Genomic DNA, 461,373 nt, shown 5'->3' with positions numbered 1-461,373 from the left:
CGGACAAGTTGCATTTTGGTCGTATTTTTTACAATCAAGCCCGTATGTCGGGTAAAGGAATTCCACAAATTGCCGTGGTAATGGGGTTATGTACCGCAGGTGGTGCGTACGTACCTGCTATGGCCGATGAAAGCATTATTGTAAAAGATCAAGGCACTATATTTTTAGCAGGTCCGCCGCTTGTAAAAGCAGCAACAGGCGAAGAAGTAACAGCCGAAGAACTAGGCGGCGCCGATGTGCACTGTAAAGTGTCGGGTGTTGCCGATCACTACGCTGAAAACGATGCTCATGCCCTTTCTATTGCGCGCCAATGTATTGAGCGTATTAATTACACACGCCCTACAGCCCCTCTTCTAGATGATGTAAAACCACCGCGATACGATATAAACGAGCTTTACGGCATTGTAGGCACCGACCTTAAAAAGCCGTTTGATGTACGCGAAGTAATAGCGCGCACTGTGGACGACTCATCATTTGATGAATTTAAACGTTACTTTGGTGAAACGTTGGTAACAGGTTTTGCCAGTATTTATGGCAACCCTGTTGGCATAGTGGCTAATAACGGTATTTTATTTAGTGAGTCGGCGCAAAAAGGCGCGCACTTTATTCAGCTGTGTGCTCAGCGCAATATTCCTTTAGTGTTTTTACAAAATATTACCGGCTTTATGGTGGGTAAAAAATACGAAGCTGAAGGTATTGCTAAGCACGGCGCTAAGATGGTGATGGCGGTTTCGTGTGCTGATGTGCCTAAATTCACTGTACTTATTGGCGGCTCTTACGGCGCAGGTAACTACGGTATGTGTGGCCGCGCATTTGAACCAACCATGATGTGGATGTGGCCTAATGCTCGTATTTCGGTGATGGGCGGCGAGCAAGCTGCGGGTGTAATGGCGCAAGTTAAACAAGATGGTTTAGCACGTAAAGGCCAAAGCATGAGCGAGCAAGAAATCAGTGATTTTAAAAAGCCAATTGTTGATCAATACGAAGAGCAAGGTCATCCGTATTACGCAAGCGCACGCTTGTGGGATGACGGCATTATAGACCCTGCCGACACGCGTAATGTATTAGGGCTTGCGTTAACAGCTGCGAACAACGCACCAAAACGTGATTCGAAATTTGGCGTATTTAGAATGTAACCGGAGCGCAAAATGTCAGTAACACTTCAAATAACAAAATCTAATGTGGTTGTACTTGTGTTAAGTCGCCCAGAAAAAAGAAACGCATTTAACAGCGAATTAATACACGAACTTATTCAGTGTATTGAACATGCAAATACGCTTGATATTCGTGCCCTGGTTTTAAAAACAGAGGGTAAACACTTTTCAGCCGGCGCCGATTTAGCTTGGATGAAATCAATGGCTGATAACAACTATGCCGATAACCTAGCTGATTCAATGCAATTAGCTAAATTAATGCAGGTATTGGCAAGATCCCTTCATCCTACAATTTGTGCTGTGCAAGGTGCCGCTTTTGGTGGTGCTCTGGGCTTAATAGCCTGTTGCGACATAGCCCTTAGTAAAGACGATGCTCAATTTTGTTTAAGCGAAGTAAAGCTGGGCCTTATTCCGGCGGTTATTAGCCCGTATGTAATTAAAGCCATTGGTGAACGCGCTGCTCGCAGGTACTTTTTAACGGCTGAAGTGTTTGATGCACATACTGCTAAGCAACTTGGTTTAATTCATCAAGTAACCGGTAATTTAGACTGCGCGGTCGATAATATACTGCAAACACTGATTGATAACGGACCTGTTGCAGTAAAAGCCGCAAAAGCATTAATTAACGATGTAGCAAATAAACCAATAACCGATGAACTCATTGAGCTTACCGCAGAGCGTATTGCAAAAATTCGCGTATCTGAAGAAGGTCAAGAAGGGCTAAGTGCTTTTTTTGATAAACGCCCACCCGCTTGGCAACTGTAGGATTGATTATGAACACACAACGATTACAAAAAATACTGATTGCCAATCGTGGAGAAATTGCGTGCCGAGTAATGCGCACTGCAAAACAAATGGGCTTAACCACGGTCGCGGTTTATTCTGATGCAGACAAACATGCCCAGCATGTAAAAATGGCTGACGAGGCTTACCATATTGGTGCCGCACCAAGTAAAGATTCGTATTTAGTAGCAGACAAAATTTTGCACGTTGCCAAAGACTGCGGCGCTGATTGTATTCACCCAGGCTATGGTTTTTTATCTGAGAACAGCGAATTTGCTAAAGCCTGCGAAGCTAATAACATTGCTTTTATAGGGCCACCAGCAAGCAGTATTGAAGCAATGGGGTCTAAAACCCGCGCTAAAGAAATAATGGCAGCTGCTAATGTGCCATTAGTACCAGGTTATTATGGTGATAAACAAGACCCTGCTTTTTTACAAAGTGAAGCTGAAAAAATTGGCTACCCTGTACTCATTAAAGCGGCCTTTGGCGGCGGCGGTAAAGGCATGCGTGTGGTTGAAAAAGCACAAGACTTTATGAGCGCATTACAAGGTGCGCAACGTGAAGCCATTGCCGGTTTTGGTAACGATTTAGTATTACTTGAGCGTTACGTAAACCAGCCTCGCCATGTTGAAGTGCAAGTATTTGCAGATAACCATGGCAACTGTGTTTATTTAGGCGATCGTGATTGTTCTTTGCAACGTCGTCATCAAAAAGTAATTGAAGAAGCCCCTGCTCCGGGTTTATCTGACGAGCTACGCAAAGAAATGGGTGAAGCAGCTGTACGTTGTGCACTGGCTATAAATTATAGAGGCGCGGGTACGGTTGAGTTTTTACTGTGTGGCGATGAATTTTTCTTTATGGAAATGAACACGCGCCTACAAGTAGAACACCCTGTGACCGAAATGGTAACCGGTGTAGATTTAGTCAACTGGCAAATTAATATTGCGGGTGGGCAAACACTGCCACTGACACAAAGCGATATTCAATTGCAGGGTCATAGCTTTGAAGCGCGTATATACGCAGAAGATCCAGCTAACGACTTTATCCCGTGCTCGGGAACTATTGAAGCACTACACACACCGCTTAACAGCGAATTTGTACGCATTGATACAGGCATTGCACAAGGCGACGAAATCAGCCCGTTTTACGATCCGATGATTGCAAAACTTATTGTGCACGACGACACTCGCGAACAAGCACTGAGCCGTTTACAACACGCTCTTGAGCAATTTAATTTAGCGGGTTTTAGCACTAACATTGGCTTTTTACATAATTTAGCAAGCCACCCTACCTTTAAACAGGGTGCGCCAAGTACACACTTTATTGCAGAGCAAGGTGACTCGTTAGTTGCGGTTAACGAATCGTTATTGCAAGCAAGTCAGCTTATTGGTGCTTTTGCATATTTAGAATCGTTAACTAACACCCAAAATGCGCCAAACAGTGCAAGCCCGTGGCAACAACTGAGTGGTTTTACACTCAATGCACCACAAGCAATTAAAATCCCTTTTGCCGATTTACAGCTAAGCGCTATAAAAACCACAGCGGGCTATAATATTACGCATAACAAGCATGTATTTAACCTACAAGGCACATTAAATAATAATCTTTGCAGTGTATTTATTAACGGCGAAAAACATAGCGCGCACGTAACTACTGTAGGTAATAATACTGTTGGCAATATTGTCACTGTTATGAATAAAGCACTGCAAACTAAGCTTGAACTAGTTGATAAACATTATATTAGTTCGCACGAAAGCGAAGCACTGCCACTTGCCGCCCCACTCAATGGCACGGTAGTAAAACACTTAATTGACATTGGTAGCACAATTACCAAAGGCGATGCGGTTGTTATTATCGAAGCCATGAAAATGGAATACACGCTTAACGCACCACACGACGGCATTTTAAAAAGCTACTGTTTTGGTGAGGGCGAACTAGTAACGCATGGAGCCTTACTTGCTATTGTCGAAGATACAACTGAGGAAGGTGCATAATGAGTGCCTTTCCAAGTAAAGTACGTATTGTTGAAGTTGGCGCGCGAGACGGCCTACAAAACGAAAAAACAGTAAGCACAGCCGATAAAGTAGCGCTTATTAACGCCCTAAGTGCTGCAGGTTTAAAAGATATTGAAGCTGGTGCGTTTGTCTCCCCTAAGTGGGTGCCACAAATGGCAGACTCAGCGGATGTAATATCAGCGCTAGATTTACCCGATGTAAATTTAAGCGCCCTTACACCTAACTTAAAAGGTGCACAAGCAGCGCACGCTGTTGGCATTAAAGAGTTTGCTATATTTACCGCTGCAAGTGAGTCGTTTTGTCAAAAAAATATCAACTGCTCAATAGACGAAAGTATTGAACGTTTTAGCGAAGTAATGGCGTTTGCTAAAGCGAATAATATTCGCGTACGTGGTTATGTAAGCTGTGTGCTAGGTTGCCCTTATGAGGGTGAAATTAACCCACAAGCAGTACTCAAAGTATCGCAAAAGCTACTAGATTTAGGATGTTACGAAGTAAGCCTTGGCGATACCATAGGTGTTGGCACCGCTAAAAAAGTAACGCAGTTAATAGAGTTACTTTTAACGCACATTGATAAAACCAAGTTGGCCGTGCATTTTCATGATACATACGGCCAAGCGCTCACAAATATTTACGCAGCTTTAAGCCTAGGTATTGCAACGGTTGACGCGGCAGTTGCGGGCCTTGGTGGCTGTCCTTATGCTAAGGGTGCGTCAGGAAATGTTGCCACCGAAGATGTCGTTTACTTACTGCAAGGGCTTGGCATTGAACACTCAATTGATTTACAAAGGTTAAGTGACGCTGGCTGGGAAATAACCAAAGCACTTGGTAAGCAACCTGTGAGCAAAGTATCTGTGGCACTACACACTAAATAACCTGAGCTCTGGATAATAAATCTATCTCGAGCAGCTATTTTCAGCACTAACTGCGTTGAATTTACTTGCAATAGGCCAGCTATTGACGCGTAAATTCGCCTTGTTTTCACTGAAAATCTTTAGCTAGAGAAAATAAGCTTAAATATCACCCTGATTCATAAGTTAGTAAATCTCTTAACCAGAGTTCAGGTTAAATGGCTATCTTATAAAATGATGATTAAAGATAATTAACAACAAATAGCACACAATGAGGAGAGACTCATGGCCGGTTTTGATAAGGTAGTTTCTAGTTACGAAGCTGCAATGGAAGGATTAAAAGACGGCGATACCATTATTGCCGGTGGTTTTGGTTTATGTGGTATTCCTGAGGGCTTAATTAAACAAATTAAGCACATGCAAACAAAAAACTTAACTGTAGTATCTAATAACTGTGGTGTTGATGACTTTGGTTTAGGTATTTTATTACAAGACAAACAAATTAAAAAAGTAGTTGCCTCGTACGTTGGTGAAAACGCCCTATTCGAGCAGCAGTTATTAAGTGGCGAAATTGATGTAGAGCTTACGCCTCAAGGCACACTTGCTGAAAAAATGCGCGCTGGTGGCGCGGGTATACCTGCGTTTTACACCGCCACCGGTTACGGTACTCCAGTTGCTGAGGGCAAAGACGTAAAAGAGTTTAATGGTCGCCCGTATATTTTAGAAGAATCTATAACAGGTGAATTTGCTATTGTTAAAGCGTGGAAAGCCGACCGCTTTGGTAATTTAGTGTTTAGACACACCGCCATGAACTTTAATCCAATGGCTGCAACAGCGGGTAAAATTACCGTTGCCGAAGTAGAAGAAATTGTAGAGCCGGGTGAGCTTGAGCCAAGCCAAATTCATACCCCAGGTATTTTTGTAAATCGCGTTATTAAAGGCAGCTTTGAAAAACGCATTGAACGTGTAACAACACGAGATTAAGCAGGAGCATAATTATGGCATTATCACGTGAACAAGTTGCAATGCGCGTTGCACAAGAACTTCAAGATGGTTACTACGTAAATTTGGGCATAGGAATTCCGACACTCGTCGCAAACTATGTACCAGATGATATTGAAGTTATGTTACAGTCCGAAAATGGCCTTTTAGGCATGGGCCCGTACCCCACTAAAGCAGAGCTAGACGCCGATATGATTAACGCGGGTAAAGAAACCGTGACAGCAGCCAAAGGTGCAGCCATATTTAATAGTGCAGATAGTTTTGCCATGATACGGGGTGGTCATGTAGACTTAACCGTTCTGGGTGCATTTGAAGTTGACCAGAACGGCAACATCGCATCGTGGATGATCCCTAAAAAGCTGATTAAAGGCATGGGTGGCGCGATGGATTTAGTCGCTGGCGCGAAAAATATTATTGTTACTATGACCCATGCAAGTAAGCATGGTGACTCTAAACTATTAGAGGCCTGCTCTTTACCGCTTACTGGCGTTAATTGCGTAAAAAAATAGTAACAGATTTAGCCGTATTAGAAGTTAAAGACGGCGCATTTCATCTATTAGAACGTGCTCCGGGCGTATCTGTTGATGAAATCATTAGTAAAACAGCAGGTAAATTACTTGTTGACGGTGAAGTTCCAGAAATGGTTTTTTAGGCTTTAGCTTAAAAATAACGCTTTACCCTGTACCGACCTCATTCCCAGTGCCAATGGCGCTGAGTTACCCAAAATCCCTCGCAAGAGGGATTTTTTTGTCCTTTTGCATTATTTTTAGGCTAATTCATACATCTGTAGTAAATTTTTATCTATAATAGTTGCATAAATAGATGATTAGTTAGCTAGAGCATTTGCACTACTTTGTTGTTATCATGCACCACTTTTGTGAACCTGCTCTATGAGTAATTTTAACTTGTTGAAATTACTAACATTACTAACTGGTTCGATTTTTGCCTATACTAGGCTATACAAACAACTTAATACTGGAAAACATGCAAACTCCTATTCGTGGCCTTCGATCTTTTTGCTTTGCAGCAAGAAGCCTAAGTTTTAAGCATGCAGCTAATGAGCTGTACTTAACACCTTCGGCAGTAAGCCATCAAATAAAACAACTTGAAGAACAGCTTGGTATTGAACTTTTTCAGCGTAAAACACGTTCAATAAGTTTAACAACAGCTGGTAAAAACTTTTTTGATGCCGTATCTCCTATCATTACCATGTTAGAAGGTACCATTAACGAGTTTAGTCAGATGCAACAAAACACTAATTTAACAATTACCTTGCCTGAGTTTTTTGCAAGCGAACTACTTATGCCTAAATTAAGTGAGTGGACGACAGAGCATCCTAATATTAATTTACAAATGGATACACTTAAAACACGCAAAGAAATAACACGGCATAGCGATTTGTCTATTGTATTGTCCTCTAGTAAACCTACTGAAGGCTTAGTAACTGAATTATTTAATCTTGAATATATCCCTGCGTGTAATGAAAAACTGCTCAATCAGTGGAAAAATGATCATCGTAAAGCACTAAACCAAGTTCCGCTAATTCTACATAAAGCGCGTCCTTGGGCGTGGCATCAATGGGCTGAAAAAGCAGGCATTGATGACTTTTCTCCTTCGCAAATTATCCAAATAGATAGTATGTTTGGTGTAGCACGTGCTGCGCAGCAAGGCATGGGCATTGCGCTTATTCCACTGCCAATTAGTCAAAGTTGGTTAGATGAGAAGTGGCTGTATAAATTATTTGAACAGCCTTTAACAACTAAAGATAAATACTACTTAGTACAACACGAATCCAACACACCTAATCACCCACTTGATTTATTTGCGAAGTGGGTTGTAAGCACATTTAGAAAAATCCAAGAATAATCCTTTATTAGGCGGGTTTATTAATACACCTAATTACGGGTTGTATTAATGGTTCGCTTAAATCTAATTTAAATTTTTGAATAATATTTTTATTTAAATACATAAACTTAACACCACGCATTAGACTAAAGTCTATAGTTTAATTTTTTTCACTCATTGGTTTCGTTTTTATCGTTTGTCGAAAATAAAGTTAAATATTAAAGTTACTCCATCAACTCAAAACAACTTACATTAAATTGTTTTTAAGAGTATTAAATGCAACCTTTTGAGTTTTAGTAACTCATAAGTAGCAGTAAAAAATCTTTATATTGTGTGTGAAGATGTTGTCAGTGTGAAAAAGCGGTTCAAGTTAGGTGGTGACTTAGCTTGAACTGTTTTTATTCTCGGCTCAAACCACATGATAAGTAATACAAGACTACCAAAGTGTAGCAAACAGAATCTTTATATTGTGTGTGAAGATGTTGTCAGTGTGAAAAGCAGTTCAAGTTAGGTGGTGACTTAGCTTGAACTGTTTTTATTCTTGGCTCAAACCACACGATATGTAATACAAAGCTACTTAAGCGTAGCAAACAGAATCTTTATATTGTGTGTGAAGATGTTGTCAGTGTGAAAAATGGTTCAAGTTAGGTGGTGACTTAGCTTGAACTGTTTTTATTCTCGGCTCAAACCACATGATATGTAAAACAAAGCTACTTAAGCGTAGCAAACAGAATCTTTATATTGTGTGTGAAGATGTTGTCAGTGTGAAAAATGGTTCAAGTTAGGTGGTGACTTAGCTTGAACTGTTTTTATTATTAAGCACATACATAATATAGTTATATACAGGTTAATACCTTTTAAAAAGCCCCGTAAGTTATAACTTACGGGGCTTTTTTAGTTAATTTTTTATTTGATATTCTTTTTTCAGTTCCTGTATTTGCACTTTATGTGAAAGCAAGAATGTATCAAATTTCTTAATCACGTCAGGGTAGTCAATTGACGATAATAAAAAGGCTTGTAAATCTACCGGCAATTCGTTTTGAAAATAAACGGGTCGGGTTAATTTAAAGTATTTAACGATATTATAGTTTAATACATCGTTAGATATGTAAATACACTCCACTCGCTCTTTTAAAAGCAACTCTATCAATTCCCCAGGGCGGGATCACACTTTGTAAATAAACAAATTTTATGATCTAATACCATAAATTTCATCACCTTAAACTTATTATGTCACTCTTCTCACATTTAGAACTCGTCAAAGATAATCGTTCACATATAAATCAACACCATAACTTAGTTGATGTGCTTTTTCTTATTATTACTGCCGTTACATCAGGGTGTGAAAACTGGCAAGATATTGAAGTCTATGGCGAAAGTAAGCTTTATTGGTTAAGAGGATTTCGTTCTTTCAAAAATGGCATACCCACTCGACATAGTATTGCTCGGATTTTTAGAACCGTTGATACTGACTCATTACTACTCGCGATGTATAGCTGGGTCAATCAAAACCGCGTTAAATCAGCGCATCCTGTCATTGCCTTCGATGGCAAAACTATTCGCGGAGCAAGTAAACACATTGCTGATAAATTACACCTCGTCTCAGCATTTGATTGTGAGGCAGGTCTCACATTATTCCACCAAACAGTTGGCAGTAAGACGAATGAAATACCGGCAGTTCGGGATTTATTGAAAATACTCGATATCAATAACACCGTCATTACACTTGATGCTTTGCACTGCCAAAAAGAAACGCTAAAACAGCTAATTAGCAGACATGCAGATTATCTAGTGCAAGCAAAGGGTAATCAAAAGAAACTTTATAGCGCGATTCAAGATGCATTTACACACCAGTATGAATCTGAAAACTCAGAGATACTTAGTCATGTAACACAAGATGCAGGGCATGGGCGAAAAGAAGTACGCACGATAGATTGTCTTGATGCGCGTTTATTACCGAGTGAAATTAAAGAGAGCTGGCCATCAGTTAGGACAATCGTTGCGGTGCAGCGAGAGCGAACGAAGGGTAATAGAACGAGTATTGACACACATTACTACCTAACATCGTTGACAGACAATATATTGATAAGTAAAGCAATAAGACAACATTGGCTGATAGAAAATCAGCAACACTGGATACTGGATGTCGTATTTAAAGAAGATGCCTGTCAAATACATGAGCCATTAAGTGCGCAACATATGGCACTATTTAGACGCGTCGTTAGGAACATGATAAAGCAGCATACGAAAAGCAAGGGGTCAATAAGAAGTAAGTGTGTAAGAGCTTGTTATGATGATGCTTTTAGATGTACTAGCTCAGACTTGATCTGACAGTTACCCATTTTTCTAATGGTGACTGTTAGTTTAGATTTGAGCTAAATTCTTTTCTGCCCAAACCGTTTTTCCATCCAGTAATGTTTCAAGTGGTGTTCGACCGCAACATACTTTTCCTTGATGAGTCCGATCATTGTTGTAGTAATCCATCCATTCGTCCAGATCTTTTTGTAGTTTTTCCATTGAATCGTACAACTTTTTGCGGAATGTGATTTGATAGAACTCGTTCAAAATCGTCTTATGGAAACGCTCACAGATACCATTTGTTTGCGGGGACATTGCTTTCGTTTTTGTATGGTCGATGTCGTTAATTGCCAAATATAGCTGATAATCATGATGCTCAACTCGCCCGCAATACTCAGTTCCTCGGTCAGTTAATATTCTAAGCATAGGCAATTTGTGACCTTCGAAATAAGGCAATACTTTATCATTGAGCATGTCAGCCGCTGTAATTGGCGTTTTCGTTGTGTAGAGCTTCGCAAAGGCGACTTTACTGTAGGTATCCACAAAGGTTTGTTGATAGATACGACCAACACCTTTAAGGTTACCAACATAAAATGTGTCTTGTGAGCCAAGATAACCGGGATGCGCTGTTTCAATTTCACCACAGGCTTCATCGTCATGTTTTTTCTTTTCTAGCGCAGCAACTTGAGCGTCAGATAAAATAATGCCTTCATTAGCGACTTTGTTTTCCAATGCTTTCAATCGTTTTTTGAAGTTTTCTAAATCGTGACGCAACCAGATTGAACGAACACCACTACCTGAGACAAACACGCCTAACTTACGAAGCTCATTGCTGGTTCTATGTTGACCGTGAGCAGGATAGTCAACTGCATAGTTAATGACGGCTTGCTCTGTTTCTTCGTCAACGCGATTCTTTATATTTGGTGTACGGCGGTTCTTTTCGATTAATGCATCAATACCACCTTCATTAACGAGTTCTTGATAACGATAAAATGTATCTCGTGATACGCCCATGACTTTACAGGCTCTTGATACATTGCCTAGTTCTTCGGCAAGGTTAAGTAAACCAGCTTTGTGTTTTATGATTGGATTGTTAGTATGCAACATGAGAGTTACCTTTTTGTTTGTTTTGATTTAAAGATTCGACACCTTTATCAAAACGGGTAACTCTCACTTTTTCAAGTTGAATTGTCAGATCTTGTCTGAACTAATACATTTTAGAGAAGAACTTCTTTTTGGTTAACATTTTTAACAAAGTATGCTCGCGCCCTGATCAATTCCCTTACATTAGCGGTTTCAATTAACTCAACGTTTTCGTTGTTCATTAATAGTTTAAAGCTTTGAGGCGTAAACCCTCTCACCGTTGCAAAACTAACGCATTCATCAATAGTGATATTTTTATTTAAACTCGCAATACCCGTTTTAGTTACAACGGTTGGCTGCGAATAAATAATTTCATTTAAATCACCAAAGGAAGCTTTATAACTTGGTTTCCATTGAGGATTATCTGGGTATTTAAAATCAACATGATGGTGGTCAATAAATTCTTTATAGAGACGATTAATTGGTAATGTGTAGAACTCAAATTTGAAATCGTGCTGTTGAGCAAACAAGGTAAGTAATTTTTGACTAAAGCCATAATAGTCACTGCTATCAGCCCCACTACCGTCAAAGTACGGAAGGTATTCTATATTTTCAACACCCACTACATAATGAGTGGCTGATTTAGCGTTGGTCATTAAGAACAGAAAAATAAAAGGTAGATAAATTGACTGCTTAGCTATTTTTGATAATAGATTCATTAATAACCTAAAGAATATATTGCTGCCGGATTTAAGCCAATCAAACTTTAACAAATTTACGGGGATTATGATAAAACTATTTTGTTTTATGCAAAAAGCCTGGCTTTAAACCAGGCTTTTTATTTAGCTATTTAGCTTTTATCTCTTGGTACAAAATCAAGAACGGTTGCATTAATACAGTAGCGATCACGCCCTCTTGGGCCTTCACCTGGAAATAAATGCCCTAAGTGTATACCTGTACTTTTAGAGCGAAGCTCAATACGTGTCATGCCCCAGCTGCTATCGTCATGCTGTGTTACGTTGTTTTTTACTGGATGAGTAAATGACAACCAACCAGTACCTGAGTTAAACCTATCGCTTGTATCAAATAGAGGCTCTCCACTTAATTTATCAACAAAAGTACCATCAGGTGTATTTTTAAACTCTTTGTATTCTTTGCAATAGGGCCTATCTGTTCGTGCATCGAATGCAACTTTATAAGCATCACTGTTACCTAATTTGAATGCGCCTAATGCTTTATAAAACTCTTCAGGTGTTGCATAGCCTTGGCGGCCATATACCTCAACGCCATTTTCTAAAAACAAAATGGTCGGTGTTGCCCATGTGGCTGACTTAATAGTTAAATCATCAAGCTGGTCAGCATGGCGAAACGACATTGGTATTGTGCCTTTGTAATCATTTGCGACTGTTTTTTTAAATTTTTCACAGTATGGGCAGTATTCACGTGAATCTAAGACTACGATTTGCTTGCCTGCTATTAAAGCAGTGTTATCTACTTTTTCTACGGGTGTTTTATTAAAAACAACACCGGTAGAATGATCTGGGCAATAGCCATTGGGATTTTTTCTAAATAATTTTGATGATACTCTTCTGCCGATACAAAACCTGTAAGTGGTTTAATAACCGTTTCGATTTTGCCGTAGCTCGCATCAGTTAAAAGCTGCTGATATTGCGATTTAACTTGCTCAGCAACTTTAGCTTGTGCATCGGTAGTCGTTAATACGATTGAACGATATTGCGTACCGATGTCGTTCCCTTGGCGATTTTTTTGCGTAGGATCGTGACTTTCAAAATAGTTTTTTAATAGATCTTCTGCTGAAATTATATTGCTGTTATACATAACTTGTACAACTTCAGCATAATTGTTCTCGTCAAAACGACGAGACTGATCAGTAATGTTTCTGTACGTTGCTTTAAAGCCCTTGCCGTCAGCGTAACCCGACTCAGCATCTATAACGCCATTAAGCGCTTCGTAGCGTTTTTCAGCTCCCCAAAAACAACCAGACCCCAGTACAATGGTTTCTACATGCATGGTGGCTTCTACATTACTGTGTTCTACCTTTTCCATAGATAAAGCAAAGCTGCCTGCGCTAAATATAATAGCAGCGCCTGATAAATATAATAAATGCTGGTGTTTCATAAAGTACCTCATAAACAAGTGCGTGCTAATTAAGACCTCCTTACCTTAATTTTCATTTCAACCTAATTACTTATTTAGTACGAAGCGTATTAAGTTTTGGTCCTCAATAAGTTAAATACGATTAATTGAATATAAAAACACTCTTAAACCAAGCTGAGCAAATAAACATAACTACTTAGTCGCAATGGTATAAATAAATTAATAAAACTGTGTTACGTTTAAATTATGTTGTACAAATAGGTTTATTTAATGAAGCCAACTCCTCATATTTATGCATTAACAAACAGTAGTTTATTGTTTGATGCATCGAATTTAAACGCTAAAGATAGACTCTCTATTCAAAAGAAAATTTGGGCTTTAACTAGCCACTGTAAAAGCACTGATGAATTTAGCGATTTGGTGCCAGCCATGAACTCGCTCACTCTTTATTTAAAATCAGATAAACACTTAAAAAAGTGGTTACAAGTGCTACCTTCGCTGTGGAATGACATTAAAACGAGTACATTTAAGGGGCAGCATCACTTAATCGAAACGACCTACAAGGGTGAGGATATTAATTACGTGGCTCGTTATCATAATTTAAGTGCCGATGAAGTTATTAATATTCATAGTAAAACCAAGTACCACGTTTTATTTCTAGGCTTTCAGCCCGGCTTTGCTTACCTACATGGCTTAAATGAGCAATTACATACACCAAGACGTGATGAGCCACGCATTAAAGTTCCTAAAGGTTCTGTTGCGATAGGTGCTGCACAAACCGGAATTTACCCCGCAGATACCCCTGGTGGTTGGCACATAATAGGTCATACAGACACTGCTTTGTTTGATTCGACCTCTGAGCAACCTTGTTTAATTCAACCAGGCGATACGCTTGAATTTGTTCCGCTCGTTAATAAAGGAGCAAATCATGATTAAAGTACTTAAAAGTGGTGTATTGCTTACAATTCAAGATTTTGGCCGTGAAGGCTACCGCCATTTAGGTGTAAGCAAAGCGGGTAGCTTGGACCCTATTGCACAAATAATTGCTAATAGATTACTTAACAATAACGACAATGATGCCGTTTTAGAAATAACCGTTGGTTTGTGCGAGCTTGAATTTACCTGCGACACAGTAATTGCACTGCATGGTGCCGATTTGCAAGCAACCCTCGATGGACATGCAATTTATCCTGGCTGGACATATGCAGTAAAAAACAAACAAGTACTGAGCTTTGCTACTGGTAGAGCCGGCTTAAGAGCTTATTTAGCAGTGAAAGGCGGTATACAAAATACTGAGGTTATGGGCTCTAAATCTACAGATTTAAACGCGTGTTTTGCTGGTATTGAAGGTAGAGCTCTCACCACTGGTGATGAAATACCTATTACTCCTTATTATGGAGAGTTTATAAAAGTAGGCGCAATGGCCCCCGCCCAGCGCAAGCTTATACGGCTGCACCAAAGTCCTCATGCTAATTTATTAGGCCAGCCTTTACTTAGCAACTTTGTATCTACCGCATTTAAAGTTAGTAGTAACAGCAACCGAATGGGCGTAAGGCTTGAGCATAAAAATAATTTGGCACATTCGCACTCTTTGCCATCATTAGGGGTGAGTCCTGGGAGTATTCAACTACCACCAAATGGAGAGCCTATTGTGTTACTAAATGATGGCCAAACCACAGGGGGCTATCCGCTTTTAGGCACTGTTATTGAAGCCGACTTACATCAATTTGCACAATTTAGACCTTTAGATACTGTTGAGTTTAAATATGTAACGTTTGAAGAAGCAGCAAAGGCGAAGCAGAAACTTGACGGACACCTGCATCAATTGAGCCTTGCACTTAAAAATAACCTATAAAAACATTCTAAAAATAAATAGGAAAACTATGTTCGATTTAAATTATTGGCCGCTTATTGGCATTCCTGTTGTAGTTATCGGTTTTGCACTGCGCTTTAACCCTTTACTAGTGGTTACCTTTGCAGGACTTGCGACCGGCTGGGCTGTCAATCTTGATTTTATCAGCTTGCTGCAAACGTTTGGCGAAAAGTTTATGAACTCGCGCCAATTAGCGAGCTTCATTTTAATTTTACCTGTTATTGCACTGCTTGAACGTTATGGATTACAACAACGTGCGCGCGATTGGATTTCACAAATTAAAACAGCCACCAGCGCGCGTATACTCGCTCTTTATTTTATTGTTAGAGAATGCTCGGCTGCACTTGGTTTACTGTCACTCGGTGGACAAGCACAAACGGTTCGCCCTTTGCTTGCTCCTATGGCATTAGGAGCTGCTACAAATAAATATGGCGAATTGCCTAAACCCGTAAAAGACATGATCAGCGCCCATGCGGCGGCAGTTGATAACATTGCAGTATTTTTTGGTGAAGACATATTTATAGCCTTTGGTGCTGTTTTACTTATGGATGCATTTTTAAAAGAAAACGGTATAACCGGTATTGAACCACTGCATATTGGTCTATGGGCAATCCCTACTGCAATATGCGCTTTAGTTATACATTTATTTAGACTAGCTCGACTCGAAAGTAAAATTGCAAAAGCGGTTCAAAAGTACAATGCACCGGAGCCAATACTATGAGTAAAGTAATTGACGCCGATGTATCGCATACAAGCACTGCACTCGTGACTATTGAAAACATATACCTGCTTATTGGCATCATGGTAATGTTTTTAGTAGTACGTACCCTGCAAGACAAAAATCATCCCAAAAGGCTTACAACCGCCCTATTTTGGTTTTTATTTGGCAGTAGCTTTTTATTTGGTGATTTTGCTATTGCAACTCTTGGTGCACAAATAACGTATTTAATGGTGGGCATTAGCGTATTACTCATTGCTTTATTAGCCGGCTTAAATTTAGTTTCTATGGGAAGTTACTCTATTCCCAGCGAGCAGGTTCAAAACCAAAGCGCTAAGACTCTAGGTAATAAGTTATTTATTCCCGCTTTAATGATCCCAATTGTTACCGTAGTCTTTACTGTACTATTTGATAATGTAGCTATAAACAATGTTTACTTACTTGATCAACGCCACTTAACACTTGCATCTTTAACCATTGCTTGTATTTTTGCATTACTTGTTGGCTGGAAAATAACCGGTGGTAGCCCTGTTCAAGCCGTAAGCGAATCACGCCGTTTAGTAGATTCTATTGGTTGGGCAGCCATTTTACCGCAAATGCTAGCCATGCTTGGTGGGGTATTTATTGTGGCGCAAACAGGCGACTCAATTAAAGAACTAGTTACTTTATTTATAGCCCCTGATAACCGTTTTATGCTGGTTGTTTTGTATTGTATAGGTATGGCATTTTTTACCATGATTATGGGTAACGCGTTTGCTGCATTTCCAGTGATGACTGCTGGTATTGCGATGCCATTTTTAATTGAAGGTCATGGCGCAAGCCCTGCACCTTTGGTTGCGCTAGGTATGTATAGCGGCTATTGCGGTACGTTAATGACGCCGATGGCAGCCAATTTTAATATTATTCCTGCCGCTCTTTTAGACTTAAAAGATAAGTACCATGTAATAAAGGTTCAAATTCCGACGGCAGTTACCTTACTCGCCGTTAATATTATTTTAATGTATAGCTTGGTGTTTAATGACTAAATCAACTTCTTCAATGGCGTGTGTATTAATAACCGGCTTTGCGCCTTTTGGTGGCGAAGCTATAAATCCTTCTTGGCAAGCAGTGCAAAAACTTGATGAAACTATCATCATGAAACACAAAATATGCACACTAGAACTTGCCTGTGAGTTTAATACGTCTATCAGTCAGCTTATAAGCGCCATTGAGTCGCACAATCCGGCGGTTGTTTTGTGTATAGGCCAAGCAGGTGGGCGCAGTGAAATATCAATAGAGCGAATAGCAATAAACGTTGATGATGCACGTATTAAAGACAATGCAGGTAATCAACCTGTCGATACACCAATAGAAAAAAATGGCCCTGATGCCTATTTCACAAACTTACCAATAAAGCGCATGTTACAAGCATTGCACAACAGTAATATACCAGCTGCCATTTCGAATACTGCAGGCACGTATGTGTGTAATCACGTTATGTATGGTCTTATGCATTACATAAATGATCACTGCGCTGTAATGAAAGGTGGCTTTGTGCATATTCCTTATTTACCAAGCCAAGCTGTGCACCACAATGGCGCACCAAGCATGAGTGAGGAAACCGTTATTAACGCTCTGAAAGTGATGGTTGCGCAAGCTTTGAACAATAATAGTGACGTAAAAATAGCAGCAGGCACCACACATTAACCACTTTGGTGCAGTTAAATATAACTTGGTGCATAAATTATTCTTAATTAATTGTAAAAGCTATGTGACTTGAGTAATTTTTTCTGATAAAACAAGGTTTCGCAGCACAGCAAATTGGCTTTGCTGCACACATAATAGGAATGAGGAGTTACTATGTGTTCAATTTTTGGGGTATTAGATATAAAATCTGATCCCACTCAATTGCGTACCCAAGCAATTGAAATGTCAAAGCTGCTTAGACACCGAGGTCCAGATTGGTCTGGTGTATACGCATCTGAAAAAGCTATTTTAGTGCATGAGCGTTTAGCTATTGTTGGTGTATCAAGCGGTGCACAGCCTTTATACAATCCTGAAAAAACAAATATTTTAGCGGTTAATGGCGAGATTTATAATCATAAAGAACTTGCAGCAGAGCTAGATGTTGATTTTACTTTTCAAACTCAATCAGACTGTGAAGTTATTTTAGCACTTTATAAACAAAAAGGGCCTGACTTTTTAGATGATCTAAATGGCATTTTTGCATTTTGTTTATATGATGAAGAAAATGACGCTTACTTAATTGGCCGTGACCATATTGGTATTATCCCGCTTTACACTGGTCACGACGAGCACGGTAACTTCTACGTTGCTTCTGAGCTAAAAGCTCTTTCTCCAATTTGCAAGCATATTGAAGAATTTCCACCAGGGCATTACCTGTACAGCAAAGACGGAAAAATGACGCCTTATTACAAGCGTGATTGGGAAACATTTGATGCAGTTAAAGATAACAGCGCACAAGCGCAAGACGTTAAAGATGCATTAGAAGCGGCCGTTAAACGCCAGCTAATGTGTGACGTGCCTTACGGTGTATTACTTTCTGGTGGTTTAGACTCATCGGTTATCTCTGCTATTACCCAGCGTTTTGCTGCAAAACGTATTGAAGATAACGATGAAAGCGATGCATGGTGGCCTAAACTTCATTCTTTTTCAGTAGGCCTTGAGGGTTCACCTGATTTAGCCGCTGCCCAAAAAGTAGCTGACATGATTGGTACTATTCACCACCCTATCATTTTTACCATTCAAGAAGGTATTGATGCTCTGCGTGAAGTGATTTACCACATAGAAACCTACGACGTAACAACAATTCGTGCCTCTACACCTATGTACCTAATGGCTCGCCAAATTAAAGCAATGGGCATTAAAATGGTGTTATCTGGCGAAGGTGCTGATGAGCTATTTGGTGGTTACTTATACTTCCATAAAGCCCCTAACGCACAAGAGTTTCATGAAGAGCTAAACCGTAAAGTATCAAAACTGCATATGTTTGACTGTTTACGTGCTAATAAATCAATGGCAGCATGGGGCGTAGAAGCACGTGTACCGTTTCTTGATAAAGAATTTGTTGATGTTGCTATGCGTATCAACCCTGAAGCTAAAATGTGTAAAGATGGCAAAATTGAAAAACACATTTTACGTGAAGGCTTTGAAGGTTACTTACCTGATGAAGTGCTATGGCGCCAAAAAGAGCAATTTTCAGACGGTGTTGGTTACAGCTGGATTGATACGTTAAAAGAGTTTGTAAACGAGCAAGTAAGCGATCAAGAGCTTGCAAATGCTAAATTTAAATACCCTATTAATACGCCAGATTCAAAAGAAGCTTACTACTACCGTACTATTTTTGAATCGCATTTCCCTGGTGATGCATCAGCTAAATGTGTACCACATGGTAAATCGGTAGCGTGTTCTACTCCTGAAGCACTTGCATGGGACGCATCGTTCCAAAACAATGCAGATCCATCAGGTCGTGCTGCGGGCGTTCATAACGACGCGTATGCAAGCAAAGGTTAACACTCTTTGTTTAACGAAGCGTAAGCCCAAATGGCTTGCGCTTCGCTTTATAAAACTCACTTCCACCGAATCTGTTTTTTATAGCCCTGCAAATAACTTAAAAGGCTCTAGTGCTTTAATTGTTATTTATAAAAATGGGTTAACATCAAAAACAATGCAATATATTGCATCACAATCAAACCACCCTGCTACCGTATTTTTAAATCAAAATGAGATAACTAAACGCCATTGTAATATTCGCTGGTTTAACCAAACAAGTGAAATTAAACGCTGTGGACATGGTACTTTAGCGGCCGCTAATTTTTTAATAAAGCATTTTGGTTATTGCCCAGAAGTACTTACATCAATGAGTCATGAGCGTTTTACTATAAGAGTAAAAAAACAACGCGCCCAGTTATTACTAAAAAGCATAGAGCCTAAAAAAAGCGAATTAGCTGCAGGTGAGTTAAAAAGTGTGTTTTCATCAGCAATAAAAGCAGCCTACAGTACCGGCGATAAAAACGGTTATACGGTTGTATTATTTAATGAAGAATTTAGTAAAGACGTTGAAAAAGACGATTTAAAAAGCTTACACGTTGATTTTAAAGCTTTGAGTAAACTCCACAAAAATGCAGTAATTGCCCTTAGTATAAAAAATAAAGACAAGAAAAATGCCATAGCGCATTTTAGATACTTTGCACCCCAGTTTGGAGTAAATGAGGACAGTGCAACGGGCTCAGCAATAACTGTTATTGCCCCTCTGCTATTTAGACTACATGGTTTAAATAAAGTTAAGCTTATACAGCAATCAAATAATGGCGCATTGCTAAATTATGAGTTTAACAATGCTAAAGTTGTCATTTACTAGGGCGTGTTGACCTTTGCGAATTGAAATTTGTTCAATCTAGGGGCGATTAAATCGCGGCGCGAGGTTTGTAACCTAGTGGGCTAAGTAAAAATCGAGCAACAAAGAGTTTATCGCCCCTAGGCAGAACCCGAAGGGCTGACGAATCCCCAAAACGTGACAGGCACAGCAATTTATGATCTTATGTAAATCACCACAACCCACATAAGTCACAACTGCTATGCCTGACACATCAGTTTGCCATAAGTACTTTAAACATGCATTAGCGCCATTCAATAATGCCAGAGTAAAAACATTACTAAGCTGCAGTAATGCATTAATTTCGGGTAATAAACTTACCTTAACTGAAATCGGCAGAAATTTGTCTGGCGCTGTGGATGTAAAACATAAAATAAAACGCGTTGATCGCTTCTTAAAAAATACTCACCTCTACAATGAAAGGGTCGCTATCTATAAAGCATTAGCTCATCCTATTATCGACTCTTTACCAATGCTTGCAATTGCCGTTGACTGGAGCGGTGCCTGTGGTCACGACTATCACTTACTGCGAGCAAGCTTACTTGTGGATGGGCGCTCTATCGTGATTTATAACATGATTGTTGAGCAGAAGAATTTTGATAGCCCAGCAACCAACAGCCTGTTTTTAGATGAACTTTATGAAGTGCTTGGACGACATCCTAGTGTCTATATTGTAACAGACGGCGGCTTTCTTACGCCTTGGTATAGTAAAGTACGCGAACTTGGTTGGCATATGATAGGTCGATTAAGAGGCTCAATGAAGTGTAAACTAGCCATGCAATCACAATGGCATACATTAAAACAACTTAGGGCTGGTGCCAGCGATATACCAAAGGCGTTAGGTCAAGCAAGACTAACTCAGTCCAGCCCGACAGCATGCGATGCATTTTTACACGTATATCATGGAAAAAATAAAGGAAGAAAAGGAAAAAGCAGATTTACGAAAGATACAAAAATGTATCAAAACTTAGCGAAAGAGCCATGGTTACTCGCGACATCAGACAATACAATGACGAGTAAGCGAGTAGTTGGTTTATATAGTAAAAGAATGCAAATAGAGCAAAATTTCCGCGATGACAAAAGTTTGAGATATGGTTTTTCGTGGCGTTTTAGTAAAAGCACCGGCATAAATAGAATAGGAATATTATGCTTGATAGCCACAATAGCGAGCACTGCGTTATGGTTTATAGGGTGTGAAGCAGAAAAAAGAAAGTGGCATATAAAATTTCAAGCAAATAGTGTTAAGAATCGCCGAGTTCTTTCATTTTTAACCTTAGCCAAGCAAGTCATAAAGCTATGTAAGAGACGTATTACACAAAGCTATATAGAAAAAAGTTTAAAAAACTTTATTTCTAATTATCAAAAAGAGGCCGCTGGATAAAGTGGGGATCCCTCAGCCCGAAGGGCAGCACATGTTTGGCATTTATGCTGCATTATCGCCTATTTATGTGGAATAACCACACTTCATAGGCTCTGCTTTGCCTAAAAACCAAACATATTGCTGCAAATTCAACTATCAAAGATCAACACGCCCTAAACATATTAAGTAAACGTTTATAGCGGTCTTAACAAGCACAATGCAAAATAGTTACTATCGTCTTGCCATGTTTGCTCTAACTTTAAATTAGCTTGCGCTGCTAGCTGCTTAAACGACTCGAGCGTGTACTTGTGAGAGTTTTCTGTATGGATACTTTCACCTTCTATAAAGTCTATTTGCTGATCATTTATAATCACGCTTTGAGTGCAATTACTTACTAAATGCATTTCAATACGGCTATGTTGCTCGTTAAAGCGTGACTCGTGGCTAAAGTTATCTATATTAAATATGCCGTTTAGCTCGTTATTAATACGTTGTAGTAAATTTTTATTAAATGCGGCGGTAACTCCCGCTTTATCGTTATATGCATCAAGTAACACTTGGCGCTCTTTAACTAAATCAACCCCAATTAATACATAACCGTTTACACCGCATAAGCGATGGAAATTATTCATAATCTCGATGGCTTTAACTGGAGAAAAATTGCCAAGAGTCGAGCCCGGAAAGTACACCAAATTGGTTTGACTATCTAAAGCGGTGTCTTTGGTTAGCTGTTTAACCATTTGATTATGTGTAAAGTCTCCTAGTAATGGCGAAATTGCCAAATCTGGAAATAATGGCGACAAATGTGCAAGTGAATAACTGAGCATCTCCTCAGAAATTTCAAATGGTACGAAGGTTTTTACGTTTGCCATGTGCGCTAATAAATACGCGACCTTTTTACCCGAACCACACCCAGGCTCAATAATAGAGAGGTTTTCAGGTAGCATTTGAGCAATTGACTGCGAGTATTGCTCTAAAATAGACAACTCCGTACGTGTAACATAATACTCTTGTAAGGATGTTATTTGCTCGAATAATGCAGCACCTTTATCATCGTAAAAATACTTACACGGAAGCGTTTTTTGTTGTTGAGTTAATCCGCTTATCACGTCGTTTAAAAATTCAGTGTCGGTTATGTTACTTTGTTTAATCGCTGTTACTTGGCTCATACTATATCCTTAGCTAGTCTTATCCCGCTGCACATCCACGCTTGATGTGGGTAATAAAAATTTCGGTATGTTTGTCGTAAATGGTTTTGAGGGTAAACACACACCCACCACGTAACACCATTTGGTTATTCATAAATTTACCATTGTATTCCCCTGCTACTCCTTCAATAGGCTTAAAACCGGGGTATGGCAAATATGCACTGTTTGTCCATTGCCAACATGAATCCGTTAACTGGTTTATTTCAGTATCATCTTTTGCTTGTTGTGGTGTTAGGTAGTTATTATTAGTGTCTGTTGAAGGTGTATTTGTAGCTGCATATTCCCACTCGAACTCTGTAGGCAAGCGAGCCTTTACAAAATTAGCGTAGGCGCTGGCCTCAAAATAACTAACATGGCTGATGGGAGCACTTAAATTTAAAGGCTGCAATCCATAGTGTGTAAACTCAAACCATTCGTTATTTATGTAATGCCAATATAATGGATGCGTTAAACGAGTGTTTTGAATATGCGCCCAACCGTCGCTTAACCAATATTGTGGATTGCTATATCCACCGGCATTTATAAAGTCTAAATATTCACCATTAGTGACCAATCTATTAGCAAAACTGAATGGATGAATTAGTACTTGGTGTTTGGGGCACTCGTTATCATATGCAAATTCATCGTCGGCATTTGTGCCAATATTAATAATGGCTTGTTCAAAATTGATAAAATTAAGGGGTTTAATATCAGCTGATTTTTTTGGCTATTTAAAAGCGATGTTTTATATTGAGGAAATATTGGATTTACTGAAAAGTTATATTTGATGTCCATAAGCATTAGTTCTTGATGCTGTTGCTCGTGGTGTAACCCAAGTTCAATAATATCTTTAATGTGCGGGTTAACGTCAGTCTTAAGTAATTCAATCACACGGCTATCTACATGTTCTCTGTAAGCTAGCACTTCATCTAAACCTGGCCTAGATAAGCTTCCTCTGTTTGCCCGTTTAAATTGCTCTCCAATCCCATTGTAGTAAGAATTAAAAAGCATTTTATAGTGAGGGTTAAACACTGCGTACTGTTTACAATGAACACTAAGTAAAAACGTTTCAAAAAACCACGTGGTATGCGCTAAATGCCATTTAGTAGGACTGGCATCAGCCATAGCTTGTAATTGGCAATCTTCTACAGTGAGTGGTTCGATAATGGCTAGGCTTTCGTCTCTAACGCTACAAAAGCGTTTAACAAGTTCGTTTTGATTGGTATCGTTTGTAACGCTTTCACGCATAATAGTATTAATCCTTTGCCTATCTATTTATAAAATATAGCTTAGGGCATGCTGAGCTTTTTGGATTGAAATTTGTTCAATCTAGGGGCGATTAAATCGCGGCACGAGGTTTGTAACCTAGTGGGCTAAGTAAAAACCGAGTAACAAAGAGTTAATCGTCCCTAGAAAGAACCCAAAGGGCAGTGTATGTTTGGTATTTATGCAGCGTTATCGCCTATTTATGGGGAATGACCACACTGCATAGGTTCTGCCTTGCCTAAAAACCAAACATACTACTGTAAATTCAATCGCCAAAATTCAACATGCCCTAATCTTGTGTTAAATCATATTCATATTACAACTTGATTAAAGATGCTTATCGGCTTATTAATTTATAATAGCTTTGAAGAGAAATTTGCTCTTTGCTAGCCGGCTTTTGATTATTTTTACGAGCATGCAAGCATGAAAAATAACGCATAAGCTGTTACCGAACCGCTAAGCTATAAAACTAGGAGCGATTAAATTGCGCCTAGATTTAATAAATTTCAATCCTAAAAGACTAACAAGCCCTAATATTTAAGCATTAATTAAGCTACTTAAAAACGATCTTTTTTTACTTAACCAAGTAAATTAATACTTTTAATAGCAAACTAAATTTTAACGTTCACTGAATTTTTAAATTTAAGGCTTTTAAATGAAAGAATCATGAATTTGGCCATATAAACAGCGTTTTAAATACAAATTCATTTACATTTAATATTTAACTCATACACTGCTAGCTGTATGATCACGCTTCAAATTAGTTAGTCTTCAAATAATTACGGTATTACTTTTTACTTAATATTTAAAGACTAATGTAATTCGATATGACGCCGAATTTATTTTGGCTTGTTAGGACAACTAAAGAGGTATTGCATGAAGGAAAATCATGACAAATATAGTATTGACAACACGGATTACACCGTAGGTCAGGACAACGTACAAAAGTGGGGGTTTGATATTCACAACCCTGTTTTTGGAACTAGTGCGGGCCTGATTGTCATCTTTTTAATCGCCATACTTGTTACCGACCCACAAACTGCAAAAACAGCGCTTGATAGTATCAAGACCGATATTATTAATAATTTTGATGCCCTATTTATGTGGGCTGCTAACTTCTTTGTACTCTTTTGTTTGGCACTTATTGTTTCTCCTTACGGTAATATTCGCCTTGGTGGTGATGACGCTAAACCTTCTCACTCTCGCGTTTCATGGCTTGCTATGTTATTTGCTGCTGGTATGGGTATCGGCCTTATGTTTTGGGGCGTTGCTGAACCAGTTGCTTACTTTACTGGTTGGTACGAAACACCGCTTAATGTAGCCGCTAATACACCAGAAGCTGCAAAATTAGCAATGGGCGCAACAATGTTTCATTGGGGTCTTCACCCTTGGGCTATTTACGCTGTTGTTGGTTTATCTCTTGCATTTTTTACCTATAACAAAGGTTTACCGCTTTCAATTCGTTCTATTTTTTACCCTATATTAGGTGATAGAGCTTGGGGTTGGCCTGGTCATATCATTGATATCTTAGCTGTACTTGCTACGTTATTTGGCCTTGCAACATCTTTAGGTTTAGGTGCGCAACAAGCTTCTGCAGGTATTAACCATGTATTTGGTACAGAAGGTGGCATTGGCTCTCAAATTCTAGTTATTGCGGGTGTAACACTTTTAGCCATTGTCTCTGTGGTTCGTGGTATTGACGGTGGTGTGAAACTGCTAAGTAATGTAAATATGCTAATTGCGTTTTCATTATTATTGTTTGTTTGTTTAGTAGGCTTTGCTGTAGCAATGGGTAATGTACCAACTACCGTGATGGGCTATGTAGAAAATATTATTCCATTGAGTAATCCTCACGGTCGTGAAGACGAAACATGGATGCATGGTTGGACTGTGTTTTACTGGGCTTGGTGGATTTCCTGGTCACCGTTTGTAGGTATGTTTATCGCGCGTGTATCACGGGGTCGTACAATTCGTGAATTCTTAATTGCGGTTTTACTTATCCCTACTCTAGTTACTGTTTTATGGATGTCTATTTACGGCGGTATTGCGATTGATCAAGTAGTTAATGGTGTTGGTGCGTTAGGCACTAATGGTTTAACTGAAGTACCTTTAGCTATGTTCCAAATGCTTGATGAATTACCTTTATCTAATATTTTATCGTTTATTGCAATTTTATTAGTGTTGGTATTTTTCATTACGTCATCTGACTCTGGTTCATTAGTAATTGATTCAATTACCGCTGGCGGTAAAATTGATGCACCGGTACCACAACGTATATTTTGGGCATCGGTTGAGGGCGCAATTGCAGCAGCTTTACTTTGGATTGGCGGCACACAAGCAATTGAAGCACTACAAGCAGGCGCTGTCTCTACAGGCTTGCCATTTACTATTGTACTATTATTTATGTGTTTAAGCTTAGTTTTAGGTTTACGAACTGAGCCTCGCCCAGTTAAGTAATACTTTTAGCTAGTAATACTTTTAACTGTAACGAAAGCGCCGCAATTTTTGCGGCGTTTTTTTTGTCATTAAAAGCTAGAGCCACAGCTCTGAAATGGGCGTGTCTACACGATAATGATAACTTAGCTGCGCTTGTAAAAGTTCTGCAGTAGCAAGTGCATCCGTTAACGCATTATGATTTTGATATGCAGGTAGAGAATAACGCGCACGGCAATCTGTTAGTCTAAGAGAACCTAATTTTGTGTTAAACAGCCGCCCTAATAACCCTTGCCTTGCTTTTAGTGCTCTTTTTTCTATTTCCATTGTATCTACCAGTGCAAACTCAATCCCTTCTTTAAGTCTTAGTAATAAAGCATTGTTTAAAAAGTGGCGCTCTATTGCAGCGTAATGCACCACGACAACTTTACCACTGAGCGCTTCAAGTAAAGGCTCTATAATTTGATTAAAGTCAGGGGCCTCATTTACCTCAGAGTGCGTTATTCCATGTATTAAAATAGACTCTTCATGAAGATTACGCCTAGGCTGCACAACCCAATGCCGACTGTGCTTACAATAAATGCGCTCTAAATTGAACGGCACTAAACCAACACTCACTATATCGTCATTTTGGCTATTTAAGCCTGTTGTTTCAAAATCCATTGCTACAAAAGGTACGTCTTTTATTGCAGCTTTGTCTTGATTATAAGCACCCGCATAAAAGTGTTTTAAGAGTTTATTTTTGGTGCTATTTGCAAGCTCGTTATACCTAGCTTGCCAATTAATTGCTTTATGATTACGCGGATTCATAGGCTACTTCATACCAGAGTTTGCTGTGTAGCTAAATTTTAAATAGCTTTGTGCTTTTTCTAAAATAGCGAATGCCTCTTTTAAGTTTCGTTGCTCGAACGGAGAAAGTAAATGTGGGTCTAAGTCGTTATCGGGCTCTTCGCCCTTCTCTATTTGCCACGCTTGATGGCGAATTCGCATCATGGCAATGTACTCAAGTGCATCACGTAAATCTTGCGCTTTGCCCTGTGGTAAAAGTTTTGCGTCAATAATATCTTCTAATCGCTCAAACGAGTTTTGTTTGCGTGAACCAATGGCTAATGCGTGCACGCGAATAACATCAGAAAGAGGTGCAGTCCCTCTTCGCTTTAAGTTCATTGAACGCTTATGTTGGCCATTATGCTCCATAACAAAGCCTTTAAAGAAGCCAAGTGGAGGTGTTCTATTTCTAGCATTTGCTGCCATATTAGCTAAAAACACGCGATTTACTTTACTTTGTTTTGCTATAAATATTTTAAGCTCGTCGGCCCACTTAGTTTTACCCCACACACCGTCTAAATCAAAAAATATAGCGCTATTAAGCAGCGCTTGTGGTTTTGGCTGCGCTATCCAATCTGCAAATTGATCGAACCACTGTGAGCGAGTTTTACGCCATTTTTTAAACGACGCCATAATTTCTCCATCACAGTAGGTGTAACCACACTGCGCTAAGCCATCACACACAAAATCGGCAATATTTTGAAAATACGCGTTATGTTTTTCGTCGTCGTAACTGTCATCTAAAATAAGCGCGTTGTCTTGATCGGTTACAATAAGTTGCTCGTCTCGAGCCATTGAGCCCAGAGCAATAAAACAGTAAGGCACAGGAGGTGGCCCAAACTTTTCTTCTGCTAATACAAGTAGTCTTTGTTTAAATGTACGCCCTATAACAGCCATGGCTGTACCAACCATGTGTGAGTTTGCATCTTCATTCACCATACGAACAAACACATTGGGCAATTGGCGCGCATAATGCGCCAAATCCTCTATTGTTTGTTGAGCCAGTATGCCACGCACTAACAGTAAGCTGCTTTGGGATTCATAACGCAAAATATCAGAGAGAGATAACTCCAATTGGGCGTCTTTTCTGTACGACTGGCAAATGATGTAAGTTATCTCTAAGCATGGCCAATACAGCTTCAAAAATATAGTCATTAGCATCTAAAAGCACTAAGTTAGTGGACATAATCTCTTTTGCTTGCGTGTTAAAATCAAGCCCTTTAGCCACTACTTTAGTGCGTAAATCCCTATCAGTTATTATACCAACTACTTGTCCGTCATCTTCTTCTGGGTCATCATTTATGGGTTTATTTACATCGGTTACCAACACAGACGATACCGCCTCTTCGGTCATTAATTTGGCGATATCTTGTATCGTAGAGGTTGCATCTACGGTGACTACATCTCTGTGAATTAATGATTTTACCTTCGCGGTTGTCAGGTCATTGCCATCGGCTTGCTCGACAATAGCTTGATGCAAACGCACGTTACCGTCTGTTTCGAAGTAATCAGCAAACGCATCAAACTCATCACAGTAACGATTAAATAGCTCGACATTTATGCAATATACTAACGTATCTTCCAGAGCAATTGCAGGAAAACGTACCTTACGGTTCATCAATAAACCCATTTGACCAAATATACCTGCGGTAGCCAAACGATTGTACAGTTCGCCATTTCGGCGATACATTTCTACAGAACCACTTCTAATTACATACAAATCAGAAATGTCTTGTCCAAAACTCAAAATATCTGTTTGAGCTCTGAAATAAGCCACTTCTACTTGTTGAGCTAGCTCATTAAGCGCTTTTTGAGGTAAGTCATCAAAAGGAGGATGTTGTGCTAAAAATTGTGCGATTTCAACTTGTTCGGCTTGCATAAATCCCTTCCTGTATGCGCATTAAAATGACTAAATCTATTTTGCAGACTAACACTATCATCGGGGTGTGAAAACAATTACTGCACAACTTTGGGCACAAAAAAAGAGCCTAAATAGACTCTTTAAATGTACTACTTATTGTAAAAAATTATTTACCGCGCTGAGCGTCTTTTTGGGCTTTTTTAGCTTCTTTACGTTGCTGTAAAACAGCTTGTGCCTCATTGCCAATATGGCCCTCACCGCGCGCTTGCGCTAGTTCTATTTGCTTTTGGCGCTCTGCAAAACGTGCGCGTTGTTCGTCCGTTACTTCTTCAATACAGTGATGACAAGAAACGCCTTCCATGTATTCAGGCTTTAACTTTTCGTCTTCTGTAATTGGCATACGACACGCGTGGCATTGATCATAAGAGCCTTTTTGTAAGTCGTGATCAACCGCAACACGATTATCAAATACAAAACACTCGCCTTCCCACATGGTTTCTTCTTTTGGCACTTCTTCTAGGTATTTTAAAATACCGCCTTCAAGGTGATAAACTTCATCAAAACCTTGCTCTTTCATGTAGGCTGTCGATTTTTCACAGCGGATACCGCCGGTACAAAACATCGCCACTTTTTTGTGTTTTTCAGGGTCTAAGTTTTCTTTAGCCCACTGTGGAAATTCGCGAAAGGTTTTAGTATTTGGATCAACCGCATTTTGAAATGTACCAATTTCAATTTCGTAATCATTACGTGTATCAATTAAAATTACTTCAGGGTCAGATATAAGTGCGTTCCACTCATTTGGCTTTACATAGCTACCCACAACTTTAAGCGGATCTACGCCTTCAACGCCCATCGTTACAATTTCTTTTTTAGTTTTACTTTAGTGCGGTAAAACGGACATTCATCGTCGTAAGATTCTTTTGTAACGATGTTTTTTAAATTTGGTTGCTCATCTAACCATGCTAATAAGTTGTCTATCCCTTCACGTTTTGCAGAAACAGTGCCGTTTATACCTTCGGCAGCGAGCAATAAAGTACCGCGTACTTCATTTGCTTCCATCACTTCTAGTAATGGCTTACGGATAGCTTCAAATTCAGGTAAACCTACAAACTTATACAGCGCACATACTACAAAGTGATCGCCCGTTACATTATCTTTATGAACAACAGTCATTATATTTCCTATTTTGCCTTGTTAGCCAATATTGGCGTTTACCGAATCGTAAATCCGGCGCATATGGGGCGCGTATTTTACGCTTTTTTAGTTTAATTGCAAAAAATAGCGCTATAGATTGGTTTTTACTGTTAGCGACCTAGCTGTGTAAGCTATAATGCGCTGATAAATTTATAGAGTTAATTTGCTCATTTTGGAGAAACACACATTGCAGTTTACTGATCTTGGGATTGATACACGCCTTGAAACACAACTAGCACATCAAGGGATCACCCAGCCCACCGATATTCAAGCGCATGCAGTGCCTACCGCACTTGCAGGGCATGACATTTTCGCTCAGTCTAAAACTGGGTCGGGCAAAACCTTGGCGTTTTTATTACCTGCTGTACAAAGGGTTATGAAACAAAAAGCACTCAGCAAACGCGATCCTCGTGTACTTATTGTTGCTCCTACGCGTGAGCTTGCTACGCAAGTATTTACTCAGCTGCGTTTATTAATTGCTGGCACAGCTATTAAGGCAGTTAAAATACTTGGCGGCGAAAACTTTAATGACCAAATAAAAGCACTTAGAAACGACCCACAATTCGTAGTTGCTACACCTGGGCGTTTAGCTGATCACATTACAAAACGCTCATTACAATTGAGCGGACTAGAACTGCTTATTTTTGATGAAGCCGATCGTATTTTAGATTTAGGTTTTACTGAGCAGTTAAAAATGATTAACGAGCAAGCTAATCACCGTTTACGTCAAACGTTATTGTTTTCTGCAACACTTGACCATGCACAAGTAGATGCTCTATCACGCAACCTATTAAAAAAACCAAAGCAAATTACGCTAAGTGCAGCAAATGAGCAACATAGCGATATTAAACAAACGTTATACCTTGCCGATCACCTTGATCATAAAGAAGCGCTATTAGAGCACTTTTTAAACCAAGATGATGTTGGCCAATGTATTATCTTCACAGCAACGCGTTCTGACACGAGCCGTTTGAGTGAAGCGCTTAATGCTAAAGGCTTCAAATCTGTAGCGCTTGCTGGTGATTTAACGCAAAGTAAACGTTTAGATATCATGGATTCGTTTAGTCGCGAAAACTTTAAAATATTGATCACCACCGACGTTGCATCTCGTGGTTTAGATTTACTAAGCGTAACGCATGTTATTAACTTTGATTTACCAAAACACGCTGAAGAATATGTACACCGCATAGGTCGCACAGGACGAGCAGGCTTTAAAGGTAACGCAATCTCATTAGTTGGCCCAAAAGATTGGGCAAGTTATTTAGCTATTAAAGCATTTTTAAATGACGAATTAAAATTTGCGAGCGTAGAGAGCTTAAAAGCTAAGTTTAAAGGTTTAAAAGAGAAAAAACCTGAGGTAGCGTGGGACAAATCTAAAGAAAAAGCCGCCGCTGTTAAAAAGCCTGCATTTAAGCGCAAAGCTAAACCTAAAAAGCCTACAGCACCAATTAAAGCACCGATGAACATTGATGGCGATACACCAATGCGCCGTAAAAAAAGCCTGAGCAGGAATAATTATGAGTTACCTAGGAACCACACAAACATTATTTGTAAAAGAAGTGAGTAACGAAGGTGCTTACTTAGACGGCCATGATTTAGGTGAAGTATTTTTACCAAAACAAGAAATTAAACATGAGCTTGAAGCGGGCGATAGCATTAGTGTATTTATCTTTTTAGACAACGCTAACTTAGCAACGGCTACCACTAAAAAGCCACACGCACAAGTAGGTGAATATGCCCTGCTTCGCGTTAAAGAAATTAATAGTATTGGTGCATTTTTAGATTGGGGTCTTGAGAAAGATGTACTAACCCCGTTTAACGAACAAAAACCACGCATGCAGGAAGGTCACTCATATTTAGTTCGTCTGTACCTTGATAATGCAAGCCAACGTATTTGTGCATCAAACAACTTTAATCGCTTCCTATCTAAAGATGAGCCACAATATACTCACTTACAAGAAGTGGATTTAATTGTTGCTGGCAAAACAGATATTGGCTACAAGGTATTAGTTGAAGAATCGCATTTCGGTGTTGTTTTTTACAATATGGTATTTAAAAGCTTATTTGTGGGTCAAAAGCTTAAAGGATATATTCAAAAAGTACGTGACGACGGAAAAATTGATGTTGTACTAGAAAAGCCAGGTATGGGAAAAGTAAGTGACCTTGGTGAAACTATTATGCAAAAACTTAAAAACGAAGGCGGTGTTATTCCACTTGGTGATAAGTCTGATCCTGAAGCAATAAAAAAGATGTTTTCTACCAGTAAGGCTAATTATAAAAAAGCAATTGGTGGCTTATTTAAACAAGAGTTAATAGATATTGAAGCAAAATCAATCCGTTTGAAGTAACAAAAATGCGTTTAGTATACTTACTAAACGCTTTAATTTTTAGATTAGTTGATTTGAAAATAAGGTTTTTATCGTTTATTAAACCTAAAATATTAATGAAAGTGTATCAACCTAAAATATACTTATAAGGTAAAGTGCATTGCGTATATTGCCTGGAATAATCAAGCGCATCTTCTTTAGTTTCTAGATTAAGTGGTGCTAAACGAAATACCTTTTTGTCACAGTCTTGTTTTCGCTCATCGTGATTATCAACACATTCACTTATACTAATATTATGGTTACTTAAGACGCCTTCATTTTTATAACATAAATGATAAGCGTAATCAGCCATCGTCTTTTTAAAATCATATACGTTAATAGGGTAGCTAGAAATAATATCTGTAACCTTTGTCACGCCATCATAAGCTTTACTTGAAAGAACATACTTGTTAACTAAAAAAACCGCAATAATAATGAAAACCAAACCAAAAAACGACTTCAAAATAGATCCCCTACTGAATTTTGATACTATTAATGTAGCATAATATACCAATTAAGTAAGGGCATAGCACTTAACAACTACTTTTATTGAATTAAGCAATGGACTTGTTAATATCAGTTAATACTCTCAAAGGGTTTTCAGATTGCGTTATAGGCCGTCCAATCACTAAATAATCACTACCAGCATCAATGGCTTGCTTAGGTGTCATGATACGCTTTTGATCGCCTGCTGCACTCCCTTCTGGACGAATACCTGGAGTGATAAGTTTAAAGCTTTCCCCCAGCTCGGATTTAAGTACCTCAGCTTCTTGTGCTGAACATACAACACCGTCAAGTCCAGCCTCTTGAGCAAGTTTAGCTAAATAGATAACTTGCTCTTTCGCCGGCTTATCAATACCTAAACGCTCAAGCTCTTTTTCATCCATGCTTGTTAAAACAGTCACAGCAATTAGCAAAGGTGCTTTATCACCAAATTTTTCTAGGGCCATTTTAGCTTTATTCATCATTTCAAAGCCACCAGATGCATGTACATTAACCATCCATACTCCCATTTTTGCAGCTGCAGTCACAGCCTTTGCAACTGTATTAGGAATGTCATGAAACTTTAAGTCTAGGAAAACATCAAAGCCTAAATCAATTAGTTCTTTAACAAAAGTAGGACCAAAATAAGTAAACATCTCTTTGCCAACTTTAAGGCGACATGTCTCTGGTGAAAGTTGCTTAACAAAGTCTAGAGCTATTTGTTGATCGTCGTAATCTAATGCTATAAGAATTTTTTTGAGTGTTCAAAAGACATAACTATCCTAATGTATGGCTATAAAGTAACTATAAATAGATCTAATGCGATATCTTCAGCAGGTGATTTTAAGTGTTGATAAATGAAATTTATATAGACTGTGTTTTACAAAAATTTCAACTAAGTAAACACTCAGTTTAATTTGCTAAAATGATCATCTTTAAATCCAGTATTATTAAAGGGGTTATTAAAATCCGTCTAATCCTCTGCTTGGAACAATAGTTTCCCAATGTTTACAAGAAGGGCAATTCCAATAAATCGTGTAGCTAGTAAAGCCACAGTGCTGACATTGAAAGTCAGGTTTAGTCGCTATGTAAGAAGTAACCAATTTATCAATTTGATTCAGTACTTCTTTTGTGTTTTTGTTTTGATCACCCATCAATTGCAGTAAAAAACTAAAACCACGAATAGTAGGTTGACGTTTTAAACTATCAGTTAAAAAATCAAAAGCTTGTTTTGTATGCCCTTGTTCTAGCAAAGCTTGGCAGTGTTTTATTTTTATTAATACACCGCCCTTTTCTAACAAGTCACCTACTAGCTCATGAAATTGATGCGTTAAATTTAATTGTTTATAACTATGTGCGAGCTGATCAATAAATAGCGGAGCAAACAAAGTAAATTGAGTAACAAGTTCACGCCAGTAATAAATTGCTTTAACGTAGTCTTCTTTTATATAAGCCAATAAACCTAATTCGTACAGAGGACGCACTGCTTTATAATTTAAGCTAATTGCTTTTCTCATTAATTGTGGATTATCATCACTCAGAGCAGATTCGCAATAAAAATTAGCAATAGCTTTGAATTGCTGTTCTTTAGAAAATAACTCGCTATGGGCTTCAAACATATTAATACCTTTTTCCCATTCGCGAGTTTGCGAATACAAAGTTATAATAGGTTCGAGCGCTTCAACATGCCCTGCTTTAACTAGCCAGACTAAATGTTCTTCAGCACCATCAAGTAAACCAGCCATAATATAGTCTTCAGCAAGTTCTAAACGGCTTGTTGCAGCTTGTTGTTCATTTAAGCTTGGGTGTTTTAAAAGTAGTTCATGGATTTTTATTGCGCGGTCTAGTTCACCTCGACGGCGAAACATAGTGGCAAGTGTAGAATAGTGCTCGACTGAATCAGCCGAAACTTCAAGCAAGTTAATTAAATGCTCTAAGCCCTGGTCTTCTTCTCTATCGAGTAAAAACTTTAAGCCTTTACTGTATTCAGAGGTAATCTGACGATTAAGTAAGTGAGCTTGGTTTTTAGCACTGTTTTTCCCCATAATCCAACCGTAACCGGCTGCAACAGGGAGTAATAAAAACAAAAGCTCAATCATAATTAAATGTCTTTATTAGCAGCAAGCTTTTTTTATCTTCTTCAGGTACTAATAACTTTTTCAACCGATAGTTTTGCCACTTCAATTGTGAAAATAATTTAAAGCTAATAAAAAAACCGATCAAAACACCCAGTAAAAAGCAAATACTTATTATTACAGCTAAAGGTAATGTATTACTGGCAATAATATAATTAATTTGTACTAATTGTGGATTTTGAGAACCCAATACAAATGCGCTAATTAGGCATAGCGCAACCAGAATAATTTTTAAGACCTTAAACAAGTAACTACTCCACTAAGTTAACTAGGCAATACTTTCATTCACGCGGTCGCGTAATTCTTTACCCGGTTTAAAATGAGGTACATGCTTTCCGTCAAGCTCAACTGTATCGCCAGTCTTAGGGTTACGACCTGTGCGAGGAGCACGGAAATGCAAAGAGAAACTACCAAAACCTCTGATCTCAATACGATCTGAAGTAGATAATGAGCCGGCCATTTGTTCAAGAATTTCTTTTACAGCATTCTCAACATCTTTCACTGGAACCTGTGCGTGTTGTTCCGCAAGTGTTTCTATCAATTCTGACTTAGTCATATCGTTTCCTTAAAAAGAAATATAGGAAGGGCAAAAAATGCCCTTCCAACTAAAACTAATTATATATTAGTCTTTTTGTGCATTTGCGAAAGCAGCTGCCATTGCGTTTTCAAACACTGGCTCTTCTTTCTTAAGCTTCTCTAGTACTTCTTTCTCTTCTGCTTCGAAAAGAGCTTTTACAGATAAGCTTAAAGTGCGGTTCTTACGATCAACACCAACGTATTTAACTTCAATTTCGTCGCCTACAGAAACAACAGTAGTTGCATCTTCAACGCGTTCTTGAGCGATATCAGCTACACGGATGTAACCTTCAACGCCCTCAATAAGTTCAACAGTTGCGCCTTTCGCATCAACTTCAGTCACTTTACCTTTAACAATAGCACCTTTTTTGTTTGCATCAAGGTAGTTATTGAATGGGTCAGCTTCGATTTGCTTAACACCTAGAGAGATACGTTCACGCTCTGGGTCAACTTGCAATACGATAGCAGTGATTTCGTCGCCTTTCTTGAATTCACGTACAGCTTCTTCGCCAGGTGTATTCCAAGAAATATCTGAAAGGTGTACAAGACCGTCAATACCGCCGTCAAGACCGATAAAGATACCGAAGTCAGTGATTGATTTGATCTTACCAGTAACTTGATCGCCTTTGTTCTGTAGACGAGCAAATTCCTGCCAAGGATTAGCAATACATTGCTTAAGACCAAGAGAAATACGACGACGTTCTTCGTCAATTTCTAAAACCATAACTTCAACAGTGTCGCCAAGGCTTACAACTTTTGAAGGATGGATGTTCTTGTTAGTCCAATCCATTTCAGAAACGTGTACTAAACCTTCAACGCCTTCTTCGATTTCCACGAAACAGCCGTAATCTGTAAGGTTAGTAACACGACCAGAAAGTTTAGAACCTTCTGGGTAACGACCAGCGATAGCTGCCCATGGATCTTCACCAAGCTGTTTAAGGCCTAGAGATACACGAGTTTTATCTTTGTCGAATTTTAGAACTTTAACTGCGATTTCGTCGCCAACATTAACGATTTCTGAAGGGTGCTTAACACGCTTCCAAGCCATATCAGTAATGTGTAGTAGACCATCAACACCACCAAGGTCAACGAATGCACCGTAGTCAGTAAGGTTCTTAACGATACCTTTAACTTCTTGACCTTCAACAAGGTTAGCAAGAAGCTCTTCACGTTCTTGTGAGTTTTCAGATTCGATAACTGCACGACGTGAAACAACAACGTTGTTACGTTTTTGATCAAGCTTGATTACTTTAAATTCAAGCTCTTTGCCTTCAAGGTGAGTTGTGTCACGTACTGGACGAACATCAACAAGTGAACCAGGTAGGAAAGCACGGATTGAATCCACTTCAACTGTGAAACCGCCTTTAACTTTACCGTTGATAACACCGGTAACAGTTTCTTGCTCTTCACATGCTTTCTCAAGACGGATCCACGCTTCGTGACGCTTCGCTTTCTCACGAGAAAGGATAGTTTCACCGAAACCGTCTTCAATTGCATCTAGTGCAACATCTACTTCGTCGCCAACAGCAACTTCAAGTTCACCAGCAGCATTTTTGAACTGCTCTGCAGGGATAGCACTTTCTGATTTAAGACCAGCATCTACAAGTACAATGTTATTCTCGATAGAGATTACTGTACCTTTAACAATAGAGCCTTGCTCTGCTTCAAAACCCTTTAAGCTTTCTTCAAATAACTGCGCAAAATTTTCTGACATACGAATATACGTCTCATATATTAATACCAATAAGCAACCATGCTGCATGGGGTTGTTAAAATAGCACTGGCATCCTGCTGGCGCATAAAATGTGTTTAGCTTCGTTTAGGAAGCTTACCTTCAGAGATAGCAATATCCAATAAAGTTATTACCTTATCAAACACTTGCTGTGCATTAAGATCGCTAGTATCGATCTCAATAGCATCCTCTGCAGGTACAAGCGGAGCAACGGCACGATTCATATCGCGCTCGTCACGAGCTTGAATGTCCTGTAATAGACCACTCAGTGTAACATCAAGGCCGCGCGTATTCAACTCAACAAAACGCCTACGAGCACGCTCTTCTGCACTTGCTGTTAAATAAATTTTTAACGGCGCATCTTGAAAAACCACAGTCCCCATATCGCGACCATCGGCAATTAAGCCACTTTCAGTACGAAACGCTCGCTGGCGACGTAATAATGCTTCACGAACGCGAGGTAATGCTGCAACCTTTGATGCCGCAGCGCCTACTTCTTCATTACGAATAGTAGTCGTTACATCTTCGCCTTCTAAAATAACTTTCCCTGCATTAGTTTGGCTATCTACCAAAAACTGCACATCTAAATTTGCAGCAAGAGGGACAAGCCCTTCTTCATTGTCTAATGCAATTTGGTGATGAAGTGCAGCTAAAGATAAAACGCGATAAATCGCACCGCTATCTAATACATCCCACCCTAACTTGTCGGCTAACAAGCGACAAACAGTTCCTTTACCTGAACCACTTGGGCCATCAACGGTGATCACGGGCATTAATAACGCCTGCATTTAAACCTCCTGCAATGCACACCTAAATAAACCGCCATATTATACGCCAGTTATAAAAATATATCTGCTATTAGTGTGTAACTTTTTATAATTAGTTATAAAAGCCCTATTCACTGACTGACGCTAAAACATTGAAAAATTTAGGGAATGTCTTATAAGTACACTTTGGATCATTAATCGTTATAGGTTTCCCGCCAACCGCAACCATGGCAAAGCACATGGCTATACGGTGATCGTCGTAGGTATCTATTGCTACATCATTGAAATGTTCAGGTGGTGTAATTTCTATAAAATCATGCCCTTCTACAACTTTTGCACCTACTTTTCTAAGCTCAGTTGCCATTGCATATAAACGGTCTGTTTCTTTTACTCGCCAGTTATAAATGTTACGAATGGCAGTTGGACCTTTAGCAAAAAGAGCAACTGTTGCGAGTGTCATAGCTGCATCAGGAATTGCATTAGCGTCAATATCTACGCCTTTTAATTCGCCTTTGCGAACAACTAAACGCTCATCATACCAATCGATTTTCGCGCCTACTTGCTCCATTACTTTGGCAAAGCCTATATCACCTTGAACCGATTTAGCACCTACACCTTTAATCTCAATTTCACCACCCGCTATCGCAGCTGCAGCAACAAAGTAAGAAGCAGAAGACGCATCCCCTTCAACCATAATTCGATCGAGTGATTGATACTGTTGACCACCTTTAACTTTAAAAGTTGCATAATTACTGTGTTCAACATTAACACCAAAACGTGCCATTACATCAAGCGTAATATCAATATATGGTTTAGAAACCAAGGTACCTTTAATGGTTATATTTGTATCACCACTAAACAAAGGTGCAGCCATTAGTAATGCAGTTAAAAATTGACTTGAAATACTACCGTCAATTTCAACTGAGCCGCCCTTAATTTGCCCACCCATAATCTTAAGTGGTGGATAGTCTTTATGTTTAGTATAAGTAACATCACCACCCAATGCTTGAAGAGCATCAACTAAATGCCCTATTGGACGCTCTTCCATGCGCGGCTCGCCTACTAACTCATATTCACCAGTAACAGCAGCAAGTACAGCCGTTAAAGGTCTGTAAGCAGTGCCGGCATTCCCTAAAAACAATGGCTCGCTAGGCGTTTTAAATACGCCACCAACGCCGTTTACTGTCGCGACTGTTCGCTCATCATTTAAAGTTACATGCACACCTAATAATTTTAAAGCACCTAACATATGGCGTATATCATCGCTATCAAGCAAATTTTCAACAACGGTAGTACCGCTTGCCAGTGCTGCTAAGAGCAAAATCCTATTCGATAAGCTCTTTGAGCCTGGTAGGGTTACCGTGCCATTTACTTTTGTAATTGGTTCTAAACGAAGCTGTTCCATTAACTGTGCTCCTTAGCAAAGGCAGCCATAAAGTCTACTAGGGCTTGAACACCTTCAAGTGGCATTGCGTTATAAATGCTGGCGCGCATACCGCCCACTATTCGGTGCCCTTCAAGTGCAAGTAAACCCGCTTCGTTAGATTCAGCAACAAATTTGCTATTTAAGCTTTCATCATTCAACCAAAAAGGAACATTCATACGTGAACGACAATGCTTAGCAACAATATTTGAATAAAAATCAGAGTTATCGATAAAATCATACAGTAAATCTGCTTTAGCAATATTTTGTGCTTCCATGGTTTTTACACCACCATTGCTTTCAAGCCATTCAAATACTTCAGCAGCTAAATACCATGCAAAAGTAGGTGGCGTGTTAAACATGCTACCCTGTTTTGCTTCAAGGGCGTAATCTAAAATACCAGGCTTTGCTAGCCCTTCACGCTCAAGTAGTGTTTTACGAACAATAACGATTGAAATACCCGATGGACCGATATTTTTTTGCGCACCAGCGTAAATTAAATCAAATTTGTTCACGTCTATTTCGCGAGATAAAATAGTCGATGACATATCAGCAACAATCGGCGCAGTTGGGTGACTCGGTACATCAAAAATCTCGAGTCCATCTACCGTTTCGTTAGGGCAATAATGAATGTACGCCGCATCTTCTGGTAATTCCCAGTCAGCAACGTCTTTAATTGAAAATTCACCATCAGCATCATTACGTACATCCGTAAAAGACGTTTGAGTGAACTTATTCGCTTCATCTCTGGCGCTTTTCGACCATACGCCATTTTCGCAATAAAACGCTGTTTTGCCTTCTTGGTGCAAATTTAAAGGAACAGCACTAAATTGGCCACGACCGCCACCGTGCATAAACAACACTTCAAATTCATCACTGATATTCATTAAGCGGCGAAGACTCGCTTCACACTTTGCAGTTAATGCTAAAAACTCTTTGCTGCGATGGCTCATTTCCATTACAGAAACACCCAAGTCTTGCCAATCTAGAAACTCTTTTTGCGCTTTTTTCATAACCGCTTGCGGAAGCATAGCCGGTCCCGCACAAAAATTATATTTACTCATTACCTTTGCCTCATTCCAGTAATTTAACTACTAAGCATGAACGTATAATCCCCATCCACTCAACCTTACGATTTTAATGAATGAATATAATTTCACACTCTATTAATTTTTTCAACAACATTAAAAAAAGCGGCCAAGGCCGCTTTTTCAATATCAATTATTCTGAAGGAGGATTATCATCCGCTACTTCATCAATAACCGTATCTACAGTTTCAACGTCTTCAATATCAATCAAGTCACTTTGAGTAACTTCAATCTCTTCTATACGTTGTAAACCAACTACTTGCTCTTCGTCAATAGTTCTGATCAAAATAACACCTTGAGTGTTACGTCCAACCGTAGAAACTTCATTAACACGAGTACGTACTAAGGTACCACGATTTGAAATAATCATTATTTCATCGTTGTCGTCAACTTGCACAGCACCAACAACAGCACCGTTACGTTCACTCACCTTAATTGATACAACACCCTGTGTTGCACGACTCTTCGATGGGTAATCTTCAAGTTGCGTACGCTTACCGTAACCGTTTTCAGTTACCGTCAGAATAGCACCGTCAGTTTTTGGTACAATTAACGATACTACGCGTTGCTCATCTGGCATTTTAATACCACGAACACCTGTAGCAGTACGGCCCATAGGGCGAACACCTTTGAAGCGAATCTCAGGGTTACCTTCTTCGTCTAATACTGGATTACCGTTTTCATCAACAACCGTTGTTTCTTCAGCTTCTTTAAAACGTACAACTTTACCTGCATCAGTGAACAACATAATTTCGTTGCTACCATCGGTAATATCAACCCCAATCAGGCTATCGCCTTCATTTAAATTAACAGCAATAATACCGCTTGCACGTTGACGACTGTAAGCCGTTAATGGTGTTTTCTTAACTGTACCAAATGCTGTTGCCATAAAGATGTATTTATCTTCTGCGTACTCGCGTACTGGCAATATAGCGGTAATTCGTTCATCAGCTTCAAGTGGTAACAAGTTAACAATTGGCTTACCGCGCGCTGCACGACTTGCCAGTGGTAACTGATATACTTTAAGCCAATATAAACGCCCGGCCGTAGAGAAACATAAAATAGTATCGTGCGTATTTGCAACGAGTAGACGCTCAATGAAATCTTCATCTTTCATCTTCGTTGCTGATTTACCTTTACCACCACGGCGTTGTGCTTCGTAATCAGACAATGCCTGATATTTCACATAACCTTCGTGAGAAAGCGTTACTACAACGTCTTCTTCGGTAATTAAATCTTCTAAGCTAATATCGTGAGCCGCTGCATTAATTTCAGTACGACGTTCATCGCCGTATTGTGCTTTAATTTCAACTAACTCATCACGAATAACTTCCATTAAACGCTCTGGCGTTGCCAAAATATGTAAAAGCTCAGCAATTAAATCTAATAGTGTTTGATATTCACTCAGGATTTTTTCATGCTCAAGACCTGTTAGCTTGTGTAAGCGTAAATCTAGGATTGCTTGGGCTTGTTGCTCTGAAATAAAATACTGACCGTCGCGAATACCTAAATCAGCAGCTAGCCAATCTGGACGTGCAACATTATCTTCGCCTGCTTTTTCAAGCATTGATTTTACATTACCTAATTCCCACGAACGTGCCGTTAAAGCAACTTTAGCTTCAGCAGGTGTAGGGGATTTACGAATAAGTTCGATAATAGGGTCAATGTTTGCAAGCGCAATAGCTAAACCCTCTAGCATATGTGCACGATCGCGGGCTTTGCGTAAATCAAATACTGTACGACGAGTTACTACTTCACGACGGTGAATAATAAACTCTTCTAGCATTTCTTTTAAGTTGAAACACTTAGGCTGGTTGTTAATTAACGCAACCATATTCATACCAAACACAGTTTGTAACTGAGTCTGCGCATACAAGTTGTTTAAAATAACCTCGCCTACGTCACCACGTTTGATCTCAATAACGATACGCATACCGTCTTTGTCTGATTCATCACGTAGTGCACTAATGCCTTCAATTTTTTTATCTTTAACAAGCTCAGCAATTTTTTCAATTAAGCGTGCTTTGTTAACTTGATAAGGAATTTCGTGAACGATAATTGTTTCACGGCCTGTTTTTTCATCCGTTTCAATCTCAGCACGTGCACGCATGTACACTTTACCACGGCCAGTTTGGTATGCTTGTTCAATACCTTTCTTACCGTTGATAATTGCAGCGGTTGGAAAATCTGGGCCCGGAATATAATCCATTAACTCAGTTATAGTTAATTCAGGATTGATTATAAGCGCTAAACAACCATTAATAACTTCTGTTAAGTTATGTGGTGGGATATTTGTAGCCATACCTACCGCAATACCTGATGATCCGTTAACTAATAAGTTAGGGACCTTTGTTGGTAAAACGTCAGGGATTTGTTCTGTGCCGTCGTAGTTAGGAACGAAATCAACCGTTTCTTTTTCAAGATCAGCTAATAGCTCATGCGACATTTTTGCCATACGTACTTCTGTATAACGCATTGCCGCAGCTGAATCGCCATCAACCGAACCGAAGTTACCTTGGCCATCTACAAGCATATAACGTAGTGAGAATGGCTGAGCCATACGAACTATCGTGTCATAAACTGCACTGTCGCCGTGTGGGTGGTATTTACCGATTACGTCACCGACCACACGGGCCGATTTTTTGTAAGGCTTGTTCCAGTCATTACTAAGCTCGTTCATTGCAAACAAAACGCGGCGATGAACAGGTTTTAAGCCGTCACGTACGTCTGGTAATGCACGTCCTACAATTACGCTCATCGCGTAATCTAAGTAGGAGTTTTTTAACTCGTCTTCAATATTGACTGGCAGAATTTCATTGGCGAGATCAGTCATTTGATATCACATTCCTTCAGTATCAGCTCTCAACGACCCGGTATTGGGGATTAAGAGTATTGTTATTATTTCTAACAGCCATGCTATCACAATTAATTTTAATTTACAGGCGCAAAACTTTGCGATTTACCAATTTAGCCCTATATAATGGCCTCAGATTGACGAGGAAGTATTTTATGACCGAACATCAAAATGTAGATCACGCAGAAATAGCAAAATTTGAAGCCATCGCCGAGCGTTGGTGGGACCTAGACGGAGAATTCAAACCTCTTCACGAAATTAACCCGTTACGTTTAGACTTTATAGCAAACAAAACGCAAGGCTTATTCGATAAAGAAACACTCGACGTTGGCTGTGGTGGCGGTATTTTAAGCCAAAGCATGGCGCGCATGGGTGCAAAAGTAACTGGCATCGACATGGGGCAAGAGCCTTTAACTGTTGCTAAGTTGCACAGTTTAGAAACTGGTATAAATGTAGATTATATAAAAGTGCCTGCTGAAGAGTTTGCTTCACAAAATCCAGAGCGCTTTGATGTAATAACCTGTATGGAAATGCTTGAGCACGTTCCCGACCCGGCATCTATCATTCATGCCGTAGCCGCACTAGCCAAACCAGGCGCAGACGTGTTTTTTTCAACCCTGAACAAAACACCTAAAGCATACTTATACGCTATTGTTGGTGCTGAAAAGCTTTTAAAAATGGTGCCTGAAGGTACACACGACCATAAAAAGTTTATAAAACCTGCACAGCTCATTGCATGGGCAGAGCAAGCGGGTTTAAAAGTTCGTGCAAGTACAGGCCTTTCTTATAACCCACTATCAAAGCAATATACGCTTAATAACGACGTTAGCGTAAATTACATACTTTATTTTGAGAAGTTAGCTTAATGGCTAACTCTCAAGCCCCCACCCCTTATTGAGTACGATGCATTTTTATTTGATTTAGACGGCACCCTACTCGACACTGCTGATGATTTAGGTGCCGCTTTAAACGCGGTGCTTATTAGCAATAAAATAGAGCCTGTTAGTAGTGATATATACCGTCCTGCGGCATCTAACGGCGCTGGCGCATTATTAGAGGCTGGTTTTAAAGCGTTGTGGGACAAACAACCCCAAAGCGATCTTATAAAGCAATTAGTTGACGAGTACGCTGCAAACATAGCAAATCACACACGCTGCTTCAGCGGAGTTGAATCGTTACTTATCGCCCTAGATCATAAAAAGATCAAATGGGGGATCATGACTAACAAACCAGGGTTTTTAACCGATCCTTTAGTTGCAGCTATTCCTGCTTTAAAAAATGCCAGTGTAGTAATAAGTGGTGACACTTTAGCAGAGGCTAAGCCATCACCTTTACCACTGCTGCATTGTGCAAAGCTTATGCAAGTACAGCCAAAGCGTTGTTTATACATTGGTGATGCACAGCGTGACATACAAGCAGGCAAAGCAGCAGGTATGCATACCGCGACTGCACTTTGGGGTTACATTCCCAGTGAAGGTGAGGCATTAAGCTGGAAAGCCAATTTAAACTGGCTAAGTCCAATTGATGGTTTTAACCATATATAGTGCTATGTTAATTAATAAACACTATATATTGTGATTGTGTTAGTTTTTAGGCAAAGCTTGCTGATAAAAAAAGCAGTCAAAATTTATTTTTTAAATGCGTAAATTTAGCAGATCATTAGTTGATTTTTGCATATTTCAACTTAAATGATTGTTCGAAGGTGAGTGTCTACTAACACAAATGCGTTATCCCAAAGTTATCCACAAACAGGGGCAATTATGTCCCTTGCAAAACAATGCAGACCACACTATCTTGTGATCTCTAAATTGAACAACACCAGATATTGTGGCCAAATGTTATTCAATTAAATTCACTAATTTGGTGAAACCTATAATAAATGAGCACTACACCTTGCTAATTTGAGGTGTAAACATTGGTCAAAATACATAATCCCCAAGGAATACAGGCAAAGCTATGAACCAACAGTTATCTGTAAGCAAACGTGACGGGCGTAAAGAGCCGCTTGATCTTGATAAGATCCATCGCGTTATTGAATGGGCCGCCGAAGGTTTAAACAACGTTTCGGTTTCGCAAGTTGAATTAAAATCACACATTCAATTTTACGATGGTATTCGTACCAAAGATATTCACGAAACCATTATTAAAGCAGCTGCAGATCAGATTTCAAAAGAATCGCCAGATTACCAGTATTTATCAGCGCGTTTAGCTGTATTCCACCTACGTAAAAAAGCCTATGGCCAATTTGAGCCACCACGTTTATTTGATCATGTAACTAAAATGGTTGAAGACAAACGCTATGATGCTCACTTATTAGTAGATTATACAGAGCAAGAATTAGATGAGCTTGATGCGTACCTTGATCATTCTCGCGATCTTAACTTCAGCTACGCTGCTGTAAAACAGCTTGAAGGTAAGTACCTCGTTCAAAACCGTGTAACAGGTGAAATTTACGAAAGCGCACAGTTTTTATATATTTTAGTAGCGGCAAGCTTATTTTCAGATTACCCACGTGAAACGCGTACTAATTACATTAAACGTTTTTATGATGCGGTATCGTTATTTAAGATTTCATTGCCTACACCAATAATGGCTGGTGTTCGTACCCCTACTCGTCAATTTAGCTCATGTGTATTAATTGAATGTGGCGACAGCCTCGATTCAATCAATGCAACATCATCAGCTATTGTTAAGTACGTTTCACAACGTGCGGGTATTGGTATTAACGCAGGTCGAATTCGTGCGCTAGGTAGCCATATTCGTAATGGCGAAGCGTATCACACTGGTTGTATTCCTTTTTATAAGCACTTTCAAACAGCGGTTAAAAGTTGTTCGCAAGGTGGTGTACGTGGCGGCGCTGCGACATTGTTCTACCCGCTTTGGCACCTAGAAGTAGAAAACCTACTGGTACTTAAAAATAATCGTGGTGTAGAGGACAACCGTGTTCGTCACCTAGATTACGGCGTACAATTTAATAAATTAATGTATTCTCGTTTAATTAAAGACGATTACATTACGTTATTTAGCCCATCAGATGTGCCTGGCCTTTATGATGCATTTTTTGAAGACCAAGCAGAATTTGATGCGCTTTACGTCAAATACGAACAAGACGAGTCTATCCGTAAAAAGCGTATCAAAGCCATTGAGCTTTTCTCTATGTTTGCCCAAGAACGTGCAAGTACTGGTCGTATTTACTTACAAAATGTGGATCACTGTAATACACACAGCCCGTTCATTGCTAAAGTTGCGCCTATTCGCCAATCTAACTTATGTTTAGAAATTGCATTGCCAACTAAGCCACTTAATAACGTAAATGACGAAGAAGGCGAAATTGCCCTTTGTACACTTTCTGCGTTTAACTTAGGTGCAATAGAATCACTTGATGAGCTTGAAGAATTAGCTGAGCTTGCTGTACGTGCACTTGATAACTTACTTGATTTCCAAGACTACCCTGTACCGGCTGCTAAAAATGCAACTATGGGACGCCGTACGTTAGGAATAGGTGTAATTAACTACGCATACTACCTAGCTAAAAACGGTAAACGTTATTCAGATGGCAGCGCGAACGCCCTGACTCACAAAACATTTGAAGCGATTCAATACTACTTGATGAAAGCATCTAATGAGCTTGCTAAAGAGCGTGGTGCATGTCCTAAGTTTAACGAAACAACGTACTCTCAAGGCATTATGCCAACTGATACGTACAAACGTGATTTAGATAAGATTTGTGATGAACCACTTCATCTTGATTGGGATACATTACGTGCAAACATTAAAGAGCACGGCATGCGTAACTCAACACTAAGTGCATTAATGCCATCAGAAACATCGTCGCAAATCTCTAACGCAACTAACGGTATTGAGCCACCACGTGGACATATTAGTGTTAAAGCAAGCAAAGATGGTATTTTAAAACAAGTAGTTCCTGAGTATGAACGCTTAAAAAATAACTATGAGTTATTATGGGATATCCCATCAAACGATGGTTACTTACAGCTTGTTGGCATAATGCAAAAATTTGTTGACCAAACAATTTCTGCAAATACAAATTATGATCCAAACAAGTTCGAAGGCGGTAAAGTACCTATGCAAGTCTTATTAAAAGACTTACTAAGCGCGTACAAACTAGGTGTTAAAACCTTGTATTACCACAATACTCGCGATGGCGCCTCAGATTCACAAGAAGATGCTCCAGAAGTGGAAGATGACGATTGTGAAGGCGGCGCGTGTAAAATATAACTGCTGATTTTTATTTTAAGCGGGCATTTAGCCCGCTTTTTCTGATAGTTTTTTGAGTGATAAACATGTCTTATACTACTTTTAGCCGAAACCATAATAACCAAATGCAAGAGCCAATGTTTTTTGGCCAAACTGTAAACGTATCTCGTTACGACCAACAAAAATACCCAATTTTTGAAAAGCTAATTGAAAAGCAACTGTCTTTCTTTTGGCGTCCTGAGGAAGTAGATGTAAGTAAAGACCGTTTAGACTTTCAAGCATTACCAGATCACGAAAAGCATATATTTTTAAGCAACTTAAAATACCAAACACTGCTTGATAGTGTACAAGGTCGTTCGCCAAACGTGGCTCTACTTCCAATTGTATCGCTACCAGAGCTTGAAACATGGATAGAAACATGGGCGTTCAGTGAAACAATTCACAGCCGCTCATACACGCATATTATCCGTAACGTAACACAAGCACCTGAGCTTATTTTTGATGACATTGTTAGCAACGATAAAATTAGCGAACGTGCTGATGCGGTAACAAAATATTACGATGACCTAATTAACTCTGTATCACTTTACAATTTATACGGTGAAGGCAAACACGAAATTAACGGTAAAACTGTTATCGTGAATTTATTTGAGCTTAAAAAGAAACTTTACCTTGCAATGATGTCGGTAAATATTTTAGAGGCGATTCGTTTTTACGTAAGCTTTGCATGTTCGTTTGCGTTTGCTGAGCGTGAACTGATGGAAGGTAACGCTAAAATCATCAAGCTTATTGCGCGCGATGAAGCACTGCATCTTTCGGGTACTCAGCATATTTTAAATATTATGCAAGACGGTAAAGACGACCCAGAAATGGCGATTGTTGCCGCTCAGTGCCGAGACGAAGCAATTAAAATGTTTGTTGAAGCCGCAGAGCAAGAAAAAGAATGGGCAGAATACCTGTTTAAAGATGGCTCAATGATTGGTTTAAATAAACATATTTTATGTCAGTACGTTGAATACATCACCAACGCCCGTATGACTGCGATTGGCTTACCTGCACAGTTTGAAAACAACAGTAACCCTATTCCATGGATCAACTCATGGCTCGTGTCTGATAATGTACAAGTAGCACCACAAGAAGCAGAAATAAGCTCATACCTTGTTGGTCAAATTGACTCTCAAGTTGATGCATCAGAATTTGGTGATTTTGATTTATAATGAGTGACAAGTCTACTGCAAGCATAACGCTTGCAGAAAACAGCCAGTGTATAGAATTTAATACTGGCTGCCCTTCTCTTTTACACTGCTTAGAATCCATGAAAATAGTCGTCGCATTCCAATGCCGTGAAGGCTACTGTGGAGCTTGCAGAGCTACTTTAGTGTCTGGCAGTGTTGAGTATAACGAAGAGCCACTTGCGTTTGTGCGAGAAGGCGAAATATTGTTGTGCTGCTGTAAACCCAATGGCGATATAAGTATTAATTTAAAGTAATCTGCTGACAAATAAAAAGCCAATAATGAAAACATTATTGGCTTTTTGCTTAAGCTGCATTACGGCTAAATTTTGGAATATTATTTTTCTTTCAAATAAACGGTTTTCTTCTCTAGATATTGCTCTAGACCAAATTTACCATCTTCGCCGCCAAAGCCGCTCTGTTTCCAGCCATTATGAAAACCTTGGTGCTGCTCACCCATACCACGGTTAATATAAACTTCACCCACTTCTAATTCGTTAATGGCTTTATTAATATCGAAAAAGTTTTGCGTAAATATATAAGCGCTTAAGCCATAAATACTGTCGTTACAGTATTCAATCGCTTGCTCCATATCTTTAACTTTAACAATAGGGAGTACTGGGCCAAAAGTTTCTTCGTGCACTGCAATGTTATCTTGCTTGACGTCTACAAGTAACGTGGGTTCGTACCAACAACCGCCTTCAAAACCCTCAACAAAAGCAACTTTACCACCAGTGGCGACAGAAGCGCCTTGTTGAATACTTTGTTGAACTATGTGATCAATGTTGTCTATTTCGCGTTGATTACATTTAGGACCCATTTGCGTATCTGGGTTCATAGGATCCCCAACACGAAGTGCTTTTACAGCTGGTATAAATTTAGCCATAAACGCATCGTACACAGACTCTTGAACATATAAACGCTCAACACAGGTACATACTTGCCCGCAGTTAGCAAAACGACCCCAAAGCGCACCTTCAACAGCCTCATCAAGGTCGGCATCGGCCATAACAACCATTGGGGCTTTACCGCCAAGTTCAAGCATTACAGGCGTCATGTATTCTGCGCTAGTTTTGTAGATTTGCTTACCTGCAGCAGTAGAGCCTGTCATGGTGATCATTTTAGTAATTGGGCTTTCACACAATGCTTGGCCAACAACAGAACCTGATCCATTAATTACGTTTAGCACGCCAGCAGGAATACCCGCTTCGTTTGCTAAACGACCTAGCTCGGTGGTTGCTAAAGGTGTTTCTTGAGTAGGTTTTAATACAATAGAGTTACCTGTGATCAACGCAGGTCCAATTTTACGACCAGCCAATGCCAACGGAAAATTCCACGCAGTAATACCCACAACTACGCCTCGTGGCACTTTATGAATGTATATTTTTTCATCATCGTTATCTGAAGGTAAAATATCGCCTTCAATAGTAAGTGCATGGTCGCATGCATAGTCAATAAAAGTCGCTGTTACGTCGACTTCCATTTGTGCAACTGATAGTAATTTACCTTGCTCTGCAACAAGCATTGGCGCAAGAATATCTTTATTTTCACGAATTTTGTTAGCAAACACACGCAATATATTTTGACGTGTGCGAGCTGTCAATTTAGCCCACTTTTTCTGCCCTACATTCGCTGATTCAAGTGCATACTGCGCATCTTCTATACAGCCTTTTGGTATTTCACCAATTTTTTTACCTGTAGATGGGCTTAATATTTCAATCGTGCCACTTGCTTTAGAAGCAACATATTCGCCATTTATAAAATTCACATTATTATGAAAGTTCATTGAACTATCTCCCCATCCATCCGCCATCAACCAATAAAATAGCGCCGTTTACGTAACTAGCAGCCTCAGAAGCCAAGAACACAGCAGGCCCTTTAAAGTCTTCAGGATTTCCCCATCGACCTTGTGGAATACGCGCTAAGATGGCTGCATTACGCTCTTTGTCATTGCGTAATGCCTCAGTGTTATCAGTATCAATGTAACCTGGCGCAATCGCATTTACATTAATGCCTTTGCCAGCCCATTCATTAGAAAGCGCCATAACCAATTGCCCAATAGCACCTTTACTAGCTGCGTAACCTGGTACTGTAATACCACCTTGAAAAGTGAGCAAAGAAGCCGTGAAAATAACTTTACCCTCGCCATGCTCTATCATTTGTTTGCCTATTTCGCGGCTTAAAATAAATTGAGCATTCAAGTTAACTTCAATCACTTTATCCCATAAATCATCGCCATGCTCAGCCGCAGGAGCACGAAGGATTGTACCTGCATTATTGACTAAAATATCAATTTTTGGAAAATCACTTTTTACATCATTAATAAACGAATAAAGCGCATCACGATCACCAAAATCACATTGGTAGGCTTTAAAATTTCGGCCAAGTGCTTTAACTTCTTTTTCTACTTCAGAGTCTTCAAGCTCTAAGCTTGCAGATACACCAATAATATCAGCGCCAGCCTGTGCTAAACCTAGAGCAATACCTTTACCAATACCGCGCTTACAACCTGTAACAAGGGCTACTTTGCCCTCTAAACTAAATTTTTCTAACATATTATTCATTTTCATACCTTTATAATTTTTATTATTGTGGTTTACATTCAACAAGCGCTTTCATACCTTCTGGATTTCCATCCATACTCGCAAATGCACTACCAATATCAGTTAACGAACTAACCGAACTAATAAAAGGTTTAAGATCTATTTGGCCCGATGAAATTAATTCGATAGCCCAATCAAAGTCGGCCGCTTCATATACACGTGCACCTAATAACTCCAACTCTTTCCAAAAGAATTGAAATAAATCGATTTCAGGTTTAACACTGTGAATAGCCACCATGACTATACGACCCCGGCGCCCTGCTATTTCAGTCATAGCCTCTATTGCGGGTTTTACGCCTGATACTTCAAATACAACATCAGCACCTTTTGTTTGCGTCCAGCTATCTACATAGGCAGCTAAATCTTCTTCAATGGGATTAACCGATTTAACACCTAGCTCATCGGCAAAAGCACGGCGGCTTTCGTTAGGCTCAGACACGAGTACTTCTGCGCCAACACTTTTAGAAACCGCAGCAACTAATTGCCCAATTGGCCCGCCACCAAGCACAACAACTTTCTCACCCGCTTGTAAGCGCGAGCGTCGTACATCATGGCACGCAACCGATAACGGCTCTATTAATGCGCCTTGTTTTAAATCAACGCCTGCTGGTAATTTATGCAAAGTACGCGCTTTAACTGTCCAGCTTGACTGAAAAGCACCTGGCGTATCTATTCCCATAAACTTTAAGTTTTGACAAATATGCGTATGCCCTGCATTACACGTAGGACAATCGCCACACCAATCTAGTGGACGTACTACCACGTTTTCGCCGACAGCAAAGCCTTCAACTCCTTCACCTATTTCTGCAACAACACCTGATATTTCATGGCCAATTGTTTGCGGAATAGACACTCGTTGATCCATCACACCATGGTATATGTGCATATCAGTACCACAAATCCCAACGTATCCAACACTCAATCTAATCTCACCCGCTTTAGGTTTAATAGATGTGCCTTCAACAATGTTAAATGACTTGTTACCTATATATTGTGCAGCTTGCATATTTTTATACCTTCAAGAATGTTTAATTAAATAGTGACCAAGTAATGCATCATTAAAACAATGACGATACGAGGAATATCAAAGTGAACTATCACATCTTTGATATGGTTTATTGTTAACAATTTACACCTAGGTATGTAATTTGTAAAGCCACTCTTAATATTTAATATAACTTCAGAGCAGTAAAGCGAGTCCGTTAAAACATTAAGGCTTGGGTAATAAAATTTACTTGTATGTTTTACTTTCAATCTATATTGTCAACAATCAACACAATGTAAGGAGGCACAATAGTGATTAAAAACAAAAAATCAATTTTTAGCTTAGTGATAATTAGCGCTATGAACTTAGCGGGATGCAGCCAAACCACACAAACGCCTAGTAGCCAAACAAGTAACAACGTTGTATTTTCTGATGTGTCTGAACAAGCTGGCTTAATAACACAAAAAACTGGAAATATGGCGGCCCTACCATTGCCGATATAAACAGTGATGGTCATTATGACCTGCTGCTAACAAATCACGACACCACTCCTATTCGTTTATTTATGGCAAATGGAGATGGCACATACACACTACAAAACGATATTTCTCCACGAGCAGATCTACACGGTATGTCGACCGGTGATTACGACAACGATGGTGATCTCGATGTACTTATTGCACTAGGTGGTGGAAATGGCACTACACCTCAACCCCAGCGACTACTTAAAAACAATAATGGTAAATTTGAAGATAAAACCGTCGAAGCTGGCTTATCTAAAATGGGGGCTCGCGGGCGTTCTGTGCGCTGGGTTGATATAGATAGCGATGGTGATCTTGATTTTATCCAAGTAAACGCCGAAAAATTAATTCACGAAAACTCCCCTCGTAATATCATTTTTGAAAATATCGGCAATGGAAAATTTACTTATCACCCATCAGCTACTTTTGAAAATATAAAAGCCGAGCGTGTATTATTAACCGATTACAATAACGATGACATCCTCGATATTTTTGCTTTTGATGGATACAACGATTTAACTATTTATCAAGGTAATAACGACTTTACCTTTGCCAATGTTACTAAAGATCTATTAGGTGCAAATAGTGAAGCCTACAAAGGCACGCTCGCAGTTGCACAAGCTGATATAGATAACGACGGCGATATGGACTACTACCTTGCTCGCGGAAAGCTAAGCTACGCTATCGCTAATAACAGTCTATCGTTTAATAAAGGCAGCAAACGGCTAGACCTGCGTGATGAAGGTAATAAAAGTCACGATGGCATAACACTCATTACCGACAACACAAACTCAGGAAGCCTTATACTAAGTGACTTTTATCACTTCCCGCGTGCCAAGCTATTAAGCCATATGGATGTATACATAGGCGAGAAAAAAGAATTAATAAATACACCCAATAAAAACACCACCATTAGCCAGAAAAGAGCACGCGGGTTTCCAACTAAGCTTGATAAAACAGGCTGGTACATTGGGTATTTAGGGAATAATAAATGGCGAGTAGAATGGGTACTTACCGATAACCTTGCATGGGATGTACGCGCATCATTCAAAAATGTAAAAGGCTATCAAAGCGATTGGCAACCACAAAATCTCGCCCTTCCTGATGTATTACTACGTAACGATAATGGTAAGCTAGTTGATATTTCATCTAAATTACCAGCATTAACAAACAGTAATAACTGGGGAGTTGTACCTGGCGATTTTAATAACGACACAAAAATAGACTTTATGGTCTATCGCTTTGGTGAACTAAAAGAGCGAGTTGCCGATGTTTTACTCATTAACCAAGGTGATTACAACTTTAAAGCAACAATCACTCATAACGCCGATACCGAACGTGGCTTAGACTCACACGGCGATATGGGAGCCGCATTTGACTTCAACCTAGACGGAAAACTCGACCTACTAAGCGGAGATGAAGATAACGGCCAATGGCATTTATATAAAAATACCACAGAGTTAAGTCACGCCCACTTCACCCTTATTCGAGTTGGGTACTCAAAAAGTGGGGTTGATCCATATGGTGCAAAAGTACAAATTAAAACAGCAACTGCGAGCCAATATCAAGTTATTGGTTCACAAAGTGCTACCCACTCGCAAAGCTTACTTAATATTGTACATTTTGGATTAGCACAGGCAGATTCAATCTCATCAGTTATTGTTACATGGCGAGATGGCAGCTCTGAGCATTTAAATAAACAACCTACAGATCAATTGATAAGTGTTGGTAACTTAAATAACTGATCTATAGCCGCAACTCTCATACCCCCTTAATTAAGCGAATAACGACAGGGGGCTTATTATATTTACTTGATAATGTAATTTGGGATTTGTTTTGCCTGTTCAATATTCTGCTTATTTAACTGCTCAAAAAACTTATCTATTTGTGCTTTGTATTCCCATGATTGCTGCAATACATTATTTGTATTGTGCTTATTCCACTCATTCCACAGCTTGGCTAATTTCGCTTGTTCAGCGGGTAATGTATCAACCAAGTTATGTTGCTCATACGGATCCGCTTTCATATCAAAAAAACTACGGCCTACATTCGGTAGTGGTTGGTTCATATATTTATAATCAGCGGTACGTACAGCATAAATATTCGGTGCCTCTTCTAAGCGCCAAAATAACGCCTGATGTGGGCTGCCTTGTTTAGTGCCTTGTAAAAATGGCAGTAAATTAACACCATCTAATTTCTTATTATCAGCACCCGCTAGTGCAACTGAGGTTGCAGCAATATCAAGTGACGATACTAAACCAGTAAACTCTTCGCCTTTAGGAATTACCCCTGGCCAATGAGCGATAAAAGGAACGTGGATCCCGCCTTCTAGTAAAGCCACTTTACCTCTTCTAAAAGGTGAATTGTCAGCCCAATCGCTAGTCGGTTGCCAGCTTTCAGGAAATACCCCGCCATTATCCGATAAAAAGATAATAAGTGTATTATCTAACTGATTTATGTCTTTAAGTGCATCGACTACCATACCTATACCTTCATCCATAACATCAATCATGGCTGCATAAACACGTCGGTCTTCATCTTCAATATGCTTATATTTTTCAATATATTCAGCGGGTGCTTGTAGTGGCGTGTGAGGTGCGTTGTAAGATAAATACATAAAAAATGGTGATTCTTGCTGTCGGTGAATATACTTCACTGCATCACGACTAAGCGCTGTCGTTAAATATTCATCAAATTCGGTTACTTGAGTGTTACGCATCAGCGGCAGTGAATAACCATCTCCGCCAACCGTCACTTGATCAGGCATATAATTATGCCCGCCATCTAAAAAACCATAGAAATAGTCAAAGCCACGCTTATTAGGCTGAAAATGCGGTGCGCCACCCAAGTGCCACTTACCAAATACCGATGTATGATAGCCAACGTCTTGTAAACGATTAGCAAAGGTATTTTCAGATAGTGGTAGTCCCATATATTTATCTTGTGGCATATAACTTACATTGTTTTCCATACCTAAACGCGCTTGATAACGCCCAGTCAGTAAGCCTACACGTGAAGGACCACAGTAAGGGTGTGTCACATACGCATTTTTAAAGCGGGTGCCATTACTTGCTAATGCATCAATATTAGGTGTTTTAATCTCTTTTGAACCAGTAAACCCTAAGTCACCATACCCTAAATCATCGGCGAGGATCACCACTATATTTGGTTTTTGCTCGCTGGCATTGACATTAAAACTGTTTATACTCATAAACATAGTTATCAGTATCAATAACACGTGTCGTCTCATTATTTAATCCTCTTTTTAATTATTTTTTTGATGTATGCGATAGCTATCCATACGTGTCATTGCATGACCTTCGTATTCACGCTTTAATTGCCATAAAGGTCTTTCTAGTGTTAGTTCCCACTGGAATAGTTTTTTCATCAAGTTCGCTACTTGGTTTGGCTGCGACGATGCCAAATTATGGTTCTCTGATACATCGACAGAAAGATCGTACAATTCAGCGGGCCGGTCAGGAAAACGCAGTAGCTTTAAGTCTTTGTCTCGAATAGCGGCTCGAGATTCCTTTTTCCAGTACAAGGTTTGATGAGGTCGTTGTGTGCTCTTTGATAATAAAAATAGCATCAAATCAACGCCATCGAGCTGCATCTGCTCAGTCACTTTGCCATTAGCAGCATGAATAAAAGTCGGTAGTAAATCGAGTGAACTCACCGGATACGTATAGCGCGTATTATTACTTGAAAGCCTTTTTGGCCACTTTAATAAAATAGGTACTCGGATCCCGCCTTCAAGATGATTGGCTTTAGTACCACTTAATGGATAATTATCGGCATAATTTTGATCAGTCGGTCCGCCATTATCATTAATAAACACCACTAGAGTGTTATCACTAATTTTAAGTGCGTTAAGCTTATCTAATACGACAGCAATAGCGCGATCCATAGCAAAATTCATCGCAGCTAATATTTTTCTCTTACCTGTTAAATGTGGAAATTGAGCTAAATCAGCATTCGTTGCTTGCATCGGCGCATGCACCGCTGAAAACGATAGTACTGCAAAGAAAGGTTGTTTATTGACGACGGATTGACCAATAAAATGACTGGTTTGAGTCGCCAGTGCATCTGTTAAGTACCCTTCGTGTTCAATATAGTGTTTAAAGTCTCGCTCCATCTTTTGGGAAGGGTAAGCTTGTTGTTCCTCATTACTGTATGCAAAATAACCACGCGCACCTTCACGAAAGCCATAAAAGTTCTCAAAGCCACGCTTAGTTGGATGATAATCATCGTGATTACCTTGATGCCATTTACCAAATAATCCCGTGTGATAACCCAGTTCTTTGAGGTGATCGGCCATAGTAACTTGAGTAAGAGGTAAGCCCATTTTGTCGCCAGTGAAGCCTGATTTACTCATATAACCTGGCACATTATTTTCTTCAAAACCGAATCTTTGCTGATATTTCCCCGTATACAAGCCCGCGCGTGAAGGCCCACACACAGCCGCTGTAACATAGGCTTGTTCAAATACAACACTCTGACTTGCCAACTTATCGATTGTTGGCGTTTGCATTACTTCACTGCCCTGAAAGCCAAAGTCGTGATAACCCGCATCATCCGCAATAACCAGCAATATATTAGGTTTTTCCTCGCCGTAACATACATTACTCAATACACTAAGCAGCAATAACCAATAGACAGATTTTAAATTAATACGCATATATTCCCTTTATAACAAACATCTAAATTGATATTTAAATAATGCGTTACTTTAAATTAAGTGTTGGTTTTGCTGCATTCAATATCCTCCATAACGAGTTATAAAATAATCTTTTCATTATTAATCAACAGACTAAAAGAGGGGGATTTAAATTTACCATACTAAAAAAGTAAATTGTTAACAAAGCTTGACTTGTAACCCCCATCACCACTATTGTTTTGGTTCTTGCCTTATAAAAATAAAAAATAGCTATGTATTACACCGAATTAAACTGGGATATATTTTTACGTACCGTGATCCCATTTGCGGCTGCCAACATTTTCATTATGGTACTCATTTATTTTACGCTTGTGCGCGAACGCATTGGTGATGCCTACCCTTTTTATTGCGCTTTTATAATCTGTTTTATTCTTTTTTATGCGGCCCAATTATTAATGTAATGCCACTTAATGAAGGGAAAAGATGGTATGATTTTTTTAGAAACATTTTACTTTTTAGTATTGGCATCCCCTGTTTACTTTATGCACTATTAACACAAGCTAAGTTGCAATTACCAAAAACCTTATTAATAGCACCCGTTATACTAGGGATTGCATGGTCGTGCTTTTTCCTCTGTGCAGCCCCCTTATATTTTTACAGTCCCAATGAGCTACCTTGGTTAGTTAAGTTAGAAAACATAAACCCACAGCATATTTACTCATCCCAATTGCTTTTAATCAGCGTGCAATTATTGCTCCCTTGTATTTTACTATTACAAAAAAATCTCAAAGCGTATGTTGCAACCCATGTTTATGGTGCGCTCACACTGAGTGTTTTTATGTGCATTGGTAACGCATTTGAGCTGTGGGTGATTTACTATGTTGGTGCAAGCTTAAGTGCACTAATTTGGAGCTGGGCGGTTTATAACGATATTCAATTTACTAATGATAAAATTAAACAACACACAGAACACCAAAATGCACTCGCCATAGCGCAATTTACAGCAGCTAATAATCGCGACTTTAGCCAATATTACCTAGACAAATTGAATAAAGCATATCCACTGAAAGAGCGTGCTGATCTACTTGAGATTATCTGCACTGCTAATCCACATTTAACAGCGACCAAGTTAGACGAACTATTAGTTAAGCTAAAAATTTACTGTGACAATTCGTTAAGCTGTTATCAGATCAGGGCAAAAGAAATCGCATTTATGATATTTGATAGGGTCATTTTTCATTGCGGAAATAGTAAAGCATTACTTGGTGAACTGGAGAATATCGGTAATCACCTTGATGATGCTAACACTATCATCAATATTGATAGTGCCCTGCATCAAGTGATCACAGTATTACACCACGCAATTAATCAGTTAAATAGTAACACCCCTGACATGCAGCTGGTTGATAAAGTAAAAGCGTATATTATTGAGCAATACCACCATGATATATCCATTGCAGATATTGTCAGTGCTGTGGGTGCGAGCCGTTCTCACACAATGAAAATTTTTAAACAATTAACGGCAACAACGATTAATCAATATCTAGCTGATGTGAGGATAAACCAAGCTAAATTACTCTTGTTAACTAAAACAGTCACCGAAACAGCCTATGCGGTAGGATTTAATAACTCAGCGTACTTTTCAACGGTATTTAGAAAACACACCGAGTTATCACCAAAAGAATACCAACAACAATGCCAATTAAAATCATCGATGAGGGCTGCTAAATAAGTTTATTTAATTTTCACATCACCATAACGCTGCTGATACAACGATTTATGAACTTGTTTAGCCGCTTCAACTAACTCTGGATAGGGAATGTCTGTTGTTGTTACAAATCCAACATTATAATTTTCGCCATCATACGCCCGACCGGTAATTGGCGAATCAATATATTGGAACCAGTGAGCACCAATTAAATACGGATTATCAATAACCGTTTTCATATAGGTTTTGTACATATCAGCACGATCGCGTTGATTAGCAGCATGGATAATGCCTGGATTCGGTTGACCAGTATCACCTGAACCAATGTGAAATTCCCCAATAATCGTAGGCATATCTAGTTCTTTCAACATATCCCATGTCATCGGGTCTAGTCCTTCACGATAATAATTATAACTGATCACATCGGCATACTTCTTAGCAGACCAGCGAGCTTCTGGCGATGTCCCCCAAGAAGTAAACCTCGCGCCCATATATAAAAGGTCAGGCAATACTGATTTTAAAGAATGATTTACAACCTTAAAATATTCATCGGAGAAACGTATTAACAACCACGACAAATCGGCAATCATAGTGTTATTAAAATTACTGTCTTTTTTATAGTTAACGCCAGTATTATCAAATACCTTCCATGACTTAATATTTCTATTCCATGCCTTATTTAGCTGGCTAATGGTTTTATACTTTTGTTTTAACATATCACTGAACACTGATTTGGTCGGGCTATTCCCAGTCGTTTTAGATAGTGCATCAAGTACAATGCCATAACGTAAGGTTGTTGAGCCCTCTCCTCCCCAGCTCATTTCGTTATCAATAAACACCCCAATACACCAAGGGTTATTTTGTACTTCTTGGGCAATAACTTGAGTGGTTATGTTAGCTCTTTTAACAAATTCAGGATCGAAAGGGTCAGGCATGGCTCCCCAATAATCAAAACCAGAACTCAACCTTTTAAAGTCGCCGATGATCCACCCATTCGCAAAATAGGGAACTTGTTGATTATTATAAAAACTAGCATCGGTCCAATTCCCAAATGAAGTAAAGCCCCAATCTTGCATTCTTTTTAAGGTAACTTCGCGCCATTTATCAATATAAGAATCTGGGTATTGCTGAGCATAACGACGTTCTAAATTTGCTTGGTAAAAGCTAAAAACTTCCCCATGTTGGATTGGTCCAAGATGAGATGAGCGCTTGTAACTATAGTGATTTGCCAACTTATCATTATACTGTGGTAGCCAATTAAACATGGCTCTTCGGTCTGGATAAGCGATGTAGGCTGATTTTTGATATTTAGCTAAATTACTATTTAAGCCCTTTGAATCTTCTGGCGTTACATCATCAGGGTCACGCGCTCTAACCGCATCATCGCGATAATCTACACCTGTAAATGTTGTTGTGTTAGCCATTCGCGCGTTGGCAATACCTGAGGAAAAAAACAAATAACCTTCGGGGTCAACTAACGCCCATTTGCCATTTACTTTTTCCGTACGAAAAAAACCTGTTGCCTTTAACTTAGGCCCTTGCTTCCAACCGCCAAACTTACTTCTATCTGCCCGCGGGGTTACTTTCGACAAATCATTTAACTCTTTATTTGCGATTGCTCTTAATTGTTGTTCAGAGCTGACCTTTAACGGGTAGTTGACCTGTGTAGATTGACCAAATTTATCGACGATGTTTGTTAAAAAATCTGGTTTTGCATCGGGTATCGTTTCGAATCGTAAATTATCGACGGTTACAGCCGTTGGATTTATTTGAGTTTCTGTATAGATAGCGATACTTTCAACTTGGCTAAAATCTACATTGAGTTTAGCGCCTCTCAAGATCATTTTTCGTGCGGCTGTTTTAAAGCTACCAGGAGTGTCTCTGAGTCCTGTATCAACATTTAAAGTCTGGGAGTTGAGCTCAAAATATAATGTAGCGTGCTCGTTAGTTGTAAGCCCAATTGTGCGTCTTTGGACTTGTTTATCTTTACCTGTGATATTCACACTGAGCATCACTGGAAAGTCGCTTACGTTTGAAACATCGAAAAATAAAGCGCTATTGCCCAAAACACTCAGATCCCATAACTTATTCGGTTTGAGTGTGATCCCAGAGAATTTATGCTTAGTGGAAAACGAAAGCTCTAATGCTTTATTTTTATTTTTAATTACTTGTGTCGTTTTTATATTTTTATTTGTTAGTTTATAACTGTTACTAGCGTGCTCAAAATCGTCAATTAAAATAGTCTTGTTATCGTGTTGCAAGTCAAATTCCCTTGCAACACCTTCACCGCTTAAAACTAACGTTGAGTATACAAAGATAGGTAAGCATCTAATTATTTTATTCATTTTATTACCTTATACTTTAACGAGTAATAGGTAATGTTATGAAAACGCACTCTGACACATATTTTTATTCATTTAACTGGTTATGAGTCATTAGTTGAATTATTTGCTGTTGATTCAATGCCGCTTCTACTACATAAAGCTCATCGAGTCCGCCTTTAAAGAACATTTGCTTCTCATGTGTTGCGCCTTCTATGTAACCAATATTTTTGCCTATCGTCAGTGGCCGAGAGGCTGGGTGTTGTAAATTTGTTGCGACTTTAGCGATTGACTTTTTCTGCGTTTTTTCAAGCTTACCATCAACATATAGCAAAACATGTGTCGCTAAGTTACTCTTTAGTCCACCGTATAAAACCACTGCAATATGGTGCCACTCATCATCTCGCAAATCGGTATTACCCACAATTTGAGCATTATAGGTCCCTATTCTGATCCTACCTAAAGGCCCGTCAATTAACTCTGGATTAGGGGAAATTTGCCACGCTGAATAATCTTGCTGTAATCCCCAGCTCACAATGCCGTATGCATTTTCAGGTAAAAAATCACTAGGTACTTTGAGCCAAAAGGCGACCGTTCTGGGGTTATCACTGCCAACACCAGGGTACTGTGTTTCTAACCAATTATTTTCACCATTAAAGCTAATTGCCTTATTATATACACCCGCTACCTCTGTTAACGGTTCATCAATAGGTGATTTATCTTTGGCTACATACTGCTGCCCATCAATACCACGGCCGATGGAGAGATAATTATGTTGCTGCTTATCATCAAATGACCAATGTAATAAGTGAGGCTCCTCTATTGAGTCTCCAGGTAATACACGCATAAAATCAGAAGGTACGCTAACAAAGCTGGTAATTTGATGATTTAAATCAAACGCTAATGCCTGATCTTTTTTCACATGTTGATAAGACTGCGTTTTATTGCCACGCGCTTTTATTTCACCATCGAGCACATGTACTTGAGATTCACCGCTATTAGACACTTCGACGCCAAATTCTGTGCCTAAATCTATTATCTCTGAACTTGGGGTATCAACTCTAAAGCCAATTGCATTTTGTGGTACTCGGGCCACTAACTTACCATGATGAAGCGTTACTTTATCTCTGGATTGCAAATTCACTTTAACCGGCGCTTCTAAAACGAGTACCACGCCATTTTTGAGTAAAATTTCACTGTAACCATGCTCAAGAATAATATCTCCTTGACCTAATTGACTGCCAACAGAAAAATTAGCGTTATGCGAAGCAGTCATTTTTGCGACTTCAGCAAACTTATTTGTGTAGTCCAAGTGCTCTGCCAAAAATATAACGCTGACAAAAAGCATAATACTTGCAGCAAGCGCATACGGGCTTGAAAACCAGCTCATTGTACTTTTCGGCCGAATCGTTTTTTGTTGCTCGCTTAGTTTTGCCATTACACTGCGGGTAAAATTGTCTGGTCGCGTATCCGATTGATGATGTGCTTTTAATAAACGTTCACTCGTCACATATTTACTCACTTGTGCAAGTAAATTAACATCATGCTGACAGGCTTCAAGCAATTCGTCGGCAACATCTTCGCCAGCCAAATACGCGGCTAATAGCTGTTGTTGGTGCTTCGTCATTTGTTCAGTCATGCTCATCGTTGCTGCTGTATTCTTTTTATCAATACATGTTTTCAATGATTGACGAATTCTAAATAAGCGCATAGTCATAGTAGAATGTTTATCTTCATATTTTCGACATAGCTCAGCCAATGAAACACCTAATGTGTAATGTTCAGTTAATAAATTGCGCATTTTCTCGGTTAATTTTTCAAGGCAAATAGTTAAATTATCAAACATATCAAGCTCGGCCCCTTCATGGATATTTTCATCAATGTGTTGATTTATTAAGTGCTCTAACTCATCAGCGCTGCCTAATGCCACGGCTCGGTGTTTACGTTGATGGTTTTTTAATAAATAAGCAGCAATCCCCCTCAACCAAGCTAAAAAGGAACTTTCACTGTTAAACTCAGCGATTTTTTTAAAAGCAATAATAAAGGTCTCTTGTGCTAAATCTTCTGCTTCGTGAGGGGTATTTAGTCGAATAACTAAAAAGGCCCTCACAGCAGACTGATAACGCTCAACTAACAGAGAATATGCAGCAACATTGCCTTGTAATATATCGTCAATTATAGAACCATCACTTTTACCATCTAACGATATTATATTTTCTTTCAAATCAGAGTCCTAATTGAAATAACTGACGTAAGATGGTGCGTCAATTTGCAATTGACTTTGAGTCGTAAATAACTTCCCAGATGATAAATCACGCTTAATAATCACAACATTATTACTATATTGATTAGCCACTAATAGCTGCTTTTGTGATTTTGAAAAATTAAAATCACGAGGATGTAAACCGCCACTTGAGACTTTATTAATTAATTGTAGTCGGGTTTCTGCCATTAATTGATAACCATAAATTGCATTCTCACCGCGCACAGCAACATAAACATGACGACCATCCTCAGAAATACGAATTGCCGATGCAAGGTTTTGTTGCTCGCCAACTTTTGCGGGCATTATATTTGTTTTTGAAACGTGTAATAACGCACCATTTTGTAATATTTTGAAGATACTAATACTGTTACTCAATTCATTTAAGCTAAACACTAATTTTTTAGCCGGATGAAAAGCAAGATGGCGAGGCCCATCCCCCGGCGTTAATTCAATGCGGTGTACTGGCGTAAAATCACTTTTTAAGCTATCAAAAACAATAATCTCGTCTGTACCTAAATCCGTCAAATACAGATAGCGACTTTGCTTATCCCACCCCGAAAAATGTAAATGAGCACTTCGTTGTCTGGGCGTAATACTACTTCCTGTATTAGTAAATTGACCCCGTGATACTAATAATCCTGCCTTATTAATATTAAACAGTTCACTATTACCTGTCGTGTAATTTACAACAGCTAACTGCTGGCGATCATCCGAAATATTAATATGACATAGCCCTTTTCCTTCAATCGGGTACGTTTTAAGCTTTGTAAACGCGTTACTTTTCCAGTCATACACGTTAATAACAGATTTTTTATCAAGCCCTCTGCCAATGCTATACAATTTATTTATTGTCGGTTGCCAATTTAGATAGCTTGGATCGATTGCCGATACAACGACGCGTTCGTTAATTAATAGATCATCACTTTCATTATAAGAAACTAAATAAACGCCCTGATCAGGCTCATTTGTGTAGCTGCCGACTAAAAAATAATTAAGTCGAGATTGTTCATCGCTGATACTTTGACAACCACCAAGGCAAAAAATAAAGGATATAAAAACAAACAGCTGAGCGCACTTTTCAAGTCGTATAAGTAATCCTGTTAGCCATAAACTCATTTATTCAATTCCCTTTACTTAATTTGAATTTCAAACAGTGCTGCAGGCACATTTTTAGATGGATGAGCGAATTCTAGAATCAAGTGTTGCGTTGTTATAGGCTCTACTAAATCGATTTTATTAATACTTTGATAATTACCCGTAACGTGTGCAATTACCTCACCAGAATCTGTTTTAATTGTATAGGTTTGCACACAATAAGGTACCTGGTCTTCGTTATGCTCCATTAATACGGTTTCTAACGCATGGTCAAAGTCACTATCAAAATAAAGAACTATTTGCCTCATCGTTACTGTTTCTGGCCATACTAACCTTAGGGTTGGCGATGGATCTGCTAAATCAGCAACCCATGCATTCGTTTGTAGCCAAGGCCTCACAAAGCCGTTAATTACCTGCGTCGCTTGGTGATTATGAATGGCGGGAGATATACCGATTGCCAAATTTTGACCGTTTGGCCGCCGCGCTGGTGTCCAAAATTCAAACTCTTCAAGACCACTATTTTCAGGTACTGTTTGTTTGCCTTTATTTGATACCGCTTTGTGAACTTTATTGAACACAACCATAGTGCCCGTAATAAGCTGCTCTGTGGTAGCAAGCTCTATATCACTGTTTTGTAAAAAACAAATGAACCCGTACTGCATCTCTAAGCTGCAATCACTAAAATCAAATTCGAGCGTACTTTCGCCCGCCGTGACAGACAAACTGATAGTTTTATTTATAACATCTGGCGTATAGTTTTCATGCTTGATACTAGTGCGCAATTGACACGTTAACTCTGTCTCTTTATGAGCAAAAACCGTTATGCTAATTGTTGGTCCTTGGCCTTTTGCAAAAGCAACCAACTGTGCACACGATGAATCTAATTGCATTCTACTGCCGCTAGGTTGAAAACCATTGAACACTAATTCACTCGATGCAGTAATAGAGGCTTGGGCTGCTAAATTATTGTGCTTATCTAAACGGATCCCAGGGATACTTTGGCCATTTAGATTCAGGTTTTGCTGTAACTGTGCTATGTGTTCTGGCTGTAATAGCTCTTTGGGTGTGATATTGAGTTTATTACACATAGCAGCAGCTGCCCCACCGCTTGTCCGCCGTGTGCGCAGGTGATCATAACTCGTGTTGAACCAAACGCCATATGTGTTGCGCTGATTATTCGTCCTGCATAATATAAATTTTCTATATCACGGCTAACAAAGCAGCGGTACGGTATTTGGTAAACCCCTTTTGAATGATATTGAGAGCAAGGAGGTCGTTCGCTGTATATGCCTTCAGCGGGGTGAATATCAATCGCCCATCCACCAAAAGATACAGCATCATTGAACTGGGTTTGCTCAATAATATCTTGCTGTTTTATCATATATTCCCCTTCAAAGCGCCTGCTTTCGCGTTTGCCAGGAATTGTGCCTATCCATTCTAAAGTTAGATTTTCGACATCATCAAACCTGCCGCTATTTTTTATGTAGTCCCAAATTCCGTAAACGAGTTTCCAAAGCTCCCATTTAATATCCTCCGTTTCATAAATAGTATCGCGTATTCCGCCAAATTCTATCCACCAAAACTTACAGCCAGAGTCACTTCCGGCAATATCTTTACAGCGAGGTATCGCCTCTATTTGTTCATACGAGTAAGCAAAATCAGGGGCTTTGTAACTAATAGGCTGATCCATTTTTTTACTGTAGAAAAATAATGTATGGCCAAGTAACTCCATGTTCTCTTCATCAGATGCTAACAGCTCACCAAACTCTGCTTTTGATTCAGCACCAATTCTGAACCCCGCTCCAGCATTAAACGCAACAAGGCCATCACCGGTCGCATCACAAAATAACGGCGCACTAATAATGTAATGAGTAGAATTTTGACTGCAAAATGCCTCTACACTGGCAATCTTAGTGCTGTGCTGTTTATTTACATCAAACACAGAGGTATTTAACAACAAGGTAATATTTTTTTCGGCAATCACTTTGTCGAGCAAAATGGTATCGAAAATTAATGGGTTACCGTGTCTGTTTAACTTAAGATTATCCAGCATGATCTCATCAATAACCCCACCCTCACGTGACCAGCGATTATTGTTGCCCATATGCGATGTTGCCCCCAACGCCCATAATCTTACTTCACTTGACGCATTACCACCGAGTACGGGACGATCTTGAATTAACACAACCTTGCTACCCGCTCGCGCCGCACTGATTGCTGCACATGTACCTGCTAAGCCACCACCGGCAACAACAAACTGAGTATTTAATTGTTGTTTCTTATTTTCGCGTGCAGCTTCATTAAAGTTTTGCTTAATCATAACTCTTGATCTCTTTTTCTTGTTTTTGATATGAGCGTTTATTTTTTAATTCTGGGCTTAATGACTGCGCAAAATAAACACTAGGCTGGTGAGGTACATCCGTGACTTTTAATTCTTTTTCAAGCTCATTTACCATTAAACTACAATCAAATCTGGCTAAAAAACTGTGTTTATTGCGCGCTTGTTTGTCTGAAAAGTGGCACAAGCCCCACTCAATCCCGTTTGCTTTGCTTGCACAGTCAAATGCATTGGCAACATAAGGACCTGCTGCAATTGGCATGAGGGAGGTCACTGCGGCAATCGAAAAGTTCACCCCATCAGGTGAATATTGAATGGTGTTACTTTCATTGCCATTTCTGATAGTAAAAGCAGCTATTCCTGATTTAAACGGAAAATAAGTAGTTTCGTGGCCTGAGTTTAAAATAGGGTTCAGAGGGTGTTTTTCAAAAGGCCCAAAAGGATTATTCGCGGTTGCCAAGCCATTACCCACTAAGTAATCGGGTCTATCTCCGTAGGCGGCTTTATAGTATAAATGTATTTTTCCGTTATAAATTAATAAATAAGGGTCATGAATCGAGAATTGATCCCAACTTCCCGGCTCACCATTTTCAATAATAACCTCACCATGTGGCAACCACGGTCCATCTGGCGTATCGGCAACTGATAGTGTTACCGGACAATGATCACCTTTCTTACCGCTAGCTTCATTAAAGGCTTGATAATAAAGATAATATTTATTTTCATAAATCAAGATATCTGGTGTACTAACCGAGCGCCAACCTAACTGCGGGTGCTTGGGCCTGGTGACGGCGATACCTTGTTCAACCCAGTCAAATCCATTAATACTAATGGCATAGCCAATTTCGGATAAATCCCAATCAGTGGAGGGAGTCAACTCGTTACAGTGCTGCGCCCCTTTTGGTGGGAATTGAGTGCACCGTTTTGTGTACCAAACATAATAAAGACCATCAACTTTTATAATTTTAGATGGGTCGCGTCTTGAAATAGTCCCATCATTATTATGATAGCTAAACCCAGTGAGCTCAGTGTACTTAAAACTAGTAAATAAAGGATTGTCTTCCGGACGAGGGGTTAAATAGTTGTCATACAACCTCGACATTGCAGCACTCAATTCTCGTACTGGTTTTTTAGCTGGAATATCCTATGGGTAACTTTGCTGCTTTAATTTGTTATTGCTATTGCTCATTGATACGTACCTTTACTGCCTTACTTCTAAACTTAAAAACTAAAACACCCCCTAATATAAAAATGCCACCGCTTATTACTGTTATTTCGATTTTTCCGGTGGTTGCAATTGCGGCCAACGAAAGCATAATCGCGCCAGTAGAGAGAATACCAAACCCTAAAACTCGAATACCATGATTGTTATCCGCACTTTTTTCTGGAGTTATTAATTCGGCCGTCGGTTTAATTTGGCTTAATTCGACTAAGTAGTTTTCATAACACGCAGGTGTTTTTCTTTGTGCTCTTAAGTACAACTCAAATACAGTTAGCATCAATACAGGAAATAACACCCCCATCATCATCTCCTGCGCTCTATCTAAGCTAAAATCAAATAACCAAGGACTCACAAACTTAAAAAAAGCATTCACCAGTAAACTAAAAATAGTGGTTATTAAAATCGTTTTCCCAGTTTGATAACGAGAAAAAAGCAACCAAATGGGTGGTAAAAACAACGGTCCACCAGTGAGCGCAGCCATGGTCATTACCACTTCAACTACACCACCAAGTAAGGGAATTAGTAACGCAACAATAATCGTAATTAGACCGAGTACGCCAGTTGCAATTCGACCGACCTTAACTAGCGTAGCTTGGGAAGAATCTGGTTTTATAGTTTTATATATGTCATTACTGATAACACCTGCGGCGATGTTTAAAGACGTGTTAATTGAGCTTGATGTCGCAAATACCATTCCTGCTAGCATTAATCCAAGCATCCCTACTGGCAATACTTCTTTGCACATTTGCAAATAAGCTCCTTCACTTTCAAACCCAACTAGACTGGGGTTCATCGTTCGGTAAATCATCGGGGCTAACATCCAAACTACTGGGCAAATAAGATAAAGAATCGCAAATAGTCCCCCAACCTTTTTTGCATCCTTTGGTGTTTTCACACTGGTGAAGCGTTGAATATAAGACCAGTTACCAGCAATAAAAAATAAGTTATAGAGTCCAAAGGCAAAGATAAACTCCCATGAATACTCATCATTTACTAAGTTAAAAAAATCATCAGGTGCTTTGTCGATAAAGTTCTCAATGCCGCCAATCGCCTCAAATGATAGCGGTACCACAATTAATACCGCTGCAGTGAGCACCACAAATTGCAAAATGTCGGTAATTATCACCGCCCATAAACCGCCAACAGCGGTATAGGCTAAGATCAATAGTCCTCAAATAATGACGGTATATTCAAGAGATAAACCCGTAGCGACTTCAACTATTTTTGCCACTGGATATAAAAAAGCACCAGTCGAAAAGCTCGCAATTAAGAGAAAAATATAGGTATAAGTTCTTTGTACATTTAAGCCAAGGCGCTGCTTAATAAATTCGGCTGCGGTTAATACACCGGTTTTCTGCCATTTAGGCGCAATAAATAAAGCAATCAACACCCCTGCTAAACACATAGTCCATTGAATAGTAATCGCCACCCAGCCATGCTTATATGCAATAGCTCCCCATACAACAAATGTACCTGCCGAGAAGAAACTCATAAACAGTGACAACCCGCTCATCCACCAAGGTAGCGCACCTCCCGCAGAGAAAAAGCTTTTCATATTCTTTCCAGCAGCAGAAAAACTTAAACCACACCCAATGATCAATAAAGAAAATATAACGACTACACTTATATCAATAATATGCATAGCCTTAGTCCTCGCTATTTTCTTTTCGGGTGTAGTACCTAACCCAATCTATCGCCATGCTGGTACCATCAATATCATCACTTACAGGACCTGCAATCGCCGCTTTTAAAATAGCTAAACTAAATAACATCGTTGTTTCACTAAAGCAGACATCATTTCTCATGGTGTAATAGAGTTCACCGTCAAAATAAAAATTAAAGTAATCTTTATCCCATTCAAGCCCATAGGTATGAAACTCTTTTGAAAAATCAGCAACGTTAGCGGCATTATATGAGGTGATTTTTTGCCAATTTTCTCCATCGTGATACTCGATGTTGTAATCGGAAATTAGGTTTCGATAAGCACCTTTATCAACACCATGCTCTTGCAACCAACCATTTATAAATTGAATAGCGCCAATTTCATGCGACTTATCCCAACTGAGTTCTAAAAACTTTTCACCATGCTTTTCTGACACCCAGCGTGTTTGCGGATTACCATCAATAGCAAAAGACTCTTCTGATATTAACTTATTAAATAACCCATTCGTTTTTATAGAAACATCATCAGCTTGCGCTAAATTGCTTATATTCTTTATTTTTTCTTCGTCAAATGCATCAGGGTATTGAGCGCTAGGCGCAAAGACTCTAAATTCAGAAATATGAAGAGACGTAGGATTAGTCGATGTTAATCGTATTTTTTAGTTTTAACTGGCTTGTTAAACTCAACAGTGTGATCAGGCTTGCCGATTAAAGTGTGGTGTAACTGGTTATCTCTGTGAGTAACACGGCCATTTGGTAGTGTATAAGTATCGGTCCAGTTATGTACGTTGGTATTAATTATATTAGGGAAATGGCCTTCATTAATATCAATCTCGCATGCCTTTAAGCCATCTTTAACCCCTTGTTTTGGCCAAAACCAAAATGAGTTATTCGTGCCATAGGCACCGGCATATTTAAAGCGAGCTTCAAAGTAGCCATAATGAAATGAGCGTTTTGACCAAATATTACCTGTCGTCCAGTCTTGGCCACCTCGAGGTTCTTTCTTCGCTAATAAGTGCAGTATTCCGTCTTTAACTTGTGCATTATCGCGCCAGCGACTACTTAATACCCATGGGTTTTCTGTCGGCCCATTTTGAGAGACCCAGTTTTTATCTAATTCAGCATTCGCATAATTAAACTCATCATTCCACTGTAATTGCCATGTTGAGGAGTCAAGTTCGCGTGGTTGATCAGCACCAGCAAAAAACGATGTGACAACTATTGTTGCCAGCGTACATTTAGAAAATACTTTAAACATGTTTTACCCTTTATTGTTGTTTTATCTAACGAGTTATAAGTTTTATTTCATGCTAGGTATTGTCTTGAGAAATCAAAATGACACAATTTTTATTAAAAAAATAAAAAAGCCCGCAGAAATGCTGCGGGCTTTTTATTAGATTAAAAATTTAGAAATTAATACGGGTATTAAGTCTCAATGTCCGGCCTCTTTTATATGCGTAAACAGTACGTGATTTAGTTGCATCGCCTTCAAGCGGGCTGCCTTCAGAAAACGTTTGGCCACCAGCATTTAAGAAACGACTGGTAAAGTATTGTCTTACGCCTTCATCAGTTACGTTAGCTACCTGTAACGATACAGTCATGTAGTTATTTACTTTATAACTTGCAGAAAAATCGAGTGTTTTACGTCCTTCTTCCCACAGCGATCCGTTTTCCCATGAGCGTTGTACAAGTTGATCTGTAGTGCCTTGATACGCTAAACGAATTTGGTGTCCGTCTTTTTCCCAAAAACCTGTTACGTTGTAGCTGTGCTCTGGTGTATACGCTACCGCTAATGAAGGTAGTTTTACGCTGTCATCAATAGATGATACTTCTTGATCGTACTTACTGTCTTGAAATGTATAGTTAGCCTGCAAGCCGAGGCCCGACCAAATACCAGGTAAGTTATCGTAGGTCTGCATATATTGAAGCTCTAACCCTTTAATACTTGCCCCTTTACCATTTTTAATTCGAGTGGTGTTAAATTTGGCACACATTTGCTCTAAGTCGCCCGAATACATCCACTCTTTTTGATAATCCTGGCCACCTTGAAAACGCTTAGGCATACATTTTTCTAAGCTATCTTGGCCTGCAATAAGTACTAAATCGTCTGGGTTATAAGATTCGCCCTCTTCGAGTCCCACTCCACGTAGGTCATCCATGTAGGTAACAATCGTTTCAGACTCTTCAAAGTTTGTCATGTCTTTATAAAATAATGATGCTGCTAATAATCCCGAATCGTTGAAATACCATTCATATGATAAATCAAGGTTTATTGATTCAAGTGGATCGAGTTTAGGATTGGTAAGCGTAATTGAGTTGTTACGGTTTTCACCGCCCCATTGTGTTTCTCTTACTTTAAAACCAGGACGTAGTGAATCTATTTGTGGACGAGCCATTGTTTTAGATGCTGCAAAACGAATAATGGTGTCTTCACTTTGCAAGTAGTTAATATTGATACTGGGTAAAAACAAATCGTAGTCGTGCTCACCAGTTACTGCAAACGAGCGTAAGCTTCTGTCTTCTGTTGGTAATAAGTTTCCATTTGCATCAAATTTACGCTCGCCATATATCCAGTTTTTTTCGGTTGATACATCAGAATGGCGCCATAACCACCACTCAGATTCATTTGGATTACCACGTACAGCGTTAGGATCATGACACGCGCCTTGAGCAGGAATAGCCACATCGTCTGATTTATCAATAGTGCCTTTTGTGTCGTAGCCTAGACCATCGGTTCTCGACCAGCGTATTTCTTCGTTGTAATCTGCACCATAAAATTGCGTTGCAGCACACAGTGGTAAGCTAGTATCGCGCAACTCTGCTAATTTAAATGGGTCCATTAAACGAGCATTATTTGAAGGGTCAAATGCAAACTGTACACCCGATGCACCTTGCACTTCTACAGTCGTTTTTACATAACGCACACCCACATCACCTGTAACACGTCCATCTGCTAATTCGAAATTTAGCTTGGTGTAAAATGCTAAGTTATCTAGCTCTGTATTGCGTGTGTTTGAATCGTCTGTGGCAAAAGCAACTTCTGGACTCCCTAAAGCTACTTCAAATGCTTTAAAAGCCGAAAATCGATTCCACCCGTCGGTTACATTGTCGCGGCCATAACCTAAATCAGCCATAAAATCGTCAACAGGAAACCCTTCACCGTTGGTTATTAAATCACCAGAAATATCTCTTAAACCGCTACCAAGTACTGCAGGTTGGCCTGTTGCAGGGTTTATAACTACAACCCCCTCGCCTACACTATTAAAGGCTCCTTGCTGAGCATCTACATATTTTGTACGTTTTGACCATTTTGCACCAAATTCAATTGAGCGTACATAGCTTGTGTCAAGCACGTAATCAAAATCGACAAAGAGCGATTTTTGTTCATCTTCGACTTCGTTGAGGGTTCTGCCCATGTACGATAAATGCTGCGCTTTTAGCTCATCCGGATTAAATCCCGTGGTGCTGTAGTTATCCCATAGATTTGTTGGGTCACCAAAAGTGTCGTTTTCGCCGTAATCAATTAAGCCGGTGCCTGTAACTAATTTACACGGACCGCCTGCTGTACAGTCATAACCAACAGGCTCCATATCCTCGGGTGGCACATTTACTAAGCTCCATGCACTAATATTGGCAAAATTTTGCAGTGCAACGTACACTGAGTTTTCTGGTATTTGCTGCGTTTTAGAGTACCCAACGCCAGCTTCCATCGAAAATGAGTCACTAAAACCGTGATTCATATCAAGTGAGTAAACTTGGTTTTTATTTTCAAATTCACCTTCTGACTGCACTAAACCACCGTTACCAAAGCGGTTGATAAACTTAGTAAATGTATTCGTTTTTAAATCGATTGTACGCCAGCTAGCTTCAGGATCAGTAAATTTAGCTGTCACGCCAGAAAGGCCTGGGTCTTCACCTTCAACTAAGTTTTTAGTTTCCATTGAGCGCGTATTAATACCATGCATTGAGTTATTAACATCTTGTTTTGCAAGGTTTGCGTTAAAGTTAAACTCTGTGTTTTCACTTGCTCGCCACTGCAAACCTAAGTTAATACTGGTGCGGTCATTTTGACTATCAAAAAGCTGATAATTAACTAAACGAGGTGTAATACCTACCGCATTTTCAACAACGTTGCCATTTGTATCTGTTGCTAAAGGCGACTGAACTGCTGTCCACTCTGTAGCAGAGTATTGGTCTTTTCGGTATTCGTTAGTCTCTTTAACTGCAGTAAAAACCACGCCAAAGGTATCGTCAAAAAGCTTTTTCGACATCGTACCCGATATTTTATAATTTTCTTTATCAGATAAATCGTTGTACCTGCCTTCTAAAGTCATAGTGGAAATTTCATAATTTAAATCAAGCGGCTTTGTAGTCGAAAGATTGATATTTGCGCCTAGCGAACCCTCTTCATGATCTGCACTCGGTGTTTTTACCACTTCAATTTTAGATAAAATATCGGATGAATACTGCGATAAGTCTACGCCTTGGCTAAAACCTGTAGAACCTAATTGCACACCATTCATGCTAATATTGTTTTGTTGTGAGTTAGCACCACGCACAGATATTCGTGCACCTTCACCATCAACGGATTGTACTGATACACCAGTTACACGCGAAAGCGCATCAGCGATGTTTTGATCAGTGGACTTACCAATGTCTTCAGCGTTTATGGAGTCAACAACGTTTTCAGCAAAACGCTTATCATTAATAGATTTTTTAAGACTGGCGGCTAACCCGCTGACTTCAATTATTTCAATATCGGCTTCTACTTTCGGTTTTTCTTGTGTGCTTTCGTCTTGCTTGGCATAAACCAATTGTGTTGCAAGTACTGCAGCTGTAATCGCGCTCAACTTGAACGCTTTGTTGATGATTGTCATGTGTGTTCCCTTTCTAAGGTATTATTATGTTGTCAGGTTAATCTTTTGTAAACAATAATATAATAACCAAGCAATTGTCAACTGTATTTTGTTAACAATATTCACTTGATTATAAAAAAGCAACTTAATGCGTAAGCATTAAATTGCTCTTAAGTAACAGTGTTAAAGTAAATATTTACACAGAGTTTATCGTCAATAGTTCAAGCCTAATCAAAATTCTTTTATATACGGCCAACCAGTAAACTGCTTTTCTGTTGATGGATCTGTATTCCATTCCCAGCACTCTAATTGATAATATTTTTTTGCATGGTTTATTTTAATAATCCCATAACCTTCACTTTTTAAGTTTCTGTCAGCTAAAAACTTACCCCACGTTGTATTTTGTTTAGCAAAAACTTTATGCGTAACTTTTGGGTTAGCTGCCGCTAGAACTCGCATTTTATTGCCAAACGTGTCTGTAAAATCACCGGTGTTTTTGTCGTTGTTTCGCTGATTTGGTAAAGGTGCGTGGGGTTCAAACCATCGCTGCCAAAATGCTGCGCTAGCTGGGCCTGCAAAAAACAAGCTACCATCATCAAAAGTATTGATTCCTTGATAGGCAAGCAATCCGAGGTGTTGATCTCCCGCAATTACTAATGCGTTAGCGTCACTTACTAGTTTTACTGCGCGTGTACGCCCATCAGCCGGGTAGCCATTTGCATCGTAATCTATTAATGCTTTGCCATTTTCATCGGTTTGAGGCGACCCCCACATGGAAGCTGTAATACATATTTTAGGTTTACCCGGGTGCATAGTTTGCCAGTCTTTTAAAAAGGCTTCTTGGCGTTTACCTAATAACTCACCCGTTGTGGCAAGCTTATTAGCTTTGTAGTCAGGTGGCGTTTTAAATTTACGATCCTCAACCATCGCAAAGCTAATTCCGCCATATTCAAATGCAGCATAACTAACCGGAATATCATATTTTATCGGTGTGGGATCGTAAGGGTCCGGATTATGCCCATTTTGCATACGGTAGATCATTCTAACAAGGTCTTTGTCCCACTTATAACCGCCATCTTCCTCTTTTAGCATATCGGAGTGATCGCCACCATAGCCCCACAAGTTACCTTGCAGCACATCATGGTCATCAACTAAAACAAGTGTAGGCTTATCTTTCATACTATCGGCAAACGCCCAGTACCATAAGTACCATTTATATAAGGTATCTAGTTTGGCATCTTTGGTGTGGCGACCATAGCGAGTCGGGTATGTTTCGTAGTACTGATCGCCACAAAAGACATACATATCAGGGTTATGGTAATTAGCATTTTCTACAAGTTCAGTGTGAGGAAATAAAATATTGTCTTTGGTGTAACGTCCTAAATCGCGCTCGCTACTAATAAGGCGTGTGTAATGTGTGTTGTCTAAGCTTTTAGAAGTAGGAATAATACAAGAGTACAATGCAATCGTAAATTCTTTACTACTTTGTGGGTCCTTAGCAATAGTTCCAGAATATAAAGTGTCATCAGGCTTTTGTGGGTTAACAATTCTGTATTGAGCTTGTTTTAAATAATCCCAATTACTTAATCTAAACCTTGCTACAAAACCATCTTCAATTTTTGCTGTGCCTGCATGCTGCCAATCGGATTGGTTTTCAAACTTATATTGCAGCTCTACGCGTGAAAATTCTTTAATATTAATAGGCATTAACTGACAAGATAACTTGAGTACCTGCTGATTAACGCTATACATACACCCCATAACGGGGCCTAAGGTATTGGCATTATTTAGAGTTATTTTACCTCCACCGGTTTCAATATCACTAAACCCCCAACGAGCACCTGCTACAAAAGGCTCTGAGGAGCTTAATAACGAAATACCTCCTTGCAGTTGATCTGCGGGGACTTTGTGAAGTACTGCAAATCCTAACTCCTGGGCAGTATTTGTGTTACTTGCCACAAGACGAATATCAAAATGGTTTGCATCTATTGGGTCTAAATGGCAATCGAGTGTTATTTTATCGCCGCTTTTATATTGTTGTATATTAAATGGAGTACGATTAATAATAGTAAAATCAAGGGCTTTGCTTTCATCATCAAACTGTCTAAATGATAATTTACCTAAACTGTCAAAGGCCGCAATTATTCCGCCATTTTCGCCACCAGCTCGCTGCGCTAAAGCAGCACCTTTAGCTGTTAGCTCACCTTTACCAATCCCTAATAAAAATCCACAAAAGCCTTTTTCGTTCGGCGTTAAATTGCGTACGGTGGCTTTTATACGCCCACTTTGTAAAGAGCTATTAAGCTGCCTGGTGAGTAACGATACGGTACGCGCTTCAAAATCTTTTTCTTCTCGAGTACATAAAAGCTCATTACCTATGCGTTGCCAGTCTTGGAGTCTGTTCCCCCAAAAATGCTTACCGAGCCACACTTGCTTGCTTAAATTCGTATTATCTAATGGTGCAGTTGAGGTTAAGTCACCTCGGTATGATGCAAATAAACCGCTGCAACCACCGAGCATACTTGAACTTAGTAGGCCGGCGCTGAGCTTTAAAAAACTTCTGCGTTTCATTTTAATCACCTTTATTATTGTGTGTGAATTAGGACGCCTTGTGTAGACAGTGTTTTTACATAAGGAGGTTATACATTTGGGTAGCCATTAGGGTTATTGCTTTGCCAGCGCCACGTGTCTTTCATCATGTCTGCAAGGGTGTATTTACATTGCCAGCCTAAAATAGCCTTGGCTTTAGATGAATCGGCCCAAAAAGCAGCTGAGTCGCCATCGCGGCGCTTTACAATGTCAAAGTTAATATCAACTCCGGTATACTCAATAAATGCTTTTACGATACCAAGCACAGAATAAGGAGTGCCAGTGCCTAAGTTAAATGCTTCATATAAGCTATGGTGTTGCTCGCCAAGCCATTTAAGAGCTTTAATATGACCCTTGGCTAAATCACTAACGTGTATATAGTCCCGCTCACATGTACCGTCTTCAGTAGGGTAATCGCCTCCAAAAATAGCTAATTTGTCACGTTTACCTACCGCTACCTGAGCTATAAAGGGCATTAAATTATTTGGAATACCTAATGGGTCTTCGCCAATTTGACCACTAATATCTGCACCAATTGGGTTAAAGTAGCGTAAGCTTGCAACTTGTAGTCCCGTCTTAGAAGCCACTATTTCTTGTAGTATTTGCTCAATCATTACTTTTGTTTGCCCATAAGGGCTAGCAGCGCGACCAAGCGGTAAACCTTCGGTGTAAGGTACTGATGCGCCTTGCCCATAAACGGTGGCTGATGAGCTGAATACTAATTTATTCACGCTAAATTTGAGCATGCACTGACATAGGTTTAACGTAGAGACCAGATTGGTGTAGTAATATTCCAACGGTTTTTCTATTGATTCACCCACCGCCTTTAAACCTGCAAAATGAATGACCGAATCAAACTGATGCGTTGTAAATGCGGCGCATAACTTATCGTAATCAAGTAAACTGGCATGAATAAATTCAACTTTACGTTGCGCTAAAGCTTCAACACGAGTTAACGATTCACGACTCGAGTTACTTAAATCGTCAATCACAACAACGTTATAGCCATCTTTTAATAAGCTTAAAACAGTGTGGCTACCTATATAGCCTGCGCCTCCCGTAACCAGTACTTTTTTCATTGAATTTTCCTCACGCTCTTATGAGTGATACACCAGCAGACGGTAAGCTGGTATAAATAGACTCTTTCAAGCCTGTTAAACGCTCGTATTGCGACTCAACAGCAGCAATAACATCTTTTACCAGTATATTGGGTACAAATGCGACGACACACCCGCCAAAGCCTCCACCAGTCATTCTTACACCACCATTGTTTTGTATTACTTGGCTAATAATATCCACCAATGTGTCTATTTGCGGTGTAGTTATTTCAAATAAATCACGCATAGAGCCATGGCTTTGAGCCATTAATGTACTAAGTTTCGTTATGTCGTTATGAGTAAAAGCCTGCATAGCTTCAAGGGTGCGGAGATTTTCATAAACAATGTGCTCTACACGTTTAGCAACGTCTTTATTTAGCATATGTTTTTGCGATTCATACTCCTCAATACTCACCTCACGTAAACTTGACTTCGAAAAAGCTTTAGCGCCGCTATAGCATTGCTCGCGTCGAAGGTTATACTCGCTATCGAGTAAGCCGCGTTTAACGTTGGAATTAATCATTAAAATGGTCATAGCAGGGTCAATGCTCACTTCCACTAAATCAAGTGAGCGGCAATCTATCCCTAGTGCTTTACCTTGTGTACCACACGCCGATATAAGCTGATCCATAATTCCACAGTTACACCCTACAAAGTTGTTCTCTGCTGCTTGTGCTATTTTTGCAATCTCTTTACGTTCAATAAACAATTCACATAAATGATTAAACGCATAAGCAATACCTACCTCAAGTGCAGCCGATGAGCTAAGACCAGCTCCTTGCGGGACATTACCTGTGATGCATATGTCGCAGCCACTGAGTTGATGATTTCGTTTTTGCAGTTCATCAACTACGCCGCGAACATAATTACTCCACGTTTGCGTACTGTGGCTATTAAGCGGTTTATTTACTAAAAAGTTGTCGGTTTGGTTATCGCAATCAAGTGCAAGTACATTTACTACATCGTCAGTTCGAGGTGACACTGCAATGTAAGTAGCGTATTCAATGGCACAAGGCAGTACAAAACCGTCATTGTAATCGGTGTGCTCACCAATTAAATTAACACGCCCAGGGGCTTTGACAACAAAGTCGGCATCGCATCCAAAGTGGTTTAAAAAAGCTAACCGTGCGCTTTGTTCAACATTCATTTAGTGTTCTCTTTATAATGCGTTAGTGATTGTTTCTTCAAAATAGTGGCAGCTTGCTCGGGTGTTATATCACGCTGTGCTTCGGCCATCATTTCGTAACCAACCATAAATTTTTTAACACTGGCTGATCGTAGTAATGGCGGTAAAAACTGCGCATGTAATTGCCAAAATAAGTGGCTTTGACCATCATAAGGCGCGCCATGCCAGCCCATAGAGTAAGGGAACGAGCACTGAAATAAGTTATCGTAACGAGTCGTTATATTTTTAATAATTTCAGCTAGAGTACTTTGTTGAGCGTCTGTCAGCTCTATCATTTGAGTAACCGCAAACCGAGGTAATAGCAGTGTTTCAAATGGCCATGCAGCCCAATAAGGAACAACCACAAGCCAATCATCGTTTACACATACTACGCGTTCATTTAATTCCAACTCACGTTTTGCGTAATCGAGCAATAAACTACTGCCATACTGTTTATAATAGTTACTAAGGTTTGTATGCTTACGTGCAACCAAACTCGGTAATTTATTTTGTGCCCAAATTTGACCATGTGGATGCGGGTTAGAGCATCCCATTACAGCGCCTTTATTTTCAAATACCTGAACCCAGTTGTAAGTTTTTGATAACTCTTGGCATTGCTCTTGCCATGTGCTTACTACATTTGTAATTTGCGAAACACTGAGCTCTGGTAGTGTTTTTGCATGATTAGGCGAAAAACAAATAACACGCGCAGTGCCACGCTCTGTATGCATGCTAAATAGGGGATCGGTTTGCTCCACATCAGGCACACCTTCACGCAAGGCGGCAAAGTCATTAGTAAACACAAAGGTGTTTTTGTAATCTGGATTTACTTCGCCGTTAATACGCGTATTGCCTTTACATAAAAAACAGCTTTCGTCGTATTCTGGTTTAACCTCAATATCTACACTTTCTTCTTGACCTTGCCATGGGCGTTTAGCCCTGTGTGGCGACACCAACACATATTCATTTAATAATGGGTTTAAACGCCGATGTGGATGCTCTGTCGGGTCAAATTGATTTTGTTGCTCACTCATTGTTTACTTTCCCTAGTTACTGTTTTGAAAGGTACCAGCGTCGAGCACTTGCTTACGAGGAGTAAAACGACAAATATAGTTCCAGTTCCAACTGGCATCGTATTTATGGCACAAGCCCCAACTAATGCCTGGCGCTGGGTTTTGATCAAACCCTTGTGCAGGTCTATATAAGCCAATTGCTTCTGGACCGCCTTTTATATGCGCCATAATTTCAAAATTAATACCGTCCTGAGCAAATTGAATAGTATTTTTTTCAGGGCCATCGGTTGTTAGCAAACTAGCAATACCACCTTTGTAATTCCAAACAACGACCTCATGACCGCTATTAGAAATAGGGTTGTAAGGCGATTTAACATAAGGCCCTAATACATCATCAGCAATAGCAACACCGTGTTTGATTTCACGACCACCAAAGTTCATTCCCTCACCTTGGGTCTCACCTTTGTAATACAAGTAAAATTTGTTATTAAAAAATACTAAACATGGATCGTGTACTTTATGGCTATCAAAACTACCTTTAGCTGTTACTGCAAAGCGATTGTCTTCATCACCGTGCCATTGACCATCTTTACTTGGGCTAACAATAGGTTCAGGTGATTTAATCCAAGGACCAAAAGGGGTATCGCAATGCGCTATGGCAATATGCTCATATTGGCGATTGGTGTACGGTGTTTGTACCGTTTGATACACCAAGTAATACTTACCTTGATGCGCGAATACTTCAGGGGTAAAAATAGCGCGATCGTCATAGTTACCATCGTCGCCTCGACTCACAGCGACCCCTTGCTCTTGCCACGTTATGCTATCTTTTGACGTTGCATGCCAAACTTGCGTTAAATCCCAAGGAAACACTTTTGCACTTGAGTCTTGTGCATTAAAACCAACTGTTTCTCCCTCACCTTTGGTGTACCAACAATGATAAACACCATCAATGTATAAAACAGATGAAGGATCGCGACGTATAACCCCTTCTTCATAGGCAAAATCACCCAGCAACGGTTCCACATCAAATTCTGTCAGCCACTGCGGGCCATATTTATCGTATCCACGCTCTATTGAACGCTTACTTGCTAAACTTAATTTTTTATCAGACATGTTAATTCCTTACTTACCTAGGCTTATATTTAGCGACTGGTATACGTCAAGAGGTAAAATCGCGCCTTGATGCTGCACAACTTGTGAGGCAACATTGTCAGCCATTTCTAATGCATTTTGAGGGTTTTGGGCGCACATTCTTGCGGCTAAGTAGGTTCCCGCAAATGAGTCACCTGCCGCTGTACTATCAACTTGCTTTGCAGCGGGTGTAAACGGACATGACGCTTTAAGATCATCTTTGCAATAAACCTGCATCCCGGCACTACCAGCTTTAATAACAATTTCGTCGATATCAAATTGTGTACAGTACTTAACAATCTCTGCACTGCTTGAATGACCGAATAACACACGGTGATCATCAAGACCTGGTAAAACTACATTACTAAGCGCATAAGCACGCTCTAGCCATTCAATAGCGTGGCTTTTTGATTGCCACATACGCGCGCGATAATTAGGGTCGAACGCAATTGTGCAGCCTTGTTTTTTAAAATCAGCTAATAATGTGAGTAAACCTTGTTTAGATTCATCATCTAAAATACCTAAACTAATGCCACTGAAAAACACCCAGTCTGATTCTTTCAAACCTAAATTAAATGGCTTTTGAGTATATAAACTCATCATATGCTTCGCTGCTGATTGATTACGCCAATAATCAAAGCTTCGCTCACCATCAGCATCCGTTGAAATAGCGTAAATACCCACGTTATAGTCTGCTGTTGTAATCACGTTTTGCGTGCTAATACCTTCTTGTTGCCAACATTTGAGCATATTGGCACTCAGTACGTCGCTACCTACAGCTGTAAATAGCGCGCAATTTAGTGTGTTTGCAAAACGCTTTGCATACACAAGAGCATTGTAAGTATCGCCCGCAAAAGACTGCTTACATTCGCTAATACCTGTTGGTACTAGCTCGACCATACATTCGCCAATAGCGAGTAAAGTACTCACACACCCTCCTGTACTTTTTTAGTGTGTAGACCTTCTAGGTAGACTTCAATTTCTTCTATCGATTTATTTTTAGTCTCTGGCATAAACTTAAATAGCAATGCAAAGCCGGCAACACCCGATACGGTATAAAGTAAAAAGATGTTTGCAGCGCCTAAATTACTTAGCTGCCATGGGAAAAACTGCTGAACAAAATAGCTAATTACACTGGCAATAAATGCGAAGGTAGGAATGGCCACACCTCGAATACGAGTCGGGAATATTTCAGAAAATATCACCCACATAATTGGCCCAATCGAAAAGTGAAAGGCTGCAATAAAGCCCGCTATACCAAATGATATAAGTGGCGCGTTTATAGTTGCTGCGCGTGAAATTAAATCGCTTTCAAATAATTGCTGTTGCGAAGCAGTAAGTACGCTCGCTAGTGCTTGCTTAAATTCAATATCACTGTGATACACAGTACCAATTATGTGCTCCAGTCCTGTAATAGAATTTAACGCTGAAAACGAGGCTATATCCTCAGCCGACAAACTATATTCTGCCTGGCTAAAGCCTAAATAACACATAAACAAACTAATTGTTGCAGCAGCTAATCCCCAAATAACAAGGGGTCTGCGCCCTAACTTATCTATCAAAGCAATAGCTACCACAGTAAATACAATACTGACTAAACCAATTAAAACAGCGTTAAAAAAAGCCGCATCAGTGCCGACTCCCAGTTGTTCAAACACCGTTGGAGCATAAAACATTATGGCGTTAATCCCCGTCACTTGCTGCACAATAGCAATAGTAAAAGCAATAATGACAGCGGCGCGAACACGACTTTCGAGTAGTTGTTTAAATGAAGAAAAATACCCACCTGTTTCGCTGTAATCAACCAAGCTCTCTTTAATACTCTTAAGTTGCTCTTGGGCCAATTCAGTATTTTTATTTAAACGATGCAAGATAGTTATAGCGCGTGTTTCGTTGCCTTTCATAACTAACCAACGCGGGCTTTGAGGAATAGTAAATAATAATAAAAACCATAAAACAGCAGGAACAATCTCAACGCCTAGCATCCAGCGCCATAAATTATCTTGCACATTCCACTGTGTTACCCACTCAAAATTACTGTGAGCTAAATCAACAAGTAAGTAGTTAGCAAAATACGCTGCGGATAATCCAACAACAATATTTATTTGAATCATAGACACTAATTTACCACGGTACTTAGACGGTGCAACTTCACCTATATACATAGCAGCGACCGATAAAGACGTGAATGCTAATCCACCTATAAAACGAGCAGCAACTAATAGCTCGTAACTTGGCGCTAAAACCGATGCAATTGCCGACAGTATGTATATAAACGCAATGCCTATTAAAGTATTTTTTCGGCCAAACATATTGCATATGTAACCGGTAATGACTAAAGCAAATAGCACACCAAAACCAGGTGCACTCACGACTGTGCCAATTTGAATGTCTGATAAATTGAATTCTGCCGATACAAAACGAACCGTACCTGAAATAAGAGCAGCGTCTAATCCAAATATAAAGCCACCAAAGGCGACAATAAATGCAAAGAAAAACACATTACGTTTACTACCATTCATACTTCAATCCAACTTTGTTGTTATTGTGTGTTACTTTATGTAGAGAATAAAGTAAGGGGTTGTGCTAAATTATATATTGTTAACAATTAACCATGGGTGTGATTTCGAGAGTATTTTAAAATTAATATACTTGCAACCTATATTTTAAAGAACGTTACTTTATGTTCATTTGTTTTGTAATAAATATAAAAAAATAATTAAATAAAATCATTACCTTACTGGTGTACATTCTAAAAAGTTAAAATTGCACATTGTTAACAATTTTCAAATTTGTTTTTTTAATGTATGGTATGTTAAATTGTAATTAAAGGTTAAACAGCAATGACATATAAAAAGAACATACTCCTCACATCGCTCTTGCTTGCGTTAAGTGCCTGTAATCAAGAAGACGTTAAAGTTGATCGCCCCACAACAGATGCCGTACAGATTAAATCTACTAATACATTAATGTATTTATTTGCAGATGACACTCACCATACAGCGACGTCTGTTGATTACCAAAGTAATTCCGCTGTAGTAAAAAATGAAAACTCGGTTTTAAATGTACAGTTTCAATCTAAGAAAAACTCGTACGCTAGTATTGTTTTTTCACCGGAAAAACCTTGGGATTGGAGTGAATTTAATGATTTCAATCTTGCCTTTGAATTGGCAAACCCGGGAACACACTCTGTACAAATTTATTTAGATATCTCCGATATTGACGGTGCTAACTATACGCGTAGCGTTAATGTGCCGGTAGGTGGATACAACACGTATTACGCAAAACTTGACGGCCACGACCTTGCAACGCCCGATGGCAAAGAAAATGTAGAACTTAACTTTACTTCTGGTCTTCGCTCTAACCCAGATACGTGGGAGTCTGATGAGGTACAGTTTATTTCTATGTGGGGTAAAAAAATCTCAACTTAAAAGGCATCGCTAAAATAGCAATTAGCGTGCAAAGTACATTACATGACAAAGAGCTGGCAATAAAATCTATTTCACTTCGTAAAAACCCTCAATTTAATACCGCTTTTTTAACCAAAATTGTTGATGAATTTGGCCAAAATGCAAAACAAGAATTTGCAGGGAAAGTACATTCAGAAGCCGAGCTATTGAGCGACAAAAAACAAGAAGCAACACAGTTACTTTCTAAACGCCCTACTAATCGCTCACGCTTTGGTGGCTGGGCAAAAGGTCCAAAATTAGAAGCGACTGGTTATTTTAGAACGGCTAAATACAATGATAAATGGTCATTAGTCGACCCTGATGGCTATTTATATCTTGCAACTGGCATTGATATTATTCGTCTTGCAAACTCAACAACACTGACGGGTTACGATTTTGATCAAGCGTTGTTAGCTAAACCAGCTGATGCCGGTGTAACACCTGAGGATTCAAAAGGTTTAAACCAAGTAAATAAAGAAGCGCTTAAAAGCCGCTTTGTAGCGTCACAAGTGCGTAAAAATTTATTTGAATGGCTACCTGATTATAGCGATCCACTCGGTAAACATTTTGGCTATCGTAAAAGTGCGCATTCGGGTCCGTTAGAACACGGTGAAACATATAGCTTCTACGCTGCTAATTTAGAACGCAAATATGGTCAAAATAATGCAGATTACATGCAAAAATGGCGAGAAGTTACCCTCGATAGAATGATTACATGGGGCTTTAGTTCATTAGGCAACTGGACAGATCCGAGCTACTACGATAATCAAAAAGTGCCCTATTTTGCCAATGGTTGGATTATAGGTGATTTTAAAACCGTATCAAGCGGCAACGATTTTTGGGGAGCCATGCCGGATGTATTCGACCCTGAATTTACAGTGCGTGCTAACGAAACCGTTAGTGTTGTTGCAAAAGAAGTTAAAAATTCGCCTTGGGCAGTAGGTGTATTCATTGATAACGAAAAAAGCTTTGGCCGCCCTGATTCTGTTAAAAGCCATTATGGTATTGTAATAAACACATTAGGCCGTGATGCTAAAACAGTGCCTACTAAAGCTGAATTTTCTCGCTTAATGAAAGAAAAATATACTGATGTCGCTAAACTTAATAAGGTATGGCACTTAAACTTAGCCTCATGGGTTGAGTTTGACAAAGGTGTAACGGTTGATATAAAAAATGAAGAGCAGCTTGTCGATTTTTCTATATTACTCACCGCCTATGCTGATAAGTACTTTAGTGTGGTAAATGCCGCTATGGATAAATACCTACCAAATCATATGTATTTAGGTGCGCGTTTTCCTGATTGGGGCATGCCTATAGAAGTTGTTAAAGCCTCGGCTAAATATGTTGATGTAATAAGTTTTAACGCATACAAAGAAGGTCTAAGGGATGACAAGTGGGCGTTTTTATCACAATTTGACAAACCCGCTATAATTGGTGAGTTTCATGTTGGTTCATCTGATTCAGGATTATTTCATCCTGGGTTAATACATGCTGCTAATCAACAAGACAGAGCAAATATGTATACCGATTATATGAACTCAGTGATCGACAACCCCTACTTTATAGGTGCTCATTGGTTTCAGTATATAGATTCTCCGATTACAGGCAGAGCTTACGATGGCGAAAATTATAACGTAGGCTTTATAAGTGTCACTGATAGACCCTACATTGAAATGATTGAAGCCGCTAAAGCGATGAATGAGTCTATGTATGAGCGACGATTTAAAAAATAATTGCACATTCATCATTTAATTGTACATTTATTGGTCTGTTGTAATGTGTTAACAATAGACCATTCCTTTTTTTATATACACTGAGATAAGTACATGATCTTAACTCGAATAACGACTATTTTTTAACCGTAGCTAAGGTCACATAAAGTAAATTAAATCTAGGAATAAATATGGCTGGTAACAGAGCAACAAAAATTTTGTCTGTAAAAGATCAAATCGCTGAACAATTACGTTCAGATATAATCTCTGGTGAAATGCCACCACAAACTAAGTTAAATGAAAAAGAGCTGGCTGAGCGCTTTGGTCTCTCCAGAGGTCCAATTCGAGATGTGATTTTGCAATTAACAAAAGAAGGTCTGTTGATTTCGCGAAACAATTGCGGTGCATCAGTCAACAGCGTACTAGAGCCTAAGTTACAACGTTTAATGATTAAACTTCGCCGCAGCATAGAAGAGTATGCAATAACTGAGTTAAACGGTAATTTAACTGATCAAAACATTGCAGAACTTGAAGGTATCTTAGCATCTATAGAAGATGCACTCGACCGCGAAGATTACACCGAAGTGACTAAAATCGATATCTCATTTCACCAATACTTAATTTATCAAGCGGGTGGTGAAGAGTTAGTTAATATTTGGTACCCGTATGTCATGCGTATGCGTTTAAATTATAAACGCATCACCTCAAGCTCTGAATGTGTAAACGAGCATCGCGCTATTTTAGAAGCACTAAAAGCACAAGATAGCGCCGCAGCAATTAAAGCCGTAAAACATAATATCAAGTGATGAAATAAACTTTATGCTTAATCAACGCCACTGCAAATCGAATTTAAAGTCAGTAGTAATAAATTAACTAAGCTGAATCTTGTTTAAGAAATTGAACTAAGTGCCTGTCCCGAGTTCCGAACTTTCGCTCAAGAACGATTGGATAAACAAGGAACAGGCATGATTAAAACTGTTGAATTAGTTTTCGATGTCGATGTCGATGTCGACGATTTTTGCAAAATACTCCCTCAATGAAACAAACAATTACTCGACGATGACACTCAAAAATGTCAACGACCAGTGAAGTTATGACCTTAGTTATGTCTCACTTATATACAAAAATGAATTTTACAATTTAGTCAGCTATACCCGACTATTAGCGTTTATGCCCAAGGTCATTATATCGATGTAACTTAATAACTTATAAAGCTGCATCGCTGTGTTATCTAACATCTAATTACTCTTAAATATTAATGCTAATGAAGTTTAATATTTGATGTCTTTTTGTTATTGTTAACGGTTGACAATCATGCTTTTATCAATGGTCAATATAAATCTCCAATTCGAACTAATTAAGATTAAGGGTCGTACTATTTCAAATCACGAGGAATAGAGTATTTGATAAGGGTTGCAAGTGTGATCAGGATTTAAAGCACCAATAATATTATAAAGTTTCACTTAAAAATAACTATTTTAGTTATACAGGGCTTGATAACGGCGAGTCTCACTTTTCAACTATTACCAAGACAAGCTCTGTTGATTGCAATGAAATACATAAATAAATCTCAAGCGAGAATTTAATACTTGCTAATATAAATAAAGACTATGGATCGAGTCCAAAATGATAAATATAATAAAGAGCCTCTTTGCTATTCTTTTTTATGCAGCTGTTTTTCAGCTATTGCAAACGATGAATGCCAGTCTTGTCATCAAAAACAAACCCGTGATTGGAAACAATCAGATCATGCAAGTTCAATGGCTTTAGCCAATAAAGATACCGTGCTTGGGGATTTTAATAATGTAACTACTACCCACTTTTCCCAAAAAGCCGTGTTTTATAAAGAAAAAGATGCCTTTTTAATTGATTTGACCGAGCAAGGCACTAAAAAAACGTACACCGTAAATTATGTATTTGGTTTTGACCCGCTGCAACAGTATTTAATTGAAGTTGAAAAAGGTAAGTACCAAGTATTTCCTTTTGCATGGGATAGTCGCGCCAAAGCACTTGGCGGGCAGCGTTGGTATGCCAACTACGCTAACGAGGATGTAAAACCGAACGACCGTCTACATTGGCTACAACCTCTACAAAACTGGAACGGTATGTGCGCCGATTGCCATTCGGATAATTTAAAGCGTAATTACAATACTGAAAAAGAAAACTTTGATACGCACTTTTCAAATATAAATGTGGGCTGTAAATCTTGCCACAATAATATAACGGACGAACATAAAACTAAAAAAATCATAAAGGCAGCTCAAACAAGCCCAACCAATATGTCGCAGTGGAAAATTATCGGCGATAATAAAATTGCTACTTGGCAAGGTGAGCCCCGCGATAACAGCTTTATGCAAGGCTGTTATGCGTGCCACTCGCTTAGAAGCCCGCTTACTGATGGTTTTGATAACAACCAAGCGTTTTTGGACCAATTTAGTCCTTCATTTTTAGAACCTAACTTGTATCACGCCGATGGCCAAATTAAAGAAGAAGTGTATGTATTTGGCTCTTTTGCACAAAGTAAAATGTACAAAGCCGGTGTTAACTGCGTTGACTGCCACGATAAACACACTATGAAAGTTAAAACAAAAACGAATGGATTGTGTTTACAATGCCATAGTGCCAGTGAATACAACAAGCCCGAGCATCATCGTCATAAAGAACAATCTACCGGTGCGCAATGTGTTAATTGCCATATGCCTACAACTAGGTACATGGGCGTTGATGACAGGCGCGACCATAGCTTTAAAATTCCGCGCCCTGATATATCAATAAAATACGATACACCCAATGCGTGTGTGCAATGCCACGACGGTCAAACAAACGAATGGGCAGCAAGCACGCTTGAAAAATGGCATGGTAAAGCACCGGCATTAAGTGCAAGTGAGCACAGTATGCTTGAGTTACGCTCACTCAAAGCCATATCGCAAAATGCACATATGCGCTTAATTAATGACTTTTCGTTAAACGAAATAGATCGCGCCAGTGCGATTGCTTATTTAGGCAATTCAGGGGCTGAGCTAAACGATGCCACAGTAAAAAGTTGGGTTAATTCACCGCTTCCGCTTATTCGCTTGGCGATTGCTAAAGTAGGTTTTTTACTGCCCGAAGCAGAGCGCTTAAAAAGCTACAAACAACTATTAACCGACAAATTAAAGTCGGTGCGTGTTGCCGCAGCGCAAAACCTAAGCCAAACAGCAACGCAAATAAGCGGGCTTAATCAATCAATTATAGAGCTTGCACACGCTAATACTGTAAATACATGGCGCGGTGAAGGTAACATCAATCAAAGTATGCTCGCGCTTAATAAACAAGACATAAACGGCGCTATAAAGTCGTTACAAAAAGGCATTAGCGTTGATCCTTACTTTGATGCAAGTTATGTGAATCTAGCCGACATTTATTACCGACTTGGCCAAACAGAAAAAATGCAAAGCGTGCTTAATAATGGTTTAACAGCAGTAGCTACCTCTGCGCCGCTACATTATGCAAATGGTATGGCGCTTATTAGAAGCGGTAACAAACCCGCTGCTGTTGGCTCATTCAAACACGCAATGGCACTTGAAAGTAACAACGTGCAATACGCTTACTTGTACTTTTTAGCACTTGATAGCATTGGCGCAACAGCGCAGGCCGTGAGTGAGTTAAAATCCAAAATCAGCACATATAATAATGCAGTAAAGCTAAAAAGCTTAGGAATGAGCTTTACTAAAAAGCTGAAAAATGCAGAAGGTTATCAATTTTTTAAGCAGTTAAAGTAGGTTTTACCTCTGTAAAAGAGAAACTTATGTAATATAGTAATTATCTATTACTCAAATACAGAATTACATAAGCAAAATTCACACTTAGCACTTAACAACTAAGATACAAAATTTACACCTTATCAATAATGCCGTTTTCTTTCCTAAAAAATAGATTACTTAATTAAATGAATTTGTGTACTTTTCAGGCAAAAATCTATAATGCCCTGTAATTTTATAGGCAAAAAGGATATCGCTTTTTTCAGGCCCTCGCCCAATGTTATGTACAATCAACGGACTACCAGAACGTGTATCTTGCTCTTTAATAACCATACCAATGTGCGGCAAATTACCTGGCAGCATCCACGTTACAATGTCACCCGTTTTATAGTCGTTCACGTTACTTGATTTAGCGAGCACTTGGCCATGATTTTTAAAGTAAGCCTGTAAGTTTGGCACTCGGCGGTGATCTATATTTTTATCCGGTTTGGTTAAACCCCAAATACGCTTAGAGGGATATAGCTCAAAGCTTTTTAGCATGTCCTCATGCACAAGCTTTTGCAAATCAATACCTAAAAGTCGATATGATCGAATAACTACGTCGGTACACACCCCAACATTAGCGGGCACATCGCCACCTGGATACGCAATAGAGCGATAAGACCCATCGTAGGTAACGTTATGTGTTGTTCTTTCAAGTAATGCAGTTACCATATCTTCTTCAAACGAGGCTGTATTTAGATTTAACGTCGTAGCTAAAAATAGAGTTAGCTTAATCATACAAATTCCTTTTAAAAATAGTTTAATGATCAAATTACGCTAATAGAGATACATAAACAACACTACTGTTCAATCACCGCAATGTAACCATTTTACTAATTTTTTAACATGCCCGCTTGAACATAAGATTAGATGGCAAGCTTGTATATAACCCATTGAGTGCAAAATATTTAGTGTTTCTGCAGGTAGTTGCTGTAGTGTCTCTGCGGCAATAGAATATAAGCCATTGTAGCCTTGTGTTTTGCCATTTGGTTTAGTGATGTTTAGCTGCACTGCTTCAATTAAATCGTGTTTTAGTAAAGTATTGATAAAAGCGGTTGTACGTTCGCCGCCATGCATAAGCTTTATCAATTGCTCACTCACATTATTTAAATATGTGGTTGGCTCCCCTGTTTCGTTAAATAACCGTGTTCCCTCACTATTATTTACTCTTGGGTGTTGTTCGTTAATTGTAACAGCGAGATCTGTTTGCTCGGTCTTGTTAGTAAGTTTATTTCCTATTCCTAACTTAAATGGTTGTCGCTGTAAGTGTAAAGGTACGTATGTGGCATGCCATATATCATTTTGTAAAAATAAGTTTTGCCCCTCATCAAAGCCAGTTAAAGCATATAGTTCAAACTGGCCAGTTTGATTGTTCTTCATAAAATAGACTGGGTAGTCTAATGCAAGTTGAGCAAGCTCATCGGCAACAACCGGAATGTAGTTTACTGCTTCGCCGTATTGTGCACCGCGTTCAGTTTTAATGCGAGTGTGCTTATGTGTATTTTTATCGAGTAATACTGAGTTTGTCATAGTGTGTCGCTCTTATGTTTTAACTATATTTGCTGCATACCAAATTGATTAATTTGCGCTAATAATGCTTTATTGGTAGGTAATTTATTAAGTAATTTTTGGGTGTATTGCTGGTTGTTGTTAACAAGCGCAATGGCCTTTTTAAAATAACTTTCTGAGTTGCCATACAGTTCGCTTGAGCCTGTAAACCCCATGCCATACATCACATATTGATAGCTTGCTGCTGGAAACACTTCTTGTGAATGATCAAAGTGGTTATCGCTTGGTGTATGAAATTCCCAAAGTGATAAGTTATCTTTTAAGCTTTGTGGAATAGTATTTTGATGACAGTGCGCTTGCCAAAATGGGCTGTCGGTTCGTTTACTCAACATATAATGTAACTTTAAAAAGTCGATTATTCGCTCCCATCGGTAATTAAATGTGCGGTTAAAACGCTGCGCGGTTATATTCATTACATGCCTATTGGCCGGAAATTGCTGCGCAACAAAATTGGCTGATATTTCTACCAGTAATAAAGCAGAGGCTTCCAGTGGCTCCAAAAAACCAGCTGAGAGGCCTACTGCGACACAGTTTTTATGCCAAAATTTTTCACGATGTCCTGGTTCGAAACTAAGCTTTTTAACTTTGTATTCGCTTTGCTGATCTTTATTAATATTTAAGTAATCAAATAATTGCTGCTTAGCATCTTCATCACTAATGTGTTTACTAGAGTACACATGCCCTATTCCACGGCGTGTTTGTAATCCTATATCCCAAATCCAGCCCGATGTTTGTGCTGTAGATAAAGTATGCGAGCATATTGGTTCGTCATCTTTGTATGGCATGTGTATGGCAAGCGCACTATCAGCAAATAATACTTCTTTACAAGATTTAAACCCCACCCCTAAGTTCTCACCTAGTAATAACGATTTAAAACCACTGCAATCGATAAATAGATCCCCTGCTATCTCTATTTTATTATTTAGGCTAACGCTTTTAATATCGCCATTTGTGCAATTGTTTACACCGACGACAGTGCCTACAATGTGTTTAACATTAAGATTATCAATGCAGTGGTTTTTTAAGAATGTAGCGAATAAGCCTGCATCCAAGTGATAAGCATAATTTGCTATTGCACTAAATTCGGGGGTGGTGATTTGTTTGGGAGCTAATCCGCTTTCGCATATTGATTGCTGCGCGCTTACATACTGGGCAAAAGGAGGTTGTGCGTTATTAATATTAAGCCAACTGGTGGCTAAATTATTTTCAAACATCCCCGCAGGTAGCTCAAGCGGGTGATAATAGTAATCATCATTTTCTCCGGTTACCCACTTAGCAAATTTAGCACCTTGCTTAAACGATACATTACATTTTTTAATAAATTCAGTTTCACGAATACCCATGTCTTTAAGGGTTCTGCGCATTGTAGGCCAAGTTCCTTCGCCAACGCCAACTGTAGGAATATCTGAGGACTCTAACAGCGTTATATTTATTTTTTTGCTGTGATGTTTTTGCAAATACGCCGCAATTATTCCTGCACTTAGCCATCCTGCAGTTCCACCGCCAACTATTACTATTGATTTAATATCATCGTTCATAGCAACCTCGTTAGTTAAAAGGCAAAAACGACAGCGCTGAGCTGTCGTTTTGTATTATTTGTCAAAAACTAACTTACCATTTAGCACTTAAGCCAATGCTAAAGCGCGGACCATATTGCTCAGCAGATACTAATTGCTCTGCAAAACGACCATGGCGGCGTGTTGTTTCATTCGTTAAATTAAGTGCATCAAAGCTAACACCCAAAGTGTCGTTAATGGTGTAATTAAAACTAAAATCTAGCTGACCATACGCCTCTGTAAATGTGGGCTCAGTTCCCAAAGACAGTAAGAAATCATCGCGCCAGTTATAGGCTAAACGTACTTGGTAATCATCGTTTTCGTAAAAGCCGACCAAATTACCTGAATCGCTTAGTCCTGCTAGTGCAATTGTTTGGTCAAAATCATACGGTTTAAACGATTCATCGCTATTCACTATCGTATAATTAGCAACCACGCCAAAGCCTGTATCAGGCACCATGTACTGCGCATTTAATTCCCAACCATCTACTTCACGATTTTGAAGATTATCTGGCGTTGCAATATCAAATGTAACAATCGGGTCTGACGCTTGGCTTAAACATGCTGGGTTAGGTGTATCTGAACTATCAGGACAACCAGGGCGGGGGTTAACACTTGGATCGCGTAACGGCTCGCCATTTACATCATTTAGCGTACCTTGCACTACGCCTGCACCAATGAAGTTTTCAACAAACTTTTTAAAGTAACCAACTGATGCATAGCTTCCGTCGTCTCCATACCACTCAACTGAGAAATCAAAGTTATCTGACGTAATTGGCAATAAGTTAGGGTTACCTTGCGATGCATTAAACGGTCCTTCAGGACGGGCGTTAATGGTAGTTGATGGGAACATACCACCAATACCTGCACGAGCTAATGTACGACTATATGAAAAACGAGTTTTAAAGCCGTCATCTAAGTCGGCGCTTATATCAAAGTTTGGTAATATACGTGTATAACCGCCTTCAAGCTCCTGCGGTGTTGCTGTTGCAGCAAATACAGGGCGAAGCTCTTCAGCATGACGATAGTTAAAAGCAACAACCCCAGGCTTGACTGAATAACCTGTTACATCGGTGTCTTCGTAGCGCACACCGACATTCATATCAATTGGAATATCGTTAAATTCGGTTTTAAGATCAAATGATACATATATCGCGAGCGTTTGCTCCTCAACCCCATTTGTAGAAATATTTGGCTCAATAAATAATCCTTCATCTCTGACAATATCTACAAAATCGTTGGCACTGTAACGTGGAATAAATGGAAATAGCTGATCCGAACCTGAAAACTCATCAGCAAAGTCACCTTGTTCATCAAAGGTTAGCCCTAGGTTGTCTAGAGGAATATCGACAAATGAGAACTGCTCAGAAAGATAAGTATCAATTTGATAATCGGTATACATTACACCAAAATTTATAGCGCTGAGTGCCCCACTCTTCAAATTCTCCCATTGCCCACTTGCATGATACTGCTTAATGGTATTTTTCATTTCATAGCCACGGCGCTGATATAAATCTGACACAATATTAGCTGGGTTGTAAGCCCCACCCGCCAATGTTGAATCATCAACCCCAATACTCGGAATATCACCAGAGAAGTTAGCATTGATGGATTTAACCGAACCTGGGACATTCTTTAAATTTGCAATTGTTTCAGCTGTATCACCATCTGGGTTTGAGTGTGATGTAGAGTTATGAGCGTCCAACGTAAGTTTCAATGAATCGCTTGCTTGCCACGCTAAATTTAAGCCTAATGAATCGTTTTCTTTTTCTTCGTAAAGCTCCCACGCCCAAAAATTCAACTCATCATTTGCATTTTTAATATCGACTAAAGTGCCATTTTCATCGGCGGTGCCTGTTGGGTTATCGAACCAAAATGCCATTTTATTTGTGTTACTAATTTCTTCAAAGCGCGATAAAGTGTAATCAAGTGTAGCCGTTAAGTTGTCACTAGGAGCATACTGTAAAACCAACTGCGCATTTTGGCGTTCTCGCTTAGTTTCAAAGCGCTCCATTTCTGGCGTCCAAGGTACCCAATAAGTACCCGTTGGATTAACTGTGGTATCAATTGCACTGCTATCAATACCGGCAGCATTTGCTCGGTTACGTACCCAACCTTGCGATGTGCCTACGCGCTCTCGGCCACTTTCTCGCTCTGAATGCGACAGCGCAAGTAAAACACCAAACGTATCATCAGCGAATGTTTGGCTAACCATTCCCGAAATTTCTGGTGTTACGTTTGATTTCTCTGAGCTGGTGTCTTTAATTGCCTTTGCATTTGCAAATGCTTTAAAACCGTCAAAATCAAATGGTTTTGCTGTATTTATATTAATGGTTGCGCCAATACCGCCTGAGGCTACATTAGCTTTACCCGTTTTATAAACTGATACACCCGACACACTTTCAGCCGCGATTTCTCTAAAGTTAAAGCTGCGAGAAACTCCCGCTTCTTGTAAAACCGAAGAGTTTGGCATTTGACGACCATTTAAGGTTACTAAATTAAAGCCAGGACCAAAACCCCGAACACTAACTTGGTTGCCCTCATTGTTTGCACGGTCGATTGATACACCACTAATACGTTGCAGCGATTCAGCTAAGTTAGTATCAGGTAACTTACCAATGTCCTCTGCTGATATAGCATCTACGACGCCTGATGAATCTTGCTTTATTGAAGCAGATTTACTTAATGCGCTTCTGATACCTGTTACTTGGATAACTTCAACATCACTTTGTACAGTTGTCTCGTTTTCCTGTGCGGCATAACTTACAGGAGAAGTTATCAGCATTGCTGCGCAAATCGCATTTAATTTAAATTGTCTGTTAGTCATTTTTGCACCTAAATATTGTGTTTATTACGTGTAATCGTTGACGGATTATTTACGGGATGCTTATTGTTATTATAATATTGTTAACAATTAACTTTACAATAAATTAGTTTAGCTAATTAAGTCAAACAAATTGACCATTTATTTTACAGTTAGCGTTGGTTTTTTATTCGACATTGTAAGCAAGTAGTAAAGTACTGAGACTTATGCATGACTGTTGAGCGGGTTGCTCCCTACAAAAGCGCTAGTTGGTATTAGCGCTCTAATAATGAGGTTATTTTTTGGGCGGTATTTTTAAGCTCGCTAATTACACTGTGTTTATTAGCGTGAGTGTTTAGGGTTGAGTCAAAAGAAGAAATGGTCAATGCAGCTATTAAATTTGCATTAGGCCTGCCAATTAAGACACTAAAATCGTGTACTCCGGCGATAAGTGGATTGCTTTGCATTATGTGCCCTTGCACTTTGATTGTATTTAGCTCATTTAATAATACTTTATAGGCGTCTTTACTAGCACTGTAAATTTCATCGTGTTCGATAAGCATTTGCCGCACTTCGTCATTACTGTTGGCTAAAAGCAGTTTACCAGCGCTTGAGCTACTAAGTGGAAATAAAGCCCCCTCTGCAATACTCAAATGCATAGGGCTTTTGCTACGCGCTTGCACTACCACCATAGCTTGGCTTTGATAAAGCATACTTAGATGACATGACTGTTCAATATTTACAGCTAGATCTTCCATATGTGGCAAGGCCGATTTTAGTACATTATCCATTGGTGAAATACTTCGCGATAAATTATACAACTTTAATGACAAATGATATCGACCAGAGGTTTCAGAGCGAATTAGATAACCGCGTTTTTCAAGCCCAACAAGTACTCTATAGACTTCGTTAGGTGTTTTTAAAATACCAGCCGCTATCTCACTTTGTGTACAAGGCCTTTTATTTTTTGCTAAAAATTCTAATATATCCAACCCCTTATCTAAAGCAGGAACTGCATATTTAGTTTTTGATTTATCGTTCATTTGTACTTATTTATGCCTTTTAAAATTGATAAACAATATGTTTGTTTATATATAAATTTAAAACTTTTTTTAGCTTTAAATTTTTAATAATGGTTTAAAATCAATAACTTAATGAAAAAAAATTCATTCGTATATGAATTCTATATTTTTATATAAATTACGCTTGACCTAGATGCTTAACCGAGCAACTATTGTTAACAATATACAACTGCAAGAGAAAATGGAACTACATTTATGTCACACACTTATTTAACACCACAACAAATAGCTGATTTTCACCGTGATGGTTATATTATTGTCAAAAATTACTACAGCGCTGATGAAATTGAGCTACTACAACAAACTGCTTTTAATGACGATACACTCTATGAACGAGCATGGGACAAAAAAGACGCCGATGGCGCTGTAAGTAAAGTCTGTTTATGGCAAAAAACAGGCGACGATTTATACAGTATGTTTTCTCGCGGTCGTCGCTTAATTGAAGTATGCGAAACACTTATTGGCGAAGAGGTGTACCACACCAGCACTAAAATTATGATGAAAGAACCATTTGTAGGTGGCGCCTGGGAATGGCACCAAGATTTTGGCTACTGGCATCGTGATAATTACATGCTTTATCCAAAATCAATTAGCTGTATGGTCGCCATTAATAAAGCGACGCAAGAAAATGGTTGCTTGCAAGTACTTAAAGGCTCACATCATTTAGGACGATTGGATCACAGTAAAACCGGTGACCAAAAAGGCGCCTGTTTAGAGTTTGTAGAAGAAGCAATGAAGTACCATGAACTTATGAATGTAGAACTTGAACCAGGTGATGTACTGTTTTTCCACTGTAATTTACTGCATAAATCAAATCAAAACCGCGCTGCCGAACCTCGTTGGTCAATGATCAGTGCTTACAATGCGATTAGCAACCAACCATTTAAAGAAAACGAAGCTGTTTATTATCCTTTAAATCGCGTTAACGATGATGCTATTTTAAATTTTAAAGCAAAAGAACGCACTTAAAGTAACCTTCTAGCCTAAACCAGTTTATGCATTATAGCCCAATGCATAAGCTGGTTTTTTTATATGGAAAATTCTGTATGTTAACCTCAGAGCAAAAACACCTTATACCTCACGCTACTCCTAAAAATGACGAAGACCCACACGGGAAAATAATTGGCCAAGGTAAATTTAAATACAAAATAGACGCCCACTGGGGAAAGTTAAACCCCAATAAATACCCTATAGAAAATTGTCATGCGATGGTGATGGACTCACAAGGGAGAATATTTATGATCACCGATAACACGACTAATAATATTTTAGTGTATAGCCAAAACGGTGAATTACTTGACGCTTTTGGAAGCTCTTTTCCTGGTGGACACGCTATAAAAATTGTAAAAGAAGGCGAGCAAGAATTTTTATACGTTGTAGATAGTGGCTGGATTGTTAATCGCCACTGGGATGGTCACAGCACAGAGCAATGGGATAGCCCTACTAACAATGTCATTCCACAGTCTGGCTTTATTGCCAAAATGACCTTAGATGGCAAACTAATATACAGTATCGGCCATCCACAAACGTGCGGTGCTTATAAACCTGAGCAACCTTTTCGCCCTACTGACATTGCCATTGCCCCCAATGGGAATTTATATGTCACCGATGGTTATGGCAGCGACTTTTTACTGCATTATGATAAACAAGGTCGCTATATAAACCATTGGGGCGGTCACCATAATGAAGACAAAAATTACAATTTACACAACACCCATGGGGTTGAAGTAGACTTACGTGATCCCTTAAATCCTACATTAATAGTAAGCTCTCGTTTTGAGCAATGTTTAAAAGTATTTTCGTTTGATGGTAAGTACCTTAATAGAATTAGCGCTAATGGGGCATATATTGGCGGTCCCGTGTTCAAAGGTGAACTATTTTATGCACCTGTTTGCTGGTCGCATATTGACAATAAAAATGCTGACGACTCTGGCTTTATTAGTATATTTGATAAAAGTAACACGCTAATAGCTAATTTAGGGGCACCGCAACCGCAGTATATAAATGGAGAACTACAGCCGATGCAAAGTAACGGGAACATTTTTAATCACGTGCATTGTATTTGCGTAGATCAAGACAACAACTTATATGTAGGTCAGTGGAACTCCTCTAAAACATACCCAATTAAATTAATAAAACAGTCATGCTAAGTTTAACGCTCTGAGAATAGTGTTTATTTTTAATAATGAGTACCTTGTACTCATTGTAAAGCATAAAACTCACAGGCTTAACAGCAAAAATACACCTAAAGCCATTCCCAACATATTTAGTATTAGTTTATTTGTATTGTGTTAGGCAGTAGTAGCGATACAAATAAAAAAACTGCGAAGCTATCATATAGATAAACCCGCAGTTTGTTTATTACTAAACCTTTATTACACGTTTTTAGCGAGTAATACGTTTACTCATTTTAAAGTTTTGTAATGTTAGTGAACTAACTGCACCACCGCTGTCAGGGAATGTAACTTCAATATTGTTAGTTTTTTTAATGTTATTATATGGCACTGGAATTTCAATAACACCAAAGAAACGCTCACGTCCAAGGCCACCATTTTTTTGATCATATCCTCTAAAATCAGTAGGAATAGCGACTCTATTACCATTAACAGTTACAACTGGCGTTAACGACTTACCATGAGGGCGGCCAACACCTAAGCGCAATGTAGCCTCGCCATTAGCCCCTTTATCTACATTGTTAATAGTAAAGAACTGGGTCGCGTTGGCTGCAATATTTTTAACTACTGCACTTGCGTAATGCTTAGTCTCTTGATTAATATTGTTAATAACAACATTTTTTTGGTGACTCACTTTAATTATCATGGTTGACTCAGAGCCTAATACAACAGAGCTTGGGAGTGTTGTTCTGTTGCTGTTATCCAATACTGGTTTGCCTTGGGCATTAGGATATAAATGCTTAATATTTACACCCGTTACGTTGTTAGAACCCTTGCCTAAAACACTTAAATCAATATTGGTCGGCGAAAATTCAAGGCTGTTTAATACCAAATAAACATCTTTGCCATCAACATACGCGTCAGCTTGAATATCCATATCGCTTGCCCAGCTATCTATTCGCGTCCCTTTTATATCAGACCATAACTGGTAAAACTTAACCATTTCGGTGTAAACCCATTGCTCGCCGGTTTCACCTTGACCTTCTTTAGCTTGACGCAGTAAACGCCAGTAATAGGGAATAGTGTCGCTTATACGGCCCCATTCTGCTTTTAATGGAATAAACGGAATGGCTTTATCAATACGGTTTGGCCTTTCCATAAAGCTCATCAGCATAGAGCTCATTGCCTTTAGACATAACCAGTCACGTTGCGGTGTCCATTTAGTACCAAATGAGCCTTGTAATTGAGAGCCATATTCGGAAATAACTAACGGCTTAATACTTCCCCATTTATAAGCCATATATTGCTCAACCATATCAAGGGTCGCTTCCATATTGCTGCCTTTTCGGTACTGTATTTGATGCTGACCACCAGGGCCACCTGGGAAATTTGGAAAGTCATATAAGTGCATCGAAATAAAGTCCATTTTATTTCCTGCAATATCTAAAAATGCCTTGTCGCGTTGCTTCCAGTTATCGAAAAATTGTGACCCTTTTTCATAATCAGGAAACGCCACCGTAAAGCCCCCTACTTTCACATCATTCAGTGCAGGGTTAGCATTAATCACATCAGCAACTGAGTTATGCAATCTAAAAATGTCATAGAGGCTTTCTTTATCATAACCGGTATGCGGAAAGTCGTGCAGTTCAAACAGTGGCTCGTTCATTACCTCAACATACGTTGGGCGCTTTTGACCAAGGCTATCTGATGGGCCTGATTTAAAGTATTTTTGTAAAAACTGCGCCATGTAGTCGCCCATGGCTGTACCTAGTGGTTCAGCCGCAGTATCTCTTTGCGAGAAAGACCAATTTTGATTACCAATTTTAGTGCCATCAGGATAATAAGGATGTTGCTGTGCAGCGACAATTAAATCGCTGTTACGCCCTTCATGCTTTCGCATTGTTTTAGCTTGAGCTGTTGTAATATTGGTGTAATTCCATTTTACTCCGCCGCCATTTGTTGTTGCGGTTGCCGCGCTTGCATAACCTGGTTTTGCTGAATCTTCTGGTAATTGTGTTAGTTGATATTTCATGCCCCCTGTATCACGGCCAAAGTACACATCGTAATCTTCTAAAAAATGCGTCATTAAATCAGGATCAGCATTAGGCGCATTTAAGCTTTGAGCGTTATTTCCAAACCAGTCACTTTCGGTATTTGATGAATGTAACGTAATAAATTTACGACGATCGAAGCTATCAAACTGTCCTACAGCATGTTTTGTATCAATATTAAACTGCACTTTAACAGCGTGCACATTAAAGGTACTTGAAAGTAATAGCGCACTCGAAACCGCACAATACAATGATCTTTTTTTCATAACTGTTACCTATCTTGGTGTAAAAATTAATCCTTTGTGTAAAGGCATGGAACTCACAATCAATATAATGTTAACAATTAACAAAATGCAACGATTAGTTAAAGTTTTGTTCAAATTTCACACTTTAGTGGTAATTAACGGGACTAAGTTAACGCCGTAAATGAACAAGCTGAACACCCTATTTACAACTAGGTATTTAGAGAGTGTTAACTTTTTGAGATTGAATTTGCTGCAGCATGCTTGGTTTTTAGCCAAACCAGAACCCAAGCATTTGATAAAAAATATTTTATGTGTGACTTTTAATTACATTCTAATTATTTCAGACGTTTTTCAGTGTTAACAATTTGTTGTTATTCATTCAAAAGGAAGATGACTCATGACCACATTGGTTAACTTATTTTAGTGGGACTCACTCATAAAAAGTAATCTATAGATTTGCTGAATAGAATTTAATAAGTAACAGGCTGATTAATAAATATAAACTTTATGAGTAAACTGGCTCAAAAATAAAGCATTTCTTTTTGTCATTTATAGTAAACATAAAAAAGCGCTGAGGGTATAAACCACCAGCGCGTTATTAATATCAAGTTAAGTCCACAAAAATCACATTTAATGGGGGCTAATTATACTTTTAAATACTTAACCTTCCTCTTCAATAAGTGACTCTAGTAAGTCATGTATTTCAGCTTTAAGCTCTTTATCTTCAATTTTATTAGCACTGACTTTAGCGTTTTGTAAGTTTTTAATCGCTTCGTCTTTTTGACCTATTTCTAACTGTAACGTAGCCATTGAAAAAGCAACCGATGACATATGATCTTTGTTATTAATTGCAATTGACTTCTCTAACGCTTTTTCATAAGTGGTGATCGCTTCTTCTAGCTCTTCGGTAAAATCAGCTAGGGTTTCCCATTGCACTGGGTGATCTTTAGACGTATTTTCGTTTTCCATACAAATAGCTTTTAATTGAGCAAATAAAGACTCAAACTTTTCACGATCATTTTTATTAGCAGCCGTCATTAGCTCTTCTGCTAAGTCGTGTACCGCTTTGTATACTTTTGTGTTCATCATTACGTGTTACCTTTTAATGCAGCTAAACTCAATTACTCACTCAATTTAGCCAAAATATAGCATTCAGCCATTACAAAACATGTTTTAACAACTGATTTATTTAATTTGGTCTATAGCGTAATAATACATTAATAATAAACATCGGGTAGGCGTTAAACACTTTGTGATTAAAATTTTACCGAAATTATTGCTTGTAACCTTAAATGCGAAATAAACTCGCAAGCCAATCGAAGGTAAAGATGGTTGTAAATACCTTAAGCGCAATAACAGCTATAAACAATAAGAGAATTAGCGCTTTAGCTTTGTTACTTTTAAGATTGTTCCAATACAATAACTTTGCATTAAATTCTGTTTTTAACTTTGAAACAGCTTCTTTCATGATAATTCCTGATCAAATATTTTTGTACAGTAATTGTAACAACCACAAGTTACTCAAACTGATTTCATAACATTTTTAACTACCTTTAGAGTAAACCATTTAATAATGTCTGCACTATATAAAATGTAACAAGGGATTTTTCATCTAGATTAATGCCGTAACTACTGTGTACACACAAATTAAAGGGATGGTTTTTTAATTAAGCAAACAGCGAATAATAAATTCAGTGCTACACTCACAGCTAACTTAAACTCGTTGACAACCAATTCAATTAGCAAATTATGAAACAATGTAATCAATGCGGTAAGTGCTGTATTAAATACGGTGGTGGCGATTTAAGCGCATCAAAAGAAGAAATTGATTTATGGGAGCTTTTTAACCCCGAAATCTATGAATACGTGAAAAACGACGAAATTTGGTTTGACCCAAAAACAGGATTGAGACTAGATGCTTGCCCTTTTTTAGAAATTGCGCCTAAAAAAGATCCCTTGGCTAAAAACATGTACACCTGCAGTATTTATCTCGACCGCCCAGAGGACTGTCGCCACTACCCTAGCCTCATTCCTGAAATGATCAGAGACGAATGCGAGATGATTGAACCTATCGACATAAAGAATCAAACCAGAGCTCAACATAAACTCGATATACTTATGATTGATAGTCGATAATTCTCTTTTAAACTGCAACAGGTTATTGGTTAGTTTTTATTTTTAAAAAAGAGTAAATCTGTATACCAACAACCTATAGCAACTACAATAGAGCCAAAGCAAATTAAAAAAAGGGCCCTATAGGCTCAACCCAACCAATTGAAATAATTATAATAAATGGAGTTGCACTCGCTAAAAGAACCATAGGTAAATTAAAAACATTAAATTTTTTTAATAAAATTGATATTGGTACCCCATAAACAAGTAGTGCGGGATAGACATAAAATAAGCTTCCGCCGACCATTGCAGCCGAAAATACTATTGTATCTAAATAGCTTTTTGAGGGCTGAGATCCAAACAGAGCAAATACAATAGCAAGTAAGGTACAAGCAGGAAATAAGGCTAAAGGGCCTATCAATATAACAGCAATAAATTTGATAAATAATCCCTTTTAATCAGGTGTTGTTCTGTGCCATTAAGCCTTAAATTAATGTGTATCTATGCAATAGATTTTAAAGAGCTTTTAACACAGTAAATGAGAACCTCAATACGTTAGGACAATCATGCCGATAACAAGGCATCTATATTCTTTTCCGCCAACAGCACAAGTAAATATAATACACATTAAGATCAATCACTAATGCATACGAATTATGCCATCTATTTTTAAAATTGAATAAGACTTCTGTTACAACTAAGGCCACTAATAATTAGTGACCTTGCTTTTTATAACATAACAAATAGTTAGTTTTTTAAATTAAATATCATCACTGTACTCAAACGCTTGAAGCGTCACGCTACTAACAAATCCGCCATCATCTGGGTATGTAACTAATATCGTATTATTGGTTTTTAACAGCTCGTTTGGAACTTCGATTTCTAGCATGCTAAATACTTGTGGGCGAAATACTTGTTCATCACCGGCATAATCGGTTGGTACAGTAACTAAAGTGCCATTTACTTTAACGATAGGTTGTTGAGCTAAATCATGCTCTCTGCCAAAACTTAAACGCAATATACCTTTACCATATTCACTTGTTTTTACATCGTTAATGTTAAATTTAAGCGCTGTATTGGCTTTAATTGGCTGTTTGTAGGTTGTTGCATAGTATTTATGCTCGTCAGACTCAGCAGTAATTTTTATATTGTTGCTGAACGTATATTCAATAATTACTGTGGCTTCTGCGCCTATGTTAATGCTTTTTGGTAACTCATTTTTTACACCAATATTTTGTGATGTTGTTGTAAGTGTTGACTCACCATTAGCAAAGTGCAAGTGCTTAATTTTAACGTTATTAATCGGATTGCTCGGTAACTCTGTTAAATTTAGCAAGGCGCTATTAGCACTTGTTTCTAAATTACTGATAATTACATATGCCTTGTTCTTGTTTACGTAACTATCTACTAATAAGTCGGCTTCATTTGAGTCAGTATTAACACGTGTGCCATTTACATCTGACCACAATTGATAAAATTTAATAATGTCGGTGAATACATATTCATCCTCTGTTTCACCTGTTTTTTCGTCATTGTGGCGTAGTAAGCGCCAAGCATAATCGCGCCCCTCATTACCACTCCACTCTGCTTTTGCTAAACTAAATGGAATGGCTTTAAGTATGAGATTAGGTTTAGCCATAAATTGCATCATCATAGGGCTAAACGATTTCATAGTTTGCCAGTCATTTATTGCAGTCCATGGCGTTGCTTCTGTTTTATGGTCACGCCCGCCGTATTCCGAAATCATGAAAGGTTTTACCTTACCTAGCTTAAGCTTTTCGTATTGCTCCATCATGTCCATAGTGGCTTCTATACGGGCTCCTTTAAAGTTAGCAACGCCTTTATCGCGGTTTAAATAGCCAAAGTCGTAAAGATGAATCGAAAAATAATCCATGTATTCACCGCTGGTATCTAAAAATAGCTTCATTCGCTCATCCCAACGATTAAAGTTGTTATCGTCAAACCATGGAAAGGCAGTGGTGTACCCACCAATCTTAATACTTGTATTAACTTTTCGTATGCCTTGGGCTACTTCGTTATGAAAAATAAATGTATCGATAGGCTTACCGTGATGTACATCAACAAGTTCGTAAAGTGGCTCATTAAGTATTTCAAGGTATTGTGGGCGTGCTGGGCCTTTGTTCGGTCCTTGGTTGTCATTTCGATAAAATTCATTTACAAAATTTCCCATATATTGACCCACGGCATCGGTATTAGCAAAGCTCCATTCGTCTTTGCCTTTATGATTACCAATCCAAAACTGATTAATTTGCCCGCCTATCATTACGTGGGCTCTATTGTCGTATTTATGAAGCTTCGACAACGTTTTACCATAATAATCTTCGCGAGCAGTTTTGCCATAAGCAGCGATACTATCAGGGCTTGCGTACCCTAGATTATTTGGGTTCTGCTCAACTTGAGTCGCGTAATACGGCATAGAACCGTTATCACGACCAAAGTACACATCAAGGTCGTTAAGTAAGTAGTCGAGCTTATCTTCTTCCCCTTCCAATCGGTTGTTGTTAGCATCGAGTGCATAACAATATATTTGCTTCTATCAAAGGTTGATAGGCCGTCAATACTTCGCTTTACGTTTAAATTTACGGATACTTCTGGCTGCGCTACTAAATTGCATGATGCAGTACATGCAAATGCAATTAAAAGTGAGCTAATGACTTTCATGTGTTATCTCCTTATTTTAATTGTGTGTGAGTTTTGCTTTCTAATTGAGCAAAAAAGATCATAGTTTTAGCTACATGTTCGTGCCAATACTCCCAGCAATGGGTGCCTGCAAAAATATCGAACGTATGAGGAACATTTTCATCAACTAGCTTTTTTGCAAGCGCAGTATTAGCACTAAAAAGTACATCGTCTTTTCCGCAATCAAATCGCAGTGGCGGTAATGTCTTTTTATTCGCGATCAATGTTTTAAACACGTCGCCTTTGTACTTATCAGTGGTTTTTTTAGTGGCTTTAGAGTATGTTCATCAACAAAGTGATTAAAGTCGTCAAGCTCAGTAATTGATGAATGCGCTGATATACCGCTAAAAATAGTTGGATACTTTGCACCTAAACATAATGCTCCATACCCTCCCATTGAAAGGCCCGTAATATAAATATTTGATGAGCTCGAGCACATTGGTTGAGTTTGAATAACAGCGCTAATCACATCATCAACTATCCATGCTTCATAATCTGCATTTTTAAGTGGCAAATACCCGCTGCCCTCGGCGTGCGCGCCATCTGATGGCATCACTAATACAAACTCGTTAAGGCCACTGCTACGAAGCTGCTGATACACTTTATGTACGCCCCCTAGCTGGCTCCACACCCAGTGGCTACCATACACACCATGCAGTAATACAATTATAGGTACATTTTTATTACTGGTTGCTTCTTGGTAAATGCTTATATCACCTCGCCCTTTTAAGTGACTGCTATACGCGGTTAGCGTTACAAAGTTATCAGCGGTGTAACTGTTATTTGATACCTCTAAACGATGAATTGCCATTTTATGCTCCTTTAATCATCAAACACGACGACACCTTTAGCGATACGCCCTGCTAGCATGTCGTCAAAGCCTGTTTGTAACTCATCTAACGAGTAAGTTTTTGTGACTAGCTCATCGAGCTTGAGCTTTTTTGCGTCATAAAGGTCTAGTATTTGAGTAAAGTCGCGCTTAGGATTACATTGCCCGTAGAGCGGATTTATATAAATTTTATCCCACTCAAATAATTCGCAATCAAAATCTATTTTTTGCTCAATGCCACTCACTTGCACCGCAACGCCCGCGCTGCGTATTAATGCTAATGGCGCTGAACCAAGTGCCGGCACTGCTGTACACTCAAAGGCATAATCGGCTCCGCGACTATTTGTTAGCGCTTTAACTTCGTTTATCATATGAACTAAATCAGGGTCATACTTTTTAGCAAGTACAGTATGTGTAGCACCAAATGCTTTAGCTTGTGTTAATCGCTCCGGTGACAAATCAATTGCTATTATTTTAGCGGCGCCTGAAATTGCAGCCCCTTGTATTGCATTTAGTCCTACGCCTCCACAGCCTAATACGGCAACTGACGAACCTGCTTTTACTTTAGCGGCATTAACCACTGATCCGTAACCGGTCATTACACCGCAACCAACAATACTTGCACTTGGAAAAGGAATGTCACTGTGTATTTTTATAACTGCAGCAGCCTTAACAACGGTGTATTCGCTCATCGTACCTAAATGAAATGAGCGCTCTAAGCTATTGCCATTATGCTCACACGCTTGTTTACCTGCGTGTCCGCATAAACCATTGCCAGTTACGGGGCTATTTACTTCACAAATGTGTAAATTACCCTCTTGGCACTGGAAACACTCACCACACGGAATTGCCCAATTTAGTATTACTTTATCGCCAATAGTAAATTCCGTTACACCTTCGCCCAACTCAACAACGGTTCCTGCGCCTTCATGACCAATGATAAATTTTTTATTCCATGTTTTAATTGAATCCCAATCGGTATGACAAATACCTGAGGCTTTTATTTTAATTTTTACTTCGCCAGTACTTGGTTTTCCGACATTAACGGTATCGAAGAAAAAACCGCCTTTTCCATCTGCAATTGCAGCTTTTGCCTTGTACATGTAGACTCCTAAGTCTCTAAATATAAGTATTATGTTATGAAGCAACCGACAATTTACTGTGAACCGTTTTGTATAAAAGACGGTTACGATTTCGAAATTCATCATGTAAGTTATCTTCAGCACGATAGCTATTCATGTTTTATGCACTTTCATCAGGTGCACGAATTTATATTTTTTGAACAAATTGATGGCACGTATTTTTACCATCAGGGTGAATCAACTCTGTCTGATTTTGAGGCCGTTTTTACGCCTGCAATGGAAACGCATGATTTTGCTTTAAACCCACGTCCTAAATCTTGGTATATTGTGCAGTTTATGCCTGAGCGCCTTAACGACCCAGCCCTACAAGAGTTTTTAGATCTATTGAAAACCGGTTTACATCTAACATTTAGCGTTGAACTACAAAAAAGAATCCATAAACTACTCGCATGGATGTTGAGCGAGTTTAACGAAAACCCAAAAAGTAAAACCTGCAAACAACTGTTTAATAGTTTAATAACCATGGTGTGCGAATACGGTAAAAGTAGTTTATCTAACCAGCAAAAACCGTTGAGTAGTTCAGCTAGCTTTAAAAAGTTAACACCCGTTGTTAATGAGCTAAAAACAAAAAATGGCCTCAATCTTTCGCTAGAGCAAGCCGCAGCACTTTGTTATTTATCACCTTCGTATTTTTCACGAGTATTTAAAAAGCATTTTAGAGTGCCGTACTCCGACTACCTTATTCAGCACAAGCTATATAATGCCGCACGACTACTTGGGCAAAGTGATGCCTCGGTAACTGATATTTCTTACGACTTGAGTTTCTCCAGCCCGTCGTATTTTATTAAGCAGTTTAAGCACCATTTTAAAGTTACCCCTCACCAGTATCGCCAGCAGCTACGTCTCAAGTAGGTGTTGCTTTGCAAGCGGTGTTGCTAAATCACTTAATATCCGCTTATTAACCTTTATATTTTGCTTTATAGCCTGTGTACCAAGTACGTAGGCTTTAGCATGATTAACCGCTTCTACACACAACAATGTGTCGTTATTAAAATACCAAAGCGAAAATTGTTCCGGTGACTCTTCGCGTACGACAATTTCGTTATACCCTTGTGATAAACCCACTATCTGTAGTTTGTACTCGTATTGATCTGACCAAAACCAAGGTAAAGCAGGAACCGGTTCACTATTTTTTGCTAAAAACTGTGCAGCTGTTTTAGCTTGTTCTACGGCATTTTGAACCGATTCAAGTCTTATCCATCTCTGATAAATTTTATTAAAGTGTGAGGTACAGTCGCCGATAGAAAAAATATCAGGGTGTGAAGTTTGGCATACATTATTTACTTTGATACCTTGTTCGAGCGCTAACTCTGCAGTCACTGCAAGCTCGGTATTAAGCCTTACCCCAACGCCCACTAAAATAAAATCGGCGGGATATTGAGTGCCATCACTGCATACAACATAATGTTTATTAGCTGTGTGCTTTATTTGTACAACATCTTTTGCTGTTTGCAAATCTACCCCTTTGCTTATGTGCAATTGAGTTAAAAAGTCAGACATAACAGCTGATGTAACACGCGAGAGTATGCTTTGTTGCTTTTCAATTACCGTTACTTTTGCACCTAACTTTATAAACGATGACGCCGACTCAAGGCCAATGTAGCCGCCACCAATAATGACTACCTGTTTATCATTACTTTTATTGAGTGCTGTTTTTATTGCCACTGCATCTGCGTGTGTTCGCATCGCAAAATATTGTGCATTCCCTTTATCGTCAACGGTATCAATAAGCCCTTTAATAGGCGGAATAAAGGGCGAACATCCTGTCGCTATCACTAATTTATGAAAGGCTATTTGCTTTCCACATTTCAGCGTAATTGTTTTACTTTGTTTATTAATTGCAGTAACACGCTGGCCCAAGCATAAATCTATATTGCTATCGGTATAAGCTTTTTCTACTTTTAATGGAGTCGATTTTACATCATCCGATTGCAACGTTTTTTTAGACAAAGGTGGCCGATGATATGGCAGCTCTGGATCGCTGTCGAGTAACGTAATTTTACCCAGCCAACCTTGCTGGCGAAGGGTAAAAGCAAAGTTAACCCCGCCATGGCTTGCGCCAATAACCACCACGCTTTGCTCAAGTAGATTTGGTTCTGTATGTGTGTTTTGCATAATGCTGTACCCGCTTTTAATTGGCTACTCTGAAGGTCATGCCATCAATATTGTCAGACACCTCAATTTGGCAACATAAACGGCTGTATTGCGTTACGTTATCGTCCAGCTCTAGCATGTCGCTTTCTATCTCATCGGGTGTACCTACTTTTTTAAAGTCATCCGGTGTTAAGTAAATATGACACGTTGCACACGAACATACACCGCCACAATCACCATCAATACCAGTAACACCATTTGCTGATGCTAGTTCCATTAGCGAGCCACTGTCGCCCTCAACTTCAACTGCATCGTTTGTTTTGGTTATAAATATTACTTTCGCCATCGTATTAATCCTCTACTTTTACTTGTTACTGTATTTATTTAACTATTTTGTACGGTGTTTTTATTTTGATTTAAAGCTAACGTGCAGACTGTTAAAGCCTACCTTTCTTGAAAACTCACCTAGTTTTTCAATATTTTCATCTGCTTTTATTGTCTCTATTCGAGCAACTTTATTAGCAAGTGATAACACTAGTTGACGTAGAATTTGGCGAGCATGCGTTGCGCCCAAACAATTGTGATGACTAAAACCAAAACTAATATGCGGGTTAACTTTTCGGTCGAAGTCGACATTGTTGGGATCTTTGAATACCTTTTCATCGCGATTAGCCGACGCCCAACATAACGAAACTCGTGTGTCGGCTTTTATAGCGTGCTCACATACGCTTGTGTCTTGCGTAGCGACGCGGCCCATTTGCGTAAGCGGCGAAAAATAGCGAATGAGTTCTTCTACGGCCCTGTTTAATATTTCAGGCTCATCATCAATACGCTTTAAATCACTGATGTTTTCGCTAAAGTAGGCAATAGAGTTTGTGATCGCGTTTATAACGGTATCGCGCCCCCCTGCAAAGGTCAGGATCATCACACCTTTTACTTCTTCTTTACTCAGCTTTTTACCGTTCGCCTCTGAATTTAAAAGCACTGAATATAAATCATCACCCGGGATTGCAATGGCGTTTTCTATTTGCTCATCAATGTAATCGTATAGAATATTGGCTTTATCGCTATCAAGGTCACTATCTTCACTTCTAAATACGTGCGTACCCCAATCTATCCATGTTTGTGCTTTATCCATTGAGGTATTAAGTAACAGCGTTAACGCTTTAGATTGCAGCGGAAGTGCAAATTGTGACACCACATCTAACGACTCGGCTTTGAAGGCATTGTCTATTGTTTCATCAATAATAGCTTGTAAGCGCGCTTGGTAACCCTCATCTAATGGACGCTTAAACCATGGATTTAATAGTTCACGAAAACCGCCGTGCTCAGGTGGGTCTACTTCAAATGGGATTTGACGTGTTTCACGTATTGCGACTTCTGATGGAATTACAATACGCCCTGGTTTAGCTCCTGATTGAAAAACAGCACAATTATGCGCCGCTTTACGTACATTTTTTAGACCTAATATCATATTGACGGGATCGTTTTGATCGTCCATTTGTCCCATGCCACTTGCTGTGCGTTTTGTTAAAAATGCATCAGGGAAATCGCTCACACCTATTATTTTTGACGTCATAATAAAACCTAACACTGTAATAAATGAATTTAGATACAACATATTAAGGGCAACTTTATGATGGAAATACACGCATTTTGCTTAAAAATGGTAGTTTCATGCTTTTTAATTCAATTTAAAAGCATAAAAAAGCCAACAGTTTATGTTGGCTTTTAGTGGGGATGTGAGAGTTACTAACTAATTTAATTTGTATTGCTTATTCAGCAAAGAGTGCATTACTTTATAGCAATCTAAAGCTTTACCACTTACTTTGCAATTTGGGTTGTGGTAAATGCCAATTCAGATAAATCTCTGAATAATTAAATATAAAATATTGCCTCTTTAGAAAACAATTTTTTAACGTTAAATACTCCTATTATAGTGGATTTAATATCAACAGCTTGCACTGTAAGTAATGTAACTATTTTTATAAAGGCGCCCACAAGGGCAATGCACATAAGATTTAATTTATGATGGATTATTCATCACTCCTTGTTAAATAATCACTTCACTGCTCTTGTGGCCGCACAACGACTCGTTTATTTTTTACTAGGAGTGCTTAACTAAATGTGGTTTAACGAGTTGTGGGTCAAACTCGACACCTGTACCTATTATATCTGGCGCGCACGCTTTGCCGTTTTCAAGTTTTGAAGGACGCGTTGTGTATTCATCAATAGGAAAAGAATGAACCTCTAAAAAACCAGCATGTGGCTGAGATGCCAGTAGTGATACATGCAGTTCATGCATACCATGACTGCAAATAGGTAAGTTATGGGTATATGCCATACTGGCTACATGTAACCACCCTGTTATACCACCAATATTTGATGCATCTGGTTGTAAAAAACCCAATTTAGCTTGGTCAATTGCATAGCCAAACTCATGCAGTGTGTGTAAATTTTCGCCCATAGCAAGCGGTATTGAGGTTGCTTGTGCTATGCGAGCAAAACCTTTGTAGTCATCTGGTATGGTGGGCTCTTCAAACCATGTAATATCATATTTTTCAATCGATTTTGCAAAGCGAATTGCTTGCTCCACACTCATCGAGTAATTAGCATCGACCATGAGTATTTTGTCATTACCAATTAAATTGCGTACTGCAGCTACACGTTCTATGTCTTCTTTAAAATCTGGTTTACCCACTTTAATTTTTACGGCGTTAAAACCACGATTTAAATAACCACCAATATTATCAAGTAGTTTTTGCTCACTAAAGTTTAAATCTATTCCACCTGCATAACATTTTGTGTTATCACTACTGCCCCCAGCAACTTGCCATAAGGGTGCATTTAAACGTTTACATTTAATATCCCACAGCGCTATATCAACTGCTGAAATCGCAAAACTAAGTAAACCACCACGGCCTACATAATGTAGATCCCACTGTAACTTATCCCAGATTGCCATAATTGACGTTGAATCTTGGTTAATTAACCCCGGTTTAATTTCGTCATTAAGGAGTGAATAAATTGCACGTCCACCTTTTCCACCAGTATAGGTGTAACCCATACCTTCAAAACCGTCATGGGTCATTATATGTAATGCAATAATTTCAAAGTGAGTGTGATCGCCATGTTTAGCATCACTTAATACTTCAGCTAGCGGAATTTGGTAATACTCTACTTTTACACTTTTTATTGTTTGTGATGATACTTTCATTAAACCACCGAATTAGTTCACATAACACTGTTCATTGTTAACAATTTACAACACGATTGAATTATTGTAAAGGTCATGTCATTAATAAAATGAAATTAACTTGTGAGACTTTTTAAAGATAATTGTTTTAAACTGCAAAATGTCAAAAATAAATTTGCAGTTTACTGAAGGTATATTTACTTGAGCCGGATCTGTTTAACAGATATAAAAGTATCGCCTTGTTGCCCCATATAAACAACCCAACAAACACTAACAATTAACACTATAATTCAAAGGCTTATGATTTATTTTCACTTTAAATCAAGCGCTAATAACTGTGTATGCGCGGTTATATAAACACGGTTCTGTTGAGTATTAAATGCCAAATTAGCACTCATATTTGGCGTGGTAATTTTAGCTAATAGTTCAGCCTTTTTATTAAATAGCCATAAACCATTGGGTCCTGTAGCAAAGATAATCCCGCTTTTATGTACTTTTAAACCATCAGGTAATCCTTTGCCGTGCTTTGCAATTGGTGGCAGCTGATAAAACAGTGATTTGCTAGTAACACCTCCATTGCTATTTAAATAATACTGGTACCAAGCGGGTTTATTTTCATTCGATGCAGCTACATACAAAATTTTGTTATCATTCGACAACGCAACACCATTAGGATAAATTAATTCGTCGTCTAATAACGTTATTTCTCCTGTATCTTTAACCGAATACACACCTTGAAAACTTAACTCTTTATTTTCGTCATTTAGCTGCTTAGGAAGTCCATAAGGTGGATCACTAAAATAAAGTGTGCCTTTGTTATTAAATGCACCATCATTTGGACTATTAAACTTTTGACCATTAAAGTGACTTACTATAGGTAAGTAATCAGATTTTGGGGCGCTCAAAGGCGCTTTCATTTTAGATACAACACGAGAGCGAGATTGCAAAAGAACAAGCTCGTTTTGTGCATTAACCAATAAGCCATTTGAGTAGCCGCTTTGCGCTAGATATAGGCTAACACCTTTACCTGGCGTGTATTTATATACTTGATGATTAGGTATATCAGAATATAACAAATACCCCCTTGATTTACCCACACGGGTCCCTCTAGCCATTCATACCCAGAGGCAAGTATTTGCAATGGCATCTTTAAGTTGAGTACCTCAAGCGCTTGTTCATTAAATATTTGATACGGCCCCTGCTCATACAATGGTTTTTCGGTTGGTTCGGCTAATGCTATCCCCGTTAAACCAAAAGCACTTAAATACAAAGCAGTTAGAACGTTAATAATGTGTTTAATTTTTATCATTGCGGTACCTGCGCTCATATAAAGATTTATTCACATTTTTAGCTGCATTAACGAGTGGTTCGTAAGGAATATCAGCCACATTTACGAAACCCACATTGTAGTTTTCGCCATCGTATGCACGCCCTGTTAAAGGTGAGTCTATATATTGAAACCAATGTGCGCCGACAAAATAAGGGTTATCAATTACGCTATTCATATAATTTTGGTATTTTGATCCGCGCTCTTGCTGCGATTGAGTATGTATTAGTCCAGGGTTTAGCAGACCCGAATCAAGAGCTCCATTATGAAACTCGCCAATAATACTTGGCATATCTATATCCGACAAAAACTCCCAAAACTCTTGGTTTAAGCCTTCTCGATAATAATTGTAACTCATTACATCAACGTGAGCTGCACTGGCGGCTCTAATTTCAGGAGTCATTCCCCAATCGGCAAAACGCGCTCCCATATTTAACTGATTTGGTAAGTGTTTGGTAATTGCTTCATCCACCACTGCAAAATACTGATTAGCATAATGGAACAACATCGCTGATAAATCGGTATTAACGTGATCGTTAAACTGCGTTAAAGTCACTCCCTCTGCAAACTCATCCCACGATGAGAGTGTTGTATTCCATGCTTTATTTAATTTACTTATTTTGCTGTATTTATTTTTCATTAAAAGTACAAATTCAGCTTTAGTTGGACTATTTTTGGCATTATTTTTAAGTGTATTAATGGCAATGCCGTAACGTGTGGTATCTGAATTCATCATGCCCCAGCTTTTTTCGTTATCAATAAACACTCCAACACACCATGGACTGTTTTTGACTTGCTGAGCTACTTTTGCAAGTGTTACATCGGCGCGCTCAACAAATAAAGGATCGAATGGATCTGGTAGTGGGCTCCAATAATCGTTACCGCTGCTTACTGTTTTAAAGTTACCAATGATCCATGCATTAGCAAAATAAGGTAATTTTTTAGTATGGTAATACTGCTCTTCTATCCAGTTACCAAACGATGTAAAACCCCACGACAACATACGATTAACGGTTGTTTTTTGCCATTGTTTCATTAATTCATTGTTGTTATGTGTCTGATACTTTCGCTCTAAGTTAGCGCGATAAAAGCTAAACGTTTCGCCTTTTTTAACTGCTCCACTGTGTACTTCGCGTCTGTAGCCATAATTATCGGCAAGGGGATCGTCCTGTTTTGGTAGCCAGTTAAACATCTCAGCTCTGAGCTTTGAGCTTTGATAACGTGTTGGCCAAGCAGCTACAGGCGCTGGGTTTAATCCAAGTGAGTCTTCGGGTGTTAAGTCGCCAGCTTCGCGTTGTTTAATATAACTTTGATCAAAATCGTAGCCTGTAATCGTTGAGGTGTTTGCCATGCGGACGTTATCGATACCGGTCGAAAAATACAGATAACCTTCTGGGTCGACTAAACTCCATTTACCTTTGTATTTTTCGGTTCTAAAATACCCTGTAGCCTTTAATTGCGGGCCATTTTTCCAGCCGCTAAACTTAGAGCGCCCTTGCAGTGGTTGTGCTTGCAGCTGAGCTTGTTCCTTTTGTGAGATAACTAATAGCTGCTCAGTTGACGTAACCTTGTTAATAAAGTTTAACTTTGCATTCTGTCCAAATTCATCCACCAACCCTTTGAGGTAATTTACATCAAAATTAGTTGGTTTTATCAAGCGTAAGTTATCAATTAAAAAACGTTTATCTTCAAGTAAGCCCTTTACACCAAGCGACACCTTTACAATGCTGCTTACATCTATATTTTTTTGCCCACCCCTATAAATAATAGGAGTATAACCGCTATGCCAACTGGATGGATTTGAGCGAATGCCTGAGTTTATATTAAGGTTAGCACCTTTAAGCTCGATGTAATAAGTGTTTTCTGAGTGCCCGGGTACAACGACACTGCGTGTTTGTGACTTGCCTGACTTATCGATAGTTTTCACATAAATATGGGTGGATGCGCTATTAGGATTTTGAATATCAATCGCAAGGGCAAAGTTACCAATAGCTTGCCAATCCCAACCTTGTGGATTAACAAACTCAAAATCGCTTTCGGTGTGTGATTTAGAGTATAGATTTACTTGTAATTTATGATTGCCACTTTGCTCAACAAGTTTAGTAGAAGCATTAATGGTATTTATATTATCGCTGTAATTGTTTTTTTCGAAATCAAAAATAACAAGCTGTTTCTTAAAATCAACGACTGTATTGTTCGGTTTTTTTCTGATATTTTTCCATTATTACACCCTGCAAGTCCTACTAAACAGCAAAGCATTAGTGTCAATCTTACGTCTTTAGGTATGTGATTCATGTTGAGCCTATTATTGTGTTGGTTTAATAGCGAGCTTTAAAGTAGCAAAGCTAAAAGCATTTAAAACTAGGCAGGATAATTACACAACATTGAAGCCAAAACAATTAACTGTTAACAATAACGGCAAATCTAAAGATACACTCTGACTATAAAAAGTTCGAAAATCATTTTATAAATGCATAATAAACAATATCTTATTTATATTTTATTGTTGAAATGAATTAATTTATATGATTTAAGTATAAATAATTTTAGGCGAATTAATTAAATGTACTGACTACATTTATAGATACTTGATTGTTCATAAAACTGTTTATCGGTGTTTTTAGCCTATTTAACGCAAAAATAAAAGTTATGGTATAACATTGTTGATTCGTTCATTTCTCGGTGTTATATTATATCACAACATAATAACCGCGAACCAATATATCCATGACAAAGCTAACATTAATCTCCTCCGCTATTTTTTCTGTTTTATGTTCTCATTCAGTACTTGCTGCCACAATTAATGGCAAAGTAACAGATAATAAAAATCAACCAATTCAAAATGCGACTATTCATATACATGGTAAGACACAAGGCGTAAAAAGTAATGAGCTTGGCGAATTCTCTATTGAAGTTGATACAGCAAGCCAACTGCATATAAGTAAAAATAATTACATTGATTCTCGAATAGATGTTACAGGTTTATCTAACAATGTAACCGTTTCTCTTAAACCAACCTCGGTAGAAACTGTTGTTGTGTATGCCTCAGCGCTTCATAAAAATAGTCTAGAAATGATTTCTCCAGTGAGTGTTTTATCTGGTGATGAGCTTAGAAATAAATCTAAACCTACACTTGGTGAAACGCTAAAGGGTTTGCCAGGTGTTAACGCCAGCTACTTTGGCCCTGTTTCTTCAAGCCCTATTATTCGTGGTTTAGGTGGCCCTCGCGTTAAAATCATGCAAAATGGTTTAGATAGCAGTGATGCGTCGCGTATTGGTCCAGACCACGCAACATCAAGCGATAGTTTAGCCGCAGAGCAGATAGAAGTATTACGCGGCCCAAGTACCCTACTTTATGGCTCGGGTGCGATTGGTGGTGTAGTAAATGTAGTAGATAACCGCATTCCTACTAGTAACATTGATGAACTAACGGGCGCGGCAGAATACAGTCACGACACTGTATCAAACGCTAATACATATGCTGCAAAATTAGAAAGCGGTTATAACAATTTTAATTTTCATTTTGATGGTACAAAACGTACAGGTGATGATTATCAAACACCTACTTTTACTATCTCAGATGAAGATGGCGATGTAGAAATTGAAAACTCAGTAGAAAATACCTTTATCGATAGTGAAACAGTTAACTTTGGTACTAGCTATGTTGGGGAGCACTTAACGGTTGGTTTTTCATATGGCAATATAGAAACTGATTACGGTATTCCGGGGCATGAACATCATCACGAACATGATCACGAAGACGAAACTGAAGAAGAGCATGCTGAGCATGAAGATGAAACGGCTGAAGACCCAGTTTATGCTCATTTAGAGCAAGACCGCTGGCAAGGACTTGTAAGTTACGCACTGCATAATAACTGGATTGAAACAATCAAATTACGTGTTGGCTACACTGATTATTCGCATAGCGAAATTGAAGACGGTGCAATTGGTACAACCTTTACAAATAAAACGACAGAGGCACGTTTAAATGTAGAGCATAAATTTGCTGATTGGCACGGTATGGTTGGTTATCATTACAGTGATTCTGATTACGATGCTATTGGTGAAGAAGCATTTACACCAGCGAGCGTAACAACAACTAACGCTGTGTATTTATTAGAAGAACGTGAATTTGGTGATGTGACAGTAGAGCTGGGCGCACGTGTTGAAGATTATAAAATAAAAAGCCAAATTTCAGAAGTTGAACACGGCCATGATCACGACGAAGTTGAAGATGACCATGACGATGAAGAAACAATCGGTTACAGCAAAAGTTTTACTAATGTAAGTGTATCTGCTGGCGCTATTTGGCAATACAAACCAGGCCATAGTATTGCGACGAGTATTTCTCATTCAGAACGTGCACCACTCTCTGCTGAATTATTATCCAATGGCTTACACATTGCCACTGGTACGTATGAGCTAGGTCTTGGGTATAACATTGAAGGTAATGAAGCACATTTCGAACCAGAAAATATTAAACAAGAAACCTCAACAAACTTAGATTTAAGTTTTAGACGTTTTAGTGGCGATTTTGGTTATACCGTTAACTTTTTCTATAACGATATTAAAAACTTTTACTTTCAAGAAAATACAGGATTAGTATTTGACGAAGAGGATGGTTTAGAATCAGCTATTGGTGCCCATGACGATGCCGTTGCCGTTTATCAGTTCACAAGTAAAGACGCTGAGCTTTATGGAATTGAGTTTGATGCACATTACCAAATAACACCAAGCGCTATGGTAAAAGTATTTGGCGACTCGACTCGCGCTAAATTAAAAGACGATGAAGGTAATTTACCGCGTATTCCAGCTAATAAGTTAGGTTCTGAATTGCAATACACTTTAGGTGATTTACAGTTGACACTTACTGGCACGCATTACTTTGATCAAAGTGATATAACGGCCTTTGAAACTAAAACAGATGGTTATACATTATTCGATGCACAGGCTAACTACCAATTAGGATTAGGCGCAATAGATGCACAACTTTATCTAAATGTAGATAATATTACTGACGAGTTAGGCTTTGTGCATACCTCTTTTATTAAAGATACCGCCCCACTTCCAGGCAGAAACTTTCGCTTTGGTGTTCGTGGTTATTTTTAATAATTAAAAATCGTTTTAGCTTATATATTTATAAACCGCATTTTATTAATGTGGTTTTTTTATTGTTAGAATACATATCCGTAATAATAGTTAATCAATTTAAGGGATTAAATCTTACTCTAACTGTGTTAAAAATTCTGATATACGACTGCATGGATGTAGGAGGTAGAGCAATGCAGGAGCAATTAGTGATAACAATTAATTAAAGAAATTTTTGCCTTGTTATGGACACAATTTTCTTAGCGCAAAATAGACCACTTAATTAATCGAATTGGTATAAAACGCTTAGATTACAGATACAAAAAAGCCGTATTCAGATCGAATACGGCTTTTTAAACTCTTAATTTTAAAATTTATTTAAATTAAGAAATGATTTCGTGTAGTTCAACGTCAAATACAAGCGTTGAGAAAGGTGCGATTGCAGCACCTGCGCCACGTTCACCATAAGCAAGCTCATGAGGAACGTAGATACGCCATTTAGTACCTACAGGCATCATTTGTAATGCTTCAGTCCAGCCTTTGATCACGCCACCAACTGGAAATTCAGCTGGTTCACCGCGCTCGTATGAGCTATCAAACACAGTACCGTTAATAAGTGTACCGTGGTAATCAACACGTACTGTAGACTCAGCTGTTGGCTTTTCGCCTTCGCCAGTTGCTAGTACTTCGTATTGAAGACCAGACTCAGTTACTGTGATTTCAGGACGTTTTGCGTTTTCTTCTAAGAATGAAATACCTTCTGCAGAAAGTACTTTAGACTCTTCTTCACGACGAGCTTGAATCTCTTCGTTGATTTTTTCAAATGCAGCTTGGATCTCAGGGATCTCAACTTGAAATGCGCTACCAGCGTACGCATCTTTCATGCCTTCAAATACTGAATTTAGGTTTAAGCCTTCAAAAGGATTAGACTTAAGTTGCTCACCCATTTGTAAGCCAATACCGTAACTTGCTTTTTCAGCATCTGTAGTAAAATTATCTGACATAATGTGTTTTTCACGTTTTGTTAGTTAAAAGACGCGACTATGCTATCACAAAATAAACCGCGTTTGGGGCTAGTTTTTGCTGAGTTTTAGCTTAATTAGGCCAACAATATAACTGCAAAGCGGCAAACTGAATAAAATTCCAACAAGTAGAGGCATTGTTAGTAATCCTGATTCGCCAAGCAGTAAAAATGGCACGACAAGCAGCCCTATACAACCGATAAAAACAGAGCCAATAACTGGCCAATGCTTATCGTATTTAGTAATAAGATGGGCAGCTAAAACATTAAAACCAACACCATAAATTAAAGCGGTAATTAATGGGTATTCTGGTTGAGCGTCTATAGCCATTTTTACTAATAAGCTAATAGCACTTTGATAGCAGTAACCAAATACCGTCCATAGTAAAATATGTTTAATTAGTAATTGTGGGATTGATTGAATTTGTTTTGTCATTTTTAGTTCCACATAGCAAAAAACCGCCAATAAGGCGGTTTTTTAAATAATGGTGGAGAGATAGGGATTTGAACCCTAGATGGGCTATAAACCCATGCCGGTTTTCAAGACCGGTGCATTCGACCACTCTGCCATCTCTCCGTACGGCGCGGATGATAGAGTGAAATGCATTGTTTGTAAAGAACTAATACACTCTAGTGAGTAAAAAATTAAATATATTTATTAATAATGTACTTGTTAGTAATACTGCTTTGGTCTTCGTGCAATAAACGAACAAATCAAACATGCTAACAAACTCAGTGCAAATAGCGTTATGCTTTGAAAAATCATATCAAATTGATTTAAATCACCACTGGGTATCACAACAAGGATAAGGGTGGGTAATAGACTTAACATTAATACATAGCAACATATTTTAAATGCCCGACCAAAATCAAATCGTTTAGATTGTTGCATCCACCAAGTTAATATTACTAATACACCAATAGCCGAACCTGCCGCAAAATGCGCTATATTAGTACTCATAGCAACATAGAGTGTGACAAGAGCTCCCAAAACACCCCAGATTGACCATGCTAACCAGTTTTCTTTTTCACGTAAAAATAAATTACCCATCGTTTTCGTCTTCTTTATCGTTATTTTTATTAAGACTTTCCATACATTATCAAAAAACAACCGATTAAAAAACAAACTGAAGAAGAATTATTATACTTTATGCTTCCAAGCACTTCTCACAGCCGAACTATTAATTTTTTCTCTAAGCAATATACAACATTAATGATTTAAGACTATTAGAATTAGGAAAAGTTCATACTATTTTACAAATAACTAAAATAATTTTCAGGTTTATGGCGAGCCGATTTTTTGCAATCTACAGTCGGCGTACCTATATATAAATAGCCCACAATTTCATCGTGTTCTTGCAAATTAAGTGCCTTTTTAACAGCCTGACTTTGTGCAAAATACCCCGTACGCCAAACGCCACCTAAACCTTGTGCAAATGCGGCTTGTTGCATTGCCAATACACTGCATCCTGCACTTTGTATTTGCTCTATTCGAGGGACTTTTGGGTGTTCTTGGTATTTTGCAATCGCAATAATAATCATAGGTGCACGCAATGGAAGTTCTTTAGCACGATTAATTACTTTTTCTTCTTGTAGCTCTGTCACTGCACTTTGATGATAAATTTCGCCTAATTTATGGCGCGCATCACCCTGGGCAATAATAAACTGCCAAGGGGCTATACAACCATGATCAGGAACACGTAATGCTGCTTGCTGAATAATTGCAAGTTGCTCCTCATTTGGCGCGGGATCAGCTAATTTTGGATCAGATTGACGGGTAAGTAGAAGCTCGATTGCGTTCACAGCTATTTCCTTAAAATTAAAAACGTTAGGGTAGCATTTTAATGCTGAAAAAATAAATATTGAAAGTCTAAAACGCAAAACGGCTACATAAATAATAATTTAAGTAGCCGTTAGTAATACATGTTAAGTCGTTATTCTTTTAGAGCAACTCGCTTTAGCCAATAATCAATACTGACAAAACGTCCGCCGCCCATAAAAAATAAGCTAAATAGCATAGCAAAGTAGATTGCTGAAAACTCAATGCCATTGTTTAAAATCGATGGTTTACCTTTTTCGTATAAGTAATCGGAAGAACCATGTTCTTCGACTAATCCACGAATTATCCCGATTCGGTTTTGTACTTCTAAAGAGTTTTCGAGGCTTTCTTTGGCACCTGGAACAGATAGCCAATCAAGTACTTGCGCTGCACTGGTATCAGGGTTTGTAGGTGCTATTGCAAACCAACCATTATGCCAATGCACTGATGTTGCCGCTACAACCATCGTGAACATCAGCGGAATGCTAACTAAGCGAGTGAGCAAACCAAGCAGTAAAAACCAGCCGCCTAAGAACTCACTCCACCCCGCTAAAAAAGCAAGTAAATCGGGAAAAGGTAATCCTAATCCCCACTCACTATTGCCAAACCATTGAACAACGTCGGGAGAGGCTAAAAAGTTATCAAAAAAACTTTCGGTTTCACCGCTTATCGCAAGTTTATTGTAACCTGCAATAATCATTACTGGCGCTAAAATCAAACGAAATAGTAAAGCGGGTAAACCATCTAAAAATGATAATTTACCCAAAATTGTATCGTAAATACCAATTATTTTATTTTTCATGTGTGTCCTGTTCGTTCATTGTTTATTTAGTTATAGACTATAAACAACCAAGACCGCACTAAAACAAAAAGTATTTCATTGCACAAATATAGCATTATGTTCGTCAAATACTGCGGGCAATTTGCAATGCTTCAAATATCGCGCGCTTAGCGTCAATTGCTGAAGCGAGTTTAGCACCGCCTATGACATGTACTTTAGCATTATCAAGTTGATTTTTGAGCACTTCATTATTTGATACCTGCCCGATACAGGCAATAACAGTATCAACTGGTAAGGTTTGTGTCTCACCTGCAACAGTTATGGATAAACCATTTTTATCAAAACTGTTATATTGGCAATCAGCAATTTGCTTAACACCATGTTGTTTTGCGACTTGGCGATGTATCCAGCCTGTTGTTTTGCCTAACTCACTACCAAAGCGCCCTGCACTTCGCTTTAACATGTATAATTGGCGTTCATCTTTATGTGGTTGTGGCTCACATTCAATGCCCCATTGCGTTTTAAAATCGCTAATAGTTTGTGATTTGTGCTCACTTAAAAATGCGACCATATCAAAACCTATGCCACCTGCGCCTAAAATTGCAATTGATTTACCCAGTTCTACTTCGCCACGAATAACTTCGTCGTAGGCAAAAACACGTTTGCCATCATTACACTTAATCGTTGCTTCACGTGGTCTTACACCTGTAGCGAAAACAATATCATCATAGCTTTCAAGCATACTGTCATTATAAGCTTTACCCAATTCAACACTCACATTTAAACGTGCTAACTCATTAGTGTAATAATTTAAAGTGTGGTTAAAGTCTTCTTTACCGGGTATTTGCATAGCTAAATTAAATTGGCCACCCATCTGCTCTTTTTGATCAATTAACGTGACGTGATGGCCTTTTTGCGCTAAATAGCAACTTGCCGATAAACCAGCAGGACCTGCCCCCACTACCAATACATTTTTAGCTTTAGTCGCTTGCTCTAATGGGTAATCTAGCTCAAATGCAGCTTGTGGATTAACTAAACAGGTAGCACGTTTATTCTTAAACACGTGATCTAAACAACCTTGATTACACCCAATACAGATATTGATTTGCTTAGATTGCTTATTTACATACTTATTAAAAAACTCAGGGTCAGCCAATAACGGACGAGCCATTGAAATTAAGTCTGCTTCCCCGGCAGTTAAAATATCATTAGCAATTTCAGGTGTATTAATTCGGTTAACAGCAATTACTGGGACACTAACTACATCTTTTAAGCGTTTTGAAGCTTCTTTAAATGCACCAGGTGGCACCATACTCGCAATAGTCGGTACACGCGCTTCGTGCCAGCCAATGCCTGTATTAAAAATATCAACGCCCGCTTTTTCAAGTTCAATAGCTTGAATTGTCACTTCATCGGGTGTTGAGCCATTTGGGATTAAATCTATTACTGATAATCTAAAAATGATTAAAAACTTTTCAGATACTTTTGCTCTCACTGCTTTAACTATTTCAAGCGCAAGTCGCATTCTGTTTTCTAGGTTACCACCAAACTCATCTTCGCGTTTATTAGTATGAGGCGCCATAAATTCATTAATTAAATAACCCTCCGAACCCATCACTTCTACGCCATCGTACCCTGCTTTTTCAGCCATATAGGCAGAGTGCGCAAAGTCTTTAATTGTTTTTTTAATAGACCCTAATGACATAGCTTTAGGTTTATAAGGATTAATAGGTGCTTGTATGGCACTTGGCGCTTGATTGAATGGATGATATGCATAGCGTCCAGCATGTAATAGTTGCAGGCAAATTTTCCCGCCATGTTTATGCACAGCATCTGTGTATGCACGATGCTTAAATACGTCATAATAACTATTAAATGAGGAAGAAATAGGTGTCAATTTACCGCGTAAATTAGGACTGTACCCGCCCGTAATTAACATTGCGGTACCGCCCTTGGCACGTGCTTCATAAAAAGCACGTAAGCGTTTTCGGTTATGCCAGCCTTCTTCTAAGCCCGTATGCATTGAGCCCATCACTAAGCGGTTACGTAATTGTGTGTGTTTTAATTGTAGTTGTTGTTCTAACATCCTCTGCCCCGTTAACTGGTCTAACCTGTATACATTAGCTAATTCTGCTTCAATGGCAAGTAATAAGCAATATTTGACTGCATTTAATTGTGAACCTCTTAACATAATTAACTAATTTTTAATGCGCATGAATTTGATGCAAAAAATTATTAAATACTTCAAAAATACTGTATTTATGGGCACTTAAACACATTCATAAACACTTCGTTACGATTTAGCAGTTAAATTTTTTTATTCTAGGATAAGATGGAACAAACGTATTAGCTGTACCAAATTAAGGAGCTATTTTGATAGCAAAAATATTTAAAGGTATTTGGGCTGGGATTAACTTTTCTCGTCGATTAGTACTTAACATTTTGTTTTTATTACTTGTAATTGTTTTTATTGCGGGTATATCAAGCGATGACGATAAGATAATTATTGAAGATGGTTCTGTCCTAAGATTAAATCTTAATGGTCCTATCGTAGAAGAAAAAACATACATTGATCCAATTGAAGCAGCTATCAGCGATGCGACATCAGGTTCAGAAGTACCAAGTGAAATTTTACTAGATGATATCGTTGAAGTAATTAATGAAGCGGCTAAAGATGAACGCATTACTGTGTTACTTCTTGATTTACAAGAAATGCCTAAAGCACATTTGAATAAGCTTAAGCAAATTTCAAGTGCCATTGACCGCTTTAAAGAAACAGGTAAAAAAGTTATAGCATCAGGCTATTACTATACGCAAGCGCAATACTATATAGCATCGCATGCTGATGAAATTGCTATGCACCCTTACGGTAGCGTTGCAATTGAGGGGTATGGCATGTACCCACTTTACTTCAAAGATGCACTTGAAAAACTTGAAGTAACGCAGCATATTTTCCGTGTTGGTACTTTCAAGTCGGCAGTAGAACCTTTTATCCGTAATGACATGTCTGATGCAGCGAAAGAAGCTAACCGTGTTTGGTTAGGCGCTCTTTGGAGCGAATACAAACAAGATGTTGCTGCAGTACGCCCTTTTGATGAATCAAACTTTGACGAAACAATGGATGTGTATTTAGCAAAAATGCAAGCCGCAAATGGTGACGCTGGTAAATATGCACTAGATTATCAATGGGTTGATTCGTTAAAAACAAGTCAACAGATCCGCCAACAACTTATCGACTTAGTGGGAATACAAGAAGATGGTAAAACATTTAAGCAAGTATCATTTCGTGAATACTTAAGCTTAGTTAAACCACCTATTGCATTTGATAATCCACTAACTGAAAAAGTAGCCGTTGTTGTTGCAAAGGGCACAATTGTTGACGGTGAACGTAAAGCTGGCGAAATTGGTGGCGACTCTACTGCAGCCCTTCTTCGTAAAGCACGCCTTGATGATAAAGTTAAAGCAGTTGTACTTCGTATCGACTCTGGTGGTGGTAGCATGTTCGCCTCTGAAGTTATTCGTGCAGAAGTATTAGCGCTTAAAGCTGCTGGTAAGCCTGTTATTGCCTCTATGAGCTCTGTAGCAGCATCGGGCGGTTATTGGATTGCCTCTGCAGCAAACGAAATTTGGGCAGCGCCGAGTACAATAACAGGTTCTATTGGTGTGTTTGGTACGTTTATGACATTTGAAAAAACCTTGTCTAAAATTGGTGTTTATTCAGATGGTGTTGCAACAACTGAAATGGCAGGTTTTTCTATCACTCGCCCACTAAACGAAAAAATGGGTCAAATAATTCAAATGAGTGTTGAAGAAGCATACGGACGCTTTTTAAATGTTGTGGCCGAAGCACGTAATATGACCCCAGAGCAAGTTGATAAAATAGCACAAGGGCGCGTATGGATTGCTTCGCAAGCTCTAGAGTTAGGCTTGGTAGATAAGCTTGGTAATAAACAAGATGCAATTGATGCTGCAGCTGCTCTTGCAAAACTAAATCACTACGAAGTTAAAACAATGACGCATGATTTAAGCCCGCAAGAAAAAATGATGCAAGATATCTTTGGAAATGCGTCGATTAAATCAATGTTAGGCCTACAATCACAAAAAACATCAGTGCTCGCTACGCAAGCTAACTTGCAAAGCGTTATTAACCAATTAAGTACTGAAGTTGAAAACCTTAAAGATTACAACGATCCACAAGGTGTATATGCACGCTGTCTAGTGTGTGACGTTGCACAATAAAAGTGCATCGCTTCGTCTAATCAGCTGTATTTGAAGCTGCTTAACGTTATACTAAGCCCAGTTTTTTTACTGGGCTTTTTTTATGAAACGCAAACGCATTTATATCGCTTACACTGGCGGTACTATAGGGATGAAAAAATCGAGCCGTGGTTACATTCCGGCCGAAGGCTTTTTAACTGAGACAGTGGTCAACAACGCTGAATTTAATCGTGATGAAATGCCTTTATTTGATATTCACGAATACTGTCCTCTTATTGATTCGTCTGATATGTCGCCTGCTCATTGGCAACTTATTGCTGATGATATTAAAAGTAAGTATCAACAATACGATGGTTTTGTTGTTCTGCACGGCACTGACACAATGGCGTACACCGCCTCTGCACTTTCGTTCATGTTTGAAAATCTGACTAAGCCTGTGATTGTAACCGGCTCGCAAATTCCGCTTTCACAATTGCGCTCAGACGGACAAGTCAACTTGCTTAACGCAATGTATTTAGCCGCAAACTATCCGATTGCTGAAGTAAGCTTGTTTTTCAATAACCAGCTATTTAGAGGAAATAGAGCAACAAAAGCCCATGCTGACGGTTTTAATGCATTTGCATCGCCTAACCTTGAACCTTTAGCGCTATCTGGTATTAGTATTCAACTTATTAAAGGTCAGCTTAGCCCTTACGTTGAAAACGAGCTGCAAGTAACGCCTATAACGCCCCAACCTATCGGGGTGCTATATTTATACCCAGGTATTAGCCGAGACGTAGTTAAAAGCTTAGTAAACGACAATATTAAAGCCTTGGTCTTACTTAGTTTTGGAGTGGGTAATGCACCTCAAGATCCAGAATTTTTATCGGTGCTAAGTGAAGCAAGTAAGCGCGGAATGGTCATCGTTAATTTAACCCAATGTTTAAAAGGTCATGTAAACATGGGGGGTATGCAACAGGTAACGCATTATTAAATATTGGTGTTATTAGTGGATATGATATGACGTTAGAAGCCTGTTTAACTAAGTTGCATTACTTATTTAGTCAAAAGCTTGAAATTGAGACTATTCGCCATTTAATGCAAGACAATTTACGTGGTGAATTAAGCAGATAATAACGCACAACTAAAAACAAAAAGGCACGCTAATAAGCGTGCCTTTAAACTTTTAAACAACTGCTTATTATCTAACTTTAGCGTCTATCTCTACTAAATCTGTTAAATGGCACATTTCACCACTGTGGGTTTTAATGCCGTGTTCACCAAAGTAATCACGCTGGGCTTGTACTAAATGCCCATTACTTGGTGTAGTTAACGTCGCTAAATAAGTTTGCGATGAGCTAAGCACTGGAAACGCTAAGCCAGACATAATTGCTTGGCCTGTTACCTTACGAAGTGCCGCAGCTTCTTTATCAAGAGAATCAATAAATTCAACGCCTTGCGCTACGCTATCTAAATAATCGGCGCGAATAATACAACCTGCGCGCCAAGTTTGTAATGTTTTAGATAAATCAACTTTCCATTGATGTGTACGCGATGCACCCTTTATAAGCGCTAAACCTTGGCGATAAGCCAATAAGCTTGCAAGCGTAAATGCATCTTTTAGCTCTTCTAAATCAATATCAACGTTGTTGGTTGATTTAGTTGCATAGGTCATCTCTTGTGCGGCAGTTGTATCGCATGCATTGGTTAAATGACGAGCTTGCACAGCAGCAACAAGTGAAGGGACTGCAATACCAAGTTCGAGTGCATTTTGCGCAGTCCAGAGACCGGTCCCTTTGGCGCCAACTTTATTATCAATTAAGTCCGCAAGCGGAACATTTTTTTGATTTTCAAGGGATAAGATATGGCTAGAAATCGAAAGCAGGTAACTATTTAATTGACCTTTTGACCAATCATCAAAAATAGCAGCCACTTCTTTGGGTGAACGGCCTGTGCCTAAACGAAGCAATTGGTACACTTCAGCGATTAATTGCATCAGTGCATATTCAATACCGTTGTGAACCATTTTTACAAAATGACCACTCGCAGACTGGCCTACACGCGCAAAGCATGAGTCGCCATTATAGCTTGCAGCTACTTTTTCAAACCAAGGTTCAATACGTTCCCAACCACCCTCAGAACCACTTGCCATCATTGCAGGGCCATGACGAGCGCCTTCTGCACCACCAGAAATACCCATAGTGGCAAATTCAAATTTATTTTGGTACTTAAGTTTACGCGTTATACCGTCTTTATAATTACTGTTACCACAATCAACAATCATGTCATTGCAATCAACGCCCGCGTCCACCAGTTCATTACAAACTGTATCAACTAGCTCACCAGCAGGAACAAGCAGTAAGATTGAACGAGGTACTTCTAAACGCTTTACCATGTCTCTTAAATCAGAAACAATATGCAGTCTATCGGCCATACCTTGCGATTTAGCACAACTTAATAACTCTTCACCCGCATGCGGATTTTTGTCATAAGCGACTAGCGTAATCCCTTTTTCAATCAAGTTTAAAGCAAGATTTTTCCCCATAACGCCTAACCCGACTAATGCAACTTGCATTTAGTGTCCTCCTCGGTAACAACTATTTGGTTAGTGAATGTAAATAATACCGTGTGCATTATACTGATACAGTCATAAAAGACTAATCACATAACTAATACAACATGCTTTTTTAATATAGATAAATAAGCTACGCGATTATATCAAACATCAGTGCTCTCAGGGTGACAAAAAGCAATGCTATTTAAAATTTAAGAACATTGACGCATTCTGACACCGGTGTCATAATGATGACACAATAGTTTTGTATAAAATAGTGGCAATAATACAAACATTGTCCATAACTAAAAATATTTTTACCTTTTTGTATTTGTATTTTAAATAACAAAACAACCGTTAACCCGCTTACATCTTAAGCACACAGGAGAATTTGATGCTAAGACGCACAAAAATAGTCGCTACCCTTGGGCCTGCTACCGATAGAGATAACAATTTAGAAAAAATTATTCGCGCCGGCGCCAACGTTGTACGTTTAAACTTCTCACATGGTATTGCACAAGATCATAAAGACCGTGCGCAAGCTGTACGCGATATTGCAAAAAAATTAGGCAAGCATATTGCCATCCTTGCTGACCTTCAAGGCCCTAAAATCCGTGTTTCTACTTTTAAAGAAGGTAAAGTAACACTTGCAGTAGGTGCTAAATTTACCCTAGATGCAAAAATGGAAAAAGGCGAAGGCGATGTTAATTCAGTAGGTATCGATTATAAAGAGTTACCTAACGATGTAAGCCCTAACGATTTACTACTCCTAAATGACGGCCTTATCCAACTAAGTGTTGATGAAGTAGCTGAGCACTTAGTACATTGTACTGTAACTGTTGGCGGTGTTTTATCTAACAATAAAGGTATTAACCGTTTAGGTGGTGGCTTAACTGCTCCAGCATTTACTGAAAAAGATAAAGAAGATTTAATCACGGCAGCTGAAATTGACGTAGATTATATAGCAGTTTCATTCCCTCGTAGTGGTGATGATATGCGCTACGTTCGCTCTCTAGCTGAAGCGGCTGGTTCAAAAGCACAACTACTTGCAAAAATTGAACGTGCTGAAGCCGTTGAAACACAAGAAGCGGTTGATGACATTATCTTAGCGTCTGACGCTGTAATGGTTGCTCGTGGTGATTTAGGTGTTGAAATTGGTGATGCTGCACTAATGGGCAAGCAAAAACTAATTATTCGTCGTGCTCGTTCATTAAACCGTACTGTAGTAACAGCAACGCAAATGATGGAATCGATGATCGATAACCCGATGCCCACTCGTGCAGAAGTTATGGATGTTGCAAATGCTGTTCTTGATGGAACAGATGCTGTAATGCTTTCTGCTGAAACAGCGGCTGGTGATTACCCTGAAGAAACAGTTGCTACAATGGCACGTGTTTGTTTAGGTGCTGAATCTCAAAAAGAAACACACGTTTCTAAACATCGTTTAGATAGTCGCTTTTCTAATAATGCTGAATCAATTGCCCTTTCTGCTATGTATGCAGCAAACCATTTAGATTCTGTTAAAGCAATCATCACACTAACTGAATCTGGCAGTACGGCTAAACTGATGTCGCGTATTAGCTCTGGTTTACCAATCTACTCGCTTTCACGTCATGCAAGTACGTTAGGTCAAACGGCACTTTATCGTGGTGTTTACCCAGTATTTTTTGATTCTACAAAAACTGAAAAAGACGGTATGGTAAAAGCAGCACTTGATACTTTAGTTGCTCAAGGCTCTTTAGAATCTGGCGATACAGTGATCATTACTCACGGTGACTCAATGGAAACCGTGGGCGCAACTAACACAATGAAAATCGTAACTGTTGTATAATTACTAAATATAAAAAATGCGAGCTTAGCTCGCATTTTTTGTGCCTGTAATAAAAGCGTTGGCTTTAACTTGCTAATGCCGCTTTTACTTTATCTCGGTAGCTTCGGCTTACTTTTAGTTCTTGTCCATTTTCAAGCACCAGCAAGTACTCACCACTAACTTGTGTAACCAATTTACTAATTTGTTTTGTGTTAACAATGGCACTTCGGTGAACGCGGACAAACAAATGAGGATCTAGCTCTTGCTCTAGCTCTTTCATTGTTTTACGTAAAATATGTGTTTGTCCATCTTGGCAATGTAGGCACATATAATCGCCAGCTGCATCTACCCATTGGATTGTTGCTGCCGGAACGCGAATAATTTCCCCCTGCTCTTTTACGGCTAACGACTCTGGGTAGCGTCTGTCTGTCAATGTATCGCCAGTGGCTAACTTCTTAAGTATTTCTTCGCAATTATTACCTGTAATACCGGCTACAAAACTCGCTAGTTTTTTCTTATGGGCGTTGTCTTGCTGCGTTTTTAAATAGGTATGCACTTTCTCTACCGCCTGTTTTAGTCTGTTATCGTCAACGGGTTTTAAAATGTAATCTAATGCATGAATCTCAAACGCTTTCACTGCAAATTGGTCAAATGCAGTTACAAACACAATCGCAGGTAATACTTTCGTACTTTCGCTAAGTGCTCGTGCGACTTCAAACCCATTCATGCCTGGCATTTGAATATCTAAAAATACCAAATCTATTTTTTCGTTTTTACATGTTTCAATTGCATCAGCACCAGAGCTACATAATTTAATTACTTCAATGTCTGTAAATTCTGCAAGCCTTACATCTAAACCTTTACGTGCTAATGGTTCGTCATCAACAATAAGTGTTTTTATTTTTATCATTTCTTCACAGCCTTCTCAAACGGTACTCGCAGATTAACTTTTAATCCACTTGGCGTATTATGTGATAATACAAACGAATAATTATTTTCGTAGAGCGTTTTTAATCTATCTTTTGTGTTTGCGACACCAACCCCTTGGGCATTGACGAGTTGACCATCTTTTATTTCTGTTCCAGGACCATTATCGCCAACCTCTAACAGTAACTCATTAGCAAACACTTGCGCTTTAATATCAATCACACCGCCTTCTGTTAAGTGTGCAATAGCGTACTTAATTGAATTTTCTATAATAGGTTGCAAAATTAAGCTCGGTAATAATGCTTGCTTAGCTTCTTCGCTTACTTCAACGTTTACTTTTAATCGTTCGTCAAATCGCACACGTTCAATTTCAAGGTATAACATAAGCGCATGAAGCTCTTGCTCTAACGGAACTTTTTTAATCGGATCAGTATTCAATGTATAACGCAAAAAGTCACTAAGTTTAGAGACCATTAAATTAGCATCTTTATTTTCTTTCACCAAAATCAATGTAGAAATTGCGTTAAGTGTGTTAAACAAAAAATGAGGATTTAGTTGATATCTTAGCATTTTCAATTGCGCTTCATGTGCCATGGTTGTCGCTTTTAACGCCTTTTGCCGTTCACCTTGTAGCAATTGATAATACTTAACGCCAAAGTATAAACCACTCCAACACAGTATAATATAAACTGAATCTAAACCCTGTTGTAAGTAATAAAACCACTCTTCAGGTCTATATCCGTGTCGGTAAATTTCCCATAGATTGAACTTTTGAACCACCGCCCACAAAGTACCGGTTATGTAAGAGGCACCAAATACCACCAATATAAGCACCCAAGGGGAGGCGTTCCATATTGTGCGATAGATATAACGAAGTGGCACTGTCATTAAACAGCCGGCATAAGCATTGAGTAAAATAACAAACACGTAAATATCACGCATTTCAAATACTTTAGAGCCGATGTAATTTACCAGTGCATAACCAATCCAGCCTGCAATTTGCAAAAGCCAAAAAAGCGTTGTCGGTTATCAACTAACGATTGCCAGTTCAAAATTTACTTTTACTCCACAGTGTTAAAGCCTAATTATATAAAATCAACTTTTCGCTTGGCCTGATATTTTCTTATTTTGATAATAAAAAACAGCGTAAAATTAACTTTTAATAATAATTATATTTACACATTATATCGATTTATAAGAATGTTTAGCACTGCCAACTGTCTTAGTTTTTAAGAGCCTTAACGCAAAGTTCAGCACCGCTGATAATAAAAAAGCGAAAGGCCGTAACCTTTCGCTTTTTTAATGCTATTTATTGAATAAGTAACTATGCAAGCTTGTCTGAAGCAACTTTATAAGTTGGATCTTCAATCACATTCACTTCAACCAAATCGCGAGCTTTATGTAATAACTGAGTACAGTCTTTACTTAAGTGACGCAAGTGAAGTTGTTTACCGGCTTTTGTATATTTTTCAGCAAGCGTATCAATTGCCTCTATTGCACTGTGATCCGATACTCGGCTATGTTTAAATTCAACAATCACATTTTTAGGATCATTTTTTACGTCAAACAACTCAGAAAAGTTTTTAACCGAACCAAAGAATAACGGACCATGTAGCTCGTAGACTTTAGCGCCTTCTTCATCAATGTAGTTAGTTGTATATATTTGTTTAGCATGTTGCCAAGCAAATACAAGTGCTGAGACGATAACACCTACACACACCGCAATTGCTAAATCGGTAATAACCGTTACACCTGATACAAGCACAATTACAAACGCATCCGATAATGGTACACGCTTCATCATTTTAAAGCTTGCCCATTCAAATGTACCCAGTACAACCATAAACATTACACCAACAAGTGCAGCTAATGGGATCATTTCAATTAGGCTTGAGGCAAAAATAATAAAACCAAGTAACATAAGCGCAGCACTTATCCCTGATAAACGAGAGCGCCCACCTGAATTTATATTTATCATAGACTGGCCAATCATTGCACAGCCCCCCATTGCACCAAACATACCACAGGTAATATTTGCAGCGCCTTGACCTATACATTCTTTGTTGCTGTGGCCGCGTGTTTCTGTTATTTCGTCAATTAAACTAAGCGTTAATAACGATTCAATTAAACCAATAGCTGCTAAAATAAGTGCATACGGAAAAATAATTTGCAGTGTTTCAAAGTTAAAAGGCACCATAGGAATATGAAATTCTGGTAAACCGCCGGCTATTGTTGCCGCTTCGTCGCCCGTCATTCCTTTTAAGAAATCAAGCACGGTATGCGCTTCTAAATCAAAACCAATCACTAATCCTGTCACTGTTACTATGGCAACTAATGACGAAGGAACCGCTGTAGTCAGTTTTGGTAAAAAGTGAATTATTGCCATTGTTAATGCCACTAATCCCAGCATGATAAACAATGGACTGCCTGTCATCCACTCTTGCCCGCCCATACCGTCAGGCACTTTAAATTGCCCTAGCTGGGCTAAAAATATAACAATTGCTAAACCATTTACAAAACCCAGCATTACCGGATGAGGCACCATACGGATAAACTTTCCGAGCTTAAATATCCCCGCTAGTATTTGCAATATCCCCATTAAGAGCACGGTAGCAAATAGGTACTCTACACCATGATCAAGTACTAAACTTACCATAACAACAGCTAAGGCACCGGTTGCACCTGAAATCATACCAGGACGGCCACCAAATATTGCCGTAATTAAACCAACGATAAACGCGGCATATAGACCAACTAAAGGTTCTACATTTGCTACAAAGGCAAACGCAACAGCTTCTGGAACTAAGGCTAACGCCACAGTCAATCCAGACAGTATATCGTTTTTAGCAGAGCTTGGCGCCCTACTGAGTAAGTTAAACATTGAGTTCCTCAAATGGTATAATGGGTATAAAAAAAGCGCTAAATTCTATCAAATCAGCGCTCAGTTAACAATTGTCATGTGTGGTTAAGCTAAACTAAAGCAGTTTAGCTTTAAAAAGAAAGTGCTTTTATAAAGGAAGAGAAGTACTACGTTTTACACATGTCATTGTTACATTAGAATGTACTTCTTGTACGTATTCTAAGCTTAATAAATTATCACGGACAAAGTGCTCATAGCCTTCAATGCCTTGTGAAATAATACGTAGCATGAAGTCCATTGTTCCAGCCATAGTGTAACACTCAGTCACTTGGTCGTAGCTCATAATCAGCTTTTCAAACTCAGCAAGGTTTTTCTTACCATGATTTGATAACCGCACATGTGCATATACAAGCATATCAAAGCCTAGTTTTTTCTCATCTAAAAGAGCTACTTTGCTTTTTATGTATCCATCTTGCTCAAGTTTAGCGATGCGTCGCCAGCAAGGTGATTGTGACAAGCCGACTTTATCAGCAATTTCAGCTGTTGATAAACTGGCATCTTGTTGTAAAAGTGCCAAAATTTGGCGATCTACGTGATTTAGAGACATTTTATTTCTTATTTATCAAATAAACTGGTTAAATTATACAGCTATTTTAAAAAACAGTCTGCTTATTTTTATCTTTTATACTTATATGTTATTTCAATCATCAAAGTAAAAAGTCAACCATACTAACCGATTATAAATGAGCTAGTATTTTCATAACACACCTATTATGCCCTACAAGTATTTGTGTATTGCACGCCCTAGGGCGTATTATATTTCTTTATTCTTTTGATCCGGTATAGCAACCTTCTCTTCAAACGACATGAGTATCGGATATTTTAAATAAGCTTGGTCGTAAAACGGACTTTGCTCATATAGCCAATTCAAACGCGCGTCCGCATCTTGAGCAAACGTCTTATCGTCATTGATTTTTTTATCAAACGCGAGTGCAAGTTTCGGATTATCTTTTAGCATTTGACGAGCATATGGAATGAGCGCATAATTTTCCATGTATTCTGTTCGCTGAAAAATTGTATTAAATTCCCCCAAGCAAAAAATGAGTCTGGCGCTTCAGGATGTAATAAATGCACTGCAAGCTCACCTGCTTTTTGTTGAGTTGTTACTTGGTACCAACCATCTAAATCAACATTAATTGCAGGGATATAATCAAAACTCGCTGATACTCTAAAACGACCTTCAAATGGCGCTTTGTCAAACGTATACTCTGCCACCTTTGCTACTTTTAAAGGCTGTTTATTTTCACCTTCCAGCTTATTAATAGAGACACCGTGTAGTTTCAACTTTTCTATAATATCAATGTATACAGGCGGAATAAAGAACGCTTTGGGTACTTCAACTGTATGTTGTACATCTTTTTGCCAATAAATAGGTAAGTCAGTATATGCATGTGCTTTACCTAAATACTTAACTTCATTTTGGCCCGAGAGCGCATTCATGCTTGATGAATATTCAATACCTTTAAATTGTGTAATCGTATCAGCCTGCTTGGCATAGCCACGCTTGACTATTAACTGTTTAGGAACAAATTCTTGTTCTTTTTTAACTGCATTAGCTAACTCATGACCATGTTTAGATAGTGCATTAATAGCACCATCTAAAAATACGTAAGTTCCTAAAACACGTTGCTTGTATGGCTTTAATGAATGATTTTCTACTAAAATAGTCGGTAATGACTTTAAATCACCCCAACCATTTGAAAAGCGCGGCGTAGCAACCCACCCCGCTAACCCTTTTTTAAAATCTCGCTTATCCATAACAAAAACAAGTGGCCCTGGCGTATGTCCTTGTTTAGCTAGCGTCTCATCTATTAGGGGTTTAAAAAATTGATTTAAAGCATCAGATACCGCAGGCGATTCGCTCGAAAATACTGGATTGTAACCATAAGTCACATCGTACTGGTAATCTGCACCATCGGTTACGTGTACATCAATGTATAAATTTGGGTTGTAGTCGTTAATAACCTTTAAAACGCTTCTAACTTCAGGGGTATCTAATTTAGTGAAATCACGATTTAAATTAAGGTTATTAGCATTTGTTCTAAAGCCCATTTTTGTAGGGCCTCGCTGATTGATACGATTGAATGCACTGCTACGTTCGTGTCCATCTACATTTAAAATAGGAATAAATAATATATTTACCTTTTTTAAAATGTCACGACGCTTACCCGTGGCTATGTCTCTGAGCAGCATAAACATGGCATCTTTACCGTCTATCTCTCCAGAATGTATTCCCGCTTGAATAAAAATAGTCGGCTTAGTGCTATTAGCCATTTGTCCTGATTCAAAAAAACCTTGCTCGCTCGCTATCAACATCTTAATTGCACGTTTGCTGTAACTGTAGCCAATAGTTTGAGATTGAAACTGAGTAGGGTTTGCTGCAACGAGCCTATCAACAAATGCCATAGTATCTGCATAATTAGGCGATATCTCACCGTTAGACAACTCAAAATCGGTTGTTAATGGGCCCTGTTTTTGTAAAAGCTCTACACTTTTTCCCTGCCACTCAATGAGTGGAGGTAAATGTGCGTCATACGCCACACTTGCAGATAAAACGAGTAAACTTGCAAACATAAAATTCTCTAACAAACGCCTTAATTATATAAATTATATCAACTAAATTTTTTATAATGAGAAAACTGCGGTGATTCAACAAAAAAAGCAGCCAATAGCATATGACTCACTTATGTTTGAAATTTAAGGCTTTATTACGCTAACGAATAATCGGTATAAAGTTTAAAAAAACAACTGGTTCAAACTCTTCTTCATTGTTGAACTGAATCAGAATTTTTAGCGCCGTTAACGCTAGGTTTAATAACAATCTGCTCATATATGGGTCTATTTAACATTAAGAAAATTTCAACGACGTTATAGTCCAATTTAATACCAATTCGCTTAATTAAGTGTTCTGTTTTTAGGTAAGAAAATCGTGTTGATAACAAGGCAAAAAATTCGTTATATAGTTGTTCTATATAAGAAATATTTTAACGCAGTTAACGTCAAATTTAATCCCTTAAATTGATTAGGTATTATTGCGGATTGGTATAATTAGTTAAATTGCTCAAAGATTTATGCAGGTTGGTTTAATCTCCCAACTTGAGCAAATATTATTACGGATAGGTATTTGTAATTGAAATAAAATTACTAAATAGCAGGCACAAAAAAAGGAGCCATAGGCTCCTCTTTAATACTTATACAAAAAAGCTTAAGCGGCTAGGCCTTCTTTTGCTTTTTCTACAAGCGCTGCGAATGCAACTTGGTCGTAAACAGCGATATCTGCAAGGATCTTACGATCGATTTCTACAGAAGTCTTTTTAAGACCATTGATAAAACGGCTGTAAGACAGACCATTTTGACGTGAAGCAGCATTGATACGTGCAATCCATAATTGACGGAAAGTACGTTTCTTCGCACGACGGTCACGGTAAGCGTATTGACCCGCTTTAGTAACAGCCTGGAAAGCTACGCGGTAAACACGTGAACGTGCTCCGTAGTAACCTTTTGCTTGTTTTAAAACTTTTTTGTGACGTGCACGTGCGACAACGCCGCGTTTAACTCTTGCCATTTCTAAAAACCCCTATTAAGCGAACGGTAACATACGTGAAACTAGACCATGGTCATTTTTATGAACCATCATCTTAGGACGTAGGTGTAACTTACGCTTAGAAGTTTTCTTAGTCAGAATATGACGAAGATGCGCTTGTTTACGCTTGAAACCGCCAGAAGCAGTCTTTTTGAAACGCTTAGCAGCGCCACTGTGACTTTTTAGCTTATAAGCCATTGCAATAACTCCAATTGTATTGCTTTTAAATTAGTAAGCAGGCGTGAGATATATTGCTATAGCTCCACTTTTAGGCCTGACTTACTGCCATGTTCCGGTGAAGACCCAACATAAATGCCGCAATCTTACTTTAAAACCGGTTAACTCAGGTGAATATTCGCATATTGCTTGCAGACCTGAGCTAATTTCGGTGCGTATTATCGCTTAAAAATTATTTTTTAGCAACAGGCGCCATCATCATAACCATTTGGCGGCCTTCAACACGATTTGGGAAAGACTCAACTACAGCAAACTCTTCTAAATCGGTTTTGATACGGTTTAATAATTCTATACCAATTTCTTGGTGAGCCATTTCACGACCACGGAAGCGGATAGTAATCTTAGCTTTATCGCCAGCTTCTAAGAACTTACGTAAGTTGCGAAGCTTAACCTGATAATCACCTTCATCCGTACCTGGACGGAATTTGATTTCTTTATCTGGATTTGCTTTTGCTTCTTCTTCTGCTCTTTTAGTTCTTTGCTTTTTTCAAAGATGAACTTACCGTAATCCATGATTCTACAAACAGGCGGCTCAGCGTTTGGACTGATCTCAACAAGATCAACACCCGCTGCATCGGCCATAGTTTGCGCGTCTTGTAATGACTGAATTCCAGCTTGTTCGCCTTCAATGTCAATTAAACGAACTTCTTGCGCTGTAATTTCTTCGTTAATACGATTTTTTTGAGCTGTTTGTTGCCCTTTCTTGCCGCCTCTAATAGTACGTTCCTCCAAGAATATCAATAATATAAGCGTGTAATTGGCTGTTTGTTAATGCCTTACACGCTCGGTTTTTACTGTCGATTTTTAATTTCTTCGCTAATTTTAGCTACAAAATCATCAACATTAAATTTGCCAAGGTCTTCACCTGTGCGAGTACGCACTGCTACTTCTTGCTGTTCAACTTCTTTATCGCCAACAACAAGTAAATATGGAATACGCTTCAGTGTATGCTCACGGATTTTAAAGCCAATCTTCTCATTTCTCAAGTCAGCAGCGGCTCTAATTCCAAGTTTATTTAATTTTTGTACAACTTCTTTAACATAAGGAGCCTGTTTATCGGTAATATTCATAATTACCACTTGCTTTGGTGCAAGCCACGTCGGGAATAAACCAGCGTACTCTTCAGTTAAAATGCCAATAAAGCGTTCAATAGAACCTAAAATAGCACGATGTATCATTACAGGTGTACGACGCTCGTTATTTTCTGCTACATAAGTAGCACCTAAACGACCCGGTAATGCAAAGTCTAATTGCACTGTACCACACTGCCACGCTCTGTCTAAACAATCGTACAAAGTAAATTCAATCTTCGGACCGTAAAACGCGCCTTCGCCCGGAAGATAATCAAATTCAATATCGTTTAGCTTAAGTGCATCAGCTAAAGCAAGCTCTGCTTTATCCCACATATGGTCTTCACCAATGCGTTGCTCTGGGCGAGTAGATAGCTTAACTACAATCTTCTCAAATCCGAATGTTTCATATGTATCATAAACCATCTTAATACACGCTGACACTTCGTCCATTATCTGCTCTTCAGTACAGAAAATGTGAGCATCATCTTGTGTAAAGCCACGTACACGCATTAAACCGTGTAGTGCACCTGATGGTTCATTACGGTGACAACAACCAAATTCAGCCATACGAAGTGGTAAATCACGGTACGATTTTAAACCTTGGTTAAAGATTTGCACGTGACCAGGGCAGTTCATTGGTTTAATTGCGTATTCACGTTTTTCAGACTCAGTGGTAAACATTGCTTCTGAATATTTTTCCCAGTGACCTGATTTTTCCCAAAGTGAACGATCCATCATCATTGGACCTTTTACTTCTTCGTACTCATATTCGCGTAATTTTTCACGTACAAATTCTTCAAGCTCGCGGTAAATGCTCCAACCATCGTTGTGCCAAAATACCATGCCTGGTGCTTCTTCTTGCCAATGCCATAAATCAAGCGCTTTACCAATACGACGGTGATCGCGTTTTTCAGCTTCTTCAAGGCGCTTTAAATACGCTTTAAGTTGCTTTTTATCGCCCCACGCGGTGCCGTAAATGCGTTGTAGCATTTTGTTTTCTGAATCACCACGCCAATATGCACCCGCCACTTTCATTATTTTGAAGTTTTGGCAAAATTTCATGTTAGGAACGTGAGGTCCACGACACATGTCTACATATTCTTCGTGATGATATAACCCAGGACGGTCATCTTTAGCGATGTTTTCGTCCAAAATTTCTATTTTGTATGTTTCGCCACGCGCTTCAAATGTATCGCGTGCTTCTTGCCAGCTTACTGTTTTTTTCACTACATCGTAGTTTGTTTTAGCTAGTTGCAGCATACGCTTTTCAATTGCTTCAAGATCATCTTGTGATAATGAGTGTTCCATATCGATATCGTAGTAAAAACCGTTATCAATGGTAGGACCAATTGCCATTTTGGCGTCTGGGAAAAGTTGCTTAACTGCATGACCAATTAAGTGAGCACAAGAGTGACGAATGATTTCAAGGCCGTCATCGTCTTTTGCGGTAATGATCTCAAGGCGAGAATCTTCACAAATTTTATCACATGCATCAACACGGTCGCCATTAACACGACCGGCAATGGTCGCTTTAGCTAAACCAGGACCAATATCGTTTGCAACATCAAGCGTGCTTACAGGGTTTTCAAAACTACGTTGACTTCCGTCTGGAAGAGTAATAACTGGCATTATAAATCCTTACTACAGTGGTGACACCTACAATGTATCACGTGTATTTTTATTAAATTAAATGAGAATGGCTCGACAACGCTTTTACGAATAAGCATTGACTAATTAATGTAGTTGACGAGTCTGTTCAACTACAAGCATATATTGTCGCGTGCTGTGCATTTAATTACAAGTTTAAAGGGGTGAAATCCTCCCATTTTGAGCACTAAATGCAGCTTTTAGTGCAAAAAAATCATTTAGTTAAAATATAAAAGCATCAACGCGCTAATTACGCACCTACAACTATACCTACACTCGCATTTTAATGTGTGTTGCGTATAATACTGCGTAATTAAGTTATTTTAGAGAATAGACATGAGAACATGTGGTGTAGAAATTACCGGTAGTGATGTACTACTTTGTATTTTAAGTAAAGATAATGACGTATTTGATATTCGCGATGTGCGCCAAACACGCTTTACCTTAGGTAACGGTAACGACACTGAAGTAATGCGTAAATTTCAATTCGATTTTGCAAAACTAATGCAAGATTACCAAATTGATTCTGTTGCAATTCGTGAGCGTCAGCCAAAAGGTAAATTTGCTGGCAGCGCGAAGGGATTCAAAATGGAAACCGCGATTCAATTAATCGACAATTTAGATGTACGTTTATTTACCACAACTGAAATTAAAGAACAGGTAAAGCGTAACCCTATTCCTATTGATTTTGAAGAAACAGGTCTTAAAAAGTACCAAGAAAATGCATTTGTAAATGCCTACGTTTACATAATGAAAAAAACATACCGCAGCGACGAAATGTAAACTCATTGCTCGTTTAAAAACGCGTACTTACAATGTAAGACGCGTTTTTTTGTATCTAAAAAAAGGTTTGGTTTTTATAAATCTAATAATACATTAGTCTAACCGCACTTTCCTTTGTCGACAATATGTGTTTATTTTAACTTTGTAGTTTACATAACTCACACACATTTTCATGGAGAGAGCAATGCACACACACAACACTGCGGTAAAAAAAGTAGAACAAATAAATCACTTGCCGTTATCCCAAAGCTACTTTAAAGGTATACAAAGCACACCTTTAACAAATTCGACTATCGGGGAGTATTTTGACTTTATTGTCGACAAAAACCCAGAGGCGTTAGCTGTTGTAGTTCATCACCAGGGTATTCGTTTAACGTATAAAGAATTTCAAAAAGAAGTTAATCAACTAGCTATGGGGTTACTGGCACTTGGCGTAAAACCAGGTGAGCGTGTTGGTATTTGGTCTCCTAATAATATTGAGTGGTGCTTAACCCAATTTGCAACGGCAAAAATTGGCGCAATAATGGTTTGCATCAACCCTGCATATCGCCCTAACGAATTACAATATGCTTTAAATAGTGTTGAATGTTCAACCTTAATCACAGCATCAAACTTTAAAGGCAGTGATTATTTAGAAATGCTTAATGGTTTGGCTCCAGAACTTGAAACTTGCGATAAAGACACACTTAATTTAAAAGCACTGCCCACTCTTAAAAATATAATCCGCATTGGCGATGAAGCCTCTCCTGGTATGTACTCTTTTAATGATGTTATTAACTTGCCAACATCAGCACATGAGCTTGAATTAAAAGCAATTGGTGCAAACTTAAATGCAGAGCAAGACATCAATATACAATTTACATCAGGCACAACAGGCAATCCAAAAGGCGCAACGCTTACACATAAAAACATTTTAAATAATGCGTTATTTGTTGCTGAATCTATGCACTTTACAAGCGATGACAAGTTATGTATCCCTATCCCGCTGTATCATTGCTTTGCTATGGTACTCGGTAGCTTATTGTGTGTTAGTAAAGGTGCAGCAGCCATTTACCCAGGCGATTCATTCGATGCAAAAACCACACTAGATGTAGTTCAACGAGAAGGATGTACAGCGCTGCACGGTGTACCTACTATGTTTATTAGTGAGCTTGAGCTAAGTAATTTTAACGATTATGACTTAAGTACTTTACGCACAGGTGTAATGGCAGGCTCTACATGCCCAGAGCAAGTAATGCGCAAAGTACAAACACAAATGAACATGCATCAAGTACTGATTGCTTACGGGCAAACGGAGTGCAGCCCCATAAACAACATTACCGAAACAGACTCTTCAATAGAGCGGCAAGTAACGACGGTTGGCCGTGCACTTGCCCATACCGAGGTTAAAATAATTGACGAGCTGGGTAACATTCAAAAAATTGGTCAACCTGGCGAAGTGTGTAGTAAAGGAGCAGGCATAATGCGCTGCTATTGGAATGATGAAGCTAAAACAAAAGCCACAATAGATGAAAGTGGTTGGCTACACTCTGGCGATTTAGGTGTTATGGATACTGAAGGGTTTGTCACCATAGTTGGCCGTATCAAGGATATGATTATTCGCGGTGGCGAAAACATTTATCCGCGCGAGATAGAGGAAGTGCTTTACACCTACCCGGGCATTCAAGATGCTGCCATATTTGGTATAACTGATGAAAAGTATGGCGAGGAAGTGTGCGCTTGGATCCAACCAAAAGAAGATGCAGTGCTTGATGAGCAAGCAATTCGTGAGTTTTTAAAAGACAAACTAGCCTACTTTAAAATGCCACGACATATCCGTTTTGTAGAAAACTACCCAATGACGGTAACAGGTAAACTGCAAAAGTTTAAAATGCGTGAGCAAATGCAAGAAGAGCTAAGCGACAAAGCCTTCTCCTAATTTTTTCTCTACAAAAATCTGATCTCTGAATAATAAATCTATCTCAAGCAACTATTAAAAAGCACAGCCAATTGGCTGTGCTTTTTGTGTGCTGGACTTATTATAAATTCAGCATTCTCTTTTTTAAACGTTCTAAATCAATCGCACTCGAGCGCACTGTTAATTTAATATGGCTGTATTCATATTCTTCTTTAACAACACTCATACTCGATCGAATTTCGCCCACAATACCTTTAGCTGTGTACGGTATAACAATCTCTTCTTCAATCATGTCCTCTTGAGCAATGCCAATAATGTATTTGTGCAGTTTACTAATATCATCTGGATTACGCGTAGAGGTCATCATCGCATCAGGAAATTCATCCATTAGAGACTGCTGTTGATCAGTACTTAATTGGTCTGACTTATTCAATACTAATAATTTTTTACTGCCTTCAACACCGACTTCTGCCAGTACTTTATGTACTACTTCAAGCTGTGAGCGAAAAGAAGGATCTGAAGCATCTACAACATATAACAGTAACGATGCATCATGTGCCTCAGCGAGCGTTGAATGAAATGAAGCCACCAAATCGTGAGGTAACTTTTTAATAAAACCAACTGTATCTGATACGAGTATACGAGGCTGGGTAATGGGATATAACGCACGAACTGTAGTATCTAGCGTAGCAAAAAGCTTGTTTTCGCCCTCTACATCACTGCCTGTAATAGCACGCATCATTGATGACTTGCCTGCATTGGTATAACCAATTAAAGCCACTGAAAATAGCTCAGAGCGCTGCGTACGTCTGTCCATCATTACATCTTGAACACTAACAAGTTCGCGCTTTAATTCTGCTAACTGATCGCGCACCTTACGGCGATTAAGCTCAAGTGTGGTTTCACCCGCACCTTTACCCATTTGGCGTTCTTTATCGCCTGTTGATGTTTCACGCAGTCGTGGCGCGACATAATTAAGGCGAGCAATTTCAACTTGTAATTTTGCAGTTTTAGTACGCGCATGACGGCTAAATATTTCAATGATAATACCAGTGCGATCAAATACTTCTACACCTAATTGGTTCTCAACATTACGCAGTTGAGAGGGCGTTAAATCGCAGTCAAATACCACTACATCGGCACATGCAAAATCTAAATCGTTTGATGGGATTTCTGACGATATTTCGGTTAAAGGGTCTTCATCAAGTAAATTATCTTCTTGCTCGTCTTCAACCATCCCTTTATTGCCGGTAAGGTGAGCTATTTCAGCTAGTTTACCTGAGCCCAGTACATTAACTTTTTGAGTTGAGCTTTGCTTTTGCGATTGCGTACCTACTACTTTAAATCCTAACGTAGTCACCAAACGCGCAAGCTCTGCAAGCGACTCTGTTGCTTCGTCACCTTTAAATTGTGGTGTGCTAATAGAAATAAGTAACGCATTAGGAAGTGATGGTTTTGCAGTTAGTTGCATAATTTTTTATATGTTAATGCACCTAAAGTGCAAACCTAATTTTCATTCGAAAGTAAGCTGATCCTACGCTGTTATGGCCGAGCTTTACAGCGTTATAGCTTACGAATGCAATTATTATCTTTATTTTGCCAAAATTAGCGTTAATCTGTGAACTATTTGTACGGGGGCAATATAATTTTTACACGCAAGTAAACCAATAAGTAACTTGGTGTTGTTATAAGTGTATTTAATTATTAAGTGTTGGGGTTTACCATTGATAATAGGCTTTATGTAGCATTGCACATACACAAGCCCATTAACTAAAAGCTAATTAGCTAAAACCAGTTACTCAGCAGACTCTTCTGGACGATGCTGCTTTTGTACGCCGGTTAAAAACAAACGTAATATTTGATCGTTACAAACACGGTAATGTTTGTTATCTACTTTTCGAGAAAACGCGCTTAACTCATGTTTACTTAAGTCAAAATCAACCAGTGCAAGTGTTGCTATAACATCTTCTGCTTTCATATTTAAAGCAATACGTAGCTTCATAAAGATAATATTGTTGTTTAGCTTTTTCTCAGGCTCTGGTTGCTCACCTTCGCGTTTGCCACGTTGGGTATTAATAAACCCATTTAAAAAGCTAGCAAACTCAGTATCACTTATTGGGGTAAAAGCCTCTTCACCTTCTTTAGTTAACCATGCAATTACTTGCTCTTTGGTGACCGTATGCTCTGCTGATGCAAAAACATTGACCATAGCAGTATCAGTTAAGTTAAAAGTGTAGCGAATGCGGCGTAAAATATCGTTATTAGTCAAAGTAAATCCCAAAGTGAGGTATAGCAACCAAGCAGTTATTGCTTAATTTTAAATAAGCACCTAGTTTAACAGGTTTACTAATACCACCCTATTAATTTTTATCTGAGCTTCTTATACCTACAGGGCAAGATCATACTTAACTTGATTATTACTTCGAATCTGTGATCAAATCGCCTTTTTCTCAAAGGCGATTAACATGTCATTCATCAACCATTTCAACGACATTCAAGATACTCGTTCACACATCAACAAAAAACATGAATTGCTGGATGTTATATTCCTTACAGTCACTGCGATTATTTCAGGTGCTGAAGGGTGGAAGGATATTAAGCAATTCGGTGACAGTAAACTGACTTGGTTACGTAAGTTTCGTTCATTTGAAAATGGTATTCCTGTCGATGATACGATTGCTCGTATCATTAGCTCACTGGCCCCTGAAGCTTTATTAGCTTGTTTTGTTTCTTGGGTTAATGAGCTTAGAGATGCGAATAATCAAAGCGTCATTGCCTTTGACGGTAAAACACTTCGCCATTCTTATGATGGTGATAAAAAAACAGCTATTCACAGTGTTTCAGCTTATGCAGTTGAACAGGGCCTAGTACTAGCACAATGCAAATCAAAAAGTAAGAAGAATGAAGTATCAACAGTGATGGCACTTATTGAATTACTTGAGCTTAAAGGCAATATCATCACAGCAGACGCGATGCATTGTTTAAAGAAAGTGACGAAAGCCGTCAGCAAGAAAGACGGAGACTATTTGCTGCAAGTGAAGAATAACCAAGGAAAATTGAACAAAGAAATTCAAGCCTACTATCACAAAGTCAGACGAGAGCAGCCATCACTCATCCAGCAAAATAGCCATGAAACAGTAAATGATGGGCATGGTCGAATAGAGCAGCGCACTTACACTCAACTGTTGGTGACAGATTGGCTTGAGCAGCGCCACGGTTGGGTCAATTTCAACTCCATAGTCGAGGTAGTACGACAGCGTTATGTTGGTGATAGTCATACAATGGAAACGAGTTATTACATCAGCTCGCTAGGGATAAACCCAGAGCAAGTAGCCAAGTCTATTCGCCAGCATTGGGGAATAGAAAACTCAGCACACTGGGTATTAGATATGACATTTAAAGAAGACGATTCACGTATTCGTCGAGGTGATGCCCCCGAGAATATGGCGACCTTTAGACGATTTGCGATGAACTTAGCGAAATTAAGCGCGATAAAAGACAGTATGAAAGGTAAGTTGAAACAGGCTGCTTGGTCAGATGAGGTAAGAGAGCAGCTTATTTTAGGATAAATAACGCTCAAGTATGATTTTGCCCTGCTTATACCTAGTTACCAAGCACCTTGGCAGGATCTACGCGCGTTGCTTGCCATGCAGGATAAATAGTGGCAAGTATCGCAAGCACAAACGTAACAATCACTGTAATACCAATGTCTTCAAGTACTAATTTACTTGGTAAAAACTCTATAAAATAAACGCCCTCAAGTGGATTGGCTCCAAATAATTGGCTTATCCACGTAAAAAGCTCACTTATATTAAGCGCTAATACCACACCAATTAGTGTTCCTAGTGCCACGCCTACAAATGCTTGCATTAAGCCCTGCATTACAAAGGTGGCTAAAATAGTACTGTCTTTCGCGCCCATGGTTTTTAAAATCGCGATATTGCCTTGTTTTTCGCGTACTTCCATCACCAAGGAGGACACAATATTAAAACTGGCTACCGCTATAATTAAAAACACCACAATATAAACAATGGTACGCACCATTTGAATATCTTGATAAAGGCTGCCTTGGGTTCTAAACCAACTTGAAACATACACGTAGTCGTCAATAGTTTGGCCCACTTTTAGCGCTATTTGGTGCGCCGAAAACACATCATCAACACTTAAACGCAGCCCTGTTACTTGGGTTTCATCGTAACCCAATGTTTGCTGTGCTTTGTTAAGATGTATAAATGCAGCGGTACTATCAATCGGTCCGCCCATTTCTATAACACCTGCAAGGTTAAGTGTTACGCGTTTAGGCGCTAATAATGATTGACCTTTTTGACTAATTTGCGGAATAAGTAATGTAATGTTATCGCCTACTTTGGCGTCTAACTGTTTTACTATTTGCTTACCTAAAATTACATCGTCAAGGCCTAACTGACTCACTAATTTACCACTGGTAAACTGGTTTACCGCCGATACATTACTCTCGAGCGATGGCTCAACACCTCGAATTTCTATCGCTTTTAGCTGGCTTTTATATTGCGCCATTCCGTTAACGGCAATAAATGGCGCAGCCCCTGTTACATGCGGTTGTGTTTGTAAATCCTCTACCTTTTGCGGCCAATTTGCAATGGGTCTACTTGGTGCTACATATTCAACCTGCGGCACAACACTTAGCAATCTATGTACTAGTTGCTGCTCAAAACCATTAATTACCGACAGCGCCACAATTAAAACCGCGACACCTAATAAAATACCAATAGTCGACGCTTTAGCGATAAAACTAACAAAGCCGTTTTTTTCATCTTTGTGGCCTGAATAGGCTCTAAAACGTTTACTTAAAAATGCACTAAGCAACATGCTGCGACTCTTTAATAGCTAGTTTTCCATAGTCTAAATAAGCTATTTTGCCCAGCTTATCGGCAAGTTCTAAATCGTGTGTAACTACCACAAAACTGGTGTTTAAGCTTTGGTTAAGCTCATTAATTAAATCGTAAATTTTAATCGCATTTTGTTTATCTAAATTACCGGTTGGTTCATCAGCAAGCACAAGCGCAGGTTTTGTAACCAGTGCACGGGCAATAGCCACGCGTTGGCGCTCTCCACCAGAAAGCGCAGACGGTTTATGCGAGCTGCGATGTGCAAGGCCTACTTTTTCGAGCATATCGAGCGCTTGAGCTTTGGCTTCTTTTGCACTCAAGCCTTTAATTAATAATGGCATAGCCACGTTTTCAACTGCGCTAAACTCCATTAATAAGTGATGAAATTGATAGATAAAGCCCAAATTTTTGTTTCTAAATGCGGCTTGCTCTGTTCGCGAAAGTTTTGCAACTTCTTGGTTTTTAATTTTAGCGCTACCTGAGCTTGCGGTATCTAATGTGCCAAGTATGTGTAAAAGCGTACTTTTACCAGAGCCAGAGCTCCCTACAATAGCGAGCATCTCACCTTGCTGCAGCGCTAAATCAACACCTTTTAATACTTCAACTTGGTTGCTGCCATCTTGATAAACTTTACTTAAATTTTCACAACTAATTACTAAATCATTCATAACGTAATACCTCTGCTGGTTTTACTTTTGCGGCTTTACGCGCAGGATATAAGGTAGCTAAAAAGCTCATAGCAATACTGGCAAACGCTATTATTACTAAACTCAAAATATCAAATTTTACCGGAAGCTCTATACCCGCCAATAAGTTTAAGCCCACTAATGCAAGTAGCTCATTTATATATAAACTAAATATTACACCTAAAAATGCGCCTATTGCGGTACCAATTACGCCGTTATATAAGCCTTGCACCATAAACACTTTTTGCACTTGCGAAGGCGTTAAACCTAACGTTTGTAGTATGGCCACTTCACCTTGTTTTTCGCTTACCATCATGGTTAATGCCGATACAATATTAAATACAGCCACCAATACAATGAGGGCAAGCAACATAGACATAATGCGCTTTTCCATAGCAACGGCTGCAAATAGAGTACCTTGGGTACTGCGCCAATCACTATAATTATGATCTTGTAAAATACGCTGGCTTGCTTCAATAAACTCATCTAGTTCGAAAGGTTCGTGCAATGAAACACTTAAATTTGGGGCAGTGTTTTTATCCAGCTTTAATACCCGTTGTAGTGAAGCGCCACTTGTAAACGCAAGTGCCATATCTATCTCAGATCCGGTTTCGTATATTGCGGCCACTTTAAATAAACGCTGGCTGGGTACTCGCCCAAGAGGTGTATATGTTGAAGCATTAGGCATAATAACGCGAAGCTTATCACCCACGCTAACGCCTAATTTACGACTCAAATAACGGCTTATAGCAATGTTGTAATTTTTGTTTAATACAGTTTTCCAATCGCCTTGCACTATTTTATCGGTAATTTTATACAAAGAACCGCTGTCGTTATAAAGGCCTTGTAGTAAAACGCCGTGCAAGTCTTTATTCGTTTGCAAAATAGCTTCGCCGTGGCGATATAAGCTTACATGATCAACATAAGGAGATTGTTCAAGGTCGGTTTTAAGGGTGCCCATTTGGGTGGCAGTGTTTTTACCTGCGCTAACTTCAACATGCGGAATAAGTCCGAGCATATTGGTTTTTAGGCTATTTTCAAACCCGTTCATTACACTGCTTACCGTAAATAATGCCATCAAACCAATAGCGATACCGGCAATAGAAAAAAACGAAATAAACGATATAAACGCATTTCCTTTAGATGAGCGACTATATCTAAGCCCTATAAATAAGCTAACCGGTTGAAACATATTATTTTTAACACTTATCGTAAAAGTATTGAGCAATAGTAGCACGAAAAAAGTGCCTTTGGGTATGGCGTAAAATGTAAGAAATAATTTAAAAATCTGATACTTGGCTATATTTACAGCAATACATGCTTAACCATTAATTCGCGGTTAAGCTTTCAGCCCTTTAACTAAATAATCGAGCAATACCCGTACATTAGTGGCCACAAACTGCCTTGGTGGATATACGCCCCATACCCCTTCTTGCTGTGGTTGATAGGGTGTTAAAATAGGCACCAATTGCCCTGAGTTAATTTCGTTTTCAATGTAGTAGTCTGGGAGCTGTACAATACCAAGCCCCTTTTTTGCGCCATCCACCAGCGCCCAACCACTATTACACTGTAGCCGCCCCGCTATTTTAATGTGTTTATCGCGCCCATTTTCGTTTACGCGCCAGTAGCTACTATTTCCAATTAAACATTCATGGCTGTTTAGCTCGCCTAAAGTGTGCGGCTCACCAAATCGCGTTAAATACTGTGGTGCCGCGCACATAATAAAACGCCGCGCACTTAACCTACGCGCTTTTAAGCTCGAATCTTTTAAATGCCCTAACCTTATGGCTAAATCAAATCCGCCCTCTAATAAGTTTTCTTGTTCGTTACTTAGTGTGGCAACAACTTCGACCTCGGGATGATCCTTCATAAAATTATGCACTATGGGCATAATAAAGCTCTCTCCGTACATAACGGGTGCTGTGAGCTTTATTTTACCTTTAGGCGTACTTTGTTGCTGAGCAAGGCCTTGAGTTGCCTCGTCCATAGCGTGTTGTAAGTGCTTTATTTGATGTAAGTACACTTCACCTTCTTTAGTTAAAACCACTTTACGGGTTGTACGAGTTAATAGTTGTGTATTTAAACGTTGCTCAAGCGCCGTAACATGGCGGCTAATATGCGCAACCGAAAGCCCAAGCATTTTTGCAGCCGAGGTAAAGCTGCCCTCCTCCCCTACGGCTATAAATTCATCTATTCCATTCCAACGCGCCATTATTACCATACTGTAAAAGTGTTTTAATAAAATTGAGATTATCATTATTTGAGAAACAAATACAATAAGCACATCACCCAAGCAAATTGGGTCTACAATTATTTTTTAATAGCCAGTTAAAGGAAATAAAACACATGTCTGAATTTATTAAATCAAAAGCCGCCATTGCTTGGGGTCCTAATCAACCACTTAGTGTTGAAGAAGTTGATGTGATGATGCCTAAAAAAGGCGAAGTCATGGTAAAAATTACCGCTACAGGTGTGTGTCATACCGATGCATTTACATTATCAGGCCAAGATCCTGAAGGCATATTTCCTGCTATTTTAGGTCACGAAGGCGCTGGTGTTGTCTATGCTGTTGGCGAAGGCGTAACGAGTGTTGAAGTTGGGGATCATGTTATTCCTTTATACACTGCAGAATGTGGCGTATGTAAAATGTGTACTTCAGGTAAAACTAACCTGTGTTCAGCCGTGCGCGAAACACAAGGTAAAGGCCTAATGCCAGACGGCACTACACGCTTTTTTAAAGATGGCCAACCAATTTATCACTACATGGGTACATCAACGTTCTCTGAGTACACTGTATTGCCAGAAATTTCACTCGCTAAAGTAAATAAAGAAGCATCACTAGAGGAGATTTGCTTACTAGGCTGTGGTGTAACAACAGGCATGGGCGCAGTTACCAACACAGCTAAAGTAAAAGCTGGTGACACTGTTGCTATATTTGGCTTAGGCGGTATTGGTTTGTCTGCGATTATTGGCGCAAAAATGGCTGGTGCAGGTCGTATTATCGGTGTTGATATAAACACCACTAAATTCGATTTAGCTACAAAACTAGGTGCTACTGATTTAATTAACCCAAAAGATTTCGACAAGCCAATTCAAGAAGTTATTGTTGAAATGACTGATGGCGGCGTTGACTACTCGTTTGAATGTATCGGTAATGTTGACGTAATGCGCTCAGCGCTTGAGTGTTGCCACAAAGGTTGGGGTGAGTCGGTAATTATTGGTGTGGCAGGTGCAGGCCAAGAAATATCAACCCGTCCGTTTCAGCTGGTAACTGGGCGTGTATGGCGTGGTAGTGCATTTGGTGGCGTTAAAGGCCGTTCACAACTCCCTGAAATTGTTGAGCGTTACATGGCAGGTGAATTTGCTCTTAGCGACTTTATTACTCACACAATGAGCCTTGAAGAAATTAACGAAGCGTTTGATTTAATGCACGAAGGCAAAAGTATTCGTACAGTCATTCATTACTAATAAACTGCATTCGTAAAATAGCTTATTAATAAGCCGTAATACTTTTAAGTTTACGGCTTTTAAGGATTAAGTATGTTAGAAAATATCTCAAGTGTAAAAGTGTCTGGCGGTTGGCATAAGCAATATACTCACAGCTCGCAAAGTACACATTGCACTATGCGCTTTGCCGTATTTTTACCACCTGGCGCAAGTGAAGCAAATAAAGTACCGGTACTTTATTGGTTATCAGGTTTAACCTGTACCGACGAAAACTTTATGCAAAAAGCCGGTGCATTTAAAAAAGCAGCAGAGCTGGGTATTGCTATTGTAGCGCCTGACACTAGCCCGCGTGGCGAGAACGTACCCAATGAAGACAGCTACGACTTTGCACAAGGTGCAGGCTTTTACGTAAATGCTACGCAAGCTCCTTACAACACACACTTTAATATGTACGATTATGTTGTTAATGAATTACCAGCACTTATTGAACAACATTTTCCGATAACAAGCACAAAAGCAATTAGCGGTCACTCTATGGGCGGGCACGGCGCTTTAATGGTCGCGCTTAAAAATCCTAAAGCATACGTTAGTGCATCTGCGTTTAGCCCTATTGTTAACCCAATAAACTGTCCTTGGGGCGAAAAAGCATTTACTGGTTATTTAGGAAATGATAAAGCGCTTTGGGCACAGTATGACAGCTGCGAGCTGATGAAAAACGCAGAGCAGGCTCATTACTTGCCCATGTTAGTGAGTCAAGGTGATGCCGATGGTTTTTTACAAGAGCAACTTAAGCCAGAAAACTTAGTCGCTATTGCTGATAAAAAAGCTACCCGCTTACACTTGAAATGCAAGCAGGCTACGATCATAGCTACTTTTTTATAAGCAGCTTTATTGACCAACACTTATTATTTCATCATCAGTTTTTAACTGCTTAGCCTCATTAGTGTGTAGAGATGACTTTTCTACCTCTACACACTCTTTTAGACTTTTAGTGACCTGCCTACATACTTGCGTAGTAGTGCTTTCCCCTTTAACTAGGCTAACAAGAGCCGAATCTATCTTTAATCCCATATCAGTAAAGTTAAATCCGTTTTTATCTGTAGGTACTGGCTCTAGTGGGTTTTTATAAGGTGTTGACTGCGCCGGGCTAATACTATTTTTATCATTACGCGCCTGAGATTGTGCTTGCCCATCAATAATAGCGCCCGCAACTGTACAGCCAGAAAGGCAATAAAAAAACAAAAGTACAATAATTGTTTTCATCATTCATCCTTAACAAAATATTACCTAAATTGTATACGTTTTTTATTGTAACTCTGTAAAAAAATGTAAGTATTACTACCTAAAATCATTTATAAACTTTCTTGTAACACCCACCAGCTGCAATATAAAAAATGGCGACCCTAAATAACCTAAAATTTTATTAATGGTAGGTTGTAAGTGTTCTGTGAGAAGTTCAGGAAATAAAAAAGCAAAAACAGATAACCCAGCGCAAAATAGTAACGCTGTTTTTTCAAGTTTAGTGGGTGTGATTAATGTTTTATTTAAAGGCAAAAGGTTCACATAGGTGTCTTTTAGGTATGATAAAAGAATACGGGGCTTTAAAACTCAGATCAAATTAACTATCGCGTAAAATAGTAATAAAAACATGTAAAAGTTTCCTCAATAATTTTTATTAAACTCAGCTTCCTACAATAAACCATTGATTATTAGTTATTTATGCAACGGCCCACTGTTTGCTTATTATTAACAAAATTAACCCGCATAGGCTCAATAATGGAAATTGATTTACAGTGGAATGAAATCATCGATAACTTAATACATTTAGGTATTGCATACCTACTTGCGCTACCTATGGCTTACGACAGAGAGCGTAGCCATGATGGTGCAGGCCTTCGTACCTTTCCTCTTGTTGCTGTTGCATCGTGTGGGTATGCATTAATAGCGATGTCGGTTTTAGATGGCGCAGAAGCTCAATCTAAAATGTTGCAAGGCATCATTACTGGCATTGGTTTTATTGGCGGTGGCGCAATTTTGAAAAATAACAAATCAACCTCCGGTACAGCAACCGCAGCCAGTATTTGGAATATGGGCTTAATTGGTATAGCTGTAGCCTATAGCCGTTACGAAATAGCCATTTTGCTCGCCATTATTAATTTTATAACGCTAAGGTATGTAAAAAAGTTTAAGTGATAATTAGCTGTATCATTACAAGTAATGCGAGCAAATATTGGTCGTATTATGTGTATAATCACTGGCAAAATATAAATACACGATTTCAATTTGATACAATATAACATATAATAAATACAGTTTTAAATCACTCTATATAGCTCTCTTATGTCGCTACCTTCAACCGATAACCGCTTACATCATATTGATATATTACGGGGCATTATAATTATATTTATGGTTATTGACCATGGTATGTATTATTGCCTTAATTACTCAGTTACCGATCCGATGACCATTCCAGGGACTGATCCCGTTACCTTTTTTACGCGTTTTGTTTCTCACTTTTGCGCACCACTCTTCGTATTCTTAGCAGGTCTATCTGCGGCTATAACAGAGCATAAATATGTATCCAATAAAGCATTTTCACAAAGCTTGATTATTCGTGGTTTAGAAACTAAAATTAAACTAGACTAAAATTAAACTAGACAGCCACTCTAATTGAACAAATAAAACTGTGCCATATAATTTAATTTTTAGGTTAATAATATATCTTTTATCGTCGGGTTATTTTCATTTCATCCATTAAATAAGTCACTAGCACTCTTAATCTAAATTGCACGCATGAAAATGACTGCATGGTGCAGTTGTGATTTATTACTGAATAGTTTTACTGAGTAGTTTAAGTTTATGCAAGTAGCTTTTCGCAGTTACTGATGTTCGCTCGCCGTTTTCTGTTTAAATTTTCACAGTAACTTACTTGTGAAGTAGGCCTGCCCACTGCACCATGGAATACGCGTGTAAATTGCGTAGTCAGTTTTAACCAGTTTTCTGGGGATATATTTAACCTTTCAAGCAAAGGAAGGTTCGTATTATCAATATACCCGCGTTTATCCTCTCGTATTATTCGCCCTGTTAGCTCAACAAGTTCAAGGTACGATTTAAGCTCAAACGGTAACCCTTTAGGCATAATCTGACGTGGCATACCTACAAAACGTAGTAACTGTTTAGGCTGTTTACCTTCTGCCGCACATGTTAAGCGCTTTTGTACGCTGGTATGGTCTGACTCTTCTGGTGTGTTAGCCATTTTAGCTCTAATGGGATTTAAATCGACATAGGCCATACAGGCTGCAAGTGCTGCTTCATCAAGAAGTGCTTGTGACCTGAAGCGCCCCTCCCAAAACCTACCCGTGCAGTTATCTTCTTTATTTGCTCTGCGCGCAATGTCTTCATTTAATAACCGCATAAACCAGCTGATACTTGATAAGCGTTCGCGGTATTGTTTTACTGTTTGATTAAAAAAGATAAGTTCCGCTTTACTTAGCTTTTCACCCTGTATGTATTTTTGTGTAAGTACTGTGCCTTTACAGAGTTTATGCCAGCGAATAACAATCGCTTTATCATTCAGCCTGTTTGATTTCTTATCATCTACATACAGTATTAAATGGGTGTGATTACTCATTACGGCATAAGCACACACATCAATACAAAATACTTTAGCTAATTCAAGCAGCTTATCTTCAACCCAGCCTCGTCGATGCTCATAAGACTGACCTGTAAAGTGATCTTCACCACACAAAAAAGCACGACGCACGCAACGTGAAATACAGTGATAATATTTTGTATCAACCAAACTTACTTGACGCTTTCTTGCGATTGCCATAAGACACTCTGCTTATTTTTTGCACTGACAAAAGCCTAGTACTTAGTTAGCCTAACTGCAAAAAATTAGGATGGATGTCTAGTTTATTTTAAGTTTATTTTAGTTTATTTTAGTTTATTTTAGTTTACTAGGATATAAAAATTCACTTTAGTTTGTTGTATCTGTTCGGAGTTATCCCTAAAATTTCTTTAAAATCTCTAATAAGGTGAGATTGATCAACATATTCCAATTGGGTAACAATATCTAAGATGCTAACTGAGTTGGTTTCAAGTTCATCTAAAACCCTACTAAGTCTGTATTTACGTATAAGCCATTTAGGACTAAGGCCTACATATTCTGAGAAGTATCGCTGAACAGATCGTGAAGAGATGTCAGCATAGCTTGCAACTTGCTTAACTGTACAAATATTTTCATTATTTTTTATCAATGAGACCAAACTTTGAGTGATAGCCTTTGACTTAGTGATCGGTTGAACAAAAGAAGCAAGATTATCATGGATATAGCTAATAACCTCTAAATCGTTTTCATGTTCATATAAAGATATTGAATTATTTACGAAATCTAAGCCAAATATCTCTTTGGCTAGCATCTCTCTATTAACATAATCTTCAATCGGCAGAGGTAAAAGTTCCTTTAAGGCGCCAGTTTCAAATTTCACACCTATTATTCGTCCTACCCCTTCCATTTTATAAGAGTATTTTTTGCTCACAGGCCCCAATAACTTTACCCCTTCATTACTGATAATTAAGTGAAAATTTGGATCGGGTAAGTTTTGTTGAGTATGGGTTCTTTGCTCTTCTAAGTTCCAACTCACAAACCAAAATTGTTCAATAAAACCATTAAAAAGGTCACTTGGAAAATACCTACGTAAGTGATAGTTCTCTTCACTCACCTGACGGTGTAATCCCCTTTTATTTCTTCATTATTTATTTTCAAATCTGATCAGTCTTTGTTTATTGTCGCGTTTTTACTATACCAAGCAACTAATAACGTAGTAACATTTTTTTGTTAGGTTGATTAAAAGGAAAAAACTATGGAGTTAAAAGGCACATTTCAGATTACTGACTGGCAAGAAAACGTTGAACAAGAATTTGAAAATGGTAAGAAATTGAGTACCGCATTGGTACAACAAGCTTACTCAGGTGATATTAATGGTAATAGCGAAGTAAGGTATCAACTTTACTATAGCGAAAGTGGTGATGCTCTGTTCAACGGATTTGAAACCATTACGTATGATAAAAACGATGAACAATTTGTACTCACATTAAAGCATGATGGAAAATTTGAGAGTGGGATTGCATCAAGCAAATTTACAATAGTTGATAGTAGCCATGAATGTAGCCTAATAGGCAAAAGTGGCACCTTCAGATCCATAGAAGGAGGGAAAGCTACCTACCAAATTTCATAAACTTTTACAAAGCGGACAATACTATTACGTCCGCTATTCACTCATAGCCGAAATTCGGAAAAGTGCCACTTACGGTCGTTGGTAACCTTAGCCTTTTGTTAATAGCTCCACACTAACCAATTCTCAAAGACACCAGCCCTTTTCTTTAGTACAACTATTTTAAAATACTTACCACGCTTCGTGTTCCTAAGCTCAATAACCTTAGCTGAGCGTAGCGCTTTAACTGTTACTTGCTTTGCTTGGCGAGCAAGATCTTTCTCTTGTTTACGCTTACCGCGCATTTCAGGTGTGCCGACACCCGCTACGCGAATACTAATACTCTCCCTATCAGAGAGTGCAAACCCGCGATATTAGCGCGAAAGGTGTCACCATTATAAATTGAAGTAACTTTTCCAATTATCAACGTTCCGTAGTTTTTGCTTTTGTTTTTGATAAGCTCGGCGTGAGCATTGAACTCCTGAAGTATGAATACAATAAATAGTTTCGCTGTGAATTTTAGAACGATTTAGAGCGGATAAATAGGTCTGTTTGTTGATCTGTACCAATTCTAATATTTAACAAAATATCACTATCGTACATCCCATTAAATACAAGCTGTTGAATATTTTTTATGAGTGCATTACTTAATAGGCATTAAAAAAGGCGCTTAAAAAGCGCCTTGCTAACAAGTATGTGTGCTTAAAACATATCTTGGTAGGAATTTGTTGTACTAAACGTAATTGCTTTTTCAAAGCCAGGTAGTTGTATACTTTGCTCGTCTATTACAATGTCGTTGTCGTCAATTAAACCATCGCCAAAGCGGTAAATAAGTTCATACTGGCCTAAATCGGCTTGAGCTTGATACGTTTGTTGCGAAGCGCTAACCACACTATTTTTCTGTGTGTAACTAGTCATAACTTCATCGCCATGGCGCTTAGCAAGCATTTGCATTGTTACTTTTGGTGAAAGTACAGTCGCTGTTGCATTGTTTCCGCCAAAGCCTTTTGAATTTATAAAAGCAATATCCATATCAGCGCACTCGTAATGGCTATTACGAATATCAAGATGATCGGTGTAAACATCATCAGCCACTTTATCAATTGTGGTAATACCCGGCATAATATTATGACTAAATATGCCTAACGCAATCGCTAACTGGTCACCGCTTGCAGGTGCAATAGTATGGCCAACATACGCTTTTGGCGCTGTTACTTTCCAGTTATCAATAGCAAACGTTTGCGCTACTTTATGATAAATCAAAGACTCTGTTACACGGTTTTGCGGTGTACTAGAACCATGGGCTAAAATAAAGCTACGTTCTTGCAGTGCTTCTTTACCTAATAAGCTGCTAGCAAGTGCGGCTGATTTTGCCATTGTAATATAGTTACCAGGTCCAGGTGATGTAATCGACTTTTTAACGCCATCTGCATTTACAAACACATCCGGTACGCTGCCCATAATATCAGCGCCCAACTCAAGGGCTAAAGCATCATCCATTAGAATAGCAACTTGCGCGCCTTCACCTAATGTAAAGCCACAGTTATCGCCAAATGGGCGGCTGCTATTACGGTAGTCTGGTTCTTCATCATTTGATAAGTTATCTAAACGACGAAGCCCTTCAACATTAGCAAGTGCACTCATGTTACCAAAGCCTTCTACAACTTCTGGTGTAATAGCACACTCAACACTTGCGACAACCGCAACGCGTGTACGCCCTGCTTGTATATCATTAACCGCTGCACGTAAGTTATATAAAAACGTAGCACAGGCACCCGAAGTCGAAAATGTAGTCCCTACATTGCCCGTAACATAGGCATTAATAAAATCGGTAGACATTGTATTTAAGCCCAGTGCTAACTGCTTCGTGCTAACACGATCGCCCTGTTGGCGCGCTTTTACTAAACCGCCAAGGCCTTTGTCGTCCATTTGGCCAATTACCGATGCTGAATAGGTACCAATTTTATCTGGCTCTACGCTATTCATAATATGCTGCCAATCAAGCCCTGTTGATTTAATAGCATCAGTAGCTGCAAAAATAGTGGCTTGCAAACCACGAGGCTGATAGCGGCTGTTATACATAACTGATGGATCAAACCCTGTAGGAAACTGCCCTGCTGATTTAATCGGGTTATCACGTGTTGAGTCGTGCTTAACATCTATATCAGCGGCAATAGTTACTTTTACTTTTTTGCCTTCAAGCTCTTCAACTTGCCAGCTAGCAGGAACCGGTGTAGGTAAGTCGCGAGCACGCGTTTCAAACACAATTGCGTTATCGCTTGATGCCCTCAGTGTCATTTTTTGCTGCCACGGTGTTGCGTCTGCGTCAAAGTGTTCTTTTTCAATTTTACGAATAAGTGTACCAGCAATAATTTGCTCACCAAAGCGTGCTTCTATGTCGCTTTGCTCAACATTATTACCTTGTGTATCTTGTAATTGGCCGTTTACAACGCTTACTAGATTCATCAGTGTGGCGAGGCCTAAGAATGTTTCACTGCGATCTTGAGCATTTAAACTATCTAACACGATACGGCGATAACCTTGATGAAAAGAAGTACGGCCAGCGGCGTTAATGCCACCCATGCCTACTATAACGGGTAATGCTGTCATAATTTACCTTTTAGAAACGTGTTATAAGGAGAAGAAGCAGTTTAAATGGATTATGCACCACACATTGTGCTTTAATAGCCAAATATTCAGCACAAAAGGCCAAAAGACACTGGTCGGAGCATTTACATGACTGATAAACACACTAATCCACCACTAAACATTGCTATAGCGGTATATCCGCATTTATTAGTGACTAGTTTAACGCTGCCTATAGAAATGCTAAGAGCCGGCGAGGCCTTTGCTAAAGGGCATCTTGATAAGCAAAGCTTTAGGCCACTTGCTATAAATTTAGTGGCTAAAAATGCAGAATCTATAGCTACTCGCGCAGGCCTTGCGATAATTCCTGATTGCATAACAACTAATGCGCCCTACAGCGATTTAATTATAGTGCCTGGTATTTGGCGAAATCCGCGCCCTGTGGTACGTACAAATCAAGAGGTAGTTGATTGGCTAAGCGAGAGCTTTAGCGCAGGCAGCCATATAATTGGTGTAGGCACTGGCAACTGCTTACTAGCTGAGGCTGGCTTACTTGATGGGCACCCTGCTACCACCCATTGGCATTACGCCAAACAATTTAGCCACGACTACCCGCTGGTGCACTTAAAGCCCGACTTTTTTATAACCCAGTCAGAGCGAATGTATACCGTAGCAAGCCTTAATGCCCTTGCAGATGTGATCGTACATATTATTAGTCAGTACTATACAAAAGCCGCCGCTCAACATGTAGAGCGTAATTTTTCGCACGAAATACGCAAACCCTACGAAGATCAACGCTACTTAGAAGGTGCAGTAGACCGCCACCCCGATGAGCTAATTGCGCAAATTCAATTTTGGCTAAAAACCAATTTAGCCACCGAGTTAAACCTGCAAGAAGTCGCGGCACAATTTAGCTTAAGCTACCGTACTTTTACCCGCCGTTTTAGAGCCGCAACAAACCAAAGCCCTATTGAGTATTGGCAACAATTACGCGTAGAAGGCGCAAAAGAGTTATTAGCATCATCAAATTTATCAATTCAAGAAGTGGCTTTAGAAGTTGGATATAATGACCAAGGGCATTTAACCCGCGTGTTTAAAAAAGTATTAAGCCAAACGCCTAGTGGTTATAGAAAAGTAGTTAGGAGAAAGTTATTTGGCTAATTATAGTGCTTGTTCGAATAGTACTAATTTCAATAGCACTAAAAAACGCCACTTTTAGTGGCGTTCTGATTCGTTAAATTCTTTTCGATAGTAACGTTTTTGATAGTTTTTTACTTTAGTGTGTACGCCTTTGCTTAAGCTTTTAAATTTAGCTTCGAGTACGTCTACACCGTATAAAATGCCGACCACCAGAACCGAGAGTTTTATTGCAGCGCCAAGGTTTTCGGTCGCTATCATAACGCCTATTGATGCAAGCACCCAAATGGTTGCAGCAGAGGTTACGCCAACTACCGCACCATCTTTAGCGAGCATAACGCCAGCCCCTAAAAAGCCAATACCTGTAATTATTTGCCCCACTACACGAGAATGATCTATTACATCCCCTTGTAAATTAAACGCAGTGGATAAAAACAAATACGTACCCAAAGTTATTAACGCAGAGGTACGAATACCTACAGGTTTGCCGCGCAACTGGCGCTCTATACCAATAATGGCACCGCAAAAAGCCGCAGTACCAATAGCTGCCCACGAATACGGGGCTACATCAATTAAATCTAAAAAAGTCACTGTTAACCTTATATTTTATTAGCTATAGCCACCGCCGTTCTTAAACGTTGGCTACCAAACGCTGACATTTTACTAAAATCACTTCGTGCAATAGGTACATATTGGCAATCTATTGCGAGCTGTTTATCGTTACCGGGCTCACAAAACGGGTCGTGAACATACACGCAGTGCTCATCAAGGTGCGTAACACACACCCAGTGTGGCGATTTTTTACCATCAAAACTGTATGTACTAATTAATAACAGCACACTAAAGCCTTTACTTAACCACTGCTCAATATGCTCAAGCTCTACATCTTTATGCGTAAGCGGTATTTTTGCCTGTGCAATACCATCTACAAATTGTTGATGCACGGTGGCAAGTACCACTTTTTTGTTTTCGTTGCGTACGCCATCTAAAAACAAAGGCTCGGTGGTATTAACCATTACCTCGCTTTTAAATCCACGCTTATGAGCGGCAAGTGCCAAACCAAATGGATGGCAACCACCATGACCCGATGTCATAAAAATAGTGGTGCCTTCACGCCAAAGTGCCAGCTCATGTGATTGGCTAAGCTCAGTAGCTGGCTCAAGTGCCCCCATTGCCATTAGTAGCGCAGCAGGTCCGCACGTAAACTCAGTTGTTTGCTGATACCACGGCGTTAAACGCGCCACTTTTAACTCACTTGTTTGTCGAATGTTTTTTTGCATTCGTAGTGCGTCACTGTGGTCGTCGTAATAATCGCTATATTGACCAAACACTCTGTAGCCTAAGCTTTTATAAAGCCCAATCGCACCTTCGTTATTTACAGCCACTTCTAAACGAAGGTAAATACGAGCCCGCTCACACGTTTCTTTTTCAAGGCTAGTAAGCAGTGCTTTTGCAATGCCTTTACCTTGCATAGTTGGTAAAACAGCAAGCGAATATAAACGCGCTAAGCGAGTCCCTTTATGGCACCATACTAGCCCATAGCCGCATATTTGCTCGCCACTTTCTGCAACGAGTAAAATACCGTGTTTTGCACTAAGCCAGCGTTTTAGACTGCGCGGGCTCAATTTATCGTTATTAAAGCAGGCGTTTTCAACGTCAATCAGTGCGTTTAAATCACTGCTAAGCGCCTTTCGAATAACAAGGTTGCTCATGTTATTACCCACGACCTCGTGCTTCTAAGCGTTGTTTAAACTCATCCATAATGATCATGTATAGCTCATCGCCTAAGTAGCCGTCTTCTACTTTGTGATCAATACTTGGGTTATCGTTTACTTCAAGTACATATGCTTTGCCTTGATGCTCTTTAACATCTACGCCATATAAACCCCTACCCACTGTTTTACAGGCTTTTAATGCTGCATCTAACACCGCTTTTGGTAACTCAAAGGTTGGTAATGTTTCAAAGCCACCAGAGAAAAAACGTTTCGCGTCGTGGTTATAAATTTGCCAATGGTTACGCGCCATTAAATAGCGGCATGCATAAATTGCACGGCCATTTAACACACCCACTCGCCAATCGTATTCGGTATACATGTACTCTTGTGCAAGCACTAATGCGCTAAATTCAAACAGTTCTGTAAGCTTAGCGGCAAGCTCATCACGGTTTGAAACTTTAAATACACCTTTTGAGAACGACCCTTCAGGCATTTTTAAAACAAGCGGATACGTAAACGCTTCTTCTAATTGCTCAAGCGTTTCATTTGCTTGATCAGCCACTACAACCGTTTTTAAACTTGGCACTTTTTGATAATTAAACGCATCGTGTAAATACACTTTATTACAACAACGTAAAATAGACTCAGCATCGTCAATAACCACTAAACCCAGGCTTTGCGCTTTGCTTGCAAGGCGATACGTTGGGTGGTCAATCGCTGTAGTTTGGCGAATAAATAACGCATCAAACTGGGCAATATTGTCAATTTCGTCAAAGCTTAATGCTTGTGCATAAATACCGTGTTTAGCCGCAGCTTTAATAAAGCGTGCGATGGCGTCTTTGTCACTCGGTGGTACTTTTTCGTTATGATCAACAAGTATTGCCATGTCCCATCTAAAACGACGTTGCACCGAACTAATACGCCACTGCGTTTTAGTAAAGTTATCTAGCTTAGCTACAAATTCGCTGTACTGTTGCTCGTTTAAAGACGACATCGAGCCTTGTTGCAATAAGCCTTGTTCATCAACAAATAAAATAGGTGCTGGGTATTGTTTAAATACCGACTTTGCTGCTTTTAATTGTAAATCGTTTTGGGCATTACCAAAGTAAAGTGTGCCGTCTATTTGGCCCACATTTAACATAGGAGCTTGGCCACTACGCAATGCATTTATGGTTTTTACACTGGGTAAAACTTGGTGTTTGCGCGCCTCAGCAAGTAACGAGCAATAGTAACCTTTGCTCAAGTATTGGCTTGAGTCGCACAGATTAATAATACGTGTTTTTGGTTCGTTATGTTTTGGGTAATCACGTAAGTAGGTATTAAACGTAATTACATTTTCGAACGATTGAGCAAGCGTTTGCTCGTTGTTATCAACCACAATTAAGGTTTTAAACACGACTTTTCCTAGTTAAGTCAAAATATAAAAAGCATGCTTAGTAAAATAATAAGCATTATAAATAGAAACACCCATCGTACTAAGTGGGCATTGCGCGTATCACTTAATATGATGGGTGCTTTAACAGGTACCTACTGTACGAGTTAGCGCTTAAATTGCTTAAGCGACATGTGCTTTATATGCCTTTTTTTAAAAACGCACAAACGAGATATTTTTAGCGTGAAGATGAAAAATATTGATTAACTATATTTTCCACCTAATGCAGATTAAAATACGCAAAACAGTACTTTATAAGAGTTTAAAAATGTCGCTGCCTGCTTGCCCAAAATGCCAATGTGAATATGTTTACGAGGACCAACAACTGCTTGTTTGCCCCGAGTGCGCCCATGAGTGGAACCCTAATAATACAAACGATGAACACACAATTTTAGTTAAAGATGCCAACGGCACATTACTTAATGATGGCGACAAAGTGACAGTAGCCAAAGATTTAAAAATTAAAGGCAGCTCGCAAGTAATTAAAATTGGCACCAAAGCGGTTGTTAGAAGAGTGCTTGATAAAAAAGATCACGAACTTGATTGTAAAGTAGATGGCATTGGCGAAATGATGGTAACAGCAAAGTTTGTGAAAAAGACTAATTGAGTTAAGTGTTTAACAAAACTAATTCACCTAACCTCCTCAAAGGAATGAGGAAGTGTTCACTAAAGCAAAATAACAATATTGCCCCTATTTACTTGCTTATTATATTGCGTTTTTAGCCAAGCCTTGGTTGATTTTATGTTGTATATAAATAACATGGAAAATTGACGTAATAAAAGGATTTAACCAAAGTTTGTCACCTCTATTAGAGTCCGCTATTAAGTTAATACGATTACGAACCATGACAATCCAAGTTACATCGAAAGCACTAGATATAGCATGAATACCAATTGAGCTTTTTAGAATAGCAAGGTCATGATAATTAGCTAAACCATAAATTAAACTACCTAAAGAAATAATAAATAAAACAATGGTAGTTGTAATAAATAAGTTAGGTATTTTAAGTTCGGTATGAAGATTGATCTGGCTCGTAAATCGGTAAAGCTTATATATTAAATGTGAGCCTATAGTTAACACACATAAAACGACAGTCTTTAGTACAGAATCCGTTTCAAATATACCCGCAAATCCTTTGTTCATTTATTCTCCAGAGCTGAATAGACTGAGCTTACGTAGAAATCTAACAAAGCATTAATCGGTCAATAGCTTGCCAAAATATGAAACGAAGTGGAACCGAGTAAACTGTTAGCAGTCACGCTTTATTTTCTAGTTAGGTGTATTTTAAACTACTCTGTCCAAAGAGCACCTTCACTTATATCCGCTATAGAGCTTCGTACAGTATTTGGAATGTGAGGGCTTTCTTGGGAAAGTTGGTCTATCTTTTCTCGAATAGTATCAAGTAAGGCCCAGTTATCTTCTTGTGCTAAAAGTTGCTCCAACTCACGCCCGATTGCATTATAACGTGCGCCTGCAGTTCTATGCTTTTCAGTTTTATCTGAATAATTTAGAAATGACTGTAGTGCAGATAGTACGGCTGCGGTAATGCTCATTAAGCCTACTGTGATTTGCAACCAAATTTCTGGCTTTTGTTGGAGTGTAGCAAAAACCGTTGTTCCAACAATTGTTGCGAGTAAAACTGTTGGTAAGCCAAGCCAAAAATGGAGTCGAGAGTATCTAGATGCAGCGAGATAATGGCCATGTGCTACTGCAGCCACACGATTACTCCATTCTAATGCAACCTTTCGATGATTCACAGTTATCTCCTTTGCACCTAACGAGCCTGTAGAGTAACTCGTTTTTATTTGTTTTTATTGATAAACAAACCATATCTGAGTTCCTATTTTTGTTCAATCTATTACTGTACTTTTACACAGGATATAAAAAGTGTAGTGGTACAGTGGCAAGAAAGAATGGATACACTGGCGATATTCGTGCACTAAATTTTTAAGGCAAACATTTGTGGAATGGGCAGGATTATCTGTGCGTTATTCATTTTGGGCTAAAGCATATTATCGCCAGCAAGAAGCCAAAGGAAAAACCCATAATACCATCATTAGATCATTGGCATTTAAGTGGATGCAAATCCTATTTAGGCGCTGGAAAACACATACGCCCTACGATGAATCAACTTACTTAACTGCATTGAAAAGTAAGAGTTCACCGCTGTTAAAATTTGCGGTGGAAAGTGAGCTTTAGCGCTTGCTGTCCACCTCAGGGCGTGTTATTAGCTGTATATTACGTTAGCAACAAAAATTTTCGTAAGTCTCGTTCTTGTCTCATTACGTGCAAAATATATACTTTATCGTTATCTTTTTTGTAAAATATACGACAAGGATTCACGACCAGTTCAAGATAATTTAGGTTAGCTAACTCAATTGGTTTTTTACCTGATTCAGGAAAGAGTTCGAGACGTTCAACTTTTTCAAATATTTTGGAAACCAATTTTTTCGCTGACTGCAAATTGCTTAATGCGATATATTCAGCGATATCGTTAAGATCATTCAAAGCTGGATTAGTCCAAATTATTTCAGCCATTTATTCATTTTATCTTTAGCTTCAAGATTCGACATGGTTTCACCACGACTTATTGCTTGCTCTCCTTTTGCAAGAGACTCAAGAATTTGCATACGCTTTTGCATAAATTCATAATCATCAACATCTACTAAGTATGCAGATGGTTGCCCATGTTCAGTTATCAACACAGGTTCTTTAGAGGAATGAAGTTCAGATAATATCTTCGTTGCTTGACGCTTCAATGTTGTTACTAGTTCTACTCTCATAATAATCCCCAAACAGATGTATCACTATAGTAGCACCGAGTAGCCAACTTGGGAAATACAACTAACGAGGCTGTAAACCACTAAAATCAATTAAAAAGGGAGCACCTAACGTCAACCCTGCTCATTTTTAAACTATTAGGTACTTCTCATTATATGCCTTTGTACAAATTGAAATACACACCACGTTACGCTATAAAAACATAGCTGTAGGTTGGATAAATGGCAAAGCTATGCCATCCGACAATTAATTTATGAATATAAATAAGCGATTATTACGTTGGCATAGCTTTTTCAGATGGTGTTCTCTTAAAAAACCAAAGCTTTATAAAATCTTTACCACCACATATTCGTGGGCTTTACCTGCTATTGTTAACGTAATTTCATCATCAATCTGTTTATTTAATAACTGCTTACCCATTGGTGCGCCGGGTGTTACTACAGCTATTGCGTGCTCTTTAACATTTACCGTTAAACCACCAGCTGCGGGGCCTAAATAAAACCATTTTTGGGCTGCGTTATCATCTTCTAAACACACCAGCGAACCGATAGCTATTTTGTCGGTAGGCTTTTCGTTAAAGGCAGGCTCAAACAATTCTATGCTTTTATAGCAATCGTTTACGCGCTGGGCTTGGCCTTGTGCTAAATAAGCGGCTTCGAGCCCTAGGGTATCGTATTTATTTTCGGCTATGTTTTCTTCATGTGTGGCGGTGTCGTGCGCGGTTTTTGCCGCTACTTTTGCTGTTGTAAGCTGCGCTTCTAGCGCAAAACGAAGATGTTCGATAACGTGGGTTTTATTCATGGGGATTAATATAATACAGGCCGTAAAAATAAGGCAATTAGTTTAACATTTTTGCTAGGCTTAAAACCATTGTTTTAAACCCCGCTAGTTTGGTGGGAATACTTGCGGGGTTAAAATAAGCATTAAACTAACAAAGAGCCGTTGATTGGTTGGTGCAGCTCTTTGCTTATCCTTTATTAAAAACTTTATGGCATATCTAATAATGTTTGCGTGTGGGCATCTACTTTAACTTCTGTAGTTTTTAGCGCTTAAGCCCAATAGTTCCGGCAAGGTTGCCGCTATACAAATAGACGAGAACGTACCTACTACAATGCCGGTAAATAATGCAATAGCAAAGCCTTGCAGTGGTGCGCCTGCAAGTAACCAAACGCTCGCAACCGTTGCAAGTGTGGTACCCGACGTTATTAAGGTGCGCGTTAGTGTACTTTTAATCGCATTATTAATAATAGTCGCTGGGCTAAGTACATTATTTGATTGAACACGTAAAAGCTCACGCACTCTATCCCCTACTATTATTGAGTCGTTAAGTGAGTAGCCAATAATAGCCAGTAAGCTGGCCAGCACGGTCAGGTTAAACTCAATTTGTAATAGTGAAAACAACCCAAGTACGAGTATTAAATCATGCATTAGCGCTACCACAGACCCTACCGCTAAGCGCCATTCAAAACGCACTGCAAGGTAAATCATTACCGCAATCATTGCAGCAAACATGGCTAAACAGCCTTGATCAAATAACTCATCGCCCACTTGTGAGCCAATATAAGCTGACGATAAAACCTGTGCGTTTATATCATCGTTTTGTGTAACAGCGCTTTGCCAATCAGGGCTATTAGCTGTTGTTGATGTAGTTGATGCACTTGGCGCTTCTCTTAATTGAAAATGGCTATTACCTTGCGCGGTTAGCTCAAACTCACCGCTGTGATTTTTAGCAATAAACGATTTAAGCTCTTTTAGCTCAACACTTTGGCTGGTTGTAAACTCAGTTAAATAACCGCCGGTAAAATCTAGGCCAAAATTTAGACCTTTTTGCGTAAGCGTAAATACGGATAGCAACACTAACATGGCGCTTAAAAGCATGCCTATAAAACGTAAACGTGTACCCTTTTCACCTTTCAAAAAAGTGTTAAGCATGTGCTTTTACTCCTGCTTTTTTACCCATTTTTAAATACAACGTTTGACTTAATATTTTTGATACGTACACACCTGTAAATACAGACGTTAAAAGCCCCAGTGCTAATGTAATGGCAAAACCTTTAACGGGCCCATAGCCTATGCCGTATAAAATAAGTGCGGTGATCATGGTGGTTATATTGGCATCAAATATTGTATTTGCGGCTTGTTTATAACCCTCTTGAATAGCTTGATATGGTGCACGGCCTTGGCGACGTTCTTCTTTAATACGTTCAAATATTATTACGTTAGTGTCTACCGCCATACCTATGGTTAATACTAGGCCAGCGATACCCGGCAGGGTTAACACAACCCCTGGTAATAATGACATTAAGCCCACAAGCGACGTTAAATTTAATATAAGTGCTACGTTTGCAATAAGGCCTAAACGGCGATACCAAAGCGCCATAAATGCAAGCGTAATACCCATGCCTAACATAAGCGCGGCTAAGCCATTACTAATGTTTTCTTGGCCGAGGCTTGGGCCTATTGTTTGTTCGTGCACAATTGTAACGGGTGCGGTAAGCGAGCCTGCACGTAGTAATAATGCTAGGTCGGCTGCCGCTTGTTGGCTTTTCATATTGGTAATACTAAAACGCGAACTTAAATGCTGAGCAATATTGGCAACATTAATAACTTCGCTTTTTTTAACTACTTCGCCTTTAGCATTTTGAGAGTACTCAGAGTAAACCGTCGCCATTGGCTTACCAATATTGGCTTTTGAAAACGCCGACATAGCATCCCCACCTTGGCCGTCTAGGCTTAGTTGTACAAGTGGTTTACCCCAATCGTCGCGGCCTATGTTTGCATTATTAATATGATCGCCTGTAAAAATTGGCACAGGATCTAGCTTTATGGTTCCGCCCGATTGCATATTAAATGTTTGCCCGCCAATTTCTTTTAATTGATAAAAACCAAGCGATGCGGTTGCACCAATAATGCGCTTAGCTTCGGTTGGATCTTGCACACCCGGTAGCTCTATACGAATGCGGTGCTTACCTTGTTGCTGTGTTACCGCTTCGGTAATGCCTAACTCTTCAATACGTGAACGAAGGGTTGTAAGTGTTTGCCCCATTACTTCTTTATCAAAGCTGCTGCGGCCTTGCTCTGAATAACTAAATTTGGCAGTTTTAACGCTGCCGTTATTGCTTGTTACAACGGCTAAATTAGCAAATCGGCTTTGTAGCTCTTCAATAACAGGGGTTAACTTGTCGGTTGCATTAGGCAATGCGTTTATTTCAAACCCGTGCTGAGTTTGCTGCGCTTTTACGCCATGTGCTTTTTGCTTAATAATAATTGATTTAGCTTGTTGATATGCACTGACTAATTGCTCATCAACGGCTTTATCTAAATCTACGTCTAATACAAATAGCACACCGCCATTTAAATCAAGGCCTAGCTTAATTGGTGATAAACCAAAATCTTGTAACCATGTAGGGCTGGTTGCATGCTCAACAATTTTTACTTGCGTGTTTGGATATTGCGCTTTTATAGCCACTTGCGCCTGAGCGCTTTTAGTTGGCTCGTTTAAAAGTACATTAATAGTCGATTGCTTATCTAAACCCTGCTCAACCTCAAGCCCTTGGTTATTTAAAAAGGTAACTAGGGTTTTAGTGCTTGGTAAAGATTGCGTTTCGCTGTGCGGGGCAGCACTTATGTGCAACCACGATTTGTTTGGATATAGGTTTGGTAATGCGCTGATAGCTAATAAAACCAATACTATTAGCATGGCTATATAGCTTAATTTGAACTTAGCCGTAGACGGCTTTTTATCTTTTTAAAACTTAACATGTTTAATCCTTATTGCCAGAAATGCTAGCAACGTACTTTTTAAAAGCACAATTAATCTGCAGGCTAAAACTTTAAAAGTTAAAACCTAATAAAATTAAATAAGGAAAATTAAGCGTGGTAGGTAGTTACGGCAGTGTAGAGTAAGTTAACATCTTTCCAGCCACTTAAGCGCGACTTTTTACTATTAGTTACAAGCGTATACCAAGGTTGTATACGGTTAACGGCTCTTGGTGGTAAGAATATATGCCTAACAAGATTTTGAGCAAAAAATTCAAAAACCACATCGTATTCTGGCTCATTTTGCACAGTGTGCAAAAACAAAGATGAATTATTGGCAGTTAATCTTGGTTGGTGCGCGTCAAAATCGGTTTGATGCGTTTTTTTATGTTGCGAAGTATCTACAGACTTACTAATAGGCTGTATTTTAGTTAAATCGGCAATATCAGTAGGCGAAACCTGCGTGCTAATATTTATATTTAAATTTTGTGAGGCGCCCATAGCATTGCTCTGCACACTAAAAAGTGCAGCAAGTAGCAAAAAGGCAGTTAAAAACACTCTAAATTTAAACATTCACGTTTTAAAACTAAAATAAGGGATGCGTAGTATATAAGGGCAAACATTTAAAATACAATGCTTATTAATTAAGTATTTAGTTTTAACAGAGATCGCTAATGCGCCCCAGACAAAGCACAGAAAAACGACCAGACGCCATGAATTTACGCCAAAGTGTAAAAACACTGTGGCCCTACCTTACAAAATTTAAAGGCCGTGTTTTTATTGCACTTATCGCGCTTATAGGCGCAAAAGGTGCCACGCTTTTAATGCCTTGGGCGCTTAAAGAAATAATAGACTCTGTAGATAAGTCGATTAACCCACTGTTAGTTATTCCTGCTTTATTGCTATTGATGTACGGTGGACTGCGTTTTGCTAGCGTATTTTTAGGTGAGGTAAGAGATGCTGTATTTTCTCGGGTAACCGAGCACGCCATGCGTGATATTGGTTTAAAAGTATTTAAGCATTTGCACTCACTTGAGCTGGCTTTTCATTTAGATAGGCAAACCGGTGGCATTAGCCGCGATATAGAACGCGGTACAAGCGGGTTAAGCTTTTTAATGCGTTTTTTAATGTTTAACATTGTGCCTACTTTATTTGAAATACTGACCGTTGCGATTATTTTTGGCACGTTGTTTTCTGTTTGGTTTGCGCTTATTACATTATTGGCAGTCGCTATTTATATTACCTTTACTGTGGTGGTTACTCAGTGGAGAAACCGCTTTATTCGCGAAGCAAACGCTGCCGACAACCAAAGTAATACCCGCGCTATAGACAGCCTACTTAACTATGAAACTGTAAAATATTTTAATAATGAACAGTTTGAAGCTAAAACGTACGACACCTTTTTAGCAAACTGGGAAAAAGCCCGTTTAAAAAATAGAATGTCGTTGCTCGCCCTCAACTCAGGCCAAGCACTTATTATTGCCTGTGCTATTACCGCGTTAATGTGGTTGGGCTCAACCGAAGTAGTTGCAGGAACTCTCTCTATTGGTGAACTTGTGATGATCAACGCGTATATGATTCAGCTATTTTTACCGCTTAACTTTTTAGGTTTTGTGTACCGCGAAATAAGGCGCGCACTAACCGACCTTGAAAACATGCTTGGACTACTTAACAAAAAACCACAAATAACCGATGCACTTAATGCAAAAGAGCTCAATATTAGCCAAGGTGAAATAACATTTAATAATGTAAGTTTTAGTTACGATGCGCATCGCCCTATTCTTAATAACCTTAGTTTTAGTGTTAAAGCTGGCAGCAAAGTAGCCATTGTTGGTGCCAGTGGTGCAGGTAAAAGCTCATTGGCGCGACTGCTTTATCGTTTTTATGATGTAAGCACCGGTGAAATTAGCATTGATAATCAAGTAATAAACTCAGTAACACTTAATAGTTTACGAAAAGCCATTGCAATAGTCCCGCAAGACACCGTGTTGTTTAACACCACGATTCGTGAAAATATCGCTTACGGTAGACCAACAGCAAGCGATGCTGAAATTGACGACGCCATTGCAATGGCGCATTTAAAAGACTTTATAGGCACACTTGATAAAGGCGATAAAACATTGGTTGGCGAGCGTGGTTTAAAAGTATCCGGCGGCGAAAAACAGCGTATTGCTATTGCGCGCGCCATTTTGAAAAAGTCCCCTATTTTAATTTTTGATGAAGCAACATCTGCACTCGACTCTCATTCTGAGCAAGCAATACTTGCTGCAATGCGCGAAGTTGCCAGTAATCATACGAGTATTGTTATTGCTCATCGCCTTTCTACTATTACCGATGCAGACACCATTATTGTGCTCAAAGCCGGGCAAATTATTGAGCAAGGTAAGCACGATGAGTTACTTACTCTCGACGGAGAATATGCCCGTATGTGGGAGCTCCAGCATAAAAAATAAATAGTGTGTAACCCCTCTTAGCTCGGATACTTTTAAGTATTCGAGCTAAATAAAGCGTTTATAGCACCTATTAGCCTTTCTCTTTTCCTCTATCTTAGTTTTATCGAGCACTGTGGTAATTCACCTCAAAAGGTTTGTTTGTCTGATTAATATCAATAACAATCGATAAGTTAAATATTCGTAACAATAAAAATGATTCACTGCTGCTTTAATTCAATCAGTGATACTCAGGAGTAAGTAATGAAAAAGAGTTTAATTGCCGCAGCATTAGCTGCCACATTTATTACCGGTTGTTCAGAGCCGCAAACAACAAAAACAGAAGAGCAACAACTTAAAGTAGCCACTGCAGCAGTGACACAAAAAGCAGAGTTAGGTAATTTTGGTGTTGACCTAACAGCGCGTAACGAAGCTGTTAAACCAGGCGATGACTTTTTTATGTATGCCAGCGGCACATGGTATGACAACTACGTAATGCCTGCAGATAAAACCCGCTATGGTGCATTTTCAGGATTAGCTGAGCGAAGCGAAGACGATGTTAAAGCTATTATTGAAGAAATAGCCGCACGTAAAGATTTAAACGCAGAAGAAAAACTCGTTGCTGATTTTTACAATGCCTATATGGATACCGAAACACTTAATAAACGAGGTGTGGCGCCAATCAAGCCATTATTAAGTGAAATTAATGATATATCGTCAACTGACGATTTAGCTGAGATGTTTGGTAAGTCTTGGTTAACCGGTAATAAAGCCCCTTTTGGCGGCGGCATGTGGTTTAATCGCCTAGACCCTAATAAATATGAAATGTCACTAGGTGCTGGTGGTTTAGGTCTACCCGATCGTTCTTACTACCTTGAAGACGCTGAGCGTTTTGTAAAAACCCGTACAGCTTATGTTGCTCACATTGCTGATATGCTTGAGTTTGCAGGAGTAGAAAATACCGCTGAGCGCGCTCAAGCAATTGTTGATCTTGAAACCAAAATTGCACAAGGCCATTGGCCTCGTGAAAAGCGCCGTAATCGCGATTTAACGCTAAACCAAATTGAACGCGCCGATTTAAGCACTGCTTATCCTGGTTTTAACTGGGATTTATATTTTGCGCAAACAGGTTATAAAGTACCTCAGTTAAATGTCTCTCAACCTGAACCTATAAAAGCGATGATTGAGCTAATCAATCAAGAAGATATTGCAGTATGGAAAGACTACCTAACGTATCACGCTATTAGCGGTAACGCAGGTTTACTATCAGAAGACGTATTTAATACTAACTTTGCTTTTTTTGGTAAAGAACTAAACGGACAACAAGAGCCTCGCCCTCGTTGGAAACGTGCAATAAGTCAAATGTCAGGCACAAGTTCGCTTGGTTTTGCTATTGGTAAAATATACGTAGCACGTTACTTCCCTGAATCATCAAAACAACAAATGTCAGAGCTGGTTGAAAACCTTCGTACAGCCCTGGGTGAACGTATTGATAACCTAGAGTGGATGGGCGATGAAACTAAAGTAAATGCGCGCGCTAAACTGGCTGCATTTGTACCAAAAATTGGTTACCCCGATGTATGGCAGTCTTATGAAGGTTTAAGCATTACTAAAAATGATTTGATTGGTAATGTGAAAAACATGCGTGAGTTTTTCCACGCAGAAAGTGTTGAAAAAGAGCTACAAAAAACAGATCGTAACCGCTGGGGCATGACGCCACAACGCGTAAACGCTTACTACAATAGCTCGTTTAATGAAATTGTATTTCCGGCTGCGATACTACAGCCACCTTTTTCGATCCAAATGCTGATCCGGCTGTAAACTATGGCGGCATTGGCGCTGTAATTGGTCACGAAATGGGTCATGGGTTTGACGACCAAGGTTCAAAATCAGACGAAAACGGTGTGCAACGTAACTGGTGGACTGATGCTGACCGCGCTGCATTTGACAAAAAAGCCGAACAACTGGCTGCGCAGTACAGTAAGTACGAGCCAATTGAAGGTAATTTTGTTAATGGTCGAAATAGCCTTGGCGAAAACATTGGTGATGTAGGTGGGTTATCAATGGCCTATCACGCGTACAAGCTGAGTTTAAATGGTAAAGAAGCGCCTGTTATTGACGGTGTTACTGGCGATCAACGTTTCTTCCTAGCGTGGGCACAAGTATGGAAAGAAAAACGTACTGAGCAAAGTATGCTTAACCAACTTCGTGGTGGCACACATGCTCCAGGTCGCTTTAGAGCACAGGCGCCACGTAACCACGATGCATGGTACAAAGCGTTTGATGTAAAACCAGGCGATGCGTTATACCTTCCTGAAGATGAACGTGTGCGTATTTGGTAAGTAACACTTACTTTTTATTACTTAGTAAGGCAACCTGTTATACAGGTTGCTTTTTTATTGAATTAAATTTACACATAATAGATATAATTCCAACGTCTAGAACCCTCGATGATCCCATTAATAAAATACACTTTAGATGGACTTTAAACGTTACCGTTTTAATCTGTTTTAATACTTACTAGCCCTTGAATGCATTTACCTTTAGAATACGCATTATAATTTTATTCTATTATTTACATATATTAAGGCGAAACGCAGATGGGAAGAGCTTACCAAAACAAAAAAGATTCAATGGCTAAGACTGCGGGTGCTAAAACTAAAGTTTATTCTAAGTACGGCAAAGAAATTTATATTTGTGCTAAAAACGGCGGTGTAGATCCAGATGGTAACTTATCATTACGTCGTTTAATTGAACGCGCTAAAAAAGACCAAGTACCAGCACACGTTATTGACCGCGCAATCGACAAAGCAAAAGGCGGCGGCGGTGAAGACTACGCAGCAACACGTTACGAAGGTTACGGCCCTGGTAACAGTATGATTATTGTTGACTGTTTAACAGACAACAACAAGCGTACCTTTGCTGATGTACGTGTTTGTTTTACCAAAGCAAATGCTAAAATTGGCGCTCAAAACTCTGTTTCACATTTATTTGATCACCTTGCTATTTTTGTATTTGACGGTGATGACGACGAAGCAGTACTTGAAGCTCTTATGATGGCTGATGTTGATGTAACTGACGTAGAAGTAGATGACGGTAAAGTTACTGTTTTTGCTCCTCATACAGAGTACAACAATACACGTACAGCGCTTGAAGAAATGGGCGTGACTGAATTTGACGAAGACCTAATTAGCTTTGTGCCACAAATTGAAACGCCGATTGAAGGCGAAGACGTTGAAGTTATGGAACGCTTTTTAGCCATGTTAGAAGATTGCGACGACGTACAAAACGTTTACCATAACGCGCAATTCTAAAGAGCGATTTAGTAAGTTAGAACGACTTTAAGCCAACAGCTATGTTGGCTTTTTCATTTTTAGAACATGGTATTAATATGAACTCCCTTAAAGAGCTTAAAAGTGGCAAACTTGTTGGTGCTACTCGCCTGCAATTGGTAGAAGAGCTAACGACATTTCCTGAAGAAATCTTTAGCTTAGCTGACACGCTTGAAGTTCTCGATTTATCAAATAATAACTTATCAACACTACCTGATGAATTTGCCTGTTTAACACACCTGAAGCGTGTGTTTTTATCGTTTAATCAGTTTAAGCATATTCCTGCTGTGCTGGCTAAATGCCCTGCTTTGATTATGGTCGCGTTTAAAGGTAACCAAATTTCTGAATTTGCTTTAAACAGCCTGCCAAAAAATATTGAGTGGCTAATACTCACCGATAATACGTTAAACGAATTGCCTGAAGATTTTGGTAATTATACCCAGCTTAAAAAGCTTGCGCTTGCAGGCAATCGACTTAAGCAACTGCCAAGTAGCATGGCGCAGTGTAAAAGCCTTGAGCTTGTTAGGCTCTCTGCCAATAACTTAACACACGTAGACGACTGGCTGTTTGACCTGCCTAAACTTGCTTGGCTTGCGTTTGCAGGTAACGATTTTAATAAAGCCCAGTGCCTTACAAAATGCAGCTTAGAAAATAAACTTCTTAACGATTACACGCTTAGTCATGTTATTGGCCAAGGTGCATCAGGCGTTATTCACTTAGCAAAATCGGCTGATAACGCTATAGCGATTAAATTATTTAAAGGCGCAATTACCAGCGACGGCTACCCGCTTGATGAAGTGAATTGCTGCTTACAAGCAGGCGATCACGCTAATTTAATTAAAGTCCTTGCCTACATTGAACAAAGTGATCAGCTAGGTTTAGTAATGGAGCTAATAAATAAAAGCTTTGCTAATTTAGGCCTGCCTCCAAGCCTTGAAACCTGTACGCGTGATACATTTAATGATGATTGCCATTACTCAACTCACGCTATTTTAAAAATTGCACAGCAAATGGTAAGTACCTTACATCACTTACATGTTCGTAAAGTAAGTCACGGCGACGTGTATGCGCATAACACCATGATAAACAAAGATGCTGATTTATTATTTGGTGATTTTGGTGCAGCCACAAACTTAGCCATGTTAAGTGATTATCAACAAAAGCAAATCGAGTTAATTGAAGTACGTGCATTAGGGTGTTTAATTGAAGACTTATTAGGCACGGTAACTGGCGATGATAGACATAGTGAGCTCTTTATTAAAATGTCCGATATGGCAAAATGTGCCATGCAACCTACACTAAATCAAAGACCTACATTTACTGAGTTATTAGCAGAGCTAAAATAAATTTAATATTAATAATATAAGCGAGCAAAATGTAACACCTTGCTCGCTTTTATTTTATGTTTATTCGGATTTTCCGAACTTATTTAGCGCGCTTAAACGGGTAAACCTGTTGTTTAAGCATACCTACGGGCATGTAATCCCCGACTACACCATACGCTTGTGGCCACTCTTTTTGGCCTTTAACAGCAGTACCGAACACGTAGTCTAAAAACGAAAAATGCGCAGCGTAATTGCGGTCAATCGCGGCTTTATCTGACGCATGATGCCAATGATGAAACTGCGGTGTAACCATAAAATATTTTAGCCAGCCAAATTTCACACGTACATTTGCATGGTTAAACACAGCCTGCAAACCCACAATTATTACGTACAAACTAATTATTTGCTGTGAAAAACCAAGTACAAATATAGGCGTGAGCACTAAGCTGCGCGTTACGAGTATTTCAAGAATATGCTGGCGAGAGCCCGCTAACCAATCCATTTCTTTAGCACTGTGATGTACGCCATGAAAGCGCCATAATAAAGGGACTTCGTGATAGGCACGATGCACCCAATACTGCATTAAATCTGCCACAAGTATTATTAAAAACAACTGCACTATAAAGGGAGATTGCTCTATATAACCTTGTACTGTAGATGATACAGCCCAGCCAAAGCCATAATGCACAAAGTGGTTAGTAACGAGTAATACAAAACCAATAATTAAATGATTTACAAAAAAATGGTTTAAATCGCCCCGCCATTCACTACGTAATATTTTTTGATCTTTACGATGAGGTAATAACTTTTCAATCACAATAAATATAAGTGTTGAGCCGAGTAAATCTAAAATAAACCAATCAAGCCCTATATAAGGTGTATCAGAAGCAAATTCGTTTACTTCAACGTTTGGTCCGCCAAACATAATAGCGAGTAAAATAAAAAACCACGCTGTAGCCCCTAAACGCTTATTGGTATTACGTGCAAAGTTAAGTAATCCTAGACTGCCCGAGACCAATAATGATGCAAACATAAGCTGACGTAAAAAGTCGACGCTGTAGCTTTTTCTCAGCTCTGGTGTGGTTAAGTATTCAGGGAAGTGAAACGCTAATACGCCTAAGCAACTCAGTATTGCTAAAAAGCAGGCTATGTAGCCACTTATGTTGCCCTCACCTATCTGAAGATGATTTGTGCGAAATACTTTTCGCGATAAAGCTCTGATCATTTTTATTATTCCTTGCGTCGTTGAGTTGATTAAATACAACGAAATTCCATTGATTTACACACCCACATATTAACAAAATTTAGGGTATAAAAAATACAAATAGTTCCCTGCTAATTTTGAATTGCAAATATACAGATAAATCAAACGCAAAAAAGCCACGCAATGCGTGGCTTGGTTGGATAAAGCTAAACTTTTACAAGGTCAATTATAAGTACTGACCTAATGCTTTAACTTGGTCTAACATGCGGTTTGAGAAACCCCACTCGTTGTCGTACCAAGCCATTACTTTAACTAGTTTGCCATTGGCTTTAGTTTGCGTTGCATCAAAGATAGACGACGCTGGGTTATGGTTAAAGTCGATAGAAACAAGCGGAAGCTCGTTATATTCTAAAATACTCTTCATTGAACCCGTTGATGCTTCTTTCATGATTGCATTGATTTCTTCTGTAGTCGTATCACGCTTAGTAATAAACGTAAAATCAACTAAAGAAACATTGATTGTAGGTACACGTACCGACATACCGTCTAATTTACCAGCAAGTTCTGGTAATACTAAACCAACAGCTGCCGCAGCACCTGTTTTAGTTGGGATCATAGATTGAGTTGCACTACGCGCACGGTATAAATCTGGGTGGTAAACGTCAGATAAGTTTTGATCGTTGGTGTAAGCGTGAATAGTTGTCATGCTACCTTGTTCAATACCTACAGTGTCGTTAATTGCCTTTGCAATTGGCGCTAAACAGTTAGTAGTACAAGAAGCGTTAGAAATGATATTGCTATCAGCATTAATTACGTCGCTGTTTACACCATGTACTACTGTTGCATCTAAACCAGTACCTGGAGCAGATACGATTACTTTTTTAGCGCCTGCAGTAATGTGCTTAGCAGCGTCATCACGTTTAGTGAAAAAACCAGTACATTCTAAAACGATATCTACGTTTAGCTCTTTCCACGGTAAGTTTGCAGGATCACGCTCTTGCGTTAACGTAATTACGTCATCACCAATTAGCATAGTGTTGTTTTCAAGTGTTACTTTTTTAGAAAAAATACCATGAACTGAGTCATACTGCGTTAAATGTGCATTTACGTTAGCTGGTGCTAAATCGTTAATTGCGACAATTTTAATTTCGTTGTTTTGAGCTGACTCGTAAAGTGCACGTAATACATTGCGACCGATACGGCCATAACCGTTAATTGCTACATTAATCATTTTAGACTCCTATTTAAGTTCACTTGCTTGGCGAGCAAGCGCTTCAATTGCTTGCCAGTCTTTATTTTCAATTAGTTGTTTATCTAGCATCCAAGTACCACCAACACAAATAACGTTGTTAAGCGCTAAATAATTAGGTGCAGTTGCTAGGCTAATGCCGCCAGTTGGGCAAAAAGTAATATGTGGTAATGGGCCACCGATTGATTTAAGCATTGCTGTTCCGCCCGCGGCTTCTGCAGGGAAGAATTTTAAAAACTTAAAACCATGCGACGCAAGCTGCATAACTTCACTCGCCGTTGCAGCGCCTGGTAAAAATGGTATATCTGACTCTTTTGCTAAAGCAATCAGCTCATCGCTAATACCTGGGCTCACCATAAAATCAGCACCCGCAGCTACTGAAAGATCAAAGCTTGCTTTATCTACAACTGTTCCAGTGCCGACATAAGCTTCTGGTACTTCCGCTTTCATTAGCTTTACAGCTTCTGCGGCAATTGGTGTACGTAGTGTAATTTCTAAGGCTTTTAAACCGCCGTTATATAACGCTCTAGCAAGTGGTGCAGCATCTTCTAATTTTTCGATTACAACCACTGGCACTACGGGTGCCGATGCTAAGATTTTTTCAATACTCATTACTTGTTCCTCATTACCCAGTATGGCTAATTTTTATTCAAGTCCAAAAGCACTCGCCCCTAAATCGGCACTGCTTACGATATTTCTAAACCCTGTAAATAATTCACGACCCGTACCAAATGTTGCACTTGGTTGGCTAAGTTCTAGTTCACGTTTTGCAAGTTCTTCATCGCTAACATGTACTTTCAAAATTCCGTTTGGCGCATCAAGCGTCACTAAGTCACCTTCTCGAATTTTAGCTATAATACCGCCCTCAACAGCCTCTGGCGCTAAGTGAATAGCTGCAGGTACTTTACCTGATGCACCCGACATACGGCCGTCAGTAACAATGGCGACTTTAAAGCCTTCATCTTGAAGCGTTGCCATTACTGGCGTTAGCTTATGTAGCTCTGGCATGCCTTTCGCTTTAGGGCCTTGCTCTTTTAGCACAGCAATAAAGTCTTGGTTTAATTCGCCACGCGTGTATGCATCTTGCAGAGCACTTTGTGAGCTAAATACTTTCGCAGGAGCAGTAACAATCTGATGTTCTTCAGCAACCGCTGACACTTTGATAACAGCTTTACCTAAGTTACCCGTTAGAAGTTGCAGACCACCTTGCTTACTAAATGGGTTGCTCACTGGGCGAAGTACTTCTTCATCGTGTGAGTTTGCTGGGCAATCTACCCATTTAACTTTAGTTGGGCCGGTTGAGTTACTCATGATCAAGCTATCGTCTTTATCTAAACGAGGCTCTGTCATGTAAGGTGCTAAACCATCGCCTAGCATTGTTTTAACGTCTGTGTGTAAGTAACCAGCGCTTGCTAGCTCTCGCATTAAGAAACCCATACCGCCAGCTGCTTGGAAGTGGTTTACATCAGCTGAGCCGTTAGGATAAATACGTGTAAGCAGTGGTACAACTTCTGATAAATCAGACATATCTTTCCACGTAACCTGAATGCCGGCAGCTTTTGCTATCGCAACAATATGGATTGCATGGTTAGTAGAGCCACCTGTAGAAAGCAGGCCCACTAAACCGTTTATAATCGTTTTTTCACTGATCACATCGGCTAAACACGGACTTTCTTTATCATCGGTAAGCTGCTTAAGCATGGTTTCTACAGCATTACCAGTAAGGCCATCGCGAAGCTCAGTGTAAGGATTAATAAATGAACTACCTGGAAGGTGTAAACCCATTATTTCCATTAACATTTGGTTTGAATTGGCAGTACCGTAGAACGTACACGTACCTGCACTGTGATAAGACTTACTTTCAGCTTCAAGTAAGTCTTCGCGACTCACTAAACCTTGTGCAAATTTTTGACGAATACGTGCTTTTTCTTTGTTAGGAATACCTGATTGCATTGGACCTGCTGGTAAAAAGAACACAGGTAAATGACCAAACGACAATGCACCAATTAATAAACCAGGAACAATTTTGTCACAAACGCCTAAACAAAAAACGCCATCAAACACATCGTGCGAAAGCGATATTGCTGTAGACATAGCGATTACGTCACGAGAAAATAACGAAAGCTCCATGCCGTCACGCCCTTGCGTAACACCATCACACATTGCAGGAACGCCACCAGCAACTTGAGCTGTAGCATCGTATTTTGTTGCAATGTCTTTAATTAAATCTGGGTAGTCTTTGTATGGCACATGAGCCGATAACATATCATTATATGAGTTAATAATAGCAAGATTTGGCTGCTCATCAGCCTTTAAGCGGGCTTTGTCATCACTGCTACATGCAGCCATAACATGCGCAATATTACCGCAACCTAATCCAGCTCGAACTCTTGTTTGTTTTTTTGCGTGCGAAATACGATCTAAATAGGCTTGACGGGTATTTTTACTGCGTTCGATAACGCGCTGGGTAACTTCTTGAATACGAGGGTGCAACATAATTTAACTCATCTCTATTAGTTAGAGGATAAAGGCTCAGTAGCAATTACAGACTCCACGTAAATAACTGTACTGAGCATCTTTGATTTACCCGTTCAAAGGTACGCTACCAGGGAGCCTCTCACAACAACCCTGACACCGGTGTCACTGTATTAACGCATGACCATGACACCGGTGTCAACCCTGAGTAATAAAAATAGACTAACTTTTTAACATGACCGATTAATGAACATTATAATTTTTAGGTATAAGCGGCTTTTTAGCAAGTTTATAAAAATAAAAAAGCCCAAATATGCGTCACTCATATTCGGGCTACTGTGAAAAAGAATTTAGACTATTTTTTAACTTGAGCTGTTGATTCACGTGTGATCAAACGAGATTCAAGAATTACCTGAAATGGTTCATCTTGAGGCTGTGCTATATGAGAAATAAGTTGAGTAACAGCCTGCTTAGTCATTTCCTCAACAGGTTGTGCAATTGTTGTTAATCCTGGCCAGATATGGCGTGCAATCGGTGCATTATCAAACCCTGCTATTGAAATATCATCAGGCACTCTTAATTGACGCTGAGTTGCTAATTTAAGTACTGCTGCAGCCATGTAATCGTTTGAAGCAAATACAGCGGTTGGCCTTGGTGACAAATCTAAAATACTACGCGCGCTATCCACACCAGAGTGATAACTAAAGTTACCCTCCTCTACTAGGCGTTCGTTAAATTCTATACCATGGCTGGCAAGCGAACGTCTGTAACCTTTAAATCGTTGTTGCGTAGCACTATGATCTGGATGCCCCTTGATAAAAGCAATTGACTTATGACCAAGGCTTATCAAATGTTCTGTTACTTCAAATGCACCTTGCTCATCATTACTGCGCACAGAGATTGAATCATCTTCTAATATTGCTGATGCCACTCTGGCATAAGGAATTTTTTTGATTTTAAAAAATTAACCAACTCAGCAAAATCACCAAATGGTGGCGTCAGAACAATTCCATCTAACCGTGATGTTTGTAATAATTGCTCAATATTGTTGATAAGAGCTTCACCTCTAAATTCACAAGGGTGAATTAAAAGGTTGTAATTATTCTCTTGGCAAGCAGCTAGCGCACCTGTTTGCACTCGCGTAATGTAACTTTTACTTGGGTTATCGTAGAGGCAACCAATGATAAAACTGCGATTTTGAGCAAGCCCACGTGCTATTGGGTTTGGGGTATAATCAAGCTCTTTGAATACTGCAAGCACCTTTTCACGCGTAGCCACACTAACATTAGGTTCGTTATTTAAAACGCGTGATACCGTTTTTTTAGAAACACCAGCATGGCTTGCTACGCTGTTGATTGTTACTTTTTTCATCACTCTATTTTCCAAATGCAAACAAGGAAACGACCTTATTTACTGTTGTGCAAACATGCTGCGGCACCAATTAACGGGATGTTATCTTGCGTTACAAGCGTTACGGGAATTTGCCCTGTATATTGCGACATAATACCCTTTTGCGAAAAACGTTCAACAAAACGACTTTCAAGTAAGCGAGATTGCATGCGAGGCAAAATACCACCACCAATAAACAAACCACCTAATGCGCCATAAGCCAATGCTAAATCACCTGCCACGCTGCCTATCCAATCACAAAATTGATTGAGAGTTGCATCGCACACTTCACACTCACCACTATTAGCTAAGCTACTAATTTGCGCCGCATCAAGGTTTTTTGCAGTAACACCTTTAACTGCAGCCATTGCTTTGTATAAATGTGTAATGCCTGGACCAGAAAATACGGTTTCTACAGATACATGCTGATGCTCTTTTCTGAGTTCTGTAATTAGTGCGGTATCTAATTCGTTAACCGCCGCAAGCGATATATGACCACCTTCAGAACTTAATACTGACGTAGAGTGAGCTGTTCTTACTAAACACGCAGCACCAAAGCCAGTACCGGGCCCCATTACACCAATATTTGCATTTTCATCAGCTTGCCCTGATTTCACAGTCACATTTTGCAGAGGATCTAAATAAGGCGACGCATACGCAAAAGCAGCAAAATCGTTAATAACATCTAATTTTTCTAAATTAAAATGTTGTTTAAATTCGTTAACACTAAAATGCCAGCCTAAATTAGTTAAATGCACTTGCCCTGCTTTTATAGGGCCTGCAACTGCTAAACATGCGCGTTTAGGTTTAATATGAGAGATGGTTGATAAGTAACGCTCTAATGCATTTTCAAGCGAACCAAAATCAGCACTGGGAAATGTGTTGTTATGCTCTATAATAAATTGGTTTTTTGCCTCGTCAAAAGCTGTAATTAGAGCAAAACGAGCATTGGTGCCGCCGACATCAGCAACTAGGATAGGATCAAATTTGGTAGAAGCGTGTAAGCTCATGGTGTTATCTCTTTTGTTTAAGCGATTAATGCTTATTATTCTACAACGGTAAACCATTGGTATTTATTTACTTTAGGCTATCACCCTAAAGCAGCTATCACAGTAAAAATGCTGCCTATAAGAATATAGACAGCCAATACGTTTTGACAACAAAATGATAAAACGCCCTCATTATGACACCGGTGTCATGGTCAAATCAATAAATAAATGCCTTTAACCATAAAAAGCTTGAAAAAATCCATTAATAAACGAGAATGGCACAATTATTTATTACTTTAATTAAGTTGTAACAATGAAAGGTAAAGCTACTTCATTCGACATTGCCCACTATGCTGGAGTGTCTCAATCAACCGTTTCTCGTGCTTTACGTAATAGCCCTCTGGTTAATGAAGAAACACGCAAACGTGTTCACGATGTAGCCAAACAACTTAACTACAAAGTAGATAAAAATGCCAGTAATCTTCGCACGCAACAAAGTAGTACACTCGCGTTGTTATTATTTGAAGACCCAACCTCAGATGACTCACAAATTAATCCATTTTTTTGGCTATGCTAGGTAGCATAACTCGCGCGTGCGCTAAAGAAGGCTATGACTTATTAGTTTCATTTCAATCTGCTAGTGCTGATTGGCAAGCTGACTACGAAGATAGCCACAGAGCTGATGGCATCATTTTATTAGGTTATGGTGATTACATCGACTTTCAACCAAAGTTTAAAAGCCTACTTGAACAAAATACTAAATTTGTATGTTGGGGAGCAACGGTTGATAACCGCCCTGATCTAACCGTATGCTGTGATAACTATGGTGGAGGTAAGCAAGCTGCAGCCCATTTTATTGCACATAATCGTAGCGATTGTGCGTTTATAGGTGATGCTTCAGATCATAGTCCAGAATTTTTTGCACGCTTTCAAGGCTTCAAAGATGAGCTACTTGCTAATAAAGTAACAATAAACGAAAGAAAGATGGCCAACGCTATATCTACAGAAGAATCTGGATATCACGCCACCCGCTCCCTTATTGCTAATAATATAAAGTTTAACGCCTTATTCGCTGCAAGCGATTTAATCGCCATTGGCGCAATACGAGCGCTTAAAGAAGCAAATATCAAGGTACCTAAAGACGTAGCTGTTGTCGGCTTTGATAACATTGCTATTGCGAGCTATGTAAACCCACCACTTACGACCATAGAGCAAAATACGACGGTTGCAGGACAAATGCTAGTTGAAAATTTATTAAAACTCATACGCGGGGAAGAAGTGCAAAGCACTTTATTACCGCCGCTATTAATTGCCAGAGGCTCAAGTTAATTTAATTGTAAACTTTAGGGCTCATTTTTTACAAATAACTTATTAAATAACATTTCACATTGTTTAAGCCCATCATCCGTTAATACGATAGATTTAGCTTTACCAATAGGGTTACAGATTAAACCTTTTTCAAACAACCGGTTGGTTACTTCCCAATCAACTTGCTTCCAAGCTCGATTGTGCTCATGTAATGTGAGATACATCAACGCTAATGCAGCTTCATCTATTTTATTTTCATCAATACTCATTACTAACTCCCAATCATTAGAACTCTTGAATTCAAGTTTTAAATTATTTACGTATCCAATAAAACCTTTATAGCGAGGCTTTACTCATTAAACCCTTTCATTTTTATAACCAGGACGTGCAGTTCTGCTTTTTCATCACTTCGTCTATCTGCTACTGGTTTAGTTTCATTCTTGAACCAGAGAATGAAGAAGATAAAATAATTGAGCAATATAATTGCCACTGAAACCATTATTTCTAATTCAAACTCTGTGATAATAAGTAACCAGAGTTTTTAAGTAATCGACTTTTTAGTTCTTTGCTGTAAGTACGGCTTACTTTCATAGATTTATCATTTTTTAAAATAGCGTTGTACTCACTATTTCGCAGAGGTTCTAAACGCTTTACATGCTTCAGATTTACGATAGCTGATTTATGTATGCGTACAAAATCAGCTGGGAGTGTATCTTTTTCGAGACTTTTCATTCGAGCGCGCATCACAAATGTTTCTTGTTGAGTATGTACACACATATAATCACCTGCTGCATCTATACATAAAATATCGTTGTAAGGTACAAGTTGTATAGGGTTTCGACCATCTTGTATAATTAAGTTATTAGCCTCAACTAACGTTTCAATTTTTGTTGAGTTGGTGAGTCTTGGTTGCTGCGCGTTTAAATAACTTTCGCGCATTTCAAGTAATTGCTGCTTGTTAACCACGCTACTTAAACGTTCACTTGCGCGCTCAATAGCTTCACCTAAGCGCTGCAATTTAACCGGCTTGAGCAAATAATCTACCGCCTTAACTTCAAAAGCTTGCACTGCATGCTGATGAAAAGCTGTAACAAAAATAACAGCAGGGCAATAATTCCCAATAAAGTATTTAACTAACTCAAAGCCTGATTTTTCAGGCATTTCTATATCTAAAAAAATAAGGTTTGGTTGGGTTTTATTTATAATACTTACGGCGTCATCTACACTATTAGCATGGCCAATAACATCTATTTGAGGAAAGCTTTCAAGCCTTATCATCAACCCTTCTATAGCACTGTACTCATCATCAACTATCAGTGTTTTTAGCTGCATGCATATTCTCCTGTGTACGCTCAAGTGGAATTGCCATATTAACCCACGCTCCGCCCAGTTCGTTGTTACCTGTTTTAAATTTATTATTTTGAGGATAAATTAAGCTTAATCGTTGTTCACAATTTTTTAAGCCTATTCCTCTTTGAGAATTAGTATTTGTGTTAAAACCTTTGCCTGTATCTAAAACAGAAATAGACAACGTATTATTCTTTTGCTCTATTCTTAGCGTTATTGTTATGTTTTGAGCTTGATCCATTCCATGCTTTAAAGCGTTTTCAACTAAAGGCTGAATAAGCATAGAAGGAATTAAAAAGTCATCGCAGTGAGACTCGGTAATAATGTTTACATTCAGCTTATTACCAAAACGGCATTGCTCTATATCAAGATAGGTATTTAATATTTGTACTTCTTCGTGCACTGTTATTTTAGCAAGCGGATCGGTGTACAAGCTATACCGTAATAAATCGCATAGTTTTTCAAGCATATCAACTGCATGCATATTATCTTTTTTTAGTATTAACGTACAAATTGCATTAATGCTATTAAACATAAAATGAGGATTTAACTGATAACGCAGCATTTTAAGCTGTGCTTCGTTTGCTAAGTTAAGAGCAACAGCAGCTTTTTGTTTTTGCGCTTGGTTATCAAGGTAAGATGTAATACCAAAATAAGCCCCCGTCCATGTTGCTAACATAGTAAGTGACGCCGTACTCCAAGTGCCAAAGTCAAACCAACTCATCGCTGACCACCAATGGCCATAAAACCACTGCAAAGCAGCCCATTTAAAAGCGGTCCACACTATACTTGCAATCAACAGCGCTGAAACATGCAGTGGAATACTTATGTTTGCCGATTTTGTTCTTGCGAACAAATAACACTTCCTTAAACCAAGCGTTATGAAAAGCCCGCATAAGGTGTCGAGTAACAGATGCGGAATATGAATTTGCCAAGGCTCGTTACTAGGTAGCTTTATCATTATTTCAGTTAAAAGCGCATAAATCCCCCAACCACTCAACTGAAAAGCCCAAAATAAATAACGCCGAGATTCTAATTTCACATCTATCCTAATAAAATGAAAACAGGTATTAAACCCGATTAAAGTTTATAAATCATTACAGCCTATAATAAGGCTATTACTCTGTGTCGCTTTCACTAACGCAACATTCGCAATTGCTAAGTTGAGTGGATGCTGAGCATTAATACTAAGTATTTCAGTGACTTCGTTCATCTTTGTTTGCGCTGCACTACATCCCAACTTTATAGCGACAGTTTGCCAGCCTTTATTTTTTAATTGGGTAAGTTGAGTCATTAGACTTATTTTAGTCAAACATACTTGTTCCCCACACATTGCGCGAAGCTCAACAACATCCGATTGCACATCATCAACGCGTATATCAAATTGTATGAACTGTTTATCAACGTCTTTAAACTCTGTCGTTGCTTGTTCGAAACGTAAACTCACTGTGGCAATCTCTTGTGTATTATTCCAAACAAACTGCCTGCCATCTTCTTGATACGCTAAGTTAACCGATTGCATAGAAATACTTTTGCCGTCGGCGCTCATGGCTGATGAGCTTTTAGTCATCATGTTGATTTGAGTTTGGTCTGATAACGCCCAGCGAACGTTAGGTGCTAGGTTTCTAACAAAAAATGAGGTGCCTTGGCTGCCACTTTCATTAGCTTTTGGACTGGTTTTTTCGGATAGTTTTTTTACACTTTTAGGTTCTTTATAACTAAGTCCATAACCATAAGCAAATAAAGGATCGTAGTTTTTATCGCCTTTATTGAGAATAAATTGGTCGTCAAATTTTGGCCACGAAAAACTTAATTTACCTGTAAAGTCGTATTGAACAGCATCGTTTTTATCTAAAAGTAAAACGTCAGCAACACCTTGCCCTTGTGAGCCTGGTAACCATGCGGCTACAAACGCATCAGACGCATTTATCTCTTTATTTACCCAAAGCGGACGACCGCTTATAAATACACTCACTACCGGAATCTTTTGTGCTTGCAGCGATTTTAATAAAACGAGATCTTTTTTATTATCTCGCTGATATTCAAGCCCTTGTATGTCGCCAAACCACTCGGCGTAAGGCTCTTCGCCAAACACGACTATTGCTATATCGGGTTTTTGCTTAAATTGTGCATTTTGCGATAATTCAATTTCACCACCAGCGGCAAGTACTTGTTCTTTTAAACCATCAAAAATAGACACTGCATTTGGAAAATCTGCATTGGTATTATCAGTTCCTTGCCATGATACACTCCAACCACCCGCTTGTTTGGCAATATTATGTGCGCCATTACCTGTCACTAATATTTTGCTACGCGGAGATATTGGTAACACATTTTGATTATTTTTTAGTGTATTATTTTTCAATAATACTAAAGACTTTCTAACCGCCTCACGTGCCAAAGCTTTATGCTCTGGGGCATTTAACCAGTCTGTATTTTTAGATTCTGCACGACTCGATGGCTTATCCTTGGTAAATAATCCCCAACGTACTTTTGCGCGAAGAAAACGCCTAACTGCGTCATTTATTCGCTCAAGCTTTATATCGCCTTGCTTAACTTGCTTAACTGTATTGTGATAAAATGCCTCATAGTGTTCTGGCACCATCATTACATCGACACCGGCATTAAATGCACCGGCACATTGTTCAAGATCGCATCCTTTTACAAATTTATGCGCATTCCAATCACTTACAACAAATCCATCAAACCCCATTTTTTTCTTCAGTACAGTCGTTAATAAATATTTACTGCCGTGAACTCGTCTTGAATTCCAACTATTAAACGAGGCCATGATTGATTGCACACCTGATTCAATCGCCGAAAAATAACCCGCCGCGTGAATATCTCTCAGTGTTTTTTCATCAATCACAGTATTACCTCTATCTATACCGTTTTCGGTGCCGCCATCACCCACAAAGTGTTTTGCCGTAGCAATACGATGATAACCATTTAAAAAACCGTCGTTTATATCACCTTGTAAACCTGACACCATAGCACTTGCGTAACGTTTAACTATATCAGGGTCTTCTGAATAACTTTCATAAGTACGTCCCCACCTATCATCTCTTACTACAGCAACTGTGGGTGCAAAACTCCATTCAATACCGGTTACTGAAACTTCTTTTGCTGTTGCTTTGCCAATTTTTTTATTAATTCTGCATCGTTAGCTGCACCTAAACCAATATTGTGAGGAAATAACGTTGCACCATATACATTACTATGGCCATGCATAGCATCTGTGCCCCAAATAGTGGGTATTGTGCTTTGGTCTTGCGAGCTATCAATTGAGGCTAAATACATTTCATCAGCAAAGCGTAACCACGTTTTTGAATCTGCGGTTTTATTGCCGTATGGTGCTGAATTACCGCCATTTAAATATGAGCCAAAGCCATACTTTCGCATTTTTTCAACGCTGAGATAGCTTATTTCTGGCTGAATTAATTGCGCTACTTTTTGCTCAATACTCATTGTCGCCATAAGCTCATCAATTTGGTGCTCAACCGATAGATTAGGCTTTAATTGCGTATTAACCATTGGCCAATCTACTGATTCTGTAGCCATTACGCTAACGCTTAAAGTACATACGCTTAATAAAGCAGGAAAAGTATTTCGCCAAAAACGACGATTAATGGTAAGCATTTAGGGATCCTTAGAGTTTTTATAACTTGATTTTTAATGCTGTTAGCCATTCACGCTAACATTATTACGAAAAACGCTTCCTTGCGATTTTATGTAATTAACCTGAACCCTGGTTAAGAGATTTACTAACATATTGAATTAGGGTGATATTTAAATTTATTTTCTCTAACCAGCGATTTTCAGTTAAAACAAGGCGAATCTACACGTCAATAGCTGGCCTATTGCAAGTAAATTTAACGCAGTTAGCGCTGAAAATAGCTGCTCGAGATAGGTTTATTATCCAGAGTTCAGGTTAATTAGCCGTAATAAAATAACGAACCACACAACGTTTAATGTAGTGATCAATTAAACAAAGTACTGTAGAACGACAAAGTGAGCTTAATTAGTTAGCCGTGTACTGAATGAAGTCATAGTATGCCCAAGCAGAGCTTTGATAATACTGACCTGGAAAATAATAAGCTTGCTCTGAGTTATCACCATGCCAGTGATTAATCATCAACTTGGTGTTATCAACCGGCCATGCATAAGCAGGAATTTCGTTATTTGTTAAATTGCCATCACCATTGTCTTTATACGTAACGCGAATTGTTTGCTCTGTACCTTGGCTATTATAAATAAACCAGCGTATTTGATTTACACTCCACTCAAATCCTATTTCTACTAACTCATTTTGAATGTTTACTCCAAACTGTGCTAAATCAATATCTTCTTCCCAACTTTGATATACCCCGCCATTTGGCTGATAAATAATATTGGTATGAACGACATTGCCAAGTGAAGGTAAAAATTCAATATCAATTTCTTGCCAAGCCCGTCCTGGCTCATCAAACCATGAGGTATAGGTAAAAATAGATGATACAGTCCCTGGGGTATTCCCTGTTTTTAATGCTCCTTGTACTTTGCCATAGGTTATCGTATTTGTACTTTGTAGCTCAGCACATTTGTTGTTATCAACTACCAGTGTTATGCCATGTGAGCTTGGTGAGATTAGACCTGGTTCAAATGTACAGCCAAATGGGCTGCCATTATCGCCTGTTCTGGGTGTCCATATTGATGAATCAAAACCCCATGTAAAATTATCTTTAAAACTATTAGCTAGTACATCAGGTACTAACAACGCACTTAGTAAAATGAATACGACTATTTTTTATACATATTTAATGATCTCTATTAAGATTTAAATGCACGTCAAATACTGTAATTACACAACCGCTTAAAGCACAGGACGTACGTATTAATACTATATTTGACACTATAGGTTAAAAGTTAAACCCTACTTTTGCACCATAGTACCTAGGCATACCAAAACTGCCTTTAGCAAAGCCTTTAGAGGTACTGTTCCAATGCTGAACAGTTTCGTCACTGGCGTTACTAATGAACGCTTCTGCAAACCATTTTTGGCTTTGCGGTTCATATTTTAAAGAGGCATTAAACATTGCAAAGCTATCACGGGAGTCATCTATATAACGCGTGGCTTCATCAGAGATGGCAAACTCCATATCATCGAGGTGTTTATCAACGTTCCAAACTGTTGAATATGATTTATCTTTCCAACTTACATTAAACCAGCTGTGTATGAACCCGTATTCACCAAAATCAAAACTATGCGTGTAACTTAAATTAGCGGTAAATTTAGGCGTCATCGCCAAGTCATTGCCTTTTAAATTAGTTTGTAACAAAGGATTTTCAGGATTGAGTGAGTCCTCATAAGAAATATCAAATAAATACTCAGCATCGTAATCCCACTTTGTAAACCAGTCGTCTGTTACTTGAGCCTCTGTCCAGGTTACATATCCCGTAATTCGACCATTTGGATATGGCTTCCAATCAAATTCGAGCTCAATTCCTTTAATAGTAGAACCAGGTACATTTTGTGTGTAATACGCTATAACAGGCTGATTTATGTAATCTAATACAGGGTTTCCTGAGCCATCCAAAATAGGCCTACCATCATTATCCTCGACAGCAGAAAGACGCTCAACGTTACCAATAGAACCAACAGATGCATACTGCATGTCTGTGTAATCTGTGTAGAAAAATGCAGCTTGTAGATTTAACGAGTTATCAAAAAAGCTCGATTTAGCGCCTATTTCCCATGTTAATACTTCTTCTGGATCAAATTGCGTTTCGAATCGATTTACTTCAGAGGTTCTATCGTTTACTACTTCAAACACATCGCCAATACCACCGGCTTTAAAGCCGCTTGCTAAATAAGTATAAAGCATTGTATCGGGGCTCAAGTCGTAATCTAAACCCACTCTAAAGTCATGGTGCGTCCAACTGCCTTTGTTGTCATTTTCAAAAAATGATGCGTAAATAGTAGGATCTTCAAAGTAATCTGCTGGCAAGTTATTTAAATCAGTACGATTAAACCAACCCGGCGCGCAGCCATCTGCATTTGAGCAACGATAAGAGCGCCCGCCTTTATCTTCTTTTGTTTCATCACTAAAGCGATATCCCAGTGTGGCGTGCAGTTTGGGGGTTATTTTATACGTAGCTTGAGCAAAAAATGCGAATGCATCGGTTGATCTATCAGGTTGATCCCAAAATACTTTATCGTCCATTGGATTATCGTAATACCCGAGCGTTGTGGTTTTTTCGTGAAAATAGTTAACGCCCACAATCCAAGTAAGGTCAGTCATATCCGATGATTGTAGTTGCAGCTCTGTAGAATAAGATTTAGCGCCAGTACCGTCTAAAAAATAAGTTGCACCATCCCAAACATCTAAACCGCTTCGCTATCTTGCTTTGAGGAGCGCTCCATGTCTTCAAAGCCCACTAACCACACTAAATCAAGATCGTCTGTTAATGCATAATTAAGAGTGTTACGTAAATACGTTATATCTAATTTAAGTTCACCGGGTACATTCACAACCGCTTGATATGCATTATCTGAAGGTAAAAAGTTTGAACAATCGCCACCGTACTCTGTTGGGCGACCTCGTAATTTATCGCAGTTTACCAAATCAACATTATTACCACTGTCGTTAACATATTTTTGAAATACGGTATGGTTGGTGAAATTACCATCTAAAGGCGACCATAACGTACTTACTCTAAATGAATACTCATTAGCACTATTATAAAAATCTGATTTGTCAGCTTCTGTTAACGCGCGAACTTGCTGCGACTCTGGGTTGGTACCAGCTGCATCTATCCACCAATTCTCTCGTTGAGTAAGTGTACTGCCAATGTTTTGATATGAATCTTGTGAAATAACGTCTGTATTTAGTACTGCATCACTTAATCTGCGAGTATCGTATTGGTTAGGATCGTAATAACCTTCCAAATAAGAATCACGTTTTAACCCTTTAGCTGCAATACGGACCGCAAAATCGTCGCTAACTGAAAAGTTATAAAAACCTTCCGCACTGCGTGTATTATATTTGCCCGCTTCTAACGTTACACTACCATAATCATCAGTAAAATCAGGTTTTGCAGAAATAACATTAATGCTACCAACGGTCGAATTTCTGCCAAACAGCGTACCTTGTGGTCCACGTAGTGCTTCAATACGCTCAACATCGTACATTAATGCTAAAGCACCTTGCATTCTTGGTGAATAAATTCCATCTAAATGCACGCCAACAGCAGGGTCGCCAAGTTCAGTAATATTGGTAGAGCGCACGCCTCGCATAGATATAACTGGTGCTGATTGATCTGTTGCCGTTGATATACCAAGCCCAGGTACAAGATTTGCTATATCCCTTATATTATTAACACCACTTTGTTTTAATTGTGCCGATGTTAACGCTGTAATTGCGACGGGTGTTTCCATTAACCTTGTTTTACGCTTAGTCGCCGTTACCGATATAACTTCTAATGCAGTGTCATTTTTTTTAACCTCGTTACTATTGCTTTGATCTGCTAAAGACTCTTGAGCAATACTAGGCAACGAACAAGCAAGTGCGATTGCCAAAGTTATTGTGTTTATTTTTTGCACGGGTATCACCTTTCAATTTGTGTGGGTTGTCAGAGGCATGTAAAACAGCTTTATTTACTACCTGTTAACAGGTTACAAATTAGTTACACCCATTGACTACCCTAATACGGTAAAGCGAAGCACTGGCAATACAACCCGAGTAAATTACACGTAAATAAAAATTAAGTTGTCATATTTATCATTATTAAATAACCTGAACTTTGGATAATAACTGCTTGAGATAAATAAGTTTAACTATCATTGTGGTTCAATATGTTCATAAATCTCTTAACCAGAATTCAGGTTAAATAGATATAAATTAACTAGAGCCTATTTACCTTTCGAGGTTAAATTTACAGCAGTATGTCTGGTTTTAGGCGAATTGGCGCTTATGGGTCGAGGTTATTCACCATAGGCGATGTAAGTCATTATATTAGCGCAGGAGCCGTTACCAGCTCCATTCGGTTACACACCTTACGCCTCGGTTAAGCCGCATTTAGATAAAACACAAGATCAACCAGCCACAATAAAAGTGTTCCGATTGAGGTGAACATACGCTTTATGGATAATCAGATGTGATGAACTAAAAGCAAGGAGGGCAGCTTAACAGGCTCTTAGGTCACAGATACTAAAAAGCCATGGTTTTAAACCATGGCTTTTAAATTTAAAAATATGAAAAATTACTATTTTAGTGCTTTTTTAACAACTGGGTAGTGATCCCATACTTGTTTATCACTGAGTGAGCGTACCAGCTTAATGTATTCTGCGTGTGTCCAAGCTAGAGGTGTTGCTGAATTAGTCCCTTCGCCCAGTGTATAACCTGCTTTGTTTACACCAACGCCGTCCCATACTTGCTCTGGTAACATCATGCCTTCATTGGCAAATTGCTCTAGCCCTTTAACGTAACTGTTTTTAATTTCAGCTTGTTTTACGTCATTGAATGTATTGCTGGCATTGGCTGCTGCTATTTCATAGTGACCACGTTCACCGGTGAAAAACGGCCATACACGTCCACGTTGGCCTGGTGTGTTACTTCCATTTTCAGCGTAATTTGTACCGGTTAATTCATCTTCGCCGTAGCCATCGTTGCCATAACGACGGTAGCCTGCAAATGTGCCGCTGCCGTCGTCAAAGCTAAAGCTGTATTTAACTTGTAGGTTATCTTCAAGCGTTTCGTCATCGTACTCAGGCAATGTTTTAACAATGCTTTCGTCGTTAGCACCACGTACGCCATAGCGTACTAGTTCTAAGAAGCCGCCATCTAAAATTTGCTTTTTGTTAAAACCTTCACGGCCATTATTAGCGTTAATTTTAGTGTCTGAGTTTGCATCGGTATCTTGGCCTATACGAATAAAGTATTCACCATCACTATTTTCGCCTTTTAAGTTACCTTTAGTGGTAAACATTTGCGGTTCAATATCGTTGTTATACTTTTTAGCCGTAGCAAGGTAGCGCTGTGCGTTTTTATCATCGCCACTAAGCGCTGCTATATCACTGGCTGTAACAAGGCCTGCTACTATTGCGGCTGTAGTTGAAGGCGAATAACCGCTTTGCTCTTCCCAGCGCTCTTGTTGTGTTGCCGGTGGTGTAATTTGCGTGTCGTTCCACAAAATTTTAGCAAGGCCGCCCTCGACTAAAAAATCCGCCGCTGGTTTTAACATACGTGCGTACCAGTCTTTAAGCTCGGCATCACCAAGTACATTTGCTTGGTGTAATTTCCACGCAAGCATAATTGGCATCGCAGTTTGATCAAGCTGTACACCCACCCATTCTAGTTCGCCATCGACATGTGTTTTTTGTAAAAACCAGCCTGTATCGCCATTGTTACCTGGCGTTTTGCTATTAACTTGAACTTTTTCAAGGTATTCGAATGCTATTTTTGCTGTAGCTGTATCACCCAGTGCCATAAATGCCATAGCTACTTGGTAGAAATCTCGTACCCACACGGCTTTATAACCAGTTGAGCCTGTTTTAGCCGATACGGTTTCGCCCCACGGATTAGACAACGACGCAATAAGCGCACCTGCGTGCGTTTTGTCTTCTTGTGCTTTTAATACCATTGCGCTGGTATAAAGTAACTTACCGTTATCGGCCGTTTGCCCCGTCATTTTATTAATAGGTGTAAGGCTTTGTAGGTAATCTTGCCAACCAAATGCCGCACCTTTACCATTGTAGTTATCAAGTACACTTTGATAACCTTTTGCTAATGTTTGGGCGCCCTGCTCTGCACTTTGTTGCTCGTTATGTGCAAAGCTCAGTACTAAATCAAACGTGGTATTACTTTCAATATTGCCAAGCTCAGCAAGTAAACTGACATTACCTGACTGCTCACCAGTATTGCTATAGCTGGTATTTAATGATTGTGACTTTTTAAGCTCATCCAAACCATCGCTTACACCCGTAAAGCCAACCGTTTTTGCGCCAAATTCAGTATTTGCTTGCAATGTTAAGTAGTTGTCACCTTGCCAAGCAACTAAACCTTGCTCGGTAGTTTTTGCAAAATCATCAAGGCCGTTATTATCAATATATGGATTTACCACAACATAGGCTTTAACGTCTTTAAGGTCGGTATTAAACACGCTACGAACAAATAAACTTTGCCCATCAGGATCGGTAAAAACGTGTTTTTCAAGAGTGAATCTGCCTTGTTTATCTTTACTTACTATTTTATAAGCAAGTGATAACGGACGGCCTTGCTCGTCTTTGTATAGATAATCAATAGTGACATCAAGATCGTCTGCTTCGCTAACAGTAAAGTCTTTTCCTGTTACCACAAATTGCATATCTTTTATTTGTGCTTGATGAATAAGGCCAAACATAGTTTCGGTGATCATGCCTTTAGCAATTGAAAACCAGACTTTTGATACTACACCTGTTGGTGCATCACTTGTGTAATGACCATTTTGGTATTGCTCGTACGATGTGCCAATCCCTGTTTTACCTGCGTATGACCAAAACGGGTCGCTGCCCGGAGCACCAGGCGCAGTTGTTTTAGATGTTTGTACTGTTTGTGACTGATTCGTATTTTGAGCACCGCATGCAGTTAATCCAAGTGCTAATAATGAAATAGTAATTAGGTTATAGTTTTTCATTTTTTTACTCTTAATTAGAATTTTTAACGCGCATAACAGCAATGGCTGCTAATACAAATGACGCAGCACCAATTAACAAAGCGTAAATGGGCTGATTAGAAAACACATGACTCAAAATAAGCCCTAAAATACTGGCTGCAAGTAGCTGTGGAATAACAATAAAGAAGTTAAATATTCCCATATAAACACCCATTTTATTACTCGGTAATGAGTTACTTAGCATTGCATAAGGCAGTGACAATATTGAAGCCCACGCAAAACCAACACCAATCATAGGAATAAGCAGCATTTTGGGGTCTGTTATAAACATAAAGCTGGCAAGGCCTAGTGCGCCTAGTAATAAGTTAAAACAATGCGCGCCTTTTAAGCCCATTTTTTTAACTAAGAATGGAATGCACATTGCGGCAATAGCAGCGAATCCATTGTAAGCCGCAAATAAAATACCGACCCAATCAGCGCCATCGTTAAACGCTTTTGATGTTGTATCGCTACTCCCATAATGAAAGCTTGTTACTGCCGACGTGGTATAAATCCACATCGCAAATAAGGTAAACCAACTAAAAATTGCACCCAAGCTAATTGCTTCATCGCAGTTGGCATTGTAAATACATCTTGCACTACTTGATAAAAGCCCCCTTGAGTGTGATTTTTAGCTTTTAATAAACCAGCTATCCACTGCACAATGCCAAAGGCAAGTAAGCCACCCGCTAATAAATAAAGTTCTTTTTCAAGCGCTAAGCCCATCACTAGGGCAAGTGTTGCAAGGCCTAATACAACAAATATAATGCCGCCTTTATTGTAGTTAATATCAGCAATTTCAGCCGTTACAACTGGCCCTTTTTGTGCCTCAAATTTAGCTAATTGCTCAGGTGTGTATTCTTTTGTTTTTGCAACAGTCCACAACACAGCAGCTAGTAAAACAACGCCCCCAGTAAAATGAGTACTTAACTGAGTCTGGTATTTCACCAATAGCTGCCGTGTTACTCACATCAAACCAATTTGTCATCATCCATGGCAGTGCTGATGCCAAAACTGCACCTATTCCAATAAAAAAACTTTGTAACCCGTAACCGGTAGCGCGTTGTTTTTCTGGCAAGTTATCACCAACAAGTGCTCTAAATGGTTCCATGGTTACGTTAATTGACGCATCCATAATCCACAACATACCAGCAGCAATCCACAATGTTGGCGAATGCGGCATAATAAACAATGCAATGGTTGTTAATATTGCACCCAAAAAGAAAAATGGACGACGACGACCAAAACGACACCACGTTTTATCACTCCAATAACCAATAATAGGTTGCACAATTAAACCGGTTAGCGGTGCTGCTACCCATAAAATGGGAATATCATCAACTTGTGCGCCTAATGTTTGGAATATTCGGCTCACGTTACCGTTTTGCAGGGCAAAACCAAACTGTATGCCTAAAAAGCCAAAACACATGTTCCATATTTGCCAAAAGCTTAGAGTTGGCTTGTCGCTATTATTTTGATTATTCATTATTAGCCTTATTTGTTAATACTGCGCTGCTAAATGCATCAAGTGTAAGTGTGAAGGTTGCGCCTTGAGACCCTGATGTAATCTCGGTGCTATGCTGCTCAAGTAAGTCATGCAATTGAGTGTATTCGCTGGGTCCCGCTAATTGCACTTTTGATAAATTAACCGTCATTGTTTGAGATTGTTCGCTAAAGTTACTTAATACGTAAAGCATTTGTTGGCCAAGTTTGCGGGTAAAGCCTACAACTCGCTCACTTCCTGTAACACTAAGCTCACTCATTTCACCGCCCACCACTGCAGGTAAACTATTAAGTGACAGAATGGCTTTATAGTAATCACGAAGTGCTGACTGCTCTTTTGTTAAATTAGCGCCGTCAAACTTACCGCTATTCATCCATGCTTGATGCGCTGGTACGCGAATGTAATCAAAAATACTGGTGCGGGTTGGTAAGCCAAAGCCTGCATATTCAGATCCATCCTCCCCTACATCTTGGCCAAAATATAATAAGGTTGGTGCACGGCTAATCAGGTTTGAAACCACCATGGCTGGTTTACCCCACTCGGCTTTGCCTGCAAAGTCTGGGCTTGCGATACGCTGTTCATCGTGATTTTCTAAAAAGTGCAGCATGTGCTGTTCAATATCCGCAACCTGTTGCTGCGCATCAAAAATAGCGTTTGCAGGTTGCTTGCTTTGCATAATTGCTTTTAAGGTATCGTAAAAACCGACCTTATCGTATAAATAGTCCATTTTACCTTGATGGATATAAGCACGGTACATTTTTGGGTTGTAAACTTCGGCAAGTAAAAATGCATCAGGTTTTTGCATTTTTATTGATGAGTTTAAAAAGCTCCAAAATTCAACCGGCACCATTTCGGCCATGTCGTACCTAAAGCCATCAACACCTTTATCTAACCAAAAAAGCGCAATGTCTCTAAATTTGTACCAGCTGTTAGGGAGCTCTTTATCTTGCCAAAACGCGTAGTGAGCACGGTAATCTTTATTTTTGTATTCATTTGGTAACTCTACAAAGTCGTAGCTGCCATCAGGCTTTACACCGTAATTCACTTTTACTGTTTCGTACCAATCGTTCATATCTGGTTTTGGAGATCGAGCACCATTACCTGTCCATTTGGCGGGTGTTTCATCAAAAAAACCATCAACAAGAGGATGAGCATTCCCGCCTAGCACTTTATAGGTTGTAGAGGTAGGCACTTGAAATGACTGCCCAGGCACATAGTAAAAATTGTTGTTTTTATCGTACGTTTTACTGGTGTCGTCTTGCGCGCCAAAATCTTCAACCCCTTTAGGCTTTCCTAATGATTGATAATTTCGCGCAACATGGTTAGGCACTATATCAATAATGACTTTCATGCCATGGCTGTGCGTACGCTCAATGAGCTGGCTAAACTCTCCCATACGATTCGTCACGTTAATCGCTAAATCAGGATTTACATCATAATAATCTTTTATTGCATATGGCGAACCTGCTCGTCCTTTTACAACATCAGGGTCGTCTTGAGAAATCCCATAATCGCTATAATCGGCTACTAAGGCGTGGTGTAATACGCCAGTATACCAAACGTGCGTTGTTCCCAGCTCCTTTATACCTTTGAGGGCGGCATCGTTAAAATCGGCAAACTTACCTACGCCATTTTGCTCTTTAGTGCCCCATGAAACATTGGCTGTTTCGGTATTACCAAACAAGCGAGTAAATACTTGATATACAACCGGCTTGGTAAGCTCACTTTTTGTGTATGCATGCGCTTGCGGTTGCTCAGGTTTGTTATTCTCTGAACACCCTGTAGAAATAAGTGCGCTACACAGTACTGCGGATACATAAACTGATTTTTTCATTGTGTGTCTTTTTTGTCAGTATTGTTATTACTTTATACTAAAGATTACTGCAGCAACCATACAGTTGCTGCATACGTATTCAGGCAACTATTGTGGGGTATTTATAACGAATACCGTTGCACTCATAGCCGGTAGAGTAACTGCACTACCCAGCATCTTTGTTTTGTGGGTGAATAAGTTTAGTGCTTTGGCATTTTTTGGTATTACTTCCTGCATATACTCAATATTCTTAGTGAGCTCTTTTGTGTTTTTATTCATAAATACCAACACAGTTTGCTCGCCGCTAATACGCGCGTAACTATACACACCTTGTTGAGGCGTAAAGTGTACAAGCTTTCCTTTATCAAGCGCAGTGCTGCCTTTTCTAAAGTTAAGCAAGGTGCTAATTGTTTTATGCATCTCTTTTTGCTGTTTTGTTAGCCCCTCGCCCGTAAAGGCGTTACGAGTTTGGCCTTTAAATCCACCTGGGAAGTCTATTCTAATATCACCATGGTCTTTACTTGGAGTGTTATCTAATAGCACTTCCGTACCGTAGTACATTTGGGCTATACCTCGTGTGGTTAAAAACAAGGTCATTGCCATTTTAGTTTTGGCTTCGTCTTGGCCAAGTTCAGTGTAAACGCGGCTCATATCGTGATTATCTGCAAATACCATAATGTTATTGGTATCAGGGTATAAAAAATCATTAGCTAACGATTCATATACTTTAACCCAACCGGTGTTCCAACTTTCATCTTCATTTAGCGCTTGAATTACCGCCTCTTGCAACGAAAAGTCCATAACGCTTGGTAGGCTTGATGTATAGCCATCTTGGTTATGCTTACCACGTTGCCAGTAAGAGGCAATAGCAGGGTTAGAGGTCCACTCTTCTCCTACAATATTAAAATCCGGATACTCTTGCATAATTGCTTTTGTCCAATCGCTCAAAAATGCTTTATCTGAGTAAGAGTAAGTATCAACGCGAATACCACTTAAATCTGCGTATTCAATCCACCAAATCGCATTTTGAGTTAAATATTCGCTCAAGAGTGGTTGGCGCTGGTTTAAATCCGGCATGCTGGCTACAAACCAGCCATCGTTAAACTGGCGTTTATCGTAATCGCTTGCGTGTGGGTCTTGAATTGTTTGGCGGGCATGGCTTGTCGCATTTTTACCATTTTCAAATTCGCCATTAAAGTTGATCCAATCTTTGCTCGGTTTATCCTTCATCCATGTATGCTCAGCACCAAAGTGATTAAGCACCATATCCATTACCAAGCCTATACCCTGCTCTTTGGCCTTTACTGAGAGCGATTTATAAAGTGAATTAGAACCCATGCGTGGGTCTACGTTATAAAAATCAGTAATAGCATAACCGTGATAAGAGTAATCGGGCATGTTGTTTTCAAGCACCGGCGTTAACCATAACTGCGTTACACCTAAATCTTTTAAATATGGCAATGCATTAATAACACCTTGTATATCACCACCGTGTCGCCCGCCCTTTGTAGTAGGATCAGCGGCTTCTAGCATGCTAGGGACAGTATCGTTTTGCTCATCACCATTAGCAAAACGATCGGGGTTAATTAGATAAAGAGTATCGGCTGATGTAAACCCTTGGCGCTTTGCACTGTTTTTATCACGTGCAAGTAGCGGAAATTCAAAACTTTGGTTCGTTTCGCTGCTATTAAATTCAAGCGTTCCCGCTTTAGCGGCATCGGAAATGGTTATATTTAAAAATACATAATTAGGGTTATCTGTACGCGTTATTTTATTTAACTTAACGCCATTGTATTTAGCTAATTTAATTTGCTCGTTAGAAATGTTTTTTTCATGCACCATGATGGTTATAGTGCTTTTATTCATACCTACCCACCAATTGGCCGGTTCAACGTCAAGTGCATAGCTAATGGTTGGTAAGGTACATGCACTTACAAGTAAAAGTGTGTTTAAAAATCGCATCATTAGGCCTTTTTGATTTCTTTTAAAAAATCTTTATGAGTGGGTAACTGCTCTACCGTTGAAGTAATAAGCGTTTTTAATGTAGAAAATAAATCGTTAAGTTGTTCACTACTGAGTGAATCTACAATACTGTTGTAATCATCGGGGATAAGGCCCTGGCCTATAAACACTTGCTGCCAAGCAACTTCAGCAAATAACTCGTCGTTTTCACGGACTACCTTGCCTGTGTGTTTAAATAAACTGAGTTTATGAGCCAATGAGTCGGGAATTTCCATTTGCTTACACTGACGCCAAAATGCAGAGTCGCCCCGCTCTGTAAGTTTGTAATGCAAAATAATAAAATCGCGCATGTGCTCTATTTCTGTCACGCTTTGTTTATTAAACTCGCTTGCTAACGCATCGCTGATACCATGGTGTGGAAATAATTTAATCAGCCGTGTAACTGCGCTTTGAATTAGGTGAATGCTTGTAGATTCCAATGGCTCTAAAAAGCCACTTGATAAACCAACCGCGACTACATTTTTATGCCATTGTTTTACACGTCTACCTGTTTTGAATTTAATAAATCTAGGTTCTGTTATTGGATCTGCCGGTAAGTTATTAAGCAACAACGCCTTTGCGTCTTCATCCGATAAATAACGACTACAATAAACCAAGCCATTGCCTATTCGGCTTTGTAGCGGAATTTGCCACTGCCAACCGGCACTGTGCGCAATTGCTTGCGTATAAGGTTTTAATTCATCGTTTGATTTTGTTTGTACTGCAATGGCACTATCGCATGGTAAATAATGAGACCAATCTACAAATCCGGTATTGAGTGTTTTCTCAATAAGCAACGCACGCAACCCTGTGCAATCTATAAATAAATCACCGTTGATTTGCTTATTATCATCGAGTATGAGTGTTTCTACATTACCCGTTGCTAAACATTGTGTAACTTCACTAATTTTGGCATCAATGTGTTTTACACCGCGCGATATTGCCAGCTTTTTTAAATATTCAGCGTAGAGTGTTGCATCAAAGTGATACGCATAACTTAGGCCAGGCAATTGCGTATTAGGGATGGTATTTAATGGTGCAAATTTATGCTGTTTAGCAGCTTGATGATTTAACGAGAAATCCCATAGGCTATCTTCAGAGCCTGTAATATTTCCCTTTACCCAAAAATTGTAAAAATCGCAAAAGGAAAGTCTTTTCCAAATGAGCCAAAAGCATGCATGTAGCTGTGAGAGGGGTTTTTCCAGTTTTCGAATTCAATACCGAGTTTAATTGTTGCGTTGGTTTCGTTTATAAACTCTTTTTCGTTAATGCCTAATGCGTTATTAAGTTGGATAATAGGTGGTATGGTTGCTTCTCCAACTCCCACGGTGCCAATAGATGATGACTCTATCAATGTGATATTAATTACTTTACCTAACACTTTATTAAGCAGTGCTGCAGTTATCCAACCTGCGGTACCACCGCCTGCGATCACGACGTGTTTTATTGATTTCATCTTATTATCCACGTTTTATTAAATCAAAGTATGATTAAAAAGTTAGGTAAAGTAGCTATAAAAAAGCCCTTGTAAAATAAATCACAAGGGCTTCTACACACAATTTTTATTATAGCTTGTAGCTAAAGCCTAACAAGTAAGTGCGACCGTAATCTTGGTAGTCACGTACTTGTAAATTGTTATCACCCGAAAGCGAAGTAAATGGCTCTGCGGTTAAGTTTTGAATTTGGAATGTAACAGATAACCCTTCCAGACCTTGTAAGCCAGATTCAGCAAAATCATATCCAGTTTGAATATCCCAAATTGTTTCGCCTTTAATATCTACTTGCGTAGCCGCAAGTCCTAAGCCGTTAACATTACCTTTAAAGTCAGAGCGTTTACGCATACTTGTACGCGCTTGAAAGCCATTTCTTTCGTAATAAAAAGTTAAGCTATCGATCTTCTCTGATAAACCTGGCAGTTCATATTCATTCCCATTTTGATCTTCAATATCTTGCTCTACACCAGTATGGCTGGCAATTAAGCCAAAGCCTTCCAGTGATGAACTAAATATACTCAATGGTAAAGAAAGAGATAGCTCGTAACCCCAAAGGTCACCTCCGCCACCATTTACTTTGCCTGAGCCAGAACCTTGGCTATTTGCTGGTATTTCACCTGTTGATGGATTAGCGACACCAGTCATATCTATTGCGTAGTTACCGTCAAAAATCCAAGTAGAAATATCTTTATAGAAATACGCTGCTGCAAAATAACCTTCTTCATGAAAATAGTTTTCATAGCTTAAATCAAAACCAGTGGCTTCTTTAGGCTCAAGCTGCGGATTACCACCAGATACACTCCAGTTATTACCGTTAGAGTCTTGAGTTGGGCTATATGTTGCATTTACAGAAGCGTTCATTTCATCTAAACGAGCACGTGAAATAGTTTTAGCTGCACCAAAACGAACCGTTTGTTCTTCATCTATTGCAAATGATAAGTTTAAGCTAGGTAATACATGCGAGTAATCATGGCTAATGTCTGTTGGAGATACAACAACTAAACCGTTTTCGGTCGTCGCAGCAGAACCTTGTGAGGATTGTTCCGTTTTAACATAACGCACACCAACGTTACCTGAAACAGGAATTGAACCTAGTTCAGTATTAATATCTGCTTGCAAAAATAAAGCTGTAACTTGTTCTTGTACTGTCCAAGACTGCGTTTTATGTTTTTGATCTGTTAAGCTCTCTTGTAGGAGATTGTAGTAACCGTCATTAACCAGACCATTAGTGTCATAAGCAATCATATTACCCATACCAATAAAGTCTAAACTTGCAGTGCCCAAACGGTATTTTTCAGGTACTGAGACCATTCCTGGGTTATCAAGTGAAAAATCTTTCAAAGTCATAAAATAACCTTCTGACTTTTTAGTTTTTTCACGGTCACGGTACGAAATACCAAATTTAATAGCGCTTATGTAGTCATTTTCAAGCACTTTGCTAGCAGCTAACTTTAATGTTTGAAGCTCATCATTAATTTCTGGTGCGTTGATGAAGCCATCTTGTGCTGTATTTTGGTAAGGCGTATCATTTAGGCCGTATTTATCATTTAACGCAGAGCTTGCGCCCCAAGATAACGGTCCACCTAGTTGAATTAAGTTATAGTCACTGTAATCAAGTTCATGGGTAAATTGCGCGCCCGTGTTGCCACCATTAAAGGTATAACCTAAGTTATCAGCAACACCATTACTGTCTCCGCGACCAGTTCCTGAGTAGCTTTCTATACTCCAAAGCTGACGTTCTACTTCAGATATACTTGCATCAAACTCTACAGACCATGCATCATTAATATCGTATTTTGTATTAAAACCGAATTGCTTTAGTTCAGCATTACGTTCTTCATAATCATTTCGAACAACAACACGCTGACCTTGTTGCAGCTTAGCGCTAGTAATAAAACCAGAGTCTTCGTCTACAATAACACTGTTTGGATCTATACTACCTTGACCCCATGCAAATGGAATTTCAATACCGCGTAAAATTCTTTCGTCAGAAAAATCAACATATAATGCATCGAATGTCATATTCAAGCGATCATTCGGAGATGCTTCTATAACCAGCATTGCTGAGTCACGATCTAATGTAGATGAACGGACATAAGGTTTTGCACCACCTAAAATTGAATAATCTTTACCATTATTTGTGAATTCTGGATAACCCCACGAATTCCAACGCTTTTCTTGGTTTGGAGAACTCATTTTGTTATACGCGAATGCCACACCAATAGTGTCATCTGCAAATTGGTCAATATACGAAAAAGTGCCACGGAAACCTTGGTTATCGCCATCTGGGTTTAACTTGTCAAAGCTTGTTTTTTCAAGCTGACCATTAAACATAACAACACGTTCACCTTTACTTAAAGGCTTAACCGTTTGCATGTCAATGACACCAGCAATACCTTCGGCTTCAATACTGGCATTAGGTGTTTTATAAACAGTAACACCGCTCATTATTTCAGATGGGTAAAGATCAAACTCTACTCCTCGGTTGTCACCAATAGACACTTGCTCACGGCCATTAAAAGTGGTCGCACTTTCATCTTCACTGAAACCACGAACACTCACACGACTTGCTCGGCCATCTAAACGTTGTGCAGTTAAACCTGGTAAACGTGCAATAGACTCAGCAATAGACGAATCAGGTAGCTTACCTATATCTTCTGCAGAAATAGATTCTACAACCTGTGTAGAAAAGCGTTTAGTGTTTATAGATTCAATTAAGCTGCCACGAAAGCCTTTAACCTCGATAACCTCTACGTCATCTTTTTTTATTGTATTTTCTTGAGCAGCTAGTGTTGCAAAGCTTGATAAGCCTGCAGCTGTTAATGCCAAAGTTAATATACTTGGTTTGAACATAGACATAATGTTTCCCGTTACCCATATTGTGATACCCGCATTCATTGTTTGAGTGATAGTCAAACAGGCGAGCTAATTTTGTTGTCAGGATGAATATTAACGCCAGCTTTATTTTATTAACAACTTTATGCATACGTATTCAACCGTTACAGAAGGATTTAACATTAACATAAACTTGAAAAAATAAAGACTAACCAATTGATTTGATTATATATAAAAACAAATAAAATCAATTGGAAAACATTGCTCGTTAAATTTACTCTATTAACAGTTAATAGCTCACTGACCTTGATGTAAACAAAGTGAAACTAATTAGTGCCGCTATGAAAAATAAGAACTATCAAACATCAACCAAGTGTTGAATTGGTCAGACCATTAAAGGTGAAACATAAAATATATTTCCCTTATAGGACAAGCTATTAGGTTTAGTTCGAGTAAGAAAATAGCTAAATTATATAATTGGTAAACAAAAAAACACACAAATCGAACATTTTTAATGATGCCTAAGTACTTATTTTTAATAATTTAATTGTATTAATTTTAGTGCATACGTATGCAGGCTTTTTACAGTGTTCAAGGCTTCACGTATGCTTTTTCAAATAACGTGATTAATCTTAATCACAAATAAGAATAGTCTAAGTACTGTGTGGAATGACGGAGAAAAGCATGACCCAAAAGCAGTGGTATAAAGGTGCGGTTATTTATCAGGTTTATCCGCGTAGCTTTCAAGATAGCAACAACGATGGTATTGGTGATTTAAAAGGAATTATTAATCGTATTGATTACATTAAAAGCTTAGGCGTTGATGCTATTTGGATTTCACCTTTTTTCAAATCGCCAATGAAAGACTTTGGCTACGATATTAGTGACTACCGCGACATTGACCCGCTTTTTGGTGATTTAAATGATTTTGATGAGCTAATAAGCCAAGCCCATGATCGTGATATTAAAATAATTATTGATCAGGTATTAAGTCACACCTCTGATCAACATCAGTGGTTTTTAGATAGCCGCGATAATTTAATAAACGATAAAGCCGACTGGTATGTTTGGGCCGATGCAAAAGAAGATGGTACAGCGCCAAATAACTGGCTTTCTATTTTTGGTGGTGGGGCTTGGCAGTGGGAACCTCGTCGCGGGCAATACTACTTGCATAATTTTTTAACCGAACAACCGGATCTTAACTTTCATAATCCAGATGTAAGAAAAGCAGTGCTTGATAATGTAGAGTTTTGGCTTAAAAAAGGCGTTGATGGTTTTAGACTCGATGCTATTAATTTTTGTTATCACGATGCACGACTACGCGATAATCCAGCTAAACCAAAAGATAAGCGTCAAGGCCGTGGTTTTAGTGAAGATAATCCGTATGCGTTTCAGTACCATTATTACAACAATACTCAGCCAGAAAACATTGAGTTTATGCAAGATATTCGTGCATTACTTAATAAATACCCAGGTACTGTATCGCTTGGCGAAATCTCATCAGAAGATTCATTAGCTACAATGGCGCAGTACACCCAAGGTGGCGACAAACTGCACATGGGTTATAGCTTTGAGCTATTAACAAATGATTACTCAAGTGAATATATTAGAACTACGGTTCAAACCCTAGAACAACATATGCTTGAGGGCTGGCCATGCTGGGCATTTAGCAATCATGACGTAGAGCGCGTAGCAAGCCGCTGGAGCGAAAACGGCAAAATCAATTCTCAGCAATGTAAAATGTTAACCGCCCTACTTGCTTCTCTTCGCGGCAGCGTGTGTATGTACCAAGGTGAAGAATTAGGGTTAGGTGAAGCAAGTGTTGCCTTTGAAGACTTACAAGACCCGTATGGCATAACGTTTTGGCCTAACTTTAAAGGGCGTGATGGCTGTAGAACGCCAATGCCTTGGGAGCAAACTGGATCGCAGCACGCTGGGTTTAGTGAAGCCAAGCCTTGGCTCCCAGTAGATGATGCACACAAAAAACAATCAGTTGCGATGCAAACAAATGATAACAACTCAATTTTAAATGCCTACCGTGAATTTATGACCTGGCGAAAAAAGCAAACGGTTTTGCTTGAGGGTGATATTGAGTTTATTGAAACGCCTGAGCCTGTGCTTGCTTTTTATAGAACCCTTGGAACGCAAAGAATGCTTTGCATGTTTAATCTAAGCTTTCAACAAGCAAGTATTGATATGCCAACATCAATCGTTAAAGAATACACTGAGCTTAGCCATCACAGCGCAAAATTAAGCCAAGATACACTAACGCTTGAGCCTTACGCTTGCTTTTATGCAGAGTGTTAATGACATCAATAATTACACTTAATGTTACAGCTAAGCTCTAAACATAAAAAGCCCAAGTAAATTACTTGGGCTTTTTTGTACATTTAATTTTTCTAATGACTTTGGGTTTTACTGTTTAAGTAATCAGTTAGCGCAAATAGAACACCAGACATAACAAACGTAATATGAATAATCACCTTCCACAGTAATTCATCGTTTGGGTATGCACCTGAGTTAATAAATACTTTTAATAATTCAACAGCTGAAATAGCCACGATTGCGCTTATTAGTTTCATTTTTAGCCCTGAAAAACCGACTTTCCCCATCCAAGATGGTCTGTCTTCATGATTATCAATATCAAGCTTTGAAACAAAGTTTTCGTAACCGCTGAATGTAATGATTAGTAATAGCCCTGCTAATAGTGCGGTATCGACTAAGGTTAAAATGCCAACAAGTAATTCTTGATTAGTTGCTGAAAACGTCGCAATACCCATTAAATAAAGCTGTTTAAAAAATTTTATTAGTAACAATACAACTGCAAAGAGTAAACCAACAAAAAATGGGGCCAGAAGCCAACGTCCTTTAAAGATAAAAGATTCTAACGCATGCTCTAATTTATTCGCTTGGCGTGGCTTTTTTGAGGTGTATGTGATGACATTTTTTGGTCTTTTAATTTAAAAAAGCGACCTTAGCTTATAACTCACAACAACACAATGATGTGAAAATACCGATAAATGAATTACTCATCTTCACGATAAAAATATTTCGTTATCTTTTATCTCAATTTCGTTTAAAAATCAGCATACCAACAGAATTGTTCTGTACTGGGCACTATTGTTTTACGCTTCAACTTAAATAGCGTAATTCAGTCGTCACACCATTTTTTAGGAATAAACGAATGAACAAAGCATTGCTAGCATTAATCGTAGCACCTTTATTTGCAGTATCTGCAACTTACGCAGTAGCAGACGATGCGACAAACGCCTCAGCCGAAACAATAAAAGAATACACAGAAATGTGTGTTAACTGGGCTAAAGATGACGACGTAAGTAATGAAGATCTAAATGCATACGTATTAAAGTGTGTAAATGATGAACTTGAATCAGAAGGATACAAGAAAATATCTTCTGTAAAAATTTAATAATATTCATACCAATCTGCTTGTATATGTGGTCTATTTAACGATAAGAAAATCGCGCTAGAACTAAGCAAGAATTTTGTATCTAGTTGTTCTAAATAAAAATTTTTAACAACGTTGTAGAGTGATTTAATTCGATAAATTGTTCAAATATTTATGCAGGTTGGTATTATATGTGCGGCTAACAAAGCCATTGCGAAGTACATATAAATAGATAAAAAAACCGGAATCGACACAAGCTGTGCGTTCCGGTTTTTTTAGCTTTTAAAAGCGATGAATAAGCGATTATTTACTTATTCAGCCTCTTTTTTTGCTTTTGGCTTAGCCTTTGCTTTAGCAGGGGCTTTTTTAGCCGCTGGTTTCTTTTTAGGTGCTGCTTTTTTCTTCGCTTCTTCTGTCCATTTACCCGCTTCATAATGAGCAGTCCAGCCGGTAGCTTTACCGTCAACTTCAGTCATAACATACTGAGATTTATTTTTACGGCTATAGCGTACAACAACAAGATTACCATCAGGATCTTTAGCTGGTGCATCTGCTAAATAATAAAACTTAGGCGAAATGCGGTCTCTAAAGCGTTTTAACTCTTCTACCTTAGGTGCACGTGTTTCACGTGACTTAGGAAAAGTATTTGCGGCTAAAAATATACCCGCAGCGCCATCACGTAAAACAAAATACGCATCTGATTTTTCACATTCTAATTCAGTAATGTGAACAGGATCTTCTTTTGGTGGCGCTGCTTCGCCATTTTTAAGTAGCTTACGAGTATTTTTACATTCCTCGTTATTACAGCCAAAGTACTTACCAAAGCGACCCGATTTAAGCTCCATGTCCGAACCACATTTATCACATTCGATAATTGGTCCATCATAGCCTTTAATTTTAAAGGTACCTTCCTCAACTACATGGCCTTTACATGCGGGGTTATTACCACACACGTGCAATTTACGAGTTTCGTCAATTAGGTATGAGTCCATTGCTGTTTCACAAATTGGACAACGCTTCATTTGCATTAACTTTTCAGTTTCTACATCTTCAACATCTGCAGCTACAGCTTCATCACCCGATACCAAGTTCATCGTTGTAGTACAACGCTCTTTTGGTGGAAGGCTATAACCAGTACACCCTAAGAAAACACCGGTTGAGGCCGTGCGTATACCCATTTTTCTGCTACACGTAGGGCATTCAATATCTGTTTCAACCATCTCGTTAAGACGCATACCACCTTGTTCTGGCTCATCTTTGGCGACAGTTAGTTGCGTTGAAAAATCAGCATAGAATTTATCAAGTACTTCAGTCCAAACGCGCTCGCCTTCCGCGATATCATCTAGCCGACCTTCCATTTTAGCGGTAAAGTCAAAATTCATTAAATCTGTAAAGTTTTCAACTAAACGATCGGTAACAATTTCACCCATTTTTTCAGCGAAGAAACGGCGATTTTCAACACGTACATAACCACGGTCTTGAATCGTTGAAATAATAGATGCGTACGTAGAAGGACGACCGATACCTCGTTTTTCAAGCTCTTTAACCAAACTCGCTTCACTAAAACGTGCAGGCGGCTTGGTAAAATGTTGCTTAGGATCAAGTTCAACAAGAGTCAGTGTTTCACCTAATGTAACCGGTGGTAATGATTGATCTTCTTCATTCTTTTTGCGAATTGCAGGTTGTACTTTAGTCCAACCATCAAAGCGTAATACGCGACCCTTTGCTTTGAGCTGAAAATCGTTTGCTGCAACAGTCAAAGTAGTTAGATCATATTCTGCAGGCACCATTTGACATGCAACAAATTGACGCCAAATAAGCTCGTATAATTTTTTAGCATCAGCGTCAACGCCTTCAATGTGACCAGAAAGCACTGTTACACTTGATGGACGAATAGCCTCATGCGCTTCTTGTGCATTGCCTTTAGAACTGTAGTTAATCGGATCTTTTGGTAAATATTTTTCACCAAATTGCTCGGTTACATATTCACGACACATAGCAACTGCATCTTTTGACAGATTAGTTGAGTCGGTACGCATATAAGTAATGTAACCACCTTCATACAAACGCTGAGCAAGCATCATGGTCTTTTTAACGCCATAACCTAAACGTGTACTCGCCGCTTGTTGCATTGTTGAAGTAATTAAAGGCGCACTTGGACGACTCTTACTTGGTTTTTCTTCAACATTAACAACTTTATATTCGGCATTCTCAAGGCTTTTAACTGCTGCGCTAGCCTGAGCTTCATTTACTGGCTTAAATGGCTTGTCGTCTTGTTTGGTTACTTCTAAACGTAACTCTGACTCTGTGTTTTTAACATCAGCATGAATATCCCAAAACTCTTCTGGTATAAATGCCTTAATTTCACGTTCACGTTCAACCAATAAACGCACTGCAACTGACTGAACTCGACCTGCAGAAAGTCCGCGAGCGACTTTTGCCCACAGTAATGGCGACACCATAAAGCCTACAACGCGATCTAAGAAGCGTCGCGTTTGCTGAGCAAAAACCATATCGGTATTTAACTCACCCGGCGTTTCGAACGCTTGTTGAATCGCATTTTTAGTAATTTCGTTAAAAACTACGCGTTTATACTTTTCAGGCTCTCCACCAATGATTTCTTGAAGGTGCCAAGCAATCGCTTCCCCTTCTCTATCCAAATCCGTTGCGAGATATATTTGATCTGCATTTTCTGCCAGTTTTTGTAATTCTTGGACAACTTTTTCTTTACCCGGCAATATTTCGTAATGCGGTTCCCAGCCTTGTTCAGGGTCAATTCCCATACGTGCGACTAAGTTGGTATAATCTCGTTGTTTTTTATACGCTGCTTTTTCTTCAGGTGGCAATTTACGAACTTCTGCTGGCGTTTTAGTTGCCGGCACTTTAGCTTTGCTCGAACCCGAAGTAGGTAAATCTCGTACATGTCCGATACTAGACTTTACGATGAAATCATTACCTAAATATTTATTAATTGTTTTAGCCTTAGCAGGTGACTCTACAATTACTAGCGATTTGCCCATAGTTGCCTATTTCTAACCAAATATTAAAAATGTGTTTACCGCTCTAAGCGGCGCGAATATTTATAGGTATATCTACAAACACTAGTTGTTACAAGCTTTTAATACAAACTTTTCAGTATTTACTGAATAAACGAACAATTTCTGTTGCTAATTTAAACAAACAGGTGTTTTTAGAATAATTGTTGTGGAATATATAGAACACAAACAAAAATGCCAACCTAAAGGTTGGCATTTTTTTAAAACATCATAAAATTATAGCTTAGCGTCGTCAGTAACTGCAATTGAAGTTGACGAAATAAGACCCGATGTAGCTTCAACACTAATTGTTAAAAAACCATCAGTTATATCATTTCTTCCATCGGCTGGCTCTCTTGTTATACCAAAGGAAATACCTACAGGCACAAAACTTGTTGTATTAGGAAAGATATAACTGTTAGTGCCCGTTAGAATACCATTTTCAGAGGCGATACTTACCTCACTCCCAACGGGTAAAGGGTTATTATAGGCATCAGCTATGAACACGGTTAATCCAACACTATTAGTTCCTGTCGCTTCTGTTAAGTCTATTGAATCAACTCCACACATTAGCTGGCCTGTTGAACTACGCACTAAAGGCCCTGTAGGGTCACTATTTACACGCACCTCAGTCGCTGTTACGCCTGTAATAGCAGCACAATCATTGGCATAAGTTATTAGCCTAAAGAAAGCAGCATCACCAGACATTACAATTTCTTGGTTTTGAAATACGTTAACCATTTGGCGGCTGCATATACCAGCAGTTTCGTCTTCTTGACGGCATAGTAAACCATTATATAAACCGTTCTCTGTAGTCCAAGAACCATTACCATCAAAATCTACAAACTCTTCAAACTCATCGCCTGTTGAGTTATCACGTGAACAAGGATCCGTTCCATCGTTACAGTCTTTACCGCCAAAAGTGCCATCTTCATTGTTATCAATAAAAGCTTCTGGAATATCAAATAAATCATCAAAGAAGTCTGTCCTATCAAAGTAACCATTACCATTTAAGTCTGAAAAAGTCTCTTCACCAATAGCATATGCATGAACGGTTGCACGCCCCCTAATGGTAAATCTAATGTTAGAATCATTATTTAAAATACCTAATGGACACGGTAATCCACCATCACATTTTTGAGCAATTGTATTTGCGTACATTGAATCGGTAAACGGGCGTGGATTACTACTAGTCCAAGTAACACTACAAACGCCATTCGTAGTCGTACAGCTTGGTTCGATAACACCACCTTCAGTAATAAAACTTACAGCAGTGCCATCTGGTACCGGGTTATTAAAATGATCGGCTAAGCGCGCATTAACAGATACTAAAGTCCCATCAACATTTAAACCATGCGTATTAAACTCTGAGCGAGATAGTGAAAAGCTATTTTGATCAGCAATCCCTGTGCTTATAACTAAAATATCCGAAGGCGCTGTTACAACCACAGTTTCGCCACCAACATCATCTTTACTTGAAGCAATAACACGCACAGGCGTCGCAACTGCACCAGACTGAACTGTAGTCTGTATCTCACCAGCACCATTGGTGATAGCCGAAGCAGTACTAAGCGTAATTCCACCTACTGAAGTGGATAATGTAAAGTCGACAGTTCTAGAAGCTAGTGCATTACCGTTAGAATCAATTAGTTTAAATCTAACTTCTGAAATTTCACTTCTGTTAGCTCCACCTGTACCTTTTAATGAAATAGCAGGTTGTGTTACTTCAATAAATTGGATGAAGCCAATATCAGCTGGAGATACATTAATCGTTGCCGTACCTGATACAGTATCACCACCAGTAACAACTGTTGCAGTAATAATATCGCCGCCAACACACGTTAAAGGTCGGTAAGTTGAACGAGCGAAACCACCAATGCTGGTAACAGCTTCATCCATCACAGCTAAACCACTTGCAACACAGCCTGATGAAAATTCTACATTTAATGGGGTTGTATAGGCTTCACCATCTTTAGTAATTTCAATAGAAATTAGTGCTGTAGCACCTGCGGCTAGAAATTCATCATCAGCTAAAGAGCTTGTTATAGTAATATCAATATCTACAGCAGCTATCTGAAATGCTTTGGTAATGCTGCTCCCCAATACTGAAACAGTTATTTCTCCAGCCCCTACATCTCTGCCGGGGATAATATCAAGTATTGCAATACCATTTACATCGGTAATTGCGGTGCCCGTTGTAGGTGAAATAGAGCCAATCGTTGTTGTTGCCGTAACGAGAGTTTGAGTTAGTGGTATAGTTGAATCTTTTTTATTAACTTTAATATAAAGGATGCCAATTGAATCACCAGAAATACCGGCAGTCTCTTCACATAAACTCACATCCTTCGTCGTTTTGAAGTCAGGTGGGCAGTTTTGGAATATTGTAAATGCTATATCGGCACTGCTTTGATTTGGATCAATCGCATCCCCACTGGTATAAAAGCCCAATGTAGATTCAACCGCTTCAAACTGTGCGGTAACAATACCAGCCCCTTCAATTGTTCCTGATGTCAAATTAAGCGTAGCTATACCCTTTGAGTCAGTCAGTGCAGTCCCTGAACTGGGCAATAAACTACCAAGCGATGAGTTAAAGGTAACAACTTCTCCAACCGCCGGTTGACTATCAGAATCTAGAACAAGCGCCTTAATTAAACCACTTTCACTTGCACTAATCTGGCTCGTTTGTGCCAGCGTTGTCGCCGAAAGTAAGCTTAAATCAATCGTAAAATCTTCCGACAATCCCAGCACAGGAGCGTCGCCTGCTGTAGTGTAAGTATAAGCATTAGAGTTTATACTACTGCCATCTTCAGTAATATAAGTAGCTGAAACAGTTCCTGCACCAGCTTCAGTGCCAGCAAGTATATCTATTTTAGCAATGCCTTCATTATTGGTCATTGCTGTTCCATTAGACGGATTTATTGTTCCAAAGCCTGATAGATTAAATTGTATTAGCTGAAAAGCAGCTGGTTCACCATCTAATAGAAGTATTGCTTGTGCAATTGCGGGAGTTAAAAAATTTACATTTCTGGCCTCTCCTCCATTTAATGTTTGTAAATTAACGGCCAGCTCTACTTTAGGTATAACTTCAGTTTGAGTCTGAAAATCAAAAACGTCTGTATACGATGCGCCATCAATAGTATACGTCGCAGTAACTTCTCCCGCGCCTGTAATTGTTCCCGCAGAAAGTTCAACAGTGGCAATACCGTCACTTTGGGTTAATGCCGACTCTGGATTAAGTTCACCCACACCATCAGCTAAACTGAACGTTATGCGTCTACCTGCAACTGGGGTATCATTTTGTTTAAGTGTTACACGTAAATCTATTGGCGCGTCAGCAGTTACTGCATTTGATTCAGAGTCACTAGTTTGAGAATACCCTTGAAGAGTTAATGTATAAACAGTTGTGTCGGTATCAGTATCACCACCCACTGTGCCATCTTTTTCAAGCGTCCCACCTCCGCCACAAGCCATGAGTAAAAAGCTAAGTAACATAATACTGAGCAATCGCGTTAAAGGCATTGACCTCTCCCTAGTGTTGTTATTATTAACTAAACGTTATTTACCTAATATTAACCTATAACCTAGTTTAAAATCACAGTTTTTTATTACTTTTTTGTATAAAATAATTTTCAATAAATACTAACTTTTTCTGTATAAATATTTATAGACTGGTAGTCTATGACAAAATTTATTAAAAGTAGATTAGGGTATATGTCAAAAATCCGTTCAATGAGTTTAACCACTCGCATCATGATAGGTATGGGGTTAGGGGTTGTAGTAGGCTTTATATTTCAAGCTATTTTAGCTGGTGAAGACGATTATCTAATACCACTTGGGTTATTCTCTTTGCCAATTAAAGCATTTTTTGTCGATGGCCTTTTTCATGTTGGTGGGCAAATATTCATCGCTAGCTTAAAAATGTTAGTTGTTCCGCTCGTTTTTGTTTCACTTGTCTGTGGAACCTGCAGCCTTAGCGATCCAAAAAAACTGGGACGCTTAGGTGGCAAATCTATTAGTTTATATTTACTAACTACAGCTATAGCTATTACAGTAGCAATCTCCCTAGCCTTATTATTTAATCCCGGGGAAGGAATTGGCTTACCTTCTCAAGCGAGTTACGATGCAAAAGAAGCACCTACTCTAGCTAGAGTTATTATAGACATGTTCCCAACAAATCCATTTGAAGCAATGGCTAAAGGCAACATGCTACAAGTCATTGTATTTGCATTGCTATTTGGTATTGCTATGGCACTAAGTGGTAAAGCAGGCAAACGTGTTGCTGATGTATTTGAAGACTTAAACACAGTTATTTTAAAATTAGTTACTTTATTAATGAACATTGCACCATATGGCGTGTTCTTTTTAATGGCAAAGCTGTTCACTACAATAGAGCTCAATTTAATTGTGAGCCTAGCTAAATATTTTGGCGTTGTTGTTTTGGCCCTGCTATTACATGCGCTTGTAAATTACACATTACTATTAAAAATACTAACAGGCTTAAACCCGCGTATTTTCTTAGCTAAAATGAAGCACACCTGTTTATTTGCATTTAGTACATCAAGTTCTAGCGCAACCATGCCTATTACACTTGAAACTGCGACTAAAAAGTTAGGTGCAAGCAACTCAGTTGCCTCATTTACTATACCCCTAGGTGCAACCATTAATATGGATGGTACAGCGATTATGCAAGGCGTCGCAACCGTATTTATTGCACAAGTATTTAGTGTTGATTTAACGATTTCTGACTATTTAATGGTCATATTAACGGCTACGCTCGCCTCTGTAGGCACAGCTGGTGTTCCTGGTGTTGGCTTAATAATGTTGGCAATGGTACTTAACCAAGTTGGCTTACCTGTAGAGGGGATTGCTATTATAATTGGCGTAGATAGATTGCTAGATATGACACGTACAGCAGTTAATGTAACCGGCGATTGTATGGTTACCTGTGTTGTTGCCAAGTCTGAAGGTGAACTTGATGAAAGCGTATTCAATGACCCTAACGCAGCTAAAGACTTAGAAGATTATCATAAATCTATTGACTCATAAGCTACATTTATACAGCTATAAAAAAACCTTGATGCAATCCATCAAGGTTTTTTTCGAGTAAAAATAATTAGCTTGTTCTCAGGTTGAAAATTCTAATCTAAGGATTTAGGGACTTAAATTTAGAAAGTAAGTTTATCCCGACTTTATTTACGCCACTACTCAAGCCAAGCGCAAGCTTATCGCTCAGTCCTTTTTTGACTTTATATTTAATTTTATAGATTTGGCGTTCATGTTGCTGCTCTAATAAAGCATCATCACTTGTTTTTATAACATCTACCAAGCCTTTTTCAATAGCCTGAGTTGCAAACCAATGCTCGCCTGTCGCAACTAGATTTATATCTAAACTTGGGCGTTGTGCACTCACAAATGTTTTAAATAAGTCGTGAGTTTGTTCAATTTCTTCGCGAAATTTTTCACGAGCTTTATCCGTATTCTCACCAAATAAAGTCAGTGTACGCTTAAACTCACCAGCGGTTATTTGTTCAAATTCGACATCATTTTTCTTCAATATTTTATTAAAGTTAGGAATTTGAGCAATTACCCCAATAGAGCCAACAATTGCAAATGGTGCAGCGAGTATTTCATCGGCAACACATGCCATCATGTACCCTCCACTGGCAGCCACTTTATCAATTGAGACACTCAAGGGTATGCCAGCATTTTTAATACGCTGTAGTTGCGAAGCAGCAAGTCCGTAGCCATGTACAACCCCGCCACCACTTTCTAAACGAATAAGGACCTTGTCTTTACTAGGTTCAGCAATAGAGATAATGGCTGTTATTTCTTCTCGTAAGCTTTCCACCTCGTGTGCATCCATACTGCCCACAAAGTCAATTACATATAAACGAGGTTTAGCTTCGTCTTTATCTGCTTTTTTACTTTGCGTTTTTAACTCCTTTTGATGCGCCTTTAGCTCTTTTTTACCGAGCGTATTTTGCAAAAAACTTTCTTTAAGTTCTTCTAATTGCTCTGATATATCGTCTATTTGTATTTCACCTTTTTTAGCTTTTGGCTTAACTGCAGCGCCAACTATTAACATTAGAATAACTGCGATAGCGATAACAAAAGTAACTGTTTTAGCAAAAAACAAACCGTACTCGTATAAAAATTCCAACTGGTTTCTCCATTTATAAATTTCAGCTAATTTAACATGCTTTAAAACAAAAAAAAGCCACTTTTCAGTGGCTTTTAAAGGTTAATTATTTTACTGGTTATTAATCAGTCACAACCTCAGGGTTGGAAACTAATAACATACGTCCACGTGCAGCTAAATAAGTAGCTACTTGCAGCTGCATTTCTGCATTAGCAGCAGCACTGCCTTCAACAGTTGAAGCCTGTGCAGCATCTTGAGCTGGCGTTAATATAGAACCATGATGCCCTTTAGTAAATTTAACTAAATAGCTCGAAGGTGTTTCACTTAATGCTTGCGAAGTACTTACTGTTTCAAGACCCATCAAGTTAGCTAATGGAATTGTGCCAGAAATAGGATTATTAGCTGCCATTGGCGGTATCACTTGGTCGGGCTTGTTATCAACACCATCACCCACAACAACATTAGTATAAACAGGAGTACCTAATGCTTTCACCGTGGCAGCGTAGTTAGTTGGATCACCACTATCAAGTGCTGTTTGTGCCGCAAATGCAAACTGTGTAAATACACCTTGAATGTTAGTAAGTTTAGTCGTTTCACCCGCAGTAGTAAGTGATGCAACATATTCATTGTAACCACATGTCAAGTAAGCTTCCATGTCTGGTACTAATGAGCCACAGTTAGAAAGCGCAGCGCCTTGTAGGTAGACATTAAGTTCATCAGCTTCGGTTGTACCAGCTTGTGAAAGTACTGAACCTTGAATAAATGGACCAAACGCAGCAGATTCAAGTAAGAAGCTTGCTATGCCACCGCCGCCACTTGCAAGTGCTACTGTATTTACATTAAACAGTGGGTCAACAGTAGGCGCCATTGGGCTATTAGCTTGAGCAATAAATGCCGGGGCTACAATAGACCCTAACGAATGCCCGATGTAGGTAACATCTTTGCTATTGATAGTCGTATCGTTAATAAAGTTTAAACCCAAGCGTAAGCCTAATAAATCAGCCGCTGATTGACGTAGGCTATCTCGCGCAACAAGTAATGAACTCAAGTCCATATAACTAAGTACCGAACCTGTTGTTGCATTAAAGTCATCACTTCCATCACCATCAACATCGATACCGCGTTCACCATGTCTTGGGTGGTCAATTGCTACAGTTGCAAAACCTTGAATAGAAAGTTGGGCAGTTAACGCTAGCATACTTTCTTTTTGCGTAGTAATACCATGTTGCATAATTACAACAGGCCAGCCATTTTCTGGCATTTCAATAGCCGGTAATTGTAGTTGCGCACGAACACCGTTAATAATTGGTAAAATAGGTTTTGTTAGTTGTACTGGCACATTCGCCATGCTTTGTACTTTTGGAATGGTATTATATTTAGTTAAATGACGCGTGCTGTCTAAACCTAAATCTCGAAGCTGTCCACTACTCAATGCAAAACATAACCCGTCATTCTCACTAATAGGTTCTGCAGGAAAAGCATCACCTGCAACAGCTTTATAACCAAGTATTGCTACTGCGTTATCACACATACCTTGCCAATATGTATCGTTTAAATCACTTATCTCAGTGCCTGTTGGAGTCCCTAGGTACATAGGAAGCATAATGCTACCCTTTTGGTATTGAACACCAGAAAAAGCAGGCGATACTTCAACACCTTGTGAAGCAAATACTTGTTGTACATTTACCATTGGTTGTTCTGGTACTTGCACAGCAGGTGTTGCCATACTTGGCTGTTGCAAGCTCACTGCTAACAACTGCTTGATAGTACCCAGCACAGGCCCTGCTGATTGAATAGTCATCGCACCTGAGAAAATAATGTCGTCTTTCGTAATATTTCCAGAACTAACAACTACATTTTCGTAGCTATTAACTGCGCCCTGCAAACCAAGTTGGGCTGCTGTAATTAATGGCGCTTCTTGTTTAACTAACCCATAAGTTGAAGATGGCTCAATAGAGCGACCCAATGAGTCTTTAAGCCCTGTTGTTAATACATTAATGTATGAACTACCAGCTTTAAATGGTTTTAGAGGAACAATTGCAACAGCATTACCTGAAGCCTGAGTAACAAAGTCAACACCAAAGGTAAGTTCGCCCACTAATTTACAAGCAGTACCTGCAGCTACTACCGAACATTCTTCATCCGTTAAGCTTGCACCCATTATTACTTCAAAAATTCTAACCGTACCAGGAGCCCCAGCAGACGCTTCATCTAAACTCACACTCGGTGGGAATGTTAAATCAATTTTATAAGGAACCTGCGAAGACCAACCATCAAGTGCGCCTAGAGCCAATTGTGGGTTGGCATAAGCTGTGCGTGGAATAGACACGTTATCATCATCTAATTCACCAGGAATGTTTAATGTACCGTCTTGGGTACCACTCATTAACAAATCGTTTGGAACAGATATAACTCCATTAGCAGGGTCAAAACTTACTGTTGCCGTTGGAATAACTGGGGCTGTGTCGTTTTTAACATCTTTTAACGTTTCTCCACCGCCACAACCTGCTAAAGCAGCTGTAACCGAGAGTGAAAGTAGCATTTTTTTCATATTGTTGGCTCCGCACATATTTTATTTTTATAGTGTGTTTAATCAGTGTATTAAGTTAAAACAATGTAATCAGGTTATTAATGAGACATTAGACCAGTTAAACTTAACGTAAAGTTTCTATTTTCGCCACCTAATTTTGCAATAAATTCGATTACTTCACGTTTTGCTATGTTAAAATTAAAAAAATCATACAATTTGGTACTTTTATGCACACTTATCAAGCAGCTGAAAACGCACTTAAAGATAAAGTTATTTTAATAACAGGCGCCGGCGATGGCATTGGTCGAGTAGCAGCCATTACATATGCAAAGTATGGTGCTACGGTTATTTTATTAGGTAAAACAACTAATAAACTTGAATGTGTTTACGATGAAATTGTTAATGCAGGTTATCCTAAACCTGCAATTGTGCCTATGGATTTAAAAGGCGCAACGAAGCAAAACTACCGCGACCTTGCCGCAACGATTGAATATCAGTTTGGCCGCCTAGATGGGCTTCTTAATAATGCCGGTATTTTAGGCTCGCTTGGCCCACTTGAGCATTTTTGCTCATCTACGTTCGAAAACATAATGAAAGTAAACGTGACTGCACAAGCGATGATCACTAAAGCCTTGTTTCCGGTTCTTCGTAAATCTGATAATGCATCAATCGTATTCACATCATCTGGTGTTGGTCGCAAAGGCCGTGAATTTTGGGGACCTTATGCCATTTCGAAATTTGCAGTAGAAGGCATGATGCAAACATGGGCATGTGAAGTAGGTAAAACAAACATTCGTGTAAACTGTATTAACCCAGGTGCTACGCGCACTTCAATGCGAGCGGCTGCATATCCAGGTGAAGATAGAGACGCGCTTGCTACACCAGAGGATTTAATGCCTACCTATTTATATCTAATGAGTGACGATTCTAGTGAAGTGAATGGCGAATCGTTAGATGCTCAGGTAAAAAAATAACTCAGCCTAAGTCCTGTGTTATTTAAAAGCACATTAAAAAAGCCGCAATGAGCGGCTTTTTTGTGTTAAATAAATAACTAATTGATTATTTACGTTTAGTCGGCTTAACACGTTGATTGTGTTTTTTAACTGCTTTACGGATTTGGTTGATTTTAGCGCGTTTATCTTTGCGCTTTTCTGGCATAACAGAAAGCTTAGTCTGCGTCTCGCGACCTAATTTAACGGTTTTACGTAAATAGTTTACCGTTTCTAGATCATACTCCATCCAACCACCTTGCGGTACGCGCTTATCTAGCTCCAATTTACCGTAACGAATACGAATAAGACGAGATACTTCCGCATCTTGAGATTGCCATAAACGGCGGACTTCGCGGTTACGCCCTTCATTTAACGTTACGTTAAACCATCGGTTAACACCTTCGCCACCCATTGGGGTTACAGTCGTGAATTTAGCTGGGCCATCTTCAAGCTCAACACCACGTAGTAGGTTTTTAACCGTTTCGTTGGTTACTTCACCAAATACACGTGCAGAGTATTCACGTTCTACTTCATAACTTGGGTGCATTAAACGGTTTGCTAACTCACCATCATTAGTAAACAGCATCAAACCTGATGTATTAACGTCTAAGCGGCCTACTGCAATCCAACGATCGCCATCAATACGAGGAAGTCGGTCAAATACAGTACGACGCCCTTCTGGATCTTTACGTGTACTTAGCTCACCTTCTGGTTTGTTATACATAATTACACGACAAATTCTATCTGCTTTTTCTTCAATTTTCACAGTGTGTCCGTCAACACGAATTAAGTCTGTTTCCTCAACACGGTCGCCTAACTTTGCCACTTTACCGTTTACACTAACGCGGTTTGCATCAATGTATTTTTCCATTTCACGGCGCGAGCCTACGCCTGCACGGGCTAGGACTTTTTGTAACTTTTCACCTTGTATACTCATTCGGATGGTTCTCTCACAGAAGGATCACTTAATAACTGGTTAATTTTACTTTGCTGCTCTGTTGGCAGCGCTGGTAAATTATCTAAACCTGTTAACGAAAAATAATCTAAAAATTGTTTAGTAGTTGCATATAGAGCCGGTTTACCCGGAACCTCTTTATGCCCCACCACTTTAACCCACTCTCTTTCGAGTAAGGTTTTTATAATATTAGAACCCGTAGTAACTCCCCTTACTTGCTCAATTTCGCCACGTGTAATGGGCTGCCTGTATGCAATAAGCGATAATGTTTCCAGTAAAGCACGTGAATACTTAGGCGCACGTTCTTGCCACAAATTATTTAACCAAGGGCTTAAACTGCTACATGCCTGAAAGCGATAACCACTACCAACTTCGACTAGACGAATACCACGAGTTTGAAAATGTTCTTGTATAGTATCTATTGCGTCGTTTATTCGCGCCATAGAAATAGCTAAATCTATTAATACTACGTCTTTAAGGTGGCGTTTACTAACAGGCTTATCTGCAACAAAAATAGCTGCTTCAATGATCTCAACTAGTTGTTCATCACTAATTCGCCGACCCGCCATACACACTCTTAACAAATAAAAATACACAGCCATCTATTATGACAGAACAACACCAAACTAGGAAAATATATCTACCAAATAACTAGATTTAAAACACAAAAAAGCCAGTGACAATCACTGGCTTCTAACTTGATTATTTTAAAAGCAAAAATTAGCTGCGTTTAATTGCTTCTAGTGCGTCATCTTCGGCTACAGCATTACCGTATTTTTTAATGTAGCCCTTAAACTCACTTCTGCTGATGCGCTTATCTTGGTTTTCATCCATATAACCAAAATGATTTGAAATATCATCATCGTTGCCTTCAGCAATCGAAATATAACCGTTGCTATCATTATCTAAACTTGAAAAACTACTCTCAATTTTATCAAACTTAGCTATTTCAGCTTTAAACGCTGATTCACTTACGTCACTATCAGTCGCCACTTTACCTGCATTTAGCTGCATGTAGGCGTTAAATTCTTTACGGCTAATTTCATTATCCATATTGGTATCAATATTCGAAAAATGCTCCCAGATGCTATCATCATCCGCTTCGACTTTTGAAATGTAGCCATCGCTGTCATTGTCCAGGCTTGCAAAATCACTGTCTATTTTCTCAAGGCCTTGATTTGAAGAACAAGCCGCGAGGCTCAAAGATGCTAAAATTGTTGTTGCTAATGTTAACTTTTTCATAAGACGTGTCCTTGTAATTAAATAAATGTCACTTTAGCTAATACAATTCGGATGCCAATGTTAATTAACTAATTAAAATCAAATAGTTACAAATAAAAAGAGCATTTAACAAACAATTTCAATAAGTTATATCTGAAAACTTTGCAAAGTGCTTTGTAATTTTTGCAAAAAAAGCCCAGTATATATAAATATACTGGGCATGCTTTTCAAATTTTTGTGTTATTAAATAGCCGCATTTTGATAACGTTTTACAAAATCAGTTACTTTTTGACCATTACACTTTAGAGAGTTTAAATTACCGATTTTTTGACGAACTGGCGCTAAACCTTGTTTCAAAGCAGTCATACACAGTTGTGTTTCTTGTTGAGTGTCTTTAGCAAACACTTCAACTTTAGTTTTAATCACTTCAGTAGTTGTTCCTTTTTTAGCAATATCACGAATATCTTCGCCATTACACAAAATACTTTGTGAAAAGCGTGATAAAAACACACCATGCTGGGCTGCTTCTTTACGAGCGGCAGAAAAGCCTTCATTGGCACTTAATACACACAATTTAGATTCTATTTTATTATCTTTACTAAAATACGAATTACTTTGTGCCGAGACCGTAGTTGATGCTAAAAGTGCTGCAGCTAAAATTAGTTGTGTTTTCATGTGAGATCCTATTTGAACGAGCTTATTGAGTGATTTCGCGCATTATATAACCTACTTTTTAGATATCAATTGAATTTTTTATTTATTTAACAAATTAATATAGCATTAACAATGTTTAAACTTTAAACACCATTTGGTCAACAATTATGCAGCGATTTTCTCCATTTCAGTCATGTTATGTACGCGTAAATACTGATACAATTTGGTGCATTAAATAGAACCAATTTTAAGGTAAATTCAATGAAAGTGATTTCTTTCAATATCAATGGTCTGCGTGCTCGTCTTCATCAATTACAAGCAATTATCGATAAACATCAACCAGACGTGATTGGACTGCAAGAGATTAAGGTTCATGATGAGGCGTTCCCACTAGAAGATGTGCAAAAAATGGGATACCACGTTTATTACCATGGTCAAAAGGCACATTATGGTGTGGCTATGTTATGCAAGAAAGAGCCTAAATCGGTCTTAAAAGGATTTGCTACCGATACAGAGGAATCGCAAAAACGCATGATAAGCGTTACTGTAGAGCAAGAAAACGGTCGTGATTTAACCGTAATGAATGGTTATTTCCCGCAAGGCGATAATATCAATCACGAAACTAAATTCCCTTATAAACGCCAGTTCTATATTGACTTGATGACTCACCTTGAAACAAACCATACACCCGATCAAGATATAATTGTTATGGGCGATATCAACATATCACCTACCGATTTAGATATTGGTATTGGTGAAGTAAATGCTAAACGTTGGTTAAAAACGGGTAAATGTTCTTTCCAACCGGTAGAGCGTGAATGGCTTGCAACATTACTTAATTGGGGCTTTAAAGACACCTTTAGAGAACAAAACCCAGAAACAGACGATCAATACTCATGGTTTGACTATCGCTCTAAGGGGTTTGTAGATAACCGAGGACTTCGAATAGATGTAGTACTTGCAACTAATGAGCTTGCAGCACGCTGTATAGATACTGGTATTGATTACGAACTGCGCGGTATTGAAAAACCCTCAGATCATGCCCCTATATGGTCAACATTTAAGTAATTACTATGCTCAGCATAACAATACAAGGGCTACTTTGGGCCCTTGTAATTATTATTGCCCTACTAAGCTTTAATAAAAAAACATATAAAACATTGCTTAATACGCCAGCCCGTCAAACTGGCGTGCTTGCATGTGCGTTAGTGTTTGCAGTGCTTTGGCGAATAAAAGCAGGAATTTTAACTGGCCTCGATTTACACACATTAGGCGTTACAGCTGCAACATTAATTTTAGGCTGGCGATTGACTATTTTAAGTAGCCTACTTGCCACAGCCCTACTGACTGCATTTGGTCAAATTGAACTTGAACTGTTACCAGTTCAACTGCTTATTGGTGCGTTTATTCCTATTTTACTAAGCTACCTTGGCTTTATAATTAGTTACCAGTATTTACCTCGTCATTTTTTTGTTTATATATTTGTTTGTGCGTTCATAACTGCAGGGGTTATAGCCTGTATAAAAATAAGCCTAGGTGCTTTATTTTACTTAGCTATAGGGCAATACAATTGGCAAGAACTCGCAGATAACTACGTTTATTTAAGTGCCATAATTTGGTTTCCTGAAGCAATGCTCAACGGCATGGCTATAACAGTTATGATCACCTATCGCCCGCATTGGGTAAAAACTTTTTACGATAAGGACTACCTAGACTCATGAGTCTACAATATCAATGCCCGCTGTGTAACCACGCACTTTTGAAAACTGATTCAACACTTCGTTGTGCTAACAACCATAGCTTTGATGTTGCTAAAGAGGGCTATGTTAATTTACTGCCTGTGCAACAAAAAAACTCAAAACAACCAGGCGATTCGCTTGAAATGGTACAAGCTAGGCGTGCATTTTTAGAGCGTGGCTATTATGGCTTTTTGCAACAAAACCTTAGCGACATAATCAGTAATATAAGTGCAAATACTATTATTGATTTGGGATGCGGTGAAGGGTTTTATACTCAAGCAATAGCAAGTAAAACAAACGCAGTTGTGTACGGCGTCGACATTTCAAAATCTGCGGTTAAATATGCAGCAAAGCGCTACCCTAATTGCAATTTTAGTGTGGCATCAATTAGCCAAGCGCCTTTTGAAAGCCAATTTGCTGATGTACTTGTTAGCGTATTTGCACCTTTGTTTGAGCAAGAGCTTGAGCGCCTTGCAAATCAAAGTGCAACGTTAGTGGTTGCAAGCCCAGGTCCTTGTCATTTAAAAGAGTTAAAGTCGTATATATATTCAAAAGTAAACGAACATACTGAAATATCTTCGCCAAAAGGGTTTCAAAAATCAGAGCAAGCTCTTTTAACAGAGGATGTCGCGCTTAGCTTTACTGATATTAAAAACTTAATAATGATGACGCCATTTGCATGGAAGTTCAGGCCAGAACATTGGGAAGCACTCAAGGAAAAAGGCGAGCATACTGTCACCTTGTCATTTTACATTACGCAGTTTACAAAAACTGCATAATCAAATTTGGGGTTATTTAGGCGTAAGTTTAACCACGTCTAAAATTTAGGCGTAAGTTTAACCACGTCTAAAATTGCTCTTTCGTAAACGCTTTATCCATTTTATCAAACATGTCTTTAAGTAGACTCGCAAGCTCCAAATAACGAGGCTTTTTTTCGCTTAACTGAGCTTGATAACCGTTGGCAACCATTTTTGTATAAAGCTCGTGATACCACTTTTGCATGGCTGGCTCTAAAGGTGTTTGCGCGCGTTTACCTAGCCACAATAAGCCTTGCAACGGTAACGAGATAAAAAATAAAGCACTCGCAATAGCTTGCGGTAAGAAGTCTGGACCTAGGTAATTTAGCTGAAAAAATAACGTAAGCATGGCTAAAATAGGCATAACTGTGATCGCAAGATCAGTAGCTTTAATAACCTTAAACTCGATGAATAGAGGTGCTAGTTCTTTTCTCATTGGCCATTGTTTTGCATACAACCGCCCTGTTTGTACTTGTGACATCACACTTTTTTGCATCATGACTCCTCACAGTGACTCTATTAAAACACAATACTAAATTGATTATCTCTAAAGTGTAACACAATTTTAAGGGCTTTTACTTTCTCAGTAAAAGTGCTTAATTTTGCTGTTAAAGTGTGCAAAACACTAAACTAAATTCCATAACTGGGGTAAAATATTTCGCATTGATTCAGCTACATTTTAGTTTAGCTTAATTAAATGTTTTAGCCTTATTTATCACTCTGAGTGTAACGATTAATGTTTCACGTTCACTTACTAAATTTTGTTTATGGAAATGAATTTATGCCAACAACCTCCCTAAGTCACAACACGTTTTAGTACTAAATTGTGGTAGCTCCAGCTTAAAATTTGCCATTATTGATGCAAACACGGGCCACGAAATTATATCTGGTCTAGCAGAGCGCTTAGGTGCAACAACTCCTTCTATAAAATATAAATTCAACGGCGCTAAAACTGTCATTAACTTAGTAGCAGGTCAAGCCCATGCAGAGGCAATAGATACGTTAGTAAGCCTAATAAAAGATCATAGCTTAGATGAGCAACTTATTGCTGTGGGTCATCGTGTTGTGCACGGCGGCGAGCATTTTACGCAATCTGTTTTGATTGACGAGAAGGTCATTGCGGGTATTACACAGGCAGCAACACTTGCGCCACTTCACGGACATGCTAATTTATTAGGCATTGCATCTGCACAGGCATCGTTCGAAGGCTTACCACAAATAGCCGTATTTGATACTGCGTTCCACCAAACGATGAATGAAGTAGCTTACCTTTATGCACTGCCATATAAGCTATATACAGAATTTGGCGTTAGACGTTATGGGTTTCATGGCACAAGCCACTTTTATGTTGCAGGCCAAACAGCAAAACTACTTAATCAACCTATTGAGCAAAGTAACTTTATCAGTGCCCACTTAGGTAATGGTTGTTCAGTGTGTGCTATTAAAAATGGTAAGAGTGTAGATACCAGTATGGGCCTAACACCACTAGAGGGCCTAATGATGGGCACCCGTAGTGGCGATATAGATCCAGGCCTGTTTAACTTTTTAACCACGCAGCTCGATTACACTGCACAGCAAATAGATAACTTGCTCAATCAAAAAAGTGGTTTATTAGGTATCAGCGAGCTTTCTAATGATTGCCGCACAATCGAAGAAGCGGCTGTTGCCGGTAATAAAAAAGCAATACTCGCGCTTGATATGTTTTGCTACCGTCTTTCAAAACAAATTGCCGCTTATATGGTACCACTACAACGCCTTGATGCGATTATTTTTACCGGCGGTATTGGCGAAAACTCTGATACTATTCGTGAAAAAGTAATCTCACAGCTTGCCTTTTTAGGACTCGATTGCGATCAACAAGCTAATCTTAATGCTCGTTTTGGCCAAGAAGGTATTATTAGCTCTTCACAGGCACGTAGTAAAGCCGTTGTCATGCCTACAAATGAAGAGTGGGTTATTGCACTTGATGCTGCAAACATAGCAAAGGAGCTTTAATATGGCGCGTCGTATTATGTTAATTCCTGTCTCTACAGGTGTTGGTCTAACCTCTGTCTCTGTTGGTTTAGTCCGCGCTCTTGAGCAAAAAACAGTTAAAGTTAACTTTTTTAAACCAATTGCGCAGCCCCGCTCGGGTGAAACGGGCCCTGAAAAATCAACGCAAATAGTTACCCAAGGCTCACCGATTAACCCACCTACACCTTTTGCACTCGATTACGCAGAGCAAATGATTGGCGATGGCAAAGGTGACGACCTACTAGAGGAAATTGTTGAGCGTTTTGAGAGCAAAATAAACGACGATGAAGTAGCCATCATAGAAGGTATGGTCCCTACTCGTCGTCAACCTTACGCTGGACGTGTAAATCGTGAAATTGCACAAACACTTGGCGCCGACATTGTATTTGTACTCACCCCCGGTAATTACAGCATTACACAAATAGAAGACCGCCTTGAAATCGCAGCGGGTAACTATGGTGGAATTGATCACCCTCGCGTACTTGGCTGTATTTTTAATAAAGTAAATGCGCCACTTGATGAAGAGGGCCGCGCTCGCGCCGATTTAGTTGACACCTACAAACCAGAAGAACTTGAAAACGAATTAAATCGTTTAGCGTCGTTACCTATTTTTAGAAAAAACCCGTTTATGTTACTTGGTGCAATTCCGTGGGATTTTGACTTAGTCGCACCTCGCGTAAAAGATTTAAGCGCGTATTTAAAAGCAACGATAATAAACGAAGGCGATATGCTGCATCGTCGCCTGCGTCGTATTACTTTTTGTGCGCGTACAGTGTCAAATATTTTAAATTACTTTACCCCAGGTGCCTTATTGGTAACACCAGGCGATCGCTCAGACATACTCGTAGCTGCATGTTTATCAGCTATGAATGGCACTAAGCTTGGCGCTATATTACTCACCGGTGGCTTTGAGCCAGAGCCACGTATTATGGCCTTGTGTGAGCAAGCTATGCAAACTGGCTTGCCTATACTCGCTACTGATGGCGATACATGGCGCACCTCGTTATTACTGCATAACTTTAATATGGAAGTACCAAACGACGACGACCAACGAATTGAAAAAGTAAAAGATCATAACGCTGAACATATTGATTCTGACTGGTTAGACACGTTAGCAAAAAGCGTAGGTAAAACACGTAAATTATCGCCTCCAGCATTTCGTTACTTGTTAACAGACAAAGCCCGTAAAGCCGGAAAAACAGTTGTGCTACCAGAAGGCAATGAACCTCGTACTATTAAAGCGGCTGCTATTTGTGGCCAACGCGGCATTGCTAAAACTATATTGCTTGGCGATCGCGAAGAAATAATGCGCATTGCAGAGCAACAAGGGATTGAGCTTAACGAACAGGTAAGTATTATTGAGCCTAAAAGCATCATTAATGATTATATTGCGCCTATGGTCGAAATTCGTAAAAGCAAAGGTCTAACTGCCGTAGTCGCGCAAGAGCAACTGCAAGATAACGTGGTACTTGGCACAATGATGCTTGAGCAAGGTAAGGTAGATGGCTTAGTGTCGGGTGCAGTAAACACCACTGCCAATACAATTCGCCCACCGCTGCAGTTAATTAAGACAGCGCCAGGATCATCGTTAGTATCATCCGTGTTTTTTATGCTGCTGCCTGACCAAGTGTTAGTTTATGGTGACTGTGCGATTAACCCAGACCCTAATGCTGAACAACTTGCAGATATAGCTATTCAATCTGCCGACTCTGCTGCTGCATTTGGTATAGAACCGCGTGTAGCTATGATCAGTTACAGTACGGGTACGTCTGGCACGGGCGCTGATGTAGAAAAAGTACGCGAAGCCACAAAAATAGCGCAGCAAAAGCGTCCTGATTTAATCATTGATGGGCCACTTCAATACGACGCAGCCATTATGGAAAACGTGGCACTTAAAAAAGCACCTAATAGCCCTGTTGCAGGTAAAGCGACTGTATTTATATTCCCTGATTTAAATACAGGCAATACTACCTATAAAGCAGTACAACGTAGCGCTGATTTAATAAGTATTGGTCCAATGCTACAAGGTATGCGCAAACCTGTTAACGACTTAAGCCGTGGTGCATTAGTTGATGATATTGTGTATACCATTGCACTAACGGCCATTCAAGCAGCACAAGCTGAAGCACTTAATTAAACACCAACACTAACATGTGCTTTTTATAGTCTAGCTATTATTTACTTAATAATTAACTAGTTAGGCTATTTATACCCTGCAACCCCCATACTTATCCACAGAAATTGTGGGTAAGTTTTTCTACCTTCGGGAATTAACTCACTTACTATCAGGTTAGTTACTGTTACACCTTTAATTTAAAGCTAATAATCTATACTATAAACCTACCGATATTGCTGTTTCGCAGGTTTTTAATGTCAAAACAAACATTACAATTACACAGCACCGTTTTATCTATACATAGCTTAGATATAGATGCCGAGATACCTGCGGCGCTGTTAAAACTCCCGTTGTTTTTTATTTCTAAAACCCACGACGAACTTTCAATTGTATGCCCTAGTAGCTTTGAAATAAACAGCCTAGACACAGAGCCAAATTGGCAAGCACTTGAAGTTGTTGGCCCACTTGGTTTTTCGCTAACCGGGATAATGGCCAATATTTCGGGCGTATTAGCACGTGCTAAAATATCTATATTTTCAATTTCAACCTACGACACCGATTACATACTTGTAAAAAAGCAAACTGCACTTCAAGCTATTACGGCACTAAAAAAAGATGGCTACAATGTGGTGGCTGAATAAATTATGAAAGCACAAAAAGTAGAATATATTGCGCAAAACAAAATACCTCGTAACGCCATTAATATTACCAGCCCTTTTTCAGGCAAAGTACTGGAGCTAAATGAACATCCAGAACCTTTGTTTCGCTTTGGCACACTTGGGCCAGGTATTATAGTGCAACTAACTAACCATAAAATTCTAGCGCCCTTTGATGGCACTTTATTACAGGTAAAAAATGCAGGCACGGAGTTTATATTACAAGCAAAAAATGGGTTAAAAGTGTTAATCAACTTAACCATTTCAACATCGCAACCAATTACACACACTCATATAGCACAGCTCAATGGTAGCAAAATAATCAAAGGCCAACGCCTTGCTTATTTTGATTTACGAGAGCTTGATACTCCTATGCTTGCTAGCCTAATTTTACTAAATGGCCACAACCTTGGTACATTTCATTACTCTCACTCACTGCTACAAGCGGGTGAAGACACTTTATTAACTATTATTAAGAAGAATTAAATCTATGATTACCTTATACGGCATTAGCAATTGTGACACGATTAAAAAAGCTAAAAAATATTTAACCGATAACAATGTCGAATTTACTTTTCACGACTACCGTAAAGATGGCGTGAATGAGCAAATGGTGAGTGACTTTGCTGATAAGCTTGATTGGGAACAGCTTGTTAATAAACGTGGTACTACTTATCGTGCATTAACTGATGAGCAGAAACAAAGCTTAACTAAAGAGAGTGCTATTTCACTGTTAGTTGAACAACCTGCAATGATCAAACGTCCGGTACTCGTAAACAATGGCAGCTACCATTTAGGTTTTAAAGCAGTTCAATACGATGAGATTTTTAAATAATGACTGTTGACGTAATTGCACTCGCTCAAGCGCTAATCCAACGAGAGTCAGTAACCCCCGAAGATGCTGGCTGCCAACAAATGATGAACGATCGCCTTGCTGCGGTTGGTTTTAATATAGAGCCATTATTTTTTACCGACACACTTAACACTTGGGCTCGAAAAGGCACACAATCACCGCACTTTTGTTTTGCAGGTCACACCGATGTGGTGCCAACAGGCCCTGAAAAAAATTGGCAACATCCGCCGTTTTCAGGATTAATAAAAGACGGTCTCTTACATGGCCGTGGCGCTGCCGATATGAAAGGCTCACTTGCAGCAATGCTTGTAGCAACCGAGCGTTTTGTTACTAAGCACCCAGATCATAAAGGTTCAATTTCATTTTTAATTACTTCTGACGAAGAAGGTCCATTTGTAAACGGGACGACTCGTGTAATTGATACGCTAGAAGCACGCGGTGAAAAAATCGATATGTGCCTAGTTGGCGAACCTTCATCAAAAGATGTACTAGGTGATGTTGTTAAAAATGGTCGAAGAGGCTCACTCACCGCTTTTTTAACCGTTAAGGGCGTACAAGGGCATGTAGCCTACCCACATTTAGCACAAAACCCAATTCATCTAGCAACCCCTGCACTTACTGAACTTAGCCAAACGGTGTGGGATAACGGAAATGAATACTTCCCTGCTACCAGCTTTCAAATTTCAAATATTAATGGCGGCACAGGTGCTGGTAATGTGATCCCGGGTGAACTAGAAATACAGTTTAACTTTAGATTTAGTACGCAAGTAACGCATGAGCAATTACAACAACGTGTAAATGACATTCTACAAAAGCATAACTTAAATTATGAATTAAGTTGGATAGTAAATGGTTTGCCTTTTATTACCGAGCACGGCCCCCTTGTTGATGCCACAGTCAATGCTATTAAATCGGTAACCGGTTTAACCACAAACCTAGAAACCACAGGTGGCACATCTGACGGGCGTTTTATTGCGCAAACAGGTGCTAAAGTAATTGAACTAGGGCCACGTAACGCTACTATTCATAAAGTAGATGAATGCGTAAGTACCGATGATTTAATAGCCCTTACCAACATTTACGAGCAAATATTAGAGCAACTTTTAACATAATGGATGCCACTCAACCAACACCAATAATGTGTATTACAGGGCAAAGTGATACACATTTAACTGATATACAAAATCATCGCTTGCACAGCGCTATTATTAGCGACTTTTTAGCGCTGCAAAGTGCAGCTCAAAAAGCGGGATTTGATCTTACTATTGCCTCAAGTTTTCGCGACTTTGAACGTCAGTCAATTATTTGGAATAATAAGTTTTTAGGTAGTCGACCTGTTTATAATAAACAGCAAGAAGTTGTAGATTTAACTAAGCTAAGCGAGATTGATAAATGTATAGCAATAATGCTCTACTCTGCACTACCTGGGGCAAGCAGGCATCATTTAGGGACTGACTTAGATGTGTTTGATAAAGCTGCGGTAAGTGATGATTATAAACTGCAGCTAGCACCTGATGAATACCTACAAGGTGGGCCTTTTGCGCCTTTAATTAATTGGCTTGATACTAACTTAGTTAAATTTGGCTTTTATCGCCCTTACCAGCATGATTTAGGTGGCGTCGCACCTGAGTTTTGGCATATAAGCCATATTAAGCAATCACAATTATTAGTGAATAAACTTAGCGAGCAAGTACTTTTTGAATGTATAAAAAACAGTGAACTACAGGGCAAGCAGGCAATACTTGATAACTTACCTGCTATTTATACACGCTTTGTAACAAACGTAAGCCCACACCTAAAAGAAGGTTAGGTTATATTAAGCCTTCTTTTTATTTAAAATAAACACCAGCACGGCCCCTAATATTAAGGAGCTTGCGACTACAAACTCCATTGTTACCTGCTCAGATAAAAACAAAACACCGGCAATGGCTGCAAGTACCGGCACACACAACTGCACAACAGCAGCTTGGGTACTTTTAAGCAGTGGCATAGCCACATACCAAACACTGTAACCAATCCCAGATGCTATCGCACCCGAGGCACACGCAAGTAACACCCCTTCAATACTGATATTTTTTAAATAACTCATACCTACGAGTAATAAAACAGGGATAGCAACTAAGCTTCTTATAAAGTTAAACCCAGTAGTACGCAGTGGCGATACACACACTTTACCGCGAATACTGTAAATACCCCATGCTATACCGCTGAGTGCCATAAGTGATGCACCAAACAGTGAAGGCACTGCAGCAGATGGCAGCATTAAATATACAAAGCCACCTAGCGCCACTATAAACGAGCACCACTGAAGCACACTCAACTGCTCTTTTTGATATATACCCCAGCCAATCATAGTAAGTTGCACAGCGGAAAACAAAATAAGTGCGCCAGTGCCTGTATCAAGCTCTACGTAAGCAATCGAAAAACAAAGTGCATAAACCAAAAGGCTAATACTGCTTCGCCAGCTTCCTCTGTCACTTATAATAGCGGGGTTAAATGTGCCTTTACGTTTTAAATTATGGGTATAAATAGCCATTATAATGCCTAAACACGCTGCACCACTTAGTAAGCGAATAACTGTAAAGCTCCAAGCATCTATATAGCCTTCGGCTAAAGCCATTCTGCAAAAAAGAGAATTTGCGGCAAACGCAATTAAAGCAATGATTGTGTATATGGTGGCTTTCAAAAAATTCCTTTGCAACAAAAAAACATTGTTGTTTAAACTTACTCGTTAATTAACCAACCACGTTCAAGCCACTGATTAATTTTAGTAATTAAAAACCCAGCGATTTGCTCACCAGGGAGCTCATTTAAACAGGATTGGCATAACTGTGCAAAGGGTGTGTTTTGTTTTAATAGATTCAGTAAGCGATGCTCTTGTGCATCAACGCTTAAATATTGTGTACGCCTGTCAATATCACGTGCAATAACCCAAAAGCGAGGTTCTGAGGCTATTGGTTCTGGCGGTGTTTGCTTTTCTTTTATTGCCTGCCAACTTTCAACCGCCAACGTATTAAACGCGACTAACTGTACACTTGGATGTAATTTTAATAGTAAATTTGGCCATTGCTGTGGTTCAATACTTTCAAGCTCTGATACATTGAGTAATGTTTTATCGCTTGCATCAAACGCGCTTAGCAATAGTCGTTCAAATTTGGCTATATCTGCAAGTATGGGGTAATCGTTAAAAGGAGTATTGGTGGCTAAGTAATCAGGTAATTTCTCTGCAAAAATTCGTAGTGACGTATGAGTTGAAGGATATAAAGCTAAATAACCATCAACCATCATCTCAAATAAATCATCACCTAAGTAAATGCCCAACTGTTCGTGATCTTGTTCTACAACAGCTCTTAAACGAATTTTATAAGCGTTTTGATAAATAGAGAGTCGCTGTTGTGTATTTAACTGCCCTTGCTGCGCAATTTGCTCGCTAATATCCGAACTTTCACCTTGCAGTAAATCCATAAACTGTTGTTGCAGCTTCGCTAAATCGCTCATGCTCCAATATCCCAAAACGGTTTCACTAGCGTTTTAGCATGCTCAAGCTCAGTTATTAAATTATCAAGGGAGCCAATATTATCATCGCGTTCAATCATAGTACTTACAGGACCTAATGTTTTTGCATACTGAGCATATAAGTCCCATACCGCATCTGGGACATCTTCATCATGAGTATCTATAATATGCGTACCAAAGTCTTGATGTCCTGCTAAGTGAATTTGCGCAATAGCAGTACTCGGAATAGCCGATAAATAATCCATTGCGTTAAAGTCGTGATTACGTGCACTTACATAAACATTGTTTACATCCATTAAAAACTTACAGCCAGTTTGCTTATGTAATTGCGCTAAAAATTCCCACTCACTAATTTGTGAAGCGTTGTATGTTAAATAACTCGACACATTTTCAAAAATCATCTCTCGGCCTAGGTAATCCTGAACTTGCGATATTTTATTAGCTAAATGTTCAAGCGCCTCATTGGTGTAAGGCATTGGCAGTAAATCGTGGCTATTTATGCCGCCAACTTGAGTGAAGCATAAATGATCAGACACCCACTGCGGCTCTACTCTTGCAATGGTGTTTTTTAACTGATTTAAATAGTCTTTGTTGATTGCGTCTGTACTACCAATCGACATTGATACACCATGCATCACAATGGGGTAATCAGATCTGATTTTATTTAAATAATGCCAAGGTTTTCCACCGGCTACAAAATAGTTTTCTGAAATAATTTCAAACCAATCTACAGCTGGTTTCTCTGCAATAATTTGCTCAAAATGAGGGGCTCTTAGTCCTAAACCAAAACCTAAAAAACGATTTGTCATAAACTTCCTTAATAAGCCTGAATAATAAAATACATCGTTCAGGCTTATTTTATGCGTTCGATAAATTTTTATACCAATTGCATTAAATTAGTGATCTATTATAGCGCTAAGAAAATAACGCAATAAGTGTGCTATTTAATGCGATAAAAAGATCATATTTTTAATAAAATTGGTATTAGCTACCTACAGAACCACCAATGTCACCACATGCTTTTGCTGGCATTGATACAAAACCAGTCCCTTTACACGATGCATGTCCAGCGCACGCGTTATTAGCTGTTTTACAATCGTTATGACCGCCACACACATTTACATCATTACAATGTACTAAATCAGCTTTAGCTACACTGCCAACCCATTTATCTTTTACTTTACCGCCAACGTCAGCACACGCTTTTGCAGGCATAGCTACAAAACCAGTCCCTTTACATGATGCTTGACCAGCACATGCATTTTCAGCTGTTTTACAGTCGTTATGACCGCCACACACATTTGCATCGTAACAATGAACTAAATCAGTTGTTGCGCCATTATTTGCAACAGAACTTGATGGTGATGTTTCTGCCTCTGTTGCATTACAACCAACTAAACCTGCAACCATTACAGCCATTGCTGCACCTGTGAACTTTTTCATTTTTTATTTCCTCTAAGTGATATAACAAATAGCTAGACCGTAAAAGCTAAATTACTATTTCAGTGTAGTTGATAAAAAATTAATAGAGTTCACGTTTTGTTCACCAGTGTGATCTTATATTTCTAGATTAGCAGGCAATTTTACTCTACGATTTTTTACAATATTTCACACATCTAGCTAAAAATAATATGTTAATGTATGTAGGTAAATTAAGAGGAGTGCGCAGTGCGCCTAAGTATAACTTTAAGCTTTTGTTTTATTTTAAGTGGGTGTAGCACAATAGGTTTTAGTGACCTATTTAATGACTATGCCACGCAAATGACACCAATAAGAAATGCGATCGAGAAAAATAATATCGAAGAAGCGCAATCCCTTATTGCTAATAATAGCCCCCTGCACAGCAGCTACTTACTCAACCAACTCGAGCAAGCTCGTTTAAACGACTTAGCGAATATAGAAAATGATGCACAAAGCAAATTCGAGAATGTGTATACGCAAATGCAAAAAAACGTGAAGCCGCCAAAATACAGGTAAGTGCAGGGCTTGAACAAAGTAATGCGTTATTTACTAACGACTCAGCCATTACCTATGTTCCACCTGCTTACGAAATGAGCATGCTTCATAGCTATAAAGCACTTAACTATGTATATAAAAATGATATTGAAGGCGCTTTAGTAGAAATTCGTAGAGCTAATAAAGTACAAGTTGATGCACTTGCAGAAAATCAAACTGAAGTCGACTCAACAATAAAAGAAGCGCAACAGCACTACCCGAGTATGAACAATGTAACCAGGGATGTAAAAAATGGCTTTCAAAATGCCTACTCGTTTTACTTATCTGCTTTGCTTTACCAAAGTGCTAAACAATACGACGATGCTTATATTGATTATAAAAAAGCACTCGCTATACAACCTAACAATATTTATTTACAACAGGACGTAATACGCCTTGCTAAAAAACAAGGGTTTGCGCAAGACTTAAGTGAATTCAAAAAACGTTTTAGTGATGCGCCAACTATTTCTTCATCACAAGGCGAAGTGATTGTTTTATTTGAACAAGGCTTAGTACCAAAACAAGATGAATTTAAACTGCGCTTACCAATTTATTCATCACGTGGCGATGCACGCTTTTATAGCCTAGCAATGCCGGTATATAAAGATAACGCCTATGTGCGCCGTCTTAACACCATAAACATTGATGCACAAAGCTTAACGCTTAGTCCACTGGTACACATTGAAGCACTTGCAGCCAAAACATTAGAAGATCAAATACCTGCAAAAGTAGCCCGTCAAGTACTTAGGTTAGTGGCAAAAGAAAAAGTGCGTGCAGAGTTTGCTCGCAGCGCCGGTGATGTAGGTAACATAATTGCCAATATTTATAATTTGGCATCTGAGCAAGCTGATACACGCAGTTGGCTTACGCTTCCAAATCAAATAAGTGTTGCAAGGCAAAACCTAAATACAGGTGAGCATTCTCTGCATATAGGCACACAAGCGCCTATAAATTTCACCATTAGTAAGCAAGGGTTAACGTTAATTTACTTAACCTCTATCAATAACTACTTTAATTACCACGTAGTTCAACTTTAGGAGCCATCATGAAATACATAGCGCCATTATTAGCAGTACTAATGCTAAGTGCATGTTCAAGTAAACCGATTACATCCGGTATTTCTGTTGAACAAAATAAAAGCCAGTTTAATGAGCAATTACGTGTTGATAACCCAGCTTTAAGTAAAAAGCTGACTATAACTGACATAAAGACCCGTCAAACAAACCAGTTAACCGATGTGGTAGTGACACTTTCGAGTCAGTATAAAAAATCACAGTATTTACAGTATCAATTTAATTGGTTTGATAAAGACGGCTTTGTTATTAAAGGCAACCACTCACCTTGGCAAGCACTCACCTTATTTGGTTTTGCAAAAACACAATTACCGGGCTTAGCACCAAGCTCTGATGCAGTTACCTTTTCTTTAGCAGTAAGAGAAGTGTCTACCGAATCACAAGAATTTAAAGATTAAAGGAAACAACCATGATCATCAGTAACAAATTTAAAACAGCATCAACTTACGCTTTAGTTGGCTTGAGCGCTTTAGTATTAAGTGGCTGTGCTAATAAAGCCGTAGTAAGTTATGGCGATGCACAAGCAGTAGAAACAACCGATATTAATTTTGGCTCTACTGACTTACAAAAAGTAGCGAGCCAAATGACCGATTCATTACTCAGCTCACCCGTTGTTGGCACAATGACCGCTAATAAACGCCCTGTAGTATTTGTTGAGCGTATTAAAAACAAAACCAGTGAACACATTGATACTGAATCAATCACCGATTCAATCTCAACACAAATGCTACGCAGCGGTAAGTTCCGTTTTGTAGATATGACTCGTGTTGAGTCAGTACGTGAGCAATTAACGTTTCAAAACGAAGATGCCCTTGTTAACCCTGCTACAGCCGTTGCATTTGGTAAACAAATTGGCGCGCAATATATGTTATACGGAAATTTATCAAGTATCGTTAAATCAAATGCTGATAAATCAGACGTATACTATAAATTTACGATGCGTCTAATGGATATGGAAAGCGGCCTAGTTGAATGGGCAGACGAAACTGAAATTCGTAAAACGAAAGAAAAATCAACCTTTGGCTGGTAGCCAATAGGAGCAAATTATGAAAGCAATTACTGTAATTATGTGCGCCTTACTTATAATAAGTGCGCCTACGTTTGCTAAATACGAGCGCAATAAAGCAGTCCCTGTGCAGCAAGTTTTATTTGGTGACGTAAAATCGGTCCGCAATATTACCGAACAAGAAATCATTCAAGACAAAAACAACGGCTGGAAAACCTTCGGCGGTGCATTACTCGGCGGTGTTGTAGGCAACCAGTTTGGTGGCGGTAGCGGCCGCACAGTAGCAACAATATTAGGCTCGGTAATTGGCGGCAGTGTTGCACATAACAGGCAGCAGCAAAGTCATTATCAGCAAAATAATTTTGTAGAGTTATTAATACAAGTTGAAAACGGCGATCAGTTTATGGTTGTTCAAGATCAAGACCAATCAATGCGTTTTGGTAAAGGTGATAACGTAAGATTAGTTTACTTGAACGACAACACGGTGCGTGTAGATAAAGCGTATTAGCTAATATATTCATGACTAAAGTAAAAAACGAGCCAAATTTGGCTCGTTTTTTTATTTTTTTAATAGCTATACTTGGCGATAGTCTTTAAAAAAGCGCTTCATTTTTAACATCGCATCGGATAAATCATCTTTGCTTGGTAAAAATACCAACCTAAAATGATCCGGCTCGGGCCAATTAAACGCCCTGCCATGTACAAGTAATATTTTTTCGGCTTTTAGCAAATCGTACATCATCTTTTCATCATCTTTAACGTTAAAAAGTGCTGTATCTACTTTGGCAAACGCATAAAGCGCGCCTTTAGGTTTTTTACAACTAATGCCTTCAATAGCGTTTAACCCGCGCCATGCTATATCGCGCTGCTCGTATAAGCGCCCGCCTGGGTTAATCAAATTATCAATTGATTGCACGCCGCCCAACGCTTGTTGAATTGCATATTGCGCAGGTACATTTGCGCACAAACGCATAGATGAAAGTATTTCAAGACCTTTGCGTAAATCATCCATAACTGAGGTACGACCGCTTAGCACCATCCACCCCATTCTCAGCCCCGCTGCACGGTAAGTTTTAGCTAAACCGTTAAAAGTAATGATTGGTACATCATCACAAAGTGAGCCGATTGAAGTATGCGTTATATCATCGTATAAAATCTTTTCGTAAATTTCATCGCTCAATAGCAGTAGTTTATGTTCACGCGCTATATCAATTAATTGCATTAGCAAATCGTCACTGTAAACCGCACCTGTCGGATTATTAGGATTGATTAATACCAGCGCTTTAGTTTTAGATGTTATTTTGCTTTTTATATCTGCAATGTCCGGAAACCAATCTTGCTCTTCATCACATAAATAATGCACCGGATTACCACCCGATAACGTGACAGAAGCAGTCCAAAGTGGATAATCTGGAGCTGGAATAAGCACTTCATCGCCATTATTTAATAGCGCTTGGGTGATCATTTGAATAAGTTCGCTTACGCCATTACCAATATAAATGTTATCTACATCTAAATTATGTAATCCACGTTGTTGGTAGTGCTGATAAATAGCCACGCGGGCTGAATAGAGGCCTTTAGAGTCACAGTAACCTTGGGCTGAATATAAGTTGCGGATAATATCGCGGTGCATATCTTCTGGCATATCAAAACCAAAAGCAGCCGGATTACCTATATTCAATTTTAATACTTTTTGACCTTCGTCTTCCATTTTTTTAGCTTGTGCTAAAACCGGCCCACGAATGTCATAACATACACATTCTAATTTGTGACTCTTTTTAATATCAGACATTTTTACCTCTTTAGGGCGTATTGACTTTATGGATTAAATTTGTTCAACCTAGGGGCGATTTAATCGCGGCGCGAGATTTGTAACCTAGTGGGCTAAGTAAAAATTGAGTAACAAAGAGAAAATAGCCCCTAGGAAGAACCCTCTGGGCAATGCGTGTTTGGTTTTTATGTGTTGTTATCGCCTATTTATGTGGAAAAACCACACTGCATAGGCTCTGCCTAACCTAAAAACCAGACACTCGTTGCAAATTCAATCCCGAAAGATCAACACGCCCTAGTGAATCTTTAGACTAACCTAGTAAAGGCGTAAAATGCCAGTGTATTTGATTACTTAATACTGAAATAAATTCACGTTTCAACTTCAATAATTAGCGAGATGCTAACCATTCATTTAGCTTAGCTTGAGAGCCTGTTACTTGAGCCATTAAGCTATTAGATGCGTCGATAGCTTCAGCTAAGTTATCTACGTTTAAATTTTGCTCAATAACACGCGATACTTCAGCAAGGCTTGAAGCGCCAAACTGCGCCGCGTTCGATTTTAAACTATGGGAGTGGCGAATAGCTGCTTCTTTATCTTTACCAATGGTTGCTAAAACTTCTGAGCCTAAACGTTCAAACTCTGAGCAGCAAAAATCAAGTGTATCAGCAAACTGCTCACCCAATAACGATTCCATACTCTCTAATGCTGATGTATCAATATTTATTTCTGTCATATTTTAAGCCCTTAAAACAATCCATGTAAGTTACAGTTTAATAGTACTACTTTATATTGATGCGTAAAAAAACCAACTTAATTACCTTATAAATGTATAATTGCGAGGATCATACTGGCAACAAAAAGTTTATTAAATGGCACGCACACTTTGTAATCATTGTAATTTTTCACTAAACACCTGTATTTGCAACGCAATTACAAATATAAACAACAAAGTTACGGTTATTATTCTACAGCACCCGAGTGAAGAAAAAACAGCAAAAAATACAGCTAAACTACTCAATTTATGCCTAACTGATTGCCAAATAATCAAAGGCGAAAATAATGATGACTTTTCCATACTAAAAACACTGCCAGTAAGCTCAACTGTTTTACTCTACCCTAACGAACACGCTATAAATTTAGACGATAGCGCTGAGCAGCCTAGTATAAAAAACGTCACCCATTTAATCGTGGTTGATGGTACATGGAAAAAAGCCTACAAAATTTTGCAACTCACCACATTACTTAATAAATTTAAAACGGTCAGTTTTAAACAGCTACCTAAAAATCGTTATGCTATTCGTAAAGCCCCTCGGGCCGACAGCCTATCCACACTTGAAGCTGTAGCGCATAGTTTGTTTTTAATAGAGCAGCTAAATCCCGCACCACTTTATAATGCGCTTAATGAATTAATACAAAAACAAACCCAACACATGCCCGAGCACGTAAAAGCACGTTACTTAGATTAAACTCGTTACTATATGAAACTTGCAATGCGTAACTACCCTAACAGACTAAAACGTGGCTTTACTCGCCAAGGACCCGACTATCGCTTTGACGACCAAGTCGACTTTAGCGATATAAGAGATACCTTCGGCTTTAGATCTATGGTCGTTGGTAAATGGGTAACTAAAGAAGAGCGCTACATTAGCGCCAATTTAATTTACGATGCGCTGGCGGATCTTGCGCAAATACTGCATTTACCGCCCAAAGCTATTGGCCTGCGCGGCAAGCTTAACTTTGCATTTGGTCATGGTGGTCAAAAAGGTGTGCAAGCGCATTATAATGCAGCCTCTCAAACACTTGCTCTTGCAAAAAATGCAGGCGGTGGTGCACTTGCTCACGAATGGTTCCATGCATTTGACCATCATATAAGCGAGCATTTATTTGCAGCAAAACCCCGCTTTGGCTTTGCCTCAAAATTGTGGCTTTCAAACACGCCTAATTTATCGCATCCACTTAATAATGCTTTGAACAGTTTTTATAAACATGTATTTTTAGATGAAGATGGTATTGATGCAAATAACTTTGTACAAACGTGTATAGAACACGATAAAGCCCACAATATGAATTATATGAGCATGCCAGAAGAGCTTGCAGCACGGTGTTTTGAAGCCTGTATTGAAGGCCACACATATATAAAAAATAGCTTTTTAGTGGGAGGCTTAAAAAGTAGTAATTTAATATACCCAAATAGTGAGCATATTAATAAAGCAAATGAAGCGCTTAACCAGTATTTTGAACTACTGGGCTATGCGCTTCATAAAATAGACGAGTAATGCCTATATTTGGTGATTATTTGTCGTCACTAATACGACTTGCTACTGCGCTGCTTTGATCTTTATATTTTGCATCTTTACGAATATTGTATGGGTTTTCACACGGCCCCGATAACATTTCAAAGCTCATAGCCCCAATTTTCATCAGTGGGCGAAGCGCCAGTGGTAATTTACCTGAGTTGTAAAACTCTAAAACAATATTACCGCTCCAGCCTGGGTCTATTCGGTGCGCTGTTACATGCACCATTAAACCCAAACGCGCAAGCGATGAGCGTCCATCTAACCAACCTACTATATCTGCTGGCAACGTTACTTTTTCATGGGTAATAGCTAGTGCAAGTTCACCTGGGTGTAAAAAGAATGCTTCACCTTCATCAAGCACTATTTCTTCACTCATGATCGATTCCATGGCTTTATTTAACTGATCTTTTGGACCACTTAAATCGACATATGCGGCATTATGCGCATTAAAAGTTCTAAATTTATTACCCAAGCGTAAATCGGCCGTTACACCGGAAATCATCTCGCTCGTTGGTGCAGGCTCAATAACTATGCGGCCATCGCTTAAGTATTCATTAATATGTGTGTCTGAAAGTCTCATTATTATTTAATCTTCCGTAATCACAATTTCAATCGAATTGTGATGCTGTTGATAATAAAGCGTGCTGGCTATTAGCCTCGCTGCTGCGCTGTATGTTTTGCTTATTGCGGCGTTGTTATCGTTGGCAATAAGTTTACCTTGCTCAGAATACTCGCGTATATCTATGGCAAGAGGAATATGACTAAGTACAGGCACGCCATGCTTGTGCGCCAGTTTTTGTGCGCCGTCTTTACCAAATACGTGATTTGCCTCACCGCAGTGGCTGCAAATGTAGTGGCTCATGTTTTCTATTAAGCCAAGCACCGGTACGTTTACTTTATTAAACATAGCAATGCCTTTTTGCGCATCGGCAAGGGCTAAGTCTTGCGGTGTAGTGACAATAACAGTACCACTCGCTGGTACTTTTTGGCTCATTGTAAGTTGAATATCACCGGTACCCGGTGGCATATCCACAATTAAGTAGTCAAGCTCGCCCCAATCAGTCTCGTTTAGCAATTGGCTCAGCGCACCTGACGCCATTGGCCCACGCCATACGGTAGCATCATCACTTGGCACTAAAAAACCGATTGATTGCGCTTTAATGCCGTTTGCATCAAAAGGCTGTAATTGTTTGTTATCTTTAGTGACGGGCTCTGCGCCCACTAATCCTAAAAGCATTGGGATAGATGGGCCATAAATGTCAGCATCTAAAATACCCACCTTTGCGCCTTCATTTTTAAGCGCGCCTGCCAAGTTAACAGCAGTAGTTGACTTACCTACTCCACCTTTGCCTGAGGCAATAAGCACAATATGTTTAATCGCCTTAAACTTAGCTGCCTCTTTAATGATAACCTTGGCGCTAATTGTTACAGGCACTTCCAAGCTTTCACATACGTGTTGCTCAACTAAAGGCATTTCTGATTGCCCAGCAAATGGCAGGGTTAATTTAATTTGTAGTGATTTATCGTCATTTTGAGTAATAGTATCAATGAAGCTTTCGTCAATACCGACAGCAAAAGCCGCACTACGATATGCCGCTAAGGCAGTAATAATCGGTTGTTTTTGCACCGATTTAGAAGAGAATAGTTTCGACAGTCCAAACATAGCAATTAAATAGCGTTTCTTTGATGAAAAGTGCCACGGAATTATGTAACATTCAGGGCATTAACACCAGTCAATTAATAAAAATCCATAAGCTGTGCGCACTCTAAGCAGATAGCTTGTAGATAAATTAATGATAATTGCCGTTTGCATAATAAAAACGGCGTTTTATCCTCAATTCGGAATGATTATGACGCAGCGAAAGATCCTGATTACCAGCGCATTACCTTATGCAAATGGCCCTACTCACCTAGGTCATTTATTGGAATATATTCAAACTGATATTTGGTCACGTTTTCAAAAACTACAAGGCCACGAAGCTTATTATGTTTGCGCAGACGATGCCCACGGCACGCCAATTATGCTTAATGCGCAAAAGCAAGGGATCACGCCTGAAGAAATGGTAAAACAAGTGAGCATAGAGCGCCAACGCGACTTTGCTGACTTTAATATCAAATTTGATAACTACCACAGCACGCACAGCCAAGAAAACAAAGAATTAAGCGAACTTATTTATAACCGCCTAAACGATGCCGGTCATATTAAAAAGCACACTATTTCGCAATTATTCGACCCTGAAAAAGGTATTTTCTTACCAGACCGTTTTGTAACAGGTACTTGCCCAACGTGTAAGTCTGAAAACCAAAACGGCGATAGCTGTGATTCGTGTGGTGCTACATACAGCCCTACCGAACTTATTAATCCGCGTTCTGTAATGTCAGGCGCAGAACCTGTACTTAAAGATTCTGAGCATTACTTTTTTGACCTGCCAGCATTTGAAGGCATGCTAAAGGAGTGGTTACACTCGGGCACTATTCAACAAGAAATGGCTAACAAGCTAGACGAATGGTTTACCGATGGCTTGCAGCAATGGGATATTAGCCGTGATGCACCTTATTTTGGTTTTGAAATCCCAAATGCACCAGGCAAATATTTTTACGTTTGGTTAGATGCACCTATTGGTTACATGGCGAGCTTTAAAAACCTATGTGACGAAAAAGGCCTCGACTTTGATGCGTTTTGGGCTGAAGGTTCAGATGCAGAGCTTTACCACTTTATTGGTAAAGACATTATCTACTTCCACAGCTTATTTTGGCCAGCAATGCTAGAAGGCGCTAATTTTAGAAAGCCAACTAACGTATTCGCTCATGGTTTTGTAACTGTGAATGGCGAAAAAATGTCTAAATCAAAGGGTACGTTTATTAAAGCGCGTACTTATTTAGATAACTTAAACCCAGAGTACTTACGTTACTACTACGCAGCAAAATTAAGCAGCGGTATTGTTGATCTGGATTTAAACCTAGAAGACTTTGCACAGCGCGTAAATTCAGACCTAGTAGGTAAAGTAGTCAACATAGCGAGCCGTTGTGCTGGCTTTATTACTAAAAAGTTTGATGGCAAACTAAGCAGCACTATTATGCAACCAGAGCTGTTAGCAGAGTTTCAAGCTGCTGCACCGAGCATTACAACACACTACGAGAACCGCGATTACAGCCGCGCAATTCGCGAAATAATGGCGCTTGCCGACAAAGCAAACCAATTTATTGATGGCGCAGCGCCTTGGGTATTAATTAAAGACGAAACTAAGCAACAAGAAGCACACGAAGTGTGTTCTCTTGGTCTTAACTTGTTCCGCATTTTAATTACTTACTTAAAACCCGTGTTACCAGGAATGGCTGATAACGTACAAGCGTTTTTAAATGACGACCTTGCATGGGACGGCGTTCAAAATGCACTAGTAAGCCACCCTATCAATAAATTTAAACCGTTAATGCAACGTGTTGAAATGGATAAAGTGAACAAAATGGTTGAAGAATCTAAAGAAAGCTTAGCACCAAAAGTAACAATTGACCCTAACAGCCCACTTGCAAAAGAGCCAATTAGCGACGAAATTGAATTCGATGATTTTGCAAAAGTAGACTTACGCGTAGCTAAGATTGCTAAAGCAGAGCACGTAGAAGGCGCAGATAAACTACTTAAGCTAACACTTGATTTAGGCGGCGAAACTCGCCAAGTGTTTGCGGGTATTAAATCAGCTTATGCACCTGAGGATATCGAAGGCAAGCTAACCGTTATGGTTGCTAACCTTAAGCCTCGTAAAATGCGCTTTGGTATGTCTGAAGGCATGGTATTAGCAGCAGGCCCTGGCGGAAAAGAAATTTATATTCTTAACCCAGATGACGGCTCAGAGCCTGGTATGCGCGTAATGTAATATTACTCATACAATAAAAACCGCTGATACATCAGCGGTTTTTTTATGGGCAAAAGTAATGTTTAGTCGTATATTAAGCCTAGCCGTTTATACAAATGCCTTTGCATTAAATAAAGTGAATTGTAATTATGACCCAAATTTTAGATACCAACAGAACAAAAGTAAGTAGCCAAATAAAGCAACACAAATTAGTCGCCATACTGCGCTTAAAACAACAAACCGATGTAGCTCCATTAATTGATTGTTTAATAAATGCGGGCATACACTCATTAGAGATCACTTCAAACACACCTGGCTTTGAGCAAGAAATAGCAAAAGCTCGCGCAGCGCATAAAAACGCACTTATTGGTGCTGGCACAATAATTAACACCACCCTTGCCCAGCAAGCTATTGATGCGGGCGCGCAGTTTATCGTAACGCCAAATACCAACAAATCGGTTGTCGAACTTGCCCACCAGTACGGGTTACCCGTATTAATGGGCGCACTAACACCTACCGATGTAGCAAATGCAATTGAATATAACGCTGATATTATTAAGGTATTTCCTGCCGGCAGTATGGGCGTCGGTTACTTTAAAGCATTAACCGGTCCTTTTTCAGAAGCACAATTAATGCCTGTTGGTGGTGTGAATTTAGATAATATATCTCAGTGGTTTGAAGCAGGTGCTTGTGGCGCTGCAGTCAGTGGCGATTTTTGTAAGGTATTAAATACTGAACAAGAGCGTAGTGTTCTTACCAAGCTTGTAAAAAAATATATAAGTGAACTGCCTAAATAGGCAGTTATATTTTAACTATAAAATTAATCATCTTTTTTAATTGAGCTTTTTCAATACGCGGTCTTTTCTTGGTAGGTAATAGTTATCGTAATCAAGTGAGACTATAACGCGCTCTGCTTTTCCTAATAACTCATTACGCGGAATTAAACCTATTACACGCGAGTCAGCGCTATTGTCGCGGTTATCGCCCATTGCTAAATAATAATCATCAGGAATTGTAATTGCGTCAAAGCCCGATAAACGTGAAGGAATATTTGCCACTCTTATCGAATGCGCTAACCCGTTTAAATCTTCGATTTTATCAAGCGAGTCTATGTTGCTTTGCTGATCTGCATAATTAAGTTTTTTACCATTAATAATGAGCTCATTATTTTCAAGCGCAACCGTATCCCCTGGCACACCAATTACACGTTTAATTAAACGGTTATCAGCAGCTTGTGAGTCAAAAACAATAATATCACCGGTTTGTGGGTCCGCTAGTTTAAGTAGTTTTATATGCGTAAATGGGACACGAATATCATAGGCCATTTTATCGGTAAGTATTCTGTCACCTTCTTGAATTGTTGGTTTCATTGAGCCTGTTGGCACTTCGTACCAATCGGCTACAGCGCTTCTAAATACGCTCATTAGTGCAATAAATACGATAAGAGATCGGTTGTTTTTCCAAAACTTATAAAGCGGTTTCATATTATTTCCCTGCGTTAATTAAGTATTATTATGACTAACTAAATGCTGAGCAGTTCAATGTAGAGTGTAACAAAAAGTGTGTGCTTTACGGCGGGTATAGCAAGGTCGTTGCTTACCTTGCTATATGATCAATCTGAAAATTAGATTATCAATTACTGTTGATTTAGTTTTTCTTTCGCTTCTTTTACTTTTTCAAAATCTAAACCAAGTTCGTCAGTCGCTTCTTTAATAAGATGCGGTTGAGTCATCACGACTGCCATTAATTGTTGTAACTTTTCTGGCGGAATACCAAGCTCTTGAACAAGCGCCATTGCCATCATTGGGTTTTGAGTAAACGCTTCAAACAATGCTTTTACTTTTTCGTCGCTTACATTGTGCTCTTTAAGTATTGCTAGTATTGGATTCATTATTAAACCTTAAATATTTTTTATAGGGCTTAGTATATGGGCTAAACCCTAAAATTAAAGAGTTACTCTACAAGTAAAACCACTTTTCCTGCGTTTTCATTGCGCTCTAAAATAGCATGGGCTTCGTTTGCGTCGCTCCAAGGCAATGTTTTATACAGGTTAAAGTCGTACTTTTTAGTGGCAATATCATTGTAAAAGCGTGCTACAAAGTCGTCGCGTACCTGGCGTTTAAACTCAATACTACGATTTCTAAGCGTTGAGGCATGAAACGAAATACGCTTTTGTAAAAGTGCCGCAAAATCAACTTCTGCAAAACGTCCATCTAAAAATGCAAGCATTATAATTTGGCAATCCATGGCTGCAATAGCGGCATTTTTATTTAAGTAACTACCCGAAACAGGATCTACAATTGCATTTGCTGTTAACTCATTTGCTTTCATATATTCTACAAAGTCGGTGGTTTTGTAGTTAATTGCATGATCGGCACCGAGCTCTTTTGCGTGTTGGCATTTGTCATCCGTACCAGCGGTAATAACCACGGTAGCACCTGCGCTTTTAGCCATTTGAATTGCTGCACCGCCTACGCCACTAGCACCTGCATGAATAAGCGCTGTTTGCCCTTTTTGTAATTTACCAAACTCAAATAATGCGCCAAATGCCGTTAAATACACTTCGCTTATTGCGGCGCCCTCTGCCATTGTTACATCATCGGGTAATTCCATAAGCTGTTTTGCATCAACTGCTACATATTCGCTATAAGCACCACCTGAGCACAACGTAAAAATACGCTTGTTTAGCCAGCTTTTATCTACATCTTTTCCAAGCTCAGTAACTGTACCCGCACATTCTAAACCTAAAATCGGGCTATCTCCCGCAGGGGCCGGGTATTTACCTTGGCGCTGCATACTGTCTGCACGGTTTACACCTATTGCTGCAACTTTAACAAGTACTTCATGGCTCTTTAAAACCGGTTTTTCGGTTTCACTAAATGCAAGGTTGCCATCTTCATGAGAAATATATTTCATTATTACTCCAAGTTTAAAAACTGTAATAACATATAGATGGGGATGAACACAGATTCAAACAACCTCAAAAGCGCCAACTTTGTTTGTAAGGATAAACATCGGGTAGATAACCATTATGTATTTGTTGCTGACAACTCTGCCAAAACGTCGCTAAAAACAAGTTACTGTGCTTATTATTAAAATAGTTAAACGCAATATCGTTGGCACTAAAAAACACCTTAAATTGGCTCGGAAATATATCGTTTTCAGCTATATCAAAATACGAGTTACTACTTAGCTCTTCGAGTGCATTTTGGGTTTGTGGCACGTCTCTAAAGTTACAATCGGTAAGCGGGCAAATTTCGTCAAAGTCGTAAAACACCACTCGCCCCCATCGCGTTACGCCAAAGTTTTTCATTAGCATGTCGCCCGGAAATATATTAGCGCCCGCTAACTCTTTAATTGCTTTACCGTAGTCATGCATCACGCTCTCTAAGGTTTTGTTATCGCATTGGTTAATATATAAATTAAGCGGGGTCATTTTACGCTCAACATAAACGTGCTTTAAAATTAGTGCCTTGCCAGATATAACTATGCTGCTGCCAATTTGGCTTTTCATCTGCTCAAGAAGTTCATCACTAAAACGGCTTAAATCAAACGCTAAATATCTAAATTCGTGTGTGTCTACCAAACGACCAACCCTATCGGCTTGTTTTACAAAGTTATACTTTTCTTTCACTTGTGCTTTGGTGGCTGTTTTTGGCGCACTAAATTTGTCTTTAATTACTTTATAAACGTAATCTAGCCCTTCAATAGTAAATACCAGCATTACCATACCTGGCGTCCCTGCTGCTGTGACATACTTAAAGTTGGCTGGGCTATTTTTAGTTGTATCAACCTTGTGCCGATAAAACTCAGTTTTGGCATGCTTTATAAAACCAATGGCGTTAAATAACTCAAAGCGTTGTTTGTGTGGCATTAACACACTTAAGTAATCTACATAACGAGCGGGCTTGTCGGTATCAACCATAAAATAGGTGCGTGCAAAACCAAATAATAAACTTAATTGATCGGCGCAAATCATTACAGCATCAAGCTTTAGTCCCTCATCGGTATTTAAAATAGCGATAGCAAAAGGCATATTGTCGCCATTTTTAGCAATGCAGCGCCCAATTAAATAACAGGCTTTGTTTCTAAAAAATAATGAGTTGGCGTATTCAATATACCCGTCGTTTAAATTGATAAGTTCGTACACCTGTTTGCATTGCTGCTTAGCGCCTTGCATTAACGTACTTTGTAATGTGGCTACATCGCGTTCTAAATTACTAAATGGCACTCTAAATACTTGATTAGTAATAAGCGTTTTAACGGCGTTATTAAACCCACTATGTAGCGATACCCTGCTAACTAAGCTTTCATAAGAGCGTGGCTCACTACGATACTTTGCTTTTAATACAAACAAATGCACAGTACGAATTTTTTTATCGTCCCAAATTGCGCCAAACGTTGAATTAAAAAAAGTATGCGCAATAGGTTTATTTTCGTGATTTTGTACCATATCGCCGTAAATATTTTTAGCTAACTGCCACGTTTGTGGGCAAGTAAGTTCAGCGTAAGCAATAACTCTAACGGCTTCACTCACGTTTTTCACTTCGCGCTCGTAAACCTGTAAACGCTCACGCATAGCACTTTGCACACTGTGGTACTGTCGTTGTTCAAAACGGCTTTGCGCACCCAGTGTAATATTTAAAAATTGCGAAAACATCGCCTCAAATCCAGCAAAAACAGATCGTGCAAGCTTGCTGGCAATAACGTTTTGCAGCGTATTATTAGATTGATTTGTTAGCCTATTTTGCATAAATACAGCACTTATATTGATGCCAGTTATGGCGGTTATTTTTTATTAATTGTTTACACCTTAGCAAGCAGGCTTTAATTTAGATAATTAATAAAGCGTATAAATAGAATTTATTGGGCGTATTGACCTTTCGAGGTTAATTTTGCAGCCGTGTATTTGGTTTTTAAGCAAGGCAAAGTACATGTAATGTGGTGACTCCCCATAAATGTACTTTAACGCTGCATAAAGGCCAAATACAGACTGCCCATAGGGTTCTTTCTAGGGACGATTAACTCTTAGTTGCTCGATTTTTACTTAGCCCACTAGGTGGCAAACCTCGCGCCGCGATTAAGTCGCCCCTAGATTGAACAAATTTCAACCCTGAAAGGCCAACACGCCCATATGAATATAAGAAACGTCGACCTCAACTTGTTAGTTTACTTAAATGTACTCATCGATGAAAAAAGTGTTTCAAAAGCTGCAAATAAACTTGCTCTTACGCAACCGGCTATGAGTAATGCGCTAAAACGTTTGCGCGATTTATTTGACGACCCATTGCTGGTGCGTGCTGCAGGCTCTATGACACCAACGGCAAAGGCACTTGCATTAAAGCCTGAAGTTGAGGCGCTCTTAAAAATGGCTGAAGCTATTACGCAGCCTAGTGAGCAATTTAACCCTACAACGGCTGAAGTTACGTTTAGAATAATGGCAAACGACTACATAGAGTCGACCTTAATAGCCCCTTTTATAACTGCGCAGCTTAGTAAAAACCCCGGTATTAATTTTGATGTATTAAGTCCAAGCGACGTAAACCTACAAGACATGGAAAAAGGCACTATAGATTTAGCAATAAATCGCTTTAATGGTTTGCCACGCTCGTTTCATCAAGCCAGTGTATGGCGAGATAACTACTGTTGTTTAACGCATCCTAAAAATACATTTTTACAACAATCAGGGTTAGACGACTACTTAAAAAAAGAGCATATTTGGGTAAATCGTGCCGGCTGGGGGCCTGAAGCCGCTGTTACTAATAAATCAGGAAAGCAAAAATTAGGCTGGGTAGATGAAGCGCTTTGGCAACTAGAACAAACACGTAAAATACGTGTTTTTACTCGCCACTATATGGTTGCAAGCCTGCTTTGCCAATCAGAGCAACTTATTGCCACCCTACCGCGCAGGCAAGCTAAGTTATTAACCTCTCATACTGATTTAGTAATCAGCCCTGTACCATTTCAAATAGTGCCTATTGAAGTAAAAATGATATGGAGCCCACTGCTGCACCACGCCCCAGCGCACCAATGGTTAAGGCGTGAGTTATTAGCGTTTGCTAAAACGATTGCAGATAGATAAATTATTATTTTCATCACATCAAGCACCAGGTATTTTACTATCGCGCATACTGTCCAAGCTTTACTTTCATTAGAAGAATATAATGATAAACAAACTTAATAATAAGAATAACGATACTGCAAATATAATTTTTGCTGTCTTTCAAAAGTCCTACGCTATAGAGGCTAAACTGATCGGCGCGCATAACTTTCCTCCTTTAGCGCGTAATATTAAAGGTATAAAAAAATCAGAAACAACCTTTTATGGCTACAGCGAAAATGAATGTTTAGCAGCCGTTATAGAAGTAGATACAAACAACGAGTATTTAGATATTTGCAGTTTAACCGTTGATCCTAGTCATTTTAAAAAAGGTATCGCAAGTAAGCTAATAAGTTATGTTTTAGCAATGGATGATTTTTCTCATGCAATAGTGGAGACTGCGGTTGCTAATACTCCTGCAATAAATTTATATAAAAAGCATGGCTTCGTGGAATTTAAAAGATGGACCCCTTCACATGGTATTGAAAAGCTGGCTATGTCGGTCGTAATTTAAATCAGTATTTCAAAATAGGTAATTTACAAATGGATAGTGCATCAATAATTGCGTGGAGTGTTTTGTTTGGTGGCATTGGTATTGGCTACCTTACTTACGGGCGAAGAAAAAAGCCGTAGTACCACTTTGTATTGGTTTATCGCTATTGGTATTTCCGTATTTTATGAGCAGTGTTAGCATGCTGTTGATTGTAGGCGCTATTTTAGTGGCTATTCCCTACTTTATTAAAATTTAACATTACTATTGTTACGACTAAATAAAATACACGCGAAAAATAAAAAGCGCCGTGGTATTCAACTTTGGGAAAATACCATGGCGCTTTTGGAAATCGTCGATATAGGAGTCTACCTACAGTGTATGATTAGCAAGCTTAGTACCAACTTCATAAAAAAATTAAAATTCAATAAAAACAATTAACTAATAGTCCATATTTATTCCTCAATGACTCCCCTTGTTCCAGTTTTGTGCACGTTTTTACCACTCTGCACCAAATTAATTAGTATAATTTAGGTATGTTTTCTATTTTTTATTTAGTTTTAAAACTTACTATTGATGAAATCAATGTCAGTTATTGAAAACAACAATTTCATTAATAATACACTTAGCGCTAGAGTGAAGTTAAGCCAACAAACTAAGAGTAATAATTATGACAACATCAAGCTTCACACAACAAGACGGGTTATTTATTGATGCTAACTTACATCAGTTTATTGAAGAGCAGTTATGCGCAAAAACTAACACCACTGAGACTTATCAAGCATTAGCTACTTTAGTTGATGAGTTTGGTTGTAAATGTCGTAAAACAAAACATCAACCAGATGATGTATTAGAAGTAGATACATTATTAAACGCATACCAACTTAAAAACCACCCGCTTTGCCATGTTGATGCGCAAACGACAGAAGCTGTTTTAGATGAATATTGCTGCCAGGTTCCTGCAATTATTGTTGTCGCACTAATGGATACGCTTAGCGGTACACAATGCGATGAACCCCAAGCACATGAGATTTACCATCGTGCAGCGCAGTTAACCAACCGCCCTTGTATGCACAGAGTAAAAACTGCCTCAGCAGCTTAATAATGAATGTGTTTAAAAGTGCTCGATAACCTTCTTTGCAAAGCCAGTACAAGTTAAGGTTGTCGAGTTATGAATACTTGAGTTATCGCGCTGCTCTTGCGCTAAATCAAAGGTTACTTCACCACTTTTAAATGTTCGCTCTAACGCACTTTCTATCAGTAATGCGGCCTCGTCCCATCCCATAAATTTAAGCATTAATACCGCACTTAAAATACTGCTACTTGGGTTTGCTTTATTTTGCCCTGCTATACGTTCAAACGTGCCGTGTGTGGGCTCAAAAAATGCAACATCATTATTTAAATTAGCTGCGGGCATTATGCCGACACCACCAACTTGTGCGCTTAGCATATCCGCTAAAAAGTCGCCGTTTTGGTTAGTCGTCACCACTACATCAAATTGCTCTGGATGCATTAAACATTGTTGCAGCATGTTGTCAGCTATGACTTCTTTAATAATTAAGGGCGCTTGGTGTCCTCGCTCTATTTGCAGCCAACGCCCATTTTCATGTGCGGTGGCATTAAACTCGCTTTTTGCAAGTGCAAACCCCCAACGCTTAAATGCCCCGTCGGTAAATTTAAGTACATTGCCTTTGTGCACTAGTGTTAAGGATTCACTATCGTTTTTAAGTGCATACTTAATTGCAAAGCGCATTAGTCGTTCAGAGCCTTCTTTGGATATATTTTTAATGCCAATACCGCACTCTTGTGTAAACCTTAAGCGCGTTACCCCCATTTCTTCGCATAAAAAGTCGAGCATTTTTTCGCTTTCTACACTGCCTGCTTGCCATTCAATACCTGAATACACATCCTCGCTGCTGTCGCGCAGCACGGTTATGTTTGTTAAAAAAGGATTTTTTAAAGGAGAAGGGAGTGCACTAAAGCCTTTTATAGTGCGCATATTTACAAACAAATCCATTTCTTGCCTGAGGGCTACATTGAGTGAGCGAAAGCCACCACCCAGCGGCGTTGTTAACGGCCCTTTTATGGCAATTTTACAGGCGCGTACTGCGTTAATTGTTTCTTGTGGAAACCAGTCACCGTCATACAGTTTTGCGGCTTGCTCGCCGTTATAAACCTGCATCCAATGTATTTTTCGAGCGTTTTTGTAACAATGTTCAATTGCACTATCAACAACGTGGCGCATTACCGGCATGATATCTAAACCCACGCCATCGCCATCAATATAAGCAATGATAGGTTCTAACGGAATTTGCCACTGTCCGTATTGGTCTATCGTGATATTTTGACCTTGCGTTGGCACATTTATATATTGGTACTGCATTGCTAACACCTACAAAGGTTCTATAAATATGATTAAAGCATGCTAATTAAAGCGTGTCTGTATTTGTACTTTTATAGTTACTATCATTTAAAAAAATAACAAATTAACTGTGACTATTTACGTCATGGGTTGGTCTTGTTTAATTAGCCTTATCGTATTAGCTATTAAATTACAGTGGAACACTTTAATGAAACTCTTTTTATATTGCTACTATCAATCAACTCGTTTAAAACGTTAGCCGTTGAGGTAGTAATACACAACCTCAATTCACTCTCAAGTAGTGGTCAAAGGACGGTGTCTACTTGGGTGAATCAAAGTGTTGAAAAAACACAAAATACGTTAGGGCCTCTAAAACAAAGTACCTCACCTATTTATTTAAAACCGCAATATTTTGCTTTTGAGCCAGTACCTTGGGCTACTGTAAAGCGAAATAATCCCGATGGGCTAGAACTACATATAGATCGTTACGCCAGTTTAAAAGCATTCACTAAAGATTGGACGCTATACCATGAACTTTCACATTTATATTTGCCGCTATTTCCCTACTCCGGTTTTTGGCTAAGCGAGGGTTTTGCCAGTTATATGCAAAACGTAATAATGCGTGACAGCGGTATAATCACCCAGCCGCAGTTTGTACAACGCTTAAATGCAGGGTTTGATCGTGCCCGCCTGCAAACCAAAACTAAAAAACAGCCACTTAATAAGCTCTCTGCCGATATGTGGAAACAACGTGCTCAGCAACGTGTTTACTGGACAGGCGCAGCTTTTTTTGCCCAAGCAGATCTAGCATTGCAAAAACAAGGGCAAACTTTGGCAAGTGTTATAAAGGCGTATCAATTATGCTGTAGGCCAGCACGCTCTAACGCTAAAATGTTTATAAAAGAGCTTGATAAACAATCTAGAAGCAGTGTTTTTTCTACTCTATACGCACAATACAATAACCGCACTGACTTTCCTAATATTACAAAAGCGCAAATCAATCAGCTATAACGCTACTTTTAAGTAATGGCTAAAATAGTTATACGCTTGCTCATTAAAATTGACTGAGTGCTCGTTCATAAAACCATGTAGGTAGTTTGTTTTATTACACTTTACTGCGGACTTATTATTTAAAATGGCTATCACTTCATCAACATTAAAATGTACCTCATGTTTAGGAAAAATAAACTCACAGGGTACGTTTGCATCTAATGCTAAATAATTACGAATTTGTGATGGGTAGAACCCTATTAACTTTTTAAGGTGTGTATTGCCTGTTAATAACTGTGCGCGCCATGCTGCACTTGCCCCTGCGCTAAATGCGATACAAGTTGTTGGTGCTTGCAAATGCGCAAAACATTTTTGAAGTTTGTCGGTGTATTTATCATGCCCGCATTTCTGTATGAATTTATTGTAGTTATATTCTTCACTATCAATAGGTTGTAACTCATTATCATAAGGATCAATAACCGTTACCTTAGTGTCAAACCCCTCTGTAAACTGCGTAAAAGCAGGTGTTAAACCAAAAATATCGCTCGCAATTAGGTAATTCATACTTATCCTTTAGTAAATAAAATTGGAGACCATAGGCAGTTGATAAAATGTATTATAAATAAATAAAAAAATAGCTTGCACATAATATACATATAAGTTACCTTCCCTCTCTGGTTTAAAGAAACCGCCGCGGTTAACCATTTACCCTGATCCAGTAAGCCCCGCAAAACGTATATTTGAAAGCTAAGTTATTGTACGGCGAGAACCCCTTAAATAATACCGAGATGAATTTTATTATCATCGCAAAAGTGTCATAAAGATCGTCAACACTGTAATGAAGCTAAACACAACATCGTTTATTTATTGACTGCACGAAGCTATAAAATATAGCGCAGAATAAATAACAAGAATAAAGTGAGTTTTATTATGTCTTATAAATATAATGGGTCTATGATCCAAATTGCACATCCAGTGCAATCAATTTCAGTAAACAAACATCGTGTAATTTTTAGTGATACACAAGGTTTAAAAAATGCATTATTTCAAAAAGCGAGTGATGCACGCCAATTTGTTAAATGGCTAAAAGCTAGTTAAACAAAACTTTAATTGCTTTTTATTATTGTGATTATTGAAAATATATTTTGCCAGCCTCGTTGCTGGCATTTTACTTTTTAGCCCTTTAATGGTTACAATAGTTTTACAATAATAATTATTGGCAACTGCTGTAATGCTCCGTTTATGTATACTTTTTTTAATGTTTTGTTTTGTAAGCCCTGTAAGTAATGCTAAAACCATTAATTGGTTAACGCACGACTTTGCACCGTACTACATTTTAAATGGCCAATATCAACACCAAGGCCGCGACGAAAGCATTATATCCCTACTTGAAAAACAACTACCCGCTATTACCTTTAATCAAATTATCATCCCTTCGGGAAAAGTAATCCAAGAGCTATCAAATACGTCCAATAATACTTGCGCATTATCTCTTTATAAAAATGATTACCGAAAAAAGCATATTTACTTTACAGACGAAAGCTCAACTACAGGCCTATCACCTTCTGTTGCTATGCATAGCAAGCTTGCAGACGCACTTGAATTGCCTGATGCGACTGAAGTGTCATTATTAGATTTAATACGTGATAAAAAGCTAACACTCGGCATATCAATGAGTCGTTCTTATGGAAAAGAGATAGATTCGGTTATAAACACAACCCCCGATATAGATTTAGTAATAAGACCTACTCGCGACAGCTTAGCGAGCCTTACTTATATGCTTAATTTAAAACGGATTGATATTTTATTGGGTTACCCAAGCGAACATTATTATTTAGCTAAATTAATGAATTTTGATAAAAATTTAACACAACGACCGTTAATCGAATCCCCTGCGTTAAGTTATGGCTTTATTGGTTGCACTAAAAATGAGCAAGGTGCAAAAGATATAGCAATGCTTAATGAGCAGCTCAAAGTAATAAAAAAACACCAGCTTATAATGATGTGCTAATGCGCTGGTTGCCAGAGCATTTAAGGCCTTTATTGCAAGAGCGTATAGAAAAATAAGTATTTATAGAAAAAAACGCCATTAAAAATGACGCTGTTTATTGTTTATAATTAAGTATTTTATATATTACTGACGAATACCTTCAATAAATAAAGCTATATCTACATGGGTAGAGGCTGGCCCTAAATTGTAATCAATACCGTAGTCGGTAAGCTTAAGGCTTGTTTCACCTTCAAAGCCTACACGGTAACCACCCCATGGATCTTTACCTTCACCCACTTTATCAATTTCAAAAGTAATGGTTTTGGTTACACCATGCAGCGTAAAATCACCTGTTACTTGACCTGAATCGTCTTCAAATTTAATACTGGTGCTTTTAAACGTCGCTGTTGGATATTTATCAACATTTAAAAACTCTTTTCCACGAAGGTGTTTATCGCGCTCTGCATGATTAGAATCAAGGCTTGTTGTATCTATATTAACCATAATTTGCGACGCATTAGGGTTTTTAGCATCGTAGTTAAATTTACCATCAAAGGTATTAAAACGGCCATGTAACCAGCTGTAACCTAAATGTTTAATTTTAAAGTTTACAAATGCATGAGCACCCTTTGTGTCAATTACGTAGTCGGCTGCATTAGCAGTTGTTACCGATAACATCATTGCAGCCGAAACGGCTGTGCTTACTAATAATTTTTTCATTTTAATCATCCTTTAATGGTTTGATCATTCTAATTAAGGTTTTATCTTTATCGATAAAGTGATGTTTTAACGCCCCTAGTGCATGCAATACTGCAAACCCGATTAATGTGCACGCGCCGTAATAATGTACTTTTCCTGCAATATCGGCTTGGTCATCAAAGGCAAAATCAAGCGCTGATACATTAAATAAAGTAAATACTTCTATTGGACGCCCGTCTGCGGTTGATATTAAATACCCTGCAACAACAATAACAGCCAAAATAATATACATAGCAATATGCGCAGTATGTGCTAATTGGTTCATGCCTTTACTTTCACCTAATGGTTTAGGTTGTGTAGATAAAGCACGCCATAAAATTCTAAATAAGAATACGGCCACAAGCGTAATACCAATGCTTTTATGTAAATCGAGCGAGCCTTTATACCAGCTATCGTAATAAGTAAGCTCAACCATATATAAACCTAAACCAAACAGGCCAAAAATAGTCAACGCCATGAGCCAATGTAAAATAATGGCGACAAGTCCGTAAGATGAAGGTGTATTTTTAAACATGTGTAACGTCCTATAATGCTATGACGTTACAATATAGTGCATAGCCTTAAATGAAAATAACATTTACAAACACTTTACGTGCGTATACGCACAGAACTTTGATAATTAAAGTCAGTTTTAGAAGTTGAGGATTAAACAGATAAGTTTATAGAGTGGATTGCTCGCTCAAGCTGACATAAATTAAGCTCTCTGGGCTTACTTGCAAACAAGTAACAAGTCCTTCTTTAATGAGTTCAAGCATGGCTATAAAACTAACTACCACACCACTACGCCCTTCATCAGGCGTAAAAAGCGCATTAAATACCACTGCTGAATTTGCTTTCGATAGCTGTTGTAATATTTGGCTCATTCTCTCTCGGGTTGAGAGTACTTCGGCAGTAATTTGATGATGTTCAAACGTTTTTGCTCGCGCCATTACATCACTCAGCGCCAGCATTAAGTCTTTAAGTTCAATATCGGGGAGGTTTTGACTTGTGTCTTCATTTATTGGCATAGCGGCATGCGCTATAAAAATATCACGCCCAACACGGGGGATATCATCGAGGTTTTCGGCGGCTTTTTTAAATAACTCATATTCTTGTAGACGTTTAATAAGCTCAGCGCGAGGGTCTTCTTCCTCTTCAAGCTCTTCGTGTACAGGAAGTAATAAGCGCGACTTAATTTGTGCAAGTAACGCGGCCATAACTAAATATTCACCGGCAAGTTCGAGTTGAAACTCGGTCATCATTTCAACGTAACTTACATACTGCTCTGTAATACTAAAAATAGAAAGGTCGAGCACATCAAGCTTATGCTTTTTAATTAAATAAAGCAGTAAATCGAGCGGGCCTTCAAAGGTTTCTAATATTATTTCGAGCGCATCGGGCGGAATATATAAGTCTTCTGGTTTATCTACAACCGCTTTACCATGCAAAAAAGCCAGTGGCAGCTTTTGCTGCACTGGCTTTTCACTACTTTTTGTATCAGCAGTATTTTCGCTCACTTGTTATTACTCAAACGGGCTTGTATCACCACAGCCAACACGTAATATTTGAACTTCATCTTCTGACAAATCGATTACTGTGGTTGCTTGCTCTGGCAAGTAACCACCGTGAATAATTAAATCAACGTGCTTATCTAATCGCTCTAATATTTCATCAGGATCTGATTCTGTAAATTGTTGCCCTGGTAAAATTAAAGAACACGACATTAGCGGCTCGCCAAGTTCGGCAAGTAACGCACAAGCAATTGGGTGTTCAATTACACGCATGCCAATGGTTTTTTTCTTGTCGTTTAATAAACGCTTAGGGACTTCTTTTGTGCCTTTAAAAATAAAGGTATAAGGCCCTGGCGTATTATTTTTAATTAATCTAAATAGCTGGTTATCTACACGTGCATAAGTAGATAGCTCCGATAAATCACGGCAAACTAGCGTAAAATTATCGTTTTTTTCAATACCACGAATACGCTCTATGCGCTCTTTGGCTTGCTTATTACCAATGTTACAGCCAATGGCATAGCCCGAATCTGTTGGGTAAACAACAACGCCGCCTTGTTTAATAATATCAACGGCTTGACTAATCAGTCTTGGTTGCGGGTTATCAGGATGAATATGGAATAATTGACTCATGTTAATGCCCCTTCTTGTCCTTCCCAAACTTGCCAAACACCTTGGCAGTCTTTCGGTAAGTATAAATTTTTGCCAAGCTCTAAATAGCTTGTCGGAAAATGAAAATCAGACCCTTGCGAGCAAAGTAGTTCGTACTCACGGCTGAGTTCACCTAAAAATTGACGTTCGCTTGGCGCCTGTTGAGGTTGTGCAACTTCCATTGCGTCTCCTCCTACACTTTTAAATTCTACTAATAATTTGCGTAGCCACTTGTTTGACATTTGATAGCTACTTGGGTGAGCAAGTACAGCAACACCACCAGCGGCATGTATTGCCTCTACAGCGGTTTGCATGGTGCACCAGCAACTAGGTACGTAGCCTGTTTTGCCGCGCCCTAAGTACTTTTTAAAAACACCCGGGAAATTTTTAGCTACACCGCGCTCAATAAGGGCACGTGCAAAATGTGCGCGCGTAATTTGCGCGTCTTTTGCCAGCTCTTTAGCTTGCTCGTAAATGCCATTAAAACCATTTTTTGCAAGGCGTGCGCCAATTTCTAGTGCACGCTCTTCTCGCTTTTGCTGCTGAGCCGATAATAAAGAGGTAAGGTCAATATTATTAATATCAATATTTAAACCTACAATATGAATTTCGAAGCTTTCCCATTTGGTAGACACTTCGGTACCCGTTATTAATGAAAGCGGTAAGTTTTCTGCTTCAATAAATTGCTGAGCAGGCTTAATAGCCGCCACAGTGTCATGATCGGTAATAGCAAACACATCAATATTTTTATCAACAGCGCGATGCAATAATTCTTCAACCGTTAAACGCCCGTCTGAATGTGTAGTATGGCTATGTAAATCGTATTTTATCAAAAGAAAACTGCTTAAAATTAAGGGTTACTGGTGTTTATGTAAGTATAACAACTTTTTTGACTAAATTGTTTTAAATAAACACTTGACACAAAAGCATAAGATACGTTTTACTGTAGCCACTTTCAGACACATTAAGAATTAACAATAATGATCAATTCAAACTTAAACACTATTTGGTGGTGGCACTCGTAATTATCGGGTGATGAATTGTCGTGTCTAACAAAAATTCAAAACCCGCAACTATGCGGGTTTTTTTATAACTAAATTTTACGAAACATATACGTTAAAAATATTTAATAAATTTTGAGGCAGAAAAACATGAATAACGGTCTTACTCTTACACATCGTTGGTGGTGGCGCCTGATATAGCGGGACGGTAATGATCTGTTTGTAATTTAGATATCGTTATTCAAACCCCGCACTGCTAACGCATTGCGGGGTTTAATTTTTTGAGGGAATGAGGTTTGATTTTTAGTCATATAACTACCACACCAGGCGAAGTAACAAGCATTACGCAAGTACGCGACTATATTAGTAGTCCTCTTGCATTATACGCGGCACTTGATAAGCCTAACTCACTACTGCTTGAATCGGCTGAGATTGATTCTAAAGACAGTGTAAAAAGTTTAATTTTAGTCGACTGTGCACTGCGCATCGTATGCCAAGGTAAAACAGTCACTATTAATGCTCAATCTAATAATGGGCAACAACTACTTAGCTACTTGCAGGCAAATGTTAAAAGCTGTGATGCCACTTTAGACGGCGAAACACTTACCCTTTGTTATTTAGACACTAGCGGCGATACTGACGAAGCGAGCAAGCTCGTTGCTGATAACGCATTTAGCGCACTACGTACGTGTATCAACAGTATTAAAAGCACAACTAACAATCCATTTTCGGTATTTTTAGGCGGCGTATTTGCTTACGATATGGTGGCAAACTTTGAGCAATTAAGTGATGTACCAGATGGTGAAAATACCTGCCCAGATTACGTATTTTACTTAGCCGAAACCTTAGTTGTTATTGATCATCAAAAGCAAACAACTGAGCTCATTGGTAATGTATTTAATGGCCCAGACGTACACGCTAACTGCTTTGAAGTAGGTAAAGAGTTAGAACGATTAAATACACTTTGCGATAACGCAGCAGAATTTAGTGCGGATATGCAAAGTGGCGAATGTGAGGTAAGCGTTGATATAGACGATGACACTTACTGCGAGCAAGTTGTTAAGCTTAAGAAGAACATTGTAGATGGTGATATTTTTCAGGTAGTACCGTCGCGTACATTTTCACTACCTTGCCCTGATTCTTTACATGCGTATAGCCAGCTTAAAAAGCAAAACCCAAGCCCTTACATGTTTTATATGCGCGATGAAGACTTTGCATTATTTGGCGCGTCTCCTGAGTCGGCCCTTAAGTACGACGTAAGTAATCAGCAAGTAGAAGTATACCCAATTGCTGGCACTCGCCCACGTGGCAAATTTACTAACGGGCAAATAAACCCAGACCTAGACAGCCGCATTGAGTTGGAACTAAGAAACGATCAAAAAGAGCGCGCCGAGCATTTAATGCTCGTTGATTTAGCACGTAACGACGTAGCCCGCATCAGTGTTGCAGGTACGCGTTTTGCCAAAGAGTTATTAAAAGTAGACCGCTATTCACAGGTAATGCATTTAGTATCACGCGTTGTTGGCACACTAAAACCCGAGCTTGATGCACTGCATGCTTACCAAGCGTGTATGAACATGGGCACGCTTGTTGGTGCACCAAAGGTTCGTGCTGCTGAGCTTGTTCGTCAAACTGAAGGTAAGCGCCGTGGCAGCTATGGCGGCGCAGTAGGTTACTTAACCGGTGATGGCGCAATGGATAGCTGTATTGTTATTCGCTCAGCTTTTGTTAAAAATAGCAAAGCGTATGTGCAAGCAGGTGCCGGTGTGGTGTTTGACTCAGATCCTATTTCAGAAGCAAACGAAACTCGCGCTAAAGCACAAGCGGTTATCACCGCCATAAAATCTACGTATAAGGCGGTATAGAATGAGTAAAACGAATCCTATTAAAATCTATTTTTTAGATAACTTTGACTCATTTACATATAACCTTGTTGATGAGCTTACGATGCTTGGCTGCGAACTGGTTGTTTACAGAAACAACATTAGCGCTGAGGTTATTTTTAACAAAATGCGCCAAGAGCAAGGCCAAGTGCTATTAGTACTTTCGCCTGGCCCCGGCACACCAAGCGATGCAGGCTGTTTAATGGAGCTTATTGAGCTCTCTAAAGGCCACTTCCCAATGTTAGGCATTTGTTTAGGCCAACAAGCGTTAACACAAAGCTATGGCGGAGTAATCGGTCACGCGGGTGAAACCGTACATGGTAAGTCTTCAATTATTAATTTAGGCGAACATCCTGTATTTGATGGTATGGGCAATACAATGCCTGTAGCACGTTACCATTCATTAATGGCAACAAAAGTGCCTGATAATATTAAGGTTATTGCCCAGTACGAAGATATCCCAATGGCTATTTATCATCATGATGACAACACATTGGGTTACCAGTTTCATCCAGAATCAATACTGACGCCAAACGGCGCAATGCTACTTCAGCAAAGTGTCGCTTACTTAACACGCGCCAAATAAAAGAGGACATTATGAGTACACAACCAGAACAACCCATAAATGTTCAACACGCTATTGAACAACTAATTACAGGGCAATCATTAAGCTACGCAGACGCCAAAGCACTGTTTGATGAAATAATGCAAGGTAACATGAGCGAGATTGAGCTAACTGCCCTACTAATAAGCCTTAAAATTAAAGGCGAAGTAAGCGATGAAATAGCAGGTGCTGCAGCCTCAATGCGCGAAAACGCTGTTGCTTTTACTACCAGCAGTACACAACTTGCCGATAGCTGTGGCACTGGCGGCGATGGTTCAAACACAATTAATATAAGCACAACAGCAGCCATAGTTGCCGCTGCTGCCGGCATTAACATGGTAAAACATGGTAATCGCAGTGTATCGAGTAATTCAGGCTCTGCCGACTTACTAAAAGCGCTGGGCATTAATATAGATATGAGCCCAGAGCAGGCAGCAAAATGCCTTGAGCAAACCAATTTTACCTTTTTATTTGCACCGCACTATCACAGTGGCGTACGCCATGCGATGGGCGTGCGCACATCGCTTAAAATACGCACTATTTTTAATATTTTAGGCCCGCTTGCTAACCCAGCAGCACCTGATGTGCAATTGTTAGGTGTGTATAACGAAGCGTTATGTATGCCAATGGCACAAACACTTAAAACCCTTGGCACAAAGCGCGCTATGATTGTTCACGGCTCGGGCACTGACGAAATTGCCCTACACGGCTCAACAACCGTAGTTGAGCTAAATAATGGCGAGCTTACACAGTACACGCTAAACCCAAGCGACTTCGACCTTGCAAACTATTCACTTGAACAACTCGCTGGTGAAGGCCCACAATACAACGCAAATGCTAGCCTCGCCATCTTGCAAGGCAAAGGCACAGATGCACATAATGCTGCTATTGTGGTTAACGTAGCTGCCCTTTTATACCTAACAGGTAAAGCAGAAACGTTAAAAGAAGGGGCAAAACAAGTACAAACATTATTAAGTTCAGGGCAAGCCATGAACACACTAAATGCAATTATTGAGGTAAGTAATGGCTAATGTATTAGACAAAATTGTTGCTGATAAAAAATTAGAACTCATTGAGCGTAAAGCCGCACGCCCGCTTGAAAGCTTTAAGCACCTTGCAGTGCCTACAAGCCGTAGTTTTTACAAAGCATTAGCAGCCCCAGGCACACAGTTTATTTTAGAGTGTAAAAAAGCATCGCCTTCAAAAGGGTTAATTAGAGAGCCATTTGATTTAACCGAAATTACCTCAGTTTATAAAAAATACGCCACCTGCATGAGCGTATTAACTGATGCTAAATATTTTCAAGGCAGTTTTGATTATCTTGAATTTGTGCGCAGCCAAGTAGAACAACCGCTCATCTGTAAAGACTTTTTTATAGATGAGTACCAAGTATATATGGCGCGTATTTATGGCGGTGACGCTATATTACTGATGCTTTCGGTCCTTGATGACGAGAGCTATAAAGCACTGCATGCAGTTGCTGACACCCTTAATATGTCGGTACTAACCGAAGTAAGCAACGAAGAAGAAGTGCACCGTGCACTTGCGCTTGATGCACAAATTATTGGTATTAATAACCGTGATTTACGCGATTTAAGCACCGATTTAGCCACTACCGAAAAGCTACGCAAACTTATTCCGGCTGATAAAGTGGTTATTTCGGAGTCGGGTATTTACACCCATCAAGACGTAAAACGTTTAGCTCCATTATGCGATGGTTTTTTAATTGGCAGCTCACTTATGGGCGAGCGTGATTTAGAGCAAGCATGTCGCCGTGTTATTTTAGGTGACAATAAAGTATGTGGTTTAACACGTACCAAAGATGCACAAGCGGCATATCAAAACGGTGCTATTTACGGTGGTTTAATTTTTCATCCTAAATCGCCACGCTATGTTGATTTAGATTGCGCAAAAGAGCTAAGCCAAAGTGCCCCGCTTAATTTTGTGGGTGTGTTTGTAGATGCCCCAATTGATCAAGTTGCTCAATACGCAAGTGTGCTAAAATTGGCGGCAGTTCAATTACATGGCCAAGAAAGTGACGATTACATCGCTCAGTTGCGTACACAGTTACCTACCGGCTGCGAAATTTGGAAAGCCCAAGCAATAAAAGATGCATTGCCAACGCCAGTAAATGGCGTTGACCGACATCTTTACGATACACACAGCGATACACAAGCTGGCGGTACAGGTAAAGCATTTGATTGGTCGGTGCTTCATGATGCAACCACTCCATTTATGCTCGCTGGAGGCTTAAATCCAGACAATATTAAAGATGCGCTTTTTAAAGGTGCCTTAGGCCTTGATTTAAACTCAGGCGTTGAAGAATCTGCGGGTAAAAAGTGCCCTAACAAATTACATAATGCTTTTACAAGCATCAGAAATTATTGAGGTTAAAATGCAAAATCCAGCTTATTTTGGCGAGTTTGGCGGTATGTTTGTACCTGAGTTACTTGTCCCTGCGCTTAAGCAGTTAGAAAACGAATTTAACAAAGCACAAAAAGATCCTGAGTTTCAGGCAGAGCTAAGTAAATTATTGAACGAGTATGCGGGCCGTCCTACGCCACTTACTTTAACGCGCAATTTAGTTAAAAACCCAAAAGTAAAATTGTATCTAAAGCGTGAAGACTTACTACACGGCGGTGCACACAAAACCAACCAAGTACTTGGTCAGGCGTTACTTACTAAGCGTATGGGTAAAAAACAAGTCATTGCTGAAACAGGTGCTGGTCAACACGGTGTTGCAACCGCGCTTGCATGTGCACTACTGGGTTTAAAATGTCGTATTTATATGGGCGCAAAAGACGTTGAGCGTCAGCAACCAAACGTATTTAGAATGAAGTTAATGGGCGCAGAAGTTATTCCTGTTACAGCGGGTTCTGGCACATTAAAAGATGCCGTAAACGAAGCGCTGCGTGACTGGTCAGCAAACTACCAAGACGCGCATTACCTACTAGGTACAGCCGCAGGCCCTCACCCATTCCCAACAATTGTACGCGAGTATCAAAAAGTTATTGGTGAAGAAGCTAAGCAACAGGTACTTAAAGCAGAAGGTCGTTTACCTGACGCTGTTATTGCCTGTGTTGGTGGTGGTTCAAACGCAATTGGTATGTTTACCGACTTTATTGACGAGCCAAGCGTTAAATTAATTGGTGTTGAGCCTGCTGGTAAAGGGCTTGATACAAATGAGCACGGTGCAACAATTTGTAAAGGCACTAAAGGCATATTACACGGTACTTATACGTATATTATGCAAAATGACGATGGCCAAATTGAAGAGTCTTACTCTGTATCAGCGGGCCTTGATTACCCAGCAGTTGGTCCTCAGCATGCATTTTTACACGAAACTGGTCGCGCTCAATACGTGGGTATTACCGATACAGAAGCGCTTGATGCGTTTCAATCACTTGCTAAAAATGAAGGGATTATTCCGGCACTTGAATCAAGCCATGCGCTAGCTTATGCGCTTAAGTACGCAGAGGAGCTAACCGAGGAAAGTGTTATAGTGATTAATTTAAGTGGTCGTGGCGATAAAGATTTAGCACACGTTCACAATGTACTAACTGAAAGAGGTCAGCTATGAGCCAAGTAAAAACGGATCGTTACGGCAAAATGTTTGCAGCGCTTAACGAGCAAAAACAAGGTGCATTTGTACCATTTGTAACGATTGGCGACCCAGGTAAAGAGCAAAGTATTGCGATTATTAAAAGTCTAATTGACGGCGGCGCTGATGCGCTTGAGCTTGGTATTCCGTTTTCAGATCCAATTGCAGATGGTCCAGTAATTCAAAAAGCTAATATTCGCGCACTTGATGTGCACATTAACACGCAAGATTGCTTTGATATTATTAAAGAAATACGCGAGTATAACGCCGATATTCCAATTGGATTATTGCTTTACTCAAACCTTGTTTTTAAGCGCGGCATAGAAGCATTTTACAAAGATGCAAAAGCGGTAGGTGTAGACTCTATTTTAGTGGCTGACGTGCCTCTGCATGAATCTAAAATATTTAGAAAATCGGCAATGGATAACGGTGTAGACCCAATTTTTATTGCCACACCTAATGCAGATGATGACACACTTCGCCAATGCGCCTCTTACGGTCGTGGTTATACGTATTTACTATCGCGCGCTGGTGTTACCGGTACCGATACTAAAGCACAAATGCCAGCGGGTAATATTGTCACTAAATTAAAAGAATACCATGCAGCTCCTGCTCTTTTAGGGTTTGGTATTTCAACACCAGATGATGTAAAAGCCGCACTTAACGCAGGCGCAGCAGGTGCTATTTCAGGCTCTGCTGTAGTTAAAATTATTGAAGCTAACCTTAACGATTTAGACGCAATGACAACGCAGTTAAAAGCATTTGTTAGTGAAATGAAAGCCGCAACCGCATTATAAAAAGTGTAAATTTACACATTAAAAAAGGGCAATTAAATGCCCTTTTTTGTTTTTGAAAAGCAAATTAGTGAGCTTGGTGTTTACCCTCTAAAATCTCTTCAATAAATTTAGCATTAAATGCTTCTAAATCTGCTGGGCTTCGGCTTGTTACTAAACCTTTATCTACACATACTTCTTGGTCAACCCAATTAGCACCTGCATTAATTAAATCGCTTTTAATACTGGGGAAAGAAGTAATGGTACGGTCGCGCAATTTATTAATTTCAGCTAACAACCACGGCGCATGGCAAATAGCAGCAACGGGTTTGTTTTTTTCTGCGCCAAAAAAGCCATCAATAAATGCTTTAGCATCTTTATCTTGGCGTAAACTGTCTGGATTAAATAAACCACCAGGAAGCATAAGCGCGTCGTAATCAGCGGGGTCTGCATTTGTAACTAATTTATCTACTGTTACTTTATCGCCCCACTTGTCTTCATTCCAACCAGTAATTTGGCCTTCTTTAATTGATACTATTTCGATGTTTGCACCAGCATCAAGTAATGCGCTGCGCGGAGATAAAAGCTCACTTTGCTCAAATCCATCAGTGGCTAAAATTGCAATTTTTTTGCCTTGTAAACGTGTGCTTGTTTGTAATGTACTCATTGAGATCTCCTTATTTTCTTAAAAGGTATATTTAAAATACACAATTAAAAAAGCACGATGCGTGCCGATAACAAGCAATTGAAAATAAAGGAGTAAATTGAAATAGAGTTTATGCTACCATGTAAATTATTTAGAGATTATGAATAATGTACATAAGTGCCACTTTATTTCCAGCTCATGTAATTTAAAGCCATTAAACGCGACGTGTAATCCTGAACTACAGCATATACCCGTAGGTGCGAATTTACTTCGCGCTCATGTAACTTATCTATCAATACGAGGTTTAAAACCTTAAATAAATTTAAAGCAGATCTTTTAACGCTTTCGCGGGTTTAAAAACCGCTTTATTTGCGCCTTCTATTTCAATTGCAGCCCCTGTTTGTGGGTTACGCCCAGTACGCGCTGGGTAATAACTTAGCGCAAAGGTACCAAAGCCATTAATTTGAACTTGATCGCCCTCAGAAAGCGATTTAGTAATGACTTTTTGCAAGCTTGAAAGTGCCGATTGAGCATCTTTTTTTGTTAATTCACTTTTGTGTGCAATGGCAGTAACGAGTTCTGCTTTATTCATTTTAGGCTCCTAAATACACGCCAAATCAGTGTTGGTTAAGCGTGGGAATATGATGATATGAAAAATACCAAACCGAATTGGTAATAAAGCCACGCAGGCTAAGGGTTACAGGGCAACAAGTCAACCTTGTAGTTGCTAAGCTTTATGTGGTAAAAAGCCTTTGACTCTTTTTTGTATAATTTAGGTATACTATGCACGCATTAATTGAATACATTCCACTCATACTGTTTTTTGCAGTTTTTAAGCTAGTCGATATTTACTGGGCTACTGGTTTATTAATGGCCACTACGCTCATTCAAGTTGCTTATAGCTACTTTAAACATGGCAATGTACCTACTCGTCATTGGATATTTTTTGGCATTGCTGCCGTGTTTGGTACGCTAACGCTGGTACTTCATGATGAGCAATACATTAAATGGAAAGCAACACTGATATATGCAGGTTTAAGTTTAACGTTACTTGTTAGCCGTTATGTACTTAATAAAAATCTCGTTAAAAAAGCGCTTAGCTCAATCCTCGAAAACGCTAATGATACAAAACAAGCCATTGTTGTCCCAGAACCGTTATGGGATAAGCTTAACCTAATGTGGGTTGCTATAACTGCTGGTATAGCGGCACTAAACATTTATATTGCGTATAATTTTTCGCTCGACTTTTGGGTTAACTTTAAAGTGTTTGGTTTAATGGGTATTACTTTTGTAAGCATTTTTGCCACTATTATCGCCTTATATAAATACTTCCCTGATGAAGAAGAGCCTGCAAAGTAAGCCCCCTCGTCATAAAAGTGTCGTCTTAGCTTGTTAGCTTATTAAAAAAGCAAGTTGAGACGACCTTGAACGCTAATCAATACCGCTGGTTTGAATTTACCCTCATTTTTATATTGCTGCCCTTGTTGGGTTTTGGATTACGCGAGCACTTAGCTAATTGGCTTATCCCTGCGCTTATTATACTTATGAGTGTGTGTTGTATGTTGCTACTAGGCGATCCCCATTTTAAACGGTTTAGGCTTACAAGCCTTGGACAATTTTCTGCTGTTAAAAGGCGTGTGTTTAGCTTCTTTTTTAGGTGCGCTGTTCTCAGGCATGTTTTACGGGATTATTCATCAAGGCAACTGGTTTACCCTTCCCCGTAACTCATTTAATGATTGGCTTTTACTGTTGGTGCTCTACCCAATACTGTCGGTTATTCCTCAAGAATTAATATTCAGAACGTATTTTTTCCATCGTTATAAACGCATCATGCCAAAAAAAGCAGTGCGTATTGTAGTTAGTGCGAGTGTATTTGCGTTGGCGCATATTGTGTATGCAAATTGGATTGCAGTAGCCTTAGCATTTTTAGGTGGCTTACTGTTTGCTTATACCTACGCAAAAAGCCGCTCAACCTTTGTGTGCGTTATTGAGCATAGCTTATGGGGGCTTTGGATGTTTACCCTTGGCATTGGCAGCTATCTCGACTCAGGCGCATTTAATTAAAGTAACCTTTATTTAAATTTACATACAAAAAAGCCGCAACAAGTACGGCTTATATAATTGGGTCTGTATTTAAAAGCCAAATATTTTTAGAGCAAAAAACTTAGTCGCGACTGTATTTATAAATATTACCGCTAAAATAATTGGAATAAACGTTGAAAGTGAAAAATTAACGTATTTTTCCATTAAGCTACCAGCATAATTAGGCGAGCCTAAGCTTAGCTCTTGTGTTAAACGTGCTTTTTTCCAGCGGTACATTACAAACAAACACACCATTAAGCCATTAAGCGGTAAAATTGTGTCGTAGAATACATCAACAATAATATCGAAAAAGCTCTTATTTACACCGCCATAACTGGTAAACGAGGTAAGGCTGTCAATCATACCAAACGACATAGTACATAAAATAGTTAGCACGCCAGTTGTAAGTGTTAAAATACCCAATGCTTTTTTACGGCTAATTCCTTTGCGGTCGCTTAATGTGGCTGTCGGTACTTCAACAATAGATACCAATGACGTAATTGCAGCAAAAAATACCAACAAGAAAAACGAGAATGCTACAATTGATGCGCCTACGTATCCGATATCATTTTGCAGTGCTAATAATATTTTCGGCAAATACACAAAAATCATCGAAACTGACGAGTCAGAAAGTGCTGATGGGTCTGTGTTTGGATCAAAACTAAATATAGCCGGTAACACCATAAGACCTGCGACAAAGGCGACTAACGAGTCAGTAATTGCTACCATTTTTGCACTACTTACAATGTCATCTTTTTTAGATATGTACGACGCGTAAGTCATTAATATACCCATACCTAACGACAACGAGAAAAATGCTTGGCTTAGCGCCCCATTAAGTACGCTTGCGCTCATTTTAGAAAAATCAGGGATAATATAATATTTAACACCTGCCATTGCATTATCAAGTGTTAATACATAAATAACTAAAGCAAGAAGCATGACTAGAAGTGCTGGCATCAGAAATTTAGCGGCTTTTTCTATGCCTTGCTTAACACCCCCTAATAAAATTAAGTTAACAATAATTACCACTACCGCCATGTAACCAAAAACAGTGTAGCTGTTAATAAAAACACCAAAATGGCTAGGTTCAGCGAGTAAATCTAAATTCCCCAAACCAGTTTGCATTAAGTAGCCGAAAATCCACACTGTAATTACCATGTAAAACACTGCAATCATAAATGGTGTAAGCACAGCTAAAAACCCTGCAAACTTCCACTTTTTGTCATTGTTTGCCAACAACTTGTACGAGCCGAGTGGATCTTTTTGAGCATTACGGCCCATTGCCATTTCAGCCATCATGACAGGTAAGCAAATGAATACGACAAATAAAGCATAAATTAATAAAAATGCGCCACCACCATTTTTGGTAGCAGAAACAGGAAAACCAACTAAATTACCAATACCCACAGCAGAACCTGCTGCCGCTAGTATGAATCCGAGACGGGAACTAAATCGCTCTCTATTATCGCTCATGCATAAAACCTTTTTATTATTTTGTATATTTCAGCGACTCTACCAGTGTTACACAGATATTTTCAAGCAAATACAGTGTAAAAATAAAATCGAAGTGTAAACCTGCCTAAATACGCTTTTAATTCACCAATTTTCAACGCTGTGATAGTATTGCGTTAATCAAATTTAACAATTTTTATGAGATTTCTTATGTTGTACATGATTCACTCAACAGATGTTGAAAACAGCTTAGAGCTTAGAAAAGCAGCACGCCCAGCACACTTGGAACGTCTTAATGAGCTTGATTCACAAAATCGCTTATTTACTGCAGGTCCTTTTCCAGCAGTTGACAGTGAAGATCCTCAAGAGGCTGGTTTTACCGGTTCACTCGTTGTGGCTGAGTTTGATTCAATAGAAGCCGCGCGTGAATGGGCTGCGGCTGATCCGTATGTTGCCGCACGCGTATATGAAAATACTGTTGTTAAACCATTTAAAAAAGTTTTCCCTGCTTAACTATAAATAATCGCTTATTAACATAGTTCAGGGTTTGTTCACGGGTTTTTAATTAAAATTGTTAAAGTAAAAGCTAATTTAGTGTTTTTACTTGAATTTTAGTAACTTAGTTAATTAAACTAAGTGTGTTTGGTCTAGGGGTTCTATCATGCGCATATTATTAAGTCTTACTTTTATTGCTTGTACTAGCTTTGCTAGCTTTTCTCAAGTAAATACAACAGCCACAAATCCAACGGCTAAAGCTGAAGTAAGCAAAAAGAAGGCTGTAATACTCGCAAAAAAACCATTAACGGTAAAACGCTTAAGATTTCTGAACAAACTGACTTTTATACAGTGCGAATACTCAAATCTGACGGCCATGTCGTCGATTTACATATAAATAAAAAAACTGGCGAAGTAAAAAAGGATTAACCGATGCGAATTTTAGTTATAGAAGACGATTTACATTTAGCAGATAACCTACGTAATGCTTTAGAAAAAGAACGTTACAGCGTGGATTTATGCCACGATGGTGAAGCAGGTCTTTTCCATATTACTGAATATCCGCTTGATATGGCCGTTGTTGATTTAGGTTTACCTAAAATAGACGGTATCGAATTGATTAATAAAGCACGTGCACAAGGTATTACTATCCCTATTCTAATTTTAACAGCGCGTGATCGCTGGCAGGACAAAGTAGAAGGTTTAGATGCTGGCGCAGACGATTATCTTACAAAACCATTTCACGTTGAAGAGCTTATTGCACGTTGTAATGCATTAATTCGTCGCAGTGCCGGTAAGGCAAACCCAGAAATGACAGCAGGCCCAATCAAAATCCATACACGCTCGCAGCAAGTTTGGGTTGATGATAAAGAGCTCAGCCTAACCGCTTACGAATATAAAGTGCTTGAATATTTAATGGTAAACCCGCAAAAAGTAATCTCAAAATCAGAATTGACTGAGCACATTTACGATCAAGATTTTGACCTTGATTCAAATGTTATCGAAGTATTTGTACTGCGTTTACGCAAGAAACTTGACCCTGAAGGTGTATTAAACCCAGTAGAGACACTACGTGGGCGCGGTTACAGGCTTAAAAGTCAGTGGTAATACCGCAAATATCGTTAAAAATAAGGCAAGGATTTATCCTTGTCTTTGTTTTATTAGTCGCACTCCCAATCCTGTTTTATTCAATTGGCAAAGCGTATTACGCTTCACTTGTTGATGCGACAGAAAAAACCCTCGAAGCACAGCTATACTCGCTTATATCTGAAGTCGACTTTACTGAGCATGGCATTATTATGCCAAGTACAATTTTAGCGCCTGAGTTAAATAGACTAAACTCCGATACCTACGCAATGATCTATCGTGACGATGAACCCATTTGGCATTCTGAATCAGCAGTTAACGTTAATTTTGTACCTCAGCAAGTAGAAACAAAAGCAGGTGCAGCGGACTTTAGACGAGTTGAATATAAAAACACTGCGTACTGGCAACTTAGCCTTACTGTTATTTTAAACAACATAGATCAATCAGAACAGGCACGCTTCATATTAGTTAAACGTAACGATGCCCTATTGCGTTTAATGGACGGTTTTAAGCAGACACTTGTTGATTGGATGTTTATAATGGGCATTGCAATCGCGGGTCTTATGGCGGTTGGTTTTATTTGGAGTGCACGGCCACTGCAACGACTTGATAAAGAAATAAAAGCGATCGAGTCTGGCGATATCCAAGAAATTAAAGGGTTATACCCCATTGAGTTGCAAACTATTAAGTCCGATTTAAACTTACTCCTTGATTCTCAACAACGTCAGAAAGAGCGCTACAGAGCCTCATTGAGCGACCTTGCACACGCGCTTAAAACACCACTAGCTGTTTTGAAATCAAGCCCGCTGGCTAATGATGCAGATGCACAAGAGCAGCTTGACCGTATTAATGTGATGATCGAGCACCAATTAAAACGGGCAGCAACCGGTGCCTCTGATACTTGGAAGAAACAAACGCCAATTAAGCCAGTTCTCGATTCTATTTTAAGTGCTATGGCAAAAGTGTATCGTGATAAAGATATTATTTTTAGTTGCACAGTAACAGATAAAGACTACTTTTTAGGTGATCAAACCGATTTAATGGAACTATTGGGTAATTTAATTGATAACGCCTGTAAAGCATGTCGTTCACAAGTCGAAATACAAGTAGCCCAAAGTAAAACTCTGTGTATTGGTATTAGCGATGATGGTCCTGGTGTACCAGAAGACAAGCGCGAGTCTTTACTCACTCGTGGTACACGCCTAGATACATATGAAAGCGGACACGGTGTGGGTATGGCAATTGTATCTGATTTAGTTAAGTCGTATCACGGTACTCTCACTATCACTAAAGCTGATAACTTGGGCGGTGCTCAATTTATTTTAGAGTTTAATTATAATGATAAAAAGTAATAATTTATTAAGGCTAACTGCAATTGTACTGTTAGTAATTAGCCAATACAGTTTTGCTGATGAAGCGTGTACTTTAGTAAAAAAAGCAACCACGGATGAAGCTAAGCGTTATATACAATGCCTAGATACACAAATAAATAAAGCAAAACTAGTGCAAGGCAGTTGGATACAAAAGCGTAAATACGAACTCACTACATCACAGGAAAGTACAGGTAATACCCAAATACTTCCATTATTTATGCGCAGCATTAGTAATAATGAAAAATACATAGAAAGCGCTTGCCAATGGCGTTATTTATTAAAACTCCCTAATGCAACAACTGCGGCTATTAGTTATAAAATCTGTGAAATCCAACTTATCAACCAATTTACTGATGCACTTAAAAAACCATTTTAAAACAAGCAATCTACTAATCGATTGCTTGTTTTAAAATGATTAAACCTGTAATTATTATAGGTGGCGGGCTGGCTGGCTTATACAGTGCGTATCAGTTGCAACTACTTAATACCCCATATTTATTATTAGAAGCTAAATCGCAATTAGGTGGCAGAATTTATTCGGCGCAATCACCAATAAATAGTGGTGTTAGTTTTGATTTGGGCCCTACATGGATATTTCCTCACCAGCCAAAAATTCAAGCGCTAATCAAGTCACTCAACTTAAGTCTATTTGAGCAATACACCAAAGGCGATGTGTTATACCAATCGCCACATTCAGAGCAACCACAACAAATTGCAGGCGCTGGAGAGATGCAATTATTTAGGCTCAAACACGGTATGAATACCTTAATAACTGCATTGTATGAGCAACTTAATCCAGATTTTGTATTGTTAAACCACAATGTCACTGAGCTTAAAAAGAGCGGTGATAGCTGGCAAATTACAGTGAATCATTTAGGTAATATAAAACACTTCAATACGAATAAACTAATGTCAGCAATTCCTGCACGCATGGTGACAGCCCATTTAACACCTGAACAATGGGCTACTCCAACACTCATAAGCCGCCTCAACAGCGTACCGACATGGATGGCAGGACAAGCCAAGTTTATAGCTACTTTTGAACATGCATTTTGGCGTGATAATAACTTATCAGGACAATGCTTTAGCAGTGTCGGCCCTATGGTCGAAATTCACGATGCCAGTGCTGAAGATGATAATTACGCCGCATTATTTGGTTTTATAGGTGTGCCCTACTTATCACGAAGCGAAGTAACTAAAGAGCAGTTAATTCAAGCCTGTGTCCAGCAGCTTAGCTACTTTTATGGTCAGGATGCAAAAAAGGCAACAGGGTACTTTATTAAAGACTGGGCAGAGGATGAACTTGTAGCCAATGAGGACGACCGTACTCAGCCTTCACAACACCCTGAATTTAATTTTTCAGGCTTGGGTGAGCAGCTAAGTAACCTAAATATTCATTTTGTAGCGAGTGAATTTGCAAAACAAGAAGCAGGATACTTAGAGGGTGCAATAAATGCAGTTGACGAAGCTATTAATTCAATAATTAGTCTTTAGCAATCAAGAGCTGTAATTTATCCAGCCCTTGATAGTTACAGCGACTAGTTATTTTTGGCGGCGTCTTCACCACTGCCCAATAAAGTGGCAACCCACTTACCTTCGGCACTGGCTTCTAAGCCTATTTTTACAATCATAGTTAATGGCACAGATAAAAGCATACCTACAGTGCCTAGTAACCAACCCCAAAATATTAATGATAAAAACACCACTAATGTTGAAAGACCCAGCCCTTTACCTAAAAATTTAGGTTCTACAATATTGCCCATTACCGTATTTATTGTTAAGTACCCTGCAGCAACAAGTCCTGCCACTAATGGGCCTTGAGTAATAAGGGCAAGTAATACCGCAGGTACAGCTGCGATAATTGATCCAATATTAGGAATGTAATTAAACATAAACGCTAATACTCCCCACAGTACAAAATAATCGATATCTAAAATCCATAAATAAAATGCAGCGATTATACCGGTGGCTAAACTCACTAATGTTTTAATAGCAAGATAGGAGTTTATCGATTCTAAAAAGCGGTCTATTTGTTTCATTTTACTATCGGGATCATCAAGGGCCATGTGTATTTTATTACTCAGCATCGGTCCTTCAAACAACATAAAAACAACCGTTAAAATAATTAAAAACATGTTGGCCATTACCCCACCTAAACCAGTGAGCATATCCGTGGCTACATCGACCATTTTTCCTGGATCGAACATATTGATTAACTGTTCTTTATTAATCAATATGTTGTATTGAGATGCTAAATCTACCAGCCATACAAACTCTTCTTTAAGCTGTGTTTTATACTCAGGAAGCTGCTGCGAAAAATCGTTTATGGACTGCCCAACAAGCCCACCTAAGCTTACGCCTAAACCAACAATAATTAGTACCACTAACATAACAGCAATACCTTTGGGAATTCGATATCGCGCGAAAAACTTAATAAATGGATTACAAATAATGGCAATAAACGCCGCTAAAATAAATGGAATAATAATTACACTTGCTGCTTTTATACCCGCAAGTACAACGACCAAGGCAGCAAAAACTATTAAACTTTTATTCACTCCAGTTAAATTTGCCAACTCACTAATCCTTTTATTAATTATATTGCCCCAGTGTAAGGCAAAAGCTAATGAAATGAAATAATTACCAAGTGATCATAAAAGTATGCTTTACGTATAAATTTGCAAAGCTGTTTGCTAGCGAGTATGTTTTTTAATCACTTGCTACTATTTTATTGTAAGGATTAATAATGCATATATTTGTTACTGGCGCGACTGGATTAATTGGTAAGCACTTATGCCCTTTTTTACTTCACCATAATACGGTTACTGTGCTTAGCCGAAACCCGACTAAAGCAAACGTATTATTGGGCCATAAAGTTAAAGCCGTAAGCAATGTTAATTCAGTGGATTTTAACAGCGTTGATATTGTTATTAATCTAGCTGGCGAACCGATTGTTAATAAACGTTGGAGTGACAAACAAAAACACATAATACGAGACAGCCGTATTGGTGTTACACAGCAAATTAGTGAAGCAATTAAAGCCAGTAACACTCCCCCACATACTTTTATATCAGGTAGTGCCGTTGGTTTTTATGGTCGACAAAATAGTAACCCTATTGATGAAACTTTTGAAAACCCACACGACGAATTCAGCCACCAGCTTTGTAAAGAGTGGGAAAATGCAGCTTTACTCGCGCAATCAGAACAAACCAGAGTGTGCCTTTTACGAACGGGTATTGTTTTAGCTAAAAAAGGTGGGGCATTAGGTAAAATGCTACCCGCTTTTAAATTATGCTTAGGCGGCCCGATTGGTAACGGAGAGCAAGGTATGTCGTGGATACACATTGACGATATGATTCAGCTAATACTCTTTATAATTAAGCACCCAGAAATTTCAGGCCCAGTTAACGCAACAGCACCAAACCCAGTCAGTAATGCCGAGTTTAGTAAAAGCTTAGGGAATGCATTGTCGCGGCCTGCATTTATCGCTATGCCAACCGCAGTACTTAAACTGCTAATGGGTGAAATGTCAGATTTATTAACCACTGGGCAATTTGTTATCCCACGTAAGGCGCAAGCTCATAATTATCGCTTTCATCACCCTGATATTAAATCAGCCCTAGAAAGTTTGACTTAGTGATTATAAATAAACTGCGCCAAAATTAAGCTAGATTTTGTATCTAGTTGTTCTAAATTAACAACGTTTAAGAATTATTTAATTCGTTAAATTACTCAAGTATGTATGCAGGTTAGTATTAATCCTCTACATAAAAAAAGCCCTTCATTAGAAGGGCTTTGGTATACACACAATAAAGTTAATAAACTACTTACAAGACAGCGTAGCCTCGTCCGCTTTATTTGGCACAAACTGAATATTAGCTACAGAAATTGATGCTTTACCATTGCTGTGCAAGCTAAATGGGCTTGTAAGGCTTGCAAAATTAACACCCTTATCAGCAAAACAACCTAAATCGATTGATACTGACTGCCATTTATTTTCAATAGTTTTGTCCACTACGTTTGCTAAATCAATGCTTGCACCACATTCACCTGAGCAAGTCATAGCAAGGGCTACATCGCTCGTTAGTGCTTCGTTTAATTTAAGATCAAAGCTAATCACACTGTTTGCTTCAACGTAGGCAATGGTATCTTCTGCAAAGCTTGTTACTATTTCAGCACTGGCTTTTTCTGCACCGCTGAAGTTAAATTGGCGCGCGTCTTCTTGTACTGTTTTGTCCTCAGTACGGTATTTAATTGCACCAAATTCATGGGTACTACTCGATACATCTAAAAGCTCATCGCCCGATTTTAACAATAAGCGCCATGGTGCTACAGGTGCACCAACAAGTATATCCATACTTGTAAGCCCTGAGTTATCAAGTTTAGAGTCTTCATCAAGGTCGTCAGCTAGCACATTTTTATCGCCATACGTTAAACCAAAACCATAAGGAAGTAATGGATCGTAATTTTCATCGCCTTTATTAACCGCAGTTTGTACCGCCGATTTAGGCCAAGAAAACGATAGCTTACCTTTAAAGTTATTTTGGATGGTGCCGTCTGCCGCTTTTAATAACACATCAGCAATACCCGCACCTTCTGTACCTGGTAACCAAGCAGCCACAAACGCATCAGATGCGTTAAGTTCGCTGTTCACCCACATAGGGCGACCTGAAATAAACACAGATACAACAGGAATGCCTTGCTCTTTTAGCGAGCTTAAAAGTGCTAACGACTTTTTATTTCCGCGCTCAAACTCAAGGTTATCTTTATCGCCGTGCCCTTCTGCGTAAGGTTCTTCACCAAATACAACAATGGCAACATCAGGACGTTGTTCAAACGTACCATCAGCACTTAAAGTAACACTTCCACCTGCTGCAGATATTTGCTCTTCAAGCCCTTTGTAAATTGACGTTGCTCCAGGGAAATCCGCATTTTTATTATTAGTCCCCTGCCACGTAATACTCCAACCACCAGACTGTTTGCCTATGTTATCGGCACCATCACCTGCAACAAGTACGCGTTGATTAGCTGCGATAGGTAATAGGTTATTTTTATTTTTAAGTAATACAAGCGATTCGCGCACAGCTTGACGTGCTACTTCGCGATGAGCTTGCGCGCCAATAAGCTCTGTTTTACCCGAGTAAAGACGCTTAGCCGGACTTGGTTTATCAAATAACCCAGCGCGTAACTTAACGCGTAAAATACGTGCAACCGCATCATTAATGCGGCTCATACTTATTTTACCTGCTTTTACTTGTGCAATTGTATTTTCATATAGCGGCTTCCACGCACCTGTTGGTACCATAAAAATATCAAGGCCAGCATTTACCGCTTCTGGGCAGCTTTCGTTAGTACAGCCTTTAATTTGCCCATGGCCGTTCCAATCACCCACTACAAAACCATCAAAACCCATACGTGTTTTTAATACATCTGTAAGTAAGTATTTATTGCCGTGATTTTTAACACCATTCCAGCTATTAAAAGATGCCATAACAGATTGACTACCCGCCGACAAACCACCTACGTAACCTTGAGCATGAATATCAAATAGCGATTGCTCGCTGTCTATATTATTTCCCTGATCATCCCCATCAACGGTGCCGCCATCGCCAATAAAATGCTTAACCGTGCTAATAACGCGCTTATCACTTAAAAAGTCGCCATCGGCTTTACCTTGCAATCCATTTACAATCGCTGCTGAGTAATCGTGAACAATTTTTGGATCTTCAGAATAGCCTTCGTACGTTCTGCCCCAACGGTCGTCTCGTACTACTGCTACAGTGGGTGCAAATACCCAATCTATCCCCGTAGCCATTACTTCTACTGCGGTAATAGACGCTATTTGCTCTATTAAATCTGGGTTATTAGCAGCGCCTAAACCAATATTATGTGGAAAAAGTGTCGCGCCAATTACGTTATTATGACCATGTACTGCATCGGTGCCCCACATAGTTGGAATTTTACTGCCATCCACAGAGTCATCAATAGATGCTTGATACATTTTTTCTGCAAGTGCAACCCAATCCTCTGGCGTTGCATGCTTATCGCCATTAGGAAAAGCACCACCGCCATTAAGGTAAGAGCCAAAACCATATTTACGCATGTCTTCAACGGTAATATCACGAATTTCTGGTTGAATCATTTGCGCTACTTTTTGCTCAAGCGTCATATTTTCTAAAAACGTGACAATTTGAGCTTCAATAACTGGGTCTTTTTTCACTGCAATTGAAAGTTTTGGCCAAATTTTCTCAAGCTTTGATTGCGCTTCAACATTTACTTTTTCAACATTGCTTTCGTTAGTACATCCGCTTAGTGCCGTAACACTTCCTACTAACGTTGCAATTGCTAATGCATTAAGTTTAAAAGTCGTTTTCATTATGATGGCTCCTTCACTAATACTGGTTTGCTGCCTCGTAGGCCGTAAAAAACGATAAATATGTAACATAAAATAGGTAAAACATACGAAAGTTGAACACCCACACTATCAGCAAGTGCACCTTGTAAAAGTGGCACTATTGCACCACCTACAATCGCCAAACACAAAATACCAGAGCCTTGAGCGGTATGCTTACCAAGCCCATTTAACGCTAAACTAAAAATAGTGGGGAACATAATAGAATTGAATAAACCAACCAATAGTATTGACCACATTGCTAATTGACCCGACGTGCTCATGGCAATAATGACTAAGATAATAGCCATGGTTGCGTTAAAGCCAAGTACTTTACCTGCGGGTAGTTTTTGCATTACAGCAGCGCCAATAAAACGCCCAACCATAGCACCACCAAAATAATAAGTGATGTAATGAGCTGCAACATGCTCTTTTAGCCCTGCTATATTTTCTTGTGCTAAAAAGCTTACTAAAAAGCTACCAATTGCCACTTCGGCGCCTACATACATAAATATACCCACAGCACCTAATACAAGATGGCGATACTGCCATGCACTGCCTTCAATTGCCTCTGATTTTTCGGCTTCTGCTTTTTGCTCGCTCATAATGTCTGGTAATTTAAGCCAAGCAAAAATACCTGCTAGTAAAATAAGCATCGCAGCTAAAAGGAGGTAAGGAAGTTGAACTGACTCTGCATTTTGAGCAGGTGTTAAAAAGGCATCCGACGCTGAGTCTAGAATTAACAGAGCACCAAATGATGGCGCAACAGTAGTACCTAAGGCATTAAAAGCTTGGGTAAGCGTAAGTCGAGACGACGCTGTTTTTGCTGAACCCAACAAACTTACATAAGGATTTGCAGATACTTGTAATAACGTTATGCCACTGGCAAGTACAAATAAAGCGAATAAAAAGACAGGATAACTATGTAAAGACGCTGCTGGGTAAAATAATATACACCCGACTGCCGCAATTAAAAGCCCAACCACGATTCCTTTTTTATAACCAAGCTTTTTAACAATGTGTCCACTTGGAAGTGACATTAAAAAGTAAGCGCCAAAAAGCAAAACTGCACAAGCATTGCTTGTACATATGTTAGGTTAAATACGGCTTTTAAGTGTGGGATTAAAATATCATTTAAGCAGGTTATAAATCCCCACATAAAAAATAATGTTGTTAAAGAAGTTAATGCAAAACTGTAATTTTTATCCTGATAGTTTTGCGACTGTGTGTGTGTTGTCACTGGTGCTGAACTTGCCATGTGTTCTCCGTATTTTATTATTATAAATCTATTCTTAAGCTGCTCTGTTGCAGTTTTCAGCTGTCTTTAAACCATCCAGAAGCATTAAAGAGTTGACCTAAGAATTAATAAACACTAACCTTAAATGTAAGCGCTTTCATATGCAATTAAATACGAACAAGCTGTATATTTCAACACTTTTTATTTTTTGTACCACGCATACAGCATTAATTAAATAAAAACACAGGGCTGATCTCTCTGTAAATGACCAACAAAAGGTTTGTTATTAATGACAAAATTATCACTACCGCCCCATTCACCGCTTTTATCTAAAAACTTTGTGTACGGTGTGGCCACGGCTTCTTTTCAAATAGAAGGCGGATCACAAGATCGTCTCCCATGTATTTGGGACACTTTTTGCGATACGCCCAATAAAATAGTCGATAGCTCAAACGGTCATACCGCGTGCGATCACTATAACCTTTGGCGTGATGATATAGACCTTATTGAGTCACTTGGCGTAGATGCTTACAGGCTTTCTATTTCATGGCCGCGCGTGATGACCCAAGACGCAAAGTTAAATCCTGTAGGCGTGAAGTTTTATACTGATATTTTAGATGAGCTAAAACGTCGCAATATTAAAGCCTTTGTTACTTTGTACCACTGGGATTTACCGCAACATCTTGAAGATGAAGGCGGATGGCTTAACAGACAAACAGCTTACGCTTTTGAGCATTACGTAAATTTAATTACCAAAGCCTTTGGCGATCGCGTTCACTCTTATGCCACACTGAATGAACCATTTTGTAGTGCGTTTTTAGGTTACGAAATTGGTATCCATGCCCCAGGTAAAGTGGGTAAAGAATATGGTCGTAAAGCAGCGCACCATTTATTATTAGCCCACGGACTCGCTATGAGCGTATTAAAGCAAAACTCGCCTAATACTTTAAATGGCATAGTGCTAAACTTTACGCCGTGTTATAGCCTAACTCAAAGTGATGAAGACTTAAAAGCCACTGCATTTGCAGACGACTACCTTAATCAGTGGTATATCAAACCAATAATTGATGCCCAATACCCCGATATAATTAATCAATTACCATTAAACCATCAGCCTGAGATTCTTGAGGGCGATATGGAACTAATTTCTCAATCTATTGATTACTTAGGTATTAACTTTTATACCCGCCAAGTTTATAAAGCGCACCCTACTGACATTTATGAGCCTATTGCACCTATGGGCCCGCTAACTGATATGGGGTGGGAAATTTATCCGCAATCGTTCACTGACTTGCTCGTATCGCTTAATAAAACATACACCTTACCGCCTATTTATATAACCGAAAATGGTGCAGCAATGCCCGATACGTATAATAATGGTGAAGTTAACGACTTAGACCGTTTAAGTTATTATAATACTCATTTAAACGCGGTTCATAATGCAATTGAACAAGGTGTTGTTATACATGGCTACTTTGCTTGGAGCTTAATGGATAACTTTGAATGGGCAGAAGGCTATTTAAAACGTTTTGGTATTGTGTATGTAGATTATAAAACCCAGCAACGCACTATTAAAAACAGTGGCTTAGCTTATAAAGAACTCATCTCTAAAAGATAAGAGCATACCCATAACTAAAAACAAGTATAAAGCGGGATAAATAATCATGGTCAGTGTAAAAGAAAAAATAGCGTATGGCTTAGGCGACACCGCCAGTAATATTATTTTTCAAACAGTTATGATGTTTTTAATGCTGTACTACACAGACGTAGTGGGTTTATCACCCGCTGTTGTCGGTACTATGTTTTTAGCAGTACGTATTTTTGATGCCGTAACCGACCCATTAATGGGCAACCTTGCTGACAAAACACATACGCGCTGGGGGCACTTTCGCCCCTACCTACTTTGGCTTTCACTTCCTTTTGCTATTATTAGTATTTTAGCGTTTACTACGCCTGATTTAGAAGGCACCGATAAAATAATTTACGCCTTTACTACTTACACACTACTTATGGTGGCTTACACCGCTATCAATATTCCTTATTGTGCACTGGGCGGTGTACTTACAAGCGACGCAAAAGAGCGCGTGACTATTCAGTCTTACCGCTTTGTATTTGGTATGTTAGGCGGCGTAATAGTAGCGGGTTGTACTATGCCAATGGTTGAGTACTTTGGCCAAGGCGATGCAGCTAAGGGCTATCAATACACCATGACTGCAATGAGCATTTTAGGCTTTGTACTTTTTTTACTTTGTTTTTTAGGCACAAAAGAGCGTATACAACAGCCAAAAGAGCAAAACATTCCTTTTGCCCAAAGTGTTAAAGCATTAATTAAAAACGATCAATGGCGAACGCTTTGCTTAGCGGCGTTCTTTTTACTTACCGGTCAAGTATTAAGGCTTACGCTTGCTGTTTACTACGTAAAATACTATTTAGGTCGAGACGATTTAATCACCTTATTTATGACACTAGGCGTTGCAGCAAGCATGGTAGGTTGTGCTTTAGCTCAACCGCTTGCAAAGCGCTTTTGTAAAATAAAAGCCTATATAAGCTTACAAGTTATTGCTGCCGCTATTTGTGGTTTTAGCTACTTTATTAGTAAAGATCAATTAGTACTCGCATTTACTGCCTTTATTTTATGGAAATTCTTTTTAGATATGGCAACCCCGTTGTTGTGGGCCAAAATGGCCGACACCATAGATTACGGGCATGAAAAAACAGGTGTACGCATTACGGGTTTAGTTTATTCAGGCGTCATATTTTTTATTAAAATGGGCGTGGCGGTAGGCGGCGCAATTGCAGGCTGGTTGTTATCTTTTTACAGCTATCAGGCCGATGCAGTACAAACACTTGATACTCAACACGGTATTTTACTTTCATTTACTGTCTTGCCTGCTTTTGGATCTTTATTTGTTGCCTACATAATGAAAAAATATACACTGACTAATCAGGTTGTTGAAAATATTCAATCTAAACTAACAACTAGTTAAGGATAAGCGAGTGAACAAATAACATGGCAACAATTTATCAAGTCTCAGAGCTTGCGGGCGTATCGTTAGCCACCGTTTCTCGCGTGATGAACAAAAATACCCGTGTAAGCGATAAAACCAAACAAAAAGTGCTTGATGCCATGGAGCAGCTTGGCTACAAGCCTAACTCAATAGCGCAATCTTTAGCCTCTAACTGTACTAACAGTGTCGGTATTTTAGTGTCTGAGTTACATGGTCCTTTCTTTGCCCAAATGATGGCAGGTATTGAGTCGGAGCTTCGTGCTGCGGGTAAACACGTTATTATTACCACCGGGCACAGTGAAGAAGACAAAGAACAAGAAGGCATTGAGTTTTTAATTAGCAGGCGCTGCGATGCTATTATTTTGCACGTAGAAGCCGTTTCAGACGACTACCTAATAAAACTAAGTAAAGGCTCTACGCCCGTTTATTTAATGAGCCGTTACGTAGAGCAATTAAAAGATAACTGTATCAGTTTAGATAATCAATTAGGTGGCTACCTAGCCACTAAATCTATATTAAATCAAGGCCATACACAAATAGCGTACATTGCAGGTCCGCAGTTTAAAGCCGATGCTTTTAACCGCTTAGAGGGTCATAAACAAGCACTCGCAGAGGCTGGTATTAAATTTGATCCTGCGCTTTTTTATATTGGCGATTTTAACGAAACCGGTGGTAGTGAAGGCTTAAAACATTTTATTGATGAAAAGCTCAGCTTTACTGCACTGGTGTGCGCCAATGACGAAATGGCTTCCGGTGCTATGAAATATGCTCGAGAGCACGGTTATAATTTACCAAACGATTTATCGATTGTTGGATTTGATAACGTTATTTTTGCAAACTATCTGTACCCTACACTCACGACCATAGATAATCCGGTCGGGAAAATGGGCGAAATGGCCGCTAAATTAGTGCTTAAAGATGTTTATCAAAATAAAAACCTTGTTATAAATCGCTTTTTTGAACCCACTTTAATGCAGCGCGATTCATCTGCACCACTTATTAAATAAAGACTAAAAGCAAATACTAATTTTGGTACAAAAAAGCGGCTAAATGCCTAATGCCGATCAGTTAAGAAAATGGCCGGTTGACCGATCCAAACGATCATGCAAAATCCGTAATAGGAAACTAACTACGGATTTTTTTGTGAATATAGAACAAGCACTGCAAGCAACACTTGAAGAAAGCAGCCGATACCATACCTTTGAAAAATTATCAGAAATTCTTGACCCTGAAATCATTGAACAAGGCTTTCAACAAGCTGGGATTGCAACCGTTCGTAAGCGAAGATTACCGCTTGAGGCCGTTTTGTGGTCAGTTATTGGCATGGCATTGTTTCGAAAAGAATCGGTTTGGAATATCGCTAATAAGCTAGATATCATGTTACCTGGCAAGAACCAACTCGTTGCTCCAAGTGCGATGGTACAGGCGAGACAAAGGTTAGGTGATGATTCCGTTAAACACGTTTCCAATAAATCTGCTCAATCAATGTATAAGCAACAGTCATTCGAAACATGGAATGGTTTGAACCTATTAGCTGTTGACGGTGTTGTTTGGCGAACAGCCGACACGCCTGATAATCGTAAAGCCTTCTCTTCTGGTAGCAACCAATACGGTGATACAGCCTTTCCTCAAATACGCATGGTCTGTCATATGGAATTGACCAGCCATCAACTGCTCAGTAGCGAGTTTGATAACTATAAAACCAACGAGATGAAATTAGCTGAGCGTTTAATTGAACGTACACCGGATAATTCACTGACTATGTTTGATAAAGGATATTATTCTTTAGGCCTGTTAAATCGTTGGCACCAAACTGGAAAAATGAGGCACTGGCTGATACCAGCAAGACCCGACTTACAGTATGAAATCATCTCCAGCGCGGGTAAAAATGACCATATCATTGAATTGAAAACAACAAAGCATGCACAAAAAAACTTTCCCGATGTTCCTGAAACGATTAAAGCGAGATTAATCAGTAAAACAATAAAGGGTAAAAGCTACCGTATACTAACCTCGATGACGGATAGATTGCGTTATCCAGGTAATGAAATAGTTGAATTATATTGTCATCGTTGGGAGATAGAACTTGGGTTTAGAGAAATCAAACAAACCATGCTTGATAGCGCATATCATTTGAGAAGTAAACGTCCAGACATGGTGCGTCAGGAGCTATGGGGCGTGTTACTCGCCTATAATTTAATACGAAGAATAATGACGATGGCGGCGACAGTTACAGGGATATGGCCTAACCAGCTTAGTTTCTCTAGCAGTTCGATGGCTGTCATTCAGTATTTCTCGTCAGTATCTATAATGAGTCCAGGGAATATTCCAATACACTGGCGGCACTTACTCAATACACTGGTCTTATTTAAGCTTCCAGCTAGACGAGAGGATAGAAGATACCCCCGATGGGTTAAGCCAAAACCATCTAAGTATCCCCATAAAAAGAAAAATGCCAGTCAGCTTAACTGACTGGCATTAGGCTATTGAGCCTCTTTTTTTGTGCTTGATTAAGTGGAATCTGAATTCAGTGGTAATATTTATAATTGGTAATAGGTTACGCTATTTGTTATTAATACATATTCACAATATAGGGACATTGTCATGTGAAAATTAGAGAAATGTCCTAGTAAACAGTTAGCTTAATTTGAAAATCATGAATCAAACAATAATCATGGAAGTATATTATGGTAAGTAGTAATTCAGGTGTAGAAGGTGGATCAGGGTATTCATTTCAGCGTTGTTGTGTTGTTTTTCTATTATTTGAAGGCTATGAAACCATAAACTTAGAAAATTATTTTATTTGCTTGGAGCACCATGAAGATTTTCTATTCGCATTTTTGGATGAAAATCGTCACTTACAAAAGGTTGATACTTACCAAGCAAAAAAATCAAGGGATGACTGGAAAACAGATAATGACCTTTGTGAAATAATTGGGAAAATGACGATGGTAGGTAAGGAGCTTATCAGTGATCCTTATGGCAAATCTAATGATTACCAACACACATTGAATTTTCTTACCAATCGAAATGTACTCTTAACAAGTAAGCAAGAAAAAGGGATTAAACAAGATAAAGTTAAAGTCCAAGTTTCAAATAGACGCAAAAAATACTCTGATTTAACGGACAAAATTAAGGCAAACATTGAACCAAGGATTTGCCAATCAATACTTGAATGCACTCAATTAGAGAACGTTCATTTTCAATATATTGATTTTGCTCAAAGCTACCAGAGCTGGCAAAGAGAGCTCAAAGGTTTATCTATGGAGCACTTTGGTAAAGAGGTGAATGACCATGAGGCTGTCATTTCTTCTTTAATGCGGTTATTGGAAGATGCTGAGCAAACATATAATAATGACAATAAAGTTCTTTTATCAGACTCGAGTAAAAGAGTAACCAAGCAAAAAATAAATGAAACTTTCAATATGTTTACTGAAAGTAAAAAATCTTTTGATTTTTGGAGGCAATACTCAGAACAAATTTCTAGTGAACTCAATTTAAAACTACCAATACGCCGAAGAGCAAAAGAGTTGCTAGAGAACTGTTTTGATTACTTTAAGGATATTCAGCAAATAGAATATCGTAAAATTTACAAATTTGTTGAAACAAGAACCGATATTGATGAAAAACACACCAATGAAGCGGATTGTATTGTAGATTTATATCACTGTTATCAAAAAGAATTCCAGCCTAGATTAGAAAGCTACATGGTGTCATTCGCCGTAATTGCAGCATATGTAGAAACAAGAGGAATGTATGCCTAAGTTAATTTTAAAAAGTTTATTGGTTTATTCTCCTAATGGTGAGAAAGGCTTTCATACAGAATTCAGTGATTCAGTGAATATTGTTCATGGTCGAAATACTTCGGGGAAAAGCACGCTTATTCAATCAGTTATTTATGCGATGGGGATAAATGACTCAAAAGACAATTTGAATGATATTAACGGCGAGGATGTTTTTTCGACTTGATTGTGTACTAGAGAAATCTGAAGAAATTTGTAATCTTGTATTTGTACGGTCTAATGATACGTTAGTTTTACAAAAAGGAAATGAACCCCCTGTTAGGTTTGACGGAATTAACAGTAATAACTCTTATGAGTACATTAGATACAAAGAGCTTTTTTCAAAGTTAATAGGTTTTGATTTGGTTTTACAAAAGCAAGCTGAATTAATAGGTGCGCCATTAGAAGCCGCACTATTACCGTATTACATATCCCAATCTGTAGGATGGGTATATATACGTGAGTCAATAGGTGATTATAGATTTTATAAAGACTTCAAATTCGACTATTTGGATTACTATTGTGGTATTAAAAATGACCACAAAAGAATTATTAAATACAACCTTGAAAAAGAAAAAAGGAATTAAGTTTCGAATTAAAACAACTTGATTCTTATGAAGTTAAAAATGAAGAGTTGAAAATATCAAAATTACTTGATGAACGTTTTAAAGGTGAGGCTGAAAACTACCTTGAAGGCTACCAATATTTAAGCAAAGAATTATCAGAAAAAGAAGCAGAACATACGAAGCTATGTAATAAAATGAGTATGTTGAGGGGCAGGCAGAGGGTATTATCTCAAATAATATCGAACATAAAAAATCAAAAGCCAAAAATTGATCAGTGTCCCACCTGTGACCAAAGTTTACCAGGTGATTTGAAAGAGTTTTATAGCTATAGCCAAGATATTAACGATGCTTTAAAAGAAAAGGGCAGAGTAAAAGAGCACATTAAAAACAACGCAACGAAGTTGAACTCAGTTGAAAAACTTATAACTTCTTTAAGAATTAAAATAGAGAAGGATTATGGGGTTTTACGACGTTTAAAATCGGATAATATTACATTTGATTCTTGGCTGAATCATAATGCCAACTTACAAATGTTAAAAAATATTTCTATCAAAAAAGCTGCATGTGAAAAAAGAATTAACGGAATTAATATTGATATAGATAAGCTTGGGAGCGGTGTTGATATTGACTCCTTGAGAAAAGTTAAGGAAAGAGAGTTCATTTCTATATTTAAACGTAAAGTTTCAGCGTTAGGTGTTAAATTACCAAAAGAAGCCAAATATCAGGCTCTGTATTCTTTAAATTCATTCCCGTATCAGGGCGTAGAGCTACACCAGTTGTTAATGGCTTATAACTTCTCGTTCTACGAAATGGTCATGAAAAACTCTACTATTCATAGCTTTCCATTTCTTCTTGATGCGGTTTTTAAAGAAGATATTGATTCGGAGAGCAGAAGTAATATTTTCAAATTTCTTTCTCATGAAACTAAATCCAGTGGGCAAGTTGTTTTTTCTGTCGCGGAGTACAAGGGAGATGAAACTTCATCTAATCCTCTTTTTAATATTGAAAACATTAAAAGTGAATACTTTTCTCCTACCACAAAATTGATCTGTATTGGAGACAGTAAAACCAAGCGTTCATTTTTATCCGATACAGCTTTAATAGATAGTGTGTTAATTAACGATACTATAAGTTTGTTAGAAGTAGTCTAATTGTAGTATCACAGTGATTTTATCATCTCATTAAGAACTAGTTATTAATGAGATGTGATATGCCTATCTACAAGTAGAATTACCTCAAGCTTTACAGCTCTAAATCAAGCTCATCAACGCCTTTGGCGGGTACGGCGCAGCAAATTAGCGCCTGCCCTGTCTCTACTGGGTAACTTACGTTATTGCGATAAACCACAGCGCCTGCATTTATTTTTACAGCGCAACTGCCGCAGTTGCCGTTTCGACAGCCAAATTCAGGTTCTAAACCATGGGATTCGGCTACATTTAGTATAGTGTTATCGCCTTTATTCCAGCGTTGTTCAAAGCCCGATTTACTGAATTTAATTACGGTGTTGTCGGCTTCCTCAGTGCTAATCTCTTTGCTTTTATTAGGCGCTTCGCTTGTGTTAAGCACTTTGCGCTTAATACTGAAGGGTCCAAATGCTTCAGCAAATATATTTTTATCCTGCACACCGAGCAATAACAGCTCGTTATATACGTGCTGCATAAACGCTTGCGGTCCGCATAAAAAGAACTCGTAATCATCAAGTGGTAAATAATACCTAAACACATCCGCATTTATGCGCCCTTTTAAATCAAAGCTCTTATCTTTTAAATCAAAACCGTCGCCTTGTTTTTCACTAAGCTCTGGCTGAGATAAAAGTGAGTAGTAATCAATTGCCCCGCCACTGTTATCTGCAAGCGTTTTTAGCTCGTTATAAAACGCTTGCTGTTGGGTGTTTTTAGCACTGTGAAAAATATGCAAAGGGCGTGTATAGCGGGTTCTTAACCCTTCGTGTGCAATATGTTTAGCCATTGAGATCATAGGTGTAATGCCTATTCCGCCACCAATGAGTACCGCAGGTTTGGCATTGGTTGGATCAATAAAAAACTGCCCTTGTGGATATTTAGCTAAAATAACGTCGCCTACTTTTACATTATTATGAAAGTAGTGTGACACCTCACCGCTGAGCTCTTTTTTAATCGATAACCGATAAAATAGTTCATGAGGGCTTGATGAAACGGTGTAGGTTCTAATAACAGGTTTGCTATTACTGTTATTGCTATTGCTACGACTTTTACTTGGTATTTGGACCGTTAAGTGCTGCCCAGCTTTAAACGGTAACAAGGTTGTATTGTTATGCCCTTCTAAATAAAAGGAGGTAATTACATTACTTTCTTTTATTATTTTGGTTACCTTTAAAGGCTGCCACGTATGTTTTAGTTTTTCTGCTTGTTTATTTTTATCAGCTTCAAGCCATGTGCCTGTCATTTTAGTGTTAGGTGAGTAAGCATCAAATTTAGCACTAAACGGGAGTAAGTTTTTAAGCCACATTCCTTTAGTGAGGGTAAATTTCCAGCCTCGGTCTGCGCCAATAAAGCCTTCAAGCTCTGGGTGCCCGTCCCATAAAATTTCAACGCTACCGGTAAGCATTAATACATTACCCGTGTCAAAATCAGGAAATAACAAACCTGCTTTTGGGTTTAATAAAAAGTTACCCAAGGTATTAAAAAAATTGTTACCTGCGTAATCAGGAATCGTTAATGTGTTGCCTTCTCGCTTTACAAAGCCCGGCAACCCACCACGGTGAGAAACATCAACACCTTCAATTTCTGGGTTGTTTTTTGCGGTTATAAAACTCGATACAAAAAATGTATCGGTGGTGTCAATTAACACACCAGCTGCGTTATCAAGTGTAGTAAATTCAACTTTTTGCAGTGCATTACTTTTAAGTAAAGGGTTTGTGTTAAACACTAAGTCGCGCGTTTGAATATACTGCGGGCAATTTCCAAAGGATTGATCAACACTAAAACTCACCTGATTATCACTAATTACCTCATTTACGCGCACATTTAAACGGTTACGCCTACGCGTGCTCAGCTCAATGCCTAATAAACCAATTGGCGAGCCGGCAATATTTAACGTGTTATGTAAGGGGTCGTTTTTATCAACCGCGTGGGTCATTAATAACGACGTGGGTGTGGGGGAGTTTAAAAAACCTGGCTGCCCTGAAACAATAGATACCCACACATCGGCGTTTTCATCAACACTGCCTGCAACCACAAATGGTAACTGCTCAAAAAAGGCTTGATGCTGCTTTGGCATAAATGAGCGCACAGCACGTTTGCCAAATGTTGCCATTATTTCTCGTTTACCGAGTTTATCTTGTATTGCCAGCTCGCCTTCATGAAAAGGTGAAGCATCTGTTGAGTTTGTGTTAGTCATTTTGCTTGTAATTCGTGTGCGTATTTTATGGGCTAAATTTAACTCAATACACAATGAATGATAATGGGTGTTTTATTGACTGATAATGCACAATACAATGACAATACTTGCACCCTCTTAGTGCCAGGCGCGCACCAACATATGTCAAAACGGGTTTTTCATTCACTCTAAAAAAACATTAAATACTATTTAAACAACAACTTAAAAAACTGGCTATGTTTTTGCAAACACTATATTAACAAGCCAGTTTTATTTACGGCAAAAATTTAGGTTGTTGGCACTATAGCTATTAGCAACCATCGGCAAAGAAGCCCGCACACAATTATGCATAATGCGTATTTGTGGCGGGCTTTTTTGTTAATTGTATTTAAACCGTCACTTTAAGGAATGCCCTATGCAAACCTCGCAAAAAATACTCATTATTGGTAATGGTATGGTCGGACACCACTTTGTTGAGCAAATGCGCCAAAGCGATGCCAACGCAGACATTACTGTACTTTGCGGAGAAGCAAATCTTGCATACGATCGCGTGTACTTATCAAGTGTATTTGATGGCAAAACAGCCGCTGATTTAGCACTTACAACTCACGACAACTATAAACAACTCAATATTAATGTGCATACCAGCCAGTGGGTTGAAGGCATTGATAGAACAGCAAAAATAGTGACCACATTAACCGGTGAGCAATACCCGTACGACAAACTTGTACTCGCTACAGGGTCATTTCCGTTTGTGCCGCCTATAAAAGGTAACGACCAACCCCATTGTTTGGTGTATCGCACATTAGAAGATTTAGAACAAATAAAAGCCAGTGCCGCTGTAAGTAAAAGCGGTGTTGTTATTGGTGGTGGTTTGCTGGGACTTGAAGCCGCAAACGCCATTAAGCAACTAGGGCTTGATACCCACGTAGTTGAATTTGCGCCACAACTTATGGCTGTTCAACTTGATGGACAAGGCGGTACGCTACTAAAAAATAAAATAGAAAAACTCGGCGTAACAGTACATACATCAAAAGCAACCAGCGAAATAGTAAAAGGCGAAACGAGCCGCTTTAGATTAAACTTTTCGGATGAGACATTTTTAGAAACAGATCTGATTTTGTTCTCTGCCGGTATTCGCCCGTATGATCAGCTAGGTAAAATTGCTGATTTAGAACTCGGTGAACGCGGCGGTATTATTATTAATAACCAATGCCAAACATCTGATCCTGATATTTTAGCCATTGGTGAATGTGCCCTGTGGGACAAAAAACTATTTGGCTTAGTAGCACCGGGTTACAACATGGCGCGCGTTGCAGCGAGTCAATTAAGTGGCGGCGAGCTTGAGTTTTTAGGTGCTGATATGAGCACAAAACTTAAGTTATTAGGCGTAGAAGTAGGCTCAATTGGCGACGCTCACGCAAAAACGCCAGACTGTAAAGAGCTTATATACCAAGATGCTATTCGCGGCTGTTATAAGAAAATTATACTAAGTGAAAAAGGTGATAAATTACTGGGCGCTGTACTAGTTGGCGATACCAGCGATTACGATACTTTATTACAGTACATGCTTAACGACATGGACTTACCAGAAAACCCTGAGTGTTTAATTTTACCAGACAGCGGCGGAGCGCCGTCGTTATCGGGCAGTGCCCTACCCGACACCGCCACTATTTGTTCGTGTCACAATGTGAGTAAAGGCGACATTGTAGGCGCGATTGATGGCGGCTCGTGCGATTTAGCATCGGTAAAATCATGTACTAAAGCAGCAAGTGGCTGTGGTGGTTGTGCAGCGTTATTAAAATCTGTTGTTGATAACGAATTAGCAAGTCGCGGTGTTGAAGTAAATAACCATGTATGTGAGCACTTTGCGTATTCACGCCAAGAACTACTGCACATGGTGAAAGTAGAAAGCATTAAAAGCTTTGATGACTTACTGGCTAAGCATGGCAGTGGTCATGGCTGTGAAATATGTAAACCTGCCATTGGCTCAATTTTAGCCTCAACATGGAACGACTTTATTTTAGAGCCCGCCCATGTTGGCTTGCAAGACACTAACGATACCTACCTCGCAAATATGCAAAAAGATGGTTCGTACTCTGTAGTACCGCGTATTGCTGGTGGCGAAATAACCCCCGACAAACTCATTGTAATAGGACAAGTAGCAAAAGACTTTAACCTGTACTGCAAAGTCACTGGCGGTCAACGTATTGATTTATTTGGTGCGCGCTTAGAAGAGCTTCCTGTTATTTGGGAGCGACTTATAGAAGCCGGATTTGAGACCGGTCATGCCTATGGTAAGTCTCTTAGAACCGTTAAATCGTGTGTGGGTAGTACGTGGTGTCGTTATGGTGTGCAAGACAGCGTTGGACACGCAATAGAAATAGAAAACCGCTACAAAGGGTTACGTGCACCGCATAAATTTAAAATGGCGGTATCGGGTTGTACCCGCGAATGCGCCGAAGCACAAAGTAAAGATATTGGCATTATAGCCACCGAAAACGGCTGGAACTTGTACGTATGTGGTAATGGCGGTATGCGCCCTCGCCATGCTGATTTATTTGCGACCGATTTAGACACGCCAACACTGATTAAATACATTGACCGCGTAATTATGTTTTACATTAAAACGGCTGACAAATTACAGCGTACATCGGTATGGATGGAAAATCTTGAGGGCGGTTTAGACTACCTTAAAAGCGTAGTAATTGACGACAGCTTAGGTATTTGCGACGAGTTAGAAGCGCAAATGGAATTAATTACACAAACCTATGCGTGTGAGTGGAAAAAAGCCATTGAAAGCCCAAATGCTGCCAAACGATTCCGCCAGTTTGTTAATAGCCCCGAAACCGACGACAACATTTTATTTGTGCAAGAGCGTAACCAAATTCGCCCTGCTACAGAAGCCGAAAAACGTGAGCAACGTAATACACAAAACCGTATCCCAGTAATGGAAGTTGAACAGGAGCAAGCTGATGTCTTGGCATAATATTGGAACAATCGACAACCTAGTGGCTAATAGCGGCGTATGCGCATTAGTTAATAATCAGCAAGTGGCTATTTTTTACATGCCAGAAAATCCAACGGCTGTGTTTGCCATTAGCAACTACGACCCGATTGGCAAAGCCAATGTATTGTCGCGTGGCATTATTGGCTCAATCGACAATAAATTAGTTGTCGCATCGCCTTTATATAAGCAACACTTTTGCCTAGAAACAGGCGAATGTTTAGAAGCAGAAGCAATACACTTACCGGTTTTTAATGCAAAAATTGAAGACGGCAGTGTATTTATAAGCTCTGAACCAAAAGTTACAACAGCAGTGGCTTAAGGGAATAGTATGAGTGTATTGTCTTATTTTTCGGGTATTGAAAACGTGTGGCTAAATAAGCTCGTTACTAAGCTAACAAGCACAAATAGTCGCAGCGTCAAAAGCGGCAACGTTTATATAATTGGTGCGGGCCCAGGAGACGCAGAGCTAATTACAGTAAAAGCGCAGCGTTTAATTAATACCGCCGATGTTGTTTTATACGATTGGTTAGTAAGCGATGATTTATTAAAAACGCTTCCTAAAAAAGCACAGCGAGTATTTGTAGGTAAACGTGCTGGTAAACATTCGATGACCCAAGCTAACATTTGCGAACTACTGGTTAAATACGCACAACAAGGCTTAAACGTAGTGCGTTTAAAAGGCGGCGATCCGAGTATATTTGCACGTATTAACGAAGAAGCCGATGCGCTTAGTGAGCATAATATTAATTTTGCTATTGTTCCGGGTGTGACAACGGCTTGTGCTACGTCCGCTTATACGGGAATTCCGCTAACAGCAAGGGACGTAGCGCGCAGTGTTACGTTTTTAACAGCGCAGTTTGCCGATCCTAACAAGCAACCTCATTGGCAAAATTACGCATTTGAGCAAGGCAATAACAACCCCACTTTAGTGGTTTATATGGGGCTTTCGCGCTTACAAACGCTAAGCTGCGGTTTGCAATCAGTGGGCTGGCCAAGTAATACACCCATCGCACTAATAGAGAATGCCACTACTACTAAGCAAAAAGTAATTACCAGTACGCTTGAGAAAATAGTAAATGAGCATGCTAAACACAACCTTCAAGGCCCTACCCTAATTATGATTGGTGAAGTAATAAATCATAAAATGGCAATTAATCCTGAGTTATTAAACAGTATCAATGTTAACGCATGATACAAAATGAATAATGCACTTTTCGCGCTTACTATCTCCCCAGGAGTAAGCGCTTTTTTTGTTTTTAATTTGGGTTCAAGTTGTGTGCAATAACATGTTTAAATGCACCAAATAAGTTAAAAGTAATGGCAATTTAAATTATAGAAATACAGTGACAAACAAAAATTATACTTTAAGTAATTGTATTAGCTTGATTTTAAATTCAATGATGAAATTTATTAATGATTGGAACAGTGGTTGCACTTTAAAAACAAAAAAGTGTGGAATAATACCAATGGCGACAAGTAATCCTCTCACAAAACAGTTTTTATTAGCGGCTAAGTATCAAGAAATACATGCCCTAAAGCAATTACAAAACAGTTGTGCCTCGCTTACTAAATTAGGCGATTTTGTACACCAGTTACAAAAAGAGCGCGCGATGAGTAATATATTTTTGGCCTCAAATCGCGAGCGATTTAAAACCCAATTACAAGAACAAATCCCTTTAAGCAGCAGCGCACAAACTGCATTTTATGATTCTCTTAAACAAACATTTATAAACGACAACGCCGATACTGGTCATACTCGGTTATTTAATTTAATTACCTATAGCCTGCAAACACTTGAGGCATTGCCCGTACTACGCAATCAAATAGCACAACAAAACATTAGTGCAGTGCATGCTACGCAGTCGTTCACTCAGTTAATTGCTAGTTTACTCAATATTATTTTAGAGGCAGCAGATGGCGCAAGCGATCCCAAAATAACGCGCTTATTAGTCGCATTTTTTAATTTTATGCAAGGTAAAGAATACGCAGGACAAGAGCGTGCCTGTGGTGCACAAGCATTTGCAGCGAGTAAATTTACCACAGAACAAAAACAACAACTCGCGCATTTTGTACAAGAACAAAACCACAGTTTTGACTTTTTTAATGAGTACGCCGATACGCACCTTTTAAAATGCTTTGCCACATTAACAACACATCAGGTTAATAATCAGGTAGAGCAACTTAGAAGTTTACTGCAAAAACTCGATGACGAGAACGCCCAACCGCTCTCACAACTGAGTGAAGTATGGTACGAAGTAACCACCACGCGCATAGATATAATGCACAAAATTGAACAAAATATAGCAGATCAATTAATTGATACCGCAGCAATGCAAATAGCCTGTGCTCAACGTAGCTTAAATACCAATAAGCAGGTACTTAACAATATGGCAGAGCAACACATAGCCCCAATTTTTGGCCAATTAGCCATTAAGCAACCAGAGCCACAAGTAAGCCAAAATATAGCGGCCGATAAGCTCAATAGTAATAAAAGCATGTACGATTTAATTATCGAGCAAAGCCAACATATAAAACAAATAAACCAAGCGTTATTTGACGCTAAAAAAGTTATTAGTGAACAAAAGGTCATTCACCAAGCCAAGTACATACTTATTGAGCAGTTAAAGCTCACTGAAGAACAAGCCCATAAACAACTTCAAAAGCAAGCGATGAATTCACATAAAACGTTATACAGCGTAGCGCAAACAATTGTGGAACTGAGTGATTGAAAAACGTCTTTGATACCAATCCGCAATAAATAATTAAGCTAATTGGTATAGGAGCATAATAGATTAAAGAAACTTCGTATATTTTATACTTCCCTAACCTAAATTTAGCGACATAATTAAATACTCCTTCATTTTAACAACCATAAACGGTTTACTCAGCAATTTCCTAACTCCATAACTTTTTAAGCTGCCTGTGTGGCAGTGAACAATCTGCATCCAAGCGCAGCTTGGCGGGTATGTTTCTAAGCTGCCTGTGTGGCAGTTGTTACCAGCAATGCAAAAATGATCCACTTCAACAATTGAAACCTGATCCAGTGAACCAAACGCTAACGGCGCATTCCATCCAATGCGATTTCTAAGCTGCCTGTGTGGCAGTGAACTCCCGTCTATTTTGCTTGGTAAAATGCCTACATTTCTAAGTTGCCTGTGTGGCAGTGAACGTTATCAGCAACTACAGGGGGCATCTGTACTTTCTAAGCTGCCTGTGTGGCAGTGAACTTTTCTATGAAACCTGGCGAAACAATTAATTGTTTCTAAGCTGCCTGTGTGGCAGTGAACCTTTCCATACCTCTGCAAGCTCCCCGTTTGGCTTTCTAAGCTGCCTGTGTGGCAGTGAACTATTCAGAATACGTGTACTTGAACGCTTCTGCTTTCTAAGCTGCCTGTGTGGCAGTGAACGGATAACATCACGCCAGCTTAAAATTGGGCGATTTCTAAGCTGCCTGTGTGGCAGTGAACTGTCTCGCCGTTTGCAACCCATTTGCGACACTTTTCTAAGCTGCCTGTGTGGCAGTGAACTTAATACCACCACCAGTAAAGCCAACGTTCGCTTTCTAAGCTGCCTGTGTGGCAGTGAACTTTGCGGCGTTTATTTCGTTTTACGTGTAGACTTTCTAAGCTGCCTGTGTGGCAGTGAACAATATATGCGCGGGGTTGAAGCGATAGCCGAATTTCTAAGCTGCCTGTGTGGCAGTGAACTAATAGAAAAGAAAGACGCTGACATTGTTTTATTTCTAAGCTGCCTGTGTGGCAGTGAACTCTTTTGGTCGCGTTCATAATGTCGCGCACAATTTCTAAGCTGCCTGTGTGGCAGTGAACATGTTGAGAAAAACGCAGAGGGTGCGACGGGTTTTCTAAGCTGCCTGTGTGGCAGTGAACTGTTAAAGCAAAATCAGGCTGCAATTAAAAAATTTCTAAGCTGCCTGTGTGGCAGTGAACACGATGATCAACGAGCTGGTATTTCACCAGATTTTCTAAGCTGCCTGTGTGGCAGTGAACAAAAGACTTATTGATAAAATCTTTATGCCTTTTTTCTAAGCTGCCTGTGTGGCAGTGAACAATATTCGCCATAAGTGGCAAATACTACTACTTTTCTAAGCTGCCTGTGTGGCAGTGAACGAATAAAGAAGATACATTATTTGAGCTGAAGATTTCTAAGCTGCCTGTGTGGCAGTGAACCACTTGAAAAAGCATTCTGTGTTAAAGAGATTTTTCTAAGCTGCCTGTGTGGCAGTGAACCCAATCATTACCGCTTGCGTCTTTACCTGCTTTTTCTAAGCTGCCTGTGTGGCAGTGAACGACCTTAAGCGTGTAATACCAGAGAGGTTTGATTTCTAAGCTGCCTGTGTGGCAGTGAACCATACGCCCGTGGTGATGATAACGCGCAAATATTTCTAAGCTGCCTGTGTGGCAGTGAACGATATAGCTCGCCAGGTTATAGGTGTTGTGGTTTTCTAAGCTGCCTGTGTGGCAGTGAACGTTTTGAATCTGCAATCGGACAACTAGCTGATTTTCTAAGCTGCCTGTGTGGCAGTGAACCTGCACCACCTTTAACGTTAGTAAATCCCGCATTTCTAAGCTGCCTGTGTGGCAGTGAACACGAGCTTGCTCTAGCGTTGAACTCTGCGCAATTTCTAAGCTGCCTGTGTGGCAGTGAACGATAAGAAATGGTTGGGTATACCCACTGGTGCTTTCTAAGCTGCCTGTGTGGCAGTGAACAGAAGGGTAAGGACTTGATTGGCTGCCGTCAATTTCTAAGCTGCCTGTGTGGCAGTGAACAGATTGAGAAGAAAGCTAAGACAACAATGCACTTTCTAAGCTGCCTGTGTGGCAGTGAACATCGTTTAAGATTGCGTCACCTTCATCAAGACTTTCTAAGCTGCCTGTGTGGCAGTGAACCTACAGTAGGTTGGATGAATCGAGTTTCAAGCTTTCTAAGCTGCCTGTGTGGCAGTGAACTGCTCTGGCACTTCTACCATCGCGCCGTTAAATTTCTAAGCTGCCTGTGTGGCAGTGAACCGCAAGGTACGTTTCCCGCTGGCTCGCCATTCTTTCTAAGCTGCCTGTGTGGCAGTGAACCCTGACCGTTTCTGAATATTTTAACGGCGCAATTTCTAAGCTGCCTGTGTGGCAGTGAACAATAGAATACCGATAAAAAAATAAGTTACAACAATCAAATAGGTTATTTTCGGCAATTTTACCTAAAATTTTTGATGGTTTGTAACTTATTGTTTTTAAATTATATTTTTAAAGAGCAAAAAATAAGGGTTAAAAGTGCGGTACGCTTACCCATTTACTTATATCTTTATGGTTTGCGTTTAAACCATAACAATTTACATGTCCTTTTTGCGGGTTCTCAAGTTCTATTCTTTTAATAAATAAAGGGAACTTTATATTTTTCGCAGGATCACGTTGTTTTGTTTTTTGGCTTTCTAACCATATAAAGGGGCGTGTTGACCTTGCTTTAGGCTTACTTTTTTCAAGTGATAATAAGCATTCATCCAAAGGTTTCCCTGATTTTTCAGACCAGTATTTCGCTTTAGCTTGCATTTTTTTCAATACCGGCCTCCCCTTTTACATGCTCTCGGATAAAACACACATGCGTTATTTTCTCTGGTACTGGTTTAATCGATTTAATGTGTACGTAATCTTTAAATCGACTTAGCCAAGTTGGTATATTTAGCTCATTTAACTGTATTTCAGTTTTAGCAAATAACCTTAACTGATCCCCTAATGGAAATAACTTTTCGCCATAGCGAGAAAATGCCACAGCAACGGCCGATTCATTTTCCCCTATTTTGTTATCAACCAGTGCAATATGAATTTGCTGATATATTTTTTGCCAAAGGAACCCTAAATTTGCTTCAACATCGGGTAGCAGCGTTATTTCGAGATAATATTTCATATTAATTTATTCCCCAAATACGCCACCACGAATTAACATCGCCATAATATAGTGTTGCTGTTCAATCGCTGGCTCTTTACCTTTGATCATCCAAGCATCAAGTAAATTATAAAAATCTGTTTTTTCTTTTGGTTGGCGGTAAGCTGCACCACGGTTTGTTACTGAGCCGTATGGTTCAACGGCAATTGGACCTACTTCGTCAACAGCTGGATGCCAAGTATCGATTGTGCGCAGTGCATTACCAATTTTTTGAGAGTGCATTGCGGCTTGTCCATCAAGCTGATATAAAAATTTACTTTTATCGCCTTTACCACCGCCCATTACTAATTCTTGTGATGGGTACACAGCTTGGCCTTCACCTAATTGGCTATACGCTTGGACTTTTATAAGTACATGATTATCGGTTAAACCCTGTTGAATAAAGTGTGCAAGTTGAGTGATTTTTTCGTCACTTGAAAACTCACGCAATGAATAGTCTTGGCAGTTAAACTCAATGGTTTCATTTGCCACGGTTACAACCACTTTTACGTTTTCGGCACCTACTCGATTGCGCCATAAAAAGCGAGCACTGGCAATATTAAAAGCATAACGTTTTGATAATTCTTCAAAACTCACAGCTGCTTGGTATTGCGTTATTTTATTAGCTAATTGTGCTTGATAATCAGGGTTATTACACGTTGATGGGGTTGCTAAGTCACTTAATACTCGCAAGGTAAAAACAACTTTTAAGGTATCTGTATTATGCGCTAATGCGGCAATATCAACTGTTTGTAAATTAGCTTTAGATACTTCTGCATCTAATTTTGTTGGATCATTTGCCGTTGCTGCTTTTAAGCGATTTGAAATTGTGCCACGTACTGCTTTTTCACCCACTTGTATTGCTTGCCATGCTTGCTGCTCCCAGTTACCTGCAAACATGATTGCGTCTGATGGTACTAACTTAGCTTCAAATGCTAATACTGAGGGTGTTTTTAATTTAATTTCGGCCATTTTTATTACTCCATTGATAAAATATTTGGTTGATTTTTATTACACATTAATTAATAAGGCATTGCTTCAGAACTATCTGGTTCAATAATTTCATCTTCAAAAGGGGTTGTTTTAGCAACATACCAAGGGTATTGCTGCTCATAGCGCCAAAGGGTTACTTCAATATTTTGTATGTTATGTATGCTTTTCCATTCACCTACGCTATAAGCACTTTCAGCAAAGGCCGTCGGCACCGTTGCATCTCTTACATTGCTCACTTCACCCGCTTCATAAACTGGAGAGATTGCACAATACCCCGTATTAATTGGCACTAAATAGCCACTTTGAGGTTTTGATACATATTGCCAATTGGCTTTTTGTTTTACGCTTTCAAGGGCGTCGGTTTCTTGCCCATCTTCACTTGTTATTTTTTCAGCTTTAAATTTAAGTTGGGCAAAATCACACCATGCATCAAATAAACAAGCGTTATCATTTATCGCTTTTTGCTGTTTAAAGTGCTCAGCTAAATAATCACTGCGATCAATTAAGGCAAAACCTGGCATTAATTTACGCAGTGTTTTTTGTTCTTCATTTAACGGGGTTAACTCAATATTTTCTACGTGCGTAATTTGACCGCCTGCTAAACGTAGCGTTGGTACTTTTTGTTTTACCTGTTCAATTAATTGTTCTGTCGTTTCTGTATCGCCCGCAATCAAGCCATTAACTTCAATCAACAAAGATACTTGCATATGCATGCGCCCTTCTTCATTAATGGGTGCCGTTTTGCCTTGGTGAGTTAGCGGGTTACGGGATAATGCAAAAACATAGTCGCCCCAACCTTTAGGTTGTCTTGCGTGTACTGTGTTTTTATGGCTAATTACAGCAACGCCACCTAAATTAACGGCTAACGTTTCAGGTAATTTACGTGATAATGCATGGGCAAAACCCAAAAAATTAGTTATGGCAGGAAAACCATACGTTAAGCCCGCAATGGCGTTGGCATTTTGTACCGATACTTTTTTAAGTAATAAATATTGGCTCATGGTTACGCCTCCGCCAATTTGGGTGTGTTGTGTTCAAAACGTTTTAGCTGATGCAAACAAACTTTGGAAAAATAAGCATGTTCGATATCACCTAAGCGATATTTTTCGTCATTTTTTAATTGTTTAATTAACCAACTGGCAAAATCAGCCGCTATCACAGCTTGCCAGTCGAGCTTTTCACGTTCACGTTGAAAACCCTCATGTGGGTTATAAACATCAAGCCATAAAGCATGGGCGGGTTTTAGTTTGCAATGTGATTCACTTGCCCATCCTGCGAGTAATGTTTGAATGTTGGCTGCGTGGATCATTAGTTGATCGAGTATGGGTAAAATAAAATGATAATCGCGCTTATAACGCACTTTAAAGTTATTTTCTTCAGGGTTTAATTTACTTAAAAAGGCTTTAAAATCGCGCAAGTAAGTCGATACTTTGTATGTTAGTTGTCGGTTAAATAAGCTGGTATTATTTATTGGCGGCTTAACTTGTGCCTGAAAAGTAGGAGGAGCTGTATTTAATAAAAAATTCTGACCATAACGCTCACTATTTAGTTGTGAAATGTTTTGTGGTTTTGAACCACCAAAGCTCTGCACGGCGGTATTTGGAAAGCTAATATCCATTCGTTCATCGTACTTATTGGCTCTGCGGGCATCGCGAATATCTTTTGAATCACCAAAGCGCGTATCGGTGACTTTTTTATGTAAATTATGCGCCAATGCCGATGAGAATAGCGGGCATAATAAATGGTACTCAACATCATTACTTTCTAACTTAACCGGGAAATAAACCTGTTTACTTAAATTATGTGAGCTTAGTTTTTCATCGGCTAATGCTAATTTAAAACCATCAACCCAAGTTTGTAACAATTCGTCATTATCAGTAAAAGCACTTAACGCTTGTGCATGATTTTGTTGCAATTGCGTAATAAGGCTTTCACCATTGACCGTTATATTTAGCAGCTTTTGCAACATCCAATGCTGCCGCATTACCTACAGCATCAATTGCTTTATTTGTTAAGCTTGTTGTAACAAGGTATTGATTATTTATAGTTTGACTATCTGTACATGGCTGACTTACTAAAATACTGCTCGCTTTGGCATCACTATGAGTAAATTTTGCCGCATGGGTTGCTAAACTGATTTGTTTTGCTCGCCTAGCTGCATCAGTTAACCACATCACAGGTTTATAGTTTTCCTCAATAGGTGCCGATTTTTCTGCGTATTCTGCTTTAGCTGTCGCTATTTCTGTTTCGTTTTCACTTTTTTCTAACACTTTATTTAGTGCTTTTTGAAAAGGCTCCAACTTAGCTTGTTTACGCTGCTCTATATAATCAGCGAGCGCTTGAGTTAATGTTGCTTCCATCGTTTTTCCTTTTACTTAATATCAAAAACACCTAGCTGCTCGTGCCAGTGCCAATTTAATTCTTGATCTTGCTCTTTATTCGGCTCTCTTAAGCCTATTACACCAAAGGTTTCACTTACTTGTTGCAAGCTTTTATCTACTTTATCTGCAAAAATTTGATAGGTTTCTTCAACGCTTAAGTTAAACCACCAATGGTTGCCTTGGGCTAATTCAATCGATTGGTTTTCATCTATAAAGCGATTGCTTTGCTCTAAATACACTGGTGGGTAGCGGGTATCGTCAATTTGACTCCACGTTAATGTTTCACTTTCTTCTAAGCGTAAAATAAATTCTTCTTGTGGTTGTGATTTTCTAAACTCAGTTTGACGAATAAATTCAGCACTCCAATCAATAGCAGGGTTTTCATTCCACCAAAGAGATGCGGGATTGGGGCTGTTATAGAAGACCTTATGTTTTAAATCTTCTCCCATTACATCTAATGTTATTCTTAGAGACCTATGCTCTTGTATTGAAAACAAATTAGTAGCGTTAGCAACGAGGTTATCTTTTTTGGATTTTTTAAAATCGTCGGCTTTTATTTCTTTCGGCTCAACAATCCTTGGTATTGCTGAAATATTATCTAACTCTGTTGTTAATAATTCATTTAAGTCTTTACTGTTAAGGGAGTTCTGCTGTTTCAAAACCTGGCTTACAGTAAGCCACTTTTTCACCTTTTAATGCGCGTATATTTTGATTAAGTACCACCAAATTTGCATTGGTTGGTGGCACTTGCCTATGGCGTTGTATACGGCCTGCTAACTGGATAATTGAACGTAGCGAGCTAGGCTCAGCAATTGCCCAATCGTAATCATGGTCTCGTCCAACTTCTACCACTGACGTACCTAATACAATAAACACATGATTGTCTGCCGATATTTTATTTAGTTCATCAGCCTTTAATGCTTTGGCAATTTCAGGTTGTTGCCAAAGCGCTTGTTCATCATAGCGAGTTAATGTTTTATCCAAGCGAGATTCTTTGTAAGAGCGTAACGCTAATGGAAACTGTGAATGATAAATACAAAAATGAAATTGATAGTTAGCCCTTGGCGGCATAGCTAACAGTATTTTTGTAACCGCAATCATCGGGTTAATGTTAGCCATTCTAACCACACCAATAGATACTTTTTTGCCGCTGCTATGTGTTACATGGTGTTGGTTATGTAATTCATAAATTTGTTGATGAATGGTATCTGCCACATTTTGAAATACCTGCTTATTTTTCTCATCTATATTTTGACCTGTTAAATTTTGATCTGCTGAGTCACTATTATCCGTGTCAGGCAACTCAATATTAACGATCTTTCCTTTACGTAATACTTTGCTGTTCGCCGTTAATTTTTTTAATCGTGATTCAATAAATATGTTATTTTTTTGTTTGAATCCCTCTTTATTATTTATTAATTCAACTTCACTTTTGTTTTCATCAAACCAAGCACAAACAATACCTGTATTGCTATTATGTGGAAAATTAGCTTGGTTATAATGTTTACGACCTGCTACATAAGCGTCGTACAAAGCACTGATAAGCGCAGGTGGTAACGTTGCCGATGATAATAAAACCCGAGAGCCTAACATACCTGCCCAGTTAACTAATCGGCATAATGCGGGTAGGTCTTCTAATCCAAAATCGTCGGGTTCATCTAAAATCAAGTCTGACGTTAATAACCGCAGCATAGGCGCGATTTGTTTACCGCCTCGTTTACTTTCTGTCGCTGGCATTAAATGATCGATTGTACTGACCAAAATAGGCGCACTGATTAACTGCTCTAATTTGGGATTGCCCTTTAACCAATGCTTTAAACGTCCGTCGTAAATTTGCCCTTCGTAACTGACATATAATTGTTCAAAAAAGTCTTGTGCTGATTCACTGCCATGATCGGGCTTTGCTAATTTCCCGTCCTCTTTATTTAACTGATGTAGTAACTTAACAGCATTAGAACCAATTAAAACGGCGAGTTCATCATCACCTAATTTGAGTAAATCTCGATATGCATCACCGGTTTGTAAGGTTAGAGTACGTAAACCTAAAGCAACTGAGAATCGGCAACCTTCGCGCTCATTTGCTAAGGCATACATAACTCGTGCATTTGCCATGGTTTTACCACACCCTGTTGATGCCATGTTAATACCAAAAAAGCCCTGTTTTTCACTGGTTTTAGCAAACTCTTTTGACGCTTTAAACGCTTTGTCTTGCCATTGGTATTTACGGTCTTTAGCTCTTTGTGAAAAAAGTCTATGTTGGGCTAATGCTGGTAAGGTGTATTTTAAAGCAGGCAAGTTTTTAGCAAATAAAAAAGCGTTATGAGCAACCCCAATATTGTGTTCATCTAATTTTTGTTTTAACTGATTTGTTTTTCTATCTGTATTGGCGTTAGCTTGATAGCTATTATCTCGCCATTTCATTTTTGAATCTTTTAATTCAAGAGATGAATAATAATGATCCGCTAACATGAGTGATAATCTTGATAAATGGCTAACAAAACGTTGATTTAGCCAATCTGTTTTTTTAGATAATTTATGATAACTCAATGCTCGTTTTGCAATTTCACTTGCTTTGTTTTGCCATGTTTTACTCAACAGCGGCGTGCCATGAGTAAAACGCCAATTAGCATTAATTACTGATGGTTCTATATCAGTCAAATTTTCTGCATTTTTAGAATTCCAATGACAATCAAAGCACTTGGTTAGCCAATGTTCAGCTTCGTCTAACTTAACTGGGTTAACTTGCGGGTAAGGTAAACGATGGTGCGAGACAATTAACCACGCAACTAGCTTTCCAAACTGTGTATTATCGCCAAAAGAATTAAACGGGTTTTGATGTTTTCCGTTATCTTTAAATAATATTTTGTGTATTTTATTTTCAGCCTGAGTAGCATTTGATTGCTGATTAATTTTTAGTAGCTTTGTTAACCACTCTTGGTCGGTTAACTCTTTAATAAAGGCTTCAAACAATCTTAACGATACCCACTCATGACGATATGGTTCAGATTTTGATTGTGTTTTACCAGCTAACTTTTGTTGAAATAAATCATTTGCTTTACCAAAATCATGAAATAAGCCAGCAAGGCTTGAGGCCAACATTATTGCTTCGTTTAATTCCCAGCCGTTTTCCCATTCTTTATGAGAAAGCTCTAGCTTAGTATAATTTACCGGCACAATACCCTGCGCATTAAATTTTAATTTATTCCCCACTACCCATAAAAGCTGACTTCTCGATCTTGAGCGTATCCAATGGCAGCTCACTGCGGTGCTTTTACTGGCGGTTTGGCGTAGCATTTTTTTACAGTGAATAAGCCATCTTCTGTGATGAGGGTTTGCCATGTGTTGTCGCCTATACGATTTGCGAATGCGTCGAGTACGCGGCGCGTTTTTTTAAGGCGTTTTTTTCACATTGGCTAACAAAAGTGACCATCATTGGTTTTCACCTGTTTTGTGCTCTGTTTGCAGTGCTACTTCTTTTACTTGATCAAACATAAAGTCGAGTGCTTTGTTGTCGGTAAAGGCTTGTAAAATTTGTTGTCTAAATTCTTGCTCGGTGGCGTTTTCTTGTGCGCAAATAAATGCCCAAGGCAGTACAATGGCGTCTTTAATTAGGTCGGCAATATCAAATACAAGCGCTCCGCGTCTGGTTTTACCATGCATTACAGCAAAACCATGGGGAATACCCAGCACCCACAAACAACTGGCGGCTAAGCCATACGCTAAATAATTACCATGATTTAAAAAGTCGTTCGCAAGGTCGGTTGAGGTGTGTTGGCGCGTAAAGCCTTCTGCCTTGGTTATATTGGCGGCAAACTTATACAAAGCTTTGGTAAGCTGTGCTTCAGTTAATAGCAGTTCAGATTGCTTTGTTGCAACGAGCATCCGCTCGTTGAAGCGTGTTAAGGCCGTTTCAATGCTGTTATTTTGGGTTGTAAAGCCTTCACTTTTTAAACTGCGGTCTTTATTCCAAATTTTGTTGAGGTATTCTATGCGTGCTTGCTGAAATTGTTTGGCTACGGCTAAGCGCTTTTTATCGTCAAACCAAAAGCTCATCCAACCTTGCAAATACTCAGTTGGGCGGTACTCACTTTGGGGCGTTAACCATTCTATGTTGTTGCCCATATAAAGCGGTGTGCCTCCGCCACCACTAAACCCAACAAGTACTCCCGCTTGCGCCAGCATGCGCATGGCGGCTTGGGTTATTGATGTGCCGTTGCCTAACAGTAAAACTGTGGTGTTAGCAATAGGAATATTAAAATACTGATTTTCGTTTTTAGCTTCTGTGAGGTATAAAACACGCCCGTCTTTTGCATTACTCGGCAATATTCTAGGTAATACATGTTGGCACGTTTTGAGTGCAAAATTGTTTTTAAATTGCTTGGGCTAAAATCGTCCATGTGGCTGTCCTTTTTTTCATTCCATTAAATTTATAGTTTGTTTAGCTTTTGAGCAACACTGTGTATTTATCACCTGTCGCGTTTTTAGGCAGGTTTTTAATAAGAAAATTATGGTTAAATTTTGTTTTATATTAAGGCATATAAGGCTGTAGCTGGGCTAAACAATACGGACTTAATATAATTTGCTGAGCCTCTGGATTTGCTTGATAACTATCTACACGCAGTTGTTTTAAAAGGTAAAGCAATAAGGCTGCGCGCGTTTTAATAACACGCTTGTATTGCCCACTAGGGTGTTCAACCATTTGGTGATCAAGTGCTATTATGCGAGCTTTATTGGGGGTTAGTCGTGGATCTGGCTCTATGCTTACGTGTAATATTTTTTGCCATAACGTGTCGTTTTTTTGGTCAAACTCAGCACGGCCTTCTATATCGCATTCACCGTTAAACCGTGTTAGTACAAAGTCTCTAAAGTCGCGATTTTTTCACAATATGCACGAACATGCCAACGTGTTCCATCAAATACTAAACTGTGCGGGCTTATTATACGTGATTCAAATTCAGGACTGGATACCGAGGCGTACCCTACATCAATCCGATATTTATGCTTAAGTGCATTTAAAATCTCTGATACTTTACTAGGCTCTATAGGAGCAAGTGGCGATACCATGGCGGTGAAGTTATTATAAAAATGGCTGGTCATGCTTTGCTGAGTCACTTTTAAGTAAGTGCCTAAGTCATTTAAACCATGTTTTGAAACAAATTTATTACTTGCTTCATACCCTTTTTTTGAACTGTTATAGATTAAGAAGTTAGGAAAAAACGTTAGATAATCTTGAATGTATTTTGAGGCGCTAGAGCGGCTTATTTGAAAGTGTTGTTGTATATGGTTTGTTGTTAAACGTCCCTCCCAGTAAATAATAAGCTCTATAAAATGAAAACGCTGAATTGCGTCGTAAGTAAATTGAATTGACATCTTTTTCCTTAAATCATTAATTCCATTTTTATACATTACAATTAATAAAGCAATGAATCACTCACTTTATTAAACCGCATTTTGAAATGCCTGTGTAATTGCTTTTAAAAACCTAAAACACGGTGTATTTAAATTAGGTAAGCTTCTAATTTAAAAAGTTAATTTATAAAAATAGATTATTTAAGCAAACTCGTAATAATCAACTACAATAAGTTAATTGCTTGTTACATAGCGTTTTTATGTAAGGACATTTTATATTAAGGCCTGTTCATCTTTCGAGGTTGAATTGGCAGCAAACTGTTTGGTATTTAAGCAAGGCAGAGCCTATGTAGTGTGGTTACTTCCCAAAAATAGGCAATAACGCAGAATAAATGCCAAATATGCGCTACCCAAGGGTGATTGACTCTTTGTTGCTCGGTTTTTACTTATTCTTACAGTGGTGTAAGCCATTAGAGTACGCAGGAGCAGTTGCCGAGCCCACTAGCTTACAAACCTCGCGCCACGATTAAACAGCTCTTAGATTGAACAAATTTCAATCATGAAAGTTCAACAGGTACTAGTTAAGTGATTAGATTGAAGGAAGTGTTAATGCCTAATGTAGGACGCTATATTGAGAATATATTAGCAACAGATTCGAATTTTTTTGTTGATAACGACATTCAAAAAAACTTAGATCACATTGTTGAACTAATCTTAAATGTTTTTGATGCTACTGCATGCTCTATTATTGCAAATTCACCACAGGGTCAAATTGAGTTGTACCAATATGGTTCGAAAATAGCCATAACCGCAGAGGCGCTAAATAGTGAAGTATTTAATGAATCTATTATCGAGGGTAACTCAAAAAGCACTTTTAATACTCCCTTAAATGTAAACTCCAAAATGCGTAGGGTTATATCACTCATTATTTTACCATCGAACTTAAAATTGGGCTGGTTGATATTTGAACGAAAAAGTGAGTCCGCATTTACAGAAAAAGATAAAACGATATTAGCTACCATACAAAAAAACATTGTAAATCAACTACTTAAACTTAACTTTATATTTAAAAAAGAAAAAGATGCTGAACTGCATTCAATGATTTCTGAGCTAAATAGAGATTTTGTTTTTATAAAGGACGAAAACTTTAAAATTGTATACGCAAATGATGCCTTCAAAAATAGTTATCCAAAAGAAATGCAAAACAAAATAATCGGCTTTACTACAATTGAACACTACGAAGAAGATGCGGCTACAGCATTTTTAGCGCAAGACAAAATTGCTTTAAATTGCGGCATTAGTAAAACAGTCGAAAATTTAGCTATCCCTAATGGCATGCAAATTACTGTAGAAACTATAAAACAACGCTTTGAAGATAAGTCTGGTAAACATTATATTTTAGGTGTGTGCAGAGACATAGCTGAAAAAGAAAATTTAATATCTAAATTACAAAAAGCAAACAGTGAACTTGACGAGTTTACCAGTATTGCTTCTCACGATTTAAAATCGCCATTAAATGCAATTAAGCGTTTATTAGAGTGGATTTCGGATGACTGTAAAGATCTGCTTCCTGAAGAGCATTTAGAAAACTTTCAATTAGTAATTAATCGCACTAATAGAATGCAGGTATTACTAGAAGATTTACTGAGCTATTCGAGAGTAGATCGCTGTGATTCTACCCGCTCTGACTTGTCTTTAGAAAATGTTTATCTTGAAATCGCTGAATGTTTAGAGATCCCCGAAACAGTAACTGTTCATATAGATGCAAATGATAAATTATTAAACATACCAGTAGTCCCCTTCAAAACAGTCATTTTAAACATAATTAGTAATGCTATAAAACATAACGATAAAGAGCTTGGTGTTATACACGTTTCTCTACGGCCTTCTCATCATTATTATCTTATTGAAATAACAGATAATGGTCCTGGAATAGATCCAAAGTATTTTTCACTCATTTTTAAATTGTTTCAAACTCTGCGATCTCGTGATGACGTAGAGGGCAGTGGTATTGGCCTTTGTGTAGCAAAAAACTCATTATTAATTATGGCGGTAAGATTGAAGTAGCATCTGATGGGAAGCTTGGCAGTACATTTACTATTTTTTGGCCAAAAATTTAGCAATAAAATTGTTTTATTAATTAAAGATGAGTATTGGCATAGTGCTAAACCCTTAAGGAACTTATGTATATTTTAATAGTTGATGATGACTTAGTAGATCGTAAGTTAATTAAAAAGATGCTTATTTCAGACGGCTCTCAACTTCATGATATTACTGAAGTAACATGTGTTAAAGAAGGTTTAAATGCCATTGAAAGTATGCATTTTGACATAATACTACTCGATTATAATATGCCTAAAGAAGATGGTATCGAAATGCTTCTTGAAATGCGAGCAAAGCCAAAACTTGGTAATACTGCAATAATTATGATTAGTTCATCAGAGAACTCAACCCTCGCAATTGAGTGTATAGAAGCCGGCGCACAAGATTTTTTACCTAAGGGTGATATTACACGTAGTAGTTTAAATAAAGCACTTATATACGCTAAAAAGCGATTTGAAGCTGAACAACGCATGCATGACAGTTACCTCGCTGTAAAGCATATGGCAGAAAGGGATCAGCTAACGGGTTTGTCAAACCGATACCATTTTGAAGAAATATTAAAAGTAATGATTGCCAATAATAAACGGACTAAAAATAGTGTCGCGCTTTTGGCATTGGATTTAGATAATTTCAAACATATAAACGACACATTAGGGCATAATGTTGGCGATCAGATTTTAATACAAACTGTAACAAGAATTAACCACTGCCTAAGAAGAGACGAAGGGTTTGCTCGATTAGGGGGAGATGAATTTGCTGTTATTATTGGTGGTATAAGTAATATTAATCAAATAGGTATGATAGCAAATAGGATATTAGCTAATGTTTCTGAGCCATTTTTACATAATGGTAGAACGATTAACTGTAGTGTGAGTATTGGCAGTGCTATATATCCTCAAGATGCGACGGAGTCACATGAACTGCTTAAATGTGCTGATATTGCAATGTATCGCTCTAAGCAAAACGGTAAAGCAAAAATTAGTTTTTATAAAGAACAATATCAATACGAGTTTAGTCGTCGCGTTGATATTCAAAACAAAATTAAAGAAAATTTAGAACAAGAAAATTTTCGAATATTTTACCAACCTGTTTATTGCTCTAAACGGCAAAAAATATCAGGTGTAGAAGCTTTAATTCGCTGGCCAGATTCCGATATTAGTTATACTCCTGATGAATTTATACCCATTGCGGAAGAATGCCGATTAATTGTGACGCTTGGCGAGTGGATTATTTCAACAGCTCTACAGCAATTATCATTATGGCAAACTCGTTTTAAAATTCCGCTAAATTTATCAATAAACATTTCCCCGATACAGCTTCAGAGTGAAGGATTGCTCGCTTATTTACTCGCAGCTGTAAAGCAATATGATGTGAATGTTAATAGTATAATTTTAGAAATAACTGAAACAGCCTTTATCAAAGATAACGAAGAAGTTACTGATATATTAACCACCTTATCCAATAATGGCTTTAGAATTGCTTTGGACGATTTTGGTATGGGCTATTCATCCATATCTCACCTGATATCTTACCCTATTGATATTGTTAAGTTAGATAAAAGCATGCAATCATCTGATGGTGAAAAAGGGAAACGACTAAGAGTAATTGAAGGGTTGTCTCTGATGCTTAAAAAATTAGATTTTGATATTGTCGCCGAAGGCATTGAAACCCAAGCACAGCACAATTTATGTAAACAATTAGAGATAGACTATTTACAAGGCTTTTTATTTTCAAGGCCCATGCCTGCAAACGACATAGACTTATTACTCACTAAGAACGCCGACGATTCAATCTAGAAATATTACCTATATTGAAATCGTCAAAATAAAATAACAGAGGCTGTATTTTGCTAAACCGAAAAACACCTAAAACTCTATTTTCACTCAATATAAACTCAGAATATATTGAGATCGTAATAATTTTTAATCTCCCTGTATTGGCGCTCCAATGACAGACAGTACCTTCTCTTTTAGATCTTCAGCTTTAAAAGTTCCCTTAACTAAATAGCCTTTAACAAAATCATGCGCCATAATAATTTTTTTCTCTTCTTCTCGTTCTGATGAGCTGAACATCATAACTACGCAAGAACTTATTTCAATGACTTTCCTGAGCTTGGCAAACTCATCTAAAAATTGAATACCATTAACTCTGGGCATATTAATGTCTAAAAAAATCAATATTGGGGGAAAGCCATCTGGGTGTTCTTTTTTATTCGCTTCATAATTTTCGAGAAATGTTAATGCCTCTTGACCATCTTTTTTCAAAAATGGTAAGCTCTAAGTTAGCTTCTTTTATTAATCTTTTAAGGATATACCGATCAATTTCATTGTCATCGATAATTAATATAGGTGGTTTTACTTTTTTCATCTTAATTTATCCATAGGTATTGTTATTTTAAATGTTGTACCGCTATTAGAGCTTTGCAATGATATTTCTCCATCTAAATACTCTATATGTTTTTTAACTAGTGCCATACCCAAACCTGAGCCGCTACTCGTCTCAACATGAAATCGCTTGAACATATCAAACACTTCGCTTTGATGCTTATCAGGTATTCCAATCCCATTATCGGTAACGGTAATATTGAACGTCTCTTGTTCGTTAAAAATATCGCAGTGAACATAGGGCGCATCCTTATTTGTGTCGTAATATTTCAACCCATTTGATATCAAATTTTCGATGATTTGAGCAAAACGCGCTTTTTCTGATTTGATAGGTGTCGATAAATTAATATTCGTTGTTAATGTACAAGGATTATCTTTCACTAACCAAGCCAGTCGTTCTTCCATATCAGTAATTAACTGATTAAAATCAATTAATTCTTCGTTTTCATTACCTATATCTGCTTTTGCTAATAACAAAATATCAACAACAAGTGTTTCTAATTTCTCCATTTGTTGATAAATAATTTTCGCATTCTGACAGGCCTCTTTAATATCACCAGCTTCTATATCTTGAATAACAAATTGGGCCAAAGATTTAGCGCCCGATAACGGTGACTTTAAATCATGTGATGCTCTGTAAGCGAACTGAGCCAGTTCATCATTTGCCTGCTGCAAAGAAGCTGTTTGGCTGTTTACAATAGCTTTTAGCTCGATACTATTTTCTATGTTTAATAAATCATCTTTGATACGCTGTCTTGCTGCTATTACTAATGCTTTTAATTCACCCGTGGTATTTTTATCAAGTTCGTCATCTAAATTAGTACTATCTTCAGGTTTACTAGCTAAAAGAATGGTTAAATTGCGTATAGAGCTAGATATGGTACGTGACAGGTAACTGATTAGAATAATATTAAAAAGGGATATAATTATAACAAGTGGGATCAGTGTCATTAATATAAACGACACGGTCTTGTTGATGGGTGCTTCAAACTGTTCAGAATGCTGATTAAAGCCATCAAGTGAGACATTCAGGGTAGATAAAAAATCGTCTCGACTAAGCTTACCTTTTTTGTAAAGCTCAATTGATGATAGCGCTTTATTTGCTATTTCAATGTCATTTTTACAAATTGTTAATGCATGATCAGTGTTGATAGCTTTCATAATTGCATGATTAAAATAATTAATTTCATCAACACATCTTGTTGGCTGCTCTTTTATTTGCAGAATATCTGATTCAATATTATTTATATCAATAGGGGTATTTTTTTGTATATTTTTTACTACTTTGCTTAATTGATGAACATACTTCAAATGAAGAAAATTAAGTTGATGAAACTTAGCCCCTTTTGCTATTTCAAAAGCAGAATACACCGTAATAGTCACCTCTGTGATTGTTAATACTACAATCAGCATCAATTTTTTAGAGATATTCATATAGAGACCTGCTTTATTATTAGCCGCCAGCTAACTTTATTATGTTTTTTATAACCTTAGTTATAGCAGGCATTCTCTTTTTTGCTAGGTGTGCTATACATTTGAGTTGCTTTTAGTGGCAATATTCTTTAAATAGACAACTTCTTTTTTAGCTTCTCTTGCCATTCTAAAGCAAGTGCTGGTAACGTTAATGCCTCTAAAAGCACGTCTTCGTAACCTACGTATTTTTTATCAAAAAACGCCTGAAACAGCTTTTTAACTGATATGTCGTGCGTCGATTTTTGTTCGATAACAACACTATCACCCGTTTTTGCAACGCCTTGCTCCAGTACCCTAAAATACACGCCAGTACAATAATGCTGCGTAAACAGTTTAAGGCTATTTTTATTATTAAGGGCAATTGCCAGTTTAAAGCAAGGAACACGCGGCTGGCTTACTTCAAGTAATGCCGTTCCCACTCGAATATGATCGCCGATGTGTATATTTGCTTCATCAAGATCAGAAATTGTGAAGTTTTCGCCAAAGGCACCTACTGCTAAATCATCATTTTCGAGGGTTTGTTTCCAATAATCATAATGATTGTTCGAAAACGCATACACCGCTTTATCAACTCCGCCGTGATTAACTAAATCGGCTTGCTCATCACCTTTTATATTTAGTTTTTCAATAACAACAGGCTCATTAGTTGGTGTTTTAAAAATACCGGTTTTAACCTCTTTGCCGTTATGCACAACCGTTTTTATTTTGGAAATATTGGTAGAGATTATTTTCATTAAGACTCCCACTTACCCAGCGCTTGTTTGTCACTTTGTTTAAACTCGACCCAATTTGATGAGTCTTTGAAATGTTCTTTTTTCCAAAATGTGGCGTGATTTTTTAAGTAATCCATTATAAATTGTGCGCCTTCAAACGCGGCTTGGCGGTGGCGGGAAGTAACGCCTACAAATACAATTTGATCACCAAGCGCTAAATAGCCGACTCGATGAATAATACTTATGCGGGCAAGTTGCCAGCGTGTTTGTGCTTGCTCAGCAATAGATTGCAGTAGTTGCTCGGTCATACCAGGGTAGTGTTCAAGCTCAAGAGCAATAACGTTATCGCCACTGCTGAACTCTCTTACCAAACCTGTAAAGGTGACAACCGCGCCATCGCTTTTGTTATTACTACAAAGCGTATTGTGCTCGTCACCTACATTAAAATCATCAGTTTGTACTTGAATATGTATGCTCATTAGCCACCTGTAACCGGTGGGAAAAAGGCAAGCTCGTCCCCTGCTTTGACTATTTCATCGCTTGATGACATCGTTTGGTTAAGCGCTGCAAGTAGCTCACGTTCTTCCAGCCACGGTTGCCAATGCGGGTATTGGCTCACTAATCTTAATTTAAGCTCTGAAATAGTAAGCGGCTGCGTAATCTCAAGGCTTAATTTACTGCACTTTAACCGCTCTTTTAGTTGCCCAAAAAACAATAACTCTACATTTTGGGCGCTAGATATAACATTGTTTGGATTAATCTCGTTGCCAACTGCCATTTTTTCCCCCAGCTTTTTGAGTAACGCGCATACCGCTAATTTCCATTAGTGGGTCGGCTGCTTTACACATATCAAACAAAGTAAGGCTAGCCACAGATACCGCTGTTAACGCTTCCATTTCAACCCCAGTTTTACCGGCAAGTTTGCAGTAGCTGGTTATTTTAATTTGGCTGTTTGCTTCATCAAGTTCAAAATCAACAGCGACTTTGCTAAGTGCAAGCGGATGACAAAGCGGGATTAAATCGGCGCACTTTTTAGCGCCTTGAATACCTGCAATACGTGCCACGCCTAACACATCGCCTTTTTTGTTTTGATTAAGCATTACTTGTTCAAAGGCAAGTTTGCTCATGCTAATAAATGCTTCAGCTGAGGCATCGCGCAAGGTTACGTCTTTGAGCGATACATCAACCATATTCGCTTGGCCGTTTTCGTCAACGTGGCTCAGCATACTATTGCTCACGCGATTCACACTTTTTACCAATGGTAATGTGCGGTGCAAAGTTACACGGTTTATGCATTGAGTTAAGTTGATCTTTTATAATGCCTGTCCATGCTGTTTTGCATGCGCCTGTAGAGCCTGGCATACAAAAAATAACCGTGTTGTTAGCAAGTCCTGCCAATGCACGAGATTGAATAGTTGAGTTACCAATTTCACCGTACGATATATGTCTAAATAGCTCGCCAAAGCCATCTACGCTTTTATCAAACAGCGGCGCAAATGCCTCAGGTGTTGAATCGCGCTCGGTAAAACCTGTACCGCCAGTCACTAAAATAGCGTGAATGGTGTCATCGGCTATCCACTGCGATGCAATAGCGCGCATTTGGTAAACATCATCTTTTACAATTTCTTTATCCGCTAAGTGATGACCCGCCTCAGTTAGCGCTTTAATTAAGTAATGACCAGAAGTATCGGTAATCGCATCGCGCGTGTCGCTTACTGTAAGTACGGCAATGTTTAAAGGTATTTGTGACTCGCTTGTGTGGCTCATAATGTTTTTCTCAATAAGTTAATGCTTTTGTCAAAATGCTCATTTACAGCTTTAAATTGCGCCGGTGTATTGGTGTTTATTAATGCATGCGCTTTATTACATAAAAGCGTTTGCACACCAATGCTTTGGGTAAACTGTTTTATTGATTTATGACTGTTTGCGTTTGTGAGTATGTGTTTTAAATGATTTTTTACACTGCTTGTATTACGAATATACAGCGGTAGTGGTTCATTTTCAAAGTGCCAAGCATGTATTTGTGACTGATTTAATTGATTGCTCACACTTTGTACGTTATTTGACTGAGAAGCCAGCACAATTGTGCTTAACAAACTACTCGTAAGTAGAGGCATATCTACCGCAGTAATAAGTAAGTCGTGCTCAGTGGCTATTAATGTTGAGTAAATTCCACCAAGGGGTCCACTGTTTGGGTATATATCTTTAATGTACTTTTCTGAGGGATAATCGCTCGGCGAGTAATGGCTCGATGATTTGACTGGATTTGTAACATTGCGACTTATAAGTAAATTTTTAGCGCCTGCGTCTTTTAATAAATCACACGCATTGTGCAATAGCGTTTTATTTTTTAAAACTAAATCGGCTTTGTCTGTGCCCATTCTTGATGACTTACCACCAGCAAGCACAACGCCTGTAAAATCTCGCTTTGCTTTTACTTCCATATTAGCCGCCTAACATCGCTAAGTGAGTTGTCGCGCCTGTTAAGCGTTTATCTAGCTCATGGCTTATTTCTTTATTGCCCGTAGCAGCTCGAATAGCCTTTACTGTCGCTGCAGTATCGTCCTCGTTGAGTAGCTCGCGTAAATCGATTCCTTGCTCGGCAAATAAACATAGGTGTAATTTACCCAGCGCCGATACCCTTAAGCGATTACAGCTTTTACAAAAATCTTTGCTGTAAGGCATTATTAAACCAATACGACCATCGTAATCAGGATGACAAAATTCCTCGGCGGGTCCGTTTAGTTTCCCCCTCACAACTTGTAACCAACCTTGGTCGAGTAATTGGGCTTTAACTGTTTGTCCACTTAAGTGGTTTTCTTCAAAAAAGGTTGCGCCGTCACCTGTTTCCATTAGTTCTATAAAGCGCACCGTAACTTTGTGGTGTTTTACCCACGCTAAAAAATCCTTCAATTGGTTTTTATTAAACTGCTTGGCAAGCACCGCATTTATTTTTATATCTTTTATTCCCAGCTCTACCGCGCGTTCAATTCCTTTTAAAATAAGGTTAAGTTTGTCGTGCCCTGTTATGAGTTTAAACATACTCGGATTTAAACTATCAATACTGACGTTGAGCGCATCAAGCCCTGCTTCTGCAAATTCATCAATTTTCTTTAATAAATTAAAGCCGTTGGTAGTAATGGCTACTTTTTCTATGCCGGGCGTGTTTTTACAAAGCTTTATAATATCGGTTACGTCGTTTCGCAAGCACGGTTCGCCACCTGTAATGCGTACTTTTTTAGTACCTAGCTCTGCAAACGCATTTACAAGCGTGCTAATTTCGTTTTTATTTAAAAAATTACGCGGCGTATCGCACTGATACCCGTTTGGTAAACAATAACTACAACTAAAATTACATACATCGGTTATTGAGAGGCGCAAATAGTTAAACTGCCGACCAAATTGATCATTAAGCATATGCTTCCTTTTATCTTTACATTACAACCGCAACATTAATACTGTTCGCTTTTTGCGTAGCATGTTGCTTAATTAATTGGCTTAATTGTGTTTTACACGAACCGCAGTTCGTCCCACATTTAAGTTCATACCCCAATTGCTCGACTGTGTTTGCACCGTTTTTAATGGCGTTTATAATTGGCTGCTCTCTTACTTTAAAGCAGCTACACACTTGCATGCCTTGGGTAAATTCTTCATCGGGGGTTGCATAAAGCAAAGACTGTAACTGTGTAAAGGTCAGTAATGGCTCTGCAAATAAATGGTTTATCCACTCAAGTGATATTTCTTTTTGCTCATTAGAAATAACACCAACAAACGCTAATTGATCGTTTTGAATACACTGCACATGCATGGCTTTTGCCGTGTTCATAGCCGACCACTGCCCTTGTAAACCGGTTAAGGTTTGGCAGTAATACAGTAAATCACTTTGTGGCTCATTAAGCGCTAATTGGTAATTAAAGCAATTACTTGCATTAACTTTAAGCCAAAAATCACTGTTTATAACAAGTTCGTTTTTAGCAAACAGCTGCATATATTGCACAAAGGGTGCTTTAACTATATTAACGGCGCCATGTTTACACTCAGCCTGACCCGATAGAGGGTCAACTACCGATTGATACAACCCACTTACTGTTGCTGATGACGCAAATTGCTTATTCCAATGAATAGGCATAAAGCATTCACCTTTTCGCACGGCATCGGTCACTTTTGCATGCGCGGTAACCTGCCCTGTTTGGGCAATCGCACTTATTAAATCGTTTTGTTTAATTGCTAATTTACTGGCATCAAGCGGATTAATTTCAATGTACGGGCGTGTAATATGCGATGAAAGCGCGGTACTTTTACCCGTGCGGCTCATGGTATGCCATTGGTCGCGTATACGCCCTGAGTTCATTACAAACGGATAATCACTTGATGTTTTTTGCACCGGTAGTTGCGGCGTTATAGGTATAAAACGCGCCTTTTTATCAGCGGTGCTAAATTGGTTATCTGTAAAAACTTGACCGTTTTTATAAGGCTGGTTTTTAACAACAGGCCACATAATGGGTTTTAAGTTATCGTACTGGCTTTTTGTGAGCCCAACTAAACCAGAGAGGTTTAATAATCGGCTGCCATTATTTTCAAAGTCGGTTAATTGTGCCCATTCTTCAAAAATGCCACTTGGATCTGTAAAATCAAAACCTTCAAAGCCCATTTTTTTAGCGACTTCGCACATAATTTGCCAATCATTTTTAGCTCCCGAATAAGGCGCTACTAACGGGCGCTGCCTTGATATTCTTCGCTCTGAGTTAGTTACTGTGCCGTTTTTTTCGCCCCATCCGGTTGATGGAAAAGCAACATTGGCAAACTTTAACGTATCACTTTTTGCAATACAGTCAGATACAACCACCATCTCGCAGGTCTCTAATGCTTTTTTAATTGCGGCGTTGTTGGGCAAGCTCACCATTGGGTTTGTTGCCATTATCCACACTGCTTTTATTTTGCCCGCGGCTATGTCATCAAACATATCAATGGCATTACTGCCTGCTTTTTTAGCAATAGTTGGCGAGAGCCAAAAGCGTTGTACAAGTGATTGATGCGCTTCGTTTTCAATATCTAGATGCGCCGCTAACTGATTAGCCAAGCCACCTACTTCGCGCCCGCCCATCGCATTGGGTTGCCCAGTAATCGAAAACGGACCGCTGCCTGGTTTAAGTAATTTACCTGAGGCTAAATGTGCATTAATAATGGCGTTGCATTTATCTACACCCGAGCTTGATTGATTTATACCCATTGAATAAAAGCTAATCGCGCTTGGGCTGTTAGCAAATAGCGCGTAAAACTCAATTACTTGCTCAATTGCTATATCGCAAAAGTCGCTAACAGCCTCACAGCTCCATTTTGTTGCCTCTTGCAATGCGCTTTCAAAGCCGTTTGTGTGCTGAGCAATAAATTGCGTGTCGAGGTGGTTATGCTCATTTAAATAATTAAGCAAGCCGTTATAAAGCGCGGCGTCACTGCCTGGTTTTATATTTAAAAATGTGTCGGCAAGCTCAGCTGTGTCGGTTTTACGCGGATCAATAACCACCACTTTCATATTTGGGTTAAGCTGCTTTGCACGCTCCATTCGCTGATACAAAACCGGATGAGTCCATGCTGCATTAGAGCCAATTAATATAAGTAACTCAGTTTGCTCTAAATCTTCGTAGGTACACGGCACTACGTCTTCACCAAAAGCGCGTTTATAACCTGCCACAGCAGACGACATACACAGGCGTGAATTAGTATCAATATTGCCTGAGCCTATGTAGCCTTTCATTAATTTATTCGCGATGTAGTAATCTTCAGTAAGTAACTGCCCTGACACATAAAAAGCCACCGCATCGGGTCCGTGCTTTTGTATTATGTCGTTAAATTTATTGGCAACGTGGTCAGTTGCTTCATCCCACGTGGCTGCTTTATTATTAATGAGGGGCGACGTTAAGCGATTATCACTGCCTGTTGTGTCGAGCAAATGCGTGCCTTTTACACATAAACGACCAAAGTTTGCGGGATGCTCTCGCATGCCTTCAAGCTTGGTTGGCACATTATTAAAAAGTGAAATATCAACACCGCACCCTACACCACAGTAAGCACATGTTGTTTGTTTTAAACTCGTTTTATTTATAGTTGGTGACGTATTTGCGGTTGCCATACTGCTCTCTTTTAATGTGCTTTAGTTAGTGTGCTTTAATTTATGCGGGCTGTTTTACAGGCTCATTAAGGGTAACTACGTTAATAGTGTTACTTGCTTTAGCGAGCGCGCTGCTTATTACGTTTTGAACGAGTTTTTCACACCCTCCACAACCTGTACTGGCTTTGGTGCTTTGCTGCACACTTGCCAAATCTATGCAGCCGTTAGAAACTGATTGTTCAATGGTGTGTTTAGTTACTTTATGACAAGCGCAAATAATGGCGTCATCAGGCAAGTCATCGGCGCTTAGCTCTGCTATTTCGCCGGCAAGGGGCATAATGAGCGCTTCGGGTGCGGTGGTAAGTTCAATGTCGTTTAAATGATATTGCAGCAAATTGTCGTAATCGCTTGTATCGCCAACAAGTACCGCGCCAATCAGCTTATTACTTTGTGAATTGGTAACTATTTTTTTATAAATACCATTGGGTTGATCTTCAAAATAATAGCTTATTGCGCCTTCGCTGCGTGCATGTGCATCGCCAATAGAACCCACTTCAACACCCATTAATTTAAGCTTGGTGCTCATATCGGCACCACTAAATTCATCGGCTTTATTGTCTAAGCCAGTACTTTGCAAAGTACCTTGCTGCGTATCTTGTAAAATATGCCCAACTGCTATTTTAGCCATGGCGTAACCAGGTGCCACTAAGCCAAAAATAAAATTATTCCACAGTGCACATTCACCAATAGCGTATATGTTTTTATCACTCGTTTGGCAGTGGTTATTAATTACAATACCGCCGCGCTCGCCTAACTCTAAATTAAACTCGCGTGCCAAATTATCATAAGGGCGAATACCTGCCGAAAATACAATCATGTCGGTTTCAAGGGTTTTACCGCCTTTAAAACACATTTTGTAACGACAACTTTCACCTTCTACTATTTCCTCTGTTGCTACCGATGTATGCACAGTAACGCCCAAGTCTGTAATTTTGTTTTTTAGTAACCGACCGCCCCCCGCATCAACTTGTACGCCCATAAGTTGCGGTGCAAATTCTATTACGTGAGTATGCAGACCCAGTTGCTTTAATGCGTTTGCAGCTTCAAGCCCCAGTAAACCGCCACCAATTACCACGCCTACTTTACTGCCGTGGGCTGAGTTTTTTATTGCGTGTAAATCGTTAATGGTGCGATAAACAAGGCAATGCTCGCGATCTTTACCCGGTATAGGCGGTACAAATGGGAATGAACCTGTAGCAAGCACAAGCTTGTCGTATTCAAACAACTCCCCTTTAGCGGTCGTTACAGTTTGCGTATCACGATTTATATCAACCACTTTAGAATGAGTATGAAAGCGTACTTGCCAATCGTCATAGGTTTTATTGCATGTAAGTGCGAGGTCGTCTGCGGTTTTGCCTTTAAAAAAAGACGATAGCTGCACGCGGTCATACGCTAAACGGTCTTCACCGCTAAGTACCGTAATTTCAAATTGCTCATCAGCTTGATTTTGAGAAACTAGCTGCTGCACAAAATGGTGCCCCACCATTCCGTTTCCTACCACTACAACACGCTGCTTGCTTAGCATTTACTCACCTTAAAATGATATCTACTTTAGTGATTGACTAAAGCTAACATCGAATAATTTGTTATAGGATTGTTATAGCAATATGTAAGCCAAATATATAAGCATTTAAAATCAGTAAGTTGCCTACATTGGTGCAGAGGTGAAAAGCATAAAGCCCCACAAGATGGTGCAACTGCACCATCTTGTGTCGCTATAAATTACAAGAGGATTTTAGAAGATAGTGAGGGTTAAAATTTAGCGCTCATCCATACCCACAATTTTTGAGTATCGACTTTATTAGCAGCAGTATCGCCCGGTGAGTAATCAGCGTATTTAACACCTACTGCATATTGTTTATTAATAGGTTTAACGTATTGTACGTTTAGTTCAGTACCCAAATCGTCAACCCCATTTGATTGCTCATTAGCATCAAAACTGTGATAAGCCACCAGCCATTTTCCGTCAAACGCTTTACCGTTTAAGCTTATGTAAGTGTCGTCCAAGCCTTGTGCGGGTGTATTTAAAAACGTATCTGCCCAACCATTAAATTTATGTAACGTGGCAAGCGGTGTTGCAAACCCGTAATCGCCATTATCAGAGCCAAGTGACTCTATGCCAACTTTTAATGTTACTGTTTTTATACCCAAACCATTTAAATCAACAGCGCCTTCAAGTGCATAGTAATCGGCATCAAAATCACTCACGCTTGTTGACGCAGACTGCGTTGCATACTCCGCTTTGTAATAAAATTTTATGTCGTTTAGGGTTTTATTACCGTTAAAAGAAACGCCATAAGTGTCTAAACTGTCGTCTTGTAGTGCATCGTCACTTAATAAGTAACTGTATAAAACCACTTTACCGTAGTCTGTTTTAAAGCTTGCATTAATTAGATGATCGGACGATTTAATGTCTTTATCGTCAGCAAATATGCGGTTACGCTTATTTAAATAACTGTACTGTAAATCTATGTTATTAAGTGCGTAATTAATGGTTGCTGCATCAAAGGTTTGCCTGTCTTGGCGCCAACCTACGTGCCCAACAAAACGCTGCCCATCAAGGGCTATTACTTGGCGCCCTACTTTTAGCGATAGGCCATCGCGGGCATATTTAACAAAACCTTGGTCTATCTCGGTGTTTTCTGGGTCGGCAATAACAGAGTAATTAGTATTTTTCCCCACCGTATTGTTGTAATCATCTACGCCCAATAGGCTGCGAGTATCTTCTACTTCAATAAGGGCTGAAAAACCATTCACCTCGTCTGTTTGATGCGTTAAGCGGGTTCTAAGTGTTAAGCCGCTTGCATCTTTTAGAGCATTGTTTTGATCAACGCTTTCAAAACGCAGTCTAAAATCAAGATCAGTTTGCGAAGCTTGGCTTATTGAAGGCGCAGTGAAGCAACCCAGTATAAAAATAATAGGTAAGTTGTTCTTATAGTTAAGCATTTTGGTTCTCTAAGTTTTAATTATTAATACACATACCAAAGCAATAAATAAACACAGCGAAATACATTTCCACACCATAACTGGATCGCGTTTCATTATTGAACTTTTATTAGCGGTACTTTCTAAATAAGGATTAGGTTTGTTGATATCGTTTATAAACTCAGAAAAGGCTTGGTATCTGAGCTCTGGTTTAGGGGCAAGCGCTTTCATAAGGGCTTGATCTAACCAAAACGGAATATCGGCTCTGTATTTACGAATACTTGTGTAATGCCAATGGCTGTAACCTTTTGGCGCTACGTGGTTAAGTGGCAGTGGTTTGTAAGGCAATTTTGAGCACAATAACTCGTATGCAATAACGCCAAGTGAAAACAAATCACTTTTAAAATCGGCGTGCATAGTAATAAGTGTTTCGGGTGCGGTGTAGTCGGCAGTGCCTTGCGGGCAATCATCCGCAATTTGTTTAACCGACTCGTCCATAGCCGCAACACTTACTGTGCCGTAATCTATTAGCGTTACTTTTCCGTGCGCATCTATCATTACGTTATCGAGTTTTAAATCGCGATGTACCATATCGAGTCGCTGAAACGCCCTTAGTGCATGTACTATTTGTTCAATAATACTGCGTACTTGGGTTATTTCTGGGTGCGGCACGTCGTGCTTCCAATCACTGAGTGTTTGCCCGTCCATGTATTCACAAATATGATACAAAAAACGACTTTGCGATTGCGTACTCAGTACTTTCATCACGTTAAGGTGGTTTATGCGTTGCCCTACCCAGCCTTCTCTTATAAAGCCTTGAAGGTAATGCACATCGTCTTCAAAATTAACCGAAGGTGCTTTTAAAACCACTGGCGGTATATCGGGCGCTTGTTGCACTAAATAAATGTGCGAGCGACTACTGGCATGTAATTTACGAATAACCGTGTAGTCATCAATTTTTTGCCCAACATTAAGCGCAGGTGGAATTTTTCGTCGTGTTAGCGAATGATAAAGCTCATCTAACTTTTGCTCGGCAATATTTTCTACTTTTACAAGCAAACAACTTACGTTGTCGTCACTGCCTCGCGCTAATGCAAGTTCGGTAATTGCTTTAGCTGCATTTTCTAAATCAGTGTGCTCGTTAATTAATTTAGCTATATCACTACTTGGAAGCACATCGTGTACGCCATCGCAGGTTAATATATAAATATCGTCTGCTTTTAGGTCAACTTCGTATACATCTATTTCTTGATGAAGTTGTGCGCCAAGCGCACGCGTTAGCGTATCGTTTACTTTGTGATCCCGTGTAATTGCCTCTATTTTATTTTCTCGCAAGCGGGTAATACGCGTATCACCTAAGTGAAATATATAACCCGTTGCCGACTTTAAAATAAGCGCTGTAAAAGTGGTCATCCAATCGGCTTGGCGCTGACCAAGGTGATTATAATTAACCGATTGCGAATAAAGCCACTGATTTAAACTTGCTAACACCTTCGATACTGACTTTTTAACCGCCCAACTTTCGGGGGTATTTAAATACTCATTTATAAAATGAGTAACCGAAAGTTGAGACGCTTGTTTAGCATTTTTTGCTGATGAACAGCCATCGGCTAAGCAGGCAATAACGCCTTTAGACTCTTTTTCTTGCGCTTTGGTATTAAGAGCTGCAAACGCATCTTGGTTTTCTGCTTTTAAGCCTTTTGCGCTGTGTCCGCCAAATGAAACGTTGAGTTCATTTTTTAGCGCTTTAACGTGGAGTGTTTCATCAAACATAGTCAATAATGCCTTAAGTCACTGAAATAAGTTCAACGGTGCCGTCTTCATTTACTTCGGTAATATGGCCATCTGGTTCTCTCATAAAAAACAGTGCAGCTAGACCAAGTAATGCACTACCTGCAATAATGAAAAAGAAAGTTTGATAATCAACAAGTGACAATGCCGTTAAGTACACTACTGCACCTACATTACCGTAAGCACCTGTCATCCCAGCTATTTGCCCAGTTAAACGGCGCTTAATTAGCGGTACTGCGGCAAATACAGCGCCTTCACCTGCTTGCACAAAGAACGAACACGCCATAGCCGCAACAACTGCAAGCCATAAAGGCCAAGATGCATCAACCAAGCCCATTACAAAATAACCAACAGCAAGACCCGTTGTAAGTACAATAAGGGTAATACGACGACCTAATTTATCTGAAATCCAGCCGCCACCTGGGCGAGATGCTAAGTTCATAAATGCATAAGCAGAGGCTAAAATACCCGCGTAGACCATATCAAGCGCAAATACATCCATAAAAAACAGCGGCAACATAGAGACAACCGCAAGTTCAGAACCAAAGGTTGTAAAATATAAAATATTTAAAACAGCCACTTGCTTAAATTCATAACGATGAGACTCAGGTACAGGCTCTTTAAAAATATGACCATTTACGTCAAAGGTTTTATACACTTCGTAAATATAAAGCAGTACTAAAAAAGCATACACGGCAAGTACAAAGTTAGCCGAAATTAGGTTAGCACCGGTTGGTGAAAGCTTCCAAGTAAGTAATGCTAGTGCACCATACATAGGGATTTTCATAATAAGAAGTAATACAAAGTCGCCTTTACTGGTTACTTCCATTGCGCCTACTTTTTTAGGCTTAAAGTATGTACCGCCTTTTGGTGTATCGGTTACATTTAAGTACCAAATAATACCAAATATAACGCTTAATACACCCGTTAAACCTACTGCGTAACGCCAACCATCTTCGCCACCAAACATAAGTGCAATAATTGGCAATAACATAGCCGCTGCTGCTGAACCAAAGTTACCCCAGCCGCCATAAATACCTTCTGCTATGCCCAGCTCGTTAGCAGGAAACCATTCACTCACCATACGAATGCCCACAACAAAACCAGCACCAATAAAGCCTAGCGCAAAACGCGCTATAGCGGCTTGTTCAAATGTGGTTGCCATAGCAAACATAAAACACGGAATACTACAGGTAATAAGTAGCGCCGCATAAACAATCCGGGGACCAAATTTATCGGTCAGCATACCCACCACAACACGGGCAGGAATAGTTAACGCTACATTTAAAATTAGTAATGTTTTAACTTGTGCCATGGTAATACCAAGCGAGCCCGCAATTGCACCTAATAAAGGAGCATGGTTAAACCATACAAAAAATGACACAAAAAAGACCATCCAACTTAGATGTAATACTTTCATTTTTCCTTTAAAGGATATTAAGTTAAATCCAGAACTCGGTTGCATGTTTATTTCCTCGTAAACGTATTATTGTTTTATAAATGCCCCACTCTTTTATATGAGTAGCAGCCCAAACTTTGTTAAATTTTAGTTAACCCAATAGAGCAATTACTGAGCCACTAATTAAAAACCATATATTTCAATTGGTTATATGAATTTATTATTTTAATGCGTTATAGTTGCACTATATGAGTGAGGGGTATGGGCTGTTACAGTGCAAATAAAAAGCGTTACTACTTGCTCTAGGATTTAACAAATTGGTATTGTTCAAAAAAAGTATGAGATGTTTAAAAATGCAAAAAGCACCGTTAACGTACCAACAGCAACTACGCTATTCTCGGCACATTATGCTGCCGCAGCTCGATATAGACGGACAAGAGAAGCTATGGCAATCGCATGCATTAATTGTTGGTGTGGGTGGGCTTGGATGTGCGGTAAGTCAATATTTAGCGGCATCAGGCGTTGGCACGCTCACCTTAATTGATAACGATGAAATAGACGTGACCAACCTACAAAGGCAAATACTGTATAAAGAAAGTGATATTGGTAGCTCAAAATGCAGTGCTGCAAAAAAACAGCTTAACGCACTTAATAGTGAAATAGATATAAACACCATTGAGGCATTTTTTGATGTAAATACCTCTACAGAACAGCTATTTAATAACATTGATATAGTGATTGATTGCTCAGATAACCTAGCAACACGTAATGCACTTAATAGCGCCTGTTTTAAAGCTAAAGTTCCGCTAGTGTCAGGCTCTGCAATACGCATGGAAGGACAAGTCGCGTGTTTTACTATGGATGAATACAGCCATTGTTATGGTTGTTTATCGCAATTTTTTAGTGAACAAACACAAAGTTGCTCCGAATCCGGCGTACTTTCTCCTATTGTGGGGCTAATAGGCAGTATTCAGGCAACTGAAGCGCTAAAAATACTTGCTGGTTTGCCAAGTGGCTTAAGCGAGCACTTATTGCTGGTGGATGGTTTAAGCATGGAGTTTAATCGTTTTAAAATAGCTAAAAATAGTCAATGTGCGGTGTGCAGCATTTAGTTATTCTAGATCACTGATTGTTGTATAAAGCACATCGCCCACTTTAAAGTCGTTTTTGTCCCACACTCGTCTTGAAGCCAAGCAATACAAAGTCTGCCCATCTACATTGAGCGTTAACTGCCACTTATTATTAATAAGCTCAGCCTGAGTTAATACCGACCTTAAAACATTGCTGTGCGTTGTTTGTTCAGGCTTTAACGCACTAAACGACATTTGCTCACTTTCTATAATTAGCTTATTACTGCTATCTACAAGTGCAGGAAGCACAAAAAGCGGCTGCTCACTTTGCTGTAATTGCAGTTGATATAACCCGTAGTCTTCATCAAATTTAACCACATCGTAATTAATTAAGCTCAGCGGTGTTTGCCTATCGCCTGCATAAATAGCTTTTGCAACATGCGAACTTGCACCTTGGTTTATCACCTTCCCTTTATCAAGCTGAACAAGGGTATCGCAGCAAAATAGCAACTCTTTTAATGAGTGACTTACTATTATAAATTTAATATTAAACTTAACAGCAATCTCATTAAGCTTAGTGAGTATTTTAAAACGCAGTGACCAATCAAGCGCGCTAAAAGGCTCATCAAGCATTATAAATTTTTGACCGGCAAGCAAAGTTCGCGCAAATACTACACGTTGGCGCTCGCCACCCGATAAGCTTTGTACATCACGGTTTAGTAAGTCTTGTAATTCAAGTGTTTTTACAACGTATTGAAGCGTTAAGCTGGTTTGTTTATTCCCGCAGTGTTTTTGTGTAAACGCTAAATTACCTGCTACATCTAAATGAGGAAACAACGGGCACGATTGCAGTTGAAGCGTAATACCGCGTTTATCGCTTGGCAGCTCATGTACTGGCTGATTGTTTATATGAACACTTTTTGCAGGCTCTAAACCACTAATACAACGTAGCAATGTTGACTTACCCGAACCTGAAGGCCCGTAAACACCGAGTACATTAAACGACTCAAGATCAAGGTTTATATCTAAATCAAAATTATTGATTGCTTTACAAAGGCTTAGCTTAATCATGTTATTGCTTAACCCCTACTATGCTTTTATTAAACTTAAATAACAGCACTAAACAGGCAAACGAAATAGCCAGTAAAATAAGTGAAAGCTGATGCGCCGCCGTATAATTTAACGATTCAACATGGTCATAAAGCGCTATAGACACCACCTGTGTTTGCCCCTGAATATTACCGCCAATCATTAACACCAAACCAAACTCACCCAATGTGTGCGCAAAGCCTAAAGCAAATGCGCTTCCAATACTGGGTTTTAAAAGAGGAATAGTTAAATACACAAAGCGTTTAAACGGGCTTAATCCAAGCGCAATGGCAGCTTCGTTATAAGTTTGATTAATATGTTTAAACCCAGCCACAAGCGGCTGCATTACAAAAGGCAGCGAATAAAAAAGCGAGCCAATAACCACGCCCTGAAAACTAAACGCAAGCTGAGTACCCGTTAGCCAAAACCAAAACTGCCCAAAAGCGTGATCAGGCGAAAACAAAACAAGTAAGTAAAACCCTAACAACGTAGGCGGCAGCACTAAAGGCATTGCAATTAATGCCTCTAAAAATGGTTTAAATTTACCGTTATAGCCAGCAAGCTTGTAAGCCACCGGAATACAAAAAACAAGAAGGAGCACTGCGGTTATAAAGGCAAGTTTTATAGTTAACCACAGCGCGGTTAAATCACTTTGAAGCATTGTTGTCCTTTATTCTGTAACCTAATTCAATTAACTGCTGCTGCGTAGCTTCTGCCATTAAAAATTGCATAAGTTGCTTAGCGCTAGCATGCTTTTTAGTCGAGCTAATAATAACACCTTGTTGAATTATATCGGGATATTGATTGGTAGGCAGCACGGTGTAATCTAAATATTTTTGATCTTGCGTGTTACTGTAAGCCGCCTTTAGCGATGAAACAGCCACCAGCCCTACTCCTACATTACCACTTTGCACAAACTGAAACGCATGCGTAATATTATTCCCGTACACATAATTTACTGGCTTTTTAAAATGGTTATTCGCGTAGTGCTCTGAGGCACGCCCGTATGGTGAAAAACGCGGATTAGCAATAGCTACTTTATCATTTACTTTTTCAGCTTTTGGTTGCCACAAAGCAAGTTCGCCTAACGCGTAAGTGATTAAACTGCTTTGCTCGGCATAGCCTTCTTTAATAAGCGATTGCGGGCGAAAATCGTCAGCTGATAAAAACACATCAAATGGCGCGCCATGCACTATTTGCGAATATAAAACACCGCTAGAAGCTGCTGATATTTTCACGTCAACATTAGGTAATGGGGATTTTTTTAGTAGGGTTTGCAATACAGTTTTAAAATTACTCGCTACGGCTACTTGCAGCGTTTCTTTTGCGTTTACGCTGCACGACAGTATGCATGCTACACACAAAAAATAACCCAACCATGTATTGTAAAGCTTTGACATTATAAGTATTGTTTCAAAATAAAATGATTTAAGTAAGCAATATATATGAACGATGTTTGCAATGCACCCGGTTTATTGCCAATTGAAACTGCAATACAAAATATACTTGGCTCAATAACGCCAGTTAAAGACGTTGAAACCATCACTATAATGCAAAGCGTTGATCGCGTTTTAGCAAGCGATGTTAAATCAACTATAAACGTACCAGCTCATGATAACTCCGCAATGGATGGCTATGCGCTATGTATTTCAGATAAAAGCTTAACCTATACACAAGTAGGTAGCGTGTTTGCGGGGCAAGTTTTTGAAGGAACACTTACCCCTGGTCAATGCGTAAGAATAATGACCGGCGCCGCCATTGCAGCTGGCGCTAACGGCGTTGTAATGCAAGAAAACGCCTCGGTTGATGGCGATAAAATTACGTTTACTGCGCAACCAGAGCTAAATGAAAACGTGCGTTTTGCTGGCGAAGATATAGCAATCGACGATGTTATTTTAAAAGCAGGCGATAAACTAAAAGCCGTTGATGTGGGGTTACTTGCATCTTTAGGGATTGCCAATATAGACGTGGTGAGAACTTTAAAAATAGCCGTGCTTTCTACAGGCGATGAGCTAATAGAACCTGGTCAGCCTCTTGAGCAAGGCGCTATTTTTGAGAGCAACCGCGCTGTTATTATTAGTGCGCTGCAACAAAAAAATATAGACGTGCTTGATTTAGGAATTATCCCTGATGACAAAGAACTCATTACTAATGCATTTTTAAAAGCGAACGAACTTGCCGATGCCGTAATAAGCTCAGGCGGTGTATCCGTTGGTGAAGCCGACTTTACAAAAGAAGTGCTCAACGAAATTGGCAATATTCACTTTTGGAAAATAGCCATGAAACCAGGCAAACCTTTTGCCTTTGGTAAATTAAGTAACAGTTACTTTTTTGGCTTGCCAGGTAACCCTGTGTCGGCTGCTGTTACGTTTAATCAGTTAGTAGAGCCTGCACTGCAAAAGCTGTCGGGTCTTGGTGAAGTAAACCCTAAAATGCGCTTTAACGCGGTTACTACATCCGTTATTAAAAAGCGCCCTGGCAGAGCCGATTTTCAGCGAGGTACTGCAACAACTAACGAGCAAGGTGACTTGGTGGTTGCCCCGTTTAATAAACAGGGCTCGGGTGTACTTTCGTCGCTTAGTAAAGCTAACTGCTTAATTGTAGTGCCAGCACAAAGCGGCAATATCGAAAAAGGTGCAACGGTAAGTATTGAGTTGTTATAAATACTTAATATAGACATAAAAAACCAACTAATGTTGGGCTTTTATGTCTAATATTTAAGTCAATTAATTAGAACAACGATTCAAAATCGCCATTTGAAAATAAAACCCCGGGGATGCCACGAACGGCAGTAACGTCAGCTATTTTAGTATCACCAAAATATAAACCGCCACTGTAATTACGGCCCTTTTGTTTTACATCTAACCAACGGCCATTTTCGCCTTTCGCAATGAGGTTAATATTGCCACTAACATCACGAATACGTAAATCCAACGCCCTATTTTTTACACTAACAAATATATCTGTAGAAGTAAGTTCAGATAAATTTTCAACATCACCTACGTATGCAAATTTAAAATCGCTTGCACCACTCAATGGAAAATCTAATTCAAAAGTAAAGGCTAAATCATCATTGTCTTCGCCAATAAAAGGCGAAGCCTCTACTGCTGTGATATGAAATGCAGTGTTTTGAATGCCGCTTACGTAATTACCATTAAAATCAAAGGTAGATAACGTAGTTGACTCCTCACCTAGTGAATTAACAAAACGATTTAAGTTTAATGATAAGTCACCTTCTAGTTTACCCGCTGCTTTATTGATAATTACATTGGTCGTGATCTGCGCTATACCTGTATCAGCTTCTGGGTTTAATTCACTTTGAGCATCTATACCATCAAATTGAATCACCAGCTCACTCACATCAACACTTAATACCGTAGCGCCATTTGTGACAGTTGCACTCATTACACCTTCAATTTTATCTCCCAGTACACCACTTACCCTAAATGTTGGGATTGATAAATCAATTGCTATAGGTAAATCATCATATGTGCCAGTAATAGCCCATGTATAAGGTGATTGGCTATAAATGATATCCAAATCACGAAGCTTATATTGTCCTGCTGGCGTAGAGCCTTCTGCAAGTGGAGAATAGTTTGTAATAACTTCATTTAAAGCATTAGTAAGCGCACTAAAAGTTCTTTGTGTGTCTTCATCAAATGCACCTTCAAGCTCAGTAAATTTTGCGTCTAATTCATCTGAGTAAGCTTTTTCTTGAAGTCTTGCAACACCTATTATATTTCGCGTATCAACAAGTAACTCTCTTGAATCTAAGCTTTGTATTTCTGCTGAACGAGCCTGCCAATTTGTGAATGTAGTTACGCTCGCAATGGTTTGCTTAACTTGACCAGCGACATTTTTCAGCAAAGCATTACCTTGGTCGCTAAATAAGTTATCTGTAACATACTGCACTGCTAAATCGCTGTAATCTTGCCACGCTTGCTGGTCAGTCTCCAAGTTAGTAAATGCATTAAAAGCACTTACAACGCTAAACGTACTATCAGCAACACCAGCTAAAATTGCCGCGTAAGTAAATGCGTTAGTAACCATTTCTGCTTCAACACTTGCATTTAAATTACTGTGCGTTAAATGATAAAAAGGCGTGGCTGATAAACTAGCCTGTGTAGCACCAAAACCTTCGTCAGTAATTGCTTTACTCAATGGCGATAAATAAACCGTATTTACACCAGGAGCACTAAAAGCAGCTGCTTTGTAATTAAGAGTAACGGCTGTTAATTCTTGATAGTCGATTAAACGGTTCGCGTTTAAGTCATTTGCATCACCACGAACTGTTCTGCCGCAACCGGTAAAGCGTGGGCAAGGTAGCGTTGTATCACTAGGTATAAACTCAAAGCTATTAAAAGTAAGTGGAGTTACATTTATACTCGCAGTATTGATGTTTTCGACTTCAATTGATTCTTTCACCACCCCATCACTATCTAAAACATTAAGCGTTCCCTGTGGTGATTGCCAATTAGATACATAAAAATTTACAGAAGAAGATGTTGAAACTTCACTCACTGCAACAGATTCTGAACTGTCACTGTCTGATGAAGAACCACAACCTACCAATGCAATAGCGACCCCTAAAGGTATAATTTGTTTTAACATCTTCATTCCTTAAAACTTAATGTTCACGTACCAATTCACATTCGCATAATAGGCTTTATCTAAATCTAAGCTATCTGTTTGTAAATTAAGACCAAAATATTCACTTTCTATACCAACCAAAAACGCTTCACTTTTTGTTTCGTAGCCTGCTTGTACTTTCCAATGATCCCAAAAGTGAATGCGGCCTTTTAATTGGCTAAACGTGTCTTTATCGTAACGTTTTAAAGTTAGTTGGGTTGAAAAACGCTCGTTTATTCTGTAATCGGCAAATGCTTGTAGTCGCATTTCCATCTCAAAATCATGCGATTCGGTATTTCCAAATGCAGACGTTTTTAATGATACTGTTGGCTGGGTAGTAATGTCGCCGTTGTCATTTTCACTAAATGGAACTTCTGTAGTTTGGCCTTTAACAAAGCCACTATCGTCGTAATCTGTTTTATAGAGTAAATCTTTTACACTAAAACCAAGTTGTAGTTCATCATTTACTTGCCAATCAGCAAAAATATCTAGGCTATAGCCTAGGCCTTCAGGTTTCTGGTCTGGTGTGAATTTTTTAAATAAAATATCTTTTGAAAAATTGTAATCAACAGTTACAGCACCTTCAACTTCATCGCTATAAATTTCGCCATTTACAGTAGCATCTTGAAAATGCGTACTCGAAAAAACGGATAATTTAGGTGTAATTGTTAATGAATTTTTATCTAAAAACTTAAAATCGTAAGATACAAAAACACCATTTGAAGTCGCTTGTTTTGCATCTAAATTATATGTATAAAAACGATCCTCAAACTCTAAATCATTTTTTTCAGTGTGAGTGTATTTGGCCGTATCTGGATCAAAATTAAGCACGTAATCATAGCGACTTTGTAAACCAACCTTAAAATTCCCGAAACCCACACCGACTTCAAATATATTGTAAGTAAATGCACTGTCTCCCGATTTTAGTGGTGCATCGAAATCATCGACAAAAGCTTGTACTGGCTGTGCTTCGGTGTAAATCTCTGCGTCAAAATGTGTAAATACTTGAAATTGGTTATCTGCGGAAACAAATGGAGAAATAAGAGCTGTTGAAAATCCTAACAAGAGAATTTTTTTCATAATTTAATCGCTTTCTATAAAAAAAGGGAAAAGCGCTAGGCTTTTCCCTTTTATAGTTTAAATATTACTTAGATGAATCAATTAAATCAACATCAGTGTAATCAACCACGTCACCATCGATATAGGTTATTGAAATACCATTAGTAATCTCGGTTACTGTACCAAAAGACATCATAGCCTCATTGTACATAGCCATAACGCTACCTATGTAATCCGCACTTTCGCCATCAGTAATAGACAATGTGTAACCCATAGCATCATTCACAGTAATATCTAAGGTACTGTCAGAGCTCATTACTTTAAAGTCTACATCACCAGATACACCTTCTAATGAAATAGAACTTGAATCTGTTTCTTCATCAGCTGTAATGCTTAACACGCCGTTAAAGCCAGAATCGCCATCCATAATTTCAATATGGTTAGTCGTTTCAGTCATTATGATTTCTGCATCATCTACATTATCAGCCGTCACCGCGCCATCAAAAGTAAATACTAAACATGAATCGATTTGAGTAGCATCAATTGTACCTGCTGCAAATTCAACACAATCTGTCAATGCTGCTACTTGCGTATCAGCAGTTACAAGCTTAATAGATGCATCATTTTCACCTACCAGCGTAGCACCCCAAGCAACAACTAGCTTATCACCTTCATAAGAAGCCGCTGCGTTAATCATTTCACCTGTAGTAGCATTGCTAAGCATAAGTGTAAGGTCATCTAAGCTGTAATTGTAAGCCCAGTTAGGGAAACGTGTAGATGTACCCGATGCAGAATCACCCATACCAGAAACTTCATCGATTACATCAGCTACAATTTCAGCAGCATCAATAATAGCATCACCACCAGTACTCGTTAGCACTGTCATAGTCGCTAATGACTCTGACGTAGCTTTAACAGAAGCTAGTACAGTCAGTTTAGGAAGCGCTTCTTCTGCAGCAACTTGAAGCGCTAACGCAGCTGTAAACTGCTCTGATGCTAATTCAGCTTTATCTGTAGCAACTTTAACCATTGCATCAGCATCATCAACTAATGTTTGTGCTGCGTCTTTATCTTCATCTGTTACAGCAACATCTAAATATGCTTGTGCAGCTGCTTTAGCTTGCGCTATAGCAATTTCCAATGCATCTACAGATGCAGCAAATTCAGATGCGGCAGAGACGGCTGCTGTTGCAAGCTCTAGAGCAGCCGCTGCATTAACAGCGGTATCGATCGTCGCGTTTTGTGCATCAGCAAGCGCTGAAGTAGAAGCAGCTTCTGCTGTCATTGATAGGGTTTGCTTTGCATCTGCAACATCTGCTGCATCAATAGCAATAGCTTTTGCCGCCGTTACTTCTACATCAAACTCTGTAACAGCCGCATCAGCAGCAATAACTAATTCAGCAAGCGCTGCGTCAAACGCACTTACTTTGTCAACTTCTGTATTTGCATCAGATAGTAAATCTTCCGCATTATCAAGAATTTGTTGGTATGTATTATTTTGGTCAACAAGTAATGTTGCTGCTGAAACAAGACCTTGAGACTTAATAAATAATTTATTTACTTTATTTGCTAAATCGGCAGTTTCAGCTTCATTAACAAGTGTAGCTACTGCACTTACAAATGCGACAGCACTTGCTGCATCAGTAACCGTATCGCCACCTAGAGATTGAGCATCTGCTAAGTTAGTCTCAGCTGTCACTACTAAAGCTTGTAAAGTAACAAGTTCAGCTTCTGATGCTGTAACTTCTGCTGTAACAGAAACAGCTAATTGAGCATAAAAATTGTCATCAGCTTCACAGTTATCTGTACAACCTAACTTTTCTAATGCTTTTTTAACTTTTTTAGCAATAAGCGCTAAACTAGCGTCAGTTGCTGCGCCATTTTTAATTGCTTTATTTTTTGCGGCTTTTGCTTTAGCAGCAATGCCGGCCGCTTGTAAAATAAATGCATCTTTTTCAGCATCTGTTGCATTTGGATTAACAACATTGAATGCATTTAAAATTGCAGCTTCAATAGCAGCATCATCACCAGTAGCTACGGCTAAAAAGATGTTAGATGTGTTTGTTACTGCTTGTTGAAGTTTAGCGGCTAACGCTGCAATTTCAGTATCATCACTACCGTTTAATTTACCATCTTTAATGCCCGTTTTTAATTTACTTAGCACATCACTGATAGAATCTAAACCTTGAATAGATGACGCTATTTGAGAAATTGCTAAAATACCTTCACTTAACTCTTCTTCACCATCTACATCACTTAAATCAACTGCACCACCATTTGAAGGGTCAGCAAGTAACTCTGGTATTAGAAATGTGTTATCAGGTCCCATCAATTGAAACAAGCTACTCATATTTACTTCAGCAATAAAAGTAGGATGAACTTCAATTTGAGATTCAAGAAGTAACTGAGAACCGATAGTCGTTAAAAATGTAGCATTAGCTCTTAAAGAACGAGATACACCTGGGTCGCCTTGAGCTCCACTTGCACCAGACGTATCAGCTGTAATTGCTGGGACAAATTTGATTACTGAAAGTTCTAGATCAGTTTTGTACCATTCACCAAATTCAATTGCAGTATCGCCATCATTTACATCATCAACTTCTGGGGCCGTTGCGTAAGAACCACAACCTAAGTAAGCATCACATCTTAAAAAGCTCTCATCGCCTTCTGCTGACGTTTTAACTGTGATGTAAACTGGTCCAGTAAAGTTATCTTCTAAGAAAATGCTGTAGCGTCCGCTTTCATTTGTTAGAACATCATCAGGGTTACCTGCAATTTTGTTTGCTTCTAAATCAGCATCTGCGGCATCTTGCGATAAACCTTCTCCAGAGAAAGATTCAGCTTCAGAAGAGGCTTCTAATCTAAATGCAACAGGTACACTTTGACCAGTTGCATCTAATGTAGAAACGCTTACTACCGCGTTCATCATTGCGCCTTTAACAGCTTTACCAGTTACTTCAACATTAAATTGAGCATCATCTGATGAGCTAAAAGATTCAACAGGAGGTACGTATACATTCCTATCGTTATCAGAACCACAAGCTGTTAAACCCAATGTAAGTGCAACTGATGCTGCAATTGGTGTAAATTTGATCATACGCTTCGACATTTATTTCTCCTTGATAGCTTGAAATGAGTATCAGAAATTAGTTTAGTCACAATTTGCATTGTTCAAGTTTATAAGTTTACACGTTTACACGTTTACACGTTTACAAAAATAATAAACGAACACGCAATACTAACCTTTGTTACTAGAATTCTAAAAATACCATTAAGCCATATATTTTTGCTACATATTTATACATTTTATTAAATGTATTTTGATTTTATCTACATACTATTTCTTTATGACCCTCAGTAATCTAATTAAAAATCATAAAAACTCAGGACGCTAAAATATAGTATATCCATTTTGTGAATTGAATATTACATTTAATTTAGTTTGTTAATATTATTCTTCAAGTAAATGCGATGAATCGAAGAAAAAAGCGGTTTTTTTACTGAACTGGAATGAAAATTAACTAAAAAATATGACTATGACAACATTCAAATTTTTTCTATCGCTAAGCATTGAGTCATATATTTGGTTTTTCTTTTTATTACCTAAGGCAATTTAATCCCGATGCGAGGTTTGTAATCTAGTGGGCTCGCTAACTGCGTTGAAAATAGCTGGCTAGAGAAAATAAGTTTAATATCAGCATGATTCAATATGTTAGTAAATCTCTTAACCAGAGTTCAGATTAAGTAATAACCGAACAAACAGTCCCCAAGACGAATCCAAGGGCAATGTATGTTTGATATCTATGCTGCGTTATCGCCTATTTATAGTAAATAACACCATAGGCGTTGCCTTGCCTAAAAACCAAACATACAACTGCAAATTCAACCTCGAAGATAAATAGACCCAGATATTGAAATAATTACTCGATAGAAAACCCCACTGTATAATCACAAGAGGGACTTTATTTTAATAAGGAACCCTTACAACCCCTTCCATTAATACCCGTGCACTGCGGCTCATACTTGCTTTAGTGACAAGCCAATTACCTGCACTGTTTTTAGCCTCAGCCCCTACTTTTAGCGTGCCCGACGGATGACCAAAGTTAACCTCACTTAATGCGCCGCCACCAGCGGCTATATTAACGAGTGTGCCTTCAATTGCTGCAGCTGTGCCAATAGCAACAGCAGCTGTGCCCATCATGGCATGGTGCAGTTTACCCATCGACATAGCGCGCACTAATAAGTTGATATTTGCAGCTTCAATAAGCTTTCCGCTAGACGCTTTGTAATCTAAAGGCGCTGCAACAAACGCAACCTTTGGTGTGTGTTGGCGAGCTTGCGCTTCACTAATGTTAGTGATTAAGCGCATTTTAACAGCGCCATAAGCACGAATGGTTTCAAGCTTTTCAAGCGCTGCAACATCGTTATTTATATCGTCTTGCAGCTCTGTGCCGATATAACCAATATCAGTGGCGTTAATAAATACAGTAGGAATACCTGCATTTATCATGGTTGCTTTTAAAGTACCAACACCCGGTACTTTTAAGTCATCAACTACGTTACCTGTTGGAAATAACGCGCCATCGCCATCAGCGGGGTCCATAAATTCAAGTTTTACTTCAGCAGCTGCAAAGGTAACGCCATCGAGCTCAAAGTCGCCGGTTTCTTGCACTTCGCCATTGGTTATAGGGACATGCACTAATATGCTTTTTTTAATATTAGCCTGCCACACACGCACAATAGCAACACCGTTATCGGGTACTCTGCTTTTATCGACCAAACCATTACTAATGGCAAAAGCACCGACTGCTGACGTTAAATTACCGCAGTTACCGCTCCAATCCACAAATGGTTTATCTATCGCCACTTGACCAAACAAGTAATCAACATCGTGATCGGCTTGCTCACTTTTACTTAAGATTACGGTTTTACTGGTACTTGATGTAGCGCCGCCCATTCCATCCGTTTGCTTAGCATACGGATCGGGGCTGCCAATAACGCGCAGTAATAAATTATCGCGCGCCTCGCCTGCTACTTGAGCAGGCTTTGGTAAATCAGTTAAATTAAAAAACACCTTTACTGGTGCCGCCACGCATATAGGTTGCAGGCACTTTAATTTGCGGTTTAAACATAATATTTGCCCTTATGCAGATTGCGTTGCTTCTAAAAAGTCTTGAGCAAAGCGTTGTAACACGCCACCAGCCGCGTAAATAGAAAGCTCTTCTTGGGTATCGATACGGCACTTCATAGGCACAGTGAGTACTTCACCGTCTTTACGGATAATACTTAAATTAACGGTGGCACCTGGTTTTAAATCACCCGCTACATCATACGTTTCACTGCCATCCAGCTTGAGCGTTTTACGCGTTGTGCCCGCTTTAAACTCAAGCGGTAAAACACCCATACCAATTAAGTTAGTACGGTGAATACGCTCAAAACCTTCAGCTGCTATTACTTCAACGCCTGCAAGTCTTACGCCTTTTGCAGCCCAATCGCGCGACGAACCTTGACCGTAATCGGCACCGGCTACGATAATAAGTGGTTGCTTACGCTCCATGTAAGTTTCGATTGCTTCCCACATACGAGTATTAGTGCCTTGTGGTTCTAAGCGTGCGTAAGAGCCTTGCTTAACTTCGCCGTTTTCGTCCAGTACCATTTCATTAAGTAGTTTAGGGTTTGCAAATGTTGCACGCTGCGCTGTTAAATGATCGCCCCGGTGCGTTGCGTACGAGTTGTAGTCTTCCTCTGGGACGTTCATTTTGGTCAGGTATTCGCCAGCAGCGCTGCTTGCCATAATTGCGTTTGATGGCGATAAATGATCCGTTGTAATGTTATCGCCAAGAACTGCAAGCGCACGCATACCGGTCATTGTGCGCTCACCCGCAAGTGCACCTTCCCAATAAGGAGGGCGACGAATGTACGTACTTTCTGGGCGCCAGTCGTAAAGTGGATCGTTATCTTCACCGTAATCTACGGTTAAATTAAACATCGGCTCGTATACTTTTCTAAATTGCTCTGGCTTAACGCTTTGCTTAATTACTGCATCAATCTCTTCGTCAGATGGCCATAAATCTTTAAGCGTAATATCGTTGCCTTGTTGATCTTGCCCTAGTATCCCCTTTTCAATATCAAAGCGAATAGTACCCGCAATAGCGTACGCAACAACTAAAGGAGGTGACGCTAAAAATGCTTGCTTAGCATAAGGATGAATGCGTCCATCAAAGTTACGATTGCCCGAAAGCACCGCTGTCGTGTATAAATCGCGTTCGATTACTTCTTCTTGAATAACAGGGTCAAGGGCTCCACTCATACCATTACAGGTAGTACACGCAAAACCAACAATGCCAAAGCCAAGTTGCTCAAGCTCTGTTAGTAGGTTTGCATCTTCAAGGTACGATTGCACCGCTTTTGAACCCGGTGCTAATGAGGTTTTAACCCAAGGTTTACGCGTTAAGCCTTTTGCATTTGCGTTACGTGCAAGGAGTGCTGCGGCAATTACATTGCGTGGATTACTGGTATTGGTACAACTAGTAATAGCCGCAATAATACACGCGCCGTCTGGCATTAAGCCTTCTTCATTTTCAACAATGCCCGAAATACCTTCTTTAGCTAAATCGCTTGTCGATACACGGCGGTGCGGATTAGATGGACCGGCAATATTGCGCCCCACGCTTGATAAATCAAACGTAAGCACACGCTCGTATTTTGCGGTTTTTAAGCTATCGCTCCAAAGGCCTGCTGTTTTAGCGTAGTTTTCTACAAGGGCAATTTGTTCTTCTTCACGCCCTGTTAAACGCAAGTAATCTATTGTTTTATCATCGATATAAAACATGGCTGCAGTTGCGCCAAATTCAGGTGTCATGTTTGAAATGGTTGCTCTGTCACCAAGAGTAAGCGCATCGGCACCTTCACCGTAAAACTCTAAATAAGTAGATACAACACGCTGCTCACGTAAAAACTCAGTAATAGCCAGCACAATATCGGTTGCGGTAATACCGGGTTGGCGCTTACCAGTTAGCTCAACACCGACAATATCAGGTAAGCGAATATAAGAAGCACGGCCAAGCATAACGCTTTCCGCTTCAAGCCCGCCTACACCCACAGCAATAACGCCCAGCGCATCAACATGTGGCGTGTGGCTGTCGGTGCCAACTAGTGTATCTGGGAATGCAATGCCATCTCGATTTTGAATAACCGGCGACATTTTTTCAAGGTTAATTTGATGCATAATGCCGTTACCCGGTGGGATCACGTCGATATTTTTAAACGCAGTTTTTGTCCAGTTTATAAAATGAAAACGGTCGTCATTGCGTCTGTCTTCAATGGCACGATTTTTTTCAAATGCGTCAGGATCAAAACCGGCATGCTCTACCGCTAGTGAATGATCAACTATTAACTGCGTAGGTACTACCGGATTCACTTTAGCCGGATCGCCGCCTTTGGCTGCAATTGCATCACGAAGCCCAGCTAAATCAACAAGTGCTGTTTGGCCTAAAATATCGTGGCATACCACGCGCGCCGGATACCACGGGAAATCTAAATCTTGCTTGCGCTCAATTAGCTGGTTAAGTGCATCGGTTAACATAGCAGGGTCGCATCGGCGTACTAGATTTTCGGCAAATACACGTGATGTATAAGGTAGTGTGGCGTATGCACCTGGCTTAATTGCATCTACGGCTTCTTGCGTATCGTAATAGTCGACATTTGAGCCCGGTAGAGGTTTACGGTATTGGGTATTATTAATTATGGTCATAATAAATTCGCTAATTGGTGACGGTGTTTGCTCACAGCTAGCGTGTTTAATGAAAAGTTTGAGAAAAACTGCTCGCTAGTGGCTATGTGCAATAAAAAGTGAGCACATGCGTGCTCACCCATTTTTTAACGTGACTCTATTGGTGTGTAACTACGAGCATCAGGGCCTGTGTAATCGGCACTTGGGCGGATAATACGGTTGTTAGCGCGTTGCTCTTTTACATGCGCAGTCCAACCAGTAACACGGCTCATTACAAATATTGGCGTAAATAATTTAGTTGGAATATCCATAAAATGATAAGCAGACGCATGGAAAAAATCAGCATTACAAAACAGCTTCTTCTCGCGCCACATAATCTCTTCACAACGAACAGACACAGGGTAAAGCACGGTATCGCCTACCTCTGCTGCTAGTTTTTCAGACCATTTTTTAATAATTATATTGCGTGGATCAGATTCGCGATAAATAGCATGACCAAAGCCCATTATTTTGTCTTTACGTTCAAGCATGCCCATGACTTCTTGTTCAGCATGCTCAGCACTTGTAAAGCCTTGAATCATATCCATAGCCGCTTCGTTAGCACCACCATGAAGTGGACCACGCAGCGTACCAATCGCGCCAGTTACACAAGAATGAATATCAGATAAAGTTGAAGCACATACACGTCCCGTAAAGGTAGAGGCGTTAAATTCATGCTCTGCGTATAAAATTAGTGATACGTTCATCACTTGCGCAAATAACTCGCTGGGTGCTTTGTCGTGTAACAGTGTTAAAAAGTGTGCGCCAACAGAGTCGTCATCTGTTTGTGCTTCAATGCGTACACCATCGTGTGTAAAGCGGTACCAGTAACAAATAATACTTGGGAACACAGCAATCATACGATCAATTGCATCATTGGCTTGGCTAAAATCAAGCTCCATTTCAAGGTTACCCAACATTGAGCAACCCGTGCGCATTACATCCATTGGGTGCGCGTCTTTAGGAATATTTTCAAGCACGGTTTTAAGTGCATCTGGTAAGCCGCGTAAACTTTTTAGTTTTGCTTTATATTCTGCCAATTCGCTAGTTGTAGGTAACTCGCCGCGTGAAAGTAAAAAAGACACTTCTTCAAATTGCGCTTTTTCGGCAAGTTCGCTAATATCGTAACCACAATACGTTAAACCAGAACCGCTTTGTCCAACAGTACACAATGCTGTTTGACCAGCCACTTGTCCGCGTAAACCCGCGCCGCCTAATGCTTTATCTACCATGTTCTTCTCCTATCTTAAATTTGTGTGTGATTTTATTTTTTAATAATTATTATTTGTCAGATTTTGATGAAAAAAGGGTGTCGAGTGTGTTCTCGTACGTGTGGTAATCTAAAAAGTCATAAAGCTCTGCGCGCGTTTGCATATTTTCGATTTGGCTTTGTTGCGAGCCTTCATTTAAAATTGCTGAATACACGTTTAATGCTGCTTTGTTCATGGCTCTAAATGCACTTAGTGGGTAGAGCACCATTTCAACGCCTACATTGCTTAACTGCTCTTTTGTGTAAATAGGTGTTTGGCCAAACTCAGTAATGTTTGCCAAAATTGGAACGTTGATCGCTTTTGCAAATGCTTGGTAATCAGCAAGGTCGTGTACGGCTTCTGCAAAAATAGCGTCAGCACCGGCTTCAACACAGGCCGCTGCACGGTCAATAGCGGCATTTAAACCTTCTTTTTGAAATGCATCGGTACGGGCCATAATATAAAAATCGCTATCGGTTTTTGCATCAACCGCCGCTTTAATACGGTCAACCATTTCACCTTGGCTTACAATTTCTTTATTAGGACGATGGCCACAGCGCTTTTGTGCTACTTGGTCTTCAATATGAAAACCCGCCGCACCGGCTTTAGTCATTTCTTTTACTGTGCGTGCAATGTTAAACGCCCCACCCCAACCGGTATCGGCATCAACAAGTAGCGGCAAGTCGCTAGCACCCGTAATACGGCGAATATCTTCAAGCACGTTATCAAGACTTGTCATACCCAAATCTGGCATACCAAACGAGGCGTTTGCAACACCGGCACCTGAAAGATAAATAGCTTGGTGACCCATTTTTTCAGCCATCATCGCTGTGTAGGCGTTAATAGTACCTACCACTTGTAACGGGCGGTTATTGGCAATAGCGTGTTTAAATTTTAACCCTGCTGACATTACTTTCTCCTCACTTTGAACGGTTGCTACGTGGAGTAACTTATAGTTTTAATCTGTAATTATGACTGTTTAACTGCTCTACTTAACTTTTAACTTTTAGCTTTTAGCTTTTAGCTTTTAGCTTTTAGCAGCTTATGCTTTTTACTTAGCTAATAAGTCGAATTTGGTTTGAATATTTGCTTGCGACGCACTGATATGGCGCTTCATGAGCATTTCGGCCAGCTCGCCATCGTGGTTTTCAATGGCGTTAATAATCGCTAAATGCTCATCAAACGCTTTTGATACACGCGGCCCCACCATGCCCATTTGTACACGGTACATGCGTATTAATTGATAGAGCTCATTACACAGTAAATGAATTAAATGCGCGTTTTTACTGCCTTGAATAATACGGTAATGAAAGTCTAAATCGCCGGCTTCTTGATAGTAAGATTCGCCCTCTTTAACACGCTGTGTTTGTAGGTGCTGATTAAGTAATTGCTTTAAGCCTTTTACTTCTTCGGGTTCCATATTGTCGGCAGCCAGCCTACATGCCAAACCTTCAAGTGAGCTGCGAACTTGATAAACTTCAATCAAACGCTCAGCGGTAAGGGCAACTACTCGGCAACCTACGTTAGCTTTACGTTCAACAAGGTAGCAACTTTCTAAGCGATTTAACGCTTCTCTTAGCGTTGCACGGCTTACACCATAACGCTTTGCAAGTTCAGGTTCTGATATTTTACTGCCTTGAACTATGCTGCCTTCAACAATCTCACGGCGCATATCTACAAATACTTGATCTGATGCGGTAGTTATAGGCGCTTCGTTTAAAAATGTGTGTGTCATAAGTTATTTTTTAGATTGTCGACAATTAATGCCGTTACTATGGGCTTATTAAAAAACCATGTCAACCCTTGAGCACAACAAAAAGACTAAAAAACGCACTCATTGTCGACACTATTAATCTAAAGTCGTATAAAACCACCTTTAAAATAGAGTAAAACAACAAAGTGTCGACACAGTAATAAATTGGATGTTACGTTTTTAAGCGCTGAAAATGCGTTATATAAATGCTATTATCGCGCTTTATTTTTATAGTATGAGCTAACGCGTGAACGCCAACACTTTTATTCCTGAGCACTTTATTGATGACGTAAAAACCTATTTACCAGCGCATCTAAACTTAGATGACTTTTTAAATGCGTGTCGCAGGCCGCTCAGAAAATCTATCCGCGTTAATACATTAAAAATTAGCATTGAAGAATTTGTAAAACGTGCAACTGAAAAAAATTGGCTGCTAACCCCCATCCCTTGGTGCAGTGAAGGCTTTTGGTTAGAACGTCCCGAAGATGAAGAGCAAAACCTAGCCCTCGGTAATACCGACTTACACCTAAGCGGTGCGATGTACGTACAAGAAGCAAGTTCAATGCTGCCGCCTATTGCCTTAAAGCAAAGTATTGAACTCACAGGCACTCAAAATAACACCGTGCTTGATATGGCATCAGCGCCGGGCTCTAAAACCTCACAGCTAGCTGCGCTTATGAATAACCAAGGCGTGCTTGTTGCAAATGAGCTTTCGTCATCTCGTTTAAAGGTACTTAGCGCCACCTTAAAACGCATGGGGGTCGGTAACTGTGCGCTCTCGCACTTTGATGGCGTTATATTTGGCAACTACATGTTTGAATGCTTTGATAGCATATTGCTAGACGCGCCATGCTCTGGCGAAGGTACTGTGCGTAAAGACGCCGACGCACTAAAAAATTGGTCAATAGAATCAAACATACAAATAGCCCAAGTACAAAAAGACTTAATTAAAAGCGCATTTTACGCATTAAAGCCAGGTGGCACGTTAGTGTATTCAACCTGTACACTTACTCCGCTCGAAAACCAGCAAGTATGCGATTATTTACTCAGTGAATTTGGCGACTATATAGAGCCACAATCCCTAAGTGATTTATTTGAAGGTGCAAGCGAAGCCACAACTAATGAGGGCTATTTACATGTATGGCCGCAAACCTTCGATAGCGAAGGCTTTTTTATTGCTAAATTTAAAAAGCACGCAAGTTGCGATAACCCAAATCAAACTGTTAAAAAAGGCGCGTTTCCGTTTAACGAGTTTGATAAAAAGCAAAGTGCCGCGTTTATGCAGTCGCTTAAAAAGCACTTTGAATTAACTAATCTTCCTGGCAACTTAATGCAGCGCGACAAAGAGCTGTGGTTATTTCCACAAGGGTTTGAAGCCCTGCAAAATAAAATTAAGTACGCACGCTTAGGTATTCAAATTGGCATTATTCATAAAAATGGCGTAAGGCTAACGCACGAGTTTGCAACCGTATTTGGCAATGAGTGTAAAACTAATGTATTTGCTTTAAATAACGAGCAAGCAAATGATTATTTTCAAGGTAAAGATATACGCTTAACGGAAGCAACTCAGACAATAGGTGAAGTAGTATTAACACTGTGTGGTTGCCCTATTGGGCTCGGGAAATGGCAAAAAAATAAGATCAAAAATTCACTACCCCGAGATCTAGTGCAAAATACGCAGTTAATAAGCTGGGTATAAAAAATGGATAACCATTTTAAACTGCGCATAAAAAATCTAAGCATTTGTTATTAAATATAACTAAATGCAAAATTTAGTTATGCCTTTTATCATTACTTAACTACACTTTTAAGTACTTTCTTCTTCTCCCTAAGAATCTAGAAAGTTTTTTTAGTTAACGCAAGACTCAACAGAGAGTCATTCTAAAGCCCAGAGTTTTCCTAATTACTCTGGGCATTTTTTAATTTTCAACTAAATCAAATTCGGTTAATTCCCCAGAGCCATGAATCAATTGATAGCGCGCTAAATTGCCTTGTTCGAGTGTTATTAAACTAATCGCAGAGTCACTTACTAAATACTTTTGCCCTTCGCCCTTAGTTTGGTGTTTATCTACTTCCATATGCCAACGTTTAGTAAAAAAGTTAAGTGGGCTTTTTGGTCCATATAAAATTGAATCTAGTTTATCGAGTACGTTTATTAATTTACGTGGAAATTCGTTTTTAATACCACTGGCGGTAAGTTGCCAAATTCGGTTGGGGTGATTACCAAAACGTTTTTGCACTGAAAAACAAAATGAATAGTGCACGTCTCCCGATAAAATAAGCGTTTCGTTTGGTGTATCAGTTCGCCTAAACGTATCGAGTAGTTTTTTAGCCGATCCTTCGTGTGCCATCCAGTTCTCTACATCAACCATAAGCGGTTGCCCGCAAATATTAAACATGGCTTGAATAGCTTCTATTGATTTAACACCAAATACGGGGGCTGGTGATACAATAATAACCTGATCGTGGCTTAATAGGCTTTCTTCAAGCTCTGTTAGGCGTTCCCAATCAAGTAGACCTGAAGGCTCGTTAAAATTTTGCTCATTTCGCCAACGGTGCGTACGTGTATCTAGCACCACTACTTTTGGGGTTGTAGTTAACTCGTAATGCCAAAAACTAAAATCGTTTAGTGGTTTATCAAATGCTTTAAACTGCCATAAATTATTAGCAGTACGGCTTTGCTTAAAAGGTGTTAGTAACTCGCCTGTTTTATTTAGTGCATCGTTCCCCATTCCTTGGAAAAGCCAATAACTAATTAAGCCGTTATTAATGATTCGTTTACTACTTGGATTTTCATTTATAGCTTGCTCCCACCCAGCGGTGAGGTTCCAATCATCGGTTACATCATGATCGTCAAACATCATTAATGTCGATACATTGGCAAACAACCGCTCTACTTCACTTAAGCCTTTTGCATAATCAATCAGTGCTGTTTTTTCAGCGTCAAAAATAGTTTTGTTTTGCTTGTTTTGACCTAAATACGTTGTATTTTGTATATCAACGCATTGCCAAGCAGCAGCACTAAAATTTAATAAATAAAGCGCTATGTATTCTTCAAAATGGATAAGGTGATTGTAGGCTTTTACACTTGAAAAGTGAGGTTCGTCTTTTTTTAGCCAGTAACCTATACCTAATTTTGAACGTTTTTGCCAAGGCGTTTTTGGTAAATACAAATGACGATTATAAAGTTGCTCTTTTATATCGTCCGGTAACTCAATGGCAAGTGGTTGCTCTTTATAAATACCGAGTTGCTTAACTAACTGATGAATAGCTAATAACATGGGGCCTGCTACGTCATCGGCGTAAACCTGGTCACCGCTCAGTAATAGCAATTGTGCGCCTTGATTATTATTACCGCGCTGATTATTTTGCCAGTGACTTGCAGACACTAAGCTATCTTTTGCTGGATGATGTGCATTACGGCACGAGCCATGCAAAATATCATTTAATTTATTAGGAATTACAAATGCAGGCGTTGTTTGACCGCTATAGCACCAAGGCGATAAATCGATTACTGTATCGTCAATTACAAGCTCATAGTTTAATAAGCTATCTAGAGGGAGTTTGTTGTCTATTGGCTTTATAATGACGAAATGCAGATACAAATGTTCCCCTAAAGAAACAGTGTGTTGATCACTATAACACTCAACATTTAATAAGTTTATTTGGCAGTTTGCAGACTTGCTGGTAGCAAACTGAATACAGACTCCAGTTTGCTCTGCACGGCGCACCATTGGCCCCATTAGTAAAATAGGAAGGTTTGCCGTGTTAGTAATCATGCATTTAGCCTTTAGCTGCTAATTTAAATAAAGAATAAAAGTTCTCGGTAGTCGCTTTAGCCAGTTCATTAAAGCTAATGCCTTTAAGTTCGCTAATATAATAAGCAACGTCTTCTACGTATGCTGGCTGATTTGTTTGCCCACGATACGGTACCGGTGCTAAATAAGGCGAGTCGGTTTCTATTAATAAGCGATCGAGTGGGATTTTTTTACGACTTCTTTTAGTTCTAAAGCATTTTTAAAGGTAACAATGCCGGAAATAGAAATATAAAAGCCCATGTCTATGGCTTTTTTAGCCATATCCCAGTCTTCAGTAAAACAATGCAATACGCCACCGCAATTTTCCGCTTTATGTTCACGCATTAAGTTTATGGTGTCGACACGTGCATCGCGAGTATGAATAATTAACGGCTTTTGTAATTCGTTAGCTACTTCAATATGCCCAACAAAACTGGCTTGCTGTACTGCATGTGTATCTTTTGAATAATAATAATCAAGGCCTGTTTCGCCAATAGCGACTACTTTGTCGTGCGATGCTAGGTCAATTAACTGCTGCTTGTTAAGTGCGTCTTTTTGATCAAGTGGATGTACGCCACAAGAAGCTGATACATCGTCGTAATGCTGAATTTTATCAAGCATACTCGGGAACTGATCAAGTGTTACACTTACACATAAAAAATGCTCAACCTTTTTAGCACGTGCTTTATCAAGCACTTGGTCAAGGTTTAAATCAAGTTTATCAAAATCAAGACGGTCTAAATGGCAATGCGAATCTACAATCAAAATTGGGCCTGTTTTTTACTACATGGTGTAAGTCGGATTACCGGAGTTTAACATAGTCCCCAGTAGTTTTTCGATCTTGGAATTAAGGTTTGTTTTATCATCTAAGAAAGTAATACCTATCCCTGGTGGGTTAGAGCTTTGTGCACCTTGTGGGGTGATCCACGACACTTTACCCGTCACTACATCATCTTCTAGTGCATCAGGCAAGGTAACTCTAAGTGCCAATGAGTGCCCTACTTCGTAACGCATATTAGTGGGTACAAATAAGCCTCCTTTTTTTAAATAAGGCATATAACAACGATATAATTCATCTAGATCATCTATATCAACTAATAGCTCTTGCATGTTTAATCCTTTTTATGAATTACGTAATATGTGCGCTAATCGCGATACTGCAAGCGGTAAATTAAGCCCAAGGATTTTTGTGTTATTTTGCAAAAATTCACTCAGAGCCTGTTGCGCAATCTGATATGCATCAAAGCTCATGCCTTGCATTAACTGCTGCTTTAGTTGCTCACTTAAGAACAAAGTAAATATGCGAACAAGCTCAGGCTGTTTATTTATAATATCGACTAACACTTTAAAATTATGACTTTGTTTAAACTCAGTTGCAAACTTATAAAGCATATCAATACTTTGTAACTGACTTTGCTCTTGCCAATGCTTAACTTGTAATGGTTGGCTATAAAAAAGTGGCAACCAGCTATAACCTTTAATTTGCAATGACTCAAGCCATTGCTGGGCAAGTTGTGTGTTTATTACTTTTATATCTGTCTTAGCACACCGGCTTAATATCGTGGCCGGAAGCTGTGCAGCTTGGCTTGTTGTAAGTATCAAAAATCGGCTATTACTTGGCTCTTCTAGCGTTTTTAATAATGCATTTGCTGCGGCGGTTGTCATTTTTTCACAATTTTTAATAACAACTACTTTGTTACCATTTTGCGCCGCAGAGTGATTCATAAAATCACTGATCCCGCGTATATCGTCTACGCCAATACTTTGCCCATCAACCTGCGTTAAACGTTTATCAGGGTGCGTGCCTGCAAGTGTGAGTAAACAACTTTTACAGTGGCCACACGGTGCTAAAATACTATTAGCGGCTGCTGATTGCTGTACTATATTTTGGCACAATAAGGCATTAGCTAACTGATCGCTTAACTCGAATTTACCAACGCCAATGGGTCCACAAAACAACTGTGCATGATGAAAACGCTGGCCACGAAAGCTCTGCGCTAAGCGTTGCTGTGTATCGTGTAGCCAAGGCAGTGCCATATTATTTTAGCCCTTCAAAAAATGTACGTAGTACGTTAGTTATATCGCGGTGTACTTTATCGATGTCTTGGTTTGCATCAACTGTTTTAATTGAGCTGTCGTCGTTAGCAAGCTCAAGGTAACGCATGCGAGTGCGCTGAAAAAACTCAATAGCTTCTTGCTCTATTCTATCAAGTTCGCCTCGCCCTTTTGCACGTTCAAGGCCAATAACAGGGTCAATATCAAGGTAAATAGTTAAATCGGGCTTCAATCCTTTTAATACCATTGATGATAACGACGCTAGTGTATTTGAGCTAATACCTCGTCCGCCACCTTGATATGCTTGAGATGATAAATCATGGCGATCAGCCAATATCCATTGACCTTGCTCAAGCGCAGGATTAATGACGTTATGCATTAACTGCGAACGCGCCGCATACATGATCAGCAATTCGGTTTCAAAGGCAATTTCTTCTTCATGCTCTGCTTTTACAAGTGTGCGCAGTGATTCGGCTAGTGGTGTTCCGCCTGGTTCACGTACATTTATAAAGTCGATCTGTTTTTTGTTTAAAAAATCTTGGCATAACGAAATAGCGGTTGATTTACCAGCGCCTTCTAGCCCTTCTATTACTATAAATTTTGGTTTCATAAAATATTAATTCTTTTTATTTAATATATACGTTTTAACTGCCGCGTTATGCTGTTTTAACGTGGTTGAAAACTGGTGGCTACCATCGCCTTTTGCGACAAAGTAAACGTATTCACTTTGCGGCGGATTAACTGCAGCTAAAATAGCGGCTTTTGATGGCATTGCTATAGGTGTTGGCGGTAAACCATTAATACGATACGTATTGTAAGGCGTATAATCGCGCAAATCTTTACGTTTAATATCACCATCAAAATCAGCGCCTAGCCCGTATATTACGGTGGGATCGGTTTGCAGGCGCATATTGGTGTTTAATCGATTAACAAACGCTGATGCAATTAACGGACGTTCGCTGGCAAGGCCTGTTTCTTTTTCAATAATTGAAGCCATTATTAGTGCTTCGTATGCTGTTTTATAGGGTAGATTAGCAGCGCGCTGCTGCCAAGCATCATCTAATGTTTGCTGCATTTTTTGTGCTGCACGTTTTAATACACTGCTTGCAGTATCGTTATTATGATAGTGGTAAGTGTCGGGGAATAACCAGCCTTCTAAGTGCGTGTCATTACCCAGTATTTGAGTACTTAGTTCATCACTTTTTAAATCGTTTTGTAAATTATCGGCTTTTTTAATAGCACTTAGTACTTCACGTAAGTTTTGCCCTTCAATAATGGTAAAACTAAAACTGACTTGCTGGCCTTGATTAATTTTTTTATATTACTGATAACACTATCGGCTGTTAGCTCGTAAAGCCCCGCTTTTAAGTCGGTGAGTGTGGGATCTAATTTGGCAATTACCTGATAGCGCCAGCAACTTTCGACCCAGGTATTAGCTTGCCATTGATGGCATAACTTATTAAAGCCAGTGCCATGCTTAACTTCAAATTGTGTGTTTTGAGCTAACTTTAACGGGCTATTTATTGTTGCTTGTAATTGCTGGTAACCAACAGCAGTGGTTATAACAGCTAAAAAGAGTACCGATAAAATAACTTTTAACACTCAGCCTCCTTGGCTAATAATTTAGTTAATAATGCGTGGCTGTCGTCTGTATTAAATACCTGTTGTTCAATACGTTTTACGGGTACTGCTCCCATTAAGCTATTACACACAAATACGGCGTCTGCTTGGATTAGGTCTTCTACTTTCACGCGTTTAAATTCAACTGGTAATTTAGCACATAACGATTGTAGGTAAACGCCCTTTATTCCGCACTCATCAAGCAATGGCGTAAACACACACTTATTTTTAATCGCAAAAATATTAGCTGATGAAGCTTCAATTACATTGTTATTGTAATCAAGCACTAACACATCGTCGCAGTTTTGCGTTTGCATTGCTTTTTTAACTAGTACTTGCTCAAGCCGGTTTAGTGTTTTAAGACCCGCTAAATAAGGTTGTGCAGCTAATTTAATTGGGCTTATTTCGAGATTTACACCCTTTTTAGTAAGCGCACTGTAATTACTAGGGTAATCTAATACACTCAATAAAATAGTAACATTACACTCACTCGGCAGCCCATAACCACGTCCGCCTTCGCCTCGCGTTACAAGTATTTTAAGCACGTTGAGTGATGCTGCTTTTATATGCAAAGCAATTTGATTTTCAAGGCTATTAAAATCTAGCTCAGGAAAACCCAAACGCTGAGCACATTCAATCAAACGCGCTTTATGGTGAGCCCAATACTGTACTTGCCCATCAACAACTTTAGCCGTTGTAAAAAAGCCGTCACCGTAATTTAAGCCTCTGTCACGCGTGCTTAAAGTGCTGTTTTGATCTACTGCTATTATTGTTTGCATTTTATTTGGCATAAAAAAAGCCCAGTTAAACAACTGAGCTCTTATAATTTGATTCGTTGTTAAAAAGATTATACCTTTTTAAACAGCAACGAGCCATTAGTACCACCAAAACCGAACGAGTTACACAGTGCAAAGTCTAGCTTTGCATCACGTGCAGTGTGCGCAATATAATCTAAGTCACACCCTTCGTCTGGGTTATCAAGGTTAATAGTTGGCGATACTTTTTGATCCGTTAACGATAAAATCGAAACGATTGATTCAACAGAACCCGCAGCACCTAATAAGTGACCCATCATTGATTTAGACGAACCGACCATTACATCTTTAGCTGCATTACCAAAAATAGATTTAACAGCGGCAGTTTCGGCTTTATCACCAGCATGCGTTGATGTGCCGTGTGCATTAATGTAACCAATTTGCTCAGCGTTCACTTGCGCATCATTTAGTGCATTTTGCATTGCAAGGGCAGCGCCTGCACCGTCTTCTGGTGGTGATGTCATATGGTACGCGTCGCCACTCATGCCAAAGCCTACAAGCTCAGCATAAATTTTAGCACCACGTGCTTTAGCATGTTCGTACTCTTCAACTACAACAACACCTGCGCCGTCAGAAAGCACAAAACCATCGCGGTCTTTATCCCAAGGGCGAGAAGCCGCTTGTGGATCGTCATTGCGGGTTGATAGTGCACGTGCAGCATTAAAGCCACCCATACCAATTGGTGTACAGGCTTTTTCGGCGCCACCGGCAACCATTGCATCAGCATCGCCATAAGCAATCATACGCGCAGCATGGCCTATGTTGTGCAAACCTGTTGTACAAGCCGTTACAATAGAAATATTTGGGCCACGAAGCCCATGCATTATTGATAAATGACCTGAAATCATATTAATAATGGTAGATGGCACATAAAATGGCGATAACTTACGCGGACCACTATTTAATAGTTTAATGTGGTTTTCTTCGATAAGCGTTAAACCACCAATACCCGAACCTACAGCCACACCTATACGTGTTGCATTTTGCTCTGTTATCTCGAGGCCAGAATCTTCAAAAGCTTGAACACCCGCTGCAATGCCGTACTGGATAAATAAATCCATTTTTTTTGCATCTTTTGGTGACATATAAGCCGATGCATCAAAGTCATTAATTAAACCAGCGAACTTTGTACCAAATTTTGATGTATCAAAGTGGGTTATTGTTTGAATACCACTTTTACCATCTAATAAGCCTTGCCAGGTTGATTGAACATCATTACCTAGCGGCGTCAACATTCCTAAGCCAGTTACGACGACTCGACGTTTAGCCACGGTTTGCCTCCAATAAGGGATATTTTTATAAGGTGGATGATCATACCCAAGCTACCTCAAAGTGCTAGTCCCAAAATAGATTAAAAACGCATAACACTAGCAAAAATAATTTTTAGTTAAGATTGGGAGTTAAGGTTTCTTTTTGAATCACGAACTTTGAGGTGGTTTGGATATATAGATTAAGGGCAGCGAATGCTGCCCTTAATTTGCGATTAATTACTCAGCGTGAGCTGTAACGTAATCGATTGCAGTTTGAACTGTAGTGATCTTTTCAGCTTCTTCATCTGGGATCTCAGTATCAAACTCTTCTTCAAGAGCCATTACTAGTTCTACAGTATCAAGAGAATCTGCACCTAAGTCATCTACGAAAGAAGATTCATTTTTAACTTCTTCTTCTTTAACACCTAGTTGTTCAATGATGATTTTCTTTACGCGTTCTTGGATATCGCTCATTCTTCTTTCCTTTATTAAAAACGCCAATGCGTTATTTTCAGATTGCGGCGTAGTTTACGCCGCATAATTCTCTGATTCAATGATTTGGCCATAAATAATTGTCTGGTCAAACCTCTGAGTGTAAGTTTTATCTTTTATCGCTTATTTTCACAGCAATTTCAAGTATGTTTAAAGCAAGTTCACAAATAATTCAATGTTTTTGAGTTAACTAACTTAACTTAATTTTATTATTTGGCCGATATTATGACTACTAAACCATGTACATCGCACCATTTACATGCAAAGTTTCGCCTGATACATACGCAGCTGCGTCAGATGCTAAATAACACACTGCAGCAGCAATTTCGTCTGGTTGACCTAAACGCCCTGCTGGAACATTGGCAAGCGTTGCTGCTTTTTGCTCATCAGTTAAATCATCAGTCATATCAGTTTGAATAAAACCAGGTGCCACTACGTTAACTGTAATACCACGAGATGCAACTTCGCGCGCAAGTGACTTAGAAAAACCAATTACGCCCGCTTTAGCCGCCGCATAGTTAGCTTGCCCTGCATTACCCATAGTGCCTACTACTGAGCCAATATTGATAATACGGCCTTTCTTTTTCTTCATCATTGGACGAAGTACCGCTTTAGATAAACGGAAAATCGAGCTTAAGTTAGTGTCGATTATATCGTCCCACTCAGTCTCTTTCATACGCATTAATAGGTTATCACGTGTGATACCTGCGTTATTAACAAGTACGTCAATATCGCCAAAATCAGCTTTTATTGCGGCAAGTGTCGCTTCAATAGATGCAGGATCCGTTACATTTAATGCATAACCTTTACCACTATCACCCAGGTACTCACTGATTTTAGCAGCGCCTGACTCGCTTGTAGCAGTGCCTGCAACTTTTGCACCTTGCGCAACTAATGTTGTTGCAATTGCTTTACCAATACCACGGCTAGCGCCAGTAATTAGGACAATTTTGCCCTCTAATGAAAATAAATTAGACATTTTATATACTCTTATTTAGCTGCAGCGATTGAAGCGGCATCGTTTACTGAGCCACAGATCATTGCTCTATCAATTCGTTTAGCAAGTCCTGTTAATACTTTACCAGGACCAAATTCGTAGCTTTGTGTTACATCTTGCGCAACCAAGGCTTGTACTGTTTCTGTCCAGCGAACTGGGCTGTATAGTTGACGTACTAGTGCATCTTTAATTTCATCAGCGGTCGATTCAGCTTTTACATCAACATTATTAATTACATCACACTTAGGTGTATTAAATGTTAAAGCGGCTAAGTCTACCGCTAGCTTATCCGCTGCTGGCTTCATTAGTTCACAATGTGAAGGTACGCTAACCGAAAGTGGTAATGCGCGTTTAGCACCAGCATCTTTACATGCTTGTGATGCTCTATCTACTGCCGCTTTATGCCCTGCAATAACAACTTGACCAGGAGAATTGTAGTTAACTGGAGATACAACCTCACCTTGCGCTGAGGCAGAACACGCCACTTTTATTTCTTCATCGCCTAAGCCAATAATCGCAGCCATTGAACCTACGCCTGCAGGCACAGCTTCTTGCATATATAAACCACGGTTTTCAACAAGCTTAACAGCTTCACTCAAGCTTAGTACGTCGCTACACACTAGTGCTGAATATTCACCTAAGCTGTGACCGGCCATAACAACGTCGGCATCTGGGTTTGCTGCAAGCCAATCACGATAAATAGCAACACTTGCAGTTAATAATGCAGGTTGTGTACGATGAGTTTGATTTAATTTTTCTTCTGGGCCATTAAGAACTAGCTCTGCTAAGTCGTAACCCAATGCATCTGATGCTTCTGCAAATGTTGCTTTAACAATGTCAGAACTCTCTAGTAGCCCTTGTAACATACCAACGCTTTGCGAGCCTTGACCTGGGAATAGAAGTGCAATTTTTTGTGCCATACTTTGCTCTTTTTAATTAAACAAATAAATAATGAAATACACGGCACATCAATTATTGATTAACCGCCGTGTCTTTAGAATGTGTTTTTTCGAAAATAGCGGCTATTTTATCAGGAAGTTGACGTTCAACCTCCTTTACCGCTTCATCAATTGCTGCTTGAAATGCTTTAGCTGACGCATTTCCATGACTTTTAACGACAATACCGCGCAATCCTACCAGAGAAGCACCGTTATACTGGTCGGGGTTCACCCTTTTATAGAGTTTTTTTATTATTGGACGCAATATAAACGCCATACATTTATATAAAAGGTGCTTTTCGAGCGCAACTGTAAACTTATTCATAATAAGCTTGGCAATGCCTTCGCATGTTTTAAGTGCAACGTTACCCACAAAACCTTCGCATACAATAACATCAGCCTTGCCAGAAAAAATATCGCTTCCTTCGCTATAACCAATGTAATTAATATGTGGGCTTTGCTGCATTAATTGTGCAGCCTGTTTAATATCATCGTGACCTTTAATATCCTCAGCGCCAATATTTAATAAGCTAACGCGAGGGTTATCGCAGCCAAGTGCTTGGCCAGCAACTACAGAGCCCATAATGCCAAACTGATACAGCATTTGCGCATCACAATGCACATTAGCACCTAAGTCGAGTAAATATACTGGGTTTTTAAGCTCTGTAGGAACGGATGAAATGAGTGCAGCACGTTTTACACCTGGCAGCATTTTTAGCACATAGTGAGCCATAAAAAATAGCGCACCAGTATTACCTGAACTAACACACGCTTGAGCTTCGCCTGACTTAACTAAATCAAGGGCAACACGCATAGATGAATCTTTTTTTGAACGCACAGCAATTGCAGGTTCACAAGCATTAGTGACTATTTCACTACAGTGACGAATTATGAGTCTAGGATGAGGTAAGGAATCGAGGGATTCGAGTTCTTTAGATATAACGTCTTCATTGCCACATAAAATGAGAGTTAAATTGGCATGAGCGTTTACTGCGTGAACGGCAGCAGGAATAGATGAACGGGGGCCGTAATCGCCCCCCATCATATCTAACGCTATGGTTAGATCATTCAGCATATAAGTAATCTCTTATTTAGAAATTACTTGAACGCCTTTGTAGTAACCATCTGCAGTCACATGGTGACGACGATGAGTCTCACCAGATGTTTGATCTACAGTTAAAGTTGGACCACTGATCGCATCGTGTGAACGGCGCATGCCGCGTCTTGCACGAGACTTTTTGCTTTTTTGTACAGCCATAGTCTTCTCCTAAGAATCTTTCTTAAGTTGTTTCAAAATATCAAATGGATTAGGTTTATCATCTTCCGCCTTTAAAACACCAAAGCTGGCAGGCTTTGCTGAATAACTGCATGAAGCTTCGTTGTGGGTAGCTACTAATGGAATTGCTAAAATTAGTTCGTCTTCAATTAAATCAAAAACGTTAACTTCACCATTTTCATCAAGCGCTACTTCATCGTAGTCTTCTGGAAAAATATCTAACTCTGTATCTTCACCTACTGGTGAATATGCAAAGTCTTGAACCAAATCCAACCCTAAATCACCATTACAACGTTGACAAATGACAGTAACGTGTGTGGACAAATTGCCTCTAATCACAGCGAAACCTTGATCATCATTCTTGCAATGTATTTTTACCGCTATTTCACCTACTTCTTCCTGCACAACTTTCTCTAAACGAGTAAGTTTTTCAAGCGGTACAATTCCGTCATACTTTAAACGGTGCTGCGCTGCTTTGCCTGGATGAAGAGTGATGGGAATTTTCACCTTTTGCATAGGGGCTGCATCATATAGATAGTTAGTTTGTTAGTCAAAGTAAAAAACCATTTTTACTTGGTTTTTAACGTGTTTTACTCTCGGATCTGATTTATCCTAACTCAATCTGAATTATCTTAGGGAAACAGTCCGTGAAGCACCCACTTATTTTAGCGTCAAGCTCGCCTTTTAGGCAGTCTTTATTACAAAAATTTAATTTACCATTTGATACATTTTCACCAGACGTTGACGAGTCAGCACTTGAATGCGAAACACCTACCGAACTGGTTAAGCGTTTAAGTGAATTAAAAGCCTCTGCAGCTAATAAACACTTTAACAAAGGGTTAGCTATTGGATCAGACCAAGTAGCTGTGTTTAATAATCAAATTTTAGGTAAACCACACAATAAAAAATGCCGTAAAACAACTAAATTTATTTAGCGGTAATACTGTAACATTTTTAACTGGGCTTTGTGTTTACGATATTGTAACTGGAACAAAAAAACCTGCGTAGAACCGTTTAATGTGACGTTTAAAACACTCAGTGATGCACAAATTAGTGCTTATTGCGACGCAGAACAGCCATATAACTGTGCTGGCAGTTTTAAAAGTGAAGGGTTAGGTATTTGTTTATTTGAAAAGTTAAGCGGAGACGATCCTAATAGCTTAATTGGGTTGCCACTAATTAAACTCAGCCAATTACTGGCTGAGTTTGGTATTGATGTACTTACCGCTCAAAACAAGTTCTAGTTAAATAAATTAGCCAAGCAAAACCTGTTGCAGCTGCAGATAGTTATCTACCGTTGCAACCGGATTAAGCTCATTTAATTGCTGTGCGTTGTGCACCCCCATGGTTACACCAATTCTATCCATGCCTGCAGCTTTTGCCATTGTCATGTCTATTTGAGTGTCACCAATCATTACGGCATCTTGAGCGCTTATGCCAAGTTCTTCAAGTAATTGATACAGCATATCCGCAGACGGTTTAGACAGTGCGTCATCGCTTGTACGTGTCGCACTAAAAAAATGTCTAAGTTGGCTTTGAACAAGCAAGCGCTCTAATCCATCTCGACCTTTACCTGTGGCAACAGCTAAAACAATGCCTTGCTTTTTTAAAGCAGTTAAAACGCTGACAACATTAGCAAATACAGGAGTTGGCGTGGTATCAACACTATATTGGTGTTTATACCCTTTAATTAGCGCTTGATGCTGCGCGGTATCATCAGGAAATAAAACATCAATTGCTTTCTCAAGCGACATACCAATAATATTTTTAATTGCTAAATCACTTGGTGACACTAAATTAAGTGACTCAGCACTACTACGAATACAGTTAACTATTTTAGTGACTGAATCCATAACGGTGCCATCCCAATCAAAAATGACGAGCTTATATTTTTTAATTGGCGTCACTGCAATCACTGTTTTGCGTCTCGTAATTTTAGTAATGTATTTTTAAGCGTTTTATCAAGGGGCGCTTCAATACGCATCGTTGTTTCGTTTTTAGGATGATAAAAACTTAAATCATGTGCGTGTAAAAACAATCGGTTTAAGCCAACTTTACGCATAGATTCATCAAACCCTTGATCGCCGTATTTATCATCACACGCTATTGGATGACCTTTACACTGCGTATGCACACGAATTTGGTGTGTACGACCTGTAACAGGCGAAGCTTGTACAAGCGAGCAATCATTAAAACGTTCAAGTACTTTAAAACGCGTATGCGAAGGCTTGCCCTCAGTGTTATCTACACGTACTACGCGTTCACCCGATTTAAGCGTATTTTTACGCAGCCCTTCGGTTACATTTTTAGTTTTAGAGTCCCACTGCCCTTCAACTAGTGCCCAATAATTTTTTTCCATTGTTTTTTCACGAAGCTGTTCATGCAATGCTGTTAACACCGAACGACGTTTTGCTATAAGTAAACAACCCGATGTATCACGGTCAAGCCTGTGAACTAGCTCAAGACTGCGCTCCTCTGGGCGAAGCGCGCGCAAAGCTTCAATTAAACCATAACTTAAACCACTGCCACCATGAACAGCCATGCCTGAAGGTTTATTTATAACGATAAGGTATTTATCTTCAAATAAGATATCGTTTTCAAGGCGAGTTACTTTATCTAGTTTTGATGGTACAAACTCTTCACGCTCAGCAACCCTGATAGGTGCAATACGAAGCACATCGTCAAGCTGTAGTTTATATACAGGCTTAATACGCTTTTTATTAACGCGTACCTCACCTTTGCGCAAAAGTTTATAAATAGCGCTTTTAGGCACCCCTTTTAAATGGGTAATAAGAAAGTTATCAATACGCTGACCTAAATGGTCTTCATTGATCGTGACATAAGTTACTTGTAAGTCGTTTTTTTCTGACATTGCCTAATCACTAATTTAAGTAAAATAATTTAGTTGCTAACACTGTAATAATAGTGGGATAATCAGCAGCGCAAATATTTAGTATTTGCAAATAACAACGGTGCTTTTTAACACATTAAAACATTCGTGATGCACATTCTGGGTAGCCGATCATACAGATCCGAGTTAAGTTTTCCAAAGCTTTTATACATACCTAGTCAACACGTGCGATCAATTAACGGCAATGCGCGTAATATATTGCTGGTTAAGTTTGAACATGAAGTGGTTTTTAATGCGATTGAGAAAGCAATGAACAGATAATTTGTCTGATAGTGACGACGTAAAAACACGTCGTTCAGCATTTGCTCAATTATTGTAGTACCGTACAGCAGCTTATTTAGAACTAAAAAAATCTAATAAATAAGCGTTCATTAACATTGGTAGCAACTTTTGCTCTTAAAATGGATATTAGTGATACATAAATATGTATTACTCACCAACTTAATGAGCCCTACGCACCTAATATGAATGACATTTAGTAAGATTGATATGACAGGCCAACTTCTGGGTAAAACATGTAAACGTAGCTGAAAAGCCGACTGTTTTAACACCATTTAGAATTTAATAACGGTAATACACGTTATTGTTTGCCAGCATTTAAAATACTGCGTACGAAAATACAGAGCCGTTCCGTTAAAGACCCAGTCGTGAGGCTGCACATTCTAAAAATAGGAACAACTGAACAGGCGATAAAAACATCGTCATGTCAGCGACATAAATAAGTAGAGTAACAATATGAAACGTATGCTAATCAATGCAACGCAGCAAGAAGAAATGCGCGTAGCACTGGTTGATGGCCAGCGCCTATATGATTTAGATATAGAAAGCCCAGGTCACGAACAGAAAAAAGCCAATATTTATAAAGGCAAAATAACCCGCATTGAACCATCTCTTGAAGCAGCATTTGTTGAATACGGTGCTGATCGCCATGGTTTCCTCCCTTTAAAAGAAATAGCCCGTACTTACTTCCCTGCAGGTTACACTTTTCATGGTCGTCCGAATATTCGCGACGTAATCAAAGAAGGTCAAGAAGTAATAGTACAAGTTGATAAAGAAGAACGAGGCCAAAAAGGCGCAGCGTTAACTACTTTTATCAGCGTTGCTGGTAGTTACTTAGTTCTAATGCCTAACAATCCTCGTGCCGGTGGCATTTCTCGCCGTATTGAAGGTGATGAGCGCACTGAACTTAAAGAAGCACTAGGTCGTTTAGAATTACCTAAAGGTATGGGCTTAATTGTTCGTACTGCTGGTGTTGGTAAGTCATTTGAAGAACTAAACTACGATTTAAAAGCATTATTAGTACACTGGGAGGCTATTGGCCAAGCAGCCGACAGTGCTAAAGCGCCTTTTTTAATACACCAAGAAAGTAACGTAATATTTCGCGCCATTCGCGATTATTTACGTCGCGACATTGGTGAGATATTAATTGATAAACCACGTGTTTTTGAAGAAGCTAAAGCGCACATTGAGCGTTTTCGCCCTGATTTCATGAGCCGCGTTAAGCTTTATCAAGGCGATACGCCATTATTTACACATTATCAAATTGAAAGCCAAATCGAGTCAGCGTTTCAGCGTGAAGTGCGTCTTCCGTCTGGTGGTTCAATAGTTATTGACCCTACTGAAGCATTAACATCTATCGATATTAACTCGTCTAAAGCAACAAAAGGCGGTGATATTGAGGAAACAGCACTAAATACTAACTTGGAAGCTGCTGATGAAATTGCACGTCAGTTACGTCTTCGTGACCTAGGTGGTTTGATTGTAATCGACTTTATCGATATGACCCCTCCACGTCATCAACGTGAAGTAGAAAATCGCTTAAAAGATGCTGCTCGCCCAGATCGTGCTCGTGTTCAAATTGGTAAAATCTCACGCTTTGGTTTACTTGAAATGTCGCGTCAGCGCTTGCGTCCTTCATTAGGTGAAGCAAGCCAAGGCCCATGCCCTCGCTGTAGCGGACAAGGGACTATTCGTTCTAACGAATCAATCGCACTTTCTATTCTTCGTTTAATTGAAGAAGAAGCAATAAAAGACAATACGACACAAGTAAATGCACAAGTGCCTGTTGCTGTTGCCGCTTATTTGTTAAATGAGCAACGACGTAGTGTTCATCGTATTGAAAAACATCATAAATGTGATGTAGTGATTATTCCTAATCAACATATGGAAACACCACATTACGAAGTTATGCGTTTACGTAAAGACGAAACACTTGAAACGGTAAGTTACGGACAAGTTATTGCGCCTGAGCCTGAAGTATTTGAGATGTCTAAATCTCCAAGTACACCAGTACGTGAAGAGCCAATGCTAAAAGGTGTAGTAATGCCTTCTACACCAGCTCCACAAGCAGCGCCTGCACAAACAGCTAAGCCAGTGACCAAAGAGACTAAAGCTAATGGTGGCTTATTTACAGCAATCACTAAGTGGTTTAAGTCGTTATTTGCTACTGAAACGGTAGAAGAGAAAAAAGAAGCCGCTGAAAAGCAGCAAGAAGAAGCACGCAATAACCGCAGAGGTAACGATAACCGCCGTCGAAATAACAATCAACGTCGTCGAAATAACCCTCGAACTAAGCCTCGTGCTGAACGCAGCAATACTGATCAAGATGAAGCTAAAACTGATTCACCAGTAACTAACGAGAACCAAGAAAGAAACGAAAATCGCAACAAGCGTCGTCGTAATCCTAACTCTCGTAAGCGCCCAGAGCATAAAAACCAAGAAAAAGATCAAGTTAAAACTGAAGCCCCTGCAAAGGCGGAAGTAGAAACTGATTCTAAACCAGCACAAGCTGCAGAGCCTAAAGAGCAGAAGCCTAAAGTTCGCCGTCAACGACGTAATTTACGTAAAAAAGTACGTTTACAAGACGAAAATGCTGAACAAGCAAAAACAGTAGATAAAATAACAGAACAAACTGTGGTAAGTGATGAAAAACCACAAGTTAAAGAGCAAGTTACGCCTACTGTAGAAAAGCAAACGCAAGCTCCAGCAGAAAAAACAGCGCATATTAAAGAAGAGAAAGTTGACGTTGTTGATTCTAACGATGAAACATCTGCATCTGATGAAGAACAAGAGCAAACACGTACACGTTCACGCCGCTCTCCTCGTCATCTTCGTGCATCTGGTCAACGTCGCCGCCGACCAGAAGGTGAAGGTTCTGAAAACAAATCAGACGAAACACCTGCATTTGTACCAGTAGCAGATCAAGCTGCAGCTGAGTATGAAGCTGAACTTAAAGCTAAATCGCAAGAAACCGCTGTTGATGCTTCTGAAAAAGTTGAACAAGCACTTGCTGTAGAAGACTTGGCTAAAGTTGAAGCGGTTAAAGAATCAGCTGAAGTTGAAGCACCTGTAGTGACTGAGCAACCAACTAAAGTTGAAGCGCCTGTAGTGACTGAGCAACCAGCTAAAATTGAAGCGCCTGTAGTGACTGAGCAACCCGCTAAAGTTGAAGCACCTGCAGTGACTGAGCAACCCGCTAAAGTTGAAGCGCCTGTTGTGACTGAGCAACCCGCTAAAGTTGAAGCACCTGTAGTGACTGAGCAACCCACTAAAGTTAAAGCACCTGTAGTGACTGAGCAACCCGCTAAAGTTGAAGCGCCTGTAGTGACTGAGCAACCAGCTAAAGTTGAAGCGCCTGTAGTGACTGAGCAACCAGCTAAAGTTGAAGCGCCTGTAGTGACTGAGCAACCAGCTAAAGTTGAAGCACCTGTAGTGACTGAGCAACCAGCTAAAGTTGAAGCACCTGTAGTGACTGAGCAACCAGCTAAAGTTGAAGCACCTGTAGTGACTGAGCAACCAGCTAAAGTTGAAGCACCTGTAGTGACTGAGCAACCAGCTAAAGTTGAAGCACCTGTAGTGACTGAGCAACCAGCTAAAGTTGAAGCACCTGTAGTGACTGAGCAACCAGCTAAAGTTGAAAAATCAGTACAGCATGTTAAAACCGTCGTTTCACAAGGATCTGCAAGTGCGCCAATGGCACAACCTACTCCTGTAGCTGATAGCGAAGTAAAACATATCTCTGTTGCAATGGCTCACGACAAACGTGAACTAGTACCCGACAGTGGCTTACGTGCAGGCTCAATCAAACCTGCTGGTCGTGCAAGCTCTGCAATGACTAAAACAATGAGTGCTGATTAGTAACTAACGCTCATTAAAAAGCCCCGCTATGTACTCAATAGCGGGGCTTTTTTGCTTTAAGTGCTATGTAAAGCGCTTCTAACGTGATCAAGCCCTACAAGTAAACACCAAACGTTAAATCCATAACCTGTAGACGCACAGCTTGCTGGCGTTTAAAAACGACGTTTTTACCAAAATTATTAACTAGCAGTACCTTTTTAATGCATTGCAATACATTAAGACTCACCTCACCTTTTTTAATTCACCATTTAAAGCTTTGAGAAGCTGCGCTTCTAACGTGAGCAAGCTCTACAAGTAAACACCAAACGTTAAATCCATAACCTGTAGACACACAGCTTGCTGGCGTTTAAAAACGACGTTTTTACCAAAATTGTTAACTAGCAGTACCTTTTTAATGCATTGCAATACATTAAAACTCACCTCACCTTTTTTAATTCACTATTTAAAGCTTTAAGAAGCTACGCTTCTAACGTGAGCAAGCTCTACGTCTACAGATAAGCACCAAACGTTAAATCCATAACCTGTATGCTGGCGTTTAAAAATAACGTTTTTACCAAAATTATTAACTAGCAGTACCTTTTTAATGTATTGCAATACATTAAAACTCACCTCACCTTTTTTAATTCACTATTTAAAGCTTTAGGAAACTACGCTACTAACGTGAGAATGATCTGCATCTACATTTTAACTATTAGGGCGTGTTGATCTTTGTGGATTGAAATTTGTTCAATCTAGGAGCGATTAAATCGCAGCGCGAGGTTTGTTCGGTAACTGCTCCTGCGTTACCCTAGTGGCTTACATCCATGTAAGAATAAGTAAAAACCGAGCAACGAAGAGTTGATCGTTCCTAGAAGGAACCCAAAGGACAGCGCATGTTTGGTATTTATGCTGCGTTATCGCCTATTTATGGGGAATACACTACATAGGCTCTGCCTTGCCTAAAAACCAAACAGTCTGCTGTAAATTCACCCTCCAAAGATCAACACGCCCTAGGTTTAAAAATAAGTTTTCTCATAAAAAAAACGCGGTCTACTTGCCGCGTTTTCAATAAAGCTAAAACATTATTTATGTAACGTTTATTCTTGCTCTTGTTCCATAAAACGTTGTAACTGATCTTTTAAATTTGGCGGAATACCTTTAATCACTAAGGTATCAGTCGCTTCATTATAAGTAACGCGCTCACCTAAATGTTTACGCTCAAAACTTACACTTACGCCACCACCTAGACCTGAAAACTTAACCATACTGGTTACCGTTTTTTTATCTACAGGGAAGGTTTCTTCTAAGTCATAGCTTTGTTCTTTACAAAAACTGTCGAACGGGCTGTCATCGCCTTTAGTGAGCGTTGCTGAAAGCTCGCTTACGCTGGCATCTTCGCCTGTAGTTACGCAATCATTACAGTAATCAAATACTTGTTTACGTAAGTCGTCTTTTTCTGATTTATCAAACTGTTGCTCTGATAAATAATCCTCTACTGCACTAAGCATTACTTGGCTTTGCTGTTTTGAATCAATACCCTCTTCACAACCTAAAAAGTCTAAGAAAAAGTCAGCAACTTTACGTCCAGCTCGTCCTTTGATAAATGAAATATAACGGTTGTCGTCAGCTTGTGTATCCCACGCTGTTAAATCGATACGAGCAGCGAGTTGCATACGCGATATATCTAAATGGCGAGAAGCTGCTAAATCAAGCTCTGAAGTCATTGAATAATGTTCTTTGATGTTAATCATCGCAATTAACATGTAATCGGTAGCAACATACTGATAATGACAAAATACTAAATAACCTGTTTCACTAAAAGCATACTTATCAAGCTCTTCTTTTAAGACTGTTGAAGCTTGCTCTGTCATATGCCAAAAGCCCAACTCATCATTACGGTAACTTTGCATTGCTGATGCTACAATACTGTTTTTATCTCCACTGAAAGCACAATAACCTTTACCAGGTTTACCGTTGTACGCATGATGTAACTGCTCAATGAACACGGCCACTTTATCGTTGATGATCATTTCATCATTTCGAAGGTGAATTTGCGTATCGTCGTCTTTTTTGTCTACATAATGAACGACTAATTTTTTAACGTCTGTTGTCATCTTTGTTTTTCACGCCTCTAGTGTTAAAATACGGGAATATAACTATTTTATTGAACCAACTGATGCCAATCTTATCAAAATACTCTAATGAAGAAGTAGAACAAATCGTCGATCAGCTTATTGATGTGCTAACTAAACATAATGCACCGGTTGATTTAAGCCTTATGTGTTTAGGAAATTCTATCACGCATATCTTAAAAGAGCATGTACCAACAGGGAAAAGACAAGCCGTAACTGAGAACTTTGCAAAAGCATTGTCACAGTCGGTTAAATAAACTCTATGAACTTATCGCAGCACAATCAGTTTTCATCAAAAGCGAGTCAGTTATTAAGCTGGGGGCATTGGTTCACCTTTGCCAACATCGGCTTAGCGCTATTTATTAGCTTAAGCTATTTATTTGCCGATTCGCCACCAACTAGCTTTATGGGCATAACTTATATGCTAGTGACATGGCTTAGCCACACTAGTTTTATTGCCTTTTTAGCATTTGTGCTGACGGTATTTCCGCTTAGTTTGATTTTCCCTATCCTAGGCACATTCGTGGAATGGCTGCTGTAATTGCTACGTTTGGCGCATCACTGCTTACTCTTGATGCTTATGTGTATGTTAATTTGGGCTATCATTTAAGCACTTCCGCTTTGCCTGAAATCATCTCACTGCTGTGGCATCGATTAACAAGTTCGCCTGCTTTAACAACTCTTTTTGCCGGCGGTATTGTTCTGCTAATCTTAGGTTTTCAACTCGTTGCCAGTAATCTTACATGGCGGCATTTAGCGCGTCTAAAACAGTTTAAATTTGCACGTTACGCAAGCTCATTTTTAGTTATATGTTTTGCGCTTAGCCACAGCATTCATATTTGGGCAGATGCTAACTTAAAATTTGATGTAACAAAGCAAGATAATGTTTTACCACTTTCATATCCTACAACAGCTAAAAGTTTGTTAGCTAAAAATGATTTACTAGATATCGAAACATATAAACAAGCTCATAGCGTTAAAATTAATAACCAAAATATTAACTACCAAATACCAACTCCTCTTGAGAAATGTGAAGATTACACTCAGGCTAATATCGACATTTTTGTTTTTGAAACCGACCAACAATTAGCCGACTTTATTTCAGAAAATAAAGGTCTACATAAAACAGAGCAATTTTTACAGCCAACTAATCATAGCGACATGCTATTTAGTTTGGTATACGGTTTACCTGCCTTTTATAAAGTTGCGATAATTGAAGAGCACACTCTTCCCGCATGGCAGAGCCAACGTCGCAGTATTGAAGTAAGTGGTATTAACGAGCTGAGTTTTATTAATGACCAAGCTCACACTAACAGTGCGATTAGAGTTATTAGCGGTTCAAAAGTTGTATCCCCACGCGATAACGCAACGCAAATATTTGCTTTTAGCTTAGTAAATGATACTCAAGAAGTGGTAAGTACATCAACCTTATACAGCTCAGATAAAAGAATCTCAAAAATTGAAGGCTTAATTCAACCAAGTGATTTAATTGCGACTAGTGTCGGTCAGTACTTAAATTGTAAAGCGATTGCCAAACAAACAATGTTAGGTGTTAACTTATACAAGAAAAAAGACAATATGGGTGTTAATTACTCCCAAGGTGTAGTCATAGCATACAAAAAAGATAGGATCACATTAATAGACTCTGATGGGAATTTTAAAAACATCTCTGCCGCTGAAGGGTTCTCTATTGAGCAAGGTTTAGATATTCCATTTTTAGTACAAAGCATTAAGAAGTTAAAAACTTTCACTCAATAACTGTAATCCTGACCTAGCTTGCTATAACGTCAAGCTAGGTTATAGTTTTTATTTTGGAACTGCGTTTTTAGCAACGCAAAATAAATTCATGGATGCCCTGCTATGATTAAACTTGTTAGTTACTTATTTTATTCACTTTGCATCTTTATCTGCTTTTATAATAACGCCACGACTTACTACAAATGCGTGACAGAAAAAGAGACTGTTTTTTCTCAGTTTCCTTGCGATCATCGCGCAACTACATACAAAGTAAATACCACAAACATACTGCAAAATGGCCCTGAAGTTGATTATAGAAAACAACTAAACGATCTTGAGCGAGAAAGGCTTTTGGCTGGGTTACAAGCTGAACTTCGCAGTAACAACCATAAATTAACGATACTCGATCGTGAAAAAGAGCGAGCTGAATACAAGCAACAACAGCGCCTTAACCATATTTTAGCCGACGATGAGAAAAATAGAATAACTAAAGATATTACCAAGAACATTAAACGAATTAATAAAGAATATAAAAAAGAAGTATCTGCTATTGCTAAAAAAATTAAAGAACTAGAAAAAAATATTAATATACAAATAAAACGCTCATAAAGCATTATGAGCGTGTTCGTAATTTAGCTTGGTTTTAAACTTAAAATAACATACCCTTAACACAATAGAGTATAAACTCTAACGTATAATAAGGAATGCTTATGCAGCCACATCGTATTGCTGAACTAATTTTAACTGGCTTTAAAAAGCACTATAAGCTATTTCAAAAAACCACGGCAAAGGCTCCTCTCGCTTTTGCTAATAAAGATTGGCAAGCAATTAACGATATAAGCCGTTTACGTATTAGCTATTATGATGATCGTGTTAACGAAACGACACAATTTTTAAAAATAGAACATCCTACAGATACCCTTGATGAATCTCTTTGGCTTGCAGTAAAAAAAATATATCAACACTTTTTATGCTTTCATCCACAAGCAGAGCTTGCCGAAACATTCTATAACTCTGTATTTTGCCGTCTTTACCATAGACGTTACTTTCATAATGACTTTATATTTGTACAAGCCACATTAAAAGACGCGCCATCTGTACCGGTTGAATCCGAGTATAGAAGTTATTTCCCGGTAGTTGATGGTTTAAAGCCTACGATAAAACGTATTATCAATCACTTTGATTTTAAAGCCCCATTTGTAGATTTAGAACGAGATATACGCTTGCTTGTTAAAGCATTTTACAAACAAGCCCCGATACTCACCACCAACCTTGGCAAATGCGCTTTGATATATTACATACTGCATTTTATCGTAACAAAGCGGCGTATATTGTTGGCCGTGTAGTTTCTCAAAGCGGTGTGCAACCTTTTATTATTGCAGTACTACATCATAAAGATAAAGGCTTATACTTAGACGCCTTGCTCACTAAATCATCACAAATGCGTGTTATTTTTGGCTTTGCGCGTGCTTATTTTATGGTGGAAACTCATGCACCTTCAGCGTTGGTAAGGTTTTTAAATCAGCTAATGCCAAACAAAACAATTGCAGAGCTATACAACGCGATCGGTTTTCATAAACAAGGCAAAACTGAATTTTACCGCGAGTTTTTAAGTCATTTAACGCATTCAAGTGATGAGTTTACAATTGCACCTGGTACACCGGGCATGGTGATGATGGTATTTACCCTCCCCTCTTTTGGTTATGTATTTAAAGTCATTAAAGATAAGTTTGGTGAAAGCAAACCATTTGGTCGCAACACCGTTTTAAAGCGCTATCAGCTCGTAAAGAGTCACGATCGCGTTGGGCGTATGGCTGACACTATAGAGTATTCTAATGTCGTATTTCCTTTGGCTCGTTTTGATAGTAATTTGCTTGAGCAATTACATAAAACAATTGGCTCCTCTATGATAATTGAAGGCGATTGGTTGATTATAAAACACCTTTACATTGAACGGCGCATGACACCACTAAATCTGTTTTTAGAAAACGCTGATGACGAAAGTGCAGCAGATGCAATAGAGGAGTACGGCCAAGCACTTAAAGAAATGATTGCCGTTAATATATTCCCTGGTGATATGCTATTAAAAAACTTTGGGGTAAGTAAGCATAAACGTATTATTTTTTATGATTACGACGAAGTACAATACCTTACAGATATGAACTTTAGAGAATTACCTAAAGCTAAAAATTACGATGACTATTTAATGAGTGAACAAAGTTACTCTGTCGCTCCACAAGATGTTTTCCCGGAGCAGTTATGTACTTTTGTTACACCTAACCCAACTTATAAACAGTTTTTATTAAGTACACATCCCGAATTAGTTGATGTTAGTTTTTGGAAGCAAGCACAGCAAAACATAAAAAATGGGCATGTGAGTCATATTTACCCATACCCGACAGCACAGCGCTTTATTCACCATTGGTAGGCGCTAAAGGACACACAATGAATATAAGTAAAATAGATTTAAATTTACTGGTTTACCTCGACACACTACTACGAGAATGCAACGTAACACGCGCTGCAAACCAGTTGAGTATTACACAACCTGCAATGAGTAATGGCCTTAAACGTCTTCGTAACCTATTTAACGATCCTATTTTAGTTCGTACCAGCGATGGTATGGTCCCAACTGAGCGTGCTTTGGAGTTACAACCTGTTATACGTGGCATATTAATGACTCTCGAAGAAACTCTAGCACCTAATCGAGAATTTGAGGCAAGCCAAAGTAAACGTGTGTTTAGAATAATGGCCAGTGATTACGCTGCAAGTACATTAGCACCAAAGCTTTTAAGTAAATTGCACGAAGAAGCCCCCGATACTACTTTAGATATACTCACACCAAGTGATGTCACCTTTCATGATGTAGAAAACGGTAAAGTAGATATGGCAATCAACCGTTTTGAAAACTTACCTCAGTCTTTTCATTATAAACGTATTTGGAAAGATAGTTTTTGCTGCTTAGTAAAAGCCGATAATCCTATAATTGAAAACTTTAGCCTCGACAGCTATTTAAAAGCACGCCATATATGGGTAAGTAAAACAGGTTTTGGTGTAGGTGTAGGCATGGACCCTAAAGATGTGCAAAAGCTAGGGTGGGTTGACGAAGCCCTCGCTCACTTTGGTAAACATCGTAATATCGCTACATTTACGCGTAATTACCATGTAGCGATTCATTTAGCAAAAGAGAAAAACCTTATTGCCACTCTACCATCTAAAGCCGCTAATATTTATGTCGACGATCCAGGACTTAAAATACTAGAACCTCCTTTTCCTATTCCTCCTTTTGAACTTGATATGATTTGGAGTCCACTGCTACACCGAGATGCGAGTCATATTTGGTTGCGCCAAAAAGTAGCTGAAGTTGCCGAGGAACTAAAGTAGCTTTATTACATAATACCTTGTAAAAATTGCTAGGCTAATAGAAAAAATTAACCTAGCAATTTAAAAATAAATAACAAAGCAATTAATATCAAATACTTATACATGAAAGGCATTATGGAATGACCTTTGCTTTTATTAGATTGAAGTTTATATTCATTTAATTAAAGAGGTCATTATGAACACCCATCAAGGATCAGAAGTAAATCATATTACAGACATCATTCAAGTAATGAACAGTGGCATCGACTTTTATGAAAAAGCCCTAGAAAAAATTGAAGACCCTGCAATTGGCGCTCTTTTCCAGCGCATGATCGATGCACGTAAAGTAAGTGTTGAGCGCTTGCAGCCCTATGCTATTAATGAAAAAGGGGAACGCGAAGATGGCTCTTCGTTCGCTATTGAAGCACGCCGTGCATACACTGGACTGCTTACAACATTTAGCTCACACAACGACAGCACCTATGTGAAGGAGCTAGAGGAAGTTGAGGATAAAACCCTTGAAGAAATTAAAGCCGCGATGGATAAACCACAACCTGCTGACTGTGAAGCTGCTTTGGCTAAAACACTACTAACAATGCAGAGTTGCCATGCAGAAATGAGTCGCATGAAAAACCATTAAACTTGATTTTGACGCCAAGCACCCAGCCATAGCGCTGGGTTTTTTATTGTCTTAAAGTATTCATTTATTTTATTTTACATATAACGACATAATTTATACAAATATTTAATATTATTAGAATATTTAATTAACTACATTTTATTTTAGCTGTGCTAGTTTTATTAATAGGATCCTGAAATCTTGCTGTGGCGCCGCAGCTTTAAATTATAAATAAGGTCCCAATATGAAAAAAACTAGCTCAACTGCAAAATAATGCTGATGTAGATATGACTCCAATGTTAGACATTGTATTTATACTACTCATTTTCTTTATTGTTACTACTTCATTTGTTAAACCTGTGGCCATTGAGTTAAATCGTCCGCTCGATAGCCCTCAAATAGATAAACCGGTTAAAAATGCTTTATTTAGTATAGATGAAAGTAATGGGGTTTATTTCTCAGGTAGGTTGATTGACTTAGAGCAAGTGTCGACTAACCTAGCAATGTTTGCCGCAAAATATGAAATAAGTTCAGTATTGATAAAAGCTGACGAAAACAGTAATCACAACACCCTAATGAACGTGATGAATAATATTAAAGAGTATGAAAACTACTCCATTTCTTTAATCTCGAAATAATACTAAGCGGATTAAATGTGGTCTATTTAACGATAAGAAAATCGTGTCGATAACCAGGTAAAAATTTCGTTGTTTAGTTGTTCCATATCAGAAATTTTTAACACAGTTAGCGACAGGTTTAAGCCCTCAAATTGATCAAGTATTATTGCGGATGGGTATTATACCAATCTGCTTATATATGGGTCTATTTAACGTTAAGAAAATTACGCTAGAACTAGGCAAAAATTTTTGTATTTAGTTGTTCTAAATAAAAAATTTTTAACGACGTTATAGTGCAATTTAATTCGTTAAATTGATCAAAGATTTATGCAGGTTGGTATTAGATATAGGATAACTCCCAGGGCAAGATCACGAACTTTACCTTGACTTAAAAGTATGATCTTATACTCCTTTTTTAAGGAGCATCCCCATGTCTAACATTCAGCTATTTAAATATTTCGAATCAATCGACGACCCTCGCCAACAAGGTAAAGTTGTTCATAAACTATTTGATATCATATTCTTAGCTGTTAGCGCTGTTGTTTCAGGCTGTCAGGGCTGGGAAGAGATTGAAGATTTTGGTCATGATAGACTAGATTGGCTCAGAAAATATGTTCTTCTTGAACAAGGGATCCCTCGCCATGACACAATTGCTCGTGTAATGAGCCGTATTGACATGACGCAATTCCAAGATTCCTTTTCTTCTTGGATGAAAGCCTGCTCCAAATTAACTCAAGGCGGTGTAGTTGCTATTGACGGTAAACGATTGAAAGGTTCATTTAATCAGTCAGATAGACGCGATGCGCTTTATATGATCAGTGCATTTGCATGCGAAAATGGTGTTGTTTTGGCACAATGCCCTGTTGATAAAAAGTCGAATGAAATAAAAGCGTTGCCAGAGCTGCTTGAATTATTAGAGATAAAAGGCTGCTTAGTAACGATTGACGCTATGGGGTGTCAAAAATCAATTGCAAAAAAAATAGTTGGTAAAGAAGCCGATTACTTACTTGCGGTAAAAGCAAACCATAAAAGGCTACTGTCACAAATAGAAGATGTGTTATTACCTGAGGTAGCACGACAAGCATCTGATGGGCTCTTGTTTAACGAAGCCGATTATCAAAAAAATAGAGAAGAATTTAGGTGCTGTGCAGTGAGCCATAACGTGAGCGGTTTATCAGAAACGATACACTGGGAAGGTGTAAAAACAGTGGGTGTTATTGTTTCTTATAGAAAAGAAAAAGGTAAATTAAGCAATGAGTTATGCTATAGATACTATATTAGTTCAGCGAATTTAACAGCGGAAGAACTCGCGAGAGGAGCACGACAACATTGGCAAATAGAAAATGGATTACATTGGCGTTTAGATGTAGGATTTAAAGAAGATGAGTGTCGAATTAGGCGCGAAGGTGCAGCACCTGTATTTGCGGGGCTGAGACACATCGCATTTAATCAGCTAAAAGCAGAAAAAGCTTTAGTAAAGGCATGCCCGCAAAACAGAAAAAAGCTATGCGCAGTACAGCCTACCTTGAAAAGGTACTGAACGCATAGACTTTTTTCATGCTCTTGCCCTGGGATAACTCCTTAAAGTAACAAAAAAGGGCCTTGCGGCCCTTCAACTTTAAATAACAATAGGAGAGTTATTTATTAAAAACGATATTCTGCGCCTATGTAGTAATAAGCACCATTAAAACCAAATGGAGCTGAACGGCGAGAGTATTCAAATACACCGGAGCTGCTTACTACAGTGTTACCGTTAGCATCAACGATTGTGCCTGAACGTGAGTTACCAATTTTGTTTTTGTCTGGGTAAACGTCAAACAGGTTATTAGCACCAATATTCACAGATAAATCTTCTGTTACGAAGTAATTAACTTTAACATCCGTTAAGATTTCTGCCGAATAAGTTTGGCTATCACCATCCTCTACGGTGTATTCACCAAAACGATTCAGTGATAAATTAACCGTCCAGTCATCACGTTGATAAAGCGCGCTTAAATTAATGCGATCCTCTGGTTGCCACTCTTCGATGATTGAAATCTCTTGTTCCGAGAATACATCTTCAACCGGCACAGTTTCTAAACCAGAACCTGATGGCGTAAATAACGATACAACATCAGTTTCAGTAAAGTTAGCCGCAAGTGTAAAATCAAGCGTACCGCCTAAGCCTTCTGTATTCCATGTTGCAACAAAATCGATACCACGAGTTTCTGTATCTGCACCATTTAAGAAAAACTGACCAGCGCCTGCACCTGAGCTAACTAAGGCCGCATCTAAGCTTGAAGAAAGCCCTTTACCCAAACGGTTACTAATAACAATACGGTCGTCAATATCAATTGAGTAGTAATCAACTGTTAAGTTGATGTTATCTGTCACGTTGTAAACGATACCTAAACTACGGTTTTGAGATTTCTCTTCTTTGAGTTTTGGAATACCTAAACTTTGTGCAAGTGTTGAGTCATTTCTAAATGTCCCTACTTCCTCAGCAACTAATGTACCATTAGGGCCTGTCACGAACTGCGTACTAATATTGTTAAAGTATAGTTGTTGCATAGATGGCGCTCTAAAGCCTGAACTTAATGCACCACGTAATGAAATATCATCTGTAACCGACCAGTTACCCGCTAGTTTAAAGTTAACAGTATCACCAAAACCTTTGTAGTTATCGTAGCGAAGTGCGCCAGATATAATAACATCTTCAATAAAGTATGCTTCTGCATCCATATAAAATGAAATAACATCGCGTGACTCGTCAACCGACGATGCTGGAGATGAACCACCAAAACCTTGTGTGCCACCAGATGCATCTTCACTGCCTACACCACCACTTAACCCATCGTAAATACTTACGCCGTTGTTTGTATCATAATCTCGGTATGCATATTCATTACCTTCTAGGATACGGTATTCGTCAGTACGAATCTCAGCACCCATTGCTAAAGAATAATCATCAAAGTTTTGTGTGAAATCAAGATTGATTGTTTGTAGTGAGAGCTCCATGCCATAAGCGTATGCTTCACGTGGAATAGTTGTACGGATATCAGCTGCACTTAAGCCTTGGTCGTAACGTAAAAAATTAGCGTATGAAGCATTAATTGTGTCACTTGTCGTGTAATCAATGCTGTTTTCGCCGTAAGTGTAGGATAAGTCTAAGCTAGCATCGTTATCAAATTGTGTCTTATAACCAAAGTTATATGAAATATCATCGATCGTTGTGTTGATTTTTGGTAAAAAACCTAGCGGAATCGTCGCATCATTATCTTGTAGTACTGGGTTGCCACCCGCATTTGCATTGTGACGGAAAAATGCAGCTGATTCGTTATCACGCGTTGAATAAGTAATAAAGCCATAAAGCTCGCCATCGCCTAACTCATAACCTGTATTAATTGTTAAACCAAACTGTTGAGAGTCGGCATCACCAATTCTAAATGTATCTCTGTCTGCGGTCACTTCTCGTGGATCGCCAGCCAGTAAAGTACCGTCACTTAATTCTGTACAACCGTAAAATTGGCATGAACCATGTAAACCAGCACGGTTAGTAGGTGAACGGTCGCGATAGTTAATTGTTGCATTTAAATAACCGTCATCGCCTAGTGCAAAACCTTTGTTAAAATCGACGTTAACTGTTTCGCCATCACCTTCTGAATATTGACCATAATTGATAGCCGCTTTACCGCCTTCACTACCATCTTTAAGTACAATATTAATTACACCGGCAATTGCATCAGAACCATACTGAGCCGCAGCGCCATCACGCAGAACTTCAATACGTTTAATAGCTGACGCAGGTATTGCATTCATGTCAGTACCCGCAGTACCACGTCCTACTGATGTATTAATATGAATAATACTTGCTTGGTGGCGACGTTTACCATTGATCAACACTAACGTTTGATCTGGACCTAAACCACGAAGCGTGGCAGGTCTTAATGCATCGGTACCATCACTAATCGACGAGCTTGAAAAGTTAAATGAAGGGGCAATAGACTGTAACATACGGCCAACTTCTGTTTGGCCCGTATTTTCAAGCGCTTCTGCACTTAGAATATCTACTGGAACGGGTAAATCTTCAACTGAACGTCCCGCTACACGGCTACCGACAATAGCAATTTTTTCAATTTTTTCTTGAGCAACTTCTTCTGCTGCATTCACACCTTGCGAATTTGCCGCAAGTAACGCTGGTAATATAGCTGCACTGACCGCTGAAAGCTTCATCATGTTGTTATCATTCCTGTTGATTTGTTTGAATTTTATACTCAGCAATCCATTTTGATCAACAACCGCATCGAGCTCAGTTCCACCTAGTAATGCCTGTAAAGCATCAAGTTGGGTATAAAATCCATATACCGAATTTGCATCATACTGCTTAGCTAACTCATAAGAAAACACCACGGTTTGCTCTGTTTGCTTAGCAAATTCAATTAAGGCTTTGTCTGCTCGCTGCGCTTTTATATCAAATTGCACCATTTGCCCAGTGGTTTGCGTCGCGGCTTGTACACTGATGCTAAAAATAGCGGGGACAAGCACACTTAAACCACCCAATAAATACGTATGGTTACTGCGCAACTTATATAAACAGCTGAAAAACAAAAATCCTCTATGGTTTTGTTTCTTTTTTTAATCTTTTTTTACGTGATATCTTTATAGGTGCAACTTTATCTAACATTAGCTTGATTTGCATAGCTGCTACTTATGATTCTGTATGGCGTTTAAGACTAACTACATGCTCGCCTAAGCGTTCATGATCAATCGAAAAATTAGTTTGTAAGCTCTCAAGTAAGCCAGCTACATCGCCGGCTTTAAATACACCAGCCACTTTAATACTAGCAAGTTCAGCTGACGACAATTCAAAACGCGTTGCGGTATAACGGCTTACTTCATTTAAAGCATCGCTTAATTGTTCACCATTGAAAATTAACATACCATTTTGCCATGCTAAATCGCGCTGAACATCGCCCGCAGAAAGTTGCGTTATCGGCTTTGTTATACTTTGCTCAATAATCGCTTTCTCGCCCGAAGTAACAATATTTGCATTAATTTTGCGAATTTTTTGCGTACTATTATCAGCAAGTTGATATGCTTTAAAATCATTAGCATCTACAGCAACACTTGGGTCGGTAATCATCACTTTACCTTCGGTAACCACAAGTTCTAAATCTGATGAAGTATTGCGTTGCACATTAAATACCGTGCCTAACGCGGTAAAGCTTTTATCACCAGCCATAACACTGAACGGACGCGTCGTATCTTTAGCCACATTAAATCGCCCTTCTCCACGACTGAGTAATAGCTGCCTGCGCCCTTTGCTGTAAGCAACTTCAAGTAAACTATTGGTATTTAACTGAACAATCGTTCCATCGGGTAAAACATAAGTAGCTTGCTCACCTACTTTCGTTTTATAAATTTTAGTATAATTAACTTTAGCAAGTTCTTGGTTATAACCATTTTCTAAATTGATCAGTAAATAGCTACACACCATTAATGCTGCAAATAAACTGGCTGCAATCGAGTAAGAAAACATCCATCTATTTTTAGACTGTTTGCTACTACGGTGCGGGAATAAATGACTTAATTCGTTTAAAACAGATATTTCATCCCAAAGCTGAGCAAGTTCATATACAGCATCTTGATGAGCAGTGCTTTGCATCATCCACAATTTAAATTGCTCTTTTTCGTCAGCACTTAAGCCGCGATCTATTGCACTTATCCAATTACAGGCTTTTTCGAGAATTAAATCTTTTGAGGTAAATTGATGTACGTTGCTCATTTTGAAACCCTCTCTAGGGGTAACGATTGCACTGACATAATACTTGCATCAGGAAGTTCGTGGGTTTTGTCATGCTCTCGCATATACAACATAGTCTGTAGTAATCCTTTGGCAATGTGCTTTTCAACCGTACTTTGACTTAATTGCATCTCGCTCGCTATCTCTTTTTGGCTCATGCCGTATACTTTTTTAATATAAAACATTTACGAATTGATACACTTAATTGCTCTGTGGCTTTACAAAAAAGTAAAAAGCGCTCTTTAGATGTGTATTCATCTTCTAACTGCATTGATTTAAGTAATACAGGCAACTCACTGTCTTGCTCAAGGGATTCGTTAAATTTATTATCCCATTTAGCAATATGATTAAGTGCTAAATGCTTTGCTGTTTTAAGCATATAACTGCGAGTAAATTGAATATCTTGCTTTAAGTCAGCTTCATAGCTTTTTATAAATGTTTCTTGCACAATGTCTTCTACGTCATCGGGCTGAACTATTCGAGAGACAAAGCGCTTAAGTTGACTTGAAATATCAACAAATGTTGACATAAACGTTATTTTTTTCGTCATCCTTAACTAGCACCTGTTGTTATTTTTATTACCTTTAGATTACGAGTTTTGAGCATAAAAACAAGCAAAATGTTAACTTTGGGTTATTTATATGTATTGTTTTTAAAAAGGAAAGTTTATGAGTAAACTTTTAGACTATATACGATTAAGTTTTTTTGCGTGTGGTTTACTTTTAGGTGTGCAAATTCCTGCATTTGTGAGTGATTTTGGGCAAGCATTATCAGCCCAATTAATTGAAGCTAATAATGCCGTTGCGCCTTTTAAAAGCGACGCAACTAAGTATTTCAATAATGATTTAAATAAGCTAATAAAACACTATCAAAATATTGATGATGAAATTGTGAACAAAGGGGCAAGTAATATCAGTACTCTTTACGAACGACAGCAAGACTTACAGATAGCCGTAAATAGGTTTGAGAAATCTCCGTATATATTTACTATGATCAGTGGCATGAGCGATATAAAGCAACAAGTATGGCAACGCTTTGAAGGTCAAATCATTTTAAAAAAGACTCTATTATAGCCGCCATTGTTGCAGCCATAATAGTAGCCTTGCTTGCAGAGCTTACTGGTTATTTGTTTTTAACTGGAGTAAAACGCTCATTTAAACGCTTATTCGCAGCTCAAAAATAGTGATTTCATAAAATCATAAAATACATCGGTTTTACGGGTTGTTAAACTATTTTGCGGACGTAAAAACCAAACCGGTGCATCATCTTGTGCCATTACGCCTGGCATTACTTCTACTAAAATACCATTTTTAAGATCTTCATTAATCGCTATTTTTGACTTAATAGCAATACCATGACCTGCAATAGCAGCTTGTGTCATATTATCGGAGTTTGAAATAGTAAAACGTGTTTTAGCATTAAAGGTATGGATTTTTTTGTGTTCGTCAAAAAGCTTTAACTGGCGTTGCCACGGCAGGCAAACCCAATAATGTTCACTCAATTGCGTTAAATTTTTAGGCATGCCGTACTTTTCTATATAGCTAGGGGCTGCACACAGTATGCGACTATTGTTTACGATTTTACGAGAAAGTAATCCTGAGTCATTTAATTTTCCCACCCTAATTGCAACATCTTGAGCGTCATCAACCACATTTACAAAATGATCCGTTATTAAAAAATCAAGCTTTAGTTCAGGGTAAGCTTGCTCAAACTCATTGAGTTTAGGCATTACGTATTTTGAAAAAACCCATGGGGGCATTGTCACTCTTAGTAAGCCACTTACCGATGAGCTACGCGCACCAATACTATGCTCAGCATCGCGTAAAGCTTCTATTATGGCGCCAACTCGGGTGTAAAATATTTCTCCAGCGGGAGATAACCGTACTCGTCTGCTATCTCTAAAAACAAGCACTGTAGCAAGCTCTCGTTCTAGTTTACTTAAGCGATGGCTCACTGTTGCAGGCGATAAACGCTGCTCGCGGGCAGCAGCAAGTACTCCCTTATTTTCAACTACAGCTATAAATGTTTCTAGGTCGCTCAAATTATACACAAACTTGCCAATCTCTATTTTCAATGTTTAATATTTTCGAATGAAGCTTTTAGTTTTGCAATGTTTATTTAAATAACTGGAACACTATAATTGTAGATAGTTTAATTATTGAGGTTCAATCATGAGTTTAAAAGCGCAAATAGATGCCTATAACGTACAAAAAGATGCCAAATTGCCAGCTGACGTTTTGGCACTAATGAACACTACAAACGAAGAGCTAATTGCACAGCATATTAAAGACAATGCATTGCAAATTGGTCAAAAAGTAGAAAACTTTAGCTTAGCCAACCATAACGGCGAAAACATTGAGCTTGCAGATTTACTAAAAAAAGGTCCGGTAATTATTAGCTTTTATCGTGGTGGCTGGTGTCCATATTGTAATTTAGAACTAAAAGCACTTAACGACTACTTACCACAATTTAAAACTCAAAGTGCTCAGTTAATCGCAATATCACCACAGCTACCTGATGAAACTCTCTCAACTGCACAAAAAAACGACCTTGAATTTGACGTGCTTTCCGATCTGAGCAATAAAGTAGCTGAGCAATTTGGTTTATTGTTTACACTTGATGAGCGTATTCAAGCGTTATATACACAATTTGGTATTGATTTTGAACACTACTACGGCGATAAAAGCTTTAAATTACCGCTACCGGCCACCTATGTGATAAACCAAGAAAGTGTTATTACATACGCATTTTTAAGCGAAGATTACACCCTACGCGCAGAACCTATTGATGTTATGACAGCACTTGAATCGGAGAATAATTAATGTCTATTTTAAAATCGTTAAAAACACTTACTCTTTCACTACTTGTGGGCACAAGCCTTGTATCTGGTTATGCAGTCGCTGATGAACCAAAAGAACAAGCAAAACCTAAAGTGCTTATTTTTGATGTAAACGAAACCCTACTTGATTTAGCGTCAATGCGTACCTCTATTGGTAAAGCACTAGGCGGACGTGAAGATTTATTACCACTGTGGTTTTCAACTATGCTGCATCATTCATTAGTAGATACTGTAAGCGGTAGTTATCACGACTTTGGGCAAATCGGTGTGGCGTCACTCCTTATGGTTGCTCAAAACAACAACATTGATATTACAAGTGATCAAGCTAAAACAGCTATTGTTACGCCTCTTTTAACGCTTCCTCCACACAGCGATGTTAAAGAAGGACTGGCAAAACTCAAAGCACAGGGCTATAAGTTAGTAAGCCTTACAAATTCTTCAAACAAAGGTGTAAAGGCACAGTTTGAAAGCGCTGATTTAATGTCTTACTTTGATGCGCGTTACAGCATTGAAGATATTAAAATTTACAAACCAGACTTACGTGCGTATGAGTGGGTACTTAAAAAGCTAAACGTAGCACCAAATGAAGCAATGATGGTTGCAGCCCATGGCTGGGATGTTGCTGGTGCAAAAGAAGCTGGCTTACAAACCACTTTTATAGCACGCCCAGGTAAAGCACTTTACCCATTAGCTAAAAAACCAGATCACGTTGTGAAAGATTTACATGAATTAGCCGCTCTACTTAAATAAGTACACGCTGATGAATCAATACCCAAGCGGCCAATGTTAGGATGACATTGGCCGCTTTTTTATAACTAACCCTAAATATGTCTTAGTGTATTTATTTTCATAATCTGTATGTTAAAAATTGAATGTAAACAAAGCATTTAGCCCGCTATGCGTTATTTTATCTGCTAGCAATTTAGTACTCACAACGCTACTATTAAATAAATACGTGGTGGAGAACATAATGAATAGTGAAAGATTAGGTGAGTTTGAGCAGTACTTTCAAATTAATGAAAGTATAAGAGTAAATTTATTCCCCGTATCAAACGGACAAGTTCCTAAATCACAGCTTGAGCTTGAAGACGACATTCCCCCACTATTTAGATTAGCAAATGAAGTAAGTGAGCTTGAGCAAAGCTCGTTACGCCCACTGCGTAACTTAGGCGATATAGCACAAGAGCTAGCTACTTTTTTACAAGCGCAGTCACGTAAAATAGATTTAATAATGAGCCATATTTTGGCCTCAGAACAAGCCCAAGATAACGCAATACAATGTGATAGCTACGGCGGTGGCGGTATTCGTTTTACATCACCTGAAGTACACTCAATTGGCCAAGCATTTAGAACCAAACTGTTTTTGCACCACGAGGCCTCTGCGGTTTATTGTTACACCGAAGTTGTGGCAGTAGAAAAACAAGATAGCGAACACTACCAATACACTATGCTCTTTACCGCAATTAGAACCACTGACCAAGAACTTATTGTTAGAGCGAGTTTACATGCTCAAACCCGCCAACTTAAAAAACGTCAAGAACTTGATCAAAACCAAGGCGACCTAAACAGTGATAATTAGCTGACATCTTTATGTAAAATGCTAAACTAGCGCCATCTTAATTAGTATATAAAATTCATGAACTTTAGACTTTTACCAGAATGGGCCGAGCAAGACGCTGTTATGCTTACATGGCCTCATAAAGACACCGATTGGGCCGACAACTTAGCACGTGTAGAACCTGTATATATTGAACTTGCTAAACACATAACAACGCAGCAACAGCTTGTTATTGTGGCGCATAACAGTGCCTTAAAAGTGCATATTACAGCTTTACTAAATAGTGCTAACGTCTCTCTTAATCGTGTTCATTTTGTAGTAACGCCTACTAACGATACATGGGCGCGCGATCATGGTCCGCTTACTTGCGCCGCTATTGATTCACCAGAGCAATTAAAAGTATATGATTTTACTTTTAATGGTTGGGGCAATAAATTTAAAAGCGCATTGGACAATCAAATTAATCGTATTTTGGTAAAAGAGCTAAGTAGCACAAACAACCAATATCAAGCGCTTGATATGGTACTTGAAGGTGGCGGTATTGAAATAAACGAGCACGGTGTGTTGCTAACAACCAGCGAATGTTTGCTTAATAAAAACCGTAACCCTGATTTAAACCCACATGATATTGAAGCACTTTTAAAAGAGCACTTGGGCGCGACCAGTTTTTTATGGGTTGAACATGGCTATTTAGCGGGCGATGACACCGACAGCCACATTGATACTTTAGTGCGTTTTGCTCCAAATAATACCCTTGTATATGTGCAGTGTGACGATAAAACTGATGAGCACTTTAGCGCACTTGATGCGATGGAAAAACAACTAAAAACCTTTAAAACTGCCGATAACACCCCATATAACTTAATTGAGTTACCGTGGCCAAAAGCCGCTTATGACGATGAGCAAACACGCTTACCGGCTACCTACGCTAACTACTTAATTATTAATAATGCTGTGCTTGTGCCAACGTATAATGATGCCAATGATGAGCGTGCTCTTGCGCAAGTTCAAAAAGCATACCCACAACACACTATTATTGGTGTTAATTGCCAACCAATAATTGAACAATTTGGCAGCCTGCACTGTATTACAATGCAATTACCTCGTGGATTTTTAGCTGGAGCAGCACAATGACAAGCCCTGCAAAATTAACCGTTGCGTTAGTGCAGCAAAGCAATACCGATAACGCTCAGGACAATATGGCAAAATCAATGAGTGCCATTCGTGAAGCAGCTCAAAGAGGTGCAAAACTGGTTGTACTTCAAGAGCTACACCGAAGCCTCTATTTTTGCCAAACCGAAAATGTTGACGTATTTGATTTAGCCGAAACCATTCCAGGCCCTAGCAGTAATGCCTTAGGTGAGCTTGCTAAAGAGCTAAGCATTGTTATTGTGGCCTCTTTATTTGAAAAACGCGCTACGGGCCTTTATCACAATACTGCGGTTGTATTAGAGCAAGACAGCAGCATTGCGGGTAAATACCGTAAAATGCATATTCCTGATGACCCAGGTTTTTACGAAAAATTTTACTTTACCCCAGGTGATATCGGTTTTGAGCCTATTCAAACATCGGTGGGTAAATTAGGCGTGCTAGTATGTTGGGATCAATGGTTTCCTGAAGCTGCACGTTTAATGGCAATGGCAGGCGCTGAGATATTAATTTACCCAACCGCTATCGGTTGGGATCCTAACGACGACATTGCTGAGCAAACTCGTCAAAAAGATGCGTGGGTTATTAGCCAGCGTGCTCATGCTGTTGCCAATGGTGTGCCGGTAATTAGTTGTAATCGCGTAGGCCATGAAAGTGACCCAAGCGGACAAAGCGATGGTATTTCGTTTTGGGGAAATTCGTTCATTGCAGGCCCACAAGGTGAACTATTAGCAGAGGCGAATAATACTGATGAGCAAATTTTAGTAGTAGAAATTGATCAAAAACGCTCAGAAAACGTAAGACGTATTTGGCCTTTCTTACGTGATAGACGAATTGATCACTATAAAGACCTAACAAAAATATACCGAGACTAAGTAAACTTAACTCAAGATGGCTCTTACTTGCTAAGAGCCAACTATAAATGGAGTAATAAATGGCGTTTGAGCAATGGGCAGCCTTGCCTTGGGTAAAATCTCAAAAAGATAAAATTCAATGGGGCCAGCTAAGCGGAAGTGGTTTAAGTATTGCCATTGCTGAAGGCGTTAAACAACAAGACAACTTAGTCTTGATTGTTGCGCCTGATACACCAAGCGCACTACGCCTTGAAACAGAATTAGAATATTTATTACCCGATAACCCAGTCATGGTATTTCCTGATTGGGAAACTCTGCCATACGATCACTTTTCTCCCCATCAAGATATTATTTCAGCCCGTTTAGCCACTTTAAATACCTTAAAAAAAGAACAACAAAGTGTGTTAATTGTGCCTGTATCTACTCTAATGTTGCGCACAGCCCCGGCCTCGTTTATTTACGGTTCAACAATAAACTTTAAAGTGGGCGACAAACTAGACACTCATAACTTTCGTGACAATTTAGAGCAAGCCGGTTATTTAAATGTTCAACAAGTAATGGAGCACGGCGAATACGCTATACGCGGCTCAATCGTTGACTTATACCCAATGGGTAGCCCACACCCATTTAGACTCGACTTTTTTGATGACGAACTCGATACCATTCGCTTATTTGATGTAGAAACACAGCGCTCTGATGAAAAAGTAGATAAAATTGAGCTACTTCCAGCGCATGAATTTCCTACTAACGACGCTGATATTGAACGTTTTAGAATAAGCTACCGTGAAAAATTTGGCGCAAGCTCGCAGCAAGATTCAGTATACATGCAAGTAAGCAAAGGTAACTGGCCTGCAGGTATTGAATACTACATGCCGTTGTTTTTTGAAAAGCTCGCGACTATTTTTGACTACCTGCCAGATACAACAACCGTTATGCAGCTGGGTGATTTAGAGCATGCGGCAGATAACTTTTGGCACGATGTAAATGTACGCTATGAAAACCGCAGAGTTGACCCACTTCGTCCATTACTTGAACCTAATGCGCTTTATCAGCCTATTGAAGAGCTGTTTTCTAATTTAGGCAATTTTGCACGTATTAGATTATCCCTTGCAAAGCTTGGCACTAAAGCAGGTAATAAAAACTTAAGCGTTAGCGAGCTGCCAGCAATTCGAATAGACCATAAACAGCATGAACCTTATGGCGCGTTTATAAATTATGTAGCAGAGCAAAAAAAGAAAAAAGGCCGCATATTACTCAGTGTTGAATCGGACGGTCGTCGCGAATCATTGCTGAGCATTTTAAAACCAAGCGGTTTAAAATTTAAAGAATTTGAAACACTCGAACAATTTATAAAAAGTGCAAGTGACGTAGGCTTAATAGTAAGTCCGCTCGAGCAAAGTGTCGTACTTGGCACTAAGCCAAGCCTTTCTATTATTACCGAGCAAGAACTGCTTGGCATAAAAGTATCTCAGCGCAGACGCCGCAAGCACAAGTACGAAGCCAGCCAAGATGCACTAATCCGTAATTTAGCAGAGCTCAAAGAAGGTCAACCTGTTGTGCATCTCGATCATGGTGTTGGGCGTTACCAAGGTTTGCAAACAATTGATGCTGCAGGTGTAGTTACTGAGTTTGTTACGATTACTTACGCAAGTGAAGCTAAATTGTACGTGCCAGTATCTGCATTGCATATGCTGAGTCGTTACTCTGGTGGTGAAGAAGCCAGCGCCCCGCTGCATAAGCTTGGCTCAGATGCGTGGGAAAAAGCAAAAAAACGTGCGGCTGAAAAAGTTCGCGATGTCGCCGCTGAATTACTCGACATTTATGCTCAGCGCCAAGCAAAACCTGGTAATAAGTTTATTCTAGACGCCCCTGCATATCGCCAATTTAGCGATAGCTTCCCGTTTGAAGAAACTGACGATCAGCGCAACGCCATAGAAGCGGTGTTAGGTGATATGCAATCAAAGCAAGCCATGGACCGCTTAGTGTGTGGTGACGTAGGCTTTGGTAAAACAGAAGTGGCCATGCGCGCTGCTTTTGTAGCGGTTAACGATGATAAACAAGTGGCAATTTTAGTGCCTACCACCTTGCTGGCTCAGCAGCATTATGAAAACTTTAAAGACCGTTTTGCTGATTTTCCTATTGAAGTTGGTGTACTTTCGCGCTTTAACTCCACTAAAGAGCAAAAAGACACGCTTGAGAAAATGGCCAACGGTAAGCTCGATATAGTTATTGGTACGCATAAACTTATTCAACATGACATTAAGTTTAACGATTTAGGCTTGTTAATTGTTGATGAAGAGCATCGCTTTGGTGTTCGCCAAAAGAGAAAATTAAAGCACTGCGCGCTGACGTAGACATACTCACACTGACTGCAACGCCAATACCTCGTACACTTAACATGGCCATGAGCGGCATGCGCGATTTATCAATAATCGCAACGCCGCCTGCTAAACGTTTAGCGGTAAAAACCTTTGTGCGTCAACGCGATGTAGAACTAATACGCGAAGCAGTACTGCGAGAAATTAAACGCGGTGGCCAAGTTTACTTTTTGCATAACAATGTAGAAACTATTGAGCGTGTTGCACAAGAAATTAGTGAATGGGTGCCGGAAGCGAGTGTGACTACAGCTCATGGCCAAATGCGCGAGCAAGAGCTTGAGCAAATAATGACTGACTTTTATCATCAAAAATACAACGTGCTGGTATGTACCACAATTATCGAAACCGGTATTGATGTGCCTACGGCCAATACCATTATTATGGATAGAGCAGATAAACTCGGCCTTGCGCAATTACACCAATTACGTGGGCGAGTGGGTCGAAGCCACCATCAAGCGTATGCCTACCTACTAACAGGTGACCCTAAAGCGCTTTCTAAAGATGCGAGCAAACGCTTACAAGCAATCGAATCGTTAGAAGATTTAGGTGCAGGTTTTGCCCTCGCTACACACGATTTAGAAATACGTGGTGCGGGTGAGTTACTTGGCGATGATCAATCAGGTCAAATGCAAACCATCGGCTTTAGTTTGTATATGGAAATGCTCGAACAAGCAGTAAATGCGCTGCGCGAAGGTAAAGAACCAACGCTTGAAAACCTACTTCAAAAACAAACCGAAGTAGATTTAAAACTGGCTGCATTATTACCTGATGACTACATACACGATGTAAATGCACGCTTAGGTATGTACAAGCGCGTTGCTAGTTGTGCTAACCTTGATGATATGGATGAACTACAGGTCGAGTTGATAGACCGTTTTGGTTTACTGCCTGATGCTGCTAAAAACTTATTTAGCCTGCAGCAACTTAAAATGCAAGCCAGTAATCTAGGCATTACAAAAATTGAAGCGAACCCTAAAGGCGGTTACTTTGAGTTTAGCCAAGATACCAAGGTTAACCCTAGCTTCATCATTGGCTTGATACAAAGTGCGCCTAAGGTGTACAAAATGGATGGCGCAAATAAACTGCGCTTTGCAATTAGTGAGGCAAATGCCCGCGAACGCTTAAAAATGGTCACTGCAATGATTGCAGATTTCGAAAAAAGGTTAGCCATTAATGTTGCTAAAAAATCGCTTGTTGTTTTATGCTGCTTATTTAGCAGCACTGCATTTGCAGAGCGTTGGTTTGAGGTTGAAGTACTCGTTTTTAAACAACTCCCCGCCCCTTACTTACAAGAAGACTTTAGCCTTAAACACAAAGCTATTGAAGATAAGAACACCCTAGACTTACTAACGCCTCTTTATAAAGAGCAAGCAATGCAGGCCTGCATAGATGGCGATGAGCGTTTTCAAAAACGCTCATTTACCGACTCTTTAGTTAACCTAAATCCACAGTCGAATGTGTGTGACGATAGTATTGACTATATACAAAGCTACGATGAGCTCCCTGTGACGCCAATTGCTGAAACGCAAGAAACTATGGAAAAAACCTACCTCTTATCACCTGAACAATTGCAGTTTAAAACTCAATATACAGAGCTTGTTCGAAAAGGATTAACACCTATTCTGCATACTGGCTGGCGCTTTGAAGAAGCGAGTAAGTCCCGTGCACCAAGCGTACGCTTAATTGCTGGTAAACATATAAGAAATAACATAAACACCATTCCTAGCTACTCAAACCCCGATTTTGTCAGCTTACTAAACTCCCAACCTAAGCTATTTAACGATCCAGATAAACTAAACGTTAATTGGGAATTAGAGGGTTTATTTAAAATCCATCTACGTCATTATCTCTACATAACAGCCGATTTTGATATCAGTCAAAAGCTAGAAAATGGCGACATAGAATCAGCCCGCTTTTCACAGTTTAGACGTGTGATAAGCAGCGAGATTCATTATTTTGATCATCCTCGTATGGGAATGATTGTACAAATAAGAAAATTTAATCATTAATCGTATTTACCAAATAGGAAATAACAATGAAAAAACTCCTCATTATTGTGGCTACACTTAGCCTTGCAGCTTGTTCAAAAGTAAGCTTAGAGAATTACGAAAAAATAAAAATCGGAATGGATAAAACTGAAGTAGAAACACTATTAGGTAGTGCGGATAACTGTGTAGAAAAAACACTTCATACTAATTGCGTTTGGGGTGATGAGACTAAAAATATAGAAATCACATTAGTATCAGATAAAGTAACTTTATACAGTAAGCACGGTTTAACTAAATAGACGTATACTTATAGAAAAAGGAGGGCAGATTTAAGTCTGCCCTCCTTTTTTATACTAATTGCATTAAATTAGTGAGTTATTTAATTCGCTAGAATGATCATGTTTTTAATAAAAGGCGTATTATTTTGTAGAATAAATAAGTTCTATATTGACTATTTTACTGCGATTAAGGGTGATTTTATAACGTTGGTAAAGCTTTTTATCCTCTTCAGTTAACACCAGCACCATGTTTAATTGATAGCGCCTTTCTACTGCCTGCTTAGAAATTTTATTACTGTCTAAATGATATAACTTCCCCTCCCCCGCTTTAAGTAACGTGCAAACGGTGCAAGGTTAAAATGTAATGTTTGCTGTAGCGTATCGTAACCTGGTAAAAATTCTTTTGCGCTTACACGCGTTTCACTTGCAAAATGCAACCACTGAGCCGCTTGTTTATTTTGCTGACGACGTTTTGAAAAGATAGATTTAACTTCTTTAGGGATTTTTTTAAAACGTGTGTATTCGAGCCAAATAAACTGACTCGCTATTTTATCTTTAGTAATGCTATTTTTAAAACTAAATCGCCATTTAGGTCTACCCTGCACAATAGCCCGCCAGATTACACGTGTTATGTCTTCTTTAAATATTTCTCGTAAGCCATAGATCACCCCTAAAATCAAAATAAGGGTTGCAGTTACTTCTGTAAAACTTGAGCGCGCGTTTAATATTACCACCATCACAAAAGCCATTATAACGGCCGTCACTGTGCCTTTAACCAAACGTTTTAGATAGCTATTCAAAAATCGCGTTTGCCGCTGTAATATAACGCCATGCTCAATTAAGCGTTGTAGCAAGCGCATCTTATTCGTTATTCGATTAGCATCTTGCATGGTGGTTTCAGAATTATAATTTTTATCAGCGCGGTACGTATTTTCATTTTTACAAAATTGCAGTAACTCATTACGTTCTTTTGCATAATCGCTGCTACGTGGGCCTTCATCTAAAAGCTTTAAAAAAGATTGCTCAACATGCCAACTCAAGTAATTATCGGCATTGGTAAAAAATGGCAGCAACTTTTCATCATCAGGCGTATATCGACGCAGCTTTTTTAAAAGTCCTTCACTTTGTTCGTACACTTCATTGGCGCGTTTATAAAAATCATCAGCCTCGCTAATTTTTAACGCATCTTTTATATCGGCGTCGAGTGCTAAACGTACTTGGTAAGAGAATAAATTAAGATTTTGCCGATAATCTTGCTGTTCGCCTTTGTTTTTACTAACAAAACGACTTCGCACCAAGGGCAAATGAATATTATTAGCGTTATACGCTAAGTGCGATTTAAAATGGTTATTAAAGTAGGATTCTTCAGTGAGGGTTTGCGGATTAATCCCCATTTCGTTCGGAATCGAAAAGTACAGATCAATACGCTGCTCAGAACGGGGTTCAGTTCTGGTTCAATGACAAAAGATAAGTTTTCGTCTTGTTTTAACAATCAGTTCTCCTTCTAATTTACTCTTTAAGTGTACTTGCCTCCTTCGTTTTGTTCAATAAAAAAGGCCCAGTAAACACTGAGCCTTAATGAATTTATATTGCTAATTAAAGTTTAATATTAACACCAGCAAATAAACGGCGACCTAGTACATCATATGTAAATGGGTCAGTGTTTGAGTCATTGTTACCTGAGTAATACGGTGGCTCTTTGTCAAACATGTTATTAACACCAGCAGAAACGGTCAATACATCATTGATCATGTAAGATGCGCTAATGTCGTGGTATACAACTGATGGTGTAGTTGGTGCATAACAGCTATCATCGCTAACACATGCAAAGCTATCCATACCCGCTATGTAACGAGCTTCATAAGTAGCATCCCAGTTATCGCCTTTAACTTTTAAGCTAAAGTTTGACTTAATGTCTGCGTAACCACCTGAACCACTCGTAATTAATCCTGAATAATCTACGATAGCACCAGTATCAACAACATACTCATCTAAGTAAGTTGTATCTAGGCCTGCTTTCCACGCTAAACCTAACGCATCAAATGAGTAGTTAAGGTTTAAATCGATACCAGACGTTTTCTCTGAACCAATGTTACGTAGTTGGTTATTGAAAACAATACGGCCATCAGCTTGGAATACGGCTGAAGTACTAGTACATACATCATTAGAGCTACTATTTGCATTACCAATACATTGGTCAACTACAAATTGGTTGTTGTAAGTAGAAATAGCATTTTCGATTTCAATGTCGTAGTAATCTACTGTCATTGAAAAACCTTCAAACCATTCTGGCTCATATACAACACCAAATGTAAGTGTATCAGCTTCTTCAGGTGTTAGGTTTTGGTTACCACCAACAGTTACTTCTGCTTGGCTATCAGCACCAGGGTAGCTTACTTGTTCATAAGATGGCTCTTTACCTGAATAAAGCTCATCTACAGTTGGTGCACGGAATGCTGTGGAACGAACACCACGTAGCATTAGTTCATCATTTACACGCCAAGTTAAGCCTAGTTTCCAAGTTTCATCTGAACCGAATGTGCTGTAATCAAACGCACGAATCGCTGCACTTAGTTCGATAGAATCAGCAAAAGATGCATCAGCTAATAAAGGAATTGCAAATTCAACAAACGCTTCATTTACATCAAAGCCACCGCTTGTTGGATCTACACGAGGGTCATTGCCTAAACCTTGTGCTGCAATTGAATCAGGTGTGTACCAAGCTTTTTCTTGACGGTGTTCAACACCGGCTGCAAATGCTGCATAGCCAGCAGGCATTTCAAATAGTTCACCTGAAAGTGATGCCGCTAGGATAAATAACTGGCTGCCACCTGAGTTTTGTTCTGTGTAAATATACTCTTGTACATTTGACTGAGCCCAAGCTGCTTCATCTAACGGATTAAATGTACCGGCTTCAATTGCAGAATTAATTGCAGAAACATTGTGCAAGTTACTCATTTTATCTACAGAGTCGTTACGACCAAAGTTTGCAGAAAAATCCCAAGAGTAATCGCTAATTTCACCTTCAGCGCCTAGCACGATACGAACGGTATCAACCGTTTGAGATAAATCACGCGTACCACTTTCAGCCATACGACGACGGTAGCTAATCTTGTCATTGTAAGCGTAGTTAGTTGCTGTAGTTACGTAATTATCATCTGCATCTTTTACAAATGCATTATTAGCAACTTGACGTTTATCATAAGTTTGGCTTAATAAACTATCACCCATGCTATCAGCATAAGTAAAACCAAAATTAATAGGTTGCGGTGCTAATTGTTGCTCAGACCAACGCTTGGTATAAGTAAATTCACTGAAAAGTCTAGTATCATCACTTATTTCATATTTACCAACACCTGTAATGTTTAAACGTTCCATAGGTGTGTATAAGTAGCTCTTTGCTGCATAGTTATATGCATCAGCTGCATCGGTAAAGCGATGTAAGCTACCACCAAGTCCGCTTAAGCCGCTATCATTTGCAACGCCTTGTTGTTCTATTTCGCCATCACTGTTTACTATGCCAGCAGTGTTTACGTTGTAAATGTGTCCGCCTTCGCTGAACGAAGAACCACCACAGTAAAGACCATTGTCACCTTCAAATAATGGGCAATTTGAAAAACCACGATCAGCTTGGCTTGCTTCTCCACGATTAGTGTACTGCGCACCAAAAACGATATTACCTTTATCGAATGAAGTACCTACAGTAAAGTCAATCGACGTTTCAGATGCATCATGTTTAGATGTCATTGCTGAATTAACGTTTAAATCTAACCCTTCAAAATCATTTTTAAGAATGATATTTACTACACCTGCAACCGCATCTGTGCCGTATACAGCTGAAGCACCGTCTTTAAGCACTTCAATTTGTTTGATCATTGATACTGGAATAGTGTTCAAATCAACAGTTGATGAAGCGCCAGTACCTGAGTTGATCATACGACGACCATTTACAAGCACTAAAGTACGCTGTGAACCTAAGCCACGAAGATCAATAGATGCATTACCGCCTGAACCATTGTTCACGCCAGGATTAGTCATTGCACCGCCAGTAGCTGTCATTTGTTGAAGCACACTGTCTACAGATGTTGCGCCAGAAGCTCTGATTTCATCTGCGCCAATTAGCGTTACTGGGCTAGCGGTTTCCATGTCAGAACGCTTAATGCGAGAACCCGTAATTTGAATCTTTTCGATTGATTTTGCTGCTTCGTCAGCCGCTAAAACTTGCACACTTGAGAACATCGGGATTGCTGCGATTACAGCTAAACCAAGAGTTGATTTTTTCATGAAAGAACCCTACTTGTTGGAAATTTACCGTGATTGGTAATGCTCACTTGTTATAAGAATAGTGAGTCAGGTCGGCAACTTAGGCGCTTTTAACTGAACGAAAACTTAACGAGCGGTCAGATTTTAATTTCCGTAAAAATAGAATAACCAGTAAAGGTACACACGTTACAGATTGTTTCATTGTTAATTAATAAATACACATAAAAATCAGTGATTTATATGATTCATGATACATTCAAAAAACACCTGAAATCAAAGTGATTCACTTTGTAATCAAATGTAATTAGTAGAAAAATATCCCGATATTTGATTAATTAACAAGTTAATCACAGCGCATTATTAAAACCGCAAAACTAAATGTTAATTACTAACCATAATTATGCAGAATGAGCGATTAATTAGTCTTATTTAGCTGCTTAAGAGGCGTTTAAGGAGAAATTTTTTATTCAGGAAACATTAAAAATTGAACTTTTTAAAATCACATCAAAAGTAAATATAATTTTAGCCATGGCTTACTTTTAGATATTTATTTTAAAAGCATACATTTACTTTTTAGCTTAAGTAAAAGCCTGTTTCGTACCGTTGCTTTATAGATAGCTGACAATAATTATTAAACACCAAATACTCGCTGTTCAAAATATCTCTTTAAAATGTTTTTTGCTGGCCTAGTAGTTACAAGTGATCAGAACTGGGCTTTGCTTAACCTGAAATCGGATTACTTATTCTTTAGTGTAGGACTGTGGATATAAACTAGGAATGGCTATCAACAAGGTTAGGTCATAAATTGCGTCATCACTTTAATAAGTTCCTACCCAATCAATAAAAACTTAATACGTGCTAATTTATGTAAAAGCTTTAAGGACTGTTGACCTTGCAGAATTAAGTTTGTTCTACGTAATGGAATTTGATCACGGCGCGAGATTTGTAACCATGCAGGCTAAAAAAGCGAGCTGCAAAGGGAAATCGCCCCTAGGTCTAATTCATAGGGCGGCACATGTTTGGCATTTATACTGCGTTATCACCGCTTGGTTGAAATTAAAATACTGCACAGGCGTACGCTGCCTAAAAACGGTGCATTCTGCTGAAAATTCAATCTCGAAAGATAAACCGCTTCTGGGTGATCTAATTAATTTAAATATCGTAACTTTATATGTTAGTCGTTACATAAAAATCATAGTTAAGTACTTGTTCTACTGAAGATGTTTGATTAAGTATTGTGAGCTCCAAGCGCCAAAGCATATTCTTTTCAGAGCAAATACCGACCATAGTGTTGCTTTGCCAAAGTCCACCCTTTTTTATGAACTGTTGAGGTATGTACCCCATATACATAGTAACGCCTTTTAATTTTGCGTCTGTAATGTGCAATCCGTTTGGTAGCTCACTAAAAATTGTAAATGGAGTTTCGGGGGAAAGTGTAGAATTGCTTAACCATACTTTAACACCACTTGGGAAAGTACATGGTAAATTGGCATCACATTGCGTTGTTTTTAGAAGCTGGGCTTCATTTTTTTCAGAAAAATCACATGCTATTAATAAAAAAAACGCTACAAAAAATATGGGTAATCTATATATAAGCATAACAATCTCGCTGTAAATAAAAGCGAATACTAATAATCGGGTCTATAAATAACAAGTGGGAGTGTTACTATTAGTCGAAATATGGCACAAACTGTATCAAAAAATAAACAACAAGCTCACAAAGTTTGATTGATGTCATAATATTACGTAATTGACCTATCTTTTTTAGGTCAAAAAATTTATCATTTCACCCGCAAAAATTAAGGGTTTCTCGAGTTTGTTTTCTGAAGCATTCATGCTTTGAACGTTTTAGGTAACATGCTTGTGAAGTAATAGTAGGCCCCACTTTTTAAAAGTGGGTAATTCATTTCTAAACGCATTTATTGCAGCGGAAGCCAGAAAATGAGCCAAACAGTAGCATCACAAACTGAGTATAACTATAAAGTTGTACGCCAATTCGCTATTATGACAGTGATTTGGGGCATCGTTGGCATGAGTATTGGGGTTCTGATTGCTGCCCAATTAGCTTGGCCAGCACTTAACTTTGATACACCATGGTTAACATACTCTCGACTACGTCCGTTACACACGAACGCAGTAATTTTCGCATTTGGTACTAGTGCACTTTTTGCGACGTCTTATTACGTCGTACAACGTACTTGTCAAACGCGTCTTTTCTCAGACAAACTCGCCGCCTTTTCATTTTGGGGCTGGCAGCTGGTTATAGTATTAGCAGTAATAACGCTTCCTTTAGGTATTACTAGCTCAAAGGAATATGCAGAACTTGAGTGGCCAATCGATATTTTAATCGCTGTGGTTTGGATTGTTTACGCCATTGTATTCTTTGGTACTTTAATCAAGCGTAAAGTGTCGCACATTTATGTTGCTAACTGGTTCTATGCTGGCTTTATAATTACTGTTGCAGTGCTTCATATTGTAAACAGCATGGCTGTGCCTGTGTCGTTAACTAAATCATACTCAATCTATGCAGGTGCGGTAGATGCGATGGTCCAGTGGTGGTACGGTCATAACGCTGTAGGTTTCCTATTAACTGCTGGTTTCTTAGGTATGATGTATTACTTTGTACCAAAACAAGCAGGTCGCCCAGTTTACTCATACCGCTTATCGGTAGTTCACTTTTGGGCACTAATTTCATTATATATCTGGGCAGGTCCTCACCACCTTCACTACACTGCGCTTCCTGATTGGACGCAAAGTTTAGGTATGGTTATGTCTATTATCCTATTCGTGCCGTCTTGGGGTGGTATGATTAACGGTATTATGACCCTATCAGGCGCGTGGCATAAACTACGCACTGACCCAGTATTACGCTTCTTAGTTGTTTCATTGTCTTTCTACGGTATGTCTACGTTTGAAGGTCCTATGATGGCAATTAAATCTGTAAATGCGTTATCTCACTACACAGATTGGACAATCGGCCACGTACACTCAGGTGCGCTAGGTTGGGTTGCTATGATTTCAATTGGTGCTATTTACCACTTAATTCCTGCGTTATTTGCGCAAGGTCGTATGTATAGCGTTAAATTGGTTAATACCCACTTCTGGTTACACACTGTAGGTGTTGTTTTATACATTGTTGCAATGTGGATCTCTGGTGTAATGCAAGGTCTAATGTGGCGTGCAGTGAATGCTGACGGTACATTAATGTACAGCTTTGTGCAGTCTTTAGAAGCGTCGCATCCTTTCTACATCATGCGTTTTGTAGGCGGTGTATTCATCGTAACAGGCATGTTAGTTATGGCTTATAACGTTTTCCGTACAATTTCAGCTGAGAAAGAATCTCTGAAGTTAGACGCGCAAGCACAATTAGCATAACGGAGTGAGATGATGAGCAATAAAAATTCACAAAATAAACATGAGATAGTAGAAAAAAACGTTGGCCTTATGGCTATTCTGACTGTTTTTGCTATCAGCTTTGGTGCATTAGTTGAAATTACTCCGCTAATGTTCCAAGACGACACAACTAAACCTGTAGAAGGCCTACGCCCTCTTAACGCTTTAGAAATGGAAGGCCGTGATATATATGTACGTGAAGGTTGTTATAACTGTCACTCACAAATGATCCGCCCTTTTCGTGATGAAGTTGAGCGTTACGGTCACTACTCTGTAGCAGGCGAATCAGTATGGGATCACCCTTTCCAATGGGGTTCTAAACGTACTGGTCCTGACCTTGCTCGCGTTGGTAAACGTTACTCGGACGATTGGCATTATGCTCACTTAGTTGACCCACGTGCCGTGGTTCCTGAGTCGAATATGCCAGGTTTTCCTTGGTTAGCAGAGGATAAGGTAGATACAAGCCTGACTCTGAAAAAACTACAAATTTTCCGTGATACTTTTGCTATTAACCCAGAAAACCCTAAACACCCGGGCCTAGGTTATGGCAGCGACGAAGAACTTAAAGCTGATGTTGAAAAAGTTAACGCTATGAATAACGGCGAAGGCGCAACAGAGATGCAAGCTCTAATCGCGTATTTACAGCAACTTGGTACCCACTTGAAGTAAATTATTATGGATTACGGAACATACAGAGGCATTTTGACTCTGGTAATTTTAGTATTGTTTATTGTGATTGTTGTATGGGCATACAGCAAGCGTAGCAAAAATCGTTTTGATAGCGCTGCTAATGCCATTTTCGAAGATGAAAAAAAACATAACAACACACTCTCTAACGAGGAAAAGGAGTCTGAAAAATGACTAGCTTTTGGAGTATTTGGGTTATTGTATTAACCCTTGCATGCTTATGCATCATCTTTGGCTTATTAGTTTGGAACTTAAAAAACTATGCTGGCGTAAAAGAAGGTGAAAGCTGTGGACATGAATTTGACGGCATTGAAGAGCTAAATAATCCACTACCAAAATGGTGGACTTACATGTTTTTCGCAACTTTTATTTGGTCAGTATATTACCTTGCAGCTTACCCAGGTTTAGGTAACTGGGAAGGGTTAGGTAAATGGACTAGTTCTAATCAAGGTATTACGTCTTTAGCTGAGTCTAAAAAAGCAGTTGCAGAGGCCAAAGCTGAAGGTCGTTTTGTTAAACTCGATAAAGAGTACGAAGCCGCAGAAGAACGCTTTGGTCCTATTTTTAACCGACTTGCACAAGTGCCGGTTTTAGATTTAGTTAATTCTAAGTTTGAAGGTGACGCAGCGCAGCAAGTTGCTCTAAAAAATGGCGACAAACATGAGCAAACAGATGGCCAATTAGCCATCGAAATTGGTCAGCGTTTATTCTCACAAAACTGTGCGCAATGTCACGGCTCTGATGCGCGTGGTGGAACTGGCTTCCCTAACCTAACTGATAAAGATTGGTTATATGGCGGTACACCAGACAAAATTAGAGAAACTCTGCTTAATGGTCGTATTGCAGCGATGCCTGCTTGGGGCCCAGCTCTTGGCGAGCAAGGCGTTAAAGAAATGACAGCACATGTGCTGAGCCTTTCTGGCCGTACTGTTAACCAAAAAGATGCAGCAGCAGGTGCCGCTAAGTTTGCAATGTGCGCCGCATGTCACGGTGCTGATGGTAAAGGGTCGGTTGCACATAACCTACCATTTGGCGCACCTAACCTGACTGATAACATTTGGTTATACGGTGGCTCTCAACGCGCTGTTGAAGAAACGCTTAACCACGGCCGTGCTGGTGTAATGCCTGCTTGGAAAGACATTTTAGGTGAAGATAAGATTCACTTATTAACAGCCTACGTTTACAGTTTATCGCAAGATAAATAAGCACGCGGTTAATAAAATGTTTATAAATTAATTTATTTAATTCAATAGATTAATCCAGATCAAAAAAGCCTCCACTGTGAGGCTTTTTTTAGTCTTTTACGTATAATTCCTATAAAATAACGCTTCCTAAACTAATTTTAGAGACACTATGCAACCTACTCCGTGGTATAAAAATTTTTGGCCTTGGTTTTTAATCTTTTTTCCGTTAGTTGCCATTATTGGCTGTATTAGCTTGTTTATTACGGCGATAGGTAACGGCCCAGATATGGTTGTTGACGACTACTACAAAAAAGGGAAAGCAATAAACTTAGAATTAACCAAGTTTGAAAAAGCAAAAGCACTTTATTTACACGGCGAATTAAATGTTACTAATGAACGTGTAAGCTTTAAATTTACAAAAGGCGATAGCAGCAATGTGCATGTATTAAAGCTCTCGTTTTACCATCGCACCATTAAAGCGCATGACTTTGAAGCCACACTTACGCCTAATGCCAATCAAGAGTTTACTGCATTACTTGATGAGTACACAGCGGGTGCATATTCTGTATTTATTGAGCCAATTGATGGTAGTTGGAAACTAAAAGAGAACATTGTTCTACCGACGGCTGAAACCGTTTTAGTTAATCCTAACTATAAGTAGTCATTACTATGTCTAACTTTTGCTTTCATTGCCTTGAAAGTGTGCCAACCGGATTTAGCGCAAGCGTTATCATTGACGATAAAGCCCAGCCGATGTGTTGCATTGGCTGCCAAGCTGTTGCGCAAAATATTGTTGATCAAGGTATGACCGACTACTATAAATACCGAACAGTTCGCGCTGGAAAAGTCGAACAGCTAGTACCTGAGCAACTCGCATTTATAAAAAGTTATGACAACGAAGACATTCAAGACGAATTTATAGCCACTAACGATAATATCTCTGAGGTATTGTTGAGCGTTGAAGGTATAACCTGCGCAGCGTGTGCATGGCTTATCGAAAAACAACTCTTAAGCTTAAATACTGTAAAACGGGTTGATGTAAATACATCTACCAACCGCGCGATGATCCAATGGGATAAAACCAGCACCCCATTAAGTGAAGTTATTACTTCCTTAGCTAAAATTGGTTATAAAGCCTACCCGTTTCAATCAGATATTGAAGCACAACAAAAACAGCAAACCGCCAAAGCCTATATTCGCCGTTTAGGTGTTGCAGGCTTAATGACCATGCAAGTTATGATGTTTGCATTTGCCATGTACTTTGGCATGTTCTCCGGTATGGACAGCAATTTTGAGCAGTATTTTAGATGGATCAGCTTAGTACTAGCCTCTCCGGTTATTTTATACAGTGCACTCCCCTTTTTAACCAATGCTATAAATGGACTAAAAGCAAAACAGCTCAATATGGATTTACCCGTATCACTGGCTATTTTTGGTGCGTTTAGTGCAAGTTGTTACGCCACATTTATGCAAGTCGGCGAAGTGTATTTTGAATCTGTGTGCATGTTTACCTTTTTACTTTTATTAGGTAAGTACCTTGAATTTAGAGCGCGTTTAAAAGCGAGCGAATTTACTGCCAACTTACAAAAATTATTGCCATTAACAGCCCGCACCATTAACGACAGTGGTGAAGAACTTATAATTGCAGCCAAAAAACTAAAACTTAATGACGTAGTACTCATTAAAGCGGGTGAAACAATCCCTGCCGACGGCGAACTTATTAAAGGTAAAACTACGGTTGATGAATCAATGATGACGGGAGAACACCAGCCTGTCACTAAATTTATTGGTCACAATGTCTATGCCGGTTGCGTTAACCACGACGGCGTTATTAAAATAAAAATTAATAAAATTGGCCAAAATACGCTTTTAAATCAAATTATACGCTTGCAACACAACGCATTAACTAAACGTCCTAAACTGGTTGAAATTACAGATAAAGTTGCGCAATGGTTTATTGCGTCTTTACTTATATTTGCTTCACTTACAGCTATTGGCTGGTACCAAATTGACCCTGAACACGCATTTTGGATCACCATTTCGGTTTTAGTTGCTACCTGCCCATGTGCCCTGAGTTTAGCGATACCAACCGCACTTACATGCGCGGTTGCAACACTTACTCGTAAAGGCGTGTTGATAAAACAAGCGCATGTGCTCGAAACACTCTCACAAATTACGTTATTTGCGTTTGATAAAACAGGCACGCTCACCCAAGGTAAATTTAGCCTTGATGAAGTGGATATAATCGATAAGCAATACACAAAAGCGCAAGTGCTAGATATGGCAGCTATGTTAGAGCGTTATTCTGAACACCCTATCGCCAGCGCATTTGATGAAATTACCCCTGCTCACCACAACCTTGATAACGTTGAAGTGCATCCAGGTCTGGGAATTAGCGCACAAGATGCAAACAATCATTACGCAATTGGTAAAAGTGGTTGGTTTGATAGCAAAAAATCAAATGCACAAGCGAGCTTGTATATTAATAAGCAAGTTGTTGCACGTTTTTACTTTATTGATAAAGTGAAAAACGATGCTCAAAAGCTTATAGACTCACTTCAATCGCAAAATTTAACGTGCCATATGTTAACTGGTGACGCATCAGATGCTGGGCAAAAAGTAGCTAAACAACTCAACCTTGAAAGTGTGCAATCTGGATGTTCGCCACAAGATAAACAAACAGCCGTTGAACAATGGGCGTCACAAAACGAAGTAGTTGCAATGGTCGGCGATGGCGTAAACGACAGTCCTGTATTTGCCAGTGCGCATTTATCCATTGCAATGGAAACAGGTGCTGACATATCAAAAAATAGCGCCGATGTAGTGCTTCTTAATAGCGATTTAGCTTCAATCGATCATTTACTTAATGTTGCAAAACAAACCCGGCGTATTATTAAACAAAACCTTGCGCTGTCTCTATTGTATAATGCGTCCATATTACCATTGGCGGCATTAGGCTTAGTTGCTCCGTGGATGGCTGTTATTGGCATGTCTGCCAGCTCAATTATCGTGATTAGTAATTCACTAAGGCTATTAAAGTTATGAGCATAATTTACATTTTGATCCCCATTGCCATTTTATTTGTCATTATTGCTATTGGCGTGTTTTTTTGGGCCGTAAAAAGTGAGCAGTTTTCTGATTTAAACAAACAAGGTCATAGTATTTTGTTTGAAGATGACAAAGAGCAACATAATAAAAGTAATGATTGACCCTCTTTATACCAGCGCATTTTTAATGGGGCTAATAGGCAGCGGCCATTGCATTGCTATGTGCGGCGGTATTGCAAGCTCACTACAACTGGCAAGCGATAAACGCAAAACATTCACCTATTCATTTGCCTATAATATTGGACGCGCACTGAGCTACATGGCAGCAGGCGCGCTTGTTGCTGGTATTAGTAGTCAATTTGCTAGGCAAAATACGTCTTTTTCTTTAGCCCTTTCATTCATTGCAGCTATTTTTATGCTCCTCGTTGGCGTATATATAATGCGCTTGGGCCCTACGCTGCAATGGTTAGAGAAAATAGGTAAAACCTTGGTATGGCAACACATTGTTAAGCTAAATAAATATTTAATGCCTATTAACTCTCCTTTTAAAGCCCTAGGTTACGGTGCATTGTGGGGCTGGCTGCCTTGTGGACTTGTATACTCAGCGCTTACATGGGCGATGACTAGTCCAAGTGCTTTAGATGGCGCTTTAGTGATGCTTTTTTGCCTTAGGTACTTTTCCGGCAATGATCACTTTAGGTATCACCGCACAAAAGCTAAATAGTATTATTAACCATCCATGGACTCGCATTGTATTAGGCAGTGTTATAATTTGGTATGGTATCTACTTATTGATTATTGCAACCGACAAGCTGGTACACTAATCTAGACAACGTCGTGCATAAAAATTAAAAACGGATTAAAATATGGATTTCTCTCAAAGTCGCGCTAAAAGCAATTGTGCTATTAGCTGTAATAACTGCAGTATCAGTCAATTGTGTTTGCCATTTTCACTCAATGGCCAAGAAATGGATAAGCTTGACGAAATTATTGAGCGAAAAAAACCACTCCATAAAGGCGACTACTTATTTGAATCAGGCGCCCCTTTACAAGCTATTTATGCAGTACGTTCAGGTTCATTTAAATCTTATACACTATCAGAACAAGGCGATGAGCAAATAACTGGATTTCATTTAGCGGGCGATTTGGTAGGCTTTGACGCGATAAGCAAAATGGCGCATCAGAGCTTTTCGCAAGCACTCGAAACGTCAATGGTATGCGAAATTCCATTTGATACACTTGATGAACTTGCTGGTAAATTACCAAAACTTCGTCAACAAATTATGCGTTTAATGAGCAGTGAGATTACATACGATCAAGAAATGCTGTTATTACTTAATAAAAAATCAGCAGAAGAACGCTTAGCTAGTTTTATTTATAACCTGTCAGAGCGTTTTGGCGAGCGTGGTTTTTCGCGTAAAGAATTTAGATTTACCATGACTCGTGGTGAAATAGGTAACTACTTAGGCCTTACCGTAGAAACTATTAGCCGCTTATTAAGCCGTTTTCAAAAAGCTGACTTAATTAAAGTAGAAGGTAAATTTATTACTATTTTAGATAACAATGCATTAGCTAAAGCCGCAGCAATTGTTAAATCTTGCTAAATAAAATAGTTTGATTTAGAACAACAATTTATGTGCTACCCCTTTAACTGTTTTGTATTTACGTTACACTAAAAATACACCCGTTAAGTAAATGGAGTAGCACATGGACACTATTAAACGCATTATTGCAGTTATTGACCCTACCAAAGACGATCAACACGGTTTAGCACGTTCAATAGATTTAGCTAAGAAATCTGGCGCAAGTATTACCGCCTTTATGACGGTTTATGACTTCTCTTATGAAATGACCACAATGCTCTCTGGCGATGAACGAGAAGCTATGCGCGACGCTGTTGTTAAAGACCGCGAACTATGGCTAAGTGATTTGGTTTCTCCCTACAAAGATATAAGTATTGAAACTCAAGTTGTATGGCATAACCGCCCTTATGAAGCTATTATTGATGCCGTAATTGATGAAAAGTACGATTTAGTAATTAAAGGCACACATCAACATGGTGCACTTAAATCCGTTATTTTCACCCCTACAGATTGGCACTTAGTACGTAAATGCCCAGCTCCGGTATTGTTTGTAAAAGAAATGGCATGGCCAGCAAACGGAAATATTTTAGCTGCTGTAAATGCAGTTAGTGAAAACGAAGAACATGTAGCACTTAATAAACGAGTTATCGAAGATGCACAATTTTTATGTGGACTCGCCAATGCAACACTCAATTTAGTTAATGCCTACCCTGCAACCCCCGTTAATATCGCTATCGAAATCCCTGAGTTTAACCCTGGACTTTATAACGAATCAGTTAAAAAACATCACCACGAATCAACCAATGAACTTGCCGCTGAATTTAATTTAAGCCAAGAACAATGTTTTATTGAAGAAGGCTTACCAGAGGATGTAATTCCTGATGTGGCTAAGCGATTAAATAGTGAATTGGTTGTTATTGGTACTGTAGGTCGTACAGGTTTAAGTGCAGCACTTGTAGGTAATACTGCAGAGCATGTAATTGATAGCCTTGACTGCGATGTATTGGCACTTAAACCCGATGGTTACGTAAGCCCGTTGGCAAAAAAGCTAGATTAACCAAAAAATATTTTAGCAAATAACAGCACGTACCTTACTTGCTAAAAATACCGCGTTTAATTACATCCTAAACTCGCATATTCAGGTGGTTTGGGTATAATACGCCCCTTTATTTTTAGCAAATAACTTTGCTGCATTGTTTTACTAGGGGGCGTAATTGTCACACTCAGATCAAGCTAAAGCTCAATTTAACTTAAATAAGCTGCAAAAGCGTTTACGTCGCCAAACTGGTCAAGCCGTTATGGACTTCAATATGATTGAAGAAGGTGACCGTATAATGGTGTGTTTATCAGGTGGCAAAGACAGCTATACAATGCTTGAAATGCTGCAGCATTTAAAACGTGTTGCACCAATAAAGTTTGATCTAGTTGTTGTAAACCTTGATCAAAAACAACCAGATTTTCCTGAGCATGTATTGCCCCAATACCTTGATAAATTAAATGTTGAATACAAAATTGTAGAAGAAGATACTTACAGTATTGTTACTGATATTATTCCTGAAGGGAAAACAACCTGTTCACTTTGCTCTCGTTTACGTCGTGGTATTTTATACCGCACAGCAAAAGAGCTAGGTGCTACAAAAATTGCGCTTGGCCATCATCGCGACGACATGATTGAAACCTTGTTTTTAAATATGTTTTACGGCGGTAAACTAAAGAGTATGCCCGCTAAATTAATGAGTGATAACGGTGAGCACATGGTTATTCGCCCGCTTGCATATTGCAGAGAAACCGATATAGCCCAATACGCATTTGCACAAGGTTACCCTATTATTCCTTGTAATTTATGTGGCTCGCAAGAAAACTTACAACGTAAACATACAAAAGCGATGCTCGCTAAATGGGATGCTGAGCACCCAGGACGTATAGAAAGCATTTTTACTGCAATGCAAAATATAGTTCCTTCGCATTTGGCCGATGCTGATCTATTTGATTTTAAAAATTTACAAACCGGTGAAGTAATTAATGGTGGTGATATCGCCCTTGATAAACCCGACATTCCTAAAGTGCCTGTTACTAATGAACTTGATGAACAAGAAACGCCAAGTGTTGTTACTATAAATCTAAGCTAACTAATTTAAGGGTTTGTATTTATATACAAACTCTTATAATTTACCAATTTAGTATTACGCTCTATTTTCAACTCTCAGCTAAGCCTTGTAAAAACTCCAAGCTCAGCTTTTCTTGTGCATTAGCCTGATAGGGTAATTGCTGCAAGCTATCGTACGAAAAATCGTTAATATCAAATTGACTTATTTCACTATTCCCAAAGCTGTTTCGCTCACCTGGGCTTGGTGACATTCTCTCAACAACAAAGTCACTTAAGCGCATTTCTGTAATACCTTGTGGTAATACAGACCAGTGAGCTTTTAGATTAAGTGTTTGACTCCCCTGCGTTAACCTCTTCTTTGATACTAAATGAGCTAGTGGTGTATCACCATTATATAAATTAGCTCTCACCCGATATAAACCGCTTTTTATGACGGTTAGATTTGCTGGTATAAGCATATTTTCATTTTGTGCATAGGCTGTATTAAAGCCAATTAAGGTTGCACTTGGTGGCATATATTGAATTTGCGCAACTACGGGTACTTTTTTACCTGCCACATCAGCCTCTACAAACAATTGTAAACTACGAGGATAATCTTCTTTAGCTTTAAACGTTATACTCGCCTCTCCTTCGTGTGCACTGCCAGTATGAGTATTTAATACCTCTTTTGTGTCTGTATTTGCCAGCTCAACCACCACTTTACCGAGCCCTTGCGCGCTTACGTTTAACCTTATTTCTTCTGGGTATACAAAACGATACTGCTCAAGGCTTAACGTAAGCGCAGAGCCAGTTTCGTCAATTGGGCTCGATACCGGATAAAACTGGTTTGGCTTTAGACGATCCTCATCTAATGTGCTCAACGGTTGAGAATAAGGAGGAAATTTAAGTGCACTTTCGTATTGCATAACTATTTGTTCAGCTGCTTTTGTTAAATCTTCATTAAAAGCAATTTGTTGTTTAGATGGTGTTTTTTTTACTTTAGGTACATCAATGGCTATTACTTTTACAGGATCTGTATTTGGGGCACTAAGAGACTTTGATATTGGTTTTTTTCTGTCTCATCCAGTTTTTTTGAGTCATTATTATTTGTAAACCACAGCACAAATAAAGCAACGCTAATGATTAAAGTGATCAGATAAAATTTTTTCATAGGCTATATTCATATCCTGCATAAAGCGTGCAGTTAGTAACTGCACGCTTTTATATTATGGAATCACATTATAAATAAGCGCCGATGCACTTAAATTATTAGAATCCTTTATGTACCGGTATTGTTTTTTCCAAAACCAAGTACCTGTTGATTCATCAAACGTATTAAAACCTACGTTTTGGCCATCAACATTCACATTATTCATCGCAATAGTTACATTACCTTTGCGTTGTGCATTATGAATTTCATTGTGGCTATAGCTATCACTCATCATCATAGGATAATGGTTTGGCATAAAGCTTGTTACTGCATCGCCTTGTGAATCTAACTGTCCATCTGTATCGATACTGCGGCTACAGCTTCCAAACGATCCTACAGAACTTGCCCCACATGATGAGTGTGATGCTACAACGGAGTCATCGTTACCTCTTAAAAAACCACCCGTTAGGCCTAAGTATGCATTACCATCAGCAACAAAACGTAAGCGTGGTGTGCGTGCGTCAGGAAATGGTGAAATTTTACGTGCATTATTTACTTTTAAATCGTGTAATACACCAATTGCTTGCGTTACATCGCTGCCTAACCACCATTTGAGTGCAGCATCTATCGCAAAGTTCCATGAAGCACCGGTTAATGCACTCACTGCAATATCAGCGAGCTCACTTCCACCGCCAGCCCCTGCCAAATCAAACGTAGCAACAATATTAAGCGGTTGTAGCCCCGCGTTTTCTAACCAGTTTTCTTGATTATCAATAATATGGCGTGCAACTAAGTCACCTGTAGAATGAGTTACAAGCACACAGCCATCGTTACACAAATTAGAACGCGAAATTTGTTTCAACTTAGGCCAAACCCAATCAGTGGCTATTTTACCCTCTACACGCTCGTATGAAGGCCAATCAATGCGTTCGTCAGCGCGATTACTCCAGTACGATTGCCAATATGTTTCACCATCATTGACAACATCACTGCCTGATTTATTTGTTATTTGCGACACTTGTAAGCCATGAATTAATATAATTTTGTAATCTTTACTCGCTGCGGAAAAACTCATTAACATAGCGAGTCCCGCACCAAGTAAATGGCTTGGTTTTATTAGTTTGTGTGTGCGTTTGTTGTTGTTCATACAATTCCTTAATGTGGTGTGTTTTATATTTACTATTTAACCTCAACTCTAACTAATAGATTTACTAACATATTGAACCACAATGATAGTCAAATTTGTTTTTCTCTAAGCCAGCGATTTTCAGTGAAAACAAGGCTAATTCACTCGTCAGTAGTGGATCTGTTGCAATCGCAGTTGGCGCTGAAGTAGCAGTTTGAGATAGATTTACTATCTAAAGCTCAGGTTATTTATATTTAAGGTATTCATGTTCAATGTACTTGAGCTTGTCAGCTCAGGCATTCAACAGTATTAGGAACAAACCACTAAAATGCAACATTTTATTATCATTTGTGTTGGGAAATAATTTATTTCACATTTATTAATGGGTTAACAAAACGATAATTGTTAAATTTGAAATTATTGGACTGATTTAAAAGATTACACTGAGGAGTATTAAAATTAAACTAATTCGGTTAGCTTCGTGTTTATGAATGCAAATGTGGCTAAGTTTTTCTAAAGCATTTAAACCTTTAATGTTTAAGTGCTTTAGGAAGACCAGCTTTAAAATGAGGAGACAATTAGGCTAACCATTAGCTTTAAGTTCATTAGTAAATTGCCCTATAGAATTCACAACTTCTTGCGCACCTTGTTGAATTTCCTGCATCACATCACCTGACTCTTTAGATAATGCTAAACCTTGCTCTGCTTTCTCTTTACCTTTCTCGATTACAGCCACCGTATTTTGTGTCTGTGATTGATTACGCTGCACAACTTCAACAATTTCTTCTGTTGCTTTTGAGGTACGCGATGCAAGCAACCTTACTTCGTCTGCAACAACAGCAAAACCTCGACCTTGCTCTCCAGCCCTAGCTGCTTCAATTGCGGCATTCAACGCTAATAAATTTGTTTGTTCGGCAATACTGCTGATACTTTGTACAATGCTCGCAATTTGTTGTGACTGCTGATCGAGCGCTGATATTTCACTAGCAGCTTGCTCCATGTTAACGGCCAACTCAGTCATAACAGCGACTGTATCTTGTATAACAAGCGCACCTTGCTCTGCTTTTTTATCGGTTTGGGTTGAGGTGCCATGAGCAATTTCGGCCGCTTGTGATATTGCTATTTCTTGATTTACTTGCTCTGTAATAACTGTCGCGAATTTCATTACTTTATAAAGTTCATTTGCATCATTTGAGATTGGATTGTATGACGCTTCTAACCATACAATATTGCCATGTTTATCTACGCGCTTAAAACGTTCCGCAATAAATTTTCCTTCCCGCAACTTAGTCCAAAATTGCAAGTACTCTTGAGAGTTTGCTTCTGATCCCTCACAAAATGTACGGTGGTGCTTGCCTATAATTTCACTTTCTTTATAGCCCATAGCTACCAAAAATTGATCATTAGCTTTTAAAACATGTCCTTCTAAATCAAATTCGATTACAGCCATAGAGCGATATATTGCTTTAATAGTGTCGCTTTGCTCGCGAGAAGCTGTAATTGTTTTTGTAAGCACACTACCAAATATAGAAAAATAAAGAAGTTGATCTTGCTCGCCTTTCACCGGATGAACTATTAAGCGAAGCCATTCTGATTTACCATCACGGCGTATTATTTGTAATGCGCCACCCCAATGCCCTTCTTTTTTTATAGCTTGCTGTAGGCTTTTAAATTCTGAAGATTGACGAGACGACTCAGTAATAAAATCATCAAAAGAGTTATTAGTAAGATCGTCTTCGTTGTAGCCTAAGTTTTCTAAAAACCTATCATTAGCGTGCGAAATTCTACCATCATAAAGAATGTTTAGTACTAACATCTCTCGGTAAAGCCCTTCCCACACTTGTTGTAACGGATAGAGTTCTGCTTTTAAAGAGGCTATTTCATTTTGCTTATTTTTAGAAAAAAACATTAATATCCTTACTAGGGCGTGTTGACCTTTGTGGATTGAAATTTGTTCAATCTAGGGGCGATTAAATCACGGCGCGAGGTTTGTAACCTAGTGGGCTAAGTAAAAACCGAGCAACAAAGAGTTAATCGTCCCTAGAAAGAACCCAAAGGGCAGCGTATGTTTGGTATTTATACTACGTTATCGCCTATTTATGGGGAATACCACACTACATAGGCTCTGCCTTGCCTAAAAACCAAACACACTGCTGCAAATTCACTCACCAAAGATCAACACGCCCGAATACATTCAATATAAAGTTAATTTTAGTATAGAAGACATTTATAATAACGCGATAAATAACAAGTAGTTTGAAGCTAAATTATTAATCAAAAATTCAAACTAAGCTTAAAATTGTAACCTTTCATACAAACCAGATGCTCTTGATACGCTTTTATTCATTGCAAGTTGCAGTACTTTTTTGTCAGCCACCAGCTCAAAGGTGTTTTTAGCGCGGGTTATTCCCGTATACACTAATTGCCTGTTAATACCCATGCGCGCTTGTTTTAGCGGTGGCAGTACCATGGCTGTGTAGCTAAACTCTGAACCTTGTGATTTATGAATAGTCATTACATAGACTTTATCGTGCGCAGGGAGTCGTGCAGGTGAAAATGCTCGTTGATTACCTTGCTCATCAATAAATATGGCTTTGAGTTGATTACTTTCATCAGGCATTAAAATACCAATATCACCGTTAAATAACTTAAGTTGATAATCGTTTTGGCTCACCATAATAGGCATACCCGTGTAGTGGTGAGTATTAGGACTTACGGTAATTAAACCTTGCTGTTGCAACACGCGCTCTATTCGCTGATTTAAGCTATGCACGCCGTAATCGCCCTCTCGTACCGCAGCTAAAAGCTGATAACTAGCAAAAGCAGCATGTATCTGTGCAACATCTGCACCTTGGGCAATTAAGTTAAGGTATTTTGCATAATGACTTGCTGCACTTTTAACTAGCTTTTCAATCGGTTTTGCTACAAAGTCGTAATCTAAAATTACATCGTTAAAACGCCCTTCAGTACTTTCTTGCTCAACGTAATTTAAAATACCGGTGTTATTGGTGTTTACCGCAAGTGCGAGTTGACCAATGCCGCTTTGTGCATCAAATCGATAACTGTGCTGTAAAAAGGCAACGCAATCTGCGAGTTTAAATTCACTCACGCTTTGCGCTACGAGCTTAGGCTCATTATTAAAACATAAGCTATTTAGCTCATCACAACGTGCTTGCGAGTAGCGTGGCGTTTGTCCAAGTATTAAACCTTGGCATAAATCGCTCATTACGCTGCCGGTATCTACCGAGGCAAGCTGATCTTTATCACCTAGGAGTATTAATCGCGCGTGCGCAGGAAGTGCTTCTATTAATTTAGCCATCAGCGATAAATCGACCATACTGGCTTCATCAATAATTAGTACATCTAAATGCAACGGATTGCTTTTGTTATGTCTGAATTTATTAGTAAACGGTTTTACGCCTAATAAGCGATGAATAGTTTGGGCGCTTTGCGGTATCAGCGTTTTTATATCATCAGGAATCGTTGTGAGCATATTTTTAGCGCCCAAAATAGACTCACTTAAACGTGCAGCGGCTTTACCAGTCGGTGCCACCAGCTTAATGCTAAGCGGCGCGGTTTTATAAAGTGACTGTAAAATAGCCAGTAACTTAGTCACTGTGGTGGTTTTACCTGTCCCAGGACCACCCGTGATCACGCTAAAGCCTTTGGTGGCGGCAATCGCACATGCCACTTTTTGCCAATCAGTTTCAATTGCAGAATCTGCAGGAAAATAGGTATTTAAAAGTTCAGCCAATACTTCATTGTTAATATTGAGCTTTCGCTCGCTCATACTTAGTAATCTATCCGCGAGTGTTTGCTCATAACCGGCAAGGCGCGCAAAATAAAGTCGCTCGTTAAACAGTTGCAGTGGTTTATTTTCGCCTACGCTTTCATGGCTTTGTAAATAACTAAGCGCTGTGTGTACGTTAAAGTCATCACCAAACGGGCTTAGCGTACTGGGTACATTGCCATCGAGTTTATTAAAGTCACTATTGCGCAAGTTAAAAGGATTATTCCAATCAACCTCATTTAAAGTTAGGCAGCTATGCTGGCTTTGCTGCGATAAGCACAGTAATAAAATAATATAAAACAGTTCATTATGAGTTTGCTCAATATTATTAGCACACAGTAATTCTGCGAGCTTTACATCAACTACACGTAGTCGTTTTTGCGCTAATAAATACTCAAGTAACGGCACTTCGGTAATAGCATTGTTTAACACAACGTCCTCTAATGAAGTATCTGGCGCTGTATTTTTTGAAGCAAGAGGCTCTGCTGCTTTATCATTAAGTGTCTCGTCTATATCGTCAAACAAGCCAGGTTGCTCATTTAAATCGCTCATAGCATGGCTCCTTGGCTAAATAAGCCATCTAAAATAGTTACTTGCTCTACAGTAAGCTTTTTAAAGTACACGCCTTGCCCTGCAGGCATCCCACGTAAAAAGGTGTAATACACACCACCTAAATGGGTTTCTATTGAGTAATCAGCTATGCGTTGTTTTAATAACCGATGCAGCGCTACGGTGTAAATTAAATACTGTAAATGATACTGATGACTGCTCATCGCTTGCTCAAGCATGTCGCTCTCGTAATCAGCTGGCGTACTGCCTAAGTAATTAGACTTATAATCTAAAATATAATATTTTCCTTGGTAGCAAAATATTAAATCGACAAAGCCTTTTAATAAGCCTTTTACCTGCGAAAACTCAAGCTTACTTTGTGCAAAACCAAAATGTTTAATTAGCATTTCGTTTAGCTTAGGTGCACTTAAGCTCTCAAGGGGTAAATTAAACTCCATTTCGACTAGGCAATCATTGGGTGTAAGCACACCCAATGAAAGAAGGCTGTTATCTAGGGGACACGCAAGAACATCAAGCACCCATTTTTCAGCCACTTCTCGCCATTGCTCACCTATGTGGTACTTTTCAAGGCTGCGCTTAACTACCTCAGATAAGTTTTGCTCAGTATTAGTTGGGTGAACTATTGGGCTAGTAAAATCTATTTGTTCAAATATTTCGTGTAAACAACTACCAGGCTTTGCCCCTTTAGGAAAACTATAAGGTGATGGTAGTTCGTCCTCTTGCACTGCAAACTCGTCTTTTTCGTGATCTTCATCACTTCGCCCTGGGGCTAATTGGTCGCTGTGCTTTTTAAAGCTCAACGCACTAAAGCTGGTTGCTCGCCAGTTACGCTCAATATTTGCCGTTACTTTATTAACACTTAACGTTTGCTGCGCACTTTCATTATTATTAAAGCAAAGCGTGCCCTGCGCTAATAACGTTTGTGAGGTAAATTGCTGATAGCTCATTGCGCTATTAGCGTCGCAAAATTCACTTAAATGCGTGCGCCATGTTTGGCTACTGGTAAGCTCTAGCCCTGAAAATAACACATGACCCAGAGCACTACTTTGCATAGCCAAGCGGCTACTTTGCCCTTGCCCAATGTTATAAACCCCCAGCGCACAAAAATGCACCGCCCGCGTAAGTGCTACGTACAATAGGCGTAAATCTTCAGCTAGGCGTTCTTGTTCTGCTTTTTGAAGGGCATCTTCGTCTTTACTTAAATCGTAAACTAGCTTGCCATTATTATGATAAAGCGCTTCTTTTGTTTCGCGATAGCCACTGGCAAACGGCATAAATACCAAAGGGTATTCAAGCCCCTTGGAGGCATGCATAGTAACAATTTTAACCAAGTTGGCGTCACTTTCTAGGCGCACTTGTACTGTTTCACCGTCTTGTTGGCTTACCTTTTGTGCAAACCATCGCAGTAAACGTAGCGTACCTTCAAGCTCTATTTGTTTTTGCTGAAGTATTTCGCCCAAGTGCCTAAAGTCTGTCAGCCAACGCTCAACGTTATATCCTAACCCTTGCCATTTAGCGCTTAGCTGGTTATAGCTCATTAAGCGCTCAAGCATTGCCATAGCGCCTTGCTTGTTCCAAATGTGGCTAAGTTGTGCAAAAAAGTTTAAGTAGTCTTGCCATTTATTTTCATCATCAGCGAGTGCATGTATTTCGTTATAACTTAAACAAAATAGCGGACCAGCTAAAACACCGCGCAGCAATGACTCATCATATTGTCCATGCAGCGCTGTTAAAAAGTTAAGTAGGTGATGGCTAAGCTCTTGGCTAAAAACGCTTTCTCGCGATAAATACACGCTGGCTATTTTGGCATCACCTAGCGCTTTTTTCATTATTTGCGCTTCAACACGGTCGCGCACTAATATACAAATATCGGCAGCGCTGACAGGGGTACTGCCAATACACGCATCCCCTTGTTTTGCTTTTTCAAGCAGGGTCACTATTTTATTAGCAAAGTGAGTGGCTAAATGTGCTTGCCCTACACCTTTGTTGGTTGGTTTGTTTTTTTCATCGGCGGCTTCATCCACAAATACATTAAATTCGAATGCGGTCGCGGGTTTGCCATCAATTAAAAAAGAGTCTTCCGCTTTTTTACCTTTAGCAGCTACTGCGTTAAAGGGTATAGCGTCGTTATAAATAAAGCTGTTAGCATGTTTGCCAAATAAACTATTAACGCTATTGACTATGTCGGTGCTTGAGCGAAAGTTAGTACCCAGCGTAAATTGCTGATCAGTCTGTACAGCTTCTTTTGCGCCAATATACGTAAAAATATCCGCGCCCCTAAAGCCATAAATAGCCTGCTTGGGGTCGCCTATCATGGCAAGCGTGGTATTTTGTTGCCCATAAATTTTACTAAAAATACCGTACTGAATCGGATCGGTATCTTGGAATTCATCAATCATGGCAACCGGAAACAACTGCGCAATTTTTTGCGCTAGTACGTCGCCTTGCTCGTTATTAACCGCACTGTGTAAATTGGTAAGTAAGTCATCTGGGGTGATCACGCTTTGCTCTTGCTTACGCTTAACTATTGCACCTTTTACCCAGCGTGCTGCATGTTGTATAACTGCTATTTTGAGCCCTTGGTTTATGGTGTAATTTAGGGCGGCAAGCTCGTCAAACTGACTCAGTAATGGATGCACAAATAATGGCTGATTTTTTTATAATTAGCTACATCGCTTAAGTTTTCTGTACTCCATACTTCAAACGAATACTTGCTAGTGCCAAATTCAAAAAACAAATCGCCGCCTAAACAAAATGCCTCAAGCGCACCAAGGCTGCCCTTTCGTGCTGGCGTTTTAGACCCGCTTAAACCCGAGCCTTTAATAGCACCTATAAACTCTTGCTCTAACACCCCTTTTTTAAATGCAGGCACACGGGTTATGTACTCGTCACGGGCTTTCCATACATCATCTAAATTTATTTGTGGTGTAATGTGCGCATTAGCCTTGTTTAAAATGCTCGCCACTTGAGCGAATAAAGCCTCTGGTGCGGCAAATACATCTAAAATAGCATCGGTGCGTTCTTTATTAAGTGGGTATACAAACGCGCGCCAAAAATCTTTAATGGTTTCGAGCAGTATGTCGCGCTCATCTAAAATAAATTCGAGATTAAACGCCACACCCGACTCAAACGCATGTTGTTTTAGCATCCGCTGACAAAAGCCATGAATAGTAAAAATAGCGGCTTCGTCCATTGATTTAGCAGCTGCATCGAGTAAATCAAACGCGCGGTGCTTATCATCAATTTTGGCAATTACGCCTTCAATGAGTTCGTCGTTTGGGTCTTGCCCAAGCAATGCGTCGCGCGCAGCAATAATTCGGCTACGTACGCGGTCTTTAATTTCTTGGGTGGCAGCGTCGGTAAAGGTTACTACCAAAATTTGCTCAACACTGAGCGGCGTATTTAACTCACCCTCTATTTGCATACCTAGTAAGTAACGTAAATACAGCCCCGTAATTGTATAAGTTTTACCAGTACCCGCACTGGCTTCTATTAAGCTTTGACCAATGAGCGGCATAGTAAGAGGATTAAGTGCTTGCATGGTCACTCTCCTTTGCGTGTTCAAATAACGGCGTGAGCAATTTATCACTCCATTTTATAAATTCTTCTTGGCAGTCGTTTAGCGATTGCACCGTTAAGCGAATATACGGATTTTCGCCCTCACCTCGCCCTATGTATTGCGGGCTAAATTTGCTCATTGCTTTTGTTATATCGCCGCCGCTTTTAACGTATTCATAACCACTTACCGGAAAGAACGGCACAGGCTCTGCGCGCAGCGCTTTGTATAACTCAAACCAATCAAGTAACAATGCATCGGCATCAGCTTTATTAATTGGCGCAAAGGTAATTTGCTTATCAAGCCCAAGTAACAATGTTTCTACTTGTTGATCCATACTTTGCGCTGCGAGGTGATAAATAAAGCCTTTAATTAAATCTTTCGCTTTAATACTCGCACTGCGGTAAAACACTTGTTTTTGCAAATAAACATGATTGAGCCAGCCCTCTATTTTGGTGCCTTCAATGGTAAGCAAAACTTCTATTGGCTCATTTTTCCCGCTTTTTATGTGCTCTTTTACTTGCCCTGCAAGCGCATCAACTCGGTGCTCCATACTCTCTAATATGAGGTTGCCTACATTGGCTTGAGGTAACTCACCTCGCTGCAGTATTTGTTCGGTACTCAGCGGCTGCTCATTAATATTGGCTTCAAGTATTTCATCAAGATAAAAATAACGGCGCAGCGCATCTAGGCTAAAGGGTTCTTCATCTTTTGCTACTTCGTTAAATTGTGGCAGGCGTAAACCTAATGTTTGTTGATAAAAGCTCTCTTGTGCGCTGCACACACTTCTAATAAACACATCGAGATCTAGCTGATCTGGCACAGTCACATCAAGCGCAATAACTGGCTCTGGTTTAATTGATTCACTTGGCAGCCAAATTGGATTGTAACTGTGGTTGCTCAGCACCGTATTGGCTTGCTCATCGGCTAAATAATAATGGCTATTAAAGGGCTGTAAATGCTGCTGATTGATTAGACATGCGGGCAGCGTTTTTTCACTCTTTTCGTTTAATACAAAGCTGCGCCCTATGTATTCTAACAGCTCGCTTACAAGGGTTGATGGCATGCGCGGTTGGTTATCAAAACACGAGCGACCAATGTAACTCATGTATAAGTTGTCGCGGGCACTCAGTAGCGCTTCTAAAAATAAGTAGCGGTCATCTAATTTACGTGATCGGTCACCTTTTTGTTTTTTAGAATAAGGCACTAAGTCAAAACCAATGGGTTGTACGTTACGCGGGTAGTCAGCATCGTTTAAGCCCAGCATACACACCACTTTAAATGGCACTGCGCGCATTGGCATAAGCGTACAAAAGTTTACTTGCCCGACCAAAAACCGCTGCCCTACTCCTTTTTCTTGAATGCCTTGTTTAACTAAGTAACTAACAATACGCTGCGAAACCGCCTTGCTGTAATCGCCGTTGTCGTGGTGTTTTTGTAACTCTTCGAGCACGTTTTGAAGTACTAATAAATCCCAGCTGTCGTCGCTTTCACTTTCGTATATGGCGTTTAATAGCTCGCTTAAAATATGCGCTTTATTAGTGAGCGTGTCATCAGGCGTTAGCTGCTCTTTAAAGCTTTGCAGTACATCAATAAAGTGCACGAGCTTATTGAGTGTATCAAGCGCCATACCTTCTACTTCGTCAGCGCTGTAAATGCCGTTAAACGGGCATTGTTCGTCGCGCATGGCAATGCCAAGCAATAAACGGTTGAGCCCATGTTGCCAGGTATTTAAATCGATAGCGGGTAAATCAAAGCTGCTTTTATGCGCTGCGTTTATACCCCATTTAACCCCAACACGTTCAAGCCAGTATTGAATTTGCTCGTATTCGTGTGCTTCAAGCCCAAATTTTTCGGCTATTTGCGTAACTTGTAATAAATCGAGAATATCCGACACACCAAAGCGCGAAAACGGTAAGTTAGCTAAACTCGCAAATGAGCTAAGGACGGGCTTTTCTTGCTCTATGGCTAAATCGGCCAATGCATAAGGAATAAAGCGGCTGCCTTGTGCCCCGCCAAATACGGCTTCAATGTAGGGGCTGTAAGTGCCTACATCGGGCATCATGACAATTATGTCTTTGGGAGTAAGCGTTGGGTTTTGATTAAATAAGTTAAGTAAGTAGTCGTGCAAGCGCTCAACTTCTCTAAGCGGTGTATGGCAATCGCTGAGCGTAATACTGGTGTCGGTTGCGCTGATTGGTAATTTACCTTCGTCGTTAATAAACCACTCTTTGTTATCAGTCAGTGATTCGCCTTTAAATGCAAGCTGATAAATCTCGCTTTGTACTTGCCCTAGTAAGGTGTCGTCAAACACATCAATAAAACCATCAATCCAACGGGCATCTAACTGTACAAGTTGTTCAAAATAGTCGCGACCTAATTTACCCCACGACGATAACAACGGATTACCTATAAAGTAGTATTCTTCATCTGGATTGGTTTGTTTTTTTGTTGCGCTTCCACCAGCGGCATTTTGGCGTATTTAGCGCTTATTTTAGCTGCTGTTTTTTCATCTATAATATCGCCCCAGTAGTGCTCACTTGGGTTAAAAAAGAATAATATAACCTCAGTTTTTTTACTCAGCGCTTCAAATACGTCTAGCTGGGAGCTGGCAATCGCCGATATACCAAATAAGCTAATGCGTTGTGGCAGTAAACTATTATCCATAGTCTCAAGTGCTGCAAGTAACTGCCCTTGCATGTTAGCGCGATGAAATTGGCTTTGCCCAAGTTCTTGGCTTAGCTTTACAATGCGTCGCCATAAATCAGGTTGCCATGGGGCAATGGCTACATCTACGTCATCAAGCTCATCTTTGCCGCTATCCCATGTGGCTATCCAGTGCGGTCGGTACATTAAATATTGGTCGTACACATCGGCTATTTTTTCGCACAGCGCGAAGGTTTTTTGCCCGTCTATATCGCCTTCTAAATAGGTTTTTAGCGGCAAATATAATGGCTCGTCAATACAGTTTGGTAAAATTGCAAACAGTTTCCAAGCAAGGTTGGGCTTATTAAATGCCGACTCTTTAGGGACATTTGGCAGCAATTGCTGATACAACTGCCAAATAAAGCTCGACGGCAGCGGAAAATCAACCTGCGCTGCAACCCCTAAGTTTTCGCTCAAACCTATTTTTAACCACTGCGACATACCCGGCGATTGGACTAGCACCACTTCTTTGTCGAACGGGCTTTGCAATGGGTTTACTTTTAACAGCTGGTGGAACTGCGCTTGCAGGGCTTCCATCCGGTTTGATTGAATAATATTTAGCATATAACACTGACCTTGCTTGAGATAAAACCAGTGTAAGATATTTTCAATATTAGGGGTAGCGCAAACGGGTAATTGGCTTTAATAAATCAGAGAGTTAAGAACTAATTTACAGATTTTTATACGCACAGCATCTATTTTATATACTGTGCGTAGTAGTGAGTTTATTTATAAGGGCTAATACTTGATAAACTAAAGTCACTTTGCATTATTACTTCGCCATCAACGCCTTTTAATTTAAGTGAAATAGTGGGATCTGTTTGCTGCCAGTTGATGCTTAAATCACCATAATTTACGTTATGAGTAAAATCCCCTACTCGGTGTTTGTTAGGGCTTACGTCTTTCCATTTTTCAGTTAAGCCAGAGCTGGTCATCTCAATTAATGGGTAATCAAGATTTTGCTGATACTTTGATATTTCACCCCAGTGTGTATCGCCGCTGATGATCACTACCCCATTTACCTTATGCTTTTTAATCAATGCAAATAAACGGTTTCTATCTTCAGGAAAGTTTGCCCATGACTCCCAACCTGTAAAATCGGGTAAAAGCTGTAAGCTTGAGGCAATCAATTTTATTGCAGCAGGCTTTTTAAGCTCTTGTTCAAGCCATTGCCACTGGGCTTCACCTAACATGGATGCACCCTTCACTTCACTGGGACTATACGGTCCTTGGTTATTAAGTTTGCGCTTAGTGTAGTATTCAAGCTCACCTACATGGTTTAGCGCATCACGGTTCCAACGTAAATCAGGCATTATTACTTGTATGGTTTGCTCATTTTCACCATACATGTACGAGGTATAAATTCCATCAGGACGAGTGCGACGCGCTGAGTTTACAGGTTCATCCCAAAAATTAAGCATAATTTGGCGTGATTGCTCTTTATGCGGATACTCTTTACCTGCATCGTTTTGGCCATAATCGTGGTCATCCCACATGGCAATGATAGGCGTTTGCGCTTTTAACGTTTTAAAACCAGGCTTTGCCTCTAAACGTTGGTACTTATCGGCAAGTACATCCATATCGTTGGTATCGCCGTAAATATTGTCACCCAAAAATATAAACAAATCCCCCTGCTCTTTGTTAATTGCATTAAATATGGGTATGTTTTTATCTTGATGCCCACACGAACCAAATAGGATTTTAGATGGCGCGGCATTAACACTCGCGCTAATAACCAAACTCAACACCAAGGCAGATAGGGTTAATGGTTTTAATAGATTCTTCATTTTAAAATCTCGCTAATAGCAGGCGCCATATTTGAATTTATTTCATTTGGGTTCTGCCCAAGCGCCTTTAAAACGGTCGCCGCTATTTGCGCTTGTTTAAGCTCATTTTTAGTTTTAATTAAGCCACTACCTTTTATTGCGGGGCCAATGGCTGCAAGCCAAATATGTTCAGAGCCGACAATTCCTTCTGGGTAGTTATTTTCACCTAACTCTAGCTCAGCAAGCGCACGTTTAGAGCTGTGATGTTGCCAATCGTTGGCATTATTGCCACGGCCGTGATCAGTAGTAATGATTAGTGTGGTGTTATTTTTATAACCTGCTGTAGTTTGAATGGTTGCCCATAAGTCTTTTATAAACGCGTCACTTTGCCTTGCCGATTTAAGGTATTGATCGTAATGACCATCATGCGCAAAGTCATCGGTTTCGCCTAAGCTTATCACTAACAACTTAGGCTTTTTAGCCAACATATACGCTTTAGCAAAGCGATATGTAAAACTGTCTAGTCGTACGTTATACCAAGGACTGGGGATTTCGTTTTGTAGCGCATTTAACAGTGGCGCATCAGTGAATAAATTCTCTTCAATTGACATAAAACCTGCATTTACATACACGTTACTGCGCTTAGTATTTACAATGTATGGGAATACATCCCAACTACCAAATAAGGCTGTGCTACCTTTAAACTCAGGTAACTTATCTAAACGCTCTAAAATAGTTTTATTTGGGTTGAGCACTTTGTTATTACTATTTATATTTTCGTCAACTTCACCGGTGAGTATTTCGTTATAACCAGGGTATGAAAAATACCACGGGTTACTTACCGACATAGTAGAGCCGTTAGCTCTATCGCCAATTATAATCCCTTTTTTAGCCACTACTTGCGTTAAAAAAGGCATTAGTAATTGCTGGCGCTCATTTGCTGTTTTTGCCCAAAACTGGGTCTTTAATTGCTCTGGCTTTTTAACAAAATCAGTATTATTAATTAAGCTATTATCAGCCCCATTAAATACTTCTTGCCAGCGAACTCCATCAAGCGTTACCAGCACTACATTTTGCGCTGCTGTTGCAAAGTTACTCGCTAATACACTTAAGCTAAATAGTGTTACTTTTAAAATCGTTTTCATCGCGTTTTGCGCCCTTTGATATAATAAAGCCCATCAATGATGGGCTTTATTTTAATTCAATTACTAAAACTTAATTAAAAGTCAGCGGTAAATGTAACTGCTGCGGTGCGTGGCGCGCCAATGTAATAAGTAGCGCCGTTACCAGTACCACCTGCTAAGTAGCTTTTGTCAGTAACGTTATAAACAACAAACGATACGTCAATGGCTTTAAACGGACCTGCATCTACGTCAGTTGAATAACCTGCATTAAAATCAAGTACGGTGTAGCCGTCTACTTTATTACGCGTGCGAGTGTCTTCGTCTTGCCATGCACCTAAGCGCTCACCGGTGTATTTAGCCGATAAACCAACACGAAAGCCATCGCTAAAGTAATCGGTAGATACCACAAATAAATCTTCTGATGAATCTATTATGCTGTCGCCTTTTCTAAAGCTCGGTGCTACCTCATTACCACTTTCATCTCTTAATATTACACCCTGTGAATCGTATGCATTTGGATCATCCGACGAATACTCAGAACTGCTATTAGTATACGACGAGTACACGCTCCAGCTTGGTGTTAACATATAGCTTGCTGCAAGCTCAAGCCCATTTGAGTCAATACCCCCTACATTTACGTACGAGCCATTTGTACCAATGGTGTAATCAATCCCATCTGTGCCACTACCAGGGGCAATAAAGGTAATGCGGTTATCAAACTTAACACTGTAAGCCGTTGCTGTAAGGGTTAATCTGTCGGCTTGGTAACGTACACCAAAGTCGATGTTGTCGGCAGTTTCTGGCTCTATGTTTGTAAGTGTTGAGCTATCTCGCTCAAGTACACCGTCTTTAATTGCTGAAAAATTCTCGCTGTAACTGGCAAATAATTCTGTGCTGTTATTTAGCTGATACAATACACCACCACTAAATAACACGTCTGAATCGCTATCTACTTTATCTGATCTTTCGTTAGCAAAGTGGTCGTATTTTTGTAATTCAACTAAATATTGTTTTGCACCAATATTTAATGTTAAGTCACCAAAATTAATCGAGTCTTGTAGGTACCATTTGAATGTATCGGTATCAAAAGTGTTTTTGTATTGTGTCCAGTAAGGCGTGCTATCAAAGTGATGATAAATACGCGCATCAATTACTTTGTGCCAATCACGCGATTCATCACGTTCGCTTTGCTCATACCAAAAGCCCGCTTCGATATCGTGATCACCAAATGTAGCTTGGTAATTTGCCGTTACACCTAAACGATCTTTGTTGTAATGCGTATGGCGGTAAGACATAACAGGCGTTGCTGTTGCATCGTAACACGCAGGATTTAAACCAGGACCCGACTCCCATGGCCAGCTCAAACTTTGCGTACAATCGGCATTGGGTGCAAGCGGGTTGCCTTCACTATCAGCAAAACCATAAGAGCCTGCATTAGTGCCACCCTCGGTTGTTGGGTCGCCATTTTCATCAACAGGCGTTGTTAAATAAGGTGGGATCCAATCGCCGCGACCTGAATTTTTATGATAATAAGGACTAACGGTTAATAATGAAGTTGGCGAAATCGCGTATTCAAATTTTAAATAGCCTAAGGTATTTTCACGAAGCGTTCCCCAACCTTCTGCAAACATTTGGTCAAAATGCGGAACTCCTGTCCAATTCCATGTTAGCTGATCCCAATCGGGTGTTTGTTCAAACTGCTCAAGGCTTACGCTGTTATAGTTTGTCTCGCTTACATCATCGTAAGATAAACGACCAGTAAGTGTTAAATCGTCAAAATTAGATACAAACTTAAGCTCAGCGTGTTGGTTGTCTTTGCCCCCATTACTGCCTGAACCAATCCAGCGGCTTGTATCTGTTTGCGAGTAACTTACGTACGCTTGTGTGTTATTAAAAACAGTGCCTGTTTCGTGTTTAATATAATAACGCGTGGCATCGTGGCTGCCTGATGTATAAGCAAAGGTAGTGCCTTTTTCAAGGCTTGGGTCTTTACTTACAAAGTTAAATGTCCCGCCTAGTGCTTCAAGTGAAGCCGACTTAATATCAGACGTACCTTGACCTACTTCTACCGTTGCTAAATTTTCGCTCTCCAAGTAACGGTTAGCTTTAGCACCACCGCCGTAATTAGAGCCACCATTGGGAATGCCATCAACGGTCATTCCTAATTGTTGTTGGTTCCCATCAATACTAAAACCACGCATAGTGATTGTAGTAGACCAATCGTCGCCACCAAATGCATCACCTTCGTTTATGCTAATACCTGGTAAGTTATCAATAACCGATAATATGCTCGATACCGAACTTTGCTGCTCAAGCATTGCAGGCTCAATAACATTGTTAGCGTAGCTCGTTGGTTTAGCTACAACGGTTACTTCTTCTATGGTGCTGTCGTTAGCATAAGTAGATGTTGATACAGCCATGGCAATAGCCATGCTCAATAGCGATTTGTTTTTTAAGGCGTACATTGTTGTCCCGTTTAGTTTTAATTATGAAATATGAAAACGAGCACAGTATGAATTTTAAATATGACAACGAGGATGAACTTTATTTACATAAAGGTTAAACAAATATGGAAGATTTATGGCGGGAATATGTACAAAAAAAGACACCCAAAGGTTTAACTTTGGGTGTCTTAATAACTAAATATAATAATTAGCTGTTACTTTAATTCAGCTAGCATTTCATCGCTGTAATTTACTAATTCTTCACCGTTTGCAATTTTGCTAATGTAATCTGGATTTGCGATAAGTGGGCGACCAATCGCGATTAAATCAAACTTAGCATCGTTAATAGCCTCTTTTGCTGACTCAAAAGTATAGCTGCCTACGCCTACTAATGTACCTTTGTAGCCTGCACGTAAAAATTCAGACGTCGTTTTACCTTCAAGCGACTCAAACGCTGTACTGTCGTCAAAAATACCGCCGTGTAAATATGCTAAATCTCTCTTCTCAAGCTCTGGTAATAAGTAATCAAATACCGCTTTATCACGGTTATCTTCGCTCATATTAAAATAAGCACCCGGTGTAACACGTAAAGCAGTACGCTCATTACCTACAGCGGCGATAACTGCATCGGTTACTTCTAGTGCAAAACGCGACATATTTTCGGGCGTTTGACCGTATTCGTCGCTGCGTGTATTTGCAGCGTAATGTAAAAATTGGTCAATTAAATAGCCGTTAGCACCGTGAATTTCTACCCCGTCAAAACCCGCTTCAATCGCATTTTCTGCCGCCTTTGCGTAATCAGCTACTAGGCCCTTAATGTCATCTATAGTCGCTGCTTTTGGTGTGATGTATGTAAGCTCACGCATACGAGGCACAGAGCCTTCAACGCCAATTGCCGATGGTGCCAGTACATCGCCATCAAAAAAGTGAGGATGTGCAACACGGCCAACATGCCAAAGCTGTGCAAACATTTTGCCGCCATTAGCGTGCACTGCGTCTGTTACTTTTTTCCAACCTTGAATTTGCTCACTGGTAAATAAACCCGGTGTATTTGGGTAACCTTGCGCATCTGGACGAATAATAGTTGCTTCGCTAATAATTAAACCGGTTTCGGCACGGCGAGCATAATATTCAACCATATCTTGTGTTGGCACTAAGTTATCGTCAGCCATACAACGCGTTAATGGCGCCATAATTACGCGGTTTTTAAGCTCAATCGTGTTATTTAGTTTAAACGGAGCAAGTAGATCGGTTGTCATTTTTTAATCCTTCATTAAGTATATGCTTACTACAATGTGGCCTTTTTACAAACATTCAAGCTTATTTTGAATGATCGCTCAAATTAGTGAGGACTTATACTGGTCAATATACAAATTAGATCTGCATTGCTGAAATTAAATAACAACTTTTCAACACTCTGTCATATAACTCGATATACTTGTGTGCATATAATTTAGATATAGTAATTAAGAGTGAGCTAATTATGACAACGCCAAATTTAAGTGAAGAACAAGCAGTAATTTTAGGGCTTGGGGCAAAAAAACGCCTAGCCTATATGTTCGAAACCGTACAACAATTTAAACAAGTATGGATTTTAAACGATGATGATGGCTGCGTTATGCTTGCCAACGAAGATGACGACTGTGTGCCAGTTTGGCCAACTCGCGAATTTGCAGAGGCATGGGCAACTGGCGAATGGGTTGGTTGTAGCGCTAAAGCAATTCCACTTGCTGATTGGTTTAGTCGCTGGACACCAGGCCTTGAAGAGGATGATTTACTTATTGCAGCCTTTCCTACTGAGGAAGACGACGGCACGATATTGTTTTCAGATGAGTTTGAAAAACAATTAAAAGCACCAAAGCAAAAATATTAAGGTTCAAAGCCTAAATACTCAGAGTTCTAAAATTTATAAACGCGGCACTTAATTTAGTAGCTGCGTTTTTATTGGCAATATCTAAAATTCAAATAAGCCTGCGTAATTGCATCTGGATTTTCTACTTGCGGATAATGCCCAAGCTCTACAAACTCTTGTATGCGCGCATTGGGGATCAGCTTTTTATAATGTTCAATCATGTGCTTACCAGAGATGGGATCTTCTGCGCCTGCTATAAACGTAAGTGGTATATTGCTATTTATGATGGCACCAACCCAACGCTCTCTGTTTTGCTGCCTCTGCTTTATATAACTAATGAGTTTAGGCATAACGGCTAAACCATTTTTATGAATTAGCAACTCCCAAAGTGTGTCTACCACTTGTTTTGAAGGGGTGTACTTTTACTAAAAATAGTCACTAAATTATTGGCAAATTTTTGTTTATTCATTAATTTTGGCACTAGCCAACCAAACTTAGATAATAATAATTTTTGTATAAATAAGGGTTTGTGCACTTCTGGAAACAGTCCACCATTTAAAAAGCAAACACTATTGATCGTTATGGCACTTTGGTTATGTACTTGCCTTGCTAATAACTCTTGAGCCACAGTATCGCCATAGTCATGAGCTAAAATATGTATATCATTAATATTTAACGTTTTTAAAAATTGAGTATATAAGTCGGCTTGTTCAGTAATTTTATAGCCTGCATTTTTAGGTTTATCTGACAAACCAAAACCTAGCATATCGAGTGTAATTACAAAATAATGTTCACTAAGCGCTTGCCACATACCTTCCCAGTCCCAACTAGCACTTGGAAAGCCATGTATTGCAGGTTTTGTTACATCGCCGGCTACTTTTGTAAATATTTGATGACCATTAATTTGGGTAAATGAACCCTGAGACTGCCACTGCTGTAGGGAAACCATGTATTAGCTTAATTTTTATTATTTATTTGTGTAGTTCTATCATAAGAGTGATATGAAGAGGTAATAAAATTGATATTTAGGAAAAATTTTAATCCGAAAAAATCAACAGCTCCTAAATAAATTTAAAAAGCGGCTAACTAAACAGTCAGTCGCTTTTTTTAACTATAAAAAGTTTATTAGCACAAAACCTTATACTCTTTTCGTATTTATAATAAATTTTTAAATAAGTAGATTAACGACCCAAGCTGATTTATTTTCTTTTTTAATTAGAACACATCTAAAAGTATGAACAAACCACGATTACAGCGCCTTAAATAACACATACTAAAACTTCAAATAATACTTTATAACTATATTCAACTACGTAGTCACAAATCAACTGCCCGAATATTAAACGATTGACATATTTATTAATGAAGTGTTAACGTCATAAAACACAAATGCCACCGGTGGCAATAGACATCTAAGTATCATTTTTGTTACACACAACGCTCTTATATAAAGGAAAAATCATGAAAAGCATGAGACTCAGCACAATAGCAGCTGCATTATTATTAGCCCTTCCCTCTTATGGGCAAAGCTCTTCAACCGCTGATGAGCTTAACAATAAAGAAAAGCCGATCTCTAGTGCATTATCGAAACAAGAAGGTAAACCTCAAACACCAGAAGATGATATTGAAATTATTAGTGTTACCGGTATTTACCAAGCTGATTTAAAAGCACGTGCACTTGAGCGAGACAGTAATGCATTTAGTTCAGTTATTGCAACTGATGACATGGGCAACTTTGTTGATCAAAATGTCGCAGAGTCATTAAGAAGAATGCCAGGTGTAACACTGGAAAGAAGTGAAGGAGAAGGGAAATACGTAGCTGTTCGTGGTTTAGGACCTAAGTTTGTAGCAATAAATATGAACGGTGCTGAGTTATCTGGCGCAGGAGATGACCGAAAAGTAGGTTTGGACGGTATAACGAGTGATTCTCTTGGTTCCATTGAAGTTTTTAAAACACTGACTCCTGACATGAACCTAAATTCAATTGGTGGTGCTGTAAATGTTAAATCGATCTCTGCGTATGATCGAGGTGAGAATACCCTAAAAATAAAAATTCAAGACGCTTACAATGAGCTGCGCGAAAAACACTCTCCTAAATTTAGTATTGATGGGACTCAATTGTTTCTTGATGACACCATTGGTATTGGGTTTGCCTTATCTTACGAAGATCGTAAAACACAAGTGGATGAAAATAGGCATCACAGTACCCGTGATTTAAATTTTTTAAAAGGTGGAATAGGCCTAACTGCGGAAGACATTGAAAGCGCACCTGAAATTTTAGCTCCTGCACAATTAGAAAACCGCCGTGAAATAGCAAATAGGGAAAGAACTACCGCAACGGTTAATATCGAATTTAAACCAACAGACTCTGGTTTCTACTATTTACGTGCCAATTACTCAAACTATACAGATGAAGATATAGCACTACGTGAATTCTATAATTTTTATAATGGCGACCAAGATGACGAAGTTATTTATGTAAATTCAGAAACTAAAGAATTTGCACTGTCTGACATTGATGTAATGAACCAATATTTTGTTCAAGAAGGCGAAAAAACCACTATTAATATGAGTATTGGGGGTGAAAATTACGTAGGTGATGACTGGAAAATAAATTATGAGTATGCATATTCAAAAACAGATGATGAGTCTGTAGGTGACCGTCGTGTGCAATTTCGTGAAAGAGAAAATATTGTCTACGGCAAAGCGTCTAAAAACAGTATTGTGGCACGTGTACTTACTCCCGCAGAAGCCGCTGAGTTAGGCGGGTTTGCATTAAGTAACGAAGGCGATGTATTCAACGGTGAAGCTGATGGAGATTTAAGCGATCTTTCCAACATGGAATACGATAACTTGTTTATGGAAGACAGCACTCGTACTGACGAAATTAGTAGCTTAAAATTAGATTTAACCAAACAGTTTGACTCGGAGTATATAAATTATATCAAGTTTGGTGGTACCTATAATGAACGCGAGCACTATAACAACAAAGATCGCTGGAGTTATAGCATTGATGATAGTGACTGCAATGGGGATGAAACTTGTATTACTGTTGCGAACTCTAATATAACTAACTATGACTACGCAATACCTAATAATAGTGATTTCTCTTATCCGTTTGTATCTCGCTCGCAAATGGAATACATGGTTGATGCAACATCAATTACGCGCGAAAGTGCCACCGGTGGCGAAACGTCAATTGATAGTACTAAAGAAGATTATACATTAAACGAAGATACTTATGCCGCCTACGTAATGACTGAGCTACGTCTAGCGGATAACTTAAAAGTAATCACTGGGGTACGCTATGCGCACACTGAATTCTCATCCACTGGTTTTATGTCACTTGAGAATGATGATTGGAAGTTCGATGGTATAAACACACTCGATCTAGCTGTCCCCCTTCCCGAAAGTAGTATCACTTACAGTGAATATTTTCCGAGTATGCATATACGGTATGAGCCATCTGATACGGTATTAGTACGTTCATCACTTTGGACTAGTTATACCCGACCTTCGTTTAAACAAGCACGTGGTTATGCGAAATTTGATAATGACATTAGCTTGTGTGATCCAGCCACCGATGACTGTTTTAACTCGCAGGATGGCCAAAGCGCACTTGATTTACAAAACTATGTTTTAGGCCCTGATAACGCATTACAAGTAGGTAATCCAAACTTAGTTGCAATGAGCTCAACTAACTTCGATGCATCAATTGGTTGGTATCCTTCAAAAGAACTCTTTATGGAACTTGCTGTTTTTTATAAGGATATTGATAATTTTATCGTTGATGTTTCAGGTATTCAAATGCGCTTGGATGAATTGCCTTTAACATTGCCCGTTAATCAAGTTTCTGAGTTTGCAATTTTACAAGACTTACAACTAAATCAAGTAGATATCACACTCAATGGTGACACTGCCAATGTATATGGTATGGAATTGAGCTTTAATCAATTTTTTGAAAATGGTTTGTTTTGGCAAAGTAATATGACGGTAGTAAGCAGTGAAGCAACGCTAGACGATTCTATACGTGTAGATAAAATGCCACTACCTGGACAAGCAGATATTACTGCTAACATCTCTTTCGGTTGGGAAGATGACGATTTGTCACTTCGTTTAATCAGTAATTACCGTTCAAAAATCCTTGAAGAAGTTGGTGCTTGCCCTGCTTCTGCAAATATATCTGATCCCCACGAATGTAAAAAATGGGCGGATATATATCAAGACGCAATTACTACCGTAGATTTTAAACTCAAGTATGACTTTAGCAAAAACCTAAGCGCTTACTTTGATGCAATTAACATAACCGATCAATCTGATCTTCGCTATTTCGCAGGTAATGAGCTATCTGGTGGTGCTGTCCTGTATCAGCGTGAGAACTATGGACGAACCTTTCAACTTGGTATGAATTATAAATTCTACTAAATAATCTGAACTCTAAATAATAAATCTCTTAACCAGAGTACAGATTAAATACACAAAACTAAAAATTAGCACACTCTACGTGTGCATCACACACTGCCAACACAGACGCTAAAAAGTTCATCCTTGGAGGGATGTATGAAAACAAAAATAAGTGTAATCACCACATTATTACTCAGTACAATATTAACGGGATGCCAGGAAGAAAGTTCAATTAACGTTAAAGAAGCACCCGCCCCTGCTATTCAAGGAACCTTTGTAGATAGCCCTGTTGCAGGCTTAAGTTACACAAGTTTATCAGTACCTGATGGTGTAACCGATGCCAACGGTCAATTTAACTATTTTCGCGGCGAAGCGATTACGTTTGCAATAGGAGATATTGCGTTTCCATCTATTGCGGCAAGTAATATCTTGTCACCTTTAAATTTATTTTCAACCGATACTGTATTTCATCCTGCTGTTGTAAACAGCTTGCGATTATTTCAATCACTTGATAGTGATGGCGATGTGAGTAACGGTATTACCATTAGTGCCACAACAGCCGATGCAGCAACGATCAACTTATCAGAAGGCCAAACAATTACCGATTATTTTAGTCGTAGTGAAGATGAATTTGCGGCAGATGTAAACGTTTGGCTAGCAAATGCAGGCACACCAACAACGGAACTCATTGATGCTGATCAGGCTATATTACATTTTGTTGATTTTGTGTATAAGCAATACAACAGTACACAGCCTAATGCATTTAACTTGTCACTATTTACCGGTGATGTATACAACCCTTTGGTAAAAGGCAGTACTGCCGGTATTGAAATACTTAATTTTAGCCCCGCTGATGATACTAACTCCACGGGCACATTTACTAGAACAGCTGATGGTGAAATTATTGGCAACGGCAATTATGAATTTATATTTGGTGATCGCGTACTCGCTTTTACAACTGCTGTTAATGGTGAGTCAAATACACAATACCTAATTTCACGTTCATTTAATACGGTTGATAGTGTGTATAGTTTGTGCCACCAATCTGATGACGCATCGCTTAGCGACATGATTGCAAAATGCGATAGTAACGACGATGCTAAAAATAACGTTATCGTATTTAGTGAAGAGCAAGCTGCCATTGAGCTTGAAAACCTCAACAATTTAGCAGAACAGAACAGCAAAGCACTTATTGAAGATTTTAGCACCACCACTGAAGACTTCTTTAAGTCTACCTATAAAAGCGTAAGTGATGAGATTGGCAGTGCTGCTCTTTACTTCAAAACCGGTGGTAGCTTAGAACTTGATGCTGAAAATGGCAATATAGTGCTTGAAGGCGACCGCTTTAGTATTGGTAACACACTGCCAGGCAAAGAAACAAGCCCAAGTGACACATTGGGTAAAGGTATTTATAACTTAAGTGAAGGCTTTACAATTAGCTTTGATGTTATTGCCCATAATGATGCAGGTACTCTGTCATTGTATGTTGACAATAATACGACTGGCCAAGACAACTCAGTACATGGCAAAGCATCTAAATTTTATTCAAAAGCTATTACAGCTGAAAATTTACCTCAAGGTCAACGCTTTACATATACCTATAAACCAGGTGAAGACGTAGTAACAGGCCCTGATCTGGACAGCGAAAGCGCGCAAGGCGTATTGAATGCAGAGATTAAAAACTCATTTTTACAGATTCGAACTGATAGCGCGGCATCAATTACGTTAGATAATTTAGAGTTAATTACGGTTGCCACAGATGTACCTGAAATTGAAGAGCCTACTGATCCAACCACACCACCAACAGGGGGAGACACGACAACGCCATTCCCATTTGTTACTGATTTTACAACGGTAACAGGTGATTTATTTTCAACTGATTTTTCCGCGATTACTGCAGCTGACGGCTCTATCGTCCCTATGTTTAAAAAGACAGGTGGATCGGTTTCTGTTATTGATACCGGTTTAGAAATTAATAGTGGCCGCTTTACAATGGGTAATACAACGCCAAATGTAGAGACGACCGAAACAGATCAAAGTACAACTGGTAGCTTTGATTTATCGCGCCCCTATCAAATTTTGATAGATATCGTGAGTGTGAGCGATCCTGATGGTGATAATAACTTCCAAATTTACGTGGATAACAATACCTCTAGCAGCTCAAAGTCAATTCATGGCTCTAGCTCAAAATTTTACAATGAATTAATTAACACCTTAGTACCTGACACTACGCTAGTTGTTGAAGGTAAAATTGCAACAGCAACTTCATTTTTACAGCTGCGTACTGAAAATGGCGGAACGGTTGTTATTAAAAATCTACGTATCGAATACTTAGACGATCCGAGCGTGTTTAAATGTAATAGCTCTCCTGAGCTGTATTTTTGTGATGACTTTTCAGCAGGCGATTTATCCAACTGGAAAATTATTGCAAAACCAGATAACACAGCGGGCGCCGTGGGTGAATTTGATATTTTAGATTTAAGTGGTAACAACGTTATGCGTTACACCGCCGGTGGTGTTGGTGGTGAACTCATTTTAGCCACTGAAGACGCATTACAAAATGTGCCAGATACCGGTAACTACTTTTTTGAAGCTGATATTCGACCACGTCAAAACAGTACAACAGCGAGCAAACAGCTCTACTTAATGGCTCGTTATGAAAGTGAAGGCAACTGGCTTGCTGGTGGCTTAAATGTACAAAACTCAACAAGTAGCACACAAGTAGAAGTGGCTGTGACTGTTGACGGTTCTATTTCTCGACCTGTACAAGCTAAGTCTCCTATCTTATTAGGTGAAAAAGGCGGTACAACTGATGGCGTTTGGTATACCACCCGCTTTGAAATGATAGACTCAGAACTTACTGCATATCTGAATGGTGAAAAAATGGGCACAATTAGCGACAGCACGTATAGCGCTCGTGGCCTAATTGGTTTGTTTACTAACAACCGCTCATTTGAACTTGATAACGTTAAAGTCGGCGATCCAAGTATTAAGCCAATTCAATTAACCCTTGATTATAAAGATCCTGCATGGGATGCCAGTACAACCACTGATCCGTTCATAATTAATGTGACAGCAATTAAAGACGATGGTGTTACAACCGATACCTTCAGCGTTACATCGAGTAATAAAGACGTAGTGTCTGCTGATGTCTCAGGCGATGTAGTTACGTTAAGCCCGCTCAGTGCTGGTGAAGCAACAATTAAGTTTGTATCAGGTTCTGATGAAACAATAATCAGAACGATTGAAGTAAATGTTGTCGAAGGCTTTGTGATGCCAAGCACCGATTATGGTGACCTAAGCGGTAAGCTAATGCCTGAAAAATCAGCAGATAATCAATTTGTTGATACGTTAATTTCAATTGATTTTGATACTACCGGTGTAACACCAACCTTAGGTAGTCTTGGCGAAGTTAGGATTTATAAACAAAGTGATGACACTTTAGTTGATACCCTAAAAGTAGGTAAAAACATCGATGTAATTGGTTACCCTGGGCAAGATCGCATACGTGCTGTAAATTACTTCCCTATTAGCTTAGAGGACAATACATTAATCATTAAGCCTCGCAACAGTGTGCTTGAGTACGGCCAAACTTATCGTGTAGTTATCGGTGACGACGTTGTTACTGGTGCTAAATTAAATGACATGGATTTCGCTGGACTTGGCAATAACAGTCAGTGGACATTTACAACCAAAGTAAATATCCCAGCAGGAAATGAGCTACTCGTTGACGATAATGACGTTGCTGACTTTAGAACCGTGCAAGGCGCACTTAATTTTGCAATGCAGCATCTTGATAAAGATGAGCAAACAACGGTTTCAATAAAAGACGGGACTTACAATGAGCTGCTATTTCTGCGCAATAAAAATAATATAACGCTACAAGGTGAAAGCCAAAACAACACTATTATTCAGTACGAAAACTACGAAACACTTAATAGCGGTTCAGGTGGTAGCGCGGCACTTGGCGGTGGTACTCCAAACGGTGGCCGTAGTGTATTTTTGGTTGAAGGCACAGATATGCTGGTTATTAACAATCTAACGTTAAAAAACACGCACATTCGTAGTAACAGCGTATCAAATCAAGCTGAAACTATTTATTTCAATAGCCAATATCGTTTAGTTGCCAACAACGCAAACTTTATTAGTGAGCAAGATACCCTACTACTAAAAGGCTATACTTGGTTTTACAACACGCTAGTTGCCGGTAACGTAGACTTCATATGGGGATACCCAGTTACTTCGTTATTTGAAGATAGCGAAATACGTACCCTAGGTGATTCTAAAAATGGTGATCCAACCCAAGACACCAAAGGTGGCTACGTTTTACAAGCGCGTGTACCGGTAGAAACCGATCCTGGCTTTATTTTCTTAAACAATGAGTTTACCAATGGTCCTGGCCCTATTGGTAATGGCGTACTAGACAATTCAACATATCTTGCTCGCAGTAGTGGTAGCTCTTCATACTTTGATAATGTAACCCTTATCAATAACAAGTTTGATACCCACATTGCAACTGTTGGCTGGGCTATTCAAGGTGTTGAAAATCAACCAGCTCCAAATCCAGAAGCACCTTCAGCAACAAGCGGCTGGCGTGAATACGGCAGCATGGATATGCAAGGTAACGCACTAGATTTAAGCACCCGTAATGGTGGTTATATTTTACAAACAAGTGAAGTAGCTCAACTGCTTGAACGTGATAGTATTTTTGCAAGTTATGGCGATGGCGCAGGGTGGACCCCAACCCCTTTACCAGTGCCAGTGTTACCTGACGAACCTGTAAAAGTAATACCTGTTAACGTGAATTTAGGATTTGCTGGTTATAACTTTGATGTGACCGGTGGTACTAATGGCACTGTGGTAACTGTAGATAATGGCTCATCATTAAAAGCAGCATTGAGTGAAGCAAAAGCAACCAGTACACCTATTATCATTTATGTTGATGGTGTTATTACTGATGCGAACAGTGGCGGTGATGGCTTATCAATTCAGATAAAAGATATGGATAATGTGTCTATTGTGGGCGTAGCAGATCGTGGTCATTTGGATGGTATTGGCATCGAAATTCGCAGAGCGAATAATATCATAATTCAAAATTTAAAAATTAATCAAGTGCTTACCGGTGGTAAGGATGGTATTTCAATTGAAGGTGATGAAAACGGAAGTACCTCTAATATCTGGATTGACCACAATGAGTTATATTCATCGCTAGACTCAGATCAAGATTTTTATGATGGCCTAATTGATTCTAAATCTGGCGCGCAAAACATCACAATTTCTTATAACTACTTACACGATAGCTGGAAAACCTCATTACACGGTCATAGTGATGATGACACCAGTACCAACAAAAATCGCTTTATTACTTTTCACCATAACCGATTTGAAAATATTGTATCGCGAGTACCCTTATTTAGATTCGGTCGCGGCCATGTATTTAATAACTACTACAACAACATTACCTCTAGTGCCATAAATTCACGTATGGGGGCGGAGCTTCAAGTAGAAGGTAACTACTTTGAAAACACCAAAAACCCAGTGATCTCGTTTTATTCAGATACTATTGGCTATTGGAATACATCGGGTAACTACCTCAGTGATACCGTTACCTGGGGTGAAGTACCAGACGGTGACGTAGCGGGTGAAGTAACCGAAAATGGAATTACACCAACAAGTAGCTACCAAGTGCCTTATGAGTACACACTAACCCCTGTTATGGCTATTAAAGATCATGTTATTGCGCATGCAGGTATTGGTAAAATAGATCAAAGTGATTTAGATATCCCTGCGATTGAAGAGCCTACAGAGCCGCCGATTCAAGAGCCGTTAGGGCTACCATTTACTGAAAATTTTTCTGCAAACAACGCTGATGCATTTTTCAGTAATCGTTACCGTGACTTATCAGGCCTTGCAGGGAGCAACACCCCTATTTCACCGTGTTACAGGCAGTGTTCAGGTAAGTAACGGAAAACTAACCATGACCGGTACACGTATTAGTATTGCAAATACAACACCGACCATTAACACCACGGGTGACGATACGCAAACAAGCGGATTACTAGACCTATCAAATAACTACCAAGTAACGTTCAAGGTGGATGCTGTAAGCGGTAATACAGCTAAAAGCTTTCAGATATACGTAGACAACAATACTTCAGGAAGTGCTAATTCAATACATAACGGTAGTTCTAAGTTTTACTCTATAAAGCTGGAAGAGCTAGTACTGGGGCAAACCTATACTGTTGATGGTTTTGTTGCCACACCAACCTCTTTTATAACTATCCGTACAGAGAGTGAGGCAACTATTACGATAGATGAACTAACAATTCAGTAACCTTCCCAAGTAAAAAGCCCTTTATGTTGATTCTATGGGGCTTTCATTTTTATATCTTTAATATAAAACTACATTTTTAGTTATTTCCTATTACACATAAGTCCAGCTCAAATAACACAATAAGTAACACAATAAGTAACAACTTAAGATTAACATATTACCTCGAATTCAAGTCGATACAACTCTATAAGGTATTGTCCATTATATAAATTACAAAAAAAGCCTAAGTTGTAACATTCAAAATAAGTGCTATATTTAGTCCGAGCATAAGATACTAAACGCTTATATAAGTACATATAAAAGGACGAATGAATGCTTGCAAAAAGCAGGATTAATAATGGGCTTTTACTACAAGTAATCATCCAAATTATTATCCTCATTATAGGTGCTACTTTCACTTATTCTCAGCATATTCAATATCAACGCGAACGTAATGCTGTTATTTCAACGGCTCTAAACAACCGACTTTCCTCATTATCCACAGGTATCATCAATAGGGTTAATTTATATCAATATGGGCTATTCGGCTTAAAAGGATTTATACACGGTATTGGCATTGATAATTTAAATTATCAAGCGATGCAAAACTACTCAAATAGCCGAAATTATACTTTAGAATTCCCTGGTGCAGATGGTATCGGTTTTATTAAAAGAGTATCACCAGCGCATTTAGCTCAATTTTTAGAACACGCTAAAAACGAGCGGCCCGATAATACCTTTAGTTTAAAGTCACTCAAAGACGACAACGATGAGCATTTTATTATTCAGTATATTTTTCCTGAAAAAAATAATTCAAAAGCACTTGGTCTTGATATTGGCTCTGAGAACATACGCCGACAAGCAGCACTCAACTCAGCAATAAACAATAGCACCCAATTATCGGCGCCAATTACCTTAGTACAGGCTGACAAAAAACCACAGCAAGGTTTTTTGATTTTACTCCCTGTATATCAACAAAATATCGTGCCAAAAAATACACAACATCGCCTAGACAAATTGGTAGGTTGGGCTTATGCCCCTCTATTAATTAATAATATTTTAGAGTCACTTTCTCAAGTAGACGAAAATAGTTTAAGCATCAGTGATTTAAATAACAGTACTGAATTTACCTTTTTTAATTACGGCAATAAGAATAATAACACCGCGTTTCAAACTTCTAATACTATCAATATTATGGGACGAAGCTGGAAAGTAACACTGCATGGTTCTCAATCTTTTATCGCCAACCTCCATTTAGCTAATAAATATCAAGCACTCGTTGATGGAGTCTTTTTAACCGTCTTCTCAATGTTTTTTATATTCGCTCTACAGCTATTTTTTTATCGCAGGGCACAAAGAATAAAACTCAAAGTAGAAGCCGCTAAAAAGCACGAACAAATACTTGAACAAGCAAATTCAAAACTAGAAATTGAAGTAAAGTTACGCACCCAACAAATAGCCGATATAAGTACTTTACAACGCAGTATTTTAGACAGTGCGAGTTACTCTATTATTGCGACAGACAAAGACGGCCTAATTACTGAATTTAATCCTGCTGCAGAGAAACTACTTGGCTACAAAGCCAGCGAAATTATTGGTATCAAAAACCCGAGTATTTTTCATGTAGAAGATGAAGTAGTTAAAAAAGCGCAGCAATTAACAAAAGAATTAAACAAACCTATTAAACCTGGCTTTGAAGTATTTGTCGTTAAAGCAACACCCACCGAACCTGATATAAACCAATGGACGTACATAGATTCTAACGGTAAGCATATCCAAATTAATTTAAGCATTACCTCATTGCTCAATAATAGAGGTCAAGTAGTTGGTTTTTTAGGTATCGCATTTGATTTAACACAGCAAATAAAACATGAAGAAGCACTTGCACAAGCAAAAGAATTAGCAGAGCAAAGCTCTAAGGCTAAATCAGAGTTTTTAGCAAATATGAGTCACGAAATTCGTACCCCAATGAATGGTATTTTAGGTACTTTGCAACTACTACAAGAGCAGCCACTTAACGAAAAATCACAAGAATATTTAAAAAAATCATTATACTCAACAAGAGCATTAACAACCATCATTAACGATATTCTCGACTTTTCTAAAATCGAAGCCGGTAAATTATCATTAGAAAGCATGCACTTTGAACTGAATGAGTTAATAAACCATTTAGAGTCGGATCTCGCACTTTTTGCTAATGAGAAAGGCATTTACTTACGTTTCATATCTAATATTGATCACAACTATTGGATAGGTGATCCGGTTAGGCTGAGACAGATTTTCATTAACTTAATCTCTAATGCCATCAAATTCACCCACGAAGGTGGTGTAACCGTTGAGTTTAAGTTAACTGACGATAATAAAATATACGGCATTGTCTCAGATACAGGCATTGGTATATCACAAAATGCAATTGATCGATTATTTGAACGCTTTGAGCAAGCAGAAACGTCTACTACCAGAGAATATGGTGGAACAGGGCTTGGCTTACCGATAACAAAATCGTTAATTAGCCTCATGAAAGGTGAAATTAAAGTGACCAGCACATTAAACTCTGGAAGCCAATTTTGTGTTTATTTACCACTGAAGAAAGCAAATATAAAAGCAATAGATCTAAATACAAAGTATTTAGAATTTCCTGATTTATCAAACAAAACAATTTTAATCGCAGAAGACAACAAAATTAATCAACTGGTTGCAACTGCAATGTTAGAGCCGACTAAAGCCAATATTGTAATAGCTAATAATGGGCTTGAAGCAATTGCATTATATGAATCGTTGTTACCTGACATTATTCTTATGGATATTCAGATGCCGAAAATGGATGGTTTTGAGGCCTGTAAAAAAATAAAAAAATAAATAGTAAACAAGTCATTATAGCCCTAACGGCCAATGTTTTTACTGAACAAAAAGAATTATATAAACAACTTTTTGATGGCTATATTTCTAAGCCTATTGAAAAACAAGAATTAATAAAAGCACTACATATGAATAATACAGAGGAAAACATTTGATATGCCTCAACAAATCAAGTTTAAGTAGATTGAATTAACAACATACTCCAAATTACTTTGTCGCGCCTAACCAATAGTTGAGCAGAGTTTACTTTACATTAAAAAGCCCAGTTAAATTAATAACTAGGCCTTAAGAATAATGGTGGAGGGAGAGGGATTCGAACCCTCGTTAGGGATAAACCTAAACACACTTTCCAGGCGTGCGCCTTCAGCCACTCAGCCATCCCTCCACAGTGTTGCAATTGTATAATGCAACGGCACGCTATAGTATGAAATAGGCCCACAAGGTGCAAGGCATTTTTAAATATGAACCTTCAAGTGCTTACTTATCAAGCAATAACTTACGTTTAAGTATAAAAAACGGCTAAATTCAAGATTTAACCGTTTTTAATTTAAACTTTAAAATGACTTAACCTGAACTCTGATTAAGAGATTTACTACGTATTGAATATGATGATATTTAAATTTATTTTCTCTAGCCAGAGTTTAGGTTACTTAGCCATACTCGCGGTAAATTCAAGCATGCGATTAAGTGACTTAAGTGCGCCTTCGCGTAAATCCATATCAACAAATACTTCTTTGCCTTTCGGGTCAATTAGGGCTTCCTCAATCGCCTTTAAGCCATTCATTGCCATCCAAGGGCAATGAGCGCAACTTTTACATGAAGCGCCCTCACCTGCCGTTGGAGCCGCGAAAAACTCTTTATCTGGGCATAGTTGCTGCATTTTATAAAAAATACCGCGATCGGTTGCAACAATAAATTTATTGTTGGGCATTGTTTGCGCAGCTTTTATGAGTTGGCTCGTTGATCCTACTGCATCGGCAAGTGCAACAATCTCTGCTGGCGATTCTGGATGAACTAATACGCCTGCATCTGGGTGTAGCGCCTTCATATCTTTTAAAGCTTTAGTTTTAAATTCGTCATGTACAATACATGCACCATTCCACATAAGCATATCAGCACCGGTATTTTTTTGAATATAACTACCAAGGTGCTTATCTGGTCCCCAAATGATTTTTTCGCCTTGCTCATCTAGGTGCTCTACAATTTCAAGTGCACACGATGACGTTACAATCCAATCGGCACGCGCTTTGACCGCAGTAGAGGTATTTGCATATACAACAACTTTACGATCTGGGTGCTGATCGCAAAACGCAGAGAAATCGTCTATCGGGCAACCAATATCTAACGAACATGTTGCTTCAAGTGTTGGCATAACAACCGTTTTATTGGGTGTTAATATTTTAGCTGTTTCGCCCATAAATTTTACGCCCGCGACGATAATCATATCTGCATCGTGACGTGCGCCAAAACGTGCCATTTCTAGCGAATCGGCAACGCAACCGCCGGTTTCTTCAGCAAGTGCTTGAATTTCAGGATCGGTATAATAATGGGCAACAAGTACTGCATTTTTATCTTTTAGTAATTGCTTTATACGCGCTTTATATTCGCCTTGCTCGTCTTGTGTTAACGGTGCTGGCTTAGGGGAAAAGATATAACCTTCAGGCATAATAGTTTGAGCTAGACTCATGTTCTCGACCACTTATCTACAGTGCATTAATTAGGGCGAATTATACGAGAATATCAAAGCAAATAACAGCAAACTAGCGAGGCTGTTTATAAAAAATAAAGTGGGAATTTAAAAAAGAATATAAAGGAAAGTATTAGAGAGTGGTGGGTCATGATGGATTTGAACCATCGACCAATTGATTAAAAGTCAACTGCTCTACCAACTGAGCTAATGACCCGCTCTAATATAAATTTGCTTTGTAAAAAGCTGCGTAAATCCGCCGATTAAAACTTTCATAGAATGGTGGGTTATGATGGATTTGAACCATCGACCAATTGATTAAAAGTCAACTGCTCTACCAACTGAGCTAATAACCCGCTCTATGCACTTATTCAGTTAAGAATGAAGTTTACGTAAATCCGCCGACTGATGCCAAACAGTATTCACAAGGAATAAACAATGGTGGGTCATGATGGATTTGAACCATCGACCAATTGATTAAAAGTCAACTGCTCTACCAACTGAGCTAATGACCCGCTCTTATATAAATTTTCATAGAATGGTGGGTTATGATGGATTTGAACCATCGACCAATTGATTAAAAGTCAACTGCTCTACCAACTGAGCTAATAACCCGCTCTATGCACTTATTCAATTATGAATGAAGCTTACGTAAATCCGCCGATTGATACCAAACCGTATTCACAAGGAATAAAGAATGGTGGGTCATGATGGATTTGAACCATCGACCAATTGATTAAAAGTCAACTGCTCTACCAACTGAGCTAATGACCCGCTCATGCACCTATTTAAAATAAATAAGCTTGCGTAAATCCGCCGATTGATACCAAACCGTATTCACAAGGAATAAAGAATGGTGGGTCATGATGGATTTGAACCATCGACCAATTGATTAAAAGTCAACTGCTCTACCAACTGAGCTAATGACCCGCTCTGATATAATTGTCTGTACTAAAGTCTAAGTTAAACCATTATATTATTTATAAATATAAAATGGTGGGTCATGATGGATTTGAACCATCGACCAATTGATTAAAAGTCAACTGCTCTACCAACTGAGCTAATGACCCGCTCTAATTTAACAACTTTAAATACTACGTAAATCCGCCGATAAAAGACCATTTTAAAAATGGTGGGTTATGATGGATTTGAACCATCGACCAATTGATTAAAAGTCAACTGCTCTACCAACTGAGCTAATAACCCGCTCTTTTTGCCGCATTTCGAGTGGGGTAACCATTCGTTTGCTGCGGGCGCTTATAATACTTATTTATAAAATGAGTGCAACCGAAATTGTCTCTTTTTTTAAGTTTTTATGCCTAGTTGACCAATTTTAGACCGCTTATGACAAAAAGCAGTCTAATCAAGCCGATTCAATTATTTTGATAAGCGTTCTGTGGCCAATTTTGCAGCAGTTGTACTTGGATACTGATTAACAAGATCATTCAGAATTTTTAGAGCTTCCTCTGCTAAACCTTGCTCTTGCAAAAGTGTTCCTAGCTTTAACATTGCATCTGGTCGTTTATTTGAATTAGGAAATTCATTAACAACCACTTTAAAGTGCTCTATTGCTTTTACTGGCGTATTTTTAATCGTCAGCAATTGCCCAAGCCAATAATGTGCATTAGATGCATAAACTGAGTTTGGGTATGACGTTAAAAAAGTTTGAAACTCAGGAATTGCTTGATCATAACGCTTATCCTTCATTATAAGCGCTACAGCACGCTCGTATGCTTCGTTTTCAGATAAATCGTTACTGTATGTCTGTGCATCACTTGGTTGCGTATAATCAGCTGCAGGCGCTACAGCAGGTTGTGCATATGCTTGGCTTACGCGATTTTCAATTTCTTGATAAAGTTCGCGTTGACGCTGCAGTACTTTTTCAAGCTTATAGCTTTGTTCTTCAGTTACGCCACGGATTTGACTTACTTCATCTTGTAATAGATTAAGTTGTTGCTGTAACTCTACTTGTAAAAAATTACGCGACTGCATCATGCTCTCTAATGATGCTAAACGCTTCTCAATACTTGATTGTGAACCTGCAGCTTCTGAAACAGGAGCGGGAGCAGCCATTAACTGGGTGCTCCCGCTCAATATCATGGCTGCCAAAATAAGTTTCGGCTTCATAATATCTCTTATCTTAGTAAACGAGTACCGCACGGCGGTTTTTAGCGAAAGCTGATTCAGTGCGAGATTTAACCATTGGCTTCTCTTCACCGTAGCTTACTACTGACATTTGGCTAGCTGAAACACCTAAACTTTGTAAGTATTTCTCAACCGCTTGGCCACGGTGCTCACCTAGTGCAATATTGTACTCTGGCGTACCGCGCTCATCTGCGTGGCCTTCAATTAGTACTTTAACTGATGAATTTTGAACTAAAAATTCAGCATGAGCACGAAGCAAGTCAGCGTATTTGCCTTCAACTGTCGCTTTATCAAAATCAAAGTAGATTACTTGCTCTTGGCGTAGTGCTTCGTATTTTTGACGAAGTTGCTCTTCTGCTTGTTGCTCAGGAGAAATTGTAGCCACTTCAACTGTGTCTGTATTTGTCGATTGTTCAACAACAGCTTCATTTGTTTGATTTGCAGCACCTTCATCAATATCCGAAGATGAGCTACAAGCTGCTAATGTCATTACTGGCACAGCAATTAGCAGGCCTTTAAGTATTTTGTTAAGTTGCATTAAGTAGATTCCTATTTTGAGTAAACCAGTAATATTACTGTAAATATGGCGACCAAGCTGGCGCCTTTACTTGTCCGTCAAGCACAGGTAAACGAGCTTTAAAGCGACCGTCCATTGATACCAGCGCGAGTACCTGTTTATTATTATGAAGCGTGCTATAAATAATCATCGAACCATTTGGTGCTATGCTCGGTGATTCATCTAGGCGAGTTCGCGTTAATACTTGAAACGCGCCCGTAGCAAGCTCTTTCTTAGCAAGATGGTACTGCCCGTTGGTACGGTTAACCATCACTAATTCTTTACCGTCTGGTGTTATCGAACCCGCAAGGTTCATATCACCATCAAAGGTCAATCGCTGTGACCTACCATTTTTTAAATTTAACTTATAAATCTGAGCATTACCACCCCTTTCAGAGGTAAACACTATATCTTGACCATTTGGATACCAAGATGGTTCAGTATCTATACTACGATGTCGCGTAAGACGTGTTTCTTTGCGTGTTGCCAAGTCTAATAAGTAAACTTCTGTAGCACCCGTTTTGTCTTTAGAGAGCACTAAAAGAAGCTTTTTACCATCTGGCGAAAACTGCGGAGCACCGTTAATACCGCGATAACTTGCAATAACTTCACGCTTACCGGTATACAAATCTTGAATATAAATTTGGCTTTGACGGTTTTCAAATGTCACATACGCTAATTTTGTGCCATCAGGTGACCAAGCCGGTGACATTAGTGGCTCTTTCGAACGTAGTAACACCTGTTCGTTAAACCCGTCATAATCTGATACAACAAGCTGATAAGGCTTATCATCACCATCACGTACAATTACGTACGCAATCTTGGTTAAAAAAGCACCTTTCTCACCCGTTAATTTCTCATAAATGACATCACTAATACGATGTGAATAACGACGGAAACCACTTATGCCAATAACACTATCTCGTGCTTCTAAAATATGATCTTGGCTTTTAAGTAACTTACCATTACTCATCATTTGCGTTTCACCTCCCGTGATTTGACCACGAATAACATCGACTAACTCATAACGTACTAAATAACGTCCATCAGTCTGTTGCTCAACCTCGCCAACAAGTATCGCTTCAACACCTTTATTAACCCAAGATGCATAATCAATGTCAGCATCTTTGTTTGGTTGTTGCGGCATTTGCATAACATCTACAGGCTTAAACTTACCACTACGCATGAGATCTGCAGCAATAACATCACTTATTTTTTCAGGAATTGGACCAACACCATTGTATTTAAACGGCACAATTGCAATAGGTCTTGCACCATCTACACCTTCTGTTATTACAATTTCAAGGGCTGCGTTAGCAATGCCCTGAAAACCAAATAACAGCACTAAACAGGCAATTTTTACTTTGTTGAACATATCATTCCTTTAAAATTCTGGCTTGATTGTTAAATTAATATTCTTAAGTTGTTCGAATACGTCTTTGTCTTTAGATACCGGTAATGTGTCAGCCATACGAACAGCCCTAAGTGCAGCCTCACAGACTAGTTTATCGCCGCCTAATGATTTAACTTGTGTTACTAAACCATTAAAGCCTAAACGAATATTTACTCGGCACTGCTGATTTTTCATTTTCTCGTCGATCAGTAAGTTCTGCTGAATACGCGCCATAATTAGAGCGCGATATTTATCAACTTCACCCACGACCTGTTGTTGACGTATTTTACTACGCGCAGCCTGCTCTTTAGCAAGTTGTTCTTGTAACATTTGTTCTTGTAGGGCCTGTTGACGCTGTTGTTCAGCCTTTTTAGCACGTTCTTTAGCCTCTTCATCACGCTTTTTACGTTCATCTTCAGCTTTTTTAAGTGCTTCTTCCTCAGCTTTACGCTTATCGGCAGCTGCTTTTGCTGCACTTTCAGACTCTTGCTTTTGTTTTTCGGCTTGTTTTGCTTTAGCACGTTCCTTTTGTTCTATTGCGCGTGCTTTTTTAGCTTGTGCTTGCGCCTCGGCTGTTTCTTTTTCTTTAGCCTTACGTTCTTGCTCTAATTTCTTAATATGACGGGTTTCTGACTCGCGCTGTTTGCGTGCATTTGCAGCTCTGCGCTCTAAATCACGGATGCGTTTGTCTTCTGCCTTTTTTTGTCTTTTTCTTGCTTTTGGAGTTCAGCTATTTTCTGCTCAACCATTTTTTGGTCAACTGTCACAGCTGACACCGCTTTATCAACATCAGGTATAGCTTTATTAATCGTTACTTCCATAACCTTTGGTGCTGGCGGGTGAATGTTTGCCGATGCATATAAAAAACCACCCAGCGCCACATGCAAAACTACTGATTTAATTAATGAACTACTCATACCGTTATTTTGTCCCTTCGAAGGATTCTGTCATTAATCCAACTGACGGTACACCAGCACTTTTTAAAAAGTCCATTAAGAGCAATACCTCTTGGTATGATACTTTTCCAGATCCCTTTATCATTACAGGTACATCAGGATTTTTCATTAGCTGTAACTTAATCACAGCCGCTACATCAAGCGCCTCCATCGGAGCCTCTGGATCAGTCCCTACACTAACGTAATATTTACCTTGTGCGTCAATCGAAGCAATAATAGGTGGCGCATCTTTAGTATCAACTAAATCTGACTCCGTCATTTTAGGCAAGTCGACTTTAACACCATGTGTAATAAGTGGCGCTGTTGCCATAAATATAATCAGTAGCACCAACATTACATCAATGTAAGGAACTACATTAATTTCTGCGACCGGACGGCGCTTCTTACGCTGATACATTCGCTTGGGCCTCTATTTGTGTAGCTGCTTGACGGTGTAAAATATTAGCAAACTCTTCCATAAAATTAATGTAGTGAGATTCTAGCTTTTCAACTTTATTAGAAAAACGGTTGTAAGCAATAACAGCAGGAATAGCTGCAAACAAACCCATTGCTGTGGCAATAAGTGCTTCTGCTATACCAGGTGCTACCATCTGCAACGTAGCTTGTTTAACTTCACCTAATGCTATAAAAGCATTCATAATGCCCCATACAGTACCAAACAAGCCTATATATGGGCTAATTGAACCCACTGTCGCTAAAAATGATAAGCTTGACTCTATTTTCTCTATTTCTCGAGAGAGTGCCACGCGCATAGAGCGGTGTGTACCTTCCATTACAATACTCGCACTTTGAAAGGTATTTTTCTTATGTCGCGCAAACTCTTTAAAACCAGCTGTAAATAGAGCTTCAATACCTTCAGATTGACCGTTACGTGATGAAATTTCGTTATATAGTTTACTTAAATCAATACCAGACCAAAATTTTTGTTCAAACTTTTTAGCACTTGCTAACGCATCTGATATTGCTTTTTTACGCTGAAAAATAATTGCCCATGACATTACAGACATAGCAACTAGCCCTAACATTACTAGTTGAACAAGCAAACTGGCTTCTAATATTAAATCCAAAAAATTAAGCCCTGATCCCACGTGAAACTCCTAAATAGTATCAAAATACGTCAAATTGATTGATTTGTGTAAATATGACCGCTCGTGCAGCCAAAAGTTGCACATAGTGTATCGAGTCCATTTCAAACTGACAACGATATTGCTATGAACAAGCAACAAAAAACGTTGAAATAACCTTTATTTCGCAATTATCTAGCAAAAGAATTTAAAGCCATTTCCGCTATTTAATAATGCGCTCAAGATATGCTTAAATATACAAGCAAAACACCATAAAACGCCTCATTTATTCAAAATCACTGCATAAACACTCAAAAAACTTAAACAAAACCTAAAGGTAATAGTAAAACTAATAGCGACAAGTAGTGCAAACTCAAACTTAATCACTAATTTTCATTAACTTACAAACAGAAAAAAACATTAATGAACAAGTTTTAAACAACCAGAAATTTCATTGCATTAGTTTTTATAATCCGAAATTATAAATTTTCTAGTTTGAATAATAAATATATATTGCGTATTATCTCCCCATACCGAGCTGGCACTGAGTGAAATAGCTTCATTAAGCAAAGTTCTTAGTAATAGGATATTTTATCGTATTACATTGTTTTACATTTTTAGGATAAAACCTAGT

The 461,373-nt window shown here is 39.1% G+C and carries 330 protein-coding genes, 10 tRNA genes, 49 pseudogenes and 1 CRISPR repeat array (1 of these 390 running past the window's edge); of the genes and pseudogenes, 149 read left to right on the top strand and 240 right to left on the bottom strand.

Translation table 11 applies throughout. From position 1 onward, the window contains the following. The 8 genes and pseudogenes from P4S71_RS17680 to P4S71_RS17645 all read left to right on the top strand — a co-directional run. On the top strand, positions 1–1,136 hold the 3' portion of the coding sequence (locus P4S71_RS17680) for a carboxyl transferase domain-containing protein (RefSeq protein WP_337151160.1). It extends 472 nt beyond the left edge of the window; 1,136 of the gene's 1,608 nt are visible here — the last part of the coding sequence; the start codon falls outside the window, past its left edge; its stop codon occupies positions 1,134–1,136. Between the two features lie 12 nt (positions 1,137–1,148). Beyond that, positions 1,149–1,919 (top strand): enoyl-CoA hydratase/isomerase family protein, encoded by a 771-nt coding sequence (locus tag P4S71_RS17675; RefSeq protein ID WP_337151159.1) that lies wholly within the window; start codon positions 1,149–1,151, stop codon positions 1,917–1,919. A gap of 8 nt (positions 1,920–1,927) precedes the next feature. Next, positions 1,928–3,931 (top strand): acetyl/propionyl/methylcrotonyl-CoA carboxylase subunit alpha, encoded by a 2,004-nt coding sequence (locus P4S71_RS17670; RefSeq protein WP_337151158.1) that lies wholly within the window; start codon positions 1,928–1,930, stop codon positions 3,929–3,931. Beyond that, on the top strand, positions 3,931–4,827 hold the full coding sequence (locus tag P4S71_RS17665; protein WP_096793055.1) for a hydroxymethylglutaryl-CoA lyase: 897 nt from the start codon (positions 3,931–3,933) through the stop codon (positions 4,825–4,827). The genes P4S71_RS17670 and P4S71_RS17665 overlap by 1 nt, the downstream gene beginning before the upstream one ends. A 261-nt stretch (positions 4,828–5,088) precedes the next feature. Further along, positions 5,089–5,787 carry a CoA transferase subunit A gene (locus tag P4S71_RS17660; RefSeq protein WP_008135270.1) on the top strand — a complete coding sequence of 233 codons (699 nt, stop codon included), beginning with the start codon at positions 5,089–5,091 and terminating at the stop codon, positions 5,785–5,787. Positions 5,788–5,801: 14 nt separating this feature from the next. Next, positions 5,802–6,457 (top strand): annotated as a pseudogene (locus tag P4S71_RS17655) (3-oxoacid CoA-transferase subunit B). Between the two features lie 332 nt (positions 6,458–6,789). After that, positions 6,790–7,671: a LysR family transcriptional regulator gene (locus tag P4S71_RS17650; RefSeq protein ID WP_096793054.1), complete on the top strand. Its 882-nt coding sequence runs from the start codon at positions 6,790–6,792 to the stop codon at positions 7,669–7,671. Positions 7,672–8,880: 1,209 nt separating this feature from the next. Beyond that, positions 8,881–9,981: an ISAs1-like element ISPsesp1 family transposase gene (locus P4S71_RS17645; RefSeq protein ID WP_337151157.1), complete on the top strand. Its 1,101-nt coding sequence runs from the start codon at positions 8,881–8,883 to the stop codon at positions 9,979–9,981. Between the two features lie 33 nt (positions 9,982–10,014). On the opposite strand, the gene P4S71_RS17640 is transcribed toward P4S71_RS17645, so the two are convergent. The 3 genes and pseudogenes from P4S71_RS17640 to msrA form a co-directional block, all read right to left on the bottom strand. After that, positions 10,015–11,055, bottom strand: a complete 1,041-nt coding sequence (locus P4S71_RS17640) for an IS481 family transposase (protein ID WP_337149778.1) — start codon at positions 11,053–11,055, stop codon at positions 10,015–10,017. 110 nt (positions 11,056–11,165) lie between these two features. Beyond that, the gene (locus P4S71_RS17635) at positions 11,166–11,750 is read right to left on the bottom strand and encodes a hypothetical protein (RefSeq protein ID WP_337151156.1); all 585 of its coding nucleotides are present in this window, start codon (positions 11,748–11,750) and stop codon (positions 11,166–11,168) included. 131 nt (positions 11,751–11,881) lie between these two features. Then, a pseudogene (gene msrA / locus P4S71_RS17630) lies at positions 11,882–13,170 on the bottom strand (peptide-methionine (S)-S-oxide reductase MsrA). A 249-nt stretch (positions 13,171–13,419) separates the two neighbouring features. On the opposite strand from msrA, the gene pxpB reads away from it, so the two are divergent. From pxpB to P4S71_RS17590, 8 genes are all read left to right on the top strand, one after another. Continuing rightward, positions 13,420–14,085 carry a 5-oxoprolinase subunit PxpB gene (gene pxpB, locus P4S71_RS17625; RefSeq protein ID WP_096793051.1) on the top strand — a complete coding sequence of 222 codons (666 nt, stop codon included), beginning with the start codon at positions 13,420–13,422 and terminating at the stop codon, positions 14,083–14,085. Next, a complete protein-coding gene (locus P4S71_RS17620; protein ID WP_096793050.1) occupies positions 14,078–15,004 on the top strand; it encodes a biotin-dependent carboxyltransferase family protein in 927 nt (308 codons plus the stop codon). Before pxpB ends, P4S71_RS17620 begins: the two co-directional genes overlap by 8 nt. 28 nt (positions 15,005–15,032) lie before the next feature. Beyond that, positions 15,033–15,743 (top strand): DUF969 domain-containing protein, encoded by a 711-nt coding sequence (locus P4S71_RS17615; protein ID WP_008139239.1) that lies wholly within the window; start codon positions 15,033–15,035, stop codon positions 15,741–15,743. After that, positions 15,740–16,765 (top strand): DUF979 domain-containing protein, encoded by a 1,026-nt coding sequence (locus tag P4S71_RS17610; protein ID WP_337151155.1) that lies wholly within the window; start codon positions 15,740–15,742, stop codon positions 16,763–16,765. The genes P4S71_RS17615 and P4S71_RS17610 overlap by 4 nt, the downstream gene beginning before the upstream one ends. Further along, positions 16,758–17,426, top strand: a complete 669-nt coding sequence (gene pcp, locus P4S71_RS17605; protein ID WP_096793048.1) for a pyroglutamyl-peptidase I — start codon at positions 16,758–16,760, stop codon at positions 17,424–17,426. The genes P4S71_RS17610 and pcp overlap by 8 nt, the downstream gene beginning before the upstream one ends. A gap of 153 nt (positions 17,427–17,579) precedes the next feature. Next, a complete protein-coding gene (asnB, locus tag P4S71_RS17600) occupies positions 17,580–19,253 on the top strand; it encodes an asparagine synthase B (RefSeq protein WP_337151154.1) in 1,674 nt (557 codons plus the stop codon). Beyond that, positions 19,237–20,100, top strand: a complete 864-nt coding sequence (locus tag P4S71_RS17595) for a PhzF family phenazine biosynthesis protein (protein WP_337151153.1) — start codon at positions 19,237–19,239, stop codon at positions 20,098–20,100. Before asnB ends, P4S71_RS17595 begins: the two co-directional genes overlap by 17 nt. Positions 20,101–20,317: 217 nt before the next feature. After that, positions 20,318–21,496 (top strand): IS4 family transposase, encoded by a 1,179-nt coding sequence (locus P4S71_RS17590; protein WP_050484169.1) that lies wholly within the window; start codon positions 20,318–20,320, stop codon positions 21,494–21,496. Positions 21,497–21,669: 173 nt separating this feature from the next. Here the strand turns inward: P4S71_RS17590 and egtD are convergent, their stop codons facing one another. Together egtD and egtB are read right to left on the bottom strand one after the other, a co-directional pair. Further along, positions 21,670–22,644, bottom strand: coding sequence for an L-histidine N(alpha)-methyltransferase (gene egtD, locus P4S71_RS17585; protein WP_337151152.1), 975 nt, complete (start codon positions 22,642–22,644; stop codon positions 21,670–21,672). Beyond that, positions 22,641–23,910: pseudogene (gene egtB / locus P4S71_RS17580) on the bottom strand (ergothioneine biosynthesis protein EgtB). Before egtB ends, egtD begins: the two are co-directional and overlap by 4 nt. An 894-nt stretch (positions 23,911–24,804) precedes the next feature. On the opposite strand from egtB, the gene P4S71_RS17575 reads away from it, so the two are divergent. Continuing rightward, positions 24,805–26,385 (top strand): BCCT family transporter, encoded by a 1,581-nt coding sequence (locus P4S71_RS17575; RefSeq protein WP_007376589.1) that lies wholly within the window; start codon positions 24,805–24,807, stop codon positions 26,383–26,385. Between the two features lie 75 nt (positions 26,386–26,460). Here the strand turns inward: P4S71_RS17575 and P4S71_RS17570 are convergent, their stop codons facing one another. The 3 genes and pseudogenes from P4S71_RS17570 to trhO all read right to left on the bottom strand — a co-directional run bounded on the left by P4S71_RS17570 (position 26,461) and on the right by trhO (position 30,223). Further along, positions 26,461–27,171, bottom strand: a complete 711-nt coding sequence (locus tag P4S71_RS17570; protein WP_337151151.1) for a 3'-5' exonuclease — start codon at positions 27,169–27,171, stop codon at positions 26,461–26,463. A gap of 3 nt (positions 27,172–27,174) precedes the next feature. Continuing rightward, positions 27,175–29,068: pseudogene (locus tag P4S71_RS17565) on the bottom strand (DUF294 nucleotidyltransferase-like domain-containing protein). Positions 29,069–29,216: 148 nt separating this feature from the next. After that, positions 29,217–30,223, bottom strand: a pseudogene (gene trhO / locus P4S71_RS17560) (oxygen-dependent tRNA uridine(34) hydroxylase TrhO). A 208-nt stretch (positions 30,224–30,431) separates the two neighbouring features. On the opposite strand from trhO, the gene P4S71_RS17555 reads away from it, so the two are divergent. Together P4S71_RS17555 and P4S71_RS17550 are read left to right on the top strand one after the other, a co-directional pair. Beyond that, entirely contained in the window at positions 30,432–31,811 is a 1,380-nt protein-coding gene (locus P4S71_RS17555; protein ID WP_337151150.1) for a DEAD/DEAH box helicase, read from the top strand. Further along, on the top strand, positions 31,762–32,592 hold the full coding sequence (locus tag P4S71_RS17550; protein ID WP_337151149.1) for a CvfB family protein: 831 nt from the start codon (positions 31,762–31,764) through the stop codon (positions 32,590–32,592). The genes P4S71_RS17555 and P4S71_RS17550 overlap by 50 nt, the downstream gene beginning before the upstream one ends. A 106-nt stretch (positions 32,593–32,698) precedes the next feature. Here the strand turns inward: P4S71_RS17550 and P4S71_RS17545 are convergent, their stop codons facing one another. The 10 genes and pseudogenes from P4S71_RS17545 to gyrA form a co-directional block, all read right to left on the bottom strand. Beyond that, positions 32,699–33,073 carry a hypothetical protein gene (locus P4S71_RS17545; RefSeq protein ID WP_337151148.1) on the bottom strand — a complete coding sequence of 125 codons (375 nt, stop codon included), beginning with the start codon at positions 33,071–33,073 and terminating at the stop codon, positions 32,699–32,701. Between the two features lie 91 nt (positions 33,074–33,164). Further along, a pseudogene (pyrF, locus tag P4S71_RS17540) lies at positions 33,165–33,868 on the bottom strand (orotidine-5'-phosphate decarboxylase). Between the two features lie 187 nt (positions 33,869–34,055). Beyond that, the gene (gene lapB, locus P4S71_RS17535) at positions 34,056–35,192 is read right to left on the bottom strand and encodes a lipopolysaccharide assembly protein LapB (RefSeq protein WP_007376595.1); all 1,137 of its coding nucleotides are present in this window, start codon (positions 35,190–35,192) and stop codon (positions 34,056–34,058) included. 2 nt (positions 35,193–35,194) lie between these two features. Beyond that, positions 35,195–35,475: pseudogene (locus P4S71_RS17530) on the bottom strand (lipopolysaccharide assembly protein LapA domain-containing protein). Between the two features lie 21 nt (positions 35,476–35,496). Next, entirely contained in the window at positions 35,497–35,784 is a 288-nt protein-coding gene (gene ihfB, locus P4S71_RS17525) for an integration host factor subunit beta (protein ID WP_337151146.1), read from the bottom strand. Positions 35,785–35,850: 66 nt separating this feature from the next. After that, positions 35,851–37,518 (bottom strand): 30S ribosomal protein S1, encoded by a 1,668-nt coding sequence (rpsA, locus tag P4S71_RS17520; protein ID WP_002961176.1) that lies wholly within the window; start codon positions 37,516–37,518, stop codon positions 35,851–35,853. Positions 37,519–37,613: 95 nt separating this feature from the next. After that, complete coding sequence (gene cmk / locus P4S71_RS17515) at positions 37,614–38,324, bottom strand: (d)CMP kinase (protein WP_337151145.1); 711 nt, start codon at positions 38,322–38,324, stop codon at positions 37,614–37,616. 106 nt (positions 38,325–38,430) lie between these two features. Beyond that, positions 38,431–39,708 carry a 3-phosphoshikimate 1-carboxyvinyltransferase gene (gene aroA, locus P4S71_RS17510; RefSeq protein ID WP_337151144.1) on the bottom strand — a complete coding sequence of 426 codons (1,278 nt, stop codon included), beginning with the start codon at positions 39,706–39,708 and terminating at the stop codon, positions 38,431–38,433. Further along, positions 39,708–40,790: a 3-phosphoserine/phosphohydroxythreonine transaminase gene (serC, locus tag P4S71_RS17505; protein WP_337151143.1), complete on the bottom strand. Its 1,083-nt coding sequence runs from the start codon at positions 40,788–40,790 to the stop codon at positions 39,708–39,710. Before serC ends, aroA begins: the two co-directional genes overlap by 1 nt. A gap of 157 nt (positions 40,791–40,947) precedes the next feature. Continuing rightward, positions 40,948–43,647 carry a DNA gyrase subunit A gene (gene gyrA, locus P4S71_RS17500; protein ID WP_007376601.1) on the bottom strand — a complete coding sequence of 900 codons (2,700 nt, stop codon included), beginning with the start codon at positions 43,645–43,647 and terminating at the stop codon, positions 40,948–40,950. Positions 43,648–43,823: 176 nt separating this feature from the next. On the opposite strand from gyrA, the gene ubiG reads away from it, so the two are divergent. From ubiG to yfaE, 5 genes are all read left to right on the top strand, one after another. After that, on the top strand, positions 43,824–44,534 hold the full coding sequence (ubiG, locus tag P4S71_RS17495; protein WP_337151142.1) for a bifunctional 2-polyprenyl-6-hydroxyphenol methylase/3-demethylubiquinol 3-O-methyltransferase UbiG: 711 nt from the start codon (positions 43,824–43,826) through the stop codon (positions 44,532–44,534). A gap of 27 nt (positions 44,535–44,561) precedes the next feature. Beyond that, the gene (locus tag P4S71_RS17490) at positions 44,562–45,212 is read left to right on the top strand and encodes an HAD family hydrolase (protein ID WP_337151644.1); all 651 of its coding nucleotides are present in this window, start codon (positions 44,562–44,564) and stop codon (positions 45,210–45,212) included. A gap of 412 nt (positions 45,213–45,624) precedes the next feature. After that, positions 45,625–47,907, top strand: a complete 2,283-nt coding sequence (gene nrdA, locus P4S71_RS17485; RefSeq protein WP_337151141.1) for a class 1a ribonucleoside-diphosphate reductase subunit alpha — start codon at positions 45,625–45,627, stop codon at positions 47,905–47,907. 65 nt (positions 47,908–47,972) lie between these two features. Further along, positions 47,973–49,103, top strand: coding sequence for a class Ia ribonucleoside-diphosphate reductase subunit beta (nrdB, locus tag P4S71_RS17480; protein WP_007376605.1), 1,131 nt, complete (start codon positions 47,973–47,975; stop codon positions 49,101–49,103). Continuing rightward, positions 49,103–49,375, top strand: coding sequence for a class I ribonucleotide reductase maintenance protein YfaE (yfaE, locus tag P4S71_RS17475; RefSeq protein WP_337151140.1), 273 nt, complete (start codon positions 49,103–49,105; stop codon positions 49,373–49,375). The genes nrdB and yfaE overlap by 1 nt, the downstream gene beginning before the upstream one ends. Before the next feature lie 80 nt (positions 49,376–49,455). On the opposite strand, the gene aldA is transcribed toward yfaE, so the two are convergent. The 3 genes from aldA to P4S71_RS17460 are packed head-to-tail and all read right to left on the bottom strand — an operon-like array spanning position 49,456 to position 52,727. Continuing rightward, positions 49,456–50,904: an aldehyde dehydrogenase gene (aldA, locus tag P4S71_RS17470; protein WP_149605580.1), complete on the bottom strand. Its 1,449-nt coding sequence runs from the start codon at positions 50,902–50,904 to the stop codon at positions 49,456–49,458. Between the two features lie 4 nt (positions 50,905–50,908). Further along, positions 50,909–51,673 carry a 2,5-didehydro-3-deoxy-L-galactonate 5-reductase gene (locus P4S71_RS17465; protein ID WP_096794108.1) on the bottom strand — a complete coding sequence of 255 codons (765 nt, stop codon included), beginning with the start codon at positions 51,671–51,673 and terminating at the stop codon, positions 50,909–50,911. Positions 51,674–51,704: 31 nt separating this feature from the next. Continuing rightward, positions 51,705–52,727, bottom strand: coding sequence for a zinc-dependent alcohol dehydrogenase (locus P4S71_RS17460; protein ID WP_337151139.1), 1,023 nt, complete (start codon positions 52,725–52,727; stop codon positions 51,705–51,707). A 290-nt stretch (positions 52,728–53,017) separates the two neighbouring features. Between P4S71_RS17460 and P4S71_RS17455 the strand changes: the two are divergent. Then, positions 53,018–54,972: pseudogene (locus tag P4S71_RS17455) on the top strand (CRTAC1 family protein). 62 nt (positions 54,973–55,034) lie between these two features. Here P4S71_RS17455 and P4S71_RS17450 read toward each other — a convergent pair. Both P4S71_RS17450 and P4S71_RS17445 read right to left on the bottom strand, forming a co-directional pair. Continuing rightward, positions 55,035–56,438, bottom strand: coding sequence for a sulfatase family protein (locus tag P4S71_RS17450; RefSeq protein ID WP_442961691.1), 1,404 nt, complete (start codon positions 56,436–56,438; stop codon positions 55,035–55,037). A gap of 54 nt (positions 56,439–56,492) precedes the next feature. Further along, on the bottom strand, positions 56,493–57,905 hold the full coding sequence (locus tag P4S71_RS17445) for a sulfatase-like hydrolase/transferase (RefSeq protein ID WP_337151138.1): 1,413 nt from the start codon (positions 57,903–57,905) through the stop codon (positions 56,493–56,495). An 817-nt stretch (positions 57,906–58,722) separates the two neighbouring features. Here P4S71_RS17445 and P4S71_RS17440 point away from each other — a divergent pair. Beyond that, a complete protein-coding gene (locus tag P4S71_RS17440) occupies positions 58,723–59,616 on the top strand; it encodes a helix-turn-helix transcriptional regulator (protein ID WP_337151137.1) in 894 nt (297 codons plus the stop codon). Positions 59,617–59,618: 2 nt separating this feature from the next. Here P4S71_RS17440 and P4S71_RS17435 read toward each other — a convergent pair whose 3' ends face one another. The 17 genes and pseudogenes from P4S71_RS17435 to P4S71_RS17355 all read right to left on the bottom strand — a co-directional run bounded on the left by P4S71_RS17435 (position 59,619) and on the right by P4S71_RS17355 (position 84,872). After that, positions 59,619–61,937 (bottom strand): beta-galactosidase, encoded by a 2,319-nt coding sequence (locus P4S71_RS17435; RefSeq protein ID WP_337151136.1) that lies wholly within the window; start codon positions 61,935–61,937, stop codon positions 59,619–59,621. 64 nt (positions 61,938–62,001) lie between these two features. Then, positions 62,002–64,137 (bottom strand): sigma-70 family RNA polymerase sigma factor, encoded by a 2,136-nt coding sequence (locus P4S71_RS17430; protein ID WP_337151135.1) that lies wholly within the window; start codon positions 64,135–64,137, stop codon positions 62,002–62,004. 9 nt (positions 64,138–64,146) lie between these two features. Further along, entirely contained in the window at positions 64,147–65,295 is a 1,149-nt protein-coding gene (locus P4S71_RS17425) for a lactonase family protein (protein WP_337151134.1), read from the bottom strand. Between the two features lie 14 nt (positions 65,296–65,309). Further along, positions 65,310–66,362, bottom strand: a complete 1,053-nt coding sequence (locus tag P4S71_RS17420) for a hypothetical protein (RefSeq protein ID WP_337151133.1) — start codon at positions 66,360–66,362, stop codon at positions 65,310–65,312. Continuing rightward, a complete protein-coding gene (locus tag P4S71_RS17415; protein ID WP_337151132.1) occupies positions 66,308–67,594 on the bottom strand; it encodes an FAD-dependent oxidoreductase in 1,287 nt (428 codons plus the stop codon). Before P4S71_RS17415 ends, P4S71_RS17420 begins: the two co-directional genes overlap by 55 nt. After that, positions 67,587–68,714, bottom strand: coding sequence for a glycoside hydrolase family 117 protein (locus P4S71_RS17410; protein WP_337151131.1), 1,128 nt, complete (start codon positions 68,712–68,714; stop codon positions 67,587–67,589). Before P4S71_RS17410 ends, P4S71_RS17415 begins: the two co-directional genes overlap by 8 nt. 76 nt (positions 68,715–68,790) lie before the next feature. Beyond that, a pseudogene (locus P4S71_RS17405) lies at positions 68,791–70,389 on the bottom strand (sodium:solute symporter family protein). A gap of 91 nt (positions 70,390–70,480) precedes the next feature. Continuing rightward, positions 70,481–70,933 carry a glycoside hydrolase family 16 protein gene (locus tag P4S71_RS17400; RefSeq protein WP_337151130.1) on the bottom strand — a complete coding sequence of 151 codons (453 nt, stop codon included), beginning with the start codon at positions 70,931–70,933 and terminating at the stop codon, positions 70,481–70,483. Between the two features lie 209 nt (positions 70,934–71,142). Then, positions 71,143–71,754 carry a glycoside hydrolase family 16 protein gene (locus P4S71_RS17395; protein WP_337151129.1) on the bottom strand — a complete coding sequence of 204 codons (612 nt, stop codon included), beginning with the start codon at positions 71,752–71,754 and terminating at the stop codon, positions 71,143–71,145. Between the two features lie 148 nt (positions 71,755–71,902). Continuing rightward, positions 71,903–75,373 (bottom strand): TonB-dependent receptor, encoded by a 3,471-nt coding sequence (locus P4S71_RS17390; RefSeq protein WP_337151128.1) that lies wholly within the window; start codon positions 75,371–75,373, stop codon positions 71,903–71,905. A gap of 210 nt (positions 75,374–75,583) precedes the next feature. Then, on the bottom strand, positions 75,584–77,923 hold the full coding sequence (locus P4S71_RS17385; protein WP_337151127.1) for an alkaline phosphatase D family protein: 2,340 nt from the start codon (positions 77,921–77,923) through the stop codon (positions 75,584–75,586). Positions 77,924–77,991: 68 nt separating this feature from the next. Continuing rightward, positions 77,992–79,020 (bottom strand): UDP-glucose 4-epimerase GalE, encoded by a 1,029-nt coding sequence (galE, locus tag P4S71_RS17380; RefSeq protein WP_337151126.1) that lies wholly within the window; start codon positions 79,018–79,020, stop codon positions 77,992–77,994. Positions 79,021–79,030: 10 nt separating this feature from the next. Continuing rightward, entirely contained in the window at positions 79,031–80,185 is a 1,155-nt protein-coding gene (galK, locus tag P4S71_RS17375; RefSeq protein ID WP_337151125.1) for a galactokinase, read from the bottom strand. Beyond that, a complete protein-coding gene (locus tag P4S71_RS17370; protein ID WP_337151124.1) occupies positions 80,182–81,237 on the bottom strand; it encodes a UDP-glucose--hexose-1-phosphate uridylyltransferase in 1,056 nt (351 codons plus the stop codon). Before P4S71_RS17370 ends, galK begins: the two co-directional genes overlap by 4 nt. Before the next feature lie 12 nt (positions 81,238–81,249). After that, positions 81,250–82,332: a glycoside hydrolase family 117 protein gene (locus P4S71_RS17365; RefSeq protein ID WP_337151123.1), complete on the bottom strand. Its 1,083-nt coding sequence runs from the start codon at positions 82,330–82,332 to the stop codon at positions 81,250–81,252. A 9-nt stretch (positions 82,333–82,341) separates the two neighbouring features. Further along, positions 82,342–83,280: a sugar kinase gene (locus P4S71_RS17360; protein WP_033031699.1), complete on the bottom strand. Its 939-nt coding sequence runs from the start codon at positions 83,278–83,280 to the stop codon at positions 82,342–82,344. Beyond that, positions 83,277–84,872 carry an MFS transporter gene (locus P4S71_RS17355; RefSeq protein WP_337151122.1) on the bottom strand — a complete coding sequence of 532 codons (1,596 nt, stop codon included), beginning with the start codon at positions 84,870–84,872 and terminating at the stop codon, positions 83,277–83,279. Before P4S71_RS17355 ends, P4S71_RS17360 begins: the two co-directional genes overlap by 4 nt. Positions 84,873–85,193: 321 nt before the next feature. Here P4S71_RS17355 and P4S71_RS17345 point away from each other — a divergent pair. The 3 genes and pseudogenes from P4S71_RS17345 (at position 85,194) to P4S71_RS17335 (ending at position 91,272) form a co-directional block, all read left to right on the top strand. After that, positions 85,194–87,532: pseudogene (locus P4S71_RS17345) on the top strand (agarase). A 170-nt stretch (positions 87,533–87,702) separates the two neighbouring features. Then, entirely contained in the window at positions 87,703–88,317 is a 615-nt protein-coding gene (locus P4S71_RS17340; RefSeq protein ID WP_337151119.1) for a GntR family transcriptional regulator, read from the top strand. Between the two features lie 804 nt (positions 88,318–89,121). Next, positions 89,122–91,272, top strand: a complete 2,151-nt coding sequence (locus P4S71_RS17335) for a multiheme c-type cytochrome (protein WP_337151118.1) — start codon at positions 89,122–89,124, stop codon at positions 91,270–91,272. Between the two features lie 159 nt (positions 91,273–91,431). Here P4S71_RS17335 and P4S71_RS17330 read toward each other — a convergent pair whose 3' ends face one another. The 5 genes from P4S71_RS17330 to P4S71_RS17310 all read right to left on the bottom strand — a co-directional run bounded on the left by P4S71_RS17330 (position 91,432) and on the right by P4S71_RS17310 (position 98,264). Continuing rightward, positions 91,432–92,031, bottom strand: a complete 600-nt coding sequence (locus tag P4S71_RS17330) for a DUF1287 domain-containing protein (RefSeq protein ID WP_337151117.1) — start codon at positions 92,029–92,031, stop codon at positions 91,432–91,434. A 69-nt stretch (positions 92,032–92,100) separates the two neighbouring features. Next, positions 92,101–92,823 carry a SapC family protein gene (locus P4S71_RS17325; RefSeq protein ID WP_337151116.1) on the bottom strand — a complete coding sequence of 241 codons (723 nt, stop codon included), beginning with the start codon at positions 92,821–92,823 and terminating at the stop codon, positions 92,101–92,103. A 23-nt stretch (positions 92,824–92,846) separates the two neighbouring features. Further along, entirely contained in the window at positions 92,847–94,400 is a 1,554-nt protein-coding gene (locus tag P4S71_RS17320) for a tryptophan halogenase family protein (protein ID WP_337151115.1), read from the bottom strand. A gap of 73 nt (positions 94,401–94,473) precedes the next feature. Next, positions 94,474–97,245: a TonB-dependent receptor gene (locus P4S71_RS17315; RefSeq protein WP_337151114.1), complete on the bottom strand. Its 2,772-nt coding sequence runs from the start codon at positions 97,243–97,245 to the stop codon at positions 94,474–94,476. Between the two features lie 251 nt (positions 97,246–97,496). Then, positions 97,497–98,264, bottom strand: coding sequence for an IclR family transcriptional regulator (locus tag P4S71_RS17310; protein ID WP_096793013.1), 768 nt, complete (start codon positions 98,262–98,264; stop codon positions 97,497–97,499). A 234-nt stretch (positions 98,265–98,498) separates the two neighbouring features. On the opposite strand from P4S71_RS17310, the gene P4S71_RS17305 reads away from it, so the two are divergent. Next, entirely contained in the window at positions 98,499–99,272 is a 774-nt protein-coding gene (locus tag P4S71_RS17305) for a phytanoyl-CoA dioxygenase family protein (protein ID WP_096793012.1), read from the top strand. Positions 99,273–99,349: 77 nt separating this feature from the next. Beyond that, positions 99,350–100,453, top strand: a complete 1,104-nt coding sequence (locus P4S71_RS17300) for a 6-bladed beta-propeller (RefSeq protein WP_337151113.1) — start codon at positions 99,350–99,352, stop codon at positions 100,451–100,453. A 235-nt stretch (positions 100,454–100,688) separates the two neighbouring features. Here the strand turns inward: P4S71_RS17300 and P4S71_RS17295 are convergent, their stop codons facing one another. From P4S71_RS17295 to P4S71_RS17285, 3 genes are all read right to left on the bottom strand, one after another. Further along, a complete protein-coding gene (locus tag P4S71_RS17295) occupies positions 100,689–102,734 on the bottom strand; it encodes a hypothetical protein (RefSeq protein ID WP_007378077.1) in 2,046 nt (681 codons plus the stop codon). Between the two features lie 639 nt (positions 102,735–103,373). Beyond that, the gene (locus P4S71_RS17290; RefSeq protein ID WP_007378076.1) at positions 103,374–103,802 is read right to left on the bottom strand and encodes a hypothetical protein; all 429 of its coding nucleotides are present in this window, start codon (positions 103,800–103,802) and stop codon (positions 103,374–103,376) included. Between the two features lie 199 nt (positions 103,803–104,001). Beyond that, entirely contained in the window at positions 104,002–104,181 is a 180-nt protein-coding gene (locus tag P4S71_RS17285; RefSeq protein WP_007378075.1) for a hypothetical protein, read from the bottom strand. Positions 104,182–104,462: 281 nt separating this feature from the next. On the opposite strand from P4S71_RS17285, the gene P4S71_RS17280 reads away from it, so the two are divergent. Then, a complete protein-coding gene (locus P4S71_RS17280) occupies positions 104,463–104,849 on the top strand; it encodes a YkgJ family cysteine cluster protein (RefSeq protein WP_033029369.1) in 387 nt (128 codons plus the stop codon). Positions 104,850–104,952: 103 nt separating this feature from the next. Here P4S71_RS17280 and P4S71_RS17275 read toward each other — a convergent pair whose 3' ends face one another. From P4S71_RS17275 to P4S71_RS17255, 5 genes are all read right to left on the bottom strand, one after another. Then, on the bottom strand, positions 104,953–105,246 hold the full coding sequence (locus tag P4S71_RS17275) for a hypothetical protein (RefSeq protein WP_337151112.1): 294 nt from the start codon (positions 105,244–105,246) through the stop codon (positions 104,953–104,955). A 339-nt stretch (positions 105,247–105,585) separates the two neighbouring features. After that, on the bottom strand, positions 105,586–107,337 hold the full coding sequence (locus tag P4S71_RS17270) for a beta-agarase (RefSeq protein ID WP_337151111.1): 1,752 nt from the start codon (positions 107,335–107,337) through the stop codon (positions 105,586–105,588). A 181-nt stretch (positions 107,338–107,518) separates the two neighbouring features. Next, the gene (locus P4S71_RS17265; RefSeq protein WP_337151110.1) at positions 107,519–107,761 is read right to left on the bottom strand and encodes a hypothetical protein; all 243 of its coding nucleotides are present in this window, start codon (positions 107,759–107,761) and stop codon (positions 107,519–107,521) included. Then, positions 107,746–108,336, bottom strand: a complete 591-nt coding sequence (locus tag P4S71_RS17260; RefSeq protein WP_337151109.1) for an alpha/beta hydrolase — start codon at positions 108,334–108,336, stop codon at positions 107,746–107,748. Before P4S71_RS17260 ends, P4S71_RS17265 begins: the two co-directional genes overlap by 16 nt. A gap of 11 nt (positions 108,337–108,347) precedes the next feature. Beyond that, positions 108,348–109,457, bottom strand: coding sequence for a Zn-dependent alcohol dehydrogenase (locus tag P4S71_RS17255; RefSeq protein ID WP_337151108.1), 1,110 nt, complete (start codon positions 109,455–109,457; stop codon positions 108,348–108,350). A gap of 141 nt (positions 109,458–109,598) precedes the next feature. Here P4S71_RS17255 and P4S71_RS17250 point away from each other — a divergent pair, with 141 nt between their 5' ends. Next, entirely contained in the window at positions 109,599–110,348 is a 750-nt protein-coding gene (locus P4S71_RS17250; RefSeq protein ID WP_442961721.1) for a helix-turn-helix domain-containing protein, read from the top strand. On the opposite strand, the gene P4S71_RS17245 is transcribed toward P4S71_RS17250, so the two are convergent. From P4S71_RS17245 to P4S71_RS17220, 6 genes are all read right to left on the bottom strand, one after another. After that, on the bottom strand, positions 110,334–111,611 hold the full coding sequence (locus tag P4S71_RS17245; RefSeq protein WP_337151106.1) for an NAD(P)/FAD-dependent oxidoreductase: 1,278 nt from the start codon (positions 111,609–111,611) through the stop codon (positions 110,334–110,336). The genes P4S71_RS17250 and P4S71_RS17245 overlap by 15 nt on opposite strands. Positions 111,612–111,627: 16 nt before the next feature. Then, a complete protein-coding gene (locus P4S71_RS17240; RefSeq protein ID WP_007378067.1) occupies positions 111,628–111,936 on the bottom strand; it encodes a 2Fe-2S iron-sulfur cluster-binding protein in 309 nt (102 codons plus the stop codon). 60 nt (positions 111,937–111,996) lie between these two features. Beyond that, entirely contained in the window at positions 111,997–113,169 is a 1,173-nt protein-coding gene (locus P4S71_RS17235; protein ID WP_306724386.1) for a cytochrome P450, read from the bottom strand. A 528-nt stretch (positions 113,170–113,697) separates the two neighbouring features. Further along, a complete protein-coding gene (locus tag P4S71_RS17230; protein ID WP_337151105.1) occupies positions 113,698–114,807 on the bottom strand; it encodes a mandelate racemase/muconate lactonizing enzyme family protein in 1,110 nt (369 codons plus the stop codon). A gap of 290 nt (positions 114,808–115,097) precedes the next feature. After that, positions 115,098–115,862: an SMP-30/gluconolactonase/LRE family protein gene (locus P4S71_RS17225; protein WP_337151104.1), complete on the bottom strand. Its 765-nt coding sequence runs from the start codon at positions 115,860–115,862 to the stop codon at positions 115,098–115,100. Positions 115,863–116,081: 219 nt separating this feature from the next. Further along, complete coding sequence (locus P4S71_RS17220; protein ID WP_442961720.1) at positions 116,082–118,229, bottom strand: agarase; 2,148 nt, start codon at positions 118,227–118,229, stop codon at positions 116,082–116,084. Positions 118,230–118,840: 611 nt separating this feature from the next. On the opposite strand from P4S71_RS17220, the gene P4S71_RS17215 reads away from it, so the two are divergent. Further along, positions 118,841–121,222 carry a TonB-dependent receptor gene (locus P4S71_RS17215; RefSeq protein WP_033029387.1) on the top strand — a complete coding sequence of 794 codons (2,382 nt, stop codon included), beginning with the start codon at positions 118,841–118,843 and terminating at the stop codon, positions 121,220–121,222. A 362-nt stretch (positions 121,223–121,584) separates the two neighbouring features. Here the strand turns inward: P4S71_RS17215 and P4S71_RS17210 are convergent, their stop codons facing one another. The 7 genes from P4S71_RS17210 to P4S71_RS17180 form a co-directional block, all read right to left on the bottom strand. After that, a complete protein-coding gene (locus P4S71_RS17210; protein ID WP_007378060.1) occupies positions 121,585–122,205 on the bottom strand; it encodes an FKBP-type peptidyl-prolyl cis-trans isomerase in 621 nt (206 codons plus the stop codon). Between the two features lie 69 nt (positions 122,206–122,274). Continuing rightward, positions 122,275–122,658: a hypothetical protein gene (locus tag P4S71_RS17205; RefSeq protein ID WP_149605403.1), complete on the bottom strand. Its 384-nt coding sequence runs from the start codon at positions 122,656–122,658 to the stop codon at positions 122,275–122,277. A 50-nt stretch (positions 122,659–122,708) separates the two neighbouring features. Beyond that, positions 122,709–122,799: transfer RNA gene (locus P4S71_RS17200), tRNA-Ser, on the bottom strand. A gap of 96 nt (positions 122,800–122,895) precedes the next feature. Further along, the gene (locus tag P4S71_RS17195) at positions 122,896–123,273 is read right to left on the bottom strand and encodes a hypothetical protein (protein ID WP_007378058.1); all 378 of its coding nucleotides are present in this window, start codon (positions 123,271–123,273) and stop codon (positions 122,896–122,898) included. A 203-nt stretch (positions 123,274–123,476) separates the two neighbouring features. Continuing rightward, on the bottom strand, positions 123,477–124,025 hold the full coding sequence (locus P4S71_RS17190; RefSeq protein ID WP_337151103.1) for an NAD(P)H nitroreductase: 549 nt from the start codon (positions 124,023–124,025) through the stop codon (positions 123,477–123,479). A gap of 131 nt (positions 124,026–124,156) precedes the next feature. Beyond that, positions 124,157–124,843 carry an HvfX family Cu-binding RiPP maturation protein gene (locus P4S71_RS17185; protein WP_008136701.1) on the bottom strand — a complete coding sequence of 229 codons (687 nt, stop codon included), beginning with the start codon at positions 124,841–124,843 and terminating at the stop codon, positions 124,157–124,159. A 103-nt stretch (positions 124,844–124,946) separates the two neighbouring features. After that, positions 124,947–126,908 (bottom strand): oxidoreductase, encoded by a 1,962-nt coding sequence (locus P4S71_RS17180; protein ID WP_033039371.1) that lies wholly within the window; start codon positions 126,906–126,908, stop codon positions 124,947–124,949. A gap of 287 nt (positions 126,909–127,195) precedes the next feature. Between P4S71_RS17180 and sppA the strand changes: the two genes are divergently transcribed. Then, a complete protein-coding gene (gene sppA, locus P4S71_RS17175) occupies positions 127,196–129,061 on the top strand; it encodes a signal peptide peptidase SppA (RefSeq protein ID WP_337151102.1) in 1,866 nt (621 codons plus the stop codon). A gap of 82 nt (positions 129,062–129,143) precedes the next feature. Beyond that, positions 129,144–130,153 (top strand): annotated as a pseudogene (gene ansA / locus P4S71_RS17170) (asparaginase). 67 nt (positions 130,154–130,220) lie between these two features. On the opposite strand, the gene gndA reads toward ansA, so the two are convergent. After that, positions 130,221–131,594, bottom strand: a complete 1,374-nt coding sequence (gene gndA / locus P4S71_RS17165) for an NADP-dependent phosphogluconate dehydrogenase (protein ID WP_007378052.1) — start codon at positions 131,592–131,594, stop codon at positions 130,221–130,223. A 373-nt stretch (positions 131,595–131,967) separates the two neighbouring features. On the opposite strand from gndA, the gene pyk reads away from it, so the two are divergent. After that, entirely contained in the window at positions 131,968–133,404 is a 1,437-nt protein-coding gene (gene pyk / locus P4S71_RS17160) for a pyruvate kinase (protein ID WP_337151101.1), read from the top strand. A gap of 64 nt (positions 133,405–133,468) precedes the next feature. Here the strand turns inward: pyk and P4S71_RS17155 are convergent, their stop codons facing one another. From P4S71_RS17155 to thrS, 9 genes and pseudogenes are all read right to left on the bottom strand, one after another. After that, complete coding sequence (locus P4S71_RS17155) at positions 133,469–134,293, bottom strand: LytR/AlgR family response regulator transcription factor (protein ID WP_007379105.1); 825 nt, start codon at positions 134,291–134,293, stop codon at positions 133,469–133,471. Further along, positions 134,290–135,362: pseudogene (locus P4S71_RS17150) on the bottom strand (sensor histidine kinase). The gene P4S71_RS17155 and the pseudogene P4S71_RS17150 overlap by 4 nt, the downstream one beginning before the upstream one ends. A gap of 272 nt (positions 135,363–135,634) precedes the next feature. After that, positions 135,635–137,191 (bottom strand): SulP family inorganic anion transporter, encoded by a 1,557-nt coding sequence (locus P4S71_RS17145; RefSeq protein ID WP_008133998.1) that lies wholly within the window; start codon positions 137,189–137,191, stop codon positions 135,635–135,637. 127 nt (positions 137,192–137,318) lie between these two features. Then, positions 137,319–137,777: an Lrp/AsnC family transcriptional regulator gene (locus P4S71_RS17140; RefSeq protein WP_007375323.1), complete on the bottom strand. Its 459-nt coding sequence runs from the start codon at positions 137,775–137,777 to the stop codon at positions 137,319–137,321. Between the two features lie 207 nt (positions 137,778–137,984). Further along, positions 137,985–139,804: pseudogene (locus tag P4S71_RS17135) on the bottom strand (M14 family metallopeptidase). Between the two features lie 631 nt (positions 139,805–140,435). After that, the gene (rplT, locus tag P4S71_RS17130) at positions 140,436–140,795 is read right to left on the bottom strand and encodes a 50S ribosomal protein L20 (protein WP_002960711.1); all 360 of its coding nucleotides are present in this window, start codon (positions 140,793–140,795) and stop codon (positions 140,436–140,438) included. A gap of 15 nt (positions 140,796–140,810) precedes the next feature. Beyond that, entirely contained in the window at positions 140,811–141,011 is a 201-nt protein-coding gene (rpmI, locus tag P4S71_RS17125; RefSeq protein WP_002960713.1) for a 50S ribosomal protein L35, read from the bottom strand. Positions 141,012–141,222: 211 nt separating this feature from the next. Further along, positions 141,223–141,782: pseudogene (gene infC / locus P4S71_RS17120) on the bottom strand (translation initiation factor IF-3). Between the two features lie 59 nt (positions 141,783–141,841). After that, complete coding sequence (thrS, locus tag P4S71_RS17115; RefSeq protein ID WP_024606251.1) at positions 141,842–143,752, bottom strand: threonine--tRNA ligase; 1,911 nt, start codon at positions 143,750–143,752, stop codon at positions 141,842–141,844. A 354-nt stretch (positions 143,753–144,106) separates the two neighbouring features. Between thrS and P4S71_RS17110 the strand changes: the two genes are divergently transcribed. Both P4S71_RS17110 and P4S71_RS17105 read left to right on the top strand, forming a co-directional pair. Next, the gene (locus tag P4S71_RS17110) at positions 144,107–144,553 is read left to right on the top strand and encodes a DUF3010 family protein (protein ID WP_007582681.1); all 447 of its coding nucleotides are present in this window, start codon (positions 144,107–144,109) and stop codon (positions 144,551–144,553) included. A 184-nt stretch (positions 144,554–144,737) separates the two neighbouring features. After that, entirely contained in the window at positions 144,738–146,471 is a 1,734-nt protein-coding gene (locus P4S71_RS17105) for an AMP-binding protein (protein ID WP_337151100.1), read from the top strand. A gap of 100 nt (positions 146,472–146,571) precedes the next feature. On the opposite strand, the gene hflX is transcribed toward P4S71_RS17105, so the two are convergent. Both hflX and P4S71_RS17095 read right to left on the bottom strand, forming a co-directional pair. Next, positions 146,572–147,921, bottom strand: a complete 1,350-nt coding sequence (gene hflX, locus P4S71_RS17100; protein WP_337151099.1) for a GTPase HflX — start codon at positions 147,919–147,921, stop codon at positions 146,572–146,574. 324 nt (positions 147,922–148,245) lie between these two features. Continuing rightward, positions 148,246–148,719 (bottom strand): DUF1456 family protein, encoded by a 474-nt coding sequence (locus P4S71_RS17095; RefSeq protein ID WP_002960721.1) that lies wholly within the window; start codon positions 148,717–148,719, stop codon positions 148,246–148,248. Positions 148,720–148,915: 196 nt separating this feature from the next. Here P4S71_RS17095 and P4S71_RS17090 point away from each other — a divergent pair, with 196 nt between their 5' ends. Further along, positions 148,916–150,019 carry an ISAs1 family transposase gene (locus P4S71_RS17090; RefSeq protein ID WP_096793603.1) on the top strand — a complete coding sequence of 368 codons (1,104 nt, stop codon included), beginning with the start codon at positions 148,916–148,918 and terminating at the stop codon, positions 150,017–150,019. A gap of 34 nt (positions 150,020–150,053) precedes the next feature. Here P4S71_RS17090 and P4S71_RS17085 read toward each other — a convergent pair whose 3' ends face one another. From P4S71_RS17085 to P4S71_RS17070, 4 genes are all read right to left on the bottom strand, one after another. After that, a complete protein-coding gene (locus P4S71_RS17085; RefSeq protein WP_337151098.1) occupies positions 150,054–151,298 on the bottom strand; it encodes a lipoprotein-releasing ABC transporter permease subunit in 1,245 nt (414 codons plus the stop codon). Beyond that, the gene (gene lolD / locus P4S71_RS17080; RefSeq protein ID WP_337151097.1) at positions 151,288–151,986 is read right to left on the bottom strand and encodes a lipoprotein-releasing ABC transporter ATP-binding protein LolD; all 699 of its coding nucleotides are present in this window, start codon (positions 151,984–151,986) and stop codon (positions 151,288–151,290) included. The genes P4S71_RS17085 and lolD overlap by 11 nt, the downstream gene beginning before the upstream one ends. Further along, complete coding sequence (locus P4S71_RS17075; protein WP_033029508.1) at positions 151,979–153,196, bottom strand: lipoprotein-releasing ABC transporter permease subunit; 1,218 nt, start codon at positions 153,194–153,196, stop codon at positions 151,979–151,981. Before P4S71_RS17075 ends, lolD begins: the two co-directional genes overlap by 8 nt. A gap of 147 nt (positions 153,197–153,343) precedes the next feature. Further along, on the bottom strand, positions 153,344–154,216 hold the full coding sequence (locus tag P4S71_RS17070; RefSeq protein ID WP_337151096.1) for a LysR family transcriptional regulator: 873 nt from the start codon (positions 154,214–154,216) through the stop codon (positions 153,344–153,346). Between the two features lie 134 nt (positions 154,217–154,350). On the opposite strand from P4S71_RS17070, the gene P4S71_RS17065 reads away from it, so the two are divergent. Both P4S71_RS17065 and fghA read left to right on the top strand, forming a co-directional pair. After that, entirely contained in the window at positions 154,351–155,472 is a 1,122-nt protein-coding gene (locus P4S71_RS17065) for an S-(hydroxymethyl)glutathione dehydrogenase/class III alcohol dehydrogenase (protein WP_337151095.1), read from the top strand. A gap of 72 nt (positions 155,473–155,544) precedes the next feature. After that, positions 155,545–156,386 (top strand): annotated as a pseudogene (fghA, locus tag P4S71_RS17060) (S-formylglutathione hydrolase). Here the strand turns inward: fghA and P4S71_RS17055 are convergent. Further along, on the bottom strand, positions 156,340–156,714 hold the full coding sequence (locus P4S71_RS17055; protein ID WP_096792994.1) for a hypothetical protein: 375 nt from the start codon (positions 156,712–156,714) through the stop codon (positions 156,340–156,342). The pseudogene fghA and the gene P4S71_RS17055 sit on opposite strands and share 47 nt — an antisense overlap. A gap of 513 nt (positions 156,715–157,227) precedes the next feature. Between P4S71_RS17055 and P4S71_RS17050 the strand changes: the two genes are divergently transcribed. Both P4S71_RS17050 and P4S71_RS17045 read left to right on the top strand, forming a co-directional pair. Further along, positions 157,228–157,644, top strand: coding sequence for an MgtC/SapB family protein (locus P4S71_RS17050; protein ID WP_002960738.1), 417 nt, complete (start codon positions 157,228–157,230; stop codon positions 157,642–157,644). A 147-nt stretch (positions 157,645–157,791) separates the two neighbouring features. Continuing rightward, positions 157,792–158,076: pseudogene (locus P4S71_RS17045) on the top strand (heparan-alpha-glucosaminide N-acetyltransferase domain-containing protein); the annotation flags it as partial. 235 nt (positions 158,077–158,311) lie between these two features. On the opposite strand, the gene P4S71_RS17040 reads toward P4S71_RS17045, so the two are convergent. Together P4S71_RS17040 and P4S71_RS17035 are read right to left on the bottom strand one after the other, a co-directional pair. Next, entirely contained in the window at positions 158,312–159,286 is a 975-nt protein-coding gene (locus P4S71_RS17040) for a transposase (RefSeq protein WP_337151094.1), read from the bottom strand. A 142-nt stretch (positions 159,287–159,428) separates the two neighbouring features. Beyond that, positions 159,429–160,178 carry a helix-turn-helix transcriptional regulator gene (locus tag P4S71_RS17035; protein WP_337151093.1) on the bottom strand — a complete coding sequence of 250 codons (750 nt, stop codon included), beginning with the start codon at positions 160,176–160,178 and terminating at the stop codon, positions 159,429–159,431. Between the two features lie 141 nt (positions 160,179–160,319). Between P4S71_RS17035 and P4S71_RS17030 the strand changes: the two genes are divergently transcribed. Beyond that, the gene (locus P4S71_RS17030; RefSeq protein ID WP_337151092.1) at positions 160,320–160,694 is read left to right on the top strand and encodes a DUF3224 domain-containing protein; all 375 of its coding nucleotides are present in this window, start codon (positions 160,320–160,322) and stop codon (positions 160,692–160,694) included. A gap of 98 nt (positions 160,695–160,792) precedes the next feature. Here the strand turns inward: P4S71_RS17030 and P4S71_RS17025 are convergent, their stop codons facing one another. Beyond that, positions 160,793–160,975, bottom strand: coding sequence for a hypothetical protein (locus tag P4S71_RS17025; protein WP_337151091.1), 183 nt, complete (start codon positions 160,973–160,975; stop codon positions 160,793–160,795). A gap of 397 nt (positions 160,976–161,372) precedes the next feature. Further along, on the bottom strand, positions 161,373–163,280 hold the full coding sequence (locus P4S71_RS17020) for a beta-ketoacyl synthase (protein ID WP_337151090.1): 1,908 nt from the start codon (positions 163,278–163,280) through the stop codon (positions 161,373–161,375). A gap of 126 nt (positions 163,281–163,406) precedes the next feature. Between P4S71_RS17020 and P4S71_RS17015 the strand changes: the two genes are divergently transcribed. Then, the gene (locus tag P4S71_RS17015; protein WP_337151089.1) at positions 163,407–164,417 is read left to right on the top strand and encodes a GlxA family transcriptional regulator; all 1,011 of its coding nucleotides are present in this window, start codon (positions 163,407–163,409) and stop codon (positions 164,415–164,417) included. Between the two features lie 54 nt (positions 164,418–164,471). On the opposite strand, the gene P4S71_RS17010 is transcribed toward P4S71_RS17015, so the two are convergent. From P4S71_RS17010 to P4S71_RS17000, 3 genes are read right to left on the bottom strand one after another with little or no spacing between them, the layout of a single operon-like run. After that, positions 164,472–164,984: an MgtC/SapB family protein gene (locus tag P4S71_RS17010; RefSeq protein ID WP_002960746.1), complete on the bottom strand. Its 513-nt coding sequence runs from the start codon at positions 164,982–164,984 to the stop codon at positions 164,472–164,474. Positions 164,985–164,992: 8 nt separating this feature from the next. Then, positions 164,993–166,105 carry a GNAT family N-acetyltransferase/peptidase C39 family protein gene (locus P4S71_RS17005; protein WP_337151088.1) on the bottom strand — a complete coding sequence of 371 codons (1,113 nt, stop codon included), beginning with the start codon at positions 166,103–166,105 and terminating at the stop codon, positions 164,993–164,995. A gap of 4 nt (positions 166,106–166,109) precedes the next feature. Beyond that, complete coding sequence (locus P4S71_RS17000) at positions 166,110–167,504, bottom strand: RimK family protein (RefSeq protein ID WP_337151087.1); 1,395 nt, start codon at positions 167,502–167,504, stop codon at positions 166,110–166,112. A 304-nt stretch (positions 167,505–167,808) separates the two neighbouring features. On the opposite strand from P4S71_RS17000, the gene P4S71_RS16995 reads away from it, so the two are divergent. Next, positions 167,809–168,147 (top strand): zinc ribbon domain-containing protein YjdM, encoded by a 339-nt coding sequence (locus P4S71_RS16995; RefSeq protein ID WP_337120289.1) that lies wholly within the window; start codon positions 167,809–167,811, stop codon positions 168,145–168,147. Positions 168,148–168,246: 99 nt separating this feature from the next. Here the strand turns inward: P4S71_RS16995 and P4S71_RS16990 are convergent, their stop codons facing one another. Next, positions 168,247–168,684, bottom strand: a complete 438-nt coding sequence (locus P4S71_RS16990) for a hypothetical protein (protein ID WP_096792987.1) — start codon at positions 168,682–168,684, stop codon at positions 168,247–168,249. A 146-nt stretch (positions 168,685–168,830) separates the two neighbouring features. Next, complete coding sequence (locus P4S71_RS16985) at positions 168,831–169,298, bottom strand: SLATT domain-containing protein (protein WP_188085494.1); 468 nt, start codon at positions 169,296–169,298, stop codon at positions 168,831–168,833. A 142-nt stretch (positions 169,299–169,440) separates the two neighbouring features. Between P4S71_RS16985 and P4S71_RS16980 the strand changes: the two are divergent. Further along, positions 169,441–169,740, top strand: a pseudogene (locus tag P4S71_RS16980) (IS110 family transposase); the annotation flags it as partial. Positions 169,741–169,779: 39 nt separating this feature from the next. Here P4S71_RS16980 and P4S71_RS16975 read toward each other — a convergent pair. The 6 genes and pseudogenes from P4S71_RS16975 to P4S71_RS16950 all read right to left on the bottom strand — a co-directional run bounded on the left by P4S71_RS16975 (position 169,780) and on the right by P4S71_RS16950 (position 174,654). Further along, the gene (locus P4S71_RS16975) at positions 169,780–170,079 is read right to left on the bottom strand and encodes a type II toxin-antitoxin system RelE/ParE family toxin (RefSeq protein ID WP_002962733.1); all 300 of its coding nucleotides are present in this window, start codon (positions 170,077–170,079) and stop codon (positions 169,780–169,782) included. Then, a complete protein-coding gene (locus P4S71_RS16970; protein WP_149614826.1) occupies positions 170,067–170,324 on the bottom strand; it encodes a type II toxin-antitoxin system Phd/YefM family antitoxin in 258 nt (85 codons plus the stop codon). Before P4S71_RS16970 ends, P4S71_RS16975 begins: the two co-directional genes overlap by 13 nt. 322 nt (positions 170,325–170,646) lie before the next feature. Beyond that, the gene (locus P4S71_RS16965; protein ID WP_337151086.1) at positions 170,647–171,123 is read right to left on the bottom strand and encodes a GreA/GreB family elongation factor; all 477 of its coding nucleotides are present in this window, start codon (positions 171,121–171,123) and stop codon (positions 170,647–170,649) included. 185 nt (positions 171,124–171,308) lie between these two features. After that, positions 171,309–172,254: pseudogene (gene secF, locus P4S71_RS16960) on the bottom strand (protein translocase subunit SecF). Continuing rightward, positions 172,247–174,022 (bottom strand): protein translocase subunit SecD, encoded by a 1,776-nt coding sequence (gene secD / locus P4S71_RS16955; RefSeq protein WP_337151085.1) that lies wholly within the window; start codon positions 174,020–174,022, stop codon positions 172,247–172,249. Before secD ends, secF begins: the two are co-directional and overlap by 8 nt. Positions 174,023–174,192: 170 nt before the next feature. Next, on the bottom strand, positions 174,193–174,654 hold the full coding sequence (locus P4S71_RS16950; protein WP_096792981.1) for a hypothetical protein: 462 nt from the start codon (positions 174,652–174,654) through the stop codon (positions 174,193–174,195). 101 nt (positions 174,655–174,755) lie between these two features. Here P4S71_RS16950 and P4S71_RS16945 point away from each other — a divergent pair, with 101 nt between their 5' ends. The 4 genes and pseudogenes from P4S71_RS16945 (at position 174,756) to P4S71_RS16930 (ending at position 181,188) form a co-directional block, all read left to right on the top strand. Then, complete coding sequence (locus P4S71_RS16945) at positions 174,756–176,534, top strand: ABCB family ABC transporter ATP-binding protein/permease (protein ID WP_096792980.1); 1,779 nt, start codon at positions 174,756–174,758, stop codon at positions 176,532–176,534. A 240-nt stretch (positions 176,535–176,774) separates the two neighbouring features. Beyond that, positions 176,775–178,852, top strand: a pseudogene (locus tag P4S71_RS16940) (M13 family metallopeptidase). A 258-nt stretch (positions 178,853–179,110) separates the two neighbouring features. Further along, on the top strand, positions 179,111–179,824 hold the full coding sequence (locus P4S71_RS16935) for a YebC/PmpR family DNA-binding transcriptional regulator (RefSeq protein WP_008134050.1): 714 nt from the start codon (positions 179,111–179,113) through the stop codon (positions 179,822–179,824). A gap of 41 nt (positions 179,825–179,865) precedes the next feature. After that, a complete protein-coding gene (locus P4S71_RS16930) occupies positions 179,866–181,188 on the top strand; it encodes a leucine-rich repeat-containing protein kinase family protein (protein WP_337151084.1) in 1,323 nt (440 codons plus the stop codon). Between the two features lie 79 nt (positions 181,189–181,267). Here P4S71_RS16930 and P4S71_RS16925 read toward each other — a convergent pair whose 3' ends face one another. From P4S71_RS16925 to glk, 6 genes and pseudogenes are all read right to left on the bottom strand, one after another. Continuing rightward, on the bottom strand, positions 181,268–182,392 hold the full coding sequence (locus P4S71_RS16925; protein ID WP_337151083.1) for a sterol desaturase family protein: 1,125 nt from the start codon (positions 182,390–182,392) through the stop codon (positions 181,268–181,270). A 205-nt stretch (positions 182,393–182,597) separates the two neighbouring features. After that, positions 182,598–183,602: a type I glyceraldehyde-3-phosphate dehydrogenase gene (gene gap, locus P4S71_RS16920; RefSeq protein WP_007375359.1), complete on the bottom strand. Its 1,005-nt coding sequence runs from the start codon at positions 183,600–183,602 to the stop codon at positions 182,598–182,600. A gap of 9 nt (positions 183,603–183,611) precedes the next feature. Further along, positions 183,612–184,232 carry a bifunctional 4-hydroxy-2-oxoglutarate aldolase/2-dehydro-3-deoxy-phosphogluconate aldolase gene (gene eda, locus P4S71_RS16915; protein WP_337151082.1) on the bottom strand — a complete coding sequence of 207 codons (621 nt, stop codon included), beginning with the start codon at positions 184,230–184,232 and terminating at the stop codon, positions 183,612–183,614. A gap of 33 nt (positions 184,233–184,265) precedes the next feature. After that, entirely contained in the window at positions 184,266–186,116 is a 1,851-nt protein-coding gene (gene edd, locus P4S71_RS16910; RefSeq protein ID WP_337120281.1) for a phosphogluconate dehydratase, read from the bottom strand. A 334-nt stretch (positions 186,117–186,450) separates the two neighbouring features. Continuing rightward, positions 186,451–187,466: pseudogene (locus P4S71_RS16905) on the bottom strand (LacI family DNA-binding transcriptional regulator). A gap of 35 nt (positions 187,467–187,501) precedes the next feature. Continuing rightward, on the bottom strand, positions 187,502–188,494 hold the full coding sequence (glk, locus tag P4S71_RS16900; RefSeq protein WP_007375363.1) for a glucokinase: 993 nt from the start codon (positions 188,492–188,494) through the stop codon (positions 187,502–187,504). A gap of 292 nt (positions 188,495–188,786) precedes the next feature. On the opposite strand from glk, the pseudogene P4S71_RS16895 reads away from it, so the two are divergent. Further along, positions 188,787–189,802 (top strand): annotated as a pseudogene (locus P4S71_RS16895) (LacI family DNA-binding transcriptional regulator). A gap of 14 nt (positions 189,803–189,816) precedes the next feature. Here P4S71_RS16895 and P4S71_RS16890 read toward each other — a convergent pair. The 13 genes and pseudogenes from P4S71_RS16890 to P4S71_RS16825 all read right to left on the bottom strand — a co-directional run bounded on the left by P4S71_RS16890 (position 189,817) and on the right by P4S71_RS16825 (position 211,469). Then, on the bottom strand, positions 189,817–190,050 hold the full coding sequence (locus P4S71_RS16890) for a DUF6429 family protein (RefSeq protein ID WP_337151081.1): 234 nt from the start codon (positions 190,048–190,050) through the stop codon (positions 189,817–189,819). Positions 190,051–190,285: 235 nt separating this feature from the next. After that, entirely contained in the window at positions 190,286–191,113 is an 828-nt protein-coding gene (locus P4S71_RS16885; protein ID WP_096792971.1) for a LytR/AlgR family response regulator transcription factor, read from the bottom strand. Then, positions 191,088–192,170 carry a sensor histidine kinase gene (locus P4S71_RS16880; RefSeq protein WP_007375367.1) on the bottom strand — a complete coding sequence of 361 codons (1,083 nt, stop codon included), beginning with the start codon at positions 192,168–192,170 and terminating at the stop codon, positions 191,088–191,090. Before P4S71_RS16880 ends, P4S71_RS16885 begins: the two co-directional genes overlap by 26 nt. 45 nt (positions 192,171–192,215) lie before the next feature. Beyond that, positions 192,216–194,767, bottom strand: a pseudogene (locus P4S71_RS23180) (glycoside hydrolase family 3 N-terminal domain-containing protein). Between the two features lie 382 nt (positions 194,768–195,149). Continuing rightward, positions 195,150–195,884 carry a family 16 glycosylhydrolase gene (locus tag P4S71_RS16865; protein WP_337151080.1) on the bottom strand — a complete coding sequence of 245 codons (735 nt, stop codon included), beginning with the start codon at positions 195,882–195,884 and terminating at the stop codon, positions 195,150–195,152. A 142-nt stretch (positions 195,885–196,026) separates the two neighbouring features. Then, entirely contained in the window at positions 196,027–197,409 is a 1,383-nt protein-coding gene (locus tag P4S71_RS16860) for a TonB-dependent receptor (protein ID WP_337151079.1), read from the bottom strand. 83 nt (positions 197,410–197,492) lie between these two features. Next, positions 197,493–198,710, bottom strand: coding sequence for a TonB-dependent receptor plug domain-containing protein (locus P4S71_RS16855; protein ID WP_337151078.1), 1,218 nt, complete (start codon positions 198,708–198,710; stop codon positions 197,493–197,495). Positions 198,711–199,372: 662 nt separating this feature from the next. Then, positions 199,373–201,781 (bottom strand): glycoside hydrolase family 15 protein, encoded by a 2,409-nt coding sequence (locus P4S71_RS16850; protein WP_337151077.1) that lies wholly within the window; start codon positions 201,779–201,781, stop codon positions 199,373–199,375. 10 nt (positions 201,782–201,791) lie between these two features. Next, positions 201,792–203,285: pseudogene (locus P4S71_RS16845) on the bottom strand (MFS transporter). Further along, positions 203,278–205,137 (bottom strand): alpha-amylase family protein, encoded by a 1,860-nt coding sequence (locus P4S71_RS16840; RefSeq protein ID WP_337151076.1) that lies wholly within the window; start codon positions 205,135–205,137, stop codon positions 203,278–203,280. The pseudogene P4S71_RS16845 and the gene P4S71_RS16840 overlap by 8 nt, the downstream one beginning before the upstream one ends. A gap of 87 nt (positions 205,138–205,224) precedes the next feature. Then, complete coding sequence (locus P4S71_RS16835) at positions 205,225–207,081, bottom strand: glycoside hydrolase family 13 protein (RefSeq protein WP_337151075.1); 1,857 nt, start codon at positions 207,079–207,081, stop codon at positions 205,225–205,227. Beyond that, a pseudogene (locus P4S71_RS16830) lies at positions 207,081–208,573 on the bottom strand (tryptophan halogenase family protein). Before P4S71_RS16830 ends, P4S71_RS16835 begins: the two are co-directional and overlap by 1 nt. 109 nt (positions 208,574–208,682) lie before the next feature. Further along, positions 208,683–211,469 (bottom strand): TonB-dependent receptor, encoded by a 2,787-nt coding sequence (locus P4S71_RS16825; RefSeq protein ID WP_337151074.1) that lies wholly within the window; start codon positions 211,467–211,469, stop codon positions 208,683–208,685. A gap of 660 nt (positions 211,470–212,129) precedes the next feature. On the opposite strand from P4S71_RS16825, the gene P4S71_RS16820 reads away from it, so the two are divergent. Next, on the top strand, positions 212,130–213,752 hold the full coding sequence (locus tag P4S71_RS16820; RefSeq protein ID WP_337151073.1) for an alpha-glucosidase family protein: 1,623 nt from the start codon (positions 212,130–212,132) through the stop codon (positions 213,750–213,752). Between the two features lie 92 nt (positions 213,753–213,844). Here P4S71_RS16820 and P4S71_RS16815 read toward each other — a convergent pair whose 3' ends face one another. Next, on the bottom strand, positions 213,845–214,384 hold the full coding sequence (locus tag P4S71_RS16815) for a TIGR00645 family protein (protein WP_337151642.1): 540 nt from the start codon (positions 214,382–214,384) through the stop codon (positions 213,845–213,847). A 245-nt stretch (positions 214,385–214,629) separates the two neighbouring features. Here P4S71_RS16815 and P4S71_RS16810 point away from each other — a divergent pair, with 245 nt between their 5' ends. Then, positions 214,630–214,872, top strand: coding sequence for a hypothetical protein (locus tag P4S71_RS16810; RefSeq protein ID WP_007375379.1), 243 nt, complete (start codon positions 214,630–214,632; stop codon positions 214,870–214,872). Positions 214,873–215,162: 290 nt separating this feature from the next. On the opposite strand, the gene topA is transcribed toward P4S71_RS16810, so the two are convergent. Together topA and P4S71_RS16800 are read right to left on the bottom strand one after the other, a co-directional pair. Further along, the gene (topA, locus tag P4S71_RS16805) at positions 215,163–217,871 is read right to left on the bottom strand and encodes a type I DNA topoisomerase (protein WP_337151072.1); all 2,709 of its coding nucleotides are present in this window, start codon (positions 217,869–217,871) and stop codon (positions 215,163–215,165) included. 252 nt (positions 217,872–218,123) lie between these two features. Continuing rightward, complete coding sequence (locus tag P4S71_RS16800) at positions 218,124–221,405, bottom strand: Ig domain-containing protein (RefSeq protein ID WP_337151071.1); 3,282 nt, start codon at positions 221,403–221,405, stop codon at positions 218,124–218,126. Between the two features lie 192 nt (positions 221,406–221,597). Here P4S71_RS16800 and P4S71_RS16795 point away from each other — a divergent pair, with 192 nt between their 5' ends. Continuing rightward, on the top strand, positions 221,598–222,932 hold the full coding sequence (locus P4S71_RS16795) for a dicarboxylate/amino acid:cation symporter (protein ID WP_008134075.1): 1,335 nt from the start codon (positions 221,598–221,600) through the stop codon (positions 222,930–222,932). A 97-nt stretch (positions 222,933–223,029) separates the two neighbouring features. Here the strand turns inward: P4S71_RS16795 and sohB are convergent, their stop codons facing one another. Beyond that, positions 223,030–224,046, bottom strand: a complete 1,017-nt coding sequence (gene sohB / locus P4S71_RS16790; protein WP_337151070.1) for a protease SohB — start codon at positions 224,044–224,046, stop codon at positions 223,030–223,032. A gap of 100 nt (positions 224,047–224,146) precedes the next feature. Next, positions 224,147–226,576, bottom strand: a complete 2,430-nt coding sequence (locus P4S71_RS16785; protein WP_096792958.1) for a VolA/Pla-1 family phospholipase — start codon at positions 226,574–226,576, stop codon at positions 224,147–224,149. Between the two features lie 206 nt (positions 226,577–226,782). Between P4S71_RS16785 and P4S71_RS16780 the strand changes: the two genes are divergently transcribed. Continuing rightward, positions 226,783–227,529 (top strand): YciK family oxidoreductase, encoded by a 747-nt coding sequence (locus tag P4S71_RS16780; RefSeq protein WP_007375386.1) that lies wholly within the window; start codon positions 226,783–226,785, stop codon positions 227,527–227,529. A gap of 85 nt (positions 227,530–227,614) precedes the next feature. On the opposite strand, the gene rluB is transcribed toward P4S71_RS16780, so the two are convergent. The 4 genes from rluB to P4S71_RS16760 form a co-directional block, all read right to left on the bottom strand. Next, positions 227,615–228,484 carry a 23S rRNA pseudouridine(2605) synthase RluB gene (gene rluB, locus P4S71_RS16775; protein ID WP_002959716.1) on the bottom strand — a complete coding sequence of 290 codons (870 nt, stop codon included), beginning with the start codon at positions 228,482–228,484 and terminating at the stop codon, positions 227,615–227,617. Continuing rightward, a complete protein-coding gene (scpB, locus tag P4S71_RS16770) occupies positions 228,481–229,071 on the bottom strand; it encodes an SMC-Scp complex subunit ScpB (RefSeq protein WP_007375387.1) in 591 nt (196 codons plus the stop codon). Before scpB ends, rluB begins: the two co-directional genes overlap by 4 nt. Positions 229,072–229,222: 151 nt before the next feature. Beyond that, on the bottom strand, positions 229,223–229,744 hold the full coding sequence (locus P4S71_RS16765) for an EF-hand domain-containing protein (RefSeq protein ID WP_007375388.1): 522 nt from the start codon (positions 229,742–229,744) through the stop codon (positions 229,223–229,225). 222 nt (positions 229,745–229,966) lie between these two features. After that, positions 229,967–230,398 (bottom strand): hypothetical protein, encoded by a 432-nt coding sequence (locus P4S71_RS16760; RefSeq protein ID WP_008134083.1) that lies wholly within the window; start codon positions 230,396–230,398, stop codon positions 229,967–229,969. A gap of 240 nt (positions 230,399–230,638) precedes the next feature. Between P4S71_RS16760 and xthA the strand changes: the two genes are divergently transcribed. Genes xthA through P4S71_RS16745 form a run of 3 tightly spaced genes read left to right on the top strand, consistent with a single transcriptional unit; the run spans position 230,639 to position 232,895 of the window. After that, entirely contained in the window at positions 230,639–231,445 is an 807-nt protein-coding gene (xthA, locus tag P4S71_RS16755; protein WP_007375390.1) for an exodeoxyribonuclease III, read from the top strand. A gap of 5 nt (positions 231,446–231,450) precedes the next feature. Continuing rightward, the gene (locus P4S71_RS16750) at positions 231,451–232,098 is read left to right on the top strand and encodes an energy-coupling factor ABC transporter permease (RefSeq protein WP_337151069.1); all 648 of its coding nucleotides are present in this window, start codon (positions 231,451–231,453) and stop codon (positions 232,096–232,098) included. After that, entirely contained in the window at positions 232,095–232,895 is an 801-nt protein-coding gene (locus P4S71_RS16745; protein WP_337151068.1) for a putative RNA methyltransferase, read from the top strand. The genes P4S71_RS16750 and P4S71_RS16745 overlap by 4 nt, the downstream gene beginning before the upstream one ends. A gap of 67 nt (positions 232,896–232,962) precedes the next feature. Here the strand turns inward: P4S71_RS16745 and yfbV are convergent, their stop codons facing one another. Next, positions 232,963–233,409, bottom strand: coding sequence for a terminus macrodomain insulation protein YfbV (gene yfbV, locus P4S71_RS16740; protein ID WP_007375393.1), 447 nt, complete (start codon positions 233,407–233,409; stop codon positions 232,963–232,965). 281 nt (positions 233,410–233,690) lie between these two features. Here yfbV and P4S71_RS16735 point away from each other — a divergent pair, with 281 nt between their 5' ends. From P4S71_RS16735 to P4S71_RS16705, 7 genes are all read left to right on the top strand, one after another. Then, positions 233,691–234,908 (top strand): acetate kinase, encoded by a 1,218-nt coding sequence (locus P4S71_RS16735; protein WP_337151641.1) that lies wholly within the window; start codon positions 233,691–233,693, stop codon positions 234,906–234,908. A 1-nt stretch (position 234,909) separates the two neighbouring features. After that, positions 234,910–237,063 carry a phosphate acetyltransferase gene (gene pta / locus P4S71_RS16730; RefSeq protein WP_337151067.1) on the top strand — a complete coding sequence of 718 codons (2,154 nt, stop codon included), beginning with the start codon at positions 234,910–234,912 and terminating at the stop codon, positions 237,061–237,063. A gap of 233 nt (positions 237,064–237,296) precedes the next feature. Continuing rightward, positions 237,297–237,683 carry an ACT domain-containing protein gene (locus tag P4S71_RS16725; RefSeq protein ID WP_337151066.1) on the top strand — a complete coding sequence of 129 codons (387 nt, stop codon included), beginning with the start codon at positions 237,297–237,299 and terminating at the stop codon, positions 237,681–237,683. 3 nt (positions 237,684–237,686) lie between these two features. After that, entirely contained in the window at positions 237,687–238,184 is a 498-nt protein-coding gene (locus P4S71_RS16720) for a PTS glucose transporter subunit IIA (RefSeq protein ID WP_337151064.1), read from the top strand. Positions 238,185–238,188: 4 nt separating this feature from the next. Beyond that, a complete protein-coding gene (locus P4S71_RS16715; protein WP_008134091.1) occupies positions 238,189–238,533 on the top strand; it encodes an ArsC family reductase in 345 nt (114 codons plus the stop codon). Further along, entirely contained in the window at positions 238,533–239,663 is a 1,131-nt protein-coding gene (dapE, locus tag P4S71_RS16710) for a succinyl-diaminopimelate desuccinylase (RefSeq protein WP_337151063.1), read from the top strand. Before P4S71_RS16715 ends, dapE begins: the two co-directional genes overlap by 1 nt. Further along, positions 239,663–240,361 carry a M15 family metallopeptidase gene (locus P4S71_RS16705; protein ID WP_337151061.1) on the top strand — a complete coding sequence of 233 codons (699 nt, stop codon included), beginning with the start codon at positions 239,663–239,665 and terminating at the stop codon, positions 240,359–240,361. The genes dapE and P4S71_RS16705 overlap by 1 nt, the downstream gene beginning before the upstream one ends. 6 nt (positions 240,362–240,367) lie before the next feature. Here the strand turns inward: P4S71_RS16705 and P4S71_RS16700 are convergent, their stop codons facing one another. The 4 genes from P4S71_RS16700 to bufA2 form a co-directional block, all read right to left on the bottom strand. After that, complete coding sequence (locus P4S71_RS16700; RefSeq protein ID WP_337151059.1) at positions 240,368–241,237, bottom strand: DMT family transporter; 870 nt, start codon at positions 241,235–241,237, stop codon at positions 240,368–240,370. 38 nt (positions 241,238–241,275) lie between these two features. After that, positions 241,276–242,049 (bottom strand): DNA-binding domain-containing protein, encoded by a 774-nt coding sequence (locus tag P4S71_RS16695; RefSeq protein ID WP_337120262.1) that lies wholly within the window; start codon positions 242,047–242,049, stop codon positions 241,276–241,278. After that, the gene (bufB, locus tag P4S71_RS16690) at positions 242,046–242,876 is read right to left on the bottom strand and encodes an MNIO family bufferin maturase (RefSeq protein ID WP_337151058.1); all 831 of its coding nucleotides are present in this window, start codon (positions 242,874–242,876) and stop codon (positions 242,046–242,048) included. Before bufB ends, P4S71_RS16695 begins: the two co-directional genes overlap by 4 nt. A 175-nt stretch (positions 242,877–243,051) precedes the next feature. Next, positions 243,052–243,510 carry a BufA2 family periplasmic bufferin-type metallophore gene (gene bufA2 / locus P4S71_RS16685; protein WP_007375404.1) on the bottom strand — a complete coding sequence of 153 codons (459 nt, stop codon included), beginning with the start codon at positions 243,508–243,510 and terminating at the stop codon, positions 243,052–243,054. A gap of 225 nt (positions 243,511–243,735) precedes the next feature. Here bufA2 and P4S71_RS16680 point away from each other — a divergent pair. From P4S71_RS16680 to P4S71_RS16665, 4 genes and pseudogenes are all read left to right on the top strand, one after another. Then, positions 243,736–245,099: pseudogene (locus P4S71_RS16680) on the top strand (COG3014 family protein). Positions 245,100–245,107: 8 nt separating this feature from the next. Further along, a complete protein-coding gene (locus P4S71_RS16675; RefSeq protein ID WP_007375406.1) occupies positions 245,108–245,533 on the top strand; it encodes a YcfL family protein in 426 nt (141 codons plus the stop codon). 11 nt (positions 245,534–245,544) lie between these two features. Next, complete coding sequence (gene lpoB, locus P4S71_RS16670) at positions 245,545–246,165, top strand: penicillin-binding protein activator LpoB (RefSeq protein WP_007375407.1); 621 nt, start codon at positions 245,545–245,547, stop codon at positions 246,163–246,165. A 16-nt stretch (positions 246,166–246,181) separates the two neighbouring features. Further along, positions 246,182–246,649 carry a glycine zipper 2TM domain-containing protein gene (locus tag P4S71_RS16665; RefSeq protein WP_337151057.1) on the top strand — a complete coding sequence of 156 codons (468 nt, stop codon included), beginning with the start codon at positions 246,182–246,184 and terminating at the stop codon, positions 246,647–246,649. 66 nt (positions 246,650–246,715) lie between these two features. Here the strand turns inward: P4S71_RS16665 and P4S71_RS16660 are convergent, their stop codons facing one another. Further along, entirely contained in the window at positions 246,716–247,933 is a 1,218-nt protein-coding gene (locus P4S71_RS16660) for a pyridoxal phosphate-dependent aminotransferase (RefSeq protein ID WP_337151056.1), read from the bottom strand. Positions 247,934–248,300: 367 nt separating this feature from the next. Continuing rightward, complete coding sequence (locus tag P4S71_RS16655) at positions 248,301–248,645, bottom strand: Hpt domain-containing protein (protein WP_337120259.1); 345 nt, start codon at positions 248,643–248,645, stop codon at positions 248,301–248,303. A gap of 136 nt (positions 248,646–248,781) precedes the next feature. Here P4S71_RS16655 and P4S71_RS16650 point away from each other — a divergent pair, with 136 nt between their 5' ends. After that, positions 248,782–249,378, top strand: coding sequence for a tRNA-uridine aminocarboxypropyltransferase (locus P4S71_RS16650; RefSeq protein ID WP_096792949.1), 597 nt, complete (start codon positions 248,782–248,784; stop codon positions 249,376–249,378). A 24-nt stretch (positions 249,379–249,402) separates the two neighbouring features. Beyond that, positions 249,403–250,188 (top strand): CLCA_X family protein, encoded by a 786-nt coding sequence (locus P4S71_RS16645; protein ID WP_182756543.1) that lies wholly within the window; start codon positions 249,403–249,405, stop codon positions 250,186–250,188. Between the two features lie 16 nt (positions 250,189–250,204). Here P4S71_RS16645 and dcd read toward each other — a convergent pair whose 3' ends face one another. Together dcd and apbC are read right to left on the bottom strand one after the other, a co-directional pair. Beyond that, positions 250,205–250,789 (bottom strand): dCTP deaminase, encoded by a 585-nt coding sequence (gene dcd, locus P4S71_RS16640; RefSeq protein WP_076923901.1) that lies wholly within the window; start codon positions 250,787–250,789, stop codon positions 250,205–250,207. A 6-nt stretch (positions 250,790–250,795) separates the two neighbouring features. Beyond that, the gene (gene apbC / locus P4S71_RS16635) at positions 250,796–251,872 is read right to left on the bottom strand and encodes an iron-sulfur cluster carrier protein ApbC (RefSeq protein WP_337151055.1); all 1,077 of its coding nucleotides are present in this window, start codon (positions 251,870–251,872) and stop codon (positions 250,796–250,798) included. Positions 251,873–252,059: 187 nt separating this feature from the next. Between apbC and metG the strand changes: the two genes are divergently transcribed. Together metG and P4S71_RS16625 are read left to right on the top strand one after the other, a co-directional pair. Beyond that, positions 252,060–254,081 carry a methionine--tRNA ligase gene (metG, locus tag P4S71_RS16630; protein ID WP_096792947.1) on the top strand — a complete coding sequence of 674 codons (2,022 nt, stop codon included), beginning with the start codon at positions 252,060–252,062 and terminating at the stop codon, positions 254,079–254,081. 128 nt (positions 254,082–254,209) lie between these two features. Continuing rightward, a complete protein-coding gene (locus tag P4S71_RS16625; RefSeq protein ID WP_096792946.1) occupies positions 254,210–254,857 on the top strand; it encodes a bifunctional 4-hydroxy-2-oxoglutarate aldolase/2-dehydro-3-deoxy-phosphogluconate aldolase in 648 nt (215 codons plus the stop codon). Positions 254,858–254,893: 36 nt separating this feature from the next. On the opposite strand, the gene lepB is transcribed toward P4S71_RS16625, so the two are convergent. From lepB to aceK (P4S71_RS16605), 4 genes are all read right to left on the bottom strand, one after another. Next, positions 254,894–255,544, bottom strand: a complete 651-nt coding sequence (lepB, locus tag P4S71_RS16620) for a signal peptidase I (RefSeq protein WP_007375417.1) — start codon at positions 255,542–255,544, stop codon at positions 254,894–254,896. Between the two features lie 152 nt (positions 255,545–255,696). Further along, a complete protein-coding gene (locus tag P4S71_RS16615) occupies positions 255,697–255,951 on the bottom strand; it encodes a DUF2999 family protein (RefSeq protein ID WP_002963210.1) in 255 nt (84 codons plus the stop codon). 62 nt (positions 255,952–256,013) lie between these two features. Next, on the bottom strand, positions 256,014–256,976 hold the full coding sequence (locus P4S71_RS16610) for a zinc-binding dehydrogenase (RefSeq protein ID WP_096792944.1): 963 nt from the start codon (positions 256,974–256,976) through the stop codon (positions 256,014–256,016). Positions 256,977–257,040: 64 nt separating this feature from the next. Continuing rightward, positions 257,041–258,813 carry a bifunctional isocitrate dehydrogenase kinase/phosphatase gene (gene aceK / locus P4S71_RS16605; protein ID WP_096792943.1) on the bottom strand — a complete coding sequence of 591 codons (1,773 nt, stop codon included), beginning with the start codon at positions 258,811–258,813 and terminating at the stop codon, positions 257,041–257,043. Between the two features lie 381 nt (positions 258,814–259,194). Here aceK (P4S71_RS16605) and P4S71_RS16600 point away from each other — a divergent pair, with 381 nt between their 5' ends. The 4 genes and pseudogenes from P4S71_RS16600 (at position 259,195) to P4S71_RS16585 (ending at position 261,752) form a co-directional block, all read left to right on the top strand. Next, positions 259,195–260,142: a LysR family transcriptional regulator gene (locus tag P4S71_RS16600; RefSeq protein ID WP_024595339.1), complete on the top strand. Its 948-nt coding sequence runs from the start codon at positions 259,195–259,197 to the stop codon at positions 260,140–260,142. Between the two features lie 82 nt (positions 260,143–260,224). Continuing rightward, a complete protein-coding gene (locus P4S71_RS16595; RefSeq protein ID WP_096792942.1) occupies positions 260,225–260,674 on the top strand; it encodes a GNAT family N-acetyltransferase in 450 nt (149 codons plus the stop codon). A gap of 29 nt (positions 260,675–260,703) precedes the next feature. Continuing rightward, positions 260,704–260,909, top strand: a pseudogene (locus P4S71_RS16590) (hypothetical protein). A 411-nt stretch (positions 260,910–261,320) separates the two neighbouring features. Beyond that, the gene (locus P4S71_RS16585; protein ID WP_337151053.1) at positions 261,321–261,752 is read left to right on the top strand and encodes a hypothetical protein; all 432 of its coding nucleotides are present in this window, start codon (positions 261,321–261,323) and stop codon (positions 261,750–261,752) included. 12 nt (positions 261,753–261,764) lie between these two features. Here P4S71_RS16585 and icd read toward each other — a convergent pair whose 3' ends face one another. Further along, positions 261,765–263,033 (bottom strand): NADP-dependent isocitrate dehydrogenase, encoded by a 1,269-nt coding sequence (gene icd / locus P4S71_RS16580; protein ID WP_337151052.1) that lies wholly within the window; start codon positions 263,031–263,033, stop codon positions 261,765–261,767. A 201-nt stretch (positions 263,034–263,234) separates the two neighbouring features. Between icd and P4S71_RS16575 the strand changes: the two genes are divergently transcribed. Next, a complete protein-coding gene (locus tag P4S71_RS16575; RefSeq protein WP_337151640.1) occupies positions 263,235–264,023 on the top strand; it encodes a M61 family metallopeptidase in 789 nt (262 codons plus the stop codon). Here the strand turns inward: P4S71_RS16575 and P4S71_RS16570 are convergent. Beyond that, on the bottom strand, positions 264,018–264,566 hold the full coding sequence (locus P4S71_RS16570; protein ID WP_007375426.1) for a hypothetical protein: 549 nt from the start codon (positions 264,564–264,566) through the stop codon (positions 264,018–264,020). The two genes, P4S71_RS16575 and P4S71_RS16570, sit on opposite strands and share 6 nt — an antisense overlap. Positions 264,567–264,932: 366 nt before the next feature. Here P4S71_RS16570 and P4S71_RS16565 point away from each other — a divergent pair, with 366 nt between their 5' ends. Both P4S71_RS16565 and P4S71_RS16560 read left to right on the top strand, forming a co-directional pair. Beyond that, on the top strand, positions 264,933–265,100 hold the full coding sequence (locus tag P4S71_RS16565) for a hypothetical protein (RefSeq protein WP_007375427.1): 168 nt from the start codon (positions 264,933–264,935) through the stop codon (positions 265,098–265,100). Between the two features lie 160 nt (positions 265,101–265,260). Then, positions 265,261–266,069: pseudogene (locus tag P4S71_RS16560) on the top strand (hypothetical protein). A gap of 67 nt (positions 266,070–266,136) precedes the next feature. Here the strand turns inward: P4S71_RS16560 and P4S71_RS16555 are convergent. The 5 genes from P4S71_RS16555 to rnm form a co-directional block, all read right to left on the bottom strand. Further along, positions 266,137–266,712, bottom strand: coding sequence for a YceI family protein (locus P4S71_RS16555; RefSeq protein WP_337151051.1), 576 nt, complete (start codon positions 266,710–266,712; stop codon positions 266,137–266,139). Between the two features lies 1 nt (position 266,713). Beyond that, positions 266,714–267,265: a cytochrome b gene (locus P4S71_RS16550; protein ID WP_002961572.1), complete on the bottom strand. Its 552-nt coding sequence runs from the start codon at positions 267,263–267,265 to the stop codon at positions 266,714–266,716. A gap of 145 nt (positions 267,266–267,410) precedes the next feature. Further along, positions 267,411–268,247 (bottom strand): segregation and condensation protein A, encoded by an 837-nt coding sequence (locus P4S71_RS16545; RefSeq protein ID WP_008138354.1) that lies wholly within the window; start codon positions 268,245–268,247, stop codon positions 267,411–267,413. A 6-nt stretch (positions 268,248–268,253) separates the two neighbouring features. Continuing rightward, positions 268,254–268,874 carry an L-threonylcarbamoyladenylate synthase gene (locus tag P4S71_RS16540; RefSeq protein WP_007375432.1) on the bottom strand — a complete coding sequence of 207 codons (621 nt, stop codon included), beginning with the start codon at positions 268,872–268,874 and terminating at the stop codon, positions 268,254–268,256. Further along, on the bottom strand, positions 268,871–269,725 hold the full coding sequence (gene rnm, locus P4S71_RS16535; RefSeq protein WP_096792934.1) for an RNase RNM: 855 nt from the start codon (positions 269,723–269,725) through the stop codon (positions 268,871–268,873). The genes P4S71_RS16540 and rnm overlap by 4 nt, the downstream gene beginning before the upstream one ends. 464 nt (positions 269,726–270,189) lie before the next feature. Between rnm and P4S71_RS16530 the strand changes: the two genes are divergently transcribed. Genes P4S71_RS16530 through trpA form a run of 6 tightly spaced genes read left to right on the top strand, consistent with a single transcriptional unit; the run spans position 270,190 to position 276,778 of the window. Continuing rightward, positions 270,190–271,758: an anthranilate synthase component 1 gene (locus tag P4S71_RS16530; protein WP_337151050.1), complete on the top strand. Its 1,569-nt coding sequence runs from the start codon at positions 270,190–270,192 to the stop codon at positions 271,756–271,758. Position 271,759: 1 nt separating this feature from the next. After that, entirely contained in the window at positions 271,760–272,362 is a 603-nt protein-coding gene (locus P4S71_RS16525; protein WP_149606046.1) for an aminodeoxychorismate/anthranilate synthase component II, read from the top strand. A gap of 11 nt (positions 272,363–272,373) precedes the next feature. Beyond that, a complete protein-coding gene (gene trpD / locus P4S71_RS16520; protein ID WP_337151049.1) occupies positions 272,374–273,411 on the top strand; it encodes an anthranilate phosphoribosyltransferase in 1,038 nt (345 codons plus the stop codon). Then, positions 273,404–274,768 carry a bifunctional indole-3-glycerol-phosphate synthase TrpC/phosphoribosylanthranilate isomerase TrpF gene (gene trpCF / locus P4S71_RS16515; RefSeq protein WP_337151048.1) on the top strand — a complete coding sequence of 455 codons (1,365 nt, stop codon included), beginning with the start codon at positions 273,404–273,406 and terminating at the stop codon, positions 274,766–274,768. Before trpD ends, trpCF begins: the two co-directional genes overlap by 8 nt. Positions 274,769–274,775: 7 nt before the next feature. Continuing rightward, positions 274,776–275,960, top strand: a complete 1,185-nt coding sequence (trpB, locus tag P4S71_RS16510; protein WP_306724447.1) for a tryptophan synthase subunit beta — start codon at positions 274,776–274,778, stop codon at positions 275,958–275,960. Then, a complete protein-coding gene (gene trpA / locus P4S71_RS16505) occupies positions 275,957–276,778 on the top strand; it encodes a tryptophan synthase subunit alpha (RefSeq protein ID WP_182701994.1) in 822 nt (273 codons plus the stop codon). The genes trpB and trpA overlap by 4 nt, the downstream gene beginning before the upstream one ends. Before the next feature lie 64 nt (positions 276,779–276,842). Here trpA and P4S71_RS16500 read toward each other — a convergent pair whose 3' ends face one another. Together P4S71_RS16500 and P4S71_RS16495 are read right to left on the bottom strand one after the other, a co-directional pair. Next, on the bottom strand, positions 276,843–277,421 hold the full coding sequence (locus P4S71_RS16500; RefSeq protein ID WP_337151047.1) for a type 1 glutamine amidotransferase domain-containing protein: 579 nt from the start codon (positions 277,419–277,421) through the stop codon (positions 276,843–276,845). Between the two features lie 301 nt (positions 277,422–277,722). Continuing rightward, on the bottom strand, positions 277,723–277,992 hold the full coding sequence (locus P4S71_RS16495) for an HU family DNA-binding protein (protein WP_337151046.1): 270 nt from the start codon (positions 277,990–277,992) through the stop codon (positions 277,723–277,725). 191 nt (positions 277,993–278,183) lie between these two features. Here P4S71_RS16495 and P4S71_RS16490 point away from each other — a divergent pair, with 191 nt between their 5' ends. Then, positions 278,184–278,759 carry an inner membrane-spanning protein YciB gene (locus P4S71_RS16490; RefSeq protein ID WP_096792927.1) on the top strand — a complete coding sequence of 192 codons (576 nt, stop codon included), beginning with the start codon at positions 278,184–278,186 and terminating at the stop codon, positions 278,757–278,759. Positions 278,760–278,824: 65 nt separating this feature from the next. Then, positions 278,825–279,464, top strand: a pseudogene (locus P4S71_RS16485) (CPBP family intramembrane glutamic endopeptidase). 69 nt (positions 279,465–279,533) lie between these two features. On the opposite strand, the gene P4S71_RS16480 reads toward P4S71_RS16485, so the two are convergent. Further along, positions 279,534–280,958 (bottom strand): sodium-dependent transporter, encoded by a 1,425-nt coding sequence (locus P4S71_RS16480; protein WP_007375444.1) that lies wholly within the window; start codon positions 280,956–280,958, stop codon positions 279,534–279,536. Positions 280,959–281,147: 189 nt separating this feature from the next. Here P4S71_RS16480 and P4S71_RS16475 point away from each other — a divergent pair, with 189 nt between their 5' ends. The 6 genes and pseudogenes from P4S71_RS16475 (at position 281,148) to P4S71_RS16450 (ending at position 285,385) form a co-directional block, all read left to right on the top strand. Next, a complete protein-coding gene (locus tag P4S71_RS16475; protein WP_188085517.1) occupies positions 281,148–281,450 on the top strand; it encodes a YciI family protein in 303 nt (100 codons plus the stop codon). 148 nt (positions 281,451–281,598) lie between these two features. After that, a pseudogene (locus P4S71_RS16470) lies at positions 281,599–281,861 on the top strand (PepSY domain-containing protein). Between the two features lie 3 nt (positions 281,862–281,864). After that, positions 281,865–282,539 carry a response regulator transcription factor gene (locus tag P4S71_RS16465; RefSeq protein WP_007375447.1) on the top strand — a complete coding sequence of 225 codons (675 nt, stop codon included), beginning with the start codon at positions 281,865–281,867 and terminating at the stop codon, positions 282,537–282,539. Then, on the top strand, positions 282,533–283,870 hold the full coding sequence (locus tag P4S71_RS16460; RefSeq protein ID WP_007375448.1) for an ATP-binding protein: 1,338 nt from the start codon (positions 282,533–282,535) through the stop codon (positions 283,868–283,870). Before P4S71_RS16465 ends, P4S71_RS16460 begins: the two co-directional genes overlap by 7 nt. Next, positions 283,857–284,267: a hypothetical protein gene (locus P4S71_RS16455; RefSeq protein WP_007375449.1), complete on the top strand. Its 411-nt coding sequence runs from the start codon at positions 283,857–283,859 to the stop codon at positions 284,265–284,267. Before P4S71_RS16460 ends, P4S71_RS16455 begins: the two co-directional genes overlap by 14 nt. A 35-nt stretch (positions 284,268–284,302) precedes the next feature. After that, complete coding sequence (locus tag P4S71_RS16450; RefSeq protein ID WP_337151045.1) at positions 284,303–285,385, top strand: flavin monoamine oxidase family protein; 1,083 nt, start codon at positions 284,303–284,305, stop codon at positions 285,383–285,385. Between the two features lie 44 nt (positions 285,386–285,429). Here the strand turns inward: P4S71_RS16450 and P4S71_RS16445 are convergent, their stop codons facing one another. After that, on the bottom strand, positions 285,430–286,467 hold the full coding sequence (locus P4S71_RS16445) for an AI-2E family transporter (RefSeq protein WP_033031760.1): 1,038 nt from the start codon (positions 286,465–286,467) through the stop codon (positions 285,430–285,432). 170 nt (positions 286,468–286,637) lie between these two features. Here P4S71_RS16445 and P4S71_RS16440 point away from each other — a divergent pair, with 170 nt between their 5' ends. Then, positions 286,638–287,528, top strand: a complete 891-nt coding sequence (locus P4S71_RS16440) for a TIGR01777 family oxidoreductase (RefSeq protein WP_008138320.1) — start codon at positions 286,638–286,640, stop codon at positions 287,526–287,528. Between the two features lie 186 nt (positions 287,529–287,714). Here P4S71_RS16440 and P4S71_RS16435 read toward each other — a convergent pair whose 3' ends face one another. Both P4S71_RS16435 and P4S71_RS16430 read right to left on the bottom strand, forming a co-directional pair. Beyond that, positions 287,715–290,267 carry a glycoside hydrolase family 3 protein gene (locus P4S71_RS16435; protein ID WP_337151044.1) on the bottom strand — a complete coding sequence of 851 codons (2,553 nt, stop codon included), beginning with the start codon at positions 290,265–290,267 and terminating at the stop codon, positions 287,715–287,717. After that, positions 290,267–291,540: pseudogene (locus P4S71_RS16430) on the bottom strand (sugar MFS transporter). The gene P4S71_RS16435 and the pseudogene P4S71_RS16430 overlap by 1 nt, the downstream one beginning before the upstream one ends. Before the next feature lie 268 nt (positions 291,541–291,808). Between P4S71_RS16430 and P4S71_RS16425 the strand changes: the two are divergent. The 8 genes from P4S71_RS16425 to P4S71_RS16390 all read left to right on the top strand — a co-directional run bounded on the left by P4S71_RS16425 (position 291,809) and on the right by P4S71_RS16390 (position 300,026). Next, the gene (locus P4S71_RS16425) at positions 291,809–293,137 is read left to right on the top strand and encodes a GH1 family beta-glucosidase (protein ID WP_096792920.1); all 1,329 of its coding nucleotides are present in this window, start codon (positions 291,809–291,811) and stop codon (positions 293,135–293,137) included. A 46-nt stretch (positions 293,138–293,183) separates the two neighbouring features. After that, positions 293,184–294,506 (top strand): MFS transporter, encoded by a 1,323-nt coding sequence (locus tag P4S71_RS16420; protein ID WP_337151043.1) that lies wholly within the window; start codon positions 293,184–293,186, stop codon positions 294,504–294,506. Positions 294,507–294,529: 23 nt separating this feature from the next. Continuing rightward, the gene (locus tag P4S71_RS16415; protein ID WP_337151042.1) at positions 294,530–295,534 is read left to right on the top strand and encodes a LacI family DNA-binding transcriptional regulator; all 1,005 of its coding nucleotides are present in this window, start codon (positions 294,530–294,532) and stop codon (positions 295,532–295,534) included. Positions 295,535–295,670: 136 nt separating this feature from the next. Then, positions 295,671–296,999, top strand: a complete 1,329-nt coding sequence (locus P4S71_RS16410) for an IS4 family transposase (RefSeq protein ID WP_442961686.1) — start codon at positions 295,671–295,673, stop codon at positions 296,997–296,999. A 215-nt stretch (positions 297,000–297,214) separates the two neighbouring features. Next, positions 297,215–298,291, top strand: coding sequence for a hypothetical protein (locus P4S71_RS16405; RefSeq protein WP_337151041.1), 1,077 nt, complete (start codon positions 297,215–297,217; stop codon positions 298,289–298,291). Continuing rightward, a complete protein-coding gene (locus P4S71_RS16400; protein ID WP_337151040.1) occupies positions 298,284–298,496 on the top strand; it encodes an AAA family ATPase in 213 nt (70 codons plus the stop codon). Before P4S71_RS16405 ends, P4S71_RS16400 begins: the two co-directional genes overlap by 8 nt. After that, positions 298,480–298,896, top strand: a complete 417-nt coding sequence (locus tag P4S71_RS16395; RefSeq protein ID WP_337151039.1) for a hypothetical protein — start codon at positions 298,480–298,482, stop codon at positions 298,894–298,896. The genes P4S71_RS16400 and P4S71_RS16395 overlap by 17 nt, the downstream gene beginning before the upstream one ends. A gap of 47 nt (positions 298,897–298,943) precedes the next feature. Continuing rightward, entirely contained in the window at positions 298,944–300,026 is a 1,083-nt protein-coding gene (locus P4S71_RS16390; RefSeq protein ID WP_337151038.1) for a hypothetical protein, read from the top strand. A gap of 91 nt (positions 300,027–300,117) precedes the next feature. Here P4S71_RS16390 and P4S71_RS16385 read toward each other — a convergent pair whose 3' ends face one another. Next, positions 300,118–302,253 carry a 2Fe-2S iron-sulfur cluster-binding protein gene (locus P4S71_RS16385; protein ID WP_337151037.1) on the bottom strand — a complete coding sequence of 712 codons (2,136 nt, stop codon included), beginning with the start codon at positions 302,251–302,253 and terminating at the stop codon, positions 300,118–300,120. 394 nt (positions 302,254–302,647) lie between these two features. Here P4S71_RS16385 and nirB point away from each other — a divergent pair, with 394 nt between their 5' ends. From nirB to P4S71_RS16365, 4 genes are all read left to right on the top strand, one after another. Beyond that, positions 302,648–305,221: a nitrite reductase large subunit NirB gene (gene nirB, locus P4S71_RS16380; RefSeq protein ID WP_337151036.1), complete on the top strand. Its 2,574-nt coding sequence runs from the start codon at positions 302,648–302,650 to the stop codon at positions 305,219–305,221. After that, the gene (gene nirD, locus P4S71_RS16375) at positions 305,208–305,561 is read left to right on the top strand and encodes a nitrite reductase small subunit NirD (protein WP_337151035.1); all 354 of its coding nucleotides are present in this window, start codon (positions 305,208–305,210) and stop codon (positions 305,559–305,561) included. The genes nirB and nirD overlap by 14 nt, the downstream gene beginning before the upstream one ends. 9 nt (positions 305,562–305,570) lie before the next feature. Further along, positions 305,571–306,434, top strand: coding sequence for a uroporphyrinogen-III C-methyltransferase (gene cobA / locus P4S71_RS16370; RefSeq protein ID WP_337151034.1), 864 nt, complete (start codon positions 305,571–305,573; stop codon positions 306,432–306,434). A 274-nt stretch (positions 306,435–306,708) separates the two neighbouring features. Beyond that, positions 306,709–307,971, top strand: a complete 1,263-nt coding sequence (locus tag P4S71_RS16365; protein WP_337151033.1) for a nitrate- and nitrite sensing domain-containing protein — start codon at positions 306,709–306,711, stop codon at positions 307,969–307,971. 351 nt (positions 307,972–308,322) lie between these two features. Next, positions 308,323–310,389: direct repeats of the CRISPR family, unit length 28 nt; unit sequence TTTCTAAGCTGCCTGTGTGGCAGTGAAC. A gap of 129 nt (positions 310,390–310,518) precedes the next feature. Here P4S71_RS16365 and P4S71_RS16360 read toward each other — a convergent pair. The 10 genes and pseudogenes from P4S71_RS16360 to P4S71_RS16315 all read right to left on the bottom strand — a co-directional run bounded on the left by P4S71_RS16360 (position 310,519) and on the right by P4S71_RS16315 (position 319,917). Further along, positions 310,519–310,800 carry a type I-F CRISPR-associated endoribonuclease Cas6/Csy4 gene (locus P4S71_RS16360; RefSeq protein WP_337151638.1) on the bottom strand — a complete coding sequence of 94 codons (282 nt, stop codon included), beginning with the start codon at positions 310,798–310,800 and terminating at the stop codon, positions 310,519–310,521. After that, positions 310,790–311,155: a type I-F CRISPR-associated endoribonuclease Cas6/Csy4 gene (gene cas6f, locus P4S71_RS16355; protein WP_337151032.1), complete on the bottom strand. Its 366-nt coding sequence runs from the start codon at positions 311,153–311,155 to the stop codon at positions 310,790–310,792. Before cas6f ends, P4S71_RS16360 begins: the two co-directional genes overlap by 11 nt. 6 nt (positions 311,156–311,161) lie before the next feature. Next, the gene (csy3, locus tag P4S71_RS16350) at positions 311,162–312,145 is read right to left on the bottom strand and encodes a type I-F CRISPR-associated protein Csy3 (protein WP_337151031.1); all 984 of its coding nucleotides are present in this window, start codon (positions 312,143–312,145) and stop codon (positions 311,162–311,164) included. Between the two features lie 50 nt (positions 312,146–312,195). Next, the gene (gene csy2, locus P4S71_RS16345; RefSeq protein ID WP_337151030.1) at positions 312,196–313,167 is read right to left on the bottom strand and encodes a type I-F CRISPR-associated protein Csy2; all 972 of its coding nucleotides are present in this window, start codon (positions 313,165–313,167) and stop codon (positions 312,196–312,198) included. Positions 313,168–313,169: 2 nt separating this feature from the next. Continuing rightward, positions 313,170–314,135, bottom strand: a complete 966-nt coding sequence (gene csy1 / locus P4S71_RS16340; protein WP_337151029.1) for a type I-F CRISPR-associated protein Csy1 — start codon at positions 314,133–314,135, stop codon at positions 313,170–313,172. Further along, positions 314,098–314,526, bottom strand: coding sequence for a type I-F CRISPR-associated protein Csy1 (locus P4S71_RS16335; protein ID WP_337151028.1), 429 nt, complete (start codon positions 314,524–314,526; stop codon positions 314,098–314,100). The genes csy1 and P4S71_RS16335 overlap by 38 nt, the downstream gene beginning before the upstream one ends. Positions 314,527–314,537: 11 nt before the next feature. Beyond that, a pseudogene (gene cas3f / locus P4S71_RS16330) lies at positions 314,538–317,980 on the bottom strand (type I-F CRISPR-associated helicase Cas3f). After that, a pseudogene (gene cas1f / locus P4S71_RS16325) lies at positions 317,977–318,944 on the bottom strand (type I-F CRISPR-associated endonuclease Cas1f). The pseudogenes cas3f and cas1f overlap by 4 nt, the downstream one beginning before the upstream one ends. Positions 318,945–319,075: 131 nt before the next feature. Further along, positions 319,076–319,246, bottom strand: coding sequence for a hypothetical protein (locus P4S71_RS16320; protein WP_337151027.1), 171 nt, complete (start codon positions 319,244–319,246; stop codon positions 319,076–319,078). 149 nt (positions 319,247–319,395) lie between these two features. Next, positions 319,396–319,917: a WYL domain-containing protein gene (locus P4S71_RS16315; RefSeq protein ID WP_337151026.1), complete on the bottom strand. Its 522-nt coding sequence runs from the start codon at positions 319,915–319,917 to the stop codon at positions 319,396–319,398. 588 nt (positions 319,918–320,505) lie between these two features. Here P4S71_RS16315 and P4S71_RS16310 point away from each other — a divergent pair. Beyond that, positions 320,506–321,963, top strand: a complete 1,458-nt coding sequence (locus P4S71_RS16310) for a PAS domain-containing sensor histidine kinase (protein ID WP_337151025.1) — start codon at positions 320,506–320,508, stop codon at positions 321,961–321,963. Between the two features lie 116 nt (positions 321,964–322,079). Next, complete coding sequence (locus P4S71_RS16305) at positions 322,080–323,795, top strand: two-component system response regulator (RefSeq protein ID WP_337151024.1); 1,716 nt, start codon at positions 322,080–322,082, stop codon at positions 323,793–323,795. A gap of 126 nt (positions 323,796–323,921) precedes the next feature. On the opposite strand, the gene P4S71_RS16300 is transcribed toward P4S71_RS16305, so the two are convergent. From P4S71_RS16300 to P4S71_RS16235, 14 genes are all read right to left on the bottom strand, one after another. After that, positions 323,922–324,263, bottom strand: a complete 342-nt coding sequence (locus tag P4S71_RS16300; protein ID WP_337151023.1) for a response regulator — start codon at positions 324,261–324,263, stop codon at positions 323,922–323,924. Positions 324,264–324,362: 99 nt separating this feature from the next. Beyond that, positions 324,363–325,817 (bottom strand): sensor histidine kinase, encoded by a 1,455-nt coding sequence (locus P4S71_RS16295; protein WP_337151021.1) that lies wholly within the window; start codon positions 325,815–325,817, stop codon positions 324,363–324,365. Between the two features lie 128 nt (positions 325,818–325,945). Then, positions 325,946–326,590 carry an MOSC domain-containing protein gene (locus P4S71_RS16290; protein WP_337151020.1) on the bottom strand — a complete coding sequence of 215 codons (645 nt, stop codon included), beginning with the start codon at positions 326,588–326,590 and terminating at the stop codon, positions 325,946–325,948. Then, complete coding sequence (gene moaE, locus P4S71_RS16285) at positions 326,590–327,048, bottom strand: molybdopterin synthase catalytic subunit MoaE (RefSeq protein ID WP_337151019.1); 459 nt, start codon at positions 327,046–327,048, stop codon at positions 326,590–326,592. The genes P4S71_RS16290 and moaE overlap by 1 nt, the downstream gene beginning before the upstream one ends. Next, a complete protein-coding gene (locus tag P4S71_RS16280; protein WP_096793303.1) occupies positions 327,048–327,347 on the bottom strand; it encodes a MoaD/ThiS family protein in 300 nt (99 codons plus the stop codon). The genes moaE and P4S71_RS16280 overlap by 1 nt, the downstream gene beginning before the upstream one ends. Beyond that, entirely contained in the window at positions 327,325–327,795 is a 471-nt protein-coding gene (moaC, locus tag P4S71_RS16275) for a cyclic pyranopterin monophosphate synthase MoaC (RefSeq protein ID WP_007375236.1), read from the bottom strand. Before moaC ends, P4S71_RS16280 begins: the two co-directional genes overlap by 23 nt. A gap of 1 nt (position 327,796) precedes the next feature. Further along, a complete protein-coding gene (moaB, locus tag P4S71_RS16270) occupies positions 327,797–328,336 on the bottom strand; it encodes a molybdenum cofactor biosynthesis protein B (protein WP_024607910.1) in 540 nt (179 codons plus the stop codon). Beyond that, positions 328,333–329,013, bottom strand: a complete 681-nt coding sequence (locus tag P4S71_RS16265) for a molybdenum cofactor guanylyltransferase (RefSeq protein WP_337151018.1) — start codon at positions 329,011–329,013, stop codon at positions 328,333–328,335. Before P4S71_RS16265 ends, moaB begins: the two co-directional genes overlap by 4 nt. Before the next feature lies 1 nt (position 329,014). Further along, complete coding sequence (gene moaA / locus P4S71_RS16260) at positions 329,015–329,986, bottom strand: GTP 3',8-cyclase MoaA (RefSeq protein ID WP_337151017.1); 972 nt, start codon at positions 329,984–329,986, stop codon at positions 329,015–329,017. A gap of 16 nt (positions 329,987–330,002) precedes the next feature. Continuing rightward, positions 330,003–332,699: a nitrate reductase gene (locus P4S71_RS16255; RefSeq protein WP_337151016.1), complete on the bottom strand. Its 2,697-nt coding sequence runs from the start codon at positions 332,697–332,699 to the stop codon at positions 330,003–330,005. A gap of 40 nt (positions 332,700–332,739) precedes the next feature. Then, complete coding sequence (locus tag P4S71_RS16250) at positions 332,740–334,263, bottom strand: FAD-dependent oxidoreductase (RefSeq protein ID WP_337151015.1); 1,524 nt, start codon at positions 334,261–334,263, stop codon at positions 332,740–332,742. Between the two features lie 227 nt (positions 334,264–334,490). Beyond that, on the bottom strand, positions 334,491–335,684 hold the full coding sequence (locus P4S71_RS16245; RefSeq protein ID WP_337151014.1) for an alginate export family protein: 1,194 nt from the start codon (positions 335,682–335,684) through the stop codon (positions 334,491–334,493). A 9-nt stretch (positions 335,685–335,693) separates the two neighbouring features. After that, positions 335,694–337,436 carry a bifunctional protein-serine/threonine kinase/phosphatase gene (locus P4S71_RS16240; RefSeq protein ID WP_337151013.1) on the bottom strand — a complete coding sequence of 581 codons (1,743 nt, stop codon included), beginning with the start codon at positions 337,434–337,436 and terminating at the stop codon, positions 335,694–335,696. Positions 337,437–337,449: 13 nt separating this feature from the next. After that, positions 337,450–338,919 carry a NarK family nitrate/nitrite MFS transporter gene (locus P4S71_RS16235; RefSeq protein ID WP_024595623.1) on the bottom strand — a complete coding sequence of 490 codons (1,470 nt, stop codon included), beginning with the start codon at positions 338,917–338,919 and terminating at the stop codon, positions 337,450–337,452. Between the two features lie 287 nt (positions 338,920–339,206). Between P4S71_RS16235 and P4S71_RS16230 the strand changes: the two genes are divergently transcribed. Beyond that, entirely contained in the window at positions 339,207–339,965 is a 759-nt protein-coding gene (locus P4S71_RS16230) for a HesA/MoeB/ThiF family protein (RefSeq protein WP_337151011.1), read from the top strand. Here P4S71_RS16230 and P4S71_RS16225 read toward each other — a convergent pair whose 3' ends face one another. The 3 genes from P4S71_RS16225 to modA are packed head-to-tail and all read right to left on the bottom strand — an operon-like array spanning position 339,966 to position 342,412. Continuing rightward, a complete protein-coding gene (locus P4S71_RS16225) occupies positions 339,966–340,994 on the bottom strand; it encodes an ATP-binding cassette domain-containing protein (protein ID WP_337151010.1) in 1,029 nt (342 codons plus the stop codon). A 1-nt stretch (position 340,995) separates the two neighbouring features. Continuing rightward, positions 340,996–341,673, bottom strand: coding sequence for a molybdate ABC transporter permease subunit (gene modB, locus P4S71_RS16220; protein ID WP_337151009.1), 678 nt, complete (start codon positions 341,671–341,673; stop codon positions 340,996–340,998). Then, positions 341,660–342,412, bottom strand: coding sequence for a molybdate ABC transporter substrate-binding protein (gene modA, locus P4S71_RS16215; protein ID WP_337151008.1), 753 nt, complete (start codon positions 342,410–342,412; stop codon positions 341,660–341,662). The genes modB and modA overlap by 14 nt, the downstream gene beginning before the upstream one ends. A 45-nt stretch (positions 342,413–342,457) precedes the next feature. On the opposite strand from modA, the gene moeA reads away from it, so the two are divergent. Beyond that, positions 342,458–343,675: a molybdopterin molybdotransferase MoeA gene (gene moeA, locus P4S71_RS16210; RefSeq protein WP_337151007.1), complete on the top strand. Its 1,218-nt coding sequence runs from the start codon at positions 342,458–342,460 to the stop codon at positions 343,673–343,675. Positions 343,676–343,742: 67 nt separating this feature from the next. Here moeA and P4S71_RS16205 read toward each other — a convergent pair whose 3' ends face one another. The 8 genes and pseudogenes from P4S71_RS16205 to P4S71_RS16170 all read right to left on the bottom strand — a co-directional run bounded on the left by P4S71_RS16205 (position 343,743) and on the right by P4S71_RS16170 (position 357,456). Continuing rightward, positions 343,743–345,623, bottom strand: coding sequence for a hypothetical protein (locus P4S71_RS16205; RefSeq protein ID WP_337151006.1), 1,881 nt, complete (start codon positions 345,621–345,623; stop codon positions 343,743–343,745). Positions 345,624–345,632: 9 nt separating this feature from the next. Then, on the bottom strand, positions 345,633–346,724 hold the full coding sequence (locus P4S71_RS16200) for a hypothetical protein (protein ID WP_337151637.1): 1,092 nt from the start codon (positions 346,722–346,724) through the stop codon (positions 345,633–345,635). A 61-nt stretch (positions 346,725–346,785) separates the two neighbouring features. After that, on the bottom strand, positions 346,786–349,809 hold the full coding sequence (locus P4S71_RS16195) for a hypothetical protein (protein ID WP_337151005.1): 3,024 nt from the start codon (positions 349,807–349,809) through the stop codon (positions 346,786–346,788). Between the two features lie 858 nt (positions 349,810–350,667). Beyond that, positions 350,668–351,832, bottom strand: a pseudogene (gene prpF, locus P4S71_RS16190) (2-methylaconitate cis-trans isomerase PrpF). An 11-nt stretch (positions 351,833–351,843) separates the two neighbouring features. After that, a complete protein-coding gene (acnD, locus tag P4S71_RS16185; RefSeq protein ID WP_337151004.1) occupies positions 351,844–354,453 on the bottom strand; it encodes a Fe/S-dependent 2-methylisocitrate dehydratase AcnD in 2,610 nt (869 codons plus the stop codon). 125 nt (positions 354,454–354,578) lie between these two features. Continuing rightward, positions 354,579–355,703 carry a bifunctional 2-methylcitrate synthase/citrate synthase gene (prpC, locus tag P4S71_RS16180; RefSeq protein ID WP_337151003.1) on the bottom strand — a complete coding sequence of 375 codons (1,125 nt, stop codon included), beginning with the start codon at positions 355,701–355,703 and terminating at the stop codon, positions 354,579–354,581. 49 nt (positions 355,704–355,752) lie between these two features. Then, positions 355,753–356,631: a methylisocitrate lyase gene (prpB, locus tag P4S71_RS16175; protein ID WP_337151002.1), complete on the bottom strand. Its 879-nt coding sequence runs from the start codon at positions 356,629–356,631 to the stop codon at positions 355,753–355,755. 141 nt (positions 356,632–356,772) lie between these two features. Continuing rightward, entirely contained in the window at positions 356,773–357,456 is a 684-nt protein-coding gene (locus P4S71_RS16170; RefSeq protein WP_096793321.1) for a GntR family transcriptional regulator, read from the bottom strand. Positions 357,457–357,721: 265 nt separating this feature from the next. Between P4S71_RS16170 and rsmF the strand changes: the two genes are divergently transcribed. Then, positions 357,722–359,173: a 16S rRNA (cytosine(1407)-C(5))-methyltransferase RsmF gene (rsmF, locus tag P4S71_RS16165; protein ID WP_337151001.1), complete on the top strand. Its 1,452-nt coding sequence runs from the start codon at positions 357,722–357,724 to the stop codon at positions 359,171–359,173. Positions 359,174–359,393: 220 nt separating this feature from the next. Here the strand turns inward: rsmF and P4S71_RS16160 are convergent, their stop codons facing one another. From P4S71_RS16160 to yceD, 14 genes and pseudogenes are all read right to left on the bottom strand, one after another. Then, positions 359,394–361,253: an alkaline phosphatase D family protein gene (locus P4S71_RS16160; RefSeq protein ID WP_337151000.1), complete on the bottom strand. Its 1,860-nt coding sequence runs from the start codon at positions 361,251–361,253 to the stop codon at positions 359,394–359,396. Between the two features lie 82 nt (positions 361,254–361,335). Further along, a pseudogene (locus tag P4S71_RS16155) lies at positions 361,336–362,036 on the bottom strand (TatD family hydrolase); the annotation flags it as partial. 18 nt (positions 362,037–362,054) lie between these two features. Then, positions 362,055–362,381, bottom strand: a complete 327-nt coding sequence (locus P4S71_RS16150; protein WP_007375260.1) for a PilZ domain-containing protein — start codon at positions 362,379–362,381, stop codon at positions 362,055–362,057. A 12-nt stretch (positions 362,382–362,393) separates the two neighbouring features. Next, complete coding sequence (locus tag P4S71_RS16145; RefSeq protein ID WP_007375261.1) at positions 362,394–363,308, bottom strand: DNA polymerase III subunit; 915 nt, start codon at positions 363,306–363,308, stop codon at positions 362,394–362,396. 1 nt (position 363,309) lies between these two features. Continuing rightward, positions 363,310–363,936 (bottom strand): dTMP kinase, encoded by a 627-nt coding sequence (gene tmk, locus P4S71_RS16140; RefSeq protein ID WP_008135397.1) that lies wholly within the window; start codon positions 363,934–363,936, stop codon positions 363,310–363,312. Between the two features lie 6 nt (positions 363,937–363,942). Continuing rightward, positions 363,943–364,928 (bottom strand): annotated as a pseudogene (gene mltG / locus P4S71_RS16135) (endolytic transglycosylase MltG). Next, the gene (pabC, locus tag P4S71_RS16130; RefSeq protein WP_337150999.1) at positions 364,922–365,737 is read right to left on the bottom strand and encodes an aminodeoxychorismate lyase; all 816 of its coding nucleotides are present in this window, start codon (positions 365,735–365,737) and stop codon (positions 364,922–364,924) included. The pseudogene mltG and the gene pabC overlap by 7 nt, the downstream one beginning before the upstream one ends. A gap of 56 nt (positions 365,738–365,793) precedes the next feature. Then, a complete protein-coding gene (gene fabF / locus P4S71_RS16125; protein ID WP_096793327.1) occupies positions 365,794–367,032 on the bottom strand; it encodes a beta-ketoacyl-ACP synthase II in 1,239 nt (412 codons plus the stop codon). A gap of 216 nt (positions 367,033–367,248) precedes the next feature. Continuing rightward, positions 367,249–367,485 (bottom strand): acyl carrier protein, encoded by a 237-nt coding sequence (gene acpP, locus P4S71_RS16120; protein WP_002962377.1) that lies wholly within the window; start codon positions 367,483–367,485, stop codon positions 367,249–367,251. A gap of 250 nt (positions 367,486–367,735) precedes the next feature. Continuing rightward, on the bottom strand, positions 367,736–368,482 hold the full coding sequence (gene fabG / locus P4S71_RS16115; RefSeq protein ID WP_007375266.1) for a 3-oxoacyl-ACP reductase FabG: 747 nt from the start codon (positions 368,480–368,482) through the stop codon (positions 367,736–367,738). Positions 368,483–368,493: 11 nt separating this feature from the next. Beyond that, on the bottom strand, positions 368,494–369,420 hold the full coding sequence (fabD, locus tag P4S71_RS16110) for an ACP S-malonyltransferase (protein WP_337150998.1): 927 nt from the start codon (positions 369,418–369,420) through the stop codon (positions 368,494–368,496). Positions 369,421–369,472: 52 nt separating this feature from the next. Further along, the gene (gene plsX, locus P4S71_RS16105) at positions 369,473–370,513 is read right to left on the bottom strand and encodes a phosphate acyltransferase PlsX (RefSeq protein WP_007375268.1); all 1,041 of its coding nucleotides are present in this window, start codon (positions 370,511–370,513) and stop codon (positions 369,473–369,475) included. 12 nt (positions 370,514–370,525) lie between these two features. Beyond that, entirely contained in the window at positions 370,526–370,696 is a 171-nt protein-coding gene (gene rpmF, locus P4S71_RS16100) for a 50S ribosomal protein L32 (protein WP_002962381.1), read from the bottom strand. A 9-nt stretch (positions 370,697–370,705) separates the two neighbouring features. Continuing rightward, positions 370,706–371,230 carry a 23S rRNA accumulation protein YceD gene (gene yceD, locus P4S71_RS16095; RefSeq protein ID WP_007375269.1) on the bottom strand — a complete coding sequence of 175 codons (525 nt, stop codon included), beginning with the start codon at positions 371,228–371,230 and terminating at the stop codon, positions 370,706–370,708. 131 nt (positions 371,231–371,361) lie between these two features. Here yceD and P4S71_RS16090 point away from each other — a divergent pair. After that, positions 371,362–371,958 (top strand): annotated as a pseudogene (locus tag P4S71_RS16090) (Maf family protein). A gap of 9 nt (positions 371,959–371,967) precedes the next feature. Here the strand turns inward: P4S71_RS16090 and P4S71_RS16085 are convergent. Next, complete coding sequence (locus tag P4S71_RS16085; RefSeq protein WP_337150997.1) at positions 371,968–372,630, bottom strand: HAD-IA family hydrolase; 663 nt, start codon at positions 372,628–372,630, stop codon at positions 371,968–371,970. Further along, complete coding sequence (gene rluC, locus P4S71_RS16080; RefSeq protein ID WP_002962392.1) at positions 372,627–373,586, bottom strand: 23S rRNA pseudouridine(955/2504/2580) synthase RluC; 960 nt, start codon at positions 373,584–373,586, stop codon at positions 372,627–372,629. Before rluC ends, P4S71_RS16085 begins: the two co-directional genes overlap by 4 nt. A gap of 774 nt (positions 373,587–374,360) precedes the next feature. Here rluC and rne point away from each other — a divergent pair. Beyond that, complete coding sequence (rne, locus tag P4S71_RS16075; protein ID WP_337150996.1) at positions 374,361–377,762, top strand: ribonuclease E; 3,402 nt, start codon at positions 374,361–374,363, stop codon at positions 377,760–377,762. A gap of 450 nt (positions 377,763–378,212) precedes the next feature. Here the strand turns inward: rne and P4S71_RS16070 are convergent, their stop codons facing one another. Together P4S71_RS16070 and yejK are read right to left on the bottom strand one after the other, a co-directional pair. Beyond that, entirely contained in the window at positions 378,213–378,371 is a 159-nt protein-coding gene (locus tag P4S71_RS16070; protein ID WP_337150995.1) for a hypothetical protein, read from the bottom strand. A gap of 467 nt (positions 378,372–378,838) precedes the next feature. Further along, positions 378,839–379,855: a nucleoid-associated protein YejK gene (yejK, locus tag P4S71_RS16065; RefSeq protein WP_007375275.1), complete on the bottom strand. Its 1,017-nt coding sequence runs from the start codon at positions 379,853–379,855 to the stop codon at positions 378,839–378,841. A gap of 62 nt (positions 379,856–379,917) precedes the next feature. Here yejK and P4S71_RS16060 point away from each other — a divergent pair, with 62 nt between their 5' ends. From P4S71_RS16060 to P4S71_RS16025, 8 genes and pseudogenes are all read left to right on the top strand, one after another. Next, positions 379,918–380,130, top strand: coding sequence for a DUF1414 domain-containing protein (locus P4S71_RS16060; protein ID WP_007375276.1), 213 nt, complete (start codon positions 379,918–379,920; stop codon positions 380,128–380,130). Between the two features lie 5 nt (positions 380,131–380,135). Then, positions 380,136–381,631, top strand: a pseudogene (locus tag P4S71_RS16055) (DUF3413 domain-containing protein). Between the two features lie 102 nt (positions 381,632–381,733). Beyond that, the gene (locus tag P4S71_RS16050; protein WP_337120521.1) at positions 381,734–382,219 is read left to right on the top strand and encodes a DUF4124 domain-containing protein; all 486 of its coding nucleotides are present in this window, start codon (positions 381,734–381,736) and stop codon (positions 382,217–382,219) included. A gap of 101 nt (positions 382,220–382,320) precedes the next feature. Next, positions 382,321–384,038, top strand: a pseudogene (gene aceK, locus P4S71_RS16045) (bifunctional isocitrate dehydrogenase kinase/phosphatase). Between the two features lie 17 nt (positions 384,039–384,055). Continuing rightward, positions 384,056–384,994: a LysR family transcriptional regulator gene (locus P4S71_RS16040; RefSeq protein WP_337150994.1), complete on the top strand. Its 939-nt coding sequence runs from the start codon at positions 384,056–384,058 to the stop codon at positions 384,992–384,994. A 175-nt stretch (positions 384,995–385,169) separates the two neighbouring features. Then, positions 385,170–385,613, top strand: coding sequence for a ferritin-like domain-containing protein (locus P4S71_RS16035; protein WP_007375281.1), 444 nt, complete (start codon positions 385,170–385,172; stop codon positions 385,611–385,613). Between the two features lie 266 nt (positions 385,614–385,879). Further along, positions 385,880–386,230, top strand: coding sequence for an ExbD/TolR family protein (locus P4S71_RS16030; protein ID WP_050482407.1), 351 nt, complete (start codon positions 385,880–385,882; stop codon positions 386,228–386,230). A 409-nt stretch (positions 386,231–386,639) separates the two neighbouring features. Continuing rightward, a complete protein-coding gene (locus P4S71_RS16025; RefSeq protein WP_337149978.1) occupies positions 386,640–387,749 on the top strand; it encodes an ISAs1 family transposase in 1,110 nt (369 codons plus the stop codon). A 104-nt stretch (positions 387,750–387,853) separates the two neighbouring features. On the opposite strand, the gene P4S71_RS16020 is transcribed toward P4S71_RS16025, so the two are convergent. The 3 genes and pseudogenes from P4S71_RS16020 to P4S71_RS16010 all read right to left on the bottom strand — a co-directional run bounded on the left by P4S71_RS16020 (position 387,854) and on the right by P4S71_RS16010 (position 392,541). Beyond that, on the bottom strand, positions 387,854–390,772 hold the full coding sequence (locus P4S71_RS16020) for a TonB-dependent receptor plug domain-containing protein (protein ID WP_337151636.1): 2,919 nt from the start codon (positions 390,770–390,772) through the stop codon (positions 387,854–387,856). 124 nt (positions 390,773–390,896) lie between these two features. After that, on the bottom strand, positions 390,897–391,973 hold the full coding sequence (locus P4S71_RS16015) for a FecR family protein (protein WP_007375284.1): 1,077 nt from the start codon (positions 391,971–391,973) through the stop codon (positions 390,897–390,899). Further along, positions 391,970–392,541: pseudogene (locus tag P4S71_RS16010) on the bottom strand (RNA polymerase sigma factor). Before P4S71_RS16010 ends, P4S71_RS16015 begins: the two are co-directional and overlap by 4 nt. A gap of 118 nt (positions 392,542–392,659) precedes the next feature. On the opposite strand from P4S71_RS16010, the pseudogene P4S71_RS16005 reads away from it, so the two are divergent. After that, positions 392,660–393,174, top strand: a pseudogene (locus P4S71_RS16005) (DUF2937 family protein). Here the strand turns inward: P4S71_RS16005 and P4S71_RS16000 are convergent. Next, positions 393,154–394,041, bottom strand: a complete 888-nt coding sequence (locus tag P4S71_RS16000) for a LysR family transcriptional regulator (protein ID WP_033022922.1) — start codon at positions 394,039–394,041, stop codon at positions 393,154–393,156. The pseudogene P4S71_RS16005 and the gene P4S71_RS16000 sit on opposite strands and share 21 nt — an antisense overlap. A 121-nt stretch (positions 394,042–394,162) precedes the next feature. Here P4S71_RS16000 and P4S71_RS15995 point away from each other — a divergent pair, with 121 nt between their 5' ends. The 8 genes and pseudogenes from P4S71_RS15995 (at position 394,163) to P4S71_RS15960 (ending at position 403,056) form a co-directional block, all read left to right on the top strand. After that, entirely contained in the window at positions 394,163–394,813 is a 651-nt protein-coding gene (locus tag P4S71_RS15995; protein WP_337150993.1) for a peroxiredoxin-like family protein, read from the top strand. After that, entirely contained in the window at positions 394,813–395,580 is a 768-nt protein-coding gene (locus P4S71_RS15990) for a haloacid dehalogenase type II (RefSeq protein WP_337150992.1), read from the top strand. The genes P4S71_RS15995 and P4S71_RS15990 overlap by 1 nt, the downstream gene beginning before the upstream one ends. Positions 395,581–395,800: 220 nt before the next feature. Beyond that, a complete protein-coding gene (locus P4S71_RS15985; protein WP_002961502.1) occupies positions 395,801–396,409 on the top strand; it encodes a PilZ domain-containing protein in 609 nt (202 codons plus the stop codon). A 57-nt stretch (positions 396,410–396,466) separates the two neighbouring features. Beyond that, complete coding sequence (locus P4S71_RS15980; RefSeq protein ID WP_337150991.1) at positions 396,467–397,522, top strand: agmatine deiminase family protein; 1,056 nt, start codon at positions 396,467–396,469, stop codon at positions 397,520–397,522. After that, positions 397,519–398,412 carry a carbon-nitrogen hydrolase gene (locus P4S71_RS15975; RefSeq protein WP_337150990.1) on the top strand — a complete coding sequence of 298 codons (894 nt, stop codon included), beginning with the start codon at positions 397,519–397,521 and terminating at the stop codon, positions 398,410–398,412. The genes P4S71_RS15980 and P4S71_RS15975 overlap by 4 nt, the downstream gene beginning before the upstream one ends. Positions 398,413–398,471: 59 nt before the next feature. Next, positions 398,472–401,938, top strand: a pseudogene (mfd, locus tag P4S71_RS15970) (transcription-repair coupling factor); the annotation flags it as partial. After that, positions 401,912–402,778: a peptidoglycan binding protein CsiV gene (locus P4S71_RS15965; RefSeq protein ID WP_337151635.1), complete on the top strand. Its 867-nt coding sequence runs from the start codon at positions 401,912–401,914 to the stop codon at positions 402,776–402,778. The pseudogene mfd and the gene P4S71_RS15965, both read left to right, overlap by 27 nt. Before the next feature lie 26 nt (positions 402,779–402,804). Further along, positions 402,805–403,056, top strand: a complete 252-nt coding sequence (locus P4S71_RS15960; RefSeq protein WP_337150989.1) for a DUF3862 domain-containing protein — start codon at positions 402,805–402,807, stop codon at positions 403,054–403,056. Positions 403,057–403,176: 120 nt separating this feature from the next. Here P4S71_RS15960 and P4S71_RS15955 read toward each other — a convergent pair. The 3 genes and pseudogenes from P4S71_RS15955 to P4S71_RS15945 form a co-directional block, all read right to left on the bottom strand. Further along, a pseudogene (locus P4S71_RS15955) lies at positions 403,177–404,527 on the bottom strand (hypothetical protein). Between the two features lie 104 nt (positions 404,528–404,631). Further along, on the bottom strand, positions 404,632–407,319 hold the full coding sequence (locus P4S71_RS15950) for a TonB-dependent receptor (protein ID WP_337150988.1): 2,688 nt from the start codon (positions 407,317–407,319) through the stop codon (positions 404,632–404,634). A 1,146-nt stretch (positions 407,320–408,465) separates the two neighbouring features. Next, complete coding sequence (locus tag P4S71_RS15945; protein ID WP_337150987.1) at positions 408,466–408,897, bottom strand: hypothetical protein; 432 nt, start codon at positions 408,895–408,897, stop codon at positions 408,466–408,468. A gap of 342 nt (positions 408,898–409,239) precedes the next feature. Here P4S71_RS15945 and ccoN point away from each other — a divergent pair, with 342 nt between their 5' ends. From ccoN to ttcA, 11 genes and pseudogenes are all read left to right on the top strand, one after another. After that, complete coding sequence (gene ccoN / locus P4S71_RS15940; RefSeq protein WP_002961515.1) at positions 409,240–410,673, top strand: cytochrome-c oxidase, cbb3-type subunit I; 1,434 nt, start codon at positions 409,240–409,242, stop codon at positions 410,671–410,673. 12 nt (positions 410,674–410,685) lie between these two features. Beyond that, positions 410,686–411,360: a cytochrome-c oxidase, cbb3-type subunit II gene (gene ccoO / locus P4S71_RS15935; RefSeq protein WP_033016430.1), complete on the top strand. Its 675-nt coding sequence runs from the start codon at positions 410,686–410,688 to the stop codon at positions 411,358–411,360. Positions 411,361–411,366: 6 nt separating this feature from the next. Further along, complete coding sequence (locus P4S71_RS15930) at positions 411,367–411,552, top strand: CcoQ/FixQ family Cbb3-type cytochrome c oxidase assembly chaperone (protein ID WP_024597380.1); 186 nt, start codon at positions 411,367–411,369, stop codon at positions 411,550–411,552. Beyond that, complete coding sequence (ccoP, locus tag P4S71_RS15925; RefSeq protein ID WP_007375299.1) at positions 411,549–412,583, top strand: cytochrome-c oxidase, cbb3-type subunit III; 1,035 nt, start codon at positions 411,549–411,551, stop codon at positions 412,581–412,583. Before P4S71_RS15930 ends, ccoP begins: the two co-directional genes overlap by 4 nt. A gap of 148 nt (positions 412,584–412,731) precedes the next feature. After that, complete coding sequence (locus tag P4S71_RS15920) at positions 412,732–413,223, top strand: FixH family protein (RefSeq protein ID WP_096793345.1); 492 nt, start codon at positions 412,732–412,734, stop codon at positions 413,221–413,223. A gap of 8 nt (positions 413,224–413,231) precedes the next feature. Continuing rightward, complete coding sequence (locus P4S71_RS15915; RefSeq protein WP_337150986.1) at positions 413,232–415,607, top strand: heavy metal translocating P-type ATPase; 2,376 nt, start codon at positions 413,232–413,234, stop codon at positions 415,605–415,607. Beyond that, a complete protein-coding gene (gene ccoS, locus P4S71_RS15910) occupies positions 415,604–415,771 on the top strand; it encodes a cbb3-type cytochrome oxidase assembly protein CcoS (RefSeq protein ID WP_002963071.1) in 168 nt (55 codons plus the stop codon). Before P4S71_RS15915 ends, ccoS begins: the two co-directional genes overlap by 4 nt. Beyond that, positions 415,764–416,433: pseudogene (locus P4S71_RS15905) on the top strand (sulfite exporter TauE/SafE family protein). Before ccoS ends, P4S71_RS15905 begins: the two are co-directional and overlap by 8 nt. A gap of 42 nt (positions 416,434–416,475) precedes the next feature. After that, complete coding sequence (locus P4S71_RS15900) at positions 416,476–417,213, top strand: FNR family transcription factor (protein ID WP_007375303.1); 738 nt, start codon at positions 416,476–416,478, stop codon at positions 417,211–417,213. A gap of 103 nt (positions 417,214–417,316) precedes the next feature. Beyond that, complete coding sequence (gene uspE / locus P4S71_RS15895; protein ID WP_337150985.1) at positions 417,317–418,249, top strand: universal stress protein UspE; 933 nt, start codon at positions 417,317–417,319, stop codon at positions 418,247–418,249. A gap of 157 nt (positions 418,250–418,406) precedes the next feature. Then, entirely contained in the window at positions 418,407–419,321 is a 915-nt protein-coding gene (gene ttcA / locus P4S71_RS15890) for a tRNA 2-thiocytidine(32) synthetase TtcA (RefSeq protein WP_033028310.1), read from the top strand. 67 nt (positions 419,322–419,388) lie between these two features. Here ttcA and P4S71_RS15885 read toward each other — a convergent pair. The 10 genes and pseudogenes from P4S71_RS15885 to P4S71_RS15840 form a co-directional block, all read right to left on the bottom strand. Then, positions 419,389–420,449: pseudogene (locus tag P4S71_RS15885) on the bottom strand (hypothetical protein). A gap of 55 nt (positions 420,450–420,504) precedes the next feature. Continuing rightward, on the bottom strand, positions 420,505–421,575 hold the full coding sequence (locus P4S71_RS15880) for a hypothetical protein (RefSeq protein WP_096793348.1): 1,071 nt from the start codon (positions 421,573–421,575) through the stop codon (positions 420,505–420,507). A gap of 562 nt (positions 421,576–422,137) precedes the next feature. After that, positions 422,138–423,463, bottom strand: coding sequence for a methyl-accepting chemotaxis protein (locus P4S71_RS15875; protein WP_337150984.1), 1,326 nt, complete (start codon positions 423,461–423,463; stop codon positions 422,138–422,140). Positions 423,464–423,847: 384 nt separating this feature from the next. Then, the gene (recD, locus tag P4S71_RS15870; RefSeq protein WP_337150983.1) at positions 423,848–425,896 is read right to left on the bottom strand and encodes an exodeoxyribonuclease V subunit alpha; all 2,049 of its coding nucleotides are present in this window, start codon (positions 425,894–425,896) and stop codon (positions 423,848–423,850) included. Further along, positions 425,893–429,455, bottom strand: a pseudogene (recB, locus tag P4S71_RS15865) (exodeoxyribonuclease V subunit beta). The gene recD and the pseudogene recB overlap by 4 nt, the downstream one beginning before the upstream one ends. Beyond that, positions 429,442–432,740: pseudogene (gene recC / locus P4S71_RS15860) on the bottom strand (exodeoxyribonuclease V subunit gamma). Before recC ends, recB begins: the two co-directional pseudogenes overlap by 14 nt. Before the next feature lie 161 nt (positions 432,741–432,901). Further along, entirely contained in the window at positions 432,902–433,963 is a 1,062-nt protein-coding gene (locus tag P4S71_RS15855; protein ID WP_337120535.1) for an alkaline phosphatase D family protein, read from the bottom strand. Beyond that, positions 433,960–435,087, bottom strand: a complete 1,128-nt coding sequence (locus P4S71_RS15850) for an alkaline phosphatase family protein (protein ID WP_337150982.1) — start codon at positions 435,085–435,087, stop codon at positions 433,960–433,962. Before P4S71_RS15850 ends, P4S71_RS15855 begins: the two co-directional genes overlap by 4 nt. A gap of 74 nt (positions 435,088–435,161) precedes the next feature. Continuing rightward, on the bottom strand, positions 435,162–437,531 hold the full coding sequence (locus P4S71_RS15845; RefSeq protein WP_008139144.1) for a TonB-dependent receptor domain-containing protein: 2,370 nt from the start codon (positions 437,529–437,531) through the stop codon (positions 435,162–435,164). Positions 437,532–437,725: 194 nt separating this feature from the next. Further along, positions 437,726–438,769: an alkene reductase gene (locus P4S71_RS15840; RefSeq protein ID WP_337150981.1), complete on the bottom strand. Its 1,044-nt coding sequence runs from the start codon at positions 438,767–438,769 to the stop codon at positions 437,726–437,728. Positions 438,770–438,993: 224 nt separating this feature from the next. Here P4S71_RS15840 and P4S71_RS15835 point away from each other — a divergent pair, with 224 nt between their 5' ends. After that, positions 438,994–439,383 carry a DUF2750 domain-containing protein gene (locus tag P4S71_RS15835; RefSeq protein WP_337150980.1) on the top strand — a complete coding sequence of 130 codons (390 nt, stop codon included), beginning with the start codon at positions 438,994–438,996 and terminating at the stop codon, positions 439,381–439,383. 68 nt (positions 439,384–439,451) lie between these two features. Here the strand turns inward: P4S71_RS15835 and P4S71_RS15830 are convergent. Further along, positions 439,452–440,311, bottom strand: a pseudogene (locus P4S71_RS15830) (alpha/beta fold hydrolase). 512 nt (positions 440,312–440,823) lie between these two features. Here P4S71_RS15830 and P4S71_RS15825 point away from each other — a divergent pair. The 4 genes and pseudogenes from P4S71_RS15825 (at position 440,824) to P4S71_RS15810 (ending at position 453,093) form a co-directional block, all read left to right on the top strand. Beyond that, positions 440,824–443,787, top strand: coding sequence for a TonB-dependent receptor (locus P4S71_RS15825; protein WP_096793358.1), 2,964 nt, complete (start codon positions 440,824–440,826; stop codon positions 443,785–443,787). A 135-nt stretch (positions 443,788–443,922) separates the two neighbouring features. Next, positions 443,923–449,730, top strand: coding sequence for a pectinesterase family protein (locus P4S71_RS15820; protein ID WP_337150979.1), 5,808 nt, complete (start codon positions 443,923–443,925; stop codon positions 449,728–449,730). Positions 449,731–449,743: 13 nt separating this feature from the next. Further along, entirely contained in the window at positions 449,744–450,100 is a 357-nt protein-coding gene (locus P4S71_RS15815) for a hypothetical protein (protein WP_337150978.1), read from the top strand. A gap of 312 nt (positions 450,101–450,412) precedes the next feature. Then, positions 450,413–453,093: pseudogene (locus P4S71_RS15810) on the top strand (CHASE domain-containing protein). A gap of 140 nt (positions 453,094–453,233) precedes the next feature. On the opposite strand, the gene P4S71_RS15805 reads toward P4S71_RS15810, so the two are convergent. The 16 genes and pseudogenes from P4S71_RS15805 to tolQ form a co-directional block, all read right to left on the bottom strand. After that, positions 453,234–453,323 (bottom strand) — tRNA-Ser (locus P4S71_RS15805). Positions 453,324–453,584: 261 nt separating this feature from the next. Beyond that, positions 453,585–454,625, bottom strand: a complete 1,041-nt coding sequence (gene nadA / locus P4S71_RS15800) for a quinolinate synthase NadA (protein ID WP_337150977.1) — start codon at positions 454,623–454,625, stop codon at positions 453,585–453,587. Between the two features lie 141 nt (positions 454,626–454,766). Then, positions 454,767–454,842 (bottom strand) — tRNA-Lys (locus P4S71_RS15795). A 63-nt stretch (positions 454,843–454,905) separates the two neighbouring features. After that, positions 454,906–454,981 (bottom strand) — tRNA-Lys (locus P4S71_RS15790). A gap of 83 nt (positions 454,982–455,064) precedes the next feature. After that, positions 455,065–455,140: transfer RNA gene (locus tag P4S71_RS15785), tRNA-Lys, on the bottom strand. Between the two features lie 24 nt (positions 455,141–455,164). Further along, positions 455,165–455,240 (bottom strand) — tRNA-Lys (locus P4S71_RS15780). Positions 455,241–455,323: 83 nt separating this feature from the next. Next, positions 455,324–455,399: transfer RNA gene (locus P4S71_RS15775), tRNA-Lys, on the bottom strand. A gap of 80 nt (positions 455,400–455,479) precedes the next feature. Continuing rightward, a tRNA-Lys gene (locus P4S71_RS15770) sits at positions 455,480–455,555 on the bottom strand. Between the two features lie 64 nt (positions 455,556–455,619). Beyond that, positions 455,620–455,695 (bottom strand) — tRNA-Lys (locus tag P4S71_RS15765). A gap of 60 nt (positions 455,696–455,755) precedes the next feature. Continuing rightward, a tRNA-Lys gene (locus tag P4S71_RS15760) sits at positions 455,756–455,831 on the bottom strand. A gap of 171 nt (positions 455,832–456,002) precedes the next feature. Beyond that, complete coding sequence (gene ybgF / locus P4S71_RS15755; RefSeq protein WP_033023873.1) at positions 456,003–456,752, bottom strand: tol-pal system protein YbgF; 750 nt, start codon at positions 456,750–456,752, stop codon at positions 456,003–456,005. 13 nt (positions 456,753–456,765) lie between these two features. Continuing rightward, positions 456,766–457,308 carry a peptidoglycan-associated lipoprotein Pal gene (pal, locus tag P4S71_RS15750; protein ID WP_007378882.1) on the bottom strand — a complete coding sequence of 181 codons (543 nt, stop codon included), beginning with the start codon at positions 457,306–457,308 and terminating at the stop codon, positions 456,766–456,768. Positions 457,309–457,342: 34 nt separating this feature from the next. Next, the gene (gene tolB, locus P4S71_RS15745; protein WP_096793362.1) at positions 457,343–458,701 is read right to left on the bottom strand and encodes a Tol-Pal system beta propeller repeat protein TolB; all 1,359 of its coding nucleotides are present in this window, start codon (positions 458,699–458,701) and stop codon (positions 457,343–457,345) included. Positions 458,702–458,710: 9 nt separating this feature from the next. After that, a pseudogene (gene tolA / locus P4S71_RS15740) lies at positions 458,711–459,636 on the bottom strand (cell envelope integrity protein TolA). Between the two features lie 4 nt (positions 459,637–459,640). Beyond that, a complete protein-coding gene (tolR, locus tag P4S71_RS15735; protein WP_007378885.1) occupies positions 459,641–460,072 on the bottom strand; it encodes a protein TolR in 432 nt (143 codons plus the stop codon). Then, positions 460,059–460,763, bottom strand: coding sequence for a protein TolQ (tolQ, locus tag P4S71_RS15730; RefSeq protein WP_007378886.1), 705 nt, complete (start codon positions 460,761–460,763; stop codon positions 460,059–460,061). The genes tolR and tolQ overlap by 14 nt, the downstream gene beginning before the upstream one ends. Positions 460,764–461,373 lie beyond the last annotated feature (610 nt).

The sequence above is a fragment of the Pseudoalteromonas sp. B62 genome, assembly GCF_037162565.1.
Classification (GTDB): Bacteria; Pseudomonadota; Gammaproteobacteria; order Enterobacterales; family Alteromonadaceae; genus Pseudoalteromonas; species Pseudoalteromonas fuliginea.
The sequence above is the reverse complement of the archived record's forward strand: the minus strand, read 5'-3'. Positions and strand labels throughout refer to the sequence as shown.

Coding starts and splice junctions, on each gene's coding strand:
- P4S71_RS17675 (WP_337151159.1), top strand. CDS start 1,149: ATGTCAGTAACACTTCAAATAACAAAATCTAATGTGGTTGTACTTGTG.
- P4S71_RS17670 (WP_337151158.1), top strand. CDS start 1,928: ATGAACACACAACGATTACAAAAAATACTGATTGCCAATCGTGGAGAA.
- P4S71_RS17665 (WP_096793055.1), top strand. CDS start 3,931: ATGAGTGCCTTTCCAAGTAAAGTACGTATTGTTGAAGTTGGCGCGCGA.
- P4S71_RS17660 (WP_008135270.1), top strand. CDS start 5,089: ATGGCCGGTTTTGATAAGGTAGTTTCTAGTTACGAAGCTGCAATGGAA.
- P4S71_RS17650 (WP_096793054.1), top strand. CDS start 6,790: ATGCAAACTCCTATTCGTGGCCTTCGATCTTTTTGCTTTGCAGCAAGA.
- P4S71_RS17645 (WP_337151157.1), top strand. CDS start 8,881: ATGTCACTCTTCTCACATTTAGAACTCGTCAAAGATAATCGTTCACAT.
- P4S71_RS17640 (WP_337149778.1), bottom strand. CDS start 11,055: ATGTTGCATACTAACAATCCAATCATAAAACACAAAGCTGGTTTACTT.
- P4S71_RS17635 (WP_337151156.1), bottom strand. CDS start 11,750: ATGAATCTATTATCAAAAATAGCTAAGCAGTCAATTTATCTACCTTTT.
- pxpB (WP_096793051.1), top strand. CDS start 13,420: ATGAAGCCAACTCCTCATATTTATGCATTAACAAACAGTAGTTTATTG.
- P4S71_RS17620 (WP_096793050.1), top strand. CDS start 14,078: ATGATTAAAGTACTTAAAAGTGGTGTATTGCTTACAATTCAAGATTTT.
- P4S71_RS17615 (WP_008139239.1), top strand. CDS start 15,033: ATGTTCGATTTAAATTATTGGCCGCTTATTGGCATTCCTGTTGTAGTT.
- P4S71_RS17610 (WP_337151155.1), top strand. CDS start 15,740: ATGAGTAAAGTAATTGACGCCGATGTATCGCATACAAGCACTGCACTC.
- pcp (WP_096793048.1), top strand. CDS start 16,758: ATGACTAAATCAACTTCTTCAATGGCGTGTGTATTAATAACCGGCTTT.
- asnB (WP_337151154.1), top strand. CDS start 17,580: ATGTGTTCAATTTTTGGGGTATTAGATATAAAATCTGATCCCACTCAA.
- P4S71_RS17595 (WP_337151153.1), top strand. CDS start 19,237: ATGCAAGCAAAGGTTAACACTCTTTGTTTAACGAAGCGTAAGCCCAAA.
- P4S71_RS17590 (WP_050484169.1), top strand. CDS start 20,318: ATGCCTGACACATCAGTTTGCCATAAGTACTTTAAACATGCATTAGCG.
- egtD (WP_337151152.1), bottom strand. CDS start 22,644: ATGAGCCAAGTAACAGCGATTAAACAAAGTAACATAACCGACACTGAA.
- P4S71_RS17575 (WP_007376589.1), top strand. CDS start 24,805: ATGAAGGAAAATCATGACAAATATAGTATTGACAACACGGATTACACC.
- P4S71_RS17570 (WP_337151151.1), bottom strand. CDS start 27,171: ATGAATCCGCGTAATCATAAAGCAATTAATTGGCAAGCTAGGTATAAC.
- P4S71_RS17550 (WP_337151149.1), top strand. CDS start 31,762: ATGAGTTACCTAGGAACCACACAAACATTATTTGTAAAAGAAGTGAGT.
- lapB (WP_007376595.1), bottom strand. CDS start 35,192: ATGATTGAGCTTTTGTTTTTATTACTCCCTGTTGCAGCCGGTTACGGT.
- ihfB (WP_337151146.1), bottom strand. CDS start 35,784: ATGACTAAGTCAGAATTGATAGAAACACTTGCGGAACAACACGCACAG.
- rpsA (WP_002961176.1), bottom strand. CDS start 37,518: ATGTCAGAAAATTTTGCGCAGTTATTTGAAGAAAGCTTAAAGGGTTTT.
- cmk (WP_337151145.1), bottom strand. CDS start 38,324: ATGCAGGCGTTATTAATGCCCGTGATCACCGTTGATGGCCCAAGTGGT.
- aroA (WP_337151144.1), bottom strand. CDS start 39,708: ATGGAACAGCTTCGTTTAGAACCAATTACAAAAGTAAATGGCACGGTA.
- serC (WP_337151143.1), bottom strand. CDS start 40,790: ATGAGTAAATATAATTTTTGTGCGGGACCGGCTATGCTTCCGCAAGCG.
- gyrA (WP_007376601.1), bottom strand. CDS start 43,647: ATGACTGATCTCGCCAATGAAATTCTGCCAGTCAATATTGAAGACGAG.
- ubiG (WP_337151142.1), top strand. CDS start 43,824: ATGACCGAACATCAAAATGTAGATCACGCAGAAATAGCAAAATTTGAA.
- nrdA (WP_337151141.1), top strand. CDS start 45,625: ATGAACCAACAGTTATCTGTAAGCAAACGTGACGGGCGTAAAGAGCCG.
- nrdB (WP_007376605.1), top strand. CDS start 47,973: ATGTCTTATACTACTTTTAGCCGAAACCATAATAACCAAATGCAAGAG.
- yfaE (WP_337151140.1), top strand. CDS start 49,103: ATGAGTGACAAGTCTACTGCAAGCATAACGCTTGCAGAAAACAGCCAG.
- aldA (WP_149605580.1), bottom strand. CDS start 50,904: ATGAACTTTCATAATAATGTGAATTTTATAAATGGCGAATATGTTGCT.
- P4S71_RS17465 (WP_096794108.1), bottom strand. CDS start 51,673: ATGTTAGAAAAATTTAGTTTAGAGGGCAAAGTAGCCCTTGTTACAGGT.
- P4S71_RS17460 (WP_337151139.1), bottom strand. CDS start 52,727: ATGCAAGCTGCACAATATATAGGTAACAAGTCATTTAACATTGTTGAA.
- P4S71_RS17450 (WP_442961691.1), bottom strand. CDS start 56,438: ATGAGTATAAACAGTTTTAATGTCAATGCCAGCGAGCAAAAACCAAAT.
- P4S71_RS17445 (WP_337151138.1), bottom strand. CDS start 57,905: ATGCGTATTAATTTAAAATCTGTCTATTGGTTATTGCTGCTTAGTGTA.
- P4S71_RS17440 (WP_337151137.1), top strand. CDS start 58,723: ATGTGCATTGGTAACGCATTTGAGCTGTGGGTGATTTACTATGTTGGT.
- P4S71_RS17435 (WP_337151136.1), bottom strand. CDS start 61,937: ATGAATAAAATAATTAGATGCTTACCTATCTTTGTATACTCAACGTTA.
- P4S71_RS17425 (WP_337151134.1), bottom strand. CDS start 65,295: ATGAGTTTATGGCTAACAGGATTACTTATACGACTTGAAAAGTGCGCT.
- P4S71_RS17420 (WP_337151133.1), bottom strand. CDS start 66,362: ATGTGTAATAAACTCAATATCACACCCAAAGAGCTATTACAGCCAGAA.
- P4S71_RS17415 (WP_337151132.1), bottom strand. CDS start 67,594: ATGATTAAGCAAAACTTTAATGAAGCTGCACGCGAAAATAAGAAACAA.
- P4S71_RS17410 (WP_337151131.1), bottom strand. CDS start 68,714: ATGTCGAGGTTGTATGACAACTATTTAACCCCTCGTCCGGAAGACAAT.
- P4S71_RS17395 (WP_337151129.1), bottom strand. CDS start 71,754: ATGTTTAAAGTATTTTCTAAATGTACGCTGGCAACAATAGTTGTCACA.
- P4S71_RS17390 (WP_337151128.1), bottom strand. CDS start 75,373: ATGACAATCATCAACAAAGCGTTCAAGTTGAGCGCGATTACAGCTGCA.
- P4S71_RS17385 (WP_337151127.1), bottom strand. CDS start 77,923: ATGAAACGCAGAAGTTTTTTAAAGCTCAGCGCCGGCCTACTAAGTTCA.
- galE (WP_337151126.1), bottom strand. CDS start 79,020: ATGAAAAAAGTACTGGTTACGGGAGGCGCAGGCTATATAGGTAGCCAC.
- galK (WP_337151125.1), bottom strand. CDS start 80,185: ATGAATGTTGAACAAAGCGCACGGTTAGCTTTTTTAAACCACTTTGGA.
- P4S71_RS17370 (WP_337151124.1), bottom strand. CDS start 81,237: ATGAGTGAGCAACAAAATCAATTTGACCCGACAGAGCATCCACATCGG.
- P4S71_RS17365 (WP_337151123.1), bottom strand. CDS start 82,332: ATGTCTGATAAAAAATTAAGTTTAGCAAGTAAGCGTTCAATAGAGCGT.
- P4S71_RS17355 (WP_337151122.1), bottom strand. CDS start 84,872: ATGAATGGTAGTAAACGTAATGTGTTTTTCTTTGCATTTATTGTCGCC.
- P4S71_RS17340 (WP_337151119.1), top strand. CDS start 87,703: ATGGCTGGTAACAGAGCAACAAAAATTTTGTCTGTAAAAGATCAAATC.
- P4S71_RS17335 (WP_337151118.1), top strand. CDS start 89,122: ATGGATCGAGTCCAAAATGATAAATATAATAAAGAGCCTCTTTGCTAT.
- P4S71_RS17330 (WP_337151117.1), bottom strand. CDS start 92,031: ATGATTAAGCTAACTCTATTTTTAGCTACGACGTTAAATCTAAATACA.
- P4S71_RS17325 (WP_337151116.1), bottom strand. CDS start 92,823: ATGACAAACTCAGTATTACTCGATAAAAATACACATAAGCACACTCGC.
- P4S71_RS17320 (WP_337151115.1), bottom strand. CDS start 94,400: ATGAACGATGATATTAAATCAATAGTAATAGTTGGCGGTGGAACTGCA.
- P4S71_RS17315 (WP_337151114.1), bottom strand. CDS start 97,245: ATGACTAACAGACAATTTAAATTAAATGCGATTTGCGCAGCAATGCTG.
- P4S71_RS17310 (WP_096793013.1), bottom strand. CDS start 98,264: ATGAACGATAAATCAAAAACTAAATATGCAGTTCCTGCTTTAGATAAG.
- P4S71_RS17305 (WP_096793012.1), top strand. CDS start 98,499: ATGTCACACACTTATTTAACACCACAACAAATAGCTGATTTTCACCGT.
- P4S71_RS17300 (WP_337151113.1), top strand. CDS start 99,350: ATGTTAACCTCAGAGCAAAAACACCTTATACCTCACGCTACTCCTAAA.
- P4S71_RS17295 (WP_007378077.1), bottom strand. CDS start 102,734: ATGAAAAAAAGATCATTGTATTGTGCGGTTTCGAGTGCGCTATTACTT.
- P4S71_RS17290 (WP_007378076.1), bottom strand. CDS start 103,802: ATGATGAACACAAAAGTATACAAAGCGGTACACGACTTAGCAGAAGAG.
- P4S71_RS17285 (WP_007378075.1), bottom strand. CDS start 104,181: ATGAAAGAAGCTGTTTCAAAGTTAAAAACAGAATTTAATGCAAAGTTA.
- P4S71_RS17280 (WP_033029369.1), top strand. CDS start 104,463: ATGAAACAATGTAATCAATGCGGTAAGTGCTGTATTAAATACGGTGGT.
- P4S71_RS17260 (WP_337151109.1), bottom strand. CDS start 108,336: ATGGCAATTCATCGTTTAGAGGTATCAAATAACAGTTACACCGCTGAT.
- P4S71_RS17255 (WP_337151108.1), bottom strand. CDS start 109,457: ATGTACAAGGCAAAAGCTGCAATTGCAGATGGAAAAGGCGGTTTTTTC.
- P4S71_RS17250 (WP_442961721.1), top strand. CDS start 109,599: ATGCACTTTCATCAGGTGCACGAATTTATATTTTTTGAACAAATTGAT.
- P4S71_RS17245 (WP_337151106.1), bottom strand. CDS start 111,611: ATGCAAAACACACATACAGAACCAAATCTACTTGAGCAAAGCGTGGTG.
- P4S71_RS17240 (WP_007378067.1), bottom strand. CDS start 111,936: ATGGCGAAAGTAATATTTATAACCAAAACAAACGATGCAGTTGAAGTT.
- P4S71_RS17235 (WP_306724386.1), bottom strand. CDS start 113,169: ATGACGTCAAAAATAATAGGTGTGAGCGATTTCCCTGATGCATTTTTA.
- P4S71_RS17230 (WP_337151105.1), bottom strand. CDS start 114,807: ATGAAAGTATCATCACAAACAATAAAAAGTGTAAAAGTAGAGTATTAC.
- P4S71_RS17215 (WP_033029387.1), top strand. CDS start 118,841: ATGACAAAGCTAACATTAATCTCCTCCGCTATTTTTTCTGTTTTATGT.
- P4S71_RS17210 (WP_007378060.1), bottom strand. CDS start 122,205: ATGTCAGATAATTTTACTACAGATGCTGAAAAAGCAAGTTACGGTATT.
- P4S71_RS17205 (WP_149605403.1), bottom strand. CDS start 122,658: ATGACAAAACAAATTCAATCAATCCCACAATTACTAATTAAACATATT.
- P4S71_RS17195 (WP_007378058.1), bottom strand. CDS start 123,273: ATGGGTAATTTATTTTTACGTGAAAAAGAAAACTGGTTAGCATGGTCA.
- P4S71_RS17185 (WP_008136701.1), bottom strand. CDS start 124,843: ATGAAAAATAAAATAATTGGTATTTACGATACAATTTTGGGTAAATTA.
- P4S71_RS17180 (WP_033039371.1), bottom strand. CDS start 126,908: ATGTTAGAACAACAACTACAATTAAAACACACACAATTACGTAACCGC.
- gndA (WP_007378052.1), bottom strand. CDS start 131,594: ATGCAAGTTGCATTAGTCGGGTTAGGCGTTATGGGGAAAAATCTTGCT.
- pyk (WP_337151101.1), top strand. CDS start 131,968: ATGCTAAGACGCACAAAAATAGTCGCTACCCTTGGGCCTGCTACCGAT.
- P4S71_RS17155 (WP_007379105.1), bottom strand. CDS start 134,293: ATGATAAAAATAAAAACACTTATTGTTGATGACGAACCATTAGCACGT.
- P4S71_RS17145 (WP_008133998.1), bottom strand. CDS start 137,191: ATGTTTAACTTACTCAGTAGGGCGCCAAGCTCTGCTAAAAACGATATA.
- P4S71_RS17140 (WP_007375323.1), bottom strand. CDS start 137,777: ATGTCTCTAAATCACGTAGATCGCCAAATTTTGGCACTTTTACAACAA.
- rplT (WP_002960711.1), bottom strand. CDS start 140,795: ATGGCAAGAGTTAAACGCGGCGTTGTCGCACGTGCACGTCACAAAAAA.
- rpmI (WP_002960713.1), bottom strand. CDS start 141,011: ATGGCTTATAAGCTAAAAAGTCACAGTGGCGCTGCTAAGCGTTTCAAA.
- thrS (WP_024606251.1), bottom strand. CDS start 143,752: ATGCCAGTTATTACTCTTCCAGACGGAAGTCAACGTAGTTTTGAAAAC.
- P4S71_RS17110 (WP_007582681.1), top strand. CDS start 144,107: ATGAGAACATGTGGTGTAGAAATTACCGGTAGTGATGTACTACTTTGT.
- P4S71_RS17105 (WP_337151100.1), top strand. CDS start 144,738: ATGCACACACACAACACTGCGGTAAAAAAAGTAGAACAAATAAATCAC.
- hflX (WP_337151099.1), bottom strand. CDS start 147,921: ATGCAACTAACTGCAAAACCATCACTTCCTAATGCGTTACTTATTTCT.
- P4S71_RS17090 (WP_096793603.1), top strand. CDS start 148,916: ATGTCATTCATCAACCATTTCAACGACATTCAAGATACTCGTTCACAC.
- P4S71_RS17085 (WP_337151098.1), bottom strand. CDS start 151,298: ATGTTGCTTAGTGCATTTTTAAGTAAACGTTTTAGAGCCTATTCAGGC.
- lolD (WP_337151097.1), bottom strand. CDS start 151,986: ATGAATGATTTAGTAATTAGTTGTGAAAATTTAAGTAAAGTTTATCAA.
- P4S71_RS17075 (WP_033029508.1), bottom strand. CDS start 153,196: ATGTTTCAACCGGTTAGCTTATTTATAGGGCTTAGATATAGTCGCTCA.
- P4S71_RS17070 (WP_337151096.1), bottom strand. CDS start 154,216: ATGGCGCGTTGGAATGGAATAGATGAATTTATAGCCGTAGGGGAGGAG.
- P4S71_RS17065 (WP_337151095.1), top strand. CDS start 154,351: ATGTCTGAATTTATTAAATCAAAAGCCGCCATTGCTTGGGGTCCTAAT.
- P4S71_RS17055 (WP_096792994.1), bottom strand. CDS start 156,714: ATGAAAACAATTATTGTACTTTTGTTTTTTTATTGCCTTTCTGGCTGT.
- P4S71_RS17050 (WP_002960738.1), top strand. CDS start 157,228: ATGGAAATTGATTTACAGTGGAATGAAATCATCGATAACTTAATACAT.
- P4S71_RS17040 (WP_337151094.1), bottom strand. CDS start 159,286: ATGGCAATCGCAAGAAAGCGTCAAGTAAGTTTGGTTGATACAAAATAT.
- P4S71_RS17030 (WP_337151092.1), top strand. CDS start 160,320: ATGGAGTTAAAAGGCACATTTCAGATTACTGACTGGCAAGAAAACGTT.
- P4S71_RS17025 (WP_337151091.1), bottom strand. CDS start 160,975: ATGCGCGGTAAGCGTAAACAAGAGAAAGATCTTGCTCGCCAAGCAAAG.
- P4S71_RS17020 (WP_337151090.1), bottom strand. CDS start 163,280: ATGACAGCATTACCCGTTATAGTAGGCATGGGTGGCATTAACGCCGCT.
- P4S71_RS17015 (WP_337151089.1), top strand. CDS start 163,407: ATGACTGATAAACACACTAATCCACCACTAAACATTGCTATAGCGGTA.
- P4S71_RS17005 (WP_337151088.1), bottom strand. CDS start 166,105: ATGAGCAACCTTGTTATTCGAAAGGCGCTTAGCAGTGATTTAAACGCA.
- P4S71_RS16995 (WP_337120289.1), top strand. CDS start 167,809: ATGTCGCTGCCTGCTTGCCCAAAATGCCAATGTGAATATGTTTACGAG.
- P4S71_RS16990 (WP_096792987.1), bottom strand. CDS start 168,684: ATGAACAAAGGATTTGCGGGTATATTTGAAACGGATTCTGTACTAAAG.
- P4S71_RS16975 (WP_002962733.1), bottom strand. CDS start 170,079: ATGGCTGAAATAATTTGGACTAATCCAGCTTTGAATGATCTTAACGAT.
- P4S71_RS16970 (WP_149614826.1), bottom strand. CDS start 170,324: ATGAGAGTAGAACTAGTAACAACATTGAAGCGTCAAGCAACGAAGATA.
- P4S71_RS16965 (WP_337151086.1), bottom strand. CDS start 171,123: ATGAATAAAACCCACGTTATCGAACATCTTCGTTTTGCGCTAGAAGCG.
- secD (WP_337151085.1), bottom strand. CDS start 174,022: ATGCTAATAGTATTGGTTTTATTAGCTATCAGCGCATTACCAAACCTA.
- P4S71_RS16950 (WP_096792981.1), bottom strand. CDS start 174,654: ATGTTTAAATTTAGAGTGTTTTTAACTGCCTTTTTGCTACTTGCTGCA.
- P4S71_RS16945 (WP_096792980.1), top strand. CDS start 174,756: ATGCGCCCCAGACAAAGCACAGAAAAACGACCAGACGCCATGAATTTA.
- P4S71_RS16935 (WP_008134050.1), top strand. CDS start 179,111: ATGGGAAGAGCTTACCAAAACAAAAAAGATTCAATGGCTAAGACTGCG.
- P4S71_RS16930 (WP_337151084.1), top strand. CDS start 179,866: ATGTTGGCTTTTTCATTTTTAGAACATGGTATTAATATGAACTCCCTT.
- P4S71_RS16925 (WP_337151083.1), bottom strand. CDS start 182,392: ATGATCAGAGCTTTATCGCGAAAAGTATTTCGCACAAATCATCTTCAG.
- gap (WP_007375359.1), bottom strand. CDS start 183,602: ATGATTAATGTAGCAATTAACGGTTATGGCCGTATCGGTCGCAATGTA.
- eda (WP_337151082.1), bottom strand. CDS start 184,232: ATGAGTATTGAAAAAATCTTAGCATCGGCACCCGTAGTGCCAGTGGTT.
- edd (WP_337120281.1), bottom strand. CDS start 186,116: ATGTTGCACCCTCGTATTCAAGAAGTTACCCAGCGCGTTATCGAACGC.
- glk (WP_007375363.1), bottom strand. CDS start 188,494: ATGAGCTTACACGCTTCTACCAAATTTGATCCTATCCTAGTTGCTGAT.
- P4S71_RS16890 (WP_337151081.1), bottom strand. CDS start 190,050: ATGAGTATTGATGAAAATAAAATAGATGAAGCTGCATTAGCGTTGATG.
- P4S71_RS16885 (WP_096792971.1), bottom strand. CDS start 191,113: ATGCAGCTAAAAACACTGATAGTTGATGATGAGTACAGTGCTATAGAA.
- P4S71_RS16860 (WP_337151079.1), bottom strand. CDS start 197,409: ATGACTGACCTTACTTGGATTGTGGGCGTTAACTATTTTCACGAAAAA.
- P4S71_RS16850 (WP_337151077.1), bottom strand. CDS start 201,781: ATGAAAAACTATAACCTAATTACTATTTCATTATTAGCACTTGGATTA.
- P4S71_RS16840 (WP_337151076.1), bottom strand. CDS start 205,137: ATGAAAAAATCAGTTTATGTATCCGCAGTACTGTGTAGCGCACTTATT.
- P4S71_RS16835 (WP_337151075.1), bottom strand. CDS start 207,081: ATGATGCGATTTTTAAACACACTTTTACTTGTAAGTGCATGTACCTTA.
- P4S71_RS16825 (WP_337151074.1), bottom strand. CDS start 211,469: ATGTCTATGTTCAAACCAAGTATATTAACTTTGGCATTAACAGCTGCA.
- P4S71_RS16820 (WP_337151073.1), top strand. CDS start 212,130: ATGACCCAAAAGCAGTGGTATAAAGGTGCGGTTATTTATCAGGTTTAT.
- P4S71_RS16810 (WP_007375379.1), top strand. CDS start 214,630: ATGAACAAAGCATTGCTAGCATTAATCGTAGCACCTTTATTTGCAGTA.
- topA (WP_337151072.1), bottom strand. CDS start 217,871: ATGGGCAAATCGCTAGTAATTGTAGAGTCACCTGCTAAGGCTAAAACA.
- P4S71_RS16800 (WP_337151071.1), bottom strand. CDS start 221,405: ATGCCTTTAACGCGATTGCTCAGTATTATGTTACTTAGCTTTTTACTC.
- P4S71_RS16795 (WP_008134075.1), top strand. CDS start 221,598: ATGTCAAAAATCCGTTCAATGAGTTTAACCACTCGCATCATGATAGGT.
- P4S71_RS16785 (WP_096792958.1), bottom strand. CDS start 226,576: ATGAAAAAAATGCTACTTTCACTCTCGGTTACAGCTGCTTTAGCAGGT.
- P4S71_RS16780 (WP_007375386.1), top strand. CDS start 226,783: ATGCACACTTATCAAGCAGCTGAAAACGCACTTAAAGATAAAGTTATT.
- rluB (WP_002959716.1), bottom strand. CDS start 228,484: ATGAGTATACAAGGTGAAAAGTTACAAAAAGTCCTAGCCCGTGCAGGC.
- scpB (WP_007375387.1), bottom strand. CDS start 229,071: ATGGCGGGTCGGCGAATTAGTGATGAACAACTAGTTGAGATCATTGAA.
- P4S71_RS16765 (WP_007375388.1), bottom strand. CDS start 229,744: ATGAAAAAGTTAACATTAGCAACAACAATTTTAGCATCTTTGAGCCTC.
- P4S71_RS16760 (WP_008134083.1), bottom strand. CDS start 230,398: ATGAAAACACAACTAATTTTAGCTGCAGCACTTTTAGCATCAACTACG.
- xthA (WP_007375390.1), top strand. CDS start 230,639: ATGAAAGTGATTTCTTTCAATATCAATGGTCTGCGTGCTCGTCTTCAT.
- P4S71_RS16750 (WP_337151069.1), top strand. CDS start 231,451: ATGCTCAGCATAACAATACAAGGGCTACTTTGGGCCCTTGTAATTATT.
- P4S71_RS16745 (WP_337151068.1), top strand. CDS start 232,095: ATGAGTCTACAATATCAATGCCCGCTGTGTAACCACGCACTTTTGAAA.
- yfbV (WP_007375393.1), bottom strand. CDS start 233,409: ATGCAAAAAAGTGTGATGTCACAAGTACAAACAGGGCGGTTGTATGCA.
- pta (WP_337151067.1), top strand. CDS start 234,910: ATGGCGCGTCGTATTATGTTAATTCCTGTCTCTACAGGTGTTGGTCTA.
- P4S71_RS16725 (WP_337151066.1), top strand. CDS start 237,297: ATGTCAAAACAAACATTACAATTACACAGCACCGTTTTATCTATACAT.
- P4S71_RS16720 (WP_337151064.1), top strand. CDS start 237,687: ATGAAAGCACAAAAAGTAGAATATATTGCGCAAAACAAAATACCTCGT.
- P4S71_RS16715 (WP_008134091.1), top strand. CDS start 238,189: ATGATTACCTTATACGGCATTAGCAATTGTGACACGATTAAAAAAGCT.
- dapE (WP_337151063.1), top strand. CDS start 238,533: ATGACTGTTGACGTAATTGCACTCGCTCAAGCGCTAATCCAACGAGAG.
- P4S71_RS16705 (WP_337151061.1), top strand. CDS start 239,663: ATGGATGCCACTCAACCAACACCAATAATGTGTATTACAGGGCAAAGT.
- P4S71_RS16695 (WP_337120262.1), bottom strand. CDS start 242,049: ATGAGCGATTTAGCGAAGCTGCAACAACAGTTTATGGATTTACTGCAA.
- bufB (WP_337151058.1), bottom strand. CDS start 242,876: ATGACAAATCGTTTTTTAGGTTTTGGTTTAGGACTAAGAGCCCCTCAT.
- bufA2 (WP_007375404.1), bottom strand. CDS start 243,510: ATGAAAAAGTTCACAGGTGCAGCAATGGCTGTAATGGTTGCAGGTTTA.
- P4S71_RS16675 (WP_007375406.1), top strand. CDS start 245,108: ATGAAATACATAGCGCCATTATTAGCAGTACTAATGCTAAGTGCATGT.
- lpoB (WP_007375407.1), top strand. CDS start 245,545: ATGATCATCAGTAACAAATTTAAAACAGCATCAACTTACGCTTTAGTT.
- P4S71_RS16665 (WP_337151057.1), top strand. CDS start 246,182: ATGAAAGCAATTACTGTAATTATGTGCGCCTTACTTATAATAAGTGCG.
- P4S71_RS16660 (WP_337151056.1), bottom strand. CDS start 247,933: ATGTCTGATATTAAAAAGAGTCACAAATTAGAATGTGTATGTTATGAC.
- P4S71_RS16655 (WP_337120259.1), bottom strand. CDS start 248,645: ATGACAGAAATAAATATTGATACATCAGCATTAGAGAGTATGGAATCG.
- P4S71_RS16650 (WP_096792949.1), top strand. CDS start 248,782: ATGGCACGCACACTTTGTAATCATTGTAATTTTTCACTAAACACCTGT.
- P4S71_RS16645 (WP_182756543.1), top strand. CDS start 249,403: ATGCGTAACTACCCTAACAGACTAAAACGTGGCTTTACTCGCCAAGGA.
- dcd (WP_076923901.1), bottom strand. CDS start 250,789: ATGAGACTTTCAGACACACATATTAATGAATACTTAAGCGATGGCCGC.
- apbC (WP_337151055.1), bottom strand. CDS start 251,872: ATGTTTGGACTGTCGAAACTATTCTCTTCTAAATCGGTGCAAAAACAA.
- metG (WP_096792947.1), top strand. CDS start 252,060: ATGACGCAGCGAAAGATCCTGATTACCAGCGCATTACCTTATGCAAAT.
- P4S71_RS16625 (WP_096792946.1), top strand. CDS start 254,210: ATGACCCAAATTTTAGATACCAACAGAACAAAAGTAAGTAGCCAAATA.
- lepB (WP_007375417.1), bottom strand. CDS start 255,544: ATGAAACCGCTTTATAAGTTTTGGAAAAACAACCGATCTCTTATCGTA.
- P4S71_RS16615 (WP_002963210.1), bottom strand. CDS start 255,951: ATGAATCCAATACTAGCAATACTTAAAGAGCACAATGTAAGCGACGAA.
- P4S71_RS16610 (WP_096792944.1), bottom strand. CDS start 256,976: ATGAAATATATTTCTCATGAAGATGGCAACCTTGCATTTAGTGAAACC.
- aceK (WP_096792943.1), bottom strand. CDS start 258,813: ATGCAAAATAGGCTAACAAATCAATCTAATAATACGCTGCAAAACGTT.
- P4S71_RS16600 (WP_024595339.1), top strand. CDS start 259,195: ATGAATATAAGAAACGTCGACCTCAACTTGTTAGTTTACTTAAATGTA.
- P4S71_RS16595 (WP_096792942.1), top strand. CDS start 260,225: ATGATAAACAAACTTAATAATAAGAATAACGATACTGCAAATATAATT.
- P4S71_RS16585 (WP_337151053.1), top strand. CDS start 261,321: ATGACAACATCAAGCTTCACACAACAAGACGGGTTATTTATTGATGCT.
- icd (WP_337151052.1), bottom strand. CDS start 263,033: ATGCAGTACCAATATATAAATGTGCCAACGCAAGGTCAAAATATCACG.
- P4S71_RS16570 (WP_007375426.1), bottom strand. CDS start 264,566: ATGAATTACCTAATTGCGAGCGATATTTTTGGTTTAACACCTGCTTTT.
- P4S71_RS16565 (WP_007375427.1), top strand. CDS start 264,933: ATGTCTTATAAATATAATGGGTCTATGATCCAAATTGCACATCCAGTG.
- P4S71_RS16555 (WP_337151051.1), bottom strand. CDS start 266,712: ATGAAAAAATTATTAGTAAGCACAGCCGTTTCGGCTGCAATGATGTTA.
- P4S71_RS16550 (WP_002961572.1), bottom strand. CDS start 267,265: ATGTTTAAAAATACACCTTCATCTTACGGACTTGTCGCCATTATTTTA.
- P4S71_RS16540 (WP_007375432.1), bottom strand. CDS start 268,874: ATGAGTCAATTATTCCATATTCATCCTGATAACCCGCAACCAAGACTG.
- P4S71_RS16525 (WP_149606046.1), top strand. CDS start 271,760: ATGAGTAAAACGAATCCTATTAAAATCTATTTTTTAGATAACTTTGAC.
- trpD (WP_337151049.1), top strand. CDS start 272,374: ATGAGTACACAACCAGAACAACCCATAAATGTTCAACACGCTATTGAA.
- trpCF (WP_337151048.1), top strand. CDS start 273,404: ATGGCTAATGTATTAGACAAAATTGTTGCTGATAAAAAATTAGAACTC.
- trpB (WP_306724447.1), top strand. CDS start 274,776: ATGCAAAATCCAGCTTATTTTGGCGAGTTTGGCGGTATGTTTGTACCT.
- trpA (WP_182701994.1), top strand. CDS start 275,957: ATGAGCCAAGTAAAAACGGATCGTTACGGCAAAATGTTTGCAGCGCTT.
- P4S71_RS16500 (WP_337151047.1), bottom strand. CDS start 277,421: ATGAGTACATTACAAACAAGCACACGTTTACAAGGCAAAAAAATTGCA.
- P4S71_RS16495 (WP_337151046.1), bottom strand. CDS start 277,992: ATGAATAAAGCAGAACTCGTTACTGCCATTGCACACAAAAGTGAATTA.
- P4S71_RS16490 (WP_096792927.1), top strand. CDS start 278,184: ATGCACGCATTAATTGAATACATTCCACTCATACTGTTTTTTGCAGTT.
- P4S71_RS16480 (WP_007375444.1), bottom strand. CDS start 280,958: ATGAGCGATAATAGAGAGCGATTTAGTTCCCGTCTCGGATTCATACTA.
- P4S71_RS16475 (WP_188085517.1), top strand. CDS start 281,148: ATGTTGTACATGATTCACTCAACAGATGTTGAAAACAGCTTAGAGCTT.
- P4S71_RS16465 (WP_007375447.1), top strand. CDS start 281,865: ATGCGAATTTTAGTTATAGAAGACGATTTACATTTAGCAGATAACCTA.
- P4S71_RS16455 (WP_007375449.1), top strand. CDS start 283,857: ATGATAAAAAGTAATAATTTATTAAGGCTAACTGCAATTGTACTGTTA.
- P4S71_RS16450 (WP_337151045.1), top strand. CDS start 284,303: ATGATTAAACCTGTAATTATTATAGGTGGCGGGCTGGCTGGCTTATAC.
- P4S71_RS16440 (WP_008138320.1), top strand. CDS start 286,638: ATGCATATATTTGTTACTGGCGCGACTGGATTAATTGGTAAGCACTTA.
- P4S71_RS16435 (WP_337151044.1), bottom strand. CDS start 290,267: ATGAAAACGACTTTTAAACTTAATGCATTAGCAATTGCAACGTTAGTA.
- P4S71_RS16425 (WP_096792920.1), top strand. CDS start 291,809: ATGACAAAATTATCACTACCGCCCCATTCACCGCTTTTATCTAAAAAC.
- P4S71_RS16420 (WP_337151043.1), top strand. CDS start 293,184: ATGGTCAGTGTAAAAGAAAAAATAGCGTATGGCTTAGGCGACACCGCC.
- P4S71_RS16415 (WP_337151042.1), top strand. CDS start 294,530: ATGGCAACAATTTATCAAGTCTCAGAGCTTGCGGGCGTATCGTTAGCC.
- P4S71_RS16405 (WP_337151041.1), top strand. CDS start 297,215: ATGGTAAGTAGTAATTCAGGTGTAGAAGGTGGATCAGGGTATTCATTT.
- P4S71_RS16400 (WP_337151040.1), top strand. CDS start 298,284: ATGCCTAAGTTAATTTTAAAAAGTTTATTGGTTTATTCTCCTAATGGT.
- P4S71_RS16395 (WP_337151039.1), top strand. CDS start 298,480: ATGTTTTTTCGACTTGATTGTGTACTAGAGAAATCTGAAGAAATTTGT.
- P4S71_RS16385 (WP_337151037.1), bottom strand. CDS start 302,253: ATGACTAACACAAACTCAACAGATGCTTCACCTTTTCATGAAGGCGAG.
- nirB (WP_337151036.1), top strand. CDS start 302,648: ATGCAAACCTCGCAAAAAATACTCATTATTGGTAATGGTATGGTCGGA.
- nirD (WP_337151035.1), top strand. CDS start 305,208: ATGTCTTGGCATAATATTGGAACAATCGACAACCTAGTGGCTAATAGC.
- cobA (WP_337151034.1), top strand. CDS start 305,571: ATGAGTGTATTGTCTTATTTTTCGGGTATTGAAAACGTGTGGCTAAAT.
- P4S71_RS16365 (WP_337151033.1), top strand. CDS start 306,709: ATGGCGACAAGTAATCCTCTCACAAAACAGTTTTTATTAGCGGCTAAG.
- P4S71_RS16360 (WP_337151638.1), bottom strand. CDS start 310,800: ATGCAAGCTAAAGCGAAATACTGGTCTGAAAAATCAGGGAAACCTTTG.
- cas6f (WP_337151032.1), bottom strand. CDS start 311,155: ATGAAATATTATCTCGAAATAACGCTGCTACCCGATGTTGAAGCAAAT.
- csy3 (WP_337151031.1), bottom strand. CDS start 312,145: ATGGCCGAAATTAAATTAAAAACACCCTCAGTATTAGCATTTGAAGCT.
- csy2 (WP_337151030.1), bottom strand. CDS start 313,167: ATGAGCCAATATTTATTACTTAAAAAAGTATCGGTACAAAATGCCAAC.
- csy1 (WP_337151029.1), bottom strand. CDS start 314,135: ATGTTGCAAAAGCTGCTAAATATAACGGTCAATGGTGAAAGCCTTATT.
- P4S71_RS16335 (WP_337151028.1), bottom strand. CDS start 314,526: ATGGAAGCAACATTAACTCAAGCGCTCGCTGATTATATAGAGCAGCGT.
- P4S71_RS16320 (WP_337151027.1), bottom strand. CDS start 319,246: ATGGTTGAACACCCTAGTGGGCAATACAAGCGTGTTATTAAAACGCGC.
- P4S71_RS16315 (WP_337151026.1), bottom strand. CDS start 319,917: ATGTCAATTCAATTTACTTACGACGCAATTCAGCGTTTTCATTTTATA.
- P4S71_RS16310 (WP_337151025.1), top strand. CDS start 320,506: ATGCCTAATGTAGGACGCTATATTGAGAATATATTAGCAACAGATTCG.
- P4S71_RS16305 (WP_337151024.1), top strand. CDS start 322,080: ATGTATATTTTAATAGTTGATGATGACTTAGTAGATCGTAAGTTAATT.
- P4S71_RS16295 (WP_337151021.1), bottom strand. CDS start 325,817: ATGAATATCTCTAAAAAATTGATGCTGATTGTAGTATTAACAATCACA.
- P4S71_RS16290 (WP_337151020.1), bottom strand. CDS start 326,590: ATGAAAATAATCTCTACCAATATTTCCAAAATAAAAACGGTTGTGCAT.
- moaE (WP_337151019.1), bottom strand. CDS start 327,048: ATGAGCATACATATTCAAGTACAAACTGATGATTTTAATGTAGGTGAC.
- P4S71_RS16280 (WP_096793303.1), bottom strand. CDS start 327,347: ATGGCAGTTGGCAACGAGATTAATCCAAACAATGTTATATCTAGCGCC.
- moaC (WP_007375236.1), bottom strand. CDS start 327,795: ATGCTGAGCCACGTTGACGAAAACGGCCAAGCGAATATGGTTGATGTA.
- moaB (WP_024607910.1), bottom strand. CDS start 328,336: ATGAGCCACACAAGCGAGTCACAAATACCTTTAAACATTGCCGTACTT.
- P4S71_RS16265 (WP_337151018.1), bottom strand. CDS start 329,013: ATGGAAGTAAAAGCAAAGCGAGATTTTACAGGCGTTGTGCTTGCTGGT.
- moaA (WP_337151017.1), bottom strand. CDS start 329,986: ATGCTTAATGATCAATTTGGTCGGCAGTTTAACTATTTGCGCCTCTCA.
- P4S71_RS16255 (WP_337151016.1), bottom strand. CDS start 332,699: ATGGCAACCGCAAATACGTCACCAACTATAAATAAAACGAGTTTAAAA.
- P4S71_RS16250 (WP_337151015.1), bottom strand. CDS start 334,263: ATGCTAAGCAAGCAGCGTGTTGTAGTGGTAGGAAACGGAATGGTGGGG.
- P4S71_RS16245 (WP_337151014.1), bottom strand. CDS start 335,684: ATGCTTAACTATAAGAACAACTTACCTATTATTTTTATACTGGGTTGC.
- P4S71_RS16240 (WP_337151013.1), bottom strand. CDS start 337,436: ATGTTTGATGAAACACTCCACGTTAAAGCGCTAAAAAATGAACTCAAC.
- P4S71_RS16235 (WP_024595623.1), bottom strand. CDS start 338,919: ATGCAACCGAGTTCTGGATTTAACTTAATATCCTTTAAAGGAAAAATG.
- P4S71_RS16230 (WP_337151011.1), top strand. CDS start 339,207: ATGCAAAAAGCACCGTTAACGTACCAACAGCAACTACGCTATTCTCGG.
- P4S71_RS16225 (WP_337151010.1), bottom strand. CDS start 340,994: ATGATTAAGCTAAGCCTTTGTAAAGCAATCAATAATTTTGATTTAGAT.
- modB (WP_337151009.1), bottom strand. CDS start 341,673: ATGCTTCAAAGTGATTTAACCGCGCTGTGGTTAACTATAAAACTTGCC.
- modA (WP_337151008.1), bottom strand. CDS start 342,412: ATGTCAAAGCTTTACAATACATGGTTGGGTTATTTTTTGTGTGTAGCA.
- moeA (WP_337151007.1), top strand. CDS start 342,458: ATGAACGATGTTTGCAATGCACCCGGTTTATTGCCAATTGAAACTGCA.
- P4S71_RS16205 (WP_337151006.1), bottom strand. CDS start 345,623: ATGTTAAAACAAATTATACCTTTAGGGGTCGCTATTGCATTGGTAGGT.
- P4S71_RS16195 (WP_337151005.1), bottom strand. CDS start 349,809: ATGTCGAAGCGTATGATCAAATTTACACCAATTGCAGCATCAGTTGCA.
- acnD (WP_337151004.1), bottom strand. CDS start 354,453: ATGACCATAATTAATAATACCCAATACCGTAAACCTCTACCGGGCTCA.
- prpC (WP_337151003.1), bottom strand. CDS start 355,703: ATGGTAGATAAAGCATTAGGCGGCGCGGGTTTACGCGGACAAGTGGCT.
- prpB (WP_337151002.1), bottom strand. CDS start 356,631: ATGTCAGCAGGGTTAAAATTTAAACACGCTATTGCCAATAACCGCCCG.
- P4S71_RS16170 (WP_096793321.1), bottom strand. CDS start 357,456: ATGACACACACATTTTTAAACGAAGCGCCTATAACTACCGCATCAGAT.
- P4S71_RS16160 (WP_337151000.1), bottom strand. CDS start 361,253: ATGATTACTAACACGGCAAACCTTCCTATTTTACTAATGGGGCCAATG.
- P4S71_RS16150 (WP_007375260.1), bottom strand. CDS start 362,381: ATGCAAGAGCTATTAGTTGATATAGATGATCTAGATGAATTATATCGT.
- P4S71_RS16145 (WP_007375261.1), bottom strand. CDS start 363,308: ATGGCACTGCCTTGGCTACACGATACACAGCAACGCTTAGCGCAGAGC.
- tmk (WP_008135397.1), bottom strand. CDS start 363,936: ATGAAACCAAAATTTATAGTAATAGAAGGGCTAGAAGGCGCTGGTAAA.
- pabC (WP_337150999.1), bottom strand. CDS start 365,737: ATGCCAAATAAAATGCAAACAATAATAGCAGTAGATCAAAACAGCACT.
- acpP (WP_002962377.1), bottom strand. CDS start 367,485: ATGAGCGATATCCAAGAACGCGTAAAGAAAATCATCATTGAACAACTA.
- fabG (WP_007375266.1), bottom strand. CDS start 368,482: ATGTCTAATTTATTTTCATTAGAGGGCAAAATTGTCCTAATTACTGGC.
- fabD (WP_337150998.1), bottom strand. CDS start 369,420: ATGGCACAAAAAATTGCACTTCTATTCCCAGGTCAAGGCTCGCAAAGC.
- plsX (WP_007375268.1), bottom strand. CDS start 370,513: ATGCTGAATGATCTAACCATAGCGTTAGATATGATGGGGGGCGATTAC.
- rpmF (WP_002962381.1), bottom strand. CDS start 370,696: ATGGCTGTACAAAAAAGCAAAAAGTCTCGTGCAAGACGCGGCATGCGC.
- yceD (WP_007375269.1), bottom strand. CDS start 371,230: ATGCAAAAGGTGAAAATTCCCATCACTCTTCATCCAGGCAAAGCAGCG.
- rluC (WP_002962392.1), bottom strand. CDS start 373,586: ATGTCAGAAAAAAACGACTTACAAGTAACTTATGTCACGATCAATGAA.
- rne (WP_337150996.1), top strand. CDS start 374,361: ATGAAACGTATGCTAATCAATGCAACGCAGCAAGAAGAAATGCGCGTA.
- yejK (WP_007375275.1), bottom strand. CDS start 379,855: ATGACAACAGACGTTAAAAAATTAGTCGTTCATTATGTAGACAAAAAA.
- P4S71_RS16060 (WP_007375276.1), top strand. CDS start 379,918: ATGCCAATCTTATCAAAATACTCTAATGAAGAAGTAGAACAAATCGTC.
- P4S71_RS16050 (WP_337120521.1), top strand. CDS start 381,734: ATGATTAAACTTGTTAGTTACTTATTTTATTCACTTTGCATCTTTATC.
- P4S71_RS16040 (WP_337150994.1), top strand. CDS start 384,056: ATGAATATAAGTAAAATAGATTTAAATTTACTGGTTTACCTCGACACA.
- P4S71_RS16035 (WP_007375281.1), top strand. CDS start 385,170: ATGAACACCCATCAAGGATCAGAAGTAAATCATATTACAGACATCATT.
- P4S71_RS16030 (WP_050482407.1), top strand. CDS start 385,880: ATGACTCCAATGTTAGACATTGTATTTATACTACTCATTTTCTTTATT.
- P4S71_RS16025 (WP_337149978.1), top strand. CDS start 386,640: ATGTCTAACATTCAGCTATTTAAATATTTCGAATCAATCGACGACCCT.
- P4S71_RS16015 (WP_007375284.1), bottom strand. CDS start 391,973: ATGAGCAACGTACATCAATTTACCTCAAAAGATTTAATTCTCGAAAAA.
- P4S71_RS15995 (WP_337150993.1), top strand. CDS start 394,163: ATGAGTTTAAAAGCGCAAATAGATGCCTATAACGTACAAAAAGATGCC.
- P4S71_RS15990 (WP_337150992.1), top strand. CDS start 394,813: ATGTCTATTTTAAAATCGTTAAAAACACTTACTCTTTCACTACTTGTG.
- P4S71_RS15985 (WP_002961502.1), top strand. CDS start 395,801: ATGAATAGTGAAAGATTAGGTGAGTTTGAGCAGTACTTTCAAATTAAT.
- P4S71_RS15980 (WP_337150991.1), top strand. CDS start 396,467: ATGAACTTTAGACTTTTACCAGAATGGGCCGAGCAAGACGCTGTTATG.
- P4S71_RS15975 (WP_337150990.1), top strand. CDS start 397,519: ATGACAAGCCCTGCAAAATTAACCGTTGCGTTAGTGCAGCAAAGCAAT.
- P4S71_RS15960 (WP_337150989.1), top strand. CDS start 402,805: ATGAAAAAACTCCTCATTATTGTGGCTACACTTAGCCTTGCAGCTTGT.
- P4S71_RS15950 (WP_337150988.1), bottom strand. CDS start 407,319: ATGAAAAAATCAACTCTTGGTTTAGCTGTAATCGCAGCAATCCCGATG.
- P4S71_RS15945 (WP_337150987.1), bottom strand. CDS start 408,897: ATGCTTATATATAGATTACCCATATTTTTTGTAGCGTTTTTTTTATTA.
- ccoN (WP_002961515.1), top strand. CDS start 409,240: ATGAGCCAAACAGTAGCATCACAAACTGAGTATAACTATAAAGTTGTA.
- ccoO (WP_033016430.1), top strand. CDS start 410,686: ATGAGCAATAAAAATTCACAAAATAAACATGAGATAGTAGAAAAAAAC.
- P4S71_RS15930 (WP_024597380.1), top strand. CDS start 411,367: ATGGATTACGGAACATACAGAGGCATTTTGACTCTGGTAATTTTAGTA.
- ccoP (WP_007375299.1), top strand. CDS start 411,549: ATGACTAGCTTTTGGAGTATTTGGGTTATTGTATTAACCCTTGCATGC.
- P4S71_RS15920 (WP_096793345.1), top strand. CDS start 412,732: ATGCAACCTACTCCGTGGTATAAAAATTTTTGGCCTTGGTTTTTAATC.
- P4S71_RS15915 (WP_337150986.1), top strand. CDS start 413,232: ATGTCTAACTTTTGCTTTCATTGCCTTGAAAGTGTGCCAACCGGATTT.
- ccoS (WP_002963071.1), top strand. CDS start 415,604: ATGAGCATAATTTACATTTTGATCCCCATTGCCATTTTATTTGTCATT.
- P4S71_RS15900 (WP_007375303.1), top strand. CDS start 416,476: ATGGATTTCTCTCAAAGTCGCGCTAAAAGCAATTGTGCTATTAGCTGT.
- uspE (WP_337150985.1), top strand. CDS start 417,317: ATGGACACTATTAAACGCATTATTGCAGTTATTGACCCTACCAAAGAC.
- P4S71_RS15880 (WP_096793348.1), bottom strand. CDS start 421,575: ATGAACAACAACAAACGCACACACAAACTAATAAAACCAAGCCATTTA.
- P4S71_RS15875 (WP_337150984.1), bottom strand. CDS start 423,463: ATGTTTTTTTCTAAAAATAAGCAAAATGAAATAGCCTCTTTAAAAGCA.
- recD (WP_337150983.1), bottom strand. CDS start 425,896: ATGAGCGATTTAAATGAGCAACCTGGCTTGTTTGACGATATAGACGAG.
- P4S71_RS15855 (WP_337120535.1), bottom strand. CDS start 433,963: ATGAAGAATCTATTAAAACCATTAACCCTATCTGCCTTGGTGTTGAGT.
- P4S71_RS15850 (WP_337150982.1), bottom strand. CDS start 435,087: ATGAAAACGATTTTAAAAGTAACACTATTTAGCTTAAGTGTATTAGCG.
- P4S71_RS15845 (WP_008139144.1), bottom strand. CDS start 437,531: ATGTACGCCTTAAAAAACAAATCGCTATTGAGCATGGCTATTGCCATG.
- P4S71_RS15840 (WP_337150981.1), bottom strand. CDS start 438,769: ATGACAACCGATCTACTTGCTCCGTTTAAACTAAATAACACGATTGAG.
- P4S71_RS15835 (WP_337150980.1), top strand. CDS start 438,994: ATGACAACGCCAAATTTAAGTGAAGAACAAGCAGTAATTTTAGGGCTT.
- P4S71_RS15825 (WP_096793358.1), top strand. CDS start 440,824: ATGAAAAGCATGAGACTCAGCACAATAGCAGCTGCATTATTATTAGCC.
- P4S71_RS15820 (WP_337150979.1), top strand. CDS start 443,923: ATGAAAACAAAAATAAGTGTAATCACCACATTATTACTCAGTACAATA.
- P4S71_RS15815 (WP_337150978.1), top strand. CDS start 449,744: ATGACCGGTACACGTATTAGTATTGCAAATACAACACCGACCATTAAC.
- nadA (WP_337150977.1), bottom strand. CDS start 454,625: ATGAGTCTAGCTCAAACTATTATGCCTGAAGGTTATATCTTTTCCCCT.
- ybgF (WP_033023873.1), bottom strand. CDS start 456,752: ATGAAGCCGAAACTTATTTTGGCAGCCATGATATTGAGCGGGAGCACC.
- pal (WP_007378882.1), bottom strand. CDS start 457,308: ATGCAACTTAACAAAATACTTAAAGGCCTGCTAATTGCTGTGCCAGTA.
- tolB (WP_096793362.1), bottom strand. CDS start 458,701: ATGTTCAACAAAGTAAAAATTGCCTGTTTAGTGCTGTTATTTGGTTTT.
- tolR (WP_007378885.1), bottom strand. CDS start 460,072: ATGTATCAGCGTAAGAAGCGCCGTCCGGTCGCAGAAATTAATGTAGTT.